Raw genomic sequence first — 461373 nt, 5'->3', positions numbered from 1 at the left:
GGCCCATCGCCGCCAGGAGCATGGGCGTCAGCTCGCCGTACTCACCCGCCGGCCCGCCCGGATCCGCCCCCGCGGCAAGGAGCAGCCGGACGGTCTCGGGCCGCCCCGCGCTCACCGCGAGCTCCAGCGGGGTACACCGGCGCACGTTCGGGGCGTCCGCCTCGGCCCCCTCCGCGAGCAGCCGGGTCACTGTCTGCGCATCGCCGTCTTCCGCGGCCCTGGCCAGCTGGTTCGGTAGGTCCATGACCGCATGATCCCCGGCCGCCCGGCCGCCCTGCCACCGAGATTCCCCGAGCTCCTTGCGCACGCCCGCCGCCGTGCGTGCCGCCGCGGCCGGCGCCGCGCGGGGCCCACGCTCCGGCTGACAACCCGAGACCCCCGCGCTCCACCGAAAGGGGGAACCCCCGGGTCCGGAGCCGGCGAGCGCACCCTGCGCACACGCGTCCGGACCACCCCGCCGGGAGCCGTCCGGCCGCCCGCCGGGGCCGACGCGCCCGGCCCCGCACCCGCCCGACCCGCCGTGCGCCGCCGTGGAACCGGAGCTGCCGCAGGCCACCATGGTGGCCGGATTCGCCCGGGGCGCCGGAGCGCGGCCCTCCTGGTCCGAGCCGGACAGACCAGCCGTGTGTGCCACCGGTCGGACAGCCGACCAGCAGGGAGCAGACCCTTGGGGATCTTGGCCGTCGAGCCCGCGACGCAGAGCAGCCCGCCCCCCGGTCAGGACCGGCCCCGGCCCGCACCGCGCCGGGCCACCCCCTTCCACGGCCCGCTCCTCGCGTTCCTCATGGCCTCGGGCGCCTTCTGCGCGTCCTGGGCGGCCCGGGGCACCTTCCCCTTCGGCGACACCGGCCGGGCCGTCAACGACCAGGCCAACCAGTACGTCCCCTTCCACCGGGCCCTGTGGGACCTGGTGCACGGCCGGGCCGCCGGCGACCTGCTCTTCACCTGGCACGGCGGCTTCGGCCAGCAGTTCCTGTCCGACTACCACACCTACCTCGGCACCCCCTTCTCGTGGCTGGCCGTCCTCGTCCCCCGCGCCCACGTGGACCTCGCCGTCTTCGCGATCACCCCGGTCACGATGGGCACCGCCGCCGCCCTGATGGCCGTCTACCTCGGCAAGCTCCACCCGGGCCCCTGGTGGCAGCGGGGCGTCCTCGGAGCCGTCTACGGGCTGTGCGGCTGGGCTCTCAGCGACGCCTCGTACATCCCCATGTGGCTGTGGGGCCTGGTCGCGCTCCCGCTCCTGGGCATCGCCGTCGAGTGGTGCCTGGAGGACCGGCGCTGGCCCGGCGTGGCCCTGCTGGTCGCGCTCGCCTGGTTCGGGAACTTCTACACCGCGATGATGGCGACGATGGCCGCCTGCGTGCTGCTCGCCGTCCGCCTCGTCGTCCTCGAGCTGACCGGCGCCCAGCGGCTGCGCGCCGTCTGGCGGGCCGGGACGGCCGCCACGACGGGCATCCTGCTCACGCTCCCCCTGCTGCTGCCCGCGTTCCTCGCCAGCGGAGCCGCCCAGCCCACCGGGGCGGCCGCCTTCGATCCCGTCCGGATCGAGGCCTTCCTGACGGGCATGCTCCCCGGCACCCACCTGTGGGGCGGCCGGCCCCGGCTGTACGTGGCCTCGCTCGGCCTGATCCTGGCCGGGTCCTACCTCCTCAACACGGGGATCGCGCGCAGGACCCGCCTGGCATGGACGGGGGCGGCCCTGCTCGTCGTCCTCTCGTTCCAGTTCCCGCCCACCCAGTACGTGTGGCACGGGCTCGCGGTGCCGAACGGCAACCCGTACCGCGAGACCTTCGTGTTCAGCGGCATGGTGGTGGTCATCGCCTGGCTGTCGCTGGCCGGCCGGCCGCGCCCGCGGCACCTGGCGCTGACGGCAGCCCTGCTGGTCGCCGCCACCTTCGCGCTGCGCCACACCGACGACTTCGGCGGGACCACCTGGCCGGCCGTCCTGGGCGGCGGCGCGGTGTCGCTCCTCGCGCTGGTCCTGCTGGCGCTGGGCGACAAGCACCGCCTCCTGGCCCCCGTGGCCGCGGTCCTCATGGTCGGCGTCGTCTTCGCCGAATCCACCGCCGCCGCGGCCAACGCGGACGCCCGCCGCGCCCGCGAGCGCTGGGCGAAGCCGATCGCCACCTCCGGCCCGTCGATCACGAACCACTTCGACGCCGTCCGTTCCGTCGACGGCTGGCCCGCGTACCGCACCGACTCGGGCGGCCCGCAGACCTCGTACAACGACGGGCTCGCGCTCCGGGCGCAGGGCCCGCAGTACTACAGCAGCTACCTCCCCGAGGCCACCTACAAGGCCCTCGAACCCCTCGGCTACGGCCACAAGAACGACGGCCGCACCCTCTTCGGCGCCGACAATCCCGTCCTGGACGCGATCTTCTCGATCGGCGCACGCGCCGAACCCGGCCCGGAGAAGAACAGCTGGACGGCCCGCACCTTCCCCGCCCCGCCGCTGGTCACCGTCCGCAGCGCCCCGTACACCTCCCCCAACCCCCCGGCCGGCGTCTACGCCCACCAGGAGCAGGTGCTCGGCGCCACCGTCTACCAGGTCCCGCCCGTCGCCCGCGGCGGCAGCGCCGCGAAGCAGCGGTACACCGCCCGGTGCACCCCCGGCTCCGAAGCCTTCTGGTACTCGCCCCTGCTGTACGGCACCCTCTCCTTCGGCGGCGCCGAGAGGCCCCTGCAGGACCGGATGGCCGGGGTCCTGCGCCTGGGCGAGGTACCCGCCTCGGGCCGGGTCGACGTCACGGTGCGGACCCGTACCCGGGGCGGCACCGCCGGAGCGCACCCCGTCGGCTGCCTGGACCGGGCCGCACTCGCCACGAGGGTCGGCCGCCTCACGGCCACGGGCGCCACCCGGGTCCGCGCGGGCGGCCACACCATCGAGGCCACCCTCCCGAGGGAGGCCTCCGGCACCGCCGTCTTCGCGATGACCGCCGTCCCCGGCTGGCAGTGCTCGGCCCCGGCGAAGAGCTTCCACGGCCTGGTCTCCCTGGACATCCCGCAGGGCACGGACAAGGTCTCCTGCACCTTCACCCCCAAGGGCCTGACCCCCGGTCTGGCCGGGGCCGCCCTCGGCCTCCTGGCCCTGGCCTCGGTCACCGTGGCGGGCCTGCGCCGCCGCCGCACGGGGGCCTGATCCCCGCCGGGCCGTCCAGGACGCGAAGAAGCCCCCCGCCTCTCCTCTCGGAGCGGCGGGGGGCTTCTTCGTACTGCCTACTGCTTAGCGACCTCAGCCGTTGTACGGGCCGTAGTCGTAGTCCTCCAGCGGGACAGCCTGGCCGGAGCCGGTGCCGAAGGGCGAGTAGTCGATGTCGTCGTAGCCGACGGCCGAGTACATCGCGGCCTTGGCTTCCTCGGTCGGCTCGACCCGGATGTTGCGGTAGCGGGCGAGGCCCGTACCGGCCGGGATGAGCTTACCGATGATGACGTTCTCCTTGAGGCCGATCAGGGAGTCGGACTTGGCGTTGATCGCCGCGTCCGTCAGAACCCTGGTCGTCTCCTGGAAGGACGCCGCCGACAGCCAGGACTCGGTCGCGAGCGAGGCCTTGGTGATACCCATCAGCTGCGGACGGCCGGAGGCGGGGTGACCGCCCTCGGTGACCACACGACGGTTCTCGGTCTCGAACTTCGACCGCTCGACCAGCTCGCCCGGCAGGAGCTCCGCGTCGCCGGACTCGATGATCGTCACGCGGCGCAGCATCTGCCGGATGATGATCTCGATGTGCTTGTCGTGGATCGACACGCCCTGCGAGTTGTAGACCTTCTGGACTTCGCCGACCAGGTGGACCTGGACCGCACGCTGGCCGAGGATGCGCAGCACGTCGTGCGGGTTGGTGGCACCCATGGTCAGCTTCTGGCCGACCTCGACGTGGTCGCCCTCGCCGACGATGACCTTGGCGCGCTTGGAGATCGGGAAGGCCGTCTCCTCGCTGCCGTCGTCGGGCGTGATGACGATCTTCTTCGTCTTCTCGGTCTCCTCGATCCGCACGCGGCCGGCGGCCTCGGAGATCGGGGCGACACCCTTCGGCGTACGGGCCTCGAAGAGCTCGACGACACGCGGCAGACCCTGCGTGATGTCGTCACCGGCCACACCACCGGTGTGGAAGGTACGCATCGTCAGCTGGGTACCGGGCTCACCGATGGACTGGGCGGCGATGATGCCGACCGCCTCACCGATGTCGACCAGCTTGCCGGTGGCGAGCGAGCGTCCGTAGCAGAAGGCACAGGTGCCGACCGCGGACTCACAGGTCAGGACCGAGCGGGTCTTGACCTCCTCGACGCCGTTGGCGACCAGGGCGTCGATGAGCACGTCACCGAGGTCGACGTTGGCCGGCGCGATGACCTTGCCGTCGATGACGACGTCCTCGGCCAGCATGCGGGCGTAGATCGAGGTCTCGACGTCGTCGGCCTTGCGCAGCACGCCGTCCTCGCCGCGAACGGCGATCTTCAGCTTCAGGCCGCGCTCGGTGCCGCAGTCTTCCTCGCGGATGATGACGTCCTGCGAGACGTCCACCAGACGACGGGTGAGGTAACCCGAGTCGGCGGTACGCAGGGCGGTGTCCGCCAGACCCTTACGGGCACCGTGCGTGGAGATGAAGTACTCCAGAACGGTGAGGCCCTCACGGAAGGACGCCTTGATCGGACGCGGGATGGTCTCGTTCTTCGCGTTCGACACCAGACCACGCATACCGGCGATCTGTCGCATCTGCATCATGTTTCCTCGGGCACCCGAGTCAACCATCATGAAGATGGGGTTCGTCTTGGGGAAGTTCGCGTTCATCGCCTCGGCAACCTCGTTGGTCGCCTTGGTCCAGATCGCGATGAGCTCCTGCGTGCGCTCGTCCTTGGTGATCAGACCGCGCTCGTACTGCTTCTGGACCTTCTCGTCCAGCTCCTCGTAGCCCTTGACGATGGCCTTCTTGGCCTCGGGCACGACGACGTCGGAGATGGCCACGGTGACGCCCGAACGGGTCGCCCAGTGGAAGCCGGCCGCCTTCAGGTTGTCGAGCGTCGCCGCCACGATCACCTTGGGGTAGCGCTCCGCCAGGTCGTTGACGATCTCGGAGAGCTGCTTCTTGCCCACCGAGTAGTCGACGAACGGGTAGTCCTCGGGAAGCAGCTCGTTGAAGAGCGCGCGACCCAGGGTCGTCCTCAGACGGAAGCTGTCGCCCGGCTGGAACTCCTGCTCGCCCTCTTCGGCGATCGGGGCCACCCAGCCGCGCGGCGGGATGGTGCCCACCGGGAAGCGGATGTCGACGGCCGACTGGAGAGCCAGCTCACCGTTGTCGAACGCCATGGTCGCCTCGGCGGTCGAGCCGAACGCACGGCCCTCGCCCTTGACGTCACGGAGCTCGCCGTCGGTGGTGAGGAAGAACAGACCCAGCACCATGTCCTGGGTCGGCATGGTGACGGGACGACCGTCTGCCGGCTTCAGGATGTTGTTCGAGGACAGCATCAGGATGCGGGCCTCGGCCTGCGCCTCTGCCGAAAGCGGCAGGTGCACGGCCATCTGGTCACCATCGAAGTCCGCGTTGAACGCGGTGCAGACGAGCGGGTGGATCTGGATGGCCTTGCCTTCGACCAGCTGGGGCTCGAAGGCCTGGATGCCGAGGCGGTGCAGCGTGGGCGCACGGTTCAGGAGAACCGGGTGCTCGGCGATGACCTCTTCGAGCACGTCGTAGACGACCGTGCGGCCGCGCTCGACCATGCGCTTCGCCGACTTGATGTTCTGCGCGTGGTTCAGGTCGACCAGGCGCTTCATCACGAACGGCTTGAAGAGCTCCAGCGCCATGGCCTTGGGCAGACCACACTGGTGCAGCTTCAGCTGGGGACCGACGACGATCACGGAACGCGCGGAGTAGTCCACGCGCTTGCCGAGAAGGTTCTGACGGAATCGACCCTGCTTGCCCTTCAGCATGTCGCTGAGGGACTTCAGGGGACGGTTGCCGGGACCGGTCACCGGACGTCCACGACGGCCGTTGTCGAAGAGGGCGTCGACGGCCTCCTGAAGCATGCGCTTCTCGTTGTTCACGATGATCTCGGGAGCACCGAGGTCGAGGAGGCGCTTCAGACGGTTGTTGCGGTTGATCACGCGGCGGTACAGGTCGTTCAGGTCGGAGGTCGCGAAGCGGCCACCGTCCAGCTGCACCATCGGACGCAGGTCCGGCGGGATCACCGGCACGCAGTCCAGAACCATGCCCTTGGGCTTGTTGCTGGTCTGCAGGAACGCGGAGACGACCTTGAGGCGCTTGAGCGCACGGGTCTTCTTCTGGCCCTTGCCGGTACGGATGATCTCGCGGAGGCGCTCGGCCTCTTCGTCGAGGTCGAAGGACTCCAGACGCTTCTGGAGCGCCGCGGCGCCCATGCAGCCGTCGAAGTACGTACCGAAGCGGTCGCGCAGCTCGCGGTAGAGCAGCTCGTCGCCCTCGAGGTCCTGGACCTTGAGGTTCTTGAAGCGGGCCCACACCTCGTCGAGGCGGTCGATCTCGCGCTGGGCGCGGTCACGGAGCTGCTTCATCTCGCGCTCGGCACCTTCGCGCACCTTGCGGCGTACGTCGGCCTTGGCGCCCTCGGCCTCGAGCTCGGCCAGGTCGGTCTCGAGCTTCTTGGCACGGCCTTCGAGGTCCGAGTCGCGACGGTTCTCGATCTGCTGGCGCTCGACGGAGACGTGCGCCTCCAGGGACGGGAGGTCGCGGGTGCGGCGCTCGTCGTCCACGAACGTGATCATGTACGCGGCGAAGTAGATGACCTTTTCGAGGTCCTTCGGCGCGAGGTCCAGCAGGTATCCGAGGCGCGACGGGACGCCCTTGAAGTACCAGATGTGGGTGACGGGAGCGGCAAGCTCGATGTGGCCCATCCGCTCGCGACGCACCTTGGCGCGCGTGACTTCGACGCCACAACGCTCACAGATGATGCCCTTGAAGCGGACACGCTTGTACTTACCGCAGTAGCACTCCCAGTCCCGGGTCGGACCGAAGATCTTCTCGCAGAAGAGTCCGTCCTTCTCGGGCTTGAGGGTGCGGTAGTTGATGGTCTCCGGCTTCTTGACCTCGCCGTGGGACCAGGTTCGGATGTCGTCCGCGGTGGCAAGGCCGATCCGCAGCTCGTCGAAGAAGTTGACGTCGAGCACTGTGCGTCAATCCCTCTTTCGGGGTCGAGTCTCAATCATGGTCTGAACGGTCCCGGGGATGACGGGGGGCTCTTGAGCGAGCCCCCCGTCAGGCCCGTCAGACCTCTTCGACGCTGCTCGGCTCACGCCGGGACAGGTCGATACCGAGCTCCTCCGCCGCGCGGAAGACGTCCTCGTCGGTGTCGCGCATCTCGATGGACATGCCGTCCGAGGACAGCACCTCCACGTTGAGGCAGAGCGACTGCATTTCCTTGATGAGCACCTTGAAGGACTCGGGAATGCCCGGCTCGGGGATGTTCTCGCCCTTGACGATGGCCTCGTAGACCTTCACGCGGCCGGTCACGTCATCGGACTTGATGGTCAGGAGCTCCTGGAGGGCGTAAGCGGCGCCATAAGCCTCGAGCGCCCACACCTCCATCTCACCGAAGCGCTGGCCACCGAACTGCGCCTTACCACCCAGCGGCTGCTGCGTGATCATCGAGTACGGACCGGTCGACCGAGCGTGGAGCTTGTCGTCGACCAGGTGGTGGAGCTTCAGGATGTACATGTAGCCGATCGAGACCGGCTCCGGGAACGGCTCGCCGGAGCGGCCGTCGAACAGGTGCGCCTTGCCGGTCGGGAGGACCAGACGGTCCCCGTCGCGGTTCGGGATGGTGTGCTCGAACAGGCCGGAGATCTCGTCCTCACGGGCACCGTCGAACACCGGGGTGGCGACATTGGTGCCGGGCTCGACGCGGTCGGCGCCGATGGCCTTCAGTCGCTCGGCCCACTCCTCGCCGAGACCGGAGACGTCCCAGCCGCGGCTGGCGAGCCAGCCGAGGTGGATCTCCAGGACCTGTCCCGGGTTCATTCGGGACGGGACACCCAGCGGGTTCAGGATGATGTCGACCGGCGTGCCGTCCTCAAGGAAGGGCATGTCCTCGATCGGAAGGATCTTGGAGATGACACCCTTGTTGCCGTGGCGGCCGGCGAGCTTGTCACCGTCGGTGATCTTGCGCTTCTGGGCGACGTAGACGCGGACCAGCTGGTTCACGCCCGGGGGAAGCTCGTCGCCCTCCTCGCGGTCGAAGACGCGGACACCGATGACCTTGCCGATCTCACCGTGAGGAACCTTGAGCGAGGTGTCACGCACCTCGCGGGCCTTCTCACCGAAGATCGCGCGGAGCAGGCGCTCTTCCGGGGTCAGCTCGGTCTCGCCCTTGGGCGTGACCTTGCCGACCAGGATGTCGCCGGCGACGACGTCCGCACCGATGCGGATGATGCCGCGCTCGTCGAGGTCCGCCAGGACCTCCTCGGAGACGTTCGGGATGTCCCGGGTGATCTCCTCGGGGCCCAGCTTGGTGTCACGGGCGTCGACCTCGTGCTCCTCGATGTGAATCGAGGAGAGGACGTCGTCCTGTACGAGGCGCTGCGACAGGATGATCGCGTCCTCGTAGTTGTGACCTTCCCAGGGCATGAACGCGACGAGCAGGTTCTTGCCGAGGGCCATTTCGCCCTCTTCGGTCGCAGGACCGTCGGCGAGGACCTGGGACTCGATGATCCGGTCACCCTCGTTGACGATGACCTTCTGGTTGACCGAGGTGCCCTGGTTCGAGCGGGAGAACTTGGCGACGCGGTACGTGGTGTACGTGCCGTCGTCGTTGGCGACGGTGATGTAGTCGGCCGAGACCTCCTGGACGACACCGTCCTTCTCCGCACGGATCGAGTCACCGGCGTCGACCGCACAGCGGTACTCCATGCCGGTGCCGACGAGCGGCGCCTCCGCCTTGATGAGCGGAACGGCCTGGCGCATCATGTTCGCGCCCATGAGGGCACGGTTGGCGTCGTCGTGCTCCAGGAAGGGGATCATCGCGGTCGCGACGGACACCATCTGGCGCGGGGAGACGTCCATGTAGTCGACGTCGTCGCCGGCGATGTAGTCGATCTCGCCGCCACGACGGCGAACCAGCACGCGGTTCTCCGTGAAGCGCATGTCGTCGGACAGGCCGGCGTTGGCCTGGGCGATGACGAAGCGGTCTTCCTCGTCGGCCGTCAGGTAGTCGACCTCGTCGGTGACGACACCCTCGATGACCTTGCGGTACGGGGTCTCGACGAAGCCGAACGCGTTGACGCGACCGTAGGACGCGAGCGAGCCGATCAGACCGATGTTCGGGCCTTCGGGGGTCTCGATCGGGCACATGCGGCCGTAGTGCGACGGGTGAACGTCTCGGACCTCGAAGCCGGCCCGCTCACGGGACAGACCACCCGGGCCAAGCGCCGACAGACGGCGCTTGTGGGTGAGACCCGACAGCGGGTTGTTCTGGTCCATGAACTGCGACAGCTGGCTGGTGCCGAAGAACTCCTTGATGGAGGCGACGACCGGCCGGATGTTGATCAGGGTCTGCGGCGTGATCGCCTCGACGTCCTGGGTCGTCATCCGCTCGCGGACGACGCGCTCCATACGAGCCAGACCCGTACGGACCTGGTTCTGGATGAGCTCGCCGACGTTGCGCAGACGACGGTTGCCGAAGTGGTCGATGTCGTCGGTCTCGACGACGATCGAACGACCCGACTCACCGACGGTCTCGGTCTCACCGGCGTGCAGCTTGACCAGGTACTTGATGGTCGCGATGACGTCGTCGGTGGTGAGCACGCCGGCGTCCAGCGGCTCATCGGCGCCGAGCTTCTTGTTCACCTTGTAGCGGCCGACCTTCGCGAGGTCGTAGCGCTTCGGGTTGAAGTAGAGGTTCTCGAGCAGCGTCTGAGCGGCTTCGCGGGTCGGCGGTTCGCCGGGACGCAGCTTGCGGTAGATGTCGAGCAGCGCGTCGTCCTGGCCCTGGGTGTGGTCCTTCTCCAGGGTGGCGCGCATGGACTCGTACTCGCCGAACTCCTCGAGGATCTGCTCGGTGGTCCAGCCGAGAGCCTTCAGGAGGACGGTGACGGACTGCTTGCGCTTGCGGTCGATGCGAACACCGACCATGTCGCGCTTGTCGATCTCCATCTCGAGCCAGGCACCCCGGGAAGGGATGATCTTGGCGGCGAAGATGTCCTTGTCGGACGTCTTGTCGATGGAGGAGTCGAAGTAGACACCGGGGGAACGGACGAGCTGCGACACGACGACACGCTCGGTGCCGTTGATGACGAAGGTGCCCTTGTTGGTCATGAGCGGGAAATCGCCCATGAAGACCGTCTGAGACTTGATCTCTCCGGTCTCGTTGTTCGTGAACTCGGCAGTGACGAAAAGCGGCGCCGCGTACGTGAAGTCGCGGTCCTTGCACTCGTCGACCGAGTTCTTCGCCGGCTCGAAACGGTGGTCGCGGAACGTCAGCGACATCGACCCGGAGAAGTCCTCGATCGGCGAGATCTCCTCGAAGATCTCTTCCAGACCGGACTTGGTGGGAACGTCCTGTCCGCTCTCAAGCGCCGACTCGACGCGAGACTTCCAGGCGGCGTTGCCGAGCAGCCAGTCAAAGCTCTCGGTCTGCAGCGCCAGGAGGTTCGGAACCTCGAGGGGCTCCTTGATCTTTGCAAAGGAGATGCGCAGCGGGGCGGTGCTGGCACCGTTGTTCGTATTGGTCGAGGCGTTGCGCGAGGCGGCCAAGAGGGGGTCCTTCCGAGGGCTCGGACTCACTACGCGCGTACCGGTCCCAGCTGACACAGAAGACAAGCGCCCCCTATCTGGTCAAAGGACCAGCTCAGGGCCGTTCAATCAAGTGTGCTCATGCGTGGGCATGCCCCTGGCGACGGGCAGGGGGCAGCTAACAGGCAGCGCAAAGGGTCAGTGTAGCCACTAGGCTCACTGATGTCCAGACCAGGTTTCCGGAAACCGGCAACAGGCCTTCCCCATGTCGTTTCAACTGCGTCCAACGGTTCGGCTCTCGCATACAGAGCGCGTAACAGTACTGCCCTCTTCGTAGTCGATCCATGCCCGATACGGGCCCGATCCATGCCTCGGATCTCGGATCGAGTCTGCCGATCTCGCGACGGATCTGAGAATTGCGCGCCGCGTCCCGTTCGTCAAGGCCCCCTGCTCCGAGCGGATCATCGAAGGACCCTGCCGCGGAGCAACGAAGATCACCCTACTCCCCAACGAGACGGGGGCAAATCAGGCACTCCGGGTACGCCAAAGGGCGACCACCCTTACGGGTGATCGCCCTTGGTTGAGGCCTCAGAGAGGCCTCAGAGGTGTTACTTGACCTCGACGGTGGCGCCGGCGGCCTTGAGGGTCTCGGCAGCCTTCTCAGCGGCCTCCTTGGCGACCTTCTCGAGGACGGGCTTCGGAGCGCCGTCGACGAGGTCCTTGGCCTCCTTCAGGCCGAGGGAGGTCAGCTCGCGCACGACCTTGATGACCTGGATCTTCTTGTCGCCGGCACCGGTGAGGATGACGTCGAACTCGTCCTGCTCCTCGACGGCCTCAGCGGCGGCCGGGGCACCCGGACCGGCAACGGCGACGGCCGCGGCGGCGGTGACGTCGAACTTCTCCTCGAACGCCTTCACGAACTCGGAGAGCTCGATGAGGGTGAGCTCCTCGAACTGAGCGAGCAGGTCTTCCTGGCTGAGCTTCGCCATGATGGGCGATCCTTCCACTAAATCGGCAGGTGCCGGATGTATATAGAGGCGGGCGTAACGGCCCGCTTTGACCCACGCACTAGGCGGCGTGGATCAGTGCGCGAGCCGAATTACTCGGCACCGCCCTGCTCGGCGAGCTTGACGCGAAGCGCTTCCGCAGTGCGGACGAACTTCGACGGCAGCGCCTGGAAGAGCGAGGCAGCCTGAGACTGCTTGCCCTTGAACGCGCCGGCCAGCTTGCTGAGCAGAACCTCGCGGGACTCGAGGTCCGCAAGCTTCTTGATCTCATCGGCGGTGAGCGCCTTACCATCAAGGACACCCGCCTTGATGATGAGGTTCGGGTTTTCCTTGGCGAAGTCACGCAGGCTCTTCGCCGACTCCACCGGGTCACCGGTGATGAAGGCGACCGCGGTGGGACCAGCGAAGTGCTCGTCCAGCGCGGTGATCCCGGCCTGGTTGGCCGCAATCTTGGTCAGCGTGTTCTTCACCACGGCGTACTGGGCGTTCTCACCGAGAGAGCGACGCAGCGTCTTGAGCTGCGCGACGGTGAGACCCCGGTACTCGGTCAGCACGGCGGCGTTCGAGTCGCGGAACTGGTCCGTGAGCTCGGCTACCGCGGCAGCCTTGTTGGGCGTCGGCATAGTGCGTCGGCCTCCTTCCGGGTGATGAGGACCGCTCAGAAGGGGCATAAACACGAAACGCCCCGGCGCAGGCGCCAGGGCGTAGCTCAACCGGAACGAGTTCCGGGAACTTTCCTTGAACACCTGCGCAGGACGTCCGCGGTTAGCGGATCCTTCGGCCACCGCACCCTTGCGGGCACGGCAACGACCAGCGGTCTTTGGCTTCTCCGGAAGAGTACGTGACCGTTCGCCGGTCAGGCAAATCGGTCAGCCCGGAGGCCGGCGGCCGACCTGGGTCAGGCCCCCGCGCCCGCCCCGCCCATCTCCTTGAGCATCGCGAAGAGGTCGAAGGTCTCGCTGTCGGCCGGGGTCTGCACGGAGGCCGCCGAGCCGTAGTCCGAGTAGTAGGCGTCCAGGTCCATCGTGCCTCCGGCCATCTCCATGGAGACGCTCATGCGGGCCGGGTAGCCGTCCTTGTTGACCCAGAGGTCCGTGTCGTAGCCCTTGAGGCCGGTCTTCCCGACGTTCTCGACCAGCGCCTTGCGGTCGGCCTCCGACAGCACCTTGGAGGACTCGTTGGCGGCGAGCATCTCCTCGAAGCTCAGAGTGCCCTGGTAGTGCTCCGCGCTCACACCCTCGACCTGCTCGGTGCCGACGTGCTTGAGGTTCTTGGAGTCGAGCAGGAGCGCGATCTGCTGGGCCGGGTCCTGGTTCATGCTGCTCATGCCGCCGAGGTCGGCGGCGCCCGCTCCCCCGGCCTGCGCGGCGGCGTTCAGGTCCAGCTTCATCCAGCGCTTGCCGTCCAGCTGGGCGGCGTTCGCGGTGCCCATGTCCATGTACATGACGTTGTTCGCGACCATCATGCGGATGGCTTCGGGGACCTCCCCGCCGCCCGCGGCGGCGAGCTCCTTGAACATGGAGCCCTTCACGGTGATGTCCATGACGGCCGGGTCCCACCCCTGGACCCCGGAAATCTCCATCGTGCCGCCACCGGCCTTGCTGTCCGCCGGCAGCGACATCGTCATGCGGACCTTGGCCGACTTCGCCGCCGCCGTCTTCTTGTAGGCGGCCTGGACGGCCTCCATGGGGCTCTGCTTCGCCGAGACCGGAGACTGGGCCGCGGGCTCGTCCGCGGCCTTCGTGGCGCCGTCCTGACATCCCGCGACGCCGACCATGACGGTGACCGCGGCCACCGAGACACCGGCACGCGTCCATACGGACTTCTTGTTCATTCCCCACCCCTTGGATGACGCACTGCTGAGCGATCGCAAACTGCCTGCGCATCGCAGGCAGTTCACTGTGAACCACGTGTGGATCGCCTGTCGAGCAGGTTAGGGGCCGGCCCGGCGACGCCCACCGACAAAAAAATCCGGGCCCCCCGCCCCCTTGGAAGGGGACGAAGGGCCCGGATTCGGCCGTTCAGCGAGCCCTGGGGCTCAGAGCCCGAAGGCTCGGGGCTGATCAGACCGCGGCCGGGTCTTCCTCGACGAGGAGGTTCCGGGTGCGGTTCGAGTCCAGCAGGATGCCGGGGCCCATGGTGGTGCTGAGGGCGGCCTTCTTGATGTAGCGGCCCTTCGCGGCGGACGGCTTCAGACGAAGGATCTCGTCCAGGGCCGCGCCGTAGTTCTCGACCAGCTGCTCATCGGAGAAGGAGACCTTGCCGATGATGAAGTGCAGGTTCGAGTGCTTGTCGACGCGGAACTCGATCTTGCCACCCTTGATCTCGGTGACAGCCTTCGCGACGTCCATCGTGACGGTGCCGGTCTTCGGGTTCGGCATCAGGCCACGGGGACCGAGCACGCGGCCGAGGCGGCCGACCTTGCCCATGAGGTCCGGCGTGGCGACAACGGCGTCGAACTCGTTGAGGCGGTTGCCCTTGGCGATCTCGTTGATGAGCTCGTCGTCGCCGACAATGTCGGCGCCGGCGGCTTCCGCGGCCGCAGCACGGTCACCGGTCGCGAAGACCAGGACCCGGGCGGTCTTGCCGGTGCCGTGCGGGAGGTTCACGGTGCCGCGGACCATCTGGTCGGCCTTGCGCGGGTCTACACCCAGGCGGAAGGCGACCTCGACGGTGCTGTCGAACTTGGTCGCGGAGGTCTCCTTGGCGACACGGACGGCCTCGAGCGGGGCGTAAAGCTTCTCCCGGTCGACCTTGGCGTCCGCAGCGCGGAGAGTCTTGCTGCGCTTCACTTCTGCTCCTGTGTTGTGATCAGGCATGGAGTCGTGGTGCGGACCAGCGCTTGGCCCTACCACTGTGGTGCTGGGAGGTGGCTGAATCAGCCTTCGACCGTGACGCCCATCGAACGCGCGGTGCCGGCGATGATCTTCATCGCGGCGTCGACGTCGTTGGCGTTCAGGTCGGGCATCTTCAGCTCGGCGATCTCGCGGACCTGGGCGCCGGAAAGCTTGGCGACCTTGGTCTTGTGCGGCTCGCCGGAGCCCTTCTCGATGCCTGCGGCCTTCAGGATGAGGCGCGCGGCCGGCGGCGTCTTGGTGATGAAGGTGAAGGAGCGGTCGTCGTAGACCGTGATCTCCACCGGCACGACCATGCCACGCTGCGACTCGGTCGCGGCGTTGTAGGCCTTGCAGAACTCCATGATGTTGACGCCGTGCTGACCGAGCGCGGGGCCGACCGGCGGAGCCGGGTTGGCCGCACCGGCCTTGATCTGGAGCTTGATAAGCCCCGTGATCTTCTTCTTCTTGGGAGGCATTGCTCTCTCCGGGTCCTAGTGAGAGTTTTCGCCGCCAATCCGGTCATCCGGATGGAGGCATACCGCACCACGATAACGGGTATCGGTGCGAGGCTGAAAACCGAGCAGGTCAGACCGCCCGCAAGGGGGCAATCTGACCTGTCCGGAAGCGTGTGCCAGAAGGCTGTGGATCAGTTCTTCTGGATCTGGTCGAAGCTGAGCTCGACCGGGGTCTCGCGGCCGAAGATCTCGACGAGACCCTTGACCTTCTTCGAGTCCGGGTTGATCTCGTTGATGGTCGCCTGCAGCGTCGCGAACGGGCCGTCGGTGACGGTGACCGAGTCGCCGACCTCGAAGTCCAGGACCTCGATGGCGCGCTTGACGGCGGGCGCCGGCAGACCGGCCTCTTCCGCTGCCAGCTTGGCGGCCTTCTCCTGCAGCTCCGGAGCGAGCATCTTGACGATCTCGTCCAGGGTCAGCGGGTACGGGTCGTACGCGTTGCCCACGAAGCCGGTGACACCGGGGGTGTTGCGGACGACGCCCCAGGACTCGTTCGTCAGATCCATGCGGACGAGAACGTAACCGGGCAGCTTGTTCTGCCGGACGTTCTTGCGCTCGCCGTTCTTGATCTGGACGATCTCTTCCTCGGGCACCTCGGCCTGGTAGATGAAGTCCTCGACGTTGAGCGAGACGGCGCGCTGCTCCAGGTTGGCCTTCACGCGCTTCTCGTAGCCGGCGTAGGTGTGGATGACGTACCACTCGCCGGGCAGGAGGCGCAGCTCTTCGCGCAGGGCCTGGATGGGGTCGACGGGCTCGGCGGGCTCGACGTCGGCGGCCTCTTCGGCCTCCGCGTCGTCGGCCTCGGCCTCGACGGCGTCGTCGGAAGCCTCGTCGGCCTCGTCCTCGTCGGCGTCCTCGGAGTCGTCGGCCTCTTCGGCGTCGTCCTCGTCAGCGTCGTCGGCGTCGTCAGCGTCGTTGGAGTACTCGACATCAGCCTCGGCATCGACCTCGCCCTCGACGTGCAGCGCGGCCTCTTCGGCGGCGACACCCGCCTCGGCGTCGGCGAGCTCGGCCTCGTCCGGGTCCACAGCGTCTGCAGCCTCGACGATGTCGAGCTCGTCCTCGACGGACTCGACGGAGTCGGGGCTCACGTTCAGGTTCGGGTCAGACACGGTGGCTGCTTCTTCCTGGATACAAAAGGTGGTCGAACATGCGAAAACGGGCGGCACCCATCAAGGCGCCGCCCTCCGCGGGGATCAGCCGAAGACGAACTTGATGGCTTCCTGGAACCCATAGTCAATCACGGTCACCAGACCGATCATGATGACGACGAAGACAATCACCACAGAGGTGTACGTCGTCAGCTGGTTGCGAGTGGGCCAAACAACCTTGCGGAGTTCCGCGACAATCTGGCGGTAGAACAGCGCGAGACGACCCAGAGGGCCCTTCTTGCCGCGCTTGCCGCCCTTGCGGGCCTTCTTCTCGCGAGTGTCATCCTCGGCGTCAGGCATGTCGATGGAGCCCAGGGCGTCCGTCACGTCTCTCACCTGAATCCGGGTCGTGGCCGTAGCCGCGCCCGGTTGCGCCGCACGGCACTGCATCTAAGTACGTACCTGCGCACACACTTCCGAGAAGGAGTGTGGAGCAGGGCCGGAGGGACTCGAACCCCCAACCGCTGGTTTTGGAGACCAGTGCTCTACCAATTGAGCTACGACCCTTTGCGTCCCTCAACCTACCGCATCCAGGCGAGTGCACGGTGTGCTCACGCTCTGCAGCGGTCGACGAGGGCCAACGACGGTTGAGTGTACGTGGTCCGGGCCCTGACGTCGAACAGCGCCGTCCGGGGAGCGTCCGTCCGGTAACTGAAACAGCGTGCGGCGTTCGTTTCCCGTCTGGGACGATTGGCCGCATGACCTCTGAAACGCCTTCCGCCGAGCGCCGCGTATCCGCCCGTATCGGTGCCATCTCCGAGTCCGCCACCCTCGCCGTCGACGCCAAGGCCAAGGCCCTCAAGGCCGCCGGGCGTCCGGTGATCGGTTTCGGAGCGGGTGAGCCCGACTTCCCGACCCCGGACTACATCGTCGACGCCGCGGTCGAGGCCTGCCGCAACCCGAAGTACCACCGCTACACGCCGGCCGGCGGTCTGCCGGAGCTGAAGGCCGCCATCGCCGCGAAGACGCTGCGCGACTCCGGTTACGAGGTCGACGCCTCCCAGGTCCTGGTGACCAACGGCGGCAAGCAGGCGATCTACGAGGCGTTCGCGGCCATCCTGGACCCGGGTGACGAGGTCATCGTCCCGGCCCCTTACTGGACCACGTACCCGGAGTCGATCCGTCTCGCCGGCGGTGTCCCGGTCGAGGTCGTCGCCGACGAGACCACCGGTTACCGCGTTTCCGTCGAGCAGCTCGAAGCGGCCCGCACCGAGCGCACGAAGGTCGTCCTCTTCGTTTCCCCGTCGAACCCGACCGGCTCCGTCTACTCCGAGGCCGACGCCGAGGCGATCGGCCGCTGGGCCGTCGAGAAGGGCCTGTGGGTCCTGACCGACGAGATCTACGAGCACCTGGTCTACGGCGACGCGAAGTTCGTCTCCCTCCCGGCGATCGTTCCCGAGCTGGCCGACAAGTGCATCATCGTCAACGGCGTCGCCAAGACGTACGCCATGACCGGCTGGCGCGTGGGCTGGGTCATCGGCCCGAAGGACGTGGTCAAGGCCGCGACGAACCTCCAGTCGCACGCCACCTCCAACGTCTCCAACGTGGCCCAGGTCGCGGCGCTCGCCGCCGTCTCCGGCAACCTGGACGCCGTCCACGAGATGCGCACGGCCTTCGACCGCCGCCGCCAGACGATGGTGCGGATGCTGAACGAGATCGACGGCGTCTTCTGCCCGACGCCCGAGGGTGCCTTCTACTGCTACCCGGTGGTCAAGGACCTCCTCGGCAAGGAGATCCGCGGCAAGCGTCCGCAGACCTCCGTCGAGCTCGCCGCGCTGATCCTGGACGAGGCCGAGGTCGCGGTCGTCCCGGGCGAGGCCTTCGGCACCCCCGGCTACCTCCGCCTCTCCTACGCCCTGGGCGACGAGGACCTGGTCGAGGGCGTCTCCCGCATCCAGAAGCTCCTCGCGGAGGCCAAGGCCTAGGCCTCCGGCGGTTCGCAGCCCGACCTGAGCGGCGGTTCCCCCACGGGGAGCCGCCGCTCAGGCGTTTGCGGTCGCTGCCGCCGCGCGACCGTGCCCCGCCCCCGGACCCACCCCGGGGCTCCGCCCCGGACCCCGCGTTTCAAACGCCGGCGGGGCTGGATCACCTGCCCGTACGGGCCGACGCCGGCCACATCCAGCCCCGCCGGCGTTTGAGGCGCGGGTCCGGGCAGCGCCCGGAAGGCCCCGCGCAGCGGCTCCCCGCTCCCCCGCAGGCCCGCTCATGCGTTCGCGCAAGCCCCCGATCGGTAAAACCCCCTCCCGCCGGAGGCGGCTGTGCGGCAGGATCAACAAATGGAGCACGCACGCGATCTCACGCTTCTGCCGAAAGCCCACCTCCACCTGCACTTCACCGGCTCGATGCGCCCGTCGACCCTGCTGGAGCTCGCCGACAAGTACGGCGTCCGCCTCCCGGACGCCCTCACCTCCGGCGAGCCACCGAAGCTCCGCGCCACGGACGAACGCGGCTGGTTCCGCTTCCAGCGGCTCTACGACGCCGCCCGCTCCTGCCTCCGCGAGCCCGACGACATCCGCCGCCTGGTCCGCGAGGCCGCGGAGGAGGACGTCCGCGACGGCAGCGGCTGGCTGGAGATCCAGGTGGATCCCACCTCCTACGCCCCCCTCCTCGGCGGGATGATCCCGGCCGTCGAGATCATCCTCGACGCCGTGGACGCGGCCTCCCGCGAGACCGGCCTCGGCATGCGCGTCGTCATCGCCGCCAACCGCATGAAGCACCCCCTCGACGCCCGCACCCTGGCCCGGCTCGCCGTCCGCTACGCCGACCGCGGCATCGTCGGTTTCGGCCTCTCCAACGACGAGCGCCGGGGCATGGCCCGGGACTTCGACCGGGCCTTCGCCATCGCCCGCGAGGGCGGACTGCTCGCGGCCCCGCACGGCGGCGAGCTCACCGGCCCGTCCTCCGTCCGTGACTGCCTCGACGACCTGCACGCCGCCCGCATCGGGCACGGCGTCCGGGCCGCCGAGGATCCCCGCCTGCTCAAACGGCTCGCCGACCGGCAGATCACCTGTGAGGTCTGCCCGGCGTCCAACGTCGCCCTCGGGGTGTACGAGCGCCATGAGGACGTCCCGCTGCGCACCCTCTTCGAGGCCGGGGTCCCGATGGCCCTGGGGGCCGATGATCCGCTGCTCTTCGGGTCCCGGCTCGCGGCCCAGTACGAGATCGCCCGCCGGCACCACGCCTTCACGGACGCGGAGCTGGCCGAGCTGGCCCGCCAGTCGGTGCGCGGCAGCGCCGCCCCCTCCGACGTCCAGGACAAGCTGCTGGCCGGGATCGACCACTGGATCGCCTCGTAAGGGGGGCGGCGCGCGTCAGCGCGTGAGCCGCAGGTCGCCCTCGTGGCAGTCGGCACGCACCCGGGCGCCGTCCGGGAAGCCGATCTCCAGGTGGGTGCGCCCCTGCGCGGGCAGCGCGAACTCGGCGACCGACTCCACGGTCTCGCCGAGGTGGCGCAGGAAGGGGTGGTCTCCGAGGTCCTCGCCGACCTCGATGCGACCCCACTCCCCCATGTCGTAGGGCTCGTGCGGTGCCTCGGATTCCACGATGAGACAGGCGTCGGACCCGGTGGTGATCCGGGTGGACTCGCCGTGGCTGTCGAGGAGCCAGACGTCGAGGGGAGCCTCGGAGCGTTCGCCGTCGCTGATGTGCCAGGACGCGACGACCTTGTGGATCGTGCGTCCCACCAGCCGGGTGGGGTCCGTACCGGCCCCGTGCAGGGGACAGAGCATGGGCGGGCCGGGACTCCTCAGATGCTGACGCCGACCGTCACCGGCTCGTTGACCAGGGTGACGCCGAAGGCCGCGTGGACGCCCGCGACGACCTCGCGGGCGAGGGCGAGGAGGTCTTCGGTGGTGGCCTCGCCGCGGTTGGTGAGGGCGAGGGTGTGCTTGGTGGAGATGCGGGCGGGGCCGTCGCCGTAGCCCTTGGTGAAGCCGGCCTTGTCGATCAGCCAGGCCGCGCTGGTCTTCGTACGGCCCTCGCCGGCCGGGTACGCGGGCGGGGCGGTCTCGGGGCCGAGCCGCTCCTGGGCGCGGGCGAGGAAGGCGGCGTACGCCGCGTCGCCGAGGATCGGGTTGTGGAAGAAGGAGCCGGCCGACCAGGTGTCGTGGTCGGCGGGGTCGAGGACCATGCCCTTGCCTGCGCGCAGCCGCAGGACGGTCTCGCGGGCCTGCGCCGCGGGCACCCGGTCGCCGGCCTCCACTCCGAGGGCGCGGGCCGTCTCGGGGTACTTGACCGGCGCGGACAGGCCGCCCGTGTCCTCCAGGGCGAACCGGACGCGCAGGACGACGTACCGGTCGGGCTGGTGCTTGAAGAGGCTGTCGCGGTACGAGAACGCGCACTCGGCGGCCGAGAGCGTGACCGTCTCCCCGCGCGTGCGGTCGTAGGCGACGACCTCGGTGATCGTTTCGCAGACCTCCTGGCCGTACGCCCCGACGTTCTGGATCGGGGTGGCGCCGGCCGAGCCGGGGATCCCGGCGAGGCATTCGATGCCCGCGAGCCCGGCGTCGACGACGCGGGCGACGGCCTCGCTCCAGTTCTCGCCCGCGGCGAGCTCCAGGCGCGTCCCGTCGAGCGCGAACCCGGTGGTCGCGATCCGCAGGGCGGTGCCGTCGAAGCCCTGGTCACCGATGACCAGGTTGCTGCCGCCGCCGATGACCAGGAGCGGGGTGCCGCTCTCGTCCGCGGCGCGCACGGTGGCGACGACCTCGGCGTCGGTGGTCGCGGTGACCAGCCGGGCGGCGGGGCCGCCGAGCCGGAAGGTGGTCAGCGGGGCGAGGGGGGCGTCGTGGAGTTCCTGCACGTGGACAAGAGTACGGTCCGCGTCCCCCCGACCAGGCGGGGCCACGGACCGTACGCGTACCGCAGGGCCGTACGGGGCTCGGGCGGCCGCCTCAGCCCCGCCCCTCCTTCTGCTCCTCCGTCTGCTGTTCCGTCTGCTGTTCCTTCTGCTCTTCCTTCTCCTTCTTCGCCTCGGCGAGGCGGCGCTCCGCCTCGGCCCAGCCGATGGGGAGCTCGCTCGCCGGGACGGTCCAGAAGACGAACCCGGCCTCCTTCGTGTGGGCGGCGGCCGACCGGGAGCTGGAACGGTGCGGTTCGCTGCCCGCGAAGCGGTAGAGCGCGTTCCGGTCCTCCCAGGCGGACAGGGTCAGGAAGGTGCGGCGCAGGACCCGGGCCCGCAGGGCGACCCCGTGGGCTCCGGGGGCCCTGCGCATCTGGAGGATGATGCCGGGCGACTTCAGGAAGAACCGCAGGGCTCCGGTCAGGCTCGCGGTCTCGAAGCGCGAGGCCATGACGTAGACCTCGGCGCCGGCGGCGGGCCGGGTGGGCGTGGACCAGGGGATGTCGGGCATGACGGGCCTTCCTCGCTCGTGTCGTGTCGTACGGAACTTCGTGCGGTGCGGCGGCTGCGGTCCCCCCGCCGGCCGCCGCGCGGGCACCGGCCGGCGAGCGGGACCCTCAGACGGCCGCCTTCTCGGTGGCGCGCCCACCGACCGGGGCCGTACCCCGGCCGTCCGCCGGCTGGTCCTGCGTCGACCGGTCGTCCATCGACAGGCCGGCCCGGGCCTTCTCCGCGGCCCGGCCGGGGAGCAGCAGTGCGAGTGCGGCCGCCACGGCGACGGCCGCGCCGCCGATCCACAGGGCGGGGACGGTGCCGTCGGTGAAGGACTGCCCGGACTCGTAGCCGCCCTGGGCGGAGAAGACGGAGGCGAGGACGGCGACACCGAGGGCTCCGCCGACTTCGCGCAGGGCGCTGTTGGCGCCGGCGGCCTTGCCCTGGTCGGCGGGGGCGACGGTGGACATGAGGGCGTTGGAGGCGGGGGCGAAGAACAGGCCCATCCCGATGCCACTGATGATCATCGCGGGGAGCTGGGCGGCGTAGGAGACGTCGGTGCCCAGGATCACGGCGAACCAGCCGAGGCCGATGGCCTGGAGCGCCAGCCCGGCGACCACGACGGGCCGGCTGCCGATCCGGTCGGAGAGGATCCCGGAGATCGGGGCGGCGATCATGGGCATGGCGGTCCAGGGGAGCATGCGCAGCCCGGCTTCGGTGGGCGAGTAGCCGAGGACGCCCTGGAGGAACTGGCTCAGCAGGAAGATCGAGCCGAACATCCCGACGAACATCAGCAGGCTCGCCATGTTGATGCCGAAGAAGCCCCGGTCGCGGAAGAGCCGCATGGGCAGCACCGGGTTGGCGTTGCGGAAGCCGTGGTGGATGAACCCGCCCACGAGTGCGGCCCCCACCAGGAGCGAGGTGAGCACGGGAAGGCTGGTCCAGCCGTCCGCGTTGGCGTTGACCAGCCCGTAGACGATGCCGAAGAGCCCGCCGCTGATGAGGAGGGTGCCCGGGACGTCGAGCTTGGCCTGGGGGGCGGTGGACTCACCGAGCCGCATCCGGGAGAGCGGCATGAGCGCCAGCCCGACCGGGACGTTCAGCCAGAAGATCCACTGCCAGGAGATGTGCTCGGTGAGGCTGCCGCCGATGAGCGGCCCGCTCGCGACGGCGAGGCCGGTGAGGGCGCCGTAGATGCCGAGGGCCATTCCGCGCCGGGCGGCGGGGACGGCCACGGTCAGCAGCGTGAGCGAGAGCGGCATCATGATCGCCGCGCCGACCCCCTGGACGGCTCGGGCGGCGATGAGCTCGTTGATGCCGGGCGACATGGCCGCGGCGGCGGACGCGACGGTGAACACGGCCGTACCGGCTATGAAGAGCCGGCGGCGGCCGAACCGGTCGCCGAGGGCCGCGCCGAACATGAGCAGGACGGCGAAGGTGAGCGTGTACGCGTTCACCGTCCACTCCAGGTCCTCCAGCTTCCCACCGAGGTCTTCGCGGATGGACGGGAGCGCGGTGGTGACGACGAGGTTGTCGAGGGCGGCCATGAAGCTGGCGGCCCCGGTGATGACGAGGGCCCAGACCGCAGGCCCGCGAAGCTTGGCGTCTTGCACGATTCCCCCAAAACTAGTTATTGATCACTAACTTCAACGGGCGTGACCGTGCCCCGCGCCACCGGGGTGGCAGCCCAGGGCCGGCGCAGTCGGCACACTGATCCCTGCGTCGTTCCCGCTTGATGCCTGTTCGTTTTCCGCTTGGCCCCTGCTTGGCCCCTGCTTGATTTCCGCTTGGCTCCTGCTTGGCCCCTGCCGGCTCTACTGGGGCCGCAGCCCCGGATAACAGCCGTCCCAGACCCGGTGCTGGGCCGGGAACCCCATGGCGGACAGGGTGTTGATCAGCATTCCGTAGGCCAGGAAGGTGGTCGTCTCGGCCACGTCCGCCCCGAGCGGTACGTGGACGGTGTCCCACAGCTCCATCCAGGCGGCCCGCACCATCTCGCCGAACTCCGGCTCCCCGGCCGCTTCGGCGGCGGCGACGGTCACGTACGTCTGGAGCTGCATCTGCAACTTCTCGGGCTGATCGGCGATCAGCTTCATGTAGGCCGCGCCGAGCACCTCGACCGCATCCTCGCCCTCGACCGGCAGGTCCTTGGCGGCCTCCTCGAAGACGAGCCGGATGTCCTCCATGCACCGCGCGGCGGCTGCCAGGAAGATGGCCTGCTTATTGGGAAAGAGCCGGAACAGGTAGGGCTGGGACACCCCGACCCGCTTGGCGATCGCCTCGGTGGAGGTCCCGTAGTACCCGCCCCGAGCGAACTCGCCCATCGCCGCCAGGATCACGCTCTCGCGCCGCTCTTCCGCACTCATCCTTGCCATGCTTCAAAGTTAGTGCTCAATCACTAACTTGCCAAGCCGTATCCCGGAACGAGCACCAAAAAGGCTCTGACCTGCAAGTTTCCTCGCCGGCCAGAGCCTTGTCGGTAACGCCTGAAAACACATGAACCGCATGAACCGCATGGGACCCGAGGGGACCCGAGGGACTCCCAGGGGCCGGGTGGGAGCCTCCTACGCGAGGGCAACCACCGCGCGCGACATCCCCAGCACCTTCTGCCCGGCGCTCATGGCCGTCAGGTCGACCCGCACCCGGTTGTCGTCCAGCTTCGCCGCGACCTTGGCCGTGACCTCGATCAGCGCGCCCTGCCCGTCGTTCGGAACGACGACCGGCTTCGTGAACCGCACTCCGTACTCGACGACCGCACCCGGGTCGCCCACCCAGTCGGTCACCACGCGGATCGCCTCGGCCATGGTGAACATGCCGTGGGCGATCACGTCGGGCAGTCCGACCTCGGTGGCGAACTTCTCGTTCCAGTGGATCGGGTTGAAGTCGCCCGACGCACCCGCGTACCGCACCAGCGTCGCCCGCGTGACGGGGAAGGACGCCGCCGGCAGCTCGGTGCCGACCTCGACGTCGTCGTACTGGATCTGAGCAGCCATCTCAGGCCTCCTCGGGAGCGGAACCGGCGGCGACGGGCTCGGCGGCGGGCTCGGGCGCCCGGGAGACGAGCTTCGTCCAGGCGGTCACCACGTGCTCGCCGGACTCGTCGTGGACCTCACCGCGGATGTCGACGATGTCGTTGCCCGCGAGCGACTTGATGGCCTCGATGGTCGAGGTCACCGTCAGCCGGTCACCGGCCCGCACGGGGCGGGTGTACGCGAACTTCTGGTCGCCGTGCACGACGCGGCTGTAGTCCAGTCCCAGCTGCGGGTCGTCGATGACCTTGCCGGCCGCCGCGAACGTGATGGCAAACACAAAGGTCGGCGGGGCGATCACGTCCTGGTGACCGCACGCCTTGGCTGCTTCGGGATCCGCGTACACCGGATTGGCGTCACCCACGGCGACCGCGAATTCGCGGATCTTCTCCCGGCCGACCTCGTACGGATCGGTGGGCGGGTAGCTCCGCCCCACGAAGGACTGGTCGAGCGCCATGACTCCCTACCTCCTTGTTGAAACGATCTGTCGAAACGACACAAGGCCGCCCCCCAATGAAGGGGACGACCTCATGACGGTAAGACTGTGCCTGTTGTACGAGACTTCGCCAGTTGTTAGCGGGTCTCGCGGTGCGCGGTGTGCGAGTTGCAACGCGGGCAGTGCTTCTTCATCTCAAGACGGTCCGGGTTGTTACGCCGGTTCTTCTTGGTGATGTAGTTCCGCTCCTTGCACTCCACGCAGGCCAGCGTGATCTTCGGGCGGACGTCGGTGGCAGCCACGTGAGTGCTCCTTGACGGACAATTGGACGGATGAACGCATAAAAGAGTAGCCGATCGGGAGACCGACCCCGCAATCGGCTACTGTGTGTAGCGGCGACCGGACTTGAACCGGTGACACAGCGATTATGAGCCGCTTGCTCTACCGACTGAGCTACGCCGCTTTGATGAGATCCGCTCCCCACCCGAGGGTGGGGAACCTCTCTCACCAGAGCCCCAATGCGGAATCGAACCGCAGACCTTCTCCTTACCATGGAGACGCTCTACCGACTGAGCTATTGGGGCGAGCGAGGAAGACATTACACGGTCGTCCGCCGATCGCCCAAATCCTTTGCGGGGACTGGCCTCGGAGCACCACCGCCGCCTTTCTTGATCCGCGCGAAACGCGTCCGCGGACCCTCGCAGGGCGCCTTTCACCCCGAAAGGTGTCAGGCATCACACCCCCGCCCACCCGATTCCCACCCTGAGTCACCACCCAGCCCCCGCCGAACCCCCCGACGGAACCCCTCCCCACCGAAGCCACCCCCGCGGGCCCGTCCCCCCACCACCTCCGAGCCGTCGCCACGGCACCCCGGAGCGGGCCGCAGGGACCGGAACGAGCCTGAGGCCAGGAGGCGGGCGCTGGGGGCGGGCGGGGCCGCGGGGGCGGGGCGGTGGCCTGCGCGGACGGCACGGGGCGGCCCCGGGCCCGCTCCGCGGGGGGAGGTCCCCTACCCGCCCTTCGCCCGTTCCCCGGGGCTGCGCCCCGGACCCCCGCGCCAAAAGCGCCGGCGAGGCTGAATCCAGCCCCTCCGGCGTTTGAGGAGCGGGGGTCCGGGGGCTGGCCCCCGGGAACGGCGCCGCACCCGGCAACGGGTCCGGGGCGGAGCCCCGGGGAACGGTGGAAGGGCGGGTAGGGGACAGCCCCGCAGGGCCCGCCCGGCTCCGGCTCCGGCTCCGGCTCCGGCTCCGGCTCCGGCTCGTCGGGCCCTCGGGGTGGTCTCGCCAGTGCGGTCCACCCAGACGCACCGGTACGACTATTGCCCTCTTCCGCGAAGCGAGCACCCCTGCCCCCTAGGCTCTGAGCACGCTGCGTGATCTTGGGCCGCGGGCCGCGGCCACGGCCCCAGGAACCGCCCGAGCCACCGCAGGAGCGCGATGTCCGACAGCCCGCCGCAGCAGCCGTCCCACTCCCCGCGCAACCGCCCCGGCAGCGGCCAGGGGCAAGGGCAGGGGCGCGGCCCCGAGGGCGCCCAGGGCAGCCAGGGCCCGGCGGCCCCCGAGTCCTCCACCCTGCTCCTCACCGGTGCCCGCCTCACCGACGGCCGCACCGTCGACGTCCGCCTCGGCGGTGGGCGGATCCAGGCCGTCGGGACGGCCGGCAGCCTGCCCGCCGCCGCGGGCGCCCGCGTGGACCTCACCGGCTACCTGCTGCTCCCCGCGCCCGCCGAGCCCCATTCCCACGGGGACACCGCCCTGACCGCGGACAGCGAGGGGCCCGTCTCCTACGCCCCCGACGAGGTGCAGCGCCGCGCCACCGAGGCCGCCCTGCTCCAGCTCGGGCACGGCGCCACGGCCGTCCGCTCCCACGTGCGCATCGGCGACGTGCACGGCCTCGGCCCCCTGGAGGCCGTGCTCCAGGCCCGCCGCTCCCTGCGCGGGCTCACCGATCTCACCACCGTCGCCGTACCCCGCCTGCTGACCGGGGTGGCCGGGGCCGACGGGCTCGCCATGCTGCGGGACGCCGTGAAGATGGGTGCCTCCGTCATCGGCGGCTGCCCCGACCTCGACCCCGACCCCACCGGCTTCCTCGAAGCCGTACTGGAACTCGCCTCCGAGCACGGCTGCCCCGTCGACCTGCACACCGACGGAGACGACCCCGCCCGCCTGTCCCGGCTCGCGGCGATGGCCGGCGGGCTGCGGCCCGGGGTCTCCATCGGGCCCTGCGGCGGCCTGTCCCGGCTCCCGCTGGACGTGGCGACCCGGGCCGCCGACCAGCTGGCGGCCGCCGGGGTCCAGGTGACCTGCCTCCCCCAGGGCGACTGCGCGGCCCTGGAACGGCGGGGCCTGCGCACCGCCCCCGTACGGCTGCTGCGCGCCTCCGGGGTCCGTGTCGCGGCCGGCAGCGGGGCCCTGCGCGACGCGGGCAACCCGGTCGGGCGCGGGGACCCGCTCGAAGCCGCGTACCTCCTGGCCTCCCAGGGCGGGCTCCGCGCCACCGAGGCCTACCACTCGGTCGCCGGCGCCGCCCGCGAGGCGATGGGCCTGCCCGAGGTGCGGGTGGAGGCCGGCTTCCCGGCGGAGCTGCTCGCCGTGCGCGGGGACCGGATCGCGAGCGTGCTGTCCCTCGCGTACAGCCGGATCGTGATCCACCGCGGGCGGGTGGTAGCCCGGACGAGTGCCGTACGGGAGTACTGCGACTCCGCCGTCGCGGTGGCCCTGGACCTGCCCCGGCAGGGCCGTATGGAGCCCGGTCCCTGAGGGTTCACCGCATGTTCCCGGGCGCGGGCGCCCGGCTCGTCGTACGGTCGTGACATGCGCATCGTCATCGCGGGTGGACACGGTCAGATCGCGCTGCGGCTGGAGCGCCTGCTCGCCGCGCGCGGGTACGAGGTCGCGGGCATCATCCGCGATCCGGCACAGGGCGACGCCCTCAGGGAGGCGGGCGCCGAACCGGTGCTGTGCGACCTGGAATCGGCGTCGGTCGAGCACGTGGCGGGCATCCTGCAGGGCGCGTACGCCGCGGTGTTCGCGGCGGGCGCGGGCCCCGGCAGCGGGGCCGGGCGCAAGGACACGGTCGACCGGGGCGCGGCGGTGCTGTTCGCGGACGCCGCCGAACGGGCCCGGGTACGCCGTTTCCTGATGGTCTCTTCGATGGGCGCGGACACCCGCCGTGAGGGTGACGAGGTCTTCGACGCCTACCTGCGGGCCAAGGGCGAGGCCGACGACCACGTCCGCACCCGTCTGGGCCTGGAGTGGACGATTCTGCGCCCGGGCTCGCTGACCGACGACGAGGGTGCGGGCCTGGTCCGCCTGGAGGCGCAGACGGGCCGCGGGCCGGTCACCCGCGACGACGTGGCGGCGGTGCTCGCCGAGCTGGTCGAGACACCGGCGACCGCGGGCCTGACCCTGGAGCTGATCGCGGGATCGACCCCGGTCCCGGTGGCGGTCAAGGACGTGGCGGGCAACTAGTAGTGCTTGGTCAGGTTGGTGTGAGGGTGGGTATGTCGCGGTGACAGGTGGGGCAGGCGCCGGCCCAGGTGGCGAGGAGGGTCTGCAGTTCGCGGACGATTCGGTAGAGGCTCAGGCCGGCGCCGTTTCTTTTGGGGCTCTGGCCAGTCGCTGGAGGGTGCAGAAGGCGTGGGCTGCGGAGACGAGGGTGACGTGGTGGTGCCAGCCGTTCCAGGTGCGGCCCTCGAAGTGGGCAAGTCCCAGGGCCTGTTTCATCTCGCGGTAGTCGTGCTCGATGCGCCAGCGGAGCTTCGCCAGCCGCACGAGTGTGGTTAGCGGTGTCTCCGCGGGCAGGTTCGAGAACCAGAACTGGACCGGCTCTGCCTGATCGGCAGGCCATTCGGCCAGCAGCCAGCACGCGGGCAGTTCCGGCCCGTCGATGGCTTTGCGGACCTCGCGGCCGGCGGGCCGGACCCGAAGGGCAACGAATCGCGAGTACATCCGCTTGAAGCCGCTGCGGCCCGTGCCGGGACGAGATCCCTCGCGCCATTGCACTGGTCTGGCCGCCTGTTTCCCGGCCTCGATGACGAGGTTCTTCACGCTCCGGGCCGGTTCGGGATACCTTGCCACCGGCTTGCGTCCGGTGCCGCGGTAGGGCGGAGTGCAGGGCAGCGCGTCGCCGGGCTGGGCGGTCACGGTGGTGGAGATGCCCACCACGTAGTGCAGCCCGCGTTCCTCCAGGCCGAGACGGAAAGCGGCGGTGTCCCCGTATCCGCCGTCGGCGATCGCGAGGGGGACGTCCAGGCCCCACGACCGTGTCTCGTCGACCATGTCCAGGGCCAGCTGCCACTTCTCGACGTGGCCCAGGCCTTCGGGGATGCCGCACTTCGCCCGGCGGGCCGCCTTGACGGGATCGGCCTTCGGCGAGGCGGGGTCCCAGGTCTCCGGGAGGAACAGCCGCCAGTCGACCGCCGCCGAGGCATGGTCGCCGGCCAGGTGGAGCGAGACCCCTGCCTGGCAGTTGGTGACCTTGCCCGCGGTGCCGGTGTATTGCCGCGTCACACAAGCCGAGGCATCGCCGTCTTTGAGGAACCCGGTGTCGTCGATGATCAGTGCGGTCGGTTTGATCGCCGTCTGCATCATCCACGCGAGTCGGGCCCGCACGTGGGCCGGGTTCCATGGGCTGGAGGTGATGAAGTGTGCCAGGGCCTGCCGGTTCCCGTCCTCCCCGAGCCGGGCGGCCATGGGCTCGACGGACTTGCGTCCGCCATCTGTCAGCAGCCCGCGCAGGTAGACCGACCCCCACCGACGCTGATCCGCCCTCGCGAACGGTTCGAACACCTCCGCCGCGAAATCCTCCAGATCACACCGGACCGCAGCCAACTCCTCGGGCATCACACCCGATCAACGGAACAACCGATCATCCGGACACGCCACCAACGACTGAACCTGACCAAGCCCTACTAGGGCCTGTCGGGCCCCGGCCGGCCTGAAGCCGGCCGGGGAACGGCCGGCCGCGGACCACCGGCCGGCCGGTCAGAAGTCGGCGGTCAACCGGTCGTCGGAACGCGCGACGGAATCCTGCTCGAACTGCTTCTCGTACGCCTCCCGGATCCGCTCGATGCGCTCGCCGCGCTCGCCGGCCTCCTTCTCCGGGTACAGCAGCACCACCTCGTACGAGGTCTCGCGGATGATCTTCCCGTCCCGCTGCCATTGGCCGCGCCCGTCCTGGAGGGTCAGCCCTTCGGGGAAGGCGGGGGTGATCTCCCGTTCCAGGAACCCCATGAACTCCCGCTCCCCCACCGGTGGACGGCCGTCCGGCCGCTCGGTGCCGAAGTAGAGCCGGGTCTCCTGGTAGGGATGCCCCACATCACTGTGCAGCGCCGCTCCGACCAGAGCCGGGATCCCCGCTCCCAGCAGGGCGAGGAGCACCCCGCCGCCGACCTTTCCGCGCGCGTCAGAAGTCCATTTCACGCCGGATGAACGACCGGGACCCCGCATCGGCACGCCCGATCCGCCCGATGGGCGCACCCGCGCCCTGCTCGTACCGGCCGCGTGCGACGCGGCCGCGTTCCGGTTCCGGGCATACGAGAAAACCCCCGCCCATCGCATTTCTGCAATGAGCGAGGGTCTCACTCGCGTGGCGGCGCCAGGGTTCGAACCTGGGTAGGCTGAGCCGGCAGATTTACAGTCTGCTCCCTTTGGCCACTCGGGCACACCGCCATGATCGCTGCCGTCTTTCCGCCTTGCGGCGGCGCTCCGTGGCAACGACGTAAACGATACCTGATGACCGGGGGTGCTTCGCCACCGGATTGATCAGCGCCGCACGTGGGCGCGGTGGCTAGGCTTTGCGGAGCGGTCCGGGGATGTCCGGCCGCGCCCTTAGGGGCCGTCACTACCGACTTCAAGGAGCCACAGCACATGGCCGACTCCAGTTTCGACATCGTCTCGAAGGTCGAGCGGCAGGAGGTCGACAACGCCCTCAACCAGTCCGCCAAGGAGCTCTCGCAGCGCTACGACTTCAAGGGCACCGGCGCCACGATCGCCTGGTCCGGCGAGAAGATCCTGATGGAGGCGAACTCCGAGGAGCGCGTCAAGGCCGTCCTGGACGTCTTCGAGACCAAGCTGGTCAAGCGCGGGATCTCCCTCAAGGCGCTCGACGCCGGTGAGCCGCAGCTGTCCGGCAAGGAGTACAAGATCTTCGCCACGATCGAAGAGGGCATCTCCCAGGAGAACGCCAAGAAGGTCGCGAAGATCATCCGCGACGAGGGCCCCAAGGGCGTCAAGGCCCAGGTCCAGGGCGAGGAGCTGCGCGTCAGCTCCAAGAGCCGCGACGACCTCCAGGAAGTCCAGGCCCTCCTCAAGGGCAAGGACCTGGACTTCGCGATCCAGTACGTGAACTACCGCTGATCACCGGCTTAGGCCTCGGTTCAGCCCGTACGCCGGCCCGGCGGTCCTTCGAGGACCGCCGGGCCGCGGTCGTTGCGGCGGGTGCCGCGGGCGGTGTCGCGGGACCGGCGCTCGGTGGGTGTGTGCCGGGCGTGAACGGCGTACGCGCCTGTGGTGTCCTCCGTGTGCACTTGGGCGGCGGGGAGTGCGCCCACCAGGGTGAGGGGTGTCCGTCACCGCCTCGACAGGGGGTTCCCGCATGCCTGGGGCCGGCACGTTACGTGAAGACTTCGGGGCGTCCGTGGTGGTCGCCCTGGTCGCGCTACCGCTCTGTGTCGGAGTGGCCGTCGCCTCCGGGGTGCCGGCCGAGCTCGGGATCCTCACCGGGGTGGTGGGCGGGCTGGTCACCGGCTGGTTCCGCGGCAGTTCCCTCCAGGTGAGCGGCCCGGCCGCCGGACTCACCGTGCTCGTCTACGAGGCCGTACGGACCTACGGGCTGCCCGCGCTCGGCGTACTCGTCCTGGCCGCCGGCCTGGTGCAGCTGGGCATGGGCGCGCTGCGGCTCGGGCGGTGGTTCCGGGCGATCTCCGTGGCCGTCGTCCACGGGATGCTGGCCGGCATCGGGCTCGTGCTGATCGCCGGTCAGCTGTACGCCCTGGCCGGTGTGGAGGCCCCGGCGCGGACCCTGGAGAAACTGGCCGGAGCCCTGGAGCTCGGCGGGCACGCCGACTGGACCGCCGTGGCACTCGGGGCCGGGACCGTCGCGGTCCTGGTGGCCTGGCGGCGGATGCCCGACCGGCTGCGGCTCGTGCCGGGGGCGCTCGTCGGGGTCGCCGCCGCAACCGCCGCAGCCGTTTTGCTGCGGCTACCCGTGGAGCGGGTCCGGGTCACGGGCGTCCTGTCGGCCGTGACCCCGCCCGACTGGGAGGACTTCGGAGTGCTGGCCTCCGCGGGGGCCGTCGGGACCGTGGTCGCGCTCGCCCTGATCGCCTCCGCCGAGACGCTGTTCAGTGCCGCGGCCGTGGACCGCATGCACGACGGGGACCGGACCGACTACGACCGCGAACTGGTCGCCCAGGGCGTCGGGAACACCCTCTGCGGGCTGCTCGGGGCCCTGCCGATGACCGCCGTCATCGTCCGCAGCGCCGCCAACGTCGAGGCCGGCGCCCGCACTCGGGCCTCCCGGATCCTGCACGGAGGCTGGCTCCTGCTGTTCGCCGTGGCCGTCCCCGGACTGCTGGAGTCCGTCCCGCTCGCCGCGCTGGCCGGGGTGCTGCTGCACGCCGGCTGGAAGCTGCTGCCGGTGCGGGCGGTGGCCGCCCTGTGGCGGTCGCACCGGGGCGAGGCGGTCGTCCTGGTGGCGACGGCCTCGGCGATCGTGGCCACGAACCTCTTCGAGGGGGTGCTCGCCGGCCTGGGACTCGCCGTCGCCAAGGCGGCCTGGGAAACCTCCCACGTCCACATCGAGCCGGTGTGGGAGGGCGACGAACTCCACGTCCGGATCCTGGGGAACGCAAGCTTCCTGCGGCTGCCCAAGCTCCTCGACGAACTGGACGCGCTGCCCCGCGGCGGCGCCGTCCGCCTCGACCTGAGCGGGCTGCGCCACCTCGACCACGCCTGTCTGACCGCGCTGGACGGATGGGAGCGCGGCCGCACGCCCGTCCCCGGCAGGGAAGGCGTCATTTAGCCCGGATACCCTCCGGCCGTGACCGCCAACGCCGTGAACGGCAAGAACAACGACATGAAGCGCACCCTCGGCGTCTTCGACGCGGTCGTCGTCGGGCTCGGCGCGATGATCGGCGCGGGGATCTTCGCCGCGCTGGCCCCGGCGGCGCGCGCGGCCGGCGGGGCGCTCCTCACGGCGCTCGCGCTCGCGGCCCTGGTGGCGTATTGCAACGCGCACTCCTCGGCGCGGCTGGCCGCCCGCTATCCCTCCTCGGGCGGCACCTACGTGTACGGGCGCGAACGCCTCGGGCCCTTCTGGGGATATCTGGCCGGCTGGGGCTTCGTCGTCGGCAAGACGGCCTCCTGCGCGGCGATGGCCCTCACCGTCGGGGCGTACGCATGGCCCGGGCAGCAGCACGCGGTGGCCGTGGCCGCGGTGGTGGCCCTGACCGCGGCGAGCTACGGCGGGGTGCAGAAGTCCGCCCGGATCGCCCGGGTGATCGTGGCGGTGGTGCTGGCCGTCCTGGCCGGGGTCGTCGTGGCGTGCCTGTCCTCCGGCGTGGCCGACGCCGGCCGTCTCGGCGGCGCGGACTGGGCAGCCGCCGGGCTGCTCCAGGGCGCCGGGCTGCTGTTCTTCGCCTTCGCGGGCTACGCCCGGATCACCACCCTGGGCGAGGAGGTGCGTGACCCGGAGCGCACGATCCCGCGGGCGGTGCCCCTCGCTCTGGGGATCGCCCTGCTCGTCTACGCCGCGGTCTCGGTGGCGGCGCTGTCGGTGCTCGGCGCCGACGGGCTGGGGCGGTCGGCGGCTCCGCTGGCCGATGCCGTGCGCGCGGCCGGCTGGCCCGGGCTGACTCCCGTCGTCCGGGTGGGCGCGGCCCTGGCGGCGCTGGGCTCGCTGCTGGCGCTCGTGCTCGGGGTGTCGCGGACCACCCTGGCGATGGCCCGGGACGGCCATCTGCCGCGCGCGCTGGCCGCCGTACATCCCCGGCATCAGGTGCCGCACCACGCCGAGCTGGCGGTGGGCGCGGTGGTGGCGGTGCTCGCGGCCACCACCGATCTGCGGGGCGCGATCGGTTTCTCCTCCTTCGGCGTGCTCGCCTATTACGCGATCGCGAACGCCTCCGCGTGGACTCTCGATTCAGGTGTCAAGGACCGGGCCGTGGCAGCGGTGGGACTGTCCGGCTGCGTGGTGCTGGCCTGCGCGCTGCCCGCCGCGTCGGCGGTCACGGGGGCCTCGGTGCTGGCGCTGGGCGCACTGGTCTACGGCGTGCGCCGGCGGCTCACACGCGGGCTCTGAAGCCTGCCCAGGGGGTCAGTTCCAGGTCCCGCTCCTCCCCCGCGCCCGATTCCTCGCTGAACCAGGCGCTGCCGTCGAGCCAGCCGCGCAGCCAGTCGGCGAGCGTGGGCGATTCGAGGAACCAGGCGAGGTCGGGATCGCCCGAGTTCGGTTCGGACAGCAAGACTTGGGCGGTTGCCGAGCGACAGTCACGCAGGCGCGCAGGGCGCAGCCGAAGTCGGCTATGGGAGGGACGCCCTCGGGCCGGCGCCAGGCCGAAGCGCGCATCGCGGCGTACTCGGCGACGGCGCGCTCCAGGGGCAGCAGGCCGTACCCGGAGCCGAAGCCGCCGTCCGCGACCCGGGTGTGGAGGGCCGCGAGGAGGAGCGGCAGGGCGAAGCCCAGGGCGGCCTCGGACCGGTGCAGCTCCACGGTGGCCAGGGGTGCCGGAGGGGGTGCGGCCGGAGTGCCGGTGGCCGCCCACCGCCCCCGGTGGGAGCTGTGCGCGCGACCGGCTACCTGCTTCAGCAACTGCTCGATGTCATTCATGCACACAGAGTGACATCCCCCACTGACAATCGCCCTGACCTGCGGTTTCAGGGGATCCCAGCGGCTTGCGGACGGTTCCTCAGTCCGCTTGGCGTTCCGTGTCCGGCGCCGCCGCGGCGGCGGCGTGCGAGTCGTATCCGACGAAGAAGGTGGGCCGGCGCTGCACCGCCGTGTAGATGCGGCCGATGTACTCGCCGAGCAGGCCGACGCAGATCAGCTGCACCCCGCCGAGGAACAGCATCACGATGAACAGCGAGGTCCAGCCGGGGACGGTCTCGCCCTTCAGGTAGATCGCCAGGGTGGCGCCCACCATCAGCAGGCAGCCGAAGAAGCTGGCCACGCCCAGCCAGGTCGCGAGGCGCAGCGGAGCGGCGGAGAAGTTGATGACGCTGTCGACGCCGAGCCGGAGCATCTTGCTCAGCGGGTACTTGGTCTCGCCCGCCACCCGCTCCTCGCGCTGGTAGGTGACCTGGCCGCTGGGGAATCCGAGCCAGGGCACGAGCAGGCGGTACACCTGGTGCTGGTCGGGCATGGCCTTGACCGCGTCGACCGCCGCGCGGCTCAGCAGCCGGAAGTCGCCCGCCTGCGCGGGCACCTGCTTGCCGACCAGGCGGCGCATCAGCCAGTAGTAGGCACCGGCCGTGTGCCGCTTGAACCCCGTGTCGGTGCTCCGGTCGGCCCGGACCCCGTAGACGATGTCGAGACCGTCCGCGCGGGCCAGGTCGAGCATCTCCGGGATCTTCTCCGGCGGGTCCTGGAGGTCCGCGTCGATGCTGGCCACGTACGCGCCCGAGGCACTGTGCAGGCCCGCGGTCAGGGCGGCCTGGTGGCCGGAGTTCCCGCGCAGCCGCACGACCCGCAGCTCGGGCCATTTGGTCTGGAACTCGGTGAGCAGTTCCGCGGTGCGGTCCTTGCTGCCGTCGTCGACGGCGACGACCTCGTAGCGGACGGCCATGGCGTCGAGCGCCGGGCGCAGCCTGCCGACCAGGGCCGGCAGCGCGTCCTCCTCGTTGTACATCGGCACGACCACCGAGAGGGTCGTGGGGAGCTCGGAGGGCACGGGGAGCTCGGGGTGCTCGGAGAACTCGGAAGGCTCAAACGGCTCAGAGGGCTCAGAGGGCTCAGTCGACATCGGTTCTTCCCTGCCCGTCGTGCGTGCCGCTCGTCCGCGTCACTCTCCGCAACCCGGAACTGTAATACGAGTGGATGAACCGGCTCCGGGCCCGGCGCGGCTCAGCGCGAGGCGAACGGGGCGTCCGTGGGGACGATCTCGCGGCCCAGCGGGAGCAGGGAGAGCGGGACCATCTTGAAGTTTGCGATGCCGAACGGGATGCCGATGATCGTGAGGCACAGCGCGATGCCCGTGGCGATGTGGCCGAGGGCCAGCCACCAGCCCGCGAGGACCAGCCACAGCACGTTCCCGACGCAGGACGCGGCGCCCGCGTCACGCCGCTCGACGGCGGTGTACCCGAAGGGCCACAGGGCGTACACCGCGATGCGGAACGAGGCTATGCCGAAGGGGATTCCGATGATGGTGATGCAGAGGATCACACCCGCCAGGCAGTAGCCCAGGAAGAGCCAGACTCCGCTGAGGACGAGCCAAATGAGATTCAGGATGGTCTTCACTGACTGCGGCCTGCCATCTGTTCGAGCCGGGCGATGCGCTCGGCCATCGGGGGGTGCGTGGAAAACATTCTGGACAATCCCTCACCGGGACGGAAGGGATTGGCGATCATCATGTGGCTCGCGGTCTCCAGTCGCGGCTCGGCCGGCAGCGGGAGCTGCTTGGTGCCGGCGTCCAGCTTGCGCAGGGCGCTGGCGAGGGCGAGCGGGTCTCCGGTGAGCTGGGCCCCGGAGGCGTCCGCCTCGTACTCGCGCGAGCGGCTGATGGCGAGCTGGATCACGGAGGCCGCCAGCGGGCCGAGGATCATGATCAGCAGCATGCCGAAGAGCCCCGGGCCCTCGTCGTCGTTGGAGCGGCCGATGGGGATCAGCCAGGCGAAGTTGACCAGGAACATGATCACGGAGGCGAGGGCGCCCGCGACCGACGAGATCAGGATGTCGCGGTTGTAGACGTGGCTGAGCTCGTGGCCGATGACCCCGCGCAGCTCGCGCTCGTCGAGGATCCGCAGGATGCCCTCGGTGCAGCAGACCGCGGCGTTGCGCGGGTTGCGGCCGGTGGCGAAGGCGTTGGGCGCCTCCGTCGGGGAGATGTAGAGGCGGGGCATGGGCTGGCGCGCGGACGTGGAGAGCTCACGCACCATGCGGTAGAGCTCGGGTGCCTCGAACTCGCTGACGGGGCGGGCCCGCATCGCGCGGAGAGCCAGCTTGTCGCTGTTCCAGTAGGCGTACGCGTTGGTGCCGAGGGCCACGAAGACCGCGACGATCAGGCCGCCCCGGCCGAAGAAGCTTCCGATGAGGATGATGAGGGCCGACAGACCACCGAGGAGTACGGCGGTCTTCAGCCCGTTGTGCCGGCGGTGCACGGTGCGCCCTCCAAGTGGTGCGGCAGGGGGACCCGTCCAGGATCTGGGGATCGGAGGGCCTACGGTCCAGTGGACCCTTCCTTCCTGGTCAACGCGAGGTGAGCGCGGCAGGTTCCCCGGGCGCGCCTGTCCCCGCCGCCCCGGTGGACCGGGGGGCGGGGCCGCGGCGGGCGCGATGGAGGTTAGGCCGTACGGGTTACGGGCGCGGGGCGGGCCACGGCCCTGACAGGGCCCGGGAAGGGCTCTGAAGGGGCTCCGGCAGGGCCCCGGCGGCACTCCCGGCGCGGCTCTACAGCGGGAAGAGGCTGCCCGTGGCGAAGCGCAGGACGAGCTGCGGGGCGCCCGAGAGGACCAGGGCGGTGGCGGCGGTGAGCACGATGGCCGCCGTGACCGGCCAGGGGGTCCTCGTACGGGGCTGCGCGCCCTCCCGGGCACCCTCGTGGGCCGCGTCCGCGTCGGGGGCCCGGAAGAGCAGGGCCGTCCAGCGCAGGTAGTAGTACAGCGCGATGACGACGTTGACGGCCATGACCACGGCGAGCCAGCCCAGTCCCGCGTCGACCGCCGAGCGGAAGACGGTGACCTTCGCGAAGAGCCCGATGATGCCCGGCGGCAGGCCGGCCAGGCAGAGCAGGAAGAAGGCCATCGCGAGGGCGGCGAGCGGGCTCTCGGCGTACAGGCCCCGGTAGTCGCGGAGACGGTGCAGGGGCTTCGTACGGGCCACCAGGGCGGCCACCGCGAAGGCGCCGAGGTTCACGGCGGCGTACATGAGGGCGTAGGCGACGGTGGAGCCGATCTGGTCGCGGCCGGCGTAGGCGGCGGCCGCGATCGGGACCAGCAGGTAGCCGGCCTGGCCCACGGAGGACCAGGCGAGCAGCCGTACGGCGCCGCCCGGACGGTCGGCGGACTGGCGCAGGGCCGCCGCGTTGCCGAGGGTCATGGTGAGCGCGGCGAGGACGGCGAGGGCCGGGCCCCAGACGTCGGAGTACGCCGGGAAGGCGATCACGGTGACGAGGATGAGGCCGGTGAAGCCGACGGCCTTGCCGATGACCGACAGGTATCCGGCGACGGGCAGCGGGGCGCCGACGTAGGTGTCCGGGACCCAGAAGTGGAAGGGGACGGCTGCCGTCTTGAAGGCGAAGCCGACCAGGGTGAGCGCGACGCCGGCCATGGCGAGGGTGTCGAGCTGCCCGGGGACGTTCCCGAGCCGGTCGGCGACCTGGGTGAGGTGCAGGGAGCCGGTGGCGGCGTAGACGAAGCTGACGCCCATCAGGGACACGGCGGTGGCGGTGACCGAGGACAGGAAGAACTTGAGGGCGGCCTCGGAGGAGAGCCGGTCGCCGCGCCGCATGCCGACGAGGGCGAAGGCGGGCAGCGAGGCGACTTCGAGGGCGACGATCAGGGTGGCGAGGTCGCGGGAGGCCGGCAGCAGGGCCGCGCCGGCGGCGGAGGAGAGCAGCAGGAACCAGTACTCGCCGGCCGGCATGCGCGCCTCGCGGACGGCCGTGACCGACAGCAGGGCGGTGACCAGCGCGCCGCCGAGTACGAGGAACTGGACGACGAGCGCGAAGTGGTCGGCGGCGTAGCTGCACGCGCCCGGGTCCGCCGTACCGGGTCCGGTGAGGCAGAAGGTGGTGCGGTCGCCGGCGCGCAGCGGCAGCAGGGTGGCGGTCGCGGCGGCCAGTCCGGCGACGGAGATCCAGCCGAGCAGCGGCTTGCGGTGCTCCGGCAGGAAGAGGTCGGCGACCAGGACGAGGAGGCCGACGGCGGCGGTGATGACGACCGGCGCGATGGCGAGCCAGTCGACGGACTGGACCATGCTGGGGCCGTCGGCGGCGGCGATGGCGGTGCCGATGGTGCTGCTGGTGGGGCGAAGGACCGTCATGAGTTCCCTCCCGCGAGGAGCTTCTGGACGGCCGGGTCGGTGAGGCCGAGGAGGACCGCGGGCCACAGGCCGGCGAGGAGGGTGAGGGCGACGAGCGGGGTCCAGGCGGCGTACTCGTAGCGCTGGATGTCCGCGAGGACCACGGGGGCGGCGGCGCTCTCGCGCGCCGCCTTCGGGTCGCCCATGCACACCCGCCGTACGACGATCAGAAGATAGGCGGCGGTGAGCAGGGTGCCGAACGCGCCGATGGACATGTACGTGAGGAACGCGGGCCGGGACAGGCCCTCGGCCGGGTCGAACGCGCCGAAGAGGGCCAGCATCTCGCCCCAGAAGCCGGCCAGGCCGGGGAGGCCGAGCGAGGCGATGGCGGCGAAGGCGAGGAGGGCGCCGAAGCGGGGGGCGCGGCCGTAGAGGGCCGCTCCGGTGGCTCCGGCGAGGGTGTCGAGATCGGCCGTGCCGTAACGGTCCTTGAGCGCGCCGACGAGGAAGAAGAGGAGGCCGGTGATCAGGCCGTGCGCGACGTTGGCGAACAGCGCGCCGTTGACACCGGTGGGGGTCATGGACGCGATCCCGAGCAGGACGAAGCCCATGTGACCGACGGAGGAGTACGCGATGAGGCGCTTGAGGTCGCCCTTGTTGCCCTTGCGGGCGAGCGCGAGGCAGGCCAGGGACCCGTAGACGATGCCCACGGCGGCGAAGGCGCCCAGGTACGGGGCGAAGGTGGCCATGCCGTCGGGGGTGGCGGGCAGCAGGATCCGGACGAACCCGTAGGTGCCCATCTTCAGCAGGACGCCCGCGAGGAGCACGGAACCGACAGTGGGGGCGGCCGTGTGGGCGTCCGGCAGCCAGCTGTGCAGCGGCCACATCGGGGTCTTCACGGCGAGGCCGATGCCGATGGCGAGAACGGCCAGGACCTGGGTGGTGTGGGACAGTTCGCGGCCGTTGTCAGAGGCGAGTGCCACCATGTCGAAAGTGCCGCTGTTCAGGCCGATCAGCAGCAGACCGAGCAGCATGACGACGGAGCCGAGGAGGGTGTAGAGGATGAACTTCCAGGCGGCGGCCTGCCGCTGAGCACCGCCCCAGCGGGCGATGAGGAAGTACATCGGGATGAGGACCATCTCGAAGGCGAGGAAGAACAGCAGCAGGTCGAGGACGGCGAAGGTGGCGAGGGTGCCGGACTCCAGGACCAGGAGCAAGGCGACGAAGGCCTTCGCGGAAGGGCCCGCGGGGAGCTTGAAGTAGCTGTAGAGCGCGCAGAGGAAGAACAGCAGCGCGGTCATCAGGAGGAGGGGGAGCGAGATGCCGTCGATGCCGAGGTGGATCCGGACGTTCAGCGCCTGGATCCAGCTGATGTCCGTCGTCGCCTGGAAGCGGGACGGGGCGTCGTGGTCGAAGCCCACGGCGAGGACGATCGCCGCGGCGAGGATGGCACCGGTCACGGTCACGCCGTGGCGCAGTACGGCCTGTTCGGAGCTCTTGCCCTTCAGTCCGGGCGGGGCCGGCAGGAGGGCGGCGACGGCGCCGACGAGCGGGCCGGCCACGACGAACGCCAGAAGGAACTGCATCACGGACGGGCTGATATCAATCACGGCTGACTCACGGCTCACGATCCGGCGTTGACGTTGGCGAGGACGGCGGTGGCGATCGCCAGGACCACGGCGCCGGCGAGCAGGGCACTCAGGTAGCTCTGCACGTTGCCGGTCTGGGCGCGGCGTACGAGGCCGCCGAGCAGCCGGGGGCCGAGGCCAGCGCCCCGGACGTACGAGTCCACGACCTCGCGGTCGAGGAAGCGTACGAGGGCTGCGGCGGCTCGGACGGGGCGGACGAACAGGCGGTCGTAGACGGCGTCGAGGTGGAAGCCGACGGCGGCGTGCCGGTGCAGTGGCCCGAGGAGCGCGCGGCCGGGGTCGGCGGCGGGGGCGGTGGAGACGACCGGGTGGTCGTGGGTGACCTCGCCGACCTCGGGGCTCTCGGCAGCGGACTCGGCGGCGATGACGGACGCGGGCACCGCGGTGGTGGCGGGCACCTTGGCGGCGCCGGCTCCGGCCGGGGCGAGGGCGGCCTGGGCCTGGGCGCGCTGCCACAGGGCGTAGGTGAGCACCGCGCCGACGGCGGCGGCGCCGGTGCCGAGGACCGAGGTCGTCAGCGACGGGGTGAGCTCACGGCCGTCGAAGAAGTCGGACAGGGGCCCGGCCAGCAGGCCGAAGCCGACGGACGGGACGGCCAGCAGCCACAGCACGCCGGTCATGGCGACGGGCTCCTTGCCGTGGTCGGGGGCGGCTGCGCCCCGGCCGCGGAAGGCCATCAGCCACAGCCTTGTGGCGTAGGCGGCGGTGAGCAGGGCGGTCAGCACGCCGGCGACGAGGACCACCCAGCCGGCCGCGCTCGGGGCGAACTCCGAGTGGCCGCCGGCGGTGTGCTCGGCGGCGACGAGGACGGCTTCCTTGGAGAAGAAGCCGGCGAAGGGCGGGAAGGCGGCGAGCGCGAGCAGCGCGATCGTCATCGTCCAGAAGGCGTCGGGGATGCGCTTGGCCAGTCCGTCCATGCGGGACATGGCGGCGAGGGAGTTCGTCCCCGCGGCGTGGATGATCACGCCGGCGCCGAGGAACAGGAGCGCCTTGAAGGCGCCGTGGGACAGGAGGTGGAAGACGGCGGCCGCGCGGTCGCCGACGGCCAGGGCCCCGGTCATGTAGCCGAGCTGGCCGATCGTGGAGTAGGCCAGCACCCGCTTGATGTCGTCCTGGGCGAGGGCGGCGAGGGCGGAGCCGACCATCGTGACGGCCGCCATGACGGCCAGGACCACCAGCGCGGCCCGGGAAGCCGCGAAGACGGGGAGGAGGCGCGCCACGAAGTAGACACCGGCGGCGACCATCGTCGCGGCGTGGATCAGTGCGGAGACCGGGGTGGGGCCCGCCATGGCGTCCGGAAGCCAGGTGTGCAGCGGGAACTGCGCGGACTTGCCCGCGACTCCGGCGAGCAGGAGCAGCGCGATGAGCGTCGGGTGGTCGAGCCCGCCCGCGGCGACGGTGCCCAGGATCTTCGTGATCCGGAAGGACCCGGCGTCGGTGGCGAGCGCGAACAGGCCGATGAGGAAGGGGACGTCGCCCAGCTTGGTGACGAGGAAGGCCTTCAGGGAGGCGGAGCGGGCCGCCTCGGTCTCCCAGTAGTGGCCGACCAGGAAGTACGAGCAGATGCCCATGATCTCCCAGCCGACCAGCAGCACCATCAGGTCGCCGGAGTAGACGACGAGCAGCATGGCGGAGGTGAACAGTGAGACCAGGGCCGCGTAGGACGGGTAGCGCGGGTCCTCGCGCAGGTACGCCGTCGAGTAGATCTGCACGCAGGTGGCGACGACGCCCACGAGGACGGCCACCATGACGGCGAAGCCGTCGAGGTGGAGCGAGAGCTCGATGGGTACCGAGCCGGTCGGGGTCAGCTCGGTGGCCGTGTCGATCGCCTTGCCGCCGGCCTGGCGGAAGGCGACCAGGACCGCGAGGACGGCGGCGGCCAGCGTCGGCAGGACGGCGAGCGGCTTGACGAAGCCGGGGGCGGTGCGGCCGAGGAGCAGGCCCGCCAGCGCGCCCAGGAAGGGCAGGAGGGGGACCAGTACGGCGAGGGTCGGGGTGCTCACGCGGCGGCTCCGGTCGCAGGGGTCGCGCTGTCCGCGCTGTCCGGGGTCACGCCGTCCTGGTTCGAGCCGGCCGGCTCGTGGCCCTCGGCGGTGTCGCGCAGGCGGTCCACGTCCGCGGTGCCCCGGTTGCGGTACACCATCAGCACGATCGCGAGGCCGATGCCGATCTCGGCGGCGGCGATGGCGATGGTGAAGAGGGTGAGGGCCTGGCCGGCGTGGAGGCTGTCGCGCAGCCAGACGTCGAAGGCCACCAGGTTGAGGTTGACGGCGTTGAGCATCAGCTCGACGGACATCAGGACCAGGATGGCGTTGCGGCGGGCGAGCACTCCGTACAGGCCCGTGCAGAAGAGGAGCGCCGCCAGCACGGCGGGGTAGGCGAGGTGCATCAGCGCTGCCCCTTCTTGTCGGTGGCGGGCGCGGCGGGTGTCGCGGCGGCGGAGGGCGCGCTGTCGGGGGTGTCCTTGCGGGACAGCACGATGGCGCCGATCAGGGCCGCGAGGAGGAGGACGGAGAGCGCCTCGAACGGCAGCACCCAGTGCCGGAAGAGGATCTCTCCCGAGACCTTGGTGGAGCCCTGGGCGGGGCCGTCCAGGTCGATCCAAGTGGTGCGGAAGGCGTCGACGACCACCCAGACGAGCGCGGCGGCCGCGACGAGGGCGACGCCGAGGGCGACCGGGCGGTTGCCCGAGTCGGCGTCCGGTGAGCGGCCGATGGGGGCCTTGGTGAGCATCAGCCCGAAGAGGAGGAGGACGACCACGGAACCGAGGTAGATCAGTACCTGGACCCAGGCGATGAACTCGGCGGTCAGCAACAGGTACTCGACGGCGATCCCGCCGAGTGCGACGACCAGCCACAGGGCGGCGTGCACGAGCTGCTTGGTGGTGACCGTGACGGCGGCCGCGCCGAGGGTGGCGAGGCCGACGAGGACGAAGGCGATCTCGACGCCGGTCGGGGAGAGGAAGCCGTTGCCTTGGGCGGCTGCGGTGATCACGCGTCTCCTTCCGGGGCCGGAGTGTCGAGGGTCGCGGCAGCAGCGGCGGCGGCTGCCGCGGCGGTCTCCGCCTTCTCCACGGCCTTGCGGGCGGCCGCGATTTCCTTGGGCTCCTCGGCGGCCGGGTCCAGGGCGGGCGGGGCCGGGACGGTCCACATCCACTCGCGCAGCTTGTCGCGCTCGTGGGTCAGTTCGTGGATGTCGGTCTCGGCGTACTCGAACTCCGGCGACCAGAACAGCGCGTCGAAGGGGCACACCTCGATGCAGATGCCGCAGTACATGCAGAGGGAGAAGTCGATGGCGAAGCGGTCGAGGACGTTGCGGCTGCGCTCCCGGCCACCGGGGGCGGCGGCCGGGAGCGTCTCCTTGTGGGAGTCGATGTAGATGCACCAGTCGGGGCACTCGCGCGCGCACAGCATGCAGACCGTGCAGTTCTCCTCGAACAGGCCGATGACCCCGCGCGAGCGCGGCGGGAGTTCGGGCTGTACCTCGGGGTACTGGGCGGTGTGCGAGCGCTTCGTCATCGTGCGCAGCGTGACGGCCAGGCCCTTGGCGAGGCCGGAGCCGGGGATGGGGGGCATTTACTGGATCGCCACCTTCACGATGCCGGTGAGCGCGATCTGGGCGAGCGCGAGCGGGATGAGTACGGTCCAGGCGAGCTTCTGGAGCTGGTCCTCGCGGAGCCGGGGGTAGCTCACGCGGAGCCAGATCACCACGAAGGAGAGCGCGGCGATCTTGAGCAGGGTCCAGACCCAGCCGAAGTCCTCGCCACCGAAGGGGCCGTGCCAGCCGCCGAGGAAGAGGACGGTGGTCAGGGCGCACAGGACGACGATGCCGGCGTACTCGGCGAGCAGGAACAGCGCGAAGCGCAGGCCGGTGTACTCGGTGTACGCACCGAAGATGATCTCGGAGTCGGCGACGGGCATGTCGAAGGGGGGCCGCTGGAGTTCGGCGAGGCCGGCGGTGAAGAAGACGAGCCCGCCGACGATCTGCCAGGGCAGCCACCACCACTCGAAGGCTCCGACGATGCCGGGGAGCGACACCGTTCCGGCGGCCATGGCGACCGAGGCCGCCGCGAGCAGCATGGGGAGCTCGTAGGCGAGCAGCTGGGCGGCGGTGCGGAGGCCTCCGAGCATGGAGAACTTGTTGGCGGAGGCCCAGCCGGCCATCAGCGAGCCGAGCACTCCGATGCCCATGACGGCGAGCGCGAAGAAGATTCCGGCGTCGATGACCTGGCCGACGGCGCCTTCGCCGGGGCCGATGGGGATGGCGAGGAGCACGAGGAGGTACGGGAGGAGCGCGACGGCGGGGGCGAGCTGGAAGACGCGGCGGTCGGCGTTGGCCGGGACGATGTCTTCCTTCTGCGCGAACTTGACTCCGTCGGCGACGAGCTGGGCCCAGCCGTGGAAGCCGCCGGCGTACATGGGGCCGAGGCGGCCCTGCATGTGGGCCATCACCTTGTGCTCGGCCTGCCCGACGACGAGCGGGAGCACGAGGAAGACGGCGAAGACGACGATCAGCCGCAGGGCGACGTCGAGGACGTCGTTCACGCGGCGCCTCCGTTGGGGTCGTTGGGGGTGGGGTCCGCCTCAGAGGGGTCCGGCTTGGGGGCGGACTTGGACCCGGGGTCCTGCTCGGACTCGGGCTCCTGCTTGGACTCGGGCTCGGCGGAGCGCGCCGGGCCGGCGGCCGAAGCGGCCTGGTCCGCCGGGGCGGGCGGGGTCGCCGGTCCGGCGGGTTCGGCGGGTTCGGCCGTGGCCGGAGCCGCCGCGGGGGCCGGGGCCGCCGGGCTCGCCGGAGCGGCCGCAGCCGCTTGGTCAACCGGATCGCCCGAGGTGGCCGGAGCAGCCGGTTCGGCCGGTTCGGCCGGTTCGGCCGGTTCGGCCGATTCCGACGCCGGGGTGTCGAAGGCGGGCTTCGGGTTGTGCCAGGGGGCGTCCGCGCTGCCGCGTACCGGGCGGGCGGGGGCCTGCGGTTCCGCCGCGGGGGTGCCCTCGGCTTCGGCCGGAGTCGCGGCGGCCTGGCTCGCGGAGCCGTCCGCGACCGAGCGCGTGCGGCGCACCGGGGCGACCGGGGCTTCCGCCGAGGCCGCCGAGGCTTCGGACGGAGCCGGGGCCTCCGCGGGGGCCGGGGCGGCTGCCGCCTGGCTCGCGGAGCCGTCCGCCACCGATCGGGAGCGGCGCACCGGACGGCCCGGGGCCGCCTCGGTCGGGGCCGCCTCGGTCGGGGCCGCCTCGGTCGGGGCCGCGGTCGCCTCGGTCGGGGCCGCCGGGGCCTCCGCCTGGCTCGCGGAGCCGTCCGCGACCGAGCGGGTGCGGCGGACCGGGCGGGCCGGTGCCGCTTCGGTTTCGGTCGCCGGGGCTTGCGCGCCGGGCGTGGTGGCCTCGCCGGCAGTGCCGACCGCAGCGCGCGGGGTGCGGGCCGGGCGGTCGCCGGGAGCTCCGGCCGCCGCGCGCGGGGTGCGGGCCGGGCGGTCGCCGGGGGCGCCCGCCGCCGCGCGGGGGGTGCGGGCGGGGCGGGCGGGGGCCGGCGGGAGCTGGCCCTTCATGGGGCCCCAGTCGTTGGGGTCCGGTACGCCCGGCGGGAGCATCTGGCGGCGCTTCGGGGCGTCCGGGTCGTGTGCCTCGCCCGGCTCCTTCGCGCCCGGCCAGGCCTTGGCGACGCGTGCCGCGAGGACGAAGTCCTTGCGCAGCGGGTGGCCCTCGAAGTTCTCGGGGAGGAGCAGCGGGACCAGGTTCGGGTGGTCCGTGAAGACGACCCCGAACATCTCGAAGGTCTCGCGCTCGTGCCATTCGGCGCCGGCGTAGACGGCGACGGCCGAGGGCAGGGAGGGCGCCGAGTGCGGGACGGTGGTCCGCAGCAGGAGGCGGCGTACGCGGTGGTTCTCGAGGGAGACGACGTGCGCGCAGATGCGGAAGCCGGTGCCCGGCTCGTCCACCGCGCTCAGCCAGTCGAAGTAGGTGCAGCCCAGCTTGTCGCGGGCGATCTCCAGCGCGGGGATCCAGCTCGCGGTGGGGACGTCGACCGTGAGGACGGAGTAGGCGAAGGAGCCGACCGCTTCCTCGCCGAAGACCGTTCCCGCCGCGTCGGGGAGGGAGTCGTAGAGGTTCACGCGTCCGTCCCGGGAGCAGGCGTGGGGGCGGGGGGAGGAGTGATCAGGCCGCTGGTGAGCTGCGCGGGGGACGGCGGAGCCGTGTTCGCGTAGCGCTCCGCGAGCGATTCGCGGGCGATCTTCTCCTGGAGCTTGAGGATGCCCTGCAGCAGCGCCTCGGGGCGGGGCGGGCAGCCGGGGACGTAGACGTCGACCGGGATGATCTGGTCGACGCCCTTCGTCACCGAGTACGAGTCCCAGTACGGGCCGCCGCAGTTGGAGCAGGCGCCGAAGGAGATCACGTACTTCGGCTCGGGCATCTGCTCGTACAGCCGCTTGACGGCCGGGGCCATCTTGTCCGTCACCGTCCCGGAGACGATCATGAGGTCCGCCTGGCGCGGGCCGGGCGCGAAGGGGATGACGCCGAGCCGGATGAAGTCGTGCCGGGCCATCGACGCCGCGATGAACTCGATCGCGCAGCAGGCGAGACCGAAGTTGAAGACCCACAGGCTGTAGCGGCGGCCCCAGTTGAGGACCACCTTCATGGGCTCGGGCGCGAGGCGGGACAGGACGCCCAGCCGCTTCGGCTCCGGGAGCAGCTGCGGCTCCGACGGCACGGCCGGGGTACCGGCCGGGGTCACAGCCATTCGAGGACGCCCTTCTTGTACGCGTAGAGCAGGCCGACGGCCAGGAAGCCGAGGAAGATGAACATCTCCACCAGCGTCGTGGCGCCGTAACCGGCGGCGGCGAACACCGTCGCCCAGGGGAAGAGGAAGATCGAGTCGACGGCGAAGATGACGTAGAGGAAGGCGTAGACGTAGTAGCGGACCTGGGTGTGCGCCCAGCCCTCGCCCACCGGGTCCACGCCGCACTCGTACGTCAGCAGCTTCTCGCGGGTCGGGACGGACGGGCTCAGCAGGCGGTTGGCGCCGAACGCCACCGCCACGAAGAGCACACCGAGCGCGGCCAGGAGGCCGACGACCGAATACGTCCGGAAGTAGTCCGCGGCGAGCACGGATACGGTCGATACCGTTGGTTCGGGCACGTCCGTTCCTCGTTCCTCGGCCACTGTCGACGATCAGGTTGATCTGGTACGGACGGGAGTCTAGGGCCTGGGCTCCGCGGGGTGGGGTTATCCCCCGTTTACCTCGGCCCGGCTACCCCATGGCACGGCGGCCGCGAGCTTGGCAGGGTGGGCGCATGACCGCGAGCAAGCACACCCCCGACGACGGCGCTCCTCCTCCCGTCCGCGCACCCTTCGATGCCGTGACGTGGAAGGAAATCGCTTACCTGTTGAGCAATTTGCCCGCCGCCCTCATCGGGTTCGTCTTCACGGTGGTGATGGTGGCGACCGCGGGCGGTCTGTCGGTGACGGCGATCGGTCTTCCGCTGCTCGCATGCGGTCTGTTCGTGTCTCGCCAGTTGGGACGGCTGGAACGGGCGCGGGCCCGCGACCTCTTGGGCGTACGGGTCGACGAGCCGACGCCGATGCCCGGGCCGGGCCGGTCCGGCGGGTTCTTCCCCTGGCTGTGGGCGAGCCTCAAGGACCCGGTGGCGTGGCGGACCGTGCTGTTCGAGCTGATCCGGCTGCCGTGGGCGGTGGCCACCTTCACGGTGGCGCTGACCGGGCTCTTCGTGCTGTGGCCGGTGCTGCCGTGGGTGGTCCGCGGGCTCGCGAACGTGGACCGGGCGATGGTACGAGGCCTGCTGTCGCCCTCCGATGAACTGGAGCGGCGCATCGCCGAGCTGGAGTCCGACCGCGGTGTCGTGGTCGACACGGCGGCGGCGGACCTGCGGCGCATCGAGCGGGACCTGCACGACGGGGCGCAGGCCCGGCTGGTGGCGCTGGCGATGGGGCTGGGCCTGGCGAAGGAGAAGCTGCTGGAGGACCCCGAGGGGGCGGCGGCGATGGTGGACGAGGCGCACGGGGAAGTGAAGATCGCCCTCCAGGAGCTGCGGGACCTCGCGCGCGGGATCCACCCGGCGGTGCTGACCGACCGGGGACTGGACGCGGCCCTGTCCTCGGTGGCCTCGCGGTGCCTGGTCCCCGTGAAGGTGGCGGTGGATCTGCCGGCGCGGCCGGCGGAGGCGATCGAGGGGATCGCGTACTTCGTGGTCTCGGAGCTGCTGCAGAACGTGAGCAAGCACGCGGGGCCGGGGGCGCGGTGTGCGGAGGTCGAGGTGTGGCGCACGGGTGGCTCCGCCGACGGGCGGCTGCTGATCCGGGTGTCGGACGACGGGCGGGGCGGCGCGGATGCGGCCGCCGGGTCCGGGCTGGCGGGGCTGGGTGAGCGGCTCGGCGCGGTCGACGGCGTGCTGGTGGTGGAGTCGCCCGAGGGACAGGGGACCGTGGTCACGGCGGAGCTGCCGTGGCGGGAGCGGTCTTCTCGATAGCCCGGCCGTCCTCCCGCCCGCGTCGCGCGCGTCGGCGGGGCCGGGTGTGCTGTCGCCCGCCGTACGTGGGCGGGTGCGGCGCCGTCCCCGGGGGCCGGCCCCCGGACCCCCGCGCCTCAAACGCCGGCGGGGCTGGATATGGGCAGCGCCCGTTCGCACCTGCGGGCCGTAGGGCCTGGGATTTGGCAGCGTCCGCTGCACCTGCGGGCCGTAGGGCCTGGGATTTGGCAGCGTCCGCTGCACCTGCGGGGCTTAGCGCCTGGGGGTTTGGCTGCGCCGCTCTGTACGTGCGGGGCTCAGGGCCTGGGTTGGGCTGCGCCGCTCTGTACGTGCGGGCCGTAGGGGCTTGGTTTGGCTGCGCTCGTCTGCGTGTGCGGTCGTTGGGGCTGGATCACCCTGCAGGGCGATCCAGCCCCGCCGGCGTTTGAGGCGCGGGTCTGGGCGGAGCCCAGGGAACGGGCGAAGGGCGGGTAGGGGATTCGGGCTCGGCCTCCGGCCGGCGGCTCCGCTAGCCGTGGCCGCCGGACCGGCCCGGACCCGGATCGGCCCTGGGTCAGGCCCCTTAGCGGGACTCCGGCCAGGACCCTGGGCCTGACCCTGGGCGAGCCCCGGGGGCGGGCCCCCGAGCGGGAGACGCCAGGGCCAGGGCGGAACCCCGAGCCGGACCGCGGCGGGCCCCGGCCAGGGCCCGGGGGCGCAACCCCGAGCAGGACCGCGGCGGGCCCCGGGGCGCAACCCCGAGCATGACCGCGGCGGGCCCCGCCAGGGCGCCGGGGCGCAACCCCGCGCCGGACCGAGGCGGGCCCGGGCTGTGGCCCCGGGGCGCAGCTCCCAAGCAGGACCATGGCCGAGCCCGGCCAGGGCCCCGGGCTGGAGGGCGTGGGCTCTGGGGTCGGGCGTGGCCTCGAGTGGGGTGGGGTTAACCCCCCGGGGGAGAGGCCGACCTGCCGGATGGTTCCCGTGAGGGGGTCGCGGGAGGGTTGGGGGACACAGTGGATGAAGGGCGGGTCGGCGATATGGGTAGCGGCGCACACAGTGGCAGCGGTATCGGCAGGGTGGTGCGGGCTCCCTTCGAGGGGCGGACCTGGCGGGAGTTCGGGTACCTGATGCTCGGGCTGCCGCTGAGCACCCTGTACTTCTCGCTCGCCATCACCGGCGTCAGCCTCGGCGCCGGACTGCTCGTCACCTTCCTCGGGGTCCCGGTGCTGGCGGGGGTGCTGGCCATGTGCCGCGGGTTCGGGCGCGTGGAGCGGGCCCGGGTCCGCGGGATGCTCGGGCACGACGTCGCCGAACCCGCGCCGATCCGGGCGGAGAAGGGCGGCGCGATCGCCCGGATGGGGGCTCTGCTCAAGAGCGGGAGCGCCTGGCGGCACGTGCTGTACTCGGTGATCCACTTCCCGTGGGCGGTGTTCGCGTTCTGCGTGGCCCTGACGTTCTGGGCCTACGGCTGGGCCATGCTGCTCTACCCGCTCTGGTTCTGGGTGTTCCCGGCCTTCACCGATCAGCCGGGGCTGCAGGTCTTCCAGAACGACGACTACTCCTTCTACCTGGACTCCCCGCTCGCGATCGCGGCGACCTGCGCGACCGGCCTCGCCCTCACCCTCGCCACCCCCTGGGTGGTGCGTGCCCTGACCACCGTGGACCGGGTGCTCGTCTGCGGACTGCTCGGGCCGTCGCGGCTCGCGCACCGGGTCAGCGAGCTGGAGTCCGACCGCGGAGTCATGGTGGACACCGCCGCGGCCGATCTGCGGCGCATCGAGCGCGATCTGCACGACGGGGCGCAGGCCCGGCTGGTGGCGCTGGCCATGGACCTGGGGCTGGCGAAGGAGAAGCTGACGGAGGACCCGCGGGTCGCCGCCCGCATGGTGGACGAGGCGCACGGAGAGGTGAAGATCGCCCTCCAGGAGCTGCGGGACCTGGCCCGCGGGATCCACCCCGCGGTGCTGACCGACCGGGGGCTGGACGCGGCCCTGTCCTCGGTGGCCTCGCGGTGCGCGGTGCCGGTACGGGTGGCCGTGGAGCTGCCCTCTCGGCCGGCGGCGGCGATCGAGGGGATCGCGTACTTCACGGTGTCGGAGCTGTTGCAGAACGTCAGCAAGCACGCGGGGGCCCGTACGGCCGGGGTCGACGTGTGGAAGTCCGGCGAGCGGCTGCTCATCCAGGTCGCCGACGACGGTGTCGGCGGGGCCGACGCCGTGGCCGGTTCGGGACTGGCGGGGCTGGCCGAGCGGCTCGACGCCGTGGACGGGCTGCTCGTCGTGGACTCCCCCGCCGGTGGCGGCACGACCGTCACCGCCGAACTCCCCTGGCGAGCCGTCTGAGGCCCCCTCCGCGGGTCCGAGGCCACTGCGCGAAGAAGCCGGTAAGAGTCACCCGCACGGATGCCCCGCAGGGGGTGTCCGTGCGGGTGCGTGCCGTCCCTCGCCCCGCGTCCGTCCCCCGTCCGTCCCCCGTCCGTCCCACCAGGTGCCCTTCGGCCCGTCGGGAGCGGGGGCCAAAGCCCTGACTTTGGGGAGTGGGTGGCGCAGAGGGCCTCCCAGGGCCGAAAACAGCCGGTCCGGGGGTACGCGTTGATCGCGCTCCGACTGTATCCGGGCTCAAGACTGGGATGCTTGGCTGAGTCAGGGAACACGGGGCATGAGTGGACGCGGGAGCGGCAAAGTCGTGGAAGACAGGGTGCGGGTGGTCATCGCCGAGGATTCAGTGCTGCTGCGTGAGGGCCTGACCCGGTTGCTGACCGACCGGGGGCATGACGTCGTCGCAGGCGTGGGGGACGCGGAAGCCCTGATCAAGACGGTGGCGGAGCTGGCGGCTGAGAACGCGCTGCCGGACGTGGTGGTGGCGGATGTGCGGATGCCGCCGACGCACACCGACGAGGGCGTACGGGCGGCCGTACGGCTGCGGCGCGATCACCCCGGCATAGGTGTGCTCGTGCTGTCGCAGTACGTGGAGGAGCAGTACGCCACCGAACTGCTGGCCGGGTCCAGTACCGGGGTGGGGTACCTGCTGAAGGACCGGGTGGCCGATGTGCGCGAGTTCCTCGACGCCGTCGTCCGCGTGGCCCGGGGCGGCACCGCCCTGGACCCGGAGGTCGTGGCGCAGCTGCTCGGCCGCAGCCGAAAGCAGGACGTGCTGGCGGGGCTGACCCCGCGCGAGCGCGAGGTGCTCGGGCTGATGGCCGAGGGGCGGACCAATTCCGCGGTCGCCAAGCAGCTGGTGGTGAGCGACGGCGCGGTGGAGAAGCACGTCAGCAACATCTTCATGAAGCTGGGCCTGTCACCCAGTGACGGGGATCACCGGCGCGTGCTGGCCGTTCTCACCTACCTAAGATCTTGATCAACTGACACTCTGTCAGGCAAGGCCGGATTCGGACAGACCGCCGAAGGGGCGGTCCAGAAAATGAGCAGCCCGGGGAAGCGATCCCTACGGACGTAGGGTGGAACTTGGGCAGTGCTCACGCCTCGAAGGAGGTCCAGTTCAGTGACCAGCCAGGTCAGTAGCCCAGCCGAACAGTCCGACGGGGCCGAAGGCGCAGTCGTCGGCGAGCAGCGGACGCCCCCGGGCCCGAACGGCGAACCAAACGGCGAATCAAACGGCGAACCAGCAGGCCACACGGGCCGCACGGGCCACGAAGGCCAAGGTGGAGACGCCAAGAACGCCGGGGACACCGCGGGCGCCAAGAACGCCGGCGACACCGCGCACGCCGGGACGAAGGAAGTGCGCCGACTCGATCGGGTGATCATTCGCTTCGCGGGTGACTCCGGTGACGGCATGCAGCTCACCGGTGACCGTTTCACCTCCGAGACCGCCTCCTTCGGCAACGACCTCTCGACGCTGCCGAACTTCCCGGCCGAGATCAGGGCGCCCGCCGGCACCCTCCCCGGCGTGTCGTCCTTCCAGCTGCACTTCGCCGACCACGACATCCTGACGCCGGGCGACGCCCCGAACGTCCTGGTGGCGATGAACCCGGCGGCGCTGAAGGCGAACATCGCGGACGTGCCGCGCGGCGCGGAGATCATCGTCAACACGGACGAGTTCACCAAGCGCCCGATGGCCAAGGTCGGCTACGAGACCTCCCCGCTGGAGGACGGCTCGCTGGACGCCTACAACGTCCACCCGGTGCCGCTGACCACCCTCACCGTCGAGGCGCTGAAGGAGTTCGGGCTCTCCCGCAAGGAGGCCGAGCGCAGCAAGAACATGTTCGCGCTGGGGCTGCTGTCCTGGATGTACCACCGGCCCACCGAGGGCACCGAGAAGTTCCTGCGGCAGAAGTTCGCGAAGAAGCCGCAGATCGCGGAGGCGAACGTCGCCGCCTTCCGGGCGGGCTGGAACTTCGGCGAGACCACCGAGGACTTCGCCGTCTCCTACGAGGTGGCCCCGGCCACCCGCGCCTTCCCGACCGGCACCTACCGCAACATCTCCGGGAACCTCGCCCTGTCCTACGGGCTCATCGCCGCAGGTCAGCAGGCCGATCTGCCGATCTACCTGGGCTCGTACCCGATCACCCCGGCCTCGGACATCCTGCACGAGCTGTCGAAGCACAAGAACTTCGGCGTGCGCACCTTCCAGGCCGAGGACGAGATCGCCGGCATCGGCGCGGCGCTGGGCGCGGCCTTCGGCGGCGCGCTCGCCGTGACCACCACCTCCGGCCCGGGCGTCGCGCTCAAGTCCGAGACGATCGGGCTCGCGGTCTCCCTGGAGCTGCCGCTGCTGATCGTGGACATCCAGCGCGGCGGCCCCTCCACCGGTCTCCCGACCAAGACGGAGCAGGCCGACCTGCTGCAGGCCATGTACGGGCGCAACGGCGAGGCGCCGGTTCCGATCGTGGCCCCGCGCACCCCGGCGGACTGCTTCGACGCCGCGCTGGACGCGGCCCGGATCGCGCTCACCTACCGGACCCCGGTGTTCCTGCTCTCCGACGGGTACCTCGCCAACGGCTCCGAGCCCTGGCGGATCCCGGACGTGGCGGACCTGCCGGACCTGAAGGTGCAGTTCGCCGCCGGCCCCAACCACGAGCTCGCGGACGGCACCGAGGTCTTCTGGCCGTACAAGCGCGATCCGCAGACCCTGGCCCGCCCCTGGGCGGTCCCGGGCACGCCGGGGCTGGAGCACCGGATCGGCGGCATCGAGAAGCAGGACGGCACGGGCAACATCTCGTACGACCCGGCCAACCACGAGTTCATGGTCCGCACCCGCCAGGCCAAGATCGACGGCATCCGGGTCCCCGACCTGGAGGTCGACGACCCGGACGGCGCGCGGACCCTGGTCATCGGCTGGGGCTCGACGTACGGGCCGATCACGGCCGCCGTACGCCGGCTGCGGATCGCCGGGATCTCCATCGCGCAGGCCCACCTGCGCCACCTCAACCCCTTCCCGAGGAATCTGGGCGAGGTCCTGAAGCGTTACGACAAGGTAGTGGTGCCGGAGATGAACCTCGGGCAGCTCGCGACCCTCCTGAGGGCGAAGTACCTGGTCGACGCGTCGTCGTACAACCAGGTGAACGGCATGCCGTTCAAGGCCGAGCAGCTCGCCAACCATCTCAAGGAGGCCATCAATGACTGAGGTGACCGACAGCCCCTCCCTGCTCTCGCTGGTGCCCAAAGCGGTCGCCAAGCAGTCGATGAAGGACTTCAAGTCGGACCAGGAGGTCCGCTGGTGCCCCGGCTGCGGCGACTACGCGGTGCTCGCGGCCGTCCAGGGCTTCATGCCGGAGCTGGGGCTGGCGAAGGAGAACATCGTCTTCGTCTCGGGCATCGGCTGCTCCTCGCGCTTCCCGTACTACATGGACACGTACGGGATGCACTCGATCCACGGCCGCGCCCCGGCCATCGCCACCGGGCTGGCCACCTCGCGCCGCGACCTGTCGGTCTGGGTCGTCACCGGTGACGGGGACGCGCTCTCCATCGGCGGAAACCACCTGATCCACGCCCTGCGGCGGAACGTCAACCTCAAGATCCTGCTGTTCAACAACCGGATCTACGGGCTGACCAAGGGGCAGTACTCCCCCACCTCCGAGGTCGGCAAGATCACCAAGTCGACCCCGATGGGCTCGCTCGACGCGCCCTTCAACCCGGTCTCGCTGGCGATCGGCGCGGAGGCCTCCTTCGTGGCCCGTACGGTCGACTCCGACCGCAAGCACCTCACCGAGGTGCTGCGCGCGGCGGCCGCCCACGAGGGCACGGCGCTGGTGGAGATCTACCAGAACTGCAACATCTTCAACGACGGCGCCTTCGAGGTCCTCAAGGACCACGAGCAGGCCCAGGAGGCCGTGATCCGCCTGGAGCAGGGGCAGCCGATCCGCTTCGGCGTGGACAACGCCAAGGGGGTCGTGCGCGACGTGGCCACCGGCGATCTGGAGGTCGTGACCGTGACCCCCGAGAACGAATCCCGGATCCTGGTCCACGACGCCTCCTCGGCCTCCCCGACGAACGCGTTCGCGCTGTCCCGGCTGGCCGACCCCGACACGCTGCACCGGACGCCCATCGGGGTGTTCCGCAACGTGCGCCGGCCCGTCTACGACACGCTCATGGCCGACCAGCTGGAGACGGCCGTGGACCGCAGCGGCAAGGGCGACCTGGGCGCGCTGCTGAGCGGGAACGACACCTGGACCGTCGTCGGCTGAACCGTCCTGCGCACGCCGCCGGAGCCCGGACCCCGCGGGAGGGTCCGGGCTTCGTCGTGTTCCGGCCGCCCGGAGGCCGCCCAGGTGTCATGAGCATCTCGTCGAACGCTAATGACTTTCGGGGCGGGCGGCGCTACCGTCGTCAGGTTGGCTTGAAGTAGCTCTGGAGGTCCCGTGAAGGCAGAGAACGACCAGCGCACGGGGTTGCTCTACGGCTTCGCCTCGTACGGAATGTGGGGGATCGTGCCCCTCTTCTGGCCGCTCCTCCAGCCCGCCGGAGCGATCGAGATCCTCGCCCACCGCATGGTGTGGTCCCTGGCCGTGGTCGGTCTGGCGCTGCTGGCCCTGCGGCGCTGGGGATGGATGGCGCAACTGCTGCGCCAGCCGCGCAAGCTCGCCCTCACGGGGGTGGCCGCCGCCCTGGTCACCGTGAACTGGGGCGTCTACATCTGGGCGGTCAACAACGGCGCGGTCGTCGAGGCGAGCCTCGGCTACTTCATCAACCCCCTGGTCACCATCGCGCTCGGCGTCCTGGTCCTCGGCGAGCGCCTGCGCCGCACGCAGTGGGCGGCGGTCGGGATCGCCGTCGCCGCCGTGCTGGTCCTCGCCGTCGGGTACGGGCGGCCGCCGTGGATCTCGCTGATCCTGGCCTTCTCCTTCGCCCTGTACGGGCTGATCAAGAAGCAGCTCGGCATGGGCGGCCTGGAGTCGCTGACCGCCGAGACCGTGATCATGTTCCTGCCCGCCCTCGGCTACCTGCTGTGGCTCGGCTCGCGCGGCGAGTCCACCTTCACCGCCCAGGGCCCGGGGCACGCCGCCCTGCTGGCCTCGGCCGGGCTGGTCACCGCGATCCCGCTGATCTGCTTCGGCGCGGCCGCGATCCGGGTCCCGCTGTCCACCCTCGGACTGCTCCAGTACATGGCCCCGGTCTTCCAGTTCGGGCTCGGCGTCCTGTACTTCCACGAGGCCATGCCGCCCGCGCGCTGGGCCGGCTTCTCCCTGGTCTGGGTCGCCCTCTCGATCCTCACCTGGGACGCCCTGCGCACCGCTCGCCGCTCCCGGGCCCGGCGCCTGGAGGCCCTGTCGGCGCCCCTTCCCAGCGCCCTCCCGAACACCCTTCCGGCCCCGGCGCGCGAGACCGCGTAACACCACTCGGAGCATCGACGGGCGCGTCTTCGGACGCGCCCGTCCGCATGTCCACCCCCTCCACGCCCCCGCCCCTACCCCTCCATCGGCAGCCCCGTCGTGGCGAGCCGGAGGCGGGGCGGTGCGTGCGCGGCCACCAGGGCGACGGCCTCCCCGGCCGAGGCGACCTCGCCGACCTCGCCGAAGGGGGCGCGCCGCACCACGCGGAACCGCCCGTCGGCCAGCGGGATCACGAAGGGGAGCGCCACCTCGTAGGGGAAGCGGGTCGTGCTGCTGAAGTGCACATGGCAATGACTCGTGTACGGGTACAGCTGCCGCAGGAGCGGGTGCTCGTGGGCCGCCTCCAGCACCGCGATGGTGCCGAGGTGCCAGACCTTCGGACCGAGGTGCTCCAGGCGCTCCAGGCGGTCCGTCCACGCCCGCCGGGTGCCGAGCCACTGCGCCTCGACGACCGCCGCACGGGTCTCTTCGTTCACATTCATCCCCCCAGTGTGCTCCCGTCGCAGCCCTGCGGGCGGCTCCGTCCGCTTTCCGAACGGGTCTGACCGGATTCAGGTCTTGACGCAGTGTCATGCTCTCGCTGACCATCAGGCTCGCACTGACGCACGCTGCTCACTTGTTCTACCCCGCACGTTTCCGCACACATCCCCAGTACGGAATCCCGGAGCCCCCACATGAGCCTGTCCGTCTCCCGGCGCCTCGCCACCGTGACCGCCCTCGCGGTCGCCGGCCTGTTCGCCGCCACCGCCCCCGCCGCGCTCGCCTCGCCGACCTCGGTCGCCGCGGCGCCCACGCCGCCCGACATCCCGCTCGCCAACGTCAAGGCGCACCTGACCCAGTTGCAGTCGATAGCCACCGCCAACGGCGGCAACCGCGCCCACGGCAGGGCCGGTTACAAGGCCTCGATCGACTACGTGAAGGCCAAGCTGGACGCGGCCGGATTCACGACCACCCTGCAGACCTTCACCTCCAGCGGCGCCACCGGCTACAACCTGATCGCCGACTGGCCGGGCGGCGACCCCAACTCGGTCCTGATGTCCGGCGCCCACCTCGACTCGGTGACCTCCGGCGCGGGCATCAACGACAACGGCTCCGGCAGCGCGGCCGTCCTGGAGACCGCGCTCGCCGTCTCCCGGGCCGGCCTCACGCCCACGAAGCACCTGCGCTTCGGCTGGTGGGGCGCGGAGGAGCTGGGCCTGGTCGGGTCGAAGTACTACGTCACCAATCTGCCGACCGCCGAGCGGGCGAAGTTCGCCGGGTACCTGAACTTCGACATGATCGGCTCGCCGAACCCGGGCTACTTCGTCTACGACGACGACCCGACGATCGAGCAGACCTTCAAGAACTACTACGCGGGCCTCGGCGTCCCGACCGAGATCGAGACCGAGGGCGACGGCCGCTCCGATCACGCGTCCTTCAAGAACGTCGGCATCCCCGTGGGCGGCCTGTTCACCGGCGCCAGCAACAGCAAGACGGCGGCGCAGGCGACGAAGTGGGGCGGCACCTCCGGTCAGGCCTTCGACCGCTGCTACCACTCCTCCTGCGACACCACGGCGAACATCAACGACACCGCCCTGGACCGCAATTCCGACGCCATCGCCTACGCGATCTGGAACCTCGGGTTCGCCGTCCCGGTCCCGCCGGGCCCGTCCTTCGAGAACACGGCGGACGTCTCCGTCCCGGACTCCCCGGCCGCCGCGGTGAACTCGCCGATCACGGTCTCCGGCGTGACGGGCAACGCCCCGGCCACCACCAAGGTCGACGTGAACATCGTCCACCCCTACATCGGTGACCTGGTGGTCGACCTGGTCGCCCCCGACGGCACCCTGTACAACCTGCACAACCGCACCGGCGGCAGCGCGGACAACATCGTCAAGTCCGTCACGGTCAACGCCTCCTCCGAGGTCGCCAACGGCGTGTGGAAGCTCCAGGTCAAGGACGTGGCCGCGCAGGACGTCGGCTACATCAACAGCTGGAAGATCACCTTCTAGCCCAACTGATCTAGTCCTCTTGGGCTCCGGCGTGATCCGATCGGATCATGCCGGAGCTCATTGCCGCCCCGCTCGCCCCGGCCGCCCGGAGGCTCGGGGCCCCGCTGGTGCTGCGTGTCCTACGAGTCCTGCGCGAGGCCCCGTAGCGAGGCCGACAGCGGCTCCTGGATCCGGGCCCGCAGTTCCTCCGCGACCGCCGCGACATCGGCGTGGCCCAGCTTCGCGGCCTCCACCAGATCGCCGAGTTCCTCCGGCGAGGGCAGCTGCTTGGCCCCGGCGACCCGCAGGTACGAGCGGGTGGCGGCGGCGGCGTAGAACTCGTTCATCGGGGATTCCAGCGCCGGGCACACGGCGAGGGTGTGCAGAAACGCGGCGGCCCGCCACGCGGTGTCCGGGGCGGGCTGTTCGGGGACCAGGACGAGGTCGTTCTGGTGGCGGGCCACGGCGGCGGCCACTCCGGAGGGATCCCACACGGCGGGATCGGACGGGAGATGGTGGGCCAGAGCGGTCCAGGCCCACTCCATGGTGATCTTCAATGCCCGAACCGCTCCTGGAAGTAGCCCCAGTGGTCGGCGAACTCCTCTATCCCGGACAGGAAGTTCTTCCGATCCTCGTCGAGTTCGCGTTCCGTGACTTCGGTGATCAGCGCGGTGACCGTCGTGCCCAGGGCCGCCGCACGCGCCTTCAGGCGTTCGTGGAACTCTTCTTCCAGGCGGATGGTGACGTGTCTCGACATGCTTTTCACGGTACAGCGGGGCCGCTGTACACAGGGCCGGAACGGCCCAAGGGTGGGCAGGGACACAGTCCCCGCCCACCCTTGGGTGCCGGTATCGCCTACTTGTCGGCGTCGGCCGCCTTCACCAGCTCGGCCTTGGTGACCGCGCCGACGTAGACCTTGCCGTCGTCCGTGATCAGAGCGTTGACCACGCGGGTCTTCAGGACGCGGCCCTCGCCGAACTTCCCGGAGACCTTCTCCCCGAGCGCGTCGAGGAACTGCGAGGCGCCCTTGGGCGCGTTCTCGTCCTTCGCCGCGTCGTCGAGGCCCTTGAGGGTGTTTTTCGCGCCGGTCTCGATCCGGGCGATCGAGGTCCAGCCCTCGCCGAGGACCTTCGGCTCGCCCTGGGCGCCCCCGGCGCCGCCGGTCAGGCCGCCCAGGCCCGGAATGGCCTCCAGCACGTCCAGGCCCTTGTCCTTGCCGTGCTCGCCGTCCTTGCCGGCCTTGCCGTGCTCGCCCGCCGCGCCCTCGGTCACCTTGGCGTCCTTGGGCGGGGTGAAGGCGAAGGTGTCGGCGGCGGGCTTGGCGAAGTCCACCTTGGTGAAGCCGGCGTCCACGATCGGCTTGCCGCCGTCGGTGGAGAGCAGCTGCACGCGCAGCGGCATGCCGTTCTTCGCGTCCACCGCGATCTTCACCGAGGCGACGGTCGAACCGCTGCCCTTCGGCTTCAGGACCAGCTGGTAGGCGTCGCGCCCGGCCACCTGGGCCGTGTCGCCGACGGTGACGTCGGTGGTCGGTCCGGCGGCCTCCAGCACCTCCTGGGCGATCTCCTGCGGGGTGCCCGGGAGGCCCTCGCCGGTCTTGCGCTCGGAGCTCTTGTCGCCCTTGTCACCCTTGTCCCCCTTGTCGGTGGGTGCCTTCTCGTGGAAGACCTCCTTCGACTTGGAGTCGTACCCCCAGACGTCGTCGCCGTTGTGGACGAGGCTGTACTCGTCCTTCCCGTCGACGAAGGTGAGCTTCTGGCGGTCCGGGCCGTCGGCGGCCACGCGGAAGGTGTGGGTGCCGCTCACCAGCTGGGCGAGCTTGTCCTGCGGGTCCGCGGAGCCGCCGGTCACGCCGCCACCGCCGCCCAGCAGGCCGGCCGGAAGGCTCGGCAGACCCAGGTCCGTGCTGATCTTGGCGCTGCCGGACAGCTGCTGCACGTCCGAGGCCGCGATCTTCTCGATGAGCTGCTGGGCCGTCACCTTCGGAAGGTCCGGTCCGCCGGCGTTCGCGAAGGCCGGAACCATCGCGATCGTGCCGGCGACCACACCGAACACCGCGACCGGTACGGCGTACCGAGCGGCCTTGCGGGTCTTTGCGTTCGTTGCCATGTCTGTCTGCCCTACCTCTGTGTGTAGGCGGCGACCTACCCGTCTCGCATGCGGTCGACAAGTGCGACCACGTCCACCCCTCGCCGCCACTCTCACCCGATCTGGTGGGGATGTGTCTCCATCTGACCAAAGAAGAGGGGGTCGGGGCGTCAGCCCCCGGAGCCAACTGTGCGTACGCCCCAGGGATGACAAGACGAGGGCCCGGCCTCCCCCACCCGTAGGGGTTGCCGGGCCCTCGGCCCCGATTCGGTGTATGCGGTCCCGCCTTCGGCCGGTCAGCCCGCGCGGTGGACCACGGCGTCGCAGAGCTCCACCAGCGCCGACTTCGCGAAGCAGTCGGGCAGCGGGGCCAGCGTGGCCCGCGCCTCCTCCGCGTACCGCACGGTGTCCTTGCGGGCCTGTTCCAGGGCCGGGTGGACCCGCAGCCGGGCGAGCACCTCGGCGTGCCGGACATCGTCCGTCAGGTCGCCGTCCAGGAGCCGTACGAGCTCCAGGTCGTCGGGGTCGCCGCCCTGGGCCGCCATCTCCCGCAGCCGCAGGACGGGCAGCGTCGGGATGCCCTCGCGCAGGTCGGTGCCGGGGGTCTTGCCGGACTCGTGCGAGTCGGAGGCGATGTCGAGGACGTCGTCGGCGAGCTGGAAGGCGGTGCCGAGCCGCTCGCCGTACTGGGTCAGGATGTCGACGACCGACTCGTCGGCGCCGGACATCATCGCGCCGAAGCGGCCGGAGACCGCGATCAGCGAGCCGGTCTTGCCGGCGATGACGTCGAGGTAGTGCTCGACGGGGTCGCGGCCGTCGCGCGGGCCGGCCGTTTCCAGGATCTGGCCCGTCACCAGCCGCTCGAACGCCTCGGCCTGGACCCGTACGGCCTCGGGGCCGAGGTCCGCCAGGATGTGCGAGGCGCGGGCGAACAGGAAGTCACCCGTCAGGACGGCCACGGAGTTGCCCCAGCGGGCGTTGGAGCTCTCCACGCCGCGGCGCACGTCCGCCTCGTCCATGACGTCGTCGTGGTAGAGCGTCGCCAGGTGGGTGAGCTCCACGACCACGGCGGCGGGGACGATCCCGGGCGCGTAGGGATCGCCGAACCGGGAGGCGAGCATCACCAGCAGCGGCCGGAACCGCTTGCCGCCGGCGCGGACCAGGTGCTGTGCGGCCTCGGTGATGAAGGGGACTTCGCTCTTGGTGGCTTCCAGCAGACCCGCCTCGACGGCGGCCAGTCCGGCCTGGACATCGGTCTCAAGAGCCTGGTCCCGCACGCTCAGTCCGAACGGCCCGACGACGGTCACGAGGGGTACTCCTGTCTGCTGACGATCACCTTGACGATCACACGGATTGTCGATGTGTCGCTGCCATCACTCAAGCCAGCGTATCGGGTCTGTTTTCGATCACCCAGGGCGCCTGTCCGGCCACGGGCCGCGCACCGGCCGGGCGGCGCCCCATGCGCCCCGGTATGTTCTAGAGCAGCCGAAAAAACCGGAGAATGCGTTTTGTCCAGAACTTCTACCGATATAGACGAGCCTTCCGACCCGGAGGCCGACCAGCCGCCGCCCGGCGACGACCACGCCTTCCTCGGGCATCCCAGGGGACTGGCCACGCTCTCCGGGCTGGAGGTCTGGGAGCGCTTCTCGTTCCTGGGCATGCAGGCCATCCTCGTCCTCTACTTCGCGGACACGGTGGCCAACGGCGGCCTGGGGATGAACCCGGGCACCGCGGCCTCCGTCTCGGCGGCCTACGGGACCATGGTCTACCTCGTCTCCGTCGCCGGCGGGTGGCTCGCCGACCGGATCCTCGGTTCCTACCGCGCCGTGCTCTGGGGCGGCATCCTGATCGCCTGCGGCCACTACGCCATGGCCGTGCCCACCGCCGCCATGACCTGGGTGGGCCTCGGCCTGATCAGCGCCGGGACCGGCCTGCTGAAGCCGAACGTGGCCAGCATGGTCGGCAAGCTGTACAAGACGGACGACGACCGGCGCGACGCCGGCTTCGCCCTGTACTACATGGGCATCAACATCGGCGCCTTCGCCGGCCCCCTGATCACCGCCTGGCTCGGCGAGCACCAGGGCTGGCACTGGGGCTTCTCGGCCGCCGCGATCGGCATGACCGCGGGCCTGATCCAGTACGTGGCCGGCCGCCGCCACCTGGCGGGACGCAAGCACTCCGCCGAGTTCGCGCTCGCGCCCGACGCGATGCGCTCGGCTGTGATGAAGATCATCGGCGGAATCCTGCTCTTCGCCGCGCTCGCCACCCTTCTGGCCGTACTGGGCTGGCTGACGATGGACCGGTTCGTCGACCTGCTCACCCTGATCTCGGTGATCGCGCCGATCGTGTACTTCGCGATCATGTTCCGCAGCGACCGGGTGACGGCCGCCGAACGGGGGCGCCTGCGCCCGTACGTGGTGCTCTTCCTGGCCTCGGTGGCCTTCAACTTCATCCTCTTCCAGGCGTACTCGACGATGATGCTGCTGGCGTCGACGAACGCCCGCACCGAGATCCTCGGCTTCACCTTCCCGGCCGGCTGGTACGCCTCCGCGCTCGGCGCGTTCGAGGTGCTGCTGGCCCCGGTCGTCGCCGCGCTGTGGGTCCGGATGGGCCACAAGCAGCCGCACGCCTCCAACAAGATCGCCATCGGCGTGATCCTGGGCGGCCTGTCCTTCCTCCTGATGGTCATCCCGACCTCGGGGCACTCGGGCGACACGTACAAGATGGCCGCCTGGTGGATCATCGGCTCCTACCTGCTGCTCGGCCTCGGCGACATCCTGTTGGAGACCTCCGGCATGTCGGCCACCACGAAGCTCGCCCCGAAGGCCTTCGCCAGCCAGACGATGGCCCTGTGGTTCCTCTCCCTCGCCCTGGCCAACGGCATCCAGGCGCAGGTGGTCAAGCTCTACGGCCAGGTCTCCAACCCCGCCTACTTCGGCGTCAACGGCGCCATCGCCGTCGCGGTGGGACTCGCCGTGATCGCGCTCGCGCCGTGGCTCAAGCGCACGATGCACCCCGTTCACTGACGCCGGTTGTCCACCGATCCTTCCGAGGAGATGGGCGAGAGAGTTCGATGATCATCCGTACCGATTTCCCCTACGGGACCAAGCACGAGGACGTCCGGATCCCCCTCCCGGACCGCACCGAGCTGTACGCCCGCATCTGGCGGCCGGTCACCGACGAGCCCGTCCCGGCGCTGCTGGAGTACCTCCCGTACCGCCTCACCGACTGGACCGCGCCGCGCGACTGGCAGCGCCACCCCTGGTACGCGGGCCACGGCTACGCCTCCGTACGCGTCGACGTGCGCGGCCACGGCAACAGCGGCGGCGACCCGGGCGACGAGTACGACGCCCAGGAGCTCGCCGACGGCGTCGCGGTCGTCGAATGGCTGGCGGCCCAGCCCTGGTGCACGGGGTCCGTGGGCATGTTCGGGATCTCCTGGGGCGGCTTCAACAGCCTGCAGATCGCTGCGCTGGCCCCGGAACCCCTCAAGGCGATCGTGACGGTCTGCTCCACGGACGACCGCTTCGACAACGACGTCCACTACATGGGCGGCTCCCTCCTCGCCGTCGACATGCACGCGTGGGCGGCCACCATGCTGGCCTTCGCCTCCCGCCCGCCGGACCCGCTCTACGCGGGCGAGGGCTGGCGCGACCAGTGGCTGTCGCGCCTCGGCGCGGTGGAACCCCTCGTCCACACCTGGCTCTCCCACCAGACCCGCGACGCGTACTGGCGCCACGGATCGGTGTGCGAGGACTACGGGGCCATCGGCGCGGCCGTCCTCGCCGTCGGCGGCTGGCACGACCCGTACCGCGACACCGTGCTCCGCCTGGTCTCGGCCCTGCCCGCCGACCGGGTCCGGGGCCTGATCGGCCCGTGGTCGCACCAGTACCCCGACCGGGGACTGCCGCCCGGCCCGGCGATCGGCTTCCTCCAGGAGACCCTGCGCTGGTGGGACCACTGGCTCAAGGGCAAGGACACCGGCGTCATGTCCGAGCCCCTCCTCCGCTCCTGGATCTCCGAGTCCCACCCGCCCGCGACCACCTACCCGACCCTGCCGGGCCGCTGGGTCGGCGACCCGTCCTGGCCCTCCCCGAACGTCGACCCCGTCACCTACGCCTTCCAGGGCGCGCCGGTCGTCGTGGCCTCCCCGCAGCACACCGGCCTGGACGCGGGCCGCTTCTTCCCCTTCGGCAACGACGCCGACCTGCCGCCCGACCAGCGCGAGGAGGACGCGAAGTCGGCCTGCTTCGAGTTCCCGGTGGGTGACGGCTCCGGCCCGGTGGAGATCCTGGGCCGCCCGGTCGTCAGGCTGCGCCTGCGCATGGACGTCCCGTACGGCCAGGTCGTGGCCCGGCTCTGCGACGTGGCCCCCGACGGCTCCTCGACGCTGGTCACGAGGGGCGTGCTGAACCTGTCCTCCCGGCAGGGCCGGGACAAGGCGGTGCCATGGCCGGTGGGCTCGTACGAGGACGTGCACTTCGAGCTGAACGGCATCGGCCACTCCTTCCCGCCCGGCCACCGCATCCGCCTGGCCCTCTCCTCGGCCTACTGGCCGTGGATCTGGCCGCGCGCCGGCTCGGAGGCGGGCTGGACCCTGGACCCGGCGGGCAGCGCGGTGGAACTCCCGGTCCGCGACCCGTCCTCGGACGAGGAGCCGATCCTCTTCGAGGCCCCGGAACAGTCGGAGCCCCTGGGGGTCTCCTACCCGGCGACCCTGGACGCCCCCCGGCCGGAACGGCTGGTCGTACGGGACGTCGCGCGCGGTGTGTGGCGCCTGGAGGTCGACCCCCGCTACGGCGGGACCCGTGTCTACCCCGACGGCCTGGAGTTCAGCGAGGACGCGCTGGAGGTCTACGAGATCCAGGAGGCGGACCCCTTGTCGGCCCGGACCCACTCCACCTGGACGGTACGACTGCACCGGCCGGAGCTGGGCTGGGACGTCTCGGTGGTGACCCGCTCGGACATCACGTGCGACGAGGGCGGCTTCCTGACGTCGAACGAGGTGGTGTGCCGCGAGGGCGACGAGGTGCTGTTCCACCGCACGTGGGAGCGGAGGCTGCCGCGCGCGGCGGTCTAGCGCCGCCGGGCCAGGCCGGGCTAGGCCGGGAACAGCCGCTCCAGTACCACCGCGATGCCGTCCTCCTCGTTCGAGAGGGTGACCTCGTCCGCGACGGCCAGAAGCTCCCGGTGGGCGCCCGCCATCGCGACCCCGTGGGCCGCCCACGCGAACATCGGGATGTCGTTCGGCATGTCGCCGAAGGCGATCGTGGACGAGCCGGCGACGTCCAGGAGTTCCGCCGCCACCGCGAGGCCGCTCGCCTTGTCGATGCCCGGGGGCTGGAGTTCGACCGTGTGCTCCCCCGCCATCGTGACGTTGACCAGGTCCCCGACCACGCCCCGGGCGATCTCCGTCAGCTCGTCGTCGGAGAGGCGGGGGTGCTGGAGCAGGACCTTGTTGATGGGGGAGGTCCAGAGGTCGGCGCGCCGGGCCACCGACACCGTCGGCAGGTGGGGGTGGAACATCCGGTAGCCCGGACCCATCAGCATCTCCGCGTCGACGCCCTCCTGGTTGACCGCCGCCCAGACCTCGCCGACCTCCGCCTCGATCTTCCCGAGGGCGACTTCGGCCAGCTCCCGGTCCAGGGGGACGGAGTGCAGCATCCGTCCGGCCGCCGCGTCGTAGACCTGCGCTCCCTGCCCGCACACCGCGAGTCCCGTGTAGCCGAGGCCGTCCAGGACGTGGCGGACCTGCGGGACGGGGCGGCCCGTCACGATGATGTGCCGGGCGCCGGCCGCGCGGGCGGTGGCGAGGGCCGTGTGGGAGCGGGCCGAGACGGTGTCTCCGGCGCGCAGCAGAGTCCCGTCCAGGTCGGTGGCCACGAGTGCATAGGGGAGGGCGGAAGTCACGCGTCCAAGGATACGGACCTCCCCGGACAAATCTTACAAATAGTGCCCGAATCCGGCCTCCCGCACGCCCCACCAGCCCCTTAACCTGTCAAGCAGCTCCCGGGACACCCCCGGGCCGCGTCGAAAGCGAGGCAGCACCCCATGCCCCAGCAGAGCCCCCTCGATGTGCCCGAGGGCGACCCGTTCGGGCCGCACAACCTCCCCTACGGCGTGTTCTCCACCGCCGGGGAGGAGCGGCGCCGGATCGGTGTCCGCATCGGCGGGTACGTGCTCGACGCCGGGGCGGCCGCGGCCGCGCTCGGATCCCCGTACGCCGGACTGCTCGGGCAGCCCTCGCTCAATCCGCTGCTCGCCGCGGGCCGCACCGCCTGGAAGGACGTACGGCGCGCGCTGACCGCCTGGGTCACCGACCCCGGCCACCGCCCCTCCGTGGAGCCGCACCTGCTGCCGCTGGAGGAGGCCGTCCTGCACCTCCCGTACGAGGTCGCCGACTACGTCGACTTCTACGCGAGCGAGCACCACGCGACGAACGTCGGCAGGATGTTCCGGCCGGACGGGGACGCACTGACCCCCAACTGGAAGCACCTGCCCATCGGTTACCACGGCCGCGCCGGGACGATCGTCGTGTCCGGGACCGACGTCGTACGGCCCTCCGGCCAGCGCAAGGCGCCCGCCGACCCGGCGCCCGTCTTCGGGCCGTCCGTGAAGCTCGACATCGAGGCCGAGGTCGGCTTCGTCGTCGGCACTCCCTCGGAGCAGGGCCGTCCGGTGGCCCTCTGCGACTTCGAGGAGCACGTCTTCGGGCTGTTCCTGCTCAACGACTGGTCCGCGCGCGACATCCAGGCCTGGGAGTACGTGCCGCTCGGCCCCTTCCTCGGCAAGTCCTTCGCCACCTCCGTCTCCGCCTGGGTCACCCCGCTGGAGGCCCTGGACGCGGCCCGGGTCGCCCCGCCCGCGCGGGACTTCCCGCTCCTGCCCTACCTCGAGGACTCCGGCGCCGACCGCCCCGGCGGCTTCGACCTGCGCATCACCGTGTCCATCAACGGGCAGGAGGTGGCCCGGCCGCCGTTCGCCTCGATGTACTGGACCGCCGCCCAGCAGCTCGCCCACATGACCGTCAACGGCGCCTCCCTGCGCACCGGCGACGTGTACGGCTCGGGCACCGTCAGCGGCCCGGAGACCGACCAGCGCGGCTCGCTGCTGGAGCTCACCTGGAACGGCCGCGACGCCATCGAGCTCGCCGACGGCAAGCGCACCTTCCTGGAGGACGGGGACACCGTCACCCTCACCGCGTGGGCGCCGGGCGCCGACGGCACCCGCGTCGGCCTCGGCGAGGTCACCGGCCGCATCGTGGGCACCCGCTAGTCCGCATCTCGGGACGGCGGCTGACGGCGGGGTGGCGGATCTTTCCGCCGCCCCGCCGTTTGCGCAGGTCATAGCCGTACGCCGGCACCCGCGGGTGGCGCAACACTGCGGCAACACCACCGGCCCGGCCCCGTCGGTATGCACCACCTGGACCTGCGCAAGTCCCCTTGGGGGGCGATGGAGTTCACGGCGCGCCCGGTCGACCCCTACCTGGTGCCGGTCCCGGAGTTCACCCCGACGGGCGGGCCCTCCCGGCACCTGGGCGAGGTCGAGCTGGTCGGCGTGGCCCTGGCGGGCGGCGAGGCCCGGGCGGCGGCACCCTCGTCGGCCGGCCGGGACACCGGATCCGAGCCGGGCTCACCCCGGATCCTGGAACTCCTCTCCCTCGCGGAGGAGGCCCCGGACCTGCACGCCCTCCTCCCCTACCTGGACGACCCCGACCCGGCGGTCCGCGCCACGGCGGTGGCGGTGCTCGGCGAAACCGTCCCCGCGGGCGCCGGCCCCGCCCTCGGGGCGCGGCTCGCTGACCCCGACCCGGCGGTCCGCGCGGCCGCGGCGGCCGCGCTGCGCGAACTGCTGGAGGTGCTCACGCCCGACCCCGAACTGGGCGCGGCCCTGCGGGCGGGCCTCGCGGTGCCGGATCCGGCGGTCCGCTCGGCGGCGCTCGAAGCCCTACGGGTCCTGCGGCTCGGGGAGCCCGAACTGTACGAGCGGTCCCTTCGCGACGCCGACGTGGACGTCCGCATCCAGGCCGTCCGGGCGCTGGTCTCGGTGGACGCGGAGGCTGCGCTGGCTCCGGCCGCCGGGGACACCTCCCGGGAGGTCCGGGTCGCCGTCGCCAAGGCCCTGGGCACCCTGCGGGCGGGCTCCGCCCTGGCCCCGCTCCTGTCGGACCCCGACCCACTGGTCCGGGCGGCGGCGCTGGCGGCGGTGGCCTTGACCGGCGGCCACGCGGCGCGGGCCGTCTCCTCCCTCGCCGACCCGGCGTGGCAGGTCCGCGCCGGAGCCGCCACCGGCCTGTCCTCGGCCCCGGCCGGGGTGGCGGTGCCGCCCCTGTCCCTCGCGCTGTCCGACCCGAACGCGGACGTCCGCAAGGCCGCGGTGCTCTCGCTGCGCGCGCTCCGCCCCGACCCGTCCGCCGTGGCGGCCCTGGCCTCGGCCGCCTCCGACCCCGACGCGGACGTCCGCGCGTACGCCACCCGCGTTTAGCTGCGCCCCGACCCGGCTGCGGGTGTGCCACCGCGCGGGGCGAAGTCCCCTACCCGCCCTTCCACCGTTCCCAGGGCCCGGCCCTGACCCGGTCCTCAAACGCCGGACGGGCTGAAGGCGGGTCCCGGGCTGCGCCCGGACCCCCTGGGGCTCCGCCCCAGACCCCGGTCCTCAAACGCCGGACGGCTGAATTTCCCGGTCGGGGTCGGAGGCTTGCGGCCCGGGGCGGGGACGGGGGCGGGGTGGGGTGTTGGCCGGGACGTAAAGCGTGATGTGTGGCGCAGGCACACCCCACAACTGTCGAAGAAGTACACAGGGCGCCTAAATCATGCAGTCCAGGCCGACACCCCACCCCGCCCCCGGCACCGACCCACCCGCAGCCCCCGAGCCCCGACCACAACCCAGCCCCGCCGGCGTTTGAGGCGCAGGGGCCCGGGGACCGGTCCCCGGACCCCCCGTTCGGAGCCCCGCCACGTGCAGCCGCGCCACCGCGCCGGGATGGTGGTCGAAAGCCCCCGAACGGCAGGAGTCCCGATGCCTCTCCGTCCCCGCAAGGCCTTCCTGACCTGCGCGGCCGCCATATCCCTCGGCCTGGCCGCCACCGTCACCACCGCCGTCCCGGCCCACGGCGTCGAAGGCCCCGCTCCCGACCCGAGGAACGCGCAGGCCATGCGCGACATGGCCACGGCGATCCGGGTGACGGCCAAGTACGTGGACGAGCGGCAGGCCCTCAAGGACGGGTACGTGCCGCACGGCACGGAGTGCATGACCAACCCGTTCGGGGTCGGCACCATGGGCTACCACTACGTGAAACAGGCCAACTGGGGTTCGACGGACCCGGCCAAGCCGACCGCCCTGCTCTACAGCACCGAGAAGGACGAGAACGGTCGCCGCAAGCTCCAGACGGTGGAGTGGATGTCCACCGACCGGGACCAGGACCTGAAGACCACCGACGACCGGCCGAGCATGTTCGGCCTGCCCTTCGACGGGCCGATGCCGGGCCACTGGACGGGCATGCCCAAGCACTACGACCTGCACATGTGGGCGTACGAGGACAATCCGGCGGGCCGCTTCCACAACTGGAACCCCGCCCTGACCTGCCCGAAAACCAGCACCCCCGCACCCCACCCCCACTGAGCGCACGGCAAAGGGAAGGGCCCGGCCCCCTCGAAGGGAAGCCGGGCCCCAGGCCGTACCGCGTACGGTCAGCGCACGAACGTGCTCGCACTCCCCGCCAGGTCCAGGAAGTACTGCGGGGCCACGCCCAGCACCACCGTGACGGCGACGCCGACCGCGATCGTCGTCATCGTCAGCGGGGACGGGACGGCGACCGTGGGGCCGTCCGCCTTCGGTTCGCTGAAGAACATCAGGACGATCACCCGGATGTAGAAGAACGCGGCGATCGCGGACGAGATGACACCGACCACGACCAGCGCTCCCGCGCCGCCCTCCGCCGCCGCCTTGAAGACGGCGAACTTGCCGGAGAAGCCGGAGGTCAGCGGGATGCCCGCGAAGGCGAGCAGGAACACCGCGAAGACCGCCGCCGTCAACGGAGAACGACGGCCCAGCCCCGCCCACTTGGACAGGTGCGTGGCCTCGCCGCCCGCGTCGCGCACCAGCGTGACCACCGCGAAGGCGCCGATCGTCACGAAGGAGTACGCGCCCAGGTAGAAGAGGACGGACTGGACGCCCTCCGCCGAGGTGGCGATCACACCGGCCAGGATGAAGCCGGCGTGCGCGATCGAGGAGTAGGCGAGGAGCCGCTTGACGTCGGTCTGGGTGACCGCGATGACGGCTCCCGCCAGCATCGTGACGATCGCGACGCCCCACATGACCGGCCGCCAGTCCCAGCGCAGGCCGGGCAGCACCACGTACAGCAGTCGCAGGAGGGCGCCGAAGGCGGCCACCTTCGTCGCCGCCGCCATGAAGCCGGTGACCGGGGTGGGGGCGCCCTGGTAGACGTCCGGGGTCCACATGTGGAAGGGGACCGCGCCGACCTTGAAGAGCAGGCCCATGAGGATCAGCGCGCCGCCGATCAGCAGCAGCGCGTCGTTGCCCATGGTGTCGGCGAGCGCCGGGTCGATGTTCGCCACGGTGCCGTCGACGACCTCCGCGATCGCCGCGTAGGAGACCGAGCCCGCGTACCCGTAGACGAGCGCGATGCCGAAGAGGAGGAAGGCGGAGGAGAAGGCGCCGAGCAGGAAGTACTTGACGGCCGCCTCCTGCGACATCAGCCGCTGGCGGCGGGCGAGGGCGCAGAGCAGGTACAGCGGGAGGGAGAAGACCTCCAGGGCCACGAACAGCGTCAGCAGGTCGTTGGCCGCGGGGAAGATCAGCATCCCGGCGACCGCGAACAGTGCGAGCGGGAAGACCTCGGTGGTGGCGAAGCCCGCCTTGACGGCTTCCTTCTCGCTCTCGCTGCCCGGTACGGACGCCGCCTGTGCGGCGAAGGAGTCCACCCGGTTGCCGTGGGCGGCCGGGTCCAGGCGCCGCTCGGCGAAGGTGAAGATCGCCACGACCGAGGCCAGGATGATGGTGCCCTGCAGGAAGAGCGCCGGGCCGTCGACGGCGATGGCGCCCATGGCCGCGATGTGAGCCTTGGAGCTGCCGTACCCGCCGGCGGCGAGTGCGACGACCGCCGCGAAGGCCGAGGCCAGCGCGGCGACTGCGAGGAACACCTGCGTGTAGTAACGGGCCTTGCGCGGTACGAAGGCCTCTACGAGGACTCCGATGATGGCCGCGCCCAGCACGATGAGCGTGGGCGACAGCTGGGCGTACTCGATGTGCGGGGCCGGGATCTTGTCGATCGGCGCCGCGGCCGCCAGGTTCGGCAGCAGGTTCTGGGCTGCGGCAGTCAGGGTGCTCACTTCGCCCCCTCCCCGTCATTGGTGTGCTTGGCCTCGACGGCCACCTCGGGCTTCGGGTCCGTCTGCTTCACGTCCGACATGGTGTGCTTCACCGCCGGGTTGACGATGTCGGTCAGGACCTTCGGGTAGACGCCCAGTCCGATCAGCAGCGCGATCAGCGGGGCGACCACCAGGACCTCCCGCAGGCGCAGGTCCGGCATGGTGCGGACCTCCTCCTTGACCGGGCCGGTCATGGTGCGCTGGTAGAGGACCAGCGTGTAGAGCGCCGCCAGCACGATGCCGAAGGTGGCGATGATGCCGACGACCGGGTACCGGGCGAAGGTGCCGACCAGGACGAGGAACTCGCTGACGAACGGGGCGAGGCCGGGGAGCGACAGGGTCGCGAGGCCACCGATCAGGAAGGTGCCGGCCAGGACCGGGGCCACCTTCTGCACGCCGCCGTAGTCGGCGATGAGCCGGGAGCCGCGCCGCGAGATCAGGAAGCCGGCGACCAGCATGAGCGCCGCCGTCGAGAGCCCGTGGTTGACCATGTAGAGCGTCGCGCCCGACTGGCCCTGGGAGGTCATCGCGAAGATGCCCAGGATGATGAAGCCGAAGTGCGAGATGGAGGCGTACGCCACCAGCCGCTTGATGTCCCGCTGCCCGCAGGCGACCAGCGCGCCGTAGACGATGCTGATCAGGGCCAGGACGAGGATCACCGGCGTGGCCCACTTGCTGGCCTCGGGGAAGAGTCCGAGGCAGAAGCGGAGCATCGCGAAGGTGCCGACCTTGTCGACGACGGCGGTGATCAGGACGGCGACCGGGGCCGTGGCCTCGCCCATCGCGTTCGGCAGCCAGGTGTGCAGCGGCCAGAGCGGGGCCTTCACCGCGAAGGCGAAGAAGAAGCCGAGGAACAGCCACCGTTCGGTGTTGGTCGCCATGTCGAGCGTGCCCGCCGCGCGGGCGGCGGTGATCTCCTGGAGCGAGAAGTTCCCGGCGACCACGTAGAGCCCGATGACGGCGGCCAGCATGATCAGGCCGCCGACCAGGTTGTAGAGGAGGAACTTGACCGCCGCGTACGAGCGCTGCGCGGCCGCGTTCTCGTCGGACCCGGCGTGTGCCCGGTCCCCGAAGCCGCCGATGAGGAAGTACATCGGGATGAGCATGGCTTCGAAGAAGATGTAGAAGAGGAAGACGTCGGTGGCCTCGAAGGAGATGATCACCATCGCCTCGACCAGCAGGATCAGGGCGAAGAAGCCCTGGGTCGGCCGCCAGCGCGAGGAGTTCGTCTCCAGCGGGTCGGCGTCGTGCCAGCCGGCCGCGATCACGAAGGGGATGAGCAGCGCGGTGAGTGCGATCAGCACCACCCCGATGCCGTCGACGCCCAGTTCGTAGCGGACGCCGAAGTCCGCGATCCAGGAGCGCGATTCGGTGAGCTGGTAGCGGTCGCCACCGGGCTCGAAGCGGACCGCGACGAGCACGGCCAGGGCCAGGGTCGCCAGCGAGAAGAGCAGGGCGAGCCATTTGGCGGCGGTCCGGCGGGCGGCCGGGACGGCCGCCGTCAGGATCGCACCGACCGCGGGGACCGCGGCCGTCACCGTCAGAAGCGGGAAACTCATCTCACACCGCCCTCATCAGCAGGGTCGCGGCGATCAGGATCGCCGTGCCCCCGAACATCGAGACCGCGTAGCTGCGGGCGTAGCCGTTCTGCAGCTTGCGCAGCCGGCCCGACAGTCCGCCGACTCCGGCGGCCGTCCCGTTGACCACGCCGTCGACCAGACTGTGGTCGACGTAGACGAGGGAGCGGGTCAGGTGCTCCCCGCCGCGGACCAGGACCACGTGGTTGAAGTCGTCCTGGTAGAGGTCCCGTCGGGCCGCCCGGGTGAGGAGCGAGCCGCGCGGGGCGATGACCGGGACGGGCTTCCTGCCGTACATCACCCAGGCGATGGCGACGCCGATGACGAGGACGACCATGGTCGCCAGCGTCACCGTCAGCGCGCTGATCGGCGGGTGTCCGTGCTGGTGTCCGGTGACGGGCTCCAGCCAGTGCAGGAAGCGGTCGCCGATCCCGAAGAACCCGCCCGCGAAGACCGAGCCGAAGGCCAGGATGATCATCGGGATGGTCATGGACTTCGGGGACTCGTGCGGGTGGGGGGCGTGACCCTCCGCATCCGGCTGCCAGCGCTTCTCGCCGAAGAAGGTGAGGAGCATGACGCGGGTCATGTAGAAGGCGGTGATCGCCGCGCCCAGCAGGGTCACCCCGCCGAGGATCCAGCCCTGGGTGCCGCCCTTCGCGAAGGCGGCCTCGATGATCATGTCCTTGGAGAAGAAGCCCGACAGGCCCGGGAAGCCGATGATGGCGAGGTAGCCGAGGCCGAAGGTGATGAAGGTGACCGGCATGTACTTCCGCAGGCCGCCGTACTTGCGCATGTCGACCTCGTCGTTCATCCCGTGCATCACGGAACCGGCGCCGAGGAAGAGGCCCGCCTTGAAGAACCCGTGCGTGACCAGGTGCATGATCGCGAACACGTACCCGATGGGGCCGAGGCCGGCCGCCAGGATCATGTAGCCGATCTGCGACATCGTCGAACCCGCGAGGGCCTTCTTGATGTCGTCCTTCGCGCAACCGACGATCGCACCGAAGAGGAGCGTGACGGCGCCGACCACGACGACCGCGGTCTGCGCGTCCGGAGCCCCGTTGAAGATGGCGCCCGAGCGGACGATCAGGTAGACGCCGGCCGTGACCATGGTCGCCGCGTGGATGAGGGCCGAGACCGGGGTCGGGCCCTCCATCGCGTCGCCGAGCCAGGACTGCAGCGGCACCTGGGCCGACTTGCCGCAGGCGGCGAGCAGCAGCATCAGGGCGATCGCCGTCAACTTGCCCTCGCCGGCCTCGGACACCGAGCCGAGGACCGGGCCGAAGGCGAAGGTCCCGAAGGTGGTGAACATCAGCATGATGGCGATCGAAAGGCCCATGTCGCCGACCCGGTTGACCAGGAAGGCCTTCTTCGCGGCGGTGGCGGCGCTGGGCTTGTGCTGCCAGAAGCCGATGAGGAGGTACGAGGCGAGGCCCACGCCCTCCCAGCCGACGTACAGCAGGAGGTAGTTGTCGGCGATGACCAGGAGCAGCATCGCGGCGACGAAGAGGTTGAGGTAGCCGAAGAAGCGGCGGCGGCGCTCGTCGTGCTCCATGTACCCGATGGAGTACACGTGGATGAGCGTGCCCACCCCGGAGATCAGCAGGACGAAGGTCATCGACAGCTGGTCGAGCTGGAAGCCGACGTCGGCCTGGAAGCCCTCCACCGGGATCCAGCTGAACAGCCGCTGGTGGAAGGTCCGGTCCTCGGCGGTCTTGCCGAGCATGTCGGCGAAGAGGGTGAGGCCGATGCCGAAGGAGACGGCGGCGAGCAGGGTGCCGATCCAGTGGCCGGTCTTGTCGAGACGGCGGCCGCCGCAGAGCAGCACCACCGCTCCGAGCAGGGGCGCTGCTACCAGCAGCGCGATCATGTTCTCCACAGCGACCCCTTACAGCTTCATCAGGCTGGCGTCGTCGACCGAGGCCGAGTGGCGGGTACGGAACAGCGACACGATGATCGCGAGGCCCACCACGACCTCGGCGGCGGCGACGACCATCGTGAAGAACGCGATGATCTGGCCGTCGAGGTTGCCGTGCATCCGGGAGAAGGTCACGAAGGCGAGGTTGCAGGCGTTGAGCATGAGCTCGACGCACATGAACAGCACGATCGCGTTCTTCCGGATCAGTACTCCGGCCGCCCCGATGGTGAACAGCAGCGCGGACAGGTACAGATAGTTGACCGGGTTCACTTCGAGGCCTCCTCACGGGCGTCGTGGCCGAGGGCGTCGCGGCCGAGCCGCTCGGACGACCGCTGCTCCAGGGCCTTCAGGTCGTCCAGGGCCTTGCCGGAGACGTCCCTGATCTGGCCGCGGGCGCGCAGCGTCTGGTTGACGGTGAGCTCGGAGGGGGTGCCGTCCGGCAGCAGGCCCGCGACGTCCACGGCGTTGTGCCGGGCGTAGACGCCGGGTGCGGGCAGCGGCGGGAGCTGGATGCCCTCGCGTACGCGGCGCTCGGCGAGCTCGCGCTGGGTGGCGGCCCGCTCGGTGCGCTCGCGGTGGGTGAGCACCATCGCGCCGACGGCTGCCGTGATCAGCAGGGCGCCGGTGATCTCGAAGGCGAACACGTACTTGGTGAAGATCAGCGTGGCCAGGCCCTCGACGTGCCCGCCGGAGTTGATCCGGCCGAGTCCGTTGAAGTGGGTGAGCCGGGCGTTGGCGATGCCGGTGATCAGCAGGATGCCGAAGCCGAGGCCGCACAGGACGGCCAGCCAGCGCTGTCCCTTGATGGTCTCGGTCAGCGAGTCCGCGGCGGTGACGCCGACGAGCATGACGACGAAGAGGAAGAGCATCATGATCGCGCCGGTGTAGACGACGACCTGGACGATGCCGAGGAAGTACGCCCCGTTGGCGAGGTAGAAGACCGCCAGGATGATCATCGTCCCGGCCAGGCTCAGCGCGCTGTGCACGGACTTCTTCATCAGGATCGTGGCCAGCGCGCCGATGACGGCGATCGTGCCGAGGATCCAGAACTGGGCCGCCTCACCGGTGGAGGTGAGGGTGGCGGCCGCGGCGAGGGCGCTCATGCGCCCACCCCCTCGGAGCTGTTGTCCGCGACCTCGCCCTTGGAGACGGCCACCTGACGGACCGTGCCGGGAGCCGCCCCGGTCACCAGCCCGCGGTAGTAGTCCGTGTCATCGGTGCCGGGGAAGATCGAGTGCGGTGCCTCGACCATGCCCTCGGTCAGCCCGGAGAGCAGCTGCTCCTTGGTGTAGATGAGCGCTTCGCGGCTGGAGTCGGCCAGTTCGAACTCGTTCGTCATGGTCAGCGCCCTGGTGGGGCACGCCTCGACGCACAGCCCGCACAGGATGCAGCGGGCGTAGTTGATCTGGTAGACCCGGCCGTACCGCTCACCGGGGGAGTAGCGCTCCTCCTCGGTGTTGTCCGCGCCCTCGACGTAGATCGCGTCGGCGGGACAGGCCCAGGCGCACAGCTCGCACCCGATGCACTTCTCCAGGCCGTCCGGGTGGCGGTTGAGCTGGTGCCGCCCGTGGAAGCGGGGTGCCGTGGTCTTTTCCTGCTCCGGGTACTGCTCGGTGAGGCGCTTCTTGAACATGGCCTTGAAGGTCACGCCGAAGCCGGCCACCGGGTTCTGCCACTTCTCGCCCTGCTCGGCGTCAGACTTGTCAGACATTTTCAGCACCCTCCTCTCGGTCACTGTCAGTATTCGCCGCGCCACTGACAATGAGCTCCCGCTCACTGCGGGGCCGCCTGCGCGGTACGGGTGCCAGGTGCTGGCCGGGCTTGGGCGGTACGGGGAACCCGCCCGCCAGGGGGTCGAAGGGTTCGGCGGCCGCGGCCAGTTCGGCGTCCGCGAGGGCCGTCTTCTCCTTCTTGTCGCGGAACAGGTCCGCGACGAAGGACAGCAGCAGGAGCGCGATGACCCCGCCGCCGACGTAGAGCACGATCTCCTGGAAGTCGTAGTTCTCGTTGCGCAGCGCCCGGACGGTGGCGACCAGCATCAGCCACACCACGGAGACCGGGATCAGCACCTTCCAGCCGAGCTTCATCAGCTGGTCGTAGCGCACGCGTGGGAGCGTGCCGCGGAGCCAGATGAAGAAGAACAGCAGCAGCTGGACCTTCAGGACGAACCAGAGCATCGGCCACCAGCCGTGGTTCGCGCCCTCCCAGTACGTGGAGATCGGCGCCGGGGCCCGCCAGCCACCCAGGAAGAGGGTGACGGAGACCGCGGAGACGGTGACCATGTTGACGTACTCGGCGAGCATGAACAGGGCGAACTTGATGGAGGAGTACTCGGTGTTGAAGCCGCCGACCAGGTCGCCCTCGGACTCCGGCATGTCGAAGGGGGCGCGGTTCGTCTCGCCGACCATCGTGATGACGTAGATGATGAAGGAGACCGGCAGCAGGATGATGTACCAGCGGTCGGCCTGGGCTTCGACGATCGCCGAGGTCGACATCGACCCGGAGTAGAGGAAGACCGAGGCGAAGGCCGCGCCCATCGCGATCTCGTACGAGATCATCTGCGCGCAGGAGCGCAGGCCGCCGAGCAGCGGGTAGGTGGAGCCCGAGGACCAGCCCGCGAGGACGATGCCGTAGATGCCGACCGAGGCCACCGCGAGGATGTAGAGCATCGCGATGGGCAGGTCGGTCAGCTGCATCGTGGTGCGCTGGCCGAAGATGGAGACCTCGTTGCCCGAGGGGCCGAAGGGGATCACCGCGATGGCCATGAAGGCCGGGATCGCCGCGATGATCGGTGCCAGGACGTAGACGACCTTGTCGGCCCGCTTGACGATCAGGTCTTCCTTGAGCATCAGCTTCACGCCGTCGGCGAGCGACTGGAGCATGCCCCAGGGGCCGTGCCGGTTGGGGCCGATGCGCAGCTGCATCCAGGCGACGACCTTGCGCTCCCACACGATGGAGAAGAGCACGGTCACCATCAGGAAGGCGAAGCAGAACACCGCCTTGATGACGACGAGCCACCAGACGTCCCTGCCGAACAGGGAGAGGTCTTCGGCGGCGATCTGAACGGTGTTCACGCGCCCACCTCCGCAGGGGAGTCGCTGGTGTCGGCGGGGGTGGCCGGGCCGATGCGGACCAGGGCCCCCGGGCGGGCTCCGGTGTCGGCGAGGACCCCGGAGCCGGTGGAGTTCATCGGGAGCCAGACCACCCGGTCCGGCATCTCGGTGACGCGCAGCGGCAGTTCCACGGAGCCGGCGGGGCCGGTCACCGCGAGGATGTCGCCGTTCTTGACGCCGGTCTCGGCGGCCGTGGCGGCCGACAGGCGGGCGCTGGCCTCGTGCCGGGTTCCGGCCAGGGCCTCGTCGCCGTCCTGCAGGAGCCCCTGGTCGAGGAGGAGCCGGTGGCCGGCGAGGACGGCCTCGCCCGTGCCGGGACGGGGCAGCAGCTCCCTGTCTCCGGACTGTCCGGCGGCGCGCTCCCCGGCCCACGGGCCGAGCCGGTCGATCTCCTGCCGTACGGCGTGTACGTCGGGCAGCGCGATCGGCCGGTCGGCCGCGTCGGCCAGCATGTGCAGCACGCGGGAGTCGGCGGGGGCGAGCCGGCGGGTCATCTGCTCGGGCTTGAGCGCGGCCTCGAACGGCCGGACCCTGCCCTCCCAGTTGATGAACGCGCCCGGCTTCTCGGCGACGGCCGCGACGGGGAAGACCACGTCCGCGTGGTCGGTGACCTCGCTGGGCCGCAGTTCCAGGGAGACCACGAAGGCCTCCTGGAGCGCGATCCTGGCGCGGGCCGGGTCCGGCAGGTCGGCGAGCTCCACGCCCGCGACCAGCAGGGCGGACAGTTCGCGTCCGGCAGCGGCCTCGACGATCTGGCCGGTGTCGCGGCCGTAGCGGTGCGGCAGCTCGTCCAGGCCCCAGGCGGCGGCGACCTCGTCGCGGGCCCGCGGGTCGGTGGCGGGGCGGGCGCCCGGCAGCAGGGACGGCAGCGCGCCCGCCTCGACGGCGGCCCGCTCTCCGGCCCGGCGCGGGATCCACACCAGGGTGGCGCCGGTGGCGTCCGCGACCCGTACGGCCGCGGTCAGCGCGCCGGGCACGCCCGCGAGGCGCTCCCCCACGACGATGACCGCGCCGGGCAGGCGCAGCGCGTCGGAGGCGGCCTGGCCGCCGTCCTCCAGGCCGGTGTCGGAGGCCAGGGCGTTCAGCCACTCGGGCTCGGTGCCGGGGGCGGCGGCCAGCAGGGTGCCGCCCGCCTTCTCCAGGCCGCGCGTGGCGAACGGGGCGAGGGCGAAGGTCCGCTGCTTGTGCTTGCGGTGGGCCTTGCGCAGCCGCAGGAAGACTCCGGGGGCTTCCTCCTCGGCCTCGATGCCGACGAGGAGCACGGCCGGGGCCGCCTCCAGCGAGGTGTTGGTGACACCGTGCCCGTCGAGGTCCTTGCCGGTGCCGGCCACGGTGGCGGCCAGGAACTCGGTCTCCTCCGCGCTGTGCACCCGGGCCCGGAAGTCGATGTCGTTGGTGTCGAGCACGACCCGGGCGAACTTGGCGTACGCGTAGGCGTCCTCGACGGTGAGGCGTCCGCCGGTGAGGACTCCGGCCCGGCCGCGCGCGGCGGCCAGCCCGGTGGCCGCGGCCTCCAGGGCCTCGGGCCAGCTCGCCGGGGCCAGGACCCCGTCGGTGCCGCGGACCAGCGGGGTGGTGAGCCGGTCGGGGCGCTGCGCGTAGCGGAACCCGAAGCGGCCCTTGTCGCAGATCCACTCCTCGTTGACCTCGGGGTCCTCCGCGGCCATCCGGCGCAGCACCTTGCCGCGGCGGTGGTCGGTGCGCGTCGCGCAGCCGCCCGCGCAGTGCTCGCACACGCTCGGGGAGGAGACGAGGTCGAAGGGGCGGGAGCGGAACCGGTAGGCGGCCGAGGTGAGGGCGCCGACCGGGCAGATCTGGATGGTGTTGCCGGAGAAGTACGACTCGAAGGGGTCGTCCTCGCCGGTGCCGACCTGCTGGAGCGCGCCGCGCTCCAGGAGTTCGATCATCGGGTCGCCGGCGATCTCGTTGGAGAAGCGGGTGCAGCGCGCGCACAGCACGCACCGCTCGCGGTCCAGCAGCACCTGCGTGGAGATCGGGACCGGCTTCTCGTAGGTGCGCTTCTTGCCCTCGAACCGCGATTCGGCGTTGCCGTGGGACATCGCCTGGTTCTGCAGCGGGCATTCGCCGCCCTTGTCGCAGACGGGGCAGTCCAGCGGGTGGTTGATGAGCAGCAGCTCCATCACCCCGCGCTGGGCCTTGTCGGCGACCGGGGAGGTCAGCTGGGTCTTGACGACCATGCCGTCGGTGCAGGTGATGGTGCAGGAGGCCATCGGCTTGCGCTGGCCCTCGACCTCGACGATGCACTGGCGGCAGGCGCCGGCCGGGGAGAGGAGGGGGTGGTCGCAGAACCGGGGGATCTCGATGCCGAGCTGTTCGGCGGCCCGGATGACCAGGGTTCCCTTGGGCACCGACAGTTCGATGCCGTCGATGGTCAGGGAGATCTGGTCCACCGGAGGAACCGCGGCCTCTCCGCCGCCGGAGGCTGCCGTAGTGGTCACGGTCATGCGGTCACCTCCGTGTCGGCCCAGAGGGTCGACTTCTTGGGGTCGAAGGGGCAGCCCTTGCCCGTGATGTGCTGCTCGTACTCCGCGCGGAAGTACTTGAGCGAGGAGAAGATGGGGCTGGCGGCGCCGTCACCGAGCGCGCAGAACGACTTGCCGTTGATGTTGTCGGCGATGTCGTTCAGCTTGTCGAGGTCGGACATGACCCCCTTGCCCGCTTCGATGTCGCGGAGCAACTGGACCAGCCAGTACGTGCCTTCGCGGCAGGGCGTGCACTTGCCGCAGGACTCGTGGGCGTAGAACTCGGTCCAGCGGGTCACCGCCCGCACCACGCAGGTCGTCTCGTCGAAGCACTGCAGGGCCTTGGTGCCGAGCATGGAGCCGGCCGCGCCGACGCCCTCGTAGTCCAGCGGGACGTCGAGGTGCTCCTCGGTGAACATCGGGGTGGAGGAGCCGCCCGGGGTCCAGAACTTCAGCCGGTGCCCGGGGCGCATGCCGCCGCTCATGTCGAGGAGCTGGCGCAGGGTGATGCCGAGCGGGGCCTCGTACTGGCCGGGGCCGACGACGTGCCCGGAGAGCGAGTACAGGGTGAAGCCGGGGGACTTCTCGGTCCCCATCGACTTGAACCAGTCCTTGCCCCTGTTCAGGATCGCGGGAACCGAGGCGATGGACTCCACGTTGTTCACCACGGTGGGGCAGGCGTAGAGGCCTTCGACCGCGGGGAAGGGGGGACGCAGCCGGGGCTGGCCGCGGCGGCCTTCGAGGGAGTCCAGGAGGGCCGTTTCCTCGCCGCAGATGTAGGCGCCCGCGCCCGCGTGCACGGTGATGTCGAGCTTCAGCCCGCTCCCGAGGCCGCTCTTGTCACGATGTTCAGCCTCGCCGAGGTACCCGGCCTCGTACGCCTCGCGCACCGCCTCGTGCAGGCGCCGCAGGACCGGCACGGTCTCGCCGCGCAGGTAGATGAAGGCGTGCTCCGAGCGGATCGCGTAGCAGGCGATGATCATTCCCTCGATGAGGGAGTGCGGGTTGGCGAAGAGGAGGGGGATGTCCTTGCAGGTGCCCGGCTCCGACTCGTCCGCGTTCACGACGAGGTAGTGCGGCTTGCCGTCGCCCTGCGGGATGAACTGCCACTTCATTCCGGTGGGGAAGCCCGCGCCGCCGCGCCCGCGCAGGCCCGAGTCCTTCACGTAGGCGATGAGCTCGTCCGGACTCATGGCGAGTGCCTTGCGCAGACCCTCGTAGCCGCCGTGCCTCTTGTAGGTCTCCAGCGTCCACGACCGCGGCTCGTCCCAGAACGCCGACAGGACGGGCGCGAGGAGCTTCTCCGGACTCGTTCCGTTCTTACTCAGTTCGGTGGACACGGTCATCACTCCCCTCCCTCGATGGTGGCCTCGCCGCGCGGGTGCACGATCGGGGTGTGCGGGGCTTCGCCGCGCGCGATGCGCAGGCCGATCAGCGACGCGTGACCGGCGCCGCCGCTGGCCTCGACCGCGCCCTCGCGCTCGTCGGGGAAGCCCGCCAGGATCCGCGCGGTCTCCTTGTACGAGCACAGCGGCGCGCCCCGGGTCGGCTCGACGGTGCGGCCGGCCAGCAGGTCGTCCACCATGGCCTTGGCGGACTCGGGGGTCTGGTTGTCGAAGAACTCCCAGTTGACCATCACCACGGGGGCGTAGTCGCAGGCCGCGTTGCACTCGATGTGCTCGAGGGTGACCTTGCCGTCGGGGGTGGTCTCGTTGTTGCCGACCCCGAGGTGCTCCTTGAGCTCCTCGAAGATGGCGTCGCCGCCCATGACCGCGCACAGGGTGTTCGTGCAGACGCCGACCTGGTAGTCCCCGGAGGGCTTGCGCCGGTACATCGTGTAGAAGGTCGCCACGGCCGTGACCTCGGCGGTCGTCAGCCCCAGCACGTCGGCGCAGAACCGGATGCCGGTGCGCGAGACGTAGCCCTCCTCGGACTGGATGAGGTGGAGCAGCGGCAGCAGCGCGGAACGGCTGTCGGGGTAGCGGGCGATGACCTCGGCGGCGTCGGCGGCGAGCCGCTCGCGCACCTCGGCCGGGTAGTCCGGGGCCGGCAGCCGGGGCATGCCCAGCGAGATGTCGGTCATCGGTCGACGCCTCCCATCACGGGGTCGATGGAGGCGACGGCCACGATGACGTCGGCGATCTGGCCGCCCTCGCACATCGCCGCCATGGCCTGCAGGTTGGTGAAGGACGGGTCGCGGAAGTGGACCCGGTAGGGGCGGGTGCCGCCGTCGGAGACGAGGTGCACGCCGAGCTCGCCCTTGGGCGACTCCACGGCCGCGTAGGCCTGGCCGGCCGGTACCCGGAAGCCCTCGGTCACCAGCTTGAAGTGGTGGATGAGGGACTCCATGGAGGTGCCCATGATCTGCTTGATGTGGTCGAGCGAGTTGCCGAGGCCGTCGGGGCCCATGGCGAGCTGCGCCGGCCAGGCGATCTTCTTGTCGGCGACCATGACGGGGCCCGGCTCCAGCCGGTCCAGGCACTGCTCGACGATCCGCAGGGACTGGCGCATCTCCTCCAGGCGGATCAGGAACCGCCCGTAGGAGTCGCAGGACTCGGTGGTCGGTACGTCGAACTCGTAGTTCTCGTAGCCGCAGTACGGGTCCGTCTTGCGCAGGTCGTGCGGGAGGCCTGCGGAGCGCAGGACCGGGCCGGTGGCGCCGAGCGCCATGCAGCCGGTGAGGTCGAGGTAGCCGACGTCCTGCATGCGGGCCTTGAAGATGGGGTTGCCGGTGGCGAGCTTGTCGTACTCCGGCAGGTTCTTCTTCATGGTCTTCACGAAATCGCGGAGCTGGTCCACGGCGCCCGGGGGCAGGTCCTGCGCGAGGCCGCCGGGGCGGATGAACGCGTGGTTCATGCGCAGGCCGGTGATCAGCTCGAACACGTCGAGGATCAGCTCGCGGTCGCGGAACCCGTAGATCATGATCGTGGTCGCGCCCAGCTCCATGCCGCCGGTGGCGATGCACACCAGGTGGGAGGAGAGCCGGTTGAGCTCCATCAGCAGGACGCGGATGGCGGTGGCGCGGTCCGGGATCTGATCGGTGATGCCGAGCAGCTTCTCGACGCCCAGGCAGTACGCCGTCTCGTTGAAGAACGGCGTCAGGTAGTCCATGCGCGTGACGAAGGTGGTGCCCTGCGTCCAGTTCCGGTACTCGAGGTTCTTCTCGATGCCTGTGTGGAGGTAGCCGATGCCGCAGCGGGCCTCGGTGACCGTCTCGCCGTCGATCTCCAGGATCAGGCGGAGCACTCCGTGGGTGGAGGGGTGCTGGGGGCCCATGTTGACGACGATCCGCTCGTCGTCGGCGCGGGCCGCCGACTGGACGATCTCGTCCCAGTCGCCGCCGGTGACGGTGTAGACGGTGCCCTCGGTGGTTTCCCTGGCGGAGGCGTGATTCGAAGTGGACATCAGCTGTACGACCTCCGCTGGTCAGGAGCCGGGATCTGGGCGCCCTTGTACTCGATGGCGATGCCGCCGAGCGGGTAGTCCTTGCGCTGCGGGAAGCCCTGCCAGTCGTCCGGCATCATGATCCGGGTGAGGGCCGGGTGCCCGTCGAAGACCAGGCCGAAGAAGTCGTACGTCTCGCGCTCGTGCCAGTCGTTCGTCGGGTAGACGGAGACGATCGAGGGGACGTGCGGGTCGGCGTCCGGAGCGGTGACCTCCAGCCGCACGATCCGGCCGTGGGTGAGCGAGCGCAGGTGGTAGACGGCGTGCAGCTCGCGGCCCTTGTCGTCCGGGAAGTGCACCCCGCTGACCCCGGTGCAGAGCTCGAAGCGCAGGGCCGGGTCGTCGCGCAGGGTCCTGGCGACGAGGAGGAGGTGCTCGCGCGCGATGTGGAGGGTCAGCTCCGCCCGGTCGACGACGACCTTCTCGATCGCGTTCTCCGGGACCAGGTCCTGCTCCTCCAGGGCGCCTTCCAGCTCGTCGACGACCTCGTCGAAGTACGAACCGTACGGGCGGGCGCTCGCGCCGGGCAGGGCCACGGTGCGCACGAGGCCGCCGTAGCCGCTGGTGTCGCCGCCGTCGTTGGCGCCGAACATGCCCTTGCGGACGCCGATCACCTCGGGGCCGGCCGCGCCCCGGGGCGCGGGCACGTTGTCGCCGTTGCCGGCTTGGGGGCCGTTCTGCACGGCCGGGTCCTCGCTCACCGCAGGAGCCCCTTCATCTCAATGGTGGGGAGCGCCTTGAGGGCCGCCTCCTCCGCCTCGCGGGCCGCCTCTTCCCGGTTCACGCCGAGCTTGCCGCCCTGGATCTTCTGGTGGAGCTTGAGGATCGCGTCGAGCAGCATCTCGGGGCGGGGCGGGCAGCCGGGCAGGTAGATGTCCACGGGCACGATGTGGTCGACGCCCTGGACGATCGCGTAGTTGTTGAACATTCCGCCCGAAGACGCACAAACACCCATGGAGATGACCCACTTGGGATCGGGCATCTGGTCGTACACCTGCCGCAGCACCGGCGCCATCTTCTGGCTGACCCGGCCCGCCACGATCATCAGGTCGGCCTGGCGCGGGGATCCGCGGAAGACCTCCATGCCGAAGCGGGCCAGGTCGTACCGGCCCGCTCCGGTGGTCATCATCTCGATGGCGCAGCAGGCCAGGCCGAAGGTGGCCGGGAAGACGGACGCCTTGCGCACCCATCCCGCGGCCTGTTCGACGGTGGTCAGCAGAAAGCCGCTCGGCAGCTTCTCTTCCAGTCCCATGGAAATTCAGCCCCTCAGTCCCATTCCAGGCCGCCGCGGCGCCATACGTAGGCGTAGGCGACGAAGACGGTGAGCACGAAGAGGAGCATCTCGACGAGCCCGAAGATCCCCAGCGAGTCGAAGGTGACCGCCCAGGGGTAGAGGAAGACAACCTCGATGTCGAAGACGATGAAGAGCATCGCCGTCAGGTAGTACTTGATGGGGAAGCGGCCGCCGCCGGCCGGCATCGGAGTGGGCTCGATGCCGCACTCGTAAGCTTCAAGTTTTGCCCGGTTGTACCGTTTTGGGCCGATCAGCGTGGCCATGACCACGGAGAAGATCGCAAACCCTGCGCCGAGGGCGCCGAGCACGAGGATGGGCGCGTACGCATTCACGCTCCTCGCTCCTTCCAGTCGTCCTTGACCGTTGGACCGCTGCTCCGGCGCCGCGCGCCCCGCCTCTCACATCTCGCATGTGAGGCAGTTCACAAGCCGGACTGGTGCGCATCTTATGCCCGCCCATCTGTGATCTGCGACACGGGTTACAACAACGAGTTTGTGATCTCCACCACCTGACGAACGATCATGAAGCCCAATGAGTGGTGATCTTCATACGTGAAGCATCCACATGATCACCAAAGGTGACATCCGCACCTGTCGTCGCAGGTGGAAGGCCTGTCGCACTATCAAATCGTGGCCACTGCATGCAAATTGGCACGGTGGTGCGCGTGATGATAAAGGGATCGGCGTCCCCCGGTCGGGGGACCCCGCACGGACGGAAGTGGACGCGTGCATGCGTTCACTAACTCGGGGCAGAAGGGGGTCAGGGGTCACCCGGAAGCAACCCGGGAGCGACCCCGGGTGGGGTTCCGGCCCGCCTCCGACCCACCCCCGACCCGCCCCCGATCCGCCCCCGACCCCTCGGCGGCTTCACGGTTCGATCACAGGAGGGCCACAGCGTCCGCATCGCGTGACGCTTCTGTGACCTGCGCCACTCGGAATTCGCGGTACCGAAAGGGGGCTTGGCCATCTGTGCGGGTGGATGGTAGGCCCGGGATCAATTCGGACTTATTTCGGAAACCCCATGATCACAGCCTTGTGAGGGGCTGTCCGATTCGCCCGTTACGGCGTCAATAAGAGGTACGGCGCGCCCGGTTAGCCCGCTTCGCGCACAACTGTGGCGCAGACCACGTTTCTTGAAGGGAACCGGCGCGCCCTGATAGCGGTTGTACCCATGTCCCTCACCGCTCACATACCCAGCCACCGGAAGCCCCGCCGCAGCGCCTCGAAGCTCGCGGTCCGCGCCGGAGTTGCCGGTGGCGTCCTCAGCACCCTGGCCATGGCCGGCACGGCGAGCGCCACCCCCTCCGCCGAGCCCGCGCACGAGACCACGCTCGAAATGCCGGTCCTCGACCTGGACCTGAGCGCCGAGGTGTCCTCCTCCGTGGCCAAGGCCGCCGAGAACACCCGCGCCCTCGCCGTCGACGGCGAGCTCAACGCCCTGGAAGAGACGGCCCGCACCGGCGCCGCCGCCGAGGCGAAGCAGCTCAAGGCCGACGCCCAGGAGAAGGCCGACGCCGAGAAGAAGGCGAAGGCCGAGGCGGACCGCAAGGCCGAGGCCGAGCGCGCCAGCCGCAGCACGGCCCGCACTCCGATCCAGAGCACCTCCGGGTCCTCCTCGTCTAACGGGTCCTCCTCCTCGGGGTCCTCCTCGCAGGGCAAGGGCACCGTCACGGCCCCCGCGACCGGCTCCGCCGCCGCCATCGTCAACTTCGCCCGCGCTCAGGTCGGCAAGGCGTACGTCATGGGCGGCACCGGCCCGTCCTCGTTCGACTGCTCGGGCCTCGTCCAGGCCGCGTACCGCCAGGCCGGCATCAGCCTGCCGCGCATGTCGCAGGCGCAGTCCTCGGCCGGCACCTCGGTCTCCCTGAGCGCCCTCCAGCCGGGCGACATCCTGTACTGGGGCTCCAAGGGCAGCGCGTACCACGTCGCCGTCTACGTCGGCGGCGGCAAGTTCGTCGGCGCGCAGAACCCCAGCACCGGCATCGTCGAGCGCTCCCTGAGCTACGACAGGCCGACGGGCGCCGTGCGCGTCCTCTGACGACTCCCCGCAGTCCCGGGCCGCTCCCGGTGACGCACGAAAGGCCGGTACTCCCCCGCTCGGGGGTGGAGTACCGGCCTTTCGGCCGTCCTGGGGGCTCCTGGAGGCCCTTGGGGCCGCCGAGGGGCGTCCGGGCGCCGTCGGGCGGCGCGGGAAGCCGCGGAGGCGACCCCGCGCCGTTCCCGTTCCGCTCCCGTTCCCGTTCCCGCTCTCGTCCTCGTCCTCGTCCTCGTTCCGTCAGTCGAGGAACGTGGCCGAGGTGATCTTGTTCTTGAAGTTGACGCTGGCGTTGCCCACGTAGCCCGGGGGGAGCGAACCGATCAGACCGGTGAGGTTCACCTCGGTGGCCACCTTCCACGTGTAGGTGTCCCGGTTGCGGTACGACGCGGTGTCGTCGTTCGTCACCCGGTTCCGGCCCTCACAACCCTCCGGCCCGACGAAGAGGTTGTTGAAGAAGTTCCAGTCCGAGGACATCAGGTCGAAGACACAGCCCCCTTGGTAGGAGTTGTAGTAAAGGCCGAACTCGCTGGTTTCCAGATACCCGTTCCGCTCCGTGTTGGCGGCGGCCGGACCGGCCGCCACAAGGAGAACGGCGCCGACGGATACCGCGGTGGCGCACCCGGTGACGAGTTTGTTAAGGGCCTTGCTCATGGGACATTTCTCCATCTTCAGGGAATTGATTCCGGCCGGGATTAAACCTTCCGGGGCACCGCGGGGCAAGGGCCTTCTCGGCTTTTCAGGCCACAACCGGCCTGGCGGGTAAGGGACTTGTCCGTATTGCGAGCTCCCGATTACGCTCTCCTGCGGCCTTCCGGCCCCCTCCGCACCAACGCGCCCTTCCACTCCGCCGACCGCAAGGGAAACGCCTCGTGCGTGTACGCGAAATATCCTCGTCACTCCTTTTGTGCCTCGCACTGACCGGATGCGGAAGCGGGGAACTCCCGGGGAAGAACTCCGGAGCGGGAAAGCCGGGACGTGCGGCCGGACCCACCGCCACACCCTCGATCGCGGCGGCGGACATGCCGTTCTACACGTGCATGCAGGAGCACGGAATGACCATCTCCTACGGGGACAACGGGGCTCCGCACTTCGTGGAGAAGGAGAGCCCTCAGTACCCCCCTGCGCAGCAGGCCTGCCTGTCGCTGCTGCCGCCCCCCTCCCCCGTCCAGGCGAGCCCGCAGGAACTCGCCGCCGCGCGCGAGGCCTCCGCGTGCATGCGGGCGAAGGGCGTCTCCTGGTACCCGGACCCGGATCCGGTCACCGCCGAGGTGCAGCAGAAGGACGGCGGCACCTCCGAGCAGTGGCAGGAGCTCAAGCGGGACCACCTCGACGCGTACCGGGCCTGCATGCCCCGCCCCTCCTGAGCCGCGCGCACGGCTCAGAGGAGACCGGCCGCCAGCTTGTAACGGACCTCGCGCTGCTTCTTGTAGAGCGCGAGGGTCTCTGCGTGCTCCTCCACCAGCCGCTCCTGGTAGGCCTTCTCCACCGCCGCCCAGATGCCGACGAGGTTCACCTCGCGCTTGCAGGCGACGTCGGCCTTTGCCGCGGTGACGGCTTTGGGGCCGCCCGGATCGGCCTCCAGGCCGAGGGTCTGGACGACCTCGTAGGGATCCTTCAGGCCGGTGTACCCGGACTTCTCCATGCACGCCGACCAGTTCTTCAGCGCCTCGGCCACCCGCGAATCGTCCTTGGAGCGTTCGTGCGCCTGCGAGGCCAGCCCGAACGGGAACAGCAGGTCCACGCTGTCCTTCGTCGGCGCGTAGAGCTTGCGGTACGCCTCCCGTATGCATCCGCCGGGCGGCACCTTCTGCCCGCCGAAGTCGATGCCGCTGTCCACCCGCGCGGCCTCCTCCTCGCTCGCGGCGTCCGCGGGCTGCGTGGCGCCCTGGGCTCCGCCCGGCCGTTCGCCGTGCATGACCAGGGTGGCGCTCTCGCTCAGCGGGGCGGCCGGGGGCTTCACGGGCCGCCCCTTGCCCGCGGTCATGTCGTAGCCGTGGGCCGCCGCGTACACCGGATCGGCCGCCCCGAAGAGCGCCCGGTGCCGGCCCTCGGGCCCCTGGGCACCGGCGGGATCGGACGGCCTGACCTCCTCGTACGGGAATCCGTACCGGGCCATGCAGCGCGAGAGCAGCCGCTGCTGCACCTGCCCCATGCGGACCGTCTCGGCGTCGGTGTCCGTGTACGCGTCCAGGGGCATCGAGAGCGAGGAGGTGGCCGGGGCGACGGCGACCTCGCCGAGTTCCGGCTCCCCGTGCGCGCCGCCACCGTCCGGATCCGAGCAGCCGGCCAGGGCGAACGCCAGCAGGACGGCGACCGGGAGGGCCGCGGCCGGGAAGGCGGAGCGGAGGGCGGGGTGTCGGAGCGGACGGGAGCCCGTCGCGGAAGACCTGTTCACTCTCGGGAATTGAACAGCCCGGCCCGTACCGGGGACAAGGCCTTCTCACCTGCTGGTCAGCCAAACTTCTTGCCTGGAAACCAACTTGCCCGCCCGTCCGACTGGCGGGCACCCCGTGCCGAACGGGCGGCACCCTGCCAAGATGGCCGGGGCGAGCACGCCCGAGTCGCCCCAGGAAGTGGTGATCCGTGACGCCCAGCCCCTCCGACGAAGCCCCCGGCGCCGGCCCCACCGCCGCCCCGGCCGCCGCCGGGCTCGGACTCCTGTCCCTCGGCGGCTGGCTGCTGACCACCACCCGCCCCTGGCAGAAGCCCGGCTCCCCCCTGACGCTCACCCTGGACTGGACGGCCTCGGGCACCCTGATGCTCTGCGGCCTGGTCCTGCTGACCCGCTGCATCCACCGGGTACACGGCACGGCGGAGCCCGCGCAGGGGACCCCGTACGAGACCCCGCGCGAGACGCGCCCGGCCAGGGGCAGGGCCAGGCTTTGGGGGCGGCCTTGAGTCCGCCGAAGTCACCAGCGGACAGGCGGAACAGGAGTGGTAAGCAAGCGCCTCAAGATCAAGGCCAAGAGTGAGGGCACGCTCGTCCTGGACGCCCAAAGGCTCTCACTGCACGTCGACGGTGATGAGGGGATGCGTGCGCGCATCGAGGTCGCTCAGCAGAGCGGCCGGCGCGTGGCACTGTGCGCACTGACACCCTTGGAGGTGCGCCGAACCGGCGAGGCCGCCAAGCGACTCCGGTTCCTGCTGTCCCGGTTCGATGTGAAACCGGTCAACGATGCGGTGACAGACGCCGCGGCGAAGCTGCTGGACGCGTCGGGCCTTGACGGGCACGAATGCCTCGTGGACGCACTCGTGGTGGCCACGGCCGCACTCTGCACACCTCCGGTACTGCTCGTCACCTCTGACAGGTCGCACATCCCGGCGCTGTGCAAGGCCGCCGAGGAACTTCCCGGCTCGCCGAAGGTGAAGATCGTCAGCGTGTGACGGCCGAAGGCCACGAGCCGGACCGCTCGACCCGACGAGCGGTCCGGCCTTGAATGATCAGGCTTTCGGAGCGACCTTCGAAAGGCCGTTGATGACGCGGTCCATCGCGTCACCGCCCGTCGGGTCGGTGAGGTTGGCCAGCATCTTCAGCGTGAACTTCATCAGCACCGGGTGGCTCAGCCCGCGCTGGGCGGCGATCTTCATGATCTTCGGGTTGCCGATCAGCTTCACGAAGGCGCGGCCCAGCGTGTAGTAGCCGCCGTAGGTCTCCTTCAGGACCTTCGGGTAGCTGTGCAGGGTCAGTTCGCGCAGGGCCGGGGTGGCCCGGGAGTGGGCCTGGACGATGACGTCGGCCGCGATCTGGCCCGACTCCATCGCATAGGCGATGCCCTCGCCGTTGAACGGGTTGACGAGCCCGCCCGCGTCACCGACGAGCAACAGCCCCTTGGTGTAGTGCGGCTGGCGGTTGAAGGCCATCGGCAGGGCCGCGCCGCGGATGGGCTGCGTCATGTTCTCGGGGGTGTAGCCCCAGTCCTCCGGCATCGAGGCGCACCAGGCCTTGAGGACCTCGCGCCAGTCCAGCTCCTTGAAGGCGGAGGAGGAGTTGAGGATGCCCAGACCCACGTTGGAGGTGCCGTCGCCCATGCCGAAGATCCAGCCGTAGCCGGGCAGCAGCCGGTCCTCGGCCCCGCGCCGGTCCCAGAGCTCCAGCCAGGACTCCAGGTAGTCGTCGTCGTGGCGGGGCGAAGTGAAGTACGTACGCACGGCCACGCCCATCGGGCGGTCCTCGCGGCGGTGCAGGCCCATCGCCAGGGAGAGCCGCGAGGAGTTGCCGTCGGCCGCGACCACCAGCGGGGCGCTGAAGGTGACCTGGGTCTTCTCCTCGCCCAGCTTCGCCGTCACTCCCGTGATGTGACCGGTACGGGGATCGCGTACGGGCTCGCCGACGTTGCAGCGCTCGTACAGCCGGGCGCCGGCCTTCTGCGCCTGGCGGGCCAGGGTCTCGTCGAAGTCGTCGCGCTTGCGGACGAGTCCGTAGTCGGGGAAGGAGGCAAGCTCGGGCCAGTCCAGCTGGAGCCGCTGGCCGCCGCCGATGATCCGCAGGCCCTTGTTGCGCAGCCAGCCGGCCTCTTCGGAGATGTCGATGCCCATCGACACGAGCTGCTTGGTGGCGCGCGGCGTCAGGCCGTCACCGCAGACCTTCTCGCGCGGGAACGCCGTCTTCTCCAGGAGCAGGACGTCGAGTCCGGCCTTGGCCAGGTAGTAAGCAGTGGTCGAGCCGGCAGGCCCGGCCCCGACGACGATCACGTCCGCGGAGTGCTCGGAGAGGGGCTCGGTCACGACGGGTCTCCCGAAAGCTCGATAAACGATAAGAGTGCCCAACGGCACCGGAACACGTGCAGTCTATGCAGCGAGAGAGATCGCGATCCGAAGGGCTGCCCTGTGACCACCTCGCCGACCCGGCCGCTCCCCGTCGTCCAGCTCCGTGTGCCCACGGACGAGGACGCACACGCCTGGCACCGGGTCTTCCACGACCCGGACGTCATGGAGTTCCTCGGCGGTCCCGCCGAGCTCTCCTTCTACGAAGAAATCACCGCGCGGCAGCGGATGCACGACGCGCGGCTCGGCTTCTGCCTGTGGACGCTGCTGGACGCGGACGGTGAGGTCATCGGCTTCACCGGGGCGCAGCCGTGGCCGGCGGAGAAGGAGTGGGGGCCGGTGGGGGAGATCGAGATCGGCTGGAGGCTCGGTCGCTCCGCGTGGGGGCGGGGCTATGCGTATGCCGCTGCGCTGGCGACGCTGGAGCGGGTGCGGGGGGCTGGGGTTCCGGATGTGGTGGCGATGATCGACGATGCGAACGTTCGCTCGATCGCGGTGGCGGAGCGGCTGGGCATGACCCTGGCGGACCGGTTCCCCCTCCCGGGGGGCCGGCGCCAAGCCCGCCGCTACGCACTGTCCCTCGCCCCGTCCTAGCCCCCGCTGCGCGGAGCCGTGCCGCCGCCGCCCCGTCCCGGATGCCCCGCAGCGACCTTCGCCGCTGCGGGGGGCGGAGTCCCGGCTGCGACCCTTGCCGCTGCGCGGGGCGGAGTCCCCTACCCACCCTTCCACCGTTCCCCGGGCGCTGCCCGGAGCCCGGTCCTCAAGCGCCGGACGGGCTGGAAGGGTGCCGGGCTGCGCCCGGACCCCCTGGGGCTCCGCCCCAGACCCCGCTCCTCAAACGCCGGAGGGGCTGGGTACATCCGGCCTCGCCGGCGTTTGAGGCGCGGGGGTCCGGGGGCTGGTCCCCGGCAACGGCGGCGTGCCCGGCATGGGGTCCGGGCGTAGCCCGGGGAACGGTGGAAGGGTGGGTAGGGGACCTCGCCCCGCAGGGACGAAGCAGCCGCACCCGCCGGACGGCACCCCGCGCAGCGGTGGGAGGGGCGGCGCGTCGGGGCTCAAAAAACGGAAAGGCCCGTCAGGGTCGTGAAGCGGTCCAGGGCGGCCACCGCGGCCACGGAGTTGCCCTGGGCGTCGAGACCGGGGCTCCACGCGGCCAGCGTGCACGCGCCGGGCACCACCGCCACGATGCCGCCGCCCACGCCGCTCTTGCCGGGCAGGCCCACCCGGTAGGCGAACTCCCCCGCCGCGTCGTACGTCCCGCACGTCAGCATCACCGCGTTGACCTGCTTCGCCTCGCTGCGCGTGAGGAGCCGCGAGCCGTCCGCGCGCAGTCCGTGCCGGGCCAGGAAGCGGCCGGCGCGGGCCAGGTCGGCGCAGCTCATCTCGATGGAGCACTGCCAGAAGTAGTGCTCCAGCAGCGTCGGCACCGGGTTGTCGATGTTCCCGTAGGCGGCCATGAAGTGGGCCAGGGCCGCATTGCGGTCGCCGTGTTCCTGTTCGGAGGCGGCGACCTCCGCGTCGAAGGCGACGTCCGGGTTCTGGCTCTCTTCCCGGAGGAAGCCGAGGAGTTCGCTGCTCGCGTCGCCCGTCAGCGTCTGGAGCCGGTCGGTGACGACGAGCGCGCCCGCGTTGATGAAGGGGTTGCGGGGGATGCCGTTCTCGTACTCCAGCTGCACGAGCGAGTTGAACGGGTTGCCGGAGGGTTCCCGGCCCACCCGCTCCCACAGGCTGTCGCCGCCCTCGGCGAGCGCGAGGGCCAGCGCGAAGACCTTGGTGATGGACTGGGTGGAGAACGGCGTGTGCCAGTCCCCCACCCCGAAGACGTTGCCGTCGAGGTCGGCGATGGCCATCCCGAACTGCCGCGGGTCGACGGACGCCAGCGCCGGGATGTACTCGGCGGTGGCGCCGCTGCCGATCAGCGGGGCGATGTCGGTGGCGACCTGCTCCAGCAGGGCCTGGTAGTCCATCTCCGCAGCCCCGTACTACGCGTGCTTGGTGCCGCGGTGCAGCGCGACGATGCCGCCGCTCAGATTGCGCCAGGCCACCTTGGACCAGCCGGCCTTCTGCAGCAGCGCGGCCAGTGCGGGCTGGTCGGGCCAGGCGCGGATGGAGTCGGCGAGGTAGACGTACGCGTCGGGGTTGGAGGAGACCGCGCGGGCGACCGGCGGCATCGCGCGCATCAGGTACTCGGTGTACACGGTCCGGAAGGGGGCCCAGGTGGGCTGCGAGAACTCGCAGATCACGACCTGGCCGCCGGGCTTCGTGACCCGGTACAGCTCGCGCAGGGCGGCGTCGGTGTCCTGGACGTTGCGCAGGCCGAAGGAGATGGTGACGGTGTCGAAGGAGTCGTCCTTGAACGGCAGCTTCGTCGCGTCGCCGGCCGTCAGCGGGAGCCAGGGGTTGCGCTTCTTGCCCTCGCGGAGCATGCCGAGGGAGAAGTCGCAGGGCACGACGTACGCGCCGGTCGCGGCGAAGGGCAGCGAGGACGTGGCCGTGCCGGCGGCCAGGTCGAGGACGAGCTGCCCGGGGCGCGCGCCGACCGCCTTGGCGACCTCCTTGCGCCACAGGCGGGCCTGCCCGAGGGAGAGGACGTCGTTGGTGAGGTCGTAGTTCGCCGCCACGCCGTCGAACATGGAGGCGACTTCGTGCGGCTGCTTGTCCAGGGAAGCGGATGTCACTGGCGTGGGCCCCTCGGGTGCGGTGCGAATGGTTCGGCGAACGGTTCGGCAGGGTCCTGCGGACCGCCCCGTCATTCTCGCAGGCCCCCGGGCACCGCACCCGGCCGCCCGTACGGGTACGTGTGCCTGCGGGCTCAGCGACGGCGGTGCAGCAGCCTGCCGCCGATGACCGTGGCCACACAGCTCGTCGGGCCCTCCACCAGCAGCTCCATCGGACCGGCCACCGCGAACACCGCGAACCGCGCCGGGGCGCCCGGCTCCAGGACTCCGTGGAAGGCCTCCTCGGCCGCGGTGCGGCCGGCGAGCGGGTCCAGGGAGGCCGGGCCCTCGTAGGGAGCGGGCGGAACGACGGTGAGCCCGGAGCGGACCACGGCCGTACGGACGGCCGGGCCGGTGAAGCGGCCGGCCACCGCGACGACCCCCCGGGCGAGGAGCTTCTGCGTACCGCGCCGCGCGCTGTTGCCCCAGCGCGGCTCCGTCATCTTCAGGTCCGCCAACGCCGCCGCTCCGCTGATCGGTTCGGCCCCGAGCTCGGTGATCTCGTAGGGGTCGTCCGGGTAGTACGTGCGCTCGAGCAGCTCGTCGCCGCCGCGCACCAGCAGCCCCGGGGTCAGCACCCCGGGCCAGCTGCGGGCGCGCGCGTGCGGATAGGCCGCGGCGACTTCCTCGTACGGGCCCACCCGGGCGATGCGGTCGCCCTCGACCAGGACCGCGCCGCCGGGCAGCGGCGCGGGTCCCTGACCGGAGGGCCCGGTCACGAGGAGTTCGGCGGTGTGGATCGTCAGCACGGGCGCTCAGTTCGAGGAGATGAGCTTCAGCTCGGGGTGGGCCGTACCGCCCTCGATGGCGGTGGAGGAGATGTGCGAGACCACGCGGTCGTCGACCGGGTCGTTCGCCGGGTCCTCGTGCACGAGGAGGTGCTCGTACGTCGTGGCGCGCTGCGCCGGGACGCGGCCCGCCTTGCGGATGAGGTCGATGATCTCCATGCGGTTGGAGCGGTGCTTGGCACCGGCCGAGGAGACCACGTTCTCCTCCAGCATGATCGAACCGAGGTCGTCGGCGCCGTAGTGCAGGGAGAGCTGGCCCGCCTCCTTGCCGACGGTGAGCCAGGAGCCCTGGATGTGGGCGATGTTGTCGAGGAAGAGCCGCGCGATGGCGATCATGCGCAGGTACTCGAAGACGGTCGCCTGGGTCCGGCCCTTGAGGTGGTTGTTCTCGGGCTGGTAGGTGTACGGGATGAAGGCGCGGAAGCCGCCCGTGCGGTCCTGCGTGTCCCGGATCATCGCGATGTGCTCGATGCGCTCGGCGTTGGTCTCGCCGGTGCCCATCAGCATGGTGGAGGTGGACTCCACGCCCAGCTTGTGGGCGATCTCCATGATCTCCAGCCAGCGCTCGCCGGACTCCTTGAGCGGGGCGATCGCCTTGCGCGGCCGCTCCGGGAGAAGTTCGGCGCCGGCGCCCGCGAAGGAGTCGAGACCGGCGGCGTGGATGCGCTGGATGGCCTCCTCCGCCGACACCTTGGAGATCCGGGCCATGTGATCGACCTCGGACGCGCCGAGGGAGTGGATGACCAGCTGGGGGAAGGCCTGCTTGATGGCGGAGAAGTGGTGCTCGTAGTACTCGACGCCGTAGTCCGGGTGGTGGCCGCCCTGGAACATGATCTGCGTGCCGCCCAGCTCGACGGTCTCCGCGCAGCGGCGCAGGATGTCGTCGAGATCGCGGGACCAGCCCTTCTTCACGTCCTTGGGGGCCGCGTAGAAGGCGCAGAACTTGCACGCCGTCACACACACGTTGGTGTAGTTGATGTTGCGCTCGATGATGTACGTCGCGATGTGCTCGGTACCGGCGTAGCGCAGCCGGCGGGCCGCATCGGCGGCCTGGCCGAGGGCGTGCAGCGGCGCGTGACGGTAGAGGTCGAGCGCCTCTTCCCTGGTGATCCGGCCCCCAGCGGCGGCTCGGTCGAGGACTGACTGGAGAGCGGCCTGGTCGGTCACCGGTGCGTCACCTTTCGGCTGTGTCGTTCGGCTGTGTCGTTCGCCTGGGTCGTTCGGCTGTGTCGTTCGGCTGGCGTCCGGTCGGCGTTCGGCTGTGCCAAGACGCCGGACCGATCCAGCCTACGCCAGCCGCCCCCTCCCCGGCCCTGACCCCCTACCGGTGCGTACGGAGGCCCGCTCAGAGGCCCGCCGCGGCGCCGAGGCCGAGGCCCGCCCAGACCACGCCCGCGAGGGCGCCGCCCGCCATGAACGGGCCGAAGGGGATCGGGCTGTTGCGGTCCGCCCGGCGCAGGGCGATCAGGGCGAGGCCGTGCACGGCGCCCCCGAGGAACGCGGCGAAGGTGCCGGCGAGCAGCACGGGCCACCCGTACCAGCCGAGCACCTGCCCCACGACGAGCGCGAGTTTGACGTCGCCGAAGCCCATGCCGCGCGGGTTGATGAAGAAGAGGAGGAGGTAGGCGCCGCCGAGGGCGAGCCCGCCGAGCAGCGCGCGCGTCCAGGAGCCGCCGGCTCCCCCGGCCAGGGCGGCCACCCCGAGGGCGACGGCGGTCCCGGCGGCCAGCGGGAGGGTCAGTACGTCGGGCAGCCGGTGCACGGCCCGGTCCACGAGGCAGAGCAGCACGGTGAAGGGCGCCAGCAGCAGCCAGACGGCCAGCTCGGGCCGCGCCCCCACCCCGGCCCCGAGCGCGAGGCACACCAGGATGGTCGCGAGCACGGCCCCGCCCGCAGGCGCGAAGCCCCCGCGCCGGCGGAACCGGTTGCCCGGGGCGGGCGGCGCGCACCGGGGGCAGACCGCGAGGCCCAGCCAGCCGCGGGCCGGGCCGGTCAGCGGATGCCCGGCCGGGCAGGCCGAGCGCCGGGGCAGGTCCGCCTCGACCGCGAGGCGGTAGACGGCGCGGGGCAGCAGGAGGCCTGTCAGTGCGCCCCAGAGCGTGACCCCGGCAACGAATCCCACAATGTCCATGTCAGCTTTCGCCCCCGCGCCGCCGCTTCTTGGCGATGGACGGTAGCAGGGGCGGTTGTCCCCGGGGCGCGCTCCGGCTCAGGCCGCCGCACCCGCCGGGCGGGCCGGTTCGAAGCCGGCCGGCATCCGCTCCCGCGCGGGGGCGGCGAAAGCAGAACGCATTCGCGGTGGACGGCGGGCATTCGTCTTCCGCCCCATTCCGCTCCGCGGAAGGACGCACGCGAAAGGCGAAAGGCGAATACCCGCATAAGCCGCACTAATGACCCGGCACGGCCACCGGCAGGAGCTCCACGTTCACATCGGGCGCATAGCCCGTCGTAAGTCCCGTGCGCCGCGCGAATTCACGTACGCCGGCCAGTTGGTCGGGGCCGAAGCGGAAGTCGAGCGTCGTGAAGTAGCGCTCCAAGAGTTCCGCGTCGAAGGCTTCCCAGCGGGCCGCCTGCTCGGCCACCTTGCCGACCTCCTCCAGGGAGACGTCCCGGGAGGCGAGGAAGGCCTCGTGGACCTTGCGCACGACCTCCGGCTCGCGCTCCAGGTACTCCTTGCGGGCGGCCCAGACGGCGAAGACGAACGGCAGTCCGGTCCACTCCTTCCACATCGCCCCCAGGTCGTGGACGGTGAGCCCGAGCCGGGGCGCGTCGTGCAGCGAGGCCCGCAGCGCGGCGTCGCCGATCAGCACCGCCGCGTCCGCCTCCTGCATCATCAGCCCCAGGTCGGGCGGGCAGGTGTAGTAGTCGGGCCGTACGTCGTACTTCTCCGCGAGCAGCAGCTGGGCCAGGCGTACGGACGTTCTCGAGGTGGACCCCAGAGCGACGCGGGCGCCGTCCAGCCGGTCCAGGGGGACCTGCGAAACGATCACGCAGGACATGACGGGGCCGTCGCAGCCGACCGCGAGGTCGGGGAAGGCGACGAGCTCGTCCGCGTTGCGGAGGAACTCCACGAGGGTGATGGGACCGATGTCCAGGCCGCCCTGGACGAGGCTCGCGCTGAGCTTCTCCGGGGTGTCCTTGGTCAGCTCCAGGTCCAGCAGCGTGCCGGTTCTGGCCAGCCCCCAGTAGAGGGGCAGGCAGTTCAGGAACTGAATGTGGCCGACACGGGGCCGGCTGCGATAGGCGTCCACATCGCGAGACTAGCCCCCGCGTCTCCGTCAGCCGTCTGGCGGGTCTCAAACGTCCGAGTGACGTGATCTTTCCCTCTGGTCTCGGCCGCAGGGTGCGTGCTAGGCTCGACGCAAGTTGCAGTTTGGTTTCCCTTGCAGTACGAGGCCTGCGGAGAATGTGACCCGCAGGCTTTTGTAGTTTTCAGACTTCTTAGCAGGTTCTGGAGCAGGGCGACCCTTTGGCCCATAGGAGGGCTCATGGCTACCGGAACCGTCAAGTGGTTCAACGCTGAAAAGGGCTTCGGCTTCATCGCCCAGGACGGCGGCGGCCCGGATGTCTTCGTCCACTACTCCGCGATCAACGCCGCCGGCTTCCGCTCCCTTGAGGAGAACCAGCTGGTGAACTTCGACGTCACCCAGGGCCCGAAGGGCCCGCAGGCGGAGAACGTCACCCCGGCCTAGTCGCCTGGGCCAACCAATCGCGGTTGGATATGCAGTACCCAAGGAGCCCTGTCTTCTCTGCGCGAGCAGAGTCGACGGGGCTCCTGCCTTTTGCCCCGGCCGGGCCGCGAAACCCGGGCCGGCGGCAAAGTGCCCCCCGGCACCGTTGAACGGTGCCGGGGGGCACTTTGCCGTATACGGAGCGAAACGCCCCGAGGGACTAGCTCTTCCGAGTCGGCCGGGCCGTCGCGGGAGGCTCGGTGGCCGGGGGCTCGGTGGCCGGGGGCTCGGTGACGGGGGGCTCGGTGACGGGGGGCTCGGTGACCGTGATCTCCAGGAAGAGGACCGCCTGGTCCGAGATCCGCACGCGGAGCGTGTACGTGCCCGCGGCGACGCCGGTGGTGGACAGTTCCGGCAGGTCGATCTTGCCGTCCGCCCCGGTCGCCGGGAGCGCCAGCTCCGTGAGCTTCTTGCCGTCCTTGTCCAGGAAGTACGGGGTCTCCCCGGCCTTGGCCGGGTCCGCGGGGGTCCACGTGCCGTCCGCGGCCTTGGTGCCCAGCCCGGCCGTGGCCTTGGCTCCGGCGACCGCCTTGTCCTTCGCCGTCGCCAGGAACTGCACGCCCTTGATCCCGGTCCCGGCTTCCGCGGTGAGCGGCTTGCCGGCGTTCGCGTCGCTGCGGACCAGCTTGTCCGCCTCCGGGACCGGTACCGGCTTGGCCGGGGTGACCTTGCCGGCGATCTTCACGGAGACCTCGGACGAAGCCGCGTAGCCCGAGGCGCGCAGGGTGAAGTCGCCCGCCTTGCGGCCGGCCTTCAGCTTCGGAACCCTGACCAGGCCCTTTTCGTTGGTGCTGAGGACCGCGAAGTCCTTGCCGTCGGCCGCGAAGACGGTGTGGCCGGTGGTGTCGTCGTCGAGGGAGAAGATGACGGCCTGGTTGACGGCCGGCATGCCGTTGGACAGCACCGCCTTGATGAGCGGGGTGCGCGGGAACTCGGTCCCGGCCTCGGCCGTGAGCTCCCTCGTGCCGATCCGGACCAGCTTGTCCAGCGTCGGCGTCGGCTTAGGCGGCGGCGTGGGGGTCGGCGTCGGCGTGGGAGTCGGCGTGGGCGGCGTCGGAGTCGGGGTCGGCGTCGGCACGGGTGCCGGCGGGGCCGGCGGCGTGGGCAGGTGCGGCGGGTTCGGCGTCGGGTAGTTGCCGGACGGCGGGTTCGGCACCGGGGTCGCGCCCTGGCCGGCCTGGTACTGGCGCATGTAGCCGAGCACCGTGTTCACGTACTCGCGCGACCTGTTGTAGCTGAGGATCGCCTTGTCGAGGTCGCCCGCGTCGGTGAGGTTGCGCTGGCCCGCGCAGAGGTAGAGGCCCGCACCCAGCGCGGCGTCGTAGATGTTGTTCGGGTCGCGCTTGCCGTCGGCGTTGCCGTCGGCGCCCCAGGTCGACCAGGTCGAGGGGATGAACTGCATCGGGCCGACCGCGCGGTCGTACTCGGGGTCCGCGTCCCACTCGCCCTTGTCGGTGTCCTTGATCTCGGCGAAGCCGTTGCCGTCCAGGCGCGGCCCGCGGATCGGCTTCTCGGTGTACCCGTCCGCCTTGAGCCCGTAGCCGGAGGCGTGCACGGACTCGACCCTGCCTATGCCCGCGAGCAGCTGCCAGGGCAGGTGGCAGCCGGGGAGTGCGGCGCCCACCGAGATCTCGGCACGCTTGTAGGCGTCGAGGGCGGTCGCGGGTATGCCGGCGGTGGCCCCGCCCGGGCTGGCCGCGCCGGGGGGCGCGGGCGGCGGGTCGGCGACCAGGTCGGGGAGTTCCAGCCGGGCGTCACCGCGGTCGGCGGCCTGGGGGCTGTCGGGGGTCGGCTCGGCTTCCCCGGCGCCCGCGATCGGCGTGTTGGTCACGACCGCGGCGGTGGTCAGGCTGGCCGCGAGGGCGGCCGTGCACATGACTTTGCGCGAGGTGTTGACGAGGTGACGGTGAAGTGGCTTCACAGTGCGGCGATCCCCCCAGAGCGGCGGCCGATCCGGGCCACCGTAAAACGTAAAAAAGTCGTATGAAGCTCCGCGCGCCCCGATACGTCTTCGCGCGGACGGCCGATCGGGCCGTGGAGGTTAACTGTCTATCAGTTCTTCGCACGCGACTCACCGCCGCCCCGGGAGATGTGTCCCACCATTCGCCTGCCCTTCACAGGACCTTCCACAGGACCTTGTCCCGAAACGGACAAAGGACTTAGGTCTCCGCCCGATTCGCACCAATGGCACCTGCTTGGGTGCTCTACGGTCTTTATCCTTGACGGATGGCAAGCAGCAAGAAGGACCAGCGGCGCGAGACCCGCGACCGGATGCGCGAGGAGCGCGAGGCCCTGGCCCGGCGCGAGAAGCTGCGCGGGCGCGTGCTGATCGGCGGCGCGCTGGTCGCCGTACTGGCCCTCGCGGTCGGCATCGGGATGTACGCGGCGAACTCCTCCGGCTCCGGCGGCTCCGCCGACGAGGCGGCCGGCAAGCCCTTCGTCCAGCCGGCCAACACCACCGGCAAGGACGGGATCGTGATCCCGTACGGCAAGGCCGACGCGAAGAACGTCCTCTCCGTCTGGCTCGACCCGCGCTGCCCCTACTGCGCGGGCGTCGAGATCGGCCTCGGGAAGACCATCAAGGAGCAGGCGGACGCGGGCACGTACCGCGTCGAGTACCACTTCGCCACGTTCCTGGACAAAGCGCTGGGCGGCGGCAAGGGCTCCAAGCGTGCGGTCAACGCGCTGGGCGCGGCGGTCAACGAGAGCCCGGAGAAGTTCATGGAGTACCTCCAGGTGCTCTACAAGAACCACCCGGAGAAGGAATCGGACGACAAGTTCGGCTCCACGGCCACCCTGCTGGAGCTCGCGGAGCAGGTCCCGGGACTGCGGACACCCGCCTTCAACCAGGCGGTCAAGGAACTCACGTACATGCCGTGGGTCGAAAAGGTCGGCCAGGCCTTCTACGACCAGAACATGCAGGGCACGCCGGACGTCTCCGTCAACGGCACGAAGCTCACGGTGAACTCGGGCAAGGGCATCGACTCGATCACCCAGGACGAGTTCAAGAAGCTGATCTCCGAGAACCTGAAGTAGCGGGGCGGCTCAAGAGGTCTCCCCCTCCCCGGCCGCCGCCTTCTCCTTCTCGTCGAGCTGGTCCCCGTACCCGCCGGCCGTCCAGACGTGGTGGCGGAACCTTTCCGGGGCCGCCACGCCCTGCCACGGACCGCCCGAGGGGTAGAACACCCCGTCGCACGGCGCGCAGTACCGGGCCCCCGCGGCGGCCTCGGCCGCCCGGTCCGCGCCGGCCTCCACCCGCCGCTTGTCCTTGCCCTCGCTGCGGATCACGGCGATCGTCCCCACCATCACGAGCAGCGCACCGACGATCCCCGCCGGCAGGAGCCAGGGCCAGTCCCGGTCGTCGGCGTAGTACGCGCCCGCGCAGGCGACCAGCCCGGCGATCACGGTGCCCTCGATGAAGTTCGCGCAGCCGTCGCCGGTCTTGTTCGGTGCCGGGGCGAGCCGGATCCGGTCCTTGCCCCGCTGCACCGCGGCGACCGGGACGTTGTCCCCCGTCCCGCAGCCCGGACACGACACCGGACCGCCCTTCGCTTCCCCGTCGTTCGTCATGGGATCCATGATGACGGCCCCGGACCCGACGGCTGCGGCCTCGCGCTCTCTTGGCCGAAAGGGCCGTGCGCGCCGCTGCGCAGAAGTACGTTCGGACGTGGCTCGTGACCCGTCGAGGGCCGCGTACGAGGGATCCGGGACATGGGGGTGGGTACGAGATGCTGGCCGAATCGTTGGCGGCGTTGGCCGCAGCGGGGGGCGCCGCAGTCGTGCAGGCCGCGACGACGGACGCGTGGACGGAAGTCCGCGACCGGGTCGCGCGGTGGTTCGGGCGGGGCGACGGCGAGCGCGAGCGGATCCAGTTGGAGCGACTGGACCGCACCGCCGCCGAACTCGCGGCCGCCGGCGGATCGGAGCAGGAACAGAACCTCCAGGCACAGGTCTGGCGCACCCGTTTCGAGGATCTGCTCGAGAGTCTCGACGACGCCGGGCGGACCGACGCGGCCGCCGGGCTACGGGCCCTGCTGGAGGACACCGCGGAGGCCGGCCGGGTCTCGGCGGGGGCCGGCGGAGTCGCGGCCGGGGGCGACATCCGCGTCAGCGCCGAGGGCGGATCGATCGCGGCGGCCGTCCTGCACGGGGGCGCGCACATCGGCCCCCCTCCGGTGCCGGATCCGTCCCAGGGCTGACCGGACCGGCGTTCCCAAGCCTCCCCGCCACCGCGCCACCGGCCGGCGGCGTATTCGTGCACGCCGGGCAGGGCAGCCTGGCGGCGCAGCACATCGGCCAGGTCACCTACCAGGCCGCCGCCCGGCATGCCGTCTCCTGGCCGCACCAGGTCGGGGTGATCCCCCGCCGGGCCGGTTCGTTCCAGGACCGGGCCGAGGTGCACCGGCTGCGCTCCGCCGTGGAGGGCGGCGGCACAGCGGTCCTGTGCCAGGTCCTGGCCGGGATGGGCGGGGTCGGCAAGACCCAACTCGCGGCCGACCACGCCCGCCACGCCTGGGCCGACGGCCAGGTCGAGCTACTCGTCTGGGTCACCGCCGCCACCCGCCAGGCCGTCATCGACGCCTACGCCCAGGCCGCCGCGGACATCCTCCACACGGACCCCGCCGACCCGGAACGGGCCGCACACGCCTTCCTGGCCTGGCTCGAACCCGCACCGGGCCGGCCCCGCTGGCTGATCGTCCTGGACGACGTCGCGGACCCGGCCGACCTGCGCGCCCTGTGGCCGCCCACCCATGCCCGCGGCCGGACCCTGGTCACCACCCGCCGCCGCGACGCCGCCCTCGCCACCCACGGCCGCCTGGTCCCGGTGGGCCTGTTCACCCCGGCCGAGGCCACGGCCCACCTCCAACAGGCCCTGGCCGCCCAGGGACGCCACGAACCCGAAGGCAACCTCGCCGCCCTGGCCGAGGACCTCGGCCACCTGCCGCTCGCCCTGTCCCAGGCCGCCGCCTACCTCATCGACACCCACATCACGGTCGCCCGCTACCGTGCCCGCCTCGCCGACCGCGCGCGCCACCTGGCCGACCTGCTCCCCGAGCCCGGCGACCTGCCCGACGACCAGTCGACCCCCGCGGCCGCCGCCTGGTCCCTGTCGGTGGACCGCGCGGACGAACTCCGCCCGGTCGGCCTGGCCCGTCCCATGCTCCAGCTCGCCGCGATGCTCGACCCGAACGGGATCCCGGATCGGGTCCTGACCGGCGATCCGGTCCTCAGGTACCTCACCGCCCACCGGTCCCTCCGGCCCGACAGTCCGACCCCGGAACCCCCCACGGTCATCGAGGAGGAGATGACCGGCGCACTGCGGACCCTTCACCGTCTGAGCCTGGTCGACCACTCCCCCGCCGAAGCCCACCAGGACGTACGCGTCCACCAGATCGTCCAACGGGCCCTCCGCGACCCACTCCATCCGGACCACCGGGACCTACTCGCGCGCATCGCCGCCGACGCCCTGATCGCCGCCTGGCCCGACACCGAACGCGACGCCGGCCTGGCCAGCGCTCTGCGCGCCAACACCACCGCCCTGATCGCGTGCGCGGGAGGCGCCCTGCACCAGCCTGCCGTCCACTGGGTGTTGTACCGCCTTGGTGAAAGCCTCGGACAGGCCGGGCAACTGGCTGCCGCCATCCACCACCTCCAGCACCTCACGAACACCGCCACCCGCTACTTGGGCTCGGACCACCCCAGTACTCTCGTCAGCCGCAACGACCTCGCCCGGTGGCGGGGGCAGGCGGGGGACACAGCCGAGGCTTCGGAGGCCGCCTCGCTCCTGGTCACGGACCACCTGAGGGTGCTGGGCCCCGACCACCTCAACACCCTCGGCGCCCGTTCCAACCTCGCCCACTGGCAGGGGGAGGCGGGGAATGCAACGGGGGCAGCCGCCGCGTTCGCCGCCCTGCTGGAAGACTCTCTGCGGGTGCTGGGCCCGGACCATGCCCGTACCCTCACCACCCGTTCCCACCTCGCCCACTGGCAGGGGAAGGGGGGAGATCCATCCGGGGCCGCTGCCGCGTTCGCCGCCCTGCTGGAGCACTACCTGTGGGCACTGGGCCCGGACCACCCCGATACCCTCAACACCCGTTCCAGCCACGCCCACTGGCTCGGAGAGGCAGGGGACGCGAGGGGGGCCGCTGGCGCGTTCGCCCCCCTGTTGAAGGACTACCTTCGGATACTGGGCCCGGACCACCCCCGCACCCTCTCCACGCGGCACAACTTGGCGGGCTGGCGCGGGCAGGCGGATGATCCGTCCGGGGCCGCTGCCGCGTTCACCGCCCTGCTGGAGGACTACCTGCGGGTCCTGGGACCGGACAACCCCGACACCCTGACCACCCGCTACAACCTCGCCCACTTGCGCGGGAGGACGGGGAATCCGAGAGGCGCCGCCGCCGAACTCACCGCCCTGCTGGAGGACCTCCTGCGAGTGCTGGGACCGGGCCACCCCCTCACACTCAGAAGCAGGTCCAGCCTCGCCCACTGGCGCCGGGAGGCCGGGGAGGGATAGTGCTCTCCCGCACGAGACGGAGATCAGCCAGACTGTGCGCAGGCCCGGCCGCGACCCCCACGCTCAAAGGCGCGCCCACACCGTCTTCCCCGGCCCACCCCCCTCCCTCGGCTCGACGCCCCACTCCCGCGCCAAGGCCCGTACGAGCACCAGCCCGCGCCCGCCCTCCGCCGACCAGGGATCCACGGCCGCCTCCCCCTCGGGCGGCAGCCGGTCCCCCCGGGCATCGCTCACCTCGACCCGGACCCGGAGCCCGTCGTAGCCGAGCCGCACCTCGAAGTCCCGGCCGGGCACCCGCCCGTGCAGCACGGCATTCGCTGCGAGCTCCCCCACCACAAGCTCCACGTCCTCCGCGAGGCCGCAGCCGTGCGGGATCCCCCAGGCGGCGAGCTGCACCCCGGCCAGCCGCCGGGCGAGCCGCGCCCCGCGCGGGGTGGCGGAGAGGCGCTGCCGGAACTCCGCCGGTGCCATGTCACTCAATTCGGTCGTCACCTCACCGAGCGTGGCCGCTCCGCCGTACGCTTTCCAGCAACGCCGGCGCTACGGGGAACCCCCGTAGGGCTGACGGCGGTTGCGTGTACGGCCCGTACGGACGAGGGCGGTTCAGCCTATGAACGACCTGTCGGAGCGCGAAGAAGAGCCGGAGCGACCCGTGGAGGTCGACGGCACCGCGTACCTCTTCAAGGCGCTCGGCAAAATCATCAAGGTGCTGCGGGAACGGGCGGGCCTGCAGCAGAAGGAACTCGCGGCGCTCGTCCATGTGGGAGAGGACCTGGTGTCCTCCATCGAGCGGGGCGTACGAACACCCCAGCCGGACTTCCTCGAGAACGTCGACCGCGCGCTCGGCGCCGGGGGCGTCCTGATAGCGGCCGTCCCGGACGTGAAGGAGGCGCTGAAGCGGGCGCGGACCCGCCACCCGGATTGGTTCCGGAAGTTCGCGGACGCGGAGGCTGGGTCTGTGGCCCTGCACTACTACGCCGCCCAGGCCATACCCGGACTCCTCCAGACCGAGGCGTACGCGCGGGCCGTGTTCAGGCATCGTCGGCCGGTGCTGGACGAGGGAACCATCGAGAAGCGGGTGTCAGACCGACTAGCCCGACAGGCGATCCTTGAACAGTGGCCTGCCCCCACCTTCAGCTTTGTCCTTGAACACTCCATCCTGCTCCGCCTCACGGGCGGACCAGAGGTCCGTCGGGAGCAACTACAGCGACTCCTCCAGATTGGTCGCCTTCGCACGGTGCACCTTCAGGTGATGCCGACGGAGCTGGATGAACACCCTGGCTTGGAAGGCGCGTTCACTCTCCTCCGCCCCAAGGGTCGCAACGAGGTTGCCTACACGGAGACATACGGCCACGCGAACCTCATCACGGACCCCGAACGGGTGAGGATCTACACCGAGCGCTATGGGATCATCCGGGCACAGGCACTCACGCCCCACGAGTCACTGGCCCTGATCGAGAAGTTGCTGGGAGAACTATGAACACCACACACCTGGCCTGGTTCAAGAGCAGCTACAGCGGTGGCGAGGGCGGCGAGTGCCTCGAAGTCGCCTTCGACTGGCGGAAGTCCAGCTACAGCAGTGGTGAGGGCGGCAACTGCGTAGAGGTCGCCGGCTGCGCCGATTCCATCCACATCCGGGACTCCAAGGTCCCGGCCGGACCTCAGCTCGCGGTGGCCCCCGGGGCCTGGGCCGCGTTCCTCGGCGGGGTCGCGGAGCTGTAGGCACCGAGCTCTGGCCATGTGGCCCTTTCCGCCTCATCCTGTCCCCACGCGGACGAAGGGGGCGGCGGGGGTGGTCAGAGCACGATGGTGGTCCCGGTGGGGTGTCCTGGTGGCCGGAATCGCCTTGATCGGGATGTCGGTGGCCTTGCTCGAGGCGACCCCGCGTCCCGAGCTTCGCCAGATCGACTTGACCGTCCTCAGCGAGGAGCCGGACGGCCGCTGCGAGGTGCGCTGGCGCGACCCGTACGCCGAGCGGGACCGCGAGGGCGCCCACCGGTGCCACACCGACCGGGGCGCCCTCCTCAAAGCCCCGGCCTACGACCCGCAGACCGGCTTCGGCTGGGACAGCGGCTGGGTGCTCGCCGAAGGCGACCGCAAGGGCGACCTGTACTCGCTGGACGAGTACGAGGACACCGGCGCCGACATCGGCGCCTACCTGCTCGGGCTGGCGCTGCTGGTGACGTACGCGGGACTACTGCCCGCAGGCGTGCGGGTAAGGCGGCGGCGGCCTGGTAGCGGGGCACCGGCCCAGGGGTGAAATCGGTCCCCGGGCCGGCTTTCCCAGGCCAGCCTGCCTACTTCTTGTAGGACGGCCAGTACGTGGTCACGTGCTTCTCCAGGGTCTCCGTCCAGGCCTGCTGGTCCAGGTCGTCATAGAAGAACGTGGCCGGCGGATAGCCGCCCGGGTGGGTATCGAGGGAGTCCTCACGAGCGGTGAAAACCGTCTCGAGCTCCAGGGTCCCCCACGTCATGTGCTCCGGGAGGAAGAAGTCGATCTCCTGCCAGTACCTCTCCGTCTGCCGGGACTTCATGCTCGGCGCAATCGTCGGGTGGAACCCGATCTTGACCTCGGCCTCGTGCAGGCGGAACCCCAGATCCGTGTAGGCCTGGAGGATCGCGTCCTGGGCCGGGAGCGCGTGGACCTCGAACTCGTCGAAGTCGCCCTGGTCCACCGACTTGTCGACGGCCAGCTCGGTACGGACGGCGGCCCGGCCGCCCGCGATGGGCGCGCCCAGGGCGTGCGTGAGCGGCATCTCCCACGGCAGCACGACCTCGCCGTGGACCGTCACCGTCTCACCGGCGGGCAGCCGGAAGCCTTCGAGATCGGCCGTCACCACGGTGTAGGGGTGCTTCCAGGCGGTCTTGTGGTTGTACTCGTGGTCCTCGGCCCGTACGACCACCTCCAGCCGCACCCGCTCGATGTCCACATCGACGCCGCCGCCCACGGCGGTGACCACACAGCGCAGGGTCCCGCCCGGACTGACCTGCGGGTTCTCGATCACCGTCTCCACGCTCGGCGCGTTGACGCCGAGGGCGCTGAGGAACTTACGGAATGCCATGGCTCTCCCCTCCCTGACCGGCTCCCCCGCCGGTCGATGGGATCACTCTAAGCAGCCTTCCTGGTACGGGTGTTCGGTGCAGGTCGCCCCCACCCCAGACGGCGGTCAGCCGCCAAGCCGAGACGGACCGCGTAGCGATCTGATGCGCCCACCGGCCCTGAAGCCCTTCCCGTCCCCCCTCCGCTCATGTCGGCGGTCGACGGTCACGGGAAGGGTGTCCAGACGCCCGGTCCTGGATGCTCTGATCGCCCCGCGCGTTCGTACCGGCCGAGGTCACGGTCCTGCCGGGGCCGTGTCCAGATGACCACCGGCCCTTGGGGGCTGCGCATGTCAGACGAGGCCGCTCCTCCCCACGCTTCCCTCCCGGCCGTTCCCCGGGGGATCCCGGAAGTCTTGTGGCTTTTCGGCGTGGGTCGGTCGGTCAAGGGTGGCCGAAGGCCATCGCGAAGCGACGCGACCGCAGGGAGCGCCCTTGAGGGACCGGCCCACGCCGAAAGAACACTGGACTACCGGGACGCCCCCCGAACCACTGTCAAAGCCACCACCCCACCCGCAGCCCCCTACCCATACAGCTCCTCGATCTCCCCCGCGTACCGCTCCGCCACCGCCCTCCGGCGCAGCTTCAGGGTCGGGGTGAGGGTGCCCGCCTCTACGGTGAACTCCCCCGGCAGGACCCGGAAGGCGCGGACGCGGGCCGGGCGGGAGACCGTGGCGTTGGCCGCCTCGACCGCTTCGGCGACGAGGGCCCGTACGGCCGGGTGGTCTCCGGGGGCGGCGGGGTCCAGGGTCACCGACTCCCGGGCGGCCCAGGCGGCGATCTCCTCCGCGTCCAGGGTGATCAGGGCCACCGGATGCGGGCGGCGGTCGCCGATCATGACGGCGCGGGAAACGTAGCGCGAGCGCTGCACCGCGAACTCCAGCTCCGTCGGGGTGATGTTCTTGCCCGCCGAGGTGATGATCAGCTCCTTCTTTCGGCCGGTGATGTGGAGGTAGCCGTCCGGGTCCACCTCCCCCAGGTCGCCCGTGTGCAGCCACCCCTCTCCGTCCAGCGCCTCGGCCGTCGCGGTGTCGTTGGCGTGGTACCCGGGGAAGATCATCGGGCCCCGGGCCAGCACCTCCCCGTCCTCGGCGATGCGGACCTCGCACCCGGCGATCGGGCGGCCCACCGATCCGTAGCGCACCCCGTCCGGGTGGTTGAGGCTGATGACCCCGCCCGACTCCGTCATGCCGTAGCCCTCGAAGACCGCGATTCCGCAGGCGCGCAGGAAGTCGAGGGTGGCCGGGGCGATCGGGGCGCCACCCGTCAGCGCCCATTTCAGGCGGCCCCCGAAGGCCCCCCTGACCAGGGAGTACAGGGACTTCTCGGCGGCCTCGTGGGCGGCGCGGTCCTCGGCCGGCAGGCGGCCATCGGCGGCCAGCAGCCCGAGCCGTACCGCCTCCGCGAAGCGGTCGCCGCCGCCCTCCTGGGACTCCGCGAGGGAGAGGACCACCGAGTGCAGCTTCTCGAACAGTCGGGGCACGGACGGCAGATGGGTCGGCCGGGCCTGGGCGAGCTCGCCGATGACGTCCTCGATGCGGCCGCCGAAGTAGTAGAGCTCCCCGCCCTCCAGGAGGGTGGTGAACTGGATCAGCTGGGCCAGCAGGTGGGCAAGCGGGAGATAGAGGTACGTGGAGTCCCCCGGGCCGCCCTTGACCAGAGGGAGGGTGGCGTCCTGGATCGCCCCGAGGTTCGCGTGCGTGAGGCGGCAGCCCTTGGGCAGGCCGGTGGTGCCCGAGGTGTACACGATGGAGGCGTCGGCCGCGGGGTCCACCGCGGCGGCGCGGGCGAGGAGCTCAGCCTCCGGCGCCGGGTCGGGGAGGGTGCGCAGCCCGTCCATCTCCACCACGGCGCGCAGCGCGGGGAGCTTCGGGCGCAGCGACTCCACCCGGGCCGCCTGCGCGGCGTCGTCGCAGACCACCACCACGGCGGCGGAGTCCGACAGCACCCAGGCGAGCTCCTCCTCCCCGGCCGTCGGGTACACCGGCACGAGGACGGCCCCCGCGGCCAGGACCCCGAAGTGGGTGTACGTCCACTCCGGCCGGGTCTCCGCGAGCACCGCGACGCGCTCGCCGGGGGCGACCCCGAGGGCGAGCAGGGCGCGCCCGGACTCCCGCACACGGGCGCGCAGTTGACCGTAGGAGACGGTGACCCAGCCCCCGTGGCCATCGCTCCGGCGGAGCGCGGTCTCGGCGGCGTACCGCTCGCCCGTCCACTCCGTGAACACCGCCAGCGTGCGCGGCCGCACGGCTCCATCCGCCTCGCTCCCACCCACCCCGCCCACCGGGCTCACCCCACCCACCGGGCTTGTCCCACCCACCGGGCCCACCCCACCCACCGGGCTTGTCCCACCCACCGGGCCCACCCCACCCACCGGGCTTGTCCCACCCACCGGGCTCATCCCACTCATCGGGCTCATCGGCTCGCCTCCCCTCGGGTCGTACCGATGACGCTAGGCACCGGGGAGGTGTCCGCGGCATGACCGGAAGCGTCACCCCCGCTGACCTCAGCGCTCATTGCGGCTACCGTCGACCCCATGGGGAGGCGGACGGTCACCGTGCACCACGTGCGTGCCGTGCTCGCGGGGGCGCGCGGCAGCGGGCTGGACACCGTGCCGCTGCTCCAGGAGGCGCAGATTCCTCCGCTGCTGCTGGGCGACGACCGGGCGCGGGTCACGCCCGCGCAGTTCGCGCGGCTGTTCCGGGCGCTGTACCGGGCCACGCAGGACGAGTTCCTGGGCCTGTCCACCGTCCCCAGCCGGCCCGGGACCTTCGCGATGATGTGCAGGGCCTCCCTGGGCTGCCGCGATCTCGGTGCGGCGGTGGAACGCTCCGCCACCTTCTACGGGCTGTTCCCGGGCGGGCCCGAGCTGGCGCTCGAAGTCGAGGGCGGGCAGGCGTGGTTCGCGGTGCGCAATGATTTCGCGCGGGACGAGGAACGCTTCCTCACCGAGTGCGTGCTCGCCATCTGGCACCGGCTGAGCAGCTGGCTGATCGGCCGGCGCATCCCCCTCGCCTACGCCTCCTTCGCGTATCCGGCGCCGCCGCACGAGGCGGAGTACGAGTTGCTCTTCGACTGCCCGGTCCGCTTCGGCGAGGCCCGCACGGGCGCGGCCGTGGCCTTCGACGCGCACTGGCTGACGGCCCCGCTGGTACGGGACGAGGCCGCGCTCGACGCGATGCTCCGGCGGGCCCCCTTCGACCTGCTGTCCCGACCGGCGTACGGGACCACGGTCGCGGAGCAGGTCCGCCGGACCCTGACCCAGGCCCTGCGCGGTTCGCCGCGGCTGCCGGAACTGGGCGAGGTGGCAGGGCGGTTGGCGGTGTCACCGGCAACGCTGCGGCGGCGGCTCCAGCAGGAGGGCACGTCCTTCCAGCAGTTGAAGGACCACGTACGGCGCGATGCGGCGATAGCCGGCCTGGCGGAGAGCCGCGAACCCATCGCGGAACTGGCGGCCCGCCTCGGCTTCTCGGAGGACACGGCCTTCCACCGGGCCTTCCGCCGCTGGACGGGCACGACCCCGGGGGCGTACCGCATCGCGTCGGGCGGGGCGTAGGGTCCGCGTCGGCCACCCAGCCGAGCCACCCAACCCACCCGGCCACCCAACCCAGCCAAGCCACCCACCCAACCCAGCCAACCCAACCCGGCCGATCAGCCGACCGTCTCGGCGAGTGCGGCGGTGATGAAACGTGCGGCGCGGTCCAGGGCCGCGTCGGCCTCGTCCAGCATGCCCTCGAAGGCCTGGAAGACGTGGGGGACGTCGGCGGTGACGTCGAGCTGGACGTCGACCCCGGCCGCGGCCGCCCGGACGGCGAACCGGGTGGCGTCGTCGAGGAGGACCTCGTTGGAACCGGCCTGGAGCAGCAGCGGGGGCAGTCCGGTCAGGTCGGCGTGGAGGGCCGGGCTCAGCAGCGGCTGCTCGGGGTCCTGTCCGGCCAGGTAGTGGGCGAAGACGGTGGCCAGGTCCGCGCGGGTGAAGAGCGGGTCGGCGTCGTGCTTGGTGGCCATGCTCTCGCCCGAGAGGGTGAGATCGAGGCCCGGGGAGAGGGCGACCGCGGCGGCCGGCATCGGCAGGCCGGCCTCGCGGGCGGTGAGCAGGGTGGTGATGCCGAGGCCGCCGCCGGCGGATTCCCCGGCCAGCACGATCCGGTCGGCCGGAACACCCTGGTCCAGCAGGTCGCGATAGGCGGCGAGGCCGTCCTCGACGGCCGCGGGGAAGGGGTGCTCGGGGGCGAGCCGGTAGTCGACCGAGACGGCGCGGACTCCGGTGCGGCGCACCAGTGCGGCGGTCAGTTGTAGGGCGGTGGCAGGTGAGCCGAAGACCCAGCCGCCGCCGTGGAAGTAGACGATCGTCCCGGCAGCGGGGCTTCCTTCGGGCTCGACGGTCAGGGCAGGACGCCCGCCGAGGACGGAGGGGGTGACGCGGACCCCGGCCGGGGCTGGGCCCGAGGTCATCTGGATCTCGAAGGCCTTGCGCAGCTGCTCCGGCGGGAGGCTGCCGTCGAACGGGGCCTGCCGCATCAGGGCGTCGATCGTCGCGCTCTGTGCCTTGCTCATGCGATCCTCCAGATGCAGCGATGTTCTTCACTAGGAACTATATTCCTAGGAATATCATTCCCTTGAATCTGGAGCAGATTGTGACCGACCTCACGCAGGTGTTCACGGACCTCGTCCGCTACGAGACCAGGCTCTACAACGCGCTGGGCGAACGACTGCGCGCGGAACACGGCCTGACGATGGGTCAGTACGAATTCCTGCGCATCATCGACGGTCGGGACGGCTGCCGGGTCAACGACCTGGCAGAGGAGGCCGCCATCACCGTCGGGGCGACCAGCAAGGGGGTGGACCGCCTGGAGGCCGCGGGCTGGGTGGTCCGGAGGCCCAATCCCAGCAACCGCCGCTCGTCCCTGCTGGAGCTGACCCCCGAGGGCGCCGAGCTGCTGGCCGCCGCCACCCCCACCTTCGAGGACGGGCTGCGCACCTGGCTCGCCGAGCCGCTGACGGCCGGCTCACTGGAGCAGCTGACATCCACCCTCGCCCTACTGCGCGGGACGCTGGAGGACGCCTCGGCGGGAATGCCCACGGCCTAGCGGGTATTGCCCGTAGCGGGTATTGCCCGCGCAGGAGCCGGCGGGGACCCACGCGCTCCGGACGCTCGGCGCGGGACGGCCCTCGCGACCCTCGCGGCCCTCGCGGCCCTCGCGGTGGATGTCGGCACCGAGGCGGACTTTGACAATTAACTCGTATGTGATTGCAAATCGATAAGAATGAAGAAAGGCTCACCCACCCCACCCCACCCCCACTAAAATCGGAGCCACTTCCAGTCGACATGCAGACGCACCCATCAACACAGAACGTTCGCACTCGGCAAAACTGGCAAAGCTACGCCGGGCGGGTGGTTCTTTCAGTGATCTTGGTGAATTCCCGTGCCGCGGCTCGGAGCGCCTTCTGTGCCGCCATCGGCGTGGTGCCAGAGTCCACTCTCGAACAGCACGTGGAGCCGCTCAGGTCAGGTGCGGCCGTCGGGCTGGAAGGAGCGGGATGTACAGAGCCAGAGAGCGGGACGCATGCTGAGCAACCACCTCTACAGGCGTGCCTTCACCACCGTCAGCAGCATTCTCCTCGTACTGCAGTCGCTCACGATCCTCGGCCCCGCCGCCTCCCCCGCGTGGGCGGGCGACGACCGCAGGATCGGCACCGGCAACAACGAGCCGCACAACGCCACCGCCAACCCCCGCAAGCCCGGACAGGTCGCCGTCATGGAGGGCTGCACTGTCCACATCGACCTCAACTACGGGCGGGACGGCTTCCCGATCACGCGGACGTCGACCGTCACCCCGTGCAACGGCGACCCGGTGCTCGGCTTCGACGCCGACGGAAACCTCTTCGTCACGCACCTGTCGCGCGGCGGATTGAACACCAACCCGACCCCCGCCCGGCTCGGGCTCGGGGTCGGCCGGATCAACGACACCACGACGACGGGAACCCAGACCTACACCCCCGTCCAGGTGAGCCCGAACGGCAACATCGACCACGACAAGCAGTGGCTGGTGGTCGATTCCAACCCCACCAGTCCGTACGTGGGCAACGTCTACATCGTCTGGACGGAACTCCCCGCCGCCGGCGGCTCGCGGATCCTGTTCTCGCGCTCCACGAACGGCGGCACGACCTGGTCCGCCGCGGCCGCCGTCTCCCAGGCCGGCGAGGGCTTCGTCTGGCCCTCGCACGCGGCCGTCGCCCAGAACGGCGACCTCTACGTCGCCTACCACACCGACACCTGCGCCGGCGATGGAGCAGTGGGCACGACCCAGCTGCTCCGGGACGGCTCCGGCGGCGCCGACTTCGCCGCCGGCACCCCCCAGCAGCGGACGGTGCCGTTCGGCGCGGGCCAGGCCGACGTCACCTGCAACCGGCAGAACAACCCGGCCACCGAGATCCCCGGGACCGACTTCTGGCTCCAGGGCACCGTGCAGCCGTACATCCTGCCCGACCCGGCGCGGGCCGGGAACGTCTACGTCGTCGCCAATGACGACCCCGACAACAACTACGGGAACGACGACGACGCCGACGTCGTCATCGCCCGCTCCACGGACAACGGCCTGAACTTCACCCGGGGCCGGGTCGACCACGGACCGGGCCAGACCTTCGCCGTCATGCCCAACGCCCACATCGACCAGGACGGCAACGCCGTCGTCACCTGGTACGACAACCGCAGTGGCCGGCGCAATGGTGGTACCGGGCCGAACGGGGCCGACAACTTCCTGCTGGAGCTGTACGGCACCACCAGCCGAGACGGCGGCCAGACCTGGACGCAGGACTTCCGCGTCAGCGACTCCCCCTTCGACCCCGACCGCAACGCCCCGTGCCGCTTCGGCAACTTCGCCGGCTGCGGCACCATGGTCGCCGGCGAGACCCGGCGGACCCTGCGGATCGGCGAGTACAACGGGCTGTGGACGGTGAACGGGATCGCCTACGCGTCCTGGACCGGCAACACCACCCCGCCCACCCCCACCGCACCCTCAGCGGGCAACCAGGACACCTACTTCGACGTCTTCTCGATGCTCGGGGCCTTCCCCGACTCCCACGAGCCCAACGAGTCGATCGACCACGCCGTGGCCGCCGACCTCGGCTCGAACGAGCAGTTCAACCGGCGCGGCCTCACCCTGCACACCGCGACCGACGTGGACTTCTTCCGGGTCACGCCCCGTCACACCGGCCACCTCACCACCGAGATCCGCTTCAACGAGGTGATCGCCCCGCTCGCGGTCCGCGCGTACGACAAGTTCGGCAACCGCGTCGCCACCGGCACCGTCTCCACCCGGGCCGGCACCTCCACCGGCCTGCTCGCGATCCCCGTCGTCCAGGACGAGCCGTACTACGTCGTGGTCAGCGCCGCCGGCGTGACCGACCCGACCCGGCCCGGGGACGCCTCACCGACCGACCCGCCGCAAGGCACCTACGACCTCGTCGTCGCCAACCGCGCGGCCCCCGAGCCCTTCAGCCTGGACCTCAAGCAGCAGTCCGACTCGGGCCGCTCCGACAGGGACGACGTCACCAAGGTCGTCGGACCGGACCTCTTCCTCCGCGTGAACGACGCCGAGCTGCGCTCCGCCGGCATCCAGCTGTCCCCGCAGAACACCACGCCCGCCCTCACCGACGACGCCCCCGGCTACAAGGTGGCCGTGGAGCGCGACGGGGAGCGCGTCGGCTTCGCCACGCCCGTCGATCCGACGAACAAGCCGGGGCTGTACCAGATCCGCCTGGACCCGGTCCTGCGGGAGGGCGAGAACCAGATCACCGCCGAGGTGATCATCGTCGACCCGTCCGACAACCCCCGCGTCGCCGGCACCACCCACGTCACCGGCTCGGGCGCGGAGAGCGCCCACGCACTCGTGATCACTCTGGACACGGTCGCGCCGGTCCGGCCGGCCGCCGCCCCCGACCTGCTGGCCTCCAGCGACAGCGCGGGCAGCGACGTCGACAACATCACCACCATCATCAAGCCCGCCTTCCAGGGCTCGTCGGTCGAGCCGAACGCGCTGGTCCGGCTGCGGACCGCCCCCGCGGGAGGCAGCGCGGCCGTGGTCGGCACGGACACCGTCACCCCGGCCGGTGAGTACGAGGTCGTCAGCTCCGCGCTGCGCGACGGCCGGTACGACGTCGACGTCCTCCTCGAGGACCTCGCCGGCAACGTGAGCCCGGCCTCTCCCTCCCTCCCGGTGACCATCGCCAAGCACTCGCTCAGCCTCACGGGCGCCACGGCGAACGTGCTGGTCGACATCGCCGAGGGCCAGGTGACCGGCTACCCGGGCATCCCGGGCGGTTTCGCCGGCATCCAGGGGATCCCCGTCGTCAACCTCGACGCGAACGGGCACGGCGCGGCCGTCACGGGCGGGTCGGGCGACGACCGGCTCACCTTCACCCCGCTCGGCGTCAACAGCGGGCGGCTGGAGCGGGCGGGCTCCCGGCAGGTGCTGAACTTCTTCAACGTCACCGGTGACGTGGGGATCAGCACCGACGGCGGAGACGACGAGGTGACCATCGTGGGCACCACCCGGGGCGACCGGATCCGCGGCGTCGTGGACACGTACACCACGCTCCACGTCGACTCCCTGCCGCTGGTCCGCAAGCCGTCCCCGCTCGTGGCACTGCTCGGCCTGCGGATCACCACGGCACAGACCGAGCGGATCGGGGTCCTCGCCCGCGGCGGCAAGGACACGATCGACTTCCTCGTCAAGGACACCGTCAGCACCCAGCTCTCCGTCGACGGCGGAGACCCGTCCAACGTCCGGCCGGAGAAGGGTGACGAGCTGATCGTCCGCGCCGGCTCTCCCAAGGGCCTGCTGAAGGAGGACCAGTCCGGCAAACCGGGTTCGGGCTCGGTCATCGTCGCCTACCCGTACACGACACACGCCTCGACGCACATCGACTTCACGGACACGGAGGACATCACGCTGAAGGAGCACGACCGCAAGGACAAGGACAAGGACAACGGCTAGACCTGTCGGCCCCTGACGCGACGGCGCCCCGTACCCCGGACCCCCTGGGGACGGGGCGCCGTCGCGTCATCGCCGGGGCGAGTGGGATTCCGGGTCAGGAAAGCTGAGCTGTGCGGTCAGCGACGTTCCTACCGGTCGGTCACTACCTTCTCCTCACCTACCACCCCCACCCGGACCCTTGGGAGAGCCGCCCCATGCGCATCCGAAGCTCAGCACTCGCCGCAGTGGCCGCCCTGGCCCTCTCGGCCGCGATCCCCGCCACCGCCACCGCCCAGGCCGCCGACCAGGCCGCCCCGCAGGCCGAGTAGGCCACCGCCCGCCCCGGCGACGTCGTCAGCAGCGCGCCGTCCGCGTTCCACCCGCTGCCCGGCCAGCCCACCAACACCAAGGCCTGGAAGATCCACTACAACTCGACGACCGCCGACGGAGCCCCGAACGTGGTCTCCGGCACCGTCATCGTCCCGCAGGACGGCCGCACCGGCCCGCGCCCCCTGATCACCTACGCCGTCGGAACCGTCGGCATGGGCGACTCCTGCGCGCCGAGCAACAACCTCCCGTACGGCACCTCCATGGAGGCCAACCTCATCCAGCAGCTCACCCTGCGCGGCTGGGCCGTGGTCGTCACCGACTACGAGGGCCTCGGCACCCCCGGCGTGCACACCTACACCGTCGGCCCCGCCGCCGGCCACGCCGTGCTCGACGCCGCCCGCGCGGCCACCCGCCTCCCCGAGGCCGGGCTGTCCGCCACCACGCCCGTCGGCATCATGGGGTACTCCCAGGGCGGCCAGGCCAGCAGCTGGGCCGCCGAGCTGCAGGGCTCGTACGCACCGGAGTTGCGGGTCAAGGGCACCGCGACGGGCGGCGTCCCGGCCGATCTGCTGAAGGTGGCCGACTTCAACAACGGCTCCTACGGCTCCGGCCTCATCTTCATGGCCGCCGCCGGCCAGGACGCGGCCTTCCCCGAGCTGAAGCTCGACTCCTACCTCAACCCGGCCGGGAAGGTCCTGGTCGGCGCCATGAAGGACAACTGCGTGGCCATCGACGCCATCGCCGGCTCCTTCAAGCGGATCTCCGACCTGACCACCCGCAACCCGCTCGCCCAGCCGGACTGGCAGGCCCGGCTGAACCAGAGCAAGCTCGGGCGCACCGCCCCGGCCGCGCCCGTGTACCAGTACCACGCGCTCGGCGACGAGCTCATCCCGTACGCCGTCGGGAGCCGGCTGCGCTCCGACTGGTGCGCGCGGGGCGCGAACCTCGAATTCGACACCATCTGGATCGGCGAGCACGTCAGCGGCGTCATCACCCAGTCCCTGGCGGCGGGCAACTGGCTCGCGGACCGCTTCGCGGGCCGTACGGCGCGCCCCAACTGCTGACCTGACACCACACCTCGTACGCGGTGTTGTCACTGCCCCGCCCAGGGGGAGGCGTCTTGCGCGCCCTCACTCCTCGGCGGGGCAGGAGCGCGTCCCCGAGGGCAGCCGGCCGTCGATCAGGAAGTGGTCCACGTACCCCTGCACGCAGCGCGAGGAGACGTACCCGGTGTGCCCGTCGCCCTTGTAGTCCAGGACCACGGTGTTGCCGAGCCGCTTCGCCGTCTCCTCCGTCCACTCGTACGGGGTGGCCGGGTCTCCGCGCGTACCGACGAGCAGGATGCGCGGGATGCCGGCCGGGCGGTCGATCTCGCGGATGAAATCGGTGCCGGCGGGGCGCCCGTAGCAGGCCGGCACCGTCATCAGCTGGCGCGGACCGAAGATCGGCGAGGCGGCGAGGAAGACCGGCTGGAGCTCGGCCAGCTCCCGCGCGACGGCCGCCGGGGAGGCCTTGGCGTCGCCGCGGTCCGGGTCGTCGGCGCAGTTCACGGCGACGAGCGCGGCGGTGGCGTTGTCGGCGGGCACGGCGGGCGGGGCGGCGGCGTCGGGCTCCTCCCGGGGCGAGGCCGGCGGCGATGATGGCGGTGGCGGCGTCGGCGCCTCGTCCGGACCGCCGAGCTGCATCAGCCCCACGGGGTCGCCGCTGCGCTCGACCAGCGCGAGCGCGTCCGCGAGGTCGGGCCAGGCCTTCGGCGAGTACAGGGCGGCCCCGATGGCTTCGGCCACGTCCTGCCCGGTGAAGCGCAGCCCGCCCTCACCGGTCAGCGGCGCCGCGTCCAGGCGGGTGACGAGGGCCTGGACCTTCTCCTTGGCGGTACGGGTGTTCGTACCGAAGACGCAGCCCTGCTGGTGGGCGCACCAGACGAGGAAGTTGTCCAGCGCCCGCTGCTGGCCGACGGCCGAGAGCAGGGCCTGCTCGCCGAGCGGCTCGGTGAGCGTGTCGACCCCGTCGAGGACCATCCGGCCGGTGCGGTGCGGAAACAGTGCGGCGTACACCGCGCCGAGGCGCGTGCCGTAGGAGAAGCCGAGGAAGTCGAGCTCGTCCTCCCCCAGGGCCTGGCGCAGCAGGTCCATGTCGCGGGCCACGCTGACGGTGCCGACGTACGGGAGCACCGGGCCGGAGTCCAGCGCGCAGCGCTTGGCGACGGCGCGCAGGGCGGCGAGCTGGGCGGCGGGCCCGTCGGGGGCCGCGCCCGCCTCCCGGTCTCCTCCGCCACAGGTGACGGGGGCGCTGTGCCCGACGCCCCGGGGGTCGAAGGCGACGAGGTCGTAGCGCTTGTTGAGCTCCGCGAAGGCGTTGGGGTCGGCGGCGAGGGCGGAGACGCCGGGGGCACCGGGACCGCCGAAGTTCAGCACGAGGGAGCCGATCCGCTTGCCGGCGGGCCCGGTGGCGGGAAGCCGGGCGACGGCGATCCTGATCGTCCCCTGGCCCTGGCCCTGGCCCTGGCCCTGGCCCTGACGCCGGCCCTGGCCCTTGGCCTCGTAATCGAGCGGCACGGTGAGGGTTCCGCACCGCATACCGGTGGGCACGGGCTTCTCCGGGCACGCGCCCCACTGGATCCCCCTGGCGGCGGGCGCCGGGGTCGTCAACACCTCTCCGGGCACGGCGGCGAGCAGGGCCCCGGCCAGAGCGGTGCCGAGGACCCCGGCGCCTATCCGGGTACGGGCCCGGGAAAGCGAGCGGGGACGGGAGCCGACACGTGAACGGGCACGGGAGCGGGAACGGGAACGGGCACGGGCACGGTGCACTGCACCCTCCTCGGGCGACCCCCCGGACCGGTCGGCTCACGATAAGCAGGCGCTGCCGACGCCGCTCCGGCCGCCGCGGCGCGGTCGGTGCGGCGCGCGCACACTCCGGTCCCCGACGGCCCTGCGGGGCCGGGCCCGTGGGGCAGGCCGCACGGGACGCGAGCGGCGATCGCCCGGGGAGCCGCATGGGTGACGGCGTCCGGCCGGGACGGCCGGTACGGCCGGGACGGCCGGTACGGCCGGGACGGCCGGTACGGCCGGGACGGCCGGTACGGCCGGGACGGCCGGTACGGCCGGGACGGCCGGTACGGCCGGGACGGCCGGTACGGCCGGGACGGCCGGTACGGCCGGTGCACTGGCCGCGCGCCGTCACGCCGTCACGCCGTCACGCCGGTTCGACGGGCAGCCACAGCTCACAGGTCGCCGTACTGAAGTCCTCCGCCCGGTCGAGGACCGCGACGATCGAGGGACCGGGCCGCAGGCGCCACGGGTTGGAGGGGAACCAGTCGGTCGCGGTCGCGGCCCAGGCCGTCTGCAGGGCCTGCGGATGCGGCCCGGCGGTGCGGAAGACCGCCCACCGGCCGGCCGGCACCTCGATGGCGTCGAGATCGTCGGGGGCGGGCGTGGACCGGGAGACGGCGACTCCGTGCAGGTAGGTCAGTTCGCTCCCCTCCGTGCCGTCGGGGTCGAGGTCGTCGGAGACCTGCAGCAGGCCCCCCGGCTCGGTGTCGCCGAGGGCCTTCAGCCGGAGGTGCTCGGCGAGCGGCAGTGCGGTGATGTGCTGCTGGATGTGCGGGTTGACGCCCTGGTGGATGAGCGGAACGCGGGCCGCGTGTCCGACCAGCCGGAACGCGGGGCGGTCGATGAGGCGGGTGTCCATGGGGATGCTCCCTTCGACGGTCAGGCGGATCCTGAGCCGGGGTTGTGCGCGCAGGGGGCCTCCGTCCCGGCGCACGTCGCTGAGGCCGGCGCCGTGGACGGCGCGGAACGCCCGTCCGAACGCCTCCGTCGAGCCGTATCCGTGCCGGACGGCGATGCTCAACAGATCGTCCTCACCCCGGACCACGTCGGCGGCGGCCACCGTCATGCGGCGACGGCGCACGTACTCCGACAGCGGCATGCCGGTCAGCGACGAGAACATGCGGCGCAGGTGGTATTCGGTCGTGCCGAGCTCCCCGGCCAGCCCGGGGACGTCGAGCTCCTCGCCGAGGTGCTCCTCGACCAGATGCTCCTCGACGAGATCGACCAGCCGGTTGAGTGCCGAGATCACGAGGCCTCCTTTCGGTGTCCACCCTGCCCGGCAGCACACCGGCCGGACCCGACCGCCGCGATCCGATCCGATCATCCGCCTGAACGGACCTCGGTCCTCGCGCCTCGGACCTCAGGCCTCAGACCTCGGACCTCAGGCCTCAGGCCTCAGGCCTCAGGCCTCAGGAGGACCGGTACAGCGCGTCGATCTCCCGCGCGTAATCCCGCAGGATCACGCCTCGCTTCAGCTTCAGCGAAGGCGTCAAGTGCCCCCGCTCCTCCGTGAAGTCCCCCGCCAGCACCGCGAACCGCCGGATCGACTCCGCCCGCGACACCAGCCGGTTGGCCTCGTCCACCGCCCGTTGGAGGTCCGCCCGCAGTTCCTCGTCCCCCACCAGCTCCCTGATCGGCACGCCCACCTTCTTGTGCATCTGCCGCCAGTGGTGGAGCCCCTCCGGTTCCAGGGTGATGAGCGCGGTGACGTAGGGCCGGTTGTCGCCGACCACGATGCACTGGCCCACCAGCGGGTGGGCCCGCAGCCAGTCCTCCAGGGGCGCGGGGGCCACGTTCTTGCCGCCGGAGGTGATGATCACGTCCTTCTTCCGCCCGGTGATCGTCAGGTAGCCGTCCGCGTCGAGCTCCCCGATGTCCCCCGTGTACAGCCACTGCTCCCCGCCCACCGCGACGCCGCTGTTCCAGTACCCCGCGAACACGTGCGGCCCCCGCAACAGCACCTCCCCGTCGTCCGCGATCCGTACCGCCGTCCCCGGCAGCGGCCACCCCACCGTGCCGAGCCGGGGCCGCAGCGGCGGGGTGACGGTCGCGGCCGCGGTCGTCTCCGTGAGCCCGTAGCCCTCGAAGACCTCGATGCCCGCACCCGTGTAGAAGGCGGCGAGGCGCCGGCCGAGCGGGGAGCCGCCGCTGAGGATGTACCGGACGCGCCCACCGAGCGCGTCCCGGATCCGCCGGTAGACGAGCGGTTCGTACAGGGCCCTGGCGATCCGCAGGCCCAGCCCCGGCCGCTTGCCCTCCACGACCGCGATCTCGCCGAGGCTGCGCGCGATCCGCGCCGCCCGGTCGAAGGAGGAGGCCCGGCCCATCTTCTCGGCCGTCGCCCGCGCCGTGTTGTAGACCTTCTCCAGGACGTACGGGATCGCCAGCAGGAAGGTCGGCCGGAAGCCGGCCAGGTCCGCGAGGAGGTCCTCGCTGCTGATGCTCGGCGCGTGGCCCAGCTTCACCCGTGCCCGCATGCACCCGACGGCCACCATCCGTCCGAAGACGTGCGACAGCGGCAGGAAGAGCAGGGTCGAGGCGGGGTCCTTGCTCACCGACTTGAAGACGGGGTGCAGCAGCTCCACCGAATTGTCCACCTCGGCGAAGAAGTTGGCGTGCGTCAGCACGCACCCCTTGGGCTGTCCCGTCGTCCCGGAGGTGTAGATCAGCGTGGCCACGGACTCCGGCGCGCACCCGGCCCGGCGGGCCGCCACGACCTCGTCGGGCACGTGCTCCCCGGCCTTGACCAGCCGGGCCACGGCCCCCGTGTCGAACTCCCAGAGGTGGCGCAGCCAGGGCAGGTTGGCCCGCTCCGAGCTGATGATCCGCGCCTGCACGGTGTCCTCCACGGCGCAGGCCACGGCGCCCGAGTCCTGGATGATCCAGCGCGCCTGGATCGCGGAGGAGGTCGGGTAGACCGGTACGGTGATCAGCCCGGCCGCCCAGCCCGCGAAGTCCAGCAGGGTCCACTCGTAGGTGGTCCTGGCCATGATGGCCAGCCGGTCGCCGGGCCGCAGCCCCTCGGCGATCAGCCCCTTCGCGACGGCGAGCACCTCCGCGGCGAACTCGGCGGCCGTGACGTCCCGCCAGGTCCCGTCCCGTTCCTTGCGTGCGAGTACGGGATCGCGCGGCGCCTCCCGGGCATTGTCGAAGGGGATGTCCCCGAGGGACCCGCGGACCGGCACCGGGGCCAGCGGCGGCACCCACACCTCGCGGACCCGCCCCTCGATCACGGTCTTGACGGGCTCGACGGGCTTGAGCGGTTGGACTGGCTTGCCGACCCTCACCAGGCTCGATTCGGCGGTCACGGCGTGCCTCCCTGGCAGGACGGTGTGTTACCGCCGGTAATTTACGTAGCGGTAACCACGTCTGAACACCCCTGCGACCGCCTTTTCACCGTTGCTCCACGCCATGCCACCCACACCCCCACCAAGCACTCACGCTCCCGCGCTCGCTCCCGGAGATCACCCGTCGGGAAGACTGCCCCCATGACCTTCCCTGACCCGAACCCCAAGGCCGAGCTGCACTTCTACCTCCAGTCGGCCCGCGAAGCCCTCCTCTGGAAGCTGGAAGGCCTCTCGGAGTACGACGCCCGCCGCCCCCTGACGCCCACCGGCACCAACCTCCTGGGCCTGGTGAAGCACGCGGCCACCACGGAGCTGGGCTACCTCGGCGACACCTTCGCCCGCCCGTCCGGCGAACCCCTCCCCTGGGTCGCGCCGGACGCCGAACCCAACGCGGACATGTGGGCCACCGCCGACCAGTCACGCGCGGACATCGTCGGCCTCTACCACCGCGCGTGGGCCCACGCGGACGCGACGATCGAGGCACTCCCCCTGGACACGCTCGGCACGGTCCCGTGGTGGCCGAGCGACAACAACAAGGTCTCCCTGCACCACGCCGTGATCCGCGTCGTCTCCGACACCCACCGGCACGCCGGCCACGCCGACATCCTCCGCGAACTACTGGACGGCACCACGGGCATGCAGCCCACCAACCCCGGCCTCCCCGAGGCCGACCCGAGCTGGTGGCAGACCCACCACGCCCGCCTGGAACAGGCGGCCCGGGAGGCCTGAGACCTACTTCGGCGGCTTCACCCCGGTCACGGCGCCGGAGGGCAGTCCCGACACCGGGTTCCCGGCCGCGGGGCCCGGAATCCCCGATCGCAGCCGTCGCAGTTCTGCATCGGGTCCGGCCGCTCGACGGGCCGTACGGGCGCTGCCGCGGGGAGGTGGGGCGGGATCCAGGCCTTGAGCCGGTGCTCGAGGATGCCCGCCGGATGGCGGAGATCGTCGGGCAGCCCGGAGGCCAGCATGAGCCGTACGGCCACGGGGTCCGCCCCGCGCTCCAGCCACTGCGCGACCAGCGGCGTCAGCCTGCGCACATCACGATCGGCGAGCAACAGCCGCGGATCGTCCCCCCGCAGCCGCGCGAGCAACACGGCGGCCTCCGGCGGTTGTACGGGATCGGGTGCCGACCCGGGCTGCGACAGGGGCCCGGGCCCCGGCCCCGCCGCGGGCTCGCGGTCCGGCTCGGGCTCCGGCTCCGGCTCCGGCTCCGGCTCCGGCTCGGGCTCCGGCCCAGGACCCGGCCCAGGATCCGGCCCAGGATCCGGATCGGGCTCCGGATCGGGCGCGGTCTTCGGGAGCGGTCCGGGCGGCTGTACGGGTCCGGGCGGCACTTCCCCCACCGGTCCCGACGGGCGGCCGCCCGCACCGCACTTCGCAGCCGGGTGGTTGTAGGACACCGTCCGGGTGACCACCTGACCACTCGCCAGCCGGACCCGGCTGCGCTCCAGGTACCCGTACTCCTCCAACTCCCGCAGGGCGCCGGAGATCTTGACCTCCCCCTCCCGGAACCGCTCCGTCAGCCTCTTGATGCCGATCCGGGCTCCGGAGGGCAGCGACTGGATGTAGCCGGCGAGGCCGATCGCGACCAGTGAGAGCGAGTGGTGCTGGAGGAGGTGGTTGCCGATCACCGTGAAGCGGTCGGCGTGCCCGACGTTGACATGGGCGACACCTGATCGGGGGGTCCCGGTGGGAACACGGGACGATGGGCGCGAAGGCGCGCTAAGCTGCCGAAGAGCCATGGGGAAGGTAGTAGCTTCCTACTTTGGTCAGACCCTCGTTCGGGATTGCAGTCCCGGCGGGGGTCGTCTCATGTCTGAGGTTGTGTGGGGCGAGCATATGCCCGGCAACCCTCCCAAAATCCAGCCGAGTTGGCACAGTTCACCCATGCGAGTGACGGCGCCGCGACGGGGAGCCGGAGGGGTGGGTTTGGTTGGTTTCACCTGGTCTTTCCAAGGGGTTGTGTCCGGCCTGACCGGATCCCGGCTCGCCGCGACCCGGTTCCTCAGCCGTACGGGTTGAGCGCCCAGAAGCGGACGGTGTCGCCGCCGCGGTCGAACCACAGGTTGGTGGTGTAGCCGCTGCCGTCGCGGTCGAGCTCCTGCAACCGGATCCACTGCGGATCCTTCGGTCCCTCGCCCACGAGCGGCCTCTCGAACCACGAGGAGAAGTCATCGGCCGGCCCCTCGGAAACGAAGGCGTGGGCCGCCGTCAGCTCGGCCAGCTTGCCCGGCCCCAGCCGGCAGAAGCCCGAGATCACCAACTCCGGGGACGGCAGGGTCCTGTCATCGTCCCGGCTGCTCACCCACTGGGCATTCGTGAGCGGGCCGAGCAGCGGGAACGCCTGCTCCAACGGTGCGGTATCCGTACGCCATTCCACCTCGGCCTCGGACGGGCCCTCACTCGCGTCGGCCCCCTGGCGCATGACCCACCAGATGGGCAGAACCGCCATGCCCGCCGCCGCCACGATCCACTTCCGTCGATCCACCACGACTCCCCCGTCCCTGATTTCGGGGCAGCCTATCCGGCTCGAACACCTCACCCCAGGGCCACCTGCGCAGGCCCTCGCGCCATCCCCATCCCCACCTCCGCCCAGACCACCTTGAGCGGTGGCAGCCCGAGTTCCACGCCCCACCGGTCCGCGATCGCATCGACCAGCACCAGCCCCCGCCCGCCCTCCGCGCACCCACCCGCGTCCCGGATTCCCGGGACCCGGTCACCCCGCGTATCCATCACCTCGATCCGCAGCACCCCGCCGACGAGGGCGAGCCCGATCCGGAAGTCCCGACCGGGCACCCGGCCGTGGGTGACCGCGTTGGCAGCCAGCTCGGCCACGATGAGCGCGGGCCCCTCGGAGGTCAGCCCCCACCCGGTGAGCGTCTCGACGGCGAGCCGCCGGGCCTGGCGCGCGCCGAGGGGCGTGGCGGCGAGCCGAGCGGTGAACTGGAGCGCGGAGTCACGGATGTGCGTATTCATGTCACCGAGCGTGGTGGTGCCTGCGTACCGTGAACAGTGGAACCGCCCGAGCGTCCGGCTTCTGTCCGGTCGTTGTCCGGTGCTGTCGCGCCTGTCCCGTCCGGGCCTCGGGAACAGAGCGCTGAGGAAATCGGTGCGTTGAAGGTGGGGCACGCATGAGCGTGGACAACGACGGTACGGAAGACGCCGGCTGGGACGTCGATCCCGACGACGAGCAGGGGGTCGCGGTCCTGGCCGCGCTCGGCCGCCAGCTCAAGGCGTGGCGCGAGGAGGCGGGCATCCGCGCCGGCGACTTCGGCACGGAGATCGGCTACGGCGAGGACCTGGTCCGCAAGGTCGAAGGGGGCAAACGGATCCCCCGCCCCGAATACCTGGACAGGGCGGACGAGGCGCTGCGGGCGGGCGGGAAGATCGCGGCGATGAAGGCGGACATGGAGCAGGTCCGCTACCCGAAGAAGGTCCGCGACCTGGCGAAGCTGGAGGGTCGGGCCGTCGAGATCAGTACGTACAACAACCACAACGTCCACGGGCTGCTGCAGACACCGGAGTACACACGGGCCCTGTTCCGCACATGGCGGCCCGTCTACACGCCGGACGAGACGGAACGCATGTTGGCGGCCCGGATGGCACGCCAGTCGATCTTCGATCGGTCTCCCGCTCCGACGCTCAGCTTCGTCCAAGAAGCGGTCACGCTCGCGCGCCCCATCGGAGGGACAATGGTCTTGCGCCGACAGCTCGAACGCGTACTGGAGGTGGCCCAGTTGCCGAACGTCGAGTTCCAAGTGATGCCGACCGACGTCGAGGAGCACGCAGGCATGGCGGGGCGAATCCAGGTGCTGAAGTTCGAGGACGGCACAGCCGTGGGCCGATCGGACGGCGCCTTCTACGGGCGACCCGTCTCGGACCCGAAACAGCTCCGGATCCTCGAACTGCGCTATGGCATCATCCGAGCTCAGGCGCTCACGCCACGGAAGTCGCTGGCCTTCGTCGAGGAACTACTGGGAGAGACATGATCCACGATCCCGAGCTGCACTGGTTCAAGAGCAGCTACAGCGACAGCAGCGACGGCAACGACTGCGTCGAGGTGGCCACCACCCCCGCCACGATCCACGTCCGCGACTCCAAAGATCTTCGCCTGCCCCACATCACCTTCGCCCCCCATGCCTGGGCCGACTTCCTGGAGCACGCGTCGTGACCCGCCACCCCGAACTGCACTGGTTCAAGAGCAGCTACAGCGACGGCAGCGAAGGCGACTCCTGCGTCGAGGTGGCCCACACCCCCACCACGATCCACGTCCGCGACTCCAAGGACCTCCACCAGCCCCACCTCGCCTTCGCGCCCCGCGCCTGGGCCGGGTTCGTCGCGCGCGCGTCGTCCCACGGCTGACCGAACCGAAGGCGACCCTTCCGCGGCTTCGTTCCTAGACTCCGCGCATGGACATAGTCACGTGTACCCAGTGCTCCGCCACCGGCCTCGAGAAGGGCCTCCTGGACGACATCACCAGCCCCAGCGGGTTCACCCGGTGGGTGGAGGGCGCGATGCCCACGGGCGCCTTCAGCCGCAAGGGCAAGAAGCGCTACCGCGTCGAGGCCGCCCGCTGCCCCCGGTGCGGGCACCTCGAACTCTTCGCCACCCAGCCCAGCGGCTGACCCGCGCCGTCAGAGCAGGTGCGGCGGCAGTTCCTCCCGCACCTCTCCGGTGACGTACTCGGCGTCCCGCAGCAGTTCCTCGGTCACCCGGACGCCCGTGAGCCGCTCGGCGAGCGCGAACACCGCCGCCTTCTCGTCGACATCGGGCTCCGGGTCGCCCGTCGGGTTCAGGCCGAGCTCGCTCATCACCGCGTTCAGCGCGTCGGGGGTGCTGCCGGTGCGGTCCGCCGGGTATTCGAAGGTCGTCCTCAACTCGCCGTCCTCGTACCAGTGGAAGAAGTCCATGGGCTTCCCCCCATTGCTCGTGTGCGAGACGGCGCGCGACCCGGCGGACAAGGCCTCCATGAACCGCGGCCGCGTCCCCACGTCTCCGCCGAACTCCAGCACCAGGGTCCAGTCGCCTCCCTCGCCCGGCACGGTGAAGGCGCCCGCGAGGAAGGAGTCGGGCGAGTACCCGTAGGCGTCGAGGAGCTCCGTGTGCTCGAAGACGAGGCCCTGGAACCCCTCGCACACGTCCTGCGGCTCGGCCTCCACCACCTCCAGCACCTCCACGGGCGAGAGGCCCCGCACCAGCGTCAGGGTGTACCCGCCCTCCAGCGCGTACGCGAACAGCGAGGGCGAGGCCCGTATCCAGCTGTATTCGGCTGCGGTGGCCGGTGCGGGGGAAGCTGCTGCGGCTGCGGTCATGCGGCCCATTCTTCCCGCGCCCACTGACAACGCACCGGGAATCGCCTTGCCCGGGGATCGCGGCCCTCGGATGATCTCCGCATGGACGACACTCCGCACCAACTCCCTTCCGACCTGCCCGCGTTGCGCGCCAAGGCGGCCGCCGCGGGCTTCACCCTGTCCTGCGAGGACCGTACGGGCAGCCTCCTGGCGGCGCTCGCCGCCGGCCGGCCCGGGGGCCGGATCCTGGAACTCGGCACCGGTGCGGGCGAGGGCGCCGCCTGGCTGCTCAGCGGTATGGACCGGGCCTCCCGCCTGACCACCGTCGAGCTCGACGCCACCGTCCAGGCCATCGCCCGGGAACAGCTGGGCGCCGACCCGCGGGTGACCTTCGTGGCCGGGGACGGCGGAGGGTGGCTGGAGGACTTCGACGGGGCGCCCTTCGACCTGGTCTTCGCGGACACCTGGCCGGGCAAGTTCACGCACCTCGACCGGGCCCTGGAACTGGTGGCTCCCGGCGGGACCTACCTGATCGACGACCTCCTCCCCCAGCCCGGCCGGCCACAGGACCACGAGGCCGCCGTCGAACGCCTCCTGGCCGAGCTGGACGCGCGCGAGGACTTCCGGTGCGTGCGCCTGGCCTGGGCGAGCGGACTGCTGATGGCGGTACGGGCGGCCTGACATGGCCGCAGCCCCCGCCCGGACGGGGGCGAGGGCTGCGGCGGTTGGGCGGCGGCGGGGCTCAGGCGGTGACGAGGGCCTTCGCCGGGTCGGCGTCCGAGGAGTCGGACTGGGCCGGGACCTCGGCCGGGGCCTGGGCCGGCTCGTCCAGGAGGGACGAGGAGGCGGTGGCGTAGGCCACCTTGTCCAGGATGCCCTCGCGGGCCGCGACGATGACCGGGACCAGCGCCTGGCCGGCCACGTTGGTGGCGGTGCGCATCATGTCCAGGATCGGGTCGATCGCCATCAGCAGGCCCACTCCCTCCAGCGGGAGGCCCAGCGTGGAGAGGGTCAGGGTCAGCATGACCGTGGCGCCCGTCAGGCCGGCCGTCGCGGCGGAGCCGATGACCGAGACGAAGGCGATCAGCAGGTAGTCGGTGATGCCGAGCTGTACGCCGAAGATCTCGGCGATGAAGATCGCGGCGAGCGCCGGGTAGATCGCGGCGCAGCCGTCCATCTTCGTGGTCGCGCCGAACGGGACGGCGAAGGAGGCGTACTCCTTCGGGACGCCGAGGCGCTCGGTGACCTTCTGGGTGACCGGCATGGTGCCGACCGAGGAGCGGGAGACGAAGGCCAGCTGGATGGCGGGCCAGGCGCCCTTGAAGAACTGGATCGGGTTGACCTTGGCGACGGTCCACAGGAGCAGCGGGTAGACGCCGAACATCACGAGCGCGGAGCCGACGTACACGTCCACCGTGAAGGTGGCGTACTTGCCGAGCAGGTCCCAGCCGTACGTGGCGATCGCGGTGCCGATCAGACCGACGGTGCCGATCGGGGCGAGGCGGATGACCCACCACAGGGCCTTCTGGAGCAGCTCCAGCACGGACTCGGCGAGGTTCAGGACCGGCTGGGCCTTGGTGCCGAGCTGGAGGGCGGCGATGCCGGCGACGGCGGCGAGGAAGACGATCTGCAGGACGTTCAGCTCGGTGAACGGCGTGATGATGTCGGTCGGCACGATGCCGGTCAGGAAGTCCAGCCAGGACCCTTCGCGCTTCGGCAGCTTGCCGTCCTGCGGGGTGAGGCCGGTGCCGGAGCCCGGGTTGGTGAGCAGGCCGATGGCGAGGCCGATGGCCACCGCGATCAGCGACGTGATCATGAACCAGAGCAGCGTGCGCGAGGCGAGCCGCGCGGCGTTGTTCACCTTCCGGAGGTTGGTGATCGACACCAGGATGGCGAAGAAGACGAGCGGGGCGACGGCCAGCTTCAGGAGCTGGACGAATATGTCGCCTATCTGCTCCAGGGTCGTACCGAGCCAGCTGATCTCCTGACTGCGGGAGACCCAGCCGAGCAGTACGCCGAGCACGAGGCCGGTGACGATCTGGGCCCAGAAGGGGAACTTGAACGAGGAGGACTTCTTCGCCGGGGCGGGGGCCTCGGCGGCAGGGGTCTGCGGTGACGCGGACACGGACACTCTCCGGGTGGTTCTGCGGTTTCTGCGGTGGGGTGGTGGTGCGGTGCGGCAGCACCCGGAAAAGCCAAGAGCCGGGCGGGCGGGACCGCTGCTGTGCCAGGGCTGGTCGCGGGACTCAGCGACAACAGCAACAGGCCGCGGACGCGCGGCGGCAGAGGTCGACGTGCAGGCGCGCCACGAGCGGAACGCTCGGGGTCATCTGGTGCGCGGCTGTCGTCAACATGTTGAACACGCTAACACTTCACCTTTGGGAATCTCAAAGCCTCCCTTTGGGTCAACCGGCCCACCGCAGGCGGAAAACCCCTGCAAACCCCCCGGAAAACGCCGAAAGCCCCGGCGTCACGGGTGACGAACCCGGGCCGAGGCATTTCGGTGTGTGATGAAGCTAACTGGCGCGCGCGGCCTCGTCGACCGCGTCGTCCTCCTGGCTGCGGTTCGCCGCGAGCTTGTCCTTCGCGCCCGCGACGCGTCCGGCGATGACCGCGGACATCTCGTCGCGCTGCTTGCGCAGCAGGATGAAGGAGAGCGGAGCGGAGAGCACGAGGGCGAGCAGCACGACCCAGGCGGGGTTGGCGTCACCGAGACCGGAGGGCACCCAGCCCAGCCGGACCAGACCGGCGACGAGGACGAGGCACCCGACGAAGATCCCCAGGCGCATCGCGGTGTAACGGATCGTCGCGCTCGGCTTGAGGGACACGGTGACCCCTTCTCTCTCGTCGTCCTATGGCGGTACGTGCCCGTCCAGTGAAGCACGCCCGTGCCACGGACAAGGGCGCCGGGGGGCTTCGACGGACGTGAAGTCGGCCCCCCGGACCCGCGCCGCTAGGAGATGCGGATGCCCGACCAGTTCGTGGCCTTGCCGACCTGCGACCGGTTGTCGAAGCCGCCCCGGCCGTTGCCCCGGTTCAGCCAGGCGCGGCCGTCCTTGTCGAGCGAGATCAGGTCGGCCCGGCCGTCCCCGGACAGGTCGAGCCCGCCGACCACGTCCTTGTAGGTGGTGCCCCAGTCCTTGAAGACCAGGGACCGGGGCACGAAGGTGCCGGCGCCGGTCCCGTTGAACCGCCACAGCTCGTTCGACGCGTCGAGGGCCAGCAGGTCGGTCTTGCCGTCGCCGTCGAGGTCCCCGGCGGCGATCAGCTTCTTGTACCCGCCGAAGCCGGAGCCGGCGAGCGTGCGGGCCTTGAAGCCGCCCGCGCCGTTGTTCGCGTACACGTACAGCTTCCCGGTCGAGGCGGACCGGGTCAGCAGGTCGGCGCGGCCGTCGCCCGTCACGTCGCCGGGCGAGAGGACCTGGTCGTACGCGCTCCAGTCCGAGGAGACCGTGACGTGGAGCGACTGCAGGTTGGGCAGCCCGCCGCAGATCGTCGGGTAGACCCGGGCCTCGCCCTTCGGGAAGCGGACGAACACGTCGTTGCAGCCGTCGCCGTCGAGGTCGCCGAACGGCAGCACCTGCGTGTCCACCGACGCCCAGGTGATCGCGCGCGGCCCCGCGGTCAGCTTCGTCGCGTCGCCCGCGTACACCTTCAGCCCGGTGCCGCCCAGGCCGAACAGGTCGGCCTTGCCGTCGTCCGTGTGGTCACGCCACTTGGGCAGCGCGCGGCTGGTGGTGGTGGCCTCGTAGGCACCGTTCAGGACGGCGCTGTTCGTCTCGGACCGCTTGTACTCGTCCCACAGCGCGACGGGCCGGCCGAGCGCGTCGGCGGCCACCTGGGGCGGCCCGGTGAACCGGGCGCCCGCCGTGCTCAGCCGCCGCGGGGCGGACCAGATGCCGTTCTTGAAGACGGCGGCCATCGTGTACTCCTCGTACGAGTACCCCTCCCGCCAGGTCACCGTGACCGTGCCGCCCGAGGTCCCGGCCGCGGCGACCCCGCGCACCTTCTCGTGCAGGGAGAAGAACTGGAGGTTCTGCTGCCATTTCCCGGTGGCGGCCGAGCGCACCCCGTACCAGGGGGCCGAGTTGGAGCCGGCGACGAAGAGGTCGCCGCCCGGCAGGTGGACGGGCTCCGCCATCCCGGACGTGCTGCCGGACCTGGCGGCGGTCGACGGGGCGCTCCACTGCGTGGCGCCGGCGGTCCGGCGCGTGTGCAGGAGGTCATCGTTGCTGTTGTAGAACAGGTCGAAGCCGCCCTGCGGTTCGGCGAACACCTTCGGGCGCGCCAGGGTCCCGCCCGGGACCGGGAAGTCCTTGACGGTGGTCCAGGCGGCCGCGCCGGGGGCCTTCTCCAGGGCGACGACGGCCTTGCTCGCCTGCCACTGCCACACCAGCAGGGCGGTGCCGTCCTTGGCGACCGCCAGGTCCATGGCGTAGATCTCCCGGCTGCCGGACGGCGGCTGCTCGTTGAGGGCGGCCGGAGCGGTCCACACGCCCTGCGGGCCGGCCTTCTCGGCGGCCTTCACGACGCCGAAGACCGACCACACCGCGACCAGCCGGCCGTCGGGGGCCGCCGCCAGGTGGTGGTAGCCCTTCTCGGGGACCGCGGCGACGAACTCGGGCTCGGAGAAGGCGGTCGCGCCGGGCGCGAGGGTGGCCACCTTCAGCCAGTAGTTGTCGTGGTCGTCGGCCCGCTTGGCCCGCCAGGCCAGGCGCACCGAGCCGTCGCCGAGCGAGACCAGCTCGGTGTTGGACCCTCCGGCGTCCGGCCAGGCCCGCGGGGCGAGCCAGCCGGTGCTGCCCGCGGGCCGGATCCGGGTGGAACGGGAGAGCCCGTCGCCGGTGAGGGAGACGAGGGCGCCGTTCCCCGCCGCCACCAGGGCGTTCAGCCCGCCCGAGGCGGAGCCGGGGTTGGGGTTCGCGGCGTGCAGGGCGCCGGCGCCCCACGGGCCCGGCGTACGCGCCGCGGCGGCGGCCGGGGCGGTGTCGGCCGCCGTCGCGGTGGCGGTCTGGGCGGCGACCGGCGCCGCGGCCGCCAGGGCGAGTACGGGAGTGAGCGCGATGCCTAGCAGCGCGCGGGAATACGAAGTCATGGGAATGCCCCCCCGGGCAAAGCGGATCCGGTGGCCCGGATACGCCGGACTGTTCGAACAGATCACGCGCAGCGTATAGCAACCAAGATCGTCCCGACGTACGCGATCCCTCGGCTCTAGTGCAGCGGCAGCAGCAGCGTGATGTCGTCACGGTCGTCGCCCGGGGCCACCCGGATGGCGCCGGGGACCCGGCCGACCTCCTTGTAGCCGCAGGCGGCGTAGAAGTGCTCCAGGCCCAGCCCGCCCCGGCAGCCGAGGCGGATCGCCTCGATGCCCTCCATCGTGCGGGCGGCGTCCGCGACGGCCTCCATCAGTGCGCGGCCGGCGCCGTGACCCTGGAGGGCGGGGTCGACCATGACGGTGTAGACCCAGACCCAGTGCTTCTGCAGCCGGTGCTGGTTGGGGGCGATGACGGCGGTGGCGCGCACCCGCCCGGTGGCGTCGCGTCCGACGAGCAGGCGGCTGCGGCCCTCGCAGGCCGCGGCGAGGTGCTTGTCCACCTCGGGGCGGATGTCCTCGACGGTGACGGGCGGCACGAAGCCCACCGCCCCGCCGGCATTGGACACCTCGGTCCAGAGCGCGGCGAAGTCTTCGGCCAGGGCGGGGCCGACGACCGGATCGAAGGTGAAGGTAAGGACCATAGGGCTAGATTAGCTATTACTGACCGGAGTACGCAAAAGGCCCCGGCCGCCCCCGAGGGGGAGGACCGGGGCCCAAGGCATCAGACCGGCGAGCCCGGCGTCAGGCCGATGAGCCGGACGCCAGACCGACGAGCCGGACGTCAGACCCGCATCGCCTGCGGCGTCTCGCGGAGTTCCGCGTCCGGGCCGGGGTACTCGCGGATGATCTCGTAGCGCGTGTTGCGCTCGACCGGGCGGAAGCCCGCCTCGCGGATCAGTTCCAGCAGGTCCTCGCGACCCAGCTTGTTCGGGGTGCCGTAGTTGTCCGCGTCGTGCGTGATCTTGTACTCGACGACCGAGCCGTCCATGTCGTCCGCGCCGTGCTGGAGGGCGAGCTGCGCCGTCTGCACGCCGTGCATCACCCAGAAGACCTTCACGTGCGGGACGTTGTCGAAGAGCAGGCGGGAGACCGCGAAGGTCTTCAGCGCCTCGGCGCCCGTCGCCATCGTCGTGCGCGCCTGGAGCTTGTTGCGTACCTTGCCGTCCTTCATGTCCACGAAGTCGTGCTGGTAGCGCAGCGGGATGAAGACCTGGAAACCGCCGGTCTCGTCCTGCAGTTCGCGCAGCCGGAGCACGTGGTCCACGCGGTGGCGCGGCTCCTCGATGTGCCCGTAGAGCATCGTCGCCGGGGTCTTGAGGCCCTTGGAGTGCGCGAGGCGGTGGATGCGCGACCAGTCTTCCCAGTGGGTGCGGTGGTCGACGATGTGCTGGCGGACCTCCCAGTCGAAGATCTCCGCACCGCCGCCGGTGAGGGACTCCAGACCGGCCTCGATCAGCTCGTCCAGGATGTCGGAGGCCGACATGCCGGAGATCGTCTCGAAGTGGTGGATCTCCGTCGCCGTGAACGCCTTCAGCGAGACGTTCGGCAGTGCCTCCTTCAGTGCGGAGAGCGAGCGCGGGTAGTACCGCCACGGCAGGCTGGGGTGCAGGCCGTTGACGATGTGCAGCTCGGTGAGGCTCTCGTTCTCCATGCTCTTGGCCAGGCGAACGGCTTCCTCGATGCGCATCGTGTACGCGTCCTTCTCGCCCGGCTTGCGCTGGAACGAGCAGTACGCGCACGAGGCCGTGCACACGTTGGTCATGTTGAGGTGGCGGTTGACGTTGAAGTGGACGACGTCGCCGTTCTTGCGCGTGCGCACCTCGTGGGCGAGGCCGCCGAGCCAGGCCAGGTCGTCCGACTCGTAGAGGGCGATGCCGTCCTCACGGGTCAGCCGCTCGCCGGAGCGAACCTTGTCCTCCAGCTCACGCTTGAGCCCAGCGTCCATGCCGGTCCTCTCCATCTGTCGTCATTCACAACCGCGCCCCAACCGTACTCTCAGCGCCCTCAGGCTTCCTCCGGCAGGCCCCCGACCCGGTTCTCCCACTTGGTGGAGAGCACGATCGTCGTACGGGTGCGCGAGACGCCCTTGGTGCTGGAGAGCTTGCGGATGATCCGCTCCAGCCCGTCCACGTCGCCGGCGCGGACCTTGAGCATGTACGAGTCGTCGCCGGCGATGAACCAGCAGTCCTCGATCTCCGAGAGGTCGCGCAGCCGGCGGGCCACGTCCTCGTGGTCCGCGGCGTCGGACAGCGAGATGCCGATCAGCGCCGTGACGCCGAGGCCGAGCGAGGCCGCGTCCACGGTCGCGCGGTACCCGGTGATGACTCCGGCCGTCTCCAGCCGGTTGATCCGGTCGGTGACGCTGGGGCCGGAGAGGCCCACGAGCCGGCCCAGCTCGGCGTACGAGGCGCGTCCGTTCTCACGAAGTGCCTGGATGAGCTGCTTGTCCACCGCGTCCATGTACCTGGAACCTTCCATTATTCGGCATTCCCTCAAGTTTACGTATAGAATCAAAGGCGCACAGGGTCGACACCCTGTGAATCTTTCAACAGATCAAAGATGATCTGACGATTTTCAGGAGTGGTTCACCGTGTACACGATCGAGATGGCCTACGCGCACATGCGACAGCTCCAAGAGCTGGCCAACCGATCCCGCACCGACCAGCCCGCCGCCGCACACCGCGTCGACAAGACCCGTAAGCCGGGACGCGCCAAGAAGGCCTAAGCGCCACCGCTTGCCTCCCGGGGGCGGGAGCCACCGAGCTCCCCCTCCCACCGGCGGTACAGCCCGTGCGGCACCCCTGCCGCGTCGAGCACCCGCCCCGCGACGAAGTCCACCAGATCCTGGATGTGCGTCGCACCCGCGTAGAACGCCGGAGAGGCGGGCAGCACCACTGCGCCCGCCTCGTCCAGGCTCACCAGATGCTTCAGCGTCTGCCCGCTCAGCGGGGTCTCCCGCACCGTCACCACCAGCCGGCGCCGCTCCTTGAGCGTCACGCTCGCGACCCGCTGGAGCAGGTCCTTCGACAGCCCGAGCGCCACCCCGGCCACACAGGCCGTGGACGCCGGCACGATCAGCATCCCCTTGACCGGGTACGAGCCGCTGCTCGGCCCGGCCGCCAGGTCGCCCGCGGGCCAGTAGCGCACGCCGTCCAGTTCCGGGCGCGGATACGTCGCGGGCTTGCCGTCGGCGCCCCGCTCCAGCCATTCGCCCAGGTCGTCCCGCCAGTGCGCGTCGCGGAAGGCGATCCCCGTCTCGTCCAGCAGGGTCAGCCTGGACGCCCGGCTCACCACCAGGTCCACGCCCTCGCCCGCCGCCAGCAGCCCACGGATCACCGCGGCCGCGTACGGCGTCCCGGACGCCCCGGAAACCCCGACCACCCACGGGGTGCGCTTGCCCTCAGTCATACCTCCGAGACTATCCGGCCACCGCCGACGGGCACTGGTTAAGGTGTCCGCACGTTCAAGGGGTGGACACGGCGGAGGGGTCGTCATGAGCGGAAGCAGTACACACCCGGGCGGTACGGGCTCCTTCGCCTGGACCCGGACGGGCCGGGCCGTGGCCGCCGCGAAGCTGATGCTGGGCTGGGTGGCGCTGCTGTGGCTGATCGAGGCCGTCGACCACGCCACGGGCCACGCGCTCGACTCCTACGGGATCACCGCGCGGGACGCCGACGGCCTGAGCGGGATACCCCTGGCGCCCTTCCTGCACTTCGGCTTCGACCACGTCGCCTCCAACAGCGTCCCGCTGCTGGTCCTCGGCTTCGTCACCGCGCTGAGCGGCATCGGCCGCTTCCTGGCCGTCTGCGCGGCCATCGTCCTGGCCGACGGCTTCGCCGTCTGGCTGATCTCCCCGCCCCACAGCATCACGGCGGGCGCCTCGGGCCTGATCTTCGGCCTCTTCGGCTACCTGCTGATCCGCGGCTTCGTGGAACGCAGCCCGCTGGGCGTCGCGGTCGCCGTCGTCATCGCCGCCGTCTGGGGCACGACCTTCCTGGCCGGAGCCCTCCCCACGGACTCGGTGGTCAGCTGGCAGGCCCACCTCTTCGGCCTCCTGGCCGGCGCGGCGGTCGCCACGGTTGCCCGGCCGCGGCCGGAGGTGGCGGCGCTCTAGCCGGGAAACCCCGGCCGGCTGCTCCCGTAGGACGGTCGGGCCCCGGTCAGATCGTGACGGGGCCGCGGGCGGTGGCGAACTCGACCGAGACCAGACCCGGTTCCTCGTCCTCGACCCAGGTGACGTCGATCTGCTCGAGGGGGTGGTCGGCCGGTTCGCCGAGGAATTCGGCGATGGAGGCGGCGTCGCCGGCGATCGAGACCCCGTGGATGGTGGTGGAGGTGCGCGGGTCGGCGCTCGGGCGCTCCTCGAGGGGGACCGCCCACTGAAGGAAGTAGGGCAGTTGCGGGTCCTCCATCAGCTCCAGCAGACCGATCTGCTTCCACCTCAGGTCGAATCCGTCGGGGCGGACACGGTGGCCCTCGGCCGAGGTGCGGCCGAGGCGGGCCTCGACCGGGGCGATGTCGTCGACGGAGACCACCCAACCGAGCCAGCCGCCGCCCTCGGCGGCGCGGCGCGCGACCGCCTGGCCGAAGGGTGCGCGGTCGGCGGCGGGATGGTCGAGCGTGGTGACGACCTCGACATAGGTGCCGCCGCTCAGCGGGAGAATGAAATTGCGGGTGCCGAATCGCGGGTGAACGCCCCCGTCGACGAACCCGGCGCCCAGGGCCGACCCGATCCACTGGACGGTCGAGACGAAGCTGTCGCGGGCCACCGCATAGGACACGTGATCAAGTCGCACCGCGCCATCATCACCCGGCAACCCGCACACATCCCGACGCCACGCCCGCCACCCCGGCCGCGTCCGCCGTGGATTCACTTCCGAGGGGCGGGCCCTTAGGCGGCGGTGCCGGGGTCCACGGGGAGCTCGGCCGTATCCACGGAGACCTTCCCGATGCCGGTCTCCACGGTGACCGTCTCCCCGTACGGGATCACGTCCCGGCCCCGGTAGCCGTCGGGCCCCGGATTCCACAGCGTCGTGCACTGCGCCTTGTACGGGTCGAAGATCAGGTAATGCGGGATGCCGCGCCGGGCGTAGGCCCGGTCCTTGACCTCGTAGTCGTTGCGCACGCTGCTCGGGGAGACGACCTCGATGGCGAGTTCCACGAGGTCAGGCGGGTAGGCGCTGAGGTTCTTGTCCGCCTCCACGGCGGGGATGACGGCGAGGTCGGGGCAGAACTCGTTGTCGCCGTCGAAGGGAACGGCTACGTCGCTGATGAACCCCCACTCCGGCGGAATCTGGTCTTCCAGCGTGTTCCACAGCAACCGGATGGTCCTGGCGTGGTGCGGCTTCAGCGGACTCATCACGATGGCGCCCTCGACAATCTCCATCCGGTAACCGGGGAACATGTCCTCGAACCGGCTGAGCTGTGAGTGCAGGCGCTCGGTCTCCGAGACGGTCACGTCGGCCTCCCTGTCCATGCACTCGATGGTATGCCGCACGCTAGCCACCGGGGCAGGGCACGAACCGCCGGTTCCGGCAGGGCACGCACGATCGAGTTACAGCGACAGCCCCCGCACCACCAGGTCGAGCAGCGCGCACACGAACAGGGCCATGCCGATGAAGCCGTTCACCGTGAAGAAGGCGCGGTTCAGGCGGGACAGGTCGTGCGGGGTGACGATGGTGTGCTCGTAGACGAAGGCGGCCACGACGATCAGCAGGCCGAGCCAGAACAGCCAGCCCGCGTCCGTCGCCACCGCGTACCAGGCCAGCAGGCCCGTGGTCACGACGTGCGCGCCGCGCGCGCCCCACAGGGCGGCCGGGATGCCGTAGCGGGCCGGGACGGACTTGACGCCCTCCGCGCGGTCCGCGGCCACGTCCTGGCAGGCGAAGATCAGGTCGAAGCCGCCGATCCACACGCCCACCGCGAGGCCGAGGATCACCGCGTCCCAGGACCACTCGCCGGTGATCGCGATCCAGGCCCCGACCGGGCCCATCGCCTGAGCGATGCCGAGGATGGCGTGGGGGAAGTTCGTGAACCTCTTCCCGTACGGGTACACCACCATCGGTACGACGGCGACCGGCGCCAGCATCAGGCAGAGCGGGTTCAGCAGCGCCGCCGACCCGAGGAAGACGGCCAAGGCGATCCCGGCCCCGGTCCAGGCGGAGCGGACCGAGACGGCGCCCGTCACCAGCTCGCGCCCGGCGGTCCGCGGGTTCCGCGCGTCGATCTCCCGGTCGATGATCCGGTTGGCGGCCATCGCGAAGGTCCGCAGCCCCACCATGCAGACGGTGACGAGCAGCAGCTTGCCCCAGTGCATCCGCTCGTCGAGCGTGAACATGGCGGTCAGCGCGGCGATGTACGCGAAGGGCAGCGCGAAGACCGAGTGCTCGATCATCACGAGCCGCAGGAAGGCCTTGACCTTCCCACTGGCCTGCGGCGCGGGCCCGGATCCGAGGACCCCTTCGGCTGCGGATGTCATACGAGGGTTCTCCGGAAGTCTTCGAGGTCGGCCAGCAGCTCCACCGTGGGGAGCGCGCCGAGTTCCAGGGTCCAGGGGCCGGCGTCGTGACCCTCGGGCGGGGTGACGTGCGCGGTGACCGCGCAGGCGGCGCCGGACGGGCGGGCCTCCAGGCGCAGGAAGTTCCCGGCCTCCGCGGTGAACGGCTCGCCCGTCGCCAGGGCGCGCTGGAGCTGTTCCGCGAAGTCGTCCGCCTCGATGTCCCGCGCGCCGGGCAGCTCGAAGCCGTCGCCCTCGCCGTCCTCGTCGAGCATCAGCGCCCACACGTTGCCGGGCCCCGCGAACTCCTCGGGGCTGACACCCGCCTCCGCGGCGGCCTCGCGGACGCCGGGGTCGGCCGGGTCGAGTTCCGGGCGCACCAGGGCCACGTAGACCGTGTCCGTGCCGATGAAGAGGGCGGGGCCACCCGTCTCGATGTCGCTCACAGGCCGTACTCCTTCCAGCGGCTGTCGACCAGGGCCGCGGTCGCGGGGTCGGACTCGACCATGTCAGGCCAGCCGCCGTCGCGGGTGTAACCCTCCGTCGGCAGCTTCTTCGTGGCGTCGATGCCCGCCTTGCCGCCCCAGAACTGCTGGTAGGAGGCGTGGTCCAGGTGGTCCACCGGGCCCTCCACGACGGTGAGGTCGCGGGCGTAGTCCGTATTGCCGAGCGCCCGCCAGGACACCTCGTGGAGGTCGTGGACGTCGCAGTCCTTGTCCACCACGATGATCAGCTTGGTCAGCGACATCATGTGCGCGCCCCAGATGGCGTGCATGACCTTCTGTGCGTGCTTCGGGTACTTCTTGTCGATCGAGACGATCGCGCAGTTGTGGAAGCCGCCCGACTCGGGAAGGTGGTAGTCCACGATGTCCGGGACGATGATCTTGAGGAGCGGGAGGAAGAAACGCTCCGTCGCACGCCCCAGCGGACCGTCCTCCGTCGGCGGCCGGCCGACGACGATCGACTGGATCAGCGGACGCTTGCGCATCGTCACGCAGTCGATGGTCAGCGCGGGGAACGGCTCCTGCGGGGTGTAGAAGCCGGTGTGGTCGCCGAAGGGGCCCTCGGGGAGCGTCTCCCCCGGCTCCAGCCAGCCCTCGATGACCACCTCGGCGTTGGCCGGGACCTGGAGCGGGACCGTCTTGCAGTCCACCATCTCGATCCGCTTGCCCGCCACGAACCCGGCGAAGAGGTACTCGTCGATGTCGCCCGGCAGCGGCGCGGTCGACGCGTACGTCACGGCCGGCGGGCAGCCGAAGGCGATCGCGACCGGCAGCCGCTCACCGCGCGCCGCGGCCACCGCGTAGTGGTTGCGGCTGTCCTTGTGGATCTGCCAGTGCATGCCGATGGTGCGCTTGTCGTGGCGCTGGAGGCGGTACAGGCCGAGGTTGCGCACGCCCGTCTCCGGGTGCTTGGTGTGCGTCAGGCCGAGGTTGAAGAAGGACCCGCCGTCCTTGGGCCAGGTGAAGAGGGCCGGCAGCTGGTCCAGGTCCACGTCGTCGCCGGTGAGGACGACCTCCTGGACGGGCGCGGAATCGCCCTTCACCTTCTTCGGCGGCACGTGCACCATCGAGCCGAGCTTGCCGAAGGCCTCGCGGACACCGATGAAGCCCTGGGGCAGCTCCGGCTTGAGCAGGCCGCCGATCTTCTCGCTGATCTCGGCGTACGACTTCAGCCCGAGGGCCTTCAGCAGCCGCCGGTCGGTGCCGAAGACGTTCATGGCCAGCGGCATCGCCGAGCCCTTGACGTTCTCGAAGAGCAGCGCGGGCCCGCCCGCCTTGTTCACTCTGTCGACGATCTCCCCGACCTCTAGGTACGGGTCCACTTCGGCCTTGATGCGCTTGAGGTCGCCCTCCCGCTCGAGGGCCCGGAGCAGCGAGCGGAGATCGTCGTAAGCCATGCGGGCAATTGTGGCATCCCCGCTCAGAGCCCGAACCGCGGCGGGCCCTCTACCCTGGAAGAGTCCACGGCGGGCCTGCCCGGCCCGCACCGTTCTTCTGGGGGTCGGTCCCACACCGTGCTGCGCTATCTGCCGTTCCTGCTGATCATCGCGCTGACCATCTACACCTTCATCGACTGCCTGAACACGCCGGAAGAAGAGGTCAAGCACCTTCCGAAGGTCGTCTGGGTCCTGATCATCCTGCTCTTCTCGATCGTCGGTCCGATCGTGTGGCTCTTCGCCGGCAAGAAGCGGGTGCCCGGCGGCGCGGGCCGGCCGCGCCCGGGCCGCCGGACGTGGGTGGCGCCCGACGACAACCCGGAGTTCCTGAAGTCCCTGCGCGAGGAGCGGGACGAGAAGGAGAAGGACAAGGAGTAGGGCCCTCCGGGACCGGGCCCTCAGGGACCTGGTCCTACGGGACCTGGTCCTACGGGGCTGCGGCGCCCGCCCGTGCCGCCGCCCGCTGCGCCGCCTGCGCGAAGGCCCGTACGGCCCCGGTGTCCTCACCCGCGCGCCAGACCAGCCCGTACCCGACCGGCTCGGCGTCGGCCACGGGGACGTGGGTGACCCCGGGCCGGGCGTGGTAGGCCGCGGCGTGAGCCGATGTCAGCAGGGCGCCCCGGCCGGCGGCGACCAGCATCAGGGCCTCCTGGAGGTTCGTCACCTCCGGGCCGCGCCGGATCGGTCGCCCGGCCGGGGTGCGCGCCGGAGCCTGGTGTTCGCGCAGGTACGCGGGCAGGTCCCCGGCGACGCCCAGCAGTGCGACCCCCGCCAGTTCCTCCAGCGTCACGGAGTCCCGTGCGGCCAGCGGATGCCCTGCCGACACGGCCAGCGCCCGCGCCTCGGTGAACAGCGCCGGCCCCTCCCCCAGATCGGGTTCGCGCACCGGGAACTCGGCGAAGGCCACGTCGAAGGCCCCGCCGCGCAGTTGCCCGTACGGGTCGGAGAGCGGCACCTCGCACACCTCGACGGTGATGCCGGGGTGCGTGCTGCGCAGGGCCTGCGCGGCGCGCAGGACGAGTTCACCGGCGGGCGGGGTGGTGAAGCCGACGTGCAGCACCCCGTCCGCGGCGCGGGCCGTCGCGGCGGCCCGGTCCAGGGCGGCGGCGATGCCGCGGTGGTGGGGTTCCAGGTCGGCGCGGAGCTGGGCGCCGAGCGAGGTGAGGGCGACGCTGCGGCTGGTACGCAGGAAGAGCCGGGCGCCGACGCGCCGCTCGAGGCGCTGCACGAGCTGGCTGACGCGGGCCCGGGAGAGCAGCATGCGCTCGGCGGTGCGGCCGAAGTGCAGTTCCTCGGCCAGGATCAGGAAGCAGTCCAGCTCATCGCGATCGGTAAGCATGGCTGAACGAACGTTGAGGTCTTCGGCGTTGTTCCCGTACGGGTGGCGGGCGAGGGTGGTTGAGCCGGCAACTTCCCGCTCTTCCCTCCCTCCATCCTGCGAGGTCCTTCCGTGGACTCCCTCCATTCCATCCGCGGGCGCCGACTCGGCGTCCTGCTCGTCCTGTGCGGCGCCATCTTCCTCGAAGGCATCGACGTCGCGATGCTGAACGTGGCCCTGCCGTCCATCCGCGCCGACCTCGGCCTCGAAACCGGCACGCTCCAGTGGGTGATGAGCGCCTACGTGCTCGGCTACGGCGGCTTCATGCTGCTCGGCGGCCGTGCGGCCGATCTCTTCGGACGCCGCCGGATGTTCATCGGCTGGCTGACGGTGTTCCTGCTCTTCTCCGGGCTCGGCGGACTCGCCACCGAGGGCTGGCAGCTGATCGCCGCCCGCTTCGTGACCGGGGTCGCCGCCGCCTTCATGACCCCGGCGGGCCTGTCCATCATCACCACCGGCTTCGACGAGGGCCCCCAGCGCGAGAAGGCGCTGCTCGTGTACTCGGGCACGGCGGCGGCCGGGTTCTCCGTCGGGCTGGTCGCGGGCGGGCTGCTCGCCTCGGTGGGCTGGCGCTGGGTGTTCTTCGCTCCCGTGGCACTGGCCGCGCTGATCCTGGCGGGCGCGCTGACCTTCGTACCGAAGGCCGCCGATGGCGAACCGGGCGCGCGCCGGGGCCGGGGCCGGATCGACGTGTGGGGCGGGGTGCTCGTGACCGCGGGCGTCGTCCTGCTCGTCCTCGGTGTGGAGGAGCTCGCGGCGCTGCCCGCGGTGGCGGGGCTGGCCCTGCTCGGGGCGTTCGCCCTCGTCGAGCGGCGCACGGCGGAGCCCCTGGTCCGGCTCGGGATCCTGCGCTCGCCCGGGCTGCTGCGGGCCAATGCGGCGGCGCTGCTGTTCTCTGCCGCGTTCTTCGGCTTCCAGTTCCTGGTGGTGCTCTACCTCCAGGAACTGCGCGGCTGGTCCACGCTCCAGACCAGCCTCGCGATGCTGGTGATCGGGATCGACGCGGTCCTCTCGCCGACCGTGGTGCCGAAGCTGGTGGCGCGGTACGGGAACGGCCGGCTGATCTTCGGCGGCCTGCTGCTGGCGGCGCTGGCGTACGGGCTGTTCCTGCCGCTGGGCGCCGACTGGCCCTACCTGCTGATGCTGCCGGGCCTGATCCTGCTCGGCCTGGCCTTCGCCCTGGTCTACGGGCCGCTGACCATCGTCGCCACCGAGGGGGTCGCGGAGGAGGAGCAGGGCCTGGCGGGCGGTCTCCTCTACACGGCGTTCCAGTTCGGCGCGGCGCTCGGGCTGGCCGGTGTGACGGGGGTGGCGGCCGGCGCCGCCGACCCCGTCACACCAGCGGGGTACCGGGCGGCGCTGCTCGTCCCCTTCGCGGCGGTCCTGGTGGCCGCGGCCGTCAGCCTGCCGGGGCTCCGGCGAGGCTCACACCGCCCAGGGCAGGGGGCGGGTGCCCTCGGTGCCGGGGACGGAGACGAGGCCGTCGGCGCGCATGGCGACGTACACCTCGGTGTCCGCCAGGGCGTGGACGTGGCGCAGGACGTCCGGGGGTAGCACCACGGCCTCGCCCGCGGCGACCTTCTCGGTGCGGCCGCCGCAGGTGACGTCCAGGGCGCCGACGGTGACCGTCCAGACCTGCTCGCGGCTGACGGAGTGCTCGGGGCCGGTGATTCCGGCAGGGATGGCGGCGTGCCAGGTGCTCAGTTCGGCGCTGCCCCGGCTGGGGGAGGCGAAGCCGGTCATGGTCGCGTTCGGGGTGGTGGTGACGTGGTCGGGGGACGGGGTGATGACGCGCACGGCGATTCCTTCGCTTCCGGGGCAGGCGAGTGAGTCAAGCTGCTTTACTCAGATGAGTAAAGCAGCTTGACTCACGTGTGTCACCATGTTTCCGTGACCATCCACGAGAACGCCGGACCCGACATCGAGCTGACCTTCCTGCTCGGCCTCGGCTTCCAGCTCCTGCTCGGCGAGTTCACCCGCCGCCTCGACGAAGCCGGGTACGCCGACGGCCTGCGCCCCCTGCACGGCATGGCCTTCCAGGCCCTGGGGACCTCCGGCGCCACCGCCACCGAGCTCGCCGAGCGGCTCGGGGTGACCAAGCAGGCCGCCGGGCAACTCGTCGACGACCTGGAGCGGCGCGGCTACCTGCGCCGCACCCCGCACCCCGAGGGCGGCCGGCGCAAGCTGGTGGTCCTCACGGAGGCCGCGACCGCCCACCTGGGGGCCGCCGGACGGGTCCTGCACGAGCTGGAGGCCGAACTCGGCCGCGGCAGCGTCGACCTCGGCGCGCTGCGCGCCGAACTGGGCCGCCTGGTGCGCACCCTGAACGGGGACGGCCCCCTCCCGCCGCTGCGCCCCGCCTGGTGACGGGGAGGGAACACAGGAGGGGCCGGGCCGCCTTTCGGCTGCCCGGCCCCTCCTGTGTTCCGTCCGACGGGGTCAGACGCCCGCGTACGAGTGCTTGCCGCTCAGCAGGATGTTCACGCCGTAGTAGTTCCAGATCCAGCAGGCGAACGCGAAGAGCGCGAGGTACGCGGCCTTGCGGCCCTTCCAGCCGGCGGTGGCACGGGCGTGCAGGTAGCAGGCGTACGCCACCCAGGTCACGAAGGACCAGACCTCCTTGGGGTCCCAGCCCCAGTAGCGGCCCCACGCGTCGCCGGCCCAGATCGCGCCCGCGATGATCGTGAAGGTCCACAGCGGGAAGACGGCCGCGTTGATGCGGTACGAGAACTTGTCGAGCGAGGCCGCCGACGGGAAGCGCTCCCAGACCGAGGTGGCGAACTTGCCCGGCTTGCCGCCGCGCGCGAGCTTCGCCTCGTAGGAGTCGCGGAAGAGGTACATGACCGCGCCGGCCGCGCCGATGTAGAAGACCGCACCGCAGATGATCGCGGTGGAGACATGGATCAGCAGCCAGTACGACTTCAGCGCGGGGACCAGCTGGTCGCTGTCGGTGTAGAGCACCGTGGTGGCGATGCCCAGGTCGAGCAGGACCGTGGTGACCAGGAACAGGCCGAGCCAGCGGACGTTCTTCTTCAGCGCGAGGAGCAGCAGGTACGCGCCGACGGCCACCGTGGAGAAGGTGATCGAGAACTCGTACATGTTGCCCCAGGGGGCGCGCTCCACGGACATCGCGCGGGCGCCGACCCCGCCCGCCGCGAGCAGGAAGCCGAGGGTGGTCAGCGAGATCGCGATGCGCCCGTACAGGTCGCCCTGGACGGTGCCGCCGGCCGCGCCGGGGCCGTCCGGGACGTCACGGGTGCCGGCGGCGCTGCGCGTGACCACCTTGGGCTTGTCGAGGACGGCGGTACCGGCCTTGCCCCGCACCTGGACGGCGGGAGCGGCGGCCTCGGCCGCGGAGGCGTCCCCGGACCGGGTGAGCGCGGCGGCCGTACGGGCCACCTTGCTGCGGCTGCCGAAGATCCACTCGGCGATGTGGGCGAAGAAGGCGAGGGTGTAGACCGCCATGGACGCGTAGATCAGGTTGTTGCTGAGGTGAGCCAGACTCTCGTTGGCTGCGGCCGCGAGCTGCATCACGCGCGCTCCCCTTCGACTTCTTCGGCTTCTTCGGCAGGTTCTGCAGGGTCGGATTCTGGTGCGGTATCGGCGGCGGCCGGCGGGGGCGCCGCCGTGGGCGCCTGTTCGTGGAGCGCGCCGGCCAGGGCCGCCAGCTCCTCGGGGAGCTTGGCGGACTCGCTGCGGCCGAGGCCCGCCATCTCGACGACGGTCACGCCGTCCTTGCCGCGGAACGCGCGCACCCAGATCCGGCGGCGCTGGATGAAGAGGGAGCCCGCGAGTCCGGCGATGGCGGCGACGGCGCCCGCGAGGGCGAGGCCGCTGCCGGGCTGGTGGGTGATCGAGAAGGTCGCCCAGCGCTCGATGCCCTCGAACTTCACGGTGCCCTGGCCGCCGGGCAGTTCCATGGTCTCCCCGGGCAGCATCCGCTTCGCGAGCGGCTGGCCGTCCTCGGTCTTGAACTGCTCCATCTTGGAGGTGTCCAGCTGGTACACGTTCTGCGGCAGGCCCGAGTCCACCCCGAGGCTGCCGTGCCACGCGTTCAGCGCGAGCGCCGGGAAGTCCAGCTCCGGGAACTGCGAGAACATCGTGCCCTGGCCGGCGCCCGCGAAGGTCGGAACGAACATCGCGGCGAAGCCGAGCTGCGTCTTCTTCCCGTCCTTGTCCTTGTAGCCGTCGGTGACCTTGACGGCGCCGGTGGAGGTCAGGTTGCCGTCCTGCGGCAGCATCGGCACGGCGTCCTTGTAGACCACCTTGCCGGTGGAGTCGGTCACCGAGATGACCGGCGCGTAGCCGTGGCCGAGCAGGTAGACCTTGGAGCCGTCCACCTCCAGCGGCTTGTTGACCTGGATCTCGCGCTTCTCCGGCTTGCCGTGCGCGCCGTCGCTGAAGGTGACGTACGCCTTGAAGTCCCGCGGGGTGCCCTTCTGCGGGCCCGTCCGCTCGAAGGTGGCGTCGAACTTGTCCAGGGTGAAGGAGAAGGGCGGCAGGTCGTCGGGGTCGAAGAGGCCGCCGGCCTTGAAGTCGTCGTACTGGGTGAGCGTGTTCGAGAAGCCCTTGCCGCGCAGGACGAGCTTGCCGCCCTCGGACTTGAAGTACTGGCCCCAGGCGAAGGCGATCAGCATGACGATCAGCGCCACGTGGAAGATCAGGTTCCCGGCCTCGCGCAGGTAGCCCTTCTCGGCCGCGACCGATCCCGCGCCGGTCTCCGTACGGAAGCGGCGGCGGCCGAGCAGACCGTGCGCGGTGGCGAGCACCTCGTCCGGGGAGCTGTCCGTGCGCCACGTCGTGTACGCGGGCATCCGCTTCAGCCGCTTGGGCGCGGCCGGCGGCCGGCCGGTGAGCTGTCCGACGAACTGCCAGGAACGCGGCAGGATGCAGCCGATCAGCGAGATGAACAGCAGCAGGTAGATCGCGGAGAACCACACCGAGCTGTAGACGTCGAAGAGCTGGAGCTTCTCGGCGACTCCCACCCAGGAGGCGTGCTCCTTCTTCCAGGCGGCGACCTTCATCAGGTCGACCTGGTTCTGCGGGACCAGCGAGCCGGGGATGGACGCCAGCGACAGCATGAAGAGCAGGATCAGCGCCACCCGCATGGAGGTGAGCTGCCGCCAGAACCAGCGGGCCCAGCCGAGCACCCCGATGCCCACGGGGCCGCCGGGGGCGTCCTCCAGGGGGGCGGTGGACAGCTGCGCGCCGGCCGCGGCCTCGGCGGAGGCTTCCGCGGAGGATTCGGCCGAGACGTCGGCGGAAGCGGAATCCTCGGACTCCGGGGCATCGTGCGGCGCCTCGGTGGACGCCTTGTCGGTCGTACTCATGTCCGTGTAGTCCTCAGATCCCCACCGTGAAGCCGTTGGTCCAGCTCTGCATCTCGCTGACGATGCTGCTCCACATTCCTGTGACGAGCAGCAGGCCGGTCAGGATCAGCATGCCGCCGCCGATCCGCATGACCCACGCATAGTGCTTCTTCACCCAGCCGAAGGCGCCCAGCGCCTTGCGGAAGGCGAGGGCCGTGGCGATGAACGGCAGCCCCAGCCCCAGACAGAAGACCACGGTCAGCAGCGCCCCGCGGCCCGCTGTCGCCTGGTCGATGGAGAGGGTGCCGACGGCGGCGAGGGTCGGGCCCATGCAGGGGGTCCAGCCGAGGCCGAAGAGCACGCCGAGTACGGGCGCGCCGATCAGGCCCACCGCCGGCTTCTTGTGGAAGCGGAACTCCCGCATCGTCAGACCGGGGATCGCGCCCATGAAGAACAGGCCGAGCAGGATCACCAGACCGCCGAGCACCTGCGAGATGAGGTCCTTGTTGGAGTTGAGGGTCCGCCCGAAGAAGCCGAACAGCGCGCCGGTCGAGGTGAACACGGCCGTGAAGCCGAGGACGAACAGGGTCGCGCCGCCCAGCATCCGGCCGCGCCGGGCCTCGGCGAGGTCGGCTCCGCCGACGCCGGTCACGTAGGAGAGGTAGCCGGGGACCAGCGGCAGCACGCAGGGCGAGAAGAAGGAGATCAGCCCGGCGAGCAGCGAGATCGGCAGGGCCAGGAGCAGGCCGCCGTTGAGGACGGTCGTGTTCACGCCGGTCGATTCGGCGGCGAGCACGGTCTCGGAGAGCGCGGAGAGCGCGGAGAGCTCGGTGACCACGGGGTCACTTCTCCGCGAGCAGCGGGTCGATCATCGAGCGCAGCTTCGCCTCGCTGAGCGCGGCCAGGGTTCGGGCGGCGATCTTGCCGTCCTTGTCGAGGACGAGCGTGGAGGGAATGGCGTTCGGGTTGAGCGTGCCCTTGGGGAACCGGAGCATCAGCTTGCCGTCCGGGTCGAAGAGGCTCGGGTAGGTGATTCCGTAGTCCTCTTCGAAGGAGGCCGCGTTCTGCTTGGTGTTGTCGCGGGTGTTGATGCCGACGAAGGCGACCGGCTGGCCGGCCGCCTCCAGTTCCTTGGCGACTTTCGCGAACGACGGGGCCTCGGCCCGGCACGGCGGGCACCAGGAGCCCCAGACGTTGAGGACGACGACCTTGCCCTTGAGGGTGGTGGTGTCCAGGGTCTTGCCGTCCACCGTCTCCCCGTCGAGCTTGGGGGCGTCGGTGCGGTCGGCCTTGGCGACGGTGGAGATGCCGCTGGAGCCCGTCACGTAGTTGCCCCCGGCGGAACCGGAGGGCTTGCCGCCGTCGTCCCCGCATGCCGTGAGGGTGAGGGCGCCGGTGAGGGTCACCACGGTCAGCAGGGTGGCGCGGCCGCTGATCGAGCGGCTCCGAGGGACGCGGCTAAAGCTCATGTGAAAAGTTTCGCATGTGCGGTTTGCGGATCTTCCGCGCCCCCCGGGGGGTGTGCTAAGCCGCTGGTCAGGCGCCGGTGAGATACGTGCCCCAGCCACCGGTCGGCGACTGGCCGGGTCCGAGGGTGCGCAGCTTGGCCAGAACGCTCGAGTCCTGGACGTCCAGCCAGTCGGCGAACTGCCGGAAGGATACGAGGCGTACGTCCTTTTTGTCCGCCATGCCCTTGAGGGACTCCTCGACGGCGTCCATGTAGATGCCGCCGTTCCACTCCTCGAAGTGGTTGCCGATGAACAGGGGCGCGCGGTTGGTCTCGTAGGCCCGCTTGAAGCCGCCGAGGTAGGCGGCGGTGGCCTGGGTGCGCCAGGCCGGGTAGTTGGACGGGACGCCCTTGGTGGTGTTCTTCGACTGGTTCGCGAGGATGTTGTAGTCCATCGACAGCACCTCGAAGGAGTGCCCCGGGAACGGGAGCGACTGCAGCGGCAGGTCCCACAGGCCCCCGCGCTTGACCGGCCACTGCTGGAGGCCGCCGGGCGAGCTGGAGTCGTAGCGCCAGCCCAGCTTCTGCGCGGTCGGCAGCAGGTTGTCCTGGCCGAGCAGGCAGGGGGTGCGGGCGCCGACCAGCTCCTTGCGGTAGTCGAAGGGCAGCGGTTCGAGGTCGGTCCAGCCGGTGTTGGTGCGCCAGTTGGTGACGAAGGACACGGCCTGGTCGATCTCGCTCCGCCAGTCCTCGGGGGTCCACTTGCCGACCGAGCCGGAGCCGCCGCAGAAGTGCCCGTTGAAGTGGGTGCCTATCTCGTGGCCGTCGAGCCAGGCCTCGCGCACGTACGTGAGGGTGTTGCGGACGTTCTCGTCCTTGAGGTACCCGATGTCGGAGGCGCCGACGGGGTTGTTCGGGGGCTTGTAGAGGCTCTTCTTCGACTCGGGGAGCAGGTAGATGCCCGAGAGGAAGAAGGTCATCGCCGCGCCGTGGTCCTTGGCGAGCTTGAGGAACCGGGGGAAGAGGCCGTTGCCGATCTCGCCCGCGCCGTCCCAGCTGAACACCACGAACTGCGGCGGGGTCTCGCCCGGCTGGAGGGGTACGGGGGCGGCCGGCTGGTGTGGCTGCGGCCCGGTGTCGGCGGTGGATCCGTCACCGATGGGCTTGACCACCGGGCCGGTGGGCGGGGCGGTGCCCGTCGGATTGGCCGGGCCCGGGTTGCCCGTGCCGGACGGGCCGCCGACGCTGCAGCCGGCGATGCCGGCCGCCGCGGCGGCTCCAAGTCCGAGTCCGAGTACTCCCCTTCGGCTGAAGCCGCGCATATCGCTCATGCAATTCATACAAACGGACATTTCGGCGATGTCGAGAGGCGACACGGCCACGTCCGGCAACTTGTATGAAATTAGGCAGAGTCTTGACCAAACGGGCACGCCCCGAGGGGTTGCGCCTCGAACCGGAATGCGCCTCGAACCGGGCTGCGCCCCGGGCTCATGACTCCGGGCCCGCCCCCCAGGGGGGCCGGGCCCGGCAATCCGTACCGTCGTCCTGCCGGGGCTTACGCCCCGAACGCCTTGGACTTGCCCTTCACCGGCTTCGCCCCCGCGAGGAGGTGCGCCGGGACCAGGTCCCGGGCCGGCTCGCTGTAGCCCACCGACACCAGCCTGTCGCCCTGGTACGTGAACGAGGTCAGCGAGGCCAGCGTGCACTGGCGGCGGCGCGGGTCGTGCCACAGCCGCCGCTTCTCCGCGAAGCTCCGTACGATCCAGATCGGGAGCTGGTGGCTGACCGCCACCGCCTCGTGGCCGCGGGCCGCGTCACGGGCGGACTCGATCGCGCTCATCATCCGCACGACCTGCTCGACGTACGGCTCGCCCCAGGACGGCTTGAACGGGTTCGTCAGGTGCTTCCAGTTCTCGGGCCTGCGCAGCGCGCCGTCCCCGACCCCGAAGGTCTTGCCCTCGAAGACGTTGCCCGCCTCGAGGAGGCGGCCGTCGGTCGCGAGGTCCAGCCCGTGCGACTTGGCGATCGGCGCGGCCGTCTCCTGGGCCCGCTCCAGCGGGGAGGCCACGACGTACGTCACGTCCCGGTTCTCCAGGTGCTCCGCGACCCGGTCCGCCATCTTGCGGCCCAGCTCGGAGAGGTGGTAGCCGGCGCGGCGGCCGTAGAGGACCCCGTCCGGGTTGTGCACCTCGCCGTGGCGGACCACGTGGACGACGGTGATCTCGTTGCCCTCGGCAGGGGCACTGCCTCCGGCACCCGTTCCGGCGCTCGTTCCGCCGCTCGTTCCGGCGCTCATGCGGTGGCCTCCGCGGCGGCCCGGGCGGCGGCCGGCAGGGCGGCCGCGATGCGCTCGATCGCCTTGTCGTCGTGGGAGGTGGACACGAACCACGACTCGAACGCCGACGGCGGCAGGTAGACGCCCTGCGCCAGCATCGAGTGGAAGAAGCCGTTGAAGCGGAAGGCTTCCTGCTTCTTCGCGTCGTCGTAGTTGCGGACCTCGCCCTCGGTGAAGAACACCGAGAACATGTTGGAGGCGGTCTGCAGCCGGTGCGCGACGCCCGCCTTGGTGAGCGCCTCGGTGACCAGCCCCTGGATCTGGAGCGACACCGCGTCGACCTTCTCGTACGCCGCCTCGTCGAGCAGCCGCAGCTGCGCCAGACCCGCGGCCGTCGCGATCGGGTTACCGGACAGCGTGCCCGCCTGGTAGACGGGACCGGCGGGAGCCAGGTGGCCCATGACGTCCGCACGGCCGCCGAACGCCGCGGCCGGGAAGCCGCCGCCCATGACCTTGCCGAAGGTCATCAGGTCGGGCTTGACCCCGTCCACGCCGTACCAGCCGGCGCGCGAGGTACGGAAACCCGTCATGACCTCGTCGGAGATGTACAGGGCGCCGTTCGCCCGGCACAGGTCGGCGAGCCCCTGGTTGAAGCCCTCCCCCGGGGTCACGACGCCCATGTTGCCGGGCGCGGCCTCGGTGATCACACAGGCGATCTCGCCCGGGTGCGCGGCGAAGGCCGCCCGGACCGATTCCAGATCGTTGTAGGGGAGCACGATCGTGTCCCCGGCCTGCGCGCCCGTCACGCCGGGGGTGTCCGGCAGCGCGAAGGTCGCGAGCCCGGATCCGGCCGCGGCCAGCAGCGAGTCCACGTGCCCGTGGTAGCAGCCGGCGAACTTCACGATCTTGGCGCGGCCGGTGAACCCGCGGGCGAGGCGGATCGCGGACATGGTCGCCTCGGTCCCGGAGGACACCAGGCGGACCTGCTCCACGGGCTCGATCCGCGCGACGATCTCCTCGGCGAGCGCGACCTCCCCCTCACCGGGGGTACCGAAGGAGGTGCCGCGGACGACGGCGGCCTGGATGGCCTCCACCACGGCCGGGTGGGCGTGGCCGAGGATCATCGGCCCCCACGAGCAGACGAGGTCGACGTACTCGCGCCCGTCGGCATCGGTCAGGTACGGACCGGTACCGGACACCATGAACCTGGGCGTTCCGCCCACGGCGCGGAAGGCGCGCACGGGAGAGTTCACGCCGCCAGGCGTCACGAGGGACGCGCGGTCAAAGAGAGTCTGCGAGACTTTGGCTTCATACGGGTACGGGTAGCTCACACCAGCCATGGTCTCATCAGGCCGCGACTGACTTGCGGACGGGCGTTTCACCGCGCCGCCCCGGGGGAGGTCACTGCCATGATGATCAGGCTGCGTGGCGGGGGTCACGGGGCCGGGGCAGGCAAGACACGTCGGGTGGAGATATGCAACGCGGTGGTGGACCGGGCGAGGGCACGGACGGCCTGGACCCGCAGCGCGCCCGGGAACGTCGCCGCGGCAAGCACCGCCGTCGCGCCACGGACGCGGCAGAACACGTACCGGGCCCCACGCAGGACCCCGACGGCCTCCCCAGGGGCCGCGGCATGGGCGTGACGTACAAGTACTTCGGCGCCCCCGACGGGGCCACGGCCGCGCGCGTCCCGGTGACGATGCGGCCGGAGGAGCTCGGCGGCGACGAGCTCGGCATGGGCGGCATGTTCAGCAAGATCAAGCCGGAAACCGTCGCCGCGATGGTCCTGACCGGCATCGAGGGCATACCCCTGCACAAGGTGCCCCCGCTGGAACTGGTCGTCCTCCACCCCGACTACGCCGTCGTGAAACTCCCGATGACCGTCGTCGACCCGCTGCGCGGCATCGGCGAGGAATCGGTCGGCGCCGCCGCCTTCATCTGGTCCACGGTCCCCGACCGCGGCGGCCCCCGCGACGCCTTCAACGTCTACCAGCTGCTCCACGAATGGCAGGATTTCAGCCATCGGCTGCACGAGGCGGGGCACCAGCCGTACTGCCTCGTCTGGCCCTGATCCGGCCATTCACCCCCTGCGGGCGGCCCGGTGGGCGGCCCTCTGCGAGGGCCTCCCGTCCGCGGCGCAGGCAATCGCCCAGGCAGTACAACCCCGCGGGGTTTTCGTGTGTCTCCCCTGCGAGTAACGCGTTTTCGCACCCTGGGGGATCCGTGCACCTGCCTGCTTCCGTCCGTCCCGCACGCGGCCCGCGCCGCCGCGGCCTGTCCGCGCTGGTCGTCGCCGCCGTCATGGCCGGCACCGCCCCGGCACTGGCCGGCACCGCCCACGCGGCGGACCTGCCGCCGTGGACCACCTGGTCGACCGTCTCCAAGGTGCGGGTCGACCCGTACACGCAGGGACTCGTCCAGCGGGACGACGGCTCCGCGGTGGTGCTCTTCTACCAGGACGCCCTCATCTCCGGATCGTGGCGGCCCGTGCTCCAGGCAGCCGTGCGCCCGGCCGGCGAAGACACCTGGGAGACCCCGAAGCAGCTGTCCTCGTCGGCCGAGTGGAAGGGACAGGCCACCCTCACCCTCGTGGGCGGTGACGTGGTCGCCGCGTGGACCGAGTACCCGGACGTCGCGGATCCCGCCCAGTGGGGCAAGGTGCCGCTCCGGCTCGTCACCTCCACCCTGCAGAACGGCACGTGGTCGGCGCCCACCACCCTCTTCGACCTGGACAAGAGGCTCGTCCCGACGAAACCCGACCTGGCCGCCGGCGCCGACGGCACCGTCGCCCTCACCTGGCAGCAGCGCAAGACCTACGGCACCGAGTCTTCCGTCTGGGCGGCCACCCGCACCCCCGACGGCACGTGGTCCGCCGCAGCCCAGGTGAGCAACGCCGCCGCGGACGACGACCCCGGGGCCGAACGGCCCGAGGCCACCGTCGACTCCGACGGCACACCCGTGGTCGCCTTCCGCCAGCTGAAGGAGAACGGCGGCTCCAGCATCCGTACGTCCACCCGCCCGGCCGGCTCGGCCGGCTGGACGGCGCCCGTTCCGGTCGCGGACTCCGTCACCGTTCTGGGCGAACCCCGACTGGCCGGCGGCGCCGGCCGCGCCGTGGCCCTGACGTGGACCGAGCAGCTCAAGGGCGAGAACGACCGGCTGCTCCACACTGCCGTCGTGCCCGACGCGAAGGCCGACTGGCGACGTGCGGCGGACCTCAGGGTCGGCACGAGCCCGTGGACGTCGACCTCCGAGCCGCTGGTCGAGCCCGACGGCGACGTGTCCCTGGTTTGGACCGAGGGGGGCGACCGCGATCACCGCGTGGCATCCGCCACGCTGAACCACACGGACGGCAAGTGGTCCCGCGTGACCACCCTCTCGTCCCCGGAGCACGGGGCGGTCTTCGAGGACGCCGCCGTCGGCAAGGACGGCACTGTCAGGGCCCTGTGGCAAGGCGGCGGCGAGCAGCTGCACCAGGCACGCCTCAAGGACGGCGTGTGGTCGGGCGGCACCCTGCTGTGGGGCTCGCAAGGCGCCGACAACGTGGACGGCCGGATCGCAGCGGGGCCGGACGGCCAGGCGACCGCCACCTGGGACATGGGCGGCGAGAGCGAGATCTACGGCCTCCGCAGCGCCCACACCACGAACGCACCCCTGACGGTCCGTAGCGCCGACGTCCCGTCGCTGTACGACCACTGGTCCGACACCTGGCGCCCCCAGTGGCGGCTCAGCCGACCCGTCTACTCCTGGACCCTGACCTTCACCGAGGCCACCGGGGCCTTCCGGCGCACCATCAAGGGCGGCACGACGCTGAGCCCCTCGGTGATCTGGGACGGCTACGGGGACGACGGGACCACCCACACCCCCAGCGGCCCCGTGAAGTGGACCCTCAAGGCCACGTCGATGCCCGGGGACGCCAGTGAGCAGACCCTGGCCACCGGCACGGTCACCGTCTACAACGGCGCCTCCGCCTTGCGTGACCAGGGCAGCGCCTCCGGCAAGCCCGACGGCATCGGCGACGCGCTCGTCATGACCACCAACGGCGGCATCCGCTCGATCTACGGGGACCGCGCCACCGGCGCCTTCAAGGGCACCGGCACCGGCTACGGCTGGCCCGCCGGCACCCTGCCCATCCCGGTCAAGGGACCGGCCCTCGACCTCACCAACGACCTGCTGATCCGCAATTCCCAGGGTGAGCTCCGCCGTTACACCGCCAACCCGGGCAGTACCTTCACGCCCAAGACCCCAAAGACGCTCATCGGCGGAGGCTGGAACCAGTACGACGTGCTGACCTCCCCCGGCGACGTCGCCGGCGGCGGCCCGGCAGAACTCGTCGCCCGCAACGCCTCGACCGGCGCCCTGTACCGGTACGCCCGCGCCAAGGACGGCCTCCTCGCACCGCGCGTACAGATCCCCGGCTCGTACAAGGGCTACAAGAAGATCCTCGGCGCCGGCGACCTCAACGGCGACCGGTTCGGCGACCTGGTCCTCCAGGACAAGTCCAACCGGCTGTGGCGCATGAACGGCAACGGCAAGGGCGGCTTCGCCGCGCCGGTGAAGATCGCCGACAGCTGGGGCTCGACGTACAACTCCGTGGTCGCCGCAGGTGACCTGAACGGCGACGGCCGCGCCGACCTCCTGGCCCGGGACACCTCCGGCGTCATCTGGCGGATCCCCGGCACCGGCAAGGGCACCTTCGGCAGCCGCGTGAAGATCGCCACCGGCTGGCAGATCTACAAGGGCCTGTACTAGGCACCGATACGGCACCCGCGTGCACGGGTCCTGGGCCCCGGCGCTGCCCAGTGCGGCGCCGGGCCCGGCCCCGGCCGCCGGGCCGCGGCCTCAGGCCGTCAGGACGATGCGGCCGCGCGTGCCCGGGTCCGCGAGGTGGGCGTGGGCCTTGGGGGCCTCCGCCAGGGGGAAGGTGCGCGCCACCCTGAGCGTCAGGTCACCCGTGTCGACCAGCTTCACCAGGCGGGCCAGGTGCGCGCCGTCCGCCGCGACCTCCTGCTCCACCACGCGGACGCCCCGCTCCGCCGCCGGGGCCGCGTGGGGAATCAGGCCGACGTAGGTGCCGCCGTCGCGGACGAAGGCCAGGGCCGGACCGCCGAGGACCGCCGTATCCACGACGCCGTCCACCGCGGCGGCCGGAGCCGCGCCGCGCGGGACGAAGTGGGCCGCGCCCAGGGACCGTACGAGTGCCTCGTCACCGGGTCCCGCCAGGGCCGTCACCACGTAGCCGGCCCGCGCCGCCAGCTGGACCGCGAGGCCGCCGACCGCCCCCGCCGCGCCGGTGACCAGGACCGCGGCCCCGGCCGGGAGTTCCAGGAGGTCCACCGCACGGGCGGCGGTCAGGCCGCTCAGCGGCAGCGCGGCCGCCGTGACCTGGTCGACCGTGACCGGAGCCGGAGCGAGCGCCGACGCGTCGAGCACCGCGTACTCCGCGTGCGTACCGAGCGGCTTGACCGGCCCGTAGTGCAGGCCGACCACCCGGTCGGACACCGCCCAGCCGGCCACGTCCGCGCCGAGCTCGTCGATCTCGCCCGCCACGTCCCACCCGAAGCCGAGCCGCTGCCCCTCGCCACCGAAGACCCCGGCCCGTACCGCGCCGTCGACCGGGTTCAGGCCGGCCGCCCGGACCCGTACGCGGACCTGCCCGGCGCCCGGCCGCGGGATCGGCACCCGTACGACCTCGATCCGCTCGGGGCCGCCGAAGCCTTCGGTCACTGCCGCCAGCATCGTCGTGCTCATCGCCATCGCCTCTTCCGCAGGTTCGCTCGCTCGTTCGTTTTCTTCCGGTGTTTCCGGTGAGAACTAACCTAGGGAGAGTTACTCTCGAATCGTAAGTACGTACCTCGGAGTGCGTACCCGACCCGGAAGTGGGGCACCCATGGCCACCCGTACCGCCGAGGCCCGCCGCGAAGAGGCCCGCGAGGCATACGACGCCTTCCTCAAGGAGTGCCCCACCAGCCAGCTCCTGGCCCGCATCAGCGACAAGTGGGTCGGCCTCATCGTCAGCGCGCTCGCCCAGGCCGAGGACCGCACCATGCGCTACAGCGAGCTCGGCCGCAGGATCCCCGGCGTCAGCCAGAAGATGCTGACCCAGACCCTGCGCTCCCTGGAGCGCGACGGCCTCGTCGCCCGCACCGTCACGCCCACCGTCCCGGTCCGCGTCGACTACCGGCTCACCGACCTCGGCGGCAACCTCGGCTGCCTGCTCAGCTCCGTGAAGGAGTGGGCCGAGAACCACTTCGACGAGGTCAACGCCCATCGCGAGCTGCACGACGCCGCCACCGCGGCGGCGATGGACTCCTAGCGGGGCCCTGCGTGCGCGGCCCCGTAAATCGCCCGCCGACCCCAGCCCCGCGATGGCATGCTGGCCTCGTGAACGGACCCGGCATTCAGCTCACCCTCGCCCCCGAACTGCACGTGTTCGCCGCGCCCGCGCGCCGCGGCGCCCGCGTGCCGACCACCACCGACGGCGTCTCCAGCCTCGGCCACGTCGTCGAATCGGCCGGCGTCCCCCTCACCGAAGTCGGCCGGATCCTCGTCGACGGCGCCGAGACGCCCCTCGCCCACGTGCCCCGGGCCGGCGAATCCGTGGAGGTCTTCGGCGTCGACCGCCCGCAGCACCTCCCCGGCGTCCCCCGGACCACGCCGCTGCGCTTCCTCCTCGACGTCCACCTCGGCACCCTCGCCCGCCGCCTGCGACTGCTGGGCGTCGACGCGGCGTACGAGAACGAGGACATCGGCGACCCGGCCCTGGCCACCCGCTCCGCCGCCGAGCAGCGCGTCCTGCTCTCCCGCGACCGCGGACTGCTGCGCCGCCGCGAGCTGTTCGCCGGCGCGTACGTCTACAGCGACAACCCCGACGAACAGGTCCGCGACATCCTGGGCCGGTTCGCCCCGGCCCTCGCGCCGTGGACCCGCTGCACCGCCTGCAACGGCACCCTGCGCGAGGCCGACAAGGACAGCGTCGGCGACCGGCTGGAGAGCGGCACGCAGCGCTCGTACGAGGTCTTCGCCCAGTGCGCCGACTGCGAGCGCGTCTACTGGCGCGGCGCCCACCACGCCCGGCTGGAGCGGATCGTCGACGAGGCCGTGGCCGAGTTCGGCGGCGTCGGCACCCCGTAGCCGCGGGCCCTCACGCTCACTCTCGCGCCCCGGCGGCAGGACCCGTACGCGTACGAACGCGTACGGGTCGGAACGCGGCCGGGTCGGAACGCGGCCGGGTCGGAACACAGACGGGCCAGACCGCAGACGGGCCAGACCGCGTCCGGTCAGAGCACGTCCCGGTCAGAACGCGTACGTGTCCCCCGTGTCCAGAGCCAGCACCACGTGCTCGTTGTTGGCGTGGTTCCGGTCGGTCGCGCCGCCGTTCCACCAGGTGTCGACCCGCACCACCACCTCCGCGGCCGGCTCCTTCAGCCGCAGCGCCAGCCCGATGTGCCGCCCCCGCCCGTGCAGCGGCAGCTCCCCGGTCTCGCACACCACCTCGCGCAGCCCGGCCCGCGCGCAGCCCTCCGCCAGCTCCTGGCGGCCCGCGAGGTCGGCCGACAGGCCCAGCCGTACGGTCGCGTTCGCCACGGCGGACGGCCCCTCGTTCTCCGGGACCAGCAGGATCCGCAGCCGGTTCCCGGTCAGGGCGACCCGCCCGTGATAGGCCACATCCGCCTCGGCCTCGGGCCCGGCACCCGCCTCGGCCCCTGCCCCTGCCCCTGCCCCTGCCCCGGCGAGGGCGTTCCCCACACCGCTCCCCAGCCCGCCGAGCAGCACCAGCAGCCCGGCCATCACCACACTCCGTACGGCACCTCGGCGCACCGCGACCACCTCCACGCGCGGACGCTAGCTCTCCCGCCCACCCGATGGTCGGACCATCACACGAACGTGGGCGAGCCCTCCTCCCCGTTCGCTCATTCGCCCGTTCCGCCGCCCTCTTCGCCTCCGGCCCACGTACGCCCCGCGCGGCCGGTGACCTGCACGGCGACCGGCCTATGCTGGCCAGTACCCACCCGTACGAACAGACGAACGCACGAGGAGCCAGCATGAGCACGGCCACCCGAACCGCCGTAGTCACCGGTGCGAGCAGCGGCATCGGCGCGGCCACCGCCCGGCAGCTCGCCGAGGCCGGCTACCACGTCGTCCTCACCGCCCGCCGCAAGGACCGCATCGAGGCCCTCGCCGCCGAGATCACGGCCGCCGGCCACGAGGCGACCGCCCACGCCCTCGACGTCACCGACCGTGCCGCCGTCGACGCCCTCGCCGCCTCGCTCCAGCGCTGCGACGTGCTCGTCAACAACGCCGGCGGCGCCCTCGGAGCCGACCCCGTCGCCACCGGCGACCCCGCCGACTGGCGCACGATGTACGAGGTCAACGTCATCGGCACGCTCAACGTCACCCAGGCCCTGCTGCCGGCCCTGACCGCCTCGGGCGACGGCACGGTGGTCGTCCTCTCCTCCACCGCCGGCCACTCCACCTACGAGGGCGGCGCCGGCTACGTGGCCGCCAAGAACGGCGCCCGCGTCCTCGCCGAGACCCTCCGCCTGGAGATCGTCGGCCAGCCCGTCCGCGTCATCGAGGTCGCCCCGGGCATGGTCAAGACCGAGGAGTTCGCGAAGACCCGCTTCGGCGGCGACGTCGAGCGGGCGGAGAAGGTCTACGCCGGCGTGGCCGAGCCCCTCTCCGCCGACGACGTGGCCGACACCATCACCTGGGCGGTGACCCGTCCCAGCCACGTCAACATCGACCTCCTGGTGGTCCGCCCCCGAGCCCAGGCCTCGAACACGAAGCTCCACCGCGAGCTGTAACCCGTAGAGCGGGCTACGGCACCAGCCCGGCGCTCTTCAGGTGCGGCATCAAGGCCGCCGGCTTCAGCCCGGCGGCCTTCGCCGCGTCCAGGGCCCGCTTCAGGTCCGCGCCGAGCGTCGGCGTGAAGTGCAGCAGCACGATGTCGCCGGCCTTCAGCTGCGGCGTGGCCGGCGTCTCGCCCCACGTCGTGAAGTCGTGCGTCCACGTGATCAGCGCCTTGACCCCGCACGCCTTCGCGGCCAGCCGCACGTCGTCGTTGACGGCCCCGTACGGCGGCCGCAGCAGCTTCGGCTCCCGCCCGAACGCCGCGGCGGCCTGCTCCCCTGCCCCGCACACCTCGGCGTCCTTGCCGGCGGCGTCGAGCGACGTCAGATCAGGGTGATTGACGGTGTGGTTCTCCACGTTCACCGACCGCCCCTGCGCGACGAGTCCGGTGAAGTACTGGGCGTCGTACGAGTACGCCCCCGGCAGCAGGAACAGCGACGCGGGCACCCGCTGGTCGACAAGCGTCCGGGCAACGGCCGGATCGTGCGCCCAGCCGTCGTCGATGGTGATGAACACGACCTTCTCCGCGGTCGGCACGTGCGACACCACGGGCGGCAGCCCCACGGCCCGCGAGGCCGCGGCAACGGCCGGAGCGGCGGCCTCGGCCCCGACGGCATCGGCTGCCTGAGCGGCACCAACGGTGAGCGACAACGACGCGAGCGCGGCAAGAACCGCACGGGATCTCCACATGCGGCACACCTTGGTCTAGACCAACTCCCAGCGTCAAGACCCCGGACGGCGACTTCCTCCGGCCGAATCCGACTGCCCCTTAACGGAGTTGACGACTCCGGCGGGCCGGCGGGCCGGATGTGCCCGTACGGGTGAAGTCGAGCGAAATGTCGGCGCGCGAGACTACGCTCCGGAAGCGTGAGCCACGAAAAGGAGGAAGCTATGGCCGTGATACAGCACGAGACCACGATCGCGGAGGCCGCCGATCGACTCTCCAGGGAGCTTCCCGGACACCGAGTGGAGATTCTCCACGGGAGGCTCACCGTGACACCACCTGCGGACGGCAGGCACGCCCGGACCCTGACCCGGCTCACCGTGGCCTTCCACGAGGCCGGGGCCGCGGAGGCAGGCCTGGAATTCCTCCAGGGCATCGGCATCTGGCTGCCCACCGGCGAGGACGACTACGCGGTCCCGGACTTCTCACTCGTCGAAGCCGACTTCCTGGACCACAAGGTGACGAAGAACTGCTACCGACCTGACGCCTTCCGCATGATCCTTGAGGTCACCTCCTCGAACTGGGCCGATGACCTCGGCACCAAGGTGGAGAGCTACGCCCGGGCCGATGTCCCGGTCTACGTCATCGCCGACCGCCAGCACGACGAAGTCGTGATCTACACGGACCCTCGCGCCACCTGCTACCGCTTGCGCAGAACCTTCAAGCGCGGCATGACGCTCCCCCTCCCCGACTACCTCGGGGTCACCCTCGAACTGCCGGTGGACATGCTTCTCGACTGACCACCCGGACCGGCCGAGGCCCGAACCGCCCACGGTCCGGGCCTTTGCGCTCCCCCGTCAGTTCGGCGCGGGCCTCAGCCCTTGACGCAGATGACCTGCTTCAGCTTGGCCACGACCTGAACGAGATCCGTCTGCTGGTCGATGACCTGCTCGATCGACTTGTACGCGCCCGGGATCTCGTCCACGACGCCCGAGTCCTTGCGGCACTCCACGCCCTTGGTCTGCTCCGCCAGGTCGCGCGCCGAGAACCTCTTCTTCGCCGCCGTCCGGCTCATCTTCCGACCCGCGCCGTGCGAGGCCGAGTTGAAGGACTTCTCGTTGCCGAGACCCTTCACGATGTACGAGCCCGTGCCCATGGAGCCGGGGATGATCCCGTAGTCACCGCTGCCGGCGCGGATCGCGCCCTTCCGGGTGACCAGTAGGTCCATGCCGTCGTACCGCTCCTCCGCCACGTAGTTGTGGTGGCAGCTGATCTCCTGCTCGAAGGAGACCTTGGCCTTGCGGAACTCCTTGCGGACGACCTCCTTGAACAGGCTCATCATCGCGGCGCGGTTGAACTTCGCGTACTCCTGAGCCCAGAAGAGGTCGTTGCGGTAGTCCTGCATCTCCGGGGTCGCCGCGAGGAACACCGCGAGGTCCCGGTCGACCAGGCCCTGGTTGTGCGAGAGCCCTCTGGCCACGCCGATGTGGAAGTCCGCCAACTCGTTCCCGATGTTCCGCGAGCCGGAGTGCAGCATCAGCCAGACCGAACCCGACTCATCGAGACAGAATTCGATGAAGTGGTTGCCGGATCCGAGCGTTCCGATCTGCTTCGTGGCGCGTTCACGCCTGAATTTGACCGCATCGCTGATGTAGTCGAACCGCTTCCACAGATCCGCGAACCCCTCCACAGAGAACCCGTACAACCGCCCCGGATCCACCGCCTCCCGGTGCATCCCCGCCCCCACCGGGATCGCCTTCTCGATCTGCGAGCGCAGCCCCGACAGGTCCCCCGGGAGGTCGTTCGCGGTCAGCGAGGTCTTGACCGCCGACATGCCGCAGCCGATGTCCACGCCCACCGCCGCCGGGCAGACCGCGTCCTTCATGGCGATGACCGAGCCGACCGTCGCACCCTTGCCGTAGTGCACGTCCGGCATGACGGCGAGGCCCTTGATCCAGGGAAGGCCCGCGGTGTTCTGGAGCTGGCGCATCGCGCTGTCCTCGACCGACGCCGGGTCGGTCCACATCCGGATGGGAACCTTCGCCCCGGGTACTTCTACGTATGACATTTCACCCTCAACACCCCGTCAACACCACAAAAGTCTCTTAACGCAAAAAGCCTCGCTCATGGCCTCAAATACGACATGAGACCGGCGCCGGCACCAGCGTGTGCGATAGACATTGTGTCCATCCGCGCCCCAGCCGCGGCAACGCATTTTCCCGAAGGGAGCCGGTGGAACGTGCAGCGCAAGACGGTACGAGTACGTGGAGTCCTGCCAGCCATCGCGATGCTCACCGCCCTCGCGGCCGGCCTCACCGCCTGCACCGACGGCGGCGCCGGAATCGGAACCGACAGCGACGCGAAGCCCGGTGCGAACGCCGGTACGGGTGCGCAGCCCGGCAAGTACCGCAGCCTGCCCATGCCCTGCAAGGCCGCCGATCCCAAGAAGGTCAAGGCCATGCTCCCGGCCGCCGACGGCCTCGCCCCCGAGGCCCTCGAAGCGCTCTACGCCGGGGTCGCGGACGCCTCGTACGACGCCGACCGGCGCGTCGGCTGCCGCTGGACCTCGCAGACGCCGGCCGAGACCCGGCTGCTGTCGGTGGGCTTCGAGCGCGTGGTCTCGTACGACCGGGCCACCACGAGCGACGACGACAAGGCGCGGCAGGTCTACGGCCGCAAGCTCACCGCCGCCAACCTGCCCATCCCTGGGCCGTCGGCGAGCCCGACGCCGACCCCGTCCGGGTCCGGGTCCGGGTCCGGGTCCGGGGCCCCGACACCCGGGGCCCCCGGTGCGACGCCGAGTACGAGCGCCGGCACCAGCCCCGGTGCGAGCACGAGCCCCGGTGCGTCCGCCAGCCCCTCCACCAGCCCGTCCGCCCCGCCCGAGCTCGGCTCCCGCGCCCTCGAAGGGCTCGGCGACGAGGCCTTCCTCGAGGACAAGCTCGCCGCGGCCGGGGCCACCGCCGCGCAGGCGCGCACGGTCCGCATTGTGTTCCGTACCTCGAATGTCATCGTCACCGTGGAGTACAGCATCCAGCCCGCGCTCCCCGGCACGGTCCCGCCCAGCGGTGAAACCCAGGACAGGGCACGGCAGTTGGCGCAGGCCCTCGTGGAGCGGTTCGACGACTAGCCGGTCCCGCCCCAGGGGGGCGTGCGGGGCCGTCGTGACGGCGCGCACAGCAGCCGGGCGCCGGGTCGGGCTACGGTTGCTCGGGTCCCGCGCCCGCAAGAGGGACCGAACGAGCCCGCACGAAGACCCACAACGTCTGAAGGAATCATGCACCGATCAGCCTCGCGCCTCACCCGCGTCCTCGCCTGCGCAGCCGTCCCGGTGATCCTCACGGTCGCCGGCTGCTCGTCCGACTCGGGCGAGAAGTCGGGCGCCGGCAGCGGCAAGAAGTCCGGAGCGTCCTCGTCCGCCGAGCCGAGCGCCAAGCCCTCCAAGGAGGCGCTGGAGAAGGCCGTGTACGCCACGCTGCCGGAGCCGTGCAAGGCGGTCGCCGCGAAGACCATCGAGACGATCGTCCCGAAGGCGAAGGACGCCAACGGCACCGCCGCCAAGTCCAACGACCTCACCAGCCGTGCCACCTGCACCTGGAACGGTCTGGACGAGGCCGGTCTGAAGGGCTCGCAGTACCGCTGGCTCTCGATCTCCCTGGTCCGCTACGACTCCCTCGCCTCCGTCGGCACCGGCAGCAAGCGCGCCGAGGACGAGTACGCGAAGCAGGTCGAGAAGGCGAAGGCCGTCGAGGGCGCGGAGAACGTGAAGCCGGAGGAGGCGGGCGGCATCGGCGACCAGGCCACCTCGGTCACCTTCACCACCAAGAAGGACGGCGACTTCTTCAACACGTCGGTCATCGCCCGCGCGCACAACGTCGTCATCACCCTGGACTACAACGGCACGGCCTACGAGGGCGCGGCCGCCCCGGACCAGGCCAAGCTGCTCCAGGACGCCATCGCGGCGACGAAGGAGACCGTCGCCTCGGTCGCGGCCGCCAACGAGGCGAAGCAGCCGGAACAGTCGGCCCAGCCGGAGCAGTCGGCCTCCGCTTCGCCCTCGTCTTCGCCCTCTCCCTCGAACTCCTAGAACGCATCGCGCCGTCGGCGGACCGGTGCCCGGAAGCCCCGGGTCCGGACCGCCGACGCCCCCTTGCCCGTACGCGCGTACGCTGTGCCCTGCCGTAGCTCGACAAGGGGAGGGGATCGCGGGTGGCCGCGATGCAGCTGACTCGTACGCACCGGATATTGATCGGTGTCGTGGTCGCCGGAGCCGTCGTCATCGCGGGGATCGGATTCGCCGGTTCGTACTCCGCCGTGCGCGCCCTGGCCTTGAAGAAGGGCTTCGGTTCCTTCTCGCTGGTCTTCCCGATCGGCATCGACATGGGCATCTGCGTCCTGCTCGCGCTGGACCTGCTCCTGACGTGGATCCGGATCCCGTTCCCGCTGCTGCGTCAGACGGCGTGGCTGCTGACGGCGGCGACGATCGCCTTCAACGGCGCGGCCGCCTGGCCCGACCCGCTCGGTGTCGGCATGCACGCGGTGATCCCGATCCTCTTCGTGGTCACCGTGGAAGCCGCCCGCCACGCGGTCGGCCGGATCGCGGACATCACCGCGGACCGGCACATGGAAGGCGTCCGCCTCACCCGCTGGCTCCTGTCCCCCGTCCCCACCTTCAAGCTGTGGCGCCGGATGAAGCTCTGGGAACTGCGCTCCTACGAGCAGGCCGTCGGCATGGAGCAGGACCGCCTGATCTACCAGGCCCGCCTGCAGGCGCGCTACGGCCGCGCCTGGCGCCGCAAGGCCCCCGTCGGAGCCCTGATGCCGCTGCGCCTCGCCCGCATAGGCGTCCCCCTCTCCCAGACCGCCCCCGAGGGCCTGGCCGCGGCGGGCATCGAGCCCCTCCTCATCCCCCCGCCCCCGGCCGCCGATCCGACGGCTCCGGCGCTCACGGCGGGCGCCGAGGGCGCGCGGCAGCCGGCCGCGGCGACGGCGCCGGGTGTTCCCGCCCTCGGCCCCGCCGGCCCGGACACCGAGGCCGGCACCAACGCCGGCGCCGACGGGTCGGCCGGTGGCGACGCCGCGCAGCACCAGCAGCCCGCCGCGCCCTTCGTGGTGGACCCGACCGCGATGCCGGCCGCGCACAACAGCGCGTGGTTCGCGGCACCCCGCGCGCCGCAGGCCGCGTACGAGGGCGGCTACAACCCGCAGTACGTCGAGGGCCTGGAGCCGACCCCGGTCATGCCCCCGGCGGGCCCGGAGCAGGAGCCGCAGCAGCAGGAGCTGCCGATACCGGGTCCCCGCCAGGAGGAGGCCCCTCTCCCGGAGGCAGGGGCAGGGGCCCAGGCCCAGGCCGAAGCGGAAGCCGAAGCCGAAGCGAACATCGACGACGTGAAGTTCGCGGAGGCCGCGTACGAGGTCTTCCGCGCCTACATCGACGAGTTCTCCGGCTTCCCGACCCCGGAGCAGGTGGACATACACCTCTCGGACCGTCACGGGATCGTGCACCCGCGCAGCGCGTCGATGATCCGCCGCCTGATGCCGGAGCTGAAGCAGCGCTACCAGCGCGACCTGGAGAGCGAGCACATCGCGTAGCCCCGTACTCGTACGGGCAGCAGAAGGGCCCGCACCCCCTCAGTAGCAGGGGGGTGCGGGCCCTTCTCACGTCACGCGGACGCGGAACCTCAGGCGGCGAGCAGCTTGCGCACCCGCTCCGCCCCCACCGCGAGCAGCAGCGTGGGCAGGCGCGGCCCGGTCTCCCGGGTCACGAGGAGCCGGTAGAGCAGTGCGAAGAACGTGCGCTGCGCGACCTTGAGTTCCGGCGTCGGCTTGGCGTCCGGCTCGAGGCCGGCCATCACCTTCGGCACGCCGTAGACGAGCGTGGTGAGGCCGTCGAGGGACCAGTGCGAGTCGAGCCCGTCGACGAGGCGGCGCAGGGACTCGCGCCCCTCGTCGTCCAGGGAGGACAGGAGCTCTACGTCGGCCTCCTCGCGCACCAGCGTCCGCTGGTCGGCGGGGACCTGGGTGGTGATCCAGTTCTCGGCGCGGTCCAGGCGCGGGCGCACCTCGTCGAGCGAGGTCAGCGGCCGCTCCGGCTCCAGGTCGCTCAGGATCCGCAGGGTCTGCTCGTCGTGTCCGGCGGTGATGTCCGCCACCGAGGCGAGCGTCCGGTAGGCCAGCGGGCGCGGGGTGCGCGGCAGCTCGTGCGAGGCGACGCGTACGGCGCGGGCGTGGGCGGCGGCGTCGGCGGGCAGCACGGAGCCGTCGGCGACCTTGGCCTCCAGCTTGTCCCACTCGTCGTAGAGCCGCTGGATCTCCTGGTCGAAGGCGATCTTGAAGGACTGGTTGGGCTTGCGGCGGGCGTAGAGCCAGCGCAGCAGCTGCGGCTCCATGATCTTCAGCGCGTCGGCCGGGGTCGGGACCCCGCCCTTGCTGGAGGACATCTTGGCCATGCCGCTGATGCCGACGAAGGCGTACATCGGTCCGATCGGCTGCTCGCCGCCGAAGATGCCGACGATCTGGCCGCCGACCTGGAAGGAGGAGCCGGGCGAGGAGTGGTCGACGCCGGAGGGCTCGAAGATCACGCCCTCGTAGGCCCAGCGCATGGGCCAGTCGACCTTCCAGACCAGCTTGCCGCGGTTGAACTCGCTGAGCTTGACCGTCTCGGTGAACGCGTCCTCGGTGCAGACGTAGGTCAGCTCGGTGGTCTCGTCGTCGTAGGACGTCACCGTGGTGAAGTCCTTGCCGCACTCGGCGCAGTACGGCTTGTACGGGAAGTACTCCGTACCCTCCGCGCTGCCGTCGTCCTCGGCGGCCGCGCCCGAGCCCTCGGCGGCTTCCAGCTCGGCCTCGTCGACCTGCTTCTGCTGCGGCTTCTTGCCGCCGGGCTTCCCCTTGGTCCGGTACTGGTCGAGGATCGCGTCGATGTCGCCGCGGTGCTTCATCGCGAACAGCACCTGCTCGCGGTAGGTACCGGCGGTGTACTGCTCGGTCTGGCTGATCGGGTCGTACTCGACGCCCAGCTCGGCCAGCGCCTCGACCATGGCGGCCTTGAAGTGCTCGGACCAGTTCGGGTACGCGGATCCCTCGGGGGCGGGCACGGCGGTCAGCGGGCGGCCGATGTGCTGCGCGTGCGACTCCTCGGTGACGCCGGGGATGCCCTTGGGGACCTTGCGGTACCGGTCGTAGTCGTCCCAGGAGATGAGGTGGCGGACCTCGTGGCCCCGGCGGCGGATCTCGTCCGCGACCAGGTGCGGGGTCATGACCTCGCGGAGGTTGCCCAGGTGGATCGGGCCGGAGGGGGACAGGCCTGACGCGACGACGATCGTTTTACCGGGGGCTCGGCGCTCCGCCTCGGCGATGACCTCGTCCGCGAAACGGGAGACCCAGTCGGTCTCGGTGCTGCTCTGCGCGCTCTGAGCCACGACACGTCCTTCTATCTCGAATGCTGGCTTCTCGCCATTCTCCCAGACGGAAGGGAGCGCTCTGCGGTTTCGGAGGGTTATCGGCCCGGCCCACTACCCCGTATATCCCGGGATGTGGACAGCCCCCGCGTGGGATACTCGGTCCTTGTCTGAAACCCCAACCGAAACCCCAGTGCACGCATCGGCACGACCTCACAGGAACGGCAGCTCATGGCCTCGGTCCCTTCCCTCGCTTCCTCCGTCAACCAGCGCGTCGCCGACGCACTCGCCTCCGCCCTGCCGGATGCCGGTGCGAGCGACCCGCTGCTGCGACGAAGCGACCGGGCCGACTTCCAGGCCAACGGCATCCTGGCGCTCGCGAAGAAGGCCAAGGCCAACCCGCGCGAGCTGGCGACGACCGTGGTCGAGGGCATCGACACCGCCGGCCTGATCCAGGAGATCGAGGTCTCGGGTCCCGGCTTCCTCAACATCACCATCACCGACCGGGCGATCGTGGAGACCCTGGCGGCCCGCGCCGCGGACGACCGTCTCGGCGTGCCGCTCGCGGCGAAGCCGGGTACGACGGTGATCGACTACGCGCAGCCGAACGTGGCCAAGGAGATGCACGTCGGCCACCTCAGGTCCGCCGTGATCGGCGCGGCGATGGTGGAGATCCTGGAGTTCACCGGTGAGAAGGTGGTCCGGCGTCACCACATCGGCGACTGGGGCACGCAGTTCGGCATGCTCATCCAGTACCTGCTGGAGCACCCGCACGAGCTGGACCACAAGTCCTCCGAGAGCGCCGACGGCGGCGAGGTCTCCGGCGAGGAGGCCATGTCCAACCTGAACCGCCTCTACAAGGCCTCGCGCACGCTCTTCGACTCCGACGAGGAGTTCAAGACGCGGGCGCGGGCCCGGGTGGTCGACCTCCAGGCCGGCGAGCCGGAGACCCTCGCCCTGTGGCAGCGGTTCGTGGACGAGTCGAAGATCTACTTCTACTCCGTCTTCAACAAGCTGGACATGGACATCCAGGACCCCGACGTCATCGGCGAGTCCGGCTACAACGACATGCTGGTGGAGACCTGCAAGCTGCTGGAGGACTCGGGCGTCGCCGTCCGTTCCAACGGCGCGCTCTGCGTCTTCTTCGACGACGTCAAGGGCCAGGACGGCAACCCGACCCCGCTGATCGTCCAGAAGTCCGACGGCGGCTTCGGCTACGCCGCGACCGACCTCTCGGCGATCCGGGACCGGGTGAGCGAGCTGGGCGCGACCGAGTTGATCTACGTGGTCGACGCGCGGCAGTCCCTGCACTTCAAGATGGTCTTCGAGACGGCCCGCCGCGCCGGCTGGCTGAACGAGGACACCAAGGCCGTGCAGCTGGCCTTCGGCACCGTGCTGGGCAAGGACGGCAAGCCGTTCAAGACCCGTGAGGGCGAGACGGTACGGCTGGTGGACCTCCTCGACGAGGCCGTCGACCGGGCCACGGCCGTCGTCCGGGAGAAGGCCGAGAAGATCGGTCTGAGCGAGGAAGAGATCGTCGAGAACGGTCAGTACGTGGGCATCGGCGCCGTGAAGTACGCGGACCTGTCCACCTCGGCCTCGCGCGACTACAAGTTCGACCTGGACCAGATGGTCTCGCTGACCGGTGACACGTCCGTGTACCTCCAGTACGCGTACGCCCGCATCAAGTCGATCCTGCGCAAGGCGGGCGAGGCGGGCGACCGCAAGCCGGTCGCGCACCCGGAGCTGGAGCTGGCGCCGGCCGAGCGCGCGCTGGGCCTGCACCTGGACCACTTCGGCGAACTCATCGCCGAGGCGGCCGCGGAGCACGCCCCGCACAAGGTGGCCGCGTACCTCTACCAGCTGTCCTCGCTGTTCGCGACGTTCTACGAGCAGTGCCCGGTCGTGAAGCCCGAGCCCGAGCTCGTCGTCGGCGAGAACCGTCTGTTCCTCTGCGACCTGACCGCCCGCACCCTCAGCAAGGGCATGTCCCTCCTCGGCATCCGCACCCCCGAAAAGCTCTGACCCCGGGACCACGTCGCACCGGCGGCCCCCGCCTCCCCCACCGGGAGACGGGGGCCGCTGCGTTCCCCCAACAAGCCGTAACACGCCGTGCTACGCTCGCTTCATGGCCCCCAAGGAGCGGTTCAGCATCAGCATGGACGCGGCGCTGCGCACGAGAGTGAAAGAGCATGCCGACGCGATGGGGATCGACGTCTCCTCCTACGTCACGGCTGCCGTCCTGAGGCAGATCGACGAGGACATCCTCGTCGCTCGCCGCTTCGCCGACATCGACGCGGACATCGCGGCGACCGAGGCGATGGCTCCGCCGCAGGGCCAGGGCGAGGAGTTCGACGAGGCCGACATGGCCGCCGTACGGGCGGGTATCGCCCAGGCCCTCGCGCCCGAGGCGCGGGACTCCGCCGCGTGAGCGATCCCGTCTTCGTGTACGACACCGGCATGCTGGTTGCGCTGGACCGTGCCGAACAGCACGCCAGGCGCCTGCACCAGTACCTGACCGAACAGGGCCATCCTCCCGTCGTGCCGCTGCCCGTGCTGGCGCAGGCCTGGCGCCCGGGTCAGTGGACCCCCCTGACCCGCGCCGTCCCCCAGTGCACGGTGTTCGGCGTACGTTCCTCCGCGGCGCTGTCGTGCGGCGTGTGCCTGGCCGGTCACGTGGAGGACGACGCCAAGCGAGCCGGCCGGATCCTCGCCTCAGCCGCGATCCCGGCCGAAAAGCGGCCCGACGCCGTGGACGCACTCGCCGTCGTGATCGCCGCCAGGCATCCGCATGCCGTCATCGTCACCTCCGACCCCCGAGACATCTCGGCCTACCGGGATGCCCTGCCGGGCGCCTCAGAAGCCGTGCGGGTGCTCGACGTGACCGACCTCGCCTCGTTCATCGCGGGCAAGCGCGTCCTGCACTGAAGTCATCCTGGCCACGTCCTCCAGCACGGTCCGCGCGTAGTCGTGCAGCGACTGGCCGTTGCGGGCGGCCCGTGCTTTCAGCTCGGCGAGCACTTCCTCGGACACTCCACGGACACTCAAGTCGGCCATGCGGCAAGCCTGGCACCCGGGCGACGTTCCGTCGGCGGATATCGCGTCCCCTCCGGCCGGTTCACCCGTACGGTCCGATTCCGGCCACCCCGGCCGGGTAGGGGACGGGCCGTCCAACCCCTACCCACCCCGACGGAGGGCCCCGTGCCCGACATGAACGGCCCCTACAAGCCCGGCACCCCCTGCTGGATCGACCTGATGGTTCCCGACCAGCAGGCCGCCATCGACTTCTACGCCGACCTCTTCGGCTGGCAGGGCGAGATCGGCCCGCCCGAGACCGGCGGGTACTCCGTCTGCACCCTCAAGGGCAAGCCCGTCGCCGGGATCATGAAGGCGATGAACCCGGACGGCACCGTCCCCGACCCGATGCCCCCGACCGTGTGGACCACGTACCTGGCCACGGACTCCCTCGACGCCACCCTGAAGTCCGTCACCGACGCGGGCGGCACGGTCATGATGGGCGCGATGGGCGTCATGGACCTCGGGCGGATGGCCGTCATCGTCGACCCGACCGGCGCCGTCGTCGGCCTGTGGCAGGCCGGCACCTTCGACGGTGCGGGCATCGTCAACGAGCACGGCGCGCTCATCTGGAACGAGCTGAGCACCGGCGACGTCCCCGCCGCGAGAGCGTTCTACGGCGCCGTCCTCCCCGTCACCACGGCCACCTCCGAGATGCCGGATGCCGCGGGGTACACGGAGTTCCAGGTCGGCGGCCGCGCGGTGGCCGGAATGATGGACCTGAAGGACCTTCCGCCGGGCACCCCGCCGAACTGGATCCCGTACTTCAGCGCCGACGACGTCGACGAGATCCAGGCCGCCGCCACCCGCGCCGGAGGCTCCGTCATGGCCCCGGCCTTCGACATGGCGGCCGGCCGCATGGCCGTACTGGCGGACCCGCAGGGCGCGGTCTTCGCGGTGATCAAGGCCCGCCCGGAGATCGTCGACTGACGGGCGTCCTGCGACGTGCGTGACGGGGCTCACAGGGAACGTTTCCCCTGTGGGCCCCCTCCTCTGTGTGCCGGATCGTTGCCGGAGCGTTCCACCACCGAGGGGGCACACCATGAAGGACCCGACACGCAGGCGTCGCACCGGGCGCGCGCTCGCCGCGCTGCTCGCCGCCGACGGGCTGGTCCACCTGTACTGGGCCACCGGCCTGACCTGGCCCGCCCCCGACGAGCGGACCCTGTCCCTGGCCGTGCTCGGCTCCGAGGTGTCCTTCGGCCCGCCCGTCGTCCTGCCGCTCGCCGCGCTCACCCTGACCGGCGCCGCCGCCGTGCTCGCGCACGCGCACGGCCGGGGAGGGCGGCCCGCCCGCCTGGTGACGGCCGCCGTCGCCGCCGGGCTGGCCGTACGGGGCCTCGCGGGCCTGGGCTGGGCCGCCGGCCTCCTCGACAGCCCGGCGGACGGCCCCTTCCGCGCCCTCAACCTCGCGCTCTACACCCCCGCCTGCCTCGGCTTCGGCTGGGCGGCTGCCCGGCTGGCGCGGGCCCGGTGAGGCCGGTGGACTCCGTGGCCGGCCGCCCCGCCGCGGGCCCCCTCACCCCCGCCGCCCGCGACCGCGGGGTCGCCCTCGCGCGCGCGGCCCGGGGCGGCGACACCCTCGCGCTCCACGACCTCCTCGACCACCTGATCCCGTACATCGCGCGGATCTGCCACCCGATCGCCCTCGCGGACGGCCCGGACGCCACGCAGGAGGCCCTGCTCCGCGTCTTCCGGTCGCTCCGCGCCCTCCGTGACCCGGAGACCCTGTACGGCTGGGTCCGGTCCATCGCGGTCCGCGAGGCGGTCCGCACCGCCCGGCGCGCCGCCCGCGACCGCCCGGCCGAACTGGCCGACGTACCCGCCCGGGACGACCCGCAGCTGGCCACCGACATCGAGGACGTCCTGGCCCGCCTCTCGCCGGCCCACCGGGCCGTCCTCGTACTCCGCGACGTCGAAGGCCTCGACGAGGAGTCCGCCGCCGCCCTGCTCGGCGTCCCGCCGGGCACCGCCAAGTCCCGGCTGCACCGGGCCCGTACGAGCTTCCGGAAGGCGTGGTCCTCATGACGTACGAACTGGATCCGATCGCCCGCCTGCGCATCATGGCGGCCGGCGTTCCGGGAGCCCGGGTGGTCGAAGCGATTCTCCCCGCCCCCCTGGAGACGGTCTGGGCGGTGATGTCGGACCTGGAGGGCGAGTTCGGCCGCTTCCAGCCGGACATGCGCACCGTGCGCGTGCTCCATGTATCCGGCGACCGCGTGGAGGCCCTGGCCCGCAGCAAGTACGGCCTGCGGGCCCACTTCCGCGGCGTCCTGCGCCCCGGCTGGTGCTGGCTCCAGAGCCGCTTCCTGATCATCGGCATGGCCGCCGCCCCGACCCCCGACGGCGGCACCCGGGTGGCCCTGACGGGCGGCGTACGCGTCCCGGGCCGCGCGGCGATCGTGCCCGTGGGCGCGGAACGGGAGCTGCGGGTCGCGATGGCCCGCCTGGCGGACCGGGTCAGCGCCTGAAGCGGTCCCGCCAGCGCTGCCGGGGGGCGCTGCCGGGGACCCCGGCGGCCCCCGGATCCGTAACGGGCTCCGCCGCCTCGGCGGCGCCCCAGGCCGGCGTCACGTCCCAGGCCGGCGTCACGTCCCCGTCCGGCGCCACGTCCCCGTCCGGCGTCACGCCCCCGTCCGGCGTCACGCCCCCGTCCGCCGGCCGGCGGAGCTCCGCCGCGGCCCCGCGGGCCTCGGCGGCCGACTCCGCAAGACCCACCGCCTCGCACGCCTCCGCCAGCATGTCGAAGGCCCTTGCGCCCTCAGCCGTACCGCCGACCCGCGTCAGGGTGTTGGCCATCGCCGTGACCGCCCTGACCGTGTTGTCCTCGTCCCCCACCCGGACGAAGAGCACGACGGCCCGCTCCAGTGCCTCCAGTTGCTCGGTCACCAGGCCCTCCTGCTCCTGGACGCACGCCAGTGAGAACAGCGCCAGCGCCTGACCGGACTCCTGGCCGATCTCCGCGAACAGCCCGGCGGCCTCCTCGCAGAGGGCCCGGGCCTCCTCCGTCCTGCCGTCCTCGAGCAGTGACTCGCTCACGCGCAGGAGCAGCCGGCCGGTCTCCGACCTGTTGCCCGCCTCCCTGCTCAGGGCGAGCGCCTCCGAATGCACGGCCATGGCCTCCTCGCGCTCCCCGGTCCGCCACAGCGCGCCCCCGAGCGACCCCAGCATCATCACGGTCCAGTTGGGGTTGCCGACCTCCTCCAACAGCGTGACGGCCGCCCGGTACACGGCCACGGCCTCGTCCCACCGCTCCAGCCTCTCCAGGTTGCCCCCGAGACCGCCCAGCATCGGCCACTGCTCGGTCGGCATGTCCAGCTCCTGGAGGAGCGCCAGGGCCTCCACGAGGATCACCGTCGCCTCCTCGAACCGGCCCTGCCGCTCCAGCACGGTCCCCAGGAGATTCATCGCCCTGGCTTCCCCCGCCCGGTTTCCCACCGCGCGGAACGTCTCGAGAGCGGCCTTCAAGCACTCGGCCGCTTCGCCCACGAGGCGCCGCGTGGTGAAGCACAGAAGAACGGCACTCAGGTTGCACAGCGCGTCGGCGAGAACCCCCGGATCGCCGTGCCGCCCGGCCCCCTCCACCATGCTGCGCTCCAGCAGCAGGGCGTTCTCCAGGTATCCGTAGGCCGCCAGGTAGCCGGTCACGTGGTTGTACAGTCCGGCGCCGAGCACGCTGCGGCCGCTGTCGGCCGCGAAGACCACGGTGGCCACCAGTACGGCCCGTTCGGCCTCGAACCAGTGCGCCGCCTCGGCCATGGACGGCAGGTCCCCGGTCGCGGCCGGACCGCGCTGGATCCCGAGGGCCTGCGCGGCGCGTGCGGCGGCCTCGATCAGACCCTTCAGGAGCTGGTCGATCACGGCCTCCCGGCCGTCCTCTTCCGCATGCTCCTCCCCGCGCTCCCGCGCGTAGAGCCGCACCAGGTCGTGCATCCGCCACCGCCCCGAGCCGACCGGCTGCTCCGCCAGCAGGCTGGCCCGTACGAGCGCTGCCAGCGCGGGCCGCAGCTCAGCGGCCGTCTCCGCGAAGCCCCCCGGTCCCGGCTCGCCTTCGCAGGTGGCCAGGTGGGCGAACAGTGTGGAGCAGTCCGTCCCCGGCACCACCGTCAGCAGCCGGAAGATCCTCGCCTGGTCCGCCGGAAGCCTCGCGTACGAGAGGTCGAAGGCGGCCCGAACCCCGACCGGCACGTCACCGTCGATGTGCAGCTTCTCCAGCCGGGTCCTCGCCTCGGCCAGTTGCCGCGCCAACTCGCCCGCCGCCAGCCCGGGATCACCCGCCAGCAGCGCCCCCGCCACCGTCAGGGCCAGCGGCAGCCGCCCGCACAGATCCGCGATCCGCGCCAGCGCCTCCGGCTCCCGCGCCGGCCGCGGATCCTCCGGCCAGGTCCGCAGCAGCGCGCCCGCGACCAGTTCCGCCGCGGGTTCCACCGCCAGCTCGTCCAGGACGACCACCCGCGCGGCGAACCCCGGCGCGACCAGCCGGTGCCGCGAGGTCACCAGTAGCCGGTGCGTGCCGTCCGGCGGTACGAGGTCCTGCACCTGGGACACCGCCCCGGCGTCGTCCGCGACGATCAGCACCCGCTGCCCCGCCCGCGCCAGCGAGGCCAGCCGGGCCCGGTACAGCGCCACCTGCCCGTCCGGCGACGGCGGCACGTCCGCGTCCCCGACCCCGAGACGGCGCAGCATCTCGCGCACCGCCTGCGCCCCGCTCACCGCGTCGTTCGGGGCGTAGCCGTGCAGCTGGAGGAAGAACACCCGTTCCTCGAACCACCCGTACTCCACCGCCCGATGGGCCGTCGCCACGGCCAGCGCACTCTTGCCGACCCCCGGCAGCCCCGCCACAACGGTCACCGGAGCCCCGCCGCCGCCCTCGTCGAGCAGGTCCGTCAGCGCCTTGACCGGGCCGTCCCGCCCCACGAGCGCGTCGGGCGGAGCGGGCAGCCCCGGTGCGGCCGGGGTTACGGGACCCTCGGACGGCGCGTGGGTGACGTAGTCCCCCGCCACCGTCACCTGCGTGATCCGTGCCTGCCCCTCGGCCCGCGCCCGCTGCTCGGCGTTCACGGAGCCGGATCCGGATCCGGCTGCTGCTCACCGCCGCCGGCGGCCGTCTGCTGTACGCGGGAGTCCCCGTCGGCGCGCGCCCGCTGGTCCACCGGGCCGGAGCCGCCGCCGCCGGTCTGCGTGACCCGGCTGGTGCCGGAGGCGCGGGCGCGCTGCCGCAGGGAGTTCCCGCCCTCCCCGCCGCCACCGGCCCACCAGCCGCCGACCAGCGCGCACACCGCGGCGATGGCCCCGCCGAATCCGGCGGCCGCCGACACCCGGTCGGAGTCCTTCTCCGGCAGCCAGCCGAAGGGGTCCCACACCCCCAGCCGGAACCCGATCAGGAAGGCGATCCCCGTCCCCCCGACGACCACAACCCACCGCAGCGGCACCGACATTGATCCCCCTCGGCCGAACTTTCCCGAGAGCCGAAGCTAGCAGCCGAGCCCCCGGAATTCGCACCAGACGACCTTCCCGGGAGCCCGCGGCAGCACCCCCCACGCATCGGCCAGCGCCCCCACGAGGAGCAACCCGCGCCCGGCCGTCCGCTCCCGGATCCGCGACAGCCCGGGCCCGCTGTCGTGCACCTCGACGCGGACGGTCCCGTCGTAGGTGAGCAGCCGCAGCAGATAGCCCCGCCCGCGCGGGACCCCGTACCGCAGCGCGTTGGTCGCCAGCTCGCTCACGCAGAGCAACACGTCCTCGTGACGGTCGAGCCGCCCCCACACCTCCAAGGTGTCACGTGTGAAGTGGCGTGCGGCGCCGATGGTTTGGGGTGAGCGCAGGTAGAGACGCTCCTGGACCAGGGCGGGTTGAGTATGCAGATTCACCCCTCGATCGTCGCGGGCAGTCACTAGCGTGGAACTCTGCGCCGACCCGTACTCCTTGTTGAGTACGGGTCGGAGCGGGGTAGTCCACGCACGTGGGTGGGGAGTTCGCTGTCATGCCACCGAAGAAGCGCGCACGGCCCAACGCGACCACCATGAAGATGGTGGGGCAGATGGTGGCCGCCGCACGAGTAGCCAAGAACCTGACCCAAAAACAGCTCGGAGAGCTGGTCAATCTGGACGCGGAGACCATCGCCTCCATCGAGCAGGGCCGCCGCGCGCTGATGCCGAACGTCGCGGAGCTGATGGATCTGCATCTGGGGCTGCCGGGGATTCTGACCGTAGCGGCCCACGGGATGCCTTCCGTGGACGGCCCTCCGCCGTGGGCGGAGGAGTACCTGAGGCTGGAGGACGGCGCGATCGCGCTCTCCTGGTTCGACAACCAGGTCGTACCGGGCCTGCTCCAGACGGAGAACTACGCCCGGGCAGTCATCACCTGCCGGGTACCTGCCCACCCGGAAGCGGAGATCGAGTCACTGACCGCGTTGCGCGTCGCCCGGAAGGTGATCCTGCGCCGCGAGACTCCTCCGACGCTGAGCTTCGTCATCTGGGAAGCCGTCCTGCGGGACCGGATCGGTGGTGACGAGGTGCACGCGGAGCAGCTGCGCCACTTGCGCGAGTGCACCGATCTGCCGGACCTGAGCCTTCAGGTGATGCCTCTGGGGCGCACCTCGCACGCCGGACTCGACGGCCCGTTCACGCTCCTGGAAGCCCAGGATCACCAGCTCCACGGCTACACCGAAAGCCAGCGCGGCAGTCAGCTGGTCTCGGCTCCCGATGAGGTCAGCATCCTGGCGCGCAAGTATGCGATGCTGCGGACTCAGGCCCTCAACACCGAGCAGACACGGGGCCTGTTGGACCGCCTGCTAGGAGAGACATGAGCGCCACCACCGCACTGACGTGGTTCAAGTCCAGCTACAGCGGCAGCGAAGGCGGCGCCTGCCTGGAAGTGGCCGTCGCCTGGCGGAAGTCCTCATACAGCGGCAGCGAAGGCGGTCAGTGCGTCGAGGTCGCGGCCTGCGCACACACGGTCCACGTCCGCGACTCGAAGGTCCAGAACGGCCCCGTGCTGGACCTGACCCCCGCCGCCTGGGCCACCCTCACGGAGTGGACCGCTCGCTGATCAGCGCCGCCAGGCCGTCCAGGATGCGGTCCAGGCCGAAGCGGAACTGGAAGTCCGGCTCGTCGGCGCCCGAGAACGCGTCGGACTCCAGCAGGCGCGTCACCGCCGGGTGCGTGTCCGGGCCGGTCATCACCCGCAGGGTGCGTACGTAGCGGCCCAGTACCTGGTCCGGTGCGACGCCTGACTTCACGATGGCGTCCATCATGTCCGCGACCATCGTCGCCTCGTTCCGCACGAGGCCGCCGATCAGGATGATCGCCGAGACCTTCTCGCCCTCCCTCAGGGCGGTCCCGGTCATCGCCGCGAGCCCGCGTTCCATCCAGGCGAGCTGGTTGGGGCTGACGGGCGCCCCGGTGAGCGGGATGCGCACGATCCAGGAGTTGGCCATCAGGACGGCCCGCTGCGCGTACGCCCATTCGGTCAGCAGCTCCCGCCAGCCCGCAACCCCGGAGGGGGCCGGCGGGGCGCCGACACCCGCGTCGGCCATCAGGATGTAGAGCTCTTCCTTCGCCGTGACGTACCGGTAGAGGGACATCGTCGAGACGCCGAGCTCTTTGGCCACCCGGCCCATGGAGACGGCGTCCATGCCCTCCGTGGCGGCGAGCGCCACCGCCGCGTCCACGATCCGCTGGAGGGTGAGGGTGGGGCGCGGGCCCTTGCCGGGGCGTTCGCGCAGGCCCCAGGCCATCGCCAGGCTCGCCGGGAGCCCGGTGCCGTCGTCTTCCGGTTCGTTCGCCATCGCCGCTCCCTCCTCCACCGTCCGTCATGAGTCGTTGACGCACATCCTAGTTCTGTGTATTACTTACGCAATGGCGCGTAACCCATACGCAGAACATAGAACGGAGTCCGGCATGGACGACTTCGGCATCCACGCCACTGCCCTGACCAAGTCCTACGGCGCCCTGCGCGTCCTCGACGGCATCGACCTCGCCGTCCCGCGCGGCAGCGTCCTCGCCCTCCTCGGCCCCAACGGCGCCGGGAAGACCACCACCGTCCGGATCCTCGCCACCCTCACCGAGCCCGACTCCGGCACCGCCCGGGTCGCGGGCCACGACACCGCGTCCGAGCGGGCCCTGGTCCGCCGCTCCATCAGCCTCACCGGGCAGTTCGCGGCCGTCGACGACCTCCAGACCGGAGCCGAGACCCTCCGCATGATGGGCCGGCTCCGCGGCATGCGGCCGCGCGCGGCCCGGGCACGGGCCGACGAGCTGCTGGAACGCTTCGGGCTCGCCGAGGCCGGCGGGCGCACGGCGAAGAGCTACTCGGGCGGTATGCGCCGCCGCCTCGACCTCGCCGCGAGCCTGGTCGCCCGGCCCGAAGTGATCTTCCTGGACGAGCCCACCTCCGGGCTCGACCCGCGCAGCCGCCAGGACCTGTGGGAACTCGTACGGGAACTGCGCGCCGACGGCACCAGCGTGCTGCTCACCACCCAGTACCTGGAGGAGGCCGACCGGCTCGCCGACCGCGTGGCCGTCCTGGCCGGCGGGCGGATCGCCGCCGAAGGCACCCCCGCGGAGCTCAAGTCCCGCGTGGCGGGCCACCGCCTCGACCTGACCCTCGCCAGCCGGGCCGCCTACGACGCCCTGACCCCGCGCGCGCTCCGCCTCTCGGCGGGAGAACCCGCGGCCGTCGCGGAGGGCCTCACCCTCGCGCCGGAGGAGCTCGGCCTCAGCCTGCCCACCGACGGCAGCGCCGCCCACGTCCGGTCCCTGCTCGACGCACTCGACCCGGACCGCACCGCCGTGGACCGCTTCTCGGTCCGCGGCGCCACCCTCGACGACGTGTTCCTCACCCTGACGGGAGCCGCTCCGTGACCACTTCCGCGCCCACCGCCACCACCACCGCCACCGCCACAATGACCGTCGCGGCCCGTACCCTCGCCGGGCGCAGCCTGCGCATCAGCAGCCGCCAACCGGACGTCCTGATCACGGCGTTGATGCTGCCGGTCATGCTGATGCTCATCTTCGTCTACTTCTTCGGCGGAGCCATCGACACCGGGACCGCCTACGTGACCTACGTGGTCCCGGGAGCGATGCTGCTCTGCGCCGGCTTCGGCGCGGCGAGCACCGCCGTCAGCGTCGCCACCGACATGAAGGAAGGCGTGATCGACCGCCTCCGGTCCCTGGACATCGGCGGCGCCCCGATCCTGGCCGGGCACGTCGCGGCCTCGGTCCTGCGCAATCTCGTGTCCACGAGCCTGGTCCTGATGGTCGCCCTCGCCATCGGCTTCCGCCCCCAGGCCTCGCTGCGCGGCTACCTGGCCGCGGCCGCGCTCCTGGTCGCGTACATCACCGCCATCTCGTGGCTGGCCGCGACGCTCGGGCTGCTCGCCAGCACACCGGAGGCGGCGGGCGGCTTCACGTTCCTGATGATGTTCCTGCCGTACCCGTCCAGCGCGTTCGTCCCCATCGACACCATGCCCGGCTGGCTCCACGGCTTCGCCGACCACCAGCCGCTGACCCCGGTGATCGAGTCCCTCCGGGCCCTGCTCCTGGCCCAGCCGGCGGGCGACGCCCCCTGGGTGGCCCTGGCCTGGTGCGCGGCCATCGGTGCGGTGTCCGTGACCCTGGCGGCCTTCGTCTTCGAACGGCGGACGCGGTAGCGGTCGCCGCGGCCCGTCCATGAACACGAACGGGCCGCGGCGACCGGATCCCTGTACGTCAATGCGTCAGCGGGTACGAGTGCCTGCCCGTCGCCGCGTCGATCTCCGTGTGGGCCTTCTGCAACATCTGGGACGCGATGTCCATGAGCGCGCGAGCGCCCGCGATCTCTTCCCCGACCCGCAGTTGCTCCGGGTCGGAGGGGTGACGCATGGCGTAGCCGTGCGCCCGTATCTCGGAGCCGTCCCCGAGTCTGACCAGGGCCGCCGCACTGGTGCGGTGGCCCTCCTCGGTGAATTCGAGCTCTACATGCCACCCGACGAGCGTGGACATGATCCATCACCTCCAGGGGTCACCCTGTCTCCAGGGTGCGCCTGCCCGGAGCGCCGTGCGAATCGGGAACGCCGGTGCCGTGCGCATCGCGAACGCCCGGGCCTACCGCTGAGCCCGCAGCCACTGCGCGACCTCCGTCGCCCAGTACGTCAGGATCGTGTCCGCGCCCGCCCGCTTGATGCCGAGCAGGGTCTCCAGGATGGCCCGGTCGCGCTCGATCCAACCCTTCTCCGCCGCCGCCTCGATCATCGCGAACTCGCCGCTGATCTGGTACGCCGCCACCGGGACGTCCACCGCCTGCGCGACCCGGTAGAGGATGTCCAGGTAGGGCCCGGCCGGCTTGACCATCACCATGTCGGCGCCCTCCTCCAGGTCGAGGGCGAGCTCGCGCAGCGACTCCCGGGCGTTCGCCGGGTCCTGCTGGTAGCTCTTGCGGTCGCCCTGGAGCGAGGACGCGACGGCCTCGCGGAAGGGACCGTAGAAGGCGGAGGAGTACTTGGCCGTGTACGCGAGGATCGAGACGTCCTCGTGGCCCGTCTCGTCCAGCGCGTCGCGGATGACGCCGACCTGGCCGTCCATCATCCCGCTCGGCCCCACCACGTGGACGCCCGCGTCGGCCTGGACCTGCGCCATCTCGGCGTACCGCTCCAGCGTCGCGTCGTTGTCCACGCGGCCGTGCTCGTCCAGGACACCGCAGTGGCCGTGGTCGGTGTACTCGTCCAGACACAGGTCGGACATGATCACCAGATCGTCCCCCACCTCCGCCTTCACGTCGCGGATCGCGACCTGGAGGATCCCGTCCGGCTCCGTGCCCGCCGTGCCCCGCGCGTCCTTGTTCTCGTCGGCCGGAACACCGAAGAGCATGATCCCCGAGACCCCGGCCTCGACCGCCTCCACGGCGGCCTTCCGCAGCGTGTCCCGGGTGTGCTGGACCACGCCCGGCATCGCCGAGATGGCGAGCGGCTCGCTGATGCCCTCCCGGACGAACGCCGGGAGGATCAGGTCCGAGGGGTGCAGCCGGTACTCCGCGACCATCCGCCGCATCGCCGGGGTGGTGCGCAGCCGACGGGGCCGCGAGCCGGGGAAGGATCCGTACGTGCTCATCTTCTAGTCGCCTCTTCGAGCTTCGACAGCAGTCGGGACAAGCCTAGGGCCCGGCCCAGGCCCGCCCCGCCCCGTCCTGCGGACCCGCCGGCCCGGCGGGGCGGTTGCGCACCTCGTGGTCGGGGTCACCCGCCATGAGTCCCCTACCCGCCCTTCCACCGTTCCCCGGAGCTGCGCCCCGGACCCCCAGGGGCTCCGCCCCAGACCCCGGTCCTCAAACGCCGGCGAGGCTGAATCTTCCCGGCGAAGCCGGAAAATCCAGCCCGTCCGGCGTTTGAGGACCGGGTCCGGGCAGAGCCCGGGGAACGGGCGAAGGGCGGGTAGGGGACTTCGCCCCGCGCAGCGGCACGCACCCGCGCCGGGCCGCGTCCATCAGCCGGCCCTGCTCCGCCCCGTACCGCTTCCCCCAGTGCCGTCATGCCCGGAACATGCCACAGGAGCAGCCGGGTTCACCCGCCGGCTCTGTTCCGGGCCCGCCACCGCCACAGCCCGTCCGCCCGGCTGTCGTCCGCGTACGGACCCAGCGGCCCGACCTTCGCGTACGCCTCCGGGGTGCGCGGATCGTCCCGGAGTGCCAGGCCGTACGCGGCGCTCAGCCGGACGTGGGTGTCCCCGGAGCCGAGGCACCCCGCCAGCAGCTCAGTGGCCTCCGGCGAGCGGTCGGCGCCCCGCCCGAGGGCGTACGCGGTCCAGCGCACCACCTCCGGGTCCGCGTCCCGCAGAAGGGCCGCCACGCGCTCCCGGTCGGTCTCCGCCAGTTCCTCACCGGCCAGCACCTCGGCGGCCGCCGTCCGCACCGCACCGTCGGTGTCCCGGCACAACGCCCGCACCGCGCACAGCGCCTGCGGGGACAGCGGGCCCTCGAGGAGCCCCGGCACCTCGCGCCGCACCCCCGGGGCCGGATGCCCGGCGCGGCGCAACACGATGGCCTCCTTGTCGGGAAGGTCCGTCTGCTTCAAGAGCTCCAGGATCCGGGCCAGTACGTCTGCGTCGGCCTCCACGGGCTCCCATTCGAGGAGCACCCGGTGGCACTCCCTCTCGTACCAGACCGCGTGCGCCGTGTCGTACCAGGACCACAGCCGGTACCGGACCACGTCGACCACGAAGGCCCGCCGCCGGGGATCCGGGTCGTGCCGGAAGGCCACCGCCTCGGCCCAGGTCTGCGCGCTGCGCCGGGCCCAGAGCACATGGAGCGAGGCGATCCGGTCCACGTGCTCCACGTCCGCGTTCCCCGGGGACCGGACCGCACGGTCCACCAGCTCCGCCACCGGGGCCAAGACCCGGAACTCCCACTCCAGCCGGGTCAGGACCGCACCGTGTCCGGCCCGTACGCTCCGCCCGCCGAGGGTGACCTCCGGGACGACCTCGTACTCGGAGTGCTGCACCCACGCGATGTCCGCCGGGCCCGCCCACCCCGTCAGCCGCCGCAGCCGCTCCTGCGCGCCCTCCTCGTACCACTCCCGGGCCGCGTCCAGCAGCCGCCCGCGCTCCGCCTCCGGCAGGCGCAGGCGGGCGTCGTCGCCGAGCAGCGCCGTCACCACCGCCGGGGAGCCGCCCTCGACGGCCCGCAGCAGCGGGGTCGTACCGTCGGGCAGCACCCGGTCCGGGTCCGCGCCGGCCCGCACGAGCTCCGTGGCCGCCTCGTGGTCGTACGCCGCCACCGCCGCGCACAGCGCGGCCACCGCCTCATCGGGATCCCCGGGTTCCGTCACGGCCCGAACATGCCACAGGGCCCGGGTGCGCATCGCACCCGGGCCCTGTCACCTAACACCGCTAACGCGCACATCAGGTCGTACGACGCCTGCGCGCCCCCGGCCGTCGCTCGCTCGGCCGGTACACGTTCTCCCCGGCCTCCTTCGCGGCCTCGCGGCGCGCGGCCCCGTACTCCGCCAGGGCCTCCGCCAGCTTGCCCACGCTCGGCTCCGGCGACAGCACGTCGACCCGGAGCCCGTGCTCCTCGGCCGTCTTGGCCGTGGCCGGGCCGATGCACGCGATGACGGTGACGTTGTGCGGCTTGCCGGCGATGCCGACCAGGTTGCGCACGGTGCTCGACGAGGTGAAGAGCACGGCGTCGAAGCCGCCGCCCTTGATCGCCTCACGCGTGTCCTGCGGGGGCGGCGAGGCGCGCACCGTCCGGTAGGCGGTGACGTCGTCGACCTCCCACCCGAGCTCGATCAGCCCGGCGACCAGGGTCTCGGTCGCGATGTCGGCGCGCGGCAGGAAGACGCGGTCGATCGGGTCGAAGACCGGGTCGTACGGAGGCCAGTCCTCCAGCAGTCCGGCGGCGGACTGCTCACCGCTGGGCACCAGGTCGGGCTTGACGCCGAACTCCACCAGCGCGGCGGCGGTCTGCTCGCCGACGGCGGCGACCTTGATGCCGGCGAAGGCACGGGCGTCGAGCCCGTACTCCTCGAACTTCTCGCGCACGGCCTTGACCGCGTTCACCGAGGTGAAGGCGATCCACTCGTAACGTCCCGTCACGAGCCCCTTGACCGCCCGCTCCATCTGCTGCGGGGTGCGCGGCGGCTCCACGGCGATGGTCGGCACCTCGTGGGGGACCGCGCCGTACGAGCGGAGCTGGTCGGAGAGCGAGGCTGCCTGCTCCTTGGTGCGCGGGACGAGCACGCGCCAGCCGAACAGCGGCTTCGACTCGAACCAGGACAGTTCCTCGCGGCGCGCGACGGCACCGTGCTCCCCGACCACGGCTATGACGGAGCGCGCCCCCTCGGGCGAGGGGAGGATCTTGCCCTGCTTGAACACCTGCGCGATGGTCCCGAGGGTCGCGCTCCACGTCCGCTGGCGGGTCGTCGTACCGGCCACGGTCACGGTGAGCGGGGTGTCGGGCTTGCGCCCGGCGCCGATCAGCTCGGCCGCCGCCGCCGAAACGGTCTCCAGCGTCGCGGAGACGACGAGGATGCCGTCGCTGGCACCCACCTCCGTCCAGCAGCGCGCGGAGGCGGTCCGCGCGTTCACGAACCGCACGTCCGCACCCTGCTTGCCGGCCAGCGGAACACCGGCGTACGCGGGCACGCCGACGGCGGTCGCGACGCCGGGGACGACCTCGAAGGGGATGCCCCCGGTGGCGCAGGCGAGCATCTCCTCGGCCGCGTTCCCGTCGAGTCCGGGATCCCCGGTGACGGCACGGACGACCCGCCTGCCGGAGCGCGCGGCCTCCATGACAAGATTGGCGGCATCTCGGATGACCGGGACTCCGGCGGCTGCTGACTTCTCGTCAGCAATCGTCAGCTGTGGCGTGTCCACCCCCGCGCGCGCATGCGTACGTACGACCTCGAGCACCTCGGGCTCCGCGATCAGTACGTCCGCGGCGGCCAGGGCCTCCACGGCGCGAAGCGTCAGCAGTCCCGGGTCGCCCGGGCCGGCACCGAGGAAGGTGACGTGCCCCTGGACGGCGACGGATGCGAACGCGGAGGTGGTTGGGCTTGTGGGGTTCAAAGCGACCGCTCCCCCATCAGACCGGCCGCGCCCTTGGCCAGCATCTCGTCCGCGAGTTCGCGGCCGAGCGCCATGGCCTCGTCGTACGACTGGGGCACGGGACCGGTGGTGGACAGCTGCACCAGCGTGGAACCGTCGAGGGTTCCCACGACTCCACGCAAGCGCATCTCATTGACAATCTGCCCGTCGGCCAACAGGTCGGCGAGCGCGCCCACGGGAGCACTGCAGCCGGCCTCCAGGGCGCCGAGCAGGGCGCGTTCGGCGGTCACGGCGGCCCGGGTGTACGGGTCGTCGAGCTCGGCGAGCGCGGAAATCAGGTCCGTGTCGGACGCCAGGCACTCCACGGCCAGGGCACCCTGGCCGGGCGCGGGCAGCATGTTGTCCACGGAGATCAGGTCGGTGGCCTCGTCGCCGCGGCCGATCCGGTTGAGCCCGGCGGCGGCCAGCACGACGGCGTCGAGCTCGCCACTGCGCACGAAGCCGATCCGGGTGTCGACGTTGCCGCGGATGGCGACGGTCTCGATGACCTTGCCCAGCGACTTGGCGTAGGCGTGCAGCTGCGACCTGCGCCGCGGCGAACCGGTGCCGATGCGCGCACCGTCGGGCAGCTGCTCGAAGGTCAGGCCGTCGCGGGCGACGAGCGCGTCGCGCGGGTCCTCGCGCTGCGGCATCGCCGCGATGACGAGGTCGTCGGGCTGCGTGGTGGGCAGGTCCTTCAGCGAGTGCACGGCGAAGTCGACTTCGCCGCGCACCAGGGCCTCGCGCAGGGCGGTGACGAAGACGCCGGTGCCGCCGATCTGCGAGAGGCTCTCGCGGGACACGTCACCGTAGGTCGTGATCTCCACGAGCTCGACGGGCCGGCCGGTGATCGCCCGTACCGCCTCGGCGACATGCCCGGACTGGGACATGGCCAGCTTGCTGCGCCGCGTGCCGAGCCTCAGCGGCTGGTCGAGACGTGGATTCATGATGCCCGTCCTGAGTCGTGGTTCTTGTCAGCCTCGTCGGCCCGGCTGACGGAGGCCACCGTCTGCGGGTCGAGATCGAAGAGTTCGCGCAGCGCCTCGGCGTACCCGGCGCCGCCGGGCTCGCTCGCGAGCTGCTTGACGCGCACGGTCGGCGCGTGGAGGAGCTTGTCGACGACGCGCCGCACGGTCTGGGTGACCTCGGCCCGCTGCCGCTCGTCGAGATCGGGCACGCGCCCGTCGAGCCGTGCCACTTCCATGGCGACGACCTCGGCGGCCATGGCGCGCAGGGCGACCACGGTGGGCGTGATGTGCGCGGCCCGCTGAGCCGCCCCGAAGGCGGCCACTTCCGCGGCCACTATCCCGCGTACGGCGTCGACGTCGGCGGCCATGGGCGCATCGGCGGAGGCCTCGGCGAGCGACTCGATGTCGACCAGCCGCACTCCGGGGATCCGGTGCACGGCGGCGTCGATGTCGCGCGGCATGGCCAGGTCGAGCAGCGCGAGCCGTACGGGCGCGCCGTTCTGGCTCCGTACGGTCCGGCGCGGCTGCCGCTGCGCGGCGGCCTCGCCCTGGTCGGCCCAGGTCCCGTGCAGCTCCAGCGACCCGGCGTCCACCCCGGCCAGCGCGGCCCGCCCATCGGCGGTCCGCCCCGGATCGGAAGCCAGCGCCTCGAGCCCGACAGGACACCCGTCCCGCTCCTCGACGACCACCTTGCTCCGCACGGCCCCGGCATCGGCGATCCGCCGCCCCTCACCCGCGAGCACGGCAAGCCGCGCGACGAGGGCCGCGTCGACCGAATCCAGCCGCGCCGAACCATCCGGCACGGCCGCCGCCAAATCCAGCCCCGCCGGCGTTTGAGGCGCGGGGGTCCGGGGGCTGGCCCCCGGCAACGGCGCCGCACCCGGCAACGGGTCCGGGGCGAAGCCCCGGCTGGGGGTCCCCCCGGCCGGAGGCTGGGGGATGGAGGAAGGGCGGGTAGGGGACAGCCCCGCAGGGCGCTCCTCCATCGCCGCAGCCACGTCATCCCCGGTCAGCACCAAGCCAGTGGCACCCGTACAGGACACGACGACGTCAACCCGAGCCAGCTCATCCGCGACTCCGGACATCGCAATGGCCGAAGCCGTAACCCCGGTGCCCGAGGCAACCAGAATCTCGGCCAACCGCTCCGCCCGCTCGGCGGTCCGGTTGGCGACCACGACCTCGGCGACACCCACCCGCGCCAACGTCGCCGCCGCCAGCGAAGACATCGACCCGGCCCCGATGACGAGCGCCCGCTTGCCCGCGGCCCACTCCTCCACCGGTACCCGTACGGCGAGCTGCTCCAGCCCGAAGGTCACCAGCGACTGCCCCGCCCGGTCGATCCCGGTCTCGGAGTGCGCCCGCTTGCCGACCCGCAGCGCCTGCTGGAACAGATCGTTGATCAACCGCCCCGCCGTGTGGAGCTCCTGCCCCAGCGCCAGCGCGTCCTTGATCTGCCCGAGGATCTGCCCCTCGCCGACCACCATCGAGTCCAGCCCGCACGCCACCGAAAACAGGTGGTGGACGGCCCGGTCCTCGTAGTGCACGTACAGATAAGGAGTGAGCTCCTCCAGCGCGACACCGCTGTGCTGCGCCAACAGCGTCGACAGCTCGGCGACACCGGCGTGGAACTTGTCCACGTCGGCGTACAGCTCGATCCGGTTGCAGGTGGCGAGCACCGCCGCCTCCGCCGCCGGCTCCGCGGCCAGCGTGTCGTGCAGCAGCTTGACCTTGGCATCGGCGGCCAGCGAAGCGCGCTCCAGCACGCTCACGGGCGCGCTGCGATGACTCAGCCCAACGACGAGCAGACTCATGCCGGCATCACCGCCGGGACGTCCCCCTCGGGTCCGCCCTTCCGTGCGACGGCGGCGGCCCGTCCGGCGGGCGGCACGACGGCGGCGGCCGGAGCCGCCCCGGTTCCGGTGCCCGCGGCGGGGCCGCCGGCAGCGGCCTGGGCCGCGGCTTCCTCGCCGGCCTTGCGCTGCTCGTGGAAGGCCAGGATCTGGAGCTCGATCGACAGGTCGACCTTGCGCACGTCGACGCCGTCGGGCACGGACAGCACGGTCGGCGCGAAGTTCAAAATGGAGGTCACCCCGGCGGCGATGAGCCGCTCGCTGACCTGCTGGGCGGCCCCCGCCGGGGTCGCGATGACCCCGATCGAGACGCCGTTCTCCTCGATGATCTTCTCCAGCTCATCGGTGTGCTGCACGGGCATCCCCGCCACCGGCTTGCCGGCCATGGCCGGGTCGGCGTCGATGAGCGCCGCCACGCGGAACCCGCGGGACGCGAAGCCGCCGTAGTTGGCCAGCGCGGCGCCGAGGTTGCCGATGCCGACGATGACGACCGGCCAGTCCTGGGTCAGCCCGAGCTCGCGGGAGATCTGGTAGACGAGGTACTCCACGTCGTACCCGACCCCGCGGGTCCCGTAGGAGCCGAGGTAGGAGAAGTCCTTGCGGAGCTTCGCGGAGTTGACTCCGGCGGCCGCGGCCAGCTCCTCGGAGGACACCGTGGGCACCGATCGCTCGGAGAGCGCGGTGAGGGCACGCAAGTACAGCGGAAGCCGGGCGACAGTGGCCTCGGGAATACCTCGGCTGCGGGTCGCCGGTCGGTGAGTTCGGCCAGTTGCCACGATGCTCCTGCGGGATGAGCGGGGCTGCAGGTGGCCACTTGTCCCAGGACCACCCCGTCGAATGCAGGCTATGTCTTTGTGAACGCGTGCACAAAGATTGTGTCCGCTTTGTCCGAGCAAAGTGACCGGGGTCACGCGCCTTGGGCGTATGGGCGGGGAACCGACAACACGCCGAACCCGTTCAATTCCCGAAGGGGGCAAAGCGGTACACACTCCTCACCAATACGCCCCCGAGACCCCATAAATCGCCCATGATGGTAACCGCCCGACGGCTCAAGCCTGCAATGCCCGTCGGAGCCGGTCAGGGTTCACCCTCCAGAAGGTGTGCTGTTCGCCGTCCACCAGCACGACCGGAATCTGCTCCCAGTGCAGGCGGTACAACTCCTCGTCTTGCGAAATATCCTTCTTCTCCCACTGTGCACCCATCTCGGCGCACACTTTCTCGACCACTTCCTGGGCGTCGTCACAGAGATGACACCCCGGCTTCCCGATGAGCGTGACCACCCGCTCCTGCGGACGCTTCTTTCCGGCACGGCGCAGCAAAGGACTCATGCACCCATTCTCCCGCGCCCGCACGCCGACCGTCCCCGGCGCGAGTCCATCAGGTCGGGCCGGGCGCACCACGTCGGGTCGGGCGCACCGAAGAGTTCACACCACCGATTCCCATCGGTTCGGGAACTCCCGAACACAGTGGCTATGCTCGCGTCATGGCCGCTCTGGGATGGCTCACCCCCCGTAGGCGCTCCGCCACCGCGCGGAGCGTGCTGGCAGGCGAGGCCTCGGCCGAGGCCGCCCGCAAGACCGCGCTGGCCGACGAACCACAGGGCGGACCGGACTTCGCGGGAACCACGGAAGCGGAACGCGCGGCGCAACGCGCTGCGGCACCCGCCGCCGAGGCGGAGCCCGAAGCTCCGCAGGAGCCCGCCGAGCCCGCCGAACCGGAGTTCCCCGTCGCCGGCGACGACCTGGCCGCCGCCTTCTTCGATCTCGACAACACCGTCATGCAGGGCGCCGCGATCTTCCACTTCGGCCGCGGCCTCTACAAGCGGGAGTTCTTCCGCCGCCGCGAGCTCGCCCGCTTCGCCTGGCAGCAGGCCTGGTTCCGGCTCGCCGGGGTCGAGGACCCCGAGCACATGCAGGACGCCCGCGACAGCGCGCTGTCCATCGTCAAGGGACACAAGGTCTCCGAGCTGATGTCCATCGGCGAGGAGATCTACGACGAGTACATGGCGGTGCGGATCTGGCCGGGCACCCGCGCCCTGGCCCAGGCCCACCTCGACGCCGGACAGAAGGTCTGGCTCGTCACGGCCGCCCCCGTCGAAACGGCCACGATCATCGCCCGCCGGCTCGGCCTGACCGGAGCCCTCGGCACCGTCGCCGAGTCCGTGGACGGCGTCTACACCGGCCGGCTGGTCGGCGAGCCGCTGCACGGCCCCGCCAAGGCGGAGGCGGTCCGCGCCCTGGCCGCCGCCGAGGGGCTGGACCTCGCGCGCTGCGCGGCGTACAGCGATTCGCACAACGACATCCCGATGCTGTCGCTGGTCGGACATCCGTACGCGATCAATCCCGACACAAAACTGCGCAAGCATGCCCGCTCCAAGGACTGGCGCCTGCGCGACTATCGGACCGGTCGCAAGGCCGTGAAGATCGGCGTCCCGGCCGCCGCGGGCGTCGGCGCGATCGCGGGCGGCACGGCCGCCGCCATCGCCCTGCACCGCCGCCGCAAGTAGCGGCTACGGGGCCCTGCCCGGCCTCCCGCCCCACCACACCCGGCGCCCTCCCCCGCCCGGGGCATTCGCTCACCTCTACCCGCGCCTCCGGCACGGCACTCCGCCCTGCCCTACTCGGTCGTGAGCCACCGTGGAAGCAGGCATTCCGCGCATCCAAGTGATCAAGAATCGATCACCATCCGTGCCTGAATATGCCCTCGACACGCAACAGAAGTGTCGTAACCGGTGATTTGAGCAACTGGGTGTAGCGCTGCCTGTACGAAGCGTTATTCTCCTCAAACGCATGCCACCGCCATCTGTCGCCACGACGGGTGAACGGTCCCGCACTGCACGTGATGGAAGCTCTGCCTCTGGGAGTCCCGTGTACCCACCTGTCGGGGTTGACGCCTCGGGCCTGGCTACGCTGCGCGCAACGGTCCTCGACCAGCTGCGCGGCTTCGTCCCCACCGCGTACACCGTCCCCGCATTCGCCACCGCGGTCCCCGCCGGACTCGGCCCGGCCGGTCCTTGCTACGCCCTGACCGACGGCGGGGCAACGGTGGGCAGACGCGGTCGCGCCGGCGGCTCGTCCGCCGGGGGCGCGGCCGCCGGGACCACCGCGCCCGCAGCCCGCCGCCCCACCGCGGACAGCGACCAGGCCCGCATGATGGACCTGGTCGAACGCGCCCAGGCCGGCGAGGCCGATGCCTTCGGTCGCCTGTACGACCAGTACAGCGACACCGTCTACCGCTACATCTATTACCGCGTCGGTGGCAAGGCGACCGCGGAGGATCTCACCAGCGAGACCTTCCTGCGTGCGCTGCGCCGCATCTCCACCTTCACCTGGCAGGGCCGAGACTTCGGCGCCTGGCTCGTGACGATCGCCCGCAACCTGGTCGCCGACCACTTCAAGTCGAGCCGCTTCCGCCTGGAAGTCACCACCGGCGAAATGCTCGACGCCAACGAGGTGGAACGGTCCCCCGAGGACTCCGTCCTGGAGTCCCTCTCCAACGCGGCCCTGCTGGAAGCCGTACGGAAACTCAATCCGCAGCAGCAGGAGTGCGTGACCCTGCGCTTCCTGCAGGGCCTCTCGGTCGCCGAGACGGCCAGGGTGATGGGAAAGAACGAGGGTGCCATCAAGACCCTCCAGTACCGGGCGGTCCGCACCCTGGCCCGCCTGCTCCCCGACGACGCCCGCTGACTCCGCCCTCCTCTCACATTCCGGTACTCCTCCCTGATGACCTTGATGACACCGACGACCCCGACGACCCCGAAGAGATCGACGGCACCGTCGAATCCCACGACGCTGTGGTCCGATCATCCTTCGTCCGTAACCCAAGTGCCGCGCCGCTCGTTGTGGGGAATGCAGGCTCCCTGTGGACAAGCCCTACCCGAAGCCGCTCACTCGAAAGGGTGGATGTGCTCAAGGAAGGCAACCTTCCGGACACCTTGGGGAGTCGATCGTCATGACGAGAGGAGGTGCCGCCAGTGATCGCGAACGTGACTCCGCACCGGCGGGCGAACGCCTTCGCCCAGGCCCTGGAGGAGCGGACCCCGTCCGACCTTTCGGAACCGGACCCGGCGGCCGAGCAGTCCGAGGCACCTGCCGAACCTGCCGACCACGACCGGTTGTTGGCCCTGGCGAGCGTGCTCGGCGAAAGAATGCCGCGCCCGGTGCTGGACCCCGAGGTCAAAGTGGTGCAACGAGCCCAGCTCATTGCCGCCATGGAAGCCAAGGTGATGGAAGAGAGGGCCGGGGGCGGCGTGGCCGCCGACCCTCAAGTGCCCGAACAGCGGACCGGCCGCGGCGCCCACCGGGCGACCTCGCTCCGGAAATTGCGGCCCCGCTCCCGCTGGTCCAAGGGCATTGCGGCAGGCGGCCTCACCGTAGGTGTGGCCGCGGGGGCCTTCAGCGGAGTGGCCGCTGCCAGCACGGACGCCCTGCCGGGTGATCACCTGTACCCCGTGAAGCGGGGCATGGAGGACATCCGGCTCGGGATGGCCGACGACGATTCGGACCGGGGCGAGCTCTATCTCGACCAGGCCTCGAGCCGTCTGTCGGAAGCCCGCCGTCTCATGGAGCGCGGCCGCCTCGGCGCACTCGACCACGAGTCGCTCGGCGAGATCCGCCGAGCCCTCGCGGGCATGAAGCACGACGCCTCGGAGGGCCACCGGCTGCTCCAGGCCGCCTACGAACGGGACGGCTCGCTCGGCCCGATCCAGGCGCTGTCCTCGTTCTCCCGCTCGCACCGGGACGCGTGGGCCAAGCTCCGGGGCAATCTCCCGGCGCAGCTCACGGACGTGGGCGGTGAGGTGGAGTCGGTCTTCCAGGCCATAGACCAAGACGTGGCGCCGCTCCAGAGTCTGCTCCCGAAGCCTCCGGAACAGACCCGCGGCTCCGGCCCCTCCACGAAGCCGAGCGCCCCGGCGGGCAAGCAGCAGGCGACGCCCTCTCCGGGCGCACCGTCCGCGGCCCCCACGCCGTCCGCCTCGGGTTCCCCGAAGACCTCGCCCCCGGGCGGCGGCGGTCTGCTGGGCGGCACGGGCGACCTGCTGAACCCGCCGGCGGGCCAGTCCACCCCGTCCGAACCGGGCACCACCCCGACCCCCGCCCACCCGGACATCACCCTCCCGCCCCTCCTCCCCGGCCTCCTCCCAGGCCTGGGCATCAAGGCGGAGGACGTCGACTAGCACCGGCTGGCGCCGACCGGCACCACGTGACGAAAGCGCCGGCGGGACTGGATCTCCAGTCCCGCCGGCGCTTTCGTCATGCTCGGCCGTACGGCGCGTCAGAACGCGCCAGAACGCGTCAGAAGAAGACGGACCTCCGCTGCACCAGCAGCTTGTACAGCGTGTGCTGGATCTGCTCCCGCACCTGATCCGTCAGGTTGAACATCAGCATCGGGTCCTCGGCAGCCTCCGCCGCGTACCCGTCCGTCGGAATCGGTTCCCCGAACTGGATCGTCCACTTCGTCGGCAGCGGCAGCGCCCCCAACGGCCCCAGCAGCGGAAACGTCGGCGTGATCGGGAAGTACGGAATCCCCAGCAGCCGCGCCAGCGTCTTCGAGTTGCCGATCATGGGGTAGATCTCCTCCGCCCCCACGATCGAGCAGGGCACGATCGGCGTCCCCGCCCGCAGCGCGGTCGACACGAACCCGCCCCGCCCGAACCGCTGGAGCTTGTACCGCTCTCCGAACGGCTTCCCTATCCCCTTGAAGCCCTCGGGCATCACGCCCACCAGCTCCCCGGCCTCCAGCAGCCGCTGCGCGTCCTCCGCGCACGCCAGCGTGTGGCCGGCCTTGCGTGCCAGCTCGTTCACCACGGGCAGCATGAACACCAGGTCCGCGGCCAGCAGCCGCAGGTGCCGCTGCGCCGGGTGCTGGTCGTGCACGGCGACCTGGAGCATCAGGCCGTCCAGGGGCAGCGTCCCGGAGTGGTTCGCCACGATCAGCGCGCCGCCCTCCTTCGGGATGTTCTCGATGCCCTTGACCTCGACCCGGAAGTATTTGTCGTACAGCGGCCGCATCAGGGACATCAGGACCTGGTCCGTCAGCTCCTTGTCGTAGCCGAAGTCGTCGACCTCGTACTCCCCGGTGATCCGGCGCCGCAGGAACGCCAGGCCGCCGGCGATCCGCCGGTCCCAGCCGTCCCCCGCCTCCACCGGCTCCGGTACGGCCTCCACCACCGGCTCCGCCGCCGGTTCCGCGACGGGTGCGAGCGGCGCCTCCGGCGCGACCCGTACCCGCCGGGCGGGAGAGGACCGCCGACGCGGCCGGTCCTCGTCGAACGGAATGACCTTGGCGTCCGCCACTATCGCTTCGCTCCATCCATGTCCACGTCCAGCAACCCGGCCACCCGGTCCACGGCCCGGCCCACCCGCTCCGGCGGCAGCAGCCCGCCGCCCCGGCTCCGCGTGAAGTCGGCGAAGGTCTCGGCGGTCGTATACATCGGCTCGAATCCCAGGACCTCGCGCATCTGCGTGGTCTCCACGACCCGCCCGTGCGTGAGGAGCCTTATCTGCTCGGGCGAGAACTCCGTCGCCCCGACCGCCCGCAGCGCCGCGCCCACCCAGGTCACCGCGGGCAGCAGCAGCGGCACCGTCGGCCGACCCAGCCGCCGCGCGCACTGCGACAGCAGCAGCACCCCGTCGCCGGCGATGTTGAAGGTCCCGCTGAGCCCGCCGGGCCCGCTGGTCTGCGAGGCCAGCCGCAGCACGTCCAGTACGTCGTCCTCGTGCACGAACTGCAACCGCGGGTCATAGCCCAGCACGGTCGGGATCAGCGGCATCGAGAAGTACTCGGCGAGCGCCGAGTCGGCGAAGGGCCCCAGGATGTTCGCGAACCGCAGCACGCACACCGCGACGTCGGGCCGCCTGCGCGCGAAGCCGCGTACGTACCCCTCGACCTCGACGGCGTCCTTCGCGAAGCCGGCGGAGGGCAGCGACTTCGGCTGCGTGGTCTCGGTGAAGACGGCCGGATCCCGCGAGGTGCCCCCGTACACACTGGTACTGGACTTCACCACGAGCCGCCGTACCGTCGGGGACTTCTGGCAGGCTCCCAGGAGCTGCATCGTCCCGATGACGTTGGTTTCCTTGACGGTGCTGTACGAGCCGGAGCCCGCGCCCGTCGCCGCTCCCCCGGTGACCGCGAGATGGACCACCGTGTCGACGGCGTTCTCGGCCAGCACCCGGGCAATGGCCGACTGCCTGATGTCCGCACGGACGAACTCGGCCGAGCCGAGCCGGTGCGGCGGGGTCACCGCGTCGACCGCGATCACCCGCTCCACTTCCGGGTCCCGCTGGATCCGCCGCACGAAGCGGCCTCCCAGTTGCCGGGCAGCCCCGGTGACCAGCACGACCTTCCCCACGAGCTCAGCGCCTCCCTCGAAGAAGTCCCCCGGCTGCACCACAGCCCCTCCACCAGAATGGTGGAGGGGCTGCGGTAAACACGTACAGCTGCCGTTTACTTCTTGTTACGGCGCTGGACGCGGGTGCGCTTGAGCAGCTTGCGGTGCTTCTTCTTAGCCATCCGCTTGCGCCGCTTCTTGATAACAGAGCCCACGACTACCCTCGCTCACTTCTCTTCATTCGGTGCGGGGCGTCGGGGCCCACACGACCTACGTCGGCCTAGCCTACCCGCCCGAGCTCTGAGCTTGTAATCCGCGTGCCCCCGAGGGGTAGCCGCGGGCTCCCGACCCTCACCTTCAGGCCGATTCCACCCCCACGAAGGACTCGCGGAGGTACTCGTGCACCGCGTTTTCCGGGACCCGGAAGGACCGGCCCACCCGGATTGCGGGCAGATGTCCGTTGTGCACCAAGCGGTACACGGTCATCTTTGACACTCGCATCACCGAGGCGACCTCCGCCACGGTCAGGAACTGAACCTCACTGAGAGGCCTCTCGCCAGCAGCCATGACACACCTTGACCTTCCGCGCATGACGGGCACCGGCTTCCCCTCCGGTTACGCCCCGTCGTCGCACGCTCACTCCCCAGAGTAGGGGCGTGTGATACGAGTGGGGAAGAGGAGCTACGTCCACTCCTGCCGACCCGACAGACTCGCCCGATTGAGTACATAGCGAGTGAGCGGTCGGTAATAGTCCGCACGCACCGCGTCATCAAGCGGAACGGCCACCGACACCTGCCCCTCGGCTTCCCCCACGAACAGCGCGGGATCATCGGTATCGGCCAGCCCGATCGCCTCCACACCGAGCTGACCTGCGCCGCAGACCCACCCGTGGTCCCCCACCACCAGCTCCGGCAACGGCCCGCCGGCCTCCGCCAGCGCCCCGAGCGCGATCCGAACCGGCAGCGGCGAATGGGAGTGCGCGCCGGTGTCACTCCCGTCCGGCCGCGCGCCGTCTTCCCGCACCAGTGCGACCCCTCGTACGTAATCGATGCGGTGCGTGCGTACGCCGAACCGGGTCTGCATGTCGACAGGTGCCCCCCGCGCCGGAGTGAGGACATCACATCCCGCCGCCGACAGCGCCCCCGCCAAGGTGGCGTAGAACCCCAGGAGCCGGTGCGGGTGCCCGGTCCCGAACAACACCGGGGCCCGCGCCTCCGCCGCCGCCCGCAGCCGCCCCGCGAAGGCCTCCAGCCCCGCCACCGTCAGCTCGGGATCGATCACGTCCGGCCCGCTGACGTGCGCGGGATCCGCCGAGACCCCGCACTTCAGCGCCATCAGCCGCAGCAGGTCACCCTCGCCCCACCCCCACGCGGGATCCAGTCCCAGCAACACCCGCGGATCCCGCGCCGCGAACAGCCGGTAACTGCGCAGGCTTTCCTCCCGAGAGGTCGCGACGGGCCCGGCCAGGCGGGCGGCCAGCAGATGCGCACGCAGCGCGCCGGTGCTCAACACCCTCCCGATGCTCCCGCACCCACCCTGACGGCTCACCAGTTCCGGCCAATCCCGCACCCGTTGGCCCAACCAATCCCGCCTCGCCTGCGTTGGAGGCACGGGGTCCGGGGCCGAGCCCCAGGGCCTTTCAGCCGTCCGGCGTTTGAGGACCGGGGTCCGGGGCGGAGCCCCAGGGGGTCCGGGCGCAGCCCGGGGAACGGGAGAAGGGCGGGTAGGGGGCAGGCCCCGCAGGGCTCAGGCCAGCAGCCCGCGCAGCGGGAACACCGCCCGCCGGGTGGCGAGCACGGCCTGGTCGATCCGGTCGGCAGGGTCGTAACCACCCTCCCAGTCCTGCCAGCCCGGCACCCGCCCATCCGTCATCCGCCCGGGCGCCACCACCCCCGTCCGCGCATACACCGCATCCCGCCAAGACCCCGGCACAGCCGTCTCGGGATCGATCGGCCGATGCCCGGCGATCGCCACCAGATGCGTCCACGACCGCGGCACCACGTCGACGACGGCGTACCCGCCCCCACCCAGCGCCAGCCACCGCCCGCCCTCCACCCACGCGTGCGCCAGCTCATGGCACGCCTCCTGCACCGCCCGCTGCGCGTCCAACGACACCGCCAGATGCGCCAGCGGGTCCTCGAAGTGCGTGTCCGCCCCGTGCTGCGTCACCAGCACCTGCGGCCGGAACTCCTCCAACAGCTCCGGCACCACCGCGTGAAAGGCCCGCAGCCACCCCTCGTCCCCGGTGCCCGCGGGCAGCGCGATGTTCACCGCCGACCCCGCCGCCTCCGGCCCGCCCGTCTCCTCCGGCCAGCCCGTCTGCGGGAACAGCGTCCGCGGATGTTCGTGCAGGGAGACCGTCAGTACCCGCGGGTCGTCCCAGAACGCCGCCTGGACGCCGTCCCCGTGGTGCACGTCCACATCCACGTAGGCGACCCGCTCGGCCCCCAGCTCCAGCAGCCGGGCGATCGCCAGCGCCGCGTCGTTGTACACGCAGAACCCGGCCGCCCCGCCCGGCATCGCGTGGTGCAGCCCGCCGGCGAAGTTCACGGCGTGCTCGGCCTCCCCGCGCCAGATCGCCTCGGCCGCCGCCACGGACTGCCCGGCGATCAGCGCGGACGCCTCGTGCATCCCCTGGAACGCCGGATCATCCGTGGTCCCCAGCCCGTACGAGCCGTCGGCGACGCCGGGGTCGGCGGACACCTCGCGCACCGCCGCGACGTACTCCTCCCGGTGCACCAGCCGCAGCGTCGACTCCCCGGCCGGCCGGCCCGCCCGTACCTCCAGCTCCCGGTCGAGCCCGAAGGCCCGTACCAGGCCCATGGTCAGCTCCAGGCGCACCGGATCCATCGGATGGCCCGGCCCGAAGTCATACTTCGTTACCGCCTCGTCCCACATCAACAACCCGCGACCGCTCATGCCGGACACCGTATCGAGCGGGCTCCGTACCGAACGAGCGGGCATGGAAAAGAGTGACGAGGACCAGCACCATCGGCACCAGCATCGCTCCCCGGTAGCTCCAGGCGTCCCCGATCCCGCCCACGAGCGGAGCCCCGATCAGGAATCCGACGTAGTTGAAGATGTTGAGCCGCGCGATGGCGGTGTCGGAGGATCCCGGGAACAGCCGGCCCGCCGCGGCGAAGGTCTGCGGCACGATCACGCACAGCCCGAACCCCAGCAGCGTGAAGCCGAGCATCCCCACCCACGCCCCGGGCGCCACCGCGACCACGGCGAACCCGGCCGCCGCGACGACCGTCCCGATCCGGACGACGGCCACGGCCCCGAAGCGCCGCACCCCCAGGTCCCCCACGGCCCGCCCGAGCAGGGTGGTCACCATGTAGACGTTGTAGGGAACGGTGGCGAGCTGCTCGGAGCTGCCCAGCACGTCCTGGAGGTACTTGGCGCTCCAGTTCGACACCGTCGAGTCCCCGATGTACGCGCACGCCATCACCAGGCACAGCGGCAGCAGCAGCTTGAACCCGCCCGGCCCGAGCCCCTTGGCCTCGGCGGCGCCGGCCTTGGCGTCCTGGTCCACGTAGAACCGGCTGGCGAGGAGCGCGAGCGGCAGCAGGATCACCACGGCGGGCAGGTAGGAACTGAAGAGCGAGAGGTGCCAGTGCGCCCCCGCCCACGCGGCGGACGCCCCCAGGATCCCGCCGAGGCTGTAAGTGGCGTGGAACCCGAGCATGATGCTGCGCCCGTACGCGCCCTGCAGGCTCACCCCGAGCATGTTCATGGAGGCGTCGAGCGCCCCCACGAACAGCCCGAACGCCCCGAGGGACAGCGCCACGTGCCACATCTCGCTGCCGGCGCCGACCCCGAGCAGTGCGAGCAGCACGAGCGGCTGCGCCCACCGCAGTACGGTGCTGGGCGCGACCCGCTTCACCAGGTGCTCGGTGACCACGCTGGACACACCGGCGAGGATCGGCACGGCGGCCAGGAAGGCGGGCAGCAGTGCGTCGGATATCCCGTACCGGTTCTGAATGGCGGGGATCCGCGTCACGAGCAGCGCGAAGGCCACGCCCTGCACGAAGAAACTGAACCCCAACGCCCCGCGCCCGCGGCGCAGCCGCACGTCTGCTGTCATGGCGGCTGAGCGTAGGCGCCGGTGCTACCGGTGGGTAGAGCGATCACATATCGATTGGGTCAGTGCGAGAACCCGCCGCCGTAACCGCTGTATCCGGAGCCGGCGCCCTCCGCCAGGCCCAGCAGCCCGGCCAGTTGGTTCATGTCGCCGAAGTATCCGGTGGCGCCGGGCAGCCGGTCGGCGGGCACCATCGCGGTGTACGCGAGCACGTCCATCCCCGCGGCCAGCGCGGCCTGGACACCCAGCGGGCTGTCCTCGATGACCACGCACCGGCCGGGCGCCACACCCATCTGGTCCGCGGCGTGCAGGAACAGATCGGGGGCCGGCTTGCCCTTCCCCACGTCCTCCGAACTGAAGATCCACTCCTCCTCGAACCATTCGTCGAGCCCCGCCGCCCGGTGCCCGACCCTGATCCGCTCGTGGCTCCCGGAGGACGCGAGACAGTACGCGGTCCCGCTCTCGACCAGTGCCGCCAGCACCCCCTCGACCCCGGGCACGGGCTTGAGCTCCCGCTCGAAGGCCGCGAAGGTACGCGCGTGCAGCGCCGTGTCGAAGTCGGGAGGCAGGTCCTGCCCGGTCCGCTCCCGCACGAGGTCGTGGACCCGGTGGACCGCGGCTCCCATGTAGTCGCGGAGCGACTCCTCGTACGAGGTCGGGTGGCCCAGCTCGGTCAGGTACCCGGCGAGGATGCTGTTGGCGAGCGGCTCACTGTCCACCAGCACGCCGTCGTTGTCGAAGATGACGAGGTCGTAGCCCATGCGACAACCCTACGAGCCGCCAGGCCCAATCCATCCGGACCCCATGCCGGGCATCCGCAGGACATCCAAAGATCCTGCGCCCGCCTCCCCTTCACCCATTCCGGTGACACGAACCGGTCCCCCGCCCCACCGGCTCGTCGAAGGGCCGGAGCCGGCCCCCGGTCACCGCCAACGATTCGGCCCGTGAACGCAGAAAAGCCCCGTACCGGTTACCCGGTACGGGGCTTTCTACAATGATTGTTCGGCGGCGTCCTACTCTCCCACAGGGTCCCCCCTGCAGTACCATCGGCGCTGAAAGGCTTAGCTTCCGGGTTCGGAATGTAAACCGGGCGTTTCCCTAACGCTATGACCACCGAAACACTATGAAGTTAACCAAACCGGATATGACACAGTTCGTTACTTCAGAACTAACACAGTGGACGCGAGCAACTGAGGACAAGCCCTCGGCCTATTAGTACCAGTCAGCTCCACCCGTTACCGGGCTTCCACATCTGGCCTATCAACCCAGTCGTCTACTGGGAGCCTTACCCTCTCAAGGAGGTGGGAATACTCATCTTGAAGCAGGCTTCCCGCTTAGATGCTTTCAGCGGTTATCCCTCCCGAACGTAGCCAACCAGCCATGCCCTTGGCAGGACAACTGGCACACCAGAGGTTCGTCCGTCCCGGTCCTCTCGTACTAGGGACAGCCCTTCTCAATATTCCTACGCGCACAGCGGATAGGGACCGAACTGTCTCACGACGTTCTAAACCCAGCTCGCGTACCGCTTTAATGGGCGAACAGCCCAACCCTTGGGACCGACTCCAGCCCCAGGATGCGACGAGCCGACATCGAGGTGCCAAACCATCCCGTCGATATGGACTCTTGGGGAAGATCAGCCTGTTATCCCCGGGGTACCTTTTATCCGTTGAGCGACGGCGCTTCCACAAGCCACCGCCGGATCACTAGTCCCGACTTTCGTCCCTGCTCGACCCGTCGGTCTCACAGTCAAGCTCCCTTGTGCACTTACACTCAACACCTGATTGCCAACCAGGCTGAGGGAACCTTTGGGCGCCTCCGTTACTTTTTGGGAGGCAACCGCCCCAGTTAAACTACCCATCAGACACTGTCCCTGATCCGGATCACGGACCGAGGTTAGACATCCAGCACGACCAGAGTGGTATTTCAACGACGACTCCACAACCACTGGCGTGGCCGCTTCAAAGTCTCCCACCTATCCTACACAAGCCGAACCGAACACCAATATCAAACTATAGTAAAGGTCCCGGGGTCTTTCCGTCCTGCTGCGCGAAACGAGCATCTTTACTCGTAGTGCAATTTCACCGGGCCTATGGTTGAGACAGTCGAGAAGTCGTTACGCCATTCGTGCAGGTCGGAACTTACCCGACAAGGAATTTCGCTACCTTAGGATGGTTATAGTTACCACCGCCGTTTACTGGCGCTTAAGTTCTCAGCTTCGCCACACCGAAATGTGACTAACCGGTCCCCTTAACGTTCCAGCACCGGGCAGGCGTCAGTCCGTATACATCGCCTTACGGCTTCGCACGGACCTGTGTTTTTAGTAAACAGTCGCTTCTCGCTGGTCTCTGCGGCCACCCCCAGCTCACGGAGTAAATCCGATCACCAGTGATGGCCCCCTTCTCCCGAAGTTACGGGGGCATTTTGCCGAGTTCCTTAACCATAGTTCACCCGAACGCCTCGGTATTCTCTACCTGACCACCTGAGTCGGTTTAGGGTACGGGCCGCCATGAAACTCGCTAGAGGCTTTTCTCGACAGCATAGGATCATCCACTTCACCACAATCGGCTCGGCATCAGGTCTCAGCCTTATATGAGGGACGGATTTGCCTACCCCTCGGCCTACACCCTTACCCCGGGACTACCACCGCCCGGGCTGGACTACCTTCCTGCGTCACCCCATCGCTTACCTACTACAAGTCTGGTTCGCCGGCTCCACCACTTTCCTTTCCCCGAAGGGTCCGGAACGGCTTCACGGGCTTAGCATCGCCTGATTCGATATTGGGCGTTTCAAAGCGGGTACCGGAATATCAACCGGTTGTCCATCGACTACGCCTGTCGGCCTCGCCTTAGGTCCCGACTTACCCTGGGCAGATCAGCTTGACCCAGGAACCCTTAGTCAATCGGCGCACACGTTTCTCACGTGTGTATCGCTACTCATGCCTGCATTCTCACTCGTGAACCGTCCACAACTAGCTTCCGCTGCTGCTTCACCCGGCACACGACGCTCCCCTACCCATCACAGCGGGCGTTGGCCCTATTGCTGCAATGACACGACTTCGGCGGTACGCTTGAGCCCCGCTACATTGTCGGCGCGGAATCACTTGACCAGTGAGCTATTACGCACTCTTTCAAGGGTGGCTGCTTCTAAGCCAACCTCCTGGTTGTCTCTGCGACTCCACATCCTTTCCCACTTAGCGTACGCTTAGGGGCCTTAGTCGATGCTCTGGGCTGTTTCCCTCTCGACCATGGAGCTTATCCCCCACAGTCTCACTGCCACGCTCTCACTTACCGGCATTCGGAGTTTGGCTAAGGTCAGTAACCCGGTAGGGCCCATCGCCTATCCAGTGCTCTACCTCCGGCAAGAAACACGTGACGCTGCACCTAAATGCATTTCGGGGAGAACCAGCTATCACGGAGTTTGATTGGCCTTTCACCCCTAACCACAGGTCATCCCCCAGGTTTTCAACCCTGGTGGGTTCGGTCCTCCACGAAGTCTTACCTCCGCTTCAACCTGCCCATGGCTAGATCACTCCGCTTCGGGTCTAGAGCGTGCAACTCAATCGCCCTATTCGGACTCGCTTTCGCTACGGCTTCCCCACACGGGTTAACCTCGCTACACACCGCTAACTCGCAGGCTCATTCTTCAAAAGGCACGCAGTCACGACCGTTATTCCGAAGAATAACGGCGACGCTCCCACGGCTTGTAGGCACACGGTTTCAGGTACTATTTCACTCCGCTCCCGCGGTACTTTTCACCATTCCCTCACGGTACTATCCGCTATCGGTCACCAGGGAATATTTAGGCTTAGCGGGTGGTCCCGCCAGATTCACACGGGATTTCTCGGGCCCCGTGCTACTTGGGAGATTCTTAAGCAAGCCGCTGATGTTTCGTCTACGGGGGTCTTACCCTCTACGCCGGACCTTTCGCATGTCCTTCGACTACATCAACGGTTTCTGACTCGCCGACCGGCCGGCAGACCGATCAAAAGAATTCCCACAACCCCGCATGCGCAACCCCTGCCGGGTATCACACGCATACGGTTTGGCCTCATCCGGTTTCGCTCGCCACTACTCCCGGAATCACGGTTGTTTTCTCTTCCTGCGGGTACTGAGATGTTTCACTTCCCCGCGTTCCCTCCACACTGCCTATGTGTTCAGCAGTGGGTGACAGCCCATGACGACTGCCGGGTTTCCCCATTCGGACACCCCCGGATCAAAGCTCAGTTGGCAGCTCCCCGGGGCCTATCGCGGCCTCTCACGTCCTTCATCGGTTCCTGGTGCCAAGGCATCCACCGTGCGCCCTTAAAAACTTGGCCTACAGATGCTCGCGTCCACTGTGTAGTTCTCAAGCAACGACCAGCCACCCATCACCCTCATCCGGAGACGAAGTTCACTGGGGCCGGCATCGCGAAGATAAAGCCTTTCGGCCGTACCCTCAGATACCCAACAACGTGCCAAGCACGATCCCCGCCACTCAAACTGTTTTCCACGCCGAAGCAGTACTCACAGAAGGTTTTGGAAACCGTGCCAACTAATCAACGTTCCACCCTGAGCTGACCGTGCAGAACGTTTGTCTGCAATCGGTACTGTGCTCCTTAGAAAGGAGGTGATCCAGCCGCACCTTCCGGTACGGCTACCTTGTTACGACTTCGTCCCAATCGCCAGTCCCACCTTCGACAGCTCCCTCCCTTACGGGTTGGGCCACCGGCTTCGGGTGTTACCGACTTTCGTGACGTGACGGGCGGTGTGTACAAGGCCCGGGAACGTATTCACCGCAGCAATGCTGATCTGCGATTACTAGCAACTCCGACTTCATGGGGTCGAGTTGCAGACCCCAATCCGAACTGAGACCGGCTTTTTGAGATTCGCTCCACCTCACGGTATCGCAGCTCATTGTACCGGCCATTGTAGCACGTGTGCAGCCCAAGACATAAGGGGCATGATGACTTGACGTCGTCCCCACCTTCCTCCGAGTTGACCCCGGCGGTCTCCTGTGAGTCCCCATCACCCCGAAGGGCATGCTGGCAACACAGGACAAGGGTTGCGCTCGTTGCGGGACTTAACCCAACATCTCACGACACGAGCTGACGACAGCCATGCACCACCTGTATACCGACCACAAGGGGGGCACTATCTCTAATGCTTTCCGGTATATGTCAAGCCTTGGTAAGGTTCTTCGCGTTGCGTCGAATTAAGCCACATGCTCCGCTGCTTGTGCGGGCCCCCGTCAATTCCTTTGAGTTTTAGCCTTGCGGCCGTACTCCCCAGGCGGGGAACTTAATGCGTTAGCTGCGGCACCGACGACGTGGAATGTCGCCAACACCTAGTTCCCAACGTTTACGGCGTGGACTACCAGGGTATCTAATCCTGTTCGCTCCCCACGCTTTCGCTCCTCAGCGTCAGTAATGGCCCAGAGATCCGCCTTCGCCACCGGTGTTCCTCCTGATATCTGCGCATTTCACCGCTACACCAGGAATTCCGATCTCCCCTACCACACTCTAGCTAGCCCGTATCGAATGCAGACCCGAGGTTAAGCCTCGGGCTTTCACATCCGACGTGACAAGCCGCCTACGAGCTCTTTACGCCCAATAATTCCGGACAACGCTTGCGCCCTACGTATTACCGCGGCTGCTGGCACGTAGTTAGCCGGCGCTTCTTCTGCAGGTACCGTCACTTTCGCTTCTTCCCTGCTGAAAGAGGTTTACAACCCGAAGGCCGTCATCCCTCACGCGGCGTCGCTGCATCAGGCTTTCGCCCATTGTGCAATATTCCCCACTGCTGCCTCCCGTAGGAGTCTGGGCCGTGTCTCAGTCCCAGTGTGGCCGGTCGCCCTCTCAGGCCGGCTACCCGTCGTCGCCTTGGTGGGCCATTACCCCACCAACAAGCTGATAGGCCGCGGGCTCATCCTTCACCGCCGGAGCTTTTAACCCCCGCCCATGCAGGCAGGAGTGTTATCCGGTATTAGACCCCGTTTCCAGGGCTTGTCCCAGAGTGAAGGGCAGATTGCCCACGTGTTACTCACCCGTTCGCCACTAATCCACCCCGAAGGGCTTCATCGTTCGACTTGCATGTGTTAAGCACGCCGCCAGCGTTCGTCCTGAGCCAGGATCAAACTCTCCATGAATGTTTACCGGTAATCCGGTGCACACGCACTTAGAGCGGGACAGTCATGTCGGAATAAGACCGACCGTCCACTGCATCCTCGCTGTGTAATTGCCTGCAAGCATCCCAGCCGAAGCCGTGACCTCACAGGTCTTTTTCAAAGGAACCTCATCCACCGAAATGGACGGGGTATCAACTTTTTGGCGTTGATTTTTGGCACGCTGTTGAGTTCTCAAGGAACGGACGCTTCCTTTGTACTCACCCTCAGTAACAATTACTGGGGCTTTCCTCCGGGCTTTCGTTCTGTTCTGTTCTTGCGTTTCAGACTCTATCAGAGTCTGTCTCGCTTGTTTTCCGCCTTCCAGGTCATCCGCTTTCGCGTTTTCCCTTTCCGGCGAGTCCGACTCTATCAGATCCTTTCGGGCCTGACTCCCAGTCAACGGGATTTGCCGTTCGGGCTGTTGGGCCCTTGCGACGAGTGAGACAGTAGCGGATTCCTTGCCGCCGAACCTAATCGGCGACTGCGTCCGTGGACGCGGATTCCTCATTCGCAAATACGCATGAAAACGGGACGACAAAGTGAGTCGTTCGTTCGAATGTGTAGTGCGGGATGGCTGTCCGGGGACCGACCGGGGTCGGATGCTCACTTCGGACAACTCGAAGAACCTTACGGATCGGGCACAGGTGTGTCAACCCCCAGCTGACCCTCAGGCTGACCCGCCCCGCGGAGTCCGGAAACCTCACGCCCTCCTCACCTCTCAGGGTCTAGCCTCTCCCCCATGACTACGCGTGCGCTCACGCTCGACCTTCGCTGGTGGGCCGCCTGACGGCGGCCGACCATCCACGCGAGCACGCACGCGCTCGACGGCCGCCGATCTCGGCGGCCGTTTCTGTTTCTCCCCTCCCGGGAGTGGCTCGGTCGCCCGACGCGGTGGCGTCGACGCCCACACCGACACGAGCAGGGAGCAGGGACATGACGAGGATCTTCAGCGGGGTCAAGCCGACGGGGCATCTGACGCTGGGGAACTACCTGGGGGCCGTACGGCAGTGGGTCGCCGCCGAGCAGGAGCCCGACGAGGCGCTGTTCTGCGTGGTCGATCTGCACGCGCTGACCGTCGAGCACGATCCGGCCCGGGTGCGCCGGCTCAGTCGGCAGGCGGCGACGCTGTTGCTCGCCGCCGGACTGACTCCCGAGAAGTGCACGCTGTTCGTGCAGAGCCACGTGGACGAGCACGCCCGGCTCTCGTACCTGCTGGAGTGCACGGCTTCGGACGGGGAGCTGCGGCGGATGGTGCAGTACAAGGAGAAGGCGGCGAAGGCGCAGGCCTCGGGGGACGGCGTACGGCTGTCGCTGCTCACCTATCCCGTACTGATGGCCGCCGACATCCTGGCGTACCGGACCGGTGAGGTGCCGGTCGGGGAGGACCAGCGGCAGCACGTCGAGCTGACACGGGATCTGGCGGCGCGATTCAATCAGCGGTACGGGTACACCTTCACCGTTCCCAGGGCCACGCATCCGGTGGTGGCGGCGCGGGTCATGGACCTGCAGGACCCGCGGTCGAAGATGGGGAAGTCGGGGGACGCGGGGCCCGGGGTGGTGTTCATCCTCGACGAGCCCGAGGCGGTGCGGAAGAAGGTGATGCGGGCCGTCACCGACAGCGGCAGCGGCGAGGGCGGCGTCGTCTACGATCCGGCCGCGCGTCCCGGGGTCGCGAACCTGCTGGACATCCTCGCGGCCTGCACCGGGGGTGATCCGGCCGCGCTGGCCGACGGGTACACCGGGTACGGGGCGCTCAAGCGGGACGTGGCCGACGCCGTCGTGGAGCTGCTGCGGCCGGTCCGCGTACGGCACGCGGAGCTGGCGGCCGATCCGGGGACCGTGGAGGCGGTGCTGCGCGCGGGTGCCGGGCGGGCCCGGGCGATCGCGCGGCCCGTGGTGGACTCGGCGTACCGGGCCATCGGACTGCTGGAGCCCTGAGGAGAGGGGCGGGCCGTCGTTACGGGGCTGCGCGCGCAGCCCCGTAACGACCGGCGGGCGTCAGCTGTTGCCGGAGGCGAGTTCGCGGCTGCGGTCGCGGGCCGCTTCGAGGGCGGCGATCAGGGCCGCCCGTACGCCGTGCTTCTCCAGCTCCACGATCGCGTTGATGGTGGTGCCGGCGGGGGAGGTCACGGCTTCGCGGAGCTTGACCGGGTGTTCGCCGCTGTCGCGGAGCATGACGGCGGCGCCGACGGCGGCCTGGACGATCAGGTCGTGGGCCTGGGCGCGGGGCAGTCCGAGGAGGATGCCGGCGTCGGTCATGGCCTCGACGAGGTAGTAGAAGTAGGCGGGGCCCGAGCCGGAGAGGGCGGTGGCCGCGTCCTGCTGGGATTCCGGGACGCGCAGGGTCTTGCCGACGCCGCCGAAGATCTCCTCGGTGTGCGCGAGGTGCGCGGCGGTGGCGTGGCTGCCGGCCGAGATGACGGACATGGCCTCGTCGACGAGGGCGGGGGTGTTCGTCATGACGCGCACGACGGGGGTGCCCTGGGCGAGGCGCTCCTCGAAGAAGGAGGTCGGGATGCCGGCCGCGCCGCTGATGACCAGGCGGTCCGCGGGGAGGTGCGGGGCGAGCTCTTCGAGGAGCTTGCCCATGTCCTGCGGCTTCACGGTGAGGATGAGGGTGTCGGCGCGCTTGGCGGCCTCGGCGTTGGTGACGGCCTCGACGCCGTAGCGGGTGCGCAGCTCCTCGGCGCGCTCCGGGCGGCGGGCGGTGACGAGGAGCTTGGAGGCGGGCCGGCCGCCGCGGATCATCCCGCTGAGCAGGGCCTCGCCGATCTTGCCGGTACCGAGGACTGCGACTGTCTGGGTCATGCCCGATTCACCTCGCCGAACTGTTCGTGCACGCATGCATGGTTTGCGTCCTCATCCTTGCACTCGTGCGGGGAACCGCGGTGGGCTGTCCGGAGTGCGGTCAGGGCGTCCGGCGGCGGAGGGTGGCGGCGCCGAGGGCGAGGACCAGGAGGGCGCATCCGGCGACGATGACGGTGTCGCGGACGAATTCGGCGGTCATGTCGGTGTGGGTGAGGACCTGGCTCATGCCGTCGACGGCGTAGGACATGGGCAGGACGTTCGAGATCGCTTCGAGGACGGGCTGCATGGTGTCGCGGGCGGCGAAGAGGCCGCACAGTAGGAGCTGGGGGAAGATCACGGCCGGCATGAACTGGACGGCCTGGAACTCGGACGCCGCGAAGGCGGAGACGAAGAGGCCGAGGGCGGTGCCGAGCAGGGCGTCGAGGAGGGCGACGAGCAGGAGCAGCCACGGGGAGCCGATGACGTCGAGGCCGAGGGCCCAGAGGGCGACGCCGGTGGCGAGCAGGGACTGGACGACCGCCATGGCGCCGAAGGCGAGGGCGTAGCCGGCGATGAGGTCGCCCTTGCCGAGCGGCATGGCGAGGAGGCGTTCGAGGGTGCCGGAGGTGCGTTCGCGCAGGGTCGCGATGGAGGTGATCAGGAACATCGTGATGAGGGGGAAGATCCCGAGGAGGGACGCCCCGATGCTGTCGAACGTCCGCGGGCTGCCGTCGAAGACGTAGCGGAGCAGGACCAGCATCAGTACGGGGACCAGCAGCATCAGCGCGATGGAGCGCGGGTCGTGGCGGAGCTGGCGCAGGACGCGGGCGGCGGTGGCGAGGGTGCGGGCGGTGCTCATCGGGTGCTCCCGTGGGGGGCTTGGGCGGTGGCGGGGGCGGTGGCAGCCTGCGCCTCGGCGTTGGCGGCGTCGACGAGTTGGAGGAAGGCCTCTTCGACGGTGTCGGTGCGGGTACGGGCGAGCAGGGCGTCGGGGGTGTCCTGCGCGAGGATGCGGCCCTCGCGCATGAGGAGGAGGTCGTGGCAGCGCTCGGCTTCGTCCATGACGTGGGAGGAGACGAGGAGGGTGGCGCCGCGGGTGGTGGTGATCTCGTGGAAGAGGTTCCACAGGTCGCGGCGCAGGACCGGGTCGAGGCCGACGGTCGGCTCGTCGAGGACGAGGAGCTCGGGGCTGCCCAGGAGCGCGACCGCGAGGGAGACCCGGCTGCGCTGGCCGCCGGAGAGGTTTCCGGCGAGGGCGGTGGTGTGGGTGGTGAGGTCCACGTCGGTGATGGCCCGGGTGACGGTCTCGCGGCGGCGCGCGGCGGCGGCGCGGCCGGGGTCGAGGATCGCCGCGAAGTAGTCGAGGTTCTGCCGGACGGTGAGGTCGTCGTAGACGGAGGGCGCCTGGGTGACGTAGCCGATGCGGGAGCGGAGTCCGGGGTGGCCGGCGGGGTGGCCGAGGACGTCGAGGGTGCCGGTGACGTGGGCCTGGGTGCCGACGACGGCGCGCATCAGGGTGGACTTTCCGCAGCCGGAGGGGCCGAGGAGGCCGGTGATGCGGCCGCGCGGGACGTCGAAGGAGAGGGCGTCGAGGACGGTGCGGGGGCTGCGGCCGGTGCCGCGGCGGACGGTGAGGCCGTCGGCGTGGACGGCGGCGGCCGCTTGGTTATTCATCATGTGATGAATAATGCTCCCGACTGTGCCGCCACGCAAGGCTCGCGGAGCATTATTCATCACATGATGAATAACACTCCGGGCTGGGGGCCGGACTGGGGCCTGGGCTCGGGGCTACTTCTTGCGCTTCGGGCGGCGCGCGGCCGGGTTGCCGGTGCGGGAGCCGCGCCGGCGGATGAATTCGGCCGAGGCGCGCTCGTACTCGGTGCGGCGCAGCTTCTCGCCGGGGGCCTCGACGAAGCAGCGCAGGAAGTAGGCGATGAGGCTGCCGATGAAACCGATCGCCTTCAGCCCCTTGAGGGCGGTCTCGTCGGAGGACGGGGCCGGCCGGCGGCTGAAGGACTCCCAGGTCTTGACGAAGGCGATGGAGCTGGCGATCGCGAAGAGGACGACGACCGAGATGCTGAGGAAGGCGCCGACGTTGCCGATCTCCAGGCCCTCGTAGGAGAACCGGAGCAGGAAGGCGCTGATGACGGCGAGGACCAGCGCGCCGGCGGCCGCGCCGACGCGGCGGGCTCCGTAGCCGCCGTCGTGGTTCACCCAGGTGGTGCCGAAGAACCGGATCGGCTCGGGCTCGGGGCCGGTGGGCACCGCGGGGGCCGGCTCGGCGGGGGTCTGGTCTCGCTGGTCGTCGCTCACACCAGCGATTATCCCCCGCCGGGCGGGCGGGACCCGGGCTGTCTCACGGGTCGGGCCGGGTGGCGGACCCGAGGATGGGCCGGATGGACCTCAGGCGCAGCGGGTGGCGACGTAGCCGTCGCTGCCCGTCTTCACGTAGGCGTCGGCGACGAACTCGCCGTTGCCGATGCAGTCCCAGATGTTCGAGGTGCCGTACGGGCCCGAGACGTTCGTTCCTTCGCACTGGCAGTGAATCGAGACGTACGCGCCGAGCGGCAGGACCCGGACGATCCCGTATTGGGTGCCGGGGCCTCTGCGGACGTTCACGCGATAGCCGGGCGCGACCGGGAACGTCGGGAATCCCGACCCCGAGGTCAGGCTCTCGACTTGGCTTGAATCGCTCTCAACGGACATCGGAAGCTCCCCCTTGGATGGCGCCCTGCGGAACTCGCGCAGGGTAGCAGGACCTTGGAGATTCGCACGGACCATCGACTAGGCTCCGGCGGGGGTGGTGAGCGGTGCGTTCAGCGCGGACGGACTACGCGGGTTTTCCGGAGTACGCCGGGCAGTACCGGCTTGAGTCCGTGCTCGGTTCGGGCGGCATGGGCGTCGTCCACCTGGCCACCTCCGAGTCGGGGCTGAAACTCGCCGTCAAGATCGTGCATCCGCAGCACGCCGTGGACCCGGAGTTCCGGGCCCGGTTCCGGCAGGAGGTCGCGGCCGCCCGCCGGGTGAGCGGAGCGTTCACCGCGCCCGTCGTCGACGCCGATCCCGATGCCGAACGGCCCTGGATGGCCACGCTGTTCATCGATGCCCCCACGCTCTCCGAGCGGGTACGGGAACAGGTGCTGGAGGCCCGGGAACTGGCGCGGCTCGCCGCCGGACTGGCGGAGGCCCTGCGGGACATCCACCGGGCGGGGGTCGTGCACCGGGATCTGAAGCCCAGCAACGTGCTGATGGCCTCGGACGGGGTCCGGGTCATCGACTTCGGCATCTCGCGGCCGGCCGACAGCGATCTGCGGACCGAGACCGGGAAGCTCATCGGGACCCCGCCGTTCATGGCGCCCGAGCAGTTCCAGCGGCCGCGCGAGGTCGGCACCGCGGCCGATGTGTTCGCCCTGGGGGCCGTGCTCGTGTTCGCGGCGACCGGGCGGGGGCCGTTCGACTCCGACAGCCACTACCTCGTGGCGTACCAGGTGGTGCACAGCGAGCCCGACCTGACCGGTCTGCCGGAGCGGCTCGTCCCGCTGGTCGCGCAGTGCCTGGCCAAGGATCCTGCGGAGCGGCCGAGCGCGGACGCGCTGATCGTGGCGCTGCGGGCGGTGGCGTACCCGACCGACCTGGACACGCAGGCCTTCATCCCGCGGCCGAGGCAACCGGTGCCCGACGAGGAGGCCACGCACCGGCGGGAGCGGATCGCCACCCCGGACCGGTCCGCCCCGGACCGGTCCGCCCCGGACCGGTCCGCCCCGGGCCGCGGACGGCGGACCCGGGTGGCCGTCGCGGCGGTGGTCGGGCTGCTGCTGGCGGGTGGGGCGGCGGGCGGCCATCTGTGGTCCGCGGCCGGCGACAAGCCTCCGAAACAGGCTGCCGCCCCGGGGGCACCCGCCCCGCAGCGGGTCCTGCCGTGGTCGGTGCCGCTGGGCGGATACGCCGCGGCATGCTCCTGGCAGGCTTCGGCCCTGTACTGCTCGGGGCCCGAGTCGGCCGCGATGCGGCTCAGCCCCGGGGACGGGTCGACGGTGTGGTCCATACGGGCGGCCGTGGCGGACTCCAGGCCCGCGGCCGACGGTGCGCCGCTCCACGGGGGTGGGCTGGTCCTCGCGGTGGCACCGGGAAGCGGAAGCGAACTGCTGCGGGCACTGGATCCCGCGACGGGCGCGGAGCGCTGGAAGCGGACCCTGCCCATGGGCGCCCTCGCCCTGTCCGCGGGCGGCCACGTGCTGATCACGGCGGCGGACGGAACCGTCACCTCGCTGGATTCCGCGACCGGCACCCCTCGGTGGACGAAGAAGATCGGCAGGGTCGGTTCCGTGTGGTGGAGCGGCCGGGAGGAGTCGGGGGAGCCCGCCGCGCTGTACGTGTCGACGCCCGACGAGAACGGCAGGGCGACGCAGCTCTCGGCTGTGGACCCGGCGAGCGGGGCGCACCGCTGGCAGATCCGGTCTGCGGGGCTGCTCCGTCCCGTGGGGACCGCCGGCGGCGGAATGTACCTGCTGGACAGTGACGTACGGACCAGGACGGACGCGGTCGTACGGGTGGACCTGGGCACGCATGCCGTACGGCGGGTGCGGCTGACCTCGCCGCTGTACGAGGCACAGGCGACGGTGGGGCCGGACGGGGTCGTGTACGCGTTCGGGGCCACGGGCGCGCTGGCGGCGATCGGTACGGCCAAGGAGGAGTGGCGGCTGGAGACGGGCGTGACCCGGGCCTCCCGGCCGGTGTTCGCCGACGGGAAGGTCTACCTGAGCGCTTCGGACGGGCGGCTGCTCGCCGTCGACGCGGCGGCGGGGCGGCTTCTGGGGCAGACCAAGCCCCGGATCCGCGCCGGCAAGGAGACCTTCGCCGCGAGTCTGCCCGCGCCCGTCGTCGGGGACGGGCGGGTGTACGCCTCCGCGCCGGACGGGAGCGTGTTCGCGGTGGCGGCGGGGGATCCCGCGGGGTGGTGACACCGGGGCGGCCCGGGCCCGTCAGAGGTGGAACGCGGACGGCCCCGCCCGAGGGTGTCGGACGGGGCCGGGGCCGGCGGGTGCGGGGTCAGCGCTCCAGGAGGCTGACGTCGCGGACCGCGCCCTTGTCGGCGCTGGTGGCCATCGCCGCGTAGGCGCGCAGGGCCGCGGAGACCTTGCGCTCGCGGTTCTTCGGGGCGTACACGCCGCCGAGCGCCTCGTGGCGGGCGGCCAGCGTGGCCTCGTCGACCAGGAGCTCGATGGAGCGGTTCGGGATGTCGATGCGGATCCGGTCGCCGTCCTCGACGACCGCGATGGAGCCGCCCGAGGCCGCCTCCGGGGAGGCGTGGCCGATGGAGAGGCCCGAGGTGCCGCCGGAGAAGCGGCCGTCCGTGACCAGGGCGCAGACCTTGCCGAGGCCGCGGCCCTTGAGGAAGGACGTCGGGTAGAGCATCTCCTGCATGCCGGGACCGCCGCGCGGGCCCTCGTAGCGGATGACGACCACGTCGCCGGCCTTGATCTCCTTGCGGAGGATCTTGTCGACGGCCTCGTCCTGCGATTCGCAGACCACGGCCGGGCCCTCGAAGGTCCAGATCGACTCGTCGACACCGGCGGTCTTCACGACGCAGCCGTCGAGCGCGATGTTGCCGCGCAGGACGGCGAGGCCGCCGTCCTTGGAGTACGCGTGCTGGACCGAGCGGATGCAGCCGCCCTCGGCGTCGAGGTCGAGGGTGTCCCAGCGCTCGGACTGGGAGAAGGCGGAGGCGGAGCGCTGGCAGCCGGGGCCCGCGTGCCACAGCTCCATGACCTCGTCCGGGGCCGTGCCGGAGCGGGCGTCCCACTTCGCGAGCCAGTCCTCCAGGTTGGCGGAGTGGACCGTGGTGACGTCCTTGTTCAGCAGGCCGCCGCGGTGCAGCTCGCCGAGCAGGGCGGGGATGCCGCCGGCCCGGTGGATGTCCTCCATGTAGTACGTGCCGCCGGGCGCCACGTTCGGCGCGACCTTGGCGAGGCACGGGACCCGGCGGGAGATCTCGTCGATGTCCGTGAGGTCGTACTTCAGACCGGCTTCCTGCGCGGCGGCGAGGAGGTGCAGGATCGTGTTGGTGGAGCCGCCCATGGCGATGTCGAGGGCCATGGCGTTCTCGAAGGCCTGGCGGGTCGCGATGTTGCGGGGCAGGACCGACTCGTCGTCCTGCTCGTAGTAGCGCTTGGTGATCTCGACGATCGTGCGGCCGGCGTCCTCGTACAGGGCGCGGCGGGCGGTGTGCGTCGCGAGGACCGAGCCGTTGCCGGGGAGGGCCAGGCCGATGGCCTCGGCGAGGCAGTTCATCGAGTTGGCGGTGAACATGCCCGAACAGCTGCCGCAGGTGGGACAGGCGTTCTCCTCGATGCGCAGCACGTCCTCGTCGGAGACGCTGTCGTTCGAGGCGTCGACCATGGCGTCGATCAGGTCGAGCTTACGGACGGTGCCGTCGACGAGGGTGGCCTGACCGGCCTCCATCGGGCCGCCGGAGACGAAGACGACCGGGATGTTGAGGCGCATGGCGGCCATCAGCATGCCGGGGGTGATCTTGTCGCAGTTGGAGATGCAGATCAGCGCGTCGGCGCAGTGCGCCTCGACCATGTACTCGACCGAGTCCGCGATCAGGTCGCGGGAGGGCAGGGAGTACAGCATGCCGCCGTGGCCCATGGCGATGCCGTCGTCGACCGCGATGGTGTTGAACTCGCGGGGGACGGCGCCGGCGGCCAGGATCGCGTCGGAGACGATGCGGCCGACCGGGGCCAGGTGGGTGTGGCCGGGGACGAACTCGGTGAAGGAGTTGGCGACCGCGATGATCGGCTTCCCGATGTCCGCGCTCGCTACGCCCGAGGCGCGCATCAGGGCACGTGCGCCTGCCATGTTGCGGCCGTGGGTGACGGTGCGGGACCTCAGCTCGGGCATCGGGTTCTCTCCCCATGTGTGCGGTGACGCGAGCGCCTGCCGCGACTGTGGATATGGCTCGGTTACGAGGCTACGCCCCCTGCCCGGGATCCGGACGGGCTGTCCGGATCCCGGGACGGGCGGCTCAGCAATTGGGCACGGTGCGGAGCCTACGGGGCTGCGCGCGCGGGTGCCGTCATTCCTCGGTGAGGTAACGCTGGAGGGTGGGGGCCACCAGGTCGATGATGGTCTCCGGGTCCGCCGATGCGAGGGGCTCGACCTGGACGACGTAGCGCAGGATCGCGATGCCGACCATGTGGGAGGCGGCGAGCTCGGCGCGGAAGGTCGGGTCGGGGACGTTGAGGTCGGCCGCGATCCGCTCCAGGAGGCGGTGCAGGATCAGCCGGCGGAGCACCTTCGCGGCGGCCTCGTGGGTGAGGGCCGAGCGGATCACGGCGAGCAGCGGGGTCCGGGTGACCGGGTTCTCCCAGACGCCGAGGAAGTAGCGGGCCAGGCGCTCGCCGATGCCGTCGGGGCCCGCACCGATGATCTTGGGCAGGATGAGGGCGGGCTCCATGCTGAGCTCGATCGCGGCGGCGAAGAGGTCGTCCTTGCTGCCGAAGTAGTGGTGCACCAGGGCCGGGTCCACGCCGGCGGCCTTGGCGATCCCGCGGACCGAGGTCTTGTCGTAGCCGCGCGCGGCGAACTCGGCGCGGGCCGCGAGACGGATGCGCTCCTGGGTGCCGGGACCGTCGTCGGCCTCGTCCTGGCGGGGGCGGCCGGGGCCGCGGCGGGGCTTCGCCTGGGCGGGGGCGGGCCTGGGGTCCGGCGTGGGGTCCGGTGTGGGGTCCGGCAGGGGCTCGGTCACGGGTGCCGGGTTCCCGATACCGGGCCGGGGGCCGTCGCAAGGTGGAGGCGGGTGAAGGCCAGGGCCTCGGCGAGGTCGGCCTCGCGCTCGGCGGAGGACATCGCGCGGCGGGTGTTGACCTCGATGACGACGTGCCCGTCGAAGGAGGTGGCGGCGAGCCGCTCCAGCAGTTCGGCGCAGGGCTGGGTGCCGCGACCGGGGACGAGGTGCTCGTCCTTCGCGGAACCGTTTCCGTCGGCGAGGTGGATGTGGGCGAGGCGGTCGCCCATCCGGTCGATCATCGCGGTCGCGTCGGTGCGGGCGGTCGCGGTGTGCGAGAGGTCGACCGTGAAGTGACGGTAGTCGTCCTTGGTGACGTCCCATTCGGGCGCGTAGGCGAGCATCTCGCGGTCGCGGTAGCGCCAGGGGTACATGTTCTCGACGGCGAAGCGGACGTCGGTCTCGTCCGCCATCCGCCAGATGCCCGTCACGAAGTCGCGGGAGTACTGGCGCTGCCAGCGGAACGGGGGATGGACGACGACCGTGCTCGCGCCGAGCTTCTCGGCCGCCGCCTGGGCGCGCTGGAGTTTGGTCCACGGGTCGGTGGACCACACGCGCTGCGTGATGAGGAGGCAGGGGGCGTGGATCGCCAGGATCGGCACCTGGTGGTGGTCGGAGAGGCGGCGCAGGGCGTCGATGTCCTGGCTGACGGGGTCCGTCCAGACCATGACCTCGACGCCGTCGTAGCCGAGGCGCGCGGCGATCTCGAAGGCGGTCGCCGTCGACTCCGGGTAGACGGAGGCGGTGGAGAGGGCGACTTTCGCGGTCGGGATCCGGACTGGTTTTGCCACGGGGACAGGGTATCGGGGTCGTGGTGGGGGCGGGCCCGTCCTGGTGGACGGGGGCATGAGGTTGGGCGGGGCCGCGGTGGTGGGCAGGGACATGAGGACGGGCGGGGCCGCGGTGGTGGGCGGGGGCAGGGTGAGGCGCGGGGGTCCGGCGCCGGCCCCCGTGCGGCGGCGCCGCACCCGGCGACGTCCGATGGCCCGGTGCCTCACACCCCGACGGGGGTGGACCTTCCGAGGTGGTCCAGGCGGCGGAGGATGACGCCTTCCCGGAGGGCCCAGGGACAGACTTCCAGGGACTCCACGCCCAGGAGGTCCATCGCGCCCTCCGCCACCAGTGCTCCGGCGAGGAGTTGGTTGGAGCGGCCCTCCGAGACGCCGGGGAGGGCGGAGCGCTGGGCGGTGGTCATCGCCGCCAGTCTCGGGACCCACTCCTCCAGGGACTTACGGGTCAGGTCCCGCTGGATGTAGAGGCCCTCCGCGGAGCGGGCGGCGCCCGCGATCCGGGCCAGCTGCTTGAAGGTCTTCGACGTGGCCACCACCCGGTCCGGCGGGCCGGAGCGGCTGAACTCGCCGACCGTACGCGCGATCTGGGCCCGTACGTGCCGGCGCAGGGCCCGGACGTCCGCCGGGTCCGGCGGGTCGCCCGGGAGCCAGCCCGCCGTCAGGCGGCCCGCGCCCAGAGGGAGCGAGACGGCCGCGTCCGGGTCCTCGTCGATGCCGTACGCGATCTCCAGCGAGCCCCCGCCGATGTCGAGGAGCAGGAGCTTGCCCGCCGACCAGCCGAACCAGCGCCGGGCCGCGAGGAACGTCAGGCGGGCCTCGTCGTCGCCGCTGAGGACGGGGAGGTCCACGCCCGTCTCGGCCTTGACCCGGGCGAGGACCTCGTCGGCGTTCGTGGCCTCCCGTACCGCGCTCGTCGCGAAGGGGAGTACGTCCTCGCACCCCTTGTCCTCGGCGGCCTGCACCGCGTCCCCGATGACGGAAACCAGCCGCTCGACGCCCTCGGGCGTCACCGCGCCGTGTTCGTCGAGCAGCTCCGCCAGCCGCAGCTCCACCTTGTGCGAGTGCGCGGGCAGGGGGCGCGCACCGGGGTGCGCGTCCACCACCAGCAGATGGATCGTGTTCGAACCCACATCAAGGACACCGAGTCTCATGAGGGGAAACGCTACTGGTCCAAAGGCGTAGGGGTGGAGTAAGGGGCGCTTAGGCTGGGGTTTGTGCCAAATACGAAGAAGGCCAACAAGTCCAAGACCAAGGTCGGCAAGGCCGCCAAGGGTGCCACGTCCGCCCGGGCGGACGAGAAGGGGCTCGACTTTCCGCGGGCCTGGGTGGAGTTCCCCGACCCCGCCGATGAGGAGCAGGTCTTCCGCTGCGACCTGACCTGGCTCACTTCCCGCTGGACCTGCATCTTCGGCAGCGGCTGCCAGGGCATTCAAGCGGGCCGCGCGGACGACGGCTGCTGCACGCTCGGCGCGCACTTCTCCGACGAGGACGACGAGAAGCGGGTCGCCGAGAACGTGGCGCGGCTGACGCCGGAGCTGTGGCAGTTCCACGACGTCGGCAGCGAGACCGGGTGGACGCAGCACGACGACGACGGGGAGAAGCAGACCCGACGCTGGGACGGTGCCTGCATCTTCCTGAACCGGCCCGGTTTCCCCGCGGGGGCGGGCTGTTCCCTGCACATCCTGGCGGTGCGCGGCGGCCAGGAGCCGCTGGAGACCAAGCCGGACGTGTGCTGGCAGCTCCCCATCCGGCGGACCTACGACTGGATCGACCGGCCCGACGACACCCGCGTCCTGCAGGTGTCGATCGGCGAGTACGACCGGCGCGGCTGGGGCCCGGGCGGCCACGACCTGCACTGGTGGTGCACCTCGGCCACCTCCGCGCACGGCGCCGGCAAGCCGGTGTACGAGTCGTACCGCGCCGAGCTGACGGAGCTGATGGGCAAGGAGGGGTACGAGGAGCTCGTACGGCTCTGCGAGGCGCGGCTCTCCTCGCTGCTGCCGATGGCCCCGCACCCGGCCGACCCCACGCCCGCGCCGTAGGCCGCGGCGCTACGGGGCCGGCGCCGGGGTCGGCTCCGGCTCCGGCGTGGCTCCGTCCGAGGGGCTCGGCGTCGGGGTCGGCGTCGGGGTGGGAGTGGGCGTCGGCGTGGGGGTCGGCGTCGGAGTCGGGGTGGGTGTCGGCGTCGGCGTCGGTGTCGGAGTGGGCTCCGGGGCGGGCGGGGTGGGAGCCGGGCGGCCCCGGCCCCGGATGGAGATCACCGCGCCGCCCGGGTCCACCCCGACCCGGGCTCTCCAGGCCCCTACGGGCTGGGCTCCGGAGTCCACGGTGATGCGTAGGGTGACCGATTCTCCTGGCGCCAGCCGGCCCGAGGTCGTACTGGCGCGGAGCCACGGGGCGTCGGACCACAGCCGCCAGTCGACCGGGGCGCCGCCCGAAGCGGTGAGGGTGAGCAGGGTGGTCGTTCCGTGGGTGGAGGCGGCCGCGGTGAGTCGGCCCGGGGCGCCCGGGGTGGAGCTCGGCGGCGCGCCGCTGCTGATGACCTCGACGGAGACGTCGGGGGCGGCCTCGGACGGGGCGAAGCCGGGGCCGTCGGTGGTGACGGCGGCGTTGCCCGCGTTCTCGTAGGCCGTCAGCGGGCGGCCGTCGGTACGGGCCTGCGGGAGCTCCGCCTCGCTCGCCGAGATGCGCGTGGAGCCGTTGCCCACGGGTTCCCCGGTGCTCGGGGCTCCCCGGTAGGCCGCCCACAGCGCCAGCACCGGGGCCGCGACGACGGTGGCGACGACGGTGGTGGTCACGGCGCGGGTGCGCAGCCGCTCGCGGCGGGCCGCCCGGTCCTTGGGGTCCATCGGGAAGCCGGTGCGGTCGAAGCGCGGGCCGGTCCCGGCGCCCCGGCGACCGCCGGAGCGGAGCATCGCGGCGTGCACGGCGGTGCGCGGGGCCGGGACCAGTGGGAGGGCCGCGGTGTCGATGCCGCCCGAGCCGGGCCAGGGGCCGCCGGCGCCGACGCGTTCGGCGACGCGGCGGCAGCGCGGGCAGTCGTCGACGTGGCGGACGAGCTCGGCGCGCAGGGAGGAGGAGAGGAGCAGGTTCCCGTCTCCCCCGCCCTCCCCGTCGTCCCCGGTGAGCCGGGACACGGTCGGGCAGTTGCCCGTCTCCACGACGGCGAGGGCGGCGCGGGTGCGCTCCACCTCGCAGGCGGCGCCGGAGAGCAGCTCGCGGGCGGCGGCCGGGGGCGTACCGAGGACGGCGGCGAGTTCGGGGACGCCGAGGCGGTGGCGGACGGCGAGTTCGAGTGCCTCGCGCTGCTCGGGGGTGGTTCCGGCGGCTTCCGGCCAGGCGAGGCGGGCGAGCTCGGTGCGGCGGTAGGCGTACACGTCAAGACCGGCGTGACCGGCGGGGCTGCCGTGGCCTGCAGGGCTGCCGTGGCCTGCGGGACCCACAAGACCGCCGGAGCGGCCGGCCGCCCCGGCGTTCGCGGCCGCGTTCGCGTCGGCGCTCGCCGTCGCGAAATCCGGCGCACGGCCGGCGGCGGTGTGCTCCGGTGCACGCCGGGCGGAATGCGCTCCCCCGTACCCGTAGCGCGTACGCCGCCGCTCGGCCAGCCTGCGCAGGCAGGCCCAGCGCGCGAGGGCGTACAGCCAGGCCCGCCGGTCCCCCTCGTCGGGGCAGCGGCCGGGATGGCGGTCGGCGACGGCGAGGACGTCGCCGAGCACGTCGGTGGCGGTGTCGTGGTCGCACAGGACCGAGAGGCAGTACGTGAACAGCCCGTCCAGGTAGGGCTCGTACCGGAACGGTGGCGGCTGCTCCACCCTGGTCGCCTCGGGGGGCGTGCGCCCGTGCGCCCGGTGTGCGCCGGTGCGCGGAGCGGGGTGTCCCTGGTTGCTGCTGGTCACTTGGTGACCGTAGGCGGCGCGCCGGTGGCGCTCCGGAAGCCTTCACCAGTTTTAGCCCTTACGGGTGAACAGATCGGCGTTGTGCTGACGGCGCCCCTGACGGTGCACGCCACGGCGTACACGCCGGGACGGACGGCGGACCGCGCCGAGACCGCCGCGAGACCACCGCGAGGCCACTGCGGGACCGCCTCGGAGGCCGCCCGGAAAGGACTGTCGGTGGCGGCGGCTACCGTGGGCCGCATGGCTGCCCGTACATCTCGTTCATCCGCCAAGGACCGGCCGTCCTACCGTTGTACCGAGTGCGGGTACTCCACCGCCAAGTGGCTCGGCCGGTGCCCCGAGTGCCAGGCCTGGGGCACCGTCGAGGAGCTCGGCGGCGCCCCCGCCGTGCGGACCACCGCGGCCGGCCGGGTCACCACGGCCGCCGTGCCGATCGGGCAGGTCGACGTGCGGACGGCGACCGCCCGCAGCACCGGCGTGAGCGAGCTGGACCGGGTGCTGGGCGGCGGGCTGGTCCCCGGCGCGGTCGTCCTGCTCGCGGGCGAGCCGGGCGTCGGCAAGTCCACGCTGCTGCTCGACGTCGCGGCGAAGGCCGCCTCCGACGAGCACCGCACCCTGTACGTCACGGGCGAGGAGTCGGCGAGCCAGGTGCGGCTGCGGGCCGACCGGATCAACGCGCTCAGCGAGCACCTCTACCTGGCCGCCGAGACCGATCTGTCCGCCGTGCTCGGGCACCTCGACGCCGTGAAGCCCTCGCTGCTGATCATGGACTCCGTACAGACGGTCGCCTCCCCCGAGATCGACGGCGCGCCCGGCGGCATGGCTCAGGTCCGCGAGGTGGCCGGGGCGCTGATCCGGGCCTCCAAGGAACGCGGGATGTCCACGCTGCTGGTCGGCCACGTCACCAAGGACGGGGCGATCGCCGGTCCCCGCCTGCTGGAGCACCTGGTCGACGTCGTACTGAGCTTCGAGGGCGACCGGCACGCGCGACTGCGCCTCGTCCGCGGGGTGAAGAACCGCTACGGCACCACGGACGAGGTCGGCTGCTTCGAGCTCACCGACGAGGGCATCAACGGACTCGCCGACCCGAGCGGGCTGTTCCTGACCCGCCGCGCCGAGGCCGTCCCCGGCACCTGCCTGACGGTGACCCTGGAGGGCAAGCGCCCGCTGGTCGCCGAGGTGCAGGCGCTCACGGTGGACTCGCAGATCCCCTCCCCCCGCCGGACCACCTCCGGGCTGGAGACCTCGCGCGTCTCGATGATGCTGGCGGTGCTGGAGCAGCGCGGGCGGATCACGGCGCTCGGCAAGCGGGACATCTACACCGCCACCGTGGGCGGGGTGAAGCTCACCGAGCCGGCCGCCGACCTGGCCGTCGCGCTGGCCCTGGCCTCGGCCGCGAGCGACGTACCGCTCCCGAAGAACCTGGTCGCCATCGGGGAGGTCGGCCTCGCGGGCGAGGTCCGGCGCGTGACGGGGGTGCAGCGGCGGCTCGCGGAGGCGTACCGGCTGGGCTTCACGCACGCGCTGGTGCCGGTGGACCCGGGGAAGGTGCCGGCGGGCATGAAGGTGACCGAGGTCGCCGACATGGGCGACGCCCTGCGGGTCCTGCCGCGCGGGCGGTCGCGTACGCCGGCGAAGGAGCACCCCACCGACTAGCACCGACTAGCACCGACCAGCACCGGCTGGCGTCGGCCGCCACCCCGCCCGGGGTCGGAGAACAGCAGGTCAGCGGGGACGAAAGGGATGCTCTCCGGCCCGGCCGGGCCAAGGCACGACGGGCGCCGGGGCCGCGCCGGTAGACTTCGGGATGGTCCGCCCGGCCGTACGCAGGCGGTACATCCCGCGACCGGAGGAGTGCAGTGGCAGCCAAGGACGGGGCAGCAGCATCCGGGAAGTCGGGCGCGAGCTCCAAGCAGGAGGCCATGATGCGCGCCTCGCTGAGCGCGGTCGCACCTGGTCAGCCCCTGCGTGACGGGCTCGAACGGATCGTTCGCGGCAACACCGGAGGGCTCATCGTCCTCGGTATGGACAAGTCGGTCGAGGCCATGTGCACGGGCGGTTTCGTCCTGGACGTGGAGTTCACCGCGACCCGGCTGCGCGAGCTGTGCAAGCTCGACGGCGCGCTGATCCTGGACAAGGACATCACCAAGATCCTGCGGGCGGGCGTCCAGCTGGTGCCCGACGCGTCGATCCACACGGAGGAGACGGGCACCCGGCACCGGACAGCGGACCGGGTCTCGAAGCAGTGCGGTTTCCCGGTGGTGTCGGTCTCGCAGTCGATGCGGCTGATCGCGCTGTACGTGGACGGCGAGCGGCGCGTGCTGGAGGAGTCCGGGGCGATCCTGTCGCGGGCGAACCAGGCGCTGGCCACCCTGGAGCGGTACAAGCTCCGCCTGGACGAGGTCGCCGGGACGCTGTCCGCGCTGGAGATCGAGGACCTGGTGACGGTCCGCGATGTCACGGCGGTGGCGCAGCGGCTGGAAATGGTGCGGCGCATCGCGACGGAGATCGCGGAGTACGTGGTGGAGCTCGGCACGGACGGCCGGCTGCTCTCGCTCCAGCTCGACGAGCTGACGGTCGGGATCGAGCAGGAGCGGGAGCTCGTCATCCGGGACTACGTGCCGGAGCCGACGGCGAAGCGTTCCCGCACGGTCGAGGAGGCGCTGCCGGCGCTGGACGCGCTGACGCATCCGGAGCTGCTGGAGCTGGCGATCGTGGCGAAGGCCCTGGGGTACACGGGCTCGCCGGAGACCCTGGACTCGGCGGTGTCGCCCCGCGGGTACCGGCTGCTGGCGAAGGTTCCGCGGCTGCCGGGCGCGATCATCGAGCGGCTGGTCGAGCACTTCGGCGGGCTGCAGAAGCTGCTCGCCGCCTCGGTGGACGACCTCCAGACGGTCGACGGCGTCGGCGAGGCGCGTGCGCGCAGCGTCCGCGAGGGCCTGTCCCGCCTGGCGGAGTCCTCCATCCTGGAGCGGTACGTCTAGGCTCCGGCCCCGCTCCGCGGGGGTTGCGGTCGCGCGCCGCTGCTGGGGCTCCGCCCCAGGCCCCGCTCCTCAAGCGCCGGAGGGGCTGGAATTGCCCTACGGGCAATCCAACCCCTCCGATCCGCACAGTGCGCTGCGCGCACGTGCAGGCCGACTTCGGCCGAATCCAGCCCCGCCGGCGTTTGAGGCGCGGGGGTCCGGGGGCTCCGCCCCCGGCAGCGACGCCGCGCCGGCTACTCCGGCTTCAGGACGAACGAGGTTCGAGCCACCGGCATGCCGGGGGACTTGACCTCCACCACGTACGTGTCCGCCGCGGCCGCCCCCGCCGGAGGCGACTGGCACTGGGTGGGCTCGCTGAAGTGGCGGTCCCACTCCAGGTCTTGCTTGGTCTCACCCTGCGAGGGGACCCGGTAGAAGACGCTGCCCGCGCCCGCCGGGCAGTCCGCCGAGGACCAGACCGACTTGGCGTTGCTCACCTGAGCGATCGTCAGTACCGCCTGCTTCGGGCCGAGGTCGACCTTGCAGGTGGTGCCCGAGATATTGCGCGCGATGAGTTCGAGGCGCGGCTTCTCGCCCGCCTCGTACTCGTTCTTCACGCTCTTGACCTCCCACTGCAGCGCACTGGGCGCACACGTGGGCACCGGGGAGTCCGCCGGGACGACCTGGCCCGCGCCGGAGCCGCCGGAGCCGTTCGACCCGCCCTGGTCCGCGGTGCCGGGCTCGGCGCCCGGTTCGCCGTTCTTGCCCGTGCCGGGGCTCGCCCCGGGGTCGGAGCCCGTGCCGGTGCCGGCGCTCGCGCCTGCGGAGCCGCCGGAGCCCGACCCGCCGCGTCCGCCCGGGGCCTGACTGATCGCCGGACCGGAACCCGAGGGTCCGGGGGTGATTTGGGTGACGGGACCGGAGCCGCCCTGGCCCTTGCCGTTGGTACTCGACTTGCCCGCACCGGAACTGACGGTCCATACGGCGAGCATCGCGAGGAGCGCGGCAACGGACGCCAGCACAGCCCTCCGTCGCCAGTAGATGGAGGAGGGGAGCGGCCCGACCGGATTGCGCAGAGATCCCACGGACGGAACCTTACGAGAGTTCCCGGCGCGATCAGTGCCCCACATGCCGCACACTCGGCTTGTTTTGCCGATGATCATCCTGCGGGGTGATCGGGGGCGCCGGAAATCGGCCCGGAGACTGATGAGGACGTTATTCCGGTTTCGGTACCTTCAGTCACCATGGACAGCTCCGGCCTCTACCTCGACGTGACCGATTTCGCCCACTCGACCCCCGCCTGGGTGCAATCGGCATTCGAGTTCTGGACCGAGTACGGGCTGCTCGTCTTCGGCGCCCTCTTCATAGCCGTGTGGTGGCGATCACGTGGCGCCCGCGACCCCCGCACGGTGGCGCTCGCGGTGCTCGCCCCCTTCGTCACCGCCCTGGCCTACGTCGCCTCCGAGCTGGTGAAGTCCAGCGTCGACGAGGAGCGCCCCTGCCGGGCCGTGGCCGGGGCGGCGGCCTCCCTGGTCAAGTGCCCGGCCACCGGCGACTGGTCCTTCCCCAGCAACCACGCCACCATCGCGGGCGCCGCGGCCGTGGCGCTGGCGCTCGCCGTCCGCGCACTCGTGCTGCTGACCCTTCCGCTGGCCCTGCTGATGGCCTTCTCCCGCGTCTTCGTCGGCGTCCACTACCCGCACGACGTGGCCATGGGCCTGCTGCTGGGCGCGAGCCTCGCCGCGCTCGCCGGCCTCGCCCTCGCCGGCCCGGCGACCAAGGTCGTCGCCGCCGTACGGACGAGCGGCGGCCGCACCGCCGTCCTGGTCACCGGCGCCGACCCCGCCCGCTGACACCCGCCCCGGCCGGGCGCCGCGGATCGACACGACACCCCGCGGGCCCGAAACGTGCCAGGATGCCGTCTGCCATGACTGCAACCATTCCCACCACCGCGCTGCACTCCCCCGTCATCGCGTGGTTCGAAGCACACGCCCGCGACCTGCCCTGGCGCCGCCCCGAGGCCGGCCCCTGGGGGGTGATGGTCAGCGAGTTCATGCTCCAGCAGACCCCCGTCAACCGGGTCCTGCCGGTCTACGAGCAGTGGCTCGCCCGCTGGCCCCGTCCCGCCGACCTCGCCGCCGACGCCCCGGGCGAGGCCGTCCGCGCCTGGGGCCGCCTCGGTTATCCGCGCCGGGCCCTGCGCCTGCACGGCGCGGCCGTCGCCATAACGGAGCGGCACGGGGGCGACGTACCGCGCGAGCACGCACAGCTGCTGGCCCTGCCCGGGATCGGCGAGTACACGGCGGCCGCCGTGGCCTCCTTCGCGTACGGGCAGCGGCACGCGGTCCTCGACACCAACGTGCGCCGGGTCTTCGCGCGCACCGCGACCGGGGTCGAGTACCCGCCGAACGCCACGACCGCGGCCGAGCGCCGCCTGGCGCGGGCCCTGCTGCCCGAGGACGAGGACACCGCGGCCCGCTGGGCCGCGGCCTCCATGGAGCTCGGGGCGCTGGTGTGCACGGCCAAGAGCCCGGACTGCGGGAGCTGTCCGGTGGCCGGGCTGTGCGCGTGGCGGCTGGCGGGGAAGCCCGCCCACGAGGGACCGCCGCGACGCGGACAGACGTACGCCGGGACGGACCGGCAGGTGCGCGGCAAGCTCCTCGCGGTGCTGCGCGAGGCGGTGGGCGCCGTGCCGCAGTCCCTCCTCGACACCGTCTGGGAGGAGCCCGTACAGCGGGCCCGCGCGCTGGACGGGCTGGTCTCGGACGGGCTCGTGGAGCCGCTGCCGGGCCTCATGTACCGGCTTCCGGCCGCCCCCGCGAAGCCCGCCACAGACACCTCGCCGCCCACCCCCTGAGGCTGACTCAGGGATTCCGCTTGTCCGGAGAAACCGCAGCTCACGGGCGCTGTTACACAACCTATGGGTGTCCGTGCGCCCACCGAAGGCTGACCCGCACAGGGCCGTGACAACGCCTCCGTACCGTCGAATCCGTAAGACAGCGGAAGAGCGGTTGGTCGGAACGGAGGCGGTCTGAGATGGCGCACGGCGAGGTACTCGAATTCGAAGAGTACGTACGCACCCGGCAGGACGCGCTGCTGCGCAGTGCCCGTCGCCTGGTTCCGGACCCGACCGACGCACAGGACCTCCTGCAGACCGCGCTCGTCCGCACCTTCGGCCGCTGGGACGGAATTGCCGACAAGTCCCTTGCCGACGCCTACCTGCGCCGTGTCATGATCAACACCCGTACCGAATGGTGGCGGGCCCGCAAGCTCGACGAGGTTCCCACCGAGCAGCTCCCCGACGCCTCCGTCGAGGACGGTTCGGACCAGCGCGCCGACCGCGCCCTGCTCATGGACATCCTCAAGGTGCTCGCGCCCAAGCAGCGCAGTGTGGTGGTGCTGCGACACTGGGAGCAGATGAGCACCGAGGAGACGGCCGCGGCGCTCGGCATGTCGGCGGGAACCGTGAAGAGCACTCTGCACCGCGCACTGGCCCGCCTCCGGCAGGAACTGGAGAGCCGGGATCTGGACATGCGCGCGCTGGAGCGCGGTGACCACACCATCCTGTACGAGGGGCGTGAGCGGTGCGCGGCCTGATTGGCCCAAGACTGAGCGGCAAGAGCTCGGTGGTACTGATGTCGGCGGGGACGGTCGTCCTCGTCGGCACCGTGCTGTTCGCGGTCGGCTGCTCGTCGGGGGGTACGGGACTGCGGGACGGCGGCCCGGCCCGTACCGAGTCGGTCGCCAAGACCGCGGCCCCCTCCTCGGCGCCCTCCGAACACGACGCGGGCGACTCGACCCTCCTCACCCCCCAGGCCTCCGGCAAGCCGGCCTCCAAGGTCGACCCGATCGCCCTGCTCAAGGCGGACCCCAAGGTCGGCTCCGAGATCAAGCGCGATCTGAAGCCCTGCTCGGGCAACGAGTACCCGGTGGACGTCAGCTACGGGAAGATCACCGGCGGCCCGGAGGTCGACATCGTGGTCAACGTCCTGTCCTGTGCCGACGCGCTGGGCCGCGGGTCCTTCGTGTACCGCGCGGACGGGGCCTCGTACGAGAATGTGTTCTCGGACGAGCAGCCGCCCGTCTACGCCGAGATCGACCGGGGCGACCTGGTCGTCACCAAACCGGTCTACGGGAAGAGCGACGCGCTCTCCTATCCCTCGGGCGAGGACCTGATCACGTACCGCTGGAACGGGGAGCGGTTCACCGAGCAGGACCGGGTGCACACCGACTACAGCAGCGTGGTCGACGGCGGGACCGCTCCCGCCCCGGCCGTCAGCCCGAAGAACTGAGCAACCCGGAGAAACGGGCGAACAGAAGCCGGCGACCCGAAGAAACGGGCAACGAGTACCGAGGCGAGGCGAGGCTCCCGATGGCCGAGACCCATGTGCTGTTCGTGGAGGACGACGACGTCATCCGTGAGGCCACGACCCTGGCGCTGGAACGCGACGGGTTCGTGGTCACGGCCATGCCCGACGGGCTGTCCGGTCTGGAGTCCTTCCGGGCGGACCGGCCCGACATCGCGCTGCTCGACGTGATGGTGCCGGGAATGGACGGCGTGAGCCTGTGCCGCCGCATCCGCGACGAGTCCACCGTTCCCGTCATCATGCTGTCGGCGCGCGCCGACTCCATCGACGTGGTGCTGGGCCTGGAGGCGGGCGCCGACGACTACGTCACCAAGCCCTTCGACGGCTCCGTCCTCGTCGCCCGCATCCGCGCGGTGCTGCGCCGCTTCGGCCACGCCGGCGGCCCGCAGGGCGGCGGGTCCGAGGAGGACGCCTCCGCCGAGCGCGGGGTGCTGGCCTTCGGCGACCTGGAGGTCGACACGGAGGGCATGGAGGTGCGCAAGGCGGGCGCCTCGGTGGCACTGACCCCCACCGAGATGCGGCTGCTGCTGGAGTTCTCCACCTCCCCCGGCACCGTGCTCTCCCGCGACCGGCTGCTGGAGCGGGTCTGGGACTACGACTGGGGCGGCGACACCCGCGTCGTGGACGTCCACGTCCAGCGGCTGCGCACCAAGATCGGCCAGGACCGGATCGAAACGGTCCGGGGATTCGGATACAAGCTCAAGGCCTGATGCCTTGAGGAGAACGAGCACGGGGGACGAGCGCGGGAATGAAATCTGAATGAAGCGGTTCACCCTGCGGACCGGGATCCGCTGGAAGATCACGCTCGCCATCGCGTCGGTGGGCGCGCTGACCGCCATCGCACTGAGCCTGGTGGTGCACAGCGCTGCCCGCGTCTCGATGCTGGAGAGCGCGCGCGAGGTGCAGCTCGACCGGGTGCAGTTCATCTCCCGCAACGCCGAGGCGGGCCGCAAGCCCCCCATGGGCGCCAAGCTCAACGACCCGGACCTGCCCGGTGAGCTGCGCGAGAAGGCCCGGTCCGGGCGGCGCGGCACCTACATCCAGGACAACCCGCGCGGGCTCCCCGAGGTGTGGGCGGCCGTACCGCTCGGCAACGGGCAGGTGCTGTCGCTGCACACGCAGTTCCGGGAGAGCGCCAACATGGTGCGCGACCTGGACCGGGCCCTGGTCATCGGCTCCCTGGCCGTGGTGGTCGGCGGGTCGGCGCTCGGCGTGCTGATCGGCGGCCAGATCTCGCGCCGGCTGCGCAAGGCCGCGGCCGCCGCGCAGCGGGTGGCGCACGGGGACCCCGAGGTACGGGTGCGGGACGCGGTCGGGGGCGTCGTGCGCGACGAGACCGACGACCTCGCGCGGGCGGTCGACGCGATGGCGGACGCCCTCCAGCAGCGGCTGGAAGCGGAGCGGCGGGTGACCGCCGATATCGCGCACGAACTGCGCACCCCGGTGACCGGCCTGCTCACGGCCGCGGAACTGCTGCCGCCGGGCCGGCCGACCGAGCTCGTACGGGACCGCGCGCAGGCGCTGCGGGCGCTGGTCGAGGACGTGCTGGAGGTGGCCCGGCTGGACAGCGCGTCCGAGCGGGCGGAGCTCCAGGAGGTGGCGCTGGGCGAGTTCGTGGCCCGCCGGGTCAGCTCGCTGATGCCGGAGGCGAGCGTACGGATCGTCGCGGACGAGATCGTCAGCACCGATCCGCGCCGCCTGGAGCGGATCCTCGGCAACCTCCTCGCCAATGCCGCGCGGTACGGGAAGGCGCCGGTCCAGGTCGATGTCGAAGGCCGGGTCGTACGGGTCCGGGACCACGGGCCGGGCTTCCCCGAGGCCCTGCTCCGGGAGGGCCCGAGCCGGTTCCGGACCGGGTCCACGGACCGGGCCGGGGTCGGGCACGGGCTGGGGCTGACCATCGCGGAGGGCCAGGCGCGGGTGCTGGGCGCCCGGCTGACGTTCCGCAACGTGGCGGGCCCCGGCGGCTTCGTCCACGGCGGCTCGGCGGCGGGGGCGGTGGCGGTGCTGTGGCTGCCGGAGCACGCGCCGACGGCGACGGGGAGCTTCCCGATCGTCCGCCGCGAGGGCTGAGCCCGTACCGTCCGCGATCGGTGTCGTATCGCGACCCCGGGCTGTTCGCTTGCGGACGCCGATGTTTTAGCATCCGAACCATGACTGACGGTACGGATCGCCCGCACAGCCCCCAGCCCGAGCCCGCCCCGGAGAGCGGCGGCTACGGGTTCCCGCCGGGGATACCCGCGCCGGGCGGCTACGGGTTCCCGCCCGGCCGGCCCGAAGAGCAGGACCAGCACGACCAGCCCGCGCCCGGCGGTGGCTACGGCTACCCGCCGGCCGGCGGGTACGGCTACCCGCCGGGCCCGCCCGTGGCCGGAAGCTTCGGCCCGCCGCTGCCGTTCCCCGAGGACGGCGGCCCGAACGGCCCCGGCCCGAACGGACCGGACCTGAACGGGCCGGGCCTGAACCCGCCGCCCGTGGCCTTCGGTGACCAGCCCGACTGGGAGGCGATGGCCGACCGGTCGGCCTCGGAGCGGCGCAAGAAGCGGCTGCTGACGGTGGTCGGAGCGGTGACCGTGCTCCTGCTGCTCGCCGGCGGCGGAACGTTCTACCTGCTGAAGGGCGGCAAGCCGGGCAGCAAGGACGTGGCCGACAACGCCCCCTCGGCGTCCGCGTCCCCGTCCGGATCCGGGTCGCCGGACCCCGAGGCCTCCCCGTCGAAGGGCTACTCCCCCACCGTGGCGAGCGACGTCTCCCTGCTCAGGGACAGCGTCGGCAAGACCAGCATCCGCATGGGCCCCGAGGCCACGGTGCCCAAGGCGAAGACGCGCTACGAGCTCACCCTCAAGGGCAATCCCAACTCCTACGCCCAGGCGATCGAGCCGGGCGTGGACACCACCAAGAGCTTCACCCTCTCGGCCCGCGTCAACAACGCGTCCAATGCGAAGGGCGCTCACATCGTGATGAGCCAGGGCACCGGGGACTCGTTCGCCTTCGAGCTCGGCGCCGACGACGTGGGCGGCACGCAGGCCTGGGTGTTCCGCGTGCGGACCAACGAGAAGGGCGACACGCCCACGGTGGTGACGGTCTCCTCCCAGGACAAGAGGACGGTCAAGACCTGGGCGGTGCTGACGGCCGTGCACGACGCCGAGAACAAGATGATCCGCTTCTACGTGGACGGCAAGAAGGCCGGCGAGGCCCCCGTCCCGGGGATCTGGCAGAACGGCGGCCCCTTGCAGCTCGGCCGGGCCCGCCACCAGGACGCGTGGGCCGGGGCGTTCAAGGGTGCGATGAACCAGATCCGGATCTACGAATCGCCCTTCTCCGACGACCAGGCCGCCGCCTACCGCAAGGGCGAGCTGGACGCCGGGGCACGTGCCACCGCGACCCACGCCTGGGTGATCGGCTGATCGGCCGATCGACTGATCGGCCGATCAGATGGTGACGCCGACCGTCCGCAGGAAGGACACCGGGTTCACGGCCGAGCCGTAGTTCGGGGTGGTCCGGATCTCGAAGTGGAGGTGCGGGCCGCTCGAGTTTCCGGTGTTGCCGGAGAGGGCGATCCGCTCGCCCTTGGCGACCTTCTCGCCGATCTTGACCTGGATCTTCGAGAGGTGCGCGTACTGCGAGTACGTGTTGTTCGCGTGCTTGATCACGATGGCGTTGCCGTAGGCCGGGCCGTCGCCGCCGCCGTTCGGGCCGGCCTTGACGACGGTGCCCGCCGAGACGGCGTCGACCGGGGTGCCGACCGGGACGGCGAAGTCCTGGCCGGAGTGCTTGTGCGACCACATGGTGCCGCCCTTGCCGAAGGTCGCGGAGAGCGTGTACTTCGACACCGGCTTCTCCCACAGGGCGGCGGCCGGCTTCGCGGCAAGGGCCGCGGCCTGGGCGGCGGCCTGCTCGGCGACCAGCTGGACGGTGCCGGTGAGCTCGGTCTGGGGCACCTCGTCGGCGAAGGCGGCGGTCGTTCCGGCACCGAGGGCCAGGGCTGCGCCGAGGGCGGTGGCGCCGATGGCGATACGGGTACGACGGATGCTGACGCGCTTCGCGGACATGAAGGAAACCTCCGGGCCGGGGACGGGGACGGTGCTGCGGGTACTGCGGGTACCGCGGGTACTGCGGAGTGCTGCGGAGTGCTGCGGGCAAGAAAGGACCCGGCACGCTGAGCAGGTGCCGGGCTTGCTTGCTCATCCTTGGTAACCCGGGCACCCCGGCTTCCCCAAACGTCCCCGTTACTACCCCGGGTCGTAGGTGCGGAGGGTGCTGTCAGGCCTGTTGACCGCCCCACCACTGGGCCGACGGTGGGGCAAATCGGACGTCGATCTCTACGAATGCTCCTAGTAGGTCCGATTTGCCCTGTGCGGCTTGTCACCGGCCCGGGACCTCTGCCGATCTCCGCCGGGTCCAAAGTCCTGCGACCCACGTCACGTGGGAGCTACGCTCCGCCCGTGGACGCATCCGTGGTGGGGATCCGGCTGGCCTCGGGGGTAGTGGCCCCCCTCGTGAAGAAGCTCTTCCGCGGGGAGGGCGCGGGCGCAGGCCTCGTCGACCGGCCCGTGCGGATCTCCACTTACGCCTCCGTGCGCGAGCAGCGCGTTCTGTCCCGGTACGACCTGCGTCGGCTGGCCGACAAGCTCGTCGCGGAGGCCTTACGGGCCCCCGGCGAGCGGCCGCTGCCGCCGGGCGAGGAGGCGGGCGTCGCGGCCGCGCTGGCCGTCACCCTGTACTCCCTCGGGACCCTGGCCCTCGAGGACGCCCAAGCGGTCGAGATGGGCGCGCAGGCCTTCGCCGCCGAACTGCGCAAGGCGGCGCCGAACACGGGCCTGGGGCGGGACGCCGAGCTCTTCCACGACCGGCTGCTGGAAACCACCTGTCTGCACATCCTGCAGTTCTTCACGACCCGCTCCACCTACATCCCGGCGGCCCTGGTCGAGAACGCCCGCCGCCAGGCCGAGACCATCGCCAAGATCGACGCCCTGCTCGCCCGGATCCCCCGCCAGGACGGCCGGGACGCAGAGTTCGAAGCCAGGTACCTGGAGTACCTCGCCAAACGGCACAGCACCTTGACGATCTTCGGGCTCGATCTGCCGCCCGGCTCGGCGCGCTGGCCGCTGGACGTGGCGTACCTGGCCCTCGAGGTCGTCTTCAGTCCCCTCGACCGCGATAGCCTCGCCGGCCGGGCCCTCCCCGGGTCGACGGCCCAGCCGTGGAACCCTGCCCACACCGCGGACGGGGCGCCGCCCCGCAGCTACCGCGTCCTGCTGCGCGGCGAGGCCGGGTCGGGCAAGACCACGCTGATTCAGCAGCTGGCTGTCTCCGCCGCCCAGGAGGGATCCCACGACCACGTCATCCCGTACGTGCTGCCCCTACGGAACCTGACCAGGCACGGGGACCCGCTGCCCGCCGCTGCGGACTTCCTGGCCGCCACCGCGCTCAAGGGACAGGCTCCGGAGGGCTGGGAGGACCGGGTCCTGCGCGCAGGGCGCGGCCTGATCCTGGTCGACGGCATCGACGAGATCCCGGAGTCCGATCGGGCCCGCGCCCGCGACTGGCTCGTCGAGCTCTTCGCCGCCTATCCCGACAACCGGTGGCTGGTCACCTCCCGGCCCTCGGCGGTACGCCAGGACTGGCTCGCCGGAGAGGAGTTCACCGAGCTGGCGCTCGTCCCCATGAACCGGGCCGCCGTGGCCGACTTCGTCACCCGCTGGCACGCGGCGGCCGCGGCGGGCGAGGACCTCCGGGACCAGCTGCTGACCTCCCTGGCCACCAAGCCGGAACTGGCCCGCCTCGCCACCAACCCGCTGCTGTGCGGGCTGATCTGCGCCCTGCACCGCGAGCGCCGGGGCTTCCTGCCGTCGGGCCGCAAGGAGCTCTACACGGCCGCCCTGTCGATGCTGCTGCACCGCCGCGACCGCGAACGGCAGCTGCGCCTGCCGGAACTCCCCGAGGAGCCCCAGCTCCAGCTCCTCCAGCGGCTCGCCTACTGGCTGATCCGCAACGGCCGCACGCAGATCTCCCGGAAGCGGGCCGAAGAGCTGATCGCCGCCGCGCTGCCCGCCGTACCGGCCGCCCAGGTACTCGGTGACTCCCCGGCCGTACTGCAGCACTTCCTGGAGCGGACCGGACTCCTTCGCGCGCCCACGGAGGACACCCTGGAGTTCGTCCACCGCACCTTCCAGGACTTCCTCGGGGCCCGGGCCGCACTGGACGAGGGCGGCCTCGGCGAGCTCACGCGGCACGCGGACGACGACCAGTGGGAGGACGTCATCCGCATGGCGGTGGCCCAGGGCCGCCCCCACGACCGCGAGGCGATCATCGGCGACCTGCTGGTCCGAGACTCCGACCGGTCGGTGCTGCTGGCCCTCGCGTCACTGGAGTACGCGGCCGAACTGGACCCCGGGCTGCGCCAGGACGTCCACAAGGCCGCCCTGCGCCTCATGCCTCCGAAGGACGAGGAGGCGGCGCGCTCGCTCGGACGGATCGGACCCCTGATCCTGGAGCTGCTGCCGCCCACCGCGAAGACGGTCCGCACCGCCCGCCTCTCGGTGATCGCGGCGGCGGAGACCGGGTCCGAGGCGGCCGTCGGCTACCTGGCCGGCTACTGCGACCACCCGAACGAACAGCTCCGCGCGGCACTGACCCGCGTCTGGGAACGGTTCGACACCGAGCACTACGCGGCCGAAGTGCTCGCGCGCATGGTCCCGCCCCCCGACGACCTCCCCATCACCCGGGACGCCGAGCTCACGGCGCTGACGGGCTTCACCGGCCCGCCCGGCCTGTACGTCCACCACGAAGTCAGCCGGGGCGCCCTGACCCGCTTCCTGGCCCGCCAGCCCGTGGCGGGTCTCGGCCTGCGGCGGTTCTCGGGCGGGACCGACGCCGCGTTCCTGCGCGGCCAGGCCTCGCTGCGCTGGCTCGACATCGACGAATGGCCCGAGCTTCGGGACCTGAGCGCGCTGCACGGGCTGCCCCTGGTGGCCGTGACCCTCCGCCTCGGCAACGACGTCCCCCTCGGCCCGGTCCTCGCGTCCTGGCACCGGCTGCGCGCGTTCACGCTGTACTCGGCTCACGGTCCGTGGTCCTTCGCGGACTTCTCCCCCGAAGCCCGCCTCGAGAGGCTCCACCTGGAAGGAGCCGCCCCGGACCTGGCCGGCCTGGGCCGGCTCACGAGCCTGCGGCAGCTGTGGCTCGGCCAAGGGTGGCGCCCCAGAGGCAAGGCCGCGTGGAAGGAGCTCTCGGCACTGGAGAACCTGGAAGAGATCGCCGTCCACACCGGGGCGCTGGCCGGCCTCGCCGCGTACGCGCACCTGCCGTCGCTCCGGACCGTCATGATCTACGACGGCGAGGCGTGGGACTCGGTCCTGCGGGCCCAGGTGGCCCACAGCTTCCCGGAGGCGGCGCTGAAGTCGGTGGCGGAGGCCCGGCGCTGACCGGTGCCCACGACGAAGGGGCGGCCCCGGAACCTTTCGGTCCCGGGGCCGCCCCTTCGTACCGCTGTGAGCGGCTAGCGCTTACGCACCCTTGGTGAGGTCCGGGCCGGAGCCCGTCGCCTCGATGGGGGGAAGGTCCGAGATCGGAGTCTTCTCCTCACCGCGGAAGGTGAACTTGGCTTCCTCGCCCTCACCCTCCTTGCCGACGACCACGATGTGACCGGGGCGCAGCTCGCCGAAGAGGATCTTCTCCGACAGGATGTCCTCGATCTCGCGCTGGATCGTGCGGCGCAGCGGGCGGGCACCCATGATCGGGTCGTAGCCGCGCTTGGCGAGCAGTGCCTTCGCGTCCGCGCTGAGCTCGATGCCCATGTCGCGGTCCTTCAGGCGGTCGTCCACCTTGGCGATCATCAGGTCGACGATCTGGACGATGTCTTCCTCGGTGAGCTGGTGGAAGACGACCGTGTCGTCGACACGGTTGAGGAACTCGGGCCGGAAGTGCTGCTTGAGCTCTTCGTTGACCTTCGCCTTCATCCGGTCGTATCCGGTCTTGGTGTCTCCCTGGGCCGCGAAGCCGAGGTTGAACCCCTTCGAGATGTCCCGCGTACCCAGGTTGGTCGTCATGATGATGACCGTGTTCTTGAAGTCCACGACCCGGCCCTGGGAGTCGGTCAGGCGACCGTCTTCCAGGATCTGGAGAAGGGAATTGAAGATATCCGGGTGGGCCTTCTCGACCTCGTCGAAGAGGACGACGGAGAACGGCTTCCGGCGGACCTTCTCGGTCAGCTGGCCGCCCTCTTCGTAGCCCACGTAGCCGGGGGGCGAACCGAAGAGACGGGAAACCGTGTGCTTCTCGCTGAACTCCGACATGTCGAGGGAGATCAGCGCGTCCTCGTCGCCGAAGAGGAATTCGGCGAGCGTCTTGGAGAGCTCGGTCTTACCGACACCGGACGGGCCGGCGAAGATGAACGAGCCACCGGGACGCTTCGGGTCCTTCAGACCCGCACGGGTACGGCGGATCGCCTGGGAGAGCGCCTTGATGGCGTCCTTCTGGCCGATGACGCGGCGGTGGAGCTCGTCCTCCATGCGCAGGAGCCTCGAGGACTCCTCCTCGGTCAGCTTGAACACCGGAATGCCGGTCGCGGTCGCCAGGACTTCGGCGATGAGCTCGCCGTCGACCTCGGCGACGACGTCCATGTCGCCGGCCTTCCATTCCTTCTCGCGCTTGGCCTTCGCCGCCAGCAGCTGCTTCTCCGAATCACGGAGGGAAGCCGCCTTCTCGAAGTCCTGGGAGTCGATGGCCGACTCCTTGTCGCGACGCACGTTCGCGATCTTCTCGTCGAACTCGCGGAGGTCCGGCGGCGCGGTCATCCGACGGATGCGCATCCGGGAGCCGGCCTCGTCGATCAGGTCGATCGCCTTGTCCGGGAGGAAGCGGTCCGAGATGTACCGGTCGGCCAGGGTGGCCGCCTGCACGAGGGCCTCGTCCGTGATGGAGACGCGGTGGTGGGCCTCGTAGCGGTCGCGCAGGCCCTTGAGGATCTCGATGGTGTGCTGGAGGGAAGGCTCCGCCACCTGGATCGGCTGGAAACGGCGCTCGAGAGCGGCGTCCTTCTCAAGGTGCTTGCGGTACTCGTCCAGCGTCGTGGCACCGATGGTCTGGAGCTCACCACGGGCCAGCATGGGCTTCAGGATGCTGGCGGCGTCGATCGCGCCCTCGGCGGCGCCCGCACCCACGAGGGTGTGGAGCTCGTCGATGAACAGGATGATGTCGCCGCGGGTGCGGATCTCCTTGAGCACCTTCTTGAGGCGCTCTTCGAAGTCACCGCGGTAGCGGGAACCGGCGACCAGGGCACCCAGGTCAAGCGTGTAGAGGTGCTTGTCCTTGAGGGTCTCGGGGACCTCGCCCTTGACGATCGCCTGGGCCAGGCCCTCGACGACGGCGGTCTTGCCGACGCCGGGCTCGCCGATGAGGACCGGGTTGTTCTTGGTCCGGCGGGACAGCACCTGCATGACCCGCTCGATCTCCTTCTCGCGCCCGATGACCGGGTCGAGCTTGGATTCGCGAGCCGCCTGCGTGAGGTTGCGGCCGAACTGGTCCAGAACGAGCGAGGTCGAGGGCGTGCCCTCGGCCGGGCCGCCGGCCGTGGCCGACTCCTTGCCTCCGCCGGAGTAGCCGGAGAGCAGCTGGATGACCTGCTGCCGGACTCGGTTGAGATCGGCGCCCAGCTTCACCAGGACCTGGGCGGCGACGCCCTCGCCCTCGCGAATGAGGCCGAGCAGGATGTGCTCGGTGCCGATGTAGTTGTGGCCGAGCTGGAGGGCCTCTCGGAGCGAAAGCTCCAGGACCTTCTTCGCCCGCGGGGTGAAGGGGATGTGGCCGGAAGGGGCCTGCTGCCCCTGTCCGATGATCTCCTCAACCTGCTGGCGAACAGCCTCGAGCGAAATCCCGAGGCTCTCCAAGGCCTTAGCGGCGACACCCTCACCCTCGTGGATCAAGCCCAGGAGGATGTGCTCGGTGCCGATGTAGTTGTGGTTGAGCATCCGGGCTTCTTCCTGAGCCAGGACGACAACCCGCCGCGCGCGGTCGGTGAACCTCTCGAACATCGTTTATCGCTCCTCAGAGCGGTCGGGCAGTTCGGGGTCGGTCCCCGCCCTGTCCTTCCGCATGCTAGTCCCGCGGGGCGGGACAGCTCATTCCAACTGCCGACATCCGTCCGCGGCTCACCCTCACGTCCGTGGGAAAACCCGGCTGTAAGTGCCGACAACTGCTCCAACCCGATGGTGCGAGACGATGTTCCCGCAGGCCAGGCAGATACCCGTCACACGTGTACGCCGATGGCGAACGGAAGCCGGTCTCGGACCCTGTAAATCTGCGTGTCGCCCCGATCCACTAGGAATGTCTTACCCGTAAGAGCGGACGGTTCACGCCGGTGGACGACTGATCCCTCCGCTACGGGCGAACACGCTTCCGTCCTGAATGTGAGACTCCGAGGAGTCGGACGTTTACGTTCCGCATTGGCACGAGTGCCCTGCGTCACTTCGCGCCTCCCTCCCGCGTAACTCCCGAGCGTTTCCGCAGTTGCTCCGGACATGGCCCTCACCGCGCCGCCCGCCACCGTCCCGCTCCCCCGCGTCCCGATCGGGACACCCGCGACCGAAGCGACCGGAGCCACCGGTGCGCCGGCGGACTGGTACGCCCGCGTGCTCGGCTGGCCCGTGGCCGGCGGACCGCCCGCGCAGCTGGTGACCGGGGTGCGGTTCGACGTACTGGAGCTGCCGGCCGATGCCGGTGCCGCGGTGCTGCGCGGTCCCTGCCGCGGCCTCACGGGGCCGGTGGCGCTCACGGGACACAGGATGCGGTTCCTGGTGGCCCCGGGGAGCGCCGACGAGCTGGAGGGGCTGCTCGACTGGCTGGAGTGGGGCGGGGTGGCCCTGGATCTCGCCGCCCTGGGTGCGGGTGGCCGGATCACCGCTCCGACGCCGCCGGGACACCTGGTGGGGCCCGGGGAAAGCCCTCGGGGGGCCGCCGTGTGGCTGCGGCCCCCCGAGCAGGGGTGTGAGGCACTGCTGCCCGCCCTGCCCTCCGTGGGGCGGGGCTCCGGGCCCGGTCGAGGCGAGGACGCCGCCGGGCCCGGTCTCGTACGCCTGGTCGCGGCCGCGGCGACGGAATGCCACCGGGCGCGGCTGCGGCGGCGTACGGCCTCTGCGCATCGCATCGGCACCGCGGTGGTGACCGGAGGTCAGCCGCGGTTCTCGTAAGCCTCGCGGATCTCCTGCGGAACGCGGCCGCGATCGTTGACGCTCATGCCCTGGGCCTTGGCCCAGGCGCGGATCTCGGCCGTGTCCGGGTTGCCGGACGTCGCGGCGGCGCGGCCGCCCTTGGTACGACCCGCCGCGGCACGGCCACCGGTGCGGCGACCGCCCTTGGTGAACGGGTCGAGGAGGCCGCGGAGCTTTTCAGCGTTGGCGGTGGTGAGGTCGATCTCGTAGGTCTTGCCATCCAGAGCGAACGTCACCGTCTCGTCCGCCTCGCCGCCGTCGAGGTCGTCGACAAGAAGGACCTGAACCTTCTGTGCCACCGGGATTTCCTTTCATCGAAAAGCAGTACGCGGAAAGGAAACCGCTTTTGCCTGGAAAACACAAACCCCCCGTCACGGGTTCGGGTCCGCAACGGGTCGGGAAACGTGCGCGATTCGGACATAGGCCACGGAGCCGGGGCTCCCGCGAAATCCCCGCGGTGATCGATCAGAGGTGCAGAAGCATCCGACTGTTGCCCAAGGTGTTCGGCTTCACTCGTTCGAGACCGAGGAACTCGGCGACACCCTCGTCATAGGAACGCAGCAGCTCCATGTACACATCGGTCTCGACCGGGGTCTCGCCGATCTCGGTGAAGCCGTGCTTCGCGAAGAAGTCCACTTCGAAGGTGAGGCAGAAAACCCGGCTGACCCCCACCCTCCGGGCGGTCTCCAGCAACTTGTCGAGCACCAGATGACCGACTCCCGCGCCCTTCAAGGCGCGGTCGACCGCGAGAGTGCGGACTTCGGCCAGGTCTTCCCACATCACGTGGAGCGCACCGCAGCCGACAACCTGGCCATCGGAGTCGCGTTCGGCGACCCAGAACTCCTGGATGTCCTCATAAAGGACCACCGGCGCTTTGTCCAGCAGGATCCGCTGCTGAACGTACTGGTCGAGCAGGCGGCGCAGCGCGGGAACATCACCGGTGCGCGCTCGGCGGATCGTGACTGTTTTTGCATGTGCAGCGGAAAACTCACCCATGCCCGGACGTTATCGCCCCGACTCGGTGCCCGGCGCCGCGGAGTCGCCCTCGGCATCGGGCGCCGCCGCCGGGGAGTCGGCGGCCTCCGCGGACCCTTCGGGCTCCGCCGGCTGCACGATGCGTACGGCGTCCCTGAGCGCCTCGCGCTGTTCCGCCGACATCATGCCGAAGAAGGCCACGAGGGCGGCCGCGGGGTTGTCGCTCGTCGACCAGGCTTCGTTCATCAGTGCGGCCGAGTAAGCGGCCCGGGTCGAGACCGCCGTATATCGATAGGCGCGGCCTTCCGCCTCGCGGCGGACCCAGCCCTTCTGATGAAGATTGTCCATAACGGTCATGACCGTGGTGTACGCGATGGACCGTTCCTGCTGCAGGTCTTCCAGGACTTCGCGAACGGTGACCGGGCGGTTCCACTGCCACACCCGCGTCATGACTGCGTCTTCGAGTTCTCCCAAGGGGCGAGGCACACCAGCACGATAGTGCGGGTTGTGGTGAATTGCGCGGCTATCCGGGCGGCAAGGCGCAACAAAATCGGGCGCACGGCCGGGAAGCCGTACGCCCGTCCCCTCGCGGGGGCCTACTTCTGGGGCTGGGACTGCTGGGCGGCCTCGGCGCGGGCGAGCACGGCGTCTACCGCCGCGTCCTCCTTGCCCTTGTTGGCACCGCCCTGGCTCTTCACGATCGTCACGACGAGCGCGATGAAGAACACGGCCATCACGAAGGGGGGCACGAGCGCGGAAACGTAGTCCATGCCCCCAGCCTAGCTACCCCGCCGCGCGCCCGGCCTCCGGGGGCGGGCTGGGCTTGCGGCGCGGCGGGAAGACCTCGCCCGGGGTCGGGATGGGGCGTCCGGGGCGGTCGTCCGGGCGCGGTTCGGGCTTCGGTCGCGCGGGGTCGTTCTCCTTCTCGCCGCCGCCCTTGCCGGTGCCGCCCGTGTCGGTGCCGCCCGCGAGGGTCAGCAGCCGGGTGCGCGGTGCGGGCGCCGTGGACAGCCTGCGGCGTACGGAGCGCTCCGCGATGGTCTGGGCCCGCTCCAGCAGCGCGGCGGCGACCGGGTTTGCGCGCAGCGCCCGTAGGGCCGCGAGGTCGTCCGGCACCGGTTCGTAGCCGGCGGCCAGGGCGTCCTGCAGCAGCTCCAGGTAGCCGGAGAGGCTGCCGGGCAGGGCGGCTCTGTACCGCGCCAGGTCGGCCAGGAGGAACGCTCTGAGCCTCCCCGCCTCCTGCACCGCGTCGTCCACCGACGCCGCGAGGCGCAGGCAGTCCTGGACCTCGACGGCCGTCAGTGGGGCCGTCGAGGACTGAAGGGCGTGAGCGAGCGAACGCCTGAGCACGTGAAGCTCATCGGCGCCGAACGCCATGCCGCCGCGGGATCCATAGGGCGTGGGCATGGGCCGAAGATACGCGCTAATCGGACAAAATCCCTTGAGTGAACACGTACAGGGCGCGTGTCGGAAAGGGGGCCTAGTCCGACTGCTTGACCACGCGCAGGAAATCCGCCCAGGCGGCCTGGGTGGTGGCGAGGACCAGGTGGGCCGGGTCGGCGCGGTCCGCCACGCGGACCAGGGTGCCGGGGGCGGCACTGACGTACACGCAGTTGTCCCCCTCGCCGCAGAACGAGGACTTCTGCCAGGCGGGCCGAGCGGTCATGACGTCTCCTCCGGTCACAGGCGCTGTGGCGCCGGGGACGGGCTCCCGGTACATGTCGTGGGGCGAAGGTATCCCCGCGGTGGCCGTGGTCCGGCCATTTCCGGGGAAATTGTCATGGCGGGCGTCAGGGCGAGGTAAGGGCCGGGCGGGGAGCGGGGGAGGCCAGCCTCCCGTGGGATGCGAGCGGCCCCCGGCCTCCGGGGGGGGAGGGCGGGGGCCGTCGGGGCGATCGGGCGGGCGGGCCGGGCCGGTCAGCCGAAGGCGGGCGCGTTGCGCTCGTAGACCAGCCGGAGGCCGATCAGGGTGAGCCAGGGCTCGTGGTCGTCGATGGCCTCGGCCTCACCGAGGACGATCGGAGCCAGGCCGCCCGTGGCGATGACGCGGACGTCGTCCGGGACGCCGTTCGGGCCGGCCAGCTCCTTGGCCATGCGGCCCACGATCCCGTCGACCTGGCCCGCGAACCCGTAGACCACGCCCGACTGCATCGCCTCGACCGTGGACTTGCCGATGACGTTGCGCGGGCGGGCCAGCTCGATCTTGCGGAGCTGGGCGCCCCGGACGCCGAGGGCCTCCATGGAGATCTCGATGCCCGGGGAGATGACCCCGCCGACGTACTCGCCCTTGGCGGAGACCGCGTCGAAGGTGGTCGCCGTGCCGAAGTCGACGACGATCGCGGGGCCGCCGTAGAGCTCGGCGGCGGCGACCGCGTTGACGATGCGGTCCGCGCCGACCTCCTTCGGGTTGTCCATCAGGATCGGAACGCCCGTCTTGGTGCCGGGCTCCACGATCACCGCCGGAACGTCGCCGTAGTAGCGCCGGGTCACCTCGCGGAGCTCGTGCAGGACCGCCGGCACCGTGGAGCAGATCGCGATGCCGTGGATGCCGTCGCCCAGCTCGTTGCCGAGCATCGGGTGCATGCCCATCAGGCCCTGCATCAGCACGGCCATCTCGTCGGCCGTGCGGCGCGGGTCGGTCGAGACGCGCCAGTGCTCGACGATCTCGTCACCGTCGAACAGGCCAAGAACCGTATGGGAGTTGCCCACGTCGATGGTGAGGAGCACCGGTTACACCGCCTCGCGCAGATCGAGGCCGATGTCCAGGATCGGGGAGGAGTGGGTGAGCCCGCCGACGGCGAGGTAGTCGACGCCGGTCTCGGCGTAGGCGCGGGCGTTGTGCATGGTGAGGCGGCCCGAGGACTCCAGGACCGCGCGGCCGTGGACCAGCGCCACCGCTTCCTCGGTCTCGATGGGCGTGAAGTTGTCGAGCAGGATCAGGTCCGCGCCCGCGTCCAGGGCCTCGCGGACCTGCTGGAGGGTGTCCACCTCGACCTCGATGGGGAGGTCGGGGAACTGCTCGCGCACGGCCTTGAACGCCTCGCGGACGCCGCCCGCCGCGATCACGTGGTTGTCCTTCACCAGCGCCGCGTCGGACAGCGACATCCGGTGGTTGACGCCGCCGCCGCAGCGGACCGCGTACTTCTCCAGGCAGCGCAGGCCCGGGGTGGTCTTGCGGGTGTCGCGGACCTTGGCCTTGGTGCCCTCCAGCTCGTCGGCCCAGGCGCGGGTGGCCGTGGCGATGCCCGACATCAGGCAGAGCAGGTTCAGCGCGCTGCGCTCGCCGGTGAGCAGGTCCCGGGTGCGGGCCCGTACGGAGAGCAGGACCTGGCCGGCTTCGACCCGCTCGCCGTCCTCGACGTGCCGCTCGACCTCGAAGGTGTCGGTACAGACGACGGACAGGACGGCCTCGGCGACGCGCAGGCCCGCGACCGTGCCGGCCTCGCGCGCGGTGAAGTCGGCCGTGGCGACGGCCTCTTCGGGGACGGTGGCGACGGTCGTGACGTCGACTCCGCCGTCGAGGTCCTCGGAGATCGCCATGTGCGCGATGTCCTCGACCTCGATCGGGTCCAGGCCGGCGTCCACGAGCAGCTGGGCGAGCGCCGGGTCCAGGCCGGTCTCCTCGCCCTCGCCGCAGGCGCAGTCGTCGCCGCAGCCGCCGCCCTCGCTCTGGTCGAGGATCGGGAGCTCCTCGTGCGGGTGGGTGTGGTCGTGCTCGTGCGTGCTCACGGTTACGGCTCCAGGCTGTCGGTGCTGCGGGTGCTGTTGCTGCTGCTACTGCTGCTGTTACTGCTGTTGCTACTGCTGTGGCTGCTCAAGGGGACGCGTACGGACGGGAAGTCCGCCGAGTCCGTGGGGGTGACGACCAGGGCCCGCCGCTCGGTCTCCGACAGGCGCACCACCAGGTGGCGCCGCCAGTCGGTGTCGTCCCGGTCGGGGTGGTCCTCGCGCCAGTGGCAGCCGCGGGTCTCCGCACGCCGCTGGGCGGCGGCGACCAGCACCCGGGCCACGCACAGGAGGTTGGTGGCCTCCCAGGTCTCGGTGCCGGGGACGGCCGTCTTGCCCCGGGTCTCCAGCTCCGTCAGCGCCGTCGCGTACAGGGCTTCGAGCGCGGCGGCGGCCCGGCGCAGGGACTCGGCGGAGCGGAGCACGCCCGCGCCGTCCGTCATGATGCGCTGGATCTCGTAGCGCGCCTCGGCGGGCTGGAGGGGGCCGGTGGCCGGGACGGGGATCCCGGGGCCGGTGCCCACGGGCGGGTTCCCGATGATGTCGTCGGCGATGCGCTCGGCGAAGACCAGGCCCTCCAGCAGGGAGTTGGAGGCGAGCCGGTTCGCACCGTGCACTCCGGTGCAGGCGACCTCGCCGCAGGCGTACAGCCCGGGCACGGTGGTGCGGCCGTGCAGGTCGGTCCGTACGCCGCCGGAGGCGTAGTGCGCGGCCGGGGCGACGGGGATGGGCTCGGTGACCGGGTCGATGCCGTGCGAGCGGCACGCGGCGAGGATGGTGGGGAAGCGCTGCTCCCACATCTGCGCGCCGAAGTGCCGGGCGTCCAGGTACATGTGCTGGGTGCCCTGCTCCTGCATGCGGCGCATGATGCCCTTGGCGACGATGTCGCGCGGGGCGAGCTCGGCGAGCTCGTGCTGGCCGGTCATGAAGCGGACCCCGCCGGCGTCGACGAGGTACGCGCCCTCGCCGCGGACGGCCTCCGACACCAGGGGCTGCTGGCCCTCGGCGTCGGCGCCGAGGAAGAGCACGGTGGGGTGGAACTGCACGAATTCGAGGTCGGAGACCTCGGCGCCGGCGCGCAGGGCGAGGGCCACTCCGTCGCCGGTGGACACCGACGGGTTGGTGGTCGCGGAGAAGACCTGGCCCATGCCGCCGGTCGCGAGGATCACGGCGGGCGCGTGGACGGCGCCGACCCCGTCGTGCTGGCCCTCGCCCATGACGTGCAGGGTGACGCCCGCGGTACGGCCCTCGGCGTCCAGGAGCAGGTCCAGGACCAGGGCGTTCTCGACGGTCTCGATGCCGGCGTCGTGGACGGCCTCGACGAGCGCCCGGGAGATCTCGGCGCCGGTGGCGTCCCCGCCCGCGTGCGCGATGCGGCGGCGGTGGTGGCCGCCCTCGCGGGTCAGCTCGATCTCGCCGGTCTCGGCGGAGGTGTCGAAGACGGCGCCGGTCGCGATGAGGCGGCGTACGGCGTCGGGGCCCTCGGTGACCAGGAGCCGGACGGCGGCCTCGTCACACAGGCCGGCGCCGGCGACGAGGGTGTCGTCGAGGTGCTGCTCGGGGGTGTCCCCGTCGCCGAGGGCGGCGGCGATGCCGCCCTGGGCCCAGCGGGTGGAGCCGTCGTCGAGCCGGGCCTTGGTGACCACGACGGTACGGCGGCCCGCGGCGGCGCAGCGCAGTGCGGCGGTCAGTCCGGCGACTCCGGATCCGACGACCACGACATCGGCGTCCACGGACCAGCCGGGCGCCGGGGCGTGGAGCCGTATGCCGGTGCTGGTGCCCGCTGCTGCGGGGCCACTGCCTGGGGTGCTCACGGTTGCGCTCCGAACTCCAATGGGATGTTGTCGATCAGCCGGGTCGCGCCCACTTTCGCGGCGACGGCCAGCACGGCCTGACCGGTGAAGCCGTGGCCGGCCTCGGTGAAGTCCTGTGGGTCCACCAGCGCCAGGTAGTCCAGTACCAGAGGCGGATCGTGCCGGCCCGCCTCCTCCAGGACGTGCCGCGCGGCGGCCCGTACGGCCTCCGGCAGCCCGGCGCCCGCCGCCGCGACGGCGTGCGCGTCGGCGGAGGCGCGGATCTCGCCCAGCCGGGCCAGGCCGGTGGCCCGCTCGTCGCCGGCCGGCGGTGCCTGCGCCTCGGCGCGGGCGCGCAGCGCGGCCTGCGCGGCGAGCCGGTCGCGGCCGGCGAACAGGGCGCGGGAGAGGGCGAGGGCGGCGCCGCGCTCCTTGGCGGAGAGGTAGCGGTTGCGGGACGACAGCGCGAGCCCGTCCGGCTCGCGCACGGTCGGTACGCCGACCACCTCGACGGGGAAGTTCAGGTCGGTCACCATGCGCCGGATCAGTGCCAGTTGCTGCGCGTCCTTCTGGCCGAAGAAGGCCAGGTCGGGGCGGGTGAGGTGGAGCAGCTTGGCGACGACGGTCAGCATGCCGTCGAAGTGGCCGGGGCGGGTGGCGCCCTCGAGGCGGCCGCCCATCGGGCCGGCGGTGATCCGGACCTGCGGGTCGCCGCCGGGGTAGACCTCGTCGACGGCCGGGGCGAACACGGCGTCGGCGCCGGCCTCTTCGGCGATGAGCAGGTCGGCGTCGAGGGTGCGGGGGTAGCGGTCGAGGTCCTCGTTCGCGCCGAACTGCAGGGGGTTGACGAAGACTGTGACCACGACCTGGCCGGTGGGACCGACGTGCGCGCGGGCGGTGCGGACCAGGGTGGCGTGGCCCTCGTGGAGGGCGCCCATGGTCATCACGACGGCCCGGCGGCCGGCCTCGGCCCCGGCGCCGGCGGCGCGGGCAGCGGCGCGGGGCAGTCGGTGCAGTGCGTCCGCGGTGTCGAGGAGGATCACAGGTCGCCGCCTTCGCGTCCCTCGGAGGAGCGGGGGCCGGGGTCGATGCCGGTCGCGCCGTCGGCGAGTACGCCGAGGAGGTCCTCGGCCAGTTCGGGCTTGAGCAGACCGTGCGCGAGGGCGCGGTCGGCGGTCGTACGGGCCATCGCGAGGTACCCGGCCACCGTGCCCGGCGCGTGCTTGCGCAGCTCCGAGACGTGCGCGGCGACGGTACCGGCGTCACCGCGGGCCACCGGGCCGGTCAGGGCCGCGTCACCGGAGCGCAGGGCGTTGTCGAGGGCCGCGCCCAGGAGCGGGCCGAGCATCCGGTTCGGGTGTTCGACTCCCGCCTTGGCCAGCAGTTCCATCGACTGGGCGACCAGGGTCACCAGGTGGTTCGCGCCGAGGGCGAGGGCCGCGTGGTAGAGCGGGCGGTTCGCCTCGGCGATCCACTCGGGCTCCCCGCCCATCTCGATGACCAGGGCCTCGGCGGCGAGCCGCAGCTCGTCGGGGGCGGTCACCCCGAAGGAGCAGCCCGCGAGGCGCTGCACGTCGACCTCGGTGCCGGTGAAGGTCATCGCGGGGTGCAGGGCCAGCGGGAGCGCGCCCGCCCGGCGCGCGGGGTCCAGCACGGAGACCCCGTACCGCCCGGAGGTGTGCACGAGGAGCTGTCCGGGGCGGACCGCGCCGGTCTCGGCGAGGCCCTCCACCAGGGACGGCAGGGCGTCGTCGGGGACGGTCAGCAGCACGAGGTCGGAGGCCTCGAGGACCTGCGCCGGGGAAACGACGGGCACGTCGGGCAGCATCCGCGCGGCACGGCGGCGCGAGGCGTCGGAGACACCCGACACGGCGACGGGCCGGTGCCCGGTCTGCTGCAGGGCGCGGGCCAGCGCCGGGCCGACCCTGCCGGCTCCGACGACACCGACGGAGAGCCGGGCGGGGCGCTCCGCCTGGGGGGCTGTGTTCACGCGGGGGAGGCCTTCCGTTCCGTTCCGGTCCGCGGGGGGTACCGGACGATACGTCGCCATGCTAGCTCCTGGTGTGTGGGCCGGTCGGCGATGATCGGGGCATGAACCAGGACACGGAGCGGACGGCGCCCGCGGGACCGGGCTTGGAGCCCGGCCCGGGTACGAGGCCGGAGCCGGACACGGGCTCCGGCTCCGACACGGGGCCGGCCCCGGAGCCCGGCTCGGGTGCCGGGGCGGGGCCGGAGCCCGGCTCGGGTACGGGGGCGGAGCCGGGCCTGGGCCCGGTCAGGGGCACGGGCACCGGCGTGCACCGGATCGCGGACCCGGACGCGGCGGCGGAACGGGCCGCGGGCACGGAGCGGATCGCGGACCCGGACGCCGCAGCCGAACGCGCCGCGGGCCCGACCACAGCCCCACAGCGGGGCACGGACGCGACCGGGGAGCGCGCGGCCGGCCGGGTGACGGACGCGGGCGGGGCCGCCGACCCGGACACGGATGCGGGTGCGGGAACGGGTGCGGCGCGGGCCGGAGACGGGGTGGGGGCGCCGGCCGCGCACGCGGTGACGGGGCAGAGAGCGGAGGCGGACGCGAACGCGGAGCAGGTCTCCGAACCGGTCGCCGAACCGGTCGCCGAACAAGCCGCCGAACAGGCGGCCGATCAAGACGCCGAACAAGCGGCCGACGGCTTGGCGGCGCGGATGGTGGTCGCCGGGCGGGCGGCCTCGCGGAAGCTGTCGGGCAGTCTGCGGGAGGCCACGGTCGGGGAGCTGCTGGCAGAGCTGGGCGGGCTGGCCCCGGACCCCGACGAGCCGGGCGACATCTACGGCAACGGGGTCGTGGAGCGGCTGGAGCGGCGGGTCGCGGAGCTGCTCGGCACCGAGGACGCGGCGTTCTTCCCGACCGGGACCATGGCCCAGCAGATCGCGCTCCGCTGCTGGGCGGGCCGGACCGGCAACCCGGTGGTCGCCCTGCACCCCATGAGCCATCCGGAGCGGTGGGAGGGCGGCGCGCTGTCCGTCGTCTCGGGGCTGCGGACCGTCTACCCGACGGGCGAACCGCGCCAGCCGACCGCGTCCGAGCTCGCCGAGCTGCCGGAGCCGTTCGGGACGCTGATGCTGGAGCTTCCGCTGCGGGACGCGGGCTTCCTGCTCCCGACCTGGGACGAGCTGTCGGCCCTGGTGGACACCGCCCGGGAACGGGACGCGGTGGTCCACTTCGACGGGGCCCGGCTGTGGGAGTCGACGGTCCACTTCGGCCGTTCGCTGCCGGAGATCGCGGCGCTGGCGGACTCGGTGTACGTCTCCTTCTACAAGTCCCTCGGGGGCCTCAGCGGGGCCGCCCTCGCCGGATCCGCGTCGCTCGTGGCGGAGGCGAGGGTGTGGCGGCACCGGTACGGGGGCCAGATCTTCCGCCAGTTCCCGGCCGCGCTGTCCGCCCTGGCCGGGCTGGAACGGGAGCTGCCGGAGCTGCCCTCCTACGTGGCCAAGGCGCGGACGGTGGCGTCCGCGATCTCCTCGGCGCTCGCCGCGGCTCCGGAAGTGCCCTGGTTCCGGGTCCACCCGGAGGTCCCGCACACCCACCAGTTCCAGGTGTGGCTCCCCTACGACGCGGACCGCCTCACGGAGGCGGGGGTCCGGCTGGCGGAGGAGACGGGCACGGTCCTCTTCCGCCGCTGGTCCCCCGACGGCCCGCCGGGCCTCTCGGTGACGGAGGTCGAAGTCACCCGCCCGGGCCTGTCCTGGACGGACCCCGAAGTCACCACGGCGGTAGCGGACTTCGTGTCCCGCCTCTAGCCCAGGCCGACGGGCCCTGCACCGACAGGTTCCGCCCTGAGCCAACAGTGCCGGGGCTTGGCCGGGCTGGCCGGACCGGGCCGGGTTTGGCTGGCTGGGCCAGGGCGCGGCCGGGCGTGGGAGTGGGCAGGGGCCGCTCGCCGGGCCGTCAGGCGGTCGGGCGGTCGGGCCGTCAGGCGGTCGGGTGGCGGGTCACCAGGCGGTGGAGCGCCGAGCGCCAGGGGTGGCTGGCCGGGGCGCCGTCGAGGACGGCCCGGAACTGTTCGTAGGTGCGGACCGCGCGCAGGACGGCCACGTCGTCGCGGCCCGGCGGCGGGGGCATCGGGGTGCCGTGCTGTGAGGCACGGTAGGTGTCGACGAGGTACTGCTCGATCGCGGTCATGCATCCACCCTGAACCTGTCCGCGGGGCTCCGCGCGCCGATTGACCGACGTCGTCAATCGGCCCCGTGGGGGCGGCGGTGTGGCCGCTGCGCGGGGCGGAGTCCCCTACCCGCCCTTCGCCCGTTCCCCGGGCTCCGCCCGGACCCTCCCCCAGCTACCGCCGGGGTGCGCCCTGCCTCAAACGCCGGCGAGGCTGGAAGTGCCACCGGGCTCCGCCCGGACCGGCTGCGATGGGGCCCCGGGCTGCGCCCGGACCCCCTGGGGCTCCGCCCCAGACCCCGGTCCTCAAACGCCGGACGGCTGAAAGGACCAACCGCCGGCGGGGCCGGACTATCACCCGGTCGGGGTCGGAGGCTCGCGGCCCGGGGCGGGGACGGGGGCGGGGTGGGGTGTTGGCCGGGACGTAAAGCGTGATGTGTGGCGCAGACACACCCCACGGCTGTCGAAGTAGAGCCGAGGGCGCCTAAATCATGCAGTCCAGGCCGACACCCCACCCCGCCCCCGGCACCGACCCCCACCCGCAGCCAGACCGACCACCGACCACACCCCAGCCCCGCCGGCGTTTGAGGCGCAGGGGCCCGGGGACCGGTCCCCGGCAGCGGCGCCGCACCGGATGGGCGAAGGGCGCGTGGCCTGGCAGCCGCAACCGCATCGCAGCGGCAGAATGATCCGATGAGCGTCACCATCGACATCACCGGGCTCCCCGCGGAGCGGATCGGCTTCGCGCCGTCCCCTCTCGCAGAGCTCTGCATGGCGTTGCACGCGCTCTCCCAGCCCGGCCATCACCCCGGGCTCGCCTCCTGGACCGCCACCACCGCGGCCGCCCTCGACCCGGGCCTCGCGGACCGGCTGCTGGAGGGCGACTTCATGTGGCGCAGCTCCTTCGCCGACCTGTTCATGGCCTTCGCCGGGATGCCGGGCGGTTCGGGGCTGCCCGCCGCCACCCTGGCCGGCGAGCTCGACGTACTGGACCGGCTGGACGACGAGCGGTTCGTGACGGCCGCCCTGGAGCACTGCCGGCTGGCCCTCTACAACGACGGCGGCGGCCCGTCCCCGCTCTCGGATCCGCTCGCCCGGGCCAAGGCCCTGGAGACGGCCTCCGCGCGCGGGCCGCAGCAGCTGGCCTTCGCCGTTCGGGTGCTCGACGACACCGCCGGTGTCCGGGTCTGGCTGCGCCGGCTGCTGGAGGACTGCGACGAGGCCTTCTTCGCGGAGACCTGGCGCCGGGTCGAGCCCCGGCAGAGCGCGGACGCCCGGCACAAGACGGAGGTGCTGCGCCGCAAGGGGCTGCCGGCCGTGCTGAAGGAGGTCTCCTCGGCGTTGAGCGTCGACGAGCGGCTGACCACGGTCACGGTGGACAAGATGGTCCACGGGTCCACGACCGCGACCGATCCCCGAATAGGTGACGGCCTGCTCTTCGTGCCCACGAACTTCGGCTGGCCCCACTTGCTGGTGCTGCACGCCCCCGGCTGGCGCCCGGTGATCCACTACCCGCTCGGCTCTCCCGAACTGGCCTCCTCCCCGGGGTCGGTGGAGCTGCTGCAGCGGCGCATGGAAGCACTGGCCCATCCGATGCGGATGATGCTGTGCCGCAATCTGGCGCGTGCTCCGTACACGACCGGCGAGTTGGCGGCCGCGAACGGGATCACCGCCCCGGAGGTCTCCCGCCATCTGGCGGTGCTGAAGAAGGCCGGGCTGATCCAGACCCGCCGCCAGGGGCGGTACGTCCAGCACCAGCTGGATCTGGCGGCGGTCGCGCGGATCGGCACCGACTTCATCGAGGGCATCCTGCGGTAGCTGCACGGCAGCCATGCGGTGGCCCTCGGGGAGCGAAGAGCGGGCACTGGCTTGTTTTCGACGGCTCAGATGCTCCGATATACGGATTTCACAAACCGGAATCAGTGAAAAGTCTGGCCATGGCCGCCACTTGATGCCTAACGTGCGTCCACCGCTCCCCCACTCGGCGCAACGCACCTGACCTGCGTCTGCATCCGCGACCCCGCACCCCTGCACGCCTTGGCCCAACCGCCGTAGCCCAAACGCCGTACGCCCAAAGCCACATGCCACATGCCACATGCCAAACGCCATACGCATGCGCACGCGCATCTGCCGTGGAAGGACTTTCATGCCCTCACGCCGTATAGCCGCAGCCACCGCCGCCCTGGCAGCCGCGGCCCTCGTCTCCCCGCTGCTCCTCGCCGGACCCGCCGGAGCCACCGGCAGCCCGCAGAGCGACGCCGCCCGGGGTGACGCGCTGGCCCGAAAGCTGGTCAAGGACTCCACCGGCAAGGGTGCCAACAACCACCTGAAGGTCTTCCAAGCCATCGCCGACTACAACAAGGGCACCCGCGTGGCGGGTTCCAAGGGCCACGTCCAGTCGGCCCAGTACGTCGAAATCGTCATGCGCGCGGCCGGGTACAAGGTCACCAAGAACGAGTTCGACTTCGTCTACGTTGAGACGGTCGCCGAGACCCTGAAGGTCAACGGCCCGGCCGGCCGCGATGTCCCGATCAAGCTGATGACGTACACCGCGAGCGGCCCGGCGAACGGCGTGACGGCGCAGATCGCCGCCGCCCCGGTCGACGCCGACGGCACGAACGGCTGTGAGGCCGCCGACTTCGCCGCGGGCGCCTTCACCGGCAAGGTCGCACTGATCAAGCGCGGCGGCTGCGCCTTCGCGGTCAAGCAGCAGAACGCGGCGGACGCCGGTGCGGTCGGCGCGGTGATCTACAACAACGCCGCGGGCGCCCTGAACGGCACCATAGGCGCCGCGGACGCGGGCAAGATCCCGACCGGCGGCGTCACGCTGGCCGAGGGCGAGCGGCTCGCCGCCGACGCCGCCGCGGGACCGGTCGAGGTCACCCTCGACATCCGCGAGTTCCGGGAGAACCGCAAGACGTACAACGTCATCGCGGAGACCCGGGGCGGCGACGAGAACAACACCGTCTTCCTCGGTGCGCACCTCGACTCCGTCGCGGCCGGCCCGGGCATCAACGACAACGGCTCCGGCTCGGCCGGCATCCTCCAGGTCGCGCAGCGGCTCGCGAGCAGCCAGACGAAGATCAAGAACAAGGTCAAGTTCGCCTGGTGGTCGGCGGAGGAGTTCGGCCTGCTCGGCTCCGAGGCGTACGTCGACGGGCTGACGGAGGACCAGAAGAAGAAGATCAAGCTCTACTTGAACTTCGACATGATCGCCTCGCCGAACGCCGCGTACTTCGTTTACGACGGCGACGACTCGGACAAGGTCGGCTCGGGCCCCGGGCCCGAGGGCTCGGCCCAGCTGGAGAAGGGGATCAACGACTTCCTCGACTCCAAGAACATCCCGCGCGAGGGCACCGACTTCTCGGGCCGCTCGGACTACGGCCCGTTCATCGCGGTCGGCATCCCCTCGGGCGGTACGTTCACGGGCGCCGAGGGCATCAAGACGCCCGAGCAGGCGGCGAAGTTCGGCGGGCAGGCCGGGGTCGCGTACGACGTGAACTACCACGGCAAGGGCGACACGATCGCGAACATCGACCAGAAGGCGCTCGACATCAACGTCGACGTCATCGCGGACGCGGTGGGGCACTACGCGTACGACCTGGCGCCGCTGGGCCGGCCCGTCGTCTCGGAGCCGTCCAACGGCGGGGGCAGCGGTGGTGGCCTCCACGAGGGCCACGACCACGCCACGGAGTAACCGGTAGGGGGCGGGCCGGGGCCGGTACAGCCGCTGCGCGGTGCCGGGTCCCCGACCCGCCCTTCCTCCGTTCCCCGGGGGCCAGCCCCGGACCCCCGCTCCTCAAACGCCGGAGGGGCTGGATATGGCCGACGCCGGCGAACTGCCGTTACCCCGGCCAGCGGCCCACCCCGACCGGCTGGACCAGCCAGCCGAAGTCGCCCAACCCGCCGCGGGCGGTGAGTTCCGCAGCTTCCCCGGCCAGAGACAGCGCCCGGACGTACGCCACCGGATCGGTGGAGGCCAGGGCCAGCGGGGGCCGGGCCCCCGAGACGCCGAGGGCCGCCAGCGCGTCCCGCTGCGTCAGCAGCACCGCCCCCGGCCCCGCGCACGCGTCGAGCGCCACGTGCGCGGTGACGTCGCAGCTCCCGTCCGGGACGGGCGCGGTCTCCCGCCCGGCGCGAAAGCCCGTCAGCGTCCCGAAGGGCGGCCGGGCGTCCCGGGTGTGGGCGTAGTCCACCGCGACCGCGAGCCCCCGCTCCACAGTGGCGACGGCCGCCGCCCAGGCCTCGTCGCGCGGCCGCCCGATCTCCGCCCGGCCCGCGCCCGCCTCCACGCCCGCCCGCGGCCACCACCGCTCCAGCCAGGCCCGGTCCGGCCCGTCCAAGGGGCCGCCCCGGCTCTCCGTACCGTCCCGCGCGACCTCCACGTAGGCCCCGTCCTCGGCGAGGTCCAGCGGTACGTTGTCGAGCCACTCGTTGGCGAAGAGCAGTCCCCGGGTGCCCCGGGGCGGCTCGCTCACCCACCGGACGCGCCCGTCGAGCCCGGCGGGACGCCCCGCGCGCTCCACCCCGTACGGCCGCACCCGCGCGGCCGTCTCCGGCGGCAGCGCCGCCAGCACCCCGGCCAGCAGTTCCCCGCGTCCGGCCCCTACGTCGACCAGGTCCAGCTCCTCCGGGCGGCCGAGCTCCCCGTCCACCCACAGGAGCAGCCGGGCCACGGCCCGCGCGTAGAGCGGCGAGGCGTGCACGGACGTGCGGAAATGCCCCGCGGGGCCGGGCCCGCCGGGGCGGACGTAGAAGCCGTCGGGGCCGTACAGCGCCCGCTCCATCGCCGTCCGCCAGCGCACCGGACCCGCCTGTGCCGTGCCTTCACCCTGAGTGCTCATCACTGAAAGGTTATGGTCGCCTCCACCTGCGGTAGTACTCGCGTCCCGGACGGATCGCCCCTCTGGTTGACTCCAGCACCTATCTGCTGTCCCTACTCTGGGTTACGTGCAGCGCCTCTACGATTTCCTCCGCAGACACCCGACGGGCGTCGACAGCTTCTGGGCTGTCCTCTTCTTCGGGTTCTCGATGGCCATCGTCGCCTCGGAGCACCAGGGCACCGGCTCCGCACTGCTCGCCACCCCCTGCGTGGTCGCGCTGAGCACCGCCGTGGGACTGCGCCGCAGGCGGACCGCGCCGGCGTTCTGGCTCACCGTCGCCACCGGCCTCTACCAGCTGGCCATCGGCGCGCAGGTGAGTTTCTACGACTCAGCGATGCTCGTCGTCCTCTTCACCGTCGCCGCCTCCGACGTGCCGCGCTGGGTCTCGCGCACCGCCCTCGGCTGGGGGCTGCTCGCATCCCCGCTGTACTTCCTGCGCATGGGGGTGGACAAGAACGCCTCCACCACCGACAGCGTGCTCTTCGTCGCCTTCCTGATGGTCCCCTTCGCCCTCGCCTGGGTGATGGGCGACTCCCTGCGCACCCGCCGGGCCTATTACGCCCAGCTCGTCGAACGCAACCAGCGCCTGGAGCAGGAGCGCGCGGCCCAGGCCAAGGTGGCCGTCGCCGCCGAGCGGGCCCGGATCGCCCGCGAGCTGCACGACGTCGTCGCGCACAACGTCTCGGTGATGGTGGTCCAGGCCGACGGCGCCGCCTACGTGATGGACGCGGCCCCCGAGCAGGCCAAGGAGGCCCTGCAGACCATCTCCGGCACCGGGCGCCTGGCCCTCGCCGAGATGCGCCGGCTGCTGGGCGTGCTGCGCACCGGCGAGCCGCAGGAGTCCGAGGACTACGTGCCGCAGCCCGACGTGGAGCAGATCGAGGTCCTGGTCGAGCAGGTACGGGCGGCCGGGCTCGCCGTGGACTTCGAGGTCGAGGGCGCCCCGCGCAAGCTGCCCAGCGGCGTGGAGCTGACGGCGTACCGGATCGTCCAGGAGGCGCTGACGAACACGCGCAAGCACGGCGGCCCCACCGCGAAGGCCAGCGTGCGGCTCGTCTACTTCGACGACGGGCTGGGCCTGCTCGTCGAGGACGACGGCCGGGGCGCGGCCCGCGAGCTCTACACGGACGGCGGCGCGGACGGCGCCGGACACGGGCTGATCGGCATGCGCGAACGCATCGGTATGGTCGGAGGCACCCTCGACGCGGGCCCCCGGCCCGGTGGCGGCTTCCGGATCAGCGCTCTGCTCCCCCTGAAGAAAAGGTGACCATGTCCTTCCCCACCGGCCCCTCCATCCGCGTGATGCTGGTCGACGACCAAGTACTGCTGCGCACCGGTTTCCGGATGGTGCTCGCCGCACAGCCCGACATGGAGGTCGTCGCCGAGGCCGGCGACGGCCTGGAGGCGCTGGAGGTGCTGCGGGCCACCAAGGTGGACGTGGTGCTGATGGACGTCCGAATGCCCCGCCTCGACGGGGTCGAGGCGACGCGCCGCATCTGCGAGCCCGAGGAACACCCCAAGGTCATCATCCTGACCACCTTCGACCTCGACGAGTACGCCTTCTCGGGCCTGAAGGCGGGCGCGAGCGGGTTCATGCTCAAGGACGTCCCGCCGGGCGAGCTGCTGGCCGCGATCCGCTCGGTGCACAGCGGCGACGCGGTCGTCGCCCCCTCCACGACGCGCCGGCTGCTGGACCGGTTCGCGCCGATGCTGCCGTCGACCTCGGCGGAACCGCGGAACAAGGACGTCGAGCGGCTGACGGAGCGCGAGCGCGAGGTCATGCTGCTGGTCGCCCAGGGCCTGTCGAACGGCGAGATCGCCGCCCGCCTGGTCCTGTCGGAGGCCACCGTCAAGACCCACGTGGGCCGCATCCTGACCAAGCTGAACCTGCGCGACCGGGTGCAGGTCGTGGTCCTGGCGTACGAGACCGGGCTGGTCCGCGCGGGCGGCGGCGGGGCGGCTTAGCGCCGGGCCCGCCGGGCCTCGGGCCCGCCCGGCGATGAGGCCATCCGGCGATCAGGTCATCCAGCGGTCCGGGCGGGCCGCGGCCCGGGAGGTCCGGGAGCGGGCCGCCTGGGCGTGGAGCAGTTCGGCGGCCTGGGCCGCACCGCGCAGGCGGGCCGTGACCGTACCGTTCGCGCCGGTGTCCACGTGGACGTCGGCCAGGCCGCGGGCGCGCTGCCAGGGGCCCTGGGAGTGGCGCACGCTCTGCACCTTGGCGTGCGGGACGATCTCCGTACGCCGGCACAGGCGGCCGTGGCGGGCGGCGAACACGTCCGCGGAGACGGCCAGGCCGTACCCCTTCCACCACACCGGGACCACCCAGCGCGATCCGCTCCGGGGCGAGGGCTCGAAGACGAGGCCCCCGAGGTCGACGCCTGGCAGCACCCGGGCGACGACGGCATGGGCGTCGGCCCGGGTGGCCACCGGCACCAGGACGTCGTTCTTCGAGCCGGCCACCTCCAGCTCCACCCGGACCCAGCCGCGCCGGCGCCACAGCAGCGGCTCGACGAGCCGTACGGTCTGCACCCGGCCCGGCGGCACCGTCTCGTGGGCGCGGTCGAGCATTCCGTGGTCGAGCCGGAGCCCGTCCGGGGACTCGGCGACCCGCCAGTCGTACTCGGCGAGGAACCGGCCCGCGCTGGCCGCCCACATCGCGCCCAGGACCGGGAGCAGGGCGACGATGGCCACCCACGGGTTGGAGCTGAACCACCACACCAGCGAGGGGCCGATGATCCCGCCGGCGAGGATCGCCCAGGTGGTCAGGGTGAGCAGCAGGGACACCGCCAGGTCGCGCGGCCCCACGCGCAGCAGCTCCCGTTCTGGGGCCTCGCCCAGGAGCGGGGCCTCGGCCGGGGTGAAACCGGCCGCGCGGGCCAGCAGCTCGGCGCGGAGCGAGACGGCGTCCTGCTCCGAGAGGAAGGCCAGCTCGTCCTTGGCCTCGGTGCCGATGACGTCGAGCCGCAGCTTGGCGACGCCCGCGACGCGGGCCAGCAGCGGGCGGGTGACGTCGACCGCCTGGATCCGGTCGAGGCGGATGTGCGCGGTGCGGCGGAAGAGGAGCCCGCTGCGGATGCGCAGTTCGGTGTCGGTGACGGCGTAGTGCGTGAACCACCAGCTGAGGAAGCCGTACAGGCCGAAGGCGAGGACCAGCGCGACCAGTCCGAGGACCCGCAGGACGGTGGAAACCGACGTCACCCACTCGGCGACGTTCTCGCCCTGCTGGGCGACGATGCCGATGGTCGCGGCGATCGGCACCCAGGCACGGCGCAGCGGGGTGAGGAAATGCAACCGCCGCTCCTGGCCGGGCCCGGCCGCGGGCCCCGCCCCTGCGCCTGCGCCTGCCTCTGCGCCTGCTCCTGCTTCTGCTCCCGCCGGAGGAGTCACAGCCCCGCCGACCTTGCCTCGCCGAGCTCCGTCAGCCGGTCGCGCAGCCGTTCCGCCTCCTCGGGCGCGAGTCCGGGGATCTTGGCGTCGGTCGCCGCCGCGGCCGTGTGGAGCTGTACGGAGGCCAGCCCGAAGCGGCGCTCCAGCGGGCCCGAGGTCACCTCCACCAGCTGCATCCGCCCGTACGGCACCACGGTCTGCTCCCGCCACATCACGCCCCGGCTGATCAGCAGGTCGTCGGCGCGTTCCGCGTACCGCCAGGACCGCCAGTTCCGTCCGAGCATCACCCAGCCCCAGGCCAGCACCAGCAGCCAGAACCCGCCGACCGCCGCCCACCCCGGGCCGACCGCCATCCCCAGCACGACGGCCGTCACCACCGTGAAGAGGGACATCCACAGCGCCAGCACCAGCCTGCGCAGCGACAGCAGCCCTCCCGGCAGGCCCACCCACTCGGGCAGCCCCGTCCCACCCTCTGTCCCCGTGTCCATCCCCCCACCCTAGGGCGGTGACCCGTTCTGCGGGCCGGGCCCGCACCACCTGTCGGCCGCCGCTCCCCGATCCGGAATCCGGACCGAGCTACGGGTCACCCCCGGCGGCTGAGACAATGCCGCCATGACGGAGACCACGGTCGGCATCGGCGGCGCGGCGGAGAGCACCGACATGGTGCTCAACATCGGCCCCCAGCACCCTTCCACGCATGGCGTGCTGCGCCTGCGCCTCGTCCTGGACGGCGAGCGCATCGTGAGCGCCGAACCGGTGGTCGGCTACATGCACCGCGGCGCCGAGAAGCTCTTCGAGGCCCGCGACTACCGCCAGATCGTGATGCTCGCGAACCGCCACGACTGGCTGTCCGCGTTCTCCAACGAGCTGGGCGTGGTCATGGCCGTCGAGCGGATGCTCGGCATGGAGGTGCCCGAGCGGGCCGTGTGGATGCGGACCCTGCTCGCCGAGCTGAACCGGGTCCTGAACCACCTGATGTTCCTCGGCTCGTACCCCCTGGAGCTGGGCGGCATCACCCCGATCTTCCACGCGTTCCGCGAGCGCGAGGAGCTTCAGGCCGTCATGGAGGAGATCTCCGGCGGCCGCATGCACTACATGTTCAACCGGGTCGGCGGCCTCAAGGAGGACCTCCCGGCCGGCTGGCTGGGCCGGGCCCGCGCCGCCATCGCCGACGTCAACACGCGCATGCACGTCTACGACGACCTGGTGCGCGGCAACGAGATCTTCCGCGCCCGCACCCGCGGCGTCGGCGTCCTGTCCGCCGAGGCCGTCCACGCGTACGGGGTCTCCGGCCCGATCGCCCGCGCCTCGGGCGTCGACTTCGACCTGCGCCGCGACGAGCCGTACCTCGCCTACGGCGAGCTCCAGGACGTCCTGAAGGTCGTCACCCGCACCGAGGGCGACTGCCTGGCCCGCTTCGAGGTGCTGCTGGAGCAGACCCACAACGCACTGGACATCGCGGTCGCCTGCCTGGACCGGATGGCGGAGCTGGCGCCCGGCCCGATCAACCAACGGCTGCCGAAGGTGCTGAAGGCGCCCGAGGGCGAGACCTACGCGTGGACCGAGAACCCCCTCGGCATCAATGGCTACTACCTGGTCTCCAAGGGCGAGAAGACCCCGTACCGGCTCAAGCTGCGCTCGGCTTCGTACAACAACATCCAGGCGCTGGCGGTACTGCTGCCCGGGCAGCTCGTCGCGGACATGGTCTCGATCCTCGGCTCGCTGTTCTTCGTCGTCGGCGACATCGACAAGTAGCCGGGCCCACCGCCACCGTGCAGCCCGCGGCCGCCGTCCAGCCCGCGGCCGCCGTCCAGCCCGCGGCCCGGGCTGCCCGCGGCCTAGGCTGCCCGCATGACCTCCGGCACCAAGACACACCCGCACCCCGGCATATACGCCGCCTACCTGCGGCGGCTCGGCATCGAGGAGCCCGGCGCGCCGTCCGTGGAGGGGCTGTTCGCCCTCCAGCGGGCGCACCTGGAGCGCGTCCCGTACGAGAACGTCGACATCCAGCTCGGCCGCGCCCCCGGCATCGACCCCGAGCTGACGGCACGCCGCTTCGCGGCCGGTCGCGGCGGCTACTGCTTCCACCTCAACGGCGCCTTCGCGGCGCTCCTGGACCACCTCGGCTACGAGGTCACCCGCCATGTCGGCGGCGTCTACATGGAATCGCAGGCCGAAGACGCCGTCCGGGGCGTGAGCGGCGACCACCTGGCGCTCACCGTCCGCGTGCCGGGGGCGGCAGCCGACGGGACCCGCGTCTACTACGTGGACGCCGGGCTTGGCGACGGCCCGTACGAGCCGCTGCCGCTGCGCGAAGGCTCCCACCGCCAGGGGGCCTTCGCCTACTCCCTGGAACGGCTGCCCGGAACGGGCTGGCTCTACCGCAACCCGGGCAGCTCCGCCCCGCTCGCGAACTTCCGCGCGGAGCCCGCCGGACCGGCCGCGGCGGCCGCCTTCGAGGCGGAACACGTCCGGCTGTCGACCTCCGAGGACTCCGGTTTCGTACGGACCTTCGCGGCCCTGCGGCGCGACGCGGACGGCATCGACACCCTGCGGGGACGGGTGCTGAGCCGGATCGACCCGGTGCACGGGAACACGGAGCGCGTGCTGGACGGCCCGGAGGAGTTCTACACCGTGCTGGAAGGCGTCTTCGGCCGCGCACTCGACGACCTGACCCCGACCGACCGCGCGGCCCTGTGGACCCGGGTGGCCCGGGCCCACGACAGCTGGGCGGCCGCCCGGGGGCGCTGACCCGGGAGCGGTCGGGCGGGCCGATGTCCGCGGGGCAGGGCAGACTTGGGGGATGTCCCTTTCACCCCGCCGGGCCTGCCCCTCCTGCGGCCGCGACTGCGCCGTCACCGCCGGTCGGATCGCCCGCCACGACCCGCCCGCGGGCCGGGGCCGCGGGGACCTCGTCTCCTGCCCCGGCTCCCGCGCCCGCGTGACCCTCGGCGCCGCCGCCCCGACGCTGGACGGCTTCACCCTGTCCCCGCTGCCGGGCCAACTGCCGCTGTTCTAGCGCCCCTCGACCACTGCCTCCGTGGACATGCTCGAGGCCGCCCGGACCGCGGCGCCGTCCGCTGGTTCGACGCGCCGCGCTAGGAGATGGCGGTGCGGAGCTGGACCACGTCGATCGGCTCCGTCTCGTCGTGGGCGGTGAGGTCGATGACCTGGCCCACGGCACGGTGCTCGTCGGTGGCCGCCTTGAACTCCGGCTCCGCCCCGCTCCGGGCGGACTCCGCCTTGTGGACGGCGAGGGCCTCCGCGCCGACGACATCGGCGAGGTCCTCGTTCTGGACGGACTCGATGACCGCGCGCACCTGCGCGGCCGTCTTCGTACCGAAGAAGTCGAAGCCGCCCTCGACGCGCGAGGTCGGGCGGCGCTGCGCCGCGTACGGGGCCACCGCGGCCGCGAGCCGGCGTGCGGGGACGGCCGCCGCCGGGCCCGCGGGCACCGGGCCGGTCAGCGCGGGGCGGGCGTGCGACTCCGGCTCGGCGGGCTTCGCGGGGGCGGCGGGCACGGGGGCGGCCTGCACGGGGGCGGCAGGGCCGGCGGGGGCGGCCGGAGCCGCCGGGAGGGCACGGGCGGCCGGGGCGGCGGGGAGAGCCGCCGGCCCGCGCGGGGGCTCCGGGGCGGACGCGGCGGCCCGGGCCGCCTTGTCGGCCAGCGCCGTGAGCGCGGCGTGCGCGCGGGCGAAGCCCACCGAGGTGGCGGCGCCGGCGCTGGTGCGCTCCTCTGAGACGGCGGGAAGTTCCTTGGGACCCGGGGCGGCGGGAGCGGCCGGGGCCGCGGCCTCGATGGCCAGCAGCCGGCGGCCCTCCAGGGCGCTCGCCCGCTCGGTCTCCGCGGTGGCGTACCGGCGCAGCAGCGCCGCGTGCTCCCCGCGCAGGCCCGCGAGTTCGACCCGCTTGGCGCGCAGTTTGGCGTCGAGCTTGCCGCGCAGCACCCGGGCCTCTTCGAGGTCGGATTCGAGCTCGGCTATCCGCTCGTCCGTGCGCCACTCGTCCTTGACCCGCTCGCGCCCGAGCTCGCTGACCCGGCGGCCGGCCGACAGGTCCCACGCGCGCATGACGACGGCGCCGGCCAGGCCGGCGGCCGCGGTGAGGGCCACGAGCAGGCGCAGCGCCATCGGTTCCGCGAGCAGCCAGGCGGCGCCGGCGCCGGCTATGGACACACCGGCGACGGCCGTCGGCGTGAGCAGCCGGTGAAGGGGTTCGGGATTGCGGTGGCGTCCACGGGGCATGGCCTGAAATTTACAGGGCGTGGACAGGGTGTGGGGTAGCCGCCCGGGAATCTGTTTCCGAGCAGTTACCGCACGTCCCGTACGAAAGGCGCAACTCCTACTTCTTCAGAAGGCCCTTGGACTCCAGATAGGCCTTCGCGACATCGGCCGGCTTGGCGCGCTCGGCGTCGATCTTGCGGTTCAACTCGACCAGGTCGGCCGTGGTGAGCGCCTTGGTGATCTTGTCGAGGGCGGCCGCGATCTCGGGGGCGCCGGCGTCCTTGGCGTTGACCACCGGGAGCACGTTGTCGGCGTTCTGGAGCTTCTTGTCGTCCTCCAGGAGGACCAGGCCGAAGCTGTCGAGGGTGGCGTCCGTGGTGGTGGTGAGGACGAGCTGGTCGGCGCCGTCCTTCACCGCCTGCTTGGCCTGCGGGGTTCCGACGCCCTTGGGGTCGATACCGGAAACATCGATTCCGTATGTGGTCTTCAATCCGGGTGCGCAGAAGGGCCGCACCGCGCATTCGTCACCGGCCGCGATCTTCACCTTCAGACCGGACTTGCCCAGATCGGAAAGGGTCTTGAGATTGTTCTTCGTGGCGAATTCCTTGCTCACCGCGAAGGCGTTCTGGTCGACCGCCGAGCCCGCGGGCAGCGCCTTCAGCCCCAGCGGACCCGCCAGCTTCTCCAGGGCCACCACCGTCGCCGCCACGTCGCTCGACGCGACCGGCTTGTCCGTCGGCGCCTTGGAGCCGTTCACCTTGGCGTTGAGGAACTCCGCGAGGGTCGCCGCGTACTCCGGGACGACGTCGATCTCGCCCTTCTCCAGCGAGGGTTCGTACAGCTCACGGTTGTTGACCGTGGTGATCGAGGTGCTGTAACCGGCGTCCTTCAGGATCTGCGCGTACAGCTCGGCCAGCACGTTGGACTCGGTGAACCCGGCCGCACCGATCACCAGCTTGCCGCCCTTGCCACCCTCGGACGACCCGGAGGCGGCGGCGGAGGAGCCCCCGTCCTTGGTCTTCTCCAGGCTGTCGCCGCCGCACGCGGCGAGCGATGCGGTCAGGGCGACCGCGCCCAGGGCCGCGCCGAGGGCGCGCGTGGACTTGCTCATCTCAATCTCCTTCAAGGGGTGGGCCGACAAGGGGTGGGCCGACAAGGGGTGGGCCGACGTCTCGGGGCACCGCTCAGCGGGTGGCCGCGCCCGGCAGCAGCCGGTCGGCCGCCACCAGCGCGCCCTCCACGAGCAGGGCCAGCGCCGCGACCAGCAGGGCGCCCGCGACGACCTGCGGGGTGTTGTACGTGTTGAAGCCGGCGGTGATGATCCGGCCGAGGCCGCCCTGGCCGACCATGGCGGCGATGGTGGCCGTGGCGATGACCTGGACGGCCCCCGAGCGCAGCCCCGTCATCACCAGTCCGCGCGCGAGCGGCAGTTCCACCCGCCAGAAGAGCTGGCGGCCGGACATGCCCATGCCGCGCGCGGCCTCCACCACCGAGCGGTCGACCTCGCGCATGCCGACGTAGGCGTTGGTCAGCAGCGGCGGGATCGCGAAGAGCACCAGCGCGGCGATGGTGGGCAGGTACCCGGCGCCCCGCAGCGGGGAGACCATGAACAGCGCCAGCACCGCGAAGACCGGGACGGCCCGCCCGATGTTGGAGACGTTGACGGCGAGGCCGCCGCCCTTGCCGAGGTGGCCCAGCAGCAGTCCGACCGGCAGGGCGACCGCGCAGGCCAGCGCCAGGGCGATCCCGCTGACGTACACGTGCTCGCCGAGCCGGTTCCAGACCCCGCTCTCCCCGGACCAGTTGGCCCCGTCGGCCAGCCAGTCCCAGGCCTGTCCCAGCACTCCCATCAGACGACTCCCGCGCTGACGTCGGCTCCACGGGCGGCGCGAGCGGCACGGGTCGCGCGCGTCGCCCGGGTCGCACGGGTCCAGGGGGTCAGCAGCCGCTGGAGGCCGAGCAGAGCCAGGTCCGCGACGAGCGCGAGGAGTACGCACAGCACCGAGGCGGTGAGCACCTGTGCCTTGAAGGAACTGTTCACGGCGGGTGCGATGAGATTGCCGAGGCCGCCCTTGCCCACGATGGAGCCCACGGTCGTCAGCGCCACGGTGGAGACGGTCGCGATCCGTACGCCGGCCAGCAGGGCGGGCAGCGCCAGCGGCAGCTCGACCTGCCACAGCAGCCGGCCCGGGCCGTACCCCATCCCGCGCGCGGCTTCCCGTACGTCCGCGGGCACGGCTTCGAGACCGGCCAGCACGTTGCGCACGAGGATGGTCAGCGAATACAGCACCAGGCCGGTCACCACCAGCGCCGCCGAGAGCCCGAAGACCGGCAGCAGCAGCGAGAACATGGCGAGCGAGGGGACCGTGTAGAGCAGGGTGGTGATGCCGAGGACGGGGGCCGCCCAGCGGCGGCCGCGACGGGCCAGCAGCGCGAGCGGGACGGACACGGCGATGCCGATCAGCACCGACACGCCCGTGATCCACACGTGTTCGAGGGTGGCGTCGGTGAGCTCCTGGGAGCGGGACGTGACGTAGTCCCAGCAGATCCAGTCGTTCGCCACCAGGCAGCTCTGCCCGGCCATCGCCCCTCACCCCCCGTCACCGACCGTACGTAGGAGCGACCATAACCCCCGGCACCCACAATGGCCGGAATCCTTCGCACACGGGCAACACGCCCTTCACAAACGGACCCCGCGGGTAGGGAAAGATGGCCGGGTGATCCGATTCGAGCAAGTGACCAAGCGCTACCCCGACGGGACCACGGCCGTCGCCGACCTGTCCTTCGAGGTCGCCGAGGGAGAACTGGTCACCCTGGTGGGCCCGTCCGGCTGCGGCAAGACGACCACCATGAAGATGGTCAACCGGCTCATCGAGCCGACCTCCGGCCGGATCCTCCTGAACGGCGAGGACATCGCCGCCGCCGACCCCGTCGAACTGCGCCGCCGCATCGGCTACGTCATCCAGCAGGTCGGGCTGTTCCCGCACAAGACGGTGCTGGAGAACACGGCCACCGTGCCGCAGCTCATCGGCACCCCGAAGGCCAAGGCCCGCGCGCGGGCCGCGGAACTCCTCGAACTGGTCGGGCTGGACCCGGCCGTCTACGGCGGCCGCTATCCGGAGCAGCTCTCCGGCGGGCAGCGCCAGCGCGTCGGCGTGGCCCGGGCGCTCGCCGCGGACCCGCCGGTGCTGCTGATGGACGAGCCGTTCGGCGCGGTGGACCCGGTGGTGCGCGAGCGGTTGCAGAACGAGTTCCTGACGCTCCAGAAGACCGTGCGCAAGACGATCCTGCTGGTCACGCACGACCTGGAGGAGGCGGTCCGGCTCGGGGACCGCATCGCGGTCTACGGAGCGGGCACCATCGAGCAGTTCGCCCGCCCGGCGCAGGTGCTGGGCGCCCCGGCGACCGACTACGTGGCCGGCTTCGTCGGCTCCGACCGCGGGCTCAAGCGCCTCGCCGTCACCGCCGTGGCACAGGCCGACCTGTCCGACCCGGCCTCCGACGGCGGAAAGGCCCCCACCGCCGAAGTGGCGCTGGGGGCCAGTCTGCGCGAGGCGCTCGCGCTGCTGCTCCAGGAGGACTCGGGGCGGATCGGGGTCACGGATCCCGACTCCGGCGAGCTGATCGGCGTACTCACCCCGGAGGGGGTGCACCGGGCCCTGCGCCGGGCCCGGCTGCAGGAGGCCTGAGCCGGGAAGCCCGAGCCCTCCTACGCCTGGATCCTGCCGCTCATCCACACCAGCATCGGCGGGATCTCGCGGCGCCAGGTGTTGAAGTTGTGGCCGCCGCTGTCGAGGATGATGGAGGAGACCCGGTCCGGTCCCTTGACCAGCGTGATGAACTTCTTCGTGCCGGCGAGGTTCGGCTCGCCCTTCTCGCTGCTGGTGACCAGGAACGACGTACCGGACGGCTGCTTCGCCTTCACCGACTCCAACACGTTCGCGCGCGCCTTCAGCTTCGCGTCCCCGTGGAAGAGGTCACCGGTCGTCGGGTCGTCCGCGGCCTCGTAGTACGCGGACAGGCCCGCGGCGGCACCGAAGGTCTTCGGGTAGTGCGCGGCGATCTTCAGCGCGCAGTAACCGCCCGTGGAGTTGCCGATGAAACCCATGTTCTCGGGCTTCTTGCCGACCCGGAAGGTGTTCTGGACGGCCTGCGGAAGGTCCTGGCCGTAGAAGGTCTCGGTCTGCGGGCCACCGGGTATGTCCACGCACTCGGTGTCGCGCGAACCCGGGGTCGGACGGAGCATGACCAGGATCATCGGCTTCATCTTGCCCGTCTTGGCCTGCCTGAAGGCCGTCATCGGGTAGTCGAGCCCTTTGATCAGGTTCTCCGCCATGCCCGGGTAGCCCGTGAGGACGATGGAGGCCGGGAAGTTCTGGTCCTTGTGCTGCGGCTGGAAGTACTCCGGCGGCAGCCACACGAAGCCGGTCGTCGTTATCTTCGACTTCTGGCCGGTTATCGCCACTTTCAGGATCTGCCCGCCGACCGGCGGCTTGGCGCCGCCGGGCACGTCCAGCTGCTGTTTGTCGACGACCTTGATGTCGGCACTGCTCATCGAATGGTCGACGACCTTGCCGATCGAGGTCTCCTGGCCGAAGAGGTCGGCCCAGGACCCGTAGAACAGGAAGGACTTGTTCGCGCCGAGGCCGATCGCCGCGAACAGCGCCAGCTGCGTCGCCAGCAGGAGGGCGATCCGGCCGAGGACCGCGCGCCAGGAGCGGCCCGAGAGCTTCGGCCAGAACCACACCGTGGCCGCGAACAGCAGCACACCGGCAAGGATGGCCAGCGCCAGAACCGTATTACTGGTGAGACCCATGAGCAGTCAGTCGACTTTCTATGGCAGGACTAGTTTTTTTCTCGAGGAAGAGTGAACCCGCTCCCCTCCGATGTCGTCCTAGTGGACGCACCACCCAGCGGAGGCTCCAGCGGCCTTCGGCCACATGATCTCTCGCGGAGCAACGGGAAGCGATGTCTAGCAGGATAGATGGCGATAAGTCGGGACAGGTTCCGAAGCCTGTCAGCCGAATCCTCCGAGGCCCACGACCGGAGACCGTCCCCGGGATCGTCGGCACAGCCGTCACGGTCGTCGGCTTGCTGGACATCGCGGCGGGAGTCTTCCCGCGCTTCCGGCACAGCCGCATCCACGCGGTCACCGAAGTGCTGCCCGGCTCCTTCGGCCCCTTCGCGGCCGCCCTGGCCCTCAGCGCCGGCGTGCTGCTCCTGCTGCTCGCCCACGGGCTCAAGCGCCGCAAGCGCCGTGCCTGGCGGGCCGCGGTGGTGCTGCTGCCGGCGGGCGCCGTCGCGCAGTTCACGTACCGCCACTCGATCATCGGCCTGATCATCTCGGCGGTGCTCCTGGCACTCCTGCTGCGCCACCAGAGTGAATTCAAGGCACTGCCCGACCCGCGCAGCCGGTGGAAGGCGCTCGCCAACTTCGTGCTGATGAGCGCGGGCTCCATCGGCCTCGGTCTGGTCATCGTCAACTCGCACCCCGGCCGCGTTGTAGGCAATCCGGGTGTTTACGAACAGATCAGCCACGTCGTCTACGGGCTCTTCGGCTTCGAGGGCCCCGTCGACTACGCCGGCCGGGTGTCCTGGACCGTCGGCTACTCCCTGGGCGCCCTCGGCATGCTGACCGCCGTCACCACCATCTACCTGGCCTTCCGCCCCGAGCACCCGGCCGCCCGGCTCACCGCCGACGACGAGGTCAAGCTCCGCGAGCTGCTCGCCCGGCACGGCGGCCGCGACTCGCTGGGCCACTTCGCGCTCCGCCGCGACAAGGCCGTCGTCTTCTCCCCCAGCGGCAAGGCCGCCGTCACCTACCGCGTCGTCTCCGGCGTGATGCTCGCCTCCGGCGACCCCGTCGGCGACGTCGAGGCCTGGCCCGGCGCCATCGAACGGTTCATGGAGGAAGCCAAGACCCACTCCTGGACCCCCGCCGTCATGGGCTGCAGCGAGACCGGCGGCGAAGTCTGGACCCGCGAGACCGGTCTCGACGCCCTGGAGCTCGGGGACGAGGCGATCGTCGACGTCAAAGACTTCTCCCTCTCGGGCCGGGCGATGCGCAACGTCCGGCAGATGGTGAAGCGCATCGAGCGCAACGGCTACACCACCAAGGTCCGCCGCGTCAGCGAGCTGACCGAGACCGAGCTGGAGCAGGTCCGCGGCGCCGCCGACGCCTGGCGCGGCACCGACACCGAACGCGGCTTCTCCATGGCGCTCGGCCGCGTCGGCGACCCCGGCGACGGCGACTGCTACATCGCCACCGCGCACCGCGTCGAGGAGGGCGACACCTCCCCCTTCGGCGACCTCAAAGCCGTCCTGCACTTCGTGCCGTGGGGCAAGGACGGCATGTCGCTGGAGCTGATGCGCCGCGACCGCGCCGCCGACCCCGGCATGAACGAACTGCTCATCGTCGCCTCCCTGGAGGCCTCCCCGGCACTCGGCATCGAGAAGGTCTCCCTGAACTTCGCGATGTTCCGCTCGGCCCTGGCCCGCGGCGAGAAGATCGGCGCCGGCCCGGTCCTGCGGATGTGGCGCAGCCTGCTGGTGTTCCTCTCGCGCTGGTTCCAGATCGAGTCGCTGTACAAGTTCAACGCGAAGTTCCGCCCCCGCTGGGAGCCCCGCTTCGTGGTCTTCCGCACCACCCGGGACCTGCCCCGCATCGGCTTCGCCGCGATGCAGGCCGAGGGCTTCGTCACGCTGGCCCTGCCCCGCCTGTTCGCCGGCCGCAGGCGCCCCAAGCCGGTCCGCACCTGCGCCCACCACCGCGTACAGGCCCCGACCGTCGTCGCCGTCCCGGCGGAACGCGAGATCCAGGCCGCCTGACGCCACATCCCGCCGGGGGGCGATCCAGCCCCGCCGGCGTTCGAGGCGCGGGGTCCGGGCGCCCGCCCGGCCAGGGCAGGGGCCAGGACACGGGCCCTACCCTGGGAACCATGAACACGAACCGCGGCCCCGCCCCCAGGGGCCTGGTGACAGGCCTCCCCGACTGGGACCGCTGCGCGGTCATGGGCGTCGTCAACGTCACCCCCGACTCCTTCTCCGACGGCGGCCGCTGGTTCGACACCACCGCGGCCGTCAAGCGCGGCCTCGACCTCGTCGCCCAGGGCGCCGACCTCGTGGACGTGGGCGGCGAGTCCACCCGCCCCGGCGCCTCCCGCGTCGACGAGGAGGAGGAGCTGCGCCGGGTCGTCCCCGTCGTCCGCGGCCTCGCCTCCGAAGGGGTCGTCGTCTCCGTCGACACCATGCGCGCCTCCGTCGCCGCCCGGGCCGTGGCCGCCGGCGCCACCCTGGTCAACGACGTCAGCGGCGGCCTCGCCGACCCCGGCATGATCCCGGCCGTCGCCGCCGCCGAAGTGCCCTTCGTCGTCATGCACTGGCGCGGTTTCAGCGACGGCATGAACAGCCTCGCCGTCTACGACGACGTCCTCGCCGAGGTCACCGCCGAACTCCACACCCGCATCGACGCCGTCGTCACCGGCGGCATCGCCCCCGAACGGCTCCTGGTCGACCCCGGTCTGGGCTTCGCCAAGAACGCCGAACACGACCTGGCCCTGGTCGCCCACCTCGCCGAGCTGCGCGCCCTCGGTTTCCCGCTGCTGGTGGCCGCCTCGCGGAAGCGTTTCCTCGGCCGGGTGCTGGCCGGCGCCGACGACGCCTCCCCGCCGCCCGCCCGCGAACGCGACGCCGCGACCGCCGCCGTCACCGCCATCGCCGCCGCCGGGGGCGCCTGGGCCGTACGGGTCCACGAGGTACGGGCGAGCGCCGACGCGGTTCGGGTGGCCCGCGCCGTGGAAGGGGCACTGCGTACGACCCGTAGCGACGAGGAAGGGGCACGGTGAGCCGTACCGACATCGAATCCGTCGAAGAGGTCAACACGGCCTTCTACGAGGCCATGGAGCGGGGGGACTTCGACACGCTGTCGGCGCTCTGGCTCGAAGACGAGATCTCCTGCGTGCACCCGGGCTGGCCGGTGCTGTCGGGACGCGGCGAAGTGCTGCGCTCCTACGCGCTGATCATGTCGCACACCGAGTACATCCAGTTCTTCCTCACCGACACCAAGGTCACCGTCATAGGCGACACCGCCCTGGTGACCTGCACCGAGAACATCCTCAGCGGCGGACCCGCCGAGGACGGCGGGGAACTGGGCCCGCTCGTCGGCCAGCTCGTCGTGGCCACGAATGTGTTCCGACGCACACCGGAGGGCTGGCGGCTCTGGTCGCACCACGGTTCTCCCGTCCTCACGGACTCCGACGAGGACGACGAGGAGGAGCCCTCCTAGCCCCTCAGTCGGGATGCTGTCGGGCTCCGAGGTATTTCGCAGGTAAATTCGAAGATGGACGACGCCGACCGCACTCGGCTCCGGCCATGGATCCGGGGAGTCCCGGACCGGAAGCACCTACGAAAAGCAGGAGTGATTCGCGTGGATCGTGTCGCGCTGCGCGGCCTCAAGGCTCGCGGGCACCATGGCGTCTTCCCCCGGGAACGCGAGGAAGGCCAGACCTTCATCGTCGACCTGGTGCTCCACCTCGACACCCGTCCCGCGGCGGCGGGAGACGACCTGGCTAAGACCGTGCACTACGGGGTAGTCGCGGAGGAAGTCGTCGACGTGGTCCAAGGCGAGCCCGTGGACCTGATCGAGACCCTCGCCGAGCGGATCGCCCAGCAGTGCCTCAAGCACGAGGCGGTCGCCCAGGTGGAGGTCGTCGTCCACAAACCGGACGCGCCGATCACCGTCCCCTTCGACGACGTGACCATCACGATCACCCGGAGCCGCGCGTGAACAACGGAATGAACGCCCAGAGCGACCCCACGGTCCAGCCCGTACCCGCCTCCGTGGTCGAAGCCGTCGACGCGGCGGACGTCACCCTGTCGAATCCCAAGTGGGCCGTCGTCGCGCTCGGCGCGAACCTGGGCAACCGCCTGGAGACCCTCCAGGGCGCCATCGACGCCCTCGGCGACACCCCGGGCCTGCGGGTCAAGGCCGTCTCCCCCGTCTACGAGACGGAGCCGTGGGGCGTGGATCCGGGCTCGCAGCCCTCGTACCTCAACGCCGTCATCTCGGTGAAGACCACCCTGCCCCCCAGCTCGCTGCTGGAACGCGGCCACGCCATCGAAGAGGCCTTCGACCGCGTCCGCGAGGAGCGCTGGGGCCCCCGCACGATCGACGTCGACATCATCGCCTACGCCGACGTGGTCTCCGCCGACCCCGACCTCACCCTCCCGCACCCGCGCGCCCACCAGCGCGCCTTCGTGCTGGCCCCCTGGCACGACATCGACCCCGAAGCGCAGATCCCGGGCCACGGTCCCGTCGCCGCGCTCTTGGCGGCGGTCGGCCTCTCCGGTCTCACCCAGCGCACGGACCTGGAACTGCGCCTCCCCGAATGAGCCGCGCCCGCGGGGCGGGGCCGTCGACCACTTAGGATCACCGGATATGCACGCACGGAGAGCGGGCGCTGCGGGAATGGCGGGAGAGGCGTACGTGAAGCAACTGAGGCCGGCGGTCCTGGCGGGCATTTTCGCGATCGCCGCGGTGCTGTCCTGGGCCGGAGCCCGGCTGTGGAACGCGTACGGCACGCTCCCAGGCGTCCCGGTGGCCGCGCCCATCGTGCTCGGCGCCATCGCGGTGGTCCTGCTGGCGACGGCCCTGTCACTGCGCTCCCGCCTGAAGGCCCAGCGCGACCGGGTGCCCGGCGCCAAGGGCGTGGAGCCGCTGATGGCGGCCCGCGCGGTGGTCTTCGGCCAGGCCAGCGCCCTGGTGGCGGCCCTGGTCGCGGGCGCCTACGGCGGCGTGGGCGTCTTCCTCCTGACCAACGCCATGGACGTCCCCGCCCGCCGCGACCAGACCTGGTACGCCGGCTTCTCGGTCCTGGCGGGCGCGGCGGTCGTGGCGGCGGCCCTCTTCCTGGAACACGTCCTGAAGCTCCCGGACGACGAGGACCCCACCCCTGAGGCCCCGGCGCGCGCCTAAGCCGCCGGACAGGCCGCGCCCACCACTCCATAGGCGCGGCCGTCGAGGTCGAACTCCCCGAGCGGGGTCATGCCCAGCCCGTCGACGTGCACCGTCCACGAGGCCCGGTTCGTCAGCTCGATGAAGGCCACCATCACCTCGGCCCGCCCCGTGGCGGCCTTCAGCGCGGTGGTGAACAGCCCCCGGGCGATCCCCCGGCCCCGGTACGCGGCCGCGACCACGACGGGCCCGTAGAGCAGCCACCGCACGGCCCCGAGCGGCCGCCCGTGCCACAGCAGCGAATCCTGGGCCCTCAGCAGCGCCAGCACGGGCGGCGGCGGCCCCGGCACGCTCTCGGCCCGCACGAGCCCGAGCATCCCGGCGATCTCCCCGCCGTCGTCCGCGACGAGCAGCCCCCCGGCCTCGGCCATCGCCCGCAGCGCGTCCTCGTCGAGGGCCCCCTGCACGAACCCCTGCCGGGACCGCTCCTCCTCGCTCAGCGCATCGTGGTGATTGGCGGCGAAGAGCCCCGCCACGGCAGGTGCGTCCGCCGCCAAAGCGGCCCTGTACTCCATGGCCCCGATGCTTCCATCCGGCCCCGACGACCGCATCCGCTCAGCCCCGGGCCCGGACCAGATGCCCGCTCACCAGGAAGCCCGGGTGAGGATCGAGCCGGCAGGTGACGCCCGCCCGGGGACACCACTCGGTGTGAACCTCGCGCCGATGATCTCCGCCATCTCACGGAGGAAGGGAACGTTGGCGCTGACCACGATGCGGCACCCCCAGTCGCCGCTGCTCCGGTACCCGTCGCCGTCGACGTAGCCGTCCAGGAAGCCGTTGAAGGTCACCTCGTCCCGCAGCACTACGCGGGGGAAGTGCTGTCGCATGTGGTGAGCGTCCCCGCCCACGTACTGCCTCAGCAGGTCGGCGAGGTACGAAGAGACGACGCGCACCCTGAAGCCTGGAAGGTCCCGCTGAAGGTAGCCGGAGGGCCTGGTGACCGGCTCCAGACGGGCCGTGAGGCCGGTGGCCGCCGTCAGGCATGCTGCGTACCGGCTGGCAAACCCCTCGTCGTTGACGATGAGGGACACATAGTTCGTGCCGACCGTCCCATCGGAACAGGTCGCACCAACCAAGTAGCCGAACTCATAACCGGACCGGATCTCGAGACGCCGACGACAGAGCTTGCGCGCCGGGCTCCAGAGAACGGCGCTGCCTGCGGCCTCAGCCGCAGGCACCCACCCGGCAGGAGTGGCCACGAGCTGATCCGGAGCCACGCAGAACGTCTGTTGGTCCGTGACCACGTCCACGACTGCGCGGGCCTTTACGGCCTCCACCGACGTGACGACCGTCTGTACTGTCCGCGACCCGGCCAAGGTCCAGAGCCGGTCGCCCACACGGACGGTTCGTGCCTGAGCCTGCCCGTCCACCCCGTTCACCAACTGCTTGCTCGGCAGCCCGCCCATCCCGCCCCCTGATCAGTGCGTGAATCACCTGATCGACGACGTTATGGGGCGGGTCTGACAATCCGGCTAGCGGGCGATGATCAGCGACATCGCCTCGTTGCGGGTCGCGGGGTCGCGGAGCTGGCCGCGGACGGCCGAGGTGATGGTCTTCGCGCCCGGCTTGCGGACGCCGCGCATGGTCATGCACATGTGCTCGCACTCGATGACCACGATGACCCCGCGCGGGTCCAGGATCTCCATCAGGGAGTCCGCGATCTGCGTGGTCAGCCGTTCCTGCACCTGGGGGCGACGCGCGAACACGTCCACCAGCCGGGCCAGCTTAGACAGGCCGGTGATCTTGCCGTCGACGGACGGAATGTACCCAACATGGGCAACTCCGACGAATGGCACCAAATGATGCTCACAGCTGCTCATGACCTCGATGTCCTTCACCAGGACCATCTCGTCGTGGCCGAGGTCGAATGTCGTGGTCAGCACCTCTTCGGGCTTCTGCCACAGACCCCCGAATATCTCCCTGTACGCCCGCGCCACCCGGGCCGGCGTCTCAAGGAGCCCCTCGCGGTCCGGGTCCTCGCCGACCGCGATCAGGAGCTCGCGGACCGCCGCCTCGGCGCGCTTCTCGTCGAACTCGCCGATCGTGCCCTCGCCACCGGTCAGGGTCACTGGGTCGGTCATCTCTTCCTCGTTCCTGTCTGCGCGCTCACGTGCACGTGAAAGTGCCGCGCCCCCCAGGCTAGAACCTGGGGGGCGCGGCTTCCATTCCGGGAGGTACTACGCCTCCGGGAGCTCCTCCGGGGAGGGCTCCGGGGACTTCTCCACGGATACGGCCGAGGCCGCGGACGTGCCGTTCGCCGCGTTCGTCAGCTGGAGCTCCTTGGGAGAGAGCACCGGCGGACGGGTGGACGGTGTGCGGTGCGAGGAGCCGGTCCACGCCGGGCGGGCCGGGCGCTTCACGATCGTCGAGAAGACCTCGGCGATCTGCTCCTTGTTGAGCGTCTCCTTCTCGAGGAGGGCGAGGACGAGGTTGTCGAGGACGTCGCGGTTCTCGACCAGGATTTCCCAGGCCTCGTTGTGCGCCGTCTCGATGAGCTTCTTGACCTCTTCGTCGACCAGCGCGGCGACCTCTTCCGAGTAGTCCCTCGGGTGCGACATCTCGCGGCCCAGGAACGGCTCGGTGTTGTCCCCGCCGAACTTGATCGCGCCGAGACGCTCGGTCATGCCGTACTGGGTGACCATCGCGCGGGCCGTTGCCGTGGCCTTCTCGATGTCGTTCGCGGCGCCCGTGGTCGGGTCGTGGAAGACCAGCTCCTCGGCCGCGCGCCCACCCAGCATGTACGCCAGCTGGTCGAGCATCTCGTTGCGCGTGGTCGAGTACCTGTCCTCGTCGGGCAGGACCATGGTGTAACCCAGGGCCCGGCCGCGGGACAGGATCGTGATCTTGTGGACCGGGTCGGAGTTCGGGGAAGCCGCCGCGACCAGGGCGTGGCCGCCCTCGTGGTACGCGGTGATCTTCTTTTCCCGGTCCGACATGATCCGCGTCCGCTTCTGCGGACCCGCCACGACGCGGTCGATCGCCTCGTCCAGCGCGTGGTTGTCGATCAGCTTCCCGTCCGAGCGGGCCGTGAGCAGCGCGGCCTCGTTCAGGACGTTGGCGAGATCGGCACCCGTGAAGCCGGGCGTACGGCGGGCGACAGCACCCAGGTCGACGTCCGGTGCGGTCGGCTTGCCCTTCTGGTGGACCTTGAGGATCTCCAGACGGCCCTGCATGTCCGGACGGTCGACCGCGATCTGGCGGTCGAAGCGGCCGGGGCGCAGGAGGGCCGGGTCGAGGATGTCGGGACGGTTCGTGGCGGCGATCAGGATGACCCCGCCCTTCACGTCGAAGCCGTCCATCTCGACGAGCAGCTGGTTGAGGGTCTGCTCGCGCTCGTCGTGACCGCCGCCCAGGCCCGCACCGCGGTGCCGGCCGACGGCGTCGATCTCGTCGACGAAGACGATCGCCGGGGCGTTGGCCTTGGCCTGTTCGAACAGGTCGCGGACACGCGAGGCACCGACACCGACGAACATCTCGACGAAGTCGGATCCGGAGATCGAGTAGAAGGGGACACCGGCCTCGCCCGCGACGGCACGCGCGAGCAGGGTCTTACCGGTGCCGGGCGGGCCGTACAGCAGCACGCCCTTGGGGATCTTGGCGCCGACGGCCTGGAACTTCGCCGGCTCCTGGAGGAACTCCTTGATCTCGTGGAGTTCCTCGACGGCCTCGTCCGAGCCCGCGACATCGGCGAACGTCGTCTTCGGGGTGTCCTTGGTGATGAGCTTGGCCTTGGACTTCCCGAACTGCATGACCCGGGAACCACCGCCCTGCATCTGGTTCATCAGGAACAAGAAGACGACGACGATGAGGACGAACGGCAGCAGCGAGAGCAGCACGCTCAGGAACGGGCTGGTCTTGTCCGGCGTGACGGAGTATCCGTCAGGGATCTGACCGGCTTCGTACTTGGTCTGGAGGTTCTGGGCGAGTTGTACGCCCTGGTCCCCGATGTAGTTGGCCTGGAACTTGGTGCCGTCGTTGTCGCCGAGCTTCTGGTCCTTCTTCAGCTCGATCTTGATCATCTGGCTGTCACCGGTGGTGAGCTTGGCGCTGTCCACCTGGCCACTGTTGATCGCCTTGATGACCTCGCTGGTCTCCACCGACTTGTAGCCGCCGCCGGAGCCGACGACGTTCATCAACACGACCACGGCGAGGACGGCCAGCACGATCCACATAACCGGCCCACGGAAGTATCGCTTCACGTCCATCCATACGGGGCGCTAGGCACCCCGTCCCTCCTGCCCGTAGGTAAATGCTGCTGTGAGTAAAGACTGTTCTTCGGAATGTACCCCTGCATTGTCACCCGCGGCCTCATGGGACGGCTGACAGACCCGCCTTTCCATGCTCCAACGGCGGGAAACGCTCCAGGGTTCCCCTGTCGGGCGCTGGATCAGCCGCCGTAGACGTGGGGAGCGAGGGTGCCGACGAACGGCAGGTTGCGGTACTTCTCGGCGTAGTCGAGGCCGTAGCCGACGACGAACTCGTTCGGGATGTCGAAGCCGACCCACTTCACGTCGATCGCGACCTTGGCGGCGTCGGGCTTGCGCAGCAGCGTGACGACCTCCAGGGAGGCCGGCTGGCGGGAGCCGAGGTTCGACAGCAGCCACGACAGGGTCAGGCCCGAGTCGATGATGTCCTCGACGATCAGGACGTGCTTGTCCTTGATGTCGGTGTCCAGGTCCTTGAGGATCCGCACCACGCCCGAGGACTGGGTCCCGGCGCCGTACGAGGACACCGCCATCCAGTCCATGGTGAGCGGGGTGGACAAGGCGCGTGCCAGGTCCGCCATGACCATCACCGCGCCCTTGAGGACGCCGACGATGAGCAGGTCCTTGCCCGCGTACTCCGCGTCGATCTTCGCGGCCAGCTCTGCCAGCTTCGCGTCGATCTCTTCCTTGGTGATGAGCACCGACTGGAGGTCGTTGCCCATGTCCTTCTCGTCCACCCGCATCACTTTCGTTGTCGGCTGGGGCTCCGGGGGGTGACCCCGGAGGTCTCAGCCGTGTTTCAGCACCAATCAGCCCTGCCGGATGACCAGTCTGCCACCCTGCCGCTGGGCCTCGACCCGGCCGGGCAGGTTGATGGCTCCCTGACCGCGCCATCCGGTGATGAGCCGGTCGACTTCCTCGATGTGGCGGGCGAAGAGGGAGCCTGCGGGGGAACCGGCGGCGACGACGGCCCGGCGCAGTACGCGGCGGCGGACCGCGGGGGGCAGTGCGTACAGCTTGGCGCACTCCAGGCGGCCGTCCTCGTCCCGTACGCCGCTCTCGGCCTCGGCGGCCCAGGCGTCCAGGGCGTCGGCGTCGTCGCGGGAGAGCTGGGCGGTGCGGGCGAGCGCCTCCACGACCCCCTTGCCGAGGGCCTTCTCCAGGGCGGGCAGCCCCTCGTGGCGCAGCCGGGAGCGGGTGTAGGCGGGGTCGATGTTGTGCGGGTCGTCCCAGACGGCGAGGGACTGGACCATGCAGGCCTTGCGGGCGGTCTGCCGGTCCACCTGGAGGAACGGGCGGCGGTAGCGGTGGCTGCGGCCGCCGCGTGCGCCGGGGTCTCCGGGGCCTCCGGAGACTTCCGCCATGCCGGAGAGCGAGCGGATGCCGGAGCCGCGGGCGAGGCCCAGCAGGACGGTTTCGGCTTGATCGTCGCGGGTGTGGCCGAGCAGCACGGCGACGGCGCCCAGCCGGTCGGCGGCCTCGTCCAGGGCCGCGTAGCGGGCGTCGCGGGCGGCGGCTTCGGGGCCTCCGTCGCGGCCGACGCGCACGGCGACGGACTCGACGGGGTCGAGGCGCAGCGCGGTCATGCGGGAGACGACCTCGGCGGCGCGCAGGGCGGAGCCGTCCTGGAGGCCGTGGTCGACGGTGATGCCACCGGCCCGGATTCCGAGTTTGGGGGCCTCGAAGGCGAGGGCGGAGGCGAGCGCCATGGAGTCCGCGCCGCCGGAGCAGGCCACGAGGACGAGCGGGGCGGTGTCGGGGAGGGGGTCGTGGGGGGCGGCACCGGCCGAGGAGCCGACGGTGCGGCTGGGGCGGCCGACCCGGGGTGCGGGGGTGGTGGCGGGCCGGCTATTGAGTTCGGTGAGGTCGGTGAGGACGTCGTGGAGTGCGCGGCGGACCGCCAGGCGTATCGCCGCGACCGCAGGATGGGGACCCATGTCCGGTGCCCTTCGGTGGAGTTCGGATGCCTCGGAGGCGCTGGGGAGGCGTTGGGGGAGGTGGTGTGCCGGAGTGCTGACCGGCTCTCCCCGCGGGTGGGGGCTGTCACTCAGAGTGCGTCGATGGTGACAGAACCGAGCCGTTCCTCGAGCATTGCACGCCCTTCCACGCCCCACGGTCCCTCGGACGGGTGACGCTGCTTCCCCCAGAGGGACATCTTCACGCCTCTCCGGTCACACCTCTTCGCTTGCCTCGCTCTGCTCGCTCCCCTTGCGGTGGACCCGGGCCACCCAGTCCGCGGGGCTGGCGATCTCGGACTTGGTCGGCAGTGTGTTCGGGGAGGTCCAGACGCGGTTGAAGCCGTCCATGCCGACCTGGCCGACGACGGCGCGCACGAAGCGTTCCCCGTCGCGGTACTGGCGCAGCTTGGCGTCGAGGCCGAGGAGTTTGCGCAGGGCGGCGTCGAGCCGACCGGCGCCGCTGGCCCTGCGCTGCTGGAACTTCTCGCGGATCTCGGCGACCGAGGGGACGACCTCGGGGCCGACCCCGTCCATGACGAAGTCGGCGTGGCCCTCCAGCAGGGACATGACGGCGGTGAGCCGGGCCAGTACCTCGCGCTGTTCGGGGGTCTGGACGAGCTCGACGAGGGAGCGGCCCTCGTCTCCGCGTTCCGCGTCGGGGCGGGCGCCGGCGAAGGACTGGGCGGCCTCGCGGAGTCGCTCCAAAACGGTCATCGGGTCCATTTCGGTGGCGCCGAGGAACGTCTGGATTTCGCCCTCCAGGTGTTCGCGGAGCCACGGGACGGCCGTGAACTGGGTACGGTGCGTCTCCTCGTGCAGGCAGACCCAGAGCCGGAAGTCGTGCGGGTCCACCTCCAGCTCCCGCTCGACGTGGACGATGTTGGGCGCGACGAGCAGCAGCCGGCCGCCCGTGGCCGAGCCCGGGAGGTCCAGGCCGGCGGGCGCGAAGGTCTCGTACTGACCGAGTACGCGGGAGGCCAGGAAGCTGAGCAGCATGCCCAGCTCGACGCCGGTGACCTTGCCGCCGACCGCGCCGAGCACGGCGCCGCCGGGGGTGCCGGCGCGGCGGTCCTGCATCTTGCCGAGGAGGGGGGACAGGAGCTCGCGGAAGCCCGCCACGTTGGCCTTGACCCAGCCGGCCCGGTCCACGACGAGGACGGGGGTGTCGGCGGGGGTCATGCCTTCGGGCATCATCCGCGTGAACTCGCGTACGTGCCGTTCCGAGGTCTTGGCGTGCCTGCGCAGTTCCGCGACGACGGCCCGCGCCTCGTCCCGACTCACCTCCGGGCCCGGCCGCACGAGCCTGGTCGCGGTCGCCACCGCGAGGTTCCAGTCGACCATCTCCGCACCACCGAAGCTCGTCATGCGTCAACCGTACGTGGACCTGCGCGCGGGCGGGATCCCCGGAGGGCCCTAGGAAGTCGTGGCCACGGCTGCCGCGAGCTTGTCGAGGCCCTTCTCGGCGGCGCCGGGCTCCGGCGTGTTCGCGGTCAGGAACGCGAAGGCGAGCAGTCGGCCGGTGGGGTCGACGACGGTGCCGGCGAGGGAGTTCACGCCGCTCAGGGTGCCCGTCTTGGCGCGCAGCAGGCCGGCCGCCGGGGAGCCGCCGGAGTTGCGGGTGCGCAGGGTGCCGGTGAATCCGGCGACGGGCAGTCCGGTGAGGACGGGCCGCAGTTCGGGGTGCTGCGGATCGGCGGCCTTGGCGAGGAGGGCGGTGAGCAGGCCCGCGCTGACCTTGTCGGCGCGGTTGAGGCCGCTGCCGTCGGCGAAGCGGGAGCCGGCGGTGTCGACGCCGAGGGCGGCGAGTCGGGCGCCGACGGCCTGGGCGACGCCGTCGAAGCCGGCGGGTGCTCCGGAGGCGAGGGCGGTCTGGCGGGCCAGGGCTTCGGCGATGTCGTTGTCGCTGTGGGTCAGCATCCGCTCGACGAGCCCGGCGAGCGGCGGCGAGAGGGTGGTGGCGAGCGGGACGGCCCCGGTGGCGGCCTTGGCCCGGGCGGGTTCGCCGGTGACCTTGACCCCGCGCTCCTTGAGCAGGGCGGCGAAGGCCCGTGCGGTGTCGCGGGAGGGGTCGGGGCTGCGCTTGACGGGGCCGGAGAAGGAGGCGTCGGGGCGTCCTTCGTCGGCGGTCAGGGCCGTGACGGGCGCGAGGTTGGGGTTCTCGCCGATCGGGTGGAGGACGGGGCCGGTGTAGAGCGAGTCGTCGTAGCCGAGGGCGACGGAGTCGGTGCCGGAGGCCTTGAGGGCCTGGGCGGTGTCCGCGGCGAGGGCGACGAGGCTGCCGCCGGAGCCGGCGGGGGCCTTCTTCCTGGCGGTGAGCGAGGGGTCGCCGCCGCCGACCAGGATGATCCGGCCGGGTGCGGAGCCGGGGGTCACGGTGGTGCGGATCCGGTGGTCGGGGCCGAGGGCCGCGAGGGAGGCCGCGGCGGTGGCGATCTTGACGGTGGAGGCGGGGGTCATCGCTTGCCGGGCCCCGGCTTCGTAGAGGACCTGCCCGGTGGCGGTGTCGATCACGGAGGCGCTGCGGACGGTGCCGAGGGCGGGGTCGGCGAGCAGCGGCCGCAGGGCGGCGGCGAGGGCGCCGGGGTCCGCGGCGGCGGCCGGGTCGCCGGCACCGGCTCCGGCCGGGCGTACACCGGCGAGCACTCCGGGGGCGCTGGGGGCGGCCTGCGGAAGCGCCGCGGCAGGGTCCGTGCCGTGATCTGCGCCACCCGTACGGCCCCAGGAGGCGGCCTTGTCCCGCTCGGCCTTACGCTGGCCGGAGTCCCAGGGACCCGCGGCGGCCACCGTCGCGGCCGACAGGGCGAGGCCGGCGACGGCCGACACCGCGATGAGCTGCCAGGTTTTGACCGCCAATGGCACCTCGGACCAGCCCCTTTCGCGATCACACATATGCGTGAGGGACACTTAACCATTGCGTCTTGCCGCGAGCATGGCACCCCACCCGGCAGGGCCGGGTCGGCCACGCACGCAGGCGAATCAACGCAGTCTCGAAGCAATCAAGCTGCTGAAGCTGATCATGGAGGAGCAGGACGTGGAGTTCGACGTCACCATCGAGATCCCCAAGGGTTCGCGGAACAAGTACGAGGTGGACCACGAGACCGGCCGGATCCGTCTGGACCGTCGTCTCTTCACCTCGACCAGCTACCCGGCCGACTACGGCTTCGTCGAGAACACCCTCGGCGAGGACGGCGACCCGCTGGACGCGCTGGTCATCCTTGACGAGCCGACCTTCCCGGGCTGCCTGATCAAGTGCCGCGCGATCGGCATGTTCAACATGACGGACGAGGCGGGCGGCGACGCCAAGCTGCTGTGCGTGCCGGCCTCCGACCCGCGTGTGGAGCACCTGCGCGACATCCACCACGTGTCCGAGTTCGACCGCCTGGAGATCCAGCACTTCTTCGAGGTCTACAAGGACCTGGAGCCGGGCAAGTCGGTCGAGGGCGCGAACTGGGTCGGCCGCGTTGAGGCCGAGGCCGAGATCGAGGCCTCGTACAAGCGCCTCGAGGCCCAGGGCGGCCAGCACTGAGCTCCGCTCGGTGACGGGCTGACGGGATGCCCCGTCGGCCCCCTGTGACACCGCGGGCGGTATCCCTTCGGGGGTGCCGCCCGCTGTCGTGCCCGGGGGCGGGTGCGCGTGCCGGGTGCGGGTGCGTTTCCCAGGGGCTCCGCCCCCGGACCCCCGCGCCTCAAACGCCGGCGGGGCTGGATGGGGCCGGGCTGAAAGTTCAGCTGCGGGGCAGATGCCTGTTTCGCCGTGGATGAAACGGTTCCGCATACTGATACCGGCTGGGTCGGGGACTGGAGGACGCGTGGCGGAAGGCGAAGGATCCGGGACCGAGGACCGGAAGCCGAAGTCGGACGAGGCGCGCAGCGCGTTTTCCGTGCCGGACGGGGTGGGGGTGGACCCCGAGGCGACCGAGGAGGACCAGCCGACCTCGGAGTTCGCCGTCCCCGACGGGCTCGCGTCGGTGGCCGTGGACCCCGATGGCCCGGCGTCCGCGTTCGCCACGCCGCACACCTACAGCGCCGCCCACTCCCCGCCGGCCTACACCGGCCCTCCGGGTTTCCCCGTCACCCGGTTGAAGGAGTCCCCCTGGCAGGACCGCATGCGCACGGTGCTGCGCATGCCGGTGGACGTCCGGCCGGTGCCGGAGCCGTCACAGCGGCTGGCCGTGGAGACCGGGCCCGCCGTGGGGCGCGTGCTCGACCTGACGCTGCGCATCGGCGAGCTGCTGCTCTCGGGCGGCGAGGGCGCCGAGGACGTGGAGGCCGCGATGTTCGCCGTGGCCCGCAGCTACGGCCTGGACCGCTGCGAGCCCACCGTCACCTTCACCCTGCTGTCGATCACCCACCAGCCCTCCCTGGTGGACGACCCCGTGTCGGCGAACCGCACGGTCCGCCGCCGCGGCACGGACTACACCCGGCTCTCGGCCGTGTTCAGCCTCGTCAACGACATCACCGCGCACGAAATCGAGATCTCGCTGGAGGACGCCTACCGCCGGCTCGCCGAGATCCGCCGCAACCGGCACCCGTACCCCGGCTGGGTGCTCACGGGCGCCGCCGGCCTGCTCGCCGGCGCGGCCTCCACGCTGGTCGGCGGTGGCGTGCTGGTGTTCTTCGCAGCCGCACTCGGGGCGGTGCTCGGCGACCGGCTGGCCTGGCTGTGTGCCGGGCGCGGGCTGCCGGAGTTCTACCAGTTCGTGGTCGCGGCGATGCCGCCGGCCGCGATGGGCGTGGCCCTGAAGATGACCGACCTGGACGTGCGCTCCTCGGCCGTGATCACCGGCGGGCTGTTCGCCCTGCTGCCGGGGCGCGCCCTGGTGGCAGCCGTGCAGGACGGTCTGACCGGCTACTACATCACCGCCTCCGCCCGGCTGCTGGAGGTGATGTACCTGTTCATCGGCATCATCATGGGCGTCCTGGTGGTGCTCTACGTCGGCGTGCAGTTCGGCTCCAATCCGCAGCCGGAGGACGTCCTCCAGATCGAGCAGCGGCCGCTGCTCCAGATCGCCGCCTCGATGGTTCTGGTGTTCACGTTCGCGATCCTGCTCCAGCAGGAACGTTCCACCGTGTGGTTCGTGACGCTGAACGGCGGGATCGCCTGGGTGATCTACGGGGCCCTGCACTACGCCGCCAAGATGCCGCCGGTGCCGTCCACCGCGATCGCCGCCGGCCTGGTCGGCCTCTTCGGACAGCTCCTCGCCCGGCACCGGTTCTCCTCGGCCCTCCCCTTCGTCACGGCCGCCATCGGCCCGCTGCTGCCCGGCTCGGCCACGTACTACGGGCTCCTGCTGATCGCCGAGAACCGGCTGAACGAGGGGCTGGCCTCGCTGACGAACGCCGCGGCCATCGCGCTGGCCATCGCGATCGGCGTCAACCTCGGCTCCGAGACGTCCCGCCTGTTCATGCGCATCCCCGGCGCGGCCAGTGCGGCCAAGCGCGGCGCGGCGAAGCGCACCCGCGGGTTCTAAGGGACGTGTCGTCAAACTCCCGCCTGCCCCGCCGAAACGCCGATGCCCCGCCGACGGGAACATCCCTGGTCGGCGGGGCATCGTACGAGGCGTGGAGCGGAGCGGCCCTAGCGCTTCGCGTGGCGGCCGCTGCGCTGCTGGCCCGGGGTCTGCGGGTCCTCGCCGGCTCCGGAGCCGGTGCCGCCGGCCTGCGCCGCCGCCTTCTTCTGCTTGCGGGACTTGAGCACCTCGAAGATCACCGGGATGACCGAGATCAGGACGATGCCGATGAAGATCGGCTCGACGTTGTTCTTGATGACCTCGAACTGGCCGAGCTGGTAGCCCAGGACCGTGACGCCCGCGCCCCACAGGACGCCGCCGATGACGTTGAACGTCAGGAAGGTGCGGTACTTCATCGCCGTCGCGCCCGCGACCATCGGCGCGAAGGTGCGGATGATCGGCACGAACCGCGCGAGCACGATGGCCTTGGGGCCGTGCTTCTCCATGAACTCGTGCGCCGCGTCGAGGTTCTCGCGCTTGAAGAGCTTGGAGTTCGGCTTGTTGAAGATCTTCGGGCCGAAGACCTTGCCGATCATGTATCCGACCTGGTCACCGATGATCGCGGCGGCCACGATCAGGGTGCACACCAGCCACAGCGGCTGACTGATGGTGCCGCTCGCGACGAACAGGCCCGCCGTGAAGAGCAGGGAGTCTCCGGGCAGGAACGCGAAGAGACCGGATTCCGCGAAAACGATGACCAGGATGCCGATCAGGCCGAAATGGCCGATCAGGTACTCCGGGGAGATCCACTCAGGACCGAGCGCAAGCGTGTTCACGGGTTCCGGGCTCTCCTGGATCAGGTGGGGGGTGTCCGTCCAATTATGAACGCACACCACCCCCGCCTGGTTCCAGGGACCGGCGCTACGCTTTACGGACCGCGTTGGCCAGGATGGCGTCCCGTACGTACACCGCCAGTCCGGGCCGGACGGCCTCGTAGTACGCCGTGAACCGCTCGTCCGCGACGTACATCTCACCGAGGCCGGTGTGGATCTCGTACGTGCAGAAGTAGTAGCTGCCGTTGATCCAGCCGCGGTGCTCCTCGGCCAGGTCCATGGCCTCCTCGGACTCCGCGGACGTCCCGGAGTCCAGCAGGGCGGCGAACCGCCGGTTGATGTCCTGCGCCAGGGCCTCGATCCGCAGCCAGTCCTCCTTGGTGTGGGAGGCGGTCCGGCGGGCGGACTCCCGGTACGTGTCGCCCCAGCGGCGCTCGGCCTCCTCGGCGTGCTCCTCGGGATCGAAATCCCCGAAGACCTCGAACTTCTCCTCGGGTGTGAGGTTGATGCCCATCTTCTTCGCCTCCATGGCGTGCTCGACGGCCGCAGCCATCTGCCGGAGCCGGGCGATCCGGCCGGTCAGGAGGGCGTGCTGCCGGCGCAGGTGCTCCCCCGGGTCCGATTCCGGGTCGTCCAGCAGGACCGCGACCTCTTCGAGCGGAAAGCCGAGCTCCCGGTAGAACAGGACCCGCTGCAGCCGGTCGAGATCGGCGTCGTCGTACCGCCGGTGTCCCGCACGGCTGCGGCCGCTCGGCGAGAGCAGCCCGATCTCGTCGTAATGGTGCAGCGTGCGCACCGTCACTCCGGCGAATCCGGCGACCTGGCCCACGGAGTAGCCCATCGCTTTCCGCTCCTCTTCTCGGGTACGCGGCCCAGCCTGGTCCCTCACGCCGCGTGAGGTGCAAGCACGGCGGGCCGGGAGTTCAGGAGGAAGGGGCGAGAACCCCTGCGAAGGCGTCGCCCGGGTCGTCGGCGAAGGAGTACGCGCCCGCCTCGACGACCCGGGTTTGGTGTTCGACCACTCGTGGGCGCCCCAGAACTCCAGATCGGCCCGGACCTGGTAGCCGTGGGCCCGCCCGTGCCGGCGGACTGCGCCGAGGACGAGGAGGCGGATCGCTGACATGGGGCCCAGGCTATCGAGCGGGCCGGTCCGGGTCCCCGGCCCGGCCCGCCCGGCCCGCTCGGCCCGGCCCGGTCAGCCCGCGTGCCAGGTCTGGCCGGAGGCCAGGGCCACCAGCTCGAAGGCGGTCTTGCCGTCGAGGGACTCGCGGATGACGTCCGCGTGGCCGGCGTGCCGGGCGTCCTCCTCGACCAGGTGCAGGAGCAGCCAGCGCATCGAGACCTTGCCGTCCTTGGGGAACCAGGGCGCCGGGGGCAGCGGGAAGGTGTCGTCCATGCTCGGGACGGACGCGATGAACTCCGCGAGCTCCGCCGAGACCCCGTCCCAGAAGGCGAGGATCTCCTCGACCGACTCGCCGTCAAGGAGCTTGAAGCTGTCGCCCCAGGTCTCCTGGGTCCGCTCCTTCTCGTTGACCCGCTGCTGCGCCATGCGCAGCCAGTTCAGCTCGCACTCGGCCACGTGCTTGAGCAGGCCGCCCAGGGACAGCTCGCTCGCGCTGGGCCGGCTCGCGGCCTGCTCCGGGCTCAGGCCGAGGACCGAGCGGCGCAGGGCCCCGCGCTGGGCCTCGACGAAGCTCAGGAGCGCGCCGCGCTCGTCACCGTACGACTCCGCCGGGACGTGAGTGACCATGCTGACCTACCGCCTTCGTGGTGTGGCTCCTGCTGACAAGAACCACACTACGAACCCTTGCGGTCAGTTCCTGTCCGCAATCGCGCCAATCACTTGAATCACTGGTTTTCCTGCCGGACCGGGGGGAGTTCGGTCTGCGGCTTGGGGAGCAGGGCCTTCTTCAGGTCCTGGGCACCCTTCTCGTCCAGGCCGTACATCGCCTCGTAGATCTTGCGGACGGCCGGTCCCGAGGCTCCGGAGCCGGTGCCGCCCTGGGAGATGGTCATGACGATCGCGTAGTCCTCGGTGTAGGAGGCGAACCACGAGGTGGTCTGCTTGCCCTGGACCTCGGCCGTACCGGTCTTCGCGTGCATCGGGATCTGCTTCTGCGGCCAGCCGCCGAACCGCCAGGCCGCGCTGCCGGTGGTGGCGACGTCGGCGAGGGCCCCGTCGATGTCCTTGCGCAGCTTGGCGTTCATCGGGAGCTTGCCCTGTTCCTTCGGGGCGATCTCCTTCACCGAGGTGCCGTCGGCGCTGACCACGGCCTTGCCGATGCTGGGCTGGTGCAGGGTGCCGCCGTTGGCGATGGCGGCGTAGACGGAGGCCATCTGGATCGGGGTGACGAGGGTGTCGCCCTGGCCGATGGAGTAGTTGATCGCGTCGCCCTCGCGGAGCTGGTTGCCCTGGCGGCAGTTCTCGTAGGCGATCTTCTCGGCGTACGAGCCGTTCTTCTTGCCGTCGCGGCACCAGGCGGACTTGTTCGCCTCGAAGAAGTCCTTCTTCCACTGGCGGTCGGGGACCCGGCCCGGGACCTCGCTGGGCAGGTCGATGCCGGTGCGCTTGCCGAGCCCGAACTCGTGGGCGGTCTTGAAGAACCAGTCGCCGGGCTTGGCCTTGGGCTTGATGCCGCCGTCCTTCTTCCACTCCTTGTCGGCGATGGCGTAGTAGACGGTGTCGCAGGAGACTTCCAGGGCCTTGCCGATGGTGATGTCGCCGTAGCCCTGGGACTCGAAGTTGGTGAAGACCTGGCTGCCGACCGAGTAGGAGCTCGGGCAGCCGTAGAGCCTGTTGAAGGGGTAGCCGGCGTTGACCGCGGCCGTCGAGGAGACCACCTTGAAGATCGAGCCGGGGGCCGCCTGGCCCTGGATGGCGCGGTTCAGCAGCGGGTAGTTCGATGCCTTGTCGGTGAGGGAGGCGTAGTCCTTCGCGGAGATCCCGCCGACCCAGGCGTTCGGGTCGTAGGTCGGGTTGGACGCCATCGCGACGACCCGGCCGGTCTTGGCCTCCATGACCACGACGGCGCCCGAGTCGGCCTCGTAGTGGCGGCCCGTGTTGTTCTTGTCGATGCCCTTGCGGGCCTCGATCATCGCGTTGTTCAGCTCGCGCTCGGCCACGGCCTGCACGCGCGAGTCGATCGAGGTCACGATGTTGGCGCCCGCCTGCGGCTTGTCGCTCGTGCCCTCGCCGATGATCCGGCCGAGGTTGTCCACCTCGTAGCGGGTGATGCCCGCCTTGCCGCGCAGGTCCTTGTCGTAAGTGCGCTCCAGGCCGCTGCGGCCCACCTGGTCGGAGCGCAGGTACGGGGAGTCGGAGCCCTTGGCCTTGGTGATCTCCTCGTCGGTCACCGGGGAGAGGTAGCCGAGCACCTGGGAGGTGTTGGCGCCGTCGGGGCCGGCGTAGCGGCGCAGGGCGGTGGGCTCGGCGGTGATGCCGGGGAACTGCTCGGCGTGCTCCCGTATCTCCAGGACCTGGTCGGTCGTCGCCTCGTCGGTGATGGGGATCGGCTGGTACGGGGAGCCGTTCCAGCAGGGCTTGGGGGTCTTGGCGTCGCACAGCCGGACGCCGTCGACCACGGCCTCGGGGTCGAGGCCCAGTACCCCGGCGAGCTCGGTGAGGACGCCCTTGCCGCGGTCCTTCATCTTGGAGAGTTCGGTGCGGCTGGCGGAGACCACCATGCGGGTCTCGTTGTCGGCGAGCGGGATCCCGCGGGAATCGAGGATCGAGCCGCGCACGGCGGGCTGGACCACCTGCTGGGTGTGGTTGTTCTTCGCCTCGTCCGTGTACTCCTGGCCGTTGCGTATCTGCAGGTACCACAGGCGCCCGCCGAGGGTCAGCAGCAGCGAGAACACCACGATCTGGATCATGACGAGCCGGTTCTGGACCCGGGGTGTGCGCCCGGTCTCCGGTATGTTGCTCAACTCGGCTCTCCCCCGGACTGGTCCTCGCCTGACCCGTCCGAGTCTAGATCCCCCGCGGAGCTAGAACGGGAACTGCGTCCGGCCGTGCTGGACCGAGATCCATTTCTGGGTGGTGAAGGCCTCGATGGTGGCCTCGCCGTTGAGGCGGCCCATGCCTGAGGCCTTCTCCCCGCCGAACGCCGCGAGCGGCTCGTCGCCGATGGTGGAGTCGTTGACGTGGATCATGCCGGTCTCGATGCGCTGCGCGAAGCGGACCCCGCGCTCCACGTCCCGGGTGTGGACGGCGCCGCTGAGTCCGTACGGGGTCGCGTTGGTGAGGCGGACCGCCTCGTCCTCGCCGTCGAAGACGACGAGGAGGGCGACGGGGCCGAAGATCTCCTGGCCGAGCAGCGGGGAGTCTTCCGGGAGCCCGGCGAGCACGGTCGGCTCGACCAGGTTGCCGCGCGTAGAGCCCCGTACGAGCGCCTGCGCGCCGGAGTCGACGGCGCGGTCGACGAGCGCGGTGAGGGCGTCGGCCTGGAAGGAGTTGATCAGGGGGCCGATGTGGGTGTCGGCGTCGTGCGGGTCGCCGGTGACCAGGGCGCGCACGCGGGTGGTGAACTTCTCCGTGAACTCCTCGGCCACGGAGGCGTCGACCAGGATCCGGTTGGCGGCCATGCAGACCTGGCCCTGGTAGACGAAGCGGCTGAAGACGGCCGCGTCCACCGCGTAGTCGAGGTCGGCGTCGTCGAGGACGACCAGCGCGCTGTTGCCGCTCAGTTCCAGGACGGTCCGCTTGAAGTGGCGGGCGGCGACCGCGCCGACGTGCCGGCCGACCCGGTCGGAGCCGGCGAAGGAGATGACCTTGGGGACGGGGTGGGTCAGGAGGGCGTCGCCTATTTCGGCTATGTCGGTGACCAGGACGTTGAGCAGGCCGGCCGGGAGGCCCGCCTCCTCGAAGATCTTGGCGATGACCCCGCCGCCGACGACGGGCGCGTTCTGGTTCGGCTTGATGACCACGGCGTTGCCCAGCGCCAGGGCCGGGGCGACCGACTTCAGGGTGACCAGGAAGGGGAAGTTGAAGGGGCTGATCACGGCGACGACCCCGACGGGCAGGCGCTGGACCCGGTTCTCCTTGCCCTCGACCGGCGAGGGCAGGATGCGGCCCTCGGGGCGGACGGCCAGCTGCATGGCCTCGCGGATGAACTCCTTGGCGAGGTGGACCTCGTACTCCGCCTTGGGGCGGGTCCCGCCGAGCTCGTCGATCATCGCCTCGACGATCTCCTTCTCGCGCTCCTCGGTGATCCGCAGGGCGCGTTCCAGGACGGCTCGTCTGGTGTAGGGGCTGGTGGCGGCCCAGTCCTTCTGGGCCCGCTCGGCCGCCCGGTAGGCCTGGTCGACCTGCTCGACGGTGGCCACGGTGATGGCCGCGAGCTTCTCCCCGTTGTACGGATTGACGTCGATGATGTCCCACGACCCGGTTCCGGCCAGCCATTCGCCGTCGATGTACTGGTGAGCCAGGTCCTCGAATATGGACATGCCATCCCTTACGTCGAACGCGCTTCCTTGCGCTGCACCGGAGACCCGGGGGTCATCCGGGTCATCGTCACGCTCTGATTATCACGGCCTGATCAGGCGTCATAGTACGTGCGAATCAAGACAGTTGGAGCAGACCACGCAGGAGATCCCGGGTCTTGTCGGGGTCCGGGCAGTCGCTCTGGAGGCGCAGCATCGCCCGCTCGTACTGCCTCACTTCCTCGTCTTTGTCGAGGTAGAGGGCGCTGGTGAGCTGTTCCAGATAGACGACGTCCTGGAGGTCGGACTCGGGGAAGCGCAGCAGGGTGAAGGCGCCGCTCTCGCCGGCGTGACCGCCGAAGGAGAAGGGCATGACCTGGAGGTGCACGTTCGGCCGCTGCGAGATCTCGATGAGGTGCTCCAGCTGACCGCGCATCACGTCCCGGTCGCCGTACGGGCGGCGCAGCGCGGCCTCGTCGAGGACGGCGTGGAAGACGGGGGCGTTCTCGGAGACCAGTACCTTCTGGCGCTCCAGGCGCAGCGCGACCCGGCGGTCGATCTCGGCGCGGCCGGCGCCGGGCATGCCGCGGCTGACCACGGCCTGGGCGTAGGCCTCGGTCTGCAACAGACCGTGCACGAACTGGACTTCGTAGATGCGGATGAGGGAGGCGGCGCCTTCCAGACCCACGTACGTCTGGAACCAGCCCGGCAGGACATCGCCGTAGCTGTGCCACCAGCCGGCCACGTTGGCCTCGCGGACCAGCCCCAGGAGGGACTCCCGCTCCGCGCCGTCCGTGACTCCGTAGAGCGTGAGGAGGTCCTCTACGTCTCTGGCCTTGAAGCTCACCCTTCCCAACTCCAAGCGGCTGATCTTCGATTCGGATGCGCGGATCGAGTAACCGGCCGCCTCACGGGTGATGCCGCGGGATTCTCGGAGTCGCCTGAGCTGGGAGCCCAGGAGGATGCGGCGCACCACAGAACCACTGGCTTCTGCGGTCACGAGTCCTGCCCCTCCCCATGCCGTGGATGGATACGTACGCCGAACGCGTGCGTGGCTGCGTCAGGCTGCGTCGCAGGGGCCCCCGTGCCCCTCAAAGCCCGCAGTCTGCCACCAAAACGCATCCGCCCGTACTCGTTCTGTAACGGATTTGGCCTCGCCGTAAAAGAAGTCCGTAAGTATGCGTAGGAAGAAATGGGCAAGAACCGTCACGGGGTCGGACAGGTCCGGCGCGTGCACGTGCATCTGCCCTTGCATCCGGCTCCGCCATTCGGAACCATGGTCCCGCGCACCTGCGTGCCCCGCAGTTCTTTCGAATCCCGGGAGTGCCTCGCATGGGGACGAATGGATCGACCATGCTCGAGCCGTTACGGCAGGGGCTTCCCCCGGTCGACCCCACGGCTGTCTCCGGGTCCGCGTCCTGCGCCCTGCCCGCCCGCTTCGAAGCGGTGCGCGGTGCACGCACCTTCACGCGTTCCACCCTTGCCCAGTGGGGCCTCGACGACCGGTTCGACGACGTGGCACTGGTCGTCTCCGAACTCGTCACCAACGCGCTGCGCCATGCCCTCCCGGACGACTCCCGGCCGGCCGCGGGCGAGAGCGTGCCGCCGGTGCGCCTGCACCTGATGCGGTGGAGCACCCGGCTCGTGTGCGCGGTGCGGGACCCCAGCGAGGACCGGCCCGGCGGGAGCTTCGCGCCGGAGGCGACGGAGCGCAACTGCGACCTGGAGTCGGGGCGCGGGCTCTTCCTCGTCGACTCCTACAGCGACAGCTGGGGCTGGCATCCGCTCGCGGGGCGGCTGACCGGCAAGGTGGTCTGGGCGCTGTTCACGCTCCAGGACTGAATCACCGCACGACCCCCGCACGGCCACCGCACCATCACCACATGGACGACAAGCGGCCGGGATTGATCATGGCGATCAATCCCGGCCGCTGCACGTGCATGGCTGATCTTCGGCTGCTCTTCCGCCGGTCTTCAGCTGATCAGGTGGTCGAACTCGCCGTCCTTGACACCCAGCAGCAGCGCTTCTATCTCGGCCGGCGTGTACACGAGTGCCGGTCCGTCCGGAAACCGCGAGTTGCGCATGGCAACGTCGCCTCCGGGCAGTTTCGCGAACTCCACACAGGAACCTTGCGAGTTGCTGTGTCTGCTCTTCTGCCAGGTCACCCCGTCAAGCTCTGCAGCTGCCATCCCGTTGTACGCGTGGTCCACAGGAAGCCCCCGATAGTGCAGATGTCAACTGCACCGGATCATAGCTGTGTTCATGAACGCCTGCATGGGCAGATGCACGTGCACGAACGGAGGGCACGGCACCACTAAGGGTGACGACCTTCCCCGGACTCGGGGCGGGACGGGGTCCTGGGTGGGGTCCGGGGTGGGGTCCGCAGGGCGTCGGAGACCTCCTCGAGGGAGTCCAGCAGCTGCCGCGCCGCCCCGCGCAGCACGCCCGGGTCGGGGGTGCCCCCGTCGGCCAGGGCCGCGCGGACCCCCTCCCAGTCGGGCACCCGGCGCTCCCGTACCGCCTTCGCACCCGCCTCCGTCCCCGCGCGCAGCGCCCGGGCCAGCTCGGCCGCGCCCGGGACCGGGGGCCGGGACCGGTCCGGGAAGTGCGCCTCCAGCAGCATCGCGTGGCGGCCCATCGCGGCCAGGGCCCGGCCCGCGTCCTCGGCGGCCGCCCGGGAGATCCCGCGGTGGCGCACCGGCTCGCCCGAGGCCCGGTCCACCGCCTCCTGCCAGGCGACCCGGGCGTCGCGCACCTCCAGCAGGGCGCCCCGTACGTCCTCCCGCCGGGCTCCGGCCGGGTCGGCGTACTGCCCGAGCACGGCTGCCGCGTACCGCCCGTTCGCCGCCACCCAGTCCGCCAGCCGGGTCCGCAGTCGCGGGGTCTCCCAGGCCGGGTAGACGGCGTAGGAGATCATCGCGAGGACCCCGCCGACCAGGGTGAGGGCGACGCGGTCCGGCACGGTCTGGTCCCAGCGCAGGCCGCCCATGCCGAGCAGGAAGACCACGTAGGCGGAGACGAAGACCATCGCGACGGCGTACCCGGTGCGCATGAAGGTGTACATCAGGCCCGCGCTGACGACGGCGAGCAGCCCGGACACGTACATCCCCGGGTGCGCGAGCTGGACCACGGCGGTCGCGAGGGCGACCCCGACCAGGGTGCCGCCGAAGCGGGCGACGGCGCGGGTGTAGGTCTGTGTGAAATCGGGCCGCATGACCATGACGGAGGCCATCGGGGCCCAGTAGGCGTGGCCGAAGGGCAGCACGTGGCCGATGCCGTAGCCCGCGCAGGCCACGGCGGTGACCCGCACGGCGTGCCGCAGGATCGGCGACCCCGGGCGCAGCTCGGCCCGTACGGCGGCCAGCACCATCGGCGCGAGCGCCGGCAGGGTGGGCCGCAGCATCGCCTCCCCGGGATCGGCGGTGCGCCCGGAGCCCGGCTCGGCGGTGTCGAGTACGTCGTCCAGCAGGGCGGCCAGCCTGCGCGCCGCGCGCAGCGCGGGGCCCTGGAGCAGGTCGGCGGTGCCGGGGTCCTTGAGCACCGCGAGGGCCGGCCCGGGCAGCCGTACGGCCTCGCCGCGCCGGATCGCCGACGCGGCGGCGTCCAGCACCGACCCGGCCGCGGCGAGCAGTTCCCGCGCCCGGTCCCGCGCCGGCCCCTCGGCCGGGGCCCCGACGGCCGGGTCGGCCAGCAGGGCCAGCACCGGCCGGATCCGCTCCGCGAGCCCCCGCGCGCCGTGCAGCTCGGCGGGGCGGCGGCGGGCCTGGCGCACCGTCACCGTCGCGGCGTCGCGCGCCCGCATCAGCGGCTGCGGGTCGAAGGAGGCGACCGGGTCCTGGCGCAGACGGCGCGCGTAGTCGGCCTCGGCGGCGAGGGCGTCGGCGAGCGCGTCGCGCTGGGCACCCCACCGCCGGATGGGGAAGAGGACGATCAGCAGGGCCTGCACCACCCCGCCGGCGGCGATCATCGCGGCGTGCCCGGCGGCCTGCGGCACGGAGGTGGGCAGGGTGACCGTGACCAGCATGATCGCGACGTTGCCGGAGGCGATGATCCCGGCGGTGGGACCGGCCGCCCACATCAGGCCCGCGGCGAAGCTCCAGACGGCGAGCAGCAGCACGAAGGCCAGGGTGTGCGAGGACCCGACGAGGTACCCGATGAAGGTGGACACGGCCAGGGTCAGCCCGGCGGCGAGCGCGAGCACGGGCCGGGGCCGCCAGCTCTTCTGGAACGTGGCCACGGCCGCCATGTACGCGCCGAAGGCGGAACTGGCGGCGGAGCCGGGCCCCAGGAAGGCGAGGCCCGCGCCGATGACGATGGCCAGGCCGACGGCGGCGCGCAGCGCGACGAGGGGTTGCAGCCGGGTCCGCTCGACCCGCAGTCCGGACCGGGCGGTGTCCTTCAGCGCCCGGACCCAGCTCATGGCTCCGAGCGTAGCCCTGGCCGGGGCCGAACCCGGGAGCCCGGGCCTGCGCGGCCTGCGCGTCGGGGCCTGCCCCGGGGGCGTGCCGCTGCGCGGGGCGAAGTCCCCGCTGCGACCCTCGCCGCTGCGCGGGGCACAGTCCCCTACCCACCCTTCCACCGTTCCCCGGGCTCTGCCCGGACCCCCTGGGGCTCAAGCGCCGGCGAGGCTGGATTGTGCCGCGCAGCGGCACATCCAGCCCGTCCGGCGTTTGAGGACCGGGGTCTGGGCAGAGCCCGGGGAACGGGCGAAGGGCGGGTAGGGGACGGCCCCGCAGGGCAGCCGGGGCGCGTCGCCCGGGCTTCAGGTGTTCTTCAGGCTTGGCGTGATCTATGGCGCCGCCGGCCGACAGCGCCGATCATCGGCCGGGACGGGCCGATTTCCGGCGCCGTCCCGGCAGGCTGCCGGCACCCACCGGAAGGCGGACGCACGCATGCTCAGGAACGGCCTGGAGCCCTGGCACATCGCCATCGTCGTGCTCGTCTGCCTGATGCTGTTCGGCTCGAAGAGGCTGCCCGAGATGGCCCGCGGGCTGGGCAGGTCCGCCCGCATCCTGAAGGCGGAGGCCCGTGCGCTGCGCGAGGAGGACCCCGCCGCGCCGGCCCCCACCGAGCGCTGATCAGGGCTGCCGGGCTGCCGGCCTCAGCCCCGCAGGGAGGCTCGGCGGGCGTCCGCCATGTGGGCGCGGTCCGCCGCCGCCGTGCCGTCTTCCCAGCCCGCGAGGTCGGTCGCTCCGCGCAGCCGGGTCGTGGTGGTCCGGGGGAACATCTCCTCGGCCCGCGAGGTGACGGCCACGTCCCGGGCGACGAGCGCCGGGAGGTTGTCGGGAGCCTCGGCCACGCTGTCGGCCACCGTGTGCTCCGCCGTCTCCGCCAGACGCTGGCCCAGCCTGCTCGCGTAGGCCAGGAGGAAGGACTGCCGGAAGGTCTTGGTGCGCTTGCGTCCGCCCGCCCGCTGCCCGGCCTCCGCGCGGGTCATCGCGGCGGTGCCCTGCACGAGGAGCGAGGTGTGGAGCAGCTCGACCGCCTCCAGGTCGCTCTCGAAGCCGACGACGGTGGAGAACTCGTAGGCGCTGTTCCACACGGACCGGCACCGGTTCGCGCTCGCCACCGCGTCGAGCAGCACCGCCTTGGCCTCCTCGTACGGGGCCTCGACGCCGATCCGGCAGGCGCCGGGTATCTGCGCCGTGCCGGACTTCACCGCGAGCAGGGCGGCGTCCACGGTGTGCCGGGCCATGAGCTCCTGCGCCTTGGCGCTGAGCGCCTCCGCCTCCTCCGGGAAGGTGGTCGCCTCGGCCTTCGCGAGCAGGGCCCTGATCCGGCCGAGCATGCGGGGCTCGATGTGCGCGTGTTCGAGTACGTCGGCGGGGTCTCCCGGCAGCGGCCCGACCGGCTCGATGGACGGCAGCCGGATCAGCAGCCGGAACACCTCCAGGACGGCCCCGGCCAGGCTGAAGCGGTCGGTGCGCTCCCGCTGGGCCAGCCGCTCTCCGTAGTGGGGGTCGTCCCCCCACCACACCTCGGCCTCGGTCCACCGCTCGGGCAGCCGCGCGTACCGCCGGGCCTCGGCGGCGATCAGGTCCTCGGCGATCCGCAGGTGCGCCTGCTCCAGGTCCCGGCGTACGAGCCGCAGCACGTCGGCGGGCCGCCACCCGCGCTCCCAGGCCTGGCGGACGTACTGCTCCCCGCGCGCGAGCAGCGCCTGCCCGACCGCGCCCCACCGGTCCCCCTCGGCGACGAGCACCGACGCCCCGGCGTCCAGCCCGGCGTCGTCCTGGTTGTACAGCGCGGCCTCGCAGGCCCGGTCGACGATGTCTCTCACCCCTTCAGCTTGGCATGCCCGCCTGCTCCGCCTTCTCCCCGTCCCACGCGGCCCTGGCGGCCTCGATCTGCGGGCGGTGGGCGAGGGACCAGTCGGCGAGGCCCTTCACGAGGTGGGTCAGGCTGTGGCCGAGCGCGGTCAGCTCGTACTCGACCTGCGGCGGCACGGTCGGATGGACGGTCCGCCGGACGAGTCCGTCGCGCTCCAGGCGTCGGACGGTGAGGGTCAGCATCCGCTGGGAGACGCCCTCCAGGGACCGCTGCAGGGCGTTGAAGCGCAGGGCGCCGGCGGCGAGCTGGACGACGACGAGGACCGACCACTTGTCGCCGAGCCGGTCGAGGACGTCGCGGATCCCGCAGTCGTCGTCGCAGCTGACGACGGGGCCGGGGGCGAGACCGGGGCCGGGGCCGGGGCGGGGGCCGGGGCGGGGGTCGGTTACTTCCGTGTGCCCTGCTGACATGAATGTGCCTCCTTATGCGCCGCGCACTGATCGAACACGATAGGCGTGACGCGAAACGCGCAGCTCAGACGCGCACCCCGATGGCTCGGAGGCCCTCTCATGCTCTTGATCACCGGCGCTTCGGGCGGCCTCGGCTCCCTGGTCGCACAGCGGCTGGCGGACCGTCCGGACGTCCGCATCGGCACCCGCCGCCCCACCGGCCCCTCCCAGGTCCGCGTCGACTTCGATGTCCCGTCGACCCTGGACTTCCGCGGCGTGGACACCCTCCTCCTCATCTCGGCGGGCTACGGGGAGGACGACGAGGTGATCGGCCGTCACGAGGCGGTCGTCGCCGCGGCCGAACGGGACGGGGTCCGCCACGTCGTCTACACGAGCCTCACGAAGGACGGCGACCACCTTCCGTACGCACTGGCCCACCGCTGGACCGACCGCCGCCTCGCCGACTCCCCCTCCCTCGCCCGGACCGTCCTGCGCAACGGCCTGTACGCGGAGCTCCTGGCCGCCCTGGCCGCGCCCGGCCCCGACGGGCGGATCACCGCCCCGCTGGGCCGGGGCCGGCTGGCCGCGGTGGCCCGCGAGGACCTGGCGGAGGTGGCGGTACGGGTCGCCCTCGACCCCGCCGCACACGCGGGCCGGACGTACGAGCTCGTGGGTGACCAGCCCCTGTCGGGCGCCGACCTGGCCGCCGCGACGGACTCCGTCTACGCCCCGGCCACCCTCGCCGAGGCCCGCGCGGCCCTCTCCGCCCCTGGACCGGCCCCCTTCCAGCCCCCGATGCTGGTCGGTACCTACTCCGCCATCGCCGCCGGTTTCCTGGCCACCCCGGACCAGGGCACCCTCCGCTCCCTCCTGGGCCGCGCCCCGCGCCCGGCCCTGGAGACCTACACAAGCTCCCTCCCGACCCGGGCATCGCGCATCCAGCCGGACCGGGATGAATCCGGCCCGTCCGGCGTTTGAGGACCGGGGTACGGGCGAAGGGCGGGCAGGGGACTCAGCGCCCGCGCAGCCGCGCACACCTGTGCGAGCGCGCCGCGCGGCGGCCCTGTCAGACCCCGGTGGGACACTCGCACTCATGAGCGAGCACACCCCTCGGTGGGCCCTGGCCGAGGACGGCGACGGCCGCTGGCACGCCGCCCCCCTCGACGGGCCCGCGGGCGGCACCCGTGTCACGGTCACCGACCCCGCCGAGGCGATCCGCGCCGCCCCCGCCGGCACCCGCTGGGTCTGGCGCTCCACGCAGGCCGTCTACCCCCGGCTCCTCGCCGCCGGCGCCCGCGTGGACCGCTGCCACGACATCGAGGACGCCGAGCTGCTCCTGCTCGCCCACGAGGGCCGCCTGGGCGAACCCCGCTCGGCGGCCGCCGCCTGGGCCCGTCTGACGAACGCCCCCGTACCGCCCGATCCCCCGCAGCGCGCGGCGGAGCCCGGCAGCCAGCACTCCCTCTTCGACCCGCAGCCCGCTCCCGTACCGCTCGACGCCCTCGTCGCCGTCCACGCCGACCAGGCGAAACGGCTCGAGGCCACCGCGCACCCCGACCGGATGCGGCTGCTCGTGGCCTCCGAGTCGGCGGCCTTCCTCGTGGCCGCCGAGATGAACCGCGCGGGCCTGCCCTGGCGGGCCGACGTCCACCGGGCCCTGCTCACCGAGCTGCTCGGCGAGCGGTACGCGGGCCGCGGCCAGCCCCGCCGGCTCGCCGAGCTGGCCGACGAGGTCTCGGCCGCGTTCGGGCGGCGCGTACGGCCCGAGCTGGCCGCCGACGTCATCAAGGCCTTCGCGGAGGCCGGGATCAAGCTCAAGTCCACCCGCCGCTGGGAGATCCAGGAGCTGGACCACCCCGCCGTGGAGCCCCTCATCGCCTTCAAGAAGCTGTACCGCATCTACACCGCCCACGGCTGGTCCTGGCTCGCGGACTGGGTCCACGACGGCCGCTTCCGCCCCGAGTTCATCCCCGGCGGCACCCACACCGGCCGCTGGGTCACCAACGGCGGCGGCGCCCTGCAGATCCCCAAGGTCATCCGCCGGGCGGTCGTCGCCGATCCCGGCTGGCGGCTCGTGGTGGCCGACGCCGACCAGATGGAGCCCCGGGTGCTCGCCGCGATCTCCCGCGACCCCGCCTTCATGGAAGTGGCCGGCCGCCCCGAGGACCTCTACACCTCCATCTCCCGCCAGGGCTTCTCCGGCGACCGCGACATGGCGAAGATCGCCGTCCTCGGCGCGGTCTACGGGCAGACGTCCGGGGACGGCCTGAAGAACCTGGCCGCGCTGCGCCGCCGCTTCCCCCGGGCCGTGGCCTACGTGGACGACGCCGCGAAGGCGGGCGAGGAGGGGCGGCTCGTACGCACCTGGCTGGGCCGGACCTGCCCGCCTGCGGCCGATCCGGAGGAGGCCGAGGAGGCCCCCGACGGCTGGGTCCCGAGCTACGCCTCCACCGACGCCCGGGCGCGCGGCCGGTTCACCCGCAACTTCGTCGTGCAGGGCAGCGCCGCGGACTGGGCGCTGCTCCTGCTCGCCGCCCTGCGCCGGTCCCTCGCGGAGGCGGGGATGCGGGCCGAGCTGGTCTTCTTCCAGCACGACGAGGTCATCGTCCACTGCCCCGAGGAGGAGGCGAGGGCCGTGGCCGCGGCGATCCGCGAGGCGGGCGAGCTGGCCGGCCGCATCACCTTCGGCGAGACCCCGGTCCGCTTCCCCTTCACCACCGCCGTCGTGGAGTGCTACGCCGACGCGAAGTAGGCGCAAGCACGCGGCAGGGGCAGCGCCGGCCGGCGGTGCTCCGCCTACTGCCCGTACTCCGCGGCCCACTTCGAGCTCGTCGCGAGCTCCGTCATCCGCGCCAGCGTCAGCACCGGCTCCTTGCGGGTCGCCGCAGACGACTGGCTCTCGGCGTTGAACGCGGACACGATCACCCGGGTCCCGTTCGGCAGCAGCGCCTCGGCGCTCCACCAGACCACGCCGGCCCCGCCCTTCTCCCCCGGCTGCTTGCGGGTCAGGAACTTGGTTCCGTTCGGCAGCGTCTCGGCGGACGTGAACAGATCGGCCCACATCCCCGGGTGCTTGGCGCTGTCCGGCTGGATCTGGAGGCTGACCAGGGACTTGCCCTTGCCCTCGTCGAGCACCAGGTAGCCCAGGTCGGTCCCGTCCTCGTCCCGGCTGACGACCGGGATCCCGTCCTTGCTCAGCATCTCGCTCAGGATGTCCACGGCCTTCGATCCCGGGCGTGCGGGCTCCCTCTGCGGCGACTGGCCGGCGGCCGGCAGGTCGTTCAGGGCGGGGTGCCAGAGCGGGGACGTCACGAGCGCCTTGAGCTGGGCGAGCGTCAGCGGCGGCGTCGGGCGGGATACGGGCGCGCCCTTCTGTTCCTCCGCGTTCCACTCCTGGGCGTCCACGAGGAACCCCTGGGGGGTCACCACCGTGGCGCGCCAGCACTTCGTGTCCTCGCGGCGGTCGGGGTACTCGTACCCCTTGACGAGCAGCAGCCGCGAGCCGTCCTCGAGCTTCTCGGAGGTGCAACTCTCGGTGCCCGAGGTGGCCTTGGAGGGGCACTTCACCATGTCGTCGGCCATCTCGCCCTTCGGGTCCACCCGGCTGAGGCCGAAGCCGATGCGGCCCTTGCCGTCGCCGTCGTCGAAGACCCCGGTCACCATCGGGCCGCCCATCCGGTCGCCCGTGCCCCGCGCCTCGATGGCGCTGAGCCGGCCCTGCGGCAGCAGCTGCTTGAACACCCCGGCCAGCTGATCGGCGGAGACGGCCCCGCTGCCGGCGCGGTCGAAGCCCGGCGGCGGCGTCCGCGGCGCGGGCGGCTCCGGCGCGTCCGCCACGGCCTGTCCCCGGTCGCCCCCGCCGCCCGGGCCGAGCAGCCCGTTCGCGTAGGCCCCGAAGGAGCCGATCAGGGCCAGGGCGAGCACCGAGCCGCCGGCCACGGCGCCCCGGCGACGGGCCAGCATCCGCCGGCCGCGCCGCTCCCCGGCGTCCACGAGGTCGTGTCCTTCGGCCGTGAAGCCGTCGCCCGTACGCCGGAGGGCTTCACCGAGCTCATCTTCAAAGGGCATGCGGAATCAGACCTTCCGTCCAAAGGGATCGTGGGATGAGAGAAGGAGAGGGGCCTGCCCGCACCCGGGCAGGCCGCAGGCTCAGCGCCCCGCGAACTCCGCGAGCGAGCCGCCCAATTGCTCCCGCAGCCGGGTCAGCGCTCGCGAGCTGCGGGTCCGTACCGCCGCCGAGCTGACGTTCATCGCGTCGGCGGTCTCCTCGACGCTGCGGTCCTCCCAGTACCGCAGCACCAGGACCGCCCGGTCCTTCGGCGCCAGCCGCCCCAGCGCCTCCAGCAGCGTCAGCCGCAGCGCGGGATCGCCGCCGGCCGGTGCGCCCGCGTCGGGGAACTCCCCGACCGGGCGCTCCCCCGCCGACCGGCGGCGCTGGTGCGTCAGGAAGGCGCGCACCAGCACGGTTTGCGCGTACGCCGCCGGATTGTCTATCCGGGAGACGCGCCCCCAGAGGAGGTACATCCGCCCGAGGGTCTCCTGTACGAGATCCTCGGCGAGGTGGGTGTCACCGCTCGTCAGCAGACAGGCCGACCGGTACAAGTGCGCCGATCTGCCCGTCGCGAACTCACGGAACCCATCTCTGCGTCCGTACCCCATCCGCTCCCCCTCGCGTCCGTCTCACCCCAATGACGCGACGGGGGCCGGGAATGTTTCAGTCGATCTCAGACTGGTTCGGAAGCGGTCTCGGTACCCGGCTCGGAACCCTGCTCGGAACCCTGCTCGGAGAGGTCGTGGAAGTACATGTGGAACTCCTCCCGGACGAACCCCTCCGCCTCGTACAGCCCCTGCGCGACGAGGTTGTCGTACGCCGTCTCCAGCTGCACGCCCGAGACCCCGGCCTCCCGCGCCCGGCGCAGCACCTCGCGCAGCAGCGCGCGGCCCGCGCCCGTACGGCGGCCGGCGGGGGCCACGTACAGGTCGCCCAGCAGCCACGCGGGCTTCATGGCCAGCGAGGAGAACATCGGGTAGACCTGTGTGAAGCCGACCGTGCCCGCACCCGGGACCTCGGCGAGCAGGATGAAGGAATCCCCGCCCGCCAGCCGCTCCGCCAGGAAGGCGCGCGGCCGCTCCGGGTCCTCGACCTCCACCTCGTAGAACTCCAGGTAGCCGCGGAAGAGCTCGGCGGCGGTGTCCAGATCCGCCTCGCCCGCCTCGCGCAGGACCACCTTGTCTCCCTTGTCGGTGACTCCCGCCCCCAGGACTTCGCCCTGCGTCGTCCGACCGTTCATATAGCTCTCCCTCGTCCACTCCCGCGCGCCGATTCCATTGTGCGCGGAGGGTCCCGATCCAGCGCCGTCGCCCTACGCTACGGCCGGGCCGGCAGGGGACGATCCCCGGCCTCGTCGAGACCGTCAAGGCCTGCGCCGTGAGGCCGAGGTCGCGGGCGCGCGGGGGCGGCGGCGCGTCGGATGGTCAGTGGTCCGCGTCCCCGGTGACGGGCTGGGCGGGCAGCGTGAAGACGTGCTGCGGGGTCACGATCTTGGTGATCGCCTGGCCGAACAGCGTGCTCGGCTCCTCCCCCTCCGCGGAGATGTCGGTGTTGAGCAGCACCACCAGGGTGGCCTTCGACTGCGGGTCGTAGACGGTCAGCGACTGGTAGCCGGGCAGCGAGCCGTTGTGACCGATCCACCCCTGGACGTTGAATATGCCCAGTCCGTAACCGGTGCCCGGGAGGGCCGGTACGACGTCGAGGCGCTCGGCCTGGGTCGCGGGGGTGAGCAGCTCACCGGTGGCCAGCACCTTGGCCCACTGCCGCAGGTCCGTGAGGTCGGAGATCATCGCTCCGGCGGCCCAGCCCCAGGAGGGGTCCCAGTCGGCCGCGTCCTCGGTCTTCCCCGAGGCCGTCTGGTCCGTGTAGCCCTGGGCGTGCGGGGTCGGGAACTCGGCGCCGGTCGGGAAGAGGGTGTTCTTCAGTCCGGCGGGCTCGATGACCTCCTCGGTGATGTAGTCGGCGAGCGTCTGCCCGCTGATCTTCTCCACGACGAGCCCGATCAGGATCAGGTTGGTGTTGCAGTAGTCGAACTTCGCGTTCGGTTCGAAGAGCACCGGGTGCTTGAAGGAGTACCCGAGCAGTTCCTGAGGGGTGAAGGGCCGCTGGGGATCGCTGGTCAGCGCCTTGAAGAAGTCCTCGTCGGCGGAGTAGTTGAACAGCCCGCTGCGCATGCCGGCCAGTTCGCGCAGCGTGATGCGGTCGCCGTTCGGCACGCCGTCGACGTACTTGCCTATGGGGTCGTCCAGCCCGATCTTGCCCTCGTCGACCAGTTTCAGCATCGCGGTCACGGTGAAGGTCTTGGTCTCGCTGCCGATCCGCATGTTGAGGCGGTCGGTCATGGGCGCCCCGGTGGCCTTGTCGGCCACGCCGAAGGCCCGTACGTACGCCCCCTTGCCCGGCGCCGAGAGGGCCACTTGCACCCCGGGCACCTTGGCCTCGTCCATCACCTTGCGGATGGCGTCGTCCAGTTGCCGCGCCACGGCGGGGGTGAGCTGCGGAAAATCGTCGGAGACGGCCGGACCGCTCGCCGCCGGGGGTGTCGGCACGTCCACCGCGTACCCGACACCGGCCCCCACGGGCACCATCAGGAGCCCCACTGCGGCCGCTCCCACAGCCGCCCTGCGCAACCGTGTCGTGCTCACCCGTCCAACGTAGCCCCGGGGCGGTTGCCGGGCGACCGGGGGCGGGGCCGCGGGGCGGGGCGCCCCGGCACCGTGTACGGCTCAGTCGGCGTACGGCTCAGTCGGCCCGATAGGCCCGCAGGAAAGCGGCCACTCCGCCCGCGATGAGCCGGTCGGTCCGCTCCCGGGAGAGGGGCACGACCTCGTGGTGCGAGAGGTGGGAGAGGGAGTGCGAGGTCAGCGCCATGAAGTGGGCGCCCGCCAGCATCGCGTCGCCGCGCACGTCGATCAGCCCGGCGGCCTCGAGGCCCGCCATCGCGTCCGCGAGCGCGCGGGACACCGGTCCGGGGCCGGCGTTCACCCAGGCCTCCAGCACCTCGCGCGGCACGTGGTCGGCTTCGGCGCGGATGTGACGGACGAGTGCGAAGTGGTCGGCGTAGTCGGTCATGAGCCCGACGATCCGGTGGGCGAAGGCGACCAGGTCGCGCTCCAGGTCCTCGGGGCGGGGCGGGCGTTCGGGGTTCAGAGCGGCTTCGATCTGGGCGATCTGGGCGTCGCGCACCTGTCCCGAGGTCGAGGTGACGACGGCGGCGAAGAGCATCGCCTTGCCGCCCGGGAAGTGGTTGTAGAGCGTGCGGGTCGAGATGCCGGCGGCGGCGGCGAGCCCGTCGACCGTGGCCCGGGTGTAGCCCTCACGGCCGAAGACCCCGCGGGACGCGCTCGCGATGGCGAGCTGCTTCTCCAGCTTCCTGGCATTGGTTCCGGTGGGTCCGGCGGGTCCGGCGGGTCCGCTGGTTCCGCTGGTTCCGCTGCTCATGTCGCCTCCACACGCAGGAAGTACAGGAAAAGTACAAGCGAAGTACAAGACCCCGACCGAGAAGTACAGAGGAAGTACAACGACCGTTGCAGTTTTTACAACGCTCGTTGTACTTTACCGGAAAGGCGGCCGCCCCGAACGGCCGCCCCACCGACGAGGGGACCCCGCCATGCCCGCCGCCCACGCTTCCACCCCCGCTCACGCCCCCGACGAGGACGCGCCGCTGCGCGTCGCCGTCATCATCGGCAGCGTCCGCCAAGGCCGTCAGGGCCCCGCCGTCGCCGACTGGTTCCTCGGCGAAGCGAGCGCCCTCGGCGGCCTCGACCTCGACCTCATCGACCTCGCCGACGTCGACCTGCCCCTGGTCATGCCCGGCTGGGGCGGCTCCCCGGACCCGCAGGCGGCCGCCGCCCTCGCTGAGGTCAGCCCGCGGCTGGCCGCCGCAGAGGCCTTCGTCATCGTCACCCCCGAGTACAACCACAGCTACCCGGCCGCCCTGAAGAACCTCATCGACTGGCACCGCGAGGAGTGGCGCGCCAAGCCGGCCGGCTTCGTCTCCTACGGCGGCATCGGTGGCGGCCTGCGCGCCGTCGAGGCGCTCCGGCTGGTCTTCGCCGAGCTGCACGCCGTGACCGTGCGCGACTCCGTCAGCCTGCACGGGCCCTGGTCCGGGATCGGCCGGGACGGCGTACCGCGCGACACCGCCGTCGCCGAGGGCGCGGTCAAGGGCATGGTCGGCCAGCTGGCCTGGTGGGGCCGCACGCTGCGCGACGCCCGCGCGAGCCGCCCGTACCAGGGCTGAGGGCGGCAGGAGGATGCGTACGACGCAGGGACCCGGCGGCCCCGGGGAGCCGGCGACGCCCACGGACCCCTTACCCGCCGCGAACCCCTTACCCGCCGCGGACCCCGTACTCGCCGCCGACGCCGCCGGCTCCCCCGCCTCCGCCTCGCCCGTCTCCGCATCCCCCGCCGCCGCATCCCCCGCCCTGCTCCGGCGCACCCTGGCAGCCGTCGTCGCCGGCTCGATCATGTCGGTGCTCGACATGACGATCGTCAACGTCGCCCTGCACCGCCTCTCCGAGGCCTTCCACGCACCCCTCGCGACGATCCAGTGGACCGCCACCGCCTACACGCTCGCACTCGCCGCCGTCATCCCGGCCTCTGCCTGGGCGACGGGCCGCTTCGGCGCCAAACGCACCTACCTCGGCGCCCTCACCCTGTTCACGCTCGGATCGCTGCTCGCCGCCTGCGCCTGGAGCGCCGGCAGCCTGATCGCCTTCCGCGCGGTACAGGGCCTCGGCGGCGGGCTGCTCGTCCCCGTCGGCATGGCCATGGTGATGCGCACGGCGGACCCGGCCCGGCTCGGGCGGGTGATGGCCCTGCTCGGGCTGCCCATCGTCGTCGGGCCGGTGGCCGGACCGGTGCTGGGCGGCTGGCTGGTCGACTCGGCGTCCTGGCAGTGGATCTTCCTGGTCAACCTGCCCATCGGTGCGGTCGCGCTGTTCCTCGCCGCGAAACTGCTGCACGCGGACGCCCCGAGCGCCCCGGCCTCCCCGCCCCGGCTGGACGTACCCGGCCTGCTCATGCTCTCCCCGGGCCTCGCCCTGCTCCTCTACGGCCTGGCCCGCGGCGGGGAAGGCGGCACCTTCACCGCGCCCGACGCCCTGCTCCCCACCCTGGCCGGCGCCGCGCTCGTCACCGCCTTCACCCGCCGGGCCATGACAGTCCGCGAGCCCCTCCTCGACCTGAGGCTCCTGCGCGACCGCACCTTCCGGGCGGGCATCGCCACGCTCGCCCTCTTCACCTGCGGCTACTTCGGATCCATGCTGCTCGCACCGATGTACTGGCAGGAGGGCCGCGGCATGAGCGCGACGGCGGCCGGGCTGCTGGGCGCGCCGACCGGGCTCACCATCGGGCTGGTCATGCAGGTCGCCTCCCGCCGCGTCGACAAGGTCTCCCCGCGCCGCCTGATCCGGACCGGGATCTCGCTGGCCGCACTGGGCATGACCCTGATCGCCCTCCAGGCCGGCTCGCCGGACGTGGCGCCCTGGCGGTTCGTCAGCGCTTCGCTCGTCATGGGCCTCGGCGCCGGCATGGTCATGATGCCCACGATGACCACCACGAGCCGGGACCTCCCCCGGCCCCACCTGAGCGCGGCGACCACCTTCATCAGCATCAACTCACAGATCGGCGGCTCGGTCGGCACCGCCCTCCTGTCCGTCACCCTGAGCGGCGCGGGCACGACCCCGGCGGGCTTCCGCACCACGTACGCGATCGCGGCGGTCCTCGTCACCCTCGCCCTGATCCCCGCTTCGTTCCTCCCCACACGCCATACCTGACCCTCAGGCCAGCCCTGACCCTCAGGCCACCCCTGACCCTCAGGCCAGCGACTCCGTGGTGCCGTCCGGGTGGATCAGGATGCTGATCGCGCCGCCGTAGCGGTCGTCGCTGATCGTCGCGGGGGCCGGCCCGCCGATCTGCTGGGCACGCTGCTGGAGGATCGCGATGACGACCTCCTGGATGTCGACGAACGGCGGGGCCGTCACGGGGACGCCGTCGATCAGGGCCGCGTTCTGGGAGAAGACGCGGACTTCGGCGGCCGGCTGGCTGGGATGCACGGTGCGGTCCCCTTCAGGAACTGGCGGCGAGGACGCCGGTGGGCAGGGCGGAGGACACGGCGTAGGTGCCGCGGGACATGCGGAGCAGACGACCGGACTTGGCCATGGCGCACAGCACGTTGCTGACCGACTTCGCCGGATCCTGGTACGCGCCCGGGGGCAGCGCCAGCAGGACGTCCCGGCCGGTGAAGGGACCCGGGAAGGAGGTCACCACCTCCTCGACGGCCCGCCGCAGACTCGGCGTGGTCCACGCGGCGGGCGGGTGCGCCTTTCCGGAAGCGGCGGCCGGTACGGACCGCAGGTGCGTCTCGTGCTGCGCGGTGTCGTGGGCGGCGGAGTGGCTCCGGTTCCGCGGCGCGAGGGCGGCGTACTCCTCGATGTGGGAGCCGAGTTCGCACAGCGCCGCGTGCAGGTCCGCCAATTCCCGCCCGTGCGGGGCGCTGATGCCCGGGACGTCGAAGGACGGGGTGGTGTCGTCCGGGGCGGCTATCAGCACCGCCGTGAGCGCCTCCATCCGCCGAATCGATTCTGCAAGCAGGTGCAGTAGCGGTTCGAAGACGTCCTGGCGCAGCGCGGAGAGCGGGTCCGTGGTCGCGAGCTCGACGCTCACCGAGCCGGTGAGTCCGCTGACCGCCGGGCGCTGCGTGGCCTCGTCCCCGGACGCCGCGCGCCACGCCTCCATGGACCGGCGCGTTCGCCGGAAGCCCTCGAGGAGCTCGGGCGCGAGACCGGAGGAGGGCGTGCGGACCAGGAGCGCGGCGATGTGCCCGGTGGCTTCCAGGGTCGGCAGCGTGGAGTGCACCAGCGGACCCAGAAGTGCCTTCTGTATGCCCTGGACCGGATCATCGAGCGAGAAGGTGATCCGTTCGCCTGCCGGGGCCGCCATCGATGCCTCGCGTGTGTTGAGGTGCTGCTGAACGACGTGCGGCTGTCCACTTGCCGCGACGCGGTGTGCCTTGTCACTTCGGGGGCCGTCCCCCGAGCCCTTGCCCGTGACCGCGCCTGCCCTCGAAAGGGCGGGCCGGCTCGCTCGGTGCTCCTGGAGCGCGTCGAACGCGTCGAGTACGACATCGACTTCCACGAGTCGGTCCCCAGGGTACGGCCGGGAATCGAGCCGCCCCTGCGCATCACCGATTCCGATCTGGCGGCGGATCCACCTCCGGTCCTGCCGGGTCGTCGCCGCCGCGTAGCCGCCGGGATCCGACTGGGCGACGGAGTCACGCAGGCATTCCGCCCAGAGGGGGCAGGAGGAGCAGAGCTGGCGCGCCGCGTGGGCGAGGGCCTGGCGCCTGCGCGCCTGGACCGGGACCCCGCTCACGCCCTCGGGCGGGTTCCTGAGCAGGGGCTGACCGAAGATGTCCGGCCGCCGCTGGCAGGGCAGAGGCGCGACCGAAGCGGACCTCTGCGTGGGTATTGCCGGCATTTTCGCTGCTGTCGTGACCATATGCGATCTCCCCCGAGGCGACCATGACGCAAGGGGACACTAGAACACGTGAGTTGGCAACGGCAAAGTTGTCTCATCCGGCAGTTTGTGCACGCACCGCCCCTGAGGGCGACGGTCCATCAATCAACTAACCGTCCGTGTCCCCAGTCGATGCGGTGCGTCGCGACCCGAAGCCCTTCACCCGTGCGAACCAGCCACGGACCGACGCGATTCCGCCCCCACGCGCCATCAGCACCAGGACCAGGCCGAGGAACCCGAGCGGAACGGAGACCGCCGGAAAGACCGTTCCCACCCCGGACGTCACGAGGAGAACCAGGTCGGCGGCAACGACGGTGACCCCGCGGCGACCGGGGTGGTCCTTGGCCATCCAGGCCCCGAGCAGCGCCATCCCGGCGAGCGCCCAGTACCCGAACACGGCCTGCCCGCTCAGCAGTCCGCTCGCCTGGCCCCGCGCGATGTCGCCCACGGCCGCGAAGTAGCCGGTGACCGCCGCGGTGATGACCGTCGAGACGAGCGCCAGCAGCAACTGCCCGCGGCGGCGCAGCAGCCACCCGGTCGCGACCAGGGCGAGCACCGCGCACACCGTGAGGAAGGAGGACATGCCGGCCGAGGCGAGCACGAAGAGGGTGTAACCGGCGGCCAGCCCGAGGACGACGCGCGGGAGCAGGCGCACGGCCCAGTCGTCGCTCTTCTCCTGGCCCAGGAAACGACGGAGGGAGCCACGGGCGGCGCTGCCGGCTCGCGAGGGACGAGAGGTCATGCCATGCCGTCCATTCCTGTGGTGAGGGGGCGGGGTGCGAGATCGGGAACGACCCCGGGGCCCGTACCGGCGCCGGTCCCGGTCCCGGCGGCCGGACCGCGGGATGCGGGCCGGGCGGCGGTGGGCGTGGACTTGAACCCCACCTGCCAGAGCGGAGTACGGACGCTCTTGGGCGGGGCCTGACCCACCGGCGCCGCGACGACCGGGGCCTCCTGCGCCGGCGTGGCTGCGGTCAGCACCTTGTCGATCTTCGCCTTGCGGGCCTCGGGGGCGTCGGCCCCGAACGCCTTCGGGTCGATGTACCGAGGGAGGGTCGGGTCGTTGAACTGCGCGGCAGCGCGTACCGCGTCGGTACCGGCCTCGGCGCGGGTCTCCGCCGGCCAGTCCCGAGGTGCCTCGTAGGCGAAGTGGATGTTGTCCAGCCCGACCTTCTCATTGGCGCAGAGGGTGCGCAGTTCCTCCTGGTGGAGGATCGACAGCGTGTGGGCGGTCTGCCCGAAGACGACGGCCCGCCCCTCGGCGACCTCGGCGTAGGACGTGGAGATCTGGCCCCAGCACTCTCTGGCGTACCCCGGCTTGAAGCCCTTCTGCGCACCACCGAGCGCCCCGATGACTGCGTCTTCCCAGAGGAACATGTCGTCGAGTTCACGACCGCCCTCGGTGGTCTCCAGCGTCTGCGCGACTCCGGGATTGGCCTTGTTCCGCTGGGCCGCCCACTCCTCCGCGATGAAGCGCTGGTCCAGGAAGTGAACGCCCTTGTTGTTCGGCGGCGCCTCCGGGTGCTCGATGCCGAACGACCAGAAGGCACTGATCGGGTGCGTGCCCTCGGGCGCGACCAGCTTCTCCTTGTCCTTGACCAGGCTGTCGATGTAAGCCTTCGGCTTCATCTGCTTCGCCTGGGCGGCGGCTTTGATGCGCTCCACCACGGACTCCGGGTCACGCCTCGCCTCCAGGGTCGCCTGGTACCGGGCGTTCGCCCGGCGCAGGGCTCCCTGTTCGATGTACTTCGGTATCGGTTCCGGGCTCACCGTCGTCCGGCCTTCAGGGGACGGGGATAGACCCGGAGGGCCATGTTGACGGCCCCGTCGTCGGACCCGTCGGCGGTACCCATGGCAGGAGTAATGGTCAGGCTGGCGAGGGCTCCGCCCGGAGCCGCAAGCTCCCAGTACGCGATCCGATAGGGACGCTTCTCCCGGAACCGGGTCTCCGGCTTCGGGACGACATAGTCATCGAGCTCATCAGGGAAGGAACCGGAATCCCAGGCGCCTTCCCAGGCCGGCTCGCCCAGTACCGAGGACACGGCGCCGCGGTAGGCCGGCCACGCCCGATCGGCCTCGGCAAGCACCTGCGGGTTGCCTTCCGGGCTGTCCGCCGAGGCGCCCCACACCCAGTGGGAAAGGTTCTGCACGGGCGCCCAGCTCCCGCCCTGCGCGTGAAGCGTCAGCTCGCCACCCGTGTCCGTCACCACGTTGAGCACGTACTCGAACTGGGTCGGCGTCCACCCGAACTGCGCGCACCACATGTCCAGGCCCTGCCCGGCGAGGGGCGGGCCGTTCCACACGGTCTCCCAGTGCACGCCGGACAGCCCGCGCAGCTCGGTGACCAGCTCCTGCGGGGTCCGGTTCACCGGCGGTTCGAAGGTCGTGCCCATGTCCCTGTCTCTTTCTCGCGTCTCGTACGTCACAGCAGCCAGCCGGGGCCGGCCACCGCTTCGGGGTCGGCCGGCCCATGGCAACTGAGAGAGATCGTCCCACTGCCCGCACCCCGGCCCGACCGGCAGTCCAGGTCGAGCACGAACACCGGTGCCAGCGGGTTGGCATAACTCCACTGGGCGAGCCGGTACGGGGCCTGGTGCTCCAGCCGGTCCACGGCGTCGCCCCAGCGGCCGGGAGCGGGCGGCGGCGGGAAGTCGGGGCTGTCCCAGGCGCCCTGCCAGCCGGGGGGACCCAACAGGGTGGTCATCCGGGCGAGGTGGGCCTCGTAACGCTCGAGAGCGACCGCCACGAGCCCGGTGTCCCCGGACTCCGCGTCCTCCCGGGCCTTCCAGACCGTGTACGAGGCGCGCGTCACGGGCCGCCCGGGGGCGGCCGAGGCGGCCAGGTGCAGGCGACCGCCCCGCCGCGTACGGACCCAGAGCCCCGACTCGGCCCAGAGCGGCTGCCACCCGAAGGCCGCACACCACTCCCGGCGCTCGGCCTCGCCCGCCGGGATCCCGTCCCATACGGTGCGCCAGTCCACCCGCAGGAGCGCGCCCAGTTCGGCGGCGAGCTCCCGCGGCGGGTGGTCGGTGATCAGGCTTGCCACGGCCGGCCCTCCTAGCGGGGCATCCGGCCGTCGCCGTTGCGGGGCGGCGGCGGCTGATGGGGCGGGGTCGGCGGGGTCGGCGACTGCGGCATGCGCGGGTCCGAAGTCCGCGCGGGCTGCTGCCGCGGCGGGGCCGCGTCGTCACCGCTGACCCGGCCACCGGAGCGCGGGGCCGGCAGCGGCGCGGGCCCGGGGGCGGGAGCGGGGGCCTGCGGTGCGGGCCCGGGTGCGGACGGCGCGGCGGGGGCGGGTGCCGAAGGGGCTCCCTGCTGCGGCGCCGGCTGCGTGGACCCGCTGACCCGTCCACTGCGGCGACGGGGCTGCTCGGATCCCTGGTCGGGGGACGGCTCGGCCGCCGGGGCCTCGCCCCTCGACTTCACCATCTCGTCGTACTGGTTCTGCTGGATCTCCGCCCCCATCTGCGCGGACTTGCGCTGCTTCCGCTTGGTGTTGCTCGGGGCGACCCAGCCACCCTTCTGCAGTCGTCCCTTGAGTACGGCGTTGTCCATGCCCCGGCCGACGTTGCCGGCGCCCCGGCCGGCCACCCGGCCCGCGAACTTCGCCGTCCTCGCCGTCCCGGAGGCGACACCTGAGGCGGCACCGGCGGCGACGCGGCCGCCCTGCGCGCCCAGCTTGCTGGTCAGCGTGTTCGCCATGTCGCCGACGCCGAGCGCGTCTTCCGCACCCGCGATCTTCGGGCTGTAACTGCCTGCGAGCAGCTTCTTCAGCATCATCACGACGGCGATCGTGACCAGCAGGAGCATCAGCAACTGCATACCGAGCCAGATCCTGGAAGGCAGGATCATCTGGTACAGCACCAGCAGCACGGTGAGGACGACACCGAAACCTGCGCGCAGCACGAAGCTGTGGATGAAGGTCTCCAGCCAGCCCTTGAGCAGCTTCTGCTGGGACGGATGGATGCCCAGCGTGGCGATCAGCGGCAGCATGATGATCATGATCAGGGTCACGGCGTGCCACAACAGCGTGAGCGCACTGAGCACGATCACCATCACGCCGACGATCAGCGAGGCAAGAAGCGAGTAGAAGGCGAGCCCGACCCGGCTCCCAGCGCTCCGACCCGCCCAGTCGTCGAAGGCGACCGGATAGATGTGCTGGTCCGCGTGCTCGTTGTTACTGCCCTTACCGCCCGCAATGTCGAAGCGGATCGGGTACCACTCGTCCTTGTACTTGTCGAGACTCTTGCCGATCTCCTTGTTGGTCCGGGACTGAGCCGCCAACTGGCGTACGCGGAGGTCTTCGCACCGCGCTCCCTTGCCCCAGTAACAATCGGTCGCGGTGCTCTTGGGGACGCACACGCCGCCCTCGAGCCTGCCTTCCTTCTTCCGGAAGATGCAGTTGTTGCCGCTCTCGCCGAACTGCCCCAGGGCCCAAGGACGGAATGCGAGCGTGTCGTACATGGCGCAGCTGTTGACGCGCATACCCCGGTTGGGCACGTTGTCGGGCAGGTCGCAGGGGGGCTCCATCCTCCCGGCGAGACCACCGAGGACCGCCTCACTCAGGAGGGAATTGGCCTGGGCGATACCGGCGTCCGCCTCGTTGATGACCTTGTTGTAGTTGCCACCGGTGAGCATGACCACGACTGCGACAGTGGTCAGCGCTGCCCAGCCGACGCCCGACCAAGCCTCTCGCATCTCGTTCTTGCGCCACTTGCCGAACACCCAGATTCCGGTGAGCGAGATCATGACGGGGACAGCGGGTATGAAGAGGTTGTTCTTCAGCTTCTCCACGGCATTGTCGCGCCCTTTGTACAGACCGCCGAGCGGGCTGGGGTTGGAAGCGTACTCCTTGATGGAGATGGCCGTGCGGGTCAGCAGCTTGGTGCCGTTGAACACCATGTCGGCAATGCCGTTGTTGACGAAGTCCATGACGGAGCAATCGTCGGCGCCGGCGCCGTTGATCCTTGCATCGGTCTGGGAGGCGTCTCCCCGGCCCCGCATGGTCATGGACCAGTTCAAGCCGCGCATGCCGTTGAGCTCGTACATCGTGTAGTTCTGAGCGGCCTGCGGCATGTCGACGGCTCCGCCGAACAGCCCCGTCGTGTCGTCGAGGCTCTTGGCTCGTGCCGTATCCCACTGCTTTACGGCTGGTATGACCGATTCGACGAAATCGGGGTTGTCCATCTGATAGCTGTCGTCACCCGTGAACTCGCAGGCGAAATCGATGGCGCGTGCCGAGTTGGGCACGGCCATGGTCAGAGCGAGCAGGGCGAACATCATGAACACGCCGGCCCGCACCACACGCCCAGCCGCCTTCACCCGTTTGCGGGGCGTCGGGCGGGCGGAGAGCTCTCCACGTGACTTGGCGCTACGGCGCACGGACATCAGCTTCCTTCTGGAGTTCCGCGACAGACGATTGGTGGGGCGGCCGCTGCTACAAGTAGTCCGTCAGGATGCAGCCCTCGACGGTGCCCTCACGCTTGATGTACCCGCTCGGGATCTTGCTGTTGAAGTCGGCATCGCACGACGCGATGAGGAGGCCCGCGGACTTCAGCGCGGTCGAGGTCTCGGCCTCGCTGGGTACCACAGCGAAGTCCGCCCCGACCAAGGCCATCCCCTCCTTCCCTTCTGCCTTCTTCGCCTTGAGCCCCGCCACGAACTTCTTCATGTCGGAGACGGCCATCAGGACGATCGGATCGCCCTTCTCGGCCTCGCAGAACGCCCGTTCCTTCACACCGCCCTTGGATCCCTCGGGCAGGTCCGCAAAGGCCTCGCGGGCGGACCCGCCGGCCGTCGCCTCGGTCTCCAGGTCCTTGCACACGGCGTATTGGTTGACGAAGCGCTCCATCGAGGCGACGTCGTTCGCCTTCGGCAGGCTCTTGCCGCCGGATCCCGTGGCAACCTCGTCGCTGTCCCCGCCGCAGGCGGTCAGGGCCGTCAGCGCGAGGAGGGCGGTAGTGGTGACGGTGAGGGTCTTGAAGAGGCGCATGAAGGTTCCTTCGGAAGGTCCGGGAAGGGGGCTGTGGGGAGCGGGTGACTACGAGCGGGCGTAGTCCGTCATGACGCAGCCCTCGGCCAGACCCTTGAGCTGCTTGTAACCACTGGGGATCTGGTAGTCGTTCGGGTCACAGGTCAGGAGCAGCATCTTGGCGGCCATCAGTGCGGTGACGGTGTTGTCACCCTCCGGCACGACTGCGAAGTCCTTTCCGACGATTACTTCGTGCTTCTCCCCGGCGCGGTTCGCGGCCTGGAACTTCGCCATGTCGGAGATCGCCAGCAGCGTGATCACGTTGTGGGTTCCGTCGTGGCAGATCGCGCGCTCCTTGATGCCGAAGGCAGGATCCTTGGCCTCCTTGTCGAAGAGGCCCGACCTCTCGTCGTCGAAGGGCTGGAGGTTGTTGCACTGGGCGTGCTGGTTGATGAACTTCTCGATGGACGCCATGTCGCCGGCCGACGGCAGGTCGCCACCGTCCTTCGGAGCGCCGTCGGCCTTCGGAGCGCCGTCGGCCTTCGGAGCGCCGCCGCTGATCCCGGTGCCACCGCCGAAATCCTCCCCGGCCTCGTCGGCGTCGCCCCCGCAGCCGGTCAGGGCCGTCAGCACGAGTACGGCCGTTGCCGTAGCCGTGAGGGTCCTGGACAGGCGCATGGTGTCTCCTTTGGTACGGCGTTCGAACGAGGAATCGGTACGAGCCGACATCACGACGCGGAGGCCGCTGCCGCGGCCTCCGCCGCCGCGGTCGCCTCCTGCATGAAGGTCCAGTCCCAGACGCTGAGCGGCGGGTCGATCGACTGCCTGCCGGGGCGGGTCGTGCCGTTGGTGTCAGTGGCGGCGAGGATCTCCTTGAAGACCAGGTCCACGGCCACCGTGCCGACCCGCTTGTCCACGTCGCGCTGCAGGCAGACACCCGTACGGAGCTCCTGCAGGGCCGAGACGACCTTGGCGTCGTCCTCGGGGCGGCCGAGCAGCGGGGCCACCAGGGAGGCTTCCTGTGCGGACTTCTGCTTGAAGGCGAAGACCGTGTGGATCTGGTTGGCACCACCGCTGCGGGCCTCGGAGTCCTCGATCTGGACGAGGTCGATGGCCTGCTGGGTGATCAGGACGGTGACCGCGAGGTACGAGCGGCCCTGCTTGAGCGCGCGCCGCATCAGGTCGCGGCCGCTCTCGGTGGCGGTGACGACGTACGCCTCGTCGACGAAGAGGGCCTTGGGCCGCAGGCCGATCTCGCCCGTCACCGGGTTCTTCTCGTAGCCGACGTCGAGCATCTGGCTGCCCAGTTCCACGACCGCCATCAGCGCCGTGGCGGCGAGGCGTTCGGCCGGGTTCCAGTTGCGCGGGTCCGAGGAGGACGGGGACTGGAAACCGCGCAGGGTGATGACCGTCCGGCGCTTTCGCATCGCGGACAGCGTCTGCGGGTGTTCGGCGAAGGCGAGTCGCGCGTACGGCAGGGTCCTGAGCTCGGTGAGGAGCATCTGGGCGAGCTTGAGTTCCTTGATCGCCTCGCGGTCGCCCGAGGAGACCGCGTGGTCGTACGCCTGCACGACCTCGTCGACGACCTGCCACAGCGTCGGCCGCGGCACCTTCTGCTCGGTCTCCCGGGCGGTCAGCCCGTGCTCGGTGGCCTGCCGCATCGCGGAGTTGTACCGGCCGACGACCGTGGCCATCCCCTCGATGACGGGCAGGCGCACGCGCTGGTAGTCCTCGTCGCCGAGGAATCCGCGCAGCATCGACTCGGCGAGCAGCCGGCCCGAGGGCACGTCGCGTGCGACCACCCACGGGTCGAGCACGCCGGCCTGGCCCTTGAGGAGGTCGACCACCTCGGTCTCCGCCCAGAACTCCGGGTTGACCGGCTGGAAGCGGCTCCGCTCGGTACCGAGGATGCCCGAATCCGCGTCGTGCGCGAACTCCGGGTCGTTCACCTGGGAGCCGAAGCCCAGGTAGTAGCAGAGCTGGGCGAAGTCGGTCTTCGGGTCGATGACCAGGCAGCGCACGCCCGACTCCGACTCCTCGTAGAACTTCTGGAGCGCGAGCGAGGACTTGCCACCGCCGGACGCGCCGACGATGGCGAGGCCACCGCCGTCATTGCGGGCCGGCCCGACGTGCAGGGAGTAGTGGACGGGCATCTTCCCGGCCCAGCCGACGAGGTTGCCCACCCAGCCGAGCTGCTTGCCCGACCGGTGTTCGGGGTTGTCTCCGAGCTCGGTGCCCGCGGTGGGCAGCCCGGCGCCGAGCTGCTCGACCTCCTGCAGCCGCAGGTACGGCGCGACGGGCAGCTTGGGGGCGTCGCCCGGCAGCTGGGACTGGAGCAGCCTCCACTGCTGGCGGGTGGGCCGCAGCAGGGTGACCTTCAGGTCCTGCTTGAACTGCATCTCCAGGATGCGGCGCCTGCGTTCCAGTTCGGCGATGTCCGGCGCGGAGATGGTGAAGCGGATCTGCGCCTCCATGCCCGGCATCTTGTGCTCCTCGACGTCGTCGAGGAGGTGCTGGGCGCGGGTGACCTGGTTGGCCAGCTGGGTGCCGGGCGACCGGCCCGAGTTGGCCATGTCGTTCATCTCGTCGACGAGGTTGCCGCTGATCTTCTTCGCCCGGTCCTTGAACTTCAGGTACGGGATCAGGGTGAACCGCATGTCGATCTCGACCGGGAAGTCCACGTGCTGCGAGGCGTAGCGCGCCCAGGCGGTGGACTGCCGGAAGCGGGTCTCGGTGGGCCAGCTGGCGGCCACCAGCGTCGTCGTATAGCTGGTGTGCTGTTCGCCGGTGACCTCGTCGTACTGGTGGAGCACGATGTGCGTCTTGTGGTTCTCGCCGGAGAAGTCGACGACCAGGTCGAACTGGTCCGGGCCCCAGGAACGGGATCCGAGCACCGGCTCGGGCGGCACCGGGAGGTCGCCGTGGAGCGGCTTGCGGATCAGCCAGACCAGCTCCTCGCGGTCCAGCGGCGCGCCGTTCAGGCCCTCGAGGCTCTCGTGCACCTCGCGTGCGACCTGGCTCCACTGGGCCAAGACGCCCGGCGACAGGTACTCGTCGTGGACGCCGGTGGCGCCCGCGGCCGCCTTGTCGGCGGTGCCGCGCAGGGCGCGCGTCAGCCCCGGGTCCTCGAACGGGTCGTCGCCGCCGGGGAGTACGCCGCTGCCGTTCGACCCGCGTGCCAGCGATCCCAGCTTGACCAGCAGGATGTTGCGCTCGCGCGTCGCCCCGATGCGTTCCTGGTACTCCGCCTTGCGGAGGTTGTACGCCTTGTAGTTCTCGGTCGGGTCCCAGGCGATGGTGTTGAGCTGGTCGGCCCATTCGAGGGCGGTGATCGGCCGGTACACCTTGCGGTAGTGGCACTCGACGTTGCGGTCGCCGCGGGCGAGGTTGAGCAGCCCGCGGGCGGGACCCTCGGCCATCGCCTGGAGCTCGGTGGCGTTGAGGTATTCGTCGATGGCGGTGGGCAGCACGATCCCGGTCCACACCGACTCGCCGTGGACGAAGATCAAGTCGTCGGCGTAGCGGTAGGGCAGCCGCATCTCCTCGCGGCGCGTGGACTTGGCCTGGTTGCGGGAGGCGCCCGAGTTCCGCGTACCGCCGGAGCCCTGGCCGCCGGAGCCCTTGTTTCCCTGGGACTTCTTGGAACCTGCGGCGGTAATGACCATGGCGATCACGAAGAAGGCGACCGCCCCGCCCAGAAGGATCATCATGATCATGAAGGAGTCATCCTGCGGTCTCGGAGTGTGCGGTTGCGGTGTGTGCGTTTTCGGCGTGCGCGGCGTAGGGCTGCGCTTCGGCCGGCTGCGCGGCGTACGAGGAGCCGTGCCGGGCCGCCGTCACAAGGGCCTCTTCGTACTGCCGGTGCCAGCGTTGCGAGCCCGGCTGCCAGAGGATCACCTGCCAGTGCAGTTCCTCGGGTTCGCGGTCGGCGGCCAGCCCCTGCAGGCGCTTGGGCTGGAACCAGTAGTCGCCCCAGACCACCAGTTGCTGGCTGAGGGTGAGGGCGGAGGGCAGCGGCCGGCCCCACACGAAATAGACGCCGACGGGCGGCCCGATGTAGAGCACCGACGACAGCATCGACAGGCCCAGGAAGGGCAGGAAGGCCGAGAGCGAGAGCAGCGTCACCAGCCACAGGACCGCGAAGCCGAAGGCCGCGCCCAGGGCCGGCAGCAGCAGGCCCGGAAGCGGGATGTTTCCCCAGTTCCAGATGCGCTTGGGCCGGTTGAGCAGATCCGTGTGGTCGTAGGCGACCATCGGTTCGGGTCCGTCGGATGCGTTCCCTGCCATCAGCCGATCCCCCTCTCTGACGACGTAAATGCGGGCCGTGAATTACGGGTGCGTGCCGGAACGACGTCCCGGCCGCCCCCGGACTCAGTTCTTGGCGCCGCCGCCGCCGATCTGCTCGCCCAGCGAGATGAGCAGACCGGCAAGGCCGGTCGCGCCACCGATGATCAGGGCGGCCAGCGCGATCATGCCGAAGCCCTGGAAGGCCTCACGCATGCCGTCGCCGCGCTTCATCGACAGCAGCATCCGGATGCCGAGGATGAGCAGGGAGCAGATGGCCACCGTGGTGCCGATGCCCAGGAGGATCTTCTGGATCTCTCCGAACATGCCGTTGAGGGTGGTAGCCGCCAGGTACATGGCGATGTCCTTTCACTAGGGTGCGCGGGACGGAATACGTCGATGGATCAAGGTCAGGGCGGTCGGGACGGTCAGGGCGTCTTGCCCGGACTGGGGGTGGCGTCCCCGGATGCCGGGGCGCTCTCCTCGGGAGCCGGGGAGGCGGGCGCGCCGGCTCCGGCGTCCGCGGTGCCGCCCGTCGGGTCGAGCACGCCGCCGCGGATGTCCTTGATGAACCAGCCCTGGGCGGTGTTCACCACGGTCAGCCGGTACGAGCGCTGCACGGTCGGGCCGGGGCTCCCCTTCGACCCGGAGCCCTCGGCGCCCCAGACGACCGTCACCCGGGCCTGTACCGCCTGACCCGGCCCGTACTGGATGGTCTTGCCGCTCTCACTGCCTGCCGGCGCGAGCGCGACGACCTCCCGGACGTCGGGCGAGGCGAGCGCCCCGGCCAGGCCCGAGGTCGCCGCAAGGGAGGCGTCGGTGGTCGTGAACCGGGTCAGGCCCGTCGCGTCGGAAGCGGCCCAGGCCTTGAAGTAACCGGGCAGGACCTTCGACTTGAGCTGGTCGGAGAGCGGCTGGTCGATGACCTCGTCGTCCTGCTTGACGACGGGAACGCTGCCGCGCGAAGGAAGCGGCATCTCGCCCAGGTTGCCCGCGACGCGCAGCCCCGACCCGGTGGCCAGGTCCTTCACGTACACCGGCACGGAGAGCGTGGTGGTGCGACCGCTGGACAGCTTCACCTGGATGCTCAGGTAGCGCCCGTTCTCCCCGTACTCGGGGAGCTCTTCGACGGTCCCGTCCCATTTGGCCTGGCGCACGGTCTGGCTGCCCTGGCCGCTCACGCCGCAGTCACGGTCCACACCTGACGAGGCGTAGCGGCTCAGTGCGTCGCGGCGCTTGTCGGCCGACTGCGCGGAGTACGTCATGCACAGCGTCACGTACTCCTCGGCGAAGGTCGCCGCGGCCTGCGTCGGGAACGCGCTCAGCCGGTACCGCTGCACGTCCTCGTCGTCCAGGGCGGCGCTCTGCACCGCGACGGACGACTTGCCGACGACCAGGCCCGCGACACCGCAGGAACCCAGCGCGAAGGCGCACGTGGTGATCAGGAGCGTCGCGCGCAGGGCCACATGGGTGCGCCGGCCCTGGGCCGGCAGCCGCCCACCCGGGCGCGGCACGTCGAAGCCCTCGCCGGCTCCGGCGCGTACCCGGGCCTGAGCCTGGGCCTGCGGCGTCGTGGCGCCCGCGGCCGCAGCGGCCGTACCGGGCTGGGCAACAGTCGGCGAGCCCGCCGACGGACCCGGCACGGACGCGGATGCGGGCCCGGGCGCGGAACCCTTGCCGCCGCGCCCCTGCTTGCGGTTCTCGCGCTCGGCCTTCTTCTGCTCGTACGCGGCCTTGCGCTCCGCCCGCTTCGCGTCCTGGGCGGCCCTGCGCTTGTCCTTCTTCGAGTCACCGGCGGGCGGGGTCACGCGCGGCGGCAGGACCGGTACGGCGGCCTCGCCCGTCGGTACGGTCCCGGGCCGTGCGGCGCGCACCCAGGCCGCGGCCAACTGCGCCCGCGCGGCGTCCGAGGGCTGCTGCATCGGCGCGGCGGCGCTGTCCGGCTGGCCGTAAGGATGGGATCCCTGATGGGGAAACTGCTGCGCCTGCTGCGGCTGCTGTGCCTGCTGCCTTGCGGGGCCGAACTGCCCCTGCTGCTGCCCGGAAGGCTGGCCCCCGCCGACCCCGCCAGCAGAGCTGTTGTGGTCCGTCATCGAGTCCGTCTCTCCCACGCGTCCGATCCCCCTCCGCCGTCGACCGCCCGGCGGGCCCCTGGTGATGCCAGGTGCGCACGGCAGTGTGGCAAACCGCGGGGCCATCCCTTCTCCCCTTTTCCCCGCCGGGAAAAGGGGAGGAAAGCCGGGGAATGCTTTGAGGAATCCTCGTGAGGAAATCCCGGGCCCCGCAGGGGCCCGCCCTCCCGGCGCTCCGCCAGAATGACGGGTTGCGTCCGGGTGACGGGCGCTGGAACCGTCCCCGATCGTGCGAAGGACGAGAGTTGAGCGACCAGAACGCCCTCCCGCAGCAGAACGTGTCCCCTGCGCCGGCGCCCGCCGACGGAACGTTCGCCCCCGTTCCCCCCGTCATCGATGCCCAGGAAGCCTGGATCGACGGCTACGAGCCCGGCAACCCCTGGCAGTCGAAGCTCTGCCTGCAAACCCCCTACGGCACGGTCTCCTATCCCCTCACGCCGCACACGATGCCCGAGCTCCTGGAGGGGCTGGTCATGGTGGCTCAGGCCCAGCAGGGGACCGCAGGCATACCCGACCCGGACGAGGACGACGCGGCCGACGGCCCCGACGGCGACCGGCAGGACCCGGCCCACGGCACGACCATCCACGACGGCCGCGCGGCCCGGATGACCGGCTGGACCGTGGTCCACGAGCTGTGGGAGCGGGAGGACCCGAAGGTCCGCTTCATCATGGGCGCGGTGGTGGTCGGTCTGCTGATCCTCGGGATCGTCCTGTCCTGACCCTCTGCCACGATGCCCGCAGGTGTACCGAGCGAGGAGCTGACGAGGATGCTGACGGAGACATCGGGCCGCGGTGCCCAGGACCTGGCCGCGGAGCTGGAAGGCCTGCGCGACGTGGACTGGGCCTCCGTGTGGGCCGGTACTCCGCAGGGCGGGTCCCCGGAGTTCCGCGAGTGGTGCGAGCGGTACGGCCGTGCCGCCGAGGAGAACGGTGAGGTGCTCGACCTGGGTGCCGAAACCTGGCCCGCGTACCTGGCAGCCGCTGTGGGAGTGCTGAACACACCGGCGTGGACCGGTTCGTGAGACGCTGCGGACTTTCCGGAGCCCACAGTCGCGAGCTACTGGCCGGACCGGGAGTCCCGACTGAAGAGCCGTCGCCCGTACCCGTTCGCGTACTGGCGGGGTATGGGCGGCGGTTCAGCGGCCGAGCCGCTCACCGTCCTGAGCCAGTCGGTCGCGTTCTCCACCTGGACGCGGCAAGGTCGATGAGCGAGGCGGCGCCCCCGACCCGGGAGGAAATCGACCGCGCGATCGCCCTCCAGGAGGCTGACCTTGCGACTTGCAGGTACTGGAGGTCACACCCGCGGGCCGGCACGAGTTGATCGCGAACGACGCAGTGCGCTGCCAAGTGCGGATGGAGGACTTCGACATGCGGAAGACGTCACCGAAGGACTTCGCCGCCAAGCTAGGCGACCTCGACGTACCCGAGGGCCTGCGGGAAGCACACAATGCGGCGCTCTCCCGGCTGTCGTCGGCGAACGAGTACGCCGAGCCGAAAGCACCGGCCCCCGAACCGAAGCAGCGCGGCCCTGCGCAGGCCAGTGCCTTCCTGCCCGGTGTGGCCGTCCGTCCCGCTGCCGTGCAGCCGACCCCGTACGGCTCCTCCGGCCACGGCGTGACCAATCCCGTGGCCGCGGAGGCGGCGGCGAAGCCCGTCGGCGTCGAGCGCTGACCAGTAGTCACCGGCCCTGACCGACCCCCACCAGTCCTGACCGGCCCCGTCTGAATACCCCGCACGGAAGGCTCCCACATGAGCACAAGCCCCGAGGCGCAGCAGGCATCCGACGACGAGGTGGAGTTCTACTTCGCCGACGTCTTCGTCTTCGTCTCCGATTACCTCGCACAGATGGTGCGACGCCGCCTGAACGGAGCGTCCGCCACCTGGTGTCCGCGCTGGTGGGAGCACCCCGAGGCGGGCGCCCGGCTTTCCGCGCTCTGGCTGGCCTGGGAACACCTGCGGCACGACCCCGCGCTGGGCATGTCCACCTGGTGGCTCCACCACGCCGACCCGCACCTGCGGGTGCTGCTGGACCCGGACATGGGCCCGTTCGCCTCCTGTTCGCCGAAGGACGGGCACACGGCCTATCCCTTCGACCCGCTGCCCGTCGACCCGTACGACCCCGGGGCCTCGTCCGTCTGAGCGGGATCGGTGAAGGGTTCCGGCGGCCTCTTCACGGATTCCCCGCACGGACTTCGCCGACTCGACCCACCCCGAACTCCCGGTTCTTTCCTCACCTTTTCCCCGTCTTTCCTCGCGAGGAAAAGGCGCGCGCCATTGCACGTCCCTCCCCCTACCGTGTCCGGGCGACCTGACTGAGGGAGGCCCGGGACGGTGGAGTCACCTGCCGAGAACAAGCGAAGTGCGGCACTGGCCCTGGTGGTGATGGGTCTTCTGCTGATCGGCGCCCTGGTGGTGTTCACCGTCTTCGACGGAGAGGCCGACGCCAAGGACCCGTCCGACGGCAAGCCCGCCGCGACGGCCGAACAGGGCAACAACACCGGCACGACCGGTGGCGACGGCAATACCGGCACGCAGCAGACGGGCGCCTCCGCCGCCGTGCCGCCCATCGTCACGCCGGAGGAACTGGCCGAGGCCCACGAGGCGATGGCCGCCTACATGGCCGGCCTGGGCACGTACAAGTACACCGATCAGACCGGCACCTGGGCGAAGCCGCTGCTGGAGCTGACCGTCAGCGACGACCAGATGATCCGGCAGACCGCGCTTCCCACGGGCAAGGACTGGGCCACCTGCCGGGCCGCCCGCTGCACCTCCGTGGGCAAGGCGACCGTGGTCCGCGACGCGCTGATCGCGGACGACCTCGCCCGCGGCAGCGGCCGGATGGTGTCCAGCGTCGTATCGCTGACCTCGGTCCGTTCCGAGAACGGCAAGCAGACCCGTACGGAGAACAACGCCTGGCTGGTCAGCTCCCGCAAGGACGGCGGGAAGTGGAAGGTCTCCGCGTTCGACCTGCACGGTCTCGGCAACGTGGGCGCATCCGACAAATCGGGGGAGTGACGCGCGATGGTGGCTCCTGCCGTACTGGCAGCCGCATCGAAGGCCGCCAAGGTGGCCAAAACCGCCAAAATGGCCGCCCAGTTGGCGGGAGGCCAGGGGGGCGGCAACGGCGGTGGCAAGAAGGGCGGCAACAAGTGGCTGCTGATCGCCGGCGCCGGCAGCCTGCTGCCGATCGGCGGTGCCGGCTTCCTCGCCGTGGTCATGATCAGCGGCCTGCTGGGGGGCATCGGCAGTGGCGCCGCGCAGGCGGCCTGCGGCAACTACGGTGAGAACGCGGGCGGGGGCAACACCGGCGACCAGGCGGCCACCAACCCGATCATGCCCGCCGGCAAGGTCTACATGCCCAGCGAGACGGCCCGCAACGAGATACCCCCGCGGATGATCCTGGCCGCGATGCGGGCCGCGGCCCGCTACGAGGGGCTCGACTGGACGCTGATCGTCGGGCAGATGTACCAGGAGACCAAGTTCGGCCAGGACGCGTCCGCCGCGCCGGGAGGCAAGAACAGCGCGGGCTACATGGGCCTGCTGCAGTTCGGCAACGACGCCTGGACCGACTACGGCGCCGACGGCAACGGCGACGGCACGAAGGACCTCTACAACATCGACGACGCGTCCTTCGCCGCCGCCAACTTCCTGCACGCGAAGAAGGCCGAGACGCAGCCCTGGGACGCCCTGCTGTCCTACTCGGGCTCGAAGAGGGACAACACCATCTACCCCCGGGTGGTCCTCACGCAGGCGGCCCGCTACCGCGGCAACCTCACCGGTGAGAAGAGCCTGATCGAGGGCTGGTACGCCCACCTGAAGACGACCGTCGAGAAGAACCCCAACTTCCCCACGCTCGGACAGCATTCGGACATCCCCGAGCCGGTCGGCAACGATGCCCAGCCGAACGAGGCGCTGAGCATCGTCGCGTCCCCGCCCCGCTCCTGGTCCACCCCGCCCTACGGCGGCGACGCGCCGGCGAGCCAGGGCACGGCGGGCAGCATGGAGCCGGTCGCGTTCTCGCGTCCGCTGATCCGGCCGGCCGCTCCCCCGCCCCCGGACGGCAAGAACTGGCAGTGGCCCATGAAGGAAGGCACCTACCAGATCGGCACCGAATACCGCGCGAGCGGCCCCCACTGGAGCCTCGGCTACCACACCGGGCTCGACCTGACCGCAGACAGTGGCGTCCCGATCTACGCCCCTGCCGACGGCAAGGTGATCAAGGCGGGCAACGGCGGCTCGTACGGCAACGAGACCAACATCGAGCACGCGAACGGCGTCGTCACCCTGTACGCGCACCAGACCACCATCTCGGTCTCGGTGGGCAGCACCGTCAAGCGCGGCGACCAGATCGGCACCGTCGGCGCCACCGGCAACGTCACCGGCCCGCACCTGCACTGGGAGGTGCGGATCCCGGGCGTCGACAACCCCTTCGTCCCCGGCCAGGACAACGGCCCCGGCATGATCGACCCCCAGAGCTGGCTGCAGGGCAAGATCTCGGGCGACCCCGACTACGGCACCGTTCCCGGCGGCGACGGCAAGGGCAAGGACGCCTCGCACGCCGAATGCGCCGCGAACGGCAAGGGCACCGGCGTTCCCCCGGACGGCGCCGGCGTGACCGGCGTACTGCCGCAGGCCAACGACCCGGTGGTGCGGGCGGCGCTGCGCTGGGCCCAGCGCGGCATCGGCCAGCCGTACGTCTGGGGCGCCCCGCGGCTCCAGGGCGACAACCCGGTGTCCTTCGACTGCTCCAGCTACACGCAGTGGATCTACTACCAGGCGAGCGGCGGCAAGATCGACGTCGGCGCGACCACGTACGTGCAGGAGGACCGGCTCCGTGCGTACAAGATCGACCTGAGCCAGGCGCAGCCCGGCGACCTGATCTTCTTCAACCCCAGCAAGAGGGGTTCCGAGCACGTGGGCATCGTGTGGGACCCGGCCGGCAAGAAGATCCTCCACGCCCCGCGCCCCGGCAAGAACGTCGAGTTCAGCACCTGGGACGTGCAGGACCCGATCACCGCCGTGTACCGGGTGCCGATCCCTCCGGGCACCGATCCCGCCGAGGCCGGTACCGATGAACATGCCTAGAGGAGAAGCACGCTGCCCGGAGGGGAAGGGCGGCGCCGTCGGCGCCACCCTTCCCCCGTGCGACGGCATCCCGGAAGTCACAAGCAACGGATACGGGATCCTCCGGGACGGGAATGGCCTCGTCGTCTTCCGTGCCGCGCCCGCCCCTGCGGAAGGAAAGACCTGACCATGACCGCCCAACAGCCGAAGAAGCCGCGCTCCGACGAGGACTGGACGATCGAGATCGTCGCGCTCGTCGGCTCGGTCCTGATCCTCCTCTGCGGAGCGTGGCTCGCCGCCCTCGCCGGTGCCTCCTTCGAGGGTGAACCGGACCCGCCGGGCAACCCCTTCTCCTTCGCCGTGTCCTTGGTCAAGGGCGACTACACGTGGCCGGGCGGTGCGGCGAACGCCGTCGCGGCCGGCGAGGCGCTCCTGCTCGCCGGCGCCGGCGTCGCCGTGTACCGGATCCGCCAGCGCATGCGCAACAAGCCCGACGTCGACGGCGCGGCCCGCCACCTCGCCCAGGGCGAGGAGCTCGGAAAGCTCACCATGAAGGGCGCCGCCGCGACCGCCGAGCGACTCGGCGTGCAGAGCAGCGTGCCCGGCGTCTTCATCGGCCGCTCCCTGCGGGGACGGCAGCCGTTGTTCGGCTCCTTCGAAGACATGCACATCGACATCTGGGGCCCCCGCACCGGCAAGACGACCCGGCGCGCCATCCCCGCGATCCTCGACGCCCCCGGCGCGGTGCTCGTCACCTCCAACAAGCGGGACATCGTCGACGCGACCCGAGGCCCCCGCGAAGCGCGCGGTCCGGTGTGGGTCTTCGACCCGCAGCAGGTGGCCCAGGAACCGCCCGCATGGTGGTGGAATCCGCTGTCGTACGTGACCGACGTCGCCAAGGCCCGCAAGCTGGCCGACCACTTCGCGTCGGGCTCGCGGGACGCCGACGCCTCCACGGACGCGTTCTTCGACCCGGCAGGACAGGACCTGCTGGCCAACCTCCTGCTCGCGGCGGCCACGGCCAAGTCCTCGATCACGCAGATCTACACCTGGCTGGCCAACCCGAAGGACGACACCCCCGAGCGCATCCTGCGCGGCGCGGGACAGATCATGCCGGCCGACGCCCTGGCCGGCGTGATCACCGCCCCCGACAAGCAGCGCAGCGGCATCTACGGCGTCGCCCAGCAGATGGCGTCCTGCCTCATCAACCCCGAGGTCAACCGGTGGGTGACACCGGCCTCCGCCTCCGACGACCGCCCGGAGTTCGACCCCCGCGAGTTCGTCCGCAGCGACTCCACCCTCTACTCGCTCTCCCGCGAGGGCAGCGACTCGGCGGGCCCGCTGGTGACCGCCCTGACCGTGGCCGTCGTCGAGGCCGCCGAGGAGTACGCCACGACCCAGCGCGGCGGCCGGCTGGCACGCCCGCTGGTCGGCGTCCTGGACGAGGCGGCGAACGTCTGCCGCTGGCGCGCCCTGCCCGACCTCTACTCCCACTACGGATCACGCGGCATCATCCTGATGACGATCCTCCAGTCCTGGGCCCAGGGCATCGAGGTGTGGGGCGAGCGCGGCATGGAGAAGCTCTGGTCCGCCGCGAACGTACGGGTCTACGGAGGCGGCGTCTCCGACACCCGCTTCCTGGGCGACCTGTCCGAGCTGGCGGGCGAGTACGAACTGCGCGAGTTCACCACGACCCGCGAATCGGAGACCGGCGGCTGGTCCGGCAACCGCACCATGAACGAGTCCGTACGCCGCGACCGCGTCCTGAAGGTCTCCGACCTGGGCGCGATGCCCCCCGGCCGGGCCCTCGTCCTGGCCTCCGGCACCAAGCCGGTCCTGGTGGAAACAATCCCCTGGTGGGAAGGCCCGTACGCCCGCGCGGTCAAGGCCTCCCTCACCAAACACGACCCGGGCGCCCGCCCCTAACCCCCACCCAACACCCAGCCGGACGGCCACCACGGGCCGTCCGGCCTGGCCCACAAGGTCATCCCTGCGGGCTCAGCGCGCCGTACCACGGAATCCTGTTTCCCCAGATCAGCCAGGCACGACCCGGCCCCTGCGTGCCACCCGATCCACCCCGCGCCCCCTCCGCGCCCCCTCCGCGCCCCCTCTGCTCACGCGGCGCCACCGCGCGAAACCACCATCCAGGGACGCCGGTTACGGGTGGTCAGCATGCCCATCCGCTGATCACTCTTCACAGTGGACTGCCTCTCCGGGCAGAACCTCGGGTCGACGACGGGCGTTCCGTTCGGCAGACGCATTCCGCCGGAAGGGGACACCGATGGGCAAGCGCTCTTCACAGCCCGGATCCTTGCCGCTCTCGCCACAGCGCCCACGCTGATCGGCTCACCGCCCGCCGAGGCGCACGCCGGCGTCGACTGCGGGTTCGTCGGCGCCCTCAACGCCGGCTTCTGCAACGGGCGCATCGACTTCACCGACGCGGACACCGACAACAAGACCTCCCGCACCTCCCGCGGCACGACGCACACCGAGTGCGAGATCCACCCGATGCGTGACAACGCGCCCCCAACACTGCCCCGCTACGGCAGGGCATGCGCACACCTCAACGTCAACGGCGTGCGCCGGGTCGGGCCAGTGTCACCACGTCACGAAGTGAGCCGCACATGACCACCGAGCCACCCCCCGAAGACCCCGACCGGGAAGCCAAACGCCGCCGCGCCGGCGTCGCCGCCTTCCTCACCGCCACCGCCGGGTCCTTCGCCTTCTTCGCCTTCTTCCCCGGCCTCCCCCACGTCATCGACTGGGGCGCCATCATCGCCTCCCTCGCCGTAGGCGGGCTCGCCCGCTGGGCATGGCTCAAGCGGCTCGTACGGAAGCATCCGAGCCTCGAATAGCCCGGGCCTGTGATCGATCAGATCTGGCCGAGGTCGAACTCCACCGGGAAAGGAGCCGAGACCTTGACGACACCGGTGAACACGTCCCCGTCTCGGTAGGCCCTGGTCGCCGGGTCGAGCACGTAGGTGTACACCAAAGGGACCCCGGTCGCGGCCTGTTCGACCCGCCAGTAGAAGGCGATGCCGGACTTGGCGTACTGGTCCGTTTTCACGATCCGATCGGTGGTCTCCGAACCCGGAGAGACAACCTCTACGACGAGCAGTACGTGCTCGGGACGGGTGGGCGCGACATCGATCGTGTCCGCCCGGTAGACAACGACATCCGGGCGACGATTGGTGAGCGGGACGTCCTGGAGCCGGACGTCGAAATCTGTATCGGCATTCCAGTCCGGCCCTGCGGCCGCCTCCAAGACGTTCGCCAAGATCCGAGCGAGTCGATTGTGCCGCTTGGACGCGCTGGGACTCACGACAACCATCCCGTCCACGATCTCGATCCCCGCGCACTGCTCCTCAGACCAGGAGTCGTACTGCTCCGCCGTGATCTGCTCGTGCATCCACGCAGGGGCTGGCGTCTCGGCAGTCATGACGCACCTCCCGGACACCATGCGAGCGGGCCCGATCCCGCTGAGTTCAGCGTACTGTCTCAGCCCTCTCGGCACGCTGAACGCCGGAACGGCCGAGGTAGGGCGGGGCGGAGCCCCCGACTGGCTGGCCGGGCACCTCCCCCAGCCCCAGAGCGCGCCTGTGGCAACCAGTGCGAGCACGGCCGCGGCCGTCGGACGCGGCTCTACCCGCAGGCGCCCCGAGGTCAAGCCTCGGCGGCCAGGATGCGGGCGCTCCAGCAGCAGGTGGATGCGCTACAGGGCCCGATGGCCGAGGCTCAGAGGGTCCGCCAGGAGGCAGCAGCAACTGGAAGCCGCACTGGCGTCGGTGGTCAAAGCACACGTCCAGGGCAGACTCCGCCGGGTTCCCACCCGGAACGTGAAGAAGCTTTCCAACTTGGGTGACGTGACCGTCAGGGCCCTGATCGACGCCGGCATCCGCACAGCTGCCGACTTCACCGGGGTCCGGTACCTACAAGGCGGCCACTACGGCAACCGCGACGCGTATCTCATCCGGACCAAAAAGCTGGCGGAACTCGGTGGAGCAGCAGGCCCGGAGGTCGGCTCCATCCAGCGTGAGCGCCCAGGAGCGGGCCGCGATCCGCCAGCAGTCCGCCGCGTGGAAGAAGGAGTACGAAGCGGGGATCACCCAGGCCGAGAAGACGACCAGGCGCAAGCGTGACCAACTCCAGCAGCAGGTCAACTCGGAGAAGCAGCAGCACCAGACGGCCGCCCAGCGCCAACGAGCGGTGCTGGTCCAGCGCCAAGCCCAACTCGCCGACGCGAGCACCACTCACGACCGGCTGGTCACCCAGCTCGCCACAGCCGAAAAGGAGCACCGCCGCACCGTCGGCCTGCGCCGCCACCTCCGCTTTGTCACGACGGGCCACTGACCGGAGGCCCCCGCCACAGGGCGCCCACACGGCGCCCAGCGCCGGCCGCCCCACGCGCCATCGGACCCGGACCCCGGAAATAGCAAAACCCCCAGGTCACGGCGAGTGAGTCCTGGGGGTTCTACAGAGCCGCCTTCGGGATTCGAACCCGAGACCTACGCATTACGAGTGCGTTGCTCTGGCCAGCTGAGCTAAGGCGGCACCGCTGGGAAGACAAGAATTTCCCTGGTGGGAGCCTCTCATCAGCAGCGGCGCCAAGTCTACAGGGTTAAACGGGGTGCCCCGAACAAGGGCCCGGGAGGGCTCCTTCGGTGGGGGTCAGCACTTCTTTCCGTCCTTCGGAGCGGTGCCTTCCAGGAGGTACTGGTTGATCGCCGAGTCGATGCAGTCGCTGCCCCGGCCGTACGCGGTGTGGCCGTCGCCGTCGTAGGTCAGCAGGACGCCCGAGTCGAGCTGGCTCGCCAGGGCCTCGGCCCACTTGTACGGGGTCGCGGGGTCGCGGGTGGTGCCGACCACCACGATCGGCGGGGCGCCCTTCGCCTGCAGTGCCCCGGCCGTGCCGGTGGCCTTCGTCGGCCAGTACGTGCAGTTCAGCGAGGCCCAGGCCAGGCCCGAGCCGAAGACCGGGGAGGCCTTCTCGAAGGACGGCAGCGCCTTCTCGACCGCCTCGGGGCCGGCGAAGGCCGGGGGCTGGTCCAGGCAGTTGACGGCGGCGTTCGCCGACATGAGGTTGGCGTACTTGCCGTCCTGCTCGCGCTCGTAGTAGCTGTCGGCGAGGGCCAGCAGCCCGTTGCCGTCGTCACCGTCGATCGCGGCCCTGAGTCCCTCGCGCAGCTGCGGCCAGGCGTTCTCGTCGTACAGGGCGGCGATCACCCCGGTCGTCGCCAGCGACTCGCCGAGCGCGGGGCGCGCCCGGTCGGTCGTGGGGACCGGCTGGGCGTCGACCTTGCGGAAGAACTCCTTCAGGCGTTCCGCGACCTGCTCCGGACTGCCCTGGCCGAGCGGACAGTCGGTCTGCTTCGCGCAGTCCGCGGCGAAGGCCCGGAAGGCGGTCTCGAAGCCCTCCGTCTGGTCCCGGTTCAGTTCGACCGCGGGCCGCGAGGGGTCCATCGCCCCGTCCAGGACCAGCCGGCCGGTCCGGCCCGGGAAGAGGTTGGCGTACGTCGCCCCGAGGAAGGTGCCGTACGAGGCTCCGACGTACGTCAGCTTCTCGTCGCCCAGCGCCGCACGCAGGACGTCCATGTCGCGGGCGGCGTCGACCGTGGACACGTGCGGCAGGATCCGCTGAGAGTGCGCCTGGCAGGCGGCCGCGAACTCCTTGAAGGCGGCCACCAGCAGGGCCTGCTCCGCCCGCGTGTCCGGCGTCTGGTCCACCTGCGTGTACTTGTCCATGGCCGGGCCGTTCAGGCACTCCACGGGGCTGCTGCGGTCCACCCCGCGCGGGTCGAAGGAGACCATGTCGTACGCGGCGCGGACCGGGGCCGGGTATCCGATGCCCGCGTACGCCTGGAGGTATCCGATGCCGGAGCCGCCCGGGCCGCCCGGGTTCACCACCAGCGAGCCGAGCCGCTCGGAGGGGTCGGTGGCCTTGCGGCGGGCCACCGCGATGTCGATATCCCCGGCGGCCCCGGCCTCAGGATTCTCGTAGTCCAGCGGGACCTTCAGGGTGGTGCAGTCGAAGCCGGGCACACCGCACTCGCGCCAGCTCAGCTTCTGGTCGTAGTACGGGCGCAGCGCGGCCGGGACGGCGGTCGGCTCGGCCGACGGCGCCTCGGAGCCCTCACTGGACGACGCGGCGGCGCGGGGTGTTCCCGAACCGCCCGAGGTGCACCCGGAGAGCAGTAGCCCCGCAGCGGCGATCACGGTCCCGGTGGTGCGCAGCAGGCGACTGGTGTCCATTCCCGGAGCCTACGGCCTGCGGCCCTGCCCGGGGCGTTGGCACCCGCGGCGGGCGGCGGGCGGCCGCCCGGGCGCGGGGCGCCGCCCCGCACGGACCGGCGGCGTCCGCGGCCCGCCACGCGGACACCTCGAACGGGTGAGGCGGTCAACCGGAGTCGCCGGCCCGAGGGGAGTCGCGCGCGTCAGCCCGCACGCAGCGACATCGTCATCGCCTCGACCGCGAGCAGCGGGGCGACGTTGCGGTCCAGCGCCTGCCGGCACGCGATGATCGCCTCGATGCGCCGCAGCGTGCGCTCCGGGCCGGACTCCCGGGCGATCCGGTCCAGGTCTTGGCGTATCTCCTCGTTCGCGATGGCCAGCGAGGAGCCGAGCTGGAGGGCCAGCACGTCCCGGTAGAAGCCGGTGAGGTCGGTCAGCGCCAGGTCGAGGCTGTCGCGCTGCGTGCGCGTACGCCGGCGCTTCTGCCGGTCCTCCAGCTCCTTCATCACGCCCGCCGTGCCGCGCGGCATCCGCCCGCCGGTACCCGCTCCGGCGCCGAGCGCGGCCCGCAGCTCCTCGGTCTCCTTGGTGTCGACCTCTTCCGCCACCTGCTTGGCGTCCTCGGCGGCGGCGTCCACCAGCTCCTGCGCCGCCTTCAGGCAGTCGCCCACGTCACTCACGCGCATCGGCAGCTTCAGTACGGTGGCACGCCGTGAGCGGGCCGCCCCGTCGGTGGCGAGCCGGCGGGCCCGGCCGATGTGCCCCTGGGTCGCGCGGGCGGCGGCCTGCGCGACGTCCGGCTCGATGCCGTCGCGCCGCACGAGCACCTCGGCGACCGCGGACACCGGCGGGGTGCGCAGCGAAAGGTGCCGGCAGCGGGAGCGGATGGTGGGCAGCACGTCCTCCAGCGAAGGGGCGCACAGCAGCCACACGGTCCGCGGAGCGGGCTCCTCCACGGCCTTGAGCAGTACGTTTCCGGCGCCCTCCGTCAGCCGGTCGGCGTCCTCCAGGACGATGACCTGCCAGCGTCCGACGGCCGGGGAGAGCTGCGCCCGGCGCACCAGCGCCCGGGTGTCCTTCACGCCGATGGACAGCTGATCGGTACGGACGATCTCCACGTCGGCGTGCGTACCGATCACGGTGGTGTGGCAGCCGTCGCAGAACCCGCAGCCCGGCTCGCCTCCGAGGGCGCGGTCCGGGCTGGTGCACTGGAGCGCGGCCGCGAAGGCGCGGGCGGCGGTGGACCGACCGGAGCCGGGCGGTCCGGTGAACAGCCAGGCGTGCGTCATCTTGGAGGCGGCCGGCGGCGGGGTCCCCGCCTCGATGGCGGTGACCAGGCCGTCGGCGTCGACCGCGGCGGCGGCCAGCTGCGTCTGGACCCGCTCCTGTCCCACCAGGTCGTCCCATACGGGCATCCCGCCCACCACCTTTCGCCTCGCGTACCGTCCGTGCCGTCTGCTCACCCAGTGTGGCGGCTCCCACTGACAATCCCCGTCAGCCGGTCCCCACGACGACCACCGCCGTCAAGCCCTCACGCCGTCACGCCGTCACGGCGCCACCACCGTCACGCCATCAACCGCCACCGCCACCGTCAGCGGCGGCGCGGCCCCCGGCCCTGCTCGTCCTCGTCGTCCCGGCTCCGTCCCAGCAGCTCGTCCGCCAGGGTCGGCAGATCGTCCAGCGGGGTCTCCTCCGCCCAGTCCGAGCGGGGCCGGCGCGGCCGGCCGTCCTCGGCGAGGAGCGGCAGTTCGCGGGTCGCGTCGTTGCCCGAGTCCCGGAAGATGCCCGGCGGGACCCGGTCGGCCGGGTTCTCCTCAGGCCGCTGGGCCGTCGGCCGCGACGCGGAGTACGAGGCCCTGGGCGCCGCCGGCCGCGTCGCCGCGGCCCCACCCGAGCCCGAGCCCTCGCCCGTGCCCGTGGGGCGTACGGGCGGCAGGACCGCCGTCTCGTCCGCCGGACCCGTCGCCCGGACGGGCGGCAGCACTGCCGTCTCGTCCGCGGGACCCGCCGAAGGATCGGCCTTCGGGACCGGGACCGTCTGGGTGACATCGTCCGGCTGCACGACCGGCCTGACGATCGGAGTCTCGATCGTCACGGCCTCGTCGCGGCGCGAGTCCTTGCGCAGATCGGCCTGGGGCGCGGAAGCGCCGGGAGCCGCCGGAGCTGCGGACGCCGACGCAGCCGCAGCCGAGGCAGCAGCGGACTTCGCCGCCGCCTCCGCCGCCGAGGCCTCGGCCAGCCGCCGTGCCTCCTCGGCCCTCAGCAGGGCCTCCTCGGCCCGCCGCTGCTTCTCCAGCCGGCGCTCCTCGGCCTCGGCGTGCAGCCGGGCCTCCTCCTCCGCCTGCTTGCGCAGCCGCTCGGCCTCCACCGCGCGGGCCTTCTCCTCGGCCTCCAGCCGCAGCCGCTCGGCCTCGGCCCGCTCGCGGGCCTCCTCCTCGGCGCGCAGCCGCTCCTCGCGCTCCTTGCGGGCGGCCTCGGCCTCGGCCGCGAGCCGGGCCTCCTCCGCCTCGCGGGCCTTGCGGGCCTCTTCCTCAGCCAGCAGCCGGGCTTCCTCGGCCTTGCGGGCCGCCTCTTCCTCGGCCTTGCGCGCGGCCTCCTCGATGGCGAGCCGGCGGGCTTCCGCCCGCGCGGCCACCTCGGCCTCCGACAGCGGGAGCATCCGGTCCAGCCTGTGGCGCACGACGGTGCTGACCGACTCCGGGTCCTGGCCCGCGTCGACCACCAGGTAGCGCCCGGGGTCGGCCGCGGCCAGGGTCAGGAATCCGGCCCGCACCCGCTGGTGGAACTCCGCCGGTTCCGATTCCAGCCGGTCCGGCGCCTCCGTGAACCGCTCGCGGGCCGTTTCCGGCGACACGTCGAGCAGTACCGTCAGGTTCGGTACGAGGCCGCTCGTGGCCCAGCGCGAGATACGGGCGATCTCGGTCGGGGAGAGGTCCCGGCCGGCGCCCTGGTAGGCCACCGAGGAGTCGATGTAGCGGTCGGTGATGACCACCGCGCCGCGCTCCAGGGCGGGCCGTACGACGGTGTCCACGTGCTCGGCGCGGTCGGCCGCGTACAGCAGGGCCTCGGCGCGGTTCGACAGGCCGGCGGAGGACACGTCGAGCAGGATCGATCGCAGCCGCTTGCCGACCGGGGTGGCCCCGGGCTCGCGCGTGACGACGACCTCGTGACCCTTGGCCCGTATCCAGTCGGCCATCGCCTCGACCTGGGTGGACTTGCCGGCTCCGTCGCCGCCCTCCAGGGCGATGAAGAACCCGGCGTCGGACGCGGCCTGCACCGGCTCCCCGCCGCGCAGCGCCTCGCGCAGGTCGCGGCGCAGCGGAACGCCGCTGCGGTCGTCGGCCTTGGCCAGGACGATGACGGCGACCGGCAGCAGCAGGGCGCCGACCAGCATCAGCGTGAAGGCCGCGCCGCCGTGCGCGAAGACGACCTCGCCGGCGGCCAGCCGGTGCGGTCCGATCAGGGCGGCCAGCAGCGGGGCGGCCACGGCCCCGACGGCCACGGAGACCCGGACGACGGCCTGCAGGTGCTCGGTGACCCGGGCCCTGCGGAACTCCTCGGTCTCCTGGTCGAGCAGCGTGTGCCCGGTGTTCGCGGCGACGCCCGCGGCGCTGCCGGCGAGCAGCGAGAGGAACACCACCGTCGAGGTGTCCGGAACCAGCCCGGTCAGCAGCAGTGCCAGCCCGGCCACGGCGACGGACAGTGCCAGCAGACGGCGCCGGGACAGCGCGGGGAGGACCTTGCCGGCCTGGGTGGCACGGATGCCGAGGGCGGTGCCGCCGAGCAGGGCCAGTACGAGCAGCGAGAACGCGGCTGCTCCGCCCCCCAGGTCGGTGGCGTGCAGGACGGCCACGGAGGCGGCGGAGGCGACGGCTCCGGCGACGGCGGCGCAGACGAGGACGAGCAGCGGGATGGCCCCCGTACGCCCCTTCTCGGGCCGGTCCCCCGCCTTGGGGGCGCGCAGGCCCTCCAGCGGGGAGCGCGGACGCGGGGTCTTCGTGCCGGGCAGCACCAGCGGGAGCAGCAGCGATACGGACGCCGCGAAGAGGCCGGAGGCCACGTAGGAGCCGAGGGCCGCCTGGTTCTCGGTGAACCAGCCGATGCCGAGGCCGAGCGCCTTGCCGATCAGGGTCGCGGCGAGCAGCGCGGCCGCGGCGATCGGCAGGGCCGCGAAGGCGGTACGCAGGTTCAGCCGGCGCAGTGCGTCGAGGTGATCGGGCAGAGGCCGTACGGTCGCCCCCTCCGGCGGCGGCGCCGGAAGCAGGCCGGGCGCGGCGCTGTCCTTGGCCAGCACCCACAGCCGCTCGGCGGCGCCGGAGACGAAGACGGTGGCGAGCAGGGCGGTCAGCGCGTTCGGGCCGATCCAGTCGAGCCACAGCGGGGCCACGACGAAGAGGCCGAGCCGGAGCCCGTCGGCGCCGATCATCGTCCAGCGGCGGTCCAGCGTGCCGCCGGGGGCGGTGAGCTTGGCCAGGGGGCCCAGGAGGACCGCGCCGAAGAGGACGGTGGACACCACGCGGACGCCGAAGACGGCGGCGACGGCGAGGGCCCAGCCGGTGTAGCCACCGCCGAAGGGCTCCTGCTCCACGGCCGTCTGGAAGACCAGCAGCACCAGGACCAGCAGGGCGAGGGCATCGCCGATGCCGCTCACCAACTGCGCGCTCCACAGCCGGCGCAGCCCGGGGGTGCGCAGCAGGGCGCGCACCGCCCGCTCGCGGGAGTCCGCGGCGAGGGCTTCGTCGTAGGTGGGGGCGGTGTCGGTGGTGGCGGTCACGACCGTTGGCTGCTCGGCTCGCGTCATCCGCCCAGCCTATCCGCTGCACTGGGCGGGCGCGGAGCCCTGTGGACAAGGCCCGGTGTGACCCCCGACCCACCTCTCCGGGGGCCCTGCCCGAGGGCCGGTGCCGCTGCGCGGGGCTGGTCCCCTACCCGCCCTTCCACCGTTCCCGGGGCGCAGCCCTGACCCGCTGCTGGGGCGCAGCCCAGACCCCGGTCCTCAAACGCCGGACGGCTGGAAAACACAGACAGGGCCCGTGCGCATCGCACGGGCCCTGTCTGTGACTACTCGGCGCCTACTCGGCGTCTACTCGTCCGCCGCAGCGGCCGCCGTCTTCTTCGCGGCCGTCTTCTTGGCGGTGGTCTTCTTCGCCGCCGTCGCCTTCTTGGCCGTCGTCGTCTTCTTGGCGGCAGCGGTCTTCGTCGCCGTCGCCTTCTTCGCCGGGGCCTTCTTCGCGGGCGCCTTCTTGGCCGTCTTCTTCACCGGGCCCTTGGCGCGCTTCTCCGCGAGCAGCTCGTAGCCCCGCTCCGGCGTGATCGTCTCGACGTCGTCGTCCCGCCGCAGCGTCGCGTTAGTGTCGCCGTCCGTCACGTACGGACCGAACCGGCCGTCCTTGACCACCACCGGCTTCTCGCTCACCGGGTCGGTGCCCAGCTCCTTCAGCGGCGGCTTCGCGGCCGCGCGCCCCCGCTGCTTCGGCTGCGCGTAGATCGCGAGCGCCTGCTCCAGGGTGATCGCGAAGAGCTGGTCCTCGGTCTCCAGCGACCGCGAGTCCGTGCCCTTCTTCAGGTACGGGCCGTAGCGGCCGTTCTGCGCGGTGATCTCCGCGCCCTCCGCGTCCACGCCCACGACCCGGGGAAGGGACATCAGACGCAGTGCGTCCTCGAGCGTGACCGTGTCCAGGCTCATCGACTGGAACAGGGAGGCCGTCCGCGGCTTCACCGCGTTCTTGCCCGTCTTCGGGGTGCCCTCGGGCAGGATCTCCGTCACGTACGGCCCGTAGCGACCGTCCTTCGCGACGATTTCGTTCCCGCTGATCGGGTCCTTGCCCAGCTCGAACTCGCCGCTCGGCTTCGCGAAGAGCTCCTCCGCGTACTCGACCGTCAGCTCGTCGGGGGCCAGCTCCTCGGGCACGTCCGCCCGCTGGTGTCCCTCGGCGTCCTTCTCGCCGCGCTCCACGTAAGGCCCGTAGCGGCCCACGCGCAGCACGATGCCCTCGCCGACGGGGAAGGAGGAGATCTCCCGGGCGTCGATCGCGCCCAGGTCGGTCACCAGCTCCTTCAGACCGCCGAGCGCGTCGCCGTCGGCCGGCACGACCTCGGTGGCGTCCTCCGCGCCGAAGTAGAACCGCTTCAGCCACGGCACGGACTGGGCCTCGCCCCGCGCGATGCGGTCGAGGTCGTCCTCCATCTTGGCGGTGAAGTCGTAGTCGACGAGCCGCCCGAAGTGCGTCTCCAGCAGGTTGACCACGGCGAACGACAGGAAGGACGGCACGAGCGCCGTGCCCTTCTTGAAGACGTACCCGCGGTCCAGGATCGTGCCGATGATCGACGCGTACGTCGACGGCCGGCCGATCTCCCGCTCTTCCAGCTCCTTGACCAGCGAGGCCTCGGTGTAGCGGGCCGGCGGCTTGGTCGAGTGACCGTCGACCGTGATCTCCTCGGCCGACAGCGCGTCGCCCTCGCCGACCTGCGGGAGGCGCTTCTCACGGTCGTCGAGCTCGGCGTTCGGGTCGTCCGCGCCCTCGACGTAGGCCTTCATGAACCCGTGGAAGGTGATCGTCTTGCCGGAGGCCGAGAATTCCGCGTCGCGGCCGTCGGCCGACCGGCCGCCGATCTTCACGGTCACCGAGTTGCCGACCGCGTCCTTCATCTGCGAGGCGACGGTGCGCTTCCAGATGAGCTCGTACAGGCGGAACTGGTCGCCGGTCAGACCGGTCTCGGCCGGGGTGCGGAAACGATCACCCGAAGGACGGATCGCCTCGTGCGCCTCCTGCGCGTTCTTGACCTTGCCCGCGTAGACGCGGGGCTTCTCCGGCAGGTACTCGGCCCCGTAGAGCTGCGTGACCTGCGCCCGCGCCGCCGACACCGCGGTGTCGGACAGCGTCGTGGAGTCGGTACGCATGTAGGTGATGAAGCCGTTCTCGTACAGCTTCTGCGCCACCTGCATCGTCGCCTTCGCACCGAAGCCGAGCTTGCGCGAGGCCTCCTGCTGGAGCGTCGTCGTGCGGAACGGGGCGTACGGGGAGCGGCGGTACGGCTTGGACTCGACCGACCGGACGGCGAACGAGGTCTCGGCCAGCGCGGCGGCCAGCGCCCGTGCGTTCGCCTCGTCGAGGTGCAGCACCTCGCTCTTGAGCTGCCCGGTCGAACCGAAGTCGCGGCCCTGCGCGACGCGCTTGCCGTCCACCGTGTTCAGGCGGGCGACCAGCGTGGACGGGTCGGAGGCGTCACCGGCGCGGCCGGTGGCGAAGGTGCCGGTCAGGTCCCAGTACTCGGCCGAGCGGAAGGCGATGCGCTCGCGCTCCTTCTCGACCACCATGCGGGTGGCCACCGACTGGACGCGGCCCGCCGACAGCTTCGGCATGACCTTCTTCCACAGGACCGGCGAGACCTCGTAGCCGTAGAGGCGGTCGAGGATGCGGCGGGTCTCCTGGGCGTCGACCATGCGCTGGTTGAGCTCGCGCGGGTTGGCGACGGCGTCGCGGATCGCGTCCTTGGTGATCTCGTGGAAGACCATCCGGTGGACGGGGACCTTGGGCTTGAGGACTTCCTGCAGGTGCCACGCGATGGCTTCGCCCTCGCGGTCCTCATCGGTGGCGAGGAAGAGTTCGTCGGACTCGGCCAGCAGCTCCTTGAGCTTCCTGACCTGGGCCTTCTTGTCGGCGTTGACGACGTAGATCGGCGCGAAGTCGTGCTCGACGTCCACACCGAGGCGACGGACCTCGCCCGTGTACTTGTCGGGAACCTCGGCCGCGCCGCTGGGGAGGTCGCGGATGTGCCCGACGCTCGCCTCGACGACGTATCCGGGGCCGAGGTAGCCCTTGATCGTCTTCGCCTTGGCAGGGGACTCGACGATGACGAGTCGGCGGCCGCCCTTTGCGGTCTCGCTAGTCGGGGACAACTTGGCTCTTCTCTCCGGTCGGCACTCGGTCGCAGTACGGCGACGCTGCGGAGTGTGACGGTACAACCCGCCCCCGTGTCAAACGGCAGAAGCCCGCAACGGCCACTCGAACGGTAACCCGACAAGTGCCATTTCTGCCGCCCGGATGCCGCGGCAGGCCCTCCGCACTCACCGGGCAGGGTGGCCGAAGGGCCGTCTGGCCCCGCCCCGGGACCCCGCTTCACGTCGTTCTTTACGATCCTGCGCACATTCGGGACGAGCGGAGGAAACCCGGCGCGCCGCCGGACGTGGGCGACATCCGGCCGATTCCGCGGCCGCAGAACCCAAGCCCCACCCCCGCCGGACCGAAGCACCCCCGACCACCAGGGAAGACACCGCCCGGCCCCCGAGGGCCTGCCTGCCGCGGAGCCCGAATGCCGAGGGGCACGGATGCCGGGGAGCCCCCGCCCCGTGAGCTTCGCCTCAGCGAGCCCCCGCCCTCAGAGCCGTCCGAGGCACCAGACCCCGAGGGCCAGCGACACCCCGCCGGCGAGCAGTGCCACCGGTACGGCCACGACGGGGCGCACACCCTCGGCCACCGGCGCGCCGCGTAGGGCACGCGCCCCCGTCCAAGCCAGCAGAGCGGCCCCGAACAGCAGGAACACGGCCGCCGCGAAGATCGCCGGACCGTGCTCCATGCCGTTCACCTCATCCCCCGGGCCGCTCCCGGGATCCCCCCGGATCCCGCTGAGCGGAGGGTTTCACCCGGGGGGAGACGGCAGGCGAACCTGGGGTTACATCCCGGCTCCGACGTGCCCGGGGCCCGCACGGGGCGCACCGGCGCACGGCGGCGCACACCGGCGCACGGCCGCCGCCGCCCCTACTCCCCCGGGGCTCCCGCCCCGGCTTCCGCTCCGGTGTCCGCCCCGGTCAGCGGCTCCAGGAACCCCTGCTCGACCAGCATCCGGATCGCCTCGGGCGTCCGGTCCCGCAGGACCACCGGGTCCTCCTCGACCAACTGGGCGATGGCGTCCAGAATCCGCCCCGCGCTCAGTGATCCGTCACACACCCCGGCGAAGCCGGCCCCGACCGTGTCGACCTTGGTGGCGCGCCGCATGCCCCGGTTCTGCCGGAGCACGACGTGTTCCGGATCCTCCGCGCCGGGCGCGCCGACCTGCTCCTGCACGACCTCCTCGGTCAGCCGGAAGTAGCCCGCGAGCAGGGCCGCGTCATCGTGGTCGCGCAGGTAGTCCTGGCGCGCGAAGTGGTCGAGGACGGCCTCCCCGAGCGGCTGTTCCACCGAGTGCGGCCACTCCTCGACCACGATCGAGGGCTCGGCCGCGTCGCTGCGCCGCAGCGTGATCCAGCCGAAGCCGACGGCCTTGGTCTTGCGGGCTTCGAACTCGTCCAGCCAGTCCTCGTACCGCTGTTCGTACTCGGCGGGGTCGGTGCGGTGATCGCCCGCGTCGCGCAGCCACAACTCCGCGTACTGCGTCACGTCCTGCACGTCACGCTGCACGATCCAGGCATCGCAGCCGCGCGGTACCCAGGCCCGTACCCGGTCGTGCCAGTCCTCGCCGTCCACGTGCTGCCAGTTGCCCAGGAACTGCGCGAATCCGCCCGGGTTGAGCCGGGCTCCGGCCTCCTGGACCAGGGTCCGGCACAGGTCGTCGCCGCCCATCCCGCCGTCCCGGTACGTCAGCCGGGCCCCCGGAGAGATCACGAAGGGCGGATTCGACACGATCAGGTCGTACGTGGCCGCCCCGACCGGCTCGAACAGCGACCCGGCGAGCAGTTCCGCTTCGGGGGCACCCGACAGCGCCAGCGTCAACCGGGTGAACTCCAGGGCCCGCGGGTTGACATCGGTCGCCGTGACCCGGGTCGCGTGCTGGGCCGCGTGCAGCGCCTGGATCCCCGATCCGGTACCGACGTCGAGAGCCGAGCCGACCGGCGTGCGGACGGTGATCCCCGCCAGCGTCGTGGAGGCACCGCCGACGCCCAGGACCACGCCCTCGTCGCGGCTGCCGATCCCGCCGGCCCCGCCGACCGCGCAGCCGAGGTCGGAGACGATGAACCAGTCCTCGCCGTCCGGACCGCCGTACGGGCGTACGTCCACGGTGGCGTGCAGCTCGTCGCCCTCGCGCCGCAGCCAGCCGTCGGCCAGCGCCGCGTCCACGGGCAGGGCGGCCGCGGCATGTACGTACGGCACCGGCTGGCGCAGCAGGAAGAGCCGGGTCAGGCTCGCGAGCGGCCCGTCACCGCGGCTCCGCGTGGCGCGCAGGGCGGGGACCGTCTCGCTGCGTGCCAGCGCGGCGTACGCCGGGGCACCGAGCAGGTCGAGCAGCCCGTCGGCGGTGAAGCCCGCGGCGAGCAACGCGGCGCGCAGCTCGGCCGCGCGGGCCGACGAGGGGAGGCGGGCGGGCAGACCGGGGGGAAGGCTGGTGGTACTCACCCGCCCATTGTGGCCGCTGCCGCCGCCAATGCCCGCGCCACACGGCCTACGGCGTGGGCGCCCGTCGCCCCCCGCGAGCTCCCGCCCGGGGGCCGCACCCCGGGACGGGCCCCGACCGGGCGCAGCTCCGTACGGCCGGACCCGTCCCCGGAACATGCGCCGGGGCGGCCGGGTCCCGAAGGATCCCGGCCGCCCCGGTGTGTGCGGCGCCGCCGGCAAGGCGGCCGCCCGCGCGTCCTCGTCCAGGACCAGGCCCCCGAACGACGAGGCCGTCGAGGCGGTCGAGGACGACGCGGACTAGGACTGCGCCGGCGACGGAGTCGTCACCTGGCAGCCCTTCTGACTGTTCATCGACTTGTCCAGGCCGCCCGCCTTGAGCTGGTCGAGGGCTTCCTTGCCGCCCTTGGTCGCTTCCTCCAGGCCGCCCGCGACCTCCTTGAGGCCCTCCGCGAACTTGCCCTGGTCCTTGGCGTCGAGGGCGTCCATCTTCGTCTTCAGGGCCGTGTAGCCCGCCGACGTCGACTCGAAGCCCATGACCGCGGCGGCCTGGGTCTTCTCCCCGTCCTTGACGGGCGGAACTCCCGCGTTCGTGAGGGCCGTACCCATCGCCTTGTACGACTCGGACATGGTCCCGAAGGCCGCCGAGTCGGTCGACTGGACCTCCTCGGGCTTGCTGCTCTCGGTCGCCACCCGCTTGATGTCGGCGTTCGCCTTCTCGATCTTCTCGAGCTCGGGCTGCCAGCTGTCGCAGACCTTCTTGGCCCAGGCGTCGGTCTTCTTGTCGCCGTCGTCCCCGCCGCAGCCGGACAGGACGAGCATCAGCACCGCAGCGCCCGATACCGCGGCCGCAAGCTTCTTGTTCACCGGATTGGTCCCTTCGAAGGCTCTCGGCCCGGAAGATACACGTCCACCATCCGGGAAACGCAAAGGCGGACGGACGGCGCGTCAGTCCGCGCCGCCCGTCCGCCATTCGGGCGTAGGGTCGAGTCGAGCCCCGGGTCGGGCCGAGTCGAGCCGGATCGGGCCGGTTCAGGCCCGCTCCGTCCGTCTCAGGAAGAGACCGCCGCCGCCGGGTCGGCCTGCTGGCCCACCCGCTCGGCGGTCGCGCCCTCGCCCGTCCCGTCGTCGCCCACGGCGATGCCGCGGCGCTTGGAGATGTACACCGCACCGACGATGACGCCGATCGCGAGGACCGCGACGATCGCCCGTACCGTCGGACTGGCGTCCGCCCCGTAGCTGAACTGCACGATCGCGGGGGCGATCAGCAGCGCCACCAGGTTCATGACCTTGAGCAGCGGGTTGATGGCGGGACCGGCGGTGTCCTTGAACGGGTCGCCGACGGTGTCGCCGATGACGACGGCCTCGTGGGCCGCGCTGCCCTTGCCGCCGTGGTGCCCGTCCTCGACGAGCTTCTTCGCGTTGTCCCACGCGCCACCGGAGTTGGCGAGGAAGACCGCCATCAGGGTGCCCGTGCCGATCGCGCCGGCGAGGAAGGAGCCGAGGGCTCCGACGCCGAGCGTGAACCCGACGGCGATCGGGGTGAGGACGGCGAGCAGCCCGGGCGTGGCGAGTTCGCGCAGCGCGTCCTTGGTGCAGATGTCCACGACGCGCCCGTATTCGGGCTTCTCGGTGTAGTCCATGATCCCGGGGTGCTCCCGGAACTGGCGGCGCACCTCGTAGACCACCGCGCCCGCCGAGCGGGACACGGCGTTGATGGCGAGGCCGGAGAACAGGAACACGACGGCCGCGCCCAGGATCAGCCCGACCAGGTTGTTGGGCTGAGCGATGTCCAGGCTGAGGTTCATCTCCCCGGCCGTCTTGGCTCCGACCTCCTTGACCGCGTTCGCGATGGCGTCGTTGTACGAGCCGAAGAGCGCGGCCGCGGCGAGCACGGCCGTGGCGATCGCGATGCCCTTGGTGATGGCCTTGGTGGTGTTGCCCACCGCGTCCAGGTCGGTCAGCACCTGCGCGCCGGCGCCCTCGACGTCCCCGGACATCTCCGCGATGCCCTGGGCGTTGTCGGAGACCGGGCCGAAGGTGTCCATGGCGACGATGACGCCGACGGTGGTGAGCAGACCGGTGCCGGCCAGTGCGACCGCGAAGAGCGCCAGCATGATCGAGGTGCCGCCGAGCAGGAACGCCCCGTACACGCCGAGGCCGATGAGCAGCGCCGTGTAGACGGCGGACTCCAGACCGACCGAGATGCCGGCGAGCACGACCGTGGCGGCGCCCGTCAGGGACGACTTGCCGATGTCCCGGACGGGGCGGCGGTTGGTCTCGGTGAAGTAGCCGGTGAGCTGCTGGATCAGGGCCGCGAGCACGATGCCGATGGCGACGGCGACCAGCGCCAGGATCCGCGGGTCACCGGAGTGCCCGGAGATCGCGGCGTCGTCGACGCCGACGAGCTCCTTGTAGGTGCCCGGGAGGTACGCGTAGACGGCGATCGCGACGAGGACCAGCGAGATGGCCGCGGAGATGAAGAAGCCGCGGTTGATGGCGGTCATTCCGCTGCGGTCGGTACGCCGCGGGGAGACCGCGAAGATGCCGATCATCGCCGTGACGACCCCGATGGCGGGGACGATCAACGGGAAGGCCAGGCCCAGGTCGCCGAAGGCGGCCTTGCCGAGGATGAGGGCCGCCACGAGGGTGACGGCGTACGACTCGAAGAGGTCGGCGGCCATTCCCGCGCAGTCTCCGACGTTGTCGCCCACATTGTCGGCGATGGTCGCGGCATTGCGCGGGTCGTCCTCCGGAATGCCCTGCTCGACCTTGCCGACCAGGTCGGCGCCGACGTCGGCGGCCTTGGTGAAGATGCCGCCTCCGACACGCATGAACATCGCGATGAGCGCGGCACCGAGGCCGAAGCCCTCCAGGACCTTGGGCGCGTCGGCGGCGTAGACGAGCACGACGCAGGACGCGCCGAGCAGGCCGAGGCCGACGGTGAACATGCCCACCACGCCGCCGGTGCGGAACGCGATCCGCATGGCCTTGTGGGAGACCTCGGTCAGGTCCTTGGCGGGCTCGCCCTCGGCGGGGGTGGCCTCGCGCGCGGCGGCGGCGACGCGGACGTTGGCACGGACCGCGAGGCGCATGCCGATGTAGCCGGTGGCGGCCGAGAAGGTGGCGCCGACGAGGAAGAAGGCGGAACGTCCCGCCCGCTGCGTCCAGTCGTCGGCGGGGAGCAGGAACAGCAGGAAGAACACGACGACGGCGAAGACGCCGAGCGTGCGGAGCTGCCGGCCGAGGTAGGCGTTGGCGCCTTCCTGGACGGCTGCGGCGATCTCCTTCATCTTGTCGGTTCCCTCGTCGGCGGCGAGGACCTGGCGGACCAGGATCTGCGCGACGACGAGCGCGGCGATGGCAACGGCCGCAATGACGATCACGATGAGCCGGTTGTCATCGGTGAGTACTGCGGATGCCAGGTCAGTGGTGCGACCGGGCGCGATAGGGGTGAAGAGCCCCGTCATTCGTCCTCCTTGACGTGATGAGCTCAAGATGTGGACGGATTGTAGGGAGCGGAACCCGATCAAAACAGTACGCAGGAAACGGAATTGGCTCGCACTTGCTCCTCACCAATAGATCTGGTCACTCCATTACCCTCGAAAGCGGTAACGGGGCAAAAGCATTGACGCCTGATCACCGATCCGGAAAACCGCCGGAGAACGATCACGGAATGGATCTACGATTACCCGAAAGGCCCTGCTCGGCAGGGCCTTGAATAAGATCAGAAGATACGTCGGCACGCGCGGCGGAACATCATCGGTGCCCCCACTCCCGGTGCTCCGACGCCTTACCGGCACCCGCCCGGTCCCCCGTCGCCGGACGGCCGACCTCCGGGAACCGACCGCCGCGAGGGCCGGCCGGGGCAGGAAACCGGCCGGGAACCACGAAACCCCCCGGCCGGGACGAGAACCCGCCGGTCACCACGAGAACCCGCCAAGCGGCGTCCGCAAGGACCCACCGCAGGGCAGCACGAAGCCCCCGAGCGGGACACGGTCCGGTCCCGCCGGGCAGCACGAAAACCCGCCGGGCGGCACGAGGCCACCCGGCGGGCACGAAGCGATGGGCAGGCCGAATCGCCGACCCCGGCCGGAGCCGGGCCGCTGTCCGTCCGGCCGGGCCCGGCTACGGCCGGCTACGGCCGACCACAGCCGGCTACGGCAGTTCGGAGGTCCCCGAGACGGGCCAGCTCATCCGGATGGTCCCGCCGTTTTCCCCGCTGATGACGTCGACGTCGTCGACCAGGCCGCTGATCACGGCAAGGCCCATCTCGTCCTCGCCCTCGATGTCGGGGTCCAGGACGGCGTCGATTCCGGGCACGGCTGCGGACGGGCCGCCGGCCGGTCCGGGTACTTCGTCGCTGACCTCGATGGAGAACACCTTCTCCTCCTCGGTCAGCACCACCCGGACGGGCGCGGTCAGCCCGTTGCTGCGATGCAGTCCGACGGCACGCGAACAGGCCTCGCCCACGGCGAGGCGGACCTCGTCGAGGACGGCTTCCTCGACACCGGCCCGCCGCGCCACGGCGGCCGCGACCAGGCGGGCCGTCCGGACGTGTTCGGGCTGGGCGCTGAAGCGCAGTTCAACGGTGGCCATGCGCGTCCCCCTCGGACTACGGGCGTGCCTTACAGGGGCCCGGACCGCTTGTGGCCCGGTACCCCCCGCTCCATCTTCGGCCGTTTCGCCGCCGAGCGCCGTCAGTCGGTGGCGTTGACGGCGTCTTCCACCGAGTTGTGGATCGGAAACACCTTGGTCAGACCGGTGATTCGGAAGATCTTCAGGATGCGCTCCTGGTTGCACACCAGACGCAGCGAGCCCTCGTGCGCGCGGACGCGCTTGAGGCCTCCCACGAGCACACCAAGTCCGGTGGAGTCGAGGAAGTCCACTCGCTCCATGTCGACAACCAGGTGGTAGCTGCCGTCGTTCACCAACTCGACCAACTGCTCGCGCAGCTTGGGCGCGGTATACACATCAATCTCGCCACCGACCTCCACGACCGTACGGTCGCCGACAGTGCGAGTCGACAGGGACAGGTCCACGGATCCTCCAGCACCTTGCTATCGAGCGGCGCCCCCCAGGGGCCTCCCCACCCGAAGGTGGGCGAGGGATTGGCTGCCGCGATGGCATTCAATCACTTACCGGCAGGCGCGCACGACGCCTTCGGACCATTGTCCCGCACGCCGGTGACACACTCGGTTCCAATGGCCAACACTCACCGTCCCGGTCCGCCCACGGCACCCGAGGACGTCAGACCCACCCCCGGCACGGTCCTGGACCGGCTGTCACGGGGGCCTTCCCGGGCTGCGCGCATCACTCATACGGAGCACTTGCCCCCTCGGGAGGGTCGTCATGCGGTCTGGCCCGATCGCATCCGAACTGATGTCGTAGCCGCGATTCAGGCCGCCGGGATCGACCATCCGTGGGAACACCAGGCCGCGGCCGCCGAGCACGCCCTCGACGGAGAGTCCGTGGTCGTCGCCACGGGAACCGCCTCGGGCAAGTCGCTGGCCTACCTCGCGCCCGTGCTCTCGGCCCTCGCCGACGGCGCCGAGGCACCCAACGGCCGGGGCGCGACCGCCCTGTACCTGGCCCCGACCAAGGCCCTGGCCGCCGACCAGCGCCGCGCCGTACGGGAACTGGCCGGCCCCCTCGGCAACGCCGTCCGGCCCGCCGTGTACGACGGGGACACCCCGGTCGAGGAGCGCGAGTGGGTGCGCCAGTACGCGAACTACGTCCTCACCAACCCCGACATGCTGCACCGGGGGATCCTCCCGGCCCACCCGCGCTGGTCCTCCTTCCTGCGGGCCCTGCGCTACGTGGTCATCGACGAGTGCCACACCTACCGGGGCGTCTTCGGCTCCCACGTCGCCCAGGTCCTGCGGCGGCTGCGCCGGCTGTGCGCCCGCTACGGCTCCGATCCCGTGTTCCTGCTGGCCTCGGCCACCGCGAGCGACCCGGCGACCGCCGCGGCCCGGCTGACCGGCCTGCCGGTGGTGGAGGTCTCCGACGACGCCTCCCCGCGCGGCGAGGTCGTCTTCGCCCTGTGGGAGCCGCCCCTGACCGACCTCAAGGGGGAGCGGGGCGCACCCGTACGGCGTACGGCCACCGCCGAGACCGCCGATCTCCTCACCGACCTGGTCGTCCAGGGCGTCCGCACGGTCGCCTTCGTCCGCTCCCGGCGCGGCGCCGAGCTGATCGCCGTGATCGCCCAGGAGAAGCTCGCCGCCGTCGACCGCTCGCTGCCCGGGCGGGTCGCGGCCTACCGCGGCGGCTACCTGCCCGAGGAGCGCCGGGCCCTGGAGCGGGCCCTGCACTCCGGCGACCTGCTCGGCCTGGCCGCGACGACCGCCCTGGAGCTGGGCGTGGACGTCTCCGGCCTCGACGCCGTCCTGATCACCGGCTACCCGGGCACCCGCGCCTCCCTGTGGCAGCAGGCCGGCCGGGCCGGACGCTCGGGCCAGGGCGCGCTGGCCGTCCTGATCGCCCGCGACGACCCGCTGGACACCTACCTGGTCCACCACCCCGAGGCCCTCTTCCGGCAGCCGGTGGAGGCCACGGTCCTGGACCCCGACAACCCGTACGTCCTGGCCCCGCACCTGTGCGCGGCCGCGGCCGAGCTACCCCTCACGGAGCCCGACCTCGACCTCTTCGGCCCGGCGGCACGCGACCTCCTCCCCCAGCTCGAAGCGGCGAAACTGCTGCGCCGCCGGGCGGCGGGCTGGCACTGGACCCGCCGGGAACGGGCCTCGGACCTCACCGACATCCGGGGCGGCGGCGGACGCCCGGTCCAGATCGTCGAAGCCGCCACGGGCCGGCTCCTGGGCACGGTCGACGAGGAGGCCTCCCACACCGCCGTCCACGACGGGGCGGTCCACCTCCACCAGGGCCGCACGTACCTCGTGAAGCACCTGGACCTGGAGGACTCCGTCGCGCTGGTCGAGGAGGCCAGCCCGCCGTTCTCCACCACGGCCCGCGACACGACCGCCATCTCCGTCCTGGAAACCGAGACGGAGATCGCCTGGGGGCGGGGCAGGCTCTGCTTCGGTTCCGTGGAGGTCACCAACCAGGTCGTCTCCTACCTGCGCCGCAAACTGATCACCGGCGAGGTGCTCGGCGAGGCCAAACTGGACCTGCCGCCCCGCACCCTGCGCACCCGGGCCGTGTGGTGGACGGTCACCGAGGACCAGCTCGACGAGGCCCGGATCAACCCGGAGATCCTCGGCGGCGCCCTGCACGCCGCCGAGCACGCCTCGATCGGCCTACTCCCGCTCTTCGCCACCTGCGACCGCTGGGACATCGGCGGGGTCTCCGTCCCGCTGCATCCCGACACCCTCCTCCCGACGGTCTTCGTCTACGACGGCCACCCCGGCGGAGCGGGCTTCGCCGAGCGCGCCTTCCACACGGCCCGCGCCTGGCTGACGGCGACCCGGGACGCGATCGCCGCCTGCGAGTGCGAGGCCGGCTGCCCCTCCTGCATCCAGTCCCCCAAGTGCGGCAACGGCAACGACCCCCTGCACAAGCGCGGCGCCGTCCGCCTCCTCACCCACCTCCTCTCGGAATCCCCGGCCCCGTCCCCGGACCCGGCCCCGACCCCGTCAGGGACGCCCTGAGCCCCTCCGAGCCACCCGGGCCGGCCGGGCCGACCGGGCTCCGCCGGGCGAACCCCGGGCCGGAGCCGCCGCCGCGACCGGGGCACCGGGCCGGAACTCCGGCTTCCCGGGATCACCGGCGATTGGCTTGATATCGCCCCTGGCGCCGCCCGGACCGTGTCAGGTGACGGGTGACGGGTGACGGGTGGCAGGTGTCTGGTGGCAGGTGTCTGGTGCCAGCCAGCCCGGACCACGCCTCGTACCTCCCCCTCCCCTGGACCGCACTCGTATCCCCAGGCCCTCCCGGACGGGCCGCCTGGACACCCGTGGCCCCGCAGCGCGCCCGGCCGCGGACCCGGCGGACCCGGCCCTGTGGAGGCCCCCTCACCGGGGCTCCCCGGGCAACGGCGGGCCCGCGCGGGAGCGCAGCTCCGGTCCGAAGGGGCCCGTCGGGGCGCGGGCGGTGACCTCCGCGACCTCGCCCGTCACCACGCACTCGGTGACCCGCGCGCCCTGCGCCACCGCCACCCGTATCGCCGTGGCGCAGGCGGCCTCCGGGCCGTGGGCCCAGCTCGCCGCCGCCGCGAGGGCGGCGAGGTCGGCCGCGGCCGCGGCACGGTGCCGGGAGACCACCGCCTGCCCGAGCAGGAGCACCCCGCCGAACACCGCCACCAGCACGGTCGCCACCACGACCGCCCACACCGTGGCCGACCCCCGGTCCCGCGGGCCCGCGCACCTCCCGGTCACGGCGGCGGCCCCACGGTGTCCTCGGCCAGGGCGGCGGCCAAGGCGGTGAGGCGGATCGGCACCGCGGCCGGTCCCGGAGCGGGAGCCGTGACGCGGACCCGCCACAGATCACCCTCCCGCGAGAGCTCCACCCGCGCCCCGGGCGGGGCGGCGGCCACCGCTGCCGCGACCGCCGCGCCCGCCGGCTCCGACCGGGCCGCCGACCGGGCACCGGCCCGAGCGGCGTCGACACACCGGATCTGTGCGGCTGCCGCCATCAGTGCCCACACCAGGAGCGCCGCGAACAGCACCAGCGCCGGAATCACCAGGGCCGCCTCCGCCGTCACATATCCGCGGTCGGAACGGCGCTCGGAACCGCGCTCAGAACGGCGCATCGAGTGCCTTCCCGATGGTCGACTGAAGTGCCGTCGAGACCAGTTCACTCGTCACCACCTTGTACAGAACGGCCGCGAACGCACACGCCGCGATCGTGCCCATGGCGTATTCGGATGTGGACATTCCCGCGTCGCCCCCGTGGCCCTTCAGTCCCGCCCGCCCCGCCAGCCCCGCCATTGCCGCCCGCACGCGAATCCAGATGATCGACATGACAACCTCCCGTTGATTCAGCTTTTTGACGTGATCTCAGATCTCAGATGTCAGATGGTCATTTCAGGTGGCCCATTCGGTCGGCCGTCATTCAGCCCTTCAGTCGGCCCTTCAGTCGGCGGAGAGGAGGCCGGAGGCCATTCCGATCACCACCGGCGCCACTCCCAGCGCGAGGAAGGCGGGGAGGAAGCACAGGCCCACCGGCGCGGTGACGAGGACCGCCGCCCGCTGCGCCCGGGCTCCAGCCCTCCGGGCGCGGTCCGCCCGGAGCGTCGACGCGAGCCGGGACACCGGTTCCGCGGCGGGCGCCCCCGTGCGCGCGGAGCGCTCCAGGCATTCGGCCAGGGCGCGCGCTCCCGGTATCGCCGTCAACCTCCCCCACGCGGCGCCCGGTTCGCCGCCGAGGCGCAGCTCCGCTCCGGCCATTGCCAGCCGGTCGCCCACCGGGCCGCCCAGCGACTCCCCCACCGCCTCGGCGGCGTCCACCGGCCCGGCTCCGGCCGCTAGGCATGCGGCCAACAGGTCGGCGGCGAACGGAAGCTGGCGCTCCGCCTCCCCGAGGTCGACCCCTGTGGCCGGCCGCCGTCGCGCGAGCCATCTGCGGACCGCGAAGCCCGCCGCGCAGCCTGCCGCCGCGCCCGCGAGCCCCCCGATCAGCAGCCAGGCCGCCGCCAGTGCTCCGGCCGGCCCGGCCCAGGCCGTCACCGCCGCCCGCAGCCGGGGCCCGGCGGGCGGCCGACTGCGCGCTGCTTCCACCGCGAGCATCCGGGTGAGGCGGCGCCGGGCCGCCCGCTCCCGGATGCGCGCCGCCACCGCCGACGCCGCCCACAGCGCCGCCGCCGCGAGGCACAGGGCCATCCCCAGCCTGTGGATCGCGAAGCCGTCCATCACCGCTCCGCCACCCTGACGATCCGCCGGCACCACAGCAGCCCCAGCGCCTCCAGTGCCGAGCCGGCCAGCAGGCAGCCCCACCCCACCGGCGTGTGCAGGAGCACCCGCAGCGGATCGGCCCCCAGCCCGGTACCGATGAGCAGACCGACCCCCGGAAGCAGGGCCAGCACCGCCGTCGTCGATCTCGCTCCCGCGAGCTGGGCGCGCAGGGATTCCTCCCGGTCCCGCTCGGCCCGCAGGGCCCCTTCCAGCCGGTCCAGTCCGGCGGCCAGCCCGGCGCCGCCGTCCACCGAGACCCGCCAGCAGGCCGCCATCGCCGCCAGCCCCTCCGCGCCGGGCTCCCGGGCCGCCTCCCGCAGTGCTGCGGCCACGTCCCCGCCGAAGGCAGCGGCCGCCAGGACCCCGGCCTCCGCGGCTCCCGGCCCGCCGGGGCCGGACACCGTGCGGCGCATCGCCTCGGTCAGCGCCCGGCCGGGCTGCGCACCGGCGCGCAGCTCGCCCACCACCGCTCCGCACAGGGCCACCACCTCGGCGGCCCGCGCCGTCCGGGCCCGCGCCCGCTCCCTGGCCCGCAGCCACCGGCGGACCAGCGGCACGGCCGCCGCCCCGGCGAGCATCGGGATCACCGACCCGCCCAGCAGTGCGAGCACCAGCCCGGCCCCGAGGCAGGCCCACTCCCGGCTGCGCGCGGCCCGGACCCGGACTCCGGCCACCAGGCGCTCCCAGGGTGCCGGTCCGGCCGGTACCGGTGGCCCCGCCCCGGCCAGTACCGCCCTGGCCCGCCGGGGCACCCGGTCGGCCCCGGCCAGCGCCCAGGCGGCCGCTCCGGCGCACAGCACCCCGGCGAGCGCCGGCAGCGGCACCACCGCCCCGGCGCTCACCGGGCACCCGCGAGCAGCGGGCGCAGCCGCTCCCAGCCCCGGTCCCGTACGAACCCCCGGGCGCCCCAGCGCAGCGCCGGCACGGTGACCACGAGCCCGGCCGGGTCCCGCTCCAGGACGTGCACCTCGGCGACCCGGCGCCGGCCGGCCCGGTCCCGTACGAGGTGGACCACCAGGGTCAGGGCCGCCGCCAACTGGCTGTGGAGGGCGGCCCGGTCGAGTCCGGCGGCCGTACCGAGGGCCTCCAGCCGGGCCGGCACGTGGGCGGCGGCATTCGCGTGGACCGTGCCACAGCCGCCTTCGTGTCCCGTGTTGAGGGCGGCCAGCAGGTCCGCGACCTCGGCGCCCCGGACTTCGCCGACGACGAGCCGGTCCGGCCTCATCCGCAGGGCCTGACGGACCAGGTCGGCAAGGGTGACCTGGCCGGCGCCCTCCTGGTTGGCCGGCCGGGTTTCCAGCCGCACCACGTGCGGATGGTCGGGCCGCAGCTCGGCCGAGTCCTCGGCGAGCACGATCCGCTCCCCGGGGCCGACCAGCCCGAGCAGGGCGCTGAGCAAGGTGGTCTTGCCGGTGCCCGTCCCGCCCGAGACCAGGAAGGACAGCCGGGCCCGCACCATGTCCCGCAGCAGCCGCTGTCCGCCGGGCGGCAGTGTCCCCGCCGCGACGAGCTCCTCCAGCGTGAAGGCGCGCGGTCGCACGACCCGCAGGGACAGGCACGCCGAGCCGACGGCCACCGGAGGCAGTACGGCGTGCAGGCGGGTGCCGTCGGGCATCCGGGCGTCCACCCAGGGCCGGGCGTCGTCGAGTCGGCGTCCGGCGACGGCGGCGAGCCGCTGGGCGAGCCTGCGCACCGCGGCGGCGTCGGCGAAGGTCACCCCGGTCAGCTCCAGCCCGCCGCCGCGGTCCACCCACACCCGGTCGGGGGCGGCCACCAGGACGTCGGTGACCTCGGGGTCGGCGAGGAGTGCCTCCAGCGGGCCCGCGCCGACCAGTTCGGACCTCAGTTCCGCGGCGACGCCGAGCACTTCCGCGTCGCCCAGCAACCGGCCCTGGGCCCGCAGGGCCGCCGCCACCCGCGCCGGGGTCGGCTCCGCCCCGCTCTCGGCAAGCCGCTGGCGCACCGCGTCGAGGAGTACGGCGCTCATGCCGACGCCCCCTGGGCGGAGCCGAGCGCGCGCTGCCAGAAGCCGTCGCAGAAGCGGGCGAGGGCGCCCCGGCCGTGCGCTCCCGGGGGCTCGCCCTCGGCCACCCGGCCCGGAAGCCCCACCTCCACCGGTACTTCGCCGGCCAGCGGCACCCCCAGCAGTCCGGCGACGGCCTCCGCGTCGAGTCCGCCCGGCGCGGGGCCCCGTACGACCACGCGGACGTCGCGGGCCACCATGCGGACTCCGGCGGACACCCGGCCGGCGGCGGCCACCGCCCGCAACTCGCCCCGCACCACCATCAGCACCAGGTCCAGCTGCGCGAGCACCTCCGCCACGGCTTCGTCGACCCGGCGCGGCAGGTCGACCACGACGACCCCGCCCCGGCGCCGCGCCGCGGCCACCACCGAGCGCATGGCGGCGGGCGGCACCACCACCCGGTCCCCGCGGTCCCAGCTGAGTACCCGCAGGGCGTGCAGCTCGGGCAGGGATTCGGCCAGGGCTCCGGCGCCGACGCGGCCGCGCGAGGCGGCGAAGTCGGGCCAGCGCAGCCCTTCGGCGGCTTCGCCTCCGAGGAGGACGTCCATACCGCCGCCGAGGGGGTCGCCGTCGATGAGGATGGTCCGCTCGCCTGCCCGGGCGGCCCGCAGGGCCAGGGCGCAGGCGAGGGTGGAGGCTCCGGCTCCACCGCTACCCCCGATCACCCCGACCGTGAGGGCGGGCCGCCCGGCGCCTTCCACCACATCGGCGATCCTGTCGACGAGCCGGCTCTCGGCGTCGGGGAGGGTCAGCACCTCCTCGGCGCCGATCTCCAGCGCCCGCTGCCAGACGTGGGGGTCGTCCAGATCCCGGCCGACGAGGAGCACCCCGTCCCGCCGGGGTGCGCCGCGCACCCGCCGGGCGGCGTCGTCGCCGACCAATACGAGGGGCGCCGATTCCCAGCCGACCCCCGCCACACCCATGACACCCGCGGCACCCCCGCCGCTCCCGCCGCTCCCGCCGCTCCCGCCGCCACTCTCACGGTCGGCTCCGCTTTGCTCGGGCACCGCGTGGTGCACATGCGGCTCGGCCCCCGCGGCGGCGCACAGCCGCAGCAGGTCGTCGAGCAGCAGGGGGTCCTCGGTGATGATCAGCGGCCGTCCACCGGCGGCCACAGGCCCGCCGGCCCCGGGATTCGGCCTGTCCCCGCCCGCCACCGCGAGATCCCGGACTTCACACGACTTCGATCCAGCCACGATCTCCGCCTCCTTCTCACCGCAAATCCAGCGCCGCGGACTTCGCGGCCGGAATCACCGTGACGGGATCGGGAAAAGGAAGTGGATCTTGCTCAAAAACCGTGGACAGCCGCCCCATTGTGAATAACCCGCTCACCCCTACAGGTGAGTTCCGGAGCGCGCCGGAACCACTACGCAGCGTGACGAGTTCGAGGGGGTGAGGGCCTTCGACGCGCGGGCCCCTCGAAGACGAGGAAGGCCGAGGAATGATCACTTGGGGTCGAAGGCAGGGACGCGAACCGCGTCCGGACATGCGACGACCCCCGCCGGGGGGGAGAGCGGGGGTCGTCCCCACGGTCCGACTCGGGGGGGGAGGAGCCAGACCGGGTTAGCACGGTCGCGAACGATCCGTGACTTCCATGGTGTACCCGAGAGCCTTCTCAGGCAAACCCACGCGCCGCACTTTACGCCGAATGGTGGGCGCATATGCTCGGGTCGTGGAAAATCAGCCCTTGCCGCACTCCTTGCCTCGCACCGCAGCCTTCTTCGACCTGGACAAGACGGTCATTGCGAAGTCGAGCACTCTGACGTTCAGCAAGTCCTTCTACCAGGGCGGCCTGATCAACCGAAGGGCCGTGCTGCGCACCGCCTACACGCAGTTCATCTATCTGGCCGGCGGCGCCGACCACGATCAGATGGAACGGATGCGGGAGTACCTGTCCGCCCTCTGCAAGGGGTGGAACGTGCAGCAGGTCCGGGAGATCGTCGCCGAGACCCTGCACGACCTCATCGACCCGCTGATCTACGACGAGGCCGCCTCCCTCATCGAGGCCCACCACACCGCGGGCCGCGACGTGGTGATCGTGTCCACCTCCGGAGCCGAGGTCGTCGAACCCATCGGCGAGATGCTCGGCGCCGACCGGGTCGTCGCCACGCGGATGGTCGTGGGCGAGGACGGCTGCTTCACCGGCGAGATCGAGTACTACGCCTACGGCCCCACCAAGGCGGAGGCCGTACGGGAACTCGCGGAGTCCGAGGGGTACGACCTCTCGCGCTGCTACGCGTACAGCGACTCGGTCACCGACGTCCCGATGCTGGAGGCGGTCGGGCACCCGCACGCGGTCAACCCCGACCGGGCGCTGCGGCGGGAAGCGGTGGCACGCGAGTGGCCGGTACTGGTCTTCAACCGGCCGGTACGGCTGAAGCAGCGGCTGCCGGGACTGTCGATGCCGGCGCGGCCGGCGCTGGTCGCCGCAGCCGCGGTGGGCGCTGCCGCGGCCACCGCCGGACTGGTCTGGTACGCGAGCCGACGGCGCGCCCTGGCTGCCACGGCCTCGCGCTGACCTGCACGAACACCGGGTGTCCGATACATCCGGAATCACACCGGAAAGCAAAGAAATGCGGCCAGGGGTTTCGCTCCACTCGGAAGCGGAGTACAAATGAAGCAACGGCCCGCGAGACCAAAGAACATCCGAGAGGATCATCTTTAAAACGCAGTAAGGCCCACGGACCGAAGCATGAACGCCGAGCACCCACGCGACGTCGACCCGTCGATTACGGGCCAGCCGCACCAGGGAACGGGCAAAGATCCCGACCTGATGGGCAATCATCGAGGACGCTTGGTAACTGGGCGTAAGTGCCAGCGGCGACACCAGAGCAGTACGGTGTCGCCGCAACCCATGTCCGGGGCCTGCCAGGCCCCATCGACTCCCGGCCGGCCCGTGAGGCCCCGCCCGGCCCCGTGAGGCCGCCCCGCCAAGCCCCGTGAGGCCCCGCCCGGCCCCGTCAGGCCGCGCCAAGCCCCGTGCGACCCCCGACCGGCCCCGTCAGGCCGCGCCGCGCTGGAGCGCCTCGCAGACCGCCGTCGACTCGCGGACCCCGAGCTCGATCGCCCGGCCGCAGTGCGCGATCCAGGCCGACATCCCCTCCGCCGTCCCCGAGACGTAGCCCTTGAAGGCCTCCGCATAGGCCTCCCTGCCCTGTTCCGCGTGACCGACCTCCGCCGGACAGATCGCCTTCGGGTCCAGGCCGCTGTTGATCAGCACGATCCGCTCCGCCGTCCGCGCCACCAGGCCGTTGTACGAACCGAACGGACGCAGCGCGAGCAGCTCGCCGTGCACCACCGCCGCCGTGATCAGCGCCGGAGCGGAGCCGCCCGCGATGATCAGGCGGGAGAGCCCGTCCAGCCGACCCGCCACCTCCTGGGCGTCGGGCAGGGGCAGGTCGATCAGGGGCTCGTCCACCGGCTCACCGGCCAGGCGGGGCCTGCCGACCATGTCGCCGTCGGCCGTGGAGCCCGAGGCCACCAAGTGGAGCCGCGCCAGGACCCGTAGCGGCGACTGGCGCCAGATGCTCAGCAGCTGGCCCGCCTCCGCCGTCAGGCGCAGAGCGGCACCCACCGTGCGCGCCTCGGGCTCCGAGCCGAAGTCGCTCCGGCGGCGGACCTCCTCCAGCGCCCAGTCGGCCCCGGACAGCGCCGCGCTCCCGCGGGCCCCGCGCAGCGCGGCCTCCGAGGTGATCGCCCCGGCGCGGCGGCGCATGACGCGGTGGCCGTAGACCCGGTCCACGGCCTTGCGTACGGAATCCACGGACTCGGCGACGCCCGGCAGACCGGCCAGCGGCGCGAGCGGGTCGGCGGCGGCTCCGGAAGAGGCCGAGGCGGAGGAAGAGCCCGAGGCGGAGGAAGCGGAAGAGGCCGAAGAGGCGGCTGAAGCAGAGGCGCTACTCATAAGTAAGGAGCCTACGCACTGCTCCCCCATAGCACCGACCCCTCCTTGGAGTGGTCTTCTTCACTCAGGCATACAACACAAAGCCACCGACCCACTACCCTTCGTGAACATGAAGATCGCTTTCGTGGGGAAGGGCGGCAGCGGCAAGACCACGCTGTCCTCCCTTTTCATCCGCCACCTCGCCTCCAATGAAGCCCGTGTCGTCGCGGTGGACGCCGACATCAACCAGCACCTGGGCACCGCGCTCGGACTCAGCGAGGACGATGCGGCCTCACTGCCCGCGCTGGGCGCGCACCTGCCCCTCATCAAGGACTACCTGCGGGGATCCAACCCGCGCATCGCCTCCGCCGACACCATGATCAAGACGACTCCGCCAGGTACCGGCTCCCGGCTGCTGCGGGTCGACGAGGACAACCCCGTCTACGACGCCTGCGCGCGCACCCTCACCCTGGACGGCGAGCCCGTACGGCTGATGGCGACGGGGCCGTTCACCGAGTCCGACCTGGGCGTGGCCTGCTACCACTCCAAGGTCGGCGCGGTCGAGCTCTGCCTCAACCACCTCGCCGACGGCCCGGACGAGTACGTCGTCGTCGACATGACGGCCGGTTCGGACTCCTTCGCCTCCGGCATGTTCACCCGCTTCGACGTGACCTTCCTGGTCGCCGAACCGACCCGCAAGGGCGTCTCCGTCTACCGCCAGTACAAGGAGTACGCGCGGGACTTCGGGATCACGCTCAAGGTCGTCGGCAACAAGGTGCAGGGTCCGGAGGACATCGAGTTCCTCCAGGACGAGGCCGGTGAGGACCTGCTGGTCACCGTCGGGCAGTCGGACTGGGTACGGGCGATGGAGAAGGGCCGCCCGGCCGCCTTCGAGCTGCTGGAGGCCACCAACCGGCTGGCCCTGCAGGCGCTCCAGGACGCCGCGGACGACTCCTACGCGCACCGCGACTGGGAGCGGTACACCGAGCAGATGGTCCACTTCCACCTGCGCAACGCGGAGAGCTGGGGCAACGCGAAGACCGGGGTCGACCTGGCGGATCAGGTCGACCCCGGTTTCGTCCTACGGGAGCTGCTCACTCCTCGTTCTGACTCGCTTCTGCCGGCTCCGCAGCCGGCTTGACCCCGGCGGGGGCGGCCGGCTTGGCCGGCGGCCCCGCCGTCAGGAAGGTGTTCCAGCCCGCCTTCGGCGCCTCGCCGACGTCGAGGGTGCGCATCCACTCCAGGGCCTTCGGGTCCTGGGCGTCCAGCCAGTCCACCAGCTCCCGGAAGGGCACGCAGCGGACCTCCTTCTGCGTGCACATGGTCTTGATGGAGTCCTCGACGGCACGCATGTAGGTGCCGCCGTTCCAGGATTCGAAGTGGTTGCCGATGATCAGCGGCGCACGGTTGCCCTGGTAGGTCCGCTCGAAGGCCTTGACCAGGCCGTCGCGCATCTGCTCACCCCAGTAGGCGTGCTGGGAGGGATCGCCCTGCGTGGTCGTACCGGACTGGTTGACCAGGTAGTTGTAGTCCATGCTGAGCGTTTCGAAGGCGCGGCCCGGCATGGGGACCAGCTGGAGCGGGATGTCCCAGAGGCCGTCCGTCTTCTTCGGCCAGATCTGCTTGCTGATGCCGCTGGAGTCGTAGCGGAAGCCGCCCATCTCCTTCGCCGCCAGCATGAAGTTCTTCTGGCCCTCGAGGCAGGGGGTGCGGGCCCCGATCATCTCCTTGTCGTAGTCGAACGGGAGCGCCTCCATGCCCTTGAGGGCCGGCGAGTTCGTCTTCCAGTTCTTGACGAAGGACTTGGCCTGGTTGATCTCGCTCTTCCACTCGTCCACGGACCAGGTCCCGACGCCGCCCTCGGGTCCGCAGAAGTGGCCGTTGAAGTGGGTGCCGATCTCGTTGCCCTCCAGCCAGGCCTCGCGCACCTGGAGAGCGGTGTCCTTGATGCCCTGGGGGTCGCCGAAGCCGATGTCGGAGCGGCCCGCGGAGTGCTGGGGTGCGGTGTAGAGGGAACGCTTCTCCTCCGGGAGCATGTACACGCCGCTGAGGAAGTACGTCATACGGGCGTTGTACTTCTTGCCCACCTCACGGAAATGCGAGAAGAGCTTCTGGCTGTCCTCTCCCGCCCCGTCCCACGAATAGACGACGAACTGCGGCGGCTTTTCGCCGGGCTTCAGCTTCTCCGCCTTCCGTACGTTCGGCTGCAGGCCCGTGTACGAGGTCGAGCCGTCCCCGATGAGCCGCTTCACGCTGCCCGGAGCCGGGCCTTCCGGCGCGAGCGCGCCCTTCTTGGCCGCCTGACCTCCCGGGGCCGGACGGCCGGCGGGCTCCGAGGTGCTGCACCCGGCCACTCCCAGGACCAGCGCCGTGGCGACGAGGCCGCCGGCGATCCTCTTCTTGGCGGCCTTCTCCGTGGCGGGCCTCTTCGTGGTGGCAGTCATCCGCCGCACCTCTTCCCTCGCAGTTCCGTCGCAGGACTTCCGCGCCGCAACGTCCCATGCGGTCCGTTTTAAGGAAGGTGTGACAAGCCGTACTAAATGCCTATTCACTCGTGCGCGCTAATTCCTAGGCCATTTGCCCGTATTACCTACCACTGGTCTTTACTCTCCATTACCGTTCGTTTACCGAGTGTTGATAATCCCGCCGCTTCACCCCTCCCCCGAGGAGACGGGACCTATGACGAGCACCCCCACCACCACCTCCCCTCCGCCCTCCGGGCGGGCCTCCTCCTGCGACCTCTCCGTCGACCTCTCCGCCTCCATCGCCGTCTTCCTGATCGCCCTGCCGCTCTCCCTCGGCATCGCCCTGGCCACCGGAGCCCCGCTCCAGGCGGGGCTCGTCGCCGCGGCGGTCGGCGGGATCGTGGCCGGACGGCTCGGCGGAGCACCCCTCCAGGTGAGTGGCCCCGCGGCCGGACTCACCGTCGTCACCGCCGAGTTGATCCAGCACTACGGCTGGCGCACCACCTGTGCCATCACGGTCCTCGCGGGCTGCTGCCAGCTGGGCCTCGCCGCACTGCGGACCGCCCGGTCCGCGCTGATGGTCAGCCCGGCCATCGTCCACGGCATGCTCGCGGGCATCGGCGTGACGATCGCCCTGGCGCAACTGCACATCGTGCTCGGCGGCACCCCACAGAGCTCCGCCGTCGCCAATGTCCAGGGGCTGCCCGCCCAGTTGGCCGACCTGCACCCCGTCGCGCTCGGGATCAGCGTGCTCACGCTGGTCGTGCTGCTCGGCTGGCCCCGGCTGCCCGGCCGGGTCGGCCAGGCCCTGCGCAAGGTGCCGGCCGCACTCGCCGCCGTCGCCACCGCTACGGCCTTCGCGGCCCTCGCCGAGCTCTCCCTGCCCCGCGTGGACCTGCCGTCCTGGCGCAGCCACGCACTGCCCGAGCTGCCCGAGGGTCCGGTGCTCGGCGTCATCGCCGCGGTGCTGACCATCACCCTGGTCGGCAGTGTGGAGTCACTGCTCTCGGCGGTGGCCACCGACAAGCTGATCGCCTCCGAGCGGACCACGGGCAAGCGCCCCGCCCGGGCCGACCTCAACCGCGAGCTGCGCGGCCAGGGCGCGGCGAACATCGTCTCGGGCGCCCTGGGCGGGCTGCCCATCACGGGCGTCGCGGTCCGCAGCGTGGCCAACGTCAAGTCCGGTGCCGTGAGCCGGAGATCGTCCATGCTGCACGGCTTCTGGGTCCTACTCGCCGCCGGACTGCTCGTACCGGTCCTCGACCTGATCCCGCTCGCCGCGCTCGCCGCACTGGTGATGGCGGTCGGCGTGCAGATGGTGAGCGCCACGCACCTGCGCACCGTCACCCGGCACCGCGAGTTCCTCGTCTACGCCACGACCATCGTGGCCGTGGTGCTCGGCGGAGTCCTGGAGGGCGTCGCCATCGGCATCGCGATGGCCGTCGCCCTGGCCCTGCACCGCCTGGCCCGGACCCGGATCACCATCGAGCGCCTCGACAGCGGTGTCCACCGGGTGTGGGCGCGGGGGCAGTTGACCTTCCTCGCCGTACCGCGGCTGAGCCGGGTCCTGAACCAGATCCCGGGCAACGGGCACGCCGTCATCGAACTGGACGGCTCGTTCATGGACCACGCCGCCTACGAGACCCTCCAGGACTGGCGGGACTCCCACCTGGCGCACGGGGGCTCACTGGAGGTCACCGGCCGGCCCGGGACCAGGATCTCCGGATCCGACCAGTCGGACCAGCCGGACCAGCCGACGCGGGCCGAGTGGGTCCGGCTCGCGGAGCGGGCCCACCGGGGTGCGCAGCGCGGGGACCACCAGTGCTGCCGTCCCTGGACGCCGTGGCAGAACCACTGCGACCACCGCGCCACGGATTCCCGTACGGCCCCGGAGGCCGACGCGAGCACGGCCGCGCTCTCCCTGCCCCTCGCGGCCACCGCGCCGGTGGCGGCACGCGGGCGCGGCGCCGGTCAACTGGCCAACGGGATCAGCGCCTTCCAGCGGGACACGGCACCGCACGTCCGCGAGGAGCTGGCCCGGCTGGCCCGCGAGGGACAGCGGCCCTCACAGCTCTTCCTCACCTGTGCGGACTCCCGCCTGGTGACGAGCATGATCACGGCCAGCGGCCCCGGGGACCTGTTCACGGTGCGCAACGTCGGCAATCTCGTCCCGCTCCCGGGGGCCGAGTCCACGGACGATTCGGTCGCGGCGGCCATCGAGTACGCCGTGGACGTCCTCCAGGTGGACAGCATCACGGTCTGCGGGCATTCGGGGTGCGGGGCCATGCAGGCGCTGCTCAGCTCCGCGCCCGGGGTACCGATGACCCCGCTGCGGCGGTGGCTGCGGCACGGGCTGCCGAGCCTGGAGCGGATGGCCAGCCGCCATCACGCCTGGGCGCGGATCTCCGGGAGGCTGCCGGCCGACGCCGTGGAGCAGCTGTGCCTGACCAATGTGGTGCAACAGCTGGAGCACCTGAGGGCCCACGAATCGGTGGCCCGGCGGCTCGCCGAGGGCACGCTGGAGCTGCACGGGATGTACTTCCACGTCGGCGAGGCGCAGGCGTACCTGCTGTCGGAGGGAGAGGACTTCTTCGACTGCCGGGTCTTCGACACCGTCGGCACGGGCGCGCTGCGCGGCTGAACGGCCAACCGGCCCCAGCCCCCGACCCCCGGCCAACCGACTGAACGGCCAACAGGCTGAACAGCTGAACGGGTAGAACCCCTTCGAGCGGGAGCTTTGAACCGATACCCTCCCGTATCCGTGCCACTGAGTGGCCCCTTCCCGCACCTCGCAGCGGGCGGGGGCCACTCGTGCGTGGGCCCGGCCGGGTAATAGGTCTACACCAATTCCCTGCAACCTCTTGTCACCCGGGCCATTGACTGATGAGCTATGCCCGGGGACACAACCGGGGACACAACGGACACCCTGGGAAAGGGAGATGCGTCGTGAGCAATGAAAGCCTGGCCAATCTGCTCAAGGAGGAGCGGCGGTTCGCACCGCCCGCCGATCTGGCCGCCGCCGCCAATGTGACTCAGGCTGCGTACGCACAGGCCGACGCGGACCGGCTGGGCTTCTGGGCCGAGCAGGCGCGGCGGCTGAGCTGGGACACCGAGCCCACCGAAACGCTCGACTGGAGCAACCCGCCCTTCGCGAAGTGGTTCGCGGACGGCAAGCTGAACGTCGCGTACAACTGCGTGGACCGCCACGTCGAGGCCGGCAACGGCGACCGCGTCGCCATCCACTTCGAGGGCGAGCCCGGCGACAGCCGCTCGATCACCTACGCCGAGCTCAAGGACGAGGTCTCCAAGGCCGCGAACGCCCTGACCGAGCTGGGCGTACAGGCCGGCGACCGGGTCGCCGTCTACCTGCCGATGATCCCCGAGGCGGTCGTCGCGATGCTCGCGTGCGCCCGCGTCGGCGCCGCGCACTCGGTCGTCTTCGGCGGTTTCTCCGCCGACGCCGTCGCCTCCCGCATCCAGGACGCCGACGCGAAGCTGGTCATCACCTCCGACGGCGGCTACCGCCGGGGCAAGCCCTCCGCCCTGAAGCCCGCCATCGACGAGGCCGTCGCCAAGTGCCCGCAGGTCAGCCACGTCCTCGTGGTGCGCCGCACCGGCCAGGACACCGCCTTCACCGAGGGCCGGGACGTCTGGTGGCACGAGATCGTCGAGCGCCAGAGCACGGAGCACGCGCCGCAGGCCTTCGACGCCGAGCACCCGCTCTTCATCCTCTACACCTCGGGGACCACGGGTAAGCCCAAGGGCATCCTGCACACCTCCGGCGGATACCTCACGCAGGCCTCGTACACCCACCACGCGGTGTTCGACCTGAAGCCGGAGAGCGACGTCTACTGGTGCACCGCCGACATCGGCTGGGTGACCGGGCACTCCTACATCGTCTACGGGCCGCTCGCCAACGGCGCCACCCAGGTGATGTACGAGGGCACGCCGGACACCCCGCACCAGGGCCGGTTCTGGGAGGTCGTGCAGAAGTACGGCGTCACCATCCTCTACACCGCGCCGACCGCGATCCGTACGTTCATGAAGTGGGGCGACGACATCCCCGCGAAGTTCGACCTGTCGAGCCTGCGCGTCCTGGGCTCGGTCGGCGAGCCGATCAACCCCGAGGCCTGGATCTGGTACCGCAAGCACATCGGCGGCGACCGCTGCCCGATCGTCGACACGTGGTGGCAGACCGAGACCGGCGCGATGATGATCTCCCCGCTGCCCGGCGTCACCGAGACCAAGCCCGGTTCGGCACAGCGCGCGCTGCCCGGAATCGCCGCCACCGTCGTGGACGACGAGGCGAACGAGGTCCCGAACGGCGGAGGCGGCTACCTGGTCCTCACCGAGCCGTGGCCGTCGATGCTGCGCACCATCTGGGGCGACGACCAGCGGTACATCGACACGTACTGGTCGCGCTTCGAGGGCAAGTACTTCGCGGGCGACGGCGCCAAGAAGGACGAGGACGGCGACATCTGGCTGCTCGGCCGGGTGGACGACGTGATGCTGGTCTCCGGCCACAACATCTCGACCACCGAGGTGGAGTCGGCGCTCGTCTCGCACCCCTCGGTCGCCGAGGCGGCGGTCGTCGGCGCGAACGACGAGACGACCGGCCAGGCCATCGTGGCCTTCGTCATCCTGCGCGGCAGCGCCTCCGAGACGGACACGCTGGTCGGTGAGCTGCGCAACCACGTGGGTGCCACGCTCGGCCCGATCGCCAAGCCGAAGCGGATCCTGCCGGTGCAGGAGCTGCCGAAGACCCGCTCGGGCAAGATCATGCGCCGCCTGCTGCGCGACGTGGCCGAGAACCGCGCGGTCGGTGACGTCACCACGCTCGCGGACTCCTCGGTCATGGACCTGATCCAGAGCAAGCTGCCGGCAGCCGGCAGCGAGGACTGACACCCGTACGACGACACTCCGCACGAAAACCCGTACGACACGGGAGGGAGGGGCATTCGGCGCGCCGCGCCGGATGCCCCTTTCGCACATAAAGTGACGATCACCGGATACGCCCATGCGTACACCCTGTAAAGTGTTAAGAGCGTAAAGAATTACTCCACAGGGTGCGCCGGGAAGTCTGGTCGGCAACGTGCTTCGCCATGCCGTCCAACCCACCCCGGAGGTGCCACCCGTGGCCGCGCCCACCCCCACCGACAGCCAGAACCGCAAGCTCCTCGGCCGCCTGTCGCTGCCCGAGCGCCGCTTCGTGGCCGACGCCCTGCGCGCCGAGACGGTGGGCGGCGTCCTCCTCCTCGCGGCCGCGATCGCCGCCCTCATCTGGGCGAACGTGCCCGCCATCGCGGCGAGCTACGACAGCGTCCGCTCCTTCCACATCGGGCCCGCCTCCCTCGGCCTGGACCTTTCGCTCCAGCACTGGGCCGCCGACGGCCTGCTCGCCGTCTTCTTCTTCGTCGCCGGCATCGAGCTCAAGCGCGAGCTCGTCGCGGGCGACCTGCGCGACGCCAAGGCCGCAGCGCTCCCGGTGATCGCCGCGATCTGCGGCATGGCCGTGCCCGCGCTGGTCTACGTACTGACCAACGTGCTCGGCAACGGCTCCACGGACGGCTGGGCGGTCCCGACCGCCACCGACATCGCCTTCGCGCTCGCCGTCCTCGCCGTCATCGGCACCTCCCTGCCGTCCGCGCTGCGCGCGTTCCTGCTGACCCTGGCCGTCGTCGACGACCTGTTCGCCATCATGATCATCGCGGTGTTCTTCACCAGCGAGATCAACTTCCTGGCGCTCGGCGGCGCGGTCGCCGGCCTGGTCCTTTTCTGGTTCCTGCTCCGCGTGAACGTGCGCGGCTGGTACGTCTACGTCCCGCTCGCCCTGGCCATCTGGGGCCTGATGTACAACAGCGGCGTCCACGCCACCATCGCCGGTGTCGCCATGGGCCTGATGCTGCGCTGCCACCGCAAGGAGGGCGAGCAGCACTCCCCCGGCGAGCACATCGAGCACCTGGTCCGGCCCATCTCGGCCGGTCTCGCCGTACCCCTCTTCGCCCTCTTCTCGGCCGGCGTGTCCCTTTCCGACGAGGCCATCGGCCAGGTCTTCACCCGGCCCGAGACCCTCGGCGTGGTGCTCGGCCTCGTCGTCGGCAAGACGTTCGGCATCTTCGGCGGCACCTGGCTCGCCGCCCGCTTCACCAAGGCCGAGCTCAACGACGACCTCGCCTGGCCGGACGTGTTCGCCGTCGCCTCGCTCGCCGGCATCGGCTTCACCGTCTCGCTCCTGATCGGCGAGCTCGCCTTCACCGACGACCTGGTCCTCGCCGACGAGGTCAAGGCCGCCGTCCTGATCGGCTCGCTGATCGCCGCGGTCTTCGCGGGCATCCTGCTGAAGATGCGCAACCGGAAGTACAAGGCGCTCACCGAGGACGAGGAGCGCGACGAGGACCTCGACGGCATCCCCGACATCTACGAGCAGGACAAGCCGGACTACCACCTGCGGATGGCGAAGATCTACGAAGCCAAGGCCGCGCAGCACCTGCGCAGGGCCGAGGAGGCCGCCGCCGGTGCGCAGAGCGCCGCGGCCGAAGCTCCGGGCGGGTCCAGCGGCGACGGCGGCCGTCCGGCATGATCTGACCTGACGACAGGACAGCCGTCGCAGTCGGACGACAGAGGGAGAGAGCGATGAGCGCAGTGGACCAAGGGGCCCCAGGAGCCGAGCGCACACTCGGCCAGCTGGTCGCCTCGGCCACCGCCGAGATGTCCGCCCTGGTGCACGACGAGATCGCCCTCGCCAAGGTGGAGATCAAGCAGGACGTCAAGCGCGCGGGCATCGGCAGCGGCGCCGCCATCGTCGCGGGCGTGCTCCTCCTCTTCTCGCTGCCGGTGCTGAGCTTCGCCGCGGCGTACGGCATCCACAACCTCGGGCTCGGCCTGGCCTGGTCCTTCCTGATCGTCGGCGTGGCGTTCTGGCTGCTCGCGGGCGTGATCGGTCTGATCGCCATGGCGAAGTTCAAGAAGATCAAGCCGCCGGTGAAGACCATCGCCTCCGTCAAGGAGACGGCGGCCCTCGTCGGCACCGTCAAGCCCCACGCCCGGTCGGTCAGTGACAACGCCGTGGGTGTGGCACGCTCGTCTTCATGACAGCCCCCTCGTCCGATTCCGGCTCGTTCGCCACGCCCCCCACCGCCGCCACGGCGGTCCGGATCGCCATCCCCGGCGGGCGAGAAGTGACGCACCGGGACGTCGCGGCCAACGGGGCGCGGTTCCACGTCGCCGAGCTGGGTGACGGACCGCTGGTGCTGCTCCTGCACGGCTTCCCGCAGTTCTGGTGGACGTGGCGGCACCAGATGACCGCGCTGGCCGACGCGGGCTACCGGGCCGTCGCGATGGACCTGCGCGGGGTGGGCGGCAGCGACCGCACCCCGCGCGGCTACGACCCGGCCAACCTGGCGCTCGACATCACCGGGGTCGTACGGTCCCTCGGCGAGCCCGACGCCGCCCTCGTCGGGCACGACCTGGGCGGCTACCTCGCCTGGACGGCGGCGGTCATGCGGCCGAAGCTGGTGCGCCGGCTGGTGGTGTCCTCGATGCCGCACCCGCGCCGGTGGCGCTCCGCGATGCTGTCCGACTTCGGACAGACCCGCGCCAGTTCGCACATCTGGGGCTTCCAGCGGCCGTTCGTGCCCGAGCGTCAGCTCGTCGCCGACGACGGGGCGCTCGTCGGCGAACTGATCCGCGACTGGTCGGGCCCCCGGCTCCCCGAGGAGGACGACGTCGCGGTGTACCAGCGTGCGATGTGCATCCCCTCCACCGCGCACTGCTCGGTCGAGCCGTACCGCTGGATGATGCGGTCCATGGCCCGGCCCGACGGCCTGCAGTTCAACCGTCGCATGAAGCGGCCGGTGCGGGTGCCGACGCTGCACCTGCACGGCTCGCTCGATCCGGTGATGCGCACGCGGAGTGCGGCGGGGTCCGGGCAGTACGTCGAAGCCCCGTACCGCTGGCGGCTCTTCGACGGGCTCGGGCACTTCCCGCACGAGGAGGACCCGACGGCGTTCTCGACCGAGCTGGTCAACTGGCTGAAGGATCCCGAGCCGGACCGCTGAGGCGGACCACCGAGTCGGACTGTCGCTTATATGACAAGCATTCAATTGCCTGACGCATAGGCCAATTGGCCGCCCGGAACGCGATTACCGACCTTGGGCCCCGGGCACAGCTCGGAGTATGGGCTGGACGCACGACTACGGTGACACCGCACACGAACGCCGCTCGACGGTCACGCCGGGCACGCACAGGGGGCAGGGCCGCGAAGGCCACGACGACCCCCGACTCGGGATTCCGCGCATTTTGCGCCGGCGGGCCCGCTGGGTCTCCGCCCGGCTCAGGCACCAGCGTACGTAGACAGGGCCCGGCGGGGGCTCCGGGGTCCGACAGGGCCACGGGGCCCCTCAAGGCTCCTGTGGGGCTCTCCTGTGGGGCTCAGAGGGCGCAGCCCTGGCTGCCGACCCGCTGGTTCGCCGTCCGGCCGATCCGGATGTCCTCGCGGATCTCGTCCGTGGTCAGGGCGTAACCGGTGTTCGGGTCGTCGAGGGACTTCGCGAAGACGACTCCGTACACCTTGCCCTCGGGCGTCAGCAGCGGGCCGCCGGAGTTGCCCTGGCGGACCGTCGCGAACAGGGAGTAGACGTCCCGTCGCACGGTTCCCCGGTGGTAGATGTCCGGGCCGTTGGCGTTGATCCGGCCGCGGACGCGCGCCGAGCGGACGTCGTAGGCGCCGTTCTCCGGGAAGCCCGCGACGATGGCGTCGCTGCCGCTCACCGCGTCCTTGTCGGTGAACTCCAGCGCCGGCGCCTTCAGCTTGGGCACGTCCAGGACGGCGATGTCGCGCTCCCAGTCGTAGAGCACGACCTTGCCGTCGTAGAGCTTGCCCTCCCCGCCGACCTGCACGGTCGGTTCGGCGACCCCGCCGACGACGTGCGCGTTGGTCATCACCTTGCCCGGCGCGAAGACGAAGCCGGTGCCCTCCAGCACCTTGCTGCACGCGGGCGCCGTGCCGACGACCTTCACGATCGACTGCTTGGCGTACTCGGCCACCGGGCTGCGCGCGAGCAGCGGGTCCGGCGGCTTGACCTCGGTGATCGGCTCGTTGGAGAACGGGCTGAAGACCTGCGGGAAGCCGTTGCGGGCCAGCGTGGAGCTGAAGTCCGAGAACCAGGTGTTCGCCTGCGCCGGGAGCACCCGGGAGACGCCGAGGAGCACCTTGGAGTTGCGGACTTCCTTGCCCAGCGTGGGAAGTGACGTACCGGCGAGCGCTGACCCGATCAGCCAGGCCACCAGCAGCATCGCGACCACGTTCACCAGGGCGCCGCCCGTCGCGTCGAGCGCGCGCGCCGGCGACCACGTGATGTGGCGCCGGAGCTTGTTGCCCAGATGAGTGGTCAGCGCCTGGCCGATCGAGGCACAGATGATGATCACGACCACGGCGATGACGACGACGGTGGTGGACACCTGGGTGCCGTTGTCGGTGACCCGGTCCCAGATCAGGGGCAGCAAGGACACGGCGACGAGACCACCGCCGAGGAAGCCGATCACCGACAGGATGCCGACGACGAACCCCTGGCGGTAGCCCACGATCGCGAACCACACGGCGGCGAGCAGCAACAAGATGTCCAGCACGTTCACAGGGGTCACCGTCTCATGCGCGCCAGTCGAGCGGGACTTCCCGGGACCGGTCCCAGGGGCGCTCCCAGCCGGCGAAGTGCAGGATCCGGTCGATCACCCCGGCGGTGAAACCCCAGACCAGAGCCGATTCCACGGTGAAGGCCGGGCCCTGGAAGCCGCCGGGGTGCACGGCGGTGACCCGGTGCTCGGGGTCCGTGAGATCGGCCACGGGCACCGTGAAGACGCGGGCGGTCTCGGCCGGGTCGACCACGCCGACCGGGCTGGGGGCCCGCCACCAGCCGAGCACCGGGGTCACGACGAACTCGCTGACCGGAATGTAGAGGCGGGGCAGCACCCCGAAGAGCTGGACCCCGGCTGGATCCAGACCGGTCTCCTCCTCGGCCTCGCGCAGCGCGGCGCGCAGCGGGCCGGTGGTGTGCGGGTCGCCGTCCTCGGGGTCGAGGGCGCCGCCGGGGAAGGAGGGCTGGCCGGGGTGCGAGCGCAGGGTGCCGGCGCGCTCCATCAGCAGCAGCTCGGGGCCGCGGGGGCCCTCGCCGAAGAGGATCAGCACGGCGGACTGGCGGCCTCGGCCGTCCTCCGGCGGCAGGAACCGGCTGAGCTGGGTGGGCCGCACCGTCCGGGCCGCCTCGGCGACGGGGTCCAGCCAGTCGGGCAGGCCGTGGGTACGGAGGTCCGTGCTTCCGCGCGGGCCGCTCCGGGTGTCGTACGGGGCCCCGTGCGCGGTGGCTGCGCCGGGCACGGCGGCGGCGGTCGCCCGGCGGTTCTGCGTGGCCTCTGTCATAGGCACCCCTGTCCGTGGTCCCCCACACACCGCCAAACGCGGTGCGGGTAGCGATTCGTTCCTTGCGGGTGCGGCTCCGCTGCCGGGCCTGCGCCCCGGAGCCCGCGCCTCAAACGCCGGCGGGGCCGGATCCGGCGGGGCTCACGGGGCGGAGGAGCCGCCCAGCGGGAGCGCCGGGAGGCCCGGGTAGTCCGGGGGCGGGCTCAGGCGCTGGCCGGGCTGGCCGCCCTTCTCGTACTTCAGGAGCTTCGCCGCCTTCTCCGGGTCGGTCTCGCCCTCCCCGTAGGCCGGGCAGAGCGGTGCGATCGGGCAGGCACCGCAGGCGGGCTTGCGGGAATGGCAGATCCGGCGGCCGTGGAAGACGACGCGGTGCGAGAGCATCGTCCACTCGCTCTTCGGGAAGATCGCGCAGATCTCCGCCTCGACCTTCTCCGGGTCCTCCTGCTCGGTCCACTTCCAGCGCCGCACCAGGCGCCCGAAGTGGGTGTCGACCGTGATGCCGGGGACTCCGAAGGCATTGCCGAGGACCACGTTCGCCGTCTTGCGGCCCACCCCGGGCAGGCTCACCAGGTCCTCGATCCGGCCCGGCACCTCACCGCCGAAGTTGTCGCGAAGGGCCTGCGAGAGGCCGAGCAGCGACTTGGCCTTCGCCCGGAAGAACCCGGTCGGCCGGATGATCTCCTCCAGCGCCTCGGGATCGGCTCCGGCCATGTCCTCGGGGGTCGGGTACGCGGCGAAGAGGGCCGGGGTCGTCTGGTTCACGCGCAGGTCGGTGGTCTGCGCGGACAGGACGGTGGCGACCAGCAGCTCGAAGGGGTTGCGGAAGTCGAGCTCCGGGTGCGCGTACGGGTAGACCTCCGCCAGCTCGCGGTTGATCCTGCGTGCCCGCCGCACCATCGCCAGATGGCTCTCCGGCTTCGCCCCGGCCTTCTTGACCTTGCTCTCTGCCATCCCCGAAGGCTACGCCGCGCGGCCCTCCGCCCGTGGCCGGACGTGAGCTCCGCCCGGCGGGGGTTTCTTGGCCGAAGTTTTGCCCTGAAGCGGGGGTGACTGCTCCGGGAGGGCTCTCACCAGGCCGTGTTCGCCCACGGCTGAATTTACCGTGGGCGTCACTCCCCCGGACCCCTTGGCCTGTGCTCTCACCGGCCTGTTGGACACCGCGCAGGTCCGGGACACGGCGGCGACGAGCACCCCGGACCTGAGGTAACACCACCCCGATCGGCCTCTCGCCGCACAGCACACCCGTACGTCCGGCATCCTTGTGATGAACGTGATTGATCGCACTGTTTGAGCCGTCCGGCAAAATGGGGGAGCGATCCCCCCGCTGGTCGACATAGGAGAGAGACTCGTGGACGACGTACTGCGGCGTGCCCCGCTCTTCGCGGCGCTCGATGACGAGCAGGCCGCGGAGCTCCGCGCCTCCATGGGCGAGGTGACCCTCGCACGTGGTGACGCCCTGTTCCACGAGGGCGACCCCGGTGACCGGCTCTACGTCGTCACCGAGGGCAAGGTGAAGCTTCACCGCACCTCCCCCGACGGCCGCGAGAACATGCTGGCCGTCCTCGGCCCCGGAGAGCTGATCGGCGAACTGTCGCTGTTCGACCCGGGCCCGCGCACCGCCACCGCCACCGCGCTGACCGAGGTCAAGCTGCTGGGTCTGGGTCACGGAGACCTCCAGCCCTGGCTGAACGCCCGGCCCGAGGTGGCGACCGCGCTGCTGCGCGCCGTCGCGCGGCGCCTGCGCAAGACCAACGACCAGATGTCCGACCTGGTCTTCTCCGACGTTCCGGGCCGCGTGGCCCGTGCGCTCCTCGACCTGTCGCGCCGCTTCGGCGTGCAGTCGGAGGAGGGCATCCACGTCGTGCACGACCTCACGCAGGAGGAGCTGGCCCAGCTCGTCGGCGCCTCGCGCGAGACGGTGAACAAGGCGCTGGCCGACTTCGCGGGACGCGGATGGCTCCGCCTCGAGGCTCGCGCGGTGATCCTGCTGGACGTGGAGCGGCTGGCGAAGCGCTCGCGCTGACGCTCGTAGTCTCCGCTGAGGGGTCCTGCCCAGGTGGGCGGGGCCCCTTTTCGTGTGCCTGCGGCGCCGTTCCGGGGGCTCTGCCCCCGCGTCCCCGCGCCTCAAACGCCGGCGAGGCTGGATGTGGCCGGCGGCGGCAGGGAGGGGCCGGCGCGGGCATGGGAGGGCCTGGCGGCCTCGCGGGAGTGACCGGCGTTTCGGCCTGAGGTGTGCGGCCCGGGGGAAGGCACAGTGGACCCATGGAGCACAGAGGCCTCGACGCGTACGGGTACTTCGAGCGCGAAGGCTCGCTCGGGCAGGTGCAGGCCGAGTTCCGGGGGCTCGTCGCCGCCGCGCGGAAGCGGATCGGGGAGGCGTACGGGCGACGGCTGCACAGCGCCTACCTGTACGGATCCGTACCGCGCGGGACGGCCCGGCCCGGGCGGTCCGACCTCGACCTGCTGATCGCCCTGCACCACGCGCCCGGCGAGGAGGACCGCGACACCACCGAGGCCCTGGCGCGCGGCCTCGACGAGGAGTTCGCGGAGATCGAGGGGGTCGGGATCCTGCTGTACGGCAAGGACCGGCTGCTGAGCGAGCAGGAACGTTACGACCTGGGCTGGTTCCTCGCCTGCCTGTGCACCCCGCTGCTCGGCGCGGACCTGGCCGAGCACCTGCCCCGCTACCGGCCGGACGGCCTGCTCGCCCGCGAGACCAACGGCGACCTCGCCGAGCTGCTGCCCAAGGTGCGCGAGCGGATCCGTGAGGCGGCCGCGCCCGAGGAGTACCGGAAGCTGTGCCGGGGCGTCTCGCGGCACCTCGTACGGACCGGGTTCACCCTCGTCATGCCGCGGTGGGGCGGCTGGACCAGTGACCTCACCGAGTCGGCGGAGGTGTTCGGGCAGTACTACCCCGAGCGCGCCGACCAGATGCGCGCCGCGGCCGCCGCCGCGCTGGACCCGGTCGCCGACCCGGCCGTGCTGCGCGCCTACGTCGAGGACCTCGGGCCGTGGCTCGCGGACGAGTACACGGCCCGGCACGGGACCAAGACGCCCCGCCCGGCAGGCTAGGGCCTGTCGTCAAACTCCCGCCTGCCCGCTCACTCGGGGGCCCCGGGGATCAGCCCGTGCTCCTTCAGGTACTCCAGCTGCGCGCGTACGGACCACTCCGCGGCCGGCCACAGCGACCGGTCCACGTCCGCGTAGACGTGGGCGACGACCGCCTCGGGGGTGGTCAGGCCGTTCTCGACCGCCGTCTCGATCTGCGCCAGGCGGTGGGCCCGGTGGGCGAGGTAGAACTCCACCGCGCCCTGCGCGTCGTCCAGGACCGGCCCGTGCCCCGGGAGCACCGTGTGGACCCCGTCGTCGACCGCCAGCGAACGCAGCCGGCGCAGGGAGTCCAGGTAGTCGCCGAGCCGCCCGTCGGGGTGCGCGACGACGGTGGTGCCGCGCCCCAGGATCGTGTCACCGGTCAGGACCGCCCGGTCGGCCGGCAGGTGGAAGCAGAGCGAGTCCGCGGTGTGGCCGGGCGTCGGCACCACGCGCAGTTCCAGACCGCCCGTGCGGATGACGTCCCCGGCGGCCAGACCCTCGTCTCCCAGGCGCAGGGCCGGGTCCAGGGCGCGGACCTTCGTCCGGGTCAGCTCGGCGAAGCGCGCCGCGCCCTCCGCGTGGTCGGGGTGTCCGTGGGTGAGGAGGGTGAGCGCGACCCGCTTGCCCGCCTGCTCGGCGGCGGCGACGACCGCACGCAGGTGTACGTCGTCCAGCGGGCCGGGGTCGATCACCACGGCCAGGTCGGAGCCGGGCTCGGAGACGAGCCAGGTGTTGGTGCCGTCGAGGGTCATCGGGGAGGCGTTCGGGGCCAGGACGTTCACCGCCCGGGCGGTGGCGGGTCCGGAGACGACGATTCCGCGGGGCTGGCCGGGCAGGGCGGCGGCATCGGTCATGCGGGGGCTCCTCCGGGGTGCGCGGGGCCGGGGTGCGCGCCGCCCGGGCCCGGGGTGCCGGGGGCCGTGAGCCGGACGCGCTTGGTGAACTCGTCGTGGCCCGGCCAGCTGAGCACGAGCTCCCCGTCCGTGAGGGTGGCCTTGGCGAGGACCGGGGTCAGGTCCTGGGCGCCGGCCGCGGCGAGGGCCTCGGCGGGACTCCCGTACGGCTCCAGGGAGCGCAGGGTGGTGATGGTGGGCGGCATCATCAGCAGCTCGCCCTTGTCGTAGCCGGCGGCGGCGTCGGCGGGGCGGATCCAGACCGTGCGGTCGGCCTCGGTGGAGGCGTTGCGGGTGCGCTGGCCTTCGGGGAGGGCCGCGACGAAGAACCAGGTGTCGTAGCGGCGCGGCTCGAACTCCGGGGTGATCCAGCGGGCCCACGCGCCGAGCAGGTCGGAGCGCAGGACGAGGCCCCGGCGGTCGAGGAACTCGGCGAAGGACAGCTCACGGGCGACCAGGGCCGCGCGGGCGGCCTCCCAGTCCTCGCCGGTGGTGTCGCCGACGACGGTGTCCGCGGACTCGCCCGCGAGCAGGACCCCGGCCTCCTCGAAGGTCTCGCGGACGGCTCCGCAGACGATCGCCTGGGCGGTGGCGGGGTCGGTGCCCATCCGCTGCGCCCACTCGGCGCGGCTCGGGCCGGCCCAGCCGATGAGGTGGTCCTCGTCGCGGGGGTCCACACCGCCGCCGGGGTACGCGTAGGCGCCTCCGGCGAAGGCCATCTCGGCGCGGCGGCGCAGCATGTGCACGGCGGGGCCGTCGGGGGTGTCGCGCAGCAGCATCACCGTGGCGGCGCGCCTCGGTTCCACCGGGGTGAGGGCGCCGTCCGCGAGGGCGCGGATCCGGTCGGGCCACTCCGGGGGGTACCACTGACCTCCGGCGGAGGTCTCTTGCTGACCGTACTGACCATTCGGCATGGCGGGATGCTACGGGCATCCGGGCCGATGTTCGAGGGGTGGCCTCCGCACACCGCTGCGCGGGGCCTGTCCGGCTGCGGGCGGCCGCTGCGCGGGGCCCGGTCCCCTACCCGCCCTTCGCCCATCCCCCAGACTCCGTCCGGGGGGACCCCCAGCCGGGCGCTGCCCGGACCCCGGTCCTCAAGCGGCCGGACGGGCTGGGGGGGGTGCCGGGCTGCGCCGCGCCCGGACCCCCTGGGGCTCCGCCCGAGACCCCGCGCCTCAAACGCCGGCGGGGCTGGATGGATCCAGCCCCGCCGGCGTGAGAACGGTGGGATCAGGCTCCCGGGACCAGCTCGACCTGGATCTCGATCTCGACCGGGGCGTCCAGCGGGAGGACCGCCACGCCGACCGCGCTGCGGGCGTGGACGCCCTTGTCGCCGAGGACGGCGCCCAGCAGCTCGCTCGCGCCGTTCAACACGCCCGGCTGGGCCGTGAAGTCGGGGGCGGAGGCGATGAAGCCCACCACCTTCACGACGCGCGCGATCTTGTCGAGGTCGCCGATGACGGACTTCACCGCGGCCAGGGCGTTCAGCGCGCAGGTCGCGGCCAGCTCCTTGGCCTGCTCCGCCGAGACCTCGGCGCCGACCTTGCCGGTGACCGGCAGGTTGCCCTTGACCATCGGGAGCTGACCCGCGGTGTACACGTAGGCACCCGACCGCACGGCCGGCTGGTACGTGGCCAGCGGCGGGACGACCTCGGGGAGGGTCAGGCCGAGTTCGGCCAGTTTCGCCTCGACGACTCCGCTCATGCCGCCTTCTCCCGCTTCAGGTAGGCCACGAGCTGCTCGGGGTTGTTCGGCCCGGGGACGACCTGGACGAGCTCCCAGCCGTCCTCGCCCCAGGTGTCCAGGATCTGCTTGGTGGCGTGGACCAGCAGCGGGACGGTCGCGTATTCGAACTTCTTGGTCATGGGAGCGAGCGTAGTGCCTGCCGTGCGGGGCCCCGCCACCACCGCCGCCGCCCGGGAGGAATTAGGCTCGGGCCCTGTGAGCAGGCTCCAGGTGGTCAGCGGCAAGGGCGGCACCGGCAAGACCACGGTCGCCGCGGCACTCGCGCTCGCCCTCGCACGCGAGGGCAAGCGGACTCTTCTCGTGGAGGTCGAGGGCAGGCAGGGCCTCGCCCAGGTGTTCGGGGCGGAGGCGCTCCCCTACGAGGACCGGAAGATCGCCGTCGCCTCGGGCGGAGGGGAGGTCTACGCGCTCGCGATCGACGCGGAGCGGGCGCTCCTCGACTACCTCCAGATGTTCTACAAGCTCGGCTCGGCCGGCCGCGCCCTCAAGAAGCTCGGCGCCATCGACTTCGCGACGACCATCGCGCCCGGGCTGCGGGACGTGCTCCTGACGGGCAAGGCGTGCGAGGCGGTCCGGCGCAAGGACAAGTCCGGCCGGTTCGTCTACGACCACGTGATCATGGACGCTCCGCCGACCGGCCGGATCACCCGCTTCCTGAACGTCAACGACGAGGTGGCGGGCCTGGCCCGGTTCGGGCCGATCCACAACCAGGCGCAGGCCGTCATGAAGGTGCTCAAGTCCCCCGAGACGGCCGTGCACCTGGTCACCCTGCTGGAGGAGATGCCCGTGCAGGAGACCGCCGACGGGATCGCGGAACTCCAGCAGGCGGGCCTGCCGGTGGGGCGGGTCGTCGTCAACATGGTCCGGCCGCACCACCTCGACGAGGACGCCCTGCGCGCCGCCGCCGGCGAGCGGCGCTCGGACGTCTCCAGGGCGCTGTCCCGGGCCGGCCTCGGCAGCGCCCGGCGCGGCGGGCTGGCCGAACGGCTGGTGGACCCGCTGCTGGCGCAGGCCTCGGAGCACGCGAGCCGGGTGGAGCTGGAGCGCGCCCAGCGCGCCGTACTGGCGGGGCTGGACGTGCCGACGTACGAACTCCCCCTGCTCGGCGCGGGGATGGACCTGGCCGGGCTCTACGGGCTCGCCGCGGACCTGCGCAAGCAGGTGGGCGGGGAATGAGCGAGGCCCGGACGAGCGAGGCCCGGACGGTGGAGGCGACGATGGAGGCGAAGATGGACGCTCCCCCGCGGCTGGACGTCGACCGGCTGCTGGACGATCCGCAGACCCGGATCATCGTGTGCTGCGGTGCGGGCGGCGTCGGCAAGACCACGACCGCGGCCGCGCTCGGGGTACGGGCGGCCGAGCGCGGGCGCAAGGTGGTGGTCCTGACCATCGACCCGGCGCGCAGGCTGGCCCAGTCGATGGGGATCGACTCGCTCGACAACACCCCGCGCAGGGTGAAGGACGTCCAGGGCACCGCCGGCGGTGAACTGCACGCCATGATGCTCGACATGAAGCGGACCTTCGACGAGATCGTCGAGGGCCACTCCGACCCCGAGCGCGCCGAGGCCATCCTCGCGAACCCCTTCTACCAGTCCCTGTCGGCCGGCTTCGCGGGCACGCAGGAGTACATGGCGATGGAGAAGCTGGGGCAGCTGCGGGCCCGGGACGACTGGGACCTGATCGTGGTGGACACCCCGCCGAGCCGCTCCGCGCTGGACTTCCTGGACGCGCCGGGGCGCCTGGGGTCCTTCCTGGACGGGAAGTTCATCCGGGTGCTGATGGCTCCGGCGAAGGTGGGCGGCCGGGCGGGGATGAAGTTCCTCAATGTCGGCATGTCGATGATGACGGGCACGCTGAGCAAGCTGATGGGTGCCTCGCTGCTGAAGGACGTACAGACCTTCGTGGCCGCCATGGACACCATGTTCGGAGGGTTCCGCACCCGCGCGGACGCGACCTTCCAGCTCCTCCAGGCTCCCGGCACGGCGTTCCTCGTGGTCTCCGCGCCCGAACCGGACGCGCTGCGCGAGGCCGCGTACTTCGTGGAGCGGCTGGCCGCGGAGCGGATGCCGCTGGCCGGGCTCGTACTGAACCGGGTGCACGGCAGCGACGCCGAACAACTTTCGGCGGAGCGGGCGTTGGCCGCCGCGGAGAATCTTGAAGAAGGCGGCATTGTGGATCAGGAGTCCGGGAAAGCTGGACTTCGTGACGCTACGGACCCCGGCTCCGCCTCCGACTCCGACACCGACCCCCGCACCGCGCGAGAGACCGGCGCCGACGCCGTAGACGTCGACCCGGACGCCGCCGTGGAGGCCGACGCACACGCCGGCGCGGACGCCGACGTGGATGTGATCACGGCAGGACTGCTTCGCCTGCACGCGGAGCGCATGCAGGTCATCGCGCGCGAACAGCGCACGCGTGACCGCTTCACCTCGCTGCACCCCGAAGTGGCGGTGGCCGAAGTGGCTGCCCTGCCCGGCGACGTACACGACCTCGCCGGGCTGCGGGCCATCGGAGAGCGACTCGCGGCCGGGGTTCCGGCCGGAGCTTAGGCGTTCCTACGACTTGGTGGCCGGGTGGTCTACCCGGCTGCCAGGTACGCCTCGTACGGAACGTCGATCTCCTCATCGGCATCCATGGTGAGGATGCCCGTACTGCGCTCGTACTCCGTGCGTGCGGTTTCGAGCAGTCGCCGCCACGAGGTGACGGTCGGACGCCGGCGCAACAGCGCACGTCGTTCCCGCTCGGTCATTCCGCCCCACACTCCGAACTCGACACGGTTGTCGAGCGCGTCGGCCAGGCACTCGGTCCGCACCGGACATCCGGTGCACACCGCCTTGGCCCTGTTCTGTGCCGCTCCTTGAACGAACAGTTCATCCGGATCGGTAGTGCGGCAGGCTGCCTGCGCACTCCAGTCGGTAACCCAGCCCATCCCGGCGCCGTCCTCTCCCGAATCGAGGCTCCCCCACGGCGGTAGCGGCATATTCACCGCTGCCAGTTGAGGACGTTACGGAAGGCGGGCACAGTGCAACACCCCCGACGGGCCCAATCTTGAATGGTCCGAACGGACTATGGGTAAGCGGCAGATCACCCGACGGAGTGATCCTGCGACATGCCCGACCATTCCGGCGATTTGGGTGAAATCGCCGGGGCATGCTGATCACAGGAGGCTAGATTCGGACATGCGTCCACCCCATTCGGGAAGGGTGAAAAACAAGCCGGGGGGTTGATGTCCCACCGCACTGCTGTGACAGTTGAGGACAGCTTAGGCCAAGGCATTCGCGCGTGTCCGGCGAATGAGAACGTAGGCTGCCCTCTATGGGAAAGAAGCGCTCGGGCGGCGGGCTCACGGGGCCACAGCAGGCCGCCAAGTTCCTCGGTGTGTCCGTTCTCTCCGGGGTTGTACTCGCCGGCATCGCGATCCCGGGCGCAGGCGCCCTGGGGCTCGCGGCCAAGGGCACGGTCGAGGGGTTCGATGAGATCCCGGCCAATCTGAAGACACCACCGTTGAGCCAGCGCACCACGATTCTGGACTCCGAGGGTGGCCTGATCGCCACGGTCTATTCGCGTGACCGGCAGGTGGTCCCGATCACGGCCATCTCCCCGTACATGCAGAAGGCCATCGTCGCGATCGAGGACTCCCGTTTCTACGAGCACGGCGCGATCGACCTCAAGGGCATCCTGCGTGCGGTCAACCGCAATGCCCAGGAGGGCGGCGCGGCGCAGGGCGCGTCGACGCTGACGCAGCAGTACGTGAAGAACGTCTTCGTCGAAGAGGCCGGCGACGACGAGACGAAGGTGCGCGAGGCCCAGGAGAAGAGCCTCGGGCGCAAGATCCGCGAGCTGAAGTACTCGATCCAGGTCGAGGAGGAGCTCGGGAAGCAGAAGATCCTCGAGAACTACCTCAACATCACGTACTTCGGGCAGCAGGCGTACGGAATCGAATCCGCCGCCCACCGCTACTTCAGCAAGCCCGCCAAGGACCTCTCCCTGGAAGAGTCGGCGCTGCTGGCGGGCGTGGTCCAGTCGCCGAGCCGTTACGACCCGCTGAACGACTCGCAGGAGGCGATGAAGCGCCGCAACATCGTCCTCCAGCGCATGGCGGACGTGAAGGACATCTCCCAGGCGGAGGCGGACGCCGCGAAGGCGAAGCCGGTCCAGCTGAAGGTGACCAAGCCGAAGAACGGCTGCATCACCGCCGTCAAGGGCGCGGGCTTCTTCTGCGACTTCGTGCGCAACACCTTCCTCGACGACACCGCCTTCGGGAAGACCCGCGAGGACCGGGCCAAGGTCTGGAACCAGGGCGGCCTGACCGTCCGTACGACCCTGGACCCGCAGTCGCAGGACTCCGTCAACGAGTCCATCAAGGACCACGTGGACCAGGACGACAAGGTCGCCACGGCCGTCACCCTCGTCCAGCCCGGCACCGGGCGGGTCCTCGCCATGGGGCAGTCCAAGCCGTACGGCTTCGGCAAGAACGAGACCCAGATCAACTTCTCGGTGGACAAGAAGATGGGCGGCTCGAACTTCGGCTTCCCGACCGGCTCCACCTTCAAGCCGTTCGTCGCGGCCGCGGCCCTCGAAGGCGGACTGCCGCCGACGAAGATGTACCAGTCCCCGTACGACATGGACTACCCGAGCCCCGTGCGAACCTGCGGCGACAAGCCCTGGGTCAACACCGACCGGGCGAAGGTCGAGAACGAGACCGAGTCCGAGGTCGGCCCGTACGGGATGAAGGAGGCGATGGCCAAGTCGGTCAACACCTACTTCGTGGAGATGATCTCCGAGGTGGGCCTGTGCCCCGTGACCGAGATGACCACCAAGCTCGGCGTCATCCCGGCCAACGGCGCCAAGCTCCCCGAGGTCCCGGCCATCGCGCTCGGCAGTGAGGGCATGTCCCCGCTGACCATGGCCAACGCCTACGCCACCTTCGCCAACCGCGGCGTGTACTGCACCCCGGTCACCATCGAGTCGATCACCGACTCGCACGGCAAGGCGCTGACGGTCCCGAAGTCCAAGTGCGGCCGTACGATGACCGAGCGGACCGCCGACACCATCAACACGCTGCTGCTCGGCGTGGTCGACTCCGGTACGGGCCAGCAGTCGGGCCTGAAGGACCGGGAGAACGCGGGCAAGACCGGTACCACCGACAGCCGCTACAACGCCTGGTTCGTCGGCTACACCCCGAACATGTCCGGCGCGACCTGGGTCGGCTCCGGCGGCGCCAAGCAGGTGTCGATGGAGAACATCACCATCGGCGGCCAGTACTACGACAAGGTCTTCGGTGGTGGCCTGCCCGGCCCGATCTGGAAGCAGGCCGTCTCCGGCGCGCTCTCCGGCCGCGAGGCCCCGAACTTCGTCACGGTGAACATCCCCGACACCCCGAGCCCCTCCCCCGGCGGCAAGCCCAGCGGCAAGCCCAACAAGCCCGGCAAGCCCGGTCGTGGGGACGGCAAGCCCGGTGACGGGCGGCCCGGCGGGCAGACGTCCGGCGGGACCGACGGCGGCGGCACGGGCGGGACCGACCCGCTCGGCGGGATCACCCTCCCCCCGGGCATCATCGGCGGCCGCGACTAGGACCCGCGGGCGAACCGTAGGGAACCCCGTAGGGAACCCCGTGGAGAAAAGCGAGGGAGGGCCCCACCAGATCCGCATCCGGATCGGTGGGGCCCTCCCTGTTTGCCTTGCGGGACCCGCGTACCAGGACGACTAGGACAGGTGCTTCTTGACGGCGGCGGCGACGCGCCCGCCCTCCGCCAGACCCGCGACCTTCGGGTTCACGATCTTCATCACGGCGCCCATGGCCCGCGGGCCCTCGGCGCCCGCCGCCTTGGCCTCCTCGACGGCCTGCGCCACGATCGCCTCGAGCTCGGCCTCGCCGAGCTGCTTGGGGAGGTAGGTGTCGAGGAACTCGCCCTCGGCGGTCTCCCGCGCGGCCTGCTCGGGACGGCCACCCTGCGCGAAGGCGTCCGCGGCCTCGCGGCGCTTCTTCGCCTCCTTGGCGATCACCTTGAGGACTTCCTCGTCGGAGAGCACCCGGGCTTCCTTGCCCGCGACTTCCTGGTTGGTGATGGCGGACAGGGTCAGGCGCAGCGTGGACGAGGCGAGCTCGTTGCGCGCGCGGATGGCGTCGGTGAGGTCTTCCTGGAGCTTGGCCTTGAGCGTGGTCATGCCCCGAGTCTGCCAGGTACGGGGGCTCGGGCGCCCGCCGGTTTCCCGGCGTGCTTGCCGGGTCTGCGAACATGAGGGCATGCGTGCGCGTTACGGAGTACCTCTGAAGGTCACCGCCGGGATCGCCGCGGTGGGGGCCGCCGGTCTGGCCTATGCCGCCGGCTTCGAAGCCCGGTCCTTCCGCCTGCGCCGGGTCACGGTTCCCGTGCTCCCGCAGGGGATGCGCCCGTTGCGCGTCCTGCAGGTCTCGGACATCCACATGGTCGGCGGGCAGCGCAAGAAGCGCGCCTGGCTGCAGTCCCTCGCCGGGCTGCGCCCCGACTTCGTGGTGAACACGGGCGACAACCTCTCCGACACGGAGGGCGTGCCGGAAGTGCTCGACGCGCTCGGCCCGCTGATGGACTTCCCCGGCGTGTACGTCTTCGGCTCGAACGACTACTACGGGCCCCGGCTGCGCAATCCCGGCCGCTACCTGCTGGAGAAGACACAGGGCAGGCACGGGCTGAACGGCAACGCGCCGGTCGTCGGGGCCGTCCACAACCCGTGGGAGGGAATGCGGGACGCCTTCGACGCGGCCGGCTGGCTGAACCTCACCAACACCCGGGGCCGGCTCAAGCTCGACGGACTGGAGCTGGCCTTCACCGGCCTGGACGACCCGCACATCAAGCGCGACCGGTACGCGAAGGTCGCGGGCGGGCCGGAGGCGGACGCGGACTTCTCGATGGCCGTGGTCCACGCCCCGTACCTGCGCGTCCTCGAATCCTTCACCGCCGACCGGTACCCGCTGATCCTGGCCGGCCACACGCACGGCGGACAGCTGTGCATCCCCTTCTACGGGGCGCTCGTCACCAACTGCGACCTGGACACCAAGCGGGTGAAGGGCCTCTCGACGCACGAGGCGGAGGGGCAGCGCGCGTACCTCCACGTGTCGGCGGGCTGCGGGACCAACCGCTTCACCCCGGTGCGCTTCGCGTGCCCGCCCGAGGCGACACTGCTGACACTGACCCCGAAGGCCTGAGGCGGTCCGGCCCGGGACCGAAGGCGTGCGTCGCCCTCCGGGTACGTTGACAGGATGATCACACCCGCCGCACTCCGCGTCCCGACCGTCGCCTTCCGCGCGCTGATCGCGGCCGCGGCCGTCACCGGCCTGGTCATCGAGTGCGCGTACGGCAGCGTGCCCGTGGTCCTGAGCTTCTTCACGATCTGGACCAACATCCTGGTCGCGGTGACCTTCGGGCTCTCGGCCCACCGCCTCCACCGGCGCGAGCCGGACGTGGCCCCCTTCTGGCGGGGCGGGGTCCTCCTCTTCATCCTGATCACCGGACTGGTCTTCCACCTGGTCCTGGCCAACCCGTCGAGCCCCTTCAACGTGCTCGACTCCCTGGACAAGCTGTCGGGCGCGAAGTCCGTCGCCAACCAGCTCCTCCACACGGTCACCCCGATCGGCGCCGTCCTGGACTTCCTCCTCCTCACGGCCCCGCGCACCCTGCGCCCGCGCTACGCCGCGCAGTGGCTGGCGTACCCCCTGCTCTACGTGGTCTTCGCGCTGATCCGCGGGGCCCTCCTCTCCCCCGACGTCCCGAGCCGCTACACCTACCCCTTCATCGACGCCGCCCAGTACGGCTACGCGAGGGTCGCGCTGAACGCGGTGGTCCTCGGCCTCGCCTTCTACGCCCTCGGCCTCGCCCTGGTCATCGCGGACCGCTACCGCCCGCCGCGCGAAAACCGGATTTCGTCTCCGGCCGAGGGTCCGCTAAAGTAATCGATGTCGCCAGGGCAGCAAGCGCTGCAGGGGTGGACATCGGGGTGTAGCGCAGCTTGGCAGCGCGCTTCGTTCGGGACGAAGAGGTCGTGGGTTCAAATCCCGCCACCCCGACTTCGTAAGACCAGGTCAGGGGCCTGATCCACTCAGTGGATCAGGCCCCTGTTTGGCGTTTGCCCCTGTCTTGGGAGCCGTCTGGGAGCCGACCTCGATTCCCGGCTCCCAGAAGCTCGCTCGCTGGGCGAACCGTCCGCCTCGGCTGGCGAACGCACCGCAGGGTTCTCGCCTGGATGAGCAAGAACTGCGAGGCACAACCAATCGCCCATCCATCACCCCTATGGTGGACCGAGAGGCCCTGCCTGCGGTCCAGAGGTCAGGGCACAACAGGCGCGCGGCCCCTGCCCCAAGCGTCACGTATCAGGTTTTGATCTAGCAACGGTGCTTGAACGGCCATAGCCGCTCCCGGGGGGTCCTTGCACAGCACGACCCCGCCCGTCGGCATCACCACACCGCCCTGGCGACCACCCAGGAAGATCAGATGCCGGTCGTGGAGCTGCTTCCGGTCACCCGGATGCATCGTCTTGATCTCGCAGTCCAGCGCCGAGAAGGCAGCCATAGCGGAGGCGTCGATCTTCTTGGCCTGGTCCTCGGCGATAAGCATGCGGATCTGAGTCCCGCAGGTCGCACGCACGGCCTGAAGGAATAGCACCAGCCTTGGTGGGTCGACGGCCAGGTACCGGTCCACCCACACAACCGCCGGCGCACCGGCTAGGAGCCCGCAGAAGGTGGCGACCGACTCCGCCCAGAGATCGGGCCATGTCGGTGCCCTACCATCCAGTGCAGCGAGGGCCGCGCCCGATCTAAGGGCGCTCACCACGTCGTACCGTCCGTCGCCCACCGTGAAGACCAAGGGAGCCAGGGCCTCGGCTGCGAAGTCGTCTGAAGGTAGCGTGGTCGGCCCGTCACGCACTACATTCTTGATCCATTGAACGGCATCCCACGGCACATCCTGGACCCACTGGGGGGCTAGCAGCTCAGCCGCCTCGCGAACCTGGTGGAGGGCTGGCCTGGCCAAGACCGAAGTTACCTTCGCCAGCAGCGCGGTATTGCCGCCTACGGCTACTGCGGCATCCCGTGACTGGGGGCAGCCGACTGCCTCGAAGTCGGACTCGATCGTGCTTGGCAGAGGCACTACCCGCGCCCGCGCCACGAGTGGAGAACCACTGCTGACCAAGTGCATACTGCGCGCCCACCGCCCCATCAGCAAGGCACCGATGTCGACCGCCTGCTCGCCGTCGACCAATAGATGCAGCAGCTGCCGCTGTAGCCTCAGACCATGCGACCGACGAAGGGCGTGCGGGTAGTCATCGAAGAGGAGATGTGCGGTGCCACGTCTGTCGAGTGCTTCGCCAACCCGCTTCTGAAAGTCCTCGCTGCGCACGTCTTGGTCCTGCTCGGTGTAACTGCGTCCCCGGGTGGACACGCTGGTGTCCCCCAGTTCCCGCTCCACCGCGTTGAGCAGAGTGGTCTTGCCCGAGCCCGGCACTCCCCGGACTATGACGATCTCTCCGTCGATCAAGTGCTCGCATACGGCCTGAACCCATTGCCCTTGCGACGGCAAGAGCTTCATCGCAACACCAGTGCGCGCATGGCGTGAATCCGCGGCGACCAGTTCTCGTCGGTGATGCCATACGACACCAAGTGCGCCGCCATGTCAGGCTCGTTGCGAGCCCATTCCCTAGCTTCTTCGCGCTCCTGCGGATCTTCGGACCATAGCAGTGGAAGCATGGCGGCCTCGTCCCCGAACCATTCGGTGAAGGAGGCCAACACGTCCTTGACCTCCGACTGGGGCGTGTTGGGCCCCCGCCTCTCTGCAGCCTCTTCAAGCGCGGAGAGCGGGACATGCCAGGGGATCTCGTTCTGGGGCCGCTTGCGGGACGCGACAGAGCAGGCCTTCCGGGTGAGTAGTGGGTGGCCGCCGAACTCTTGAAACAGGAAGTCGATCGTGCGGTGGTCCGTGTAGCGCAGCGCCATCCGCTTTCCGAGGCTACGCACCATCTCCTGCATCTCTTCACGCTTCATGGGAGAGAGGAAGGCCAGCCTGGCGAACTTGTACAGCAGGTTGTCACGCCCGTCCAGGAGCGGCCTCTCGAAGATGGCGGGATCCACCCCAGCGCAGACAACACCGATGCCGTGCTTACCTTCGGCCTCGCGGCTCTGGACCACACCACGCAACTGGGTGAGACACCTCAAAACAGCCGTCGCCTGCTCCGCGCCAAGATTGGAGCGGCTAGGCCACGCCTGGTCGATCTCGTCTATGAACAGTTCCAGACGATCTGGCAGCGCATCCAGCAGGAGGTTAAGGTCACGAATCCAATAGCTGCCGATCTGAACTGCTGGATTCGGGTTGCCCTCTCGGGTGAGGGTCATCAGCCGGGGCGGCCTTTGTCCAAGCTGCCGGACGATCGTGTGGCACTTCTCCAGCAAGGTGAGCTGGAACGCCTCGGCGGCCTGCAACACGCTGATGTCCAACCAGACCATGGGCTTGCCGCTGCCTTCGCGCTGTCGAGCAACGAAGTTAAGAAGCGAAGTCTTGCCCGCCTTGCGGAGTCCGAAGACTCCGACGGACTGCCCTCGGTCCAAGGCGAACTCGAGCTCAGCCACCTCGGCCTGCCGGCCGTAGAACGCGGCAGGTTCGGTAATGGGACGCGTCAGATCATAGTGGTCGTGGGTGACCATGATCTCCGCAATGCGCTCACGGAGCCCTATCCCAGGTCCGCTGAGCAATTCGTGCGAGTTGATCGTAAGGATGGCTAGCTGGCCGCGGCGCCGTTTGACAAGTTCAGTCGCGCCTGGATCCGAAGTCAGGAGGATGGCGAAGTCCGGGTCTACCCGGGCGTCGCGATCGTGCAGCCGTTCCGCGATGAGGGTGAGGGTTCGCGGTTCCACCCTCTCGTACGAGGCAGATAGACAGAGGACATCGAGGCGCAGATCAAAGGTCTCTCGGACGTTTGCAGGCAGGGTGATGTAGATCCACCAGCGTGCTCTATCAGACTGGTCCTCTTCGAACCGGTACGCCTCCGCACCAATCTCCCGTAGGAGTCTGGTGAACTCCCGTCCACCGGAGACCTGCTGCTCGAACCTTGACTTGTGCGCCGCCAGAACTTGCTGGTTACGGGTGCTCGCCACGTGCGCCTCTCAGCGGGGATTTGCCCACATGGTAGTGAGCGCGGCGAGGGCTTGCTGATGTTTCCAAACGACACAGGCCAAGCGCACCAGCAAATGCTGAAGTTCAGCTGGCGGGGAGCTGGCCAAAGGGCTGGCCTCGCCCGGCAGGAAGGGCGTGGACGCCCGCACGGGTCCACTCGTTCCCGTCAACGCCCACGGAACCGGCGCTCGCCTGCCGAAAGGCCGGCCTGACATTGGTGGAGTACGGAAGGGTGCCGCCCCTGGAGGAGAGAGATGAGTCCACGCTCCGCACAACCCGCCGTAGGCTGAGGGCTGCCGGTGTGCGAGCGCCTGGTTGACGGACTGGAACAGGGGGACGGCGTGGATCATCTCTTCACTGTTGACGGGGGTTCGGCCACGCCGGTCTCACCGACCACGCTGGCAGCGGAAGGCCTCTTCGAACGGCAGCACCTCCAGGAGTGGGTGATCGCGCACCCTCAGATCCTGGGCGAATCGGTGCTCGTGATCACCTCCGAGTTCGACCGGTGGGCCGACACGGACGGAGTGCCGGCGCGCGACCGCTTGGACGTCCTGGGCCTGGATGCCACCGGGCGCCTCGTGGTGGTCGAGCTGAAGCGGGGTACCGCCGACCGCGACGTCCACCTCCAGGCGATCACCTATGCCGCCCTGGTGTCCCGGTTCGACCTCGACACACTGGCCCAGGCCCACCGCGACTTCCGGAAGGGGCGGGGCGAGAGCCTCGAACTCGACACCTGCCGCCAGCGCCTCCTGGACCACGTGGACGGGGACTGGAGCCCTGAACTGCTCCAGCACCCCAGGCAGGTGATCATCGCTGCTGACTTCCCCAAGCAGGTCACCCACACCGTGGTGTGGCTGTCGGAGATGAACCTCGACATCGACCTCATCCAGGTGGGCCTCTGGAAGGTGAAGGACCGGCTCGTTGCCAGCTTCACCAAGGTCTATCCCACCCCGGAGGTGGAGGAGTTCACTCTCGCTCCGGCCAGGATCGAGGCCAAGGCCGCGGCCCAGAAGCTGGAGGAACGTTCGCGGGCCCAGAACGCCGTGCACGTCATAGTCGGCGCCGGGCTTATCCCGGATGGGGCCCTGCTCCGGCTGACGCCGAGGCACGGGGTGACCGAAGGCATCCGCGAGGACATCCTGGCCTGGGTCGGTGAGGACAGCAGCCGAGCAACTGTCGCGTGGAACAACAACACCGCCAAGCCGCTGACGTGGAAGAGCGACGGCAAGCCGTACACCCCGACCGGACTGGCCAACCACATCTTCACCAGCGTGACCGGCCGCAAAGCCGACGGCATACAGGGCACCACCTGGTGGGACATCGACACCGCCCATGTCCCGGACACAGTCGACCCCGACGAGTGGGGAGCACTGGCCGGCACCCACCTCGCGAGCCTGGCCAAGCAGCTCAACGGCACCAGCAAGGACTGGACAGGCCTGCACACCCTCCTGAACGCCGTCCCCGCCGGACGGTGGACGACCTACGGGGACTTGGCGGCCGTGATCAGCAGCCACGCCGTCCCGGTCGGCACCCACTTGGCAACCTGCGGCCAGTGCCCCAATGCCTGGCGGGTCCTCAATGCGGCGGGCCGCGTCAGCCCCGGCTTCCGCTGGACCGACCCCACCCGCACAGACTCACCCGCCGACGCCCTGGCGGCCGAGGGCGTCCGTTTCGATGCAGGGGCAGCGGATCCGACTGCGCGCCTGTCCGTGGACGCCCTGAAGACCCTCCCCGGTGACTGACATCGAACTGTCGTAGAGGCTGGCCGGGAACCAGCCCCCGGAAAGCCCACCGCACAGCTTGTGCCCACCGGATCGCTGACGGTACGACGATCACATGCACCGTTGGACACCGATCAACGATCGCCAACTAGCCCTCCTCACACGCATCGGGGAGGGAAGCGACCCGGTCACGTCAGAATCCCCGGAGCTCGCCCTTACTGCGCGTGCCCTGAAGGAACGGGGCCTCATCGCCATGCCGAAGGAGGGCGGACGGTGGCAGGCGGAGATCTCCGATGCTGGGCGCTTCTACCTCCAGCACGGCCATCACCCGGACCGGCCTGAACCCGCGCCTCGAAGGTCCCGCACGACAGCGGCCGCCACCGCGGCGACCCAGGAGCCTGAGCCTCCCGAGCCCAAGAACCCAGCCGAACCGAAACCTCGTGTTCAGCGTGCGCCCAAGGTTCCACAGCCCTCCCCCGCGGATATCGGGGCGTCCTTGATCGCGGAAGTTCAGCAAGCTGGACGCTTCCTGCGCATCCCGGACCCGGGTGAGGCGGAGCGGGCCCGGTACCGGCGGGCCTTCGACGCGGCGAGGCAGTGTCCCCCGGCCGGATACCACCTGAAGTACACCGGGCGGGCCAAGGGAGACATCAGCTTCGGGCTGCTCCGGGTGAACGGCGAGGACGACACCGAGTGGAACCGCATCCGGCTCGCGCGCAGCAGGACGCTGACCGACGTCGACGATGTGATCGCGGCGGTCGAGAAGGACCACAGCGCCTTCGAAGTCTCGGAGGCGGTACTCCCCCGGGTTCTGTCTCTGCTCCGGCTGTTCGCCGAGCGCGCCTTCGCCCTCCATGGCGAGATCACGGTCTCCAGGAAGCGCAAGCAACCGAGGCCACTGCTCACCGTCCACGGCATCACGTGCGAGATCAGCTTCCGTGAGCGACAGAGGCAGGTCCCGTACGTACCCAAGCAGCCGGGCCGGCGCACCTATGACTGGCAGCGGGTGACGCCGGCGCACCGGTTCGAGCCTTCCGGGGAGCTCGAGTTGCGCCTGGGCATCAAAAGGGAGTGGGCCGACGCCAACGAGAGGCCGCTGGAAGACCAGATCGATGAGGTCTTCAAGGTACTGAAGGCACGTGGGCAGGAGCAGGAGCGGGCCAGGCTGAAGTACGAGGCGGAGCAGCGCCGCCTGCGTGAGGAGCGCGACGCGGAACAGCATCGGCTGCAGGAGGAGCGTGCGAGGCAGGAGGCCGACCGCCAACGGGTGGAAGCGGAGAAGCAGCAGCGGACACAGGAGAAGTGGGAGACCGCCGTCAGCGTGGCTTCGATCAAGGCGGTCGACGCGGCGCGGGCCGAGCAGTTCGGGACGGCTCTGGACCAGTGGCGAGCGGTCGGCGAGATCCGGGCGTTCTGCGACGTGCTGGACGAGGCCGCTTCCCAGGCGGATGACCCTGCAGAGGCAGAGAGCCTTCGGGAGTGGTCGGCCTGGGGACGGTCAGAGGCAGCCCGGCTCGATCCCATCCTGAGCCGCAGGGGGCTACGCGGGCGGAACTTCCACGCGGAGCCGACGGGTGACCAGCTTCGTCCGTTCCTAGACGGCTGGCACCCGCACCGTCCCAAGAAGGAGAAGCCGCCGTCGCCGCCCGCTCCGGCCCAGCCCGAGGCACGGCCGGAGCCGGAGCGCTCGCGCGCGTTCAGCGACGAACGTCTGGACCAAGGCTGGAGATATGGACGCCCAGGTCGCGCTCAATGGTGGAGGCGATGACACCGTGGCCCCGGTCGCGGAGCGCCTTCACGGCCCGCTCGACCAGTTCCCCGAGTCGCAGCACCTCCGACCTCAGGGCCAACAGTTCGTCGTGGCGCTCTGCCTTCTCCTGTCCGCACCACTCCCGCACCGTGCGCAGGGCTTCCTTCTCCGCGTCCAGCTTTCGGTCGTCCCGACGCTGGTGGCCGTACCAGGAAGATCGGTCGCGCTCCTCTTCCATGGCTCGCTGCCGCCGGTCGACCTCGGGCAGGATCTCCTCGGCCAGCCGCTGGGCGACCTGGCGTGCTATCCGCTCGGTGATCGGCCAGCCCACCAGGGAGCAGCCTTTGCGGTCCTCGTGAACCATGGGGTCATCACGTAGTCGGGCAGCCTCCATGCCGACGAGAGGCGCGGTCTCGTCGAGATGCCCGAGCTCCAAGACGCCCGCGTCGGCCACCGCCTTCCGCAGACGTAGCCGGCCCTTAGGCCGGACGAAGCCCAGGATGATCCGGGCCGCCTCGAATTCGGCACTCCCCCGCACTGCCCTCGATGCCTCGGCCAGGGCCAGCTCGGCCGCGTCGTCCGCCCGGAAGAGTTCGACGTCAGGCCAGAGGGCAACCAAGCAGCTGGGGCTCACCCACTCCTGCAGGCCGGCTGCGTCACCTTCCAGGAACCGCACGTGGACGCTCCCGGACCTGCCTGAGCCGCCCACCCTGACGATCTCCACCCGGCGGAGTGCACCGCCCAGTTCCTTGGGCCTCGATCGATAGGCCCAGTGCTCCCCGATCTCCATGCGTCCATTGAGCCAGCCCGACGGCCCGTCGGGTCCCACAACGGCAGAATCTGGGGCTCCGGCTACTCGTACGTCTTCCTTCGGCGAGCGCGGTGCTGACGGTCTCCCTGGCCGGAGCCGTTGACAGAGGCGAGGGACGGCAGTGCGGCGCCGTTGTTCCACAGGCCGAGGTGGTCGCGGTGGACGGCCATGACGCCGTTCTGCACGGCGCAGCGCTCGGCAGGGCCGCTGAAGTATGCGGTGGTCACGAAGACCGCGACGTCGGCGCCGAAGTGCACTTGGGAGCCGAGGAGGTTGCGGACCTCGCTGTTGGAGATCTTCCGCTTCGGGTTGTAGCGCTTGCACTGGATCACCATGGTCCGGCCGTCGGGCAGCCGTCCGCGGACGTCCGCGCCGTCGTCGTGCGAGCGACCGACCCGGCGCACGTCGGTGCATCCGTCCCGTCGGCACAGGCTGGCCACGAATTCCTCGAACGCCGGGCCGTCCATGGCGTCAACTTCGGTGAGCGTCCGATGGCCGGTGTTGACCGCGTCCTCGTGGCGCCACGTCCGATCACCGGTGCGGACGAGGCGGTCTGTCTTCCACAGCCACCAGCCTCCCCTGTCGCAGCCCCGATGAGCAGAGTCCCGACGAGGTAAGGCCAGATCACGGCCCATGACGACGTGAGCACGCCGAGGACAGCGATGCCGCCGATGGCTCCCGCAGCGAGCCGGTCGTCCCGGCGCTTGCGCCGGGACGACCGGCTCTTCGGCCTACGAGCTGCCACCCTTTCCTCCCCCTTGTCGCCGGCCGCCAGTGTGGGTGAGGAACTCCGGAGGCGTAAGAGCGCCTGTTGGCCATGGCTCGCTCTCCCCGCAACAGGCCCCGAGGCAGTGCCGTGCGCGCGTACGCCCTGTGCGCGCCCCTCTTCCGGTGCATAGCTTGCGACGTCGGTCTGTCACACCCGAGCGAGCCGTAAGGGGAACAGGTTGAAGCCAGCCGCTGACGTACTGAAGGAGCTCGTCCAGCCGTCCAACATCTCTGCTCACTCCAGCACCGGGCTGGTCGGCAAGGTGGATGAGGCCGCCGCCGAAGACGACAAAGCACGCGAGGAGAAGGAGCTCGAAGAGCTGCGGCGCAAGTCGGGTCTGCGCCCCATACCCGTGAAGGAGCTGGACCGGACACTCCAGCTCGCGCCCTGGGACGTACTGCACACCCTCGGCCAGGCCATCGCCCTCTCTCGGCGAGGAGCCAGCCGCGGGCTCGCAGAGCACTGGGGGTGCCTGAAGTACAGCCAGGCTCTGACCGGTGGCACCGAGTCCTTCATGACGCTCTCGGCAGAGGGCCGGGAGACAGCGGACTACTACAAGGCGATCCAGTCCGGGGAGCTCGGGACCGGCTTCGCCCTGGCTCTCGCCCGACAGCTCTTGGGCCGCCGGTATCCGGATCACTCGATCTCGATCGTCCCTGCCGACACCGCGCTGCGGGCCGGCTGGGCCCTCACCAGCCGTGATTCCGGGCCGCGATCCGGGTACCGCTACCGGCCGCAGTTCTTCGCCGAGGTCTGGAAGCCCGGGGAGCCGTCGTGGGCCATCCCGATCGCCTGCAAAGGCAACCACAGCAACGCCGCCACATCACACACCCAGCTGGCGTCCTCCTCCGCCCATGTCGAGGCGGTCCACATCGGCGCGTGGAACGAGACACCGGTCCTGGTGTTCAGCACAGAGCTTCCGACCGAGGGCCCCCTCACGGTGCATACCTTGCAGGCGCGGGGAACCGGCGGTCGACTGAACGGCGCACTGGACGCCGCCAGCAACCACCTCGATCATCCGATCGAGGACGCGAACATCTACCCGGGAATCCAGCGGCCCTCAGAAGGCGACGAACCACCCGTGCCCCAGCCAGGGTTCCACGTCCAGCCCGAGCACTATCCGTGGTTTGGGCGGGTCCTCGCCCGAACCACCGCCGCCGGCCTAACGGCCTTCGCCGGAGATGGCACGGCCACAGCGCAGTACCTGACCAAGAGGCAAGGCCAGCGACACTTCACGGGCCTGATCCATGCCGCCACCGACAGCGTCCAGGACGCGTACGCGCAACTCCACGGCATCGACTTCGTCGGGACCGATCACGTCTTCCGAATGAACAGGACCCGGATCGAGGCGTTCTCTGGGGTCGCGAAGGATCTCTTCCGTCATCTCGCGGACGGCCAGTTGGAGCGGTACCGCACGGAGGTCCACGCCCGGCGGAAGACGTGGCCGCTTCTCGGATGGGACTCGAAGTGGGACGGCCCGGTCTCCATCCATCAGGACGGTTCCGTACTCGCGATGCGCGTACTGCCCTGACCCTGCCTGGGTAGGCATGCCGGTGTCGCGCCCGGGTGCACGCGGGCGCGACACCCGTTCTACGGCTGCTGCGACAACGCACGTGCTCGCAGCAGGGCATCGAGCGCCCTGACCGGCGAGGTGGGGCGCATCGCCAGGCGGGCGTCGAGGGCGGCCTCCCACTGTTGGGTGAGGCCGGCCATGAGGCGCCGCCGCATGCCGGACGTGACGTGGGCGTAGCGGGCGGAGACCGAACCGTCGATATGGCCCATGCGCTCGTCCATGAGGACCTTCTCCGTGCCGAGGTCCTCCATGAGCGTGCGATGGGAATGGCGTAGGCCGTGCGGGGTGAGGCCCCTGGCGATGGCCGTCCAGCAGGCGTCAGCGCGACCCTGGGCGTTGCGACCCCGGACCGGTATACCCGGGAACGGGTCGCCGAGGAGCGGAACGGGACGGGGCTCCTGCGGCGCCTTCTTCGGGTACCAGCCCGTCGTCGCCGGGTGGAAGAGCCAGGTGGCGAAGCCGTTGCGGCGCCAGTGGGCGGCGTGTTCCGAGGGGGCACCGCCTCGTACGAAGCCCAGCTCGGTGATGGCGAGTTCGACCCGAGTACGGGTGGCCTCGCGCACGCGGTCGGGGTGGTTCAGGACGTTGGACACCGTGCCCGTGGAGACGCCTGCGCGGCGGGCCACGTCGACCAGCTTCGCGCCCTGGTGACCTCCGGTGCGGGCAGTGCCCTGGCCTTGGAAGACGTACGTCCTGCCATGGCACGGGCACGACTTGGGCTTGGTACGGGCGACGTGGTCGGCCACGAGGGCCGCGAGCCAGTCGGGGGCGTCGATGGTGCGGTAGCTGTCGTCCTTGGGCGGGCAGCGGACCATCACACCCGAGTCGAGCTCGTACAGCTGCCACTCGACTCGGACCGAGTCACGGCGGGCGAACTCAGTCTCCAGGCCGACGATTTCGCCCCACCGCATGCCGGTGTACGCCTTGAGGAGCACAGCGACGAACTCGTCGTCCCGCCCGGAGAGGAGGGCGGCCCGCTCGGCGATCAGGAGGACGCCGAGTGCGTCGGTGACCACCTTCTCGGGGCCGCGATCGGCGGAACGGCCGGCGCGCTTGCCCCGCCCTCGGCGCTTCGCGGCGGGGTTCGCCTCGATGAGCCCCTCGTCGACGGCGTCGGCGAGGATGAGGTGCAGGGTCGCGCGCCAGGTCTTGACGCTGGAGGCCGCGTAGGAGGCGCGTTCCTGCTTCTCCCAGAGCGCGACGTCGGTACGGAGAATGCCGTCAAGAGCCTTGTCCTCGAAGACGGGGAGCAAGTGCTCCTCGATGTGGCGTCGGTAGTTCTGCATCGTGGACGCAGCCAAGTCCTGGGCCTCGTACCAGCGGCTCGCGTACTCGGCGAAGGTCTCCTTCCCCAGTGACGGATCGCGGACGTCGCCGCGGCGGAAGCCGATCTCCGCTTCGTCCGCTGCCCGCTTGGCCTCGCGCTTGGTGGCGAACTTGATCGTCGCGCCGGTGTGGTCGACGACGGTGTTGTGCTTGCCTGGCTCGGTCTTGTACCGACCGCGCCAGTAGCTTCCGCGCTTCTCCGCGAAACCCAACTTTCCCTCCCCCTTCGGATCCCTCTACTACGCGGTGGTGTCGAACTCGTCCTGCCGGGTCCTGCGCGGCGGGCGGGCGCGGAGGCGGGCTGCCGTCGGGACCGGCCGGCTGCGTGGGGAGGGGGGAGCAGTGGCTGTTCCGGGTTCCGCGCGTTGCGCCGGCCGCACCTCGTACATACGGACGATCTCGGCGAGGTGCGCAGCGGTGAAACGGTACGAGCGCCCGACTCGGGTGAAGGGAATGAGCGCACGGGCGGCCCGGTCCTTGACCCACCAGGCGGAGCATCCGAGGGCATCGGCGATCTCCTCGGGTCGGTACAGGCGGGGCATGCCAGGAGCGGCGATGTGGCGGGCAGACATGGGCGGTTGGCGCAAGGAGATCCTTGTCTGGCAGGGCGCGCGGGATGGGGGCCGCAGGCGCCGTAGCGGGATTTCAGGGGCGGACGGTGAGTGCTGGGCGGGAGCCCGAGGCGGAGAGCCGGCGTCGTGCCGTGGGGGGCATTACGAGGCTGCGGCAGGGAGCGGCGCGAGCTGGGAGACCGCGAGGACAGGGAGGGCTGCGGCGATGGCGACAGCAGCCCGCTCTGCGGCGGGACCGGTTTTCGTGGCGTGTTTGGGCATGCGTCTGTTGTAACTCCGAATCCCCGGTTTCGGTAACCGGGGATCGTGGGGTATAAAGCCCGGCGCCGCATTTCACGCAGGACTGAATGCAGGTCCATAAGCATGCGTAGACCGCGACAGGCGACAGCACCCCGGGCAATTTCGGACATCCGACACCATGTGCCCAGACAGGCTGGCTCGACAGGCCGCGAGCTACCTGACGTGGGAGGCGGCGGAAACATAGACGGCGCTAGGAGCCGCGGTCAAGGTCTTCGCGGTGCGATCTTTCCCGCTTCGCATTCGGCGCCTACTTTTTGGTCAACCGGGGATCCGGCCCTACCGTTATGGGATTCCCGGAACGACTTTTACGCTGGTGCTGCTTCGTAACCAGAATCGCTGGACTTTCCCGAATCAGGTGTGGCTGTGTTGGTCGCGGCCCGGTTCGGGAATTGATCCGACCCCAGTGCAATGCACTGCGGACCTCCAAGCCCCGCCGAACTGCCGCCCCCGCTGGACGATCGAGAGGAACCTCTGTGCTCCACCCCACGGCCCAAGTGGCCGTCCGCACCCCCCTGCCGGTCCCCAGGACCTCACTCGCCTCCTGGACGAAGGCGGGGCGATAGGCATGGCGCGCATCCGCACCATCAAGCCGGAGGCGTTCATCTCCGAGTCGCTCGCCAGGGTCGGCATCGCCGCCGAGCGGACCTTCTTCGGCCTGCTCACCCAGGCCGACGACCACGGGCGCTTCCGCGACCAGGCGGCCGTCATCGCCGGGGCCCTGTGGTCGCTGCGGCCGGAGCATGGCCCTCTGGAGGTCGAGGACGACCTCAACCAGCTCGACACCGCCGGGCTCATCTGCCGGTACGAGGGCGACGACGGCAAGCGGTACCTGCACATCGTCACCTTCTCCAAGCACCAGAAGGTCAACCGGCCGAGCGGCAGCCGCAACCCGGCCTGCCCTCGACACGAAGGCGGTCGGGTCCCTGAGGCTTCACTGCCGACGCAAGGAGTCCTCCATGAGGGAGCGGCGCAGGCTCACGCACCCTTCACGGAGCCCTCCGCCACCTGGCGTGAGCACACACTGAGCCACGTATACCCAGGTCAGGAGGGATTCAGTGACCCCTCCGGGAGTATGCCTGGAGGGGTGCAGGACCCTGCGGTGAGCCCTCATGGTCCGGATCTAGGACCTAGGATCGTGGATCTAGGATCAACTCCGTTGGGAGGCGCAAGCGCCTCAACACCTGACACCGTCTCCCCCTCCGAACTCGTCGCCGAGTACGTCGCCGCATGCACCAACCGGCCGCCCGCCGACGTGCTGGGCCGACTCGGCAAGACCGTCGGCAAGCTGCTCGCCGAGGGCATCGGCTCGGACCACATCCGCACCGGACTGACGCGGCTCCGGGAGAGGGCCCTGCACCCGAGCGTGCTGCCCAGCCTGGTCAACGAGGCCATGAACCCGCCGCGAGCGGCTGCCCTCGGCCGGGGCCACCGGCCCTACGCCAACCCCGTGAACCCCGAAGCCGCTTACGGAGGCGCCCTGTGACCACAGCGACCCGTGAACCGCAGCGCGCCGGGATCCTGGCAGCCCGCCTGAACGCGATCCTCGCCGCCAAGGGCATCGACCCCGACACGGCCCCCGCCCAGCCCGTGGTGGAGCCGGTGACCGCGCTGGAGCTAGCCGACCGCAGGATCCCGCCCCGCTACCGGGAAGCCACCGCCACGGCCCCCGGAGTACGAGCCTGGGCCGAGGAGATCGCCGGCATGGGCCAGAGCGGCCCCAGCGGCACGCGGGGCATCTCGTACGGGCCCTCGCTGCTCATCGCCGGACCCACCGGCAGCGGCAAGACCCACCAGGCGTACGGAGCCGTCCGCTCCCTGCTCATGGCCGGAGTCCGGCTCCGCTGGCAGGCGGTGACCTCGGCCGACCTGCACGCCCAGTCCCGTCCGCGCCCCCACCACGACCCCGAGCGGGAGATCCAGGAGCTCGGCAGGTGCCCGCTGCTGATCCTGGACGACCTTGGTGCGGCCAAGCAGTCGGAGTGGACCGAGGAGCTGACGTACCGGCTGATCAACCGCCGCTACACCGAGATGCTCCCGACGCTGATCACCACGAACCTCCCTACCGGGGAGCTGCGCGACGCGGTCGGCGACCGTGTCGCCTCTCGCCTCGCTGAGATGACCACCTGGGTCATCCTCCACGGCACCGACCGCCGCCGGGCCGCGACCGCCTGACCGGGCGTCCGCACCCCGCCCTTCCCCGTACGCCTCCCTCTACCGCGAACACCACCTGCCGCGCGGCGGAGGGACCTTTGGAGACCCCGCTTGACCTCACTCGCCCTGCCCGTGCCCCCGCATACACTCGCCCGCCGTACGACCACCTGGGACCGCGCCGCGATCCTCACCCTCGGAGCCGCCGGTTGCGCGCTCTCGTACGACGCGCTTCAGCAGATGGCTGTCGCCATCCACGTCCGTGGCCTGCTGACCTACCTGTTCCCCCTGGTGATCGACGGCTTCATCGCCTACGGCGTCCGCGCCCTTCTCCTCCTGCACGCCGCGCCCTTCCGGGCTCGCCTGTACGTGTGGGCCCTCTTCGGCACCGCCACGATCGCCAGTATCTGGGCCAACGCCCTCCACGCCATCCGCCTCAACCAGCAAGGCCCCACTGGGGCCTTGCACCTGAGCGACACCACCGTCGGCATCCTGTCCACGCTCGCCCCACTCGCGCTCGCCGGCGCCGTCCACCTCCACATCCTCATCACGCGCCAACCCGCCAGCGAAATAACGCGGTCGGAGCGAGACGAGCCCAGCGAGCCCGTCCCTGGACGGCGTGACCACGGCCTCGGATCCAGCCAGCAGATTCCAGGCGCCTCTGAAGCGCGTCAGCTGGACACCAGCCGGGACGACAACGACGAAGTCGGGACCCGACCCTTCTCCACCGAGCCACCTCAGCACGTACCCAAACGCCGAGTCGGCCGACCGGCCTCCGCGGAACTGGATGAGCTGATCGAAATCGGCAAGGCAGTAACGGGAAAGATCACTCGCGGAACCGTCGCCACGGCGATCCGCTCGGCTGGCCACACGGTCAGCGACAAGCGCCTCACCGAGGTCATGGCGGAACTCAAGCCCGATCGACGCTAGCCCCGCGAAACTCCGGATCAGCCACCGAGCGGTAATCACCGCAGGTCACAGCCCGATCAAGCGGTCTGCGCGCCCGCTAGCCAGACCCCGGAACCGCAGTCCGCGAAGCCCGATCTCCAGGTTCCGCCAGCTCTCCCCAGACCTGGCGCATACGCGGACCACAGCAACCCGGAACCCCAGAGGTTCCCCCACCTCGCCGGACGCCACCTGCCCATCTCCCCGAGAGGCCAATCGCGGCCTGGCCTGGCACACGCGTCGACACCCCCATCCAGACCCCCACAGAGGAGCACCACATGCACGACCAGCACACCGGGGAACCCACAGGCCAGCAGGTGACCGGAAACTCAGTCTCAGACGGAGCAAGTTGTACCCAGAGCATTGCTCCCGTTGGGAGCAATGCTCTGCGCTCCCCCGCCCCAGGGGTGGCGAGGGAGGACCGGCACCAGGGGGCGCCTGTCCTTCGGGATGCGGCCGAGGGAGGACCACACCCGGGCAGGGACGGACACCACACCTGCCACACCACGCGCTGCACGCACGCCGTGCCGACGACATCGCACGTGCGCCAGCGCGAACGACTGCGCGCCGAGAACAAGCGCATCCACCAGCCCAGCTGCCGCATGAACGACGACGAGTACCAACTCCTCGTCCACGCGGCTTCGGCCTGCCGCATGAGCGTCGCCGGCTTCCTCGCCCACGCCGCTCTGAAGGCCGCGCGCGACCTCGACCGCACCGAAGCCGAGATCGCCACCCGCCGGGAGATCGTCAGCGAGCTGTTCGCCCTGCGCCGGGCCCTCGGCCCGATCGGCAACAACCTCAACCAGGTCGCCACCGTCCTGAACTCCGGCGCCGACGCCCCGCACGCCAAGGCGGTCCTCGACGCCGTCCAGCGGACCGCCCAGCGGGTGGAGGACTTCACCCAGCGCTACCTGGATACGGAGGCTCCCACCGGATGATCCCCCGCGTCCACACGATGGGCAGTCGCACCATCGGCCTGATCCGCTACCTCTACGGGCCCGGCACCCACGAAGAGCACACCGACCCCCACCTCGTGGCCGCCTGGGACGGCCTCGTCCCTGACCCCGGCCGTGACCCAGCCGCCACTTACGAGGACCTGCAAAGGCTCCTCGACCAGCCCGTCGAAGCCCTGCCCGAGTCGCGGCGCCCCACCGAGCATGTGTGGCACCTGTCCGTACGTGCCGCGCCCGAGGACCCGCTCCTCAGCGACGAGCAGTGGGGCGACATTGCCCGCCGGATGGTCGCCGCCACCGGGATCGCCCCCGAGGGCGACACTGCCGCCTGCCGCTGGGCAGCTGTCAGGCACGCCGACGACCACATCCACATCATCGCCACGACCGTCCGCGAGGACGGCCGCCGGCCCCGCCGCCACAACGAAGCCAAACGTTCCCAGGCCGAAGCCCGTCTCGTCGAAGCCGACTATGGCCTGCGGCGCCTCAGCACCGGTGACGGGACCGCCGCCCAGCGGCCCACCAGCGCCGAACGCCACAAAGCCGACCGCTACCAGCGTGAACGCACCCCGAGGGAGGAACTACGCGAGACCGTCCGCCGTGCCGTGGCCGGCGCCCAGAGCGAGGAGGAGTTCTTCGACCGCCTCGCCTCCGCCGGCCTCCTCGTACGGCAGCGGAAGGCGCCGTCCGGGGATGTCCTCGGCTACACCATCGCCCTGCCCGATGACCGCAACAAGAACGGCGAACCCGTCTACTTCTCCGGGTCGAAGCTCGCCCCGGACCTGTCCCTGCCCCGCATGCGCGAACGCTGGACCACCCCGGCGGAGACCGCCGACGACAGCAGCGACCAGGACCGTCCCACCCTGCCGCCGGTGACCGGGCCCGCGTTCGCACGACGCCGCGCAACCGCTGCCGCCTGGCAGGCGCTGCTCGTCATCGACAACGGCGACGACGACGGCCTGATCGCGGGGCAGATCGCAGCCATGGGGGAGGTGCTCGACGCGCTCGCCAAATCCTCCGCCGCGCACACCCGCAAGGAGCTGCGGGACGCGGCCTCGTCGTTCGAGCGGGCCACCCGGTCCCACGTGAGAGCCGCTCGCGGGCATGACCGCGCCCTGCGGCAGGCTGCCCGGGACCTCGTCCACAGCGGACCGGCCCTCGGCCGCGGAGAAGACGGCGCCACCACGGCCATGCTCATCGACATGGCGTTCTTCCTCGCCATCGCGGCGGCGAACTGGCACGGCAAGAAGCACCACGCCCAGCAGGCCGAAGCCGCACGGCAGGCCGCCGAGCACCTGCGCGCCGCCTACCAGGCCGCCGCAGCGCAGCCCATAGCCGTGCTCCGTCAGCGAGGCCGCGTCCTGCCGCAGTCCTTGCAGCACCGGCACGCGGCCGTTCTGCGCCAGGTGGTCCCCGACCTTGCCGAACAGGTCCTGGCCGAGCCCGGCTGGCCCGCGCTGGCAGCCACCCTCGCCGACACCCACGCCGCCGGCCACGATCCGGCCACCCTGCTCACCGAAGCCACCCGGCACCGGGAACTGGATAGCGCCACCTCGGTCAGCGACGTCCTCACCTGGCGCCTGCGCCGCCTCGCCCACCTGCCCGCCGACCCCGGAAACGTCCACGCCACACCCGTCCGAGGCAAGCACAGGACCCCTTCCTCGGCACCGGCACAACCTGCGAACAGGGCAGCGAACGAAGCCACTCGTCGGCGCTGATCACGGCAATCCAGCCGGGACGCCACCTGGCCGATGGGCTCGACCACTCATGGCCAGGGCAGCCGTCACCCGCTCAGCAGCCGCCCCACCCCCGGCGGGAAAGCCCTTCGCACCCGCAGCCCATGCCCCTAACCCAAGGCGCACCCCTATGCCCCGAGCACCACCCACAGACACCGCCCCGAACCGCTCAGCACCCCGAACCGATCACACGACACCACAGAAGGAACCCACCCATGCCCCAGCCTTCCATCCGCCCCGACGTCGTCGTTCTCTTCACCGACGTCGACTGGGACGGCCACCTCGACGACCCCCAGCGCCCCTACCATCGCGACGGGCGTCCGTTCACCCACGCCGAGCACCTCCTGCTCAACACCATCACCCCGGAAGAGCAGGCCGCCGGGCTGGCGCAGTTGCGGCGTGAGGCCGACTGGCTGCGCGACCTCGATGCGAAGCGCCAGGTCTTCGTCGACCTGGTTCTGAAGTACCTCGCCAAGCTCCCCCAGGGCTCCGTGGTCGACGACGCCATCGACATCATGACCGACGAGGACTACGCCGACTACGAGCGCCTGCTCCCCATCGTCACCGCGGAAGACACCCTCGAATACCTCGCCGAACACGCAGAGGACTAACCGGCCAAACGGCAACGACGGACCCACCAGACACAAACCCCAAGCGCACATGGGGACATCAGAACGCCACCCACTGGCCAGCACCCTCAGCACCCCGCACCATCAGCGTTGCCCCCGGGTCCCCGCCCATGCCGCAGGCCCGACCGGAATCTACGGCCGGGCTTGCGGCATACCCGTCGATCACTCCATCTGCGCTCTTGCCCGGCACATGCCCGGCTGTACTCAGCGGACTCCTCCGTGGTGCGAGCAGGTACCGCGCCCCTTGGAGCCAGAGACCCAGCCGTCGCTGCAGATGGTGACGCCGGAGCCGAACGTTGGCGCGGTCGACGGCTTGGTAAGGGTCGACGGCGTCGGGATCGTGGACATCTGCCAGCAGTTAGCCTCGGCTCCGATCCACCACTTCTGCGGCGCCGAGGAAGGGCACACGCCGTGTGGGGTGCCAGCCGGGACAAGCCCTTTCTCCACGAAGACGTCAAAGGCCGCCTCAAGTCCTGGCGGAATGCTGGGGGAAGGCGGCGTCGAAACCGGGGTGGCCTGCGGAGAGGCGGTCGGGGAGACATCGTCTGCGTAGACGTCGGAGTCGGCGGAGACCGAGCCCTCCCCGTCCTCGACGGAGAGGCAGCCCGCGGACAGCGTGTTCGAGCATGCTGCGGTAGGGGCGTCGTCGTCCGCTGCCATGTCGCGCTGGTTCAGTACAAGACCCAACACGACGAAGGCTGCGAACAATGTCCAACCCACGGCGCGCTTGCGGCTCTGCAGTGCGGATTCCTGCGCACGTATCGGGGCCTTCCCCCCGTTCTCCGCACCTGGCCCCCGGCGATATATGCCGTCCTCTCCCCGTATCCAGCCCTCGCCAGCTGGTGGCTGCCACCCCATCCCGCCCCCACCTCACCCCGGAAGCCCAAGTGACTTCCGGGATGAGTGTGGCAGCGTCGCCGAGCGGTGGTCCATTGGCCATCGGTGCGGCTCCTTCTGAGGGAAGCCACGAACTGCACCGACCTACCGCTACGGCACTGCAGTCCACCGCCAAGGCCGCTGTCCTTGGCCCCCCATGAGGCATTCGATCCGGTACTGGGTCTCGTCGCGGGCATGGGGGTGGTCAGGGTGCTCGGTCGTGATCCGGGCGGCGTAAGCCGTCATCCGCAGTTCCCTGATGTCCCGCAGGACCTCGTACCCGTCCCAGCTGGTGACGTCCGCGCCGTAGACGGTGCAGAAGTCCTCGTAGTCATGCCGGGTGATGCTGCTGGTGGACGTGAGCTTCACCGCGGTGGAAGTCAGGTCCCACTCCCGCGGGCCGACGGTGAAACTGTCGAGGTCGAGGAGATAGGCCGTGCCGTCGTCAGCGGAGGCGACATTGCCGACCCAGGCGTCCCCGTGCAGGACGCACCGCGACAGACCAGGGGTCTCCACGAGCCGAAGCCATGCCCCTTCAAGGCGGTCCGTGTAGCGGTACAGCCATTCCAGGTCGGTCTCCTTGATGGCCTTCGCCTGGTCGAGCCTGGTGCGGATCTTCCCGAACGGCTCCAGAGGCTCAAGGTCGAAGTCGGGCTCCGGAAGCGCATGGAGGGCCTTCAAGAGGTGCGCGACCTCGTTGACGTTCCCGTCACGGTGCGGCGGAAGTTCCTCCCAGATGGTCACCGCTCGGCCGTCGATGGTGATGGGCTGGGCGATGCCGGGGGCCGGCCGTACAGCGGGGACGCCGTTGTCGGCAAGCCAGTTGGCGACGGCGATCTCACGTGAGGCCGCGGGCGTGCCCCCGGGGCGGGAAATCCGGGCTACCACCTTCCCGGGGAGCCTCCATATGGCGTTCTCCGCGATCCGGATCGGCTCGGCGCCCCCGGTATCCAGCCCGAGGGTCCGGCAGGCGTCGATGAGGACGCGGCGGGAGACGGTAACGCTGTCGGCGGGGGCGAGGGTCACGTCTTGATCGTCTCCTTGATGCGGTCGCGCAGCTTGGCCGCCTCGGGGGTCGTTCGGTGTACGGCAGCGAGCCTGGCCAGGTGCCGCATGTCGTCTGTTGCCCGGCGGGATTGGAGTTTCACGACTTCGTCCAGGGCCTGGTTCCCGATGGTGGCGGCTTCATGCGGGTCGCCGGTGGCCATCGTGAGAGAAGCCAGCTTCGACCTGGAGAACGTACGGGATCGCACGTACGCCTCCGTGTGTCCTTCGACAGCCGTTCTCAGGCGGTCTGCGGCCGTGTCCGGCCTGTACCCGACGGCGATGAGGTCGTACAGGGCGTGCCCGGTGGCGCCCGCGTGCTGAGCGGCGTCGTAGTAGGCCATCCAGGGCGGGTCTTCGCCGGGACGGGCCTGCGCGAAGGCCTCGTCGGCCTGTCCGACGGCCCGCAGCGCGGCCTGCACTTCACCGGCCTTGGCCAGCGCGCGGGCTTTCGCGGTGTGGAGCATGGCCTGCTCGGTGGGAGTGAGCCGGTTCTCGTGGGCAAGGCCCAGTTCCGCGTACGTCAGGCCTGCATCGCAGTCCCCGAGCCAGACGGCCTGACGGGCTCGGTACGAGTAGACCTTGGCTCGCAGGTGCCACTGACCTGCCTCTTCGGCGCAGGCGGCTGCGAAGGCGAAGACACGGCGGGCGTCCTGGTGGGCGTGCGCATCGAAGTCCGCCGCGCCCACGACCATGCCGAGTCGGGCAGCGGCGGCGAAGAGGCCGGCCCGCAAGGTGTCCGGGCAGGGCAGTTCGAGGAGTGCGGACGCCCAGCGGAGTTGCGCTTCGGCCGCGGTCCGGACGATGCCTCCGCCGCCGTAGTGGTGATCCCATCCCGCGAGCACCGTCGCCGCGGCCTCGACCTGCTCGATGTCCTCGGGCCGGACGACGGAGGGCAGGCGGGAGGGCTCGGCGGGCTTGATCAGGTGGGACAGAGGGGTACCGACTAAGAGGGCTGCGGCCCCGGTTGCGCCGAGGAACGTGCGGCGGTCCACGTGGCTCCCGTCGCCTGTAGTGCCTTCAGCTACCGGCAGCATGGCCGCTGGGAACCCTGGTAGGCCCGACGGCACCAGGGGTACAGCGGGGCTGTCCGCATCACCGGGTGCGTTGTCCGCATCGGTGCCCGTACGCAGGCACAGCCAGGCCAGGATTCCGCCGGTGTCCAATGCGTCATCGAGGCTGCGCGCCAACGGCAGGTCACAGGGCCGCTCGGCCTTCTCGATCTTCGCGATGGTGCTGGCGCTGACGTGGACCTCGTGCGCCAGCTCCCGCTGCGTCTTCCTCCGGACCATGCGCCAGTGGCGCAGGTGAGCACCAAACCAGTCCTGCGGAGACCGGGTCGGATCAAGATCCTTGGACGGCTGCGGCACGGTCGCTCCTTCCCCTGATGCGTACACCGGCGCGGTACACATCCGCTCCTGGCCCCGCAACGCAGGTGACGAGCAAGGTTCTTACCAAGTAAACGGCCCAACCACCCCTACCCCTGCGGGTTTTTCGGACAACCGACGCCGTCTATTCGTCATGGAGTTCCAGTGATCGGCTACGCGACACCGAACCAGATCGACATCACGTACGACCACGACACCCAGCGGGCCTCGATACCGATCACGCTCCACCACCTGGACGAGACCACCGAGAGCACCACGCTGGTGCTCACTCCCGGGCAGGTGGAGCGGTTCCACAGTCAGCTGTCGCGGGCGATCGAACTCCGCGAGCGGGGGCTGGGCCACCAGTGACGGACCAGTCCCACGACCGTCTCGGCACGGCCCTCACGTCGCTGTGGGCCCTTGGGATGGCTGCCGGCTTCACCACGCTCGGCGTCGCCGCGGTACACGCCGACCACACCTGCGAGGCAGCCCCCGCTTGGTCGGCCTCCGCCGCCGCCGTTCCGAGCTGAACAGAACGAACCCATGCAGCACCACGCGCTTACCGGCCCGCACCCGTAGGGCCGACGACCGGAGGGAACTGATGGACAGCACCCTGACCACCCTGACTGGGCAGATCGCCCAGCTGGACAGCATCGACTCCGCTCAGCTTGAGCGGATGCGCCACGAGGCTCTGACCGCCCTGGCCCCCTGGAAGGCGGAGTACAGCGCCTACCAGTCGGGCGGCTGGTGGACGACCTCCCTGATGAACGCCTCCGGCGACGCAGCCGACGTCACGATCGGCGACTGCACGGCCAAGCCGACCGACCTCCTCGCGCAGATGCCGGCCACGACCGCGCTGCTCAACGAACTCGGCCTTAACTACATGTGGGTGCGGCTCGCACGGCTTGAGCCCAACGCCTTCCTCTGGGAGCACCGCGACTACGACGACCTCGACCAGGTCGAGCGGCACCGGCTGCACATCCCACTGCACACCAACTCGTCCGCGTTCCTGGTCACCGGCGGCACCAAGGTGCACATGGCCGGTGGGCGGATCTGGCGGCTGACGCCGACCTACGCCCACGGCGTGTGCAACCTGCTCGGCCCTGAGCGCGTGCACCTGATCGCCGACGTGTACACCGACGACGCCTACCAGCGGCTGGCCCGGCGCCCGACCCTCCACCCGGCCGCGGCCGAGCCCCTCCCCAACGCGGACCAGATGGTGCTCGCGGAACGGATGCAGGCCGCCCGGGGCATGGTCGCCTTGGGCTACACGGAGGCGGCCGAGCGGATGCTGCTGCGGCTGTTCTACACCTACGCCCTTCCCGAGGGCGCGGTCTACGACCTGCTCGTCGAACTGCACACCTCGCTCGGCGACGTGGAGGCCGCTACGCGGTGGACGGTCGCGAAGAGCCGCCTGCTCGCCCTCACGGCCTGACCGACCGCCCACCTCGCACAGTCCACCCCGCCCGAATCCGAATGGAGGACGAGTATGCCCACCCTGCAACTGGCCGAGCTCACCCACGCCAACCGACCGGCCCAGCTTCCGCTCCTGTCGAAGCTCGCCGACATCCTGGCCACCTCCCCCGCCGTCACCCACCTGCTGGTCCGCGGTTCGCTGGCTCACGGCACGGCCGACCGTCTCTCGGACGTCGACTTCGTCGTCGGTGTTCACGACGCCCAGCTGCCCGCGTTCGTCGAGGCCCTGGACGACCTGATGTCCGTCGAGGCCGGCGCCCTCTTCCCGGGTTGGCGCGACACGATCGTCGCCGACCTCGGTGGGGTCGGCATGGTCTTCCTCGTCCCGGACGACGGCCGCCTGCAGCAGATCGACCTCTACCTCGCCCCCGCCTCCCGTCTCCCGGACCTGCAGGCAAGCATCTCCACCGCCTCGCTCCTCGACCGCCAGCCGGCACCCGTCGAAATGGACGAGGTCGCGGTGGCCGAGCGCTTCGCCATCGAGTTCGCTGCCCGGCCGCGCACGTGCACGGAGCTGGTGATCGAGCACCTGGTGCTGGCCGTACTGCTGCACAAGCGCATCAAGCGCGGCCAGCGGTTCGTCGCGTACTCCGAGTGGCACCGGCTGCACACGGCGACGAAGGACCTCATCAAGGCCGCCCTCGCGCCCGCCTCCCGGTTCTGGGGCTGGTACCAGCTGCACGAGGAGATCGCGGTCACCCCGATCGGCCGGGCCTGCGTGAGCGACCTGAACGCGGCGATCAGCGGGCCCGCGGTCCCGCTGGCCGCCGACGTCAACGCGGCGATTGAGCGCATGCTCGCCCTCGTCGAGCGGGTCTGCCCCGAGGCGCTCGACGGGCTGCGCGATGGGGTCGCCGCGTACGGCGCCTACCAGGAGCTGGTGTGAGTGCACCCCACCTCGCGGGCCCGGCCACCAGCCGGGCCCGCGAGGGCCTGACCGCCGTGTTCTTCGGCGGCGTCGTCCCTGGCTCCGCCGAGGAGGAGAACCTGGCTGAGGAGATCGGCCGGGCGCTCGCCAAGGCCGGGTACACGCTCCTCCACGGCGGCTACAACGGCCTGATGGAGGCCGCCGCCCGAGGAGCCGCCTCCCAGGGAACCACCGTCACCGCGGTCACCCTGGCGGGCAAGCACGACGCGTGGGGAGCCTTCAATCCGCACACCACCACGTCCGTCCACCTGCCTGACCTCGGCGCCCGCCTCCAGCACTACCTGGAGAGCGCCGACCTGATCATCGCGATGGGCGGCGGCGTCGGCACCCTGCATGAGCTGACCGCCGCCCTCTACTACGCGACCACCGTCCGGCCCGTACCGGTCTGCCTCGCCGGGCCGGCCGCCCTGCGGCTGCTGGCCTTCCTGCGCGAGGAGAAGTGGCTGTACGAGACCCCGACCCGCCCACTCGGCTTCCTCACCGTCGCCGATACCGCCGGCGCCTTCCGCACTCACCTCGCCACGCTCGACACAGCCCCGATCGGAGGAGCATGACCACCAGCACGTCACTGGCCGGCCTTACCGCCCGGCTCGCCGAAGCCTCCTGCGTCAAAGGCCCGTTCAACCTCGCCAACGGGCAACAGCTGGACACCTACTTCGACGAGTACCGGCTGGCCGCCGACCCTGCCCTCCTGCGAGACACCGCCGCCGCCATGGCTGGCCTCGTCCCCGACGACGCACAGTTGCTGGCCGGCATCGAGCTCGGCGGCGTCCCGCTCGTCGTCGCCCTGTCGGCTGCTACCGGCCTGCCCGCCGTGTTCCTGCGTCGGAGCCCCAAGGGCTACGGCTCCCGCCGCCAGATCGAAGGTGCCGCCCTCGACGGCCGCCGCACCGTTCTCGTCGACGACGTCGTCCGCTCTGGCAGCCAGCTGCTCGCCATGACGAACACCTTGAGGGTCGCCGGAGCCCCGGTCACCGACGCCTTGTGTGTGCTGGAGCGCCCGCTCGGCGGCCGGGTTCTGCTCGCCGAGCACCGTGTCACCCTCCGCTCTCTGCTTACCGAGGTCGACCTGCCGGCGCCCCGGCCGGGTGACGCCTCATGAAGCGAGCCGTGCTCTTCGACCTCGACGGTGTCCTCGTCGACAGCCGGGCCGCCCAGCTCGCCACCCTGGCAGGCTTCGCGACCTCCGCACTCGACCGCCGCGTCACCGTCGACGACCTCCCGCCCGGAGCCGAGACCATCCCGCGAGAGCAGGTGCTCGCGCACCTCGGGCTGGAAAGATCGATCGACGAGAAAGGCTGGGACGCGGCCAGCGCCACGGCCACTCTCGTCGCCAAGGTCTTCCCGTTCGTAGTCGAGACCCTCACCGAGCTGCGGGCTGCCGACGTCGCGACCGGCGTCGTCACCCTGCGAAGTCGCCGGTGCTTGCACTGGCTTCTGCCGCCCGACGTCATCGACTTGCTGGACACCGTCGTCTGCTACGAGGACGCGACGCCGAAGCCAGCGCCCGATGGCCTCCTCCTGGCCCTCGACCGGCTCGGGGCGACTCCCAGCAACGCTGTGTTCGTTGGAGACACGGATACCGACATACACGCCGCCCGAGCCGCAGGCGTGACAGCGGTCGGCGCGGGCTGGGGGTTCGCCGGGCCCCACGCGCTCACTCGAACCGGTGCCGACCTCGTCCTCTCCGAACCAACGGACCTGAGCTCCGCACTGCTCCGCCTGGTCGGGGTCCCCAACTGAACGGATTCCCCGGCGATCTTGACTCCTGATCCGCTACGCTTGGTGGTGTAGTCACAGCGGACCGTTCCGTCCATGTCGGCTGCACCACCTGTGAGCATCGGATCAGGAGTCATGGTCTACACCGTGGGGGCGCGAGCTATCTGCGTCGAGCTGGAGAACTGAGAACCTCAGTCCCTGTTCTCGGCCCGGCTCGGCGTGTGATCAACCCCCACCTCTCCACGACTCTTCCGTGAGGGCCCTAACGCCATGCGCTCGACGCAGATCCGCTCCACCTTCCTGGACTACTTCACCTCCCGCGGCCACCGCCAGGTCCCGTCCAGCCCCCTCATCCCCTCCGACCCGACCCTCCTGCTGGCCAATGCCGGCATGAACCAGTTCAAGCCCTACTTCCTGGGCGAGGTCACCCCGGAGAACCGCCGCGCCACCACCATCCAGAAGTGCGCCCGCACCTCCGACATCGACAACGTCGGCCGCACCAACCGGCACGCCACGTTCTTCGAGATGATGGGCAACTTCTCCTTCGGCGACTACTTCAAGGCCGACGCCATCGCCTACGCCTGGGAACTCCTCACCGAGGGCTACGGCTTGGAGAGGGACCGGCTCTGGATCACCGTCTACGAGGACGACGACGAGGCCGAACAGCTCTGGCGCAAGATCGGCGTCCCCTCTGAGCGCATCCAGCGCCTCGGCATGGAAGACAACTACTGGTCCATGGGCGTCCCCGGCCCCTGCGGCCCCTGCTCGGAGGTCAACTACGACCGCGGGCCGGCCTTCGGCCGCGAGGGCGGACCCGCCATCGACGGCGAGCGCTACGTGGAGATCTGGAACCTCGTCTTCATGCAGTACCAGCGCGGCGAGGGTGACAAGAAGGGCAACTTCCCGATCCTGGGCGAGCTCGCCCAGCAGAGCATCGACACCGGCCTCGGCCTCGACCGCCTCGCCGCGATCCTCCAGGACGTCGAGAACGTCTGCACCACGGACTTGCTCATGCCCACCCTGAACACGGTCCAGGAGCTGGCTGGCCGCGCCTACCCCGGCAGCGCCGACGAGAAGGTCTCCTTCCAGGTCGTCACCGAGCACGCTCGCTCGATCGCCTACCTCATCGCCGATGGCGTCCTGCCCGCCAAGGACGGTCGCGACTACGTCCTGCGCCGCCTCATGCGCCGCGCGATCCGGCACGCCCGCCTGCTCGGCATCGACGAGCCCGTCCTCGCGCCTGCCACCGCCAGCGTGATCGCCAACCTCGGCGACGTCTGGCCCGAACTCACCGACCAGGCCAACCTCATCGAGCAAATCGTCACCGCCGAGGAGGAGTCCTTCACCCGCACCCTCGCGCAGGGCACGCGGCTGCTGAACGCCGCAATCACCCGTACCCGGGAGAGCCGCTCCGGCTCACTGCCGGGCGAGACCGCCTTCGAACTCGCTGACACCTTCGGTTTCCCCCTGGAGCTGACGGTCGAGGCCGCCCACGACGCCGGCCTGACCGTCGACGAAGACCGTTTCGCCACGCTGCTGGACGAGCAGAAGAAGCGCGCCAAGACCGGCGGCAAGGCCAAGACCGCGGACGCCCTGCGCCGCCAGGACACCTACCGGGAGCTGTCCGCCCACCTCCCGCGCACCGACTTCCTCGGCTACGACCACCTCACCGCCGAGGTCACCGTGCTCGGCCTGATCTCCGGCGGTGCTGTCACCGCCAGCGCTCCGGAGGGCTCCGACGTCGAATTCGTCCTCGACCGCTCGCCGTTCTACGCCGAAGCTGGCGGCCAGATCGGCGACACCGGCACCCTGCGCACCGACGACGGCACCCTGCTGCGGATCACGGACACCCGGTACGGCCTGGAGGGCTTCCGCGTCCACAGCGCCCGCGTCGTCGAAGGGGAGCTCCGCACCGGAGCGAGGGGCGAAGCCACTGTCGACGCCGACCGCCGCAAGGGCCTCATGCGCTCCCACTCGGCCACCCACATCCTGCACGCCGTCGTACGCGCCACCCTCGGCGATCACGCCCGACAGCAGGGCTCCCTCGTCGAATCCGACCGCCTGCGCTTCGACTTCGCCCACTTCTCCGCCGTCACCCCCGAACAGCTCACCCGGATCGAAGCCGCCGTCAACGGCCACGTCCTCGACGACCCCGCCGTCCGCGCCTGGCACGCCGACCGCGCCGAAGCCGAGGCCGCCGGCGCCATCGCCCTGTTCGGGGAGAAGTACGGCGACACCGTCCGCATCGTCGACATCGGAGACTTCTCCCGTGAACTGTGCGGCGGCACACATGTCGCCCACGGCTCCCAGGTCGGCGCCTTCCGCCTGCTCAGCGAGGGATCGATCGGCTCCAACCTCCGCCGCATCGAAGCCCTGACCGGCCACGGCGCCCTGCGCCACCACGACGTCGAGCGCCGCATCCTCGAAGAGGTCTCCTCCCTCCTCGGCACCCGCCCGAAGCAGGCCGCCGAGACCCTCCACAAGCGCCTGGGCTCCTTGGCCGCCGCAGAGAAGGAAGTTTCCCGCCGACGCGAGGCCGACTTGCGGAGCCAGGCGGAACAGCTCGCCTCCTCCTCTCGCCAGGTGCCCGGGGGCCGGATCGTCTCGCAGCGAGTCTCCGGACTCGGTGCGAGCGACCTGCGCAGCCTCGCCACCAGCACCGCCGACCGCCTCAGCAGCGACCGCGCGGTGGTCGTCCTCGGCACCGAGCACGACGGCAAGGCCCTGCTCGTCGCCGCGATCACCCCCGGCGTCCTCGGCTCAGGAACCTCGGCCAGCCAGATCCTCGCCTCGGCCGCCCGCACCGTAGGCGGCGGAGCAGGCGGCACTGGCCCGATCGCCAATGCCGGAGGTCGCCGCGTCGAAGCCCTCGACGAAGCCCTCAGCATGGCTGTCCAGGAAGCGACCCGCGCCCTCGACCAGTAGGCACCGTGCGGGAGCACCTGGCAAGCGAACGCCCCAGCCTGGGCCGCCGCCTGCCGGGTGCCTCCCGGCCATCGCGATCAGCTCGTCGCCAGGTCCTTCATGAGCACCACGCTGTCGTAGTTGGTCACATCCCACCGCCAGGTACCCACGGGCACGTAGCCCCGCCGGCGGTACCAGCTGACGAGCTCAGTCGCCTGGGACGACGTATCGATGACGACCTGCGCGGCACCCCGAGCGGCGACCCGCGCTTCAGCAACCGACAGAAGCCGCTGCCCCAGCCCAGTACCCCGCTGAGACGGATCCACCGCGAGCTGCCAGAAAGACCCCGCGCCAGTCGGCGCGGGGTACCCATCCGGGGCTACGTACGGAGCCGCAACGGTGACCGTGCCCACCAGTGACTTCCCCTGAAGCGCCAGCCAGCACTCGCCCCTTCGCAGCCGGTGAACCGTGTCCTGCGGAGACTGGTACGAGGCGAAAAACACCCGTCCGGCGGCGGCGTGATCGGCGTACGCCCGGTGCAGCAGACTGGTCAGCTCGCGCACCGAGTCTTCGTCAGCAAAGAGCCGAATCGCGGCTTCACCGGACGACACGCATTTCGCAGCCTTCAGGGGTTCAGTCACGGCGACGACCTCCAACCCACCGATCCGCTGAAGCGGCTCTGACCTGGGCGCTTCAGCCACGTGGGGCGGGCGCCTGCCAACCTCAGCTTGCGCCAACCGCCACCGGGACGCTCGTCGAGCGAGACGGACGGCGCCAATCGGCGAGCCGCCTCATGCTTCCGGCTCGTGTCGTTGCCGTGGACACCTTGGGCCTCGCACGACCACCGCACTCATGGAGATGGCTGAGGGCGCCGCCTCTCTGATCAGCCGAAAGTTGCGGTCACCCGGCAAGAACCGCGCTGACTCCCAGAAGGGCCTCAACCTCCGCAACGGCCTCGTCCTCATCGGCAGCGTGGACGGTGGTGATTCCGAGCTCTGCGGCCGGCGGAAGGTTCGCCGCGTGGTCGTCCACGAACACGCACCGCTCAGCGGGCAGGCCGATGCGGTCCAGGGTCAGCGGGTAGATCTCCGGGTCAGGTTTGGCCATGCCGACCAGCTCGGAGATGACGTGCACATCAAACAGGTCCCAGATTCCGACGTGCTCGTACGGGTTGAACGGGTCCAGGCCGAAGCTGTTGGACAGCAGGGCGACCCGATGGCCGGCCGCCCGTGCCGCACGGGCAAGAGCAGCCATCCGGCGCGCCGCGGGGACCCCGGCCCACGCCCGGCCCATCAAATTCACCGGGTCCACGTGCGCACCCAGCAGAGCCGCGGTGCCCTCGTTCCACTCCGCCTGCCCTATCTCCCCGACCTCCAAGGCCGCGTACAGACGCCGGCCCTCCGGGTGGTCGTTGAGGGTGTCGCGCCACGCTTCCGGGGCCAGCCCTTCGGATACGCACCACGCACCGTGGACAACGAGAGGGCTGGCTGTGAGCACTCCGGCAAAGTCGAGGATCAGCCCACGAGGGGCACTCCCGTTGGCGGTGGCAGTGCTGCGCGGCATCCTGTGACCGTCCTTCCGTCATTGCCCTCAGAGGGACGCTACCGCGCACCGAACTCATCGGAGGTAGGGGAGGGCTGTGCATCCAACTCATCCGGGTGCGCGGCCATCCGCCGAGACCTGCCAGCGTGCTGCCAAGTCGGACCAGCGTTGCTAGGGCCAACCTGAAGCAGGTCCTCGCTCGGCGGGTGCGGGCGTAATGCCGTCGCCGACAATGGATCACGGCCAGAAGAGGGGGATGCGGCAATGAATACCGTGCAAGCAAGGGTCTGGAAGTTCCGGCTCGAAAACGGCAGCGAAGTCGTGGCAAACGTCCTTGGGCAGGGCCACTTGCCGGTCGACTTGGCCCGGCTTGTCCATGTCAACGCGATGGCATGCGACCTACGCAGGGCTCTCGACTACCGAACCAAGCAGCTCGAGGTCAGTCTCCTGCTGAGCTACCTCGACACAACAGGTGGTCAAGGTCCCCTCAAACTCGATCATCATGCCTTCGCCGCGAGCTCCCGCCACATACGTGGGTTCGTCAGCGAGTGCTCCGGCCTCGGGATGCTGACGGCCGCGGGGGAGGCGCTGTTCGCATGGCAGGACGGAAACGATTCCCTGCACAGCTTCGACGCCCTCCCCAAGCAGTTGCTCCGGCACTATAACGCCGAAGGCGTCCGTCCTGACCTTCTCTTCCACCTTCCTGCGGGACTGGTGGCCGGTGAAGCCCGGGGGCGACACCGCGGCGCACAAGAACTCCTCCCGAAGAAGCCGCTCGCACCTCAAAAGGACAGACTGCGCGAGCTCGCGGCCTGGTCGCAGAATCACAGCAGCCACGACTACTTCATGAGCTGGGTCTGGATCGGCCACGCAGGCGTGGCCGTGGACATTTTCCTTCCCGAAGTCGACCGATGGGACATAGCCCTCACTGACGTGTGGGTGGATGGAAACCTGCACGAAGACCCTGGTATCGCGGAGGACGAGTCGACACAGTGGCGCTTCCCTCTCCAGTCGCGGCCCCTTTTGAGGAGGCCTGAGATCTCGAACGACCTGCGGGAGCACGACAGCGCTCTGGACGCCGACGCCGAGGACATCGACCTCATGGCCAGCACGTTCAGTGGGCTGACTGAAGCGAGGCACATGGGAACCCCTCAGGAACAGGCGGAGGAGGTGGCGACCGGTCTGTTCAGGTCAGCCCCGGAGCCTGCGGCAGATGCGGTCCTGGCCGGCATACCTGTACGGGGAAACTGGGTTCCTGCTGATCAGCTGGGGCCTGCTCGACACGAGGTCTTCCTAGGAGTATTGGCGGAACGTGCACCCGTTCCAGTCAACTTCAGGGAACGCCTGACTCGGACAGAAGGCCGGTTCGATGCGTGCCTCGACGGGCGGTTGCTCACAGTCGTACGGCCGATCGCAACGCCAGTTCCGACATGGTCAGAACTGGCCCATGTATTGCTCAACAACGCATAAGCCAATGCCGGAGATCGCCTCGTCGACACCCTCGACGAGGCCCTCCGCGTCGCGGTCCAGGAAGCACGTCGCTTCTGCCCAGCGTGGTGAAGGCACCATGGCGTGGGCCCACACGATGCGCTCCGGCGCGATGCCGACTAGAGAGGACAGACTCTTGACCACCACCTTCCTGTCCGGAGGCACCCGGCACGAAGTCACCCGCGAGCAGATCCAGCAGGCCGCGGCCCGCCTGGTCCCCGCGCACAGCGAGACGTTCAGCAAGAACCAGGCGTGGTTCGCCCTCATCGGCGGCGGCCTGCACTACGTCACAGACCTGCTCGACGCGGCGACCGGGCACCGGCCCTCCACCGTGGAGACGGCTCGCCTCACCCTGGATAGGCTTGGCTTCCCCGTGCTGTGCCTGGCGTACGGCAGTCTCCTCGCCGACGGGCACCCCGCGCACCGCGAGTAGCACCAGGTCTACGCAGGCCCACAGAGCGTCAGATCGTGTTGCAGTACGGTCCGCCGACGAACGCACTGGACCCCAGCAGGTCGCCCCCGAACAGGTCCGCCACCGCTACCTGAGCCGAGAACTGGTCATCGGTGGATACGCGGCACCAGATGTCGGCCGTCCCCTCCCGTGGCCGACCTGGCCCGCAGGCTCCGCATCGTGGCAGGTGGCTAGAGTCCAATCCGTGAGCGAGAACGAGCATGAAGCGAAGATGGCCCACCCCCGCATGGCGGCCGGCGCCCTCTTCTTCGACGAAGCTGACCGAGTCCTCCTCGTCGAGCCGTCGTACAAGGACTACCGAGACATTCCCGGCGGATACGTCGACCGGGGCGAGTCGCCCAGACAAGCCTGTGTTCGCGAAGTCCACGAGGAGCTGGGCATCAAGCCCCACATCGGACGCCTCCTTGTTGTCGACTGGGCGCCGAACCCGGGAGAGGGAGACAAGGTCCTCTACCTCTTCGACGGCGGCCGCCTAAGCGCAGACCACCGCCAACAGATCGCCCTGCAAGCGGACGAGCTCCGCGGCTACGGCTTCCACGGCGCCGAACAGGTGCCAGACCTCACCATCCCCCGCCTCGCGCGCCGAATCACCGCTGGCATCCAGGCCCGAACGAACGGCCTGACCGCTTACCTGGAACACGGGCAGTCACCGGAAACAGGGGTCTGACCACACCGGTGCTTCGACGCCCCCGCGGGCCAACCAGTTGCCATCCGGGGCCGAGAGTAAGGTCTTGGCGGCACCCTCGCCGCCAAGATTCGCGCTTCCCGAACGTACTACCGGCCCTTACTACCCGAGGCTGACTGCGGGGTGAGGACGACACCACGCTTTACACGTCCTTGTTCCGCTACGACGACAACCTGCTGGTCACCCGCACGTACGGGGCCAGCCGGCCAGCGTCACGATCCTCTCTTCCCGCTCCGACTGGGACCGAGCCCGCGACCGCGCGGGCCTGATCTCCGACCTCCACGCTGACATGCATGCTGGCGAGATCGAGAGATCCGTCTCCCTCTACGCCGCCCCCGAGCTGATGCGAGAGGACTTCACCGACGGGGACGATGACGGCGGCCCGTGTCCCTTTCTCCTGGTTTAGGGCATCACCACCTACACCGAATCTGGCGTGATCGGTTTTCCATCACATGGCACCGGTGATCATGCCGATGCGCCTCGCGAAGCTATCAGCTACTTGATTAGATCCAGCCAGCGCCCGTTGGCTGTCTTTATGGCGGATTCCGTGGCGAAGAGGTAGCGCCACTGGCCGTATGCACCCGCGTCGTTGACCTTCTCTACCCATTCTTCGGCGGCTTTGCGCTTGGCCACCACCTTCGCGTCGTTCGCGTCATCATCGGCCTTACCCTCAATGACCCAGTGAACCCCATCGGTGTCGATGGCAATGAAGTCGGCGAAGTAGCGTCCACCTTCCCACTCGATCCACGTCGGGCTGTTGGTGTAGATGCGCAACCACCACTTGATCTGCGAAGAGGAGTCGAGCATCCGTGCCAACGCAAACTCCGTAGTGCGGGCGTCGAAGCTCGAGACGTTCTCGATGTTCTTCTGCCACTCTCCATACCAGACACCCTTTGCGAAGTCCACCCACTTACTCAGGATCGGAGAAGGCATCGGACGCGAGGGCGGAAAAACTGGTACCTCCATTACGTTGAATTCCCACGTGGGCGTGGTCGCGCGAAGTTCATATGCCTTGATTATCGTCGTCTCAATGGCACGCGTGGCGAGGGCCGTGCGTTTCACGCTCCACTGTGCACGTTCGTCGCCAGTCACCCCTGCCCCGTCGAGAAACCAGCCGATGACGTCACCTGCGGCTTGAAACTCGGGGAGTGTGGAGTTAACTACGCTAAGTCCAAGAACCCTGTCCTCAAGCTGTTTCTTCACTGTGGACCAGGACAGCGTCTCAATGTAGGCCTTTTCCTCCTCCAGGAAGCGCTCACCGACGACCACCTCGCCACCGATACCGCGTTCAGCGTCGAGCGCAACACGCTTCAAATAGACCGACTCGTCGGAGAGGTACTTGCGTCCTAGGTCTCGAGCCTGCTGCTCCGTGACCAAGCGCAGCGAGAACTTCGTGGGGATGGCTTGCCGCTCCAGGCGCGGGAAGTTGATGCGAGGAGCCCCGTTGACCGGCGATACGAACTGAACAGTGGCGGCAGCGCCCATTTCCTGCCGCTCCACCGTAGTGGCGTACTCCTGAACCATGAGGAGTACGGAGGGATCGATTACCTCGCCGCCATGGGTGTTGTCGAAGACGAAGGTCAGACCCGGCTGAGTTGCCACGGGAACAAGCGGTCTGGCAGGATCCTCGCCCGACTTCTCGACGGTCGGCGTAGTGCTCAACTCGGTAGCAGCAGTGGCGCGTTCCTCAAGTACCTGCTCAAGGAGCGCCCGCTTGCTCGCGAGCAACTGTCGGTAGGACTCGTGGGCGACGATGTCCACGGTATCAATGGCCTCAATACTGGTGCGCTCGCCGAAAGGCAGGCGCAGTCCGCGGCCGAGAACCTGCTCTGTGAGAGTGGCAGACAGTAGAGGGCGGAAGCTCACGATGACACCGATGTTCCGAACGTCCCACCCTTCCTTGAGCTTGTCCACGCTCACCACGGCACGGACAGGCGAAGTGGGGTCTTCCACTGCCTTGAGCGCTCGCAGTGCCTTATCACTCGATCCACCAGTGATGAGCAAGACCTGATCGGGTTCGGTCAGGAACTCGGAACGGAGCGTTTCAGCTACCCGCTCGGCCTTCTTGATCTCCTCGCACACCACGAAGAGGACGGGTACAACTGTCACCTTTCCAATTGACTGCGCGTAGGCCCGCCATGCAGACTCTTTCACATCCCGTAGGTGGCAGGCGTCAGCAAGCTGTGAGCGAGTGTCTTTAGTTCCGTCTTCGCGGTAAACCACGACGGGGATCTTCACGAGCCCGTCTGCGATGGCTTCCGCAAGCGTGTAGCGGAAGACCACCTTTCCCGACTTCACATCGGCCCTGTTAGGAGTCGCTGTCAGTCCGACGATTGCGCGAGCATTCAGCTCACGAATAGTAGTCCCGTACTTCTCGGCGTCACCGGAATAAACGTGGTGCTCATCGGCCAGTACCACGAGGTCGTCAAGCCCCTGTAGGTGTGCATAGAGCGCTTCGCCCATGCTCTCGTTCTCGTCGTGAATCTTCCGGCGCATGTCCTCGCTCGGCTTGAGAAGGGTCTGCACCTTGAAGATGAAGAGCTTGAGCTTGGTGGGGTCATTCATATCGTCCACGTGCTGCTTGAAGTTCTCAGCCGTGACGACCACGGGCTCCCAAGTTGTGCCCTCGATGTACTTCCGGCTACCAGGAGTGAAGTTCTGGATAGTCTTCTCGTAGATGACATCCAGCGGCACAATCATGACGACGTTGCGTACGCCCGCTTCGGCAACATACTCAAGGACTCCTGCGGCAAGGTATGTCTTGCCGACGCCGGTAGCAAGGTCGCAAATGAACTCACGCCCATCACCCTCCGCAAGGTGTTCCGTAACCTTGTGGAGCGCTCGCCGGTTGGCGTCACGGAGGTCCAGCCGAGCTGCAATAGCCTCGACCTGCTGCGGCTCGTACTCAACCCAACTCATCGGATCACCTTTGACTGCTTGAAGAGACCGTTCGGCACCTTGATTACTCGAGAGCCAACCCGCATGTCCGCGAGCAGGGCGGTGGCATTAGGGTGCACGGCTACACCGGCGAGGGTCAGCGTCTCGCCATCGTTGAGCAAGGAAACGGCGTATTTGATCTGCGTTTCATCCACCATGCCGTCCACGAATACGAGGGCATCACGGTTCTTCAATCCAACGATTCCACGCCTGCCGGACGTGAGCGTGTAACCAAGCTGTGCAGCGACCCAGGAGCCCAAGTCGTCTACTCCATCCGCAAGGAACGCTCGGTTTTGGACGATCACGGTCTTAGGCTTCTCTACCCGCAGCACGCGGAAGCCGCCGCCTCCGTGCCACAGGCGTTCCTTTGAGGGCTTTGTCTTCATCTGCTTGATGAGCGAAGCCAGGGCGTCAGCGTCGGCCTCCAATGCTTCCGCCGCCACAAGTTTTTCGAACACCTTGCGCGCCTCGTCGAGCGCAGCCACTGTCACATCATCCGGAAGAGGAATATCGGCAACACGGCCCTTGGGCTTCGTGATACCGCCGGCGTCGGAACCGTCCACCACCTTCGCCAAACGTGGTGCCGTAAAGTTCTCCACCGTGGCATTCACGGACTCCACCGTGATCCATCGCCGTCCAAGCTTGTGCGCGGCGGCAGCGGTAGTGCCTGATCCCGCAAAGCAGTCGACCACAATGTCACCCGGCCGTGTGGTCACTTCGATGATCTTGCGCAGCAACCTCTCCGGCTTCGGCGTGGAGAAGGGGTTCACACCCGGGAATAGCGCCTTGATCTCTGCCTTGGCCTCCCGATTGTGGCCCACCTCTGAGTTGAACCACATGGTTCGAGCATTAGAGCCCTTGTCCGGCTGGATTCTCTTACGCCCGATTGTCCCCTTCGGTCGGATGACGTACTCCGGCCACGTGCCGGCAGCCTTCCGCTTCTCGGTCAGCTCGCGCGCTTCCTCAAGGGGGACATCCAGTAGCAGTGCCGGAATGCCCTTTCGTAGCTCCTCAACGGATACGCCGCATACTTCGGCGCGCCTCTCATCATCGTCGAGGACCACCTGCTTGTAGGGTGCATACTCCGACAGGGCGGCAAGAACTGTCTCTTGCTTCGTGCCCCAGCATCGTCCATTGGCCGGGTACATCAGCTCGCCAGTGATAGGCGACTGGATTGCGTACACCCACGTCTGGTTACGGTGCGCAGAGGGTGCTGTGGGGTTGTCGTCATACCATGGGCGGGGATCGCCATCTACGGACTTGTAGATCGAATTCAGAGACTCATCGCGTGCAGACCTGATGAGTTGCGCCTCCGACGACTTGCCATAAACGAGCAACGTGTCATGGTCTGGCGAGAAGTTCGGAAGGTCATTTCGTGGCCCGTCAGCCTTCTGCCAAACGACCGTTCCCAAGTGGTTGTCGATGCCGAATTCTTCATCCAGAACCACTCGCGCGCGGTGCACTTCGGCATCGTCAAGATGTACCCAGATCACGCCGTCATCGCTCATCAGTCCACTCAACTGTTTGATGCGATCACGGAACATGGTGAGCCAGACCGAATGGTCGAAGTTATCGTCATAAAACTCGCCAAAAGTCTGCTCGGTGTTGAACGGCGGGTCGATGTAGACCAGCTTGACTTTTCCCTTATACTCCCGCGCGTATTCAGGAATGGAGTTTAGGGAATGGAGGGCCTGATACGAGTCTCCGACGATGAGTAGGTTGTCAGCAGTCGTGCCGGCCACCTCGCCCATGCGGTTGGTCTCGCTCAGGAGCCGGACTTCCGTCACGCGGGGGTCGTCTCTCTCGACCCACTCATAGCCACCCGTTGGCAACGGCAGCAGGGCCTTGTCTTGATTGAACCAAGTCAACGCCAACCGCTTGCTCGACACCCGCATCGTCTCCGTTAACCACCGCGCTGGCGGATCCAGCGACGGGTCAACACTAGCCGCCTGCCCCGACAGCTCGCGGCAGGATGCCCGATACGTTGGGAGCACTCGAAGCTCCACGGGGGTCGTAGTGCTGCCCTGAGTGATGCGGGCAGATTGCGGGACCAACAAGGACAAAGGCATCGCCTCAGCGCCGGCCGGTTGGAAGCCCCGCCATGGGACCCACATTCGCGCCAGCTGCCCGAGCCTGGATGAAAGCTGGGGGCCGCGGCCTGCGTGAGCGGACGGGGTGGCCTGACGCGGATTGGGCGGCGCGCAGGTCGAAGACTTTAGGTGTCTGACCTGGGGAAACAGGATTTAATATCCCGACTCGGCACGTGCCGGGATGAGCTTGTGGGTTCTCGTAATGCGTAGCTCTCGGATTCGAGTTACGAAGTCGGATCGAATCGGGGCCGCTACAGCGCGGCGCAAGGCTCGGGCCTCTTGGCGTCAGGCGTCCTCTCGTTCGTCATGCTGAGCCAGCTGGACTCGTAGCTGCTCGGCCTCGGCCTCGGCCCTGCGGAGCTGACGCTCCAAGGCAACACGGGATGGCTGCGCCTCGCATTCCGGCTGCGGTTTCGAGTCGCGAGGAACGAGCCAGCCAACACCCTGGTATGCAACGATCCTTCGCGCGTGTGGGCAGGTGTGGCACAGCCGCTCGGGGCGCGGCCTCGGCCAGCCGGCCGCCAGCGTGCGGCGCGTGTGCTCGCGTTCGCGTTCTGGTGGTTGAAGCGTTGGGTCTGACGCCCACAGCCGCTCGTATTCCTCGGTCATCGCCCTCACCCTGGTGGTGTCAGCCAGGCGAGGCCCGTCATCAGGCTTCCAGTCGAGGGTTGGTGCTCGGACCTCTTCAACGTGTCCGCAGTCCAGCGTGACCCTCCAGAACGCCGACGTGTGCGGATCGTCATGGCGGATCACGGCCCAAACTTCGGCTTCGGCCCACTCCGGGGCCTCCACAGGGTCCGCAGGGAAGGCGATCTCTCGACGGTCTCGCCATCCGACGGTCGTCCGATAGGGAGCGTCACCAGAGCCGTCGTGCCAGCAATACAGCTGTCCCACAGGCAAGGGTTCGCCGTCGCCCCCACGCCATCGCCTCTCGCTTGGCGGGGTCTGGTCGCCCGGCGTCATGCGCTCGATGATGCAAGCGCAATCAAGCTGAACTCGCCATCGGTAGTACCGGTCCGGGTCCGGTGCGAGAAACGGCCACAGCACCGGAGGGACTCCCTTCCGGCGATCGGCATTGAACTTCTCGTACTCGCGCAGGACGTCCGTCCGCCGCTTCGTCCGGCCGGGAAGTCGGCGCGCTACAGCGGGTGGGCACTCACCTGAGGCGGGGGCGGTCACGTTCAGGTCCTTTCGCCGAGCAAAACGCTGCGACCGACGCTAGGAACCTTGAGATCGGACTGCGGTGGATATGACGCTCGCTTCCCCTGAACGAAGGAAGGCGTACTTGCCGGCTCGTTGGCTGCGCCCCCGTCATCCAGGCGGATCACGAGGGATCACGGGCGTGACGACGACGTCGGTGGCTGGGAGCCAGCTGGGAGCCGATCGGCTTCCCGAGACCCGTCGACACAACGCCGTACCTGCCGACACTGCTAGCGTGACCTGCGTAAATGCCCTTGTCCGAGGTGGCAGGACCGGCCGTACCTCATTCGGGACGAAGAGGTCGTGGGTTCAAATCCCGCCACCCCGACTTCGTAAGACCAGGTCAAGGGCTTGATCCGCATCGCGGGTCAGGCCCTTCCTGCGTCTCTGGAGACTTTTCTCCGCGCACCCGCCCGTCGGTTCGGGTGTTCTCGCCGAACCTGAGGTCCGTGCCCGTGTCTTCCTCCCCTGCTCCCCTGTCCGCGCGGCCCGCGTGGGTGTCGCCCAAGCTGTTGCGGACCGAGGTGCTGGGTGGTCTGGTCGTCGCGCTGGCGCTGATACCCGAGGCGATCTCCTTCTCGGTCATCGCCGGGGTGGATCCGGCGATCGGGCTGTTCTCCTCGTTCACGATGGCCGTGGTGATCTCGGTCGTCGGCGGGCGGCCGGCGATGATCTCCGCCGCGACCGGGGCCGTCGCGCTCGTGATCGCGCCGCTCAATCGTGAGCACGGGCTCGGGTACCTGATCGCGGCGGTGATCCTTGGCGGGGTCTTCCAGATCGTGCTCGGGGCGCTCGGGGTGGCGAAGCTGATCCGGTTCGTGCCGCGGTCGGTGATGGTCGGCTTCGTCAACTCCCTCGCCATCCTCGTCTTCATGGCCCAGGTCCCCGAGCTGCGGAACGTGCCGTGGGCCGTCTACCCGCTGCTCGCCGGCGGGCTGGCGCTGATGGTGTTCTTCCCGAAGGTCACGAAGGTGGTGCCGGCGCCGCTCGTGGCCATCGTCATCCTCACCGGCATCACGGTCGCCGCGGGGATCGCCGTACCGACCGTCGGGGACAAGGGGGCGCTGCCGTCCTCGCTGCCCGTTCCCGGTCTGCCGGACGTGCCGTTCACCTTGGACACGCTGACGCTCGTCGCCCCGTACGCGCTGGCCATGGCGGTGGTCGGGCTCATGGAGTCGCTGATGACGGCGAAGCTCGTCGACGAGATCACCGACACCCGGTCGAGCAAGACCCGCGAGTCCGTGGGTCAGGGCGTCGCGAACATCGTCACCGGGTTCTTCGGCGGCATGGGCGGCTGCGCCATGATCGGCCAGACGATGATCAACGTGAAGGTGTCGGGGGCCCGGACGCGGCTGTCGACCTTCCTCGCCGGCGTGTTCCTCATGGTGCTGTGCACCGTCTTCGGGCCGGCGGTCTCCGAGATTCCGATGGCGGCGCTCGTCGCCGTCATGGTGATGGTCTGCTTCGCGACCTTCGACTGGCACTCCATCGCCCCGAAGACGCTGAAGCGCATGCCGGCCGGCGAGATCACCGTCATGGTGCTGACCGTGGCCTGCGTGGTCGCCACCCACAACCTCGCCGTCGGCGTCGTCGCCGGGTCGGTCACCGCGATGGTCGTCTTCGCCAAGCGGGTCGCGCACCTCGTGAACGTCACCACCGTCACCGACCCCGACGGGGGCATGGTGGTGTACTCGGTGACCGGCGCGCTGTTCTTCGCCTCGTCCAACGATCTGGTCGGGCTGTTCGACTATGCGGGCGACCCCGGCACGGTCGTCATCGACCTCTCCGGCGCGCACATCTGGGACGCGTCCTCAGTCGCGGCGCTCGACGCCATCGAGGAGAGGTACCGCCGGCGCGGCAAGAGCGTGGAGATCACGGGGCTGAACGAGGACAGCGCCCGTATGCACGGAACCCTCACCGGCGAGCTTCGCGCGGGTTCCTGACGGGGCCGGGGCGGTCAGCTCGCGGGGTGCCGCGTCCACGGGTCCGGGCCCGGGTCGCCGCCTTCGGCGCGCAGTGCGAGGCGGTCGACGTAGTGCTGCCAGCCCTCCGCGTGCGCCTCGCACGCCTCCGAGGTGGGCAGGCCGCTGTGGATCAGGTGGAGCAGGGTGCCCCGGGCCGTGGCTTCGAGGGTGATCTCCACCGTGGTGGAGCCCGCCCCGACGGGCGTACCGTCCTCCTCCCAGCCCCAGGTGAAGACGAGCCGCTCGGGCGGGCGGACCGTCAGGAAGCGGCCGGACGCCACGTTCTCCCCGGTGACGCGGGTGCGGTACGAGCCTCCGGGCTCGAACGCGAACGTACCGTCGGTGCCCATCCAGGACAGCCACTTCTCCCGGTCGGTGAGGAAGGCGAAGAGGGTTTCGGGGCGGGCCGCGATGCGGCGCTCCAGTGTGACGGTGTCCATCGGGGTCTCGGGAGTCGCGGGGGTCTCGGGGGTCTCGGGGGTCGCGGGGGTCGCGGGGGTCGCGGGGGTCTCGGGGGGCGTCATGCGGGCCATCTTGTCGCCGCGCGGTCGCGGGTCACGCGCTCGTGAGGGCCGCCGCGCCGAAGGAGACGTCGAAGCGGTCGCACCAGATGGTGATGCTGCCGTAGTCGGACGGGTTCACATCGGCCGGGATCGCGTAGTTCTGGTCGCCCTTGTTGCCCTTGAGCTTGCCCAGGCTGACGTACTTGCCGTCGTCGAACACCCGCCAGCCCGCCGTGCCCTCCTTCACCGGGGCGTCCGTCAGCCAGACCCGCAGGTCGGGGCCGTTGCTGGTGTCGAGGTTCTCCAGGCGCAGGGTGTGGGAGCCGTCCGGGAGCCGGATGAGCTTCGCGGTGCCCGTGGTGGTGTGCTCGTGGCTGATCAGCGTGCCCTGGGCGAGGGTCCGCGGGGCGGCGGGCGAGCGGGTCGGCGCCGGTGCGGCAGCGGAGGGGGCCGCCGCCGGGAGGGACTCGTGGACCGTGGCGTCCTGCCAGAGCTTCCACGGCTGGAACCAGTACAGGCCGAAGCCCAGCAGGAGGGCCGCCGGGAGGGCGAGGAAGGCCAGGAGCCGGCGTCCGCCCCGCTTCCTCTTCGCCGAGGTCCGCGGCGCGCTCCGCGACTCGTTCGGCGTCGGGTGCTGCGGCTGGTTCGGCGTCGGGTGCTGCGTCACTGGGCGTGCCCTTCCTCGCGGTCGGCCCGTCCGGCCGTCATGGGCATTCAACGCGCGGGCGCGGGCTGCGACCAGGCCCGGCCGGATGACGAAAGGCTTACGTCATCCGGCCGGGTGGGGCCGTGCCCGTCAAGTCGGGCCCGTCAGGTCGGGTCCGCGGGCCGGCCGGTCAGTCGGCTCAGAGGGTGCGCAGTTTCGTCGTGAAGACCTGGTTCGCGATCTTGTCGCCCAGGGCGGGGCCGTCCGTGGCGTCCCACGGGTAGGGGACGCCGAGCCGGATGCGGCTGTCGGCGTCCTCCTTGCCGGCCGCGCTGAAGCTGGTGAAGTGGCGGGTCTTGACCGGGGACCGCGGTTCCTCGGTGGTGAGATCGAAGGAGATGTCGTCGCTGCCGAAGTAGCGCTTCATGACCCCGGCCCAGGCGCCGCCGAAGGAGGCGTGGCCGGAGACGTACACGAGAAAGCAGGGGCTGATGTTGACGCCCGTCGGGCTCTTCAGCAGCGGCTTCCGCTGGGGGGCGAGGCCGCCCTCGCGGACCGCCGAGACGGGCGCCACAGGTCGATGGGCCTCGTACGAGCCGTACCGGGTCAGGGTGGTGGGGCGGAACTGCGAGCCGGAGGCCAGCGAGAACGGCTTGACCCGGCCGTAGAACGGGCTGATCGCGTCGCTGTCCTCGTCGCGGGAGGCGTCGGGCAGGTCCGGGTGGCTCGTCGGCCGCCGGGCGCCCGGCTTGTTGTCCCCCACGTAGACCGGGGGGTTGTCGGAGCCGAATCGCTCGCGGAAGCGTGCGTCGAGGTACTGCGTCTGGTCCGCGTAGCGGCTCTGCTTGGTGCCGTGGAGACCGAGGAGGATGCTGTAGGCCGTACGGCCGATGACGCGCTCCTCCTCGTCCGGGCCCTCGGCCCGGCCCACGTAGTTCTCCGCCTTGATGGACGGCTCCGAGGTGATCTTGCCCTGCCACTTCAGCCGGTACGAGGACTCCGCGTCGTAGATCGCCGCGTGCATCATCGCGGCGGAGCGGGCCATCGGGACGGGCCCGCCGCCGACCCTGCGGGCGGCGCCGCGCAGGGCGGCACTGCGGACGGCAGCGCGGACGGCAGCGCGGCGAGGGGTGCGGCGAGGAGTGCGGACGGTCTCGGACATGGCGGTCGACTCCCTTTGGTCGCGAGCCTGTTGATCACCACGGGAGGTGGCGGCGTGATCATGGCCCGGGGCGGACCGGGACGCTTGTAGAAATCGGAACGCCGCCGCGGAATGGCCGGTCCCGCCCGGCCGGACGGCGCGAACCCAGCACCGAACCCACCACCGAACCCACCACCGGTCCGGCCCCCGCGCCCGGCCGCCGGCGACAGATCACGGATCGCCGGAACTGCGGGCCCCCGCCGGCCGACCAACTCCACGCAGAGACGGGCCGGTGACAGCGGAGGGGCGTGGGATGGGCGGGCTGGACGTGCGGATGGAGGGGGTGGGCTGCCGGCACGGGCGGGTCGAAGCCGTGACCGGCGTCGACCTGGAGATCGCCGCCGGCGAGCGCGTCGCGCTGACCGGCACCAACGGATCGGGCAAGACCACCCTGCTGCGCGCCGTACTCGGACTGCACCCGCAGGTCAGCGGGAAGATCCTGGTCGGCGGCCGGACGGGTGACCCGGCCTGGCGGCGGCGGGCGTGCGCGTGGATCCCGCAGAAGCCCGCCGCCGGACGCTTCCCGCTCCTGGGCGGCGAACTCCTCGCCAGCAGCGGGGACCCCCGCGCGGCCGCCGAGGCCGCCGACCGGCTGGGGGTGGGGCCGCTGACCGGGCGGCCGCTGCACACCCTGTCCGGCGGGCAGTTGCAGCGGATGTACCTGGCCCGGGCGATCGGTTGCGTGGCCGCGGGGGCCGGCGTCCTGCTCGCCGACGAGCCGACCGCCGCCCTGGACTTCGCGGGCCAGGACGAGGCCGCCGACGTCCTGGCCGCGCTGCCCGTGACGCTCGTCGTCGTCACGCACGACCGGGCGCTCGCGGAACGCTGCGACCGGGTCCTGGAAATGGCCGCCGGCCGGCTGCGGGAGGTCCGGTGAGCGCCACCCTCGCGGCCGCCGACCTCGGCACCCTGCTGCAACTGGCCCCCGTACAGCGGGCGGGCTTCGCCCTGCTGCTGGCCGCCGTCGGGCTGCCCGTGATCGGTGTGGTCATCGTCGGGCTGGACATCATGCCGGTGCGCTTCGCGATGATGCACGTCGCGCTGCTGGGCATCGCCGTCGGGCTGCTCACCGGGCTGGACCCCATGCTGTGCGCGCTGGTGGCCTGCGCCCTGGCCGGAGCCGGGGTCGCCCCGCTGGCCCGGACGCCGGACGGGCTGTCCGGGGCGATGGGGCTGCTGATGAGCCTGGCGATCGCCGCCGCGCTGCTGCTCCTCGCGGTCTCCGGGGTCAACGCCTCGGGTGCGTTCGCGCTGCTGTGGGGCTCGATCCTGTCCGTCGGCGGCGCCGATCTCGTGGTGCTCGGCGTGCTGGCCGTCCTCGTGCCCGGCCTGTTCTGGTGGCGGCGGCGCGAGGTGGCACTGCTGCTGTACGACCGCGAGCTGGCGCAGTGTTCGGGCGTGCCGGTGCGGGCGCTGACCACCGTCCTGCTGGTGCTCGTCGCGGTCGCGGTCGCCGGGGCCATCAAGCTCACCGGCGCCCTGCTGGTCGACGCACTGACCCTGTTGCCCGCCCTGGCCGCGCGCCGGCTGGGCACCTCACTGAAATCGATCACCGGGTGGGCGGTGGCCATCGGCGTCTTCGTGAACCTGACCGGCTTCCTCATCGCCCTCCGGCTGGACTGGCCCCCCGGGCCCGTCCTCGTCCTGACCGCGGGGGCGCTCGTCCTCGCGGTACACCTCGTACCCGAACGGAGAATCCGCTCATGGCGCCGCGAACCCGCGTCCGCAGCACTTCCCTCCTCGCACTGAGTACGGCACTGGGCCTGGCACTGGCCCTGGTGACCGGCTGCGGCGACAGCGACCCCGACCCCGCCGTCAGTGGGCGTGGCGGTGACACCGCCAAGGGCGGCAAGCCGGTCGTCGTCGTGACGACCACCTGGGAGGGCGCCTTCGCCAAGGCCGCGGGCGCTCAGGACGTCAAGGTGATCGTGCCTCAGTCCGTGCACCACGCGCCGGACTACGACCCCAAGCCCTCCGACCTCGCCGCCGTCGCCGGGGCCGACTTCGTGCTGTACGCGCCGTTCGAGCCGTACGCCGCGAAGATCAAGGAGGCCGCCGGGTCGAAGGCCGAGCTGGTGGAGGTGAACCTCGACAACGACGCCGACAAGGTCAAGGCCGAAGTCACCCGGCTGGGCGTGCTGTTCGGCACGCAGGCCGCCGCCGCGAAGTGGACGGCGGACTTCGACGCCGAGTACGGGCGGGTCGCGAAGGACGTGCAGGCCGCCTGGCCCGGCGGGAAGAGCCCGGCGGTCGTCAGCCAGGTGTTCACCGCCTGGTCAGCGAAGCTGGCGGGCGCCACCACGGTGGGCACCTACGGTCCCGAGGCGGTGACCCCGGCGCAGCTGGCCGAACTGTCGGCGAAGAAGCCGGCGCTGGTACTGGACAACGCGCACATGTCGACCGGTACGGTCCTGCCCGACTCCGGCGCACGACAGGTACAGATCGTCAACTACCCGGGGACCGACCTGGACTTGCTGCCCGTCTACCGCAATGCGGGGGCCCAGCTGAAGAAGGCGATGGCCAAAACGGCCTAGGGACGGGGCAAGGGCGGTGCGGGGGCGGGGCGGTCCACTCGGGGCCGCCCCGCCCTCGTCTGCGCGCCCGCCCCCGCTTACGCGCCCACCCCGGCGGGCGCCTCGACGGCGAGAGCGGCGGTCCCGGCGATCCCGGCGGTCGCCGCGGTCGCCGCGGCTCCGCGGGCCCGTGCGCGCAGCGCCGCGCGGTCGGGTTTGCCTGCCGGGGTGAGCGGGAGCTCCGCCAGCAGCAGCAGGTGCTCGGGGTGCTTGCGGCGCTCCAGGCCGCGGAGGGTGAGGTGTCCGGCCAGGGAGTCGAGGGTGGGGAGCCGCGTGCCGCGGGGGACGACGCAGGCGGCGAGGCGCTCGCCCATCACCTCGTCGGGGATCCCGACACAGACGACGTCACGGACGAGGGGATCGCAGGAGAGCTCCCGTTCCACCTCGGCGGGGCTGATGTTGGCGCCGCCGCGGATGACGATGTCCTTGAGGCGGCCGACGACGTGCAGGACCCCGTCCTCGTCGATGAAGCCGAGGTCGCCGGTACGGACCCAGCCCTCGGGCGTGCGGTACCGGGCGTCCAGGTCGGGGGAGGCGACGTAGCACATGGGGGTCATGGGGCCGCACGCGATGATCTCCCCGATCGCGCCGTCGGGGAGCCGCTCGTGCGTTTCGGTGTCGGTGATGCGGATCTCGGCGACGCGGGGGTCGGGGCGGCCCGCGGCGATGCCCGTCCCCTCGGATTCCGGGACGGCCGCGCCCAGTCCGGTGTGGCAGTTGACCCCGTCGGCCGAACCGTAGAGGTTGACGACCGGGCAGCCGAAGGCGCGGCTCGCGCTCTCGGCCGTGGTCTCGTCGAGCGGGGAGCCACCGAGGATGAGGGCGGTGGGGGCGGGAAGCGGGACGGCGTCGCCCCCGGCCTCCTCCGCCTCCAGGCGGTCGAGCATCATGCGGATCATCGTGGGAACCCCGAGGATGTGGGTGGGCCGGTGCTCGCGCACCGCCGCGAGGGCCGCCTCGGGCGTGAAGTGGTCGAGGACGATCAGGGTTCCGCCGTGCCGGGCGAGGGTGACCGCGGTGCCGCTGGAGCCGAAGGCGGACGCGAGCGGTACGAGGAACAGGCAGCGCGGCGGCGTCCCGTCGGGCATGAGCGACGCGAGGAAGTTGCCGCGGCCGCCGGCGAGGGCGTTGTGGGAGTACGCGATCATCTTCGGCTCCGCCTCCGAGCCGGAGGACACCAGGATGCGGGCGGCGCTGTCGGGGTGGGGCCGGGCGGGTACGAAGGCGGCCGGATCCGAGCGCAGCAAATCCGCGAGCCGAATCGTTCCTTCAGGCTGTGACGGGCTGGAGCCCGTGCCCGCCGGTCCTCCGACCGCGATGACATGGCGCAGCGCGGGCAGTTCGGAGGCCAGGTCCCGCAGTTCGGCGGCGTGCCGCAGGCCCCGGTGCTCCACGGCGGCGATCACCGCCACGGCCTCGGCCCGGCGCAGCAGGCAGCGGGCCTCCTGGCCGCCCCTGCCCACGGGGAAGGGCAGGGCCACCGCTCCGAGGGCGGCCAGGGCCAGGTCCGCGATGACCGCGTTGCGGCCGTTGGGGAGCTGGACGCCGACCACCTCGCCGGGTCGTACGCCGAGCTCCGCGAGGCCGGTGGCCAGACATCGGACCTTGCGGTCGAGCGCGGTGTAGCAGAGCTTGCCCTTGGCGTCGATGACCGCGGTGTGGTGCAGGTCGGCGATCTGGCGGGCCCGGAAGAGGCTGTAGAGGTCGAGGTCGGGGCAGGTTCCGTCGACCGCCCACGAGCGGCGCAGGCCCACGGGCAGCAGATCGTGCAGTGCGACGGTCATACGAAGCTCCAGGGGTCGGGAACGGCGGGGGCACCGTGCGCGTCGCGGCTGATCGAGCCGGCGAAGCGCGGGTCGTGGTGCAGGTCGGCAAGGTCGGTGGTGACCGCGGTCGCGGCGAGGCCGCGGGCCCGCAGCGCTCGTAGGGCGTCCTCGGTGGACAGCTCCGCGAACCCCTGCGGACCACCGAGTACGGCCGCCGCGCGGGCATCCGCGTCGGGCGGGGCGATCCAGCCGTCCGCGGTGCGCAGGGGCGTACGGAAACCCGCGGGCCTGCGGCCGCGTTCCCCGCGCCGGACCCGGCGCAGGGCCGGGGCGGTGAGCAGGTCGGCGGCGCCGAGCAGCGAGGAGTCCACGCGGACCCCGCATCCGGTGCGCTCGCGCAGCAGCAGCCCCGCGAGGACGGCCTCGGTGCCGAGCAGCCCGCCCAGCACGTCGAGCAGGGTCATCAGGGAGGGCGCGGGCACCTCGCCCTCGGGGCGGGCGGCCTCGCCGACGCCGGTGCGGGCCTGGACCATGAAGTCCGTGCCCATCGGGGGGTCGGCGATCCGGCCCGTGCCCCAGCCGCCGGTGTACGCGTACACGAGCCCGGGGTTCGCCCGCGCGAGGTCGTCGGAGTCCAGGCCCAGCTCTGCGGCCTTCCCCGGGGCCCAGTTGTGCAGGAACACGTCGGCTCCGGCCGCCAGCCCGGCCAGCCGCAGCCGGTCGCCGGGCGACTTGATGTCGATCTCCACGGCACGCTTGCCCCGGTTCAGGGCCAGCCAGCGGGCCGAGATGCCCGAGCAGGCGGGCGGCATGCCGCGCAGCGGGTCACCGCCCGGCGGCTCGATCCGGATCACCTCGGCGCCGAGCAGCCCCAGCAGATGGGCGGCGAGCGGCGCCTGGACGCGGCGGCCCGCCTCCAGGACGGTCATGCCGGCAAGGGGGCCGGGGGCGGAGGGCGGCGCTTTCGGGCGGGCACGTCCGCCGGGGCCGTACGGGGCCAGGGTCCAGGGGGCGGCTCCGTCCTGTTCGGCGGCCCGCTCGGCCAGGCTCCGCAGTCGGCAGACCTCGGCCCCCGAGGCGGCAGCGGCGTCGCGGATGCGCTGCCAGCCGTGGGCCCGGGTGGTGGCGTGCAGCGCCTCGGGGAAGGGGGCGCACGCGGTGGCGTACCGGAACTGGAAGGGCCGCCAGCCTGCCCGTACCGCGTCCGAGGGGGCCTCCAGGGCCCGCCAGAACCCGGCCCAGGCACCCGGATCCAGGGTCTCCAGCTCGAAGAGCGTGCCGTCGGCCGCGGTGAAGGGCGGCCCGCCGGGCGCCAGTTCGGCGGCTTCGCCCTCGTCGGCGCCGCTCGCGGCGAGGTACTGGGACACGACCAGCAGCCCGGCCCGGTCCACGTACGTGTGCGGCTGCGCGGCGGCGCCCTCGCACCCCCTGGCCCGGGCCAGCAGGGCGGCGAGCAGTCCCTGCGTGGTGAGGACGGCCGTCGCGGCGGTGGCGTAGTCGACGGCGAGCCCCCGCGGCAGGCCGTCGCGGCGGCCGTGGACCGCCATGATGCCGGTCGCGGCTTGGGCGGTGGCCTCGTCGGTGACGGCGGGGGTGGCCGATGCGGGAGGCGTGAGCGGCGTGGCCGATGCGGAAGGCGTGAGCGGCGTGGCCGGCGTGGCCGGCGTGGCCGGCGTGGCCGGCGTGGGCGATCGCCAGGCGATGGTGGCGGTCGCCCGGGCGGGGAAGCCGGTCCCGGGGGTCTGGCCCGTGGCGTCCCCGAAGGCGGCATCCGCCAAGGTGACGCGGGCCGTGCCGGTGTCGCCCCCCTCGGCCGGCCCGGGATCCGCGGGGACGGCCCCCAGCGCCCTCAGGTGCTCGGCGACCGGGCCGGTGAGCGCGGGCGGTCCCGAGGTGGTGAAGCGCAGCCCGTCGAGCGGCCGAGCGGTCTGGGTGACGGCGGGTGACGCCATGCCTCTCCTCTTCTCCGGGCCCGGCGATCGGCCGGCGCCGCAGGTGATCCCGTACGCGGGAACCAAGGGGCGGGCCCGCCCGACCAGTTCCACGGGAAGGCAGTCGGACTGCCGTTCCCACGGGTTCCCGGCGGGCTGGAGGAAAGTGGTGGAGAACCGAGTGACGGAAAGCGGAGGGAGCACCCCGAACGACCCGCGCGAACACGCGGGCGCCGACGCGGAGTTGAGGATGCGGGTGGCCGAGTTCGTACGGGAGCGGGTGATGCCCCGCGAGCCCGTGCTGGACGCCGGCGGCCCCGCCGCGGCGGCGGCCCTGCGGGAGCTCCGGGCCGGGGCGAAGGAGGCGGGCCTGTGGGCGCTGCCGCTCCCCGCGGAACTCGGCGGCCAGGGACTGGATCTGGCGCGCTACGCACGGCTCGCCGAGGCCGAGGGGGCGAGCGACCACGGACCGGCCGCGCTCGGGTCGGCTCCGCTGCTGGACGCGACGATGCTGTGGCGGCACGGCGGCGAACGGGTGCGCGCGCTGTACCCGGGCCGGCTGACGTCCGGCGAACTGCGCGCCTGTTACGCCATGACCGACCCGGACACCCCGGGCACCGACCCGTTCCTCACCTCCACGCGCGCGGTGGAACAGCCGGACGGGAGCTGGACCGTGAGCGGCCGCAAGTGGTTCACCTCGCACGCCGCCGAGGCGGATCTGGTCACCGTCCTGGCCCGCACCGACGGGCAGCCGGGAGACCGTACGGGGCTGTCGCTGTTCGTCGTCCCCACCTCGACGCCGGGCTTCCGGGTCGTACGGGAGCTGCCGGTGCTGGGCGCGGCCGGCCAGTGGGAGATCGAGTTCGACCGGGTGCGCGTGGAGGCCGACCACCTCCTCGGCGAACGCGGCCGAGCCCTGGCCATCGCCGGGGAACGGCTCCAGCTGGGCCGCACCCTGCGCTGTCTGCGCTGGCTCGGCCAGGCCCAGCGCGCCTTCGACCTCATGTGCGAGCGCGTGAACTCCCGTACCGGGTCGCGCGGTCCGCTCGGAGGCCACCAGCTGGTGCAGAGCCACGTCTTCGAGTCGCTCCTGGCCCTGCGCAGCACCCGGCCGCTCGTCCACGAAGCCGTGGCCCGGATCAGCGCCGGGCTGGACGCGCACGTGGAGGTGGGCCTGGCGAAGGTGGCCGCGGCCCGCATGCTCCAGCAGGTGACCGACGCGGCCATCCAGATCCACGGCGCGGCCGGCCTCGGCCCCGACACCCCCCTGCCCGCCCTCTACCGCTCGGGCCGCGCGGCCCGAATCCTGGACGGCCCCGACGAACTGCACATCACGGGGGTGGCCCGGAGGGTGTTGGGAGGGTACGGAGGTGTCCTCCCGACAGGACCGGCAGGACCGACAGGACCGGCAGGACCGGCACCTCGGCCGGAGCGGACGCACGGGTCCGGCTGATTCCCGTGAGGCCCGGGGCGGTCAAACGGTGCGGAGGTCGGCCAGCCCGGCGAGTCCGGCCAGTCCCAGCGCCAGGAAGAAGTCGCCCCACACCAGTTCGTGGCGGACGGCGAGCCCCTTGCCGGCGTCGTAGCAGCCGTTCAGCAGGCGGCCCCGGGAGAGGTGGTGCCCGACCAGGTGCTCCAGGATCTCCGCCGCGCGGTGGGCGTACCGCGCGGACCGAGGGCCGGGAAGCAGGGACAGTTTCAGGAGCGCGACGGCCGTGATGGCCGCGGCGGAGGTGTCCGCCGGGCCGTCCGGGCGCGCCGCGTCGGCGGGCGGTACGAGGGGTGTCCCCGGGCCCGTCCATGCGGCGGCAAGGCGTTCCGCCCGTGCCCGCGGGTGCCCCGGCAGCCACGCGGCGACGGCAGGGCGGTGCAGTACGTCGGCCAGCGCGAGCAGCAGCCACGCCGGTCCCCGGCTCCAGCCCGGCGCCGGCTCCGCGCAGGCCAGCCAGCCCCTCTGCGCCTCGTAGGACCAGGCCGGTACGAGGTCGAGGGCGCGGCAGGCCTCCGTCCCGGCGTCGGGGAGGCACAGGGTCAGGTGGCGCTGGAGGTGCGAGGCCGCGGCCGCCGGGCTGACGGCGGCGAGCAGGGGGATCGTGCCCGGCAGGCCGTCCACCCGGGCCAGCAGCCGGGGGCCGCCGAACGCCGATCCCCAGGGCAGCAGCCCGAGTTCCTCGTCCATCGCGGCCAGACAGGCGGCGGCCGCCCGCGCCCGCAGCTCCTGCGCCCCGGCGTTCCCGGCGGCCAGGGCCGTCCCGTACCAGAGGATCAGCCCGCGCGTGGAAGTGTCGGCGTCCACCCAGCCGGCCAGCCGCGCCGTGCACGCGGAAGCAGCGGCCAGGTCGCCTCCGGCGCCCGTGTGGCGGGCCCGCAGCCACAGCAGTCCGGCCCAGAAGCCGCCGGCCCAGGAACCCCGGCCGGTCGTCGCCCACTGCCCCGTGTCCGGATCCGCGTACAGCGGGAACCGTCCCTCGCCTACATCGGCCGCCGTGACGGCCACCTGCTCGAGGACCTCGGCCAACGCCCGTCCCGCCCACTGGCCCACCACCGGCACACCACCGACTCGCCCGTCCGTCAGAAGTCCTTCACTCCCGGGACGCCCACCGGAACCCTTCATCGTCCCCGCTCCCCCACGGCCCAGGCCACCCCGACCACACAAGCCGCACCGAACTCGGCCGCCACCAGCAGCCAGCCCGTCCCGTAGTGGCCGGCGTTCGCGAGGGGTCCGAAGAGGAGGGGGCCGACGGCGAAGCCGGTGAAGAAGCCGGCGGCCACCAGGGCGGAGTCCCGGCCGGCCCGGCCGGGGGCGGAGCGTTGCATCACCAGGACCATCGAGACGGCGTTGGCCGCCACCGCGAAGACCCCGACCGCCACCGCGGCCACCCACACCAGCGGACCCGCGCCCGGCGCCGCGACCAGCAGGGCGGCCGCACCCACCGCGCCGGCCGCGAGGCCTCCCGGCAGCCACTCGGCGCGCCCCGGCCGGGCCGCCTTCGACCAGCCGACCCGACCGGCGATGCCCGCGACCCCGAGCACCGCGACCAGCGCGCCCGCCGCGGTGGGGCCCATGCCGAGCCGTTGCGCGCCGAAGAGGGCCACGTACGTGTTGACCGAGGCGATCCCGCAGCCCAGGAACAGGGAGAACACCGCCAGCCAGGCGATGGCACCCCGCGGGACGAGCGAGGCACGGGGCCCGGCCGGGGCGGCCCGCGGGTCGGCGGGCAGGGCGCGCAGCGCCCACAGCGCCGCCGCCGCGGCGGTGGCGGCGGCCGTCCACACCGCCCCGCGCCAGCCGATGCCGCCGGCCAGTGCGGTGAGCGGCAGCCCGGCGGCGAAGGCACCCAGCTGGACGCCCGACTGCTTCATGCCGGTCACCGGCCCCCGGCGGCCGGGAGGCACGGCGGCGAGGATCGCCTTGTTGGTCGCCGGATTGGCCAGGGCCTGGGGCAGTCCGCCCAGCGCGACGGCGGCGAGCAGGAAGCCGGGGCCGGGCGCGGCGCCGATCAGCGCGAGCGCCGCCGCGGACACCGACAGGAGGAGTACGAGGGAACGGCGCGGCCCGATCCGGTCCACCAGCCTGCCGCCGAGGGGAGACAGCACGGCGGCCGTACCGAACCCGATCGTGGTGGTCCAGCCGAGCACGGAGGGCGAAACCCCCCACTCCCCCACCAGACGCGGACCGAGCGCGCCGAGGAGGAAGAGCTGGAGCATCGAGAAGGCCATGGCTCCGGTGAGCAGAGCCGTGAGCCCGCCCGCCCCGTTGCCCGCCCCTTCGCCCGCCCCTCTGCCCACGCCTGCGCCCACGCCTGCGCCCGCGCCCGCGTCGGCGCCCGCTCCGCCGCCGGTCAGGCCCTCGGCCGTGCCCGGCGTCCCGGGCGTCCCGGGCGTCTTCACCGGTCGGCTCCTGTCCGCCACCGCTCGCCCACCCCGTTCCCGCTGTTCGCCCTCGGTCTGCGGCCATCACGTCCGGGACAGCAGTCGGATCAGTGAACGCCCGGGTTCCCAGAGCTTGTTGTGGCGTGCGCCACAGCACAAACAGGACTCGATTTCCGGATGAGAAAACCTGATGCCCTCTGTCGCCCCCCGCCCGGCCGGTGCAACGATGACCCCGCCATGACACCGGGTCGATGTTGCCGAGCCGTACGGGCCGCGATGTTCGCGGCCACCTGCGTGCTGCTCTCGTCCCTCGGGCACATCCTCATGTCGGAAACCTCCGTCCCCTGGTGGGGGATGGCCGCGGCCTTCGCCGCGACCTCGGCGACCGGCTGGGTCCTCGCCGGGCGGGAGCGCGGCCTCGCGGCCGTCGTCTCCGCGACCGTCGGCGTCCAGGCCGCCCTGCACGGCGGGTTCTCGCTCGCCCAGGCCGCGGCGGCGACGCGGCCGCAGGAACCGGGAACCTCCTTAGCCTCCCTGACCTCCCTGACCTCACTTCCGTCCCTGGCCTCCCTGACCTCACTGGGCCGCCGCTGGATCCAGTACCTCCTCTGCGCCCCCTCCGTGCTCCGCCCGCAGGCGACCGGGCCGCCGGGCACCGGCAGCACCACCCGGCAGGCCGTGCAGGACCTGCACGGCATGACCGGGACGCACGGGATGCACACGACGCACGCCCTGCACGCAATGGTCGACGAGTCCGCCTCGATGGCGGCGGCCGCCCTGCCGATGCCGACCGCGCACGCCATGGGCTCCGTGTCACCGGCGGGCATGCTCGCGGGCCACCTCCTGGCAGCCCTGGCCTGCGGTCTCTGGCTCGCGTACGGGGAACGCGGCGCCTTCCGCGTCCTGCGCGCCGTCGCCACCCGGTTCCTCGTACCGCTGCACCTTCTCTTCCGGCTCCCCGCGCCCGCGCACCGGCCCCGCGTCCGCCTTCCCCGCACCCACCGGGTCCGGACGCCCCGCAGGCTGCTGCTCGCCGACGCCCTCACCTCACGGGGTCCACCTCACGGGATCGCTGTCGTCTGACAGCCGGCTCCCCGACGCGCCACGGGCACCCAGCACCCGTACCCGTACCGCGCCTCGGGCATCGGTCTTGCCGTCCGGCAGGCCGTACACCCCGTTCACCGGCCTCGCGATGCCCGCGCTCAGGGCTCCCGGCGCGCCGGGCAGTGCGGTCCTCGCGGTCGCTCGGGCGCTTCGGCCACCCCTGCCACCGCAGGCACGGCACGGCGCTGCACCCGCGCCCGCGCTTCCCTCACCGCCCGCGCTGCCCACGCCGCCCTCAGCTCCCTCGGCGCGGCATCGAATCCGGCCGGATTCCCAGAAGGACACCAGGCGATGACCACTGCCCTGCTCACCCGCCCGACCGCCACCGCCGCCATCAGCAGCGCCCCCATCACCACGGCCACCGGCGCCCCCACCCGCCGCACCGCCGGCCCCGACGAGGCCGTCACCCTCCTCGCGCTGGCCGCCCGCGAAGGCGATCCCGTCGCGGTGGACCGGTTCGTGCGCGCCCTGCACCGCGACGTGCTCCGCTACGTCGGCTACCTCAGTGCCGACCCGCAGTCCGCCGAGGACCTGACCCAGGAGACCTTCCTGCGCGCCCTCGGCAGCCTGCACCGCTTCGAGGGCCGCTCCTCCGCGCGCACCTGGCTGCTCTCCATCGCGCGGCGCACCGTGGTCGACAGCCTGCGCCACAAGGCGGCCCGCCCCAAGATCGCCGACAGAGACGACTGGCAGACCGCGGCCGAGCAGAGCCAGCCCCGCGGCGTACCCGGCTTCGAGGACGGCGTCGCGCTCGCGGAACTGCTGGCGGCGATCCCGGCCGAACGCCGCGAGGTCTTCGTCCTCACCCAGCTCATGGGTCTCCCGTACGCGGAGGCGGCGCTCATGCTCGGCTGCCCGATAGGGACCGTACGTTCCCGCGTGGCCCGGGCCCGCTCGTCGCTGATCGGTCTGCTGGAGGACGCGGACCCCACCGCGGCCTGACCCGGAACGCCCGAACGGGGGCCTGGCCGCGATCTCGCGGTCAGGCCCCCGTTCGGCGGGCAGGAAGAAGAGCTCTCAGGCGGCCCTCAGGCCAGGAGCTTCTCCTTGGCCTTGTCGAACTCGTCCTGGGTCAGGTGCCCCTTCTCCTTGAGGGAGGACAGCTTCGCGAGTTCCTCCGCCGGGCTGCTGCGGGGACCCGCGGCCTTCTGGACGTAGTCCTGGAAGGCCTTCTCGTTGTCCTGCGCCTGCTTCACGTCGCGCCGGCTCATGCTCTTGCCGCGGACGATCAGGTAGACGAGGACGCCGATGTAGGGCAGCAGGAGCACCAGGATCAGCCAGCCGGCCTTGCCCCAGCCGTGCAGCTCGTGGTCCCTGAAGATGTCAGTGATCACCTTGAACAGCAGGAAGAACCACATGACCCACAGGAAGAGCCACAGCATGGTCCAGAACAGGTTGAGCAGTGGATAGTCGTCCACGCGCCACTCCGATCACATAAGGGACAGATCAATTCATACCGCCCACCGACCCGATCCGCACGCGGAGTAGCCGCTCCGCTCCCGCCGCGGGACCATGAGCCCATGGAGGAGCACCCCCTCGCCGGGATCAGCCCCCCTGGCCGGATCGCCGCCCCCGGGGAGGGCATCGGCCAGGACGAGCTGGCGCTCGCCGCGCGCAACCACGGGCTCCCGCTGGAGGCCCTGCGCTACGAGGTCACCCCGGCCGGACTGCACTACGTACTCGTGCACTACGACATCCCTGACACGGGCACGGGCACCGGCACCGGCACCGGCACCGGCACCGGCACCGGCACGGACGCGAGCACGGACGCGGGCACGGCCACCGATGCGGACACCTGGCGGCTCACCATCCGCGGCCACCTCCGGACCCCCCTGGAGCTGGACCTGCGCGACCTGCGGTCCCTGCCCTCGGTGACCCGCCGGGTCACCATGGAGTGCGCCGGCAACGGGCGCGCCCGACTGTCCCCGCGGCCGGTCAGCCAGCCCTGGCTGGTGGAGGCGGTGGGGACGGCCGACTGGACGGGGGTGCCGCTGCGCACGGTGCTCGCGGAGGCCGGGGCGGCTCCGGGCGCCGCGGAGGCCGTGTTCACGGGCGCCGACCACGGGGTGGAGCGGGGCGTCGAGCAGGACTACCGGCGCAGCCTGCCGCTGCCCGTCGACGAGGACGTGCTGCTCGCCCACACGATGAACGGCGGGCCCCTGCCGCCCCAGCACGGGCATCCGCTGCGGCTCATCGTCCCGGGCTGGTACGGGATGGCGCACGTGAAGTGGCTGCGCGACATCGAGCTCGTCGACACGGCGTTCGGCGGCTATCAGCAGGCCACGGCCTACCGGTACAGGCAGAGCGCCGAGGAGGCCGGCGAGCCCGTCACCCGGATCGCCCCGCGCGCCCTGCTGATCCCGCCCGGATTCCCCGACTTCATGTCCCGCACCCGGGTCGTCCGCCCCGGCCCCGTGCGGCTCGCCGGGCGCGCCTGGTCGGGCTACGGGGCGGTCGTGCGCGTGGAGTTGAGCACCGACGGGGATCCTGACGGGGGCCCCGACGGGGGCGGCGGCTGGGTCGACGCCGAGGTGCTGCCGCGGGGCGGGCACCCGTACGCCTGGCAGGGCTGGCACGCCGACTGGACGGCGGTCCCGGGCACCCACACCCTCCTGGTCCGCGCCACCGACGCCTCGGGGCGCACGCAGCCGCTCGGGCAGCCGTGGAACCGCGGAGGCTTCGGCAACAACCAGGTCCAGGCGGTCTCCGTCGTGTGCCGCTGAACCCCGTCGATCAACCCTTCCACCGGCCCACCCCGTTCTGTCGACCAACCCCCCGTGTCGGTCAACCCCTTGCCACACCCCTCCCCTTCCCTCGAAACTGACACATCGTCAGATCATTGCGAGGGAACGAGGGAAGGAACCGAGGATGCAGACCATCTGGCTCGGCGGGCCCGAATGGGTCGCCGTTCTGCGGATCGGGCTCGGGCTGTGGTGGCTGGAGAGCTGGCGGCACAAGGACAAGAAGGACTGGTTCGGCGGAGGCGGCATCCGCTGGGCGGCCGGCGTCGCCGAGAAGCACCGCTGGGGGTTCGTCACGCGCGGCTTCGACCTCGTCGTGAAGCCCTACCCGCGCTTCATGGCCTACCTCGTCGCCTACGCCGAACTGGCCCTGGGCCTGGGCCTCATCGTCGGGTTCCTCACCCCGATAGCCCTGCTCGCCGGCCTGCTGCTCAACCTGGTCTACCTGATCCTGATGATCCACGACTGGGGCGAGCAGGGGCAGAACCTGATGATGGCCCTGATCTCCGGGGTCGCCTTCTTCGCGATGGGCTGGCAGGTCTGGTCCCTGGACAACGCCCTGGGGCTCTTCTAGCCCCGCCGGTCGAGCGGGTTCGCCGCGATGCGCTCCTTCGCGCCGCTCGCCACGTAGGCCGCCGCCGCGCACTGCGGCTTGCGCGCGGCCTGGTCGGCGACCAGGGCGAAGAAGGCGTCACCGAAGCCGAGGCGCGGGTACTCCGCGAGCAGCGCGGCCGTGAAGACGGGGTCGGCGTCACCGACGCCGACCCCGGAGACGTCCGCGGTGGTACCGATCTGGAGCAGGTGGCTCTCCACGTCCTCGGCGGCCGTGACGTCCTCGCGCATGTGCCGCACGATGATCTCCTCGGCGCGCGCCCGCCGCGCCGCCGGCCAGCCCAGCCCCGCCGTCAGCACGCGCGCGACGTGGCCGCCCGCCTCCTCGAAGGGCAGGGTGTGGCTGTCGAAGGGCACGGTGAGCCCGAGGTCGTGCACCAGCGCGCTGACGTAGAAGAGTTCGCGGTCGTACGAGAGCCCGTGCCGGTCCGCGTACTCGGCCCCGAAGGCGTACGACCGGACGGAGTGGTTCAGCAGCGCCGCGTCCGTGTACTCGGAGGCGATCTCCAGGGCGGCACGGCCGGACGGAGTGTCAAGAGTCCATGTCACATAGGTCATGACCGGTCAGCGTAGGCGGAGGCGGAAGTCCACCTCCGAGGGCCCCTCCTCTCCCGGCCAGGCCAACAGGCGGGACGGAGCCACCGGGGTCTCCGCGAGGACCGTGCCGCGCGCGACCACGTAGCGGGGGCGGACCTGGCGGCGGACGGCCTCGGTGGGGGATTCGGCCGGCAGCAGCACGAAGGAGGCCGGGTTGCCCTGACGGACCCCGTACTCCGAGGGCGACAGGCCAAGGACCCGCGCCGCGCGCTCGGTCACCATCTCGAAGGCCACCGGGATCTCGTCCGCTCCCGTGAGCTGGGCGGCGTAGATCCCGACGAGGGCGGTCTGCAGCGGGTTTCCGGTGCCGAGCGCGTTCCAGGGGTCCATCACGTCGTCGTGACCGAAGGCCACGTTGACCCCCGCCGCCAGCATCTCCTTGACCTGGGTGAGGCCGCGCCGCTTGGGGTAGGCGTCGAAGCGGCCTTGCAAGTTGAGGTTGGCGAAGGGGTTCGAGACGAGGTTGATCCCGGACCGCGACAGCAGGCGCTGGAGTTTGAAGCTGTACGCGCCGCCGTAGGAACCCATCGCCGTCGTGTGGGAGGCCGTCACGTGCCCGCGCAGGCCCGAGCGCAGGGCGTGCGCGGCCAGCACCTCCACGAACCGGGACTGTTCGTCGTCGATCTCGTCGCAGTGCGCGTCCACCCGCAGCCCCTGCTCCTCGGCGAGCCGGAAGGCGACGGCCAGCGAGGCCACCCCGTCCTCCCGGGTGTCCTCGAAGTGCGGGATCGCGCCGACCACGTCGGCCCCGCGCCGGACCGCCTCGCGCAGCAGCGCCTCGCCGCCGGGGAAGGAGACGATGCCCTCCTGCGGGAAGGCGACGATCTGCAGGGTGATCACGTCCCGGACCCGGTCGCGCACCTCCAGCAGCGCGTCGAGCGCGGTCAGCGCCGGGTCGGTGACGTCGCAGTGCGTGCGCACGTGCAGCACGCCCTGCGCCGCCTGCCAGCGCAGCACCTCGGTGGCCCGCGCGATGACGTCCTCACGGGTCAGGGTCTTCTTGCGGTCGCTCCAGCAGGCGATGCCCTCCCAGAGGGTCCCGGAGACGTTGGGGCGCGGATCTCCGGCCGTCAGGGCCGTGTCCAGGTGGATGTGCGGCTCGACGAAGGGCGCGCTGAGCAGGCCTCCGTGCGCCTCGATCAGCACCCCCGTCGCCGGGGGCTCCTTCTGGTCGTCGTACGGGAGTACGCGCGCGATCCGCCCGTCCTCCGCGACCTCGACGTCGTGCAGGCCTTCGCTGTGCAGCAGCCGGGCGCCCCGGACGATCATCCGCATCGCGTCAGCCTACGGCTCAACCCCGCTTGGCCTGGGCCTTCTGCTGCATGCCCCGGGTCTTCGCGGAGACCGACTGCACATCGCGGACGGCGGCTTTGGCGCGCGCCTCGGCCGCCGTGTTCTTCGCCATCGCACGCTCCGAATCGTGGTGGGACGGCTTGCCCGTACGCGCCTTCTTCGCCATGACCGCCACTCCTCTACGCAGCCTCGTACGCGGGACCGCGTACGCACACCACCCTGCGCCCGTTCGGCCCCGTCGGCATCTCGGGGGCCGGGCCGCGGCCGATCCGGTTACATGGGGTGCATGACTGACGCCACCGCCGACACGAACGCCGCCGCCACGGACGCCGCCGTGCCCGACTGGGAGAAGCGCTTCCGGGCCCCGCGCGTGGGGCTGCCCGAATGGGCCGAGGACGCGCCCGACCGCTCCCTCTTCGTCTCGAACGCCACCGGGACCTACGAGCTGTACGCCTGGGACCGTGCCACCGGCTCCCAGCGGCAGGCCACCGACCGTCCCAACGGGACCACCGACGGCACCCTCTCCCCCGACGGCGAGTGGGTCTGGTGGTTCTCCGACACCGACGGCGACGAGTTCGGCACCTGGGTCCGCCAGCCCTTCGCGGGCGGCCCCGACGAGCCGGCCACCCCCGGGCTGGAGGCCTCGTACCCCGCCGGGCTGGCCATCGGACGGGACGGGACTGCCGTTGTGGGGCGCTCCACCGACGAGGACGGGACCACGATCCACGTGGTCCGGCCCGACGAGTCGGAGCCGGTCGTCGTCTACCGGCACCGCGAGTCGGCCGGCGTCGGCGACCTGTCCCGGGACGGGACCCTGCTCGCCGTCGAGCACACCGAGCACGGCGACGCGATGCACTCCGCCCTGCGGGTGATCACCCTGGACGGCGCCACCGTCGCCGAGCTGGACGACTCCAAGGGCGCTGCCGTGGAACTGGGCCTGATGGTGCTCGGCTTCGCGCCCGTCGCGGGAGACACCCGGCTGCTCGTCGGCCACCAGCGGCGCGGCCGGTGGGAGCCGATGGTGTGGGACGTGGCCGCGGGCACCGAGGAGGGGCTGGCCGTCGACCTGCCGGGCGACGTCGGCGCCGAGTGGTACCCCGACGGGTCCGCGCTGCTGATCGAGCACGGCTTCGAGGCGCGCAGCGAGCTCTTCCGCTACGACCTGGCCGCGCGGGAGCTCGTACGGCTGGACACCCCGCCGGGGACGGTGTCGGGTGCGACGGCGCGGCCCGACGGGTCGGTGGAGTACCAGTGGTCCTCCGCGGCCGAGCCCTCCGTCATCCGGTCGACCGCGGGCGGGGTCGTGCTCGACCCTCCCGGTTTCCGGCCGCCCGGCTCCGTACCGGTCGAGGACGTGTGGGTGGACGGCCCCGGCGGACGGATCCACGCCCTCGCCCAGCGGCCCGTCGGCCACGGCGACGGCCCCTTCCCCACCGTCTTCGAGATCCACGGCGGGCCCACCTGGCACGACAGCGACGCCTTCGCCGCGACCCCGGCGGCCTGGCTCGACCACGGGTTCGCGGTCGTCCGGGTCAATTACCGCGGCTCGACCGGCTACGGACGCGAGTGGACCGACGCCCTGAAGCACCGGGTCGGCCTGATCGAGCTGGAGGACGTCGAAGCCGTACGGGAATGGGCGGTGGACTCCGGGCTCGCGGACCCGGCGCGCCTGGTGCTGTCCGGCGGCTCCTGGGGCGGCTACCTGACCCTGCTGGGCCTCGGCAGGCACCCGGACGTCTGGGCGGTGGGGCTGGCGGCCGTACCGGTCGCCGACTACGTGACGGCGTACCACGACGAGATGGAGGCGCTGAAGTCCCTGGACCGCACCCTCTTCGGCGGCACCCCCGAGGAGGTCCCGGAGCGCTTCGAGGCCTCTTCGCCGCTGACCTACGTGGACGCGGTGAAGGCGCCCGTGCACATCGCGGCGGGCCTCAACGACCCGCGCTGCCCCATCCGGCAGATCGAGAACTACGTGGACCGGCTCACGGCGCGCGGGGCGGAGCACGAGGTGTACCGCTACGACGCCGGGCACGGCTCGCTCGTCGTGGAGGAGCGGATCAAGCAGGTCCGGATGGAGATCGACTTCGCTCTGAAGCACCTGCCGCGCTAGCCCCGGCAACGGCGGACCGGTGCACCCCCCGTACGGTGGTGGGGTGCACCGGTTTCTCCTGACCCCGCGCTGGTGGGGGATCAACGTCTTCGTCGCGCTCGGCGTTCCCTTCTGCCTGTTCATGGGGACCTGGCAGCTCGGCCGGTTCGAGGACCGCGTCGACACCCACAAGGAGGCGACCAGCGCACGCCCCGCCGAACAGGCGGCCGCGCCGCTGGAGTCGCTGCTCCCGGTGGACAAGCGGACCTCCGGACGGCTCGCCTCGGTCTCCGGGGAGTACGCCGACCAGCTCCTCGTCCCCGAGCGGCGGCTCGACGGGAAGTCCGGCTTCTACGTCCTGACCCTGCTCAAGACCGACACCGGCAAGGCCGTACCCGTGGTCCGCGGCTGGCTGCCCGGCACCGCCGACGCGGGCCGGGCCCCGGCCCCGCCGGCCGGACGGGTCGAGGTGACGGGCGCGCTCCAGGCCTCGGAGAACTCCACCAGCAAGGGCGTCTACTCCGCGGGCGGGTTGCCGGCCGGTCAGCTCGGCGTCATCGGGGCCGCCTCGCTCGTCAACATCGTGCCGTACGGCCTGTACGACGCCTGGCTGACCGTGCAGACGCCCGCCGACGGGATGACCCCGGTACCGGCGCGGGCTCCGGGCAACACCGGGCTCGACCTGAAGGCGTTCCAGAACCTCGGCTACACCGGCGAGTGGTTCGTCTTCGCCGCGTTCGTGCTCTTCATGTGGTTCCGGCTGTACCGGCGCGAGGTGGAGACCCTGCGCGATACGGAGGCGGGCCTCGTCGCCGAGGCCCCGGCGGAGCCGGCTCCGGCCGGGGCGGGCGCCGATCGGCCGTAGCGTCCGGGGCCCGGTCCGGGCCCCGATTCCGGCTCCCGGTCCCGGCCGCGGGCCTACCTGAGCGGGATGACGCCCGTCCGGTACACCGTTCCGCCGCACGCCTCGGCGACGGTCGTCTGCGTCGTCGGACCGTCCGGACCCGACGTGTTGGGCGTGTGGGACACCACGGCACCGAGCGGCGGAGTCTCCGCCTGGACCTGGCCCGTGTCGGTGCCCGCTTCGGCATCCGGGGTGTCCCCGGTACCGCCCTCCGGCGTGCCGGACTCCCCGGTTCCGTCCGCACCGGGGCAGCCGCCCTCCGGCGGCACCCACGCGAAGCGGACCTCGTACGACGCGTTCGGCGACAGCACCAGCTTCAGGGTCTCCACCGACGGGTCGGGGAGTAGCCCGGTCGCCGCATCGCCCGTGACGTGGTTGACGACCGCAACCCCGGCTCCGCCCTCGCTCGCCGGGCCGGCCGTCAGGCTCTCCGGACCGCGGACGGTGCAACTCTTCGAGGACACGTTGGTGACCTTGAAGCTGCCGTAGACCTTGCCGCCGGCCGACGGGGCCCGGGTACTGCCCGACACCCCGACCTGGCTCTGGGTGCAGTTGGGCACCTCCGAGGACGCGGGCGGCGGCAGCGCGCCACCCCCGACGCTGCCGGTGGCTCCGCTTCCGGGGCTCGCGCGGGGCGGGGTGATGTCCGGACCGCCGGTGCTCGGGAACCCGCCGGGCGGGGTCGGCGAGGAGCTGGAGCCGTTCTCCCCGTCCTTGTCCTTGTCCTTGTCCCTGTCCTTGTCCTTGTCCTTGTCGGAGGACCTCTTCGGCTTAGGACGGGCGGAGCCGTTCTGGTGCAAGCCGGACCCGTCCTTCGAGCTGTCACCCGACCGGCCGTGCCCCGCCGTGAGGGAACGGCCGGAGTCTCCGCCCGCCCCGGAGGTCATGTACAGGCCCACCGGCACCGAGCCGCCCAGCACCACGACGGCCGCCGCCGCGGCGACGAGGATCCTGTGGTTGCGGACCCGGCGAGCGGGGACGCCGCGCCGCAGCCGCTCCAGCGCGTCGCCGGAGGGCTCGATCCCACCGACGACCCCGCGCAGCAGAACGCGCAGCTCGTCCTCCTCACCCACGGGTTCGGAGGCGGCGGACTCGGTGTCCGGCTTCTTCGGCGTGCCGAACACGAGCTCCCGCAGGGCCTCCGGGCCCCCGGAGGCGGATCCGCCGGCCGGGCCGGGCAGCTCCCGGTCTTCGCCTTCGTTCGTCTTGCGGTCCTCACTCATGACTGCGCAGCCTCCATCGCCACCCGCAGCGCGGCAATGCCCCGCGATCCGTACGCCTTGACCGAGCCGAGCGATATGCCGAGGGTCTCGGCGACCTGTGCTTCCGTCATGTCCGAGAAGTAGCGCAACGACAGCACCTCGCGCTGGCGTCGCTGGAGCCCGCGCATCGCCTTGATGAGATCGTCCCGCTCCAGCAGGTCGTACGCGCCTTCCTCGGCGCTCGCCATGTCCGGCATCGGCTTCGACAGAAGTTTCAGGCCGAGGATGCGGCGGCGCAGGGCGGAGCGCGAAAGGTTGACGACGGTCTGGCGCAGGTAGGCCAGGGTCTTGTCCCGGTCCCGGACCTTCTTGCGGGCCGAGTGGACGCGGATGAAGGCCTCCTGGACGACGTCCTCGCAGGAGGCGGTGTCGTCGAGGAGCAGCGCGGCGAGGCCCAGGAGCGAGCGGTAGTGGGCCTGGTAGGTCTCCGTGAGGTGGTCGACCGTGGTCCCCTCGACCACCTCGGCCACCTTGGCCACCTCGACCGGCTCGACCACCTCGGCCGCCGCGACCGGCTCGGCCTGCTTCGTGCTCCCGATGTCCTCCGCGCTGTCGCGGGGTCCGGGCACCCGGCCGTCCGCGGCCGGTCCGGACGCGCGGACGCCCGGCGCGGCGGGCACCCCGGGCAGCAGGGGAGCCCCGGACGCCGTCGAGGCGGGCGGAACGGGAACGATCACCGGGAACCCACCGGGCGCGCGGGATCGCAGACGCGACGGGATCGGGGGCGTCCCGGTGCGCGCCGCAATGACGGGGAGTTCGAGCAATGCTTCTGCCACGCCAGTTGGACTCGCGTCCCCCTGGCAGGGTTGTACGCGCACGGCAGATTCATCGGCGGGATTCTCATCGTCTTCTTGCGTAGCCGCACACCCGGGCGCGCGTCGTCGTACGACGACAGCCGTCGGGCCGTCACCTCGATCAAGGTATTAACGATGATCCTACAAACTGAAGGAGCTAAAACCAGCCGCGATGAGCTCCGCAGTTTGTGTGGCATTCAACGCCGCACCCTGACGGAGGTTGTCCGCGCAGACGAAGAACTCCAGCGCACGCGGGTCGTCGAGCGAGCGCCGCACCCGTCCCACCCAGGCCGGATCCGTCCCCGCGGCGTCCGAAGGGGTCGGGAACTCCCCCGCGGCCGGGTCGTCCACGAGGACCACCCCCGGAGCCGATTCCAGGATCTCCCGGACGTGCGCCGCCTCGACGGCTCCCTCGAACCGGGCCCGTACGGTCAGCGAGTGGCCGGTCAGTACCGGTACCTGTACGCAGGTCACGGACACCGGCAGCTCCGCCAGGTCCAGGATCCGGCGCACTTGCGCCCGTACCGCCAGCTCGTGCGAGGACCAGCCGTCCTCGCACAGCTCTCCGGACCACGGCACCACATTGAGCACGAGCGGACCCGCGAAGGGCCCGGTGTCCTCGCCCACGGCCCGGCGCACGTCCCCGGGGTGCTCCCCCAGGGTGCTGCCGGCGACGAGCGACAGCTGGCGGCGCAGCGCCTCCGAGCCGGCCCGGCCGGCCGCGCTCGCGGCCTGGTAGGAGGAGACGGCCAGCTCGGTCAGCGCGTACTCGGCGTGCAGCGCGCCCAGCGCCGCGATCATCGCGGCGGTCACGCAGTCGGGTCCGGCGACGATCCCGCGCGGCCGGATCCGGGCCGCGTGCCCGTTCACCTCGGGCATCACCAGCGGTACGTCGGGGTCCTCGCGGAAGGCCGCGGACTGGTCCACCACGACGGCCCCGCGCGCGGTGACGACGGGGGCCCACCGGGCCGAAACCTCGGCCGGGGTCAGGAAGACCGCGATGTCGCCCGCCCCGAGGCCGTCGAAGGCGTCTTCGGTGAGGGCGAGCACCTCGGTCTCCGTACCGCGCACGGTCAGCCTGCGGCCGGCCGAGCGCGAGGAGGCGATCAGGCGTACGTCGCCCCAGACGTCGGCCCGCTGGGACAGCATCTGGAGCAGGACGGAGCCGACGGCTCCGGTCGCCCCGACCACGGCGAGTGCCGGAGCCGGGGCGGACCGGGCCGCGGGCTGGTTCAACGTCCCGTGCCGCCGTAGACGACGGCTTCGTCGCCGCTGTCGTTGTCGAGTCCGAAGGCCGTGTGCACGGCGCGGACGGCCTCGTTGACGTCGTCCTGGCGGGTCACGACCGAGATGCGGATCTCCGAGGTGGAGATGAGCTCGATGTTGACGCCCGCGTCGGACAGCGCCTGGAAGAACGAGGCGGTGACGCCCGGGTTGGTCTTCATGCCCGCGCCGACCAGGGAGATCTTGCCGATCTGGTCGTCGTAGCGCAGGGACTCGAAGCCGATGGTGCCCTTCGCCTTCTCCAGGGCGTCGATGGCCTTGTGGCCCTCGGCCTTGGGGAGGGTGAAGGAGATGTCCGTCAGCCCCGTGGAGGCGGCGGACACGTTCTGCACGATCATGTCGATGTTGATCTCGGCGTCCGCGATGGCGCGGAAGATGGCCGCGGCCTCACCCGGCTTGTCCGGGACGCCGACGACCGTGATCTTGGCTTCGGAGACGTCGTGAGCGACTCCGGAGATGATGGCGTGCTCCACCGGCTCGTCCCCTTGCGGATTCTCGTTGCTGACCCAGGTGCCCGGCAGTCCCGAGAAGGACGAGCGGACGTGGATCGGGATGTTGTAGCGGCGCGCGTACTCGACGCAGCGGTGCAGCAGCACCTTGGAGCCGGAGGCCGCGAGCTCCAGCATGTCCTCGGAGTTGATCCAGTCGATCTTCTTGGCCTTCTTCACGACGCGGGGGTCCGCGGTGAAGACGCCGTCGACATCGGTGTAGATCTCGCAGACCTCGGCGTCCAGCGCCGCGGCGAGCGCGACGGCGGTCGTGTCCGAGCCACCCCGGCCGAGGGTGGTGATGTCCTTGCTGTCCGCCGACACACCCTGGAAGCCGGCGACGATGGCGATGTTGCCCTCGTCCAGCGCGGTGCGGATACGGCCCGGCGTGACATCGATGATGCGCGCTTTGTTGTGGACCGAGTCGGTGATGACGCCTGCCTGGCTACCGGTGAACGACTGGGCCTCGTGGCCCAGGTTTTTGATCGCCATGGCCAGCAGGGCCATGGAGATCCGCTCTCCGGCGGTCAGCAGCATGTCGAATTCACGTCCGGCAGGCATCGGGGACACCTGCTCGGCGAGATCGATCAGCTCGTCCGTCGTGTCGCCCATCGCGGAAACCACGACGACCACTTGGTGGCCGTTCTTCTTGGCATCCACGATCCGCTTGGCAACACGCTTGATGCCTTCGGCATCGGCTACGGAGGAGCCTCCGTACTTCTGCACGACAAGGCCCACGTGCGCTCCTCGCTCAGTCCGTCTCATTGCTGGTGCAGTCTAACGAGCGGCCGCGATACGACCGCCTCGTACCACATCATGAGACGAAAAGATCACAGCAAACGTTCCCCCACCGGGGCGTTTACTTCCGGCCGAGTCCGCCGAGCTCCTCGGCCATGACCTGCCCGGCCTGCTCCGCCAGCTCGTCCTCCGCGAGGTCCTCGTCCGTGTCCAGGCCGTCCAGCGCGGCCAGCGGCTGGTCGAGGCGGACGTGTGCGATCAGTGACTGGAGGGCGCGCAGCGTGGCCGATGCCGTCGGTCCCCAGTTGGTGAAGTACGAGAACTGCCACCACCACAGCGCCTCGGTGATCCGGCCCGACTGGTGGTGGATGAGGCCGTGCCGGAGGTCGGCGACGACGTCCGCCAGGTCGTCGGAGATCCGGTGCGGGACCGGGGCCTTCCGCGGCTCGTAGGGGTCGAAGACCTCCGAGTAGACGTCGACCGGCTCCAGCATCACCGCGAACCGCTCGCGCAGGTCGTCCACGTCCGGCTCCGGGCCCAGGTCGGGCTCGTAGCGTTCGTCGGGCAGGACGTCCTGGTAGGCACCGAGCCGGCCGCCCGCCAGCAGCAGCTGGGACACCTCCAGGAGGAGGAAGGGCACCGCGCTGTCCGGGTCCTCGCCCTTGGCCACCTCGGTGACCGCGACGATGAAGGACTCGATCTGATCCGCGATCGAAGCCGCGAAGTCGTCCGGATCCTGTCCCAGGGCGTGCAGCGTTGCGTCAGACATCGAGAAGTCGCCTTCCTTCAAAGGCCCGCCCGAGCGTGACCTCGTCCGCGTACTCCAGATCTCCCCCGACGGGGAGCCCGCTGGCCAGGCGGGTGACCTTCAGGCCCATGGGCTTCATCATGCGGGCGAGGTAGGTGGCGGTCGCCTCGCCCTCCAGGTTCGGGTCGGTCGCGATGATCAGCTCGGTGACCGAACCGTCCGCGAGCCGCGCCAGCAGCTCCCGGATGCGCAGATCGTCCGGGCCGACGCCCTCGATCGGGCTGATCGCGCCGCCGAGGACGTGGTACCGGCCCCGGAACTCGCGGGTCCGCTCGATCGCGACGACGTCCTTCGACTCCTCGACCACACAGATGACCGTCAGATCGCGGCGCGGATCGCGGCAGATGTTGCACCGCTCCTCCTGCGCCACGTTCCCGCACACCGCACAGAACCGGACCTTGTCCTTGACCTCCAGCAGCGCGTGCGCGAGGCGGCGGACATCGGTGGGCTCGGCCTGCAGGATGTGGAAGGCGATCCGCTGCGCGCTCTTGGGCCCGACGCCGGGCAGCCTGCCCAGTTCGTCGATCAGGTCCTGGACCACGCCTTCGTACAACGGAATGCCTTCTTTCGGTTCTGGTCTGAAGTGGTCTGAAGAGTTCTGGCGGGACGGTCGGGGCGGTCGGGACGGTTGGAACGAACGGGACGGGCTTGGAGACGGTGCCTAGAAGGGAAGGCCGGGGATACCGCTGCCGCCGCCCAGCCCCTGCGCCAGCGGGCCCAGCTTCTGCTGCTGGAGCGTCTGCGCATTCTCGTTGGCCGCCTGGACCGCCGCGACCACCAGGTCCGCGAGCGTCTCGGTGTCCTCGGGGTCGACGGCCTTCGGGTCGATCACCAGCGCGCGCAGTTCACCGGAACCGGTGACGGTCGCCTTCACCAGGCCGCCGCCGGCCTGGCCCTCCACCTCGGCCCGCGCCAGCTCCTCCTGCGCCACGGCAAGGTCCTGCTGCATCTTCTGGGCCTGCTGGAGCAGCTGCTGCATGTTGGGCTGACCACCACCGGGAATCACAGGTCACTCACTCCGTAGCGTCGGGCCAAGCGCCGGCGGCTTGGTCAATCCGAGCCTACGTGCTCCCCGGGCGCCGCGCCCTACGCCGTGAGGACCAACTCTTTCGAGTGAGAGACGGGGCGTGCGCGTACCTGATGGCACCCTCCTTGCGGGCGGAAATCCCGGGAATCGGCGCCCATCGCGTCTCATTCGAAGGTAGGAAGAGCATGCGCATCATTGCGCACACGCGCACCACCACACGTTCAGCGCAGGCAGAGGGAGTGCCCGGGTGAGTCAGCCGGAGATGCAGCCCGAGGGGCCACCCCGGGATCCCGCAGAGGACGGCGACCTTACCGGCCGGCCGTTCCCTCTCGGGGACTGGGGCGAGCCCGCCGAGCGGCTCGACGAGCTCTACCGGCGGGTCGAGGCCGACGCGCTGCGCACCGCCGAGTGGTACCTGTCGGACCGGGCGTGGAAGCGCCGGGGGGCCCGGATCCTGCGGATCGGGGCCGCCGCCGGCGCGGTCACGGGCGCCGCGATGCCGCTGCTGGAGCTGACCGGCTCCGTGCCCGGGGCGGCCTCGTACGGCTACCTCGCACTGCTCCTGGGCGCGGCCTGCCTGGCCTGCGACCGGTTCTTCGGCCTGACCTCGGGCTGGATGCGGGACGTGGCGACGGCGCAGGCCGTCCAGCGGCGACTGCAGACCCTGCAGTTCGACTGGGCCACGGAGAACGTGCGCGAGATCCTGGGCCCGACGGAGGGCACCGCCAGCGAGGCCGCGGAGCGATGTCTGACCGTGCTGCGCCGGTTCTCGGAGGACGTGACCGAGCTCGTGCGGTCGGAGACCGCGGAGTGGATGGTCGAGTTCAGCTCCGGCCCCGCCCCGCTGGTCATGCAGTCCCTGGGCGCGGGCGGATCGCGCTCGGACGCGTACGTCCCGCCGGCCCGCTTCCCGCTCCCCCCGGGCACCCGCCCGAACATGCCCCGCCAGAGACCGCCGGAGCAGCCGCGCTGAACGGGACGGGCCGGCTCCGTCGCGCGGAGCCGGCCCGTCCCGTGCGGGGGAACCGCGTCAGCTGAAGATGATCATCGAGCCCTGGCCGAGGCTCCGGGTGGCCGCCGCGTGCAGGCCCAGCCAGACGTGCCGCTCCCGCGCGAAGGGACTGTCGTCGTACGGGATCGGCCCGGCGGGCTCCTCCAGTGACGTCGGGCGCCCCGGGGGCGCCGGAGCCAGGGGCGGGTTCCGGGGGTCTATCCCGATCGCGGGAGCCACCAGCGCCAGCTCGCGCAGCAGCCCCTGCGCGGACCCCAGCGGCCCGCCCCCGGCCAGCAGCTCCTCGTTGGCCAGCGGGTAGGCGAAGTCCACGGGGACGTAGGCCCCCGCGTGGTCGTAGTGCCACACCAGGTGCGACTGCTGCGCCGTCGGCTCGAACATCTCCAGCAGTTGCTCGTAGTCCCCGCCCAGCTCGTCCACCGGGGTCACCGGCAGCCCGCAGATCTGGAGCAGGTACGCCCTCCGAAGGAAGTGCAGGGCGTCGTAGTCGAAACCGGCCACCGGGGCGACGTCCCCGGACAGCCCCGGCATGTACGCGAACACCGGCACGGACGGCAGTCCGGCCTCACCCAGCGCCTTGTCGTACGAGGCGATCTCTTCCGCGAAGGGGTTGTCGGGGCTGTGGCACAGCACGTCGACAAGGGGGACCAGCCACAGGTCACAGGCCACTCGGCCTCCGATCAGTCGTTGTCGCCGATCGGGCCAGCGTAGTGCGCCGGACACGCTCAGCGAAGGGGTGGGCAGACCCGAAGGTGCGCTGTACGCGAACCGCGCCTGATCCGATCGGGATCCAGGCCGGATCCAATCGGGATCCACGCCGGATCAGATCAGGATCCACGCCGGATCCGCGGCTACGGCTCCCCCGGGCCCACCCTCCAGACCCACACGTCGCGCACCTGCTCCGGCTCCCGGCCCAGCAGCCCGGTGATCAGTTCCCGCAGTTCCGTGTCCCGGTCCTGGCGGGGCAGGACGACCGCGCCGGCCTTCCAGTACTCCAGGTCCTGGCGGGCCTGCCCCCGCCAGGAGGCGTCGACCTCGGGCGGCTGCGCGCCGTAGCGGACGTCGCGCAGGAGGTTCGAGAGGTGCCGCGGGGTGGCCCCGTAGATGCCGATCCGGTCGGGTCCCCACGGGCCGTTGAAGTAGCCGCCGGCCAGCCGGAAGCCGAAGTCCGCCTCCACCTGCCAGTGCAGCGCGTCCGCCTGTCCCGGGTCCGGCAGCGGTACCGGAACGAGTGCCTCCCCGTCCTTCACGTAGCGCTTCCAGTCCCCGGAGGTGATGAACGCGGGCACCGGCGCGCGGTCCCGTACGGTCAGCGGCAGCGGCAGGACCGGGATCAGCGCGGCCGCCGCGCCCAGCAGGCCCAGCGTCCGCAGCTCGCGCGCGGGCAGCCGGAGGATCCGGTCGAGCGCGAGGGCGAGCAGGAGGCCCAGGATGGGGGCGCACACCATCGCCACGCGCCCCTCGATCACCGACTCGAAGAGCGGCAGCTTGATCATCAGGCGCCACGGGCCCGGCAGCACGATCTCCGTACGGGGTACGGGCACCCACGGCCCGAGGGACAGCAGGAGCGCGACGAAGCCGGTGATCGCGAGGGCCCGTACGGCCTTGCTCCGCCACAGCCACACGCACACGGCCACGCCGAAGGCGAGGAGGGGCCAGCCGTAGAAGGCGTTCTGCTCGGTGGTGTTCAGGGAGAGCTTGCCGGCCGTCTCGGGGTCGCCGAAGAGCGAGCGCGAGGCGAACTCGATCAGGGCGCGCGGACTGTTCCCGGCGTTGTCCCCGTGCAGGACCGAGTGGTAGCTCTGCGGGCCGAAGAACTGCCAGTACAGCGGGACGGCCACCAGCGGCAGGCACACGGCGAGCGCCACGACCAGACCGGAGCCCAGCGGCCGCGCCGCCGCGAGGGCGCGGCGGGGGGCGACGAGGAGGTAGGCCAGGCAG

General features: G+C 71.1%; 416 protein-coding genes, 6 tRNA genes, 3 rRNA genes and 6 pseudogenes (2 of these 431 running past the window's edge). 165 read left to right on the top strand and 266 right to left on the bottom strand.

Features of this window, described 5'->3' with window-relative positions:
* Positions 1-244, bottom strand: the start of a protein-coding gene (locus OG247_RS25805; protein ID WP_327254476.1) for an ankyrin repeat domain-containing protein. It extends 389 nt beyond the left edge of the window; 244 of the gene's 633 nt are visible here — the first part of the coding sequence; its start codon is at positions 242-244; its stop codon lies off the left edge, out of view.
* Between the two features lie 423 nt (positions 245-667).
* On the opposite strand from OG247_RS25805, the gene OG247_RS25800 reads away from it, so the two are divergent.
* Positions 668-3142, top strand: coding sequence for a YfhO family protein (locus tag OG247_RS25800; RefSeq protein ID WP_327254475.1), 2475 nt, complete (start codon positions 668-670; stop codon positions 3140-3142).
* 93 nt (positions 3143-3235) lie between these two features.
* Here OG247_RS25800 and OG247_RS25795 read toward each other — a convergent pair whose 3' ends face one another.
* The 10 genes from OG247_RS25795 to OG247_RS25750 all read right to left on the bottom strand — a co-directional run bounded on the left by OG247_RS25795 (position 3236) and on the right by OG247_RS25750 (position 16711).
* Positions 3236-7135 (bottom strand): DNA-directed RNA polymerase subunit beta', encoded by a 3900-nt coding sequence (locus OG247_RS25795; protein WP_327254474.1) that lies wholly within the window; start codon positions 7133-7135, stop codon positions 3236-3238.
* Positions 7136-7232: 97 nt separating this feature from the next.
* Positions 7233-10715 (bottom strand): DNA-directed RNA polymerase subunit beta, encoded by a 3483-nt coding sequence (rpoB, locus tag OG247_RS25790; protein WP_327254473.1) that lies wholly within the window; start codon positions 10713-10715, stop codon positions 7233-7235.
* Between the two features lie 587 nt (positions 10716-11302).
* On the bottom strand, positions 11303-11683 hold the full coding sequence (gene rplL / locus OG247_RS25785; RefSeq protein WP_327254472.1) for a 50S ribosomal protein L7/L12: 381 nt from the start codon (positions 11681-11683) through the stop codon (positions 11303-11305).
* Between the two features lie 110 nt (positions 11684-11793).
* Positions 11794-12324, bottom strand: a complete 531-nt coding sequence (gene rplJ / locus OG247_RS25780) for a 50S ribosomal protein L10 (RefSeq protein WP_215023401.1) — start codon at positions 12322-12324, stop codon at positions 11794-11796.
* Positions 12325-12599: 275 nt separating this feature from the next.
* Complete coding sequence (locus tag OG247_RS25775; RefSeq protein WP_327254471.1) at positions 12600-13535, bottom strand: hypothetical protein; 936 nt, start codon at positions 13533-13535, stop codon at positions 12600-12602.
* 229 nt (positions 13536-13764) lie between these two features.
* Positions 13765-14493 (bottom strand): 50S ribosomal protein L1, encoded by a 729-nt coding sequence (rplA, locus tag OG247_RS25770; protein ID WP_327254470.1) that lies wholly within the window; start codon positions 14491-14493, stop codon positions 13765-13767.
* Positions 14494-14579: 86 nt separating this feature from the next.
* On the bottom strand, positions 14580-15014 hold the full coding sequence (gene rplK, locus OG247_RS25765; protein ID WP_266905484.1) for a 50S ribosomal protein L11: 435 nt from the start codon (positions 15012-15014) through the stop codon (positions 14580-14582).
* Positions 15015-15184: 170 nt separating this feature from the next.
* The gene (gene nusG / locus OG247_RS25760) at positions 15185-16165 is read right to left on the bottom strand and encodes a transcription termination/antitermination protein NusG (RefSeq protein ID WP_327254469.1); all 981 of its coding nucleotides are present in this window, start codon (positions 16163-16165) and stop codon (positions 15185-15187) included.
* Between the two features lie 84 nt (positions 16166-16249).
* On the bottom strand, positions 16250-16531 hold the full coding sequence (secE, locus tag OG247_RS25755; protein ID WP_243333337.1) for a preprotein translocase subunit SecE: 282 nt from the start codon (positions 16529-16531) through the stop codon (positions 16250-16252).
* A 107-nt stretch (positions 16532-16638) separates the two neighbouring features.
* Positions 16639-16711: transfer RNA gene (locus tag OG247_RS25750), tRNA-Trp, on the bottom strand.
* Positions 16712-16902: 191 nt separating this feature from the next.
* Between OG247_RS25750 and OG247_RS25745 the strand changes: the two genes are divergently transcribed.
* Positions 16903-18129: a pyridoxal phosphate-dependent aminotransferase gene (locus tag OG247_RS25745; RefSeq protein ID WP_327254468.1), complete on the top strand. Its 1227-nt coding sequence runs from the start codon at positions 16903-16905 to the stop codon at positions 18127-18129.
* Positions 18130-18480: 351 nt separating this feature from the next.
* On the top strand, positions 18481-19500 hold the full coding sequence (locus tag OG247_RS25740) for an adenosine deaminase (protein WP_327254467.1): 1020 nt from the start codon (positions 18481-18483) through the stop codon (positions 19498-19500).
* A gap of 15 nt (positions 19501-19515) precedes the next feature.
* On the opposite strand, the gene OG247_RS25735 is transcribed toward OG247_RS25740, so the two are convergent.
* The 10 genes from OG247_RS25735 to OG247_RS25690 all read right to left on the bottom strand — a co-directional run bounded on the left by OG247_RS25735 (position 19516) and on the right by OG247_RS25690 (position 25585).
* The gene (locus OG247_RS25735; RefSeq protein ID WP_327254466.1) at positions 19516-19932 is read right to left on the bottom strand and encodes a hypothetical protein; all 417 of its coding nucleotides are present in this window, start codon (positions 19930-19932) and stop codon (positions 19516-19518) included.
* Between the two features lie 17 nt (positions 19933-19949).
* A complete protein-coding gene (locus OG247_RS25730) occupies positions 19950-21005 on the bottom strand; it encodes a UDP-N-acetylmuramate dehydrogenase (RefSeq protein WP_327254465.1) in 1056 nt (351 codons plus the stop codon).
* Between the two features lie 91 nt (positions 21006-21096).
* Positions 21097-21555 (bottom strand): DUF3291 domain-containing protein, encoded by a 459-nt coding sequence (locus OG247_RS25725; protein WP_327254464.1) that lies wholly within the window; start codon positions 21553-21555, stop codon positions 21097-21099.
* A gap of 106 nt (positions 21556-21661) precedes the next feature.
* On the bottom strand, positions 21662-23152 hold the full coding sequence (locus OG247_RS25720) for a DHA2 family efflux MFS transporter permease subunit (protein ID WP_442813657.1): 1491 nt from the start codon (positions 23150-23152) through the stop codon (positions 21662-21664).
* A gap of 198 nt (positions 23153-23350) precedes the next feature.
* Positions 23351-23911 (bottom strand): TetR/AcrR family transcriptional regulator, encoded by a 561-nt coding sequence (locus tag OG247_RS25715; protein WP_327254462.1) that lies wholly within the window; start codon positions 23909-23911, stop codon positions 23351-23353.
* Between the two features lie 189 nt (positions 23912-24100).
* The gene (locus tag OG247_RS25710; RefSeq protein ID WP_243333324.1) at positions 24101-24529 is read right to left on the bottom strand and encodes a MaoC family dehydratase; all 429 of its coding nucleotides are present in this window, start codon (positions 24527-24529) and stop codon (positions 24101-24103) included.
* A gap of 1 nt (position 24530) precedes the next feature.
* On the bottom strand, positions 24531-25022 hold the full coding sequence (locus OG247_RS25705) for a MaoC family dehydratase N-terminal domain-containing protein (protein WP_327254461.1): 492 nt from the start codon (positions 25020-25022) through the stop codon (positions 24531-24533).
* Between the two features lie 116 nt (positions 25023-25138).
* On the bottom strand, positions 25139-25303 hold the full coding sequence (gene rpmG, locus OG247_RS25700) for a 50S ribosomal protein L33 (RefSeq protein WP_003956487.1): 165 nt from the start codon (positions 25301-25303) through the stop codon (positions 25139-25141).
* Positions 25304-25391: 88 nt separating this feature from the next.
* A tRNA-Met gene (locus OG247_RS25695) sits at positions 25392-25464 on the bottom strand.
* A gap of 48 nt (positions 25465-25512) precedes the next feature.
* A tRNA-Thr gene (locus OG247_RS25690) sits at positions 25513-25585 on the bottom strand.
* A gap of 852 nt (positions 25586-26437) precedes the next feature.
* Between OG247_RS25690 and OG247_RS25685 the strand changes: the two genes are divergently transcribed.
* Together OG247_RS25685 and OG247_RS25680 are read left to right on the top strand one after the other, a co-directional pair.
* Positions 26438-27760, top strand: coding sequence for an amidohydrolase family protein (locus tag OG247_RS25685; RefSeq protein WP_327254460.1), 1323 nt, complete (start codon positions 26438-26440; stop codon positions 27758-27760).
* Positions 27761-27814: 54 nt separating this feature from the next.
* Complete coding sequence (locus tag OG247_RS25680) at positions 27815-28471, top strand: SDR family oxidoreductase (RefSeq protein WP_327254459.1); 657 nt, start codon at positions 27815-27817, stop codon at positions 28469-28471.
* A 111-nt stretch (positions 28472-28582) separates the two neighbouring features.
* Here OG247_RS25680 and OG247_RS25675 read toward each other — a convergent pair whose 3' ends face one another.
* The 3 genes from OG247_RS25675 to OG247_RS25665 all read right to left on the bottom strand — a co-directional run bounded on the left by OG247_RS25675 (position 28583) and on the right by OG247_RS25665 (position 30673).
* Entirely contained in the window at positions 28583-29848 is a 1266-nt protein-coding gene (locus tag OG247_RS25675) for an IS701 family transposase (RefSeq protein ID WP_442813232.1), read from the bottom strand.
* A gap of 138 nt (positions 29849-29986) precedes the next feature.
* A complete protein-coding gene (locus OG247_RS25670; RefSeq protein WP_442813399.1) occupies positions 29987-30424 on the bottom strand; it encodes a DUF3574 domain-containing protein in 438 nt (145 codons plus the stop codon).
* Positions 30425-30591: 167 nt separating this feature from the next.
* A tRNA-Tyr gene (locus OG247_RS25665) sits at positions 30592-30673 on the bottom strand.
* Between the two features lie 198 nt (positions 30674-30871).
* Here OG247_RS25665 and OG247_RS25660 point away from each other — a divergent pair.
* Positions 30872-31360, top strand: a complete 489-nt coding sequence (locus OG247_RS25660; RefSeq protein ID WP_266905515.1) for a YajQ family cyclic di-GMP-binding protein — start codon at positions 30872-30874, stop codon at positions 31358-31360.
* A 20-nt stretch (positions 31361-31380) separates the two neighbouring features.
* On the opposite strand, the gene OG247_RS25655 is transcribed toward OG247_RS25660, so the two are convergent.
* Positions 31381-31554 carry a hypothetical protein gene (locus OG247_RS25655; protein ID WP_327254458.1) on the bottom strand — a complete coding sequence of 58 codons (174 nt, stop codon included), beginning with the start codon at positions 31552-31554 and terminating at the stop codon, positions 31381-31383.
* A gap of 44 nt (positions 31555-31598) precedes the next feature.
* Between OG247_RS25655 and OG247_RS25650 the strand changes: the two genes are divergently transcribed.
* Together OG247_RS25650 and OG247_RS25645 are read left to right on the top strand one after the other, a co-directional pair.
* The gene (locus OG247_RS25650) at positions 31599-33026 is read left to right on the top strand and encodes a SulP family inorganic anion transporter (RefSeq protein ID WP_327254457.1); all 1428 of its coding nucleotides are present in this window, start codon (positions 31599-31601) and stop codon (positions 33024-33026) included.
* 54 nt (positions 33027-33080) lie between these two features.
* Complete coding sequence (locus OG247_RS25645; RefSeq protein WP_327257619.1) at positions 33081-34304, top strand: APC family permease; 1224 nt, start codon at positions 33081-33083, stop codon at positions 34302-34304.
* Here the strand turns inward: OG247_RS25645 and OG247_RS25640 are convergent.
* From OG247_RS25640 to OG247_RS25575, 14 genes are all read right to left on the bottom strand, one after another.
* Entirely contained in the window at positions 34288-34467 is a 180-nt protein-coding gene (locus OG247_RS25640; RefSeq protein ID WP_327254456.1) for a hypothetical protein, read from the bottom strand. The two genes, OG247_RS25645 and OG247_RS25640, sit on opposite strands and share 17 nt — an antisense overlap.
* A 444-nt stretch (positions 34468-34911) precedes the next feature.
* A complete protein-coding gene (locus OG247_RS25635; protein ID WP_327254455.1) occupies positions 34912-35964 on the bottom strand; it encodes a glycosyltransferase family 2 protein in 1053 nt (350 codons plus the stop codon).
* A gap of 101 nt (positions 35965-36065) precedes the next feature.
* Positions 36066-36458: a YccF domain-containing protein gene (locus OG247_RS25630; protein WP_327254454.1), complete on the bottom strand. Its 393-nt coding sequence runs from the start codon at positions 36456-36458 to the stop codon at positions 36066-36068.
* Complete coding sequence (htpX, locus tag OG247_RS25625) at positions 36455-37318, bottom strand: zinc metalloprotease HtpX (RefSeq protein ID WP_266905525.1); 864 nt, start codon at positions 37316-37318, stop codon at positions 36455-36457. Before htpX ends, OG247_RS25630 begins: the two co-directional genes overlap by 4 nt.
* Positions 37319-37607: 289 nt before the next feature.
* Positions 37608-39134: an NADH-quinone oxidoreductase subunit N gene (locus OG247_RS25620; RefSeq protein WP_442813656.1), complete on the bottom strand. Its 1527-nt coding sequence runs from the start codon at positions 39132-39134 to the stop codon at positions 37608-37610.
* Positions 39135-39196: 62 nt separating this feature from the next.
* Entirely contained in the window at positions 39197-40765 is a 1569-nt protein-coding gene (locus OG247_RS25615) for a complex I subunit 4 family protein (RefSeq protein ID WP_327257618.1), read from the bottom strand.
* 38 nt (positions 40766-40803) lie between these two features.
* Positions 40804-42831: an NADH-quinone oxidoreductase subunit 5 family protein gene (locus tag OG247_RS25610; RefSeq protein WP_327254452.1), complete on the bottom strand. Its 2028-nt coding sequence runs from the start codon at positions 42829-42831 to the stop codon at positions 40804-40806.
* On the bottom strand, positions 42828-43217 hold the full coding sequence (nuoK, locus tag OG247_RS25605; protein WP_327254451.1) for an NADH-quinone oxidoreductase subunit NuoK: 390 nt from the start codon (positions 43215-43217) through the stop codon (positions 42828-42830). The genes OG247_RS25610 and nuoK (OG247_RS25605) overlap by 4 nt, the downstream gene beginning before the upstream one ends.
* Positions 43217-43822 (bottom strand): NADH-quinone oxidoreductase subunit J family protein, encoded by a 606-nt coding sequence (locus OG247_RS25600; RefSeq protein ID WP_327254450.1) that lies wholly within the window; start codon positions 43820-43822, stop codon positions 43217-43219. Before OG247_RS25600 ends, nuoK (OG247_RS25605) begins: the two co-directional genes overlap by 1 nt.
* Positions 43819-44403, bottom strand: coding sequence for a NuoI/complex I 23 kDa subunit family protein (locus tag OG247_RS25595; protein ID WP_327254449.1), 585 nt, complete (start codon positions 44401-44403; stop codon positions 43819-43821). The genes OG247_RS25600 and OG247_RS25595 overlap by 4 nt, the downstream gene beginning before the upstream one ends.
* The gene (locus tag OG247_RS25590; protein WP_327254448.1) at positions 44404-45372 is read right to left on the bottom strand and encodes a complex I subunit 1/NuoH family protein; all 969 of its coding nucleotides are present in this window, start codon (positions 45370-45372) and stop codon (positions 44404-44406) included. It lies immediately after the preceding gene.
* The gene (locus OG247_RS25585; protein WP_327254447.1) at positions 45369-46934 is read right to left on the bottom strand and encodes an NADH-quinone oxidoreductase subunit C; all 1566 of its coding nucleotides are present in this window, start codon (positions 46932-46934) and stop codon (positions 45369-45371) included. Before OG247_RS25585 ends, OG247_RS25590 begins: the two co-directional genes overlap by 4 nt.
* A complete protein-coding gene (locus OG247_RS25580; protein ID WP_327254446.1) occupies positions 46931-47560 on the bottom strand; it encodes an NADH-quinone oxidoreductase subunit B in 630 nt (209 codons plus the stop codon). The genes OG247_RS25585 and OG247_RS25580 overlap by 4 nt, the downstream gene beginning before the upstream one ends.
* Positions 47551-47958: an NADH-quinone oxidoreductase subunit A gene (locus OG247_RS25575; RefSeq protein WP_250740903.1), complete on the bottom strand. Its 408-nt coding sequence runs from the start codon at positions 47956-47958 to the stop codon at positions 47551-47553. Before OG247_RS25575 ends, OG247_RS25580 begins: the two co-directional genes overlap by 10 nt.
* A 155-nt stretch (positions 47959-48113) precedes the next feature.
* Between OG247_RS25575 and OG247_RS25570 the strand changes: the two genes are divergently transcribed.
* The 6 genes from OG247_RS25570 (at position 48114) to rarD (ending at position 57075) form a co-directional block, all read left to right on the top strand.
* Positions 48114-49307 (top strand): sensor histidine kinase, encoded by a 1194-nt coding sequence (locus OG247_RS25570; RefSeq protein WP_327254445.1) that lies wholly within the window; start codon positions 48114-48116, stop codon positions 49305-49307.
* 1016 nt (positions 49308-50323) lie between these two features.
* Positions 50324-51628 carry a sensor histidine kinase gene (locus tag OG247_RS25565; RefSeq protein WP_327254444.1) on the top strand — a complete coding sequence of 435 codons (1305 nt, stop codon included), beginning with the start codon at positions 50324-50326 and terminating at the stop codon, positions 51626-51628.
* A 355-nt stretch (positions 51629-51983) separates the two neighbouring features.
* The gene (locus tag OG247_RS25560; RefSeq protein ID WP_308313410.1) at positions 51984-52643 is read left to right on the top strand and encodes a response regulator transcription factor; all 660 of its coding nucleotides are present in this window, start codon (positions 51984-51986) and stop codon (positions 52641-52643) included.
* 144 nt (positions 52644-52787) lie between these two features.
* Positions 52788-54869 carry a 2-oxoacid:acceptor oxidoreductase subunit alpha gene (locus OG247_RS25555; protein WP_442813398.1) on the top strand — a complete coding sequence of 694 codons (2082 nt, stop codon included), beginning with the start codon at positions 52788-52790 and terminating at the stop codon, positions 54867-54869.
* The gene (locus OG247_RS25550; RefSeq protein WP_327254443.1) at positions 54862-55929 is read left to right on the top strand and encodes a 2-oxoacid:ferredoxin oxidoreductase subunit beta; all 1068 of its coding nucleotides are present in this window, start codon (positions 54862-54864) and stop codon (positions 55927-55929) included. Before OG247_RS25555 ends, OG247_RS25550 begins: the two co-directional genes overlap by 8 nt.
* Before the next feature lie 174 nt (positions 55930-56103).
* Positions 56104-57075: an EamA family transporter RarD gene (gene rarD / locus OG247_RS25545; RefSeq protein ID WP_327254442.1), complete on the top strand. Its 972-nt coding sequence runs from the start codon at positions 56104-56106 to the stop codon at positions 57073-57075.
* Positions 57076-57149: 74 nt separating this feature from the next.
* On the opposite strand, the gene OG247_RS25540 is transcribed toward rarD, so the two are convergent.
* Entirely contained in the window at positions 57150-57557 is a 408-nt protein-coding gene (locus OG247_RS25540; protein ID WP_327254441.1) for a DUF6193 family natural product biosynthesis protein, read from the bottom strand.
* A 192-nt stretch (positions 57558-57749) separates the two neighbouring features.
* On the opposite strand from OG247_RS25540, the gene OG247_RS25535 reads away from it, so the two are divergent.
* Positions 57750-59066, top strand: a complete 1317-nt coding sequence (locus OG247_RS25535) for a M28 family metallopeptidase (RefSeq protein ID WP_327254440.1) — start codon at positions 57750-57752, stop codon at positions 59064-59066.
* Between the two features lie 119 nt (positions 59067-59185).
* On the opposite strand, the gene OG247_RS25530 is transcribed toward OG247_RS25535, so the two are convergent.
* The 4 genes from OG247_RS25530 to OG247_RS25515 all read right to left on the bottom strand — a co-directional run bounded on the left by OG247_RS25530 (position 59186) and on the right by OG247_RS25515 (position 62440).
* Positions 59186-59602: a hypothetical protein gene (locus tag OG247_RS25530; protein ID WP_327254439.1), complete on the bottom strand. Its 417-nt coding sequence runs from the start codon at positions 59600-59602 to the stop codon at positions 59186-59188.
* Positions 59599-59802, bottom strand: a complete 204-nt coding sequence (locus OG247_RS25525) for a ribbon-helix-helix domain-containing protein (protein WP_239516343.1) — start codon at positions 59800-59802, stop codon at positions 59599-59601. The genes OG247_RS25530 and OG247_RS25525 overlap by 4 nt, the downstream gene beginning before the upstream one ends.
* Positions 59803-59900: 98 nt before the next feature.
* Positions 59901-61154, bottom strand: a complete 1254-nt coding sequence (locus OG247_RS25520; RefSeq protein ID WP_327254438.1) for a LolA family protein — start codon at positions 61152-61154, stop codon at positions 59901-59903.
* A gap of 275 nt (positions 61155-61429) precedes the next feature.
* Positions 61430-62440 (bottom strand): polyprenyl synthetase family protein, encoded by a 1011-nt coding sequence (locus tag OG247_RS25515; RefSeq protein ID WP_327254437.1) that lies wholly within the window; start codon positions 62438-62440, stop codon positions 61430-61432.
* Positions 62441-62641: 201 nt separating this feature from the next.
* On the opposite strand from OG247_RS25515, the gene OG247_RS25510 reads away from it, so the two are divergent.
* The gene (locus tag OG247_RS25510; protein ID WP_327254436.1) at positions 62642-64159 is read left to right on the top strand and encodes a peptide MFS transporter; all 1518 of its coding nucleotides are present in this window, start codon (positions 62642-62644) and stop codon (positions 64157-64159) included.
* A 47-nt stretch (positions 64160-64206) separates the two neighbouring features.
* Positions 64207-66213 carry a CocE/NonD family hydrolase gene (locus tag OG247_RS25505; protein ID WP_327254435.1) on the top strand — a complete coding sequence of 669 codons (2007 nt, stop codon included), beginning with the start codon at positions 64207-64209 and terminating at the stop codon, positions 66211-66213.
* 20 nt (positions 66214-66233) lie between these two features.
* Here the strand turns inward: OG247_RS25505 and OG247_RS25500 are convergent, their stop codons facing one another.
* Complete coding sequence (locus OG247_RS25500) at positions 66234-67043, bottom strand: HAD family hydrolase (RefSeq protein WP_327254434.1); 810 nt, start codon at positions 67041-67043, stop codon at positions 66234-66236.
* A gap of 141 nt (positions 67044-67184) precedes the next feature.
* Between OG247_RS25500 and fahA the strand changes: the two genes are divergently transcribed.
* The 3 genes and pseudogenes from fahA to OG247_RS25485 all read left to right on the top strand — a co-directional run bounded on the left by fahA (position 67185) and on the right by OG247_RS25485 (position 70754).
* Positions 67185-68408, top strand: coding sequence for a fumarylacetoacetase (fahA, locus tag OG247_RS25495; RefSeq protein WP_327254433.1), 1224 nt, complete (start codon positions 67185-67187; stop codon positions 68406-68408).
* Between the two features lie 141 nt (positions 68409-68549).
* A pseudogene (locus OG247_RS25490) lies at positions 68550-69617 on the top strand (HEAT repeat domain-containing protein); the annotation flags it as partial.
* A 534-nt stretch (positions 69618-70151) separates the two neighbouring features.
* Positions 70152-70754 (top strand): hypothetical protein, encoded by a 603-nt coding sequence (locus tag OG247_RS25485; protein ID WP_327254432.1) that lies wholly within the window; start codon positions 70152-70154, stop codon positions 70752-70754.
* A 68-nt stretch (positions 70755-70822) separates the two neighbouring features.
* Here the strand turns inward: OG247_RS25485 and nuoN are convergent, their stop codons facing one another.
* Genes nuoN through OG247_RS25415 form a run of 14 tightly spaced genes read right to left on the bottom strand, consistent with a single transcriptional unit; the run spans position 70823 to position 86684 of the window.
* Positions 70823-72442 (bottom strand): NADH-quinone oxidoreductase subunit NuoN, encoded by a 1620-nt coding sequence (gene nuoN / locus OG247_RS25480; RefSeq protein WP_442813655.1) that lies wholly within the window; start codon positions 72440-72442, stop codon positions 70823-70825.
* A 38-nt stretch (positions 72443-72480) separates the two neighbouring features.
* Entirely contained in the window at positions 72481-74082 is a 1602-nt protein-coding gene (locus OG247_RS25475) for an NADH-quinone oxidoreductase subunit M (protein ID WP_327254431.1), read from the bottom strand.
* A gap of 1 nt (position 74083) precedes the next feature.
* Positions 74084-75979, bottom strand: a complete 1896-nt coding sequence (nuoL, locus tag OG247_RS25470) for an NADH-quinone oxidoreductase subunit L (RefSeq protein ID WP_327254430.1) — start codon at positions 75977-75979, stop codon at positions 74084-74086.
* Between the two features lie 9 nt (positions 75980-75988).
* A complete protein-coding gene (nuoK, locus tag OG247_RS25465) occupies positions 75989-76288 on the bottom strand; it encodes an NADH-quinone oxidoreductase subunit NuoK (protein WP_112449176.1) in 300 nt (99 codons plus the stop codon).
* Positions 76285-77121: an NADH-quinone oxidoreductase subunit J gene (locus OG247_RS25460; protein ID WP_327254429.1), complete on the bottom strand. Its 837-nt coding sequence runs from the start codon at positions 77119-77121 to the stop codon at positions 76285-76287. The genes nuoK (OG247_RS25465) and OG247_RS25460 overlap by 4 nt, the downstream gene beginning before the upstream one ends.
* Positions 77118-77729, bottom strand: a complete 612-nt coding sequence (nuoI, locus tag OG247_RS25455) for an NADH-quinone oxidoreductase subunit NuoI (RefSeq protein ID WP_327254428.1) — start codon at positions 77727-77729, stop codon at positions 77118-77120. The genes OG247_RS25460 and nuoI overlap by 4 nt, the downstream gene beginning before the upstream one ends.
* Positions 77722-79092, bottom strand: coding sequence for an NADH-quinone oxidoreductase subunit NuoH (gene nuoH, locus OG247_RS25450; RefSeq protein ID WP_250740939.1), 1371 nt, complete (start codon positions 79090-79092; stop codon positions 77722-77724). Before nuoH ends, nuoI begins: the two co-directional genes overlap by 8 nt.
* On the bottom strand, positions 79089-81596 hold the full coding sequence (locus OG247_RS25445; RefSeq protein ID WP_327254427.1) for an NADH-quinone oxidoreductase subunit G: 2508 nt from the start codon (positions 81594-81596) through the stop codon (positions 79089-79091). Before OG247_RS25445 ends, nuoH begins: the two co-directional genes overlap by 4 nt.
* Positions 81593-82960, bottom strand: a complete 1368-nt coding sequence (nuoF, locus tag OG247_RS25440; protein WP_327254426.1) for an NADH-quinone oxidoreductase subunit NuoF — start codon at positions 82958-82960, stop codon at positions 81593-81595. The genes OG247_RS25445 and nuoF overlap by 4 nt, the downstream gene beginning before the upstream one ends.
* Positions 82960-83697 (bottom strand): NADH-quinone oxidoreductase subunit NuoE, encoded by a 738-nt coding sequence (nuoE, locus tag OG247_RS25435; RefSeq protein WP_327254425.1) that lies wholly within the window; start codon positions 83695-83697, stop codon positions 82960-82962. Before nuoE ends, nuoF begins: the two co-directional genes overlap by 1 nt.
* Positions 83694-85019, bottom strand: a complete 1326-nt coding sequence (locus tag OG247_RS25430; RefSeq protein WP_327254424.1) for an NADH-quinone oxidoreductase subunit D — start codon at positions 85017-85019, stop codon at positions 83694-83696. Before OG247_RS25430 ends, nuoE begins: the two co-directional genes overlap by 4 nt.
* Positions 85019-85759: an NADH-quinone oxidoreductase subunit C gene (locus OG247_RS25425; RefSeq protein ID WP_327254423.1), complete on the bottom strand. Its 741-nt coding sequence runs from the start codon at positions 85757-85759 to the stop codon at positions 85019-85021. The genes OG247_RS25430 and OG247_RS25425 overlap by 1 nt, the downstream gene beginning before the upstream one ends.
* Entirely contained in the window at positions 85756-86310 is a 555-nt protein-coding gene (locus OG247_RS25420; RefSeq protein WP_327254422.1) for a NuoB/complex I 20 kDa subunit family protein, read from the bottom strand. Before OG247_RS25420 ends, OG247_RS25425 begins: the two co-directional genes overlap by 4 nt.
* Positions 86311-86324: 14 nt before the next feature.
* Positions 86325-86684, bottom strand: a complete 360-nt coding sequence (locus OG247_RS25415; RefSeq protein WP_030010013.1) for an NADH-quinone oxidoreductase subunit A — start codon at positions 86682-86684, stop codon at positions 86325-86327.
* A gap of 838 nt (positions 86685-87522) precedes the next feature.
* On the opposite strand from OG247_RS25415, the gene OG247_RS25410 reads away from it, so the two are divergent.
* Positions 87523-88389, top strand: a complete 867-nt coding sequence (locus tag OG247_RS25410) for a C40 family peptidase (RefSeq protein ID WP_327254421.1) — start codon at positions 87523-87525, stop codon at positions 88387-88389.
* A gap of 237 nt (positions 88390-88626) precedes the next feature.
* Here the strand turns inward: OG247_RS25410 and OG247_RS25405 are convergent, their stop codons facing one another.
* A complete protein-coding gene (locus tag OG247_RS25405; RefSeq protein ID WP_327254420.1) occupies positions 88627-89040 on the bottom strand; it encodes a hypothetical protein in 414 nt (137 codons plus the stop codon).
* A gap of 401 nt (positions 89041-89441) precedes the next feature.
* Between OG247_RS25405 and OG247_RS25400 the strand changes: the two genes are divergently transcribed.
* Positions 89442-89753: a hypothetical protein gene (locus OG247_RS25400; RefSeq protein WP_327254419.1), complete on the top strand. Its 312-nt coding sequence runs from the start codon at positions 89442-89444 to the stop codon at positions 89751-89753.
* 14 nt (positions 89754-89767) lie between these two features.
* Here the strand turns inward: OG247_RS25400 and OG247_RS25395 are convergent, their stop codons facing one another.
* The gene (locus OG247_RS25395) at positions 89768-90784 is read right to left on the bottom strand and encodes a hypothetical protein (RefSeq protein ID WP_327254418.1); all 1017 of its coding nucleotides are present in this window, start codon (positions 90782-90784) and stop codon (positions 89768-89770) included.
* 188 nt (positions 90785-90972) lie between these two features.
* On the opposite strand from OG247_RS25395, the gene OG247_RS25390 reads away from it, so the two are divergent.
* Both OG247_RS25390 and OG247_RS25385 read left to right on the top strand, forming a co-directional pair.
* On the top strand, positions 90973-91287 hold the full coding sequence (locus tag OG247_RS25390) for a hypothetical protein (RefSeq protein ID WP_327254417.1): 315 nt from the start codon (positions 90973-90975) through the stop codon (positions 91285-91287).
* Between the two features lie 36 nt (positions 91288-91323).
* Complete coding sequence (locus OG247_RS25385; protein ID WP_327254416.1) at positions 91324-91773, top strand: DNA-binding protein; 450 nt, start codon at positions 91324-91326, stop codon at positions 91771-91773.
* A 57-nt stretch (positions 91774-91830) separates the two neighbouring features.
* On the opposite strand, the gene OG247_RS25380 is transcribed toward OG247_RS25385, so the two are convergent.
* Positions 91831-93114: a geranylgeranyl reductase family protein gene (locus OG247_RS25380; RefSeq protein ID WP_266905661.1), complete on the bottom strand. Its 1284-nt coding sequence runs from the start codon at positions 93112-93114 to the stop codon at positions 91831-91833.
* Between the two features lie 102 nt (positions 93115-93216).
* On the opposite strand from OG247_RS25380, the gene OG247_RS25375 reads away from it, so the two are divergent.
* Positions 93217-93747 carry a GNAT family N-acetyltransferase gene (locus OG247_RS25375; protein WP_327254415.1) on the top strand — a complete coding sequence of 177 codons (531 nt, stop codon included), beginning with the start codon at positions 93217-93219 and terminating at the stop codon, positions 93745-93747.
* 461 nt (positions 93748-94208) lie between these two features.
* Here OG247_RS25375 and OG247_RS25370 read toward each other — a convergent pair whose 3' ends face one another.
* From OG247_RS25370 to OG247_RS25345, 6 genes are all read right to left on the bottom strand, one after another.
* Complete coding sequence (locus OG247_RS25370) at positions 94209-95120, bottom strand: glutaminase (RefSeq protein WP_327254414.1); 912 nt, start codon at positions 95118-95120, stop codon at positions 94209-94211.
* A gap of 15 nt (positions 95121-95135) precedes the next feature.
* The gene (locus tag OG247_RS25365; protein WP_327254413.1) at positions 95136-95831 is read right to left on the bottom strand and encodes a demethylmenaquinone methyltransferase; all 696 of its coding nucleotides are present in this window, start codon (positions 95829-95831) and stop codon (positions 95136-95138) included.
* Positions 95832-95965: 134 nt separating this feature from the next.
* Positions 95966-96619, bottom strand: coding sequence for an imidazolonepropionase-like domain-containing protein (locus OG247_RS25360; RefSeq protein WP_327254412.1), 654 nt, complete (start codon positions 96617-96619; stop codon positions 95966-95968).
* Between the two features lie 6 nt (positions 96620-96625).
* Complete coding sequence (gene mqnC / locus OG247_RS25355; RefSeq protein ID WP_327254411.1) at positions 96626-97825, bottom strand: cyclic dehypoxanthinyl futalosine synthase; 1200 nt, start codon at positions 97823-97825, stop codon at positions 96626-96628.
* Between the two features lie 178 nt (positions 97826-98003).
* Positions 98004-98789, bottom strand: a complete 786-nt coding sequence (locus OG247_RS25350; RefSeq protein WP_327254410.1) for an A24 family peptidase — start codon at positions 98787-98789, stop codon at positions 98004-98006.
* Positions 98790-99045: 256 nt separating this feature from the next.
* Positions 99046-99909 (bottom strand): menaquinone biosynthetic enzyme MqnA/MqnD family protein, encoded by an 864-nt coding sequence (locus OG247_RS25345; RefSeq protein ID WP_327254409.1) that lies wholly within the window; start codon positions 99907-99909, stop codon positions 99046-99048.
* A gap of 237 nt (positions 99910-100146) precedes the next feature.
* Between OG247_RS25345 and OG247_RS25340 the strand changes: the two genes are divergently transcribed.
* Positions 100147-100350 (top strand): cold-shock protein, encoded by a 204-nt coding sequence (locus OG247_RS25340; RefSeq protein WP_112451444.1) that lies wholly within the window; start codon positions 100147-100149, stop codon positions 100348-100350.
* Positions 100351-100549: 199 nt separating this feature from the next.
* On the opposite strand, the gene OG247_RS25335 is transcribed toward OG247_RS25340, so the two are convergent.
* Positions 100550-102310, bottom strand: coding sequence for a lytic transglycosylase domain-containing protein (locus OG247_RS25335; RefSeq protein ID WP_327254408.1), 1761 nt, complete (start codon positions 102308-102310; stop codon positions 100550-100552).
* Between the two features lie 305 nt (positions 102311-102615).
* Between OG247_RS25335 and OG247_RS25330 the strand changes: the two genes are divergently transcribed.
* Positions 102616-103425 (top strand): thioredoxin domain-containing protein, encoded by an 810-nt coding sequence (locus OG247_RS25330; protein ID WP_327254407.1) that lies wholly within the window; start codon positions 102616-102618, stop codon positions 103423-103425.
* Between the two features lie 9 nt (positions 103426-103434).
* Here the strand turns inward: OG247_RS25330 and OG247_RS25325 are convergent, their stop codons facing one another.
* A complete protein-coding gene (locus OG247_RS25325; protein ID WP_327254406.1) occupies positions 103435-103959 on the bottom strand; it encodes an MrpF/PhaF family protein in 525 nt (174 codons plus the stop codon).
* A 158-nt stretch (positions 103960-104117) separates the two neighbouring features.
* Between OG247_RS25325 and OG247_RS25320 the strand changes: the two genes are divergently transcribed.
* Together OG247_RS25320 and fxsT are read left to right on the top strand one after the other, a co-directional pair.
* Positions 104118-104588 carry a hypothetical protein gene (locus OG247_RS25320; protein WP_327254405.1) on the top strand — a complete coding sequence of 157 codons (471 nt, stop codon included), beginning with the start codon at positions 104118-104120 and terminating at the stop codon, positions 104586-104588.
* Between the two features lie 56 nt (positions 104589-104644).
* Positions 104645-106906: an FxSxx-COOH system tetratricopeptide repeat protein gene (gene fxsT, locus OG247_RS25315; protein ID WP_327254404.1), complete on the top strand. Its 2262-nt coding sequence runs from the start codon at positions 104645-104647 to the stop codon at positions 106904-106906.
* 63 nt (positions 106907-106969) lie between these two features.
* Here fxsT and OG247_RS25310 read toward each other — a convergent pair whose 3' ends face one another.
* On the bottom strand, positions 106970-107377 hold the full coding sequence (locus OG247_RS25310) for an ATP-binding protein (RefSeq protein ID WP_442813654.1): 408 nt from the start codon (positions 107375-107377) through the stop codon (positions 106970-106972).
* 139 nt (positions 107378-107516) lie between these two features.
* Between OG247_RS25310 and OG247_RS25305 the strand changes: the two genes are divergently transcribed.
* From OG247_RS25305 to OG247_RS25295, 3 genes are all read left to right on the top strand, one after another.
* Positions 107517-108386, top strand: coding sequence for a helix-turn-helix domain-containing protein (locus OG247_RS25305; RefSeq protein ID WP_327254402.1), 870 nt, complete (start codon positions 107517-107519; stop codon positions 108384-108386).
* On the top strand, positions 108383-108628 hold the full coding sequence (locus OG247_RS25300; RefSeq protein WP_327254401.1) for a DUF397 domain-containing protein: 246 nt from the start codon (positions 108383-108385) through the stop codon (positions 108626-108628). Before OG247_RS25305 ends, OG247_RS25300 begins: the two co-directional genes overlap by 4 nt.
* Before the next feature lie 70 nt (positions 108629-108698).
* Positions 108699-109166: a hypothetical protein gene (locus OG247_RS25295; protein WP_327254400.1), complete on the top strand. Its 468-nt coding sequence runs from the start codon at positions 108699-108701 to the stop codon at positions 109164-109166.
* A gap of 37 nt (positions 109167-109203) precedes the next feature.
* Here OG247_RS25295 and OG247_RS25290 read toward each other — a convergent pair whose 3' ends face one another.
* Together OG247_RS25290 and OG247_RS25285 are read right to left on the bottom strand one after the other, a co-directional pair.
* Positions 109204-109968: a sporulation protein gene (locus tag OG247_RS25290; RefSeq protein WP_327254399.1), complete on the bottom strand. Its 765-nt coding sequence runs from the start codon at positions 109966-109968 to the stop codon at positions 109204-109206.
* A 560-nt stretch (positions 109969-110528) separates the two neighbouring features.
* Complete coding sequence (locus OG247_RS25285) at positions 110529-112253, bottom strand: AMP-dependent synthetase/ligase (RefSeq protein WP_327254398.1); 1725 nt, start codon at positions 112251-112253, stop codon at positions 110529-110531.
* 288 nt (positions 112254-112541) lie between these two features.
* Between OG247_RS25285 and OG247_RS25280 the strand changes: the two genes are divergently transcribed.
* Positions 112542-113561 carry an AraC family transcriptional regulator gene (locus OG247_RS25280; protein WP_327254397.1) on the top strand — a complete coding sequence of 340 codons (1020 nt, stop codon included), beginning with the start codon at positions 112542-112544 and terminating at the stop codon, positions 113559-113561.
* A 95-nt stretch (positions 113562-113656) separates the two neighbouring features.
* Here OG247_RS25280 and OG247_RS25275 read toward each other — a convergent pair whose 3' ends face one another.
* Positions 113657-114562 carry an alpha/beta hydrolase gene (locus tag OG247_RS25275; RefSeq protein ID WP_327254396.1) on the bottom strand — a complete coding sequence of 302 codons (906 nt, stop codon included), beginning with the start codon at positions 114560-114562 and terminating at the stop codon, positions 113657-113659.
* 80 nt (positions 114563-114642) lie between these two features.
* Between OG247_RS25275 and OG247_RS25270 the strand changes: the two genes are divergently transcribed.
* From OG247_RS25270 to OG247_RS25260, 3 genes and pseudogenes are all read left to right on the top strand, one after another.
* Positions 114643-115095, top strand: a complete 453-nt coding sequence (locus OG247_RS25270) for a MarR family winged helix-turn-helix transcriptional regulator (protein WP_327254395.1) — start codon at positions 114643-114645, stop codon at positions 115093-115095.
* Between the two features lie 477 nt (positions 115096-115572).
* Positions 115573-119004, top strand: coding sequence for an Ig-like domain-containing protein (locus tag OG247_RS25265; RefSeq protein ID WP_327254394.1), 3432 nt, complete (start codon positions 115573-115575; stop codon positions 119002-119004).
* Positions 119005-119198: 194 nt separating this feature from the next.
* A pseudogene (locus OG247_RS25260) lies at positions 119199-120377 on the top strand (lipase family protein).
* Between the two features lie 66 nt (positions 120378-120443).
* Here the strand turns inward: OG247_RS25260 and OG247_RS25255 are convergent.
* The 3 genes from OG247_RS25255 to OG247_RS25245 form a co-directional block, all read right to left on the bottom strand.
* Entirely contained in the window at positions 120444-122123 is a 1680-nt protein-coding gene (locus tag OG247_RS25255; protein WP_327254393.1) for an alpha/beta hydrolase, read from the bottom strand.
* 385 nt (positions 122124-122508) lie between these two features.
* Positions 122509-123393: an AraC family transcriptional regulator gene (locus tag OG247_RS25250; RefSeq protein WP_327254392.1), complete on the bottom strand. Its 885-nt coding sequence runs from the start codon at positions 123391-123393 to the stop codon at positions 122509-122511.
* A gap of 160 nt (positions 123394-123553) precedes the next feature.
* On the bottom strand, positions 123554-125377 hold the full coding sequence (locus OG247_RS25245) for an AMP-dependent synthetase/ligase (RefSeq protein WP_327257615.1): 1824 nt from the start codon (positions 125375-125377) through the stop codon (positions 123554-123556).
* Between the two features lie 255 nt (positions 125378-125632).
* Between OG247_RS25245 and OG247_RS25240 the strand changes: the two genes are divergently transcribed.
* Positions 125633-126220 (top strand): DinB family protein, encoded by a 588-nt coding sequence (locus OG247_RS25240; RefSeq protein ID WP_327254391.1) that lies wholly within the window; start codon positions 125633-125635, stop codon positions 126218-126220.
* Between the two features lie 26 nt (positions 126221-126246).
* Here OG247_RS25240 and OG247_RS25235 read toward each other — a convergent pair whose 3' ends face one another.
* The 3 genes from OG247_RS25235 to OG247_RS25225 form a co-directional block, all read right to left on the bottom strand.
* A complete protein-coding gene (locus tag OG247_RS25235; RefSeq protein WP_327254390.1) occupies positions 126247-127122 on the bottom strand; it encodes a helix-turn-helix domain-containing protein in 876 nt (291 codons plus the stop codon).
* Positions 127123-127496: 374 nt separating this feature from the next.
* Positions 127497-127979, bottom strand: a complete 483-nt coding sequence (locus OG247_RS25230; protein ID WP_327254389.1) for a hypothetical protein — start codon at positions 127977-127979, stop codon at positions 127497-127499.
* A gap of 50 nt (positions 127980-128029) precedes the next feature.
* On the bottom strand, positions 128030-128467 hold the full coding sequence (locus OG247_RS25225; RefSeq protein ID WP_327254388.1) for an ATP-binding protein: 438 nt from the start codon (positions 128465-128467) through the stop codon (positions 128030-128032).
* Between the two features lie 155 nt (positions 128468-128622).
* On the opposite strand from OG247_RS25225, the gene OG247_RS25220 reads away from it, so the two are divergent.
* The 4 genes from OG247_RS25220 to OG247_RS25205 are packed head-to-tail and all read left to right on the top strand — an operon-like array spanning position 128623 to position 130116.
* Positions 128623-129480, top strand: a complete 858-nt coding sequence (locus OG247_RS25220; protein ID WP_327254387.1) for a helix-turn-helix domain-containing protein — start codon at positions 128623-128625, stop codon at positions 129478-129480.
* On the top strand, positions 129477-129662 hold the full coding sequence (locus tag OG247_RS25215) for a DUF397 domain-containing protein (RefSeq protein ID WP_327254386.1): 186 nt from the start codon (positions 129477-129479) through the stop codon (positions 129660-129662). Before OG247_RS25220 ends, OG247_RS25215 begins: the two co-directional genes overlap by 4 nt.
* On the top strand, positions 129659-129853 hold the full coding sequence (locus OG247_RS25210) for a DUF397 domain-containing protein (protein ID WP_327254385.1): 195 nt from the start codon (positions 129659-129661) through the stop codon (positions 129851-129853). The genes OG247_RS25215 and OG247_RS25210 overlap by 4 nt, the downstream gene beginning before the upstream one ends.
* Before the next feature lie 47 nt (positions 129854-129900).
* Entirely contained in the window at positions 129901-130116 is a 216-nt protein-coding gene (locus OG247_RS25205; RefSeq protein ID WP_327254384.1) for a hypothetical protein, read from the top strand.
* 9 nt (positions 130117-130125) lie between these two features.
* Here OG247_RS25205 and OG247_RS25200 read toward each other — a convergent pair whose 3' ends face one another.
* Entirely contained in the window at positions 130126-130803 is a 678-nt protein-coding gene (locus OG247_RS25200) for a DUF6461 domain-containing protein (protein ID WP_327254383.1), read from the bottom strand.
* An 81-nt stretch (positions 130804-130884) separates the two neighbouring features.
* Between OG247_RS25200 and OG247_RS25195 the strand changes: the two genes are divergently transcribed.
* Positions 130885-131463 carry an O-methyltransferase gene (locus tag OG247_RS25195; RefSeq protein ID WP_327254382.1) on the top strand — a complete coding sequence of 193 codons (579 nt, stop codon included), beginning with the start codon at positions 130885-130887 and terminating at the stop codon, positions 131461-131463.
* Between the two features lie 61 nt (positions 131464-131524).
* On the opposite strand, the gene OG247_RS25190 is transcribed toward OG247_RS25195, so the two are convergent.
* From OG247_RS25190 to OG247_RS25160, 7 genes are all read right to left on the bottom strand, one after another.
* Positions 131525-132907 carry a dicarboxylate/amino acid:cation symporter gene (locus OG247_RS25190; protein WP_327254381.1) on the bottom strand — a complete coding sequence of 461 codons (1383 nt, stop codon included), beginning with the start codon at positions 132905-132907 and terminating at the stop codon, positions 131525-131527.
* Positions 132908-133028: 121 nt separating this feature from the next.
* A complete protein-coding gene (locus OG247_RS25185) occupies positions 133029-133136 on the bottom strand; it encodes a putative leader peptide (protein WP_323182336.1) in 108 nt (35 codons plus the stop codon).
* Positions 133137-133298: 162 nt separating this feature from the next.
* Positions 133299-133610 (bottom strand): DUF4229 domain-containing protein, encoded by a 312-nt coding sequence (locus OG247_RS25180; protein ID WP_327254380.1) that lies wholly within the window; start codon positions 133608-133610, stop codon positions 133299-133301.
* Positions 133611-133735: 125 nt separating this feature from the next.
* Positions 133736-135877 carry an FG-GAP repeat domain-containing protein gene (locus OG247_RS25175; protein WP_327254379.1) on the bottom strand — a complete coding sequence of 714 codons (2142 nt, stop codon included), beginning with the start codon at positions 135875-135877 and terminating at the stop codon, positions 133736-133738.
* Positions 135878-135993: 116 nt separating this feature from the next.
* Positions 135994-136518, bottom strand: a complete 525-nt coding sequence (locus tag OG247_RS25170; protein ID WP_327254378.1) for a GNAT family N-acetyltransferase — start codon at positions 136516-136518, stop codon at positions 135994-135996.
* A 140-nt stretch (positions 136519-136658) separates the two neighbouring features.
* Positions 136659-137822, bottom strand: a complete 1164-nt coding sequence (gene mqnE, locus OG247_RS25165; protein WP_327254377.1) for an aminofutalosine synthase MqnE — start codon at positions 137820-137822, stop codon at positions 136659-136661.
* 59 nt (positions 137823-137881) lie between these two features.
* Positions 137882-138337 carry an Lrp/AsnC family transcriptional regulator gene (locus OG247_RS25160; RefSeq protein WP_243340137.1) on the bottom strand — a complete coding sequence of 152 codons (456 nt, stop codon included), beginning with the start codon at positions 138335-138337 and terminating at the stop codon, positions 137882-137884.
* Between the two features lie 130 nt (positions 138338-138467).
* Here OG247_RS25160 and OG247_RS25155 point away from each other — a divergent pair, with 130 nt between their 5' ends.
* Positions 138468-138602 (top strand): hypothetical protein, encoded by a 135-nt coding sequence (locus tag OG247_RS25155; RefSeq protein WP_327254376.1) that lies wholly within the window; start codon positions 138468-138470, stop codon positions 138600-138602.
* Here OG247_RS25155 and OG247_RS25150 read toward each other — a convergent pair.
* Positions 138599-139285, bottom strand: coding sequence for a UbiX family flavin prenyltransferase (locus tag OG247_RS25150; RefSeq protein ID WP_327254375.1), 687 nt, complete (start codon positions 139283-139285; stop codon positions 138599-138601). The two genes, OG247_RS25155 and OG247_RS25150, sit on opposite strands and share 4 nt — an antisense overlap.
* Before the next feature lie 85 nt (positions 139286-139370).
* Between OG247_RS25150 and OG247_RS25145 the strand changes: the two genes are divergently transcribed.
* Positions 139371-139991, top strand: coding sequence for a rhomboid family intramembrane serine protease (locus OG247_RS25145; protein ID WP_327254374.1), 621 nt, complete (start codon positions 139371-139373; stop codon positions 139989-139991).
* Between the two features lie 46 nt (positions 139992-140037).
* Here the strand turns inward: OG247_RS25145 and OG247_RS25140 are convergent, their stop codons facing one another.
* The 5 genes from OG247_RS25140 to OG247_RS25120 form a co-directional block, all read right to left on the bottom strand.
* The gene (locus tag OG247_RS25140; protein ID WP_327254373.1) at positions 140038-140673 is read right to left on the bottom strand and encodes a VOC family protein; all 636 of its coding nucleotides are present in this window, start codon (positions 140671-140673) and stop codon (positions 140038-140040) included.
* Positions 140674-140768: 95 nt separating this feature from the next.
* The gene (locus OG247_RS25135; RefSeq protein WP_327254372.1) at positions 140769-141353 is read right to left on the bottom strand and encodes a Uma2 family endonuclease; all 585 of its coding nucleotides are present in this window, start codon (positions 141351-141353) and stop codon (positions 140769-140771) included.
* Between the two features lie 78 nt (positions 141354-141431).
* Positions 141432-142355: a menaquinone biosynthesis prenyltransferase MqnP gene (gene mqnP / locus OG247_RS25130; RefSeq protein ID WP_327254371.1), complete on the bottom strand. Its 924-nt coding sequence runs from the start codon at positions 142353-142355 to the stop codon at positions 141432-141434.
* Positions 142352-142819: a hypothetical protein gene (locus OG247_RS25125; protein ID WP_327254370.1), complete on the bottom strand. Its 468-nt coding sequence runs from the start codon at positions 142817-142819 to the stop codon at positions 142352-142354. The genes mqnP and OG247_RS25125 overlap by 4 nt, the downstream gene beginning before the upstream one ends.
* Entirely contained in the window at positions 142816-144273 is a 1458-nt protein-coding gene (locus OG247_RS25120) for a menaquinone biosynthesis decarboxylase (RefSeq protein WP_243340066.1), read from the bottom strand. The genes OG247_RS25125 and OG247_RS25120 overlap by 4 nt, the downstream gene beginning before the upstream one ends.
* A gap of 117 nt (positions 144274-144390) precedes the next feature.
* Here OG247_RS25120 and OG247_RS25115 point away from each other — a divergent pair, with 117 nt between their 5' ends.
* Positions 144391-144690, top strand: coding sequence for a PLD nuclease N-terminal domain-containing protein (locus OG247_RS25115; protein ID WP_327254369.1), 300 nt, complete (start codon positions 144391-144393; stop codon positions 144688-144690).
* Positions 144691-144739: 49 nt separating this feature from the next.
* Here OG247_RS25115 and OG247_RS25110 read toward each other — a convergent pair whose 3' ends face one another.
* Positions 144740-145651 carry a LysR family transcriptional regulator gene (locus OG247_RS25110; RefSeq protein WP_327254368.1) on the bottom strand — a complete coding sequence of 304 codons (912 nt, stop codon included), beginning with the start codon at positions 145649-145651 and terminating at the stop codon, positions 144740-144742.
* A gap of 129 nt (positions 145652-145780) precedes the next feature.
* On the opposite strand from OG247_RS25110, the gene OG247_RS25105 reads away from it, so the two are divergent.
* Positions 145781-147244, top strand: coding sequence for an MFS transporter (locus OG247_RS25105; RefSeq protein ID WP_327257614.1), 1464 nt, complete (start codon positions 145781-145783; stop codon positions 147242-147244).
* 9 nt (positions 147245-147253) lie between these two features.
* Here OG247_RS25105 and OG247_RS25100 read toward each other — a convergent pair.
* Positions 147254-147433, bottom strand: a pseudogene (locus OG247_RS25100) (cupin domain-containing protein); the annotation flags it as partial.
* A gap of 147 nt (positions 147434-147580) precedes the next feature.
* On the opposite strand from OG247_RS25100, the gene OG247_RS25095 reads away from it, so the two are divergent.
* Positions 147581-148057: a MarR family winged helix-turn-helix transcriptional regulator gene (locus OG247_RS25095; RefSeq protein WP_327254367.1), complete on the top strand. Its 477-nt coding sequence runs from the start codon at positions 147581-147583 to the stop codon at positions 148055-148057.
* Between the two features lie 72 nt (positions 148058-148129).
* Here OG247_RS25095 and ccsB read toward each other — a convergent pair whose 3' ends face one another.
* From ccsB to hemL, 7 genes are all read right to left on the bottom strand, one after another.
* Entirely contained in the window at positions 148130-149221 is a 1092-nt protein-coding gene (ccsB, locus tag OG247_RS25090; protein WP_327257613.1) for a c-type cytochrome biogenesis protein CcsB, read from the bottom strand.
* Positions 149221-151020 (bottom strand): cytochrome c biogenesis protein ResB, encoded by a 1800-nt coding sequence (resB, locus tag OG247_RS25085; RefSeq protein ID WP_327254366.1) that lies wholly within the window; start codon positions 151018-151020, stop codon positions 149221-149223. Before resB ends, ccsB begins: the two co-directional genes overlap by 1 nt.
* A gap of 13 nt (positions 151021-151033) precedes the next feature.
* Positions 151034-151795 carry a cytochrome c biogenesis CcdA family protein gene (locus OG247_RS25080; protein WP_327257612.1) on the bottom strand — a complete coding sequence of 254 codons (762 nt, stop codon included), beginning with the start codon at positions 151793-151795 and terminating at the stop codon, positions 151034-151036.
* A gap of 46 nt (positions 151796-151841) precedes the next feature.
* A complete protein-coding gene (locus OG247_RS25075) occupies positions 151842-152468 on the bottom strand; it encodes a TlpA family protein disulfide reductase (protein WP_327254365.1) in 627 nt (208 codons plus the stop codon).
* Between the two features lie 67 nt (positions 152469-152535).
* On the bottom strand, positions 152536-153768 hold the full coding sequence (locus tag OG247_RS25070) for a hypothetical protein (protein WP_327257611.1): 1233 nt from the start codon (positions 153766-153768) through the stop codon (positions 152536-152538).
* A gap of 233 nt (positions 153769-154001) precedes the next feature.
* Entirely contained in the window at positions 154002-154742 is a 741-nt protein-coding gene (locus OG247_RS25065; protein WP_327254364.1) for a histidine phosphatase family protein, read from the bottom strand.
* Positions 154739-156061 (bottom strand): glutamate-1-semialdehyde 2,1-aminomutase, encoded by a 1323-nt coding sequence (hemL, locus tag OG247_RS25060; protein ID WP_327254363.1) that lies wholly within the window; start codon positions 156059-156061, stop codon positions 154739-154741. The genes OG247_RS25065 and hemL overlap by 4 nt, the downstream gene beginning before the upstream one ends.
* A 293-nt stretch (positions 156062-156354) precedes the next feature.
* Here hemL and OG247_RS25055 point away from each other — a divergent pair, with 293 nt between their 5' ends.
* The gene (locus OG247_RS25055) at positions 156355-156792 is read left to right on the top strand and encodes a hypothetical protein (RefSeq protein ID WP_243340142.1); all 438 of its coding nucleotides are present in this window, start codon (positions 156355-156357) and stop codon (positions 156790-156792) included.
* Between the two features lie 152 nt (positions 156793-156944).
* Positions 156945-159473 (top strand): FG-GAP repeat domain-containing protein, encoded by a 2529-nt coding sequence (locus OG247_RS25050; protein WP_327254362.1) that lies wholly within the window; start codon positions 156945-156947, stop codon positions 159471-159473.
* A gap of 90 nt (positions 159474-159563) precedes the next feature.
* Here the strand turns inward: OG247_RS25050 and OG247_RS25045 are convergent, their stop codons facing one another.
* Positions 159564-160460, bottom strand: a complete 897-nt coding sequence (locus tag OG247_RS25045; protein ID WP_327257610.1) for an NADP-dependent oxidoreductase — start codon at positions 160458-160460, stop codon at positions 159564-159566.
* A 151-nt stretch (positions 160461-160611) separates the two neighbouring features.
* On the opposite strand from OG247_RS25045, the gene OG247_RS25040 reads away from it, so the two are divergent.
* Positions 160612-161037 (top strand): winged helix-turn-helix transcriptional regulator, encoded by a 426-nt coding sequence (locus OG247_RS25040; RefSeq protein WP_327254361.1) that lies wholly within the window; start codon positions 160612-160614, stop codon positions 161035-161037.
* A gap of 68 nt (positions 161038-161105) precedes the next feature.
* Complete coding sequence (locus tag OG247_RS25035; protein ID WP_327254360.1) at positions 161106-161855, top strand: Mut7-C RNAse domain-containing protein; 750 nt, start codon at positions 161106-161108, stop codon at positions 161853-161855.
* A 162-nt stretch (positions 161856-162017) separates the two neighbouring features.
* Here the strand turns inward: OG247_RS25035 and OG247_RS25030 are convergent, their stop codons facing one another.
* Positions 162018-162557: a hypothetical protein gene (locus OG247_RS25030; RefSeq protein WP_327254359.1), complete on the bottom strand. Its 540-nt coding sequence runs from the start codon at positions 162555-162557 to the stop codon at positions 162018-162020.
* Positions 162558-162766: 209 nt separating this feature from the next.
* On the opposite strand from OG247_RS25030, the gene OG247_RS25025 reads away from it, so the two are divergent.
* Positions 162767-163528: an SDR family oxidoreductase gene (locus tag OG247_RS25025; RefSeq protein WP_327254358.1), complete on the top strand. Its 762-nt coding sequence runs from the start codon at positions 162767-162769 to the stop codon at positions 163526-163528.
* A 13-nt stretch (positions 163529-163541) separates the two neighbouring features.
* Here OG247_RS25025 and OG247_RS25020 read toward each other — a convergent pair whose 3' ends face one another.
* Positions 163542-164264 carry a polysaccharide deacetylase family protein gene (locus OG247_RS25020; RefSeq protein WP_327254357.1) on the bottom strand — a complete coding sequence of 241 codons (723 nt, stop codon included), beginning with the start codon at positions 164262-164264 and terminating at the stop codon, positions 163542-163544.
* 201 nt (positions 164265-164465) lie between these two features.
* On the opposite strand from OG247_RS25020, the gene OG247_RS25015 reads away from it, so the two are divergent.
* Positions 164466-165038, top strand: coding sequence for a Uma2 family endonuclease (locus OG247_RS25015; protein ID WP_327254356.1), 573 nt, complete (start codon positions 164466-164468; stop codon positions 165036-165038).
* 74 nt (positions 165039-165112) lie between these two features.
* Here the strand turns inward: OG247_RS25015 and OG247_RS25010 are convergent, their stop codons facing one another.
* Positions 165113-166306 (bottom strand): RtcB family protein, encoded by a 1194-nt coding sequence (locus OG247_RS25010; protein WP_327254355.1) that lies wholly within the window; start codon positions 166304-166306, stop codon positions 165113-165115.
* A 171-nt stretch (positions 166307-166477) separates the two neighbouring features.
* Here OG247_RS25010 and OG247_RS25005 point away from each other — a divergent pair, with 171 nt between their 5' ends.
* From OG247_RS25005 to OG247_RS24995, 3 genes are all read left to right on the top strand, one after another.
* Positions 166478-167368 (top strand): DUF3558 domain-containing protein, encoded by an 891-nt coding sequence (locus tag OG247_RS25005; protein ID WP_327254354.1) that lies wholly within the window; start codon positions 166478-166480, stop codon positions 167366-167368.
* A 147-nt stretch (positions 167369-167515) separates the two neighbouring features.
* Positions 167516-168325, top strand: a complete 810-nt coding sequence (locus tag OG247_RS25000; protein WP_327254353.1) for a DUF3558 family protein — start codon at positions 167516-167518, stop codon at positions 168323-168325.
* 122 nt (positions 168326-168447) lie between these two features.
* Entirely contained in the window at positions 168448-169830 is a 1383-nt protein-coding gene (locus OG247_RS24995; RefSeq protein WP_327254352.1) for a DUF2637 domain-containing protein, read from the top strand.
* Positions 169831-169919: 89 nt separating this feature from the next.
* Here the strand turns inward: OG247_RS24995 and lysS are convergent, their stop codons facing one another.
* Positions 169920-171659 (bottom strand): lysine--tRNA ligase, encoded by a 1740-nt coding sequence (gene lysS / locus OG247_RS24990; RefSeq protein WP_327254351.1) that lies wholly within the window; start codon positions 171657-171659, stop codon positions 169920-169922.
* A gap of 210 nt (positions 171660-171869) precedes the next feature.
* Here lysS and argS point away from each other — a divergent pair, with 210 nt between their 5' ends.
* The 3 genes from argS to OG247_RS24975 all read left to right on the top strand — a co-directional run bounded on the left by argS (position 171870) and on the right by OG247_RS24975 (position 174566).
* Complete coding sequence (gene argS, locus OG247_RS24985; protein WP_327254350.1) at positions 171870-173663, top strand: arginine--tRNA ligase; 1794 nt, start codon at positions 171870-171872, stop codon at positions 173661-173663.
* Between the two features lie 103 nt (positions 173664-173766).
* Positions 173767-174069 carry a hypothetical protein gene (locus tag OG247_RS24980; RefSeq protein ID WP_327254349.1) on the top strand — a complete coding sequence of 101 codons (303 nt, stop codon included), beginning with the start codon at positions 173767-173769 and terminating at the stop codon, positions 174067-174069.
* Positions 174066-174566: a hypothetical protein gene (locus OG247_RS24975; protein ID WP_327254348.1), complete on the top strand. Its 501-nt coding sequence runs from the start codon at positions 174066-174068 to the stop codon at positions 174564-174566. Before OG247_RS24980 ends, OG247_RS24975 begins: the two co-directional genes overlap by 4 nt.
* Here OG247_RS24975 and OG247_RS44875 read toward each other — a convergent pair.
* On the bottom strand, positions 174495-174695 hold the full coding sequence (locus OG247_RS44875; protein WP_442813393.1) for a FitA-like ribbon-helix-helix domain-containing protein: 201 nt from the start codon (positions 174693-174695) through the stop codon (positions 174495-174497). The two genes, OG247_RS24975 and OG247_RS44875, sit on opposite strands and share 72 nt — an antisense overlap.
* A gap of 153 nt (positions 174696-174848) precedes the next feature.
* Here OG247_RS44875 and OG247_RS24970 point away from each other — a divergent pair, with 153 nt between their 5' ends.
* The 4 genes from OG247_RS24970 to OG247_RS24955 all read left to right on the top strand — a co-directional run bounded on the left by OG247_RS24970 (position 174849) and on the right by OG247_RS24955 (position 177184).
* On the top strand, positions 174849-175643 hold the full coding sequence (locus OG247_RS24970; protein WP_327257609.1) for a VOC family protein: 795 nt from the start codon (positions 174849-174851) through the stop codon (positions 175641-175643).
* Positions 175644-175755: 112 nt separating this feature from the next.
* Complete coding sequence (locus OG247_RS24965) at positions 175756-176190, top strand: DUF3995 domain-containing protein (RefSeq protein ID WP_327254347.1); 435 nt, start codon at positions 175756-175758, stop codon at positions 176188-176190.
* A 14-nt stretch (positions 176191-176204) separates the two neighbouring features.
* Entirely contained in the window at positions 176205-176741 is a 537-nt protein-coding gene (locus OG247_RS24960) for an RNA polymerase sigma factor (protein WP_327257608.1), read from the top strand.
* Positions 176738-177184 (top strand): hypothetical protein, encoded by a 447-nt coding sequence (locus OG247_RS24955; RefSeq protein WP_327254346.1) that lies wholly within the window; start codon positions 176738-176740, stop codon positions 177182-177184. Before OG247_RS24960 ends, OG247_RS24955 begins: the two co-directional genes overlap by 4 nt.
* Here the strand turns inward: OG247_RS24955 and OG247_RS24950 are convergent.
* The 3 genes from OG247_RS24950 to OG247_RS24940 are packed head-to-tail and all read right to left on the bottom strand — an operon-like array spanning position 177174 to position 180583.
* Positions 177174-179774: a tetratricopeptide repeat protein gene (locus tag OG247_RS24950; RefSeq protein WP_327254345.1), complete on the bottom strand. Its 2601-nt coding sequence runs from the start codon at positions 179772-179774 to the stop codon at positions 177174-177176. The two genes, OG247_RS24955 and OG247_RS24950, sit on opposite strands and share 11 nt — an antisense overlap.
* Positions 179771-180151: a hypothetical protein gene (locus OG247_RS24945; protein ID WP_327254344.1), complete on the bottom strand. Its 381-nt coding sequence runs from the start codon at positions 180149-180151 to the stop codon at positions 179771-179773. Before OG247_RS24945 ends, OG247_RS24950 begins: the two co-directional genes overlap by 4 nt.
* Positions 180152-180187: 36 nt before the next feature.
* On the bottom strand, positions 180188-180583 hold the full coding sequence (locus tag OG247_RS24940; RefSeq protein WP_327254343.1) for an ATP-binding protein: 396 nt from the start codon (positions 180581-180583) through the stop codon (positions 180188-180190).
* A gap of 113 nt (positions 180584-180696) precedes the next feature.
* On the opposite strand from OG247_RS24940, the gene OG247_RS24935 reads away from it, so the two are divergent.
* Positions 180697-181521, top strand: a complete 825-nt coding sequence (locus OG247_RS24935; protein WP_327254342.1) for a helix-turn-helix domain-containing protein — start codon at positions 180697-180699, stop codon at positions 181519-181521.
* Positions 181518-181763: a DUF397 domain-containing protein gene (locus tag OG247_RS24930; protein ID WP_327254341.1), complete on the top strand. Its 246-nt coding sequence runs from the start codon at positions 181518-181520 to the stop codon at positions 181761-181763. Before OG247_RS24935 ends, OG247_RS24930 begins: the two co-directional genes overlap by 4 nt.
* On the opposite strand, the gene OG247_RS24925 is transcribed toward OG247_RS24930, so the two are convergent.
* Positions 181741-182502, bottom strand: coding sequence for a TetR/AcrR family transcriptional regulator (locus tag OG247_RS24925; RefSeq protein WP_327254340.1), 762 nt, complete (start codon positions 182500-182502; stop codon positions 181741-181743). The genes OG247_RS24930 and OG247_RS24925 overlap by 23 nt on opposite strands.
* 112 nt (positions 182503-182614) lie before the next feature.
* Here OG247_RS24925 and OG247_RS24920 point away from each other — a divergent pair, with 112 nt between their 5' ends.
* Positions 182615-183577, top strand: a complete 963-nt coding sequence (locus OG247_RS24920; protein WP_327254339.1) for an ATP-binding cassette domain-containing protein — start codon at positions 182615-182617, stop codon at positions 183575-183577.
* A 41-nt stretch (positions 183578-183618) separates the two neighbouring features.
* Positions 183619-184365 (top strand): ABC transporter permease, encoded by a 747-nt coding sequence (locus tag OG247_RS24915; RefSeq protein ID WP_327257607.1) that lies wholly within the window; start codon positions 183619-183621, stop codon positions 184363-184365.
* A 58-nt stretch (positions 184366-184423) separates the two neighbouring features.
* On the opposite strand, the gene OG247_RS24910 is transcribed toward OG247_RS24915, so the two are convergent.
* The 8 genes from OG247_RS24910 to OG247_RS24875 all read right to left on the bottom strand — a co-directional run bounded on the left by OG247_RS24910 (position 184424) and on the right by OG247_RS24875 (position 193417).
* Positions 184424-184696 (bottom strand): DUF1876 domain-containing protein, encoded by a 273-nt coding sequence (locus OG247_RS24910; protein ID WP_327254338.1) that lies wholly within the window; start codon positions 184694-184696, stop codon positions 184424-184426.
* Between the two features lie 102 nt (positions 184697-184798).
* Positions 184799-185800, bottom strand: a complete 1002-nt coding sequence (gene hemB / locus OG247_RS24905) for a porphobilinogen synthase (RefSeq protein WP_327254337.1) — start codon at positions 185798-185800, stop codon at positions 184799-184801.
* A gap of 449 nt (positions 185801-186249) precedes the next feature.
* A complete protein-coding gene (locus tag OG247_RS24900; protein ID WP_327254336.1) occupies positions 186250-187512 on the bottom strand; it encodes a HEAT repeat domain-containing protein in 1263 nt (420 codons plus the stop codon).
* A 73-nt stretch (positions 187513-187585) separates the two neighbouring features.
* Positions 187586-189253, bottom strand: coding sequence for a bifunctional uroporphyrinogen-III C-methyltransferase/uroporphyrinogen-III synthase (locus tag OG247_RS24895; RefSeq protein WP_327254335.1), 1668 nt, complete (start codon positions 189251-189253; stop codon positions 187586-187588).
* A complete protein-coding gene (hemC, locus tag OG247_RS24890) occupies positions 189250-190218 on the bottom strand; it encodes a hydroxymethylbilane synthase (RefSeq protein WP_266905827.1) in 969 nt (322 codons plus the stop codon). The genes OG247_RS24895 and hemC overlap by 4 nt, the downstream gene beginning before the upstream one ends.
* A complete protein-coding gene (locus OG247_RS24885; RefSeq protein WP_327254334.1) occupies positions 190215-192050 on the bottom strand; it encodes a glutamyl-tRNA reductase in 1836 nt (611 codons plus the stop codon). The genes hemC and OG247_RS24885 overlap by 4 nt, the downstream gene beginning before the upstream one ends.
* A complete protein-coding gene (locus OG247_RS24880; protein ID WP_327254333.1) occupies positions 192047-192865 on the bottom strand; it encodes a redox-sensing transcriptional repressor Rex in 819 nt (272 codons plus the stop codon). The genes OG247_RS24885 and OG247_RS24880 overlap by 4 nt, the downstream gene beginning before the upstream one ends.
* Positions 192866-193138: 273 nt before the next feature.
* The gene (locus OG247_RS24875; RefSeq protein WP_327254332.1) at positions 193139-193417 is read right to left on the bottom strand and encodes a glutaredoxin family protein; all 279 of its coding nucleotides are present in this window, start codon (positions 193415-193417) and stop codon (positions 193139-193141) included.
* 155 nt (positions 193418-193572) lie between these two features.
* On the opposite strand from OG247_RS24875, the gene OG247_RS24870 reads away from it, so the two are divergent.
* From OG247_RS24870 to OG247_RS24860, 3 genes are all read left to right on the top strand, one after another.
* Entirely contained in the window at positions 193573-194595 is a 1023-nt protein-coding gene (locus tag OG247_RS24870; RefSeq protein WP_327254331.1) for an HAD family hydrolase, read from the top strand.
* A gap of 361 nt (positions 194596-194956) precedes the next feature.
* Positions 194957-195775 (top strand): ECF subfamily RNA polymerase sigma factor, BldN family, encoded by an 819-nt coding sequence (locus tag OG247_RS24865; RefSeq protein ID WP_243340126.1) that lies wholly within the window; start codon positions 194957-194959, stop codon positions 195773-195775.
* 287 nt (positions 195776-196062) lie between these two features.
* Entirely contained in the window at positions 196063-197265 is a 1203-nt protein-coding gene (locus tag OG247_RS24860) for a DUF5667 domain-containing protein (RefSeq protein ID WP_327254330.1), read from the top strand.
* 118 nt (positions 197266-197383) lie between these two features.
* On the opposite strand, the gene OG247_RS24855 is transcribed toward OG247_RS24860, so the two are convergent.
* From OG247_RS24855 to OG247_RS24805, 11 genes are all read right to left on the bottom strand, one after another.
* Entirely contained in the window at positions 197384-198385 is a 1002-nt protein-coding gene (locus OG247_RS24855; protein WP_327254329.1) for a lysophospholipid acyltransferase family protein, read from the bottom strand.
* Positions 198385-199440, bottom strand: a complete 1056-nt coding sequence (locus OG247_RS24850; protein WP_327257606.1) for an NAD-dependent epimerase/dehydratase family protein — start codon at positions 199438-199440, stop codon at positions 198385-198387. Before OG247_RS24850 ends, OG247_RS24855 begins: the two co-directional genes overlap by 1 nt.
* Before the next feature lie 95 nt (positions 199441-199535).
* Positions 199536-199634, bottom strand: a complete 99-nt coding sequence (locus OG247_RS24845; RefSeq protein WP_003948845.1) for a 30S ribosomal protein bS22 — start codon at positions 199632-199634, stop codon at positions 199536-199538.
* A gap of 142 nt (positions 199635-199776) precedes the next feature.
* On the bottom strand, positions 199777-199986 hold the full coding sequence (locus OG247_RS24840; protein WP_162688852.1) for a helix-turn-helix domain-containing protein: 210 nt from the start codon (positions 199984-199986) through the stop codon (positions 199777-199779).
* Positions 199987-200100: 114 nt separating this feature from the next.
* On the bottom strand, positions 200101-200931 hold the full coding sequence (locus OG247_RS24835; RefSeq protein WP_327254328.1) for a phosphatase: 831 nt from the start codon (positions 200929-200931) through the stop codon (positions 200101-200103).
* A 234-nt stretch (positions 200932-201165) separates the two neighbouring features.
* A complete protein-coding gene (locus OG247_RS24830) occupies positions 201166-202338 on the bottom strand; it encodes an acetoin utilization protein AcuC (protein WP_327254327.1) in 1173 nt (390 codons plus the stop codon).
* Positions 202289-203506, bottom strand: coding sequence for an MFS transporter (locus OG247_RS24825; RefSeq protein ID WP_327254326.1), 1218 nt, complete (start codon positions 203504-203506; stop codon positions 202289-202291). Before OG247_RS24825 ends, OG247_RS24830 begins: the two co-directional genes overlap by 50 nt.
* 59 nt (positions 203507-203565) lie before the next feature.
* Positions 203566-204264, bottom strand: coding sequence for an HAD family hydrolase (locus OG247_RS24820; RefSeq protein ID WP_327254325.1), 699 nt, complete (start codon positions 204262-204264; stop codon positions 203566-203568).
* A 239-nt stretch (positions 204265-204503) separates the two neighbouring features.
* A 5S ribosomal RNA gene (gene rrf, locus OG247_RS24815) occupies positions 204504-204621 on the bottom strand.
* Between the two features lie 74 nt (positions 204622-204695).
* Positions 204696-207818, bottom strand: a 23S ribosomal RNA gene (locus OG247_RS24810).
* Between the two features lie 283 nt (positions 207819-208101).
* Positions 208102-209626: ribosomal RNA gene (locus tag OG247_RS24805) — 16S ribosomal RNA — on the bottom strand.
* Together the 16S, 23S and 5S rRNA genes form the textbook arrangement of a ribosomal RNA operon.
* A gap of 951 nt (positions 209627-210577) precedes the next feature.
* Here OG247_RS24805 and trpS point away from each other — a divergent pair.
* The gene (gene trpS, locus OG247_RS24800; RefSeq protein ID WP_327254324.1) at positions 210578-211582 is read left to right on the top strand and encodes a tryptophan--tRNA ligase; all 1005 of its coding nucleotides are present in this window, start codon (positions 210578-210580) and stop codon (positions 211580-211582) included.
* A gap of 60 nt (positions 211583-211642) precedes the next feature.
* Here the strand turns inward: trpS and proC are convergent, their stop codons facing one another.
* The 5 genes from proC to OG247_RS24775 form a co-directional block, all read right to left on the bottom strand.
* On the bottom strand, positions 211643-212452 hold the full coding sequence (proC, locus tag OG247_RS24795; protein ID WP_327254323.1) for a pyrroline-5-carboxylate reductase: 810 nt from the start codon (positions 212450-212452) through the stop codon (positions 211643-211645).
* 100 nt (positions 212453-212552) lie between these two features.
* A complete protein-coding gene (locus tag OG247_RS24790; RefSeq protein WP_327254322.1) occupies positions 212553-213290 on the bottom strand; it encodes an ABC transporter permease in 738 nt (245 codons plus the stop codon).
* Positions 213287-214108, bottom strand: a complete 822-nt coding sequence (locus OG247_RS24785) for an ABC transporter ATP-binding protein (RefSeq protein ID WP_327254321.1) — start codon at positions 214106-214108, stop codon at positions 213287-213289. Before OG247_RS24785 ends, OG247_RS24790 begins: the two co-directional genes overlap by 4 nt.
* Positions 214109-214219: 111 nt before the next feature.
* Complete coding sequence (locus OG247_RS24780) at positions 214220-214753, bottom strand: hypothetical protein (protein ID WP_442813653.1); 534 nt, start codon at positions 214751-214753, stop codon at positions 214220-214222.
* A gap of 81 nt (positions 214754-214834) precedes the next feature.
* On the bottom strand, positions 214835-215137 hold the full coding sequence (locus tag OG247_RS24775; protein WP_327254319.1) for a peptidase: 303 nt from the start codon (positions 215135-215137) through the stop codon (positions 214835-214837).
* Between the two features lie 104 nt (positions 215138-215241).
* On the opposite strand from OG247_RS24775, the gene OG247_RS24770 reads away from it, so the two are divergent.
* Positions 215242-217392: a protein kinase domain-containing protein gene (locus tag OG247_RS24770; RefSeq protein ID WP_327254318.1), complete on the top strand. Its 2151-nt coding sequence runs from the start codon at positions 215242-215244 to the stop codon at positions 217390-217392.
* Between the two features lie 88 nt (positions 217393-217480).
* Here OG247_RS24770 and ilvD read toward each other — a convergent pair whose 3' ends face one another.
* From ilvD to OG247_RS24750, 4 genes are all read right to left on the bottom strand, one after another.
* Positions 217481-219334: a dihydroxy-acid dehydratase gene (ilvD, locus tag OG247_RS24765; protein WP_243339759.1), complete on the bottom strand. Its 1854-nt coding sequence runs from the start codon at positions 219332-219334 to the stop codon at positions 217481-217483.
* A 175-nt stretch (positions 219335-219509) separates the two neighbouring features.
* A complete protein-coding gene (locus tag OG247_RS24760; RefSeq protein WP_327257605.1) occupies positions 219510-220169 on the bottom strand; it encodes a TetR/AcrR family transcriptional regulator in 660 nt (219 codons plus the stop codon).
* Positions 220170-220177: 8 nt separating this feature from the next.
* Positions 220178-221011, bottom strand: a complete 834-nt coding sequence (locus tag OG247_RS24755; protein WP_327254317.1) for a sugar phosphate isomerase/epimerase family protein — start codon at positions 221009-221011, stop codon at positions 220178-220180.
* Positions 221012-221214: 203 nt separating this feature from the next.
* Positions 221215-222162 carry a Ppx/GppA phosphatase family protein gene (locus OG247_RS24750; protein WP_327254316.1) on the bottom strand — a complete coding sequence of 316 codons (948 nt, stop codon included), beginning with the start codon at positions 222160-222162 and terminating at the stop codon, positions 221215-221217.
* A 63-nt stretch (positions 222163-222225) separates the two neighbouring features.
* On the opposite strand from OG247_RS24750, the gene OG247_RS24745 reads away from it, so the two are divergent.
* Positions 222226-223053: a hypothetical protein gene (locus OG247_RS24745; protein ID WP_327254315.1), complete on the top strand. Its 828-nt coding sequence runs from the start codon at positions 222226-222228 to the stop codon at positions 223051-223053.
* A gap of 9 nt (positions 223054-223062) precedes the next feature.
* Here the strand turns inward: OG247_RS24745 and OG247_RS24740 are convergent, their stop codons facing one another.
* Positions 223063-224907, bottom strand: coding sequence for a BACON domain-containing protein (locus OG247_RS24740; RefSeq protein ID WP_327254314.1), 1845 nt, complete (start codon positions 224905-224907; stop codon positions 223063-223065).
* 240 nt (positions 224908-225147) lie between these two features.
* On the opposite strand from OG247_RS24740, the gene radA reads away from it, so the two are divergent.
* Both radA and disA read left to right on the top strand, forming a co-directional pair.
* Positions 225148-226563: a DNA repair protein RadA gene (gene radA / locus OG247_RS24735; RefSeq protein WP_327254313.1), complete on the top strand. Its 1416-nt coding sequence runs from the start codon at positions 225148-225150 to the stop codon at positions 226561-226563.
* Positions 226564-226766: 203 nt separating this feature from the next.
* Positions 226767-227891: a DNA integrity scanning diadenylate cyclase DisA gene (gene disA / locus OG247_RS24730; protein WP_274548915.1), complete on the top strand. Its 1125-nt coding sequence runs from the start codon at positions 226767-226769 to the stop codon at positions 227889-227891.
* Between the two features lie 233 nt (positions 227892-228124).
* On the opposite strand, the gene OG247_RS24725 is transcribed toward disA, so the two are convergent.
* Complete coding sequence (locus OG247_RS24725; protein ID WP_327254312.1) at positions 228125-228955, bottom strand: hypothetical protein; 831 nt, start codon at positions 228953-228955, stop codon at positions 228125-228127.
* A gap of 159 nt (positions 228956-229114) precedes the next feature.
* On the opposite strand from OG247_RS24725, the gene OG247_RS24720 reads away from it, so the two are divergent.
* From OG247_RS24720 to OG247_RS24690, 7 genes are all read left to right on the top strand, one after another.
* Entirely contained in the window at positions 229115-229723 is a 609-nt protein-coding gene (locus OG247_RS24720) for a phosphatase PAP2 family protein (RefSeq protein ID WP_327254311.1), read from the top strand.
* A 74-nt stretch (positions 229724-229797) separates the two neighbouring features.
* The gene (locus OG247_RS24715) at positions 229798-230727 is read left to right on the top strand and encodes an A/G-specific adenine glycosylase (RefSeq protein ID WP_327254310.1); all 930 of its coding nucleotides are present in this window, start codon (positions 229798-229800) and stop codon (positions 230725-230727) included.
* A gap of 179 nt (positions 230728-230906) precedes the next feature.
* Positions 230907-231467, top strand: a complete 561-nt coding sequence (locus tag OG247_RS24710) for a SigE family RNA polymerase sigma factor (RefSeq protein ID WP_327254309.1) — start codon at positions 230907-230909, stop codon at positions 231465-231467.
* A 38-nt stretch (positions 231468-231505) separates the two neighbouring features.
* A complete protein-coding gene (locus tag OG247_RS24705; RefSeq protein ID WP_327257604.1) occupies positions 231506-232162 on the top strand; it encodes a hypothetical protein in 657 nt (218 codons plus the stop codon).
* Between the two features lie 80 nt (positions 232163-232242).
* Positions 232243-232947 carry a two-component system response regulator CseB gene (gene cseB / locus OG247_RS24700; RefSeq protein WP_327254308.1) on the top strand — a complete coding sequence of 235 codons (705 nt, stop codon included), beginning with the start codon at positions 232243-232245 and terminating at the stop codon, positions 232945-232947.
* 49 nt (positions 232948-232996) lie between these two features.
* On the top strand, positions 232997-234310 hold the full coding sequence (cseC, locus tag OG247_RS24695; protein ID WP_327254307.1) for a two-component system sensor histidine kinase CseC: 1314 nt from the start codon (positions 232997-232999) through the stop codon (positions 234308-234310).
* An 80-nt stretch (positions 234311-234390) separates the two neighbouring features.
* The gene (locus OG247_RS24690) at positions 234391-235644 is read left to right on the top strand and encodes a LamG domain-containing protein (protein WP_327254306.1); all 1254 of its coding nucleotides are present in this window, start codon (positions 234391-234393) and stop codon (positions 235642-235644) included.
* Between the two features lie 24 nt (positions 235645-235668).
* On the opposite strand, the gene OG247_RS24685 is transcribed toward OG247_RS24690, so the two are convergent.
* Positions 235669-236289, bottom strand: coding sequence for a M23 family metallopeptidase (locus tag OG247_RS24685; RefSeq protein WP_327254305.1), 621 nt, complete (start codon positions 236287-236289; stop codon positions 235669-235671).
* 393 nt (positions 236290-236682) lie between these two features.
* Here OG247_RS24685 and OG247_RS24680 point away from each other — a divergent pair, with 393 nt between their 5' ends.
* Positions 236683-239664: an NACHT domain-containing protein gene (locus tag OG247_RS24680; protein ID WP_327254304.1), complete on the top strand. Its 2982-nt coding sequence runs from the start codon at positions 236683-236685 to the stop codon at positions 239662-239664.
* Between the two features lie 81 nt (positions 239665-239745).
* Here OG247_RS24680 and OG247_RS24675 read toward each other — a convergent pair whose 3' ends face one another.
* The gene (locus OG247_RS24675; RefSeq protein ID WP_327254303.1) at positions 239746-242271 is read right to left on the bottom strand and encodes an ATP-dependent Clp protease ATP-binding subunit; all 2526 of its coding nucleotides are present in this window, start codon (positions 242269-242271) and stop codon (positions 239746-239748) included.
* Between the two features lie 486 nt (positions 242272-242757).
* Here OG247_RS24675 and OG247_RS24670 point away from each other — a divergent pair, with 486 nt between their 5' ends.
* Positions 242758-243426, top strand: coding sequence for an SCO3374 family protein (locus tag OG247_RS24670; RefSeq protein ID WP_327254302.1), 669 nt, complete (start codon positions 242758-242760; stop codon positions 243424-243426).
* On the opposite strand, the gene OG247_RS24665 is transcribed toward OG247_RS24670, so the two are convergent.
* From OG247_RS24665 to OG247_RS24615, 11 genes are all read right to left on the bottom strand, one after another.
* On the bottom strand, positions 243408-243746 hold the full coding sequence (locus OG247_RS24665) for a histone-like nucleoid-structuring protein Lsr2 (protein WP_250752815.1): 339 nt from the start codon (positions 243744-243746) through the stop codon (positions 243408-243410). The genes OG247_RS24670 and OG247_RS24665 overlap by 19 nt on opposite strands.
* Before the next feature lie 166 nt (positions 243747-243912).
* Positions 243913-244443: an amino-acid N-acetyltransferase gene (locus OG247_RS24660; protein ID WP_327254301.1), complete on the bottom strand. Its 531-nt coding sequence runs from the start codon at positions 244441-244443 to the stop codon at positions 243913-243915.
* 9 nt (positions 244444-244452) lie between these two features.
* Positions 244453-244908 carry a BlaI/MecI/CopY family transcriptional regulator gene (locus OG247_RS24655; protein WP_327254300.1) on the bottom strand — a complete coding sequence of 152 codons (456 nt, stop codon included), beginning with the start codon at positions 244906-244908 and terminating at the stop codon, positions 244453-244455.
* A gap of 110 nt (positions 244909-245018) precedes the next feature.
* Positions 245019-245192 carry a hypothetical protein gene (locus OG247_RS24650; protein ID WP_327254299.1) on the bottom strand — a complete coding sequence of 58 codons (174 nt, stop codon included), beginning with the start codon at positions 245190-245192 and terminating at the stop codon, positions 245019-245021.
* Positions 245193-245205: 13 nt separating this feature from the next.
* Positions 245206-245829 (bottom strand): hypothetical protein, encoded by a 624-nt coding sequence (locus OG247_RS24645; protein WP_327254298.1) that lies wholly within the window; start codon positions 245827-245829, stop codon positions 245206-245208.
* A gap of 73 nt (positions 245830-245902) precedes the next feature.
* Positions 245903-246088, bottom strand: a complete 186-nt coding sequence (locus OG247_RS24640; protein ID WP_327254297.1) for a DUF397 domain-containing protein — start codon at positions 246086-246088, stop codon at positions 245903-245905.
* 251 nt (positions 246089-246339) lie between these two features.
* A complete protein-coding gene (locus OG247_RS24635) occupies positions 246340-247149 on the bottom strand; it encodes a type III pantothenate kinase (RefSeq protein ID WP_327254296.1) in 810 nt (269 codons plus the stop codon).
* 3 nt (positions 247150-247152) lie between these two features.
* Positions 247153-248103: a carboxylating nicotinate-nucleotide diphosphorylase gene (nadC, locus tag OG247_RS24630; RefSeq protein ID WP_327257603.1), complete on the bottom strand. Its 951-nt coding sequence runs from the start codon at positions 248101-248103 to the stop codon at positions 247153-247155.
* A 50-nt stretch (positions 248104-248153) separates the two neighbouring features.
* Complete coding sequence (locus tag OG247_RS24625) at positions 248154-249962, bottom strand: L-aspartate oxidase (protein WP_327254295.1); 1809 nt, start codon at positions 249960-249962, stop codon at positions 248154-248156.
* Complete coding sequence (gene panC, locus OG247_RS24620; protein ID WP_442813390.1) at positions 249959-250984, bottom strand: pantoate--beta-alanine ligase; 1026 nt, start codon at positions 250982-250984, stop codon at positions 249959-249961. Before panC ends, OG247_RS24625 begins: the two co-directional genes overlap by 4 nt.
* A complete protein-coding gene (locus OG247_RS24615) occupies positions 250981-251991 on the bottom strand; it encodes a Rossmann-like and DUF2520 domain-containing protein (RefSeq protein WP_327254294.1) in 1011 nt (336 codons plus the stop codon). The genes panC and OG247_RS24615 overlap by 4 nt, the downstream gene beginning before the upstream one ends.
* Before the next feature lie 638 nt (positions 251992-252629).
* Between OG247_RS24615 and OG247_RS24610 the strand changes: the two genes are divergently transcribed.
* A complete protein-coding gene (locus tag OG247_RS24610) occupies positions 252630-253724 on the top strand; it encodes a threonine aldolase family protein (protein WP_327257601.1) in 1095 nt (364 codons plus the stop codon).
* Between the two features lie 172 nt (positions 253725-253896).
* Here the strand turns inward: OG247_RS24610 and OG247_RS24605 are convergent, their stop codons facing one another.
* Positions 253897-254106, bottom strand: coding sequence for a hypothetical protein (locus OG247_RS24605; protein WP_327254293.1), 210 nt, complete (start codon positions 254104-254106; stop codon positions 253897-253899).
* A 672-nt stretch (positions 254107-254778) separates the two neighbouring features.
* Between OG247_RS24605 and OG247_RS24600 the strand changes: the two genes are divergently transcribed.
* Complete coding sequence (locus tag OG247_RS24600; protein WP_327254292.1) at positions 254779-255903, top strand: DUF5937 family protein; 1125 nt, start codon at positions 254779-254781, stop codon at positions 255901-255903.
* 328 nt (positions 255904-256231) lie between these two features.
* On the top strand, positions 256232-257782 hold the full coding sequence (locus OG247_RS24595) for a M28 family metallopeptidase (protein WP_327254291.1): 1551 nt from the start codon (positions 256232-256234) through the stop codon (positions 257780-257782).
* A gap of 148 nt (positions 257783-257930) precedes the next feature.
* Here OG247_RS24595 and OG247_RS24590 read toward each other — a convergent pair whose 3' ends face one another.
* Positions 257931-258929 (bottom strand): SAM-dependent methyltransferase, encoded by a 999-nt coding sequence (locus tag OG247_RS24590; RefSeq protein WP_327254290.1) that lies wholly within the window; start codon positions 258927-258929, stop codon positions 257931-257933.
* Positions 258930-259035: 106 nt separating this feature from the next.
* Here OG247_RS24590 and OG247_RS24585 point away from each other — a divergent pair, with 106 nt between their 5' ends.
* Together OG247_RS24585 and OG247_RS24580 are read left to right on the top strand one after the other, a co-directional pair.
* A complete protein-coding gene (locus tag OG247_RS24585; protein ID WP_327254289.1) occupies positions 259036-260235 on the top strand; it encodes a sensor histidine kinase in 1200 nt (399 codons plus the stop codon).
* A 2-nt stretch (positions 260236-260237) separates the two neighbouring features.
* Positions 260238-260933 (top strand): response regulator, encoded by a 696-nt coding sequence (locus OG247_RS24580; protein ID WP_266905934.1) that lies wholly within the window; start codon positions 260238-260240, stop codon positions 260931-260933.
* Between the two features lie 51 nt (positions 260934-260984).
* Here OG247_RS24580 and OG247_RS24575 read toward each other — a convergent pair whose 3' ends face one another.
* Positions 260985-262355: a PH domain-containing protein gene (locus OG247_RS24575; protein ID WP_442813387.1), complete on the bottom strand. Its 1371-nt coding sequence runs from the start codon at positions 262353-262355 to the stop codon at positions 260985-260987.
* A complete protein-coding gene (locus tag OG247_RS24570) occupies positions 262352-262843 on the bottom strand; it encodes a PH domain-containing protein (RefSeq protein WP_327254287.1) in 492 nt (163 codons plus the stop codon). Before OG247_RS24570 ends, OG247_RS24575 begins: the two co-directional genes overlap by 4 nt.
* Before the next feature lie 124 nt (positions 262844-262967).
* On the opposite strand from OG247_RS24570, the gene OG247_RS24565 reads away from it, so the two are divergent.
* From OG247_RS24565 to OG247_RS24555, 3 genes are all read left to right on the top strand, one after another.
* A complete protein-coding gene (locus tag OG247_RS24565; protein ID WP_250754463.1) occupies positions 262968-264110 on the top strand; it encodes an NADH-quinone oxidoreductase subunit D in 1143 nt (380 codons plus the stop codon).
* A 96-nt stretch (positions 264111-264206) separates the two neighbouring features.
* Positions 264207-265106, top strand: coding sequence for an arylamine N-acetyltransferase family protein (locus OG247_RS24560; RefSeq protein ID WP_327254286.1), 900 nt, complete (start codon positions 264207-264209; stop codon positions 265104-265106).
* Between the two features lie 52 nt (positions 265107-265158).
* The gene (locus OG247_RS24555; protein WP_266905946.1) at positions 265159-265374 is read left to right on the top strand and encodes a hypothetical protein; all 216 of its coding nucleotides are present in this window, start codon (positions 265159-265161) and stop codon (positions 265372-265374) included.
* 79 nt (positions 265375-265453) lie between these two features.
* Here the strand turns inward: OG247_RS24555 and OG247_RS24550 are convergent, their stop codons facing one another.
* The 4 genes from OG247_RS24550 to OG247_RS24535 form a co-directional block, all read right to left on the bottom strand.
* The gene (locus OG247_RS24550; RefSeq protein ID WP_327254285.1) at positions 265454-266599 is read right to left on the bottom strand and encodes a hypothetical protein; all 1146 of its coding nucleotides are present in this window, start codon (positions 266597-266599) and stop codon (positions 265454-265456) included.
* A 97-nt stretch (positions 266600-266696) separates the two neighbouring features.
* Complete coding sequence (locus OG247_RS24545) at positions 266697-267689, bottom strand: ABC transporter substrate-binding protein (protein WP_327254284.1); 993 nt, start codon at positions 267687-267689, stop codon at positions 266697-266699.
* A 73-nt stretch (positions 267690-267762) separates the two neighbouring features.
* Positions 267763-268428: an ABC transporter permease gene (locus OG247_RS24540; RefSeq protein ID WP_327254283.1), complete on the bottom strand. Its 666-nt coding sequence runs from the start codon at positions 268426-268428 to the stop codon at positions 267763-267765.
* The gene (locus OG247_RS24535; protein WP_327254282.1) at positions 268428-269162 is read right to left on the bottom strand and encodes an ABC transporter permease; all 735 of its coding nucleotides are present in this window, start codon (positions 269160-269162) and stop codon (positions 268428-268430) included. Before OG247_RS24535 ends, OG247_RS24540 begins: the two co-directional genes overlap by 1 nt.
* 133 nt (positions 269163-269295) lie before the next feature.
* On the opposite strand from OG247_RS24535, the gene OG247_RS24530 reads away from it, so the two are divergent.
* Positions 269296-270267, top strand: coding sequence for an ABC transporter ATP-binding protein (locus tag OG247_RS24530; RefSeq protein WP_327254281.1), 972 nt, complete (start codon positions 269296-269298; stop codon positions 270265-270267).
* Between the two features lie 20 nt (positions 270268-270287).
* On the opposite strand, the gene OG247_RS24525 is transcribed toward OG247_RS24530, so the two are convergent.
* Positions 270288-271394 carry an alpha/beta hydrolase gene (locus tag OG247_RS24525; protein WP_327254280.1) on the bottom strand — a complete coding sequence of 369 codons (1107 nt, stop codon included), beginning with the start codon at positions 271392-271394 and terminating at the stop codon, positions 270288-270290.
* A 152-nt stretch (positions 271395-271546) separates the two neighbouring features.
* Between OG247_RS24525 and OG247_RS24520 the strand changes: the two genes are divergently transcribed.
* From OG247_RS24520 to OG247_RS24495, 6 genes are all read left to right on the top strand, one after another.
* Positions 271547-273406 carry a phosphatidylglycerol lysyltransferase domain-containing protein gene (locus OG247_RS24520; RefSeq protein WP_327254279.1) on the top strand — a complete coding sequence of 620 codons (1860 nt, stop codon included), beginning with the start codon at positions 271547-271549 and terminating at the stop codon, positions 273404-273406.
* A 110-nt stretch (positions 273407-273516) separates the two neighbouring features.
* A complete protein-coding gene (gene folP, locus OG247_RS24515) occupies positions 273517-274422 on the top strand; it encodes a dihydropteroate synthase (RefSeq protein ID WP_327254278.1) in 906 nt (301 codons plus the stop codon).
* Positions 274419-274862, top strand: a complete 444-nt coding sequence (locus tag OG247_RS24510; RefSeq protein WP_327254277.1) for a nuclear transport factor 2 family protein — start codon at positions 274419-274421, stop codon at positions 274860-274862. The genes folP and OG247_RS24510 overlap by 4 nt, the downstream gene beginning before the upstream one ends.
* 141 nt (positions 274863-275003) lie before the next feature.
* A complete protein-coding gene (gene folB / locus OG247_RS24505) occupies positions 275004-275363 on the top strand; it encodes a dihydroneopterin aldolase (RefSeq protein WP_030010912.1) in 360 nt (119 codons plus the stop codon).
* A gap of 8 nt (positions 275364-275371) precedes the next feature.
* Positions 275372-275968 (top strand): 2-amino-4-hydroxy-6-hydroxymethyldihydropteridine diphosphokinase, encoded by a 597-nt coding sequence (folK, locus tag OG247_RS24500; protein WP_327257600.1) that lies wholly within the window; start codon positions 275372-275374, stop codon positions 275966-275968.
* Positions 275969-276062: 94 nt separating this feature from the next.
* On the top strand, positions 276063-276551 hold the full coding sequence (locus tag OG247_RS24495) for a DUF3180 domain-containing protein (protein ID WP_327254276.1): 489 nt from the start codon (positions 276063-276065) through the stop codon (positions 276549-276551).
* Here the strand turns inward: OG247_RS24495 and OG247_RS24490 are convergent.
* The 8 genes from OG247_RS24490 to dacB all read right to left on the bottom strand — a co-directional run bounded on the left by OG247_RS24490 (position 276548) and on the right by dacB (position 285612).
* A complete protein-coding gene (locus OG247_RS24490) occupies positions 276548-277105 on the bottom strand; it encodes a GNAT family N-acetyltransferase (protein WP_327254275.1) in 558 nt (185 codons plus the stop codon). The genes OG247_RS24495 and OG247_RS24490 overlap by 4 nt on opposite strands.
* A 69-nt stretch (positions 277106-277174) precedes the next feature.
* A complete protein-coding gene (locus OG247_RS24485) occupies positions 277175-277996 on the bottom strand; it encodes a hypothetical protein (RefSeq protein ID WP_327254274.1) in 822 nt (273 codons plus the stop codon).
* 66 nt (positions 277997-278062) lie between these two features.
* Positions 278063-278671 carry a GTP cyclohydrolase I FolE gene (gene folE / locus OG247_RS24480; protein ID WP_327254273.1) on the bottom strand — a complete coding sequence of 203 codons (609 nt, stop codon included), beginning with the start codon at positions 278669-278671 and terminating at the stop codon, positions 278063-278065.
* 96 nt (positions 278672-278767) lie between these two features.
* The gene (gene ftsH, locus OG247_RS24475; protein WP_327254272.1) at positions 278768-280795 is read right to left on the bottom strand and encodes an ATP-dependent zinc metalloprotease FtsH; all 2028 of its coding nucleotides are present in this window, start codon (positions 280793-280795) and stop codon (positions 278768-278770) included.
* A gap of 182 nt (positions 280796-280977) precedes the next feature.
* On the bottom strand, positions 280978-281538 hold the full coding sequence (gene hpt / locus OG247_RS24470; RefSeq protein WP_243339812.1) for a hypoxanthine phosphoribosyltransferase: 561 nt from the start codon (positions 281536-281538) through the stop codon (positions 280978-280980).
* 66 nt (positions 281539-281604) lie between these two features.
* Entirely contained in the window at positions 281605-282732 is a 1128-nt protein-coding gene (gene tilS, locus OG247_RS24465) for a tRNA lysidine(34) synthetase TilS (RefSeq protein ID WP_327254271.1), read from the bottom strand.
* Positions 282733-282966: 234 nt separating this feature from the next.
* Positions 282967-284118: a zinc-dependent metalloprotease gene (locus OG247_RS24460; RefSeq protein WP_327254270.1), complete on the bottom strand. Its 1152-nt coding sequence runs from the start codon at positions 284116-284118 to the stop codon at positions 282967-282969.
* 48 nt (positions 284119-284166) lie between these two features.
* On the bottom strand, positions 284167-285612 hold the full coding sequence (dacB, locus tag OG247_RS24455) for a D-alanyl-D-alanine carboxypeptidase/D-alanyl-D-alanine endopeptidase (protein WP_442813386.1): 1446 nt from the start codon (positions 285610-285612) through the stop codon (positions 284167-284169).
* A gap of 172 nt (positions 285613-285784) precedes the next feature.
* Here dacB and OG247_RS24450 point away from each other — a divergent pair, with 172 nt between their 5' ends.
* Together OG247_RS24450 and OG247_RS24445 are read left to right on the top strand one after the other, a co-directional pair.
* On the top strand, positions 285785-286279 hold the full coding sequence (locus OG247_RS24450) for an inorganic diphosphatase (RefSeq protein ID WP_266912864.1): 495 nt from the start codon (positions 285785-285787) through the stop codon (positions 286277-286279).
* A gap of 232 nt (positions 286280-286511) precedes the next feature.
* Entirely contained in the window at positions 286512-288224 is a 1713-nt protein-coding gene (locus tag OG247_RS24445) for a threonine/serine exporter family protein (RefSeq protein WP_327254268.1), read from the top strand.
* 143 nt (positions 288225-288367) lie between these two features.
* Here the strand turns inward: OG247_RS24445 and OG247_RS24440 are convergent.
* From OG247_RS24440 to OG247_RS24415, 6 genes and pseudogenes are all read right to left on the bottom strand, one after another.
* Positions 288368-289039 (bottom strand): annotated as a pseudogene (locus OG247_RS24440) (DedA family protein); the annotation flags it as partial.
* 85 nt (positions 289040-289124) lie between these two features.
* Positions 289125-289877, bottom strand: coding sequence for a MerR family transcriptional regulator (locus tag OG247_RS24435; protein WP_327254267.1), 753 nt, complete (start codon positions 289875-289877; stop codon positions 289125-289127).
* Positions 289878-290231: 354 nt separating this feature from the next.
* Positions 290232-290786 carry a DinB family protein gene (locus OG247_RS24430; protein ID WP_327254266.1) on the bottom strand — a complete coding sequence of 185 codons (555 nt, stop codon included), beginning with the start codon at positions 290784-290786 and terminating at the stop codon, positions 290232-290234.
* Positions 290787-290893: 107 nt separating this feature from the next.
* Positions 290894-292963 (bottom strand): annotated as a pseudogene (mrdA, locus tag OG247_RS24425) (penicillin-binding protein 2); the annotation flags it as partial.
* A 60-nt stretch (positions 292964-293023) separates the two neighbouring features.
* Positions 293024-294481, bottom strand: a complete 1458-nt coding sequence (locus OG247_RS24420; RefSeq protein WP_327254265.1) for an aldehyde dehydrogenase family protein — start codon at positions 294479-294481, stop codon at positions 293024-293026.
* A gap of 115 nt (positions 294482-294596) precedes the next feature.
* Positions 294597-295457: a helix-turn-helix domain-containing protein gene (locus tag OG247_RS24415; RefSeq protein ID WP_442813385.1), complete on the bottom strand. Its 861-nt coding sequence runs from the start codon at positions 295455-295457 to the stop codon at positions 294597-294599.
* A gap of 353 nt (positions 295458-295810) precedes the next feature.
* On the opposite strand from OG247_RS24415, the gene OG247_RS24410 reads away from it, so the two are divergent.
* On the top strand, positions 295811-296299 hold the full coding sequence (locus tag OG247_RS24410; RefSeq protein WP_442813384.1) for an ATP-binding protein: 489 nt from the start codon (positions 295811-295813) through the stop codon (positions 296297-296299).
* 131 nt (positions 296300-296430) lie between these two features.
* Here OG247_RS24410 and OG247_RS24405 read toward each other — a convergent pair whose 3' ends face one another.
* Both OG247_RS24405 and OG247_RS24400 read right to left on the bottom strand, forming a co-directional pair.
* Positions 296431-296667, bottom strand: coding sequence for a DUF397 domain-containing protein (locus tag OG247_RS24405; RefSeq protein ID WP_112450436.1), 237 nt, complete (start codon positions 296665-296667; stop codon positions 296431-296433).
* Positions 296668-296771: 104 nt separating this feature from the next.
* Positions 296772-298877 carry an FUSC family protein gene (locus OG247_RS24400; protein WP_327254263.1) on the bottom strand — a complete coding sequence of 702 codons (2106 nt, stop codon included), beginning with the start codon at positions 298875-298877 and terminating at the stop codon, positions 296772-296774.
* A gap of 472 nt (positions 298878-299349) precedes the next feature.
* Between OG247_RS24400 and tatA the strand changes: the two genes are divergently transcribed.
* A complete protein-coding gene (tatA, locus tag OG247_RS24395) occupies positions 299350-299535 on the top strand; it encodes a Sec-independent protein translocase subunit TatA (protein ID WP_327254262.1) in 186 nt (61 codons plus the stop codon).
* Positions 299536-299558: 23 nt separating this feature from the next.
* On the opposite strand, the gene OG247_RS24390 is transcribed toward tatA, so the two are convergent.
* Entirely contained in the window at positions 299559-300737 is a 1179-nt protein-coding gene (locus OG247_RS24390; protein WP_327254261.1) for a DUF2786 domain-containing protein, read from the bottom strand.
* A 4-nt stretch (positions 300738-300741) separates the two neighbouring features.
* Complete coding sequence (locus OG247_RS24385) at positions 300742-301197, bottom strand: winged helix-turn-helix transcriptional regulator (RefSeq protein ID WP_327254260.1); 456 nt, start codon at positions 301195-301197, stop codon at positions 300742-300744.
* A 99-nt stretch (positions 301198-301296) separates the two neighbouring features.
* Between OG247_RS24385 and OG247_RS24380 the strand changes: the two genes are divergently transcribed.
* Together OG247_RS24380 and OG247_RS24375 are read left to right on the top strand one after the other, a co-directional pair.
* The gene (locus OG247_RS24380; RefSeq protein WP_327254259.1) at positions 301297-302154 is read left to right on the top strand and encodes an NAD(P)H-binding protein; all 858 of its coding nucleotides are present in this window, start codon (positions 301297-301299) and stop codon (positions 302152-302154) included.
* A 115-nt stretch (positions 302155-302269) separates the two neighbouring features.
* Positions 302270-303928 (top strand): bifunctional 3'-5' exonuclease/DNA polymerase, encoded by a 1659-nt coding sequence (locus OG247_RS24375; protein ID WP_327254258.1) that lies wholly within the window; start codon positions 302270-302272, stop codon positions 303926-303928.
* Between the two features lie 44 nt (positions 303929-303972).
* Here the strand turns inward: OG247_RS24375 and OG247_RS24370 are convergent, their stop codons facing one another.
* The 5 genes from OG247_RS24370 to OG247_RS24350 form a co-directional block, all read right to left on the bottom strand.
* Positions 303973-305244 carry a hypothetical protein gene (locus OG247_RS24370; protein WP_327254257.1) on the bottom strand — a complete coding sequence of 424 codons (1272 nt, stop codon included), beginning with the start codon at positions 305242-305244 and terminating at the stop codon, positions 303973-303975.
* 81 nt (positions 305245-305325) lie between these two features.
* Positions 305326-305835: a SigE family RNA polymerase sigma factor gene (locus OG247_RS24365; RefSeq protein ID WP_327254256.1), complete on the bottom strand. Its 510-nt coding sequence runs from the start codon at positions 305833-305835 to the stop codon at positions 305326-305328.
* A gap of 65 nt (positions 305836-305900) precedes the next feature.
* Positions 305901-306467: a GNAT family N-acetyltransferase gene (locus tag OG247_RS24360; protein WP_327254255.1), complete on the bottom strand. Its 567-nt coding sequence runs from the start codon at positions 306465-306467 to the stop codon at positions 305901-305903.
* Positions 306468-306651: 184 nt separating this feature from the next.
* A complete protein-coding gene (locus tag OG247_RS24355; protein ID WP_327257598.1) occupies positions 306652-307815 on the bottom strand; it encodes a serine hydrolase domain-containing protein in 1164 nt (387 codons plus the stop codon).
* 154 nt (positions 307816-307969) lie between these two features.
* Positions 307970-308668 (bottom strand): TetR/AcrR family transcriptional regulator, encoded by a 699-nt coding sequence (locus OG247_RS24350; RefSeq protein WP_327254254.1) that lies wholly within the window; start codon positions 308666-308668, stop codon positions 307970-307972.
* 169 nt (positions 308669-308837) lie between these two features.
* Between OG247_RS24350 and OG247_RS24345 the strand changes: the two genes are divergently transcribed.
* Positions 308838-309470: an NADPH-dependent FMN reductase gene (locus OG247_RS24345; protein ID WP_327254253.1), complete on the top strand. Its 633-nt coding sequence runs from the start codon at positions 308838-308840 to the stop codon at positions 309468-309470.
* Positions 309471-309483: 13 nt separating this feature from the next.
* Positions 309484-311007: a DHA2 family efflux MFS transporter permease subunit gene (locus OG247_RS24340; RefSeq protein WP_327254252.1), complete on the top strand. Its 1524-nt coding sequence runs from the start codon at positions 309484-309486 to the stop codon at positions 311005-311007.
* A gap of 39 nt (positions 311008-311046) precedes the next feature.
* On the opposite strand, the gene OG247_RS24335 is transcribed toward OG247_RS24340, so the two are convergent.
* From OG247_RS24335 to OG247_RS24275, 13 genes are all read right to left on the bottom strand, one after another.
* Positions 311047-311286: a hypothetical protein gene (locus tag OG247_RS24335; RefSeq protein WP_327254251.1), complete on the bottom strand. Its 240-nt coding sequence runs from the start codon at positions 311284-311286 to the stop codon at positions 311047-311049.
* A gap of 13 nt (positions 311287-311299) precedes the next feature.
* The gene (locus OG247_RS24330) at positions 311300-312604 is read right to left on the bottom strand and encodes a WhiB family transcriptional regulator (RefSeq protein ID WP_327254250.1); all 1305 of its coding nucleotides are present in this window, start codon (positions 312602-312604) and stop codon (positions 311300-311302) included.
* Between the two features lie 253 nt (positions 312605-312857).
* Positions 312858-313490 (bottom strand): hypothetical protein, encoded by a 633-nt coding sequence (locus tag OG247_RS24325; protein ID WP_327254249.1) that lies wholly within the window; start codon positions 313488-313490, stop codon positions 312858-312860.
* Entirely contained in the window at positions 313487-314518 is a 1032-nt protein-coding gene (locus OG247_RS24320; RefSeq protein ID WP_327254248.1) for a hypothetical protein, read from the bottom strand. Before OG247_RS24320 ends, OG247_RS24325 begins: the two co-directional genes overlap by 4 nt.
* Entirely contained in the window at positions 314515-315141 is a 627-nt protein-coding gene (locus tag OG247_RS24315) for a hypothetical protein (RefSeq protein ID WP_327254247.1), read from the bottom strand. The genes OG247_RS24320 and OG247_RS24315 overlap by 4 nt, the downstream gene beginning before the upstream one ends.
* 29 nt (positions 315142-315170) lie before the next feature.
* Positions 315171-315794, bottom strand: coding sequence for a hypothetical protein (locus OG247_RS24310; protein WP_327254246.1), 624 nt, complete (start codon positions 315792-315794; stop codon positions 315171-315173).
* 11 nt (positions 315795-315805) lie between these two features.
* Positions 315806-318136: a hypothetical protein gene (locus OG247_RS24305; RefSeq protein WP_327254245.1), complete on the bottom strand. Its 2331-nt coding sequence runs from the start codon at positions 318134-318136 to the stop codon at positions 315806-315808.
* Between the two features lie 49 nt (positions 318137-318185).
* Positions 318186-318740, bottom strand: coding sequence for a hypothetical protein (locus OG247_RS24300; RefSeq protein ID WP_327254244.1), 555 nt, complete (start codon positions 318738-318740; stop codon positions 318186-318188).
* A 48-nt stretch (positions 318741-318788) separates the two neighbouring features.
* Positions 318789-319397 carry a hypothetical protein gene (locus tag OG247_RS24295; RefSeq protein WP_327254243.1) on the bottom strand — a complete coding sequence of 203 codons (609 nt, stop codon included), beginning with the start codon at positions 319395-319397 and terminating at the stop codon, positions 318789-318791.
* 50 nt (positions 319398-319447) lie between these two features.
* A complete protein-coding gene (locus OG247_RS24290) occupies positions 319448-322435 on the bottom strand; it encodes an ATP-binding protein (RefSeq protein WP_327254242.1) in 2988 nt (995 codons plus the stop codon).
* 7 nt (positions 322436-322442) lie between these two features.
* Entirely contained in the window at positions 322443-323006 is a 564-nt protein-coding gene (locus OG247_RS24285; protein WP_327254241.1) for a hypothetical protein, read from the bottom strand.
* Positions 323007-323090: 84 nt separating this feature from the next.
* A complete protein-coding gene (locus OG247_RS24280) occupies positions 323091-323360 on the bottom strand; it encodes a hypothetical protein (protein WP_327254240.1) in 270 nt (89 codons plus the stop codon).
* A gap of 71 nt (positions 323361-323431) precedes the next feature.
* Positions 323432-325114: a conjugal transfer protein gene (locus tag OG247_RS24275; protein ID WP_327254239.1), complete on the bottom strand. Its 1683-nt coding sequence runs from the start codon at positions 325112-325114 to the stop codon at positions 323432-323434.
* A gap of 266 nt (positions 325115-325380) precedes the next feature.
* Between OG247_RS24275 and OG247_RS24270 the strand changes: the two genes are divergently transcribed.
* The 9 genes from OG247_RS24270 (at position 325381) to OG247_RS24230 (ending at position 333054) form a co-directional block, all read left to right on the top strand.
* The gene (locus OG247_RS24270) at positions 325381-325854 is read left to right on the top strand and encodes a hypothetical protein (RefSeq protein ID WP_327254238.1); all 474 of its coding nucleotides are present in this window, start codon (positions 325381-325383) and stop codon (positions 325852-325854) included.
* A gap of 48 nt (positions 325855-325902) precedes the next feature.
* Entirely contained in the window at positions 325903-326157 is a 255-nt protein-coding gene (locus tag OG247_RS24265) for a hypothetical protein (RefSeq protein ID WP_327254237.1), read from the top strand.
* Positions 326158-326503: 346 nt separating this feature from the next.
* Entirely contained in the window at positions 326504-326806 is a 303-nt protein-coding gene (locus OG247_RS24260; protein WP_327254236.1) for a hypothetical protein, read from the top strand.
* Positions 326807-326884: 78 nt separating this feature from the next.
* Positions 326885-327274: a DUF4913 domain-containing protein gene (locus tag OG247_RS24255; protein ID WP_327254235.1), complete on the top strand. Its 390-nt coding sequence runs from the start codon at positions 326885-326887 to the stop codon at positions 327272-327274.
* A 192-nt stretch (positions 327275-327466) separates the two neighbouring features.
* A complete protein-coding gene (locus tag OG247_RS24250) occupies positions 327467-328150 on the top strand; it encodes a hypothetical protein (protein WP_327254234.1) in 684 nt (227 codons plus the stop codon).
* 6 nt (positions 328151-328156) lie between these two features.
* Positions 328157-330220 carry a peptidoglycan DD-metalloendopeptidase family protein gene (locus OG247_RS24245; protein ID WP_327254233.1) on the top strand — a complete coding sequence of 688 codons (2064 nt, stop codon included), beginning with the start codon at positions 328157-328159 and terminating at the stop codon, positions 330218-330220.
* A 168-nt stretch (positions 330221-330388) separates the two neighbouring features.
* The gene (locus OG247_RS24240; RefSeq protein ID WP_327254232.1) at positions 330389-332125 is read left to right on the top strand and encodes a type IV secretory system conjugative DNA transfer family protein; all 1737 of its coding nucleotides are present in this window, start codon (positions 330389-330391) and stop codon (positions 332123-332125) included.
* A gap of 273 nt (positions 332126-332398) precedes the next feature.
* Positions 332399-332827, top strand: coding sequence for a hypothetical protein (locus OG247_RS24235; protein WP_327254231.1), 429 nt, complete (start codon positions 332399-332401; stop codon positions 332825-332827).
* On the top strand, positions 332824-333054 hold the full coding sequence (locus tag OG247_RS24230) for a hypothetical protein (protein WP_327254230.1): 231 nt from the start codon (positions 332824-332826) through the stop codon (positions 333052-333054). The genes OG247_RS24235 and OG247_RS24230 overlap by 4 nt, the downstream gene beginning before the upstream one ends.
* Positions 333055-333071: 17 nt before the next feature.
* On the opposite strand, the gene OG247_RS24225 is transcribed toward OG247_RS24230, so the two are convergent.
* Positions 333072-333638, bottom strand: coding sequence for a Uma2 family endonuclease (locus tag OG247_RS24225; protein WP_327254229.1), 567 nt, complete (start codon positions 333636-333638; stop codon positions 333072-333074).
* Between the two features lie 593 nt (positions 333639-334231).
* Here OG247_RS24225 and OG247_RS24220 point away from each other — a divergent pair.
* Entirely contained in the window at positions 334232-334549 is a 318-nt protein-coding gene (locus OG247_RS24220; RefSeq protein ID WP_327254228.1) for a hypothetical protein, read from the top strand.
* A 127-nt stretch (positions 334550-334676) separates the two neighbouring features.
* Here OG247_RS24220 and OG247_RS24215 read toward each other — a convergent pair.
* The 11 genes from OG247_RS24215 to bldG form a co-directional block, all read right to left on the bottom strand.
* Positions 334677-334750, bottom strand: a tRNA-Thr gene (locus OG247_RS24215).
* 117 nt (positions 334751-334867) lie between these two features.
* Positions 334868-336448 (bottom strand): alpha/beta fold hydrolase, encoded by a 1581-nt coding sequence (locus tag OG247_RS24210; RefSeq protein WP_327254227.1) that lies wholly within the window; start codon positions 336446-336448, stop codon positions 334868-334870.
* A gap of 182 nt (positions 336449-336630) precedes the next feature.
* Positions 336631-337842, bottom strand: coding sequence for a DNA polymerase III subunit delta' (locus tag OG247_RS24205; protein WP_327254226.1), 1212 nt, complete (start codon positions 337840-337842; stop codon positions 336631-336633).
* Between the two features lie 176 nt (positions 337843-338018).
* Positions 338019-341228 carry a dTMP kinase gene (gene tmk / locus OG247_RS24200; RefSeq protein ID WP_327254225.1) on the bottom strand — a complete coding sequence of 1070 codons (3210 nt, stop codon included), beginning with the start codon at positions 341226-341228 and terminating at the stop codon, positions 338019-338021.
* Between the two features lie 282 nt (positions 341229-341510).
* Positions 341511-344327, bottom strand: a complete 2817-nt coding sequence (topA, locus tag OG247_RS24195) for a type I DNA topoisomerase (RefSeq protein ID WP_327254224.1) — start codon at positions 344325-344327, stop codon at positions 341511-341513.
* A 479-nt stretch (positions 344328-344806) separates the two neighbouring features.
* Complete coding sequence (locus OG247_RS24190; RefSeq protein ID WP_327254223.1) at positions 344807-345004, bottom strand: hypothetical protein; 198 nt, start codon at positions 345002-345004, stop codon at positions 344807-344809.
* Positions 345005-345186: 182 nt separating this feature from the next.
* A complete protein-coding gene (locus tag OG247_RS24185; RefSeq protein WP_327254222.1) occupies positions 345187-346758 on the bottom strand; it encodes a DUF7059 domain-containing protein in 1572 nt (523 codons plus the stop codon).
* Between the two features lie 297 nt (positions 346759-347055).
* A complete protein-coding gene (locus OG247_RS24180) occupies positions 347056-347622 on the bottom strand; it encodes a small secreted protein (RefSeq protein ID WP_327254221.1) in 567 nt (188 codons plus the stop codon).
* A gap of 185 nt (positions 347623-347807) precedes the next feature.
* On the bottom strand, positions 347808-350225 hold the full coding sequence (locus tag OG247_RS24175) for a sodium-translocating pyrophosphatase (protein ID WP_327254220.1): 2418 nt from the start codon (positions 350223-350225) through the stop codon (positions 347808-347810).
* Between the two features lie 688 nt (positions 350226-350913).
* A complete protein-coding gene (locus OG247_RS24170; protein ID WP_327254219.1) occupies positions 350914-351354 on the bottom strand; it encodes an ATP-binding protein in 441 nt (146 codons plus the stop codon).
* Positions 351355-351455: 101 nt separating this feature from the next.
* Entirely contained in the window at positions 351456-351797 is a 342-nt protein-coding gene (gene bldG, locus OG247_RS24165; RefSeq protein WP_243339893.1) for an anti-sigma factor antagonist BldG, read from the bottom strand.
* A gap of 81 nt (positions 351798-351878) precedes the next feature.
* Here bldG and OG247_RS24160 point away from each other — a divergent pair, with 81 nt between their 5' ends.
* Positions 351879-354368: a DEAD/DEAH box helicase gene (locus tag OG247_RS24160; protein ID WP_327254218.1), complete on the top strand. Its 2490-nt coding sequence runs from the start codon at positions 351879-351881 to the stop codon at positions 354366-354368.
* Between the two features lie 363 nt (positions 354369-354731).
* Here OG247_RS24160 and OG247_RS24155 read toward each other — a convergent pair whose 3' ends face one another.
* The 7 genes from OG247_RS24155 to ssd form a co-directional block, all read right to left on the bottom strand.
* Complete coding sequence (locus OG247_RS24155) at positions 354732-355037, bottom strand: Rv3654c family TadE-like protein (protein WP_442813381.1); 306 nt, start codon at positions 355035-355037, stop codon at positions 354732-354734.
* A gap of 53 nt (positions 355038-355090) precedes the next feature.
* Positions 355091-355468: a TadE family type IV pilus minor pilin gene (locus OG247_RS24150; RefSeq protein ID WP_327254216.1), complete on the bottom strand. Its 378-nt coding sequence runs from the start codon at positions 355466-355468 to the stop codon at positions 355091-355093.
* Complete coding sequence (locus OG247_RS24145; RefSeq protein ID WP_327257597.1) at positions 355455-355646, bottom strand: DUF4244 domain-containing protein; 192 nt, start codon at positions 355644-355646, stop codon at positions 355455-355457. Before OG247_RS24145 ends, OG247_RS24150 begins: the two co-directional genes overlap by 14 nt.
* Before the next feature lie 144 nt (positions 355647-355790).
* Positions 355791-356567, bottom strand: a complete 777-nt coding sequence (locus tag OG247_RS24140) for a type II secretion system F family protein (RefSeq protein ID WP_327254215.1) — start codon at positions 356565-356567, stop codon at positions 355791-355793.
* Complete coding sequence (locus tag OG247_RS24135) at positions 356567-357451, bottom strand: type II secretion system F family protein (protein ID WP_327254214.1); 885 nt, start codon at positions 357449-357451, stop codon at positions 356567-356569. The genes OG247_RS24140 and OG247_RS24135 overlap by 1 nt, the downstream gene beginning before the upstream one ends.
* On the bottom strand, positions 357448-358596 hold the full coding sequence (locus tag OG247_RS24130) for a TadA family conjugal transfer-associated ATPase (RefSeq protein WP_254385547.1): 1149 nt from the start codon (positions 358594-358596) through the stop codon (positions 357448-357450). The genes OG247_RS24135 and OG247_RS24130 overlap by 4 nt, the downstream gene beginning before the upstream one ends.
* On the bottom strand, positions 358593-359789 hold the full coding sequence (ssd, locus tag OG247_RS24125; protein WP_327257596.1) for a septum site-determining protein Ssd: 1197 nt from the start codon (positions 359787-359789) through the stop codon (positions 358593-358595). The genes OG247_RS24130 and ssd overlap by 4 nt, the downstream gene beginning before the upstream one ends.
* Positions 359790-360280: 491 nt before the next feature.
* Between ssd and OG247_RS24120 the strand changes: the two genes are divergently transcribed.
* On the top strand, positions 360281-361150 hold the full coding sequence (locus tag OG247_RS24120) for an HAD family hydrolase (protein ID WP_327254213.1): 870 nt from the start codon (positions 360281-360283) through the stop codon (positions 361148-361150).
* Between the two features lie 483 nt (positions 361151-361633).
* Here the strand turns inward: OG247_RS24120 and OG247_RS24115 are convergent, their stop codons facing one another.
* Positions 361634-362536: an oxidoreductase gene (locus OG247_RS24115; protein ID WP_327254212.1), complete on the bottom strand. Its 903-nt coding sequence runs from the start codon at positions 362534-362536 to the stop codon at positions 361634-361636.
* Between the two features lie 109 nt (positions 362537-362645).
* Between OG247_RS24115 and OG247_RS24110 the strand changes: the two genes are divergently transcribed.
* A complete protein-coding gene (locus tag OG247_RS24110) occupies positions 362646-363656 on the top strand; it encodes an ATP-binding protein (RefSeq protein WP_327254211.1) in 1011 nt (336 codons plus the stop codon).
* Here the strand turns inward: OG247_RS24110 and OG247_RS24105 are convergent.
* On the bottom strand, positions 363610-364959 hold the full coding sequence (locus OG247_RS24105) for a hypothetical protein (RefSeq protein ID WP_327254210.1): 1350 nt from the start codon (positions 364957-364959) through the stop codon (positions 363610-363612). The two genes, OG247_RS24110 and OG247_RS24105, sit on opposite strands and share 47 nt — an antisense overlap.
* A 235-nt stretch (positions 364960-365194) precedes the next feature.
* Between OG247_RS24105 and OG247_RS24100 the strand changes: the two genes are divergently transcribed.
* From OG247_RS24100 to OG247_RS24080, 5 genes are all read left to right on the top strand, one after another.
* Positions 365195-367621, top strand: a complete 2427-nt coding sequence (locus OG247_RS24100) for a SulP family inorganic anion transporter (RefSeq protein WP_327254209.1) — start codon at positions 365195-365197, stop codon at positions 367619-367621.
* A gap of 305 nt (positions 367622-367926) precedes the next feature.
* A complete protein-coding gene (gene acs, locus OG247_RS24095) occupies positions 367927-369882 on the top strand; it encodes an acetate--CoA ligase (protein ID WP_327254208.1) in 1956 nt (651 codons plus the stop codon).
* Between the two features lie 232 nt (positions 369883-370114).
* Complete coding sequence (nhaA, locus tag OG247_RS24090; RefSeq protein WP_327254207.1) at positions 370115-371560, top strand: Na+/H+ antiporter NhaA; 1446 nt, start codon at positions 370115-370117, stop codon at positions 371558-371560.
* A 53-nt stretch (positions 371561-371613) separates the two neighbouring features.
* On the top strand, positions 371614-372072 hold the full coding sequence (locus OG247_RS24085; RefSeq protein WP_266906122.1) for a phage holin family protein: 459 nt from the start codon (positions 371614-371616) through the stop codon (positions 372070-372072).
* Positions 372069-373037 (top strand): alpha/beta fold hydrolase, encoded by a 969-nt coding sequence (locus OG247_RS24080; protein WP_327254206.1) that lies wholly within the window; start codon positions 372069-372071, stop codon positions 373035-373037. The genes OG247_RS24085 and OG247_RS24080 overlap by 4 nt, the downstream gene beginning before the upstream one ends.
* Positions 373038-373410: 373 nt before the next feature.
* Here the strand turns inward: OG247_RS24080 and OG247_RS24075 are convergent, their stop codons facing one another.
* The 3 genes from OG247_RS24075 to nth all read right to left on the bottom strand — a co-directional run bounded on the left by OG247_RS24075 (position 373411) and on the right by nth (position 376345).
* Positions 373411-374613: a MarP family serine protease gene (locus tag OG247_RS24075; RefSeq protein ID WP_327257595.1), complete on the bottom strand. Its 1203-nt coding sequence runs from the start codon at positions 374611-374613 to the stop codon at positions 373411-373413.
* Positions 374614-374626: 13 nt separating this feature from the next.
* Positions 374627-375394 carry an NUDIX hydrolase gene (locus tag OG247_RS24070; RefSeq protein ID WP_327254205.1) on the bottom strand — a complete coding sequence of 256 codons (768 nt, stop codon included), beginning with the start codon at positions 375392-375394 and terminating at the stop codon, positions 374627-374629.
* A 141-nt stretch (positions 375395-375535) separates the two neighbouring features.
* Complete coding sequence (gene nth / locus OG247_RS24065) at positions 375536-376345, bottom strand: endonuclease III (RefSeq protein WP_327254204.1); 810 nt, start codon at positions 376343-376345, stop codon at positions 375536-375538.
* Between the two features lie 397 nt (positions 376346-376742).
* Between nth and OG247_RS24060 the strand changes: the two genes are divergently transcribed.
* Together OG247_RS24060 and OG247_RS24055 are read left to right on the top strand one after the other, a co-directional pair.
* Positions 376743-377417, top strand: coding sequence for a Crp/Fnr family transcriptional regulator (locus OG247_RS24060; protein WP_003981529.1), 675 nt, complete (start codon positions 376743-376745; stop codon positions 377415-377417).
* A 239-nt stretch (positions 377418-377656) separates the two neighbouring features.
* The gene (locus OG247_RS24055; protein ID WP_327254203.1) at positions 377657-378466 is read left to right on the top strand and encodes a nucleotidyltransferase domain-containing protein; all 810 of its coding nucleotides are present in this window, start codon (positions 377657-377659) and stop codon (positions 378464-378466) included.
* A gap of 29 nt (positions 378467-378495) precedes the next feature.
* Here the strand turns inward: OG247_RS24055 and OG247_RS24050 are convergent, their stop codons facing one another.
* From OG247_RS24050 to OG247_RS24035, 4 genes are all read right to left on the bottom strand, one after another.
* Positions 378496-379341, bottom strand: a complete 846-nt coding sequence (locus tag OG247_RS24050; RefSeq protein WP_327254202.1) for an MBL fold metallo-hydrolase — start codon at positions 379339-379341, stop codon at positions 378496-378498.
* Positions 379338-380294 (bottom strand): NUDIX hydrolase, encoded by a 957-nt coding sequence (locus OG247_RS24045; RefSeq protein WP_327254201.1) that lies wholly within the window; start codon positions 380292-380294, stop codon positions 379338-379340. The genes OG247_RS24050 and OG247_RS24045 overlap by 4 nt, the downstream gene beginning before the upstream one ends.
* A 316-nt stretch (positions 380295-380610) precedes the next feature.
* Positions 380611-381084: a RidA family protein gene (locus OG247_RS24040; RefSeq protein ID WP_266906135.1), complete on the bottom strand. Its 474-nt coding sequence runs from the start codon at positions 381082-381084 to the stop codon at positions 380611-380613.
* On the bottom strand, positions 381081-381245 hold the full coding sequence (locus OG247_RS24035) for a DUF4177 domain-containing protein (protein ID WP_112447450.1): 165 nt from the start codon (positions 381243-381245) through the stop codon (positions 381081-381083). Before OG247_RS24035 ends, OG247_RS24040 begins: the two co-directional genes overlap by 4 nt.
* Before the next feature lie 76 nt (positions 381246-381321).
* On the opposite strand from OG247_RS24035, the gene OG247_RS24030 reads away from it, so the two are divergent.
* The gene (locus OG247_RS24030) at positions 381322-382302 is read left to right on the top strand and encodes an ArsA-related P-loop ATPase (protein WP_327254200.1); all 981 of its coding nucleotides are present in this window, start codon (positions 381322-381324) and stop codon (positions 382300-382302) included.
* Positions 382303-382343: 41 nt separating this feature from the next.
* Positions 382344-383675 (top strand): ArsA family ATPase, encoded by a 1332-nt coding sequence (locus OG247_RS24025; protein WP_327257594.1) that lies wholly within the window; start codon positions 382344-382346, stop codon positions 383673-383675.
* Between the two features lie 29 nt (positions 383676-383704).
* Here OG247_RS24025 and OG247_RS24020 read toward each other — a convergent pair whose 3' ends face one another.
* On the bottom strand, positions 383705-384055 hold the full coding sequence (locus tag OG247_RS24020; RefSeq protein ID WP_327254199.1) for a WhiB family transcriptional regulator: 351 nt from the start codon (positions 384053-384055) through the stop codon (positions 383705-383707).
* Positions 384056-384441: 386 nt separating this feature from the next.
* On the opposite strand from OG247_RS24020, the gene OG247_RS24015 reads away from it, so the two are divergent.
* Positions 384442-386700 (top strand): transglycosylase domain-containing protein, encoded by a 2259-nt coding sequence (locus OG247_RS24015; protein ID WP_327254198.1) that lies wholly within the window; start codon positions 384442-384444, stop codon positions 386698-386700.
* 132 nt (positions 386701-386832) lie between these two features.
* Here the strand turns inward: OG247_RS24015 and OG247_RS24010 are convergent, their stop codons facing one another.
* Positions 386833-387294, bottom strand: a complete 462-nt coding sequence (locus tag OG247_RS24010) for a GatB/YqeY domain-containing protein (protein ID WP_327254197.1) — start codon at positions 387292-387294, stop codon at positions 386833-386835.
* Between the two features lie 79 nt (positions 387295-387373).
* On the opposite strand from OG247_RS24010, the gene OG247_RS24005 reads away from it, so the two are divergent.
* From OG247_RS24005 to OG247_RS23995, 3 genes are all read left to right on the top strand, one after another.
* Positions 387374-388312, top strand: a complete 939-nt coding sequence (locus tag OG247_RS24005; RefSeq protein ID WP_327254196.1) for a metallophosphoesterase — start codon at positions 387374-387376, stop codon at positions 388310-388312.
* Positions 388313-388366: 54 nt separating this feature from the next.
* Positions 388367-389056 (top strand): Pr6Pr family membrane protein, encoded by a 690-nt coding sequence (locus tag OG247_RS24000; protein WP_327254195.1) that lies wholly within the window; start codon positions 388367-388369, stop codon positions 389054-389056.
* A gap of 40 nt (positions 389057-389096) precedes the next feature.
* A tRNA-Pro gene (locus tag OG247_RS23995) sits at positions 389097-389170 on the top strand.
* A 259-nt stretch (positions 389171-389429) separates the two neighbouring features.
* On the opposite strand, the gene OG247_RS23990 is transcribed toward OG247_RS23995, so the two are convergent.
* Positions 389430-390686: an ATP-binding protein gene (locus OG247_RS23990; protein WP_327254194.1), complete on the bottom strand. Its 1257-nt coding sequence runs from the start codon at positions 390684-390686 to the stop codon at positions 389430-389432.
* Positions 390683-392245: an ATP-binding protein gene (locus OG247_RS23985; RefSeq protein WP_327254193.1), complete on the bottom strand. Its 1563-nt coding sequence runs from the start codon at positions 392243-392245 to the stop codon at positions 390683-390685. Before OG247_RS23985 ends, OG247_RS23990 begins: the two co-directional genes overlap by 4 nt.
* Before the next feature lie 360 nt (positions 392246-392605).
* On the opposite strand from OG247_RS23985, the gene OG247_RS23980 reads away from it, so the two are divergent.
* Both OG247_RS23980 and OG247_RS23975 read left to right on the top strand, forming a co-directional pair.
* Positions 392606-394006, top strand: coding sequence for a DNA-binding protein (locus OG247_RS23980; protein ID WP_327254192.1), 1401 nt, complete (start codon positions 392606-392608; stop codon positions 394004-394006).
* A 94-nt stretch (positions 394007-394100) separates the two neighbouring features.
* Complete coding sequence (locus OG247_RS23975; protein ID WP_327254191.1) at positions 394101-395753, top strand: PE-PGRS family protein; 1653 nt, start codon at positions 394101-394103, stop codon at positions 395751-395753.
* Here the strand turns inward: OG247_RS23975 and OG247_RS23970 are convergent.
* Positions 395683-396525 (bottom strand): PE-PGRS family protein, encoded by an 843-nt coding sequence (locus OG247_RS23970; RefSeq protein ID WP_327254190.1) that lies wholly within the window; start codon positions 396523-396525, stop codon positions 395683-395685. The genes OG247_RS23975 and OG247_RS23970 overlap by 71 nt on opposite strands.
* A gap of 62 nt (positions 396526-396587) precedes the next feature.
* A complete protein-coding gene (locus tag OG247_RS23965) occupies positions 396588-397013 on the bottom strand; it encodes a restriction endonuclease (RefSeq protein ID WP_327254189.1) in 426 nt (141 codons plus the stop codon).
* Between the two features lie 480 nt (positions 397014-397493).
* Between OG247_RS23965 and OG247_RS23960 the strand changes: the two genes are divergently transcribed.
* On the top strand, positions 397494-398846 hold the full coding sequence (locus OG247_RS23960; RefSeq protein ID WP_327254188.1) for a hypothetical protein: 1353 nt from the start codon (positions 397494-397496) through the stop codon (positions 398844-398846).
* Between the two features lie 59 nt (positions 398847-398905).
* On the opposite strand, the gene OG247_RS23955 is transcribed toward OG247_RS23960, so the two are convergent.
* Positions 398906-400426 (bottom strand): LacI family DNA-binding transcriptional regulator, encoded by a 1521-nt coding sequence (locus OG247_RS23955; protein ID WP_327254187.1) that lies wholly within the window; start codon positions 400424-400426, stop codon positions 398906-398908.
* Positions 400427-400453: 27 nt separating this feature from the next.
* Positions 400454-400756, bottom strand: coding sequence for a DNA-binding protein (locus tag OG247_RS23950; protein ID WP_327254186.1), 303 nt, complete (start codon positions 400754-400756; stop codon positions 400454-400456).
* Between the two features lie 895 nt (positions 400757-401651).
* Here OG247_RS23950 and OG247_RS23945 point away from each other — a divergent pair.
* The 6 genes from OG247_RS23945 (at position 401652) to OG247_RS23920 (ending at position 407476) form a co-directional block, all read left to right on the top strand.
* On the top strand, positions 401652-402569 hold the full coding sequence (locus tag OG247_RS23945; RefSeq protein WP_327254185.1) for a hypothetical protein: 918 nt from the start codon (positions 401652-401654) through the stop codon (positions 402567-402569).
* Positions 402566-403258 carry an ATP-binding protein gene (locus tag OG247_RS23940; RefSeq protein ID WP_327254184.1) on the top strand — a complete coding sequence of 231 codons (693 nt, stop codon included), beginning with the start codon at positions 402566-402568 and terminating at the stop codon, positions 403256-403258. The genes OG247_RS23945 and OG247_RS23940 overlap by 4 nt, the downstream gene beginning before the upstream one ends.
* A 90-nt stretch (positions 403259-403348) precedes the next feature.
* Positions 403349-404164: a DUF2637 domain-containing protein gene (locus OG247_RS23935; protein ID WP_327254183.1), complete on the top strand. Its 816-nt coding sequence runs from the start codon at positions 403349-403351 to the stop codon at positions 404162-404164.
* A gap of 557 nt (positions 404165-404721) precedes the next feature.
* Positions 404722-405117: a plasmid mobilization protein gene (locus OG247_RS23930; protein WP_327254182.1), complete on the top strand. Its 396-nt coding sequence runs from the start codon at positions 404722-404724 to the stop codon at positions 405115-405117.
* Complete coding sequence (locus OG247_RS23925; protein WP_327254181.1) at positions 405114-406847, top strand: relaxase/mobilization nuclease domain-containing protein; 1734 nt, start codon at positions 405114-405116, stop codon at positions 406845-406847. The genes OG247_RS23930 and OG247_RS23925 overlap by 4 nt, the downstream gene beginning before the upstream one ends.
* Before the next feature lie 233 nt (positions 406848-407080).
* The gene (locus OG247_RS23920; RefSeq protein ID WP_327254180.1) at positions 407081-407476 is read left to right on the top strand and encodes a hypothetical protein; all 396 of its coding nucleotides are present in this window, start codon (positions 407081-407083) and stop codon (positions 407474-407476) included.
* 222 nt (positions 407477-407698) lie between these two features.
* Here OG247_RS23920 and OG247_RS23915 read toward each other — a convergent pair whose 3' ends face one another.
* The 4 genes and pseudogenes from OG247_RS23915 to OG247_RS44870 form a co-directional block, all read right to left on the bottom strand.
* Positions 407699-408154: a hypothetical protein gene (locus OG247_RS23915; RefSeq protein ID WP_327254179.1), complete on the bottom strand. Its 456-nt coding sequence runs from the start codon at positions 408152-408154 to the stop codon at positions 407699-407701.
* Between the two features lie 327 nt (positions 408155-408481).
* Entirely contained in the window at positions 408482-409396 is a 915-nt protein-coding gene (locus OG247_RS23910) for a phosphotransferase (protein WP_327254178.1), read from the bottom strand.
* The gene (locus tag OG247_RS23905) at positions 409393-410409 is read right to left on the bottom strand and encodes a hypothetical protein (RefSeq protein ID WP_442813652.1); all 1017 of its coding nucleotides are present in this window, start codon (positions 410407-410409) and stop codon (positions 409393-409395) included. The genes OG247_RS23910 and OG247_RS23905 overlap by 4 nt, the downstream gene beginning before the upstream one ends.
* Before the next feature lie 216 nt (positions 410410-410625).
* Positions 410626-410706, bottom strand: a pseudogene (locus OG247_RS44870) (helix-turn-helix domain-containing protein); the annotation flags it as partial.
* A 240-nt stretch (positions 410707-410946) separates the two neighbouring features.
* Here OG247_RS44870 and OG247_RS23900 point away from each other — a divergent pair.
* The 8 genes from OG247_RS23900 (at position 410947) to alaS (ending at position 417829) form a co-directional block, all read left to right on the top strand.
* The gene (locus tag OG247_RS23900) at positions 410947-411150 is read left to right on the top strand and encodes a hypothetical protein (protein WP_327254177.1); all 204 of its coding nucleotides are present in this window, start codon (positions 410947-410949) and stop codon (positions 411148-411150) included.
* On the top strand, positions 411147-411311 hold the full coding sequence (locus OG247_RS23895) for a hypothetical protein (RefSeq protein WP_327254176.1): 165 nt from the start codon (positions 411147-411149) through the stop codon (positions 411309-411311). Before OG247_RS23900 ends, OG247_RS23895 begins: the two co-directional genes overlap by 4 nt.
* 71 nt (positions 411312-411382) lie before the next feature.
* A complete protein-coding gene (locus tag OG247_RS23890) occupies positions 411383-412216 on the top strand; it encodes an aspartyl/asparaginyl beta-hydroxylase domain-containing protein (protein WP_327254175.1) in 834 nt (277 codons plus the stop codon).
* Between the two features lie 54 nt (positions 412217-412270).
* Positions 412271-413143: a hypothetical protein gene (locus tag OG247_RS23885; RefSeq protein ID WP_327254174.1), complete on the top strand. Its 873-nt coding sequence runs from the start codon at positions 412271-412273 to the stop codon at positions 413141-413143.
* Positions 413140-413739, top strand: a complete 600-nt coding sequence (locus OG247_RS23880) for an LOG family protein (RefSeq protein WP_327254173.1) — start codon at positions 413140-413142, stop codon at positions 413737-413739. Before OG247_RS23885 ends, OG247_RS23880 begins: the two co-directional genes overlap by 4 nt.
* Positions 413736-414287 carry an orotate phosphoribosyltransferase gene (locus OG247_RS23875; protein ID WP_327254172.1) on the top strand — a complete coding sequence of 184 codons (552 nt, stop codon included), beginning with the start codon at positions 413736-413738 and terminating at the stop codon, positions 414285-414287. The genes OG247_RS23880 and OG247_RS23875 overlap by 4 nt, the downstream gene beginning before the upstream one ends.
* Positions 414284-414928: an HAD family hydrolase gene (locus OG247_RS23870; RefSeq protein ID WP_327254171.1), complete on the top strand. Its 645-nt coding sequence runs from the start codon at positions 414284-414286 to the stop codon at positions 414926-414928. The genes OG247_RS23875 and OG247_RS23870 overlap by 4 nt, the downstream gene beginning before the upstream one ends.
* A 246-nt stretch (positions 414929-415174) precedes the next feature.
* Positions 415175-417829 carry an alanine--tRNA ligase gene (gene alaS, locus OG247_RS23865; RefSeq protein WP_327254170.1) on the top strand — a complete coding sequence of 885 codons (2655 nt, stop codon included), beginning with the start codon at positions 415175-415177 and terminating at the stop codon, positions 417827-417829.
* Positions 417830-417906: 77 nt separating this feature from the next.
* On the opposite strand, the gene OG247_RS23860 is transcribed toward alaS, so the two are convergent.
* Positions 417907-418449 (bottom strand): GNAT family N-acetyltransferase, encoded by a 543-nt coding sequence (locus OG247_RS23860; RefSeq protein WP_327254169.1) that lies wholly within the window; start codon positions 418447-418449, stop codon positions 417907-417909.
* Between the two features lie 259 nt (positions 418450-418708).
* Entirely contained in the window at positions 418709-419371 is a 663-nt protein-coding gene (locus OG247_RS23855) for an HAD-IA family hydrolase (protein WP_327254168.1), read from the bottom strand.
* A 243-nt stretch (positions 419372-419614) separates the two neighbouring features.
* Between OG247_RS23855 and OG247_RS23850 the strand changes: the two genes are divergently transcribed.
* Positions 419615-420820: a hypothetical protein gene (locus OG247_RS23850; protein WP_327254167.1), complete on the top strand. Its 1206-nt coding sequence runs from the start codon at positions 419615-419617 to the stop codon at positions 420818-420820.
* On the opposite strand, the gene OG247_RS23845 is transcribed toward OG247_RS23850, so the two are convergent.
* Positions 420785-420982, bottom strand: coding sequence for a hypothetical protein (locus OG247_RS23845; protein ID WP_327254166.1), 198 nt, complete (start codon positions 420980-420982; stop codon positions 420785-420787). The genes OG247_RS23850 and OG247_RS23845 overlap by 36 nt on opposite strands.
* Between OG247_RS23845 and OG247_RS23840 the strand changes: the two genes are divergently transcribed.
* Together OG247_RS23840 and OG247_RS23835 are read left to right on the top strand one after the other, a co-directional pair.
* On the top strand, positions 420975-421271 hold the full coding sequence (locus tag OG247_RS23840; protein ID WP_327254165.1) for a hypothetical protein: 297 nt from the start codon (positions 420975-420977) through the stop codon (positions 421269-421271). The two genes, OG247_RS23845 and OG247_RS23840, sit on opposite strands and share 8 nt — an antisense overlap.
* 223 nt (positions 421272-421494) lie before the next feature.
* Positions 421495-421977: an NUDIX hydrolase gene (locus OG247_RS23835; protein ID WP_327254164.1), complete on the top strand. Its 483-nt coding sequence runs from the start codon at positions 421495-421497 to the stop codon at positions 421975-421977.
* 513 nt (positions 421978-422490) lie between these two features.
* Here the strand turns inward: OG247_RS23835 and OG247_RS23830 are convergent.
* Together OG247_RS23830 and OG247_RS23825 are read right to left on the bottom strand one after the other, a co-directional pair.
* On the bottom strand, positions 422491-424914 hold the full coding sequence (locus OG247_RS23830) for a DEAD/DEAH box helicase (protein WP_327254163.1): 2424 nt from the start codon (positions 424912-424914) through the stop codon (positions 422491-422493).
* Complete coding sequence (locus OG247_RS23825) at positions 424911-426821, bottom strand: site-specific DNA-methyltransferase (protein ID WP_327254162.1); 1911 nt, start codon at positions 426819-426821, stop codon at positions 424911-424913. Before OG247_RS23825 ends, OG247_RS23830 begins: the two co-directional genes overlap by 4 nt.
* Positions 426822-428677: 1856 nt before the next feature.
* On the opposite strand from OG247_RS23825, the gene OG247_RS23820 reads away from it, so the two are divergent.
* Positions 428678-430165 carry a SulP family inorganic anion transporter gene (locus OG247_RS23820; RefSeq protein ID WP_327254161.1) on the top strand — a complete coding sequence of 496 codons (1488 nt, stop codon included), beginning with the start codon at positions 428678-428680 and terminating at the stop codon, positions 430163-430165.
* 14 nt (positions 430166-430179) lie between these two features.
* Here the strand turns inward: OG247_RS23820 and OG247_RS23815 are convergent, their stop codons facing one another.
* From OG247_RS23815 to OG247_RS23805, 3 genes are all read right to left on the bottom strand, one after another.
* Positions 430180-430710, bottom strand: a complete 531-nt coding sequence (locus tag OG247_RS23815; RefSeq protein ID WP_327254160.1) for an SRPBCC family protein — start codon at positions 430708-430710, stop codon at positions 430180-430182.
* Positions 430711-430741: 31 nt separating this feature from the next.
* Entirely contained in the window at positions 430742-431251 is a 510-nt protein-coding gene (locus OG247_RS23810; protein WP_327257592.1) for a DM13 domain-containing protein, read from the bottom strand.
* Positions 431252-431534: 283 nt separating this feature from the next.
* A complete protein-coding gene (locus OG247_RS23805; protein WP_327254159.1) occupies positions 431535-432497 on the bottom strand; it encodes a hypothetical protein in 963 nt (320 codons plus the stop codon).
* A 292-nt stretch (positions 432498-432789) separates the two neighbouring features.
* Here OG247_RS23805 and OG247_RS23800 point away from each other — a divergent pair, with 292 nt between their 5' ends.
* Genes OG247_RS23800 through OG247_RS23790 form a run of 3 tightly spaced genes read left to right on the top strand, consistent with a single transcriptional unit; the run spans position 432790 to position 435070 of the window.
* On the top strand, positions 432790-433413 hold the full coding sequence (locus OG247_RS23800) for a metal ABC transporter ATP-binding protein (RefSeq protein ID WP_327254158.1): 624 nt from the start codon (positions 432790-432792) through the stop codon (positions 433411-433413).
* A complete protein-coding gene (locus OG247_RS23795; RefSeq protein ID WP_327254157.1) occupies positions 433410-434285 on the top strand; it encodes a metal ABC transporter permease in 876 nt (291 codons plus the stop codon). Before OG247_RS23800 ends, OG247_RS23795 begins: the two co-directional genes overlap by 4 nt.
* Positions 434240-435070: an ABC transporter substrate-binding protein gene (locus OG247_RS23790; protein ID WP_327254156.1), complete on the top strand. Its 831-nt coding sequence runs from the start codon at positions 434240-434242 to the stop codon at positions 435068-435070. Before OG247_RS23795 ends, OG247_RS23790 begins: the two co-directional genes overlap by 46 nt.
* Positions 435071-435147: 77 nt before the next feature.
* Here the strand turns inward: OG247_RS23790 and OG247_RS23785 are convergent, their stop codons facing one another.
* Both OG247_RS23785 and OG247_RS23780 read right to left on the bottom strand, forming a co-directional pair.
* Positions 435148-436893 carry a class I adenylate-forming enzyme family protein gene (locus OG247_RS23785; RefSeq protein ID WP_327254155.1) on the bottom strand — a complete coding sequence of 582 codons (1746 nt, stop codon included), beginning with the start codon at positions 436891-436893 and terminating at the stop codon, positions 435148-435150.
* Complete coding sequence (locus OG247_RS23780) at positions 436890-438827, bottom strand: CoA transferase (RefSeq protein WP_327254154.1); 1938 nt, start codon at positions 438825-438827, stop codon at positions 436890-436892. The genes OG247_RS23785 and OG247_RS23780 overlap by 4 nt, the downstream gene beginning before the upstream one ends.
* 160 nt (positions 438828-438987) lie before the next feature.
* Between OG247_RS23780 and OG247_RS23775 the strand changes: the two genes are divergently transcribed.
* Positions 438988-440259 carry an acyl-CoA dehydrogenase family protein gene (locus OG247_RS23775; RefSeq protein WP_442813380.1) on the top strand — a complete coding sequence of 424 codons (1272 nt, stop codon included), beginning with the start codon at positions 438988-438990 and terminating at the stop codon, positions 440257-440259.
* Positions 440260-440280: 21 nt separating this feature from the next.
* Here OG247_RS23775 and OG247_RS23770 read toward each other — a convergent pair whose 3' ends face one another.
* Complete coding sequence (locus OG247_RS23770) at positions 440281-441324, bottom strand: sugar ABC transporter permease (RefSeq protein ID WP_327254153.1); 1044 nt, start codon at positions 441322-441324, stop codon at positions 440281-440283.
* A gap of 92 nt (positions 441325-441416) precedes the next feature.
* Positions 441417-442526 carry an MFS transporter gene (locus OG247_RS23765; protein ID WP_442813651.1) on the bottom strand — a complete coding sequence of 370 codons (1110 nt, stop codon included), beginning with the start codon at positions 442524-442526 and terminating at the stop codon, positions 441417-441419.
* Positions 442527-442916: 390 nt separating this feature from the next.
* Between OG247_RS23765 and OG247_RS23760 the strand changes: the two genes are divergently transcribed.
* Positions 442917-443762, top strand: a complete 846-nt coding sequence (locus tag OG247_RS23760; RefSeq protein WP_327254152.1) for a hypothetical protein — start codon at positions 442917-442919, stop codon at positions 443760-443762.
* Between the two features lie 312 nt (positions 443763-444074).
* The gene (locus tag OG247_RS23755) at positions 444075-444725 is read left to right on the top strand and encodes a sigma-70 family RNA polymerase sigma factor (RefSeq protein ID WP_327254151.1); all 651 of its coding nucleotides are present in this window, start codon (positions 444075-444077) and stop codon (positions 444723-444725) included.
* Between the two features lie 86 nt (positions 444726-444811).
* Here OG247_RS23755 and OG247_RS23750 read toward each other — a convergent pair whose 3' ends face one another.
* On the bottom strand, positions 444812-445201 hold the full coding sequence (locus OG247_RS23750; RefSeq protein ID WP_327254150.1) for an SHOCT domain-containing protein: 390 nt from the start codon (positions 445199-445201) through the stop codon (positions 444812-444814).
* A 102-nt stretch (positions 445202-445303) separates the two neighbouring features.
* On the opposite strand from OG247_RS23750, the gene OG247_RS23745 reads away from it, so the two are divergent.
* Together OG247_RS23745 and OG247_RS23740 are read left to right on the top strand one after the other, a co-directional pair.
* The gene (locus OG247_RS23745; protein ID WP_327254149.1) at positions 445304-446506 is read left to right on the top strand and encodes a molybdopterin-dependent oxidoreductase; all 1203 of its coding nucleotides are present in this window, start codon (positions 445304-445306) and stop codon (positions 446504-446506) included.
* A gap of 145 nt (positions 446507-446651) precedes the next feature.
* Positions 446652-447098, top strand: coding sequence for a DoxX family membrane protein (locus OG247_RS23740; RefSeq protein WP_274548779.1), 447 nt, complete (start codon positions 446652-446654; stop codon positions 447096-447098).
* Here OG247_RS23740 and OG247_RS23735 read toward each other — a convergent pair.
* From OG247_RS23735 to OG247_RS23725, 3 genes are read right to left on the bottom strand one after another with little or no spacing between them, the layout of a single operon-like run.
* A complete protein-coding gene (locus OG247_RS23735; protein WP_327254148.1) occupies positions 447095-447694 on the bottom strand; it encodes an HD domain-containing protein in 600 nt (199 codons plus the stop codon). The genes OG247_RS23740 and OG247_RS23735 overlap by 4 nt on opposite strands.
* A gap of 6 nt (positions 447695-447700) precedes the next feature.
* The gene (gene codA, locus OG247_RS23730) at positions 447701-449008 is read right to left on the bottom strand and encodes a cytosine deaminase (protein WP_327254147.1); all 1308 of its coding nucleotides are present in this window, start codon (positions 449006-449008) and stop codon (positions 447701-447703) included.
* Positions 449009-449024: 16 nt separating this feature from the next.
* A complete protein-coding gene (locus OG247_RS23725) occupies positions 449025-449192 on the bottom strand; it encodes a hypothetical protein (protein ID WP_266906264.1) in 168 nt (55 codons plus the stop codon).
* Positions 449193-449303: 111 nt separating this feature from the next.
* Between OG247_RS23725 and OG247_RS23720 the strand changes: the two genes are divergently transcribed.
* Positions 449304-451136: a prolyl oligopeptidase family serine peptidase gene (locus OG247_RS23720; RefSeq protein ID WP_442813379.1), complete on the top strand. Its 1833-nt coding sequence runs from the start codon at positions 449304-449306 to the stop codon at positions 451134-451136.
* A 43-nt stretch (positions 451137-451179) separates the two neighbouring features.
* Complete coding sequence (locus OG247_RS23715) at positions 451180-451980, top strand: SURF1 family protein (protein ID WP_327254145.1); 801 nt, start codon at positions 451180-451182, stop codon at positions 451978-451980.
* A 53-nt stretch (positions 451981-452033) separates the two neighbouring features.
* On the opposite strand, the gene OG247_RS23710 is transcribed toward OG247_RS23715, so the two are convergent.
* From OG247_RS23710 to OG247_RS23680, 7 genes are all read right to left on the bottom strand, one after another.
* Positions 452034-453242 carry a hypothetical protein gene (locus tag OG247_RS23710; protein ID WP_327254144.1) on the bottom strand — a complete coding sequence of 403 codons (1209 nt, stop codon included), beginning with the start codon at positions 453240-453242 and terminating at the stop codon, positions 452034-452036.
* Positions 453239-453958 (bottom strand): SigE family RNA polymerase sigma factor, encoded by a 720-nt coding sequence (locus OG247_RS23705; protein ID WP_442813378.1) that lies wholly within the window; start codon positions 453956-453958, stop codon positions 453239-453241. The genes OG247_RS23710 and OG247_RS23705 overlap by 4 nt, the downstream gene beginning before the upstream one ends.
* 258 nt (positions 453959-454216) lie before the next feature.
* Positions 454217-455311 (bottom strand): aspartate-semialdehyde dehydrogenase, encoded by a 1095-nt coding sequence (locus OG247_RS23700; protein WP_327254143.1) that lies wholly within the window; start codon positions 455309-455311, stop codon positions 454217-454219.
* Positions 455308-456585: an aspartate kinase gene (locus OG247_RS23695; protein WP_266906273.1), complete on the bottom strand. Its 1278-nt coding sequence runs from the start codon at positions 456583-456585 to the stop codon at positions 455308-455310. The genes OG247_RS23700 and OG247_RS23695 overlap by 4 nt, the downstream gene beginning before the upstream one ends.
* Positions 456586-456706: 121 nt before the next feature.
* The gene (locus OG247_RS23690) at positions 456707-457354 is read right to left on the bottom strand and encodes a DUF5063 domain-containing protein (protein ID WP_327254142.1); all 648 of its coding nucleotides are present in this window, start codon (positions 457352-457354) and stop codon (positions 456707-456709) included.
* Entirely contained in the window at positions 457347-457946 is a 600-nt protein-coding gene (gene recR / locus OG247_RS23685; protein WP_243330636.1) for a recombination mediator RecR, read from the bottom strand. Before recR ends, OG247_RS23690 begins: the two co-directional genes overlap by 8 nt.
* 108 nt (positions 457947-458054) lie before the next feature.
* The gene (locus OG247_RS23680; protein ID WP_327254141.1) at positions 458055-458399 is read right to left on the bottom strand and encodes a YbaB/EbfC family nucleoid-associated protein; all 345 of its coding nucleotides are present in this window, start codon (positions 458397-458399) and stop codon (positions 458055-458057) included.
* A 268-nt stretch (positions 458400-458667) separates the two neighbouring features.
* On the opposite strand from OG247_RS23680, the gene OG247_RS23675 reads away from it, so the two are divergent.
* Positions 458668-459393 carry an SLATT domain-containing protein gene (locus OG247_RS23675; RefSeq protein WP_327254140.1) on the top strand — a complete coding sequence of 242 codons (726 nt, stop codon included), beginning with the start codon at positions 458668-458670 and terminating at the stop codon, positions 459391-459393.
* Positions 459394-459450: 57 nt separating this feature from the next.
* Here the strand turns inward: OG247_RS23675 and OG247_RS23670 are convergent, their stop codons facing one another.
* Both OG247_RS23670 and OG247_RS23665 read right to left on the bottom strand, forming a co-directional pair.
* The gene (locus OG247_RS23670; RefSeq protein ID WP_250744899.1) at positions 459451-460101 is read right to left on the bottom strand and encodes a hypothetical protein; all 651 of its coding nucleotides are present in this window, start codon (positions 460099-460101) and stop codon (positions 459451-459453) included.
* Between the two features lie 182 nt (positions 460102-460283).
* Positions 460284-461373, bottom strand: partial view of a glycosyltransferase family 2 protein gene (locus OG247_RS23665; RefSeq protein ID WP_327254139.1) — the 3' end only. Its footprint extends 1460 nt past the window's final position; only the last 1090 of its 2550 coding nucleotides appear in the window; the start codon falls outside the window, past its right edge; it ends in the stop codon at positions 460284-460286.

The sequence above is a fragment of the Streptomyces sp. NBC_01244 genome, from assembly GCF_035987325.1.
Taxonomy (GTDB): domain Bacteria; phylum Actinomycetota; class Actinomycetes; order Streptomycetales; family Streptomycetaceae; genus Streptomyces.
Note: the sequence above shows the minus strand (reverse complement) of the source record. Positions and strands in the feature narration are given on the sequence as shown.

What these genes read in the sequence shown, in the direction of transcription:
- rplL (WP_327254472.1), bottom strand. Translation starts at nt 11,683, where the DNA reads ATGGCGAAGCTCAGCCAGGAAGACCTGCTCGCTCAGTTCGAGGAGCTC.
- rplJ (WP_215023401.1), bottom strand. Translation starts at nt 12,324, where the DNA reads ATGCCGACGCCCAACAAGGCTGCCGCGGTAGCCGAGCTCACGGACCAG.
- OG247_RS25775 (WP_327254471.1), bottom strand. Translation starts at nt 13,535, where the DNA reads ATGAACAAGAAGTCCGTATGGACGCGTGCCGGTGTCTCGGTGGCCGCG.
- rplK (WP_266905484.1), bottom strand. Translation starts at nt 15,014, where the DNA reads ATGCCTCCCAAGAAGAAGAAGATCACGGGGCTTATCAAGCTCCAGATC.
- OG247_RS25745 (WP_327254468.1), top strand. Translation starts at nt 16,903, where the DNA reads ATGACCTCTGAAACGCCTTCCGCCGAGCGCCGCGTATCCGCCCGTATC.
- OG247_RS25740 (WP_327254467.1), top strand. Translation starts at nt 18,481, where the DNA reads ATGGAGCACGCACGCGATCTCACGCTTCTGCCGAAAGCCCACCTCCAC.
- OG247_RS25735 (WP_327254466.1), bottom strand. Translation starts at nt 19,932, where the DNA reads ATGCTCTGTCCCCTGCACGGGGCCGGTACGGACCCCACCCGGCTGGTG.
- OG247_RS25725 (WP_327254464.1), bottom strand. Translation starts at nt 21,555, where the DNA reads ATGCCCGACATCCCCTGGTCCACGCCCACCCGGCCCGCCGCCGGCGCC.
- OG247_RS25715 (WP_327254462.1), bottom strand. Translation starts at nt 23,911, where the DNA reads ATGGCAAGGATGAGTGCGGAAGAGCGGCGCGAGAGCGTGATCCTGGCG.
- OG247_RS25710 (WP_243333324.1), bottom strand. Translation starts at nt 24,529, where the DNA reads ATGGCTGCTCAGATCCAGTACGACGACGTCGAGGTCGGCACCGAGCTG.
- OG247_RS25705 (WP_327254461.1), bottom strand. Translation starts at nt 25,022, where the DNA reads ATGGCGCTCGACCAGTCCTTCGTGGGGCGGAGCTACCCGCCCACCGAT.
- OG247_RS25685 (WP_327254460.1), top strand. Translation starts at nt 26,438, where the DNA reads ATGTCCGACAGCCCGCCGCAGCAGCCGTCCCACTCCCCGCGCAACCGC.
- OG247_RS25680 (WP_327254459.1), top strand. Translation starts at nt 27,815, where the DNA reads ATGCGCATCGTCATCGCGGGTGGACACGGTCAGATCGCGCTGCGGCTG.
- OG247_RS25660 (WP_266905515.1), top strand. Translation starts at nt 30,872, where the DNA reads ATGGCCGACTCCAGTTTCGACATCGTCTCGAAGGTCGAGCGGCAGGAG.
- OG247_RS25650 (WP_327254457.1), top strand. Translation starts at nt 31,599, where the DNA reads ATGCCTGGGGCCGGCACGTTACGTGAAGACTTCGGGGCGTCCGTGGTG.
- OG247_RS25645 (WP_327257619.1), top strand. Translation starts at nt 33,081, where the DNA reads ATGAAGCGCACCCTCGGCGTCTTCGACGCGGTCGTCGTCGGGCTCGGC.
- OG247_RS25635 (WP_327254455.1), bottom strand. Translation starts at nt 35,964, where the DNA reads ATGTCGACTGAGCCCTCTGAGCCCTCTGAGCCGTTTGAGCCTTCCGAG.
- OG247_RS25620 (WP_442813656.1), bottom strand. Translation starts at nt 39,134, where the DNA reads ATGGTCCAGTCCGTCGACTGGCTCGCCATCGCGCCGGTCGTCATCACC.
- OG247_RS25615 (WP_327257618.1), bottom strand. Translation starts at nt 40,765, where the DNA reads ATGCAGTTCCTTCTGGCGTTCGTCGTGGCCGGCCCGCTCGTCGGCGCC.
- nuoK (WP_327254451.1), bottom strand. Translation starts at nt 43,217, where the DNA reads ATGCACCTCGCCTACCCCGCCGTGCTGGCGGCGCTCCTCTTCTGCACG.
- OG247_RS25595 (WP_327254449.1), bottom strand. Translation starts at nt 44,403, where the DNA reads ATGCCCCCCATCCCCGGCTCCGGCCTCGCCAAGGGCCTGGCCGTCACG.
- OG247_RS25580 (WP_327254446.1), bottom strand. Translation starts at nt 47,560, where the DNA reads ATGGCTGTGACCCCGGCCGGTACCCCGGCCGTGCCGTCGGAGCCGCAG.
- OG247_RS25570 (WP_327254445.1), top strand. Translation starts at nt 48,114, where the DNA reads ATGACCGCGAGCAAGCACACCCCCGACGACGGCGCTCCTCCTCCCGTC.
- OG247_RS25565 (WP_327254444.1), top strand. Translation starts at nt 50,324, where the DNA reads ATGGGTAGCGGCGCACACAGTGGCAGCGGTATCGGCAGGGTGGTGCGG.
- OG247_RS25550 (WP_327254443.1), top strand. Translation starts at nt 54,862, where the DNA reads ATGACTGAGGTGACCGACAGCCCCTCCCTGCTCTCGCTGGTGCCCAAA.
- OG247_RS25540 (WP_327254441.1), bottom strand. Translation starts at nt 57,557, where the DNA reads ATGAATGTGAACGAAGAGACCCGTGCGGCGGTCGTCGAGGCGCAGTGG.
- OG247_RS25535 (WP_327254440.1), top strand. Translation starts at nt 57,750, where the DNA reads ATGAGCCTGTCCGTCTCCCGGCGCCTCGCCACCGTGACCGCCCTCGCG.
- OG247_RS25525 (WP_239516343.1), bottom strand. Translation starts at nt 59,802, where the DNA reads ATGTCGAGACACGTCACCATCCGCCTGGAAGAAGAGTTCCACGAACGC.
- OG247_RS25520 (WP_327254438.1), bottom strand. Translation starts at nt 61,154, where the DNA reads ATGGCAACGAACGCAAAGACCCGCAAGGCCGCTCGGTACGCCGTACCG.
- OG247_RS25505 (WP_327254435.1), top strand. Translation starts at nt 64,207, where the DNA reads ATGATCATCCGTACCGATTTCCCCTACGGGACCAAGCACGAGGACGTC.
- fahA (WP_327254433.1), top strand. Translation starts at nt 67,185, where the DNA reads ATGCCCCAGCAGAGCCCCCTCGATGTGCCCGAGGGCGACCCGTTCGGG.
- OG247_RS25485 (WP_327254432.1), top strand. Translation starts at nt 70,152, where the DNA reads ATGCCTCTCCGTCCCCGCAAGGCCTTCCTGACCTGCGCGGCCGCCATA.
- OG247_RS25475 (WP_327254431.1), bottom strand. Translation starts at nt 74,082, where the DNA reads ATGAGTTTCCCGCTTCTGACGGTGACGGCCGCGGTCCCCGCGGTCGGT.
- OG247_RS25460 (WP_327254429.1), bottom strand. Translation starts at nt 77,121, where the DNA reads ATGAGCGCCCTCGCCGCGGCCGCCACCCTCACCTCCACCGGTGAGGCG.
- nuoI (WP_327254428.1), bottom strand. Translation starts at nt 77,729, where the DNA reads ATGTCTGACAAGTCTGACGCCGAGCAGGGCGAGAAGTGGCAGAACCCG.
- OG247_RS25445 (WP_327254427.1), bottom strand. Translation starts at nt 81,596, where the DNA reads ATGACCGTGACCACTACGGCAGCCTCCGGCGGCGGAGAGGCCGCGGTT.
- nuoF (WP_327254426.1), bottom strand. Translation starts at nt 82,960, where the DNA reads ATGACCGTGTCCACCGAACTGAGTAAGAACGGAACGAGTCCGGAGAAG.
- nuoE (WP_327254425.1), bottom strand. Translation starts at nt 83,697, where the DNA reads ATGACCGACATCTCGCTGGGCATGCCCCGGCTGCCGGCCCCGGACTAC.
- OG247_RS25430 (WP_327254424.1), bottom strand. Translation starts at nt 85,019, where the DNA reads ATGTCCACTTCGAATCACGCCTCCGCCAGGGAAACCACCGAGGGCACC.
- OG247_RS25420 (WP_327254422.1), bottom strand. Translation starts at nt 86,310, where the DNA reads ATGGGACTGGAAGAGAAGCTGCCGAGCGGCTTTCTGCTGACCACCGTC.
- OG247_RS25410 (WP_327254421.1), top strand. Translation starts at nt 87,523, where the DNA reads ATGTCCCTCACCGCTCACATACCCAGCCACCGGAAGCCCCGCCGCAGC.
- OG247_RS25405 (WP_327254420.1), bottom strand. Translation starts at nt 89,040, where the DNA reads ATGAGCAAGGCCCTTAACAAACTCGTCACCGGGTGCGCCACCGCGGTA.
- OG247_RS25400 (WP_327254419.1), top strand. Translation starts at nt 89,442, where the DNA reads ATGACCATCTCCTACGGGGACAACGGGGCTCCGCACTTCGTGGAGAAG.
- OG247_RS25370 (WP_327254414.1), bottom strand. Translation starts at nt 95,120, where the DNA reads ATGGACTACCAGGCCCTGCTGGAGCAGGTCGCCACCGACATCGCCCCG.
- OG247_RS25350 (WP_327254410.1), bottom strand. Translation starts at nt 98,789, where the DNA reads ATGGACATTGTGGGATTCGTTGCCGGGGTCACGCTCTGGGGCGCACTG.
- OG247_RS25340 (WP_112451444.1), top strand. Translation starts at nt 100,147, where the DNA reads ATGGCTACCGGAACCGTCAAGTGGTTCAACGCTGAAAAGGGCTTCGGC.
- OG247_RS25330 (WP_327254407.1), top strand. Translation starts at nt 102,616, where the DNA reads ATGGCAAGCAGCAAGAAGGACCAGCGGCGCGAGACCCGCGACCGGATG.
- OG247_RS25325 (WP_327254406.1), bottom strand. Translation starts at nt 103,959, where the DNA reads ATGACGAACGACGGGGAAGCGAAGGGCGGTCCGGTGTCGTGTCCGGGC.
- OG247_RS25320 (WP_327254405.1), top strand. Translation starts at nt 104,118, where the DNA reads ATGCTGGCCGAATCGTTGGCGGCGTTGGCCGCAGCGGGGGGCGCCGCA.
- OG247_RS25310 (WP_442813654.1), bottom strand. Translation starts at nt 107,377, where the DNA reads ATGGCACCGGCGGAGTTCCGGCAGCGCCTCTCCGCCACCCCGCGCGGG.
- OG247_RS25305 (WP_327254402.1), top strand. Translation starts at nt 107,517, where the DNA reads ATGAACGACCTGTCGGAGCGCGAAGAAGAGCCGGAGCGACCCGTGGAG.
- OG247_RS25300 (WP_327254401.1), top strand. Translation starts at nt 108,383, where the DNA reads ATGAACACCACACACCTGGCCTGGTTCAAGAGCAGCTACAGCGGTGGC.
- OG247_RS25290 (WP_327254399.1), bottom strand. Translation starts at nt 109,968, where the DNA reads ATGGCATTCCGTAAGTTCCTCAGCGCCCTCGGCGTCAACGCGCCGAGC.
- OG247_RS25280 (WP_327254397.1), top strand. Translation starts at nt 112,542, where the DNA reads ATGGGGAGGCGGACGGTCACCGTGCACCACGTGCGTGCCGTGCTCGCG.
- OG247_RS25275 (WP_327254396.1), bottom strand. Translation starts at nt 114,562, where the DNA reads ATGAGCAAGGCACAGAGCGCGACGATCGACGCCCTGATGCGGCAGGCC.
- OG247_RS25265 (WP_327254394.1), top strand. Translation starts at nt 115,573, where the DNA reads ATGCTGAGCAACCACCTCTACAGGCGTGCCTTCACCACCGTCAGCAGC.
- OG247_RS25240 (WP_327254391.1), top strand. Translation starts at nt 125,633, where the DNA reads ATGACCTTCCCTGACCCGAACCCCAAGGCCGAGCTGCACTTCTACCTC.
- OG247_RS25225 (WP_327254388.1), bottom strand. Translation starts at nt 128,467, where the DNA reads ATGAATACGCACATCCGTGACTCCGCGCTCCAGTTCACCGCTCGGCTC.
- OG247_RS25220 (WP_327254387.1), top strand. Translation starts at nt 128,623, where the DNA reads ATGAGCGTGGACAACGACGGTACGGAAGACGCCGGCTGGGACGTCGAT.
- OG247_RS25215 (WP_327254386.1), top strand. Translation starts at nt 129,477, where the DNA reads ATGATCCACGATCCCGAGCTGCACTGGTTCAAGAGCAGCTACAGCGAC.
- OG247_RS25205 (WP_327254384.1), top strand. Translation starts at nt 129,901, where the DNA reads ATGGACATAGTCACGTGTACCCAGTGCTCCGCCACCGGCCTCGAGAAG.
- OG247_RS25200 (WP_327254383.1), bottom strand. Translation starts at nt 130,803, where the DNA reads ATGACCGCAGCCGCAGCAGCTTCCCCCGCACCGGCCACCGCAGCCGAA.
- OG247_RS25195 (WP_327254382.1), top strand. Translation starts at nt 130,885, where the DNA reads ATGGACGACACTCCGCACCAACTCCCTTCCGACCTGCCCGCGTTGCGC.
- OG247_RS25185 (WP_323182336.1), bottom strand. Translation starts at nt 133,136, where the DNA reads ATGTTGACGACAGCCGCGCACCAGATGACCCCGAGCGTTCCGCTCGTG.
- OG247_RS25175 (WP_327254379.1), bottom strand. Translation starts at nt 135,877, where the DNA reads ATGACTTCGTATTCCCGCGCGCTGCTAGGCATCGCGCTCACTCCCGTA.
- OG247_RS25170 (WP_327254378.1), bottom strand. Translation starts at nt 136,518, where the DNA reads ATGGTCCTTACCTTCACCTTCGATCCGGTCGTCGGCCCCGCCCTGGCC.
- mqnE (WP_327254377.1), bottom strand. Translation starts at nt 137,822, where the DNA reads ATGGACGCTGGGCTCAAGCGTGAGCTGGAGGACAAGGTTCGCTCCGGC.
- OG247_RS25160 (WP_243340137.1), bottom strand. Translation starts at nt 138,337, where the DNA reads ATGGACGCGGTGGACAAGCAGCTCATCCAGGCACTTCGTGAGAACGGA.
- OG247_RS25150 (WP_327254375.1), bottom strand. Translation starts at nt 139,285, where the DNA reads ATGACTGAGGGCAAGCGCACCCCGTGGGTGGTCGGGGTTTCCGGGGCG.
- OG247_RS25145 (WP_327254374.1), top strand. Translation starts at nt 139,371, where the DNA reads ATGAGCGGAAGCAGTACACACCCGGGCGGTACGGGCTCCTTCGCCTGG.
- OG247_RS25135 (WP_327254372.1), bottom strand. Translation starts at nt 141,353, where the DNA reads ATGGACAGGGAGGCCGACGTGACCGTCTCGGAGACCGAGCGCCTGCAC.
- mqnP (WP_327254371.1), bottom strand. Translation starts at nt 142,355, where the DNA reads ATGACATCCGCAGCCGAAGGGGTCCTCGGATCCGGGCCCGCGCCGCAG.
- OG247_RS25120 (WP_243340066.1), bottom strand. Translation starts at nt 144,273, where the DNA reads ATGGCTTACGACGATCTCCGCTCGCTGCTCCGGGCCCTCGAGCGGGAG.
- OG247_RS25110 (WP_327254368.1), bottom strand. Translation starts at nt 145,651, where the DNA reads ATGCTTACCGATCGCGATGAGCTGGACTGCTTCCTGATCCTGGCCGAG.
- ccsB (WP_327257613.1), bottom strand. Translation starts at nt 149,221, where the DNA reads ATGCAGCTCGCGGCCGCAGCCAACGAGAGTCTGGCTCACCTCAGCAAC.
- resB (WP_327254366.1), bottom strand. Translation starts at nt 151,020, where the DNA reads ATGAGTACGACCGACAAGGCGTCCACCGAGGCGCCGCACGATGCCCCG.
- OG247_RS25075 (WP_327254365.1), bottom strand. Translation starts at nt 152,468, where the DNA reads ATGAGCTTTAGCCGCGTCCCTCGGAGCCGCTCGATCAGCGGCCGCGCC.
- OG247_RS25070 (WP_327257611.1), bottom strand. Translation starts at nt 153,768, where the DNA reads ATGCGCGGCTTCAGCCGAAGGGGAGTACTCGGACTCGGACTTGGAGCC.
- OG247_RS25065 (WP_327254364.1), bottom strand. Translation starts at nt 154,742, where the DNA reads ATGAGCGCCGGAACGAGCGGCGGAACGAGCGCCGGAACGGGTGCCGGA.
- hemL (WP_327254363.1), bottom strand. Translation starts at nt 156,061, where the DNA reads ATGGCTGGTGTGAGCTACCCGTACCCGTATGAAGCCAAAGTCTCGCAG.
- OG247_RS25055 (WP_243340142.1), top strand. Translation starts at nt 156,355, where the DNA reads ATGGGCGTGACGTACAAGTACTTCGGCGCCCCCGACGGGGCCACGGCC.
- OG247_RS25045 (WP_327257610.1), bottom strand. Translation starts at nt 160,460, where the DNA reads ATGCTGGCGGCAGTGACCGAAGGCTTCGGCGGCCCCGAGCGGATCGAG.
- OG247_RS25040 (WP_327254361.1), top strand. Translation starts at nt 160,612, where the DNA reads ATGGCCACCCGTACCGCCGAGGCCCGCCGCGAAGAGGCCCGCGAGGCA.
- OG247_RS25025 (WP_327254358.1), top strand. Translation starts at nt 162,767, where the DNA reads ATGAGCACGGCCACCCGAACCGCCGTAGTCACCGGTGCGAGCAGCGGC.
- OG247_RS25020 (WP_327254357.1), bottom strand. Translation starts at nt 164,264, where the DNA reads ATGTGGAGATCCCGTGCGGTTCTTGCCGCGCTCGCGTCGTTGTCGCTC.
- OG247_RS25015 (WP_327254356.1), top strand. Translation starts at nt 164,466, where the DNA reads ATGGCCGTGATACAGCACGAGACCACGATCGCGGAGGCCGCCGATCGA.
- OG247_RS25010 (WP_327254355.1), bottom strand. Translation starts at nt 166,306, where the DNA reads ATGTCATACGTAGAAGTACCCGGGGCGAAGGTTCCCATCCGGATGTGG.
- OG247_RS25000 (WP_327254353.1), top strand. Translation starts at nt 167,516, where the DNA reads ATGCACCGATCAGCCTCGCGCCTCACCCGCGTCCTCGCCTGCGCAGCC.
- argS (WP_327254350.1), top strand. Translation starts at nt 171,870, where the DNA reads ATGGCCTCGGTCCCTTCCCTCGCTTCCTCCGTCAACCAGCGCGTCGCC.
- OG247_RS24980 (WP_327254349.1), top strand. Translation starts at nt 173,767, where the DNA reads ATGGCCCCCAAGGAGCGGTTCAGCATCAGCATGGACGCGGCGCTGCGC.
- OG247_RS44875 (WP_442813393.1), bottom strand. Translation starts at nt 174,695, where the DNA reads ATGGCCGACTTGAGTGTCCGTGGAGTGTCCGAGGAAGTGCTCGCCGAG.
- OG247_RS24970 (WP_327257609.1), top strand. Translation starts at nt 174,849, where the DNA reads ATGAACGGCCCCTACAAGCCCGGCACCCCCTGCTGGATCGACCTGATG.
- OG247_RS24965 (WP_327254347.1), top strand. Translation starts at nt 175,756, where the DNA reads ATGAAGGACCCGACACGCAGGCGTCGCACCGGGCGCGCGCTCGCCGCG.
- OG247_RS24955 (WP_327254346.1), top strand. Translation starts at nt 176,738, where the DNA reads ATGACGTACGAACTGGATCCGATCGCCCGCCTGCGCATCATGGCGGCC.
- OG247_RS24945 (WP_327254344.1), bottom strand. Translation starts at nt 180,151, where the DNA reads ATGTCGGTGCCGCTGCGGTGGGTTGTGGTCGTCGGGGGGACGGGGATC.
- OG247_RS24935 (WP_327254342.1), top strand. Translation starts at nt 180,697, where the DNA reads ATGCCACCGAAGAAGCGCGCACGGCCCAACGCGACCACCATGAAGATG.
- OG247_RS24930 (WP_327254341.1), top strand. Translation starts at nt 181,518, where the DNA reads ATGAGCGCCACCACCGCACTGACGTGGTTCAAGTCCAGCTACAGCGGC.
- OG247_RS24925 (WP_327254340.1), bottom strand. Translation starts at nt 182,502, where the DNA reads ATGGCGAACGAACCGGAAGACGACGGCACCGGGCTCCCGGCGAGCCTG.
- OG247_RS24920 (WP_327254339.1), top strand. Translation starts at nt 182,615, where the DNA reads ATGGACGACTTCGGCATCCACGCCACTGCCCTGACCAAGTCCTACGGC.
- OG247_RS24915 (WP_327257607.1), top strand. Translation starts at nt 183,619, where the DNA reads ATGACCGTCGCGGCCCGTACCCTCGCCGGGCGCAGCCTGCGCATCAGC.
- OG247_RS24910 (WP_327254338.1), bottom strand. Translation starts at nt 184,696, where the DNA reads ATGTCCACGCTCGTCGGGTGGCATGTAGAGCTCGAATTCACCGAGGAG.
- hemB (WP_327254337.1), bottom strand. Translation starts at nt 185,800, where the DNA reads ATGAGCACGTACGGATCCTTCCCCGGCTCGCGGCCCCGTCGGCTGCGC.
- hemC (WP_266905827.1), bottom strand. Translation starts at nt 190,218, where the DNA reads ATGAATCCACGTCTCGACCAGCCGCTGAGGCTCGGCACGCGGCGCAGC.
- OG247_RS24885 (WP_327254334.1), bottom strand. Translation starts at nt 192,050, where the DNA reads ATGAGTCTGCTCGTCGTTGGGCTGAGTCATCGCAGCGCGCCCGTGAGC.
- OG247_RS24875 (WP_327254332.1), bottom strand. Translation starts at nt 193,417, where the DNA reads ATGAGTCCTTTGCTGCGCCGTGCCGGAAAGAAGCGTCCGCAGGAGCGG.
- OG247_RS24870 (WP_327254331.1), top strand. Translation starts at nt 193,573, where the DNA reads ATGGCCGCTCTGGGATGGCTCACCCCCCGTAGGCGCTCCGCCACCGCG.
- OG247_RS24840 (WP_162688852.1), bottom strand. Translation starts at nt 199,986, where the DNA reads ATGGCTGCTGGCGAGAGGCCTCTCAGTGAGGTTCAGTTCCTGACCGTG.
- OG247_RS24830 (WP_327254327.1), bottom strand. Translation starts at nt 202,338, where the DNA reads ATGAGCGGTCGCGGGTTGTTGATGTGGGACGAGGCGGTAACGAAGTAT.
- OG247_RS24825 (WP_327254326.1), bottom strand. Translation starts at nt 203,506, where the DNA reads ATGACAGCAGACGTGCGGCTGCGCCGCGGGCGCGGGGCGTTGGGGTTC.
- OG247_RS24820 (WP_327254325.1), bottom strand. Translation starts at nt 204,264, where the DNA reads ATGGGCTACGACCTCGTCATCTTCGACAACGACGGCGTGCTGGTGGAC.
- trpS (WP_327254324.1), top strand. Translation starts at nt 210,578, where the DNA reads ATGACGAGGATCTTCAGCGGGGTCAAGCCGACGGGGCATCTGACGCTG.
- proC (WP_327254323.1), bottom strand. Translation starts at nt 212,452, where the DNA reads ATGACCCAGACAGTCGCAGTCCTCGGTACCGGCAAGATCGGCGAGGCC.
- OG247_RS24790 (WP_327254322.1), bottom strand. Translation starts at nt 213,290, where the DNA reads ATGAGCACCGCCCGCACCCTCGCCACCGCCGCCCGCGTCCTGCGCCAG.
- OG247_RS24785 (WP_327254321.1), bottom strand. Translation starts at nt 214,108, where the DNA reads ATGATGAATAACCAAGCGGCCGCCGCCGTCCACGCCGACGGCCTCACC.
- OG247_RS24775 (WP_327254319.1), bottom strand. Translation starts at nt 215,137, where the DNA reads ATGTCCGTTGAGAGCGATTCAAGCCAAGTCGAGAGCCTGACCTCGGGG.
- ilvD (WP_243339759.1), bottom strand. Translation starts at nt 219,334, where the DNA reads ATGCCCGAGCTGAGGTCCCGCACCGTCACCCACGGCCGCAACATGGCA.
- OG247_RS24750 (WP_327254316.1), bottom strand. Translation starts at nt 222,162, where the DNA reads ATGAGACTCGGTGTCCTTGATGTGGGTTCGAACACGATCCATCTGCTG.
- radA (WP_327254313.1), top strand. Translation starts at nt 225,148, where the DNA reads ATGGCTGCCCGTACATCTCGTTCATCCGCCAAGGACCGGCCGTCCTAC.
- OG247_RS24720 (WP_327254311.1), top strand. Translation starts at nt 229,115, where the DNA reads ATGGACAGCTCCGGCCTCTACCTCGACGTGACCGATTTCGCCCACTCG.
- OG247_RS24715 (WP_327254310.1), top strand. Translation starts at nt 229,798, where the DNA reads ATGACTGCAACCATTCCCACCACCGCGCTGCACTCCCCCGTCATCGCG.
- OG247_RS24710 (WP_327254309.1), top strand. Translation starts at nt 230,907, where the DNA reads ATGGCGCACGGCGAGGTACTCGAATTCGAAGAGTACGTACGCACCCGG.
- OG247_RS24705 (WP_327257604.1), top strand. Translation starts at nt 231,506, where the DNA reads ATGTCGGCGGGGACGGTCGTCCTCGTCGGCACCGTGCTGTTCGCGGTC.
- cseB (WP_327254308.1), top strand. Translation starts at nt 232,243, where the DNA reads ATGGCCGAGACCCATGTGCTGTTCGTGGAGGACGACGACGTCATCCGT.
- cseC (WP_327254307.1), top strand. Translation starts at nt 232,997, where the DNA reads ATGAAGCGGTTCACCCTGCGGACCGGGATCCGCTGGAAGATCACGCTC.
- OG247_RS24690 (WP_327254306.1), top strand. Translation starts at nt 234,391, where the DNA reads ATGACTGACGGTACGGATCGCCCGCACAGCCCCCAGCCCGAGCCCGCC.
- OG247_RS24685 (WP_327254305.1), bottom strand. Translation starts at nt 236,289, where the DNA reads ATGTCCGCGAAGCGCGTCAGCATCCGTCGTACCCGTATCGCCATCGGC.
- OG247_RS24675 (WP_327254303.1), bottom strand. Translation starts at nt 242,271, where the DNA reads ATGTTCGAGAGGTTCACCGACCGCGCGCGGCGGGTTGTCGTCCTGGCT.
- OG247_RS24670 (WP_327254302.1), top strand. Translation starts at nt 242,758, where the DNA reads ATGGCCCTCACCGCGCCGCCCGCCACCGTCCCGCTCCCCCGCGTCCCG.
- OG247_RS24660 (WP_327254301.1), bottom strand. Translation starts at nt 244,443, where the DNA reads ATGGGTGAGTTTTCCGCTGCACATGCAAAAACAGTCACGATCCGCCGA.
- OG247_RS24650 (WP_327254299.1), bottom strand. Translation starts at nt 245,192, where the DNA reads ATGGACTACGTTTCCGCGCTCGTGCCCCCCTTCGTGATGGCCGTGTTC.
- OG247_RS24645 (WP_327254298.1), bottom strand. Translation starts at nt 245,829, where the DNA reads ATGCCCACGCCCTATGGATCCCGCGGCGGCATGGCGTTCGGCGCCGAT.
- OG247_RS24640 (WP_327254297.1), bottom strand. Translation starts at nt 246,088, where the DNA reads ATGACCGCTCGGCCCGCCTGGCAGAAGTCCTCGTTCTGCGGCGAGGGG.
- OG247_RS24615 (WP_327254294.1), bottom strand. Translation starts at nt 251,991, where the DNA reads ATGGCGACGTATCGTCCGGTACCCCCCGCGGACCGGAACGGAACGGAA.
- OG247_RS24610 (WP_327257601.1), top strand. Translation starts at nt 252,630, where the DNA reads ATGGTGGTCGCCGGGCGGGCGGCCTCGCGGAAGCTGTCGGGCAGTCTG.
- OG247_RS24605 (WP_327254293.1), bottom strand. Translation starts at nt 254,106, where the DNA reads ATGACCGCGATCGAGCAGTACCTCGTCGACACCTACCGTGCCTCACAG.
- OG247_RS24600 (WP_327254292.1), top strand. Translation starts at nt 254,779, where the DNA reads ATGAGCGTCACCATCGACATCACCGGGCTCCCCGCGGAGCGGATCGGC.
- OG247_RS24595 (WP_327254291.1), top strand. Translation starts at nt 256,232, where the DNA reads ATGCCCTCACGCCGTATAGCCGCAGCCACCGCCGCCCTGGCAGCCGCG.
- OG247_RS24590 (WP_327254290.1), bottom strand. Translation starts at nt 258,929, where the DNA reads ATGAGCACTCAGGGTGAAGGCACGGCACAGGCGGGTCCGGTGCGCTGG.
- OG247_RS24580 (WP_266905934.1), top strand. Translation starts at nt 260,238, where the DNA reads ATGTCCTTCCCCACCGGCCCCTCCATCCGCGTGATGCTGGTCGACGAC.
- OG247_RS24570 (WP_327254287.1), bottom strand. Translation starts at nt 262,843, where the DNA reads ATGGACACGGGGACAGAGGGTGGGACGGGGCTGCCCGAGTGGGTGGGC.
- OG247_RS24565 (WP_250754463.1), top strand. Translation starts at nt 262,968, where the DNA reads ATGACGGAGACCACGGTCGGCATCGGCGGCGCGGCGGAGAGCACCGAC.
- OG247_RS24560 (WP_327254286.1), top strand. Translation starts at nt 264,207, where the DNA reads ATGACCTCCGGCACCAAGACACACCCGCACCCCGGCATATACGCCGCC.
- OG247_RS24555 (WP_266905946.1), top strand. Translation starts at nt 265,159, where the DNA reads ATGTCCCTTTCACCCCGCCGGGCCTGCCCCTCCTGCGGCCGCGACTGC.
- OG247_RS24550 (WP_327254285.1), bottom strand. Translation starts at nt 266,599, where the DNA reads ATGCCCCGTGGACGCCACCGCAATCCCGAACCCCTTCACCGGCTGCTC.
- OG247_RS24545 (WP_327254284.1), bottom strand. Translation starts at nt 267,689, where the DNA reads ATGAGCAAGTCCACGCGCGCCCTCGGCGCGGCCCTGGGCGCGGTCGCC.
- OG247_RS24540 (WP_327254283.1), bottom strand. Translation starts at nt 268,428, where the DNA reads ATGGGAGTGCTGGGACAGGCCTGGGACTGGCTGGCCGACGGGGCCAAC.
- OG247_RS24535 (WP_327254282.1), bottom strand. Translation starts at nt 269,162, where the DNA reads ATGGCCGGGCAGAGCTGCCTGGTGGCGAACGACTGGATCTGCTGGGAC.
- OG247_RS24525 (WP_327254280.1), bottom strand. Translation starts at nt 271,394, where the DNA reads ATGGGTCTCACCAGTAATACGGTTCTGGCGCTGGCCATCCTTGCCGGT.
- OG247_RS24520 (WP_327254279.1), top strand. Translation starts at nt 271,547, where the DNA reads ATGTCTAGCAGGATAGATGGCGATAAGTCGGGACAGGTTCCGAAGCCT.
- folP (WP_327254278.1), top strand. Translation starts at nt 273,517, where the DNA reads ATGAACACGAACCGCGGCCCCGCCCCCAGGGGCCTGGTGACAGGCCTC.
- folK (WP_327257600.1), top strand. Translation starts at nt 275,372, where the DNA reads ATGAACGCCCAGAGCGACCCCACGGTCCAGCCCGTACCCGCCTCCGTG.
- OG247_RS24490 (WP_327254275.1), bottom strand. Translation starts at nt 277,105, where the DNA reads ATGGAGTACAGGGCCGCTTTGGCGGCGGACGCACCTGCCGTGGCGGGG.
- OG247_RS24485 (WP_327254274.1), bottom strand. Translation starts at nt 277,996, where the DNA reads ATGGGCGGGCTGCCGAGCAAGCAGTTGGTGAACGGGGTGGACGGGCAG.
- folE (WP_327254273.1), bottom strand. Translation starts at nt 278,671, where the DNA reads ATGACCGACCCAGTGACCCTGACCGGTGGCGAGGGCACGATCGGCGAG.
- ftsH (WP_327254272.1), bottom strand. Translation starts at nt 280,795, where the DNA reads ATGGACGTGAAGCGATACTTCCGTGGGCCGGTTATGTGGATCGTGCTG.
- hpt (WP_243339812.1), bottom strand. Translation starts at nt 281,538, where the DNA reads ATGCGGGTGGACGAGAAGGACATGGGCAACGACCTCCAGTCGGTGCTC.
- tilS (WP_327254271.1), bottom strand. Translation starts at nt 282,732, where the DNA reads ATGGGTCCCCATCCTGCGGTCGCGGCGATACGCCTGGCGGTCCGCCGC.
- OG247_RS24460 (WP_327254270.1), bottom strand. Translation starts at nt 284,118, where the DNA reads ATGACGAGCTTCGGTGGTGCGGAGATGGTCGACTGGAACCTCGCGGTG.
- OG247_RS24445 (WP_327254268.1), top strand. Translation starts at nt 286,512, where the DNA reads ATGAAACGGTTCCGCATACTGATACCGGCTGGGTCGGGGACTGGAGGA.
- OG247_RS24435 (WP_327254267.1), bottom strand. Translation starts at nt 289,877, where the DNA reads ATGGGCTACTCCGTGGGCCAGGTCGCCGGATTCGCCGGAGTGACGGTG.
- OG247_RS24430 (WP_327254266.1), bottom strand. Translation starts at nt 290,786, where the DNA reads ATGGTCACTCACGTCCCGGCGGAGTCGTACGGTGACGAGCGCGGCGCG.
- OG247_RS24420 (WP_327254265.1), bottom strand. Translation starts at nt 294,481, where the DNA reads ATGTCCATATTCGAGGACCTGGCTCACCAGTACATCGACGGCGAATGG.
- OG247_RS24410 (WP_442813384.1), top strand. Translation starts at nt 295,811, where the DNA reads ATGCTCGAGCCGTTACGGCAGGGGCTTCCCCCGGTCGACCCCACGGCT.
- OG247_RS24400 (WP_327254263.1), bottom strand. Translation starts at nt 298,877, where the DNA reads ATGAGCTGGGTCCGGGCGCTGAAGGACACCGCCCGGTCCGGACTGCGG.
- tatA (WP_327254262.1), top strand. Translation starts at nt 299,350, where the DNA reads ATGCTCAGGAACGGCCTGGAGCCCTGGCACATCGCCATCGTCGTGCTC.
- OG247_RS24385 (WP_327254260.1), bottom strand. Translation starts at nt 301,197, where the DNA reads ATGTCAGCAGGGCACACGGAAGTAACCGACCCCCGCCCCGGCCCCCGC.
- OG247_RS24380 (WP_327254259.1), top strand. Translation starts at nt 301,297, where the DNA reads ATGCTCTTGATCACCGGCGCTTCGGGCGGCCTCGGCTCCCTGGTCGCA.
- OG247_RS24375 (WP_327254258.1), top strand. Translation starts at nt 302,270, where the DNA reads ATGAGCGAGCACACCCCTCGGTGGGCCCTGGCCGAGGACGGCGACGGC.
- OG247_RS24370 (WP_327254257.1), bottom strand. Translation starts at nt 305,244, where the DNA reads ATGCCCTTTGAAGATGAGCTCGGTGAAGCCCTCCGGCGTACGGGCGAC.
- OG247_RS24365 (WP_327254256.1), bottom strand. Translation starts at nt 305,835, where the DNA reads ATGGGGTACGGACGCAGAGATGGGTTCCGTGAGTTCGCGACGGGCAGA.
- OG247_RS24360 (WP_327254255.1), bottom strand. Translation starts at nt 306,467, where the DNA reads ATGAACGGTCGGACGACGCAGGGCGAAGTCCTGGGGGCGGGAGTCACC.
- OG247_RS24355 (WP_327257598.1), bottom strand. Translation starts at nt 307,815, where the DNA reads ATGGTGCCCGTGGGGGCCGGTGTCGGGTACGCGGTGGACGTGCCGACA.
- OG247_RS24350 (WP_327254254.1), bottom strand. Translation starts at nt 308,668, where the DNA reads ATGAGCAGCGGAACCAGCGGAACCAGCGGACCCGCCGGACCCGCCGGA.
- OG247_RS24345 (WP_327254253.1), top strand. Translation starts at nt 308,838, where the DNA reads ATGCCCGCCGCCCACGCTTCCACCCCCGCTCACGCCCCCGACGAGGAC.
- OG247_RS24340 (WP_327254252.1), top strand. Translation starts at nt 309,484, where the DNA reads ATGCGTACGACGCAGGGACCCGGCGGCCCCGGGGAGCCGGCGACGCCC.
- OG247_RS24325 (WP_327254249.1), bottom strand. Translation starts at nt 313,490, where the DNA reads ATGACCTCTCGTCCCTCGCGAGCCGGCAGCGCCGCCCGTGGCTCCCTC.
- OG247_RS24315 (WP_327254247.1), bottom strand. Translation starts at nt 315,141, where the DNA reads ATGGGCACGACCTTCGAACCGCCGGTGAACCGGACCCCGCAGGAGCTG.
- OG247_RS24305 (WP_327254245.1), bottom strand. Translation starts at nt 318,136, where the DNA reads ATGTCCGTGCGCCGTAGCGCCAAGTCACGTGGAGAGCTCTCCGCCCGC.
- OG247_RS24300 (WP_327254244.1), bottom strand. Translation starts at nt 318,740, where the DNA reads ATGCGCCTCTTCAAGACCCTCACCGTCACCACTACCGCCCTCCTCGCG.
- OG247_RS24295 (WP_327254243.1), bottom strand. Translation starts at nt 319,397, where the DNA reads ATGCGCCTGTCCAGGACCCTCACGGCTACGGCAACGGCCGTACTCGTG.
- OG247_RS24290 (WP_327254242.1), bottom strand. Translation starts at nt 322,435, where the DNA reads ATGATCATGATGATCCTTCTGGGCGGGGCGGTCGCCTTCTTCGTGATC.
- OG247_RS24285 (WP_327254241.1), bottom strand. Translation starts at nt 323,006, where the DNA reads ATGGCAGGGAACGCATCCGACGGACCCGAACCGATGGTCGCCTACGAC.
- OG247_RS24280 (WP_327254240.1), bottom strand. Translation starts at nt 323,360, where the DNA reads ATGTACCTGGCGGCTACCACCCTCAACGGCATGTTCGGAGAGATCCAG.
- OG247_RS24265 (WP_327254237.1), top strand. Translation starts at nt 325,903, where the DNA reads ATGCTGACGGAGACATCGGGCCGCGGTGCCCAGGACCTGGCCGCGGAG.
- OG247_RS24260 (WP_327254236.1), top strand. Translation starts at nt 326,504, where the DNA reads ATGCGGAAGACGTCACCGAAGGACTTCGCCGCCAAGCTAGGCGACCTC.
- OG247_RS24255 (WP_327254235.1), top strand. Translation starts at nt 326,885, where the DNA reads ATGAGCACAAGCCCCGAGGCGCAGCAGGCATCCGACGACGAGGTGGAG.
- OG247_RS24245 (WP_327254233.1), top strand. Translation starts at nt 328,157, where the DNA reads ATGGTGGCTCCTGCCGTACTGGCAGCCGCATCGAAGGCCGCCAAGGTG.
- OG247_RS24240 (WP_327254232.1), top strand. Translation starts at nt 330,389, where the DNA reads ATGACCGCCCAACAGCCGAAGAAGCCGCGCTCCGACGAGGACTGGACG.
- OG247_RS24230 (WP_327254230.1), top strand. Translation starts at nt 332,824, where the DNA reads ATGACCACCGAGCCACCCCCCGAAGACCCCGACCGGGAAGCCAAACGC.
- OG247_RS24225 (WP_327254229.1), bottom strand. Translation starts at nt 333,638, where the DNA reads ATGACTGCCGAGACGCCAGCCCCTGCGTGGATGCACGAGCAGATCACG.
- OG247_RS24210 (WP_327254227.1), bottom strand. Translation starts at nt 336,448, where the DNA reads ATGGACACCAGTCGCCTGCTGCGCACCACCGGGACCGTGATCGCCGCT.
- OG247_RS24205 (WP_327254226.1), bottom strand. Translation starts at nt 337,842, where the DNA reads ATGCCCGTATGGGACGACCTGGTGGGACAGGAGCGGGTCCAGACGCAG.
- tmk (WP_327254225.1), bottom strand. Translation starts at nt 341,228, where the DNA reads ATGACGCGAGCCGAGCAGCCAACGGTCGTGACCGCCACCACCGACACC.
- OG247_RS24190 (WP_327254223.1), bottom strand. Translation starts at nt 345,004, where the DNA reads ATGGAGCACGGTCCGGCGATCTTCGCGGCGGCCGTGTTCCTGCTGTTC.
- OG247_RS24175 (WP_327254220.1), bottom strand. Translation starts at nt 350,225, where the DNA reads ATGACGGGGCTCTTCACCCCTATCGCGCCCGGTCGCACCACTGACCTG.
- OG247_RS24170 (WP_327254219.1), bottom strand. Translation starts at nt 351,354, where the DNA reads ATGGCCACCGTTGAACTGCGCTTCAGCGCCCAGCCCGAACACGTCCGG.
- OG247_RS24160 (WP_327254218.1), top strand. Translation starts at nt 351,879, where the DNA reads ATGGCATTCAATCACTTACCGGCAGGCGCGCACGACGCCTTCGGACCA.
- OG247_RS24150 (WP_327254216.1), bottom strand. Translation starts at nt 355,468, where the DNA reads ATGCGCCGTTCTGAGCGCGGTTCCGAGCGCCGTTCCGACCGCGGATAT.
- OG247_RS24145 (WP_327257597.1), bottom strand. Translation starts at nt 355,646, where the DNA reads ATGGCGGGGCTGGCGGGGCGGGCGGGACTGAAGGGCCACGGGGGCGAC.
- OG247_RS24140 (WP_327254215.1), bottom strand. Translation starts at nt 356,567, where the DNA reads ATGGACGGCTTCGCGATCCACAGGCTGGGGATGGCCCTGTGCCTCGCG.
- OG247_RS24130 (WP_254385547.1), bottom strand. Translation starts at nt 358,596, where the DNA reads ATGAGCGCCGTACTCCTCGACGCGGTGCGCCAGCGGCTTGCCGAGAGC.
- OG247_RS24120 (WP_327254213.1), top strand. Translation starts at nt 360,281, where the DNA reads ATGGTGGGCGCATATGCTCGGGTCGTGGAAAATCAGCCCTTGCCGCAC.
- OG247_RS24115 (WP_327254212.1), bottom strand. Translation starts at nt 362,536, where the DNA reads ATGAGTAGCGCCTCTGCTTCAGCCGCCTCTTCGGCCTCTTCCGCTTCC.
- OG247_RS24110 (WP_327254211.1), top strand. Translation starts at nt 362,646, where the DNA reads ATGAAGATCGCTTTCGTGGGGAAGGGCGGCAGCGGCAAGACCACGCTG.
- OG247_RS24105 (WP_327254210.1), bottom strand. Translation starts at nt 364,959, where the DNA reads ATGACTGCCACCACGAAGAGGCCCGCCACGGAGAAGGCCGCCAAGAAG.
- OG247_RS24100 (WP_327254209.1), top strand. Translation starts at nt 365,195, where the DNA reads ATGACGAGCACCCCCACCACCACCTCCCCTCCGCCCTCCGGGCGGGCC.
- OG247_RS24085 (WP_266906122.1), top strand. Translation starts at nt 371,614, where the DNA reads ATGAGCGCAGTGGACCAAGGGGCCCCAGGAGCCGAGCGCACACTCGGC.
- OG247_RS24080 (WP_327254206.1), top strand. Translation starts at nt 372,069, where the DNA reads ATGACAGCCCCCTCGTCCGATTCCGGCTCGTTCGCCACGCCCCCCACC.
- OG247_RS24070 (WP_327254205.1), bottom strand. Translation starts at nt 375,394, where the DNA reads ATGACAGAGGCCACGCAGAACCGCCGGGCGACCGCCGCCGCCGTGCCC.
- nth (WP_327254204.1), bottom strand. Translation starts at nt 376,345, where the DNA reads ATGGCAGAGAGCAAGGTCAAGAAGGCCGGGGCGAAGCCGGAGAGCCAT.
- OG247_RS24055 (WP_327254203.1), top strand. Translation starts at nt 377,657, where the DNA reads ATGGAGCACAGAGGCCTCGACGCGTACGGGTACTTCGAGCGCGAAGGC.
- OG247_RS24050 (WP_327254202.1), bottom strand. Translation starts at nt 379,341, where the DNA reads ATGACCGATGCCGCCGCCCTGCCCGGCCAGCCCCGCGGAATCGTCGTC.
- OG247_RS24045 (WP_327254201.1), bottom strand. Translation starts at nt 380,294, where the DNA reads ATGCCGAATGGTCAGTACGGTCAGCAAGAGACCTCCGCCGGAGGTCAG.
- OG247_RS24040 (WP_266906135.1), bottom strand. Translation starts at nt 381,084, where the DNA reads ATGAGCGGAGTCGTCGAGGCGAAACTGGCCGAACTCGGCCTGACCCTC.
- OG247_RS24035 (WP_112447450.1), bottom strand. Translation starts at nt 381,245, where the DNA reads ATGACCAAGAAGTTCGAATACGCGACCGTCCCGCTGCTGGTCCACGCC.
- OG247_RS24025 (WP_327257594.1), top strand. Translation starts at nt 382,344, where the DNA reads ATGGAGGCGAAGATGGACGCTCCCCCGCGGCTGGACGTCGACCGGCTG.
- OG247_RS24020 (WP_327254199.1), bottom strand. Translation starts at nt 384,055, where the DNA reads ATGGGCTGGGTTACCGACTGGAGTGCGCAGGCAGCCTGCCGCACTACC.
- OG247_RS24015 (WP_327254198.1), top strand. Translation starts at nt 384,442, where the DNA reads ATGGGAAAGAAGCGCTCGGGCGGCGGGCTCACGGGGCCACAGCAGGCC.
- OG247_RS24010 (WP_327254197.1), bottom strand. Translation starts at nt 387,294, where the DNA reads ATGACCACGCTCAAGGCCAAGCTCCAGGAAGACCTCACCGACGCCATC.
- OG247_RS24005 (WP_327254196.1), top strand. Translation starts at nt 387,374, where the DNA reads ATGCGTGCGCGTTACGGAGTACCTCTGAAGGTCACCGCCGGGATCGCC.
- OG247_RS24000 (WP_327254195.1), top strand. Translation starts at nt 388,367, where the DNA reads ATGATCACACCCGCCGCACTCCGCGTCCCGACCGTCGCCTTCCGCGCG.
- OG247_RS23990 (WP_327254194.1), bottom strand. Translation starts at nt 390,686, where the DNA reads ATGAAGCTCTTGCCGTCGCAAGGGCAATGGGTTCAGGCCGTATGCGAG.
- OG247_RS23975 (WP_327254191.1), top strand. Translation starts at nt 394,101, where the DNA reads ATGCACCGTTGGACACCGATCAACGATCGCCAACTAGCCCTCCTCACA.
- OG247_RS23970 (WP_327254190.1), bottom strand. Translation starts at nt 396,525, where the DNA reads ATGGAGATCGGGGAGCACTGGGCCTATCGATCGAGGCCCAAGGAACTG.
- OG247_RS23965 (WP_327254189.1), bottom strand. Translation starts at nt 397,013, where the DNA reads ATGGACGGCCCGGCGTTCGAGGAATTCGTGGCCAGCCTGTGCCGACGG.
- OG247_RS23950 (WP_327254186.1), bottom strand. Translation starts at nt 400,756, where the DNA reads ATGCCCCGCCTGTACCGACCCGAGGAGATCGCCGATGCCCTCGGATGC.
- OG247_RS23945 (WP_327254185.1), top strand. Translation starts at nt 401,652, where the DNA reads ATGGCGCGCATCCGCACCATCAAGCCGGAGGCGTTCATCTCCGAGTCG.
- OG247_RS23925 (WP_327254181.1), top strand. Translation starts at nt 405,114, where the DNA reads ATGATCCCCCGCGTCCACACGATGGGCAGTCGCACCATCGGCCTGATC.
- OG247_RS23920 (WP_327254180.1), top strand. Translation starts at nt 407,081, where the DNA reads ATGCCCCAGCCTTCCATCCGCCCCGACGTCGTCGTTCTCTTCACCGAC.
- OG247_RS23915 (WP_327254179.1), bottom strand. Translation starts at nt 408,154, where the DNA reads ATGGCAGCGGACGACGACGCCCCTACCGCAGCATGCTCGAACACGCTG.
- OG247_RS23890 (WP_327254175.1), top strand. Translation starts at nt 411,383, where the DNA reads ATGGACAGCACCCTGACCACCCTGACTGGGCAGATCGCCCAGCTGGAC.
- OG247_RS23885 (WP_327254174.1), top strand. Translation starts at nt 412,271, where the DNA reads ATGCCCACCCTGCAACTGGCCGAGCTCACCCACGCCAACCGACCGGCC.
- OG247_RS23875 (WP_327254172.1), top strand. Translation starts at nt 413,736, where the DNA reads ATGACCACCAGCACGTCACTGGCCGGCCTTACCGCCCGGCTCGCCGAA.
- OG247_RS23870 (WP_327254171.1), top strand. Translation starts at nt 414,284, where the DNA reads ATGAAGCGAGCCGTGCTCTTCGACCTCGACGGTGTCCTCGTCGACAGC.
- alaS (WP_327254170.1), top strand. Translation starts at nt 415,175, where the DNA reads ATGCGCTCGACGCAGATCCGCTCCACCTTCCTGGACTACTTCACCTCC.
- OG247_RS23855 (WP_327254168.1), bottom strand. Translation starts at nt 419,371, where the DNA reads ATGCCGCGCAGCACTGCCACCGCCAACGGGAGTGCCCCTCGTGGGCTG.
- OG247_RS23850 (WP_327254167.1), top strand. Translation starts at nt 419,615, where the DNA reads ATGAATACCGTGCAAGCAAGGGTCTGGAAGTTCCGGCTCGAAAACGGC.
- OG247_RS23830 (WP_327254163.1), bottom strand. Translation starts at nt 424,914, where the DNA reads ATGAGTTGGGTTGAGTACGAGCCGCAGCAGGTCGAGGCTATTGCAGCT.
- OG247_RS23815 (WP_327254160.1), bottom strand. Translation starts at nt 430,710, where the DNA reads ATGACGCCCCCCGAGACCCCCGCGACCCCCGCGACCCCCGCGACCCCC.
- OG247_RS23805 (WP_327254159.1), bottom strand. Translation starts at nt 432,497, where the DNA reads ATGTCCGAGACCGTCCGCACTCCTCGCCGCACCCCTCGCCGCGCTGCC.
- OG247_RS23800 (WP_327254158.1), top strand. Translation starts at nt 432,790, where the DNA reads ATGGGCGGGCTGGACGTGCGGATGGAGGGGGTGGGCTGCCGGCACGGG.
- OG247_RS23790 (WP_327254156.1), top strand. Translation starts at nt 434,240, where the DNA reads ATGGCGCCGCGAACCCGCGTCCGCAGCACTTCCCTCCTCGCACTGAGT.
- OG247_RS23785 (WP_327254155.1), bottom strand. Translation starts at nt 436,893, where the DNA reads ATGACCGTCGCACTGCACGATCTGCTGCCCGTGGGCCTGCGCCGCTCG.
- OG247_RS23780 (WP_327254154.1), bottom strand. Translation starts at nt 438,827, where the DNA reads ATGGCGTCACCCGCCGTCACCCAGACCGCTCGGCCGCTCGACGGGCTG.
- OG247_RS23765 (WP_442813651.1), bottom strand. Translation starts at nt 442,526, where the DNA reads ATGGCCTTCTCGATGCTCCAGCTCTTCCTCCTCGGCGCGCTCGGTCCG.
- OG247_RS23760 (WP_327254152.1), top strand. Translation starts at nt 442,917, where the DNA reads ATGACACCGGGTCGATGTTGCCGAGCCGTACGGGCCGCGATGTTCGCG.
- OG247_RS23755 (WP_327254151.1), top strand. Translation starts at nt 444,075, where the DNA reads ATGACCACTGCCCTGCTCACCCGCCCGACCGCCACCGCCGCCATCAGC.
- OG247_RS23745 (WP_327254149.1), top strand. Translation starts at nt 445,304, where the DNA reads ATGGAGGAGCACCCCCTCGCCGGGATCAGCCCCCCTGGCCGGATCGCC.
- OG247_RS23740 (WP_274548779.1), top strand. Translation starts at nt 446,652, where the DNA reads ATGCAGACCATCTGGCTCGGCGGGCCCGAATGGGTCGCCGTTCTGCGG.
- OG247_RS23735 (WP_327254148.1), bottom strand. Translation starts at nt 447,694, where the DNA reads ATGACCTATGTGACATGGACTCTTGACACTCCGTCCGGCCGTGCCGCC.
- codA (WP_327254147.1), bottom strand. Translation starts at nt 449,008, where the DNA reads ATGCGGATGATCGTCCGGGGCGCCCGGCTGCTGCACAGCGAAGGCCTG.
- OG247_RS23725 (WP_266906264.1), bottom strand. Translation starts at nt 449,192, where the DNA reads ATGGCGAAGAAGGCGCGTACGGGCAAGCCGTCCCACCACGATTCGGAG.
- OG247_RS23720 (WP_442813379.1), top strand. Translation starts at nt 449,304, where the DNA reads ATGGGGTGCATGACTGACGCCACCGCCGACACGAACGCCGCCGCCACG.
- OG247_RS23710 (WP_327254144.1), bottom strand. Translation starts at nt 453,242, where the DNA reads ATGAGTGAGGACCGCAAGACGAACGAAGGCGAAGACCGGGAGCTGCCC.
- OG247_RS23690 (WP_327254142.1), bottom strand. Translation starts at nt 457,354, where the DNA reads ATGTCTGACGCAACGCTGCACGCCCTGGGACAGGATCCGGACGACTTC.